The 459,235-nt window shown below is 67.1% G+C and carries 377 protein-coding genes, 2 tRNA genes, 1 other RNA gene and 1 pseudogene (2 of these 381 running past the window's edge); 213 read left to right on the top strand and 168 right to left on the bottom strand.

Features of this window, described 5'->3' with window-relative positions; all coding sequences use genetic code 11:
• From rimP to pnp, 7 genes are all read left to right on the top strand, one after another.
• Positions 1-278 carry the 3' portion of a ribosome maturation factor RimP gene (gene rimP, locus AC3QL3_RS07415; protein ID WP_492897737.1) on the top strand. 247 nt of this gene lie to the left of the window's left edge, so the window shows 278 of its 525 coding nt (coding positions 248-525); its start codon lies beyond the left edge, outside the window; its stop codon occupies positions 276-278.
• A 98-nt stretch (positions 279-376) separates the two neighbouring features.
• Positions 377-1,867, top strand: a complete 1,491-nt coding sequence (nusA, locus tag AC3QL3_RS07420) for a transcription termination factor NusA (protein ID WP_492897738.1) — start codon at positions 377-379, stop codon at positions 1,865-1,867.
• Positions 1,868-2,005: 138 nt separating this feature from the next.
• Positions 2,006-4,687, top strand: coding sequence for a translation initiation factor IF-2 (gene infB, locus AC3QL3_RS07425; protein WP_492897739.1), 2,682 nt, complete (start codon positions 2,006-2,008; stop codon positions 4,685-4,687).
• Complete coding sequence (rbfA, locus tag AC3QL3_RS07430; protein ID WP_492897740.1) at positions 4,688-5,071, top strand: 30S ribosome-binding factor RbfA; 384 nt, start codon at positions 4,688-4,690, stop codon at positions 5,069-5,071.
• Between the two features lie 87 nt (positions 5,072-5,158).
• Positions 5,159-6,094, top strand: coding sequence for a tRNA pseudouridine(55) synthase TruB (truB, locus tag AC3QL3_RS07435; RefSeq protein WP_492897741.1), 936 nt, complete (start codon positions 5,159-5,161; stop codon positions 6,092-6,094).
• A 207-nt stretch (positions 6,095-6,301) separates the two neighbouring features.
• Entirely contained in the window at positions 6,302-6,571 is a 270-nt protein-coding gene (rpsO, locus tag AC3QL3_RS07440) for a 30S ribosomal protein S15 (protein ID WP_492897742.1), read from the top strand.
• Positions 6,572-6,731: 160 nt separating this feature from the next.
• On the top strand, positions 6,732-8,834 hold the full coding sequence (gene pnp / locus AC3QL3_RS07445; protein ID WP_492897743.1) for a polyribonucleotide nucleotidyltransferase: 2,103 nt from the start codon (positions 6,732-6,734) through the stop codon (positions 8,832-8,834).
• 83 nt (positions 8,835-8,917) lie between these two features.
• On the opposite strand, the gene AC3QL3_RS07450 is transcribed toward pnp, so the two are convergent.
• On the bottom strand, positions 8,918-9,763 hold the full coding sequence (locus AC3QL3_RS07450) for an oxidoreductase (RefSeq protein ID WP_492897744.1): 846 nt from the start codon (positions 9,761-9,763) through the stop codon (positions 8,918-8,920).
• 107 nt (positions 9,764-9,870) lie between these two features.
• On the opposite strand from AC3QL3_RS07450, the gene AC3QL3_RS07455 reads away from it, so the two are divergent.
• Both AC3QL3_RS07455 and AC3QL3_RS07460 read left to right on the top strand, forming a co-directional pair.
• The gene (locus tag AC3QL3_RS07455) at positions 9,871-10,812 is read left to right on the top strand and encodes a LysR family transcriptional regulator (RefSeq protein WP_492897745.1); all 942 of its coding nucleotides are present in this window, start codon (positions 9,871-9,873) and stop codon (positions 10,810-10,812) included.
• Positions 10,809-12,218 carry a M48 family metalloprotease gene (locus tag AC3QL3_RS07460; RefSeq protein ID WP_492897746.1) on the top strand — a complete coding sequence of 470 codons (1,410 nt, stop codon included), beginning with the start codon at positions 10,809-10,811 and terminating at the stop codon, positions 12,216-12,218. Before AC3QL3_RS07455 ends, AC3QL3_RS07460 begins: the two co-directional genes overlap by 4 nt.
• 22 nt (positions 12,219-12,240) lie before the next feature.
• Here AC3QL3_RS07460 and AC3QL3_RS07465 read toward each other — a convergent pair whose 3' ends face one another.
• Positions 12,241-12,939 (bottom strand): PDZ domain-containing protein, encoded by a 699-nt coding sequence (locus tag AC3QL3_RS07465; RefSeq protein WP_492897747.1) that lies wholly within the window; start codon positions 12,937-12,939, stop codon positions 12,241-12,243.
• A 145-nt stretch (positions 12,940-13,084) separates the two neighbouring features.
• Here AC3QL3_RS07465 and AC3QL3_RS07470 point away from each other — a divergent pair, with 145 nt between their 5' ends.
• A complete protein-coding gene (locus AC3QL3_RS07470; protein ID WP_492897748.1) occupies positions 13,085-14,878 on the top strand; it encodes a glucan ABC transporter ATP-binding protein/ permease in 1,794 nt (597 codons plus the stop codon).
• 8 nt (positions 14,879-14,886) lie between these two features.
• On the opposite strand, the gene AC3QL3_RS07475 is transcribed toward AC3QL3_RS07470, so the two are convergent.
• The gene (locus AC3QL3_RS07475; protein ID WP_492897749.1) at positions 14,887-16,482 is read right to left on the bottom strand and encodes a hypothetical protein; all 1,596 of its coding nucleotides are present in this window, start codon (positions 16,480-16,482) and stop codon (positions 14,887-14,889) included.
• Between the two features lie 152 nt (positions 16,483-16,634).
• On the bottom strand, positions 16,635-19,136 hold the full coding sequence (locus tag AC3QL3_RS07480; protein WP_492897750.1) for a winged helix-turn-helix domain-containing protein: 2,502 nt from the start codon (positions 19,134-19,136) through the stop codon (positions 16,635-16,637).
• A 366-nt stretch (positions 19,137-19,502) separates the two neighbouring features.
• Between AC3QL3_RS07480 and AC3QL3_RS07485 the strand changes: the two genes are divergently transcribed.
• The 3 genes from AC3QL3_RS07485 to AC3QL3_RS07495 all read left to right on the top strand — a co-directional run bounded on the left by AC3QL3_RS07485 (position 19,503) and on the right by AC3QL3_RS07495 (position 21,738).
• Positions 19,503-20,168: a PA4824 family protein gene (locus AC3QL3_RS07485; RefSeq protein WP_492897751.1), complete on the top strand. Its 666-nt coding sequence runs from the start codon at positions 19,503-19,505 to the stop codon at positions 20,166-20,168.
• 55 nt (positions 20,169-20,223) lie between these two features.
• Positions 20,224-21,144 carry a TolB-like translocation protein gene (locus AC3QL3_RS07490; RefSeq protein WP_492897752.1) on the top strand — a complete coding sequence of 307 codons (921 nt, stop codon included), beginning with the start codon at positions 20,224-20,226 and terminating at the stop codon, positions 21,142-21,144.
• Between the two features lie 120 nt (positions 21,145-21,264).
• Positions 21,265-21,738 (top strand): outer membrane lipoprotein, encoded by a 474-nt coding sequence (locus AC3QL3_RS07495; RefSeq protein ID WP_492897753.1) that lies wholly within the window; start codon positions 21,265-21,267, stop codon positions 21,736-21,738.
• A gap of 113 nt (positions 21,739-21,851) precedes the next feature.
• Here the strand turns inward: AC3QL3_RS07495 and AC3QL3_RS07500 are convergent, their stop codons facing one another.
• Together AC3QL3_RS07500 and ygfZ are read right to left on the bottom strand one after the other, a co-directional pair.
• Positions 21,852-22,289, bottom strand: a complete 438-nt coding sequence (locus AC3QL3_RS07500) for a cell wall hydrolase (RefSeq protein WP_492897754.1) — start codon at positions 22,287-22,289, stop codon at positions 21,852-21,854.
• A 419-nt stretch (positions 22,290-22,708) separates the two neighbouring features.
• The gene (ygfZ, locus tag AC3QL3_RS07505) at positions 22,709-23,548 is read right to left on the bottom strand and encodes a CAF17-like 4Fe-4S cluster assembly/insertion protein YgfZ (protein ID WP_492897755.1); all 840 of its coding nucleotides are present in this window, start codon (positions 23,546-23,548) and stop codon (positions 22,709-22,711) included.
• 263 nt (positions 23,549-23,811) lie between these two features.
• On the opposite strand from ygfZ, the gene AC3QL3_RS07510 reads away from it, so the two are divergent.
• The 17 genes from AC3QL3_RS07510 (at position 23,812) to mgtA (AC3QL3_RS07590) (ending at position 40,533) form a co-directional block, all read left to right on the top strand.
• Positions 23,812-23,991, top strand: coding sequence for a DUF1674 domain-containing protein (locus AC3QL3_RS07510; RefSeq protein WP_492897756.1), 180 nt, complete (start codon positions 23,812-23,814; stop codon positions 23,989-23,991).
• Between the two features lie 53 nt (positions 23,992-24,044).
• Positions 24,045-24,440 (top strand): succinate dehydrogenase, cytochrome b556 subunit, encoded by a 396-nt coding sequence (gene sdhC, locus AC3QL3_RS07515; RefSeq protein WP_492897757.1) that lies wholly within the window; start codon positions 24,045-24,047, stop codon positions 24,438-24,440.
• A complete protein-coding gene (gene sdhD / locus AC3QL3_RS07520) occupies positions 24,437-24,820 on the top strand; it encodes a succinate dehydrogenase, hydrophobic membrane anchor protein (RefSeq protein ID WP_492897758.1) in 384 nt (127 codons plus the stop codon). The genes sdhC and sdhD overlap by 4 nt, the downstream gene beginning before the upstream one ends.
• A 3-nt stretch (positions 24,821-24,823) precedes the next feature.
• Positions 24,824-26,614 (top strand): succinate dehydrogenase flavoprotein subunit, encoded by a 1,791-nt coding sequence (sdhA, locus tag AC3QL3_RS07525; RefSeq protein ID WP_492897759.1) that lies wholly within the window; start codon positions 24,824-24,826, stop codon positions 26,612-26,614.
• A 1-nt stretch (position 26,615) separates the two neighbouring features.
• A complete protein-coding gene (locus AC3QL3_RS07530) occupies positions 26,616-27,122 on the top strand; it encodes a hypothetical protein (RefSeq protein WP_492897760.1) in 507 nt (168 codons plus the stop codon).
• A gap of 54 nt (positions 27,123-27,176) precedes the next feature.
• Entirely contained in the window at positions 27,177-27,962 is a 786-nt protein-coding gene (locus tag AC3QL3_RS07535; protein ID WP_492897761.1) for a succinate dehydrogenase iron-sulfur subunit, read from the top strand.
• A 64-nt stretch (positions 27,963-28,026) separates the two neighbouring features.
• A complete protein-coding gene (locus AC3QL3_RS07540) occupies positions 28,027-28,260 on the top strand; it encodes an FAD assembly factor SdhE (protein WP_492897762.1) in 234 nt (77 codons plus the stop codon).
• On the top strand, positions 28,257-28,682 hold the full coding sequence (locus tag AC3QL3_RS07545) for a protein YgfX (protein ID WP_492897763.1): 426 nt from the start codon (positions 28,257-28,259) through the stop codon (positions 28,680-28,682). The genes AC3QL3_RS07540 and AC3QL3_RS07545 overlap by 4 nt, the downstream gene beginning before the upstream one ends.
• 96 nt (positions 28,683-28,778) lie before the next feature.
• Positions 28,779-30,035: a lipoprotein-releasing ABC transporter permease subunit gene (locus AC3QL3_RS07550; protein WP_492897764.1), complete on the top strand. Its 1,257-nt coding sequence runs from the start codon at positions 28,779-28,781 to the stop codon at positions 30,033-30,035.
• A 72-nt stretch (positions 30,036-30,107) separates the two neighbouring features.
• The gene (gene lolD / locus AC3QL3_RS07555) at positions 30,108-30,866 is read left to right on the top strand and encodes a lipoprotein-releasing ABC transporter ATP-binding protein LolD (RefSeq protein WP_492898892.1); all 759 of its coding nucleotides are present in this window, start codon (positions 30,108-30,110) and stop codon (positions 30,864-30,866) included.
• 29 nt (positions 30,867-30,895) lie between these two features.
• Positions 30,896-31,264: a glyoxalase superfamily protein gene (locus AC3QL3_RS07560; protein ID WP_492897765.1), complete on the top strand. Its 369-nt coding sequence runs from the start codon at positions 30,896-30,898 to the stop codon at positions 31,262-31,264.
• Positions 31,265-31,333: 69 nt separating this feature from the next.
• On the top strand, positions 31,334-33,661 hold the full coding sequence (locus tag AC3QL3_RS07565; protein WP_492897766.1) for a DNA internalization-related competence protein ComEC/Rec2: 2,328 nt from the start codon (positions 31,334-31,336) through the stop codon (positions 33,659-33,661).
• Positions 33,662-33,740: 79 nt separating this feature from the next.
• Positions 33,741-34,397, top strand: a complete 657-nt coding sequence (locus tag AC3QL3_RS07570; RefSeq protein ID WP_492897767.1) for a MotA/TolQ/ExbB proton channel family protein — start codon at positions 33,741-33,743, stop codon at positions 34,395-34,397.
• 7 nt (positions 34,398-34,404) lie between these two features.
• Positions 34,405-34,836, top strand: a complete 432-nt coding sequence (locus tag AC3QL3_RS07575; protein WP_492897768.1) for an ExbD/TolR family protein — start codon at positions 34,405-34,407, stop codon at positions 34,834-34,836.
• 10 nt (positions 34,837-34,846) lie between these two features.
• The gene (gene msbA, locus AC3QL3_RS07580; protein ID WP_492897769.1) at positions 34,847-36,610 is read left to right on the top strand and encodes a lipid A export permease/ATP-binding protein MsbA; all 1,764 of its coding nucleotides are present in this window, start codon (positions 34,847-34,849) and stop codon (positions 36,608-36,610) included.
• A 187-nt stretch (positions 36,611-36,797) separates the two neighbouring features.
• Positions 36,798-37,787, top strand: coding sequence for a tetraacyldisaccharide 4'-kinase (lpxK, locus tag AC3QL3_RS07585; RefSeq protein ID WP_492897770.1), 990 nt, complete (start codon positions 36,798-36,800; stop codon positions 37,785-37,787).
• 97 nt (positions 37,788-37,884) lie between these two features.
• Entirely contained in the window at positions 37,885-40,533 is a 2,649-nt protein-coding gene (gene mgtA / locus AC3QL3_RS07590; RefSeq protein ID WP_492897771.1) for a magnesium-translocating P-type ATPase, read from the top strand.
• Between the two features lie 128 nt (positions 40,534-40,661).
• Here the strand turns inward: mgtA (AC3QL3_RS07590) and AC3QL3_RS07595 are convergent, their stop codons facing one another.
• The 5 genes from AC3QL3_RS07595 to AC3QL3_RS07615 form a co-directional block, all read right to left on the bottom strand.
• Complete coding sequence (locus AC3QL3_RS07595; protein ID WP_492897772.1) at positions 40,662-40,997, bottom strand: hypothetical protein; 336 nt, start codon at positions 40,995-40,997, stop codon at positions 40,662-40,664.
• 260 nt (positions 40,998-41,257) lie between these two features.
• Positions 41,258-41,518 (bottom strand): hypothetical protein, encoded by a 261-nt coding sequence (locus AC3QL3_RS07600; RefSeq protein WP_492897773.1) that lies wholly within the window; start codon positions 41,516-41,518, stop codon positions 41,258-41,260.
• Between the two features lie 233 nt (positions 41,519-41,751).
• Positions 41,752-42,441, bottom strand: coding sequence for a hypothetical protein (locus AC3QL3_RS07605; RefSeq protein ID WP_492897774.1), 690 nt, complete (start codon positions 42,439-42,441; stop codon positions 41,752-41,754).
• Positions 42,442-42,533: 92 nt separating this feature from the next.
• Complete coding sequence (locus tag AC3QL3_RS07610) at positions 42,534-43,184, bottom strand: hypothetical protein (RefSeq protein ID WP_492897775.1); 651 nt, start codon at positions 43,182-43,184, stop codon at positions 42,534-42,536.
• Positions 43,185-43,307: 123 nt separating this feature from the next.
• A complete protein-coding gene (locus tag AC3QL3_RS07615; protein ID WP_492897776.1) occupies positions 43,308-43,988 on the bottom strand; it encodes a hypothetical protein in 681 nt (226 codons plus the stop codon).
• A gap of 332 nt (positions 43,989-44,320) precedes the next feature.
• Between AC3QL3_RS07615 and AC3QL3_RS07620 the strand changes: the two genes are divergently transcribed.
• The 5 genes from AC3QL3_RS07620 to AC3QL3_RS07640 all read left to right on the top strand — a co-directional run bounded on the left by AC3QL3_RS07620 (position 44,321) and on the right by AC3QL3_RS07640 (position 55,587).
• Positions 44,321-48,997, top strand: coding sequence for a DEAD/DEAH box helicase (locus AC3QL3_RS07620; RefSeq protein ID WP_492897777.1), 4,677 nt, complete (start codon positions 44,321-44,323; stop codon positions 48,995-48,997).
• A gap of 199 nt (positions 48,998-49,196) precedes the next feature.
• Complete coding sequence (locus AC3QL3_RS07625) at positions 49,197-50,285, top strand: sensor histidine kinase (RefSeq protein ID WP_492897778.1); 1,089 nt, start codon at positions 49,197-49,199, stop codon at positions 50,283-50,285.
• Between the two features lie 11 nt (positions 50,286-50,296).
• Positions 50,297-51,097 carry a LytR/AlgR family response regulator transcription factor gene (locus AC3QL3_RS07630; protein ID WP_492897779.1) on the top strand — a complete coding sequence of 267 codons (801 nt, stop codon included), beginning with the start codon at positions 50,297-50,299 and terminating at the stop codon, positions 51,095-51,097.
• A 264-nt stretch (positions 51,098-51,361) separates the two neighbouring features.
• Positions 51,362-54,475, top strand: a complete 3,114-nt coding sequence (locus tag AC3QL3_RS07635; RefSeq protein ID WP_492897780.1) for an efflux RND transporter permease subunit — start codon at positions 51,362-51,364, stop codon at positions 54,473-54,475.
• Positions 54,476-54,537: 62 nt separating this feature from the next.
• The gene (locus AC3QL3_RS07640; RefSeq protein WP_492897781.1) at positions 54,538-55,587 is read left to right on the top strand and encodes an efflux RND transporter periplasmic adaptor subunit; all 1,050 of its coding nucleotides are present in this window, start codon (positions 54,538-54,540) and stop codon (positions 55,585-55,587) included.
• Between the two features lie 103 nt (positions 55,588-55,690).
• Here the strand turns inward: AC3QL3_RS07640 and AC3QL3_RS07645 are convergent, their stop codons facing one another.
• A complete protein-coding gene (locus AC3QL3_RS07645; protein ID WP_492897782.1) occupies positions 55,691-55,864 on the bottom strand; it encodes a hypothetical protein in 174 nt (57 codons plus the stop codon).
• Between the two features lie 100 nt (positions 55,865-55,964).
• Complete coding sequence (locus AC3QL3_RS07650; RefSeq protein ID WP_492897783.1) at positions 55,965-56,894, bottom strand: LysR family transcriptional regulator; 930 nt, start codon at positions 56,892-56,894, stop codon at positions 55,965-55,967.
• 132 nt (positions 56,895-57,026) lie between these two features.
• Here AC3QL3_RS07650 and AC3QL3_RS07655 point away from each other — a divergent pair, with 132 nt between their 5' ends.
• On the top strand, positions 57,027-57,884 hold the full coding sequence (locus AC3QL3_RS07655; protein WP_492897784.1) for an NmrA family NAD(P)-binding protein: 858 nt from the start codon (positions 57,027-57,029) through the stop codon (positions 57,882-57,884).
• A gap of 47 nt (positions 57,885-57,931) precedes the next feature.
• Here AC3QL3_RS07655 and AC3QL3_RS07660 read toward each other — a convergent pair whose 3' ends face one another.
• The 3 genes from AC3QL3_RS07660 to ssrA all read right to left on the bottom strand — a co-directional run bounded on the left by AC3QL3_RS07660 (position 57,932) and on the right by ssrA (position 60,519).
• The gene (locus AC3QL3_RS07660; protein WP_492897785.1) at positions 57,932-58,675 is read right to left on the bottom strand and encodes a class I SAM-dependent methyltransferase; all 744 of its coding nucleotides are present in this window, start codon (positions 58,673-58,675) and stop codon (positions 57,932-57,934) included.
• Positions 58,676-58,789: 114 nt separating this feature from the next.
• On the bottom strand, positions 58,790-59,431 hold the full coding sequence (locus AC3QL3_RS07665; RefSeq protein WP_492897786.1) for an RICIN domain-containing protein: 642 nt from the start codon (positions 59,429-59,431) through the stop codon (positions 58,790-58,792).
• Positions 59,432-60,165: 734 nt separating this feature from the next.
• Positions 60,166-60,519: a transfer-messenger RNA gene (gene ssrA, locus AC3QL3_RS07670) on the bottom strand.
• A 93-nt stretch (positions 60,520-60,612) separates the two neighbouring features.
• Here ssrA and tcdA point away from each other — a divergent pair.
• Both tcdA and AC3QL3_RS07680 read left to right on the top strand, forming a co-directional pair.
• On the top strand, positions 60,613-61,413 hold the full coding sequence (gene tcdA / locus AC3QL3_RS07675; protein ID WP_492897787.1) for a tRNA cyclic N6-threonylcarbamoyladenosine(37) synthase TcdA: 801 nt from the start codon (positions 60,613-60,615) through the stop codon (positions 61,411-61,413).
• Between the two features lie 19 nt (positions 61,414-61,432).
• The gene (locus AC3QL3_RS07680; protein WP_492897788.1) at positions 61,433-63,445 is read left to right on the top strand and encodes a DUF2961 domain-containing protein; all 2,013 of its coding nucleotides are present in this window, start codon (positions 61,433-61,435) and stop codon (positions 63,443-63,445) included.
• On the opposite strand, the gene AC3QL3_RS07685 is transcribed toward AC3QL3_RS07680, so the two are convergent.
• From AC3QL3_RS07685 to AC3QL3_RS07695, 3 genes are read right to left on the bottom strand one after another with little or no spacing between them, the layout of a single operon-like run.
• Positions 63,431-64,207 carry a TatD family hydrolase gene (locus tag AC3QL3_RS07685; RefSeq protein ID WP_492897789.1) on the bottom strand — a complete coding sequence of 259 codons (777 nt, stop codon included), beginning with the start codon at positions 64,205-64,207 and terminating at the stop codon, positions 63,431-63,433. The two genes, AC3QL3_RS07680 and AC3QL3_RS07685, sit on opposite strands and share 15 nt — an antisense overlap.
• Positions 64,208-64,212: 5 nt before the next feature.
• Positions 64,213-65,733 carry a trypsin-like serine peptidase gene (locus AC3QL3_RS07690; RefSeq protein WP_492897790.1) on the bottom strand — a complete coding sequence of 507 codons (1,521 nt, stop codon included), beginning with the start codon at positions 65,731-65,733 and terminating at the stop codon, positions 64,213-64,215.
• 2 nt (positions 65,734-65,735) lie between these two features.
• The gene (locus AC3QL3_RS07695; protein WP_492897791.1) at positions 65,736-66,452 is read right to left on the bottom strand and encodes a 2OG-Fe(II) oxygenase family protein; all 717 of its coding nucleotides are present in this window, start codon (positions 66,450-66,452) and stop codon (positions 65,736-65,738) included.
• Positions 66,453-66,808: 356 nt separating this feature from the next.
• Here AC3QL3_RS07695 and carA point away from each other — a divergent pair, with 356 nt between their 5' ends.
• The 5 genes from carA (at position 66,809) to recJ (ending at position 73,926) form a co-directional block, all read left to right on the top strand.
• Complete coding sequence (carA, locus tag AC3QL3_RS07700) at positions 66,809-67,948, top strand: glutamine-hydrolyzing carbamoyl-phosphate synthase small subunit (protein ID WP_492897792.1); 1,140 nt, start codon at positions 66,809-66,811, stop codon at positions 67,946-67,948.
• 5 nt (positions 67,949-67,953) lie between these two features.
• On the top strand, positions 67,954-68,355 hold the full coding sequence (locus AC3QL3_RS07705; protein WP_492897793.1) for a hypothetical protein: 402 nt from the start codon (positions 67,954-67,956) through the stop codon (positions 68,353-68,355).
• The gene (carB, locus tag AC3QL3_RS07710; protein ID WP_492897794.1) at positions 68,339-71,563 is read left to right on the top strand and encodes a carbamoyl-phosphate synthase large subunit; all 3,225 of its coding nucleotides are present in this window, start codon (positions 68,339-68,341) and stop codon (positions 71,561-71,563) included. Before AC3QL3_RS07705 ends, carB begins: the two co-directional genes overlap by 17 nt.
• Positions 71,560-72,039: a transcription elongation factor GreA gene (greA, locus tag AC3QL3_RS07715; protein ID WP_492897795.1), complete on the top strand. Its 480-nt coding sequence runs from the start codon at positions 71,560-71,562 to the stop codon at positions 72,037-72,039. The genes carB and greA overlap by 4 nt, the downstream gene beginning before the upstream one ends.
• A gap of 75 nt (positions 72,040-72,114) precedes the next feature.
• Complete coding sequence (recJ, locus tag AC3QL3_RS07720; RefSeq protein ID WP_492897796.1) at positions 72,115-73,926, top strand: single-stranded-DNA-specific exonuclease RecJ; 1,812 nt, start codon at positions 72,115-72,117, stop codon at positions 73,924-73,926.
• A 13-nt stretch (positions 73,927-73,939) separates the two neighbouring features.
• Here the strand turns inward: recJ and AC3QL3_RS07725 are convergent, their stop codons facing one another.
• The gene (locus AC3QL3_RS07725; RefSeq protein ID WP_492897797.1) at positions 73,940-74,881 is read right to left on the bottom strand and encodes a LysR substrate-binding domain-containing protein; all 942 of its coding nucleotides are present in this window, start codon (positions 74,879-74,881) and stop codon (positions 73,940-73,942) included.
• Positions 74,882-74,973: 92 nt separating this feature from the next.
• Between AC3QL3_RS07725 and AC3QL3_RS07730 the strand changes: the two genes are divergently transcribed.
• The 6 genes from AC3QL3_RS07730 to AC3QL3_RS07755 all read left to right on the top strand — a co-directional run bounded on the left by AC3QL3_RS07730 (position 74,974) and on the right by AC3QL3_RS07755 (position 82,989).
• Positions 74,974-76,050 carry a hypothetical protein gene (locus tag AC3QL3_RS07730; protein WP_492897798.1) on the top strand — a complete coding sequence of 359 codons (1,077 nt, stop codon included), beginning with the start codon at positions 74,974-74,976 and terminating at the stop codon, positions 76,048-76,050.
• Between the two features lie 96 nt (positions 76,051-76,146).
• A protein-coding gene (prfB, locus tag AC3QL3_RS07735) for a peptide chain release factor 2 (protein ID WP_492897799.1) occupies positions 76,147-77,272 on the top strand; the annotation gives its coding sequence in 2 pieces (ribosomal slippage) (positions 76,147-76,221 and positions 76,223-77,272; 1,125 coding nt in all).
• 63 nt (positions 77,273-77,335) lie between these two features.
• A complete protein-coding gene (locus AC3QL3_RS07740) occupies positions 77,336-77,992 on the top strand; it encodes a DUF998 domain-containing protein (RefSeq protein ID WP_492897800.1) in 657 nt (218 codons plus the stop codon).
• A 16-nt stretch (positions 77,993-78,008) separates the two neighbouring features.
• Positions 78,009-79,520, top strand: coding sequence for a lysine--tRNA ligase (lysS, locus tag AC3QL3_RS07745; RefSeq protein ID WP_492897801.1), 1,512 nt, complete (start codon positions 78,009-78,011; stop codon positions 79,518-79,520).
• Between the two features lie 222 nt (positions 79,521-79,742).
• Entirely contained in the window at positions 79,743-80,795 is a 1,053-nt protein-coding gene (locus AC3QL3_RS07750) for an HD domain-containing phosphohydrolase (protein ID WP_492897802.1), read from the top strand.
• Between the two features lie 31 nt (positions 80,796-80,826).
• Complete coding sequence (locus tag AC3QL3_RS07755) at positions 80,827-82,989, top strand: ATP-binding protein (RefSeq protein WP_492897803.1); 2,163 nt, start codon at positions 80,827-80,829, stop codon at positions 82,987-82,989.
• A 39-nt stretch (positions 82,990-83,028) separates the two neighbouring features.
• Here the strand turns inward: AC3QL3_RS07755 and AC3QL3_RS07760 are convergent, their stop codons facing one another.
• Complete coding sequence (locus AC3QL3_RS07760) at positions 83,029-83,964, bottom strand: crotonase/enoyl-CoA hydratase family protein (RefSeq protein ID WP_492897804.1); 936 nt, start codon at positions 83,962-83,964, stop codon at positions 83,029-83,031.
• 242 nt (positions 83,965-84,206) lie between these two features.
• Between AC3QL3_RS07760 and AC3QL3_RS07765 the strand changes: the two genes are divergently transcribed.
• Positions 84,207-84,515, top strand: a complete 309-nt coding sequence (locus AC3QL3_RS07765; RefSeq protein ID WP_492897805.1) for a PilZ domain-containing protein — start codon at positions 84,207-84,209, stop codon at positions 84,513-84,515.
• Between the two features lie 34 nt (positions 84,516-84,549).
• On the opposite strand, the gene AC3QL3_RS07770 is transcribed toward AC3QL3_RS07765, so the two are convergent.
• The gene (locus AC3QL3_RS07770) at positions 84,550-86,241 is read right to left on the bottom strand and encodes a long-chain-fatty-acid--CoA ligase (protein WP_492897806.1); all 1,692 of its coding nucleotides are present in this window, start codon (positions 86,239-86,241) and stop codon (positions 84,550-84,552) included.
• A gap of 145 nt (positions 86,242-86,386) precedes the next feature.
• Here AC3QL3_RS07770 and AC3QL3_RS07775 point away from each other — a divergent pair, with 145 nt between their 5' ends.
• Positions 86,387-86,812, top strand: a complete 426-nt coding sequence (locus AC3QL3_RS07775; RefSeq protein ID WP_492897807.1) for a nuclear transport factor 2 family protein — start codon at positions 86,387-86,389, stop codon at positions 86,810-86,812.
• Between the two features lie 34 nt (positions 86,813-86,846).
• On the opposite strand, the gene AC3QL3_RS07780 is transcribed toward AC3QL3_RS07775, so the two are convergent.
• The 5 genes from AC3QL3_RS07780 to AC3QL3_RS07800 form a co-directional block, all read right to left on the bottom strand.
• On the bottom strand, positions 86,847-87,071 hold the full coding sequence (locus AC3QL3_RS07780; RefSeq protein WP_492897808.1) for a hypothetical protein: 225 nt from the start codon (positions 87,069-87,071) through the stop codon (positions 86,847-86,849).
• A 179-nt stretch (positions 87,072-87,250) separates the two neighbouring features.
• Complete coding sequence (acnA, locus tag AC3QL3_RS07785; protein ID WP_492897809.1) at positions 87,251-90,001, bottom strand: aconitate hydratase AcnA; 2,751 nt, start codon at positions 89,999-90,001, stop codon at positions 87,251-87,253.
• A gap of 248 nt (positions 90,002-90,249) precedes the next feature.
• Positions 90,250-90,873: a high frequency lysogenization protein HflD gene (gene hflD, locus AC3QL3_RS07790; RefSeq protein ID WP_492897810.1), complete on the bottom strand. Its 624-nt coding sequence runs from the start codon at positions 90,871-90,873 to the stop codon at positions 90,250-90,252.
• On the bottom strand, positions 90,866-92,002 hold the full coding sequence (gene mnmA / locus AC3QL3_RS07795) for a tRNA 2-thiouridine(34) synthase MnmA (protein ID WP_492897811.1): 1,137 nt from the start codon (positions 92,000-92,002) through the stop codon (positions 90,866-90,868). Before mnmA ends, hflD begins: the two co-directional genes overlap by 8 nt.
• Positions 91,999-92,481, bottom strand: a complete 483-nt coding sequence (locus tag AC3QL3_RS07800; RefSeq protein WP_492897812.1) for an NUDIX hydrolase — start codon at positions 92,479-92,481, stop codon at positions 91,999-92,001. Before AC3QL3_RS07800 ends, mnmA begins: the two co-directional genes overlap by 4 nt.
• A 221-nt stretch (positions 92,482-92,702) precedes the next feature.
• Between AC3QL3_RS07800 and clpS the strand changes: the two genes are divergently transcribed.
• Together clpS and clpA are read left to right on the top strand one after the other, a co-directional pair.
• Positions 92,703-93,029, top strand: coding sequence for an ATP-dependent Clp protease adapter ClpS (gene clpS / locus AC3QL3_RS07805; protein ID WP_492897813.1), 327 nt, complete (start codon positions 92,703-92,705; stop codon positions 93,027-93,029).
• A 259-nt stretch (positions 93,030-93,288) separates the two neighbouring features.
• Positions 93,289-95,565, top strand: coding sequence for an ATP-dependent Clp protease ATP-binding subunit ClpA (gene clpA, locus AC3QL3_RS07810; protein WP_492897814.1), 2,277 nt, complete (start codon positions 93,289-93,291; stop codon positions 95,563-95,565).
• A gap of 153 nt (positions 95,566-95,718) precedes the next feature.
• Here clpA and AC3QL3_RS07815 read toward each other — a convergent pair whose 3' ends face one another.
• From AC3QL3_RS07815 to trxB, 10 genes are all read right to left on the bottom strand, one after another.
• Positions 95,719-96,312, bottom strand: coding sequence for a hypothetical protein (locus AC3QL3_RS07815; RefSeq protein ID WP_492897815.1), 594 nt, complete (start codon positions 96,310-96,312; stop codon positions 95,719-95,721).
• 204 nt (positions 96,313-96,516) lie between these two features.
• On the bottom strand, positions 96,517-98,718 hold the full coding sequence (locus tag AC3QL3_RS07820) for a TonB-dependent siderophore receptor (protein WP_492897816.1): 2,202 nt from the start codon (positions 98,716-98,718) through the stop codon (positions 96,517-96,519).
• Positions 98,719-98,771: 53 nt separating this feature from the next.
• The gene (locus tag AC3QL3_RS07825) at positions 98,772-100,907 is read right to left on the bottom strand and encodes a TonB-dependent siderophore receptor (protein WP_492897817.1); all 2,136 of its coding nucleotides are present in this window, start codon (positions 100,905-100,907) and stop codon (positions 98,772-98,774) included.
• Between the two features lie 153 nt (positions 100,908-101,060).
• Entirely contained in the window at positions 101,061-102,350 is a 1,290-nt protein-coding gene (locus AC3QL3_RS07830) for a hypothetical protein (protein WP_492897818.1), read from the bottom strand.
• A 142-nt stretch (positions 102,351-102,492) separates the two neighbouring features.
• On the bottom strand, positions 102,493-104,829 hold the full coding sequence (locus tag AC3QL3_RS07835) for a winged helix-turn-helix domain-containing protein (protein ID WP_492897819.1): 2,337 nt from the start codon (positions 104,827-104,829) through the stop codon (positions 102,493-102,495).
• Between the two features lie 248 nt (positions 104,830-105,077).
• Positions 105,078-105,296, bottom strand: coding sequence for a translation initiation factor IF-1 (gene infA / locus AC3QL3_RS07840; protein WP_492897820.1), 219 nt, complete (start codon positions 105,294-105,296; stop codon positions 105,078-105,080).
• A gap of 104 nt (positions 105,297-105,400) precedes the next feature.
• On the bottom strand, positions 105,401-106,177 hold the full coding sequence (locus AC3QL3_RS07845; RefSeq protein ID WP_492897821.1) for a ferredoxin--NADP reductase: 777 nt from the start codon (positions 106,175-106,177) through the stop codon (positions 105,401-105,403).
• Between the two features lie 311 nt (positions 106,178-106,488).
• Positions 106,489-107,214, bottom strand: coding sequence for a leucyl/phenylalanyl-tRNA--protein transferase (gene aat, locus AC3QL3_RS07850; RefSeq protein WP_492897822.1), 726 nt, complete (start codon positions 107,212-107,214; stop codon positions 106,489-106,491).
• Positions 107,211-108,416, bottom strand: coding sequence for a GNAT family N-acetyltransferase (locus AC3QL3_RS07855; RefSeq protein WP_492897823.1), 1,206 nt, complete (start codon positions 108,414-108,416; stop codon positions 107,211-107,213). Before AC3QL3_RS07855 ends, aat begins: the two co-directional genes overlap by 4 nt.
• On the bottom strand, positions 108,388-109,338 hold the full coding sequence (gene trxB, locus AC3QL3_RS07860) for a thioredoxin-disulfide reductase (RefSeq protein WP_492897824.1): 951 nt from the start codon (positions 109,336-109,338) through the stop codon (positions 108,388-108,390). The genes AC3QL3_RS07855 and trxB overlap by 29 nt, the downstream gene beginning before the upstream one ends.
• 215 nt (positions 109,339-109,553) lie before the next feature.
• Here trxB and ald point away from each other — a divergent pair, with 215 nt between their 5' ends.
• The 3 genes from ald (at position 109,554) to AC3QL3_RS07875 (ending at position 113,471) form a co-directional block, all read left to right on the top strand.
• A complete protein-coding gene (ald, locus tag AC3QL3_RS07865; protein WP_492897825.1) occupies positions 109,554-110,615 on the top strand; it encodes an alanine dehydrogenase in 1,062 nt (353 codons plus the stop codon).
• 74 nt (positions 110,616-110,689) lie between these two features.
• Positions 110,690-111,007 carry a hypothetical protein gene (locus AC3QL3_RS07870; protein ID WP_492897826.1) on the top strand — a complete coding sequence of 106 codons (318 nt, stop codon included), beginning with the start codon at positions 110,690-110,692 and terminating at the stop codon, positions 111,005-111,007.
• 127 nt (positions 111,008-111,134) lie between these two features.
• Positions 111,135-113,471 carry a DNA translocase FtsK gene (locus tag AC3QL3_RS07875; RefSeq protein ID WP_492898894.1) on the top strand — a complete coding sequence of 779 codons (2,337 nt, stop codon included), beginning with the start codon at positions 111,135-111,137 and terminating at the stop codon, positions 113,469-113,471.
• A gap of 16 nt (positions 113,472-113,487) precedes the next feature.
• On the opposite strand, the gene AC3QL3_RS07880 is transcribed toward AC3QL3_RS07875, so the two are convergent.
• Positions 113,488-114,963, bottom strand: a complete 1,476-nt coding sequence (locus tag AC3QL3_RS07880) for an FAD-dependent monooxygenase (RefSeq protein WP_492897827.1) — start codon at positions 114,961-114,963, stop codon at positions 113,488-113,490.
• Between AC3QL3_RS07880 and AC3QL3_RS07885 the strand changes: the two genes are divergently transcribed.
• The 4 genes from AC3QL3_RS07885 (at position 114,848) to AC3QL3_RS07900 (ending at position 120,692) form a co-directional block, all read left to right on the top strand.
• The gene (locus AC3QL3_RS07885; protein ID WP_492897828.1) at positions 114,848-115,681 is read left to right on the top strand and encodes a TetR/AcrR family transcriptional regulator; all 834 of its coding nucleotides are present in this window, start codon (positions 114,848-114,850) and stop codon (positions 115,679-115,681) included. The genes AC3QL3_RS07880 and AC3QL3_RS07885 overlap by 116 nt on opposite strands.
• 314 nt (positions 115,682-115,995) lie before the next feature.
• Complete coding sequence (locus AC3QL3_RS07890; protein ID WP_492897829.1) at positions 115,996-116,190, top strand: hypothetical protein; 195 nt, start codon at positions 115,996-115,998, stop codon at positions 116,188-116,190.
• A gap of 123 nt (positions 116,191-116,313) precedes the next feature.
• On the top strand, positions 116,314-118,974 hold the full coding sequence (gene mgtA, locus AC3QL3_RS07895) for a magnesium-translocating P-type ATPase (RefSeq protein WP_492897830.1): 2,661 nt from the start codon (positions 116,314-116,316) through the stop codon (positions 118,972-118,974).
• A 59-nt stretch (positions 118,975-119,033) separates the two neighbouring features.
• The gene (locus AC3QL3_RS07900; protein ID WP_492897831.1) at positions 119,034-120,692 is read left to right on the top strand and encodes a Na/Pi cotransporter family protein; all 1,659 of its coding nucleotides are present in this window, start codon (positions 119,034-119,036) and stop codon (positions 120,690-120,692) included.
• A 13-nt stretch (positions 120,693-120,705) separates the two neighbouring features.
• Here AC3QL3_RS07900 and AC3QL3_RS07905 read toward each other — a convergent pair whose 3' ends face one another.
• Positions 120,706-121,332, bottom strand: coding sequence for a hypothetical protein (locus AC3QL3_RS07905; RefSeq protein WP_492897832.1), 627 nt, complete (start codon positions 121,330-121,332; stop codon positions 120,706-120,708).
• A gap of 126 nt (positions 121,333-121,458) precedes the next feature.
• On the opposite strand from AC3QL3_RS07905, the gene lolA reads away from it, so the two are divergent.
• Positions 121,459-122,118 carry an outer membrane lipoprotein periplasmic chaperone LolA gene (gene lolA, locus AC3QL3_RS07910; protein ID WP_492898896.1) on the top strand — a complete coding sequence of 220 codons (660 nt, stop codon included), beginning with the start codon at positions 121,459-121,461 and terminating at the stop codon, positions 122,116-122,118.
• Here the strand turns inward: lolA and AC3QL3_RS07915 are convergent.
• Positions 122,100-122,672 carry an arsinothricin resistance N-acetyltransferase ArsN1 family B gene (locus AC3QL3_RS07915; RefSeq protein WP_492897833.1) on the bottom strand — a complete coding sequence of 191 codons (573 nt, stop codon included), beginning with the start codon at positions 122,670-122,672 and terminating at the stop codon, positions 122,100-122,102. The genes lolA and AC3QL3_RS07915 overlap by 19 nt on opposite strands.
• Positions 122,673-122,778: 106 nt before the next feature.
• On the opposite strand from AC3QL3_RS07915, the gene AC3QL3_RS07920 reads away from it, so the two are divergent.
• The 8 genes from AC3QL3_RS07920 (at position 122,779) to AC3QL3_RS07955 (ending at position 130,871) form a co-directional block, all read left to right on the top strand.
• Positions 122,779-123,156, top strand: a complete 378-nt coding sequence (locus AC3QL3_RS07920; protein WP_492897834.1) for a hypothetical protein — start codon at positions 122,779-122,781, stop codon at positions 123,154-123,156.
• Between the two features lie 57 nt (positions 123,157-123,213).
• Complete coding sequence (locus AC3QL3_RS07925) at positions 123,214-124,464, top strand: TolC family protein (protein ID WP_492897835.1); 1,251 nt, start codon at positions 123,214-123,216, stop codon at positions 124,462-124,464.
• 5 nt (positions 124,465-124,469) lie between these two features.
• A complete protein-coding gene (locus tag AC3QL3_RS07930) occupies positions 124,470-125,630 on the top strand; it encodes an efflux RND transporter periplasmic adaptor subunit (protein WP_492897836.1) in 1,161 nt (386 codons plus the stop codon).
• Between the two features lie 189 nt (positions 125,631-125,819).
• On the top strand, positions 125,820-128,960 hold the full coding sequence (locus AC3QL3_RS07935; protein ID WP_492897837.1) for an efflux RND transporter permease subunit: 3,141 nt from the start codon (positions 125,820-125,822) through the stop codon (positions 128,958-128,960).
• 1 nt (position 128,961) lies between these two features.
• The gene (locus AC3QL3_RS07940) at positions 128,962-129,858 is read left to right on the top strand and encodes a cation diffusion facilitator family transporter (protein ID WP_492897838.1); all 897 of its coding nucleotides are present in this window, start codon (positions 128,962-128,964) and stop codon (positions 129,856-129,858) included.
• Positions 129,859-129,958: 100 nt separating this feature from the next.
• On the top strand, positions 129,959-130,225 hold the full coding sequence (locus tag AC3QL3_RS07945; protein ID WP_492897839.1) for a PepSY domain-containing protein: 267 nt from the start codon (positions 129,959-129,961) through the stop codon (positions 130,223-130,225).
• Between the two features lie 2 nt (positions 130,226-130,227).
• Positions 130,228-130,764, top strand: a complete 537-nt coding sequence (locus tag AC3QL3_RS07950; RefSeq protein ID WP_492897840.1) for a cytochrome b/b6 domain-containing protein — start codon at positions 130,228-130,230, stop codon at positions 130,762-130,764.
• A gap of 30 nt (positions 130,765-130,794) precedes the next feature.
• A tRNA-OTHER gene (locus AC3QL3_RS07955) sits at positions 130,795-130,871 on the top strand.
• A gap of 72 nt (positions 130,872-130,943) precedes the next feature.
• Here AC3QL3_RS07955 and AC3QL3_RS07960 read toward each other — a convergent pair.
• On the bottom strand, positions 130,944-131,303 hold the full coding sequence (locus AC3QL3_RS07960) for a hypothetical protein (RefSeq protein WP_492897841.1): 360 nt from the start codon (positions 131,301-131,303) through the stop codon (positions 130,944-130,946).
• Between the two features lie 125 nt (positions 131,304-131,428).
• Positions 131,429-133,411, bottom strand: coding sequence for a winged helix-turn-helix domain-containing protein (locus tag AC3QL3_RS07965; RefSeq protein WP_492897842.1), 1,983 nt, complete (start codon positions 133,409-133,411; stop codon positions 131,429-131,431).
• Between the two features lie 189 nt (positions 133,412-133,600).
• Between AC3QL3_RS07965 and AC3QL3_RS07970 the strand changes: the two genes are divergently transcribed.
• Positions 133,601-133,918 carry a hypothetical protein gene (locus AC3QL3_RS07970; RefSeq protein ID WP_492897843.1) on the top strand — a complete coding sequence of 106 codons (318 nt, stop codon included), beginning with the start codon at positions 133,601-133,603 and terminating at the stop codon, positions 133,916-133,918.
• A 113-nt stretch (positions 133,919-134,031) separates the two neighbouring features.
• Here the strand turns inward: AC3QL3_RS07970 and AC3QL3_RS07975 are convergent, their stop codons facing one another.
• Positions 134,032-135,009, bottom strand: a complete 978-nt coding sequence (locus tag AC3QL3_RS07975) for a hypothetical protein (RefSeq protein ID WP_492897844.1) — start codon at positions 135,007-135,009, stop codon at positions 134,032-134,034.
• A gap of 309 nt (positions 135,010-135,318) precedes the next feature.
• On the bottom strand, positions 135,319-136,794 hold the full coding sequence (locus tag AC3QL3_RS07980; RefSeq protein WP_492897845.1) for a hypothetical protein: 1,476 nt from the start codon (positions 136,792-136,794) through the stop codon (positions 135,319-135,321).
• 499 nt (positions 136,795-137,293) lie between these two features.
• Here AC3QL3_RS07980 and AC3QL3_RS07985 point away from each other — a divergent pair, with 499 nt between their 5' ends.
• Positions 137,294-138,646, top strand: coding sequence for a replication-associated recombination protein A (locus tag AC3QL3_RS07985; RefSeq protein WP_492897846.1), 1,353 nt, complete (start codon positions 137,294-137,296; stop codon positions 138,644-138,646).
• A 116-nt stretch (positions 138,647-138,762) separates the two neighbouring features.
• Positions 138,763-140,274, top strand: a complete 1,512-nt coding sequence (dacB, locus tag AC3QL3_RS07990; RefSeq protein WP_492897847.1) for a D-alanyl-D-alanine carboxypeptidase/D-alanyl-D-alanine endopeptidase — start codon at positions 138,763-138,765, stop codon at positions 140,272-140,274.
• A 22-nt stretch (positions 140,275-140,296) separates the two neighbouring features.
• Here dacB and AC3QL3_RS07995 read toward each other — a convergent pair whose 3' ends face one another.
• Positions 140,297-140,902, bottom strand: a complete 606-nt coding sequence (locus AC3QL3_RS07995) for a TetR/AcrR family transcriptional regulator (protein ID WP_492897848.1) — start codon at positions 140,900-140,902, stop codon at positions 140,297-140,299.
• 130 nt (positions 140,903-141,032) lie between these two features.
• Here AC3QL3_RS07995 and AC3QL3_RS08000 point away from each other — a divergent pair, with 130 nt between their 5' ends.
• The 3 genes from AC3QL3_RS08000 (at position 141,033) to serS (ending at position 144,326) form a co-directional block, all read left to right on the top strand.
• The gene (locus tag AC3QL3_RS08000) at positions 141,033-142,307 is read left to right on the top strand and encodes an MFS transporter (protein WP_492897849.1); all 1,275 of its coding nucleotides are present in this window, start codon (positions 141,033-141,035) and stop codon (positions 142,305-142,307) included.
• 105 nt (positions 142,308-142,412) lie between these two features.
• Positions 142,413-142,970, top strand: coding sequence for a hypothetical protein (locus AC3QL3_RS08005; RefSeq protein WP_492897850.1), 558 nt, complete (start codon positions 142,413-142,415; stop codon positions 142,968-142,970).
• A 78-nt stretch (positions 142,971-143,048) separates the two neighbouring features.
• Complete coding sequence (serS, locus tag AC3QL3_RS08010) at positions 143,049-144,326, top strand: serine--tRNA ligase (RefSeq protein WP_492897851.1); 1,278 nt, start codon at positions 143,049-143,051, stop codon at positions 144,324-144,326.
• Between the two features lie 129 nt (positions 144,327-144,455).
• Here serS and AC3QL3_RS08015 read toward each other — a convergent pair whose 3' ends face one another.
• Positions 144,456-145,595, bottom strand: coding sequence for a DUF1615 domain-containing protein (locus AC3QL3_RS08015; protein ID WP_492897852.1), 1,140 nt, complete (start codon positions 145,593-145,595; stop codon positions 144,456-144,458).
• Between the two features lie 198 nt (positions 145,596-145,793).
• Between AC3QL3_RS08015 and AC3QL3_RS08020 the strand changes: the two genes are divergently transcribed.
• Positions 145,794-146,153, top strand: a complete 360-nt coding sequence (locus AC3QL3_RS08020; RefSeq protein ID WP_492897853.1) for a YciI family protein — start codon at positions 145,794-145,796, stop codon at positions 146,151-146,153.
• A gap of 42 nt (positions 146,154-146,195) precedes the next feature.
• Here the strand turns inward: AC3QL3_RS08020 and AC3QL3_RS08025 are convergent, their stop codons facing one another.
• Positions 146,196-146,852 carry a glutathione S-transferase family protein gene (locus tag AC3QL3_RS08025; RefSeq protein WP_492897854.1) on the bottom strand — a complete coding sequence of 219 codons (657 nt, stop codon included), beginning with the start codon at positions 146,850-146,852 and terminating at the stop codon, positions 146,196-146,198.
• 296 nt (positions 146,853-147,148) lie between these two features.
• Here AC3QL3_RS08025 and AC3QL3_RS08030 point away from each other — a divergent pair, with 296 nt between their 5' ends.
• Positions 147,149-148,660: a DUF7933 domain-containing protein gene (locus AC3QL3_RS08030; protein ID WP_492897855.1), complete on the top strand. Its 1,512-nt coding sequence runs from the start codon at positions 147,149-147,151 to the stop codon at positions 148,658-148,660.
• Between the two features lie 36 nt (positions 148,661-148,696).
• Here AC3QL3_RS08030 and AC3QL3_RS08035 read toward each other — a convergent pair whose 3' ends face one another.
• Positions 148,697-149,950, bottom strand: coding sequence for an RNA polymerase sigma factor (locus AC3QL3_RS08035; protein WP_492897856.1), 1,254 nt, complete (start codon positions 149,948-149,950; stop codon positions 148,697-148,699).
• Between the two features lie 26 nt (positions 149,951-149,976).
• Positions 149,977-150,327 (bottom strand): YciI family protein, encoded by a 351-nt coding sequence (locus tag AC3QL3_RS08040; RefSeq protein ID WP_492897857.1) that lies wholly within the window; start codon positions 150,325-150,327, stop codon positions 149,977-149,979.
• 164 nt (positions 150,328-150,491) lie between these two features.
• On the opposite strand from AC3QL3_RS08040, the gene AC3QL3_RS08045 reads away from it, so the two are divergent.
• Complete coding sequence (locus tag AC3QL3_RS08045; protein WP_492897858.1) at positions 150,492-151,001, top strand: hypothetical protein; 510 nt, start codon at positions 150,492-150,494, stop codon at positions 150,999-151,001.
• A 215-nt stretch (positions 151,002-151,216) separates the two neighbouring features.
• Complete coding sequence (locus AC3QL3_RS08050) at positions 151,217-151,483, top strand: DksA/TraR family C4-type zinc finger protein (protein WP_492897859.1); 267 nt, start codon at positions 151,217-151,219, stop codon at positions 151,481-151,483.
• Positions 151,484-151,514: 31 nt separating this feature from the next.
• Here AC3QL3_RS08050 and AC3QL3_RS08055 read toward each other — a convergent pair whose 3' ends face one another.
• Positions 151,515-152,441, bottom strand: coding sequence for a tetratricopeptide repeat protein (locus AC3QL3_RS08055; protein ID WP_492897860.1), 927 nt, complete (start codon positions 152,439-152,441; stop codon positions 151,515-151,517).
• A 167-nt stretch (positions 152,442-152,608) separates the two neighbouring features.
• On the opposite strand from AC3QL3_RS08055, the gene AC3QL3_RS08060 reads away from it, so the two are divergent.
• The 5 genes from AC3QL3_RS08060 (at position 152,609) to AC3QL3_RS08080 (ending at position 155,724) form a co-directional block, all read left to right on the top strand.
• Positions 152,609-152,863: a DUF3297 family protein gene (locus tag AC3QL3_RS08060; protein ID WP_492897861.1), complete on the top strand. Its 255-nt coding sequence runs from the start codon at positions 152,609-152,611 to the stop codon at positions 152,861-152,863.
• 30 nt (positions 152,864-152,893) lie between these two features.
• Positions 152,894-153,286, top strand: coding sequence for a YciI family protein (locus AC3QL3_RS08065; RefSeq protein ID WP_492897862.1), 393 nt, complete (start codon positions 152,894-152,896; stop codon positions 153,284-153,286).
• A 37-nt stretch (positions 153,287-153,323) separates the two neighbouring features.
• Positions 153,324-153,920, top strand: a complete 597-nt coding sequence (locus AC3QL3_RS08070; RefSeq protein WP_492897863.1) for a 2'-5' RNA ligase family protein — start codon at positions 153,324-153,326, stop codon at positions 153,918-153,920.
• Positions 153,921-154,022: 102 nt separating this feature from the next.
• Entirely contained in the window at positions 154,023-154,610 is a 588-nt protein-coding gene (locus AC3QL3_RS08075; RefSeq protein ID WP_492897864.1) for a YceI family protein, read from the top strand.
• Positions 154,611-154,926: 316 nt separating this feature from the next.
• Positions 154,927-155,724: a dihydrofolate reductase family protein gene (locus AC3QL3_RS08080; protein WP_492897865.1), complete on the top strand. Its 798-nt coding sequence runs from the start codon at positions 154,927-154,929 to the stop codon at positions 155,722-155,724.
• A 73-nt stretch (positions 155,725-155,797) separates the two neighbouring features.
• Here the strand turns inward: AC3QL3_RS08080 and AC3QL3_RS08085 are convergent, their stop codons facing one another.
• Positions 155,798-156,733, bottom strand: a complete 936-nt coding sequence (locus AC3QL3_RS08085; protein ID WP_492897866.1) for a hypothetical protein — start codon at positions 156,731-156,733, stop codon at positions 155,798-155,800.
• A 180-nt stretch (positions 156,734-156,913) separates the two neighbouring features.
• On the opposite strand from AC3QL3_RS08085, the gene AC3QL3_RS08090 reads away from it, so the two are divergent.
• The 3 genes from AC3QL3_RS08090 to AC3QL3_RS08100 are packed head-to-tail and all read left to right on the top strand — an operon-like array spanning position 156,914 to position 159,083.
• Positions 156,914-157,954, top strand: coding sequence for a sensor histidine kinase (locus AC3QL3_RS08090; RefSeq protein ID WP_492897867.1), 1,041 nt, complete (start codon positions 156,914-156,916; stop codon positions 157,952-157,954).
• The gene (locus tag AC3QL3_RS08095; RefSeq protein ID WP_492897868.1) at positions 157,954-158,694 is read left to right on the top strand and encodes a LytR/AlgR family response regulator transcription factor; all 741 of its coding nucleotides are present in this window, start codon (positions 157,954-157,956) and stop codon (positions 158,692-158,694) included. The genes AC3QL3_RS08090 and AC3QL3_RS08095 overlap by 1 nt, the downstream gene beginning before the upstream one ends.
• A gap of 23 nt (positions 158,695-158,717) precedes the next feature.
• A complete protein-coding gene (locus tag AC3QL3_RS08100; RefSeq protein ID WP_492897869.1) occupies positions 158,718-159,083 on the top strand; it encodes a DUF6164 family protein in 366 nt (121 codons plus the stop codon).
• Here the strand turns inward: AC3QL3_RS08100 and AC3QL3_RS08105 are convergent.
• The gene (locus AC3QL3_RS08105) at positions 159,080-159,757 is read right to left on the bottom strand and encodes a class I SAM-dependent methyltransferase (RefSeq protein WP_492897870.1); all 678 of its coding nucleotides are present in this window, start codon (positions 159,755-159,757) and stop codon (positions 159,080-159,082) included. The genes AC3QL3_RS08100 and AC3QL3_RS08105 overlap by 4 nt on opposite strands.
• Before the next feature lie 264 nt (positions 159,758-160,021).
• Here AC3QL3_RS08105 and AC3QL3_RS08110 point away from each other — a divergent pair, with 264 nt between their 5' ends.
• Positions 160,022-161,674 carry a M28 family metallopeptidase gene (locus AC3QL3_RS08110; protein WP_492897871.1) on the top strand — a complete coding sequence of 551 codons (1,653 nt, stop codon included), beginning with the start codon at positions 160,022-160,024 and terminating at the stop codon, positions 161,672-161,674.
• Between the two features lie 6 nt (positions 161,675-161,680).
• Here the strand turns inward: AC3QL3_RS08110 and AC3QL3_RS08115 are convergent, their stop codons facing one another.
• The gene (locus AC3QL3_RS08115; RefSeq protein WP_492897872.1) at positions 161,681-162,103 is read right to left on the bottom strand and encodes a YbaY family lipoprotein; all 423 of its coding nucleotides are present in this window, start codon (positions 162,101-162,103) and stop codon (positions 161,681-161,683) included.
• Positions 162,104-162,274: 171 nt separating this feature from the next.
• Here AC3QL3_RS08115 and AC3QL3_RS08120 point away from each other — a divergent pair, with 171 nt between their 5' ends.
• From AC3QL3_RS08120 to AC3QL3_RS08140, 5 genes are all read left to right on the top strand, one after another.
• Complete coding sequence (locus tag AC3QL3_RS08120; protein WP_492897873.1) at positions 162,275-162,646, top strand: SnoaL-like domain-containing protein; 372 nt, start codon at positions 162,275-162,277, stop codon at positions 162,644-162,646.
• A 41-nt stretch (positions 162,647-162,687) separates the two neighbouring features.
• Complete coding sequence (locus AC3QL3_RS08125; RefSeq protein WP_492897874.1) at positions 162,688-163,401, top strand: pseudouridine synthase; 714 nt, start codon at positions 162,688-162,690, stop codon at positions 163,399-163,401.
• 67 nt (positions 163,402-163,468) lie between these two features.
• Positions 163,469-164,170, top strand: a complete 702-nt coding sequence (locus tag AC3QL3_RS08130) for a helix-turn-helix domain-containing protein (protein ID WP_492897875.1) — start codon at positions 163,469-163,471, stop codon at positions 164,168-164,170.
• A 33-nt stretch (positions 164,171-164,203) separates the two neighbouring features.
• Entirely contained in the window at positions 164,204-165,283 is a 1,080-nt protein-coding gene (locus AC3QL3_RS08135) for a hypothetical protein (protein ID WP_492897876.1), read from the top strand.
• A gap of 171 nt (positions 165,284-165,454) precedes the next feature.
• The gene (locus AC3QL3_RS08140) at positions 165,455-166,873 is read left to right on the top strand and encodes a M20/M25/M40 family metallo-hydrolase (protein WP_492897877.1); all 1,419 of its coding nucleotides are present in this window, start codon (positions 165,455-165,457) and stop codon (positions 166,871-166,873) included.
• Here AC3QL3_RS08140 and AC3QL3_RS08145 read toward each other — a convergent pair.
• The 3 genes from AC3QL3_RS08145 to AC3QL3_RS08155 form a co-directional block, all read right to left on the bottom strand.
• Entirely contained in the window at positions 166,852-167,613 is a 762-nt protein-coding gene (locus AC3QL3_RS08145) for an alpha/beta fold hydrolase (protein ID WP_492897878.1), read from the bottom strand. The two genes, AC3QL3_RS08140 and AC3QL3_RS08145, sit on opposite strands and share 22 nt — an antisense overlap.
• Positions 167,610-168,329 carry a YebC/PmpR family DNA-binding transcriptional regulator gene (locus AC3QL3_RS08150; RefSeq protein WP_492897879.1) on the bottom strand — a complete coding sequence of 240 codons (720 nt, stop codon included), beginning with the start codon at positions 168,327-168,329 and terminating at the stop codon, positions 167,610-167,612. Before AC3QL3_RS08150 ends, AC3QL3_RS08145 begins: the two co-directional genes overlap by 4 nt.
• 121 nt (positions 168,330-168,450) lie before the next feature.
• Entirely contained in the window at positions 168,451-171,261 is a 2,811-nt protein-coding gene (locus tag AC3QL3_RS08155; RefSeq protein WP_492897880.1) for a S53 family peptidase, read from the bottom strand.
• A gap of 270 nt (positions 171,262-171,531) precedes the next feature.
• Between AC3QL3_RS08155 and AC3QL3_RS08160 the strand changes: the two genes are divergently transcribed.
• The 5 genes from AC3QL3_RS08160 (at position 171,532) to AC3QL3_RS08180 (ending at position 179,204) form a co-directional block, all read left to right on the top strand.
• On the top strand, positions 171,532-173,739 hold the full coding sequence (locus AC3QL3_RS08160) for a WD40/YVTN/BNR-like repeat-containing protein (RefSeq protein ID WP_492897881.1): 2,208 nt from the start codon (positions 171,532-171,534) through the stop codon (positions 173,737-173,739).
• A gap of 121 nt (positions 173,740-173,860) precedes the next feature.
• Positions 173,861-176,269 carry a winged helix-turn-helix domain-containing protein gene (locus AC3QL3_RS08165; protein ID WP_492897882.1) on the top strand — a complete coding sequence of 803 codons (2,409 nt, stop codon included), beginning with the start codon at positions 173,861-173,863 and terminating at the stop codon, positions 176,267-176,269.
• 144 nt (positions 176,270-176,413) lie between these two features.
• Positions 176,414-177,163 carry a queuosine precursor transporter gene (locus AC3QL3_RS08170; RefSeq protein WP_492897883.1) on the top strand — a complete coding sequence of 250 codons (750 nt, stop codon included), beginning with the start codon at positions 176,414-176,416 and terminating at the stop codon, positions 177,161-177,163.
• A gap of 93 nt (positions 177,164-177,256) precedes the next feature.
• Positions 177,257-177,775, top strand: coding sequence for a MarR family winged helix-turn-helix transcriptional regulator (locus tag AC3QL3_RS08175; RefSeq protein ID WP_492897884.1), 519 nt, complete (start codon positions 177,257-177,259; stop codon positions 177,773-177,775).
• Positions 177,768-179,204 carry a S41 family peptidase gene (locus AC3QL3_RS08180; RefSeq protein WP_492897885.1) on the top strand — a complete coding sequence of 479 codons (1,437 nt, stop codon included), beginning with the start codon at positions 177,768-177,770 and terminating at the stop codon, positions 179,202-179,204. The genes AC3QL3_RS08175 and AC3QL3_RS08180 overlap by 8 nt, the downstream gene beginning before the upstream one ends.
• A gap of 13 nt (positions 179,205-179,217) precedes the next feature.
• Here AC3QL3_RS08180 and AC3QL3_RS08185 read toward each other — a convergent pair whose 3' ends face one another.
• The 4 genes from AC3QL3_RS08185 to AC3QL3_RS08200 all read right to left on the bottom strand — a co-directional run bounded on the left by AC3QL3_RS08185 (position 179,218) and on the right by AC3QL3_RS08200 (position 185,587).
• A complete protein-coding gene (locus AC3QL3_RS08185) occupies positions 179,218-180,576 on the bottom strand; it encodes an MATE family efflux transporter (protein ID WP_492897886.1) in 1,359 nt (452 codons plus the stop codon).
• Between the two features lie 100 nt (positions 180,577-180,676).
• The gene (locus AC3QL3_RS08190) at positions 180,677-183,805 is read right to left on the bottom strand and encodes a TonB-dependent receptor (protein ID WP_492897887.1); all 3,129 of its coding nucleotides are present in this window, start codon (positions 183,803-183,805) and stop codon (positions 180,677-180,679) included.
• A 176-nt stretch (positions 183,806-183,981) separates the two neighbouring features.
• Entirely contained in the window at positions 183,982-184,992 is a 1,011-nt protein-coding gene (locus AC3QL3_RS08195) for a FecR family protein (protein WP_492897888.1), read from the bottom strand.
• A 1-nt stretch (position 184,993) separates the two neighbouring features.
• Positions 184,994-185,587, bottom strand: coding sequence for an RNA polymerase sigma factor (locus AC3QL3_RS08200; RefSeq protein ID WP_492897889.1), 594 nt, complete (start codon positions 185,585-185,587; stop codon positions 184,994-184,996).
• Between the two features lie 315 nt (positions 185,588-185,902).
• Between AC3QL3_RS08200 and AC3QL3_RS08205 the strand changes: the two genes are divergently transcribed.
• Entirely contained in the window at positions 185,903-187,009 is a 1,107-nt protein-coding gene (locus AC3QL3_RS08205; protein WP_492897890.1) for a cyanophycinase, read from the top strand.
• On the opposite strand, the gene AC3QL3_RS08210 is transcribed toward AC3QL3_RS08205, so the two are convergent.
• Positions 187,006-189,087: a hypothetical protein gene (locus tag AC3QL3_RS08210; protein ID WP_492897891.1), complete on the bottom strand. Its 2,082-nt coding sequence runs from the start codon at positions 189,085-189,087 to the stop codon at positions 187,006-187,008. The genes AC3QL3_RS08205 and AC3QL3_RS08210 overlap by 4 nt on opposite strands.
• Before the next feature lie 179 nt (positions 189,088-189,266).
• A complete protein-coding gene (locus AC3QL3_RS08215; RefSeq protein ID WP_492897892.1) occupies positions 189,267-191,615 on the bottom strand; it encodes a winged helix-turn-helix domain-containing protein in 2,349 nt (782 codons plus the stop codon).
• A gap of 147 nt (positions 191,616-191,762) precedes the next feature.
• On the opposite strand from AC3QL3_RS08215, the gene AC3QL3_RS08220 reads away from it, so the two are divergent.
• The 5 genes from AC3QL3_RS08220 (at position 191,763) to AC3QL3_RS08240 (ending at position 197,148) form a co-directional block, all read left to right on the top strand.
• Positions 191,763-192,761, top strand: coding sequence for an LLM class flavin-dependent oxidoreductase (locus AC3QL3_RS08220; protein WP_492897893.1), 999 nt, complete (start codon positions 191,763-191,765; stop codon positions 192,759-192,761).
• Between the two features lie 62 nt (positions 192,762-192,823).
• Positions 192,824-193,999 carry a methyltransferase gene (locus tag AC3QL3_RS08225; protein ID WP_492897894.1) on the top strand — a complete coding sequence of 392 codons (1,176 nt, stop codon included), beginning with the start codon at positions 192,824-192,826 and terminating at the stop codon, positions 193,997-193,999.
• A gap of 92 nt (positions 194,000-194,091) precedes the next feature.
• Positions 194,092-195,846 (top strand): ribosomal protection-like ABC-F family protein, encoded by a 1,755-nt coding sequence (gene abc-f, locus AC3QL3_RS08230; protein WP_492897895.1) that lies wholly within the window; start codon positions 194,092-194,094, stop codon positions 195,844-195,846.
• 86 nt (positions 195,847-195,932) lie between these two features.
• Positions 195,933-196,472 (top strand): MarR family transcriptional regulator, encoded by a 540-nt coding sequence (locus AC3QL3_RS08235; protein WP_492897896.1) that lies wholly within the window; start codon positions 195,933-195,935, stop codon positions 196,470-196,472.
• Positions 196,462-197,148 (top strand): hypothetical protein, encoded by a 687-nt coding sequence (locus AC3QL3_RS08240; RefSeq protein WP_492897897.1) that lies wholly within the window; start codon positions 196,462-196,464, stop codon positions 197,146-197,148. Before AC3QL3_RS08235 ends, AC3QL3_RS08240 begins: the two co-directional genes overlap by 11 nt.
• Positions 197,149-197,212: 64 nt before the next feature.
• Here the strand turns inward: AC3QL3_RS08240 and AC3QL3_RS08245 are convergent, their stop codons facing one another.
• Complete coding sequence (locus AC3QL3_RS08245; RefSeq protein WP_492897898.1) at positions 197,213-197,773, bottom strand: hypothetical protein; 561 nt, start codon at positions 197,771-197,773, stop codon at positions 197,213-197,215.
• A 189-nt stretch (positions 197,774-197,962) separates the two neighbouring features.
• On the opposite strand from AC3QL3_RS08245, the gene AC3QL3_RS08250 reads away from it, so the two are divergent.
• Positions 197,963-198,460 (top strand): hypothetical protein, encoded by a 498-nt coding sequence (locus AC3QL3_RS08250; protein WP_492897899.1) that lies wholly within the window; start codon positions 197,963-197,965, stop codon positions 198,458-198,460.
• Here the strand turns inward: AC3QL3_RS08250 and AC3QL3_RS08255 are convergent.
• Positions 198,432-199,313 (bottom strand): transglutaminase-like domain-containing protein, encoded by an 882-nt coding sequence (locus AC3QL3_RS08255; RefSeq protein WP_492897900.1) that lies wholly within the window; start codon positions 199,311-199,313, stop codon positions 198,432-198,434. The genes AC3QL3_RS08250 and AC3QL3_RS08255 overlap by 29 nt on opposite strands.
• Positions 199,314-199,450: 137 nt before the next feature.
• Between AC3QL3_RS08255 and AC3QL3_RS08260 the strand changes: the two genes are divergently transcribed.
• The 3 genes from AC3QL3_RS08260 (at position 199,451) to AC3QL3_RS08270 (ending at position 203,029) form a co-directional block, all read left to right on the top strand.
• Positions 199,451-199,807: a YajD family HNH nuclease gene (locus AC3QL3_RS08260; RefSeq protein WP_492897901.1), complete on the top strand. Its 357-nt coding sequence runs from the start codon at positions 199,451-199,453 to the stop codon at positions 199,805-199,807.
• Positions 199,808-199,817: 10 nt separating this feature from the next.
• Entirely contained in the window at positions 199,818-200,531 is a 714-nt protein-coding gene (locus AC3QL3_RS08265; RefSeq protein WP_492897902.1) for a pseudouridine synthase, read from the top strand.
• A 134-nt stretch (positions 200,532-200,665) separates the two neighbouring features.
• Positions 200,666-203,029 carry a winged helix-turn-helix domain-containing protein gene (locus AC3QL3_RS08270; RefSeq protein ID WP_492897903.1) on the top strand — a complete coding sequence of 788 codons (2,364 nt, stop codon included), beginning with the start codon at positions 200,666-200,668 and terminating at the stop codon, positions 203,027-203,029.
• 105 nt (positions 203,030-203,134) lie between these two features.
• On the opposite strand, the gene AC3QL3_RS08275 is transcribed toward AC3QL3_RS08270, so the two are convergent.
• Positions 203,135-203,617 (bottom strand): YajQ family cyclic di-GMP-binding protein, encoded by a 483-nt coding sequence (locus tag AC3QL3_RS08275; protein WP_492897904.1) that lies wholly within the window; start codon positions 203,615-203,617, stop codon positions 203,135-203,137.
• 100 nt (positions 203,618-203,717) lie between these two features.
• Here AC3QL3_RS08275 and AC3QL3_RS08280 point away from each other — a divergent pair, with 100 nt between their 5' ends.
• Positions 203,718-204,491 (top strand): phosphodiester glycosidase family protein, encoded by a 774-nt coding sequence (locus AC3QL3_RS08280; protein ID WP_492897905.1) that lies wholly within the window; start codon positions 203,718-203,720, stop codon positions 204,489-204,491.
• Positions 204,492-204,831: 340 nt separating this feature from the next.
• Here the strand turns inward: AC3QL3_RS08280 and AC3QL3_RS08285 are convergent, their stop codons facing one another.
• The 3 genes from AC3QL3_RS08285 to dbpA all read right to left on the bottom strand — a co-directional run bounded on the left by AC3QL3_RS08285 (position 204,832) and on the right by dbpA (position 207,878).
• Positions 204,832-205,416: a DUF1415 domain-containing protein gene (locus tag AC3QL3_RS08285; protein ID WP_492897906.1), complete on the bottom strand. Its 585-nt coding sequence runs from the start codon at positions 205,414-205,416 to the stop codon at positions 204,832-204,834.
• A complete protein-coding gene (locus AC3QL3_RS08290; protein ID WP_492897907.1) occupies positions 205,413-206,417 on the bottom strand; it encodes a TraB/GumN family protein in 1,005 nt (334 codons plus the stop codon). Before AC3QL3_RS08290 ends, AC3QL3_RS08285 begins: the two co-directional genes overlap by 4 nt.
• A 96-nt stretch (positions 206,418-206,513) precedes the next feature.
• Positions 206,514-207,878 (bottom strand): ATP-dependent RNA helicase DbpA, encoded by a 1,365-nt coding sequence (gene dbpA, locus AC3QL3_RS08295; protein ID WP_492897908.1) that lies wholly within the window; start codon positions 207,876-207,878, stop codon positions 206,514-206,516.
• Between the two features lie 237 nt (positions 207,879-208,115).
• Between dbpA and AC3QL3_RS08300 the strand changes: the two genes are divergently transcribed.
• Positions 208,116-215,315, top strand: coding sequence for a choice-of-anchor U domain-containing protein (locus AC3QL3_RS08300; RefSeq protein ID WP_492897909.1), 7,200 nt, complete (start codon positions 208,116-208,118; stop codon positions 215,313-215,315).
• A gap of 293 nt (positions 215,316-215,608) precedes the next feature.
• Entirely contained in the window at positions 215,609-222,442 is a 6,834-nt protein-coding gene (locus AC3QL3_RS08305) for a choice-of-anchor U domain-containing protein (RefSeq protein WP_492897910.1), read from the top strand.
• Between the two features lie 104 nt (positions 222,443-222,546).
• Here AC3QL3_RS08305 and AC3QL3_RS08310 read toward each other — a convergent pair whose 3' ends face one another.
• The gene (locus AC3QL3_RS08310; RefSeq protein WP_492897911.1) at positions 222,547-223,164 is read right to left on the bottom strand and encodes a LysE/ArgO family amino acid transporter; all 618 of its coding nucleotides are present in this window, start codon (positions 223,162-223,164) and stop codon (positions 222,547-222,549) included.
• Between the two features lie 100 nt (positions 223,165-223,264).
• Here AC3QL3_RS08310 and AC3QL3_RS08315 point away from each other — a divergent pair, with 100 nt between their 5' ends.
• The 4 genes from AC3QL3_RS08315 to AC3QL3_RS08330 all read left to right on the top strand — a co-directional run bounded on the left by AC3QL3_RS08315 (position 223,265) and on the right by AC3QL3_RS08330 (position 227,768).
• Positions 223,265-224,161 carry a LysR family transcriptional regulator ArgP gene (locus AC3QL3_RS08315; RefSeq protein WP_492897912.1) on the top strand — a complete coding sequence of 299 codons (897 nt, stop codon included), beginning with the start codon at positions 223,265-223,267 and terminating at the stop codon, positions 224,159-224,161.
• 138 nt (positions 224,162-224,299) lie between these two features.
• Entirely contained in the window at positions 224,300-224,884 is a 585-nt protein-coding gene (locus tag AC3QL3_RS08320) for a hypothetical protein (protein WP_492897913.1), read from the top strand.
• Between the two features lie 266 nt (positions 224,885-225,150).
• The gene (locus tag AC3QL3_RS08325; RefSeq protein WP_492897914.1) at positions 225,151-226,398 is read left to right on the top strand and encodes a phosphoribosyltransferase-like protein; all 1,248 of its coding nucleotides are present in this window, start codon (positions 225,151-225,153) and stop codon (positions 226,396-226,398) included.
• Positions 226,399-226,592: 194 nt separating this feature from the next.
• Complete coding sequence (locus AC3QL3_RS08330; RefSeq protein WP_492897915.1) at positions 226,593-227,768, top strand: reverse transcriptase family protein; 1,176 nt, start codon at positions 226,593-226,595, stop codon at positions 227,766-227,768.
• 63 nt (positions 227,769-227,831) lie between these two features.
• Here the strand turns inward: AC3QL3_RS08330 and AC3QL3_RS08335 are convergent, their stop codons facing one another.
• From AC3QL3_RS08335 to AC3QL3_RS08345, 3 genes are all read right to left on the bottom strand, one after another.
• Positions 227,832-229,559, bottom strand: coding sequence for a UvrD-helicase domain-containing protein (locus tag AC3QL3_RS08335; RefSeq protein WP_492897916.1), 1,728 nt, complete (start codon positions 229,557-229,559; stop codon positions 227,832-227,834).
• Positions 229,556-231,307, bottom strand: coding sequence for an ATP-dependent nuclease (locus AC3QL3_RS08340; RefSeq protein ID WP_492897917.1), 1,752 nt, complete (start codon positions 231,305-231,307; stop codon positions 229,556-229,558). The genes AC3QL3_RS08335 and AC3QL3_RS08340 overlap by 4 nt, the downstream gene beginning before the upstream one ends.
• Before the next feature lie 281 nt (positions 231,308-231,588).
• On the bottom strand, positions 231,589-231,960 hold the full coding sequence (locus AC3QL3_RS08345; protein ID WP_492897918.1) for a nuclear transport factor 2 family protein: 372 nt from the start codon (positions 231,958-231,960) through the stop codon (positions 231,589-231,591).
• 101 nt (positions 231,961-232,061) lie between these two features.
• On the opposite strand from AC3QL3_RS08345, the pseudogene AC3QL3_RS08350 reads away from it, so the two are divergent.
• A pseudogene (locus AC3QL3_RS08350) lies at positions 232,062-232,190 on the top strand (LysR family transcriptional regulator); the annotation flags it as partial.
• Positions 232,191-232,259: 69 nt separating this feature from the next.
• Positions 232,260-232,943, top strand: coding sequence for a LysR substrate-binding domain-containing protein (locus AC3QL3_RS08355; protein WP_492898898.1), 684 nt, complete (start codon positions 232,260-232,262; stop codon positions 232,941-232,943).
• Positions 232,944-233,026: 83 nt separating this feature from the next.
• Here AC3QL3_RS08355 and AC3QL3_RS08360 read toward each other — a convergent pair whose 3' ends face one another.
• Positions 233,027-233,932 (bottom strand): MBL fold metallo-hydrolase, encoded by a 906-nt coding sequence (locus AC3QL3_RS08360; RefSeq protein WP_492897919.1) that lies wholly within the window; start codon positions 233,930-233,932, stop codon positions 233,027-233,029.
• 342 nt (positions 233,933-234,274) lie between these two features.
• Here AC3QL3_RS08360 and AC3QL3_RS08365 point away from each other — a divergent pair, with 342 nt between their 5' ends.
• A complete protein-coding gene (locus AC3QL3_RS08365) occupies positions 234,275-234,784 on the top strand; it encodes a hypothetical protein (RefSeq protein ID WP_492897920.1) in 510 nt (169 codons plus the stop codon).
• Positions 234,785-234,945: 161 nt separating this feature from the next.
• On the opposite strand, the gene AC3QL3_RS08370 is transcribed toward AC3QL3_RS08365, so the two are convergent.
• Entirely contained in the window at positions 234,946-235,719 is a 774-nt protein-coding gene (locus AC3QL3_RS08370; RefSeq protein WP_492897921.1) for an alpha/beta fold hydrolase, read from the bottom strand.
• Positions 235,720-235,897: 178 nt separating this feature from the next.
• On the opposite strand from AC3QL3_RS08370, the gene AC3QL3_RS08375 reads away from it, so the two are divergent.
• Positions 235,898-237,358 carry an HD domain-containing phosphohydrolase gene (locus tag AC3QL3_RS08375; RefSeq protein WP_492897922.1) on the top strand — a complete coding sequence of 487 codons (1,461 nt, stop codon included), beginning with the start codon at positions 235,898-235,900 and terminating at the stop codon, positions 237,356-237,358.
• A 19-nt stretch (positions 237,359-237,377) separates the two neighbouring features.
• Here AC3QL3_RS08375 and AC3QL3_RS08380 read toward each other — a convergent pair whose 3' ends face one another.
• The 4 genes from AC3QL3_RS08380 to AC3QL3_RS08395 are packed head-to-tail and all read right to left on the bottom strand — an operon-like array spanning position 237,378 to position 239,950.
• Entirely contained in the window at positions 237,378-237,767 is a 390-nt protein-coding gene (locus AC3QL3_RS08380; protein ID WP_492897923.1) for a VOC family protein, read from the bottom strand.
• A 42-nt stretch (positions 237,768-237,809) separates the two neighbouring features.
• Complete coding sequence (locus tag AC3QL3_RS08385; RefSeq protein WP_492897924.1) at positions 237,810-238,262, bottom strand: helix-turn-helix domain-containing protein; 453 nt, start codon at positions 238,260-238,262, stop codon at positions 237,810-237,812.
• A 45-nt stretch (positions 238,263-238,307) separates the two neighbouring features.
• Complete coding sequence (locus AC3QL3_RS08390) at positions 238,308-239,552, bottom strand: RNA polymerase sigma factor (protein ID WP_492897925.1); 1,245 nt, start codon at positions 239,550-239,552, stop codon at positions 238,308-238,310.
• 2 nt (positions 239,553-239,554) lie between these two features.
• Positions 239,555-239,950, bottom strand: coding sequence for a YciI family protein (locus tag AC3QL3_RS08395; protein WP_492897926.1), 396 nt, complete (start codon positions 239,948-239,950; stop codon positions 239,555-239,557).
• 433 nt (positions 239,951-240,383) lie between these two features.
• Here AC3QL3_RS08395 and AC3QL3_RS08400 point away from each other — a divergent pair, with 433 nt between their 5' ends.
• Positions 240,384-242,795 (top strand): ABC transporter permease, encoded by a 2,412-nt coding sequence (locus AC3QL3_RS08400; RefSeq protein WP_492897927.1) that lies wholly within the window; start codon positions 240,384-240,386, stop codon positions 242,793-242,795.
• Positions 242,796-242,801: 6 nt separating this feature from the next.
• Here AC3QL3_RS08400 and AC3QL3_RS08405 read toward each other — a convergent pair whose 3' ends face one another.
• Both AC3QL3_RS08405 and AC3QL3_RS08410 read right to left on the bottom strand, forming a co-directional pair.
• A complete protein-coding gene (locus tag AC3QL3_RS08405; protein ID WP_492897928.1) occupies positions 242,802-243,686 on the bottom strand; it encodes a GNAT family N-acetyltransferase in 885 nt (294 codons plus the stop codon).
• Between the two features lie 100 nt (positions 243,687-243,786).
• The gene (locus tag AC3QL3_RS08410; protein ID WP_492897929.1) at positions 243,787-244,698 is read right to left on the bottom strand and encodes a DUF2167 domain-containing protein; all 912 of its coding nucleotides are present in this window, start codon (positions 244,696-244,698) and stop codon (positions 243,787-243,789) included.
• Between the two features lie 155 nt (positions 244,699-244,853).
• On the opposite strand from AC3QL3_RS08410, the gene yihG reads away from it, so the two are divergent.
• Positions 244,854-245,762, top strand: a complete 909-nt coding sequence (yihG, locus tag AC3QL3_RS08415; RefSeq protein ID WP_492897930.1) for a 1-acylglycerol-3-phosphate O-acyltransferase, YihG family — start codon at positions 244,854-244,856, stop codon at positions 245,760-245,762.
• On the opposite strand, the gene AC3QL3_RS08420 is transcribed toward yihG, so the two are convergent.
• Positions 245,743-246,240 carry a DUF2938 domain-containing protein gene (locus tag AC3QL3_RS08420; protein ID WP_492897931.1) on the bottom strand — a complete coding sequence of 166 codons (498 nt, stop codon included), beginning with the start codon at positions 246,238-246,240 and terminating at the stop codon, positions 245,743-245,745. The two genes, yihG and AC3QL3_RS08420, sit on opposite strands and share 20 nt — an antisense overlap.
• 94 nt (positions 246,241-246,334) lie before the next feature.
• Here AC3QL3_RS08420 and AC3QL3_RS08425 point away from each other — a divergent pair, with 94 nt between their 5' ends.
• On the top strand, positions 246,335-247,000 hold the full coding sequence (locus tag AC3QL3_RS08425) for an ArsR/SmtB family transcription factor (RefSeq protein WP_492897933.1): 666 nt from the start codon (positions 246,335-246,337) through the stop codon (positions 246,998-247,000).
• A 62-nt stretch (positions 247,001-247,062) separates the two neighbouring features.
• Here the strand turns inward: AC3QL3_RS08425 and AC3QL3_RS08430 are convergent, their stop codons facing one another.
• The 5 genes from AC3QL3_RS08430 to hutI form a co-directional block, all read right to left on the bottom strand.
• A complete protein-coding gene (locus AC3QL3_RS08430) occupies positions 247,063-247,395 on the bottom strand; it encodes a hypothetical protein (RefSeq protein ID WP_492897935.1) in 333 nt (110 codons plus the stop codon).
• A 114-nt stretch (positions 247,396-247,509) separates the two neighbouring features.
• The gene (locus AC3QL3_RS08435; RefSeq protein WP_492897937.1) at positions 247,510-247,749 is read right to left on the bottom strand and encodes an MJ0042-type zinc finger domain-containing protein; all 240 of its coding nucleotides are present in this window, start codon (positions 247,747-247,749) and stop codon (positions 247,510-247,512) included.
• A 69-nt stretch (positions 247,750-247,818) separates the two neighbouring features.
• On the bottom strand, positions 247,819-249,012 hold the full coding sequence (locus AC3QL3_RS08440; protein ID WP_492897939.1) for a BaiN/RdsA family NAD(P)/FAD-dependent oxidoreductase: 1,194 nt from the start codon (positions 249,010-249,012) through the stop codon (positions 247,819-247,821).
• Entirely contained in the window at positions 249,005-249,328 is a 324-nt protein-coding gene (locus tag AC3QL3_RS08445) for a YkgJ family cysteine cluster protein (RefSeq protein WP_492897941.1), read from the bottom strand. Before AC3QL3_RS08445 ends, AC3QL3_RS08440 begins: the two co-directional genes overlap by 8 nt.
• A complete protein-coding gene (gene hutI, locus AC3QL3_RS08450; RefSeq protein WP_492897943.1) occupies positions 249,325-250,551 on the bottom strand; it encodes an imidazolonepropionase in 1,227 nt (408 codons plus the stop codon). The genes AC3QL3_RS08445 and hutI overlap by 4 nt, the downstream gene beginning before the upstream one ends.
• A gap of 71 nt (positions 250,552-250,622) precedes the next feature.
• Here hutI and AC3QL3_RS08455 point away from each other — a divergent pair, with 71 nt between their 5' ends.
• Entirely contained in the window at positions 250,623-251,996 is a 1,374-nt protein-coding gene (locus AC3QL3_RS08455) for a formimidoylglutamate deiminase (RefSeq protein ID WP_492897945.1), read from the top strand.
• A 25-nt stretch (positions 251,997-252,021) separates the two neighbouring features.
• Here AC3QL3_RS08455 and AC3QL3_RS08460 read toward each other — a convergent pair whose 3' ends face one another.
• On the bottom strand, positions 252,022-252,912 hold the full coding sequence (locus AC3QL3_RS08460) for a LysR family transcriptional regulator (RefSeq protein WP_492897947.1): 891 nt from the start codon (positions 252,910-252,912) through the stop codon (positions 252,022-252,024).
• A gap of 120 nt (positions 252,913-253,032) precedes the next feature.
• Here AC3QL3_RS08460 and AC3QL3_RS08465 point away from each other — a divergent pair, with 120 nt between their 5' ends.
• The 4 genes from AC3QL3_RS08465 to AC3QL3_RS08480 all read left to right on the top strand — a co-directional run bounded on the left by AC3QL3_RS08465 (position 253,033) and on the right by AC3QL3_RS08480 (position 256,690).
• Positions 253,033-254,259, top strand: a complete 1,227-nt coding sequence (locus tag AC3QL3_RS08465; protein WP_492897949.1) for an MFS transporter — start codon at positions 253,033-253,035, stop codon at positions 254,257-254,259.
• Positions 254,260-254,293: 34 nt separating this feature from the next.
• Positions 254,294-254,680, top strand: a complete 387-nt coding sequence (locus AC3QL3_RS08470) for a tautomerase family protein (protein WP_492897951.1) — start codon at positions 254,294-254,296, stop codon at positions 254,678-254,680.
• A 297-nt stretch (positions 254,681-254,977) separates the two neighbouring features.
• The gene (locus AC3QL3_RS08475; RefSeq protein WP_492897953.1) at positions 254,978-255,967 is read left to right on the top strand and encodes an OmpA family protein; all 990 of its coding nucleotides are present in this window, start codon (positions 254,978-254,980) and stop codon (positions 255,965-255,967) included.
• A 132-nt stretch (positions 255,968-256,099) separates the two neighbouring features.
• The gene (locus tag AC3QL3_RS08480) at positions 256,100-256,690 is read left to right on the top strand and encodes a dihydrofolate reductase family protein (RefSeq protein WP_492897955.1); all 591 of its coding nucleotides are present in this window, start codon (positions 256,100-256,102) and stop codon (positions 256,688-256,690) included.
• 39 nt (positions 256,691-256,729) lie between these two features.
• On the opposite strand, the gene AC3QL3_RS08485 is transcribed toward AC3QL3_RS08480, so the two are convergent.
• The 4 genes from AC3QL3_RS08485 to AC3QL3_RS08500 form a co-directional block, all read right to left on the bottom strand.
• A complete protein-coding gene (locus AC3QL3_RS08485) occupies positions 256,730-258,772 on the bottom strand; it encodes an amidohydrolase family protein (protein WP_492897957.1) in 2,043 nt (680 codons plus the stop codon).
• Positions 258,773-258,931: 159 nt separating this feature from the next.
• Positions 258,932-260,971: an amidohydrolase family protein gene (locus tag AC3QL3_RS08490; RefSeq protein WP_492897959.1), complete on the bottom strand. Its 2,040-nt coding sequence runs from the start codon at positions 260,969-260,971 to the stop codon at positions 258,932-258,934.
• 97 nt (positions 260,972-261,068) lie between these two features.
• Positions 261,069-262,232, bottom strand: coding sequence for a glycosyltransferase (locus tag AC3QL3_RS08495; protein ID WP_492897961.1), 1,164 nt, complete (start codon positions 262,230-262,232; stop codon positions 261,069-261,071).
• 93 nt (positions 262,233-262,325) lie between these two features.
• Entirely contained in the window at positions 262,326-263,240 is a 915-nt protein-coding gene (locus AC3QL3_RS08500; RefSeq protein ID WP_492897963.1) for a LysR family transcriptional regulator, read from the bottom strand.
• Positions 263,241-263,332: 92 nt separating this feature from the next.
• Between AC3QL3_RS08500 and AC3QL3_RS08505 the strand changes: the two genes are divergently transcribed.
• From AC3QL3_RS08505 to AC3QL3_RS08520, 4 genes are all read left to right on the top strand, one after another.
• A complete protein-coding gene (locus AC3QL3_RS08505; protein WP_492897965.1) occupies positions 263,333-264,070 on the top strand; it encodes an SDR family NAD(P)-dependent oxidoreductase in 738 nt (245 codons plus the stop codon).
• Between the two features lie 76 nt (positions 264,071-264,146).
• Positions 264,147-265,145 carry an aldo/keto reductase gene (locus tag AC3QL3_RS08510; RefSeq protein ID WP_492897967.1) on the top strand — a complete coding sequence of 333 codons (999 nt, stop codon included), beginning with the start codon at positions 264,147-264,149 and terminating at the stop codon, positions 265,143-265,145.
• A gap of 62 nt (positions 265,146-265,207) precedes the next feature.
• Positions 265,208-266,266, top strand: coding sequence for an NAD(P)-dependent alcohol dehydrogenase (locus tag AC3QL3_RS08515; RefSeq protein WP_492897969.1), 1,059 nt, complete (start codon positions 265,208-265,210; stop codon positions 266,264-266,266).
• 208 nt (positions 266,267-266,474) lie between these two features.
• A complete protein-coding gene (locus AC3QL3_RS08520) occupies positions 266,475-267,482 on the top strand; it encodes an aldo/keto reductase (RefSeq protein WP_492897971.1) in 1,008 nt (335 codons plus the stop codon).
• On the opposite strand, the gene AC3QL3_RS08525 is transcribed toward AC3QL3_RS08520, so the two are convergent.
• Positions 267,472-268,722, bottom strand: coding sequence for an alkaline phosphatase family protein (locus tag AC3QL3_RS08525; protein ID WP_492897973.1), 1,251 nt, complete (start codon positions 268,720-268,722; stop codon positions 267,472-267,474). The two genes, AC3QL3_RS08520 and AC3QL3_RS08525, sit on opposite strands and share 11 nt — an antisense overlap.
• Positions 268,723-268,789: 67 nt before the next feature.
• Complete coding sequence (locus AC3QL3_RS08530; protein ID WP_492897975.1) at positions 268,790-269,395, bottom strand: cysteine dioxygenase; 606 nt, start codon at positions 269,393-269,395, stop codon at positions 268,790-268,792.
• A gap of 337 nt (positions 269,396-269,732) precedes the next feature.
• Between AC3QL3_RS08530 and AC3QL3_RS08535 the strand changes: the two genes are divergently transcribed.
• On the top strand, positions 269,733-270,791 hold the full coding sequence (locus AC3QL3_RS08535) for an NADH:flavin oxidoreductase/NADH oxidase (protein WP_492897977.1): 1,059 nt from the start codon (positions 269,733-269,735) through the stop codon (positions 270,789-270,791).
• A 60-nt stretch (positions 270,792-270,851) separates the two neighbouring features.
• Here AC3QL3_RS08535 and AC3QL3_RS08540 read toward each other — a convergent pair whose 3' ends face one another.
• Positions 270,852-272,291 (bottom strand): nitrilase-related carbon-nitrogen hydrolase, encoded by a 1,440-nt coding sequence (locus tag AC3QL3_RS08540; protein WP_492897979.1) that lies wholly within the window; start codon positions 272,289-272,291, stop codon positions 270,852-270,854.
• Positions 272,275-272,856 (bottom strand): TetR/AcrR family transcriptional regulator, encoded by a 582-nt coding sequence (locus AC3QL3_RS08545; RefSeq protein ID WP_492897981.1) that lies wholly within the window; start codon positions 272,854-272,856, stop codon positions 272,275-272,277. The genes AC3QL3_RS08540 and AC3QL3_RS08545 overlap by 17 nt, the downstream gene beginning before the upstream one ends.
• 132 nt (positions 272,857-272,988) lie before the next feature.
• Between AC3QL3_RS08545 and AC3QL3_RS08550 the strand changes: the two genes are divergently transcribed.
• The 4 genes from AC3QL3_RS08550 (at position 272,989) to AC3QL3_RS08565 (ending at position 274,758) form a co-directional block, all read left to right on the top strand.
• The gene (locus AC3QL3_RS08550; RefSeq protein ID WP_492897983.1) at positions 272,989-273,300 is read left to right on the top strand and encodes a hypothetical protein; all 312 of its coding nucleotides are present in this window, start codon (positions 272,989-272,991) and stop codon (positions 273,298-273,300) included.
• A gap of 74 nt (positions 273,301-273,374) precedes the next feature.
• Positions 273,375-274,034, top strand: coding sequence for a hypothetical protein (locus AC3QL3_RS08555; protein WP_492897985.1), 660 nt, complete (start codon positions 273,375-273,377; stop codon positions 274,032-274,034).
• Between the two features lie 11 nt (positions 274,035-274,045).
• Positions 274,046-274,378, top strand: a complete 333-nt coding sequence (locus tag AC3QL3_RS08560; RefSeq protein ID WP_492897987.1) for a heavy-metal-associated domain-containing protein — start codon at positions 274,046-274,048, stop codon at positions 274,376-274,378.
• Positions 274,375-274,758, top strand: a complete 384-nt coding sequence (locus AC3QL3_RS08565) for a hypothetical protein (protein ID WP_492897989.1) — start codon at positions 274,375-274,377, stop codon at positions 274,756-274,758. The genes AC3QL3_RS08560 and AC3QL3_RS08565 overlap by 4 nt, the downstream gene beginning before the upstream one ends.
• Before the next feature lie 75 nt (positions 274,759-274,833).
• On the opposite strand, the gene AC3QL3_RS08570 is transcribed toward AC3QL3_RS08565, so the two are convergent.
• Positions 274,834-275,859: a hypothetical protein gene (locus AC3QL3_RS08570; protein WP_492897991.1), complete on the bottom strand. Its 1,026-nt coding sequence runs from the start codon at positions 275,857-275,859 to the stop codon at positions 274,834-274,836.
• A gap of 121 nt (positions 275,860-275,980) precedes the next feature.
• On the opposite strand from AC3QL3_RS08570, the gene hutU reads away from it, so the two are divergent.
• Entirely contained in the window at positions 275,981-277,651 is a 1,671-nt protein-coding gene (gene hutU, locus AC3QL3_RS08575) for a urocanate hydratase (protein WP_492897993.1), read from the top strand.
• A 58-nt stretch (positions 277,652-277,709) separates the two neighbouring features.
• On the opposite strand, the gene AC3QL3_RS08580 is transcribed toward hutU, so the two are convergent.
• From AC3QL3_RS08580 to AC3QL3_RS08590, 3 genes are all read right to left on the bottom strand, one after another.
• The gene (locus AC3QL3_RS08580; RefSeq protein WP_492897995.1) at positions 277,710-278,567 is read right to left on the bottom strand and encodes a DNA adenine methylase; all 858 of its coding nucleotides are present in this window, start codon (positions 278,565-278,567) and stop codon (positions 277,710-277,712) included.
• Between the two features lie 61 nt (positions 278,568-278,628).
• Positions 278,629-280,005, bottom strand: coding sequence for a hypothetical protein (locus AC3QL3_RS08585; RefSeq protein WP_492897997.1), 1,377 nt, complete (start codon positions 280,003-280,005; stop codon positions 278,629-278,631).
• Between the two features lie 280 nt (positions 280,006-280,285).
• Positions 280,286-280,504, bottom strand: a complete 219-nt coding sequence (locus tag AC3QL3_RS08590) for a SymE family type I addiction module toxin (RefSeq protein ID WP_492897999.1) — start codon at positions 280,502-280,504, stop codon at positions 280,286-280,288.
• Between the two features lie 405 nt (positions 280,505-280,909).
• Between AC3QL3_RS08590 and AC3QL3_RS08595 the strand changes: the two genes are divergently transcribed.
• From AC3QL3_RS08595 to AC3QL3_RS08610, 4 genes are all read left to right on the top strand, one after another.
• Positions 280,910-281,641: a hypothetical protein gene (locus AC3QL3_RS08595; RefSeq protein ID WP_492898001.1), complete on the top strand. Its 732-nt coding sequence runs from the start codon at positions 280,910-280,912 to the stop codon at positions 281,639-281,641.
• A 163-nt stretch (positions 281,642-281,804) separates the two neighbouring features.
• Positions 281,805-282,173 (top strand): macro domain-containing protein, encoded by a 369-nt coding sequence (locus AC3QL3_RS08600; protein WP_492898003.1) that lies wholly within the window; start codon positions 281,805-281,807, stop codon positions 282,171-282,173.
• Between the two features lie 48 nt (positions 282,174-282,221).
• A complete protein-coding gene (locus tag AC3QL3_RS08605) occupies positions 282,222-282,776 on the top strand; it encodes a hypothetical protein (RefSeq protein WP_492898005.1) in 555 nt (184 codons plus the stop codon).
• A gap of 455 nt (positions 282,777-283,231) precedes the next feature.
• Positions 283,232-283,747, top strand: a complete 516-nt coding sequence (locus tag AC3QL3_RS08610) for a YybH family protein (RefSeq protein WP_492898007.1) — start codon at positions 283,232-283,234, stop codon at positions 283,745-283,747.
• 40 nt (positions 283,748-283,787) lie between these two features.
• Here the strand turns inward: AC3QL3_RS08610 and AC3QL3_RS08615 are convergent, their stop codons facing one another.
• Positions 283,788-284,219: a VOC family protein gene (locus AC3QL3_RS08615; protein ID WP_492898009.1), complete on the bottom strand. Its 432-nt coding sequence runs from the start codon at positions 284,217-284,219 to the stop codon at positions 283,788-283,790.
• 129 nt (positions 284,220-284,348) lie between these two features.
• On the opposite strand from AC3QL3_RS08615, the gene AC3QL3_RS08620 reads away from it, so the two are divergent.
• The 3 genes from AC3QL3_RS08620 (at position 284,349) to AC3QL3_RS08630 (ending at position 285,627) form a co-directional block, all read left to right on the top strand.
• On the top strand, positions 284,349-284,705 hold the full coding sequence (locus tag AC3QL3_RS08620) for a cupin domain-containing protein (RefSeq protein ID WP_492898011.1): 357 nt from the start codon (positions 284,349-284,351) through the stop codon (positions 284,703-284,705).
• A 155-nt stretch (positions 284,706-284,860) separates the two neighbouring features.
• Positions 284,861-285,277, top strand: a complete 417-nt coding sequence (locus AC3QL3_RS08625) for a VOC family protein (RefSeq protein ID WP_492898013.1) — start codon at positions 284,861-284,863, stop codon at positions 285,275-285,277.
• Positions 285,278-285,336: 59 nt separating this feature from the next.
• The gene (locus tag AC3QL3_RS08630; protein WP_492898015.1) at positions 285,337-285,627 is read left to right on the top strand and encodes a hypothetical protein; all 291 of its coding nucleotides are present in this window, start codon (positions 285,337-285,339) and stop codon (positions 285,625-285,627) included.
• Between the two features lie 103 nt (positions 285,628-285,730).
• Here the strand turns inward: AC3QL3_RS08630 and AC3QL3_RS08635 are convergent, their stop codons facing one another.
• Positions 285,731-286,480, bottom strand: a complete 750-nt coding sequence (locus tag AC3QL3_RS08635; protein WP_492898017.1) for an SPRY domain-containing protein — start codon at positions 286,478-286,480, stop codon at positions 285,731-285,733.
• 330 nt (positions 286,481-286,810) lie between these two features.
• Here AC3QL3_RS08635 and AC3QL3_RS08640 point away from each other — a divergent pair, with 330 nt between their 5' ends.
• The 3 genes from AC3QL3_RS08640 to AC3QL3_RS08650 all read left to right on the top strand — a co-directional run bounded on the left by AC3QL3_RS08640 (position 286,811) and on the right by AC3QL3_RS08650 (position 288,763).
• Positions 286,811-287,449, top strand: a complete 639-nt coding sequence (locus AC3QL3_RS08640) for a hypothetical protein (RefSeq protein ID WP_492898019.1) — start codon at positions 286,811-286,813, stop codon at positions 287,447-287,449.
• 151 nt (positions 287,450-287,600) lie between these two features.
• Entirely contained in the window at positions 287,601-288,347 is a 747-nt protein-coding gene (gene map, locus AC3QL3_RS08645) for a type I methionyl aminopeptidase (protein ID WP_492898021.1), read from the top strand.
• A 26-nt stretch (positions 288,348-288,373) separates the two neighbouring features.
• Entirely contained in the window at positions 288,374-288,763 is a 390-nt protein-coding gene (locus AC3QL3_RS08650) for a GFA family protein (RefSeq protein ID WP_492898023.1), read from the top strand.
• Between the two features lie 89 nt (positions 288,764-288,852).
• On the opposite strand, the gene AC3QL3_RS08655 is transcribed toward AC3QL3_RS08650, so the two are convergent.
• Complete coding sequence (locus tag AC3QL3_RS08655; RefSeq protein WP_492898025.1) at positions 288,853-289,317, bottom strand: hypothetical protein; 465 nt, start codon at positions 289,315-289,317, stop codon at positions 288,853-288,855.
• A 269-nt stretch (positions 289,318-289,586) separates the two neighbouring features.
• On the opposite strand from AC3QL3_RS08655, the gene AC3QL3_RS08660 reads away from it, so the two are divergent.
• Both AC3QL3_RS08660 and AC3QL3_RS08665 read left to right on the top strand, forming a co-directional pair.
• On the top strand, positions 289,587-291,023 hold the full coding sequence (locus AC3QL3_RS08660) for an MATE family efflux transporter (protein ID WP_492898027.1): 1,437 nt from the start codon (positions 289,587-289,589) through the stop codon (positions 291,021-291,023).
• 114 nt (positions 291,024-291,137) lie between these two features.
• Positions 291,138-291,455: a hypothetical protein gene (locus AC3QL3_RS08665; protein WP_492898029.1), complete on the top strand. Its 318-nt coding sequence runs from the start codon at positions 291,138-291,140 to the stop codon at positions 291,453-291,455.
• Between the two features lie 60 nt (positions 291,456-291,515).
• Here the strand turns inward: AC3QL3_RS08665 and AC3QL3_RS08670 are convergent, their stop codons facing one another.
• Positions 291,516-292,427 carry a prohibitin family protein gene (locus tag AC3QL3_RS08670; RefSeq protein ID WP_492898031.1) on the bottom strand — a complete coding sequence of 304 codons (912 nt, stop codon included), beginning with the start codon at positions 292,425-292,427 and terminating at the stop codon, positions 291,516-291,518.
• 133 nt (positions 292,428-292,560) lie between these two features.
• Positions 292,561-292,968 carry a hypothetical protein gene (locus AC3QL3_RS08675; RefSeq protein WP_492898033.1) on the bottom strand — a complete coding sequence of 136 codons (408 nt, stop codon included), beginning with the start codon at positions 292,966-292,968 and terminating at the stop codon, positions 292,561-292,563.
• Between the two features lie 93 nt (positions 292,969-293,061).
• On the opposite strand from AC3QL3_RS08675, the gene AC3QL3_RS08680 reads away from it, so the two are divergent.
• Together AC3QL3_RS08680 and AC3QL3_RS08685 are read left to right on the top strand one after the other, a co-directional pair.
• Positions 293,062-293,745 carry a GNAT family N-acetyltransferase gene (locus tag AC3QL3_RS08680; protein ID WP_492898035.1) on the top strand — a complete coding sequence of 228 codons (684 nt, stop codon included), beginning with the start codon at positions 293,062-293,064 and terminating at the stop codon, positions 293,743-293,745.
• A 95-nt stretch (positions 293,746-293,840) separates the two neighbouring features.
• Positions 293,841-294,689, top strand: coding sequence for a hypothetical protein (locus AC3QL3_RS08685; protein WP_492898037.1), 849 nt, complete (start codon positions 293,841-293,843; stop codon positions 294,687-294,689).
• A 74-nt stretch (positions 294,690-294,763) separates the two neighbouring features.
• Here the strand turns inward: AC3QL3_RS08685 and AC3QL3_RS08690 are convergent, their stop codons facing one another.
• From AC3QL3_RS08690 to AC3QL3_RS08715, 6 genes are all read right to left on the bottom strand, one after another.
• A complete protein-coding gene (locus tag AC3QL3_RS08690; RefSeq protein ID WP_492898039.1) occupies positions 294,764-296,008 on the bottom strand; it encodes a TCR/Tet family MFS transporter in 1,245 nt (414 codons plus the stop codon).
• A gap of 208 nt (positions 296,009-296,216) precedes the next feature.
• Positions 296,217-296,876: a dihydrofolate reductase family protein gene (locus AC3QL3_RS08695; protein WP_492898041.1), complete on the bottom strand. Its 660-nt coding sequence runs from the start codon at positions 296,874-296,876 to the stop codon at positions 296,217-296,219.
• A gap of 295 nt (positions 296,877-297,171) precedes the next feature.
• Entirely contained in the window at positions 297,172-297,609 is a 438-nt protein-coding gene (locus tag AC3QL3_RS08700) for a hypothetical protein (protein ID WP_492898043.1), read from the bottom strand.
• A 55-nt stretch (positions 297,610-297,664) separates the two neighbouring features.
• Positions 297,665-299,071: an amidohydrolase family protein gene (locus tag AC3QL3_RS08705; RefSeq protein WP_492898045.1), complete on the bottom strand. Its 1,407-nt coding sequence runs from the start codon at positions 299,069-299,071 to the stop codon at positions 297,665-297,667.
• A gap of 94 nt (positions 299,072-299,165) precedes the next feature.
• Positions 299,166-299,525 carry a DUF1428 domain-containing protein gene (locus AC3QL3_RS08710; RefSeq protein WP_492898046.1) on the bottom strand — a complete coding sequence of 120 codons (360 nt, stop codon included), beginning with the start codon at positions 299,523-299,525 and terminating at the stop codon, positions 299,166-299,168.
• 93 nt (positions 299,526-299,618) lie between these two features.
• Positions 299,619-300,566, bottom strand: a complete 948-nt coding sequence (locus tag AC3QL3_RS08715; protein WP_492898048.1) for a DMT family transporter — start codon at positions 300,564-300,566, stop codon at positions 299,619-299,621.
• A 118-nt stretch (positions 300,567-300,684) separates the two neighbouring features.
• On the opposite strand from AC3QL3_RS08715, the gene AC3QL3_RS08720 reads away from it, so the two are divergent.
• Positions 300,685-301,494, top strand: coding sequence for an aminotransferase class IV family protein (locus AC3QL3_RS08720; protein WP_492898050.1), 810 nt, complete (start codon positions 300,685-300,687; stop codon positions 301,492-301,494).
• Positions 301,495-301,541: 47 nt separating this feature from the next.
• Here AC3QL3_RS08720 and AC3QL3_RS08725 read toward each other — a convergent pair whose 3' ends face one another.
• On the bottom strand, positions 301,542-302,393 hold the full coding sequence (locus AC3QL3_RS08725) for a DUF72 domain-containing protein (protein WP_492898052.1): 852 nt from the start codon (positions 302,391-302,393) through the stop codon (positions 301,542-301,544).
• A gap of 148 nt (positions 302,394-302,541) precedes the next feature.
• On the opposite strand from AC3QL3_RS08725, the gene AC3QL3_RS08730 reads away from it, so the two are divergent.
• Positions 302,542-303,210 carry a Pr6Pr family membrane protein gene (locus tag AC3QL3_RS08730; RefSeq protein WP_492898054.1) on the top strand — a complete coding sequence of 223 codons (669 nt, stop codon included), beginning with the start codon at positions 302,542-302,544 and terminating at the stop codon, positions 303,208-303,210.
• Positions 303,211-303,214: 4 nt separating this feature from the next.
• Positions 303,215-304,492, top strand: a complete 1,278-nt coding sequence (locus AC3QL3_RS08735; protein WP_492898056.1) for an NAD(P)/FAD-dependent oxidoreductase — start codon at positions 303,215-303,217, stop codon at positions 304,490-304,492.
• Between the two features lie 20 nt (positions 304,493-304,512).
• On the opposite strand, the gene AC3QL3_RS08740 is transcribed toward AC3QL3_RS08735, so the two are convergent.
• Both AC3QL3_RS08740 and AC3QL3_RS08745 read right to left on the bottom strand, forming a co-directional pair.
• Positions 304,513-305,517 (bottom strand): hypothetical protein, encoded by a 1,005-nt coding sequence (locus tag AC3QL3_RS08740; protein ID WP_492898058.1) that lies wholly within the window; start codon positions 305,515-305,517, stop codon positions 304,513-304,515.
• Positions 305,502-305,933 carry a VOC family protein gene (locus AC3QL3_RS08745; protein WP_492898060.1) on the bottom strand — a complete coding sequence of 144 codons (432 nt, stop codon included), beginning with the start codon at positions 305,931-305,933 and terminating at the stop codon, positions 305,502-305,504. Before AC3QL3_RS08745 ends, AC3QL3_RS08740 begins: the two co-directional genes overlap by 16 nt.
• 85 nt (positions 305,934-306,018) lie before the next feature.
• Between AC3QL3_RS08745 and AC3QL3_RS08750 the strand changes: the two genes are divergently transcribed.
• The 5 genes from AC3QL3_RS08750 (at position 306,019) to AC3QL3_RS08770 (ending at position 312,437) form a co-directional block, all read left to right on the top strand.
• The gene (locus AC3QL3_RS08750; RefSeq protein ID WP_492898062.1) at positions 306,019-306,303 is read left to right on the top strand and encodes a GNAT family N-acetyltransferase; all 285 of its coding nucleotides are present in this window, start codon (positions 306,019-306,021) and stop codon (positions 306,301-306,303) included.
• A gap of 63 nt (positions 306,304-306,366) precedes the next feature.
• A complete protein-coding gene (locus AC3QL3_RS08755) occupies positions 306,367-306,606 on the top strand; it encodes a hypothetical protein (RefSeq protein ID WP_492898064.1) in 240 nt (79 codons plus the stop codon).
• A gap of 213 nt (positions 306,607-306,819) precedes the next feature.
• On the top strand, positions 306,820-308,427 hold the full coding sequence (locus AC3QL3_RS08760) for a M28 family peptidase (RefSeq protein ID WP_492898066.1): 1,608 nt from the start codon (positions 306,820-306,822) through the stop codon (positions 308,425-308,427).
• Positions 308,428-308,824: 397 nt separating this feature from the next.
• Positions 308,825-310,438, top strand: coding sequence for a M28 family peptidase (locus tag AC3QL3_RS08765; protein WP_492898068.1), 1,614 nt, complete (start codon positions 308,825-308,827; stop codon positions 310,436-310,438).
• 367 nt (positions 310,439-310,805) lie between these two features.
• Positions 310,806-312,437, top strand: coding sequence for a M28 family peptidase (locus tag AC3QL3_RS08770; RefSeq protein ID WP_492898070.1), 1,632 nt, complete (start codon positions 310,806-310,808; stop codon positions 312,435-312,437).
• Positions 312,438-312,482: 45 nt separating this feature from the next.
• Here AC3QL3_RS08770 and AC3QL3_RS08775 read toward each other — a convergent pair whose 3' ends face one another.
• The gene (locus tag AC3QL3_RS08775; protein WP_492898072.1) at positions 312,483-312,908 is read right to left on the bottom strand and encodes a hypothetical protein; all 426 of its coding nucleotides are present in this window, start codon (positions 312,906-312,908) and stop codon (positions 312,483-312,485) included.
• Between the two features lie 422 nt (positions 312,909-313,330).
• Here AC3QL3_RS08775 and AC3QL3_RS08780 point away from each other — a divergent pair, with 422 nt between their 5' ends.
• The gene (locus tag AC3QL3_RS08780; protein ID WP_492898074.1) at positions 313,331-313,657 is read left to right on the top strand and encodes an EF-hand domain-containing protein; all 327 of its coding nucleotides are present in this window, start codon (positions 313,331-313,333) and stop codon (positions 313,655-313,657) included.
• Between the two features lie 193 nt (positions 313,658-313,850).
• Here the strand turns inward: AC3QL3_RS08780 and AC3QL3_RS08785 are convergent, their stop codons facing one another.
• The 8 genes from AC3QL3_RS08785 to AC3QL3_RS08820 form a co-directional block, all read right to left on the bottom strand.
• Entirely contained in the window at positions 313,851-314,396 is a 546-nt protein-coding gene (locus tag AC3QL3_RS08785) for a hypothetical protein (protein WP_492898076.1), read from the bottom strand.
• Positions 314,397-314,524: 128 nt separating this feature from the next.
• Positions 314,525-316,321: a PA3715 family protein gene (locus AC3QL3_RS08790; protein WP_492898078.1), complete on the bottom strand. Its 1,797-nt coding sequence runs from the start codon at positions 316,319-316,321 to the stop codon at positions 314,525-314,527.
• Between the two features lie 447 nt (positions 316,322-316,768).
• A complete protein-coding gene (locus AC3QL3_RS08795; protein WP_492898080.1) occupies positions 316,769-317,467 on the bottom strand; it encodes a hypothetical protein in 699 nt (232 codons plus the stop codon).
• The gene (locus AC3QL3_RS08800; RefSeq protein WP_492898082.1) at positions 317,464-317,868 is read right to left on the bottom strand and encodes a M12 family metallo-peptidase; all 405 of its coding nucleotides are present in this window, start codon (positions 317,866-317,868) and stop codon (positions 317,464-317,466) included. Before AC3QL3_RS08800 ends, AC3QL3_RS08795 begins: the two co-directional genes overlap by 4 nt.
• 494 nt (positions 317,869-318,362) lie before the next feature.
• On the bottom strand, positions 318,363-319,091 hold the full coding sequence (locus AC3QL3_RS08805; protein ID WP_492898084.1) for a hypothetical protein: 729 nt from the start codon (positions 319,089-319,091) through the stop codon (positions 318,363-318,365).
• Positions 319,092-319,103: 12 nt separating this feature from the next.
• Complete coding sequence (locus tag AC3QL3_RS08810) at positions 319,104-320,618, bottom strand: M12 family metallo-peptidase (RefSeq protein ID WP_492898086.1); 1,515 nt, start codon at positions 320,616-320,618, stop codon at positions 319,104-319,106.
• Positions 320,619-320,926: 308 nt separating this feature from the next.
• A tRNA-Pro gene (locus tag AC3QL3_RS08815) sits at positions 320,927-321,003 on the bottom strand.
• Between the two features lie 101 nt (positions 321,004-321,104).
• Complete coding sequence (locus tag AC3QL3_RS08820) at positions 321,105-321,584, bottom strand: cytochrome P460 family protein (protein ID WP_492898088.1); 480 nt, start codon at positions 321,582-321,584, stop codon at positions 321,105-321,107.
• Between the two features lie 179 nt (positions 321,585-321,763).
• Here AC3QL3_RS08820 and hisS point away from each other — a divergent pair, with 179 nt between their 5' ends.
• The 3 genes from hisS to AC3QL3_RS08835 are packed head-to-tail and all read left to right on the top strand — an operon-like array spanning position 321,764 to position 325,472.
• Positions 321,764-323,152: a histidine--tRNA ligase gene (gene hisS, locus AC3QL3_RS08825; protein WP_492898090.1), complete on the top strand. Its 1,389-nt coding sequence runs from the start codon at positions 321,764-321,766 to the stop codon at positions 323,150-323,152.
• A gap of 42 nt (positions 323,153-323,194) precedes the next feature.
• Positions 323,195-323,578 carry a TfoX/Sxy family protein gene (locus AC3QL3_RS08830; protein ID WP_492898092.1) on the top strand — a complete coding sequence of 128 codons (384 nt, stop codon included), beginning with the start codon at positions 323,195-323,197 and terminating at the stop codon, positions 323,576-323,578.
• A gap of 1 nt (position 323,579) precedes the next feature.
• Positions 323,580-325,472, top strand: coding sequence for an HAL/PAL/TAL family ammonia-lyase (locus AC3QL3_RS08835; RefSeq protein WP_492898094.1), 1,893 nt, complete (start codon positions 323,580-323,582; stop codon positions 325,470-325,472).
• A 99-nt stretch (positions 325,473-325,571) separates the two neighbouring features.
• Here the strand turns inward: AC3QL3_RS08835 and AC3QL3_RS08840 are convergent, their stop codons facing one another.
• A complete protein-coding gene (locus AC3QL3_RS08840) occupies positions 325,572-328,064 on the bottom strand; it encodes a M14 family zinc carboxypeptidase (protein WP_492898096.1) in 2,493 nt (830 codons plus the stop codon).
• A gap of 199 nt (positions 328,065-328,263) precedes the next feature.
• Here AC3QL3_RS08840 and AC3QL3_RS08845 point away from each other — a divergent pair, with 199 nt between their 5' ends.
• Complete coding sequence (locus AC3QL3_RS08845; RefSeq protein ID WP_492898098.1) at positions 328,264-329,415, top strand: YncE family protein; 1,152 nt, start codon at positions 328,264-328,266, stop codon at positions 329,413-329,415.
• Positions 329,416-329,482: 67 nt separating this feature from the next.
• Here AC3QL3_RS08845 and AC3QL3_RS08850 read toward each other — a convergent pair whose 3' ends face one another.
• Together AC3QL3_RS08850 and AC3QL3_RS08855 are read right to left on the bottom strand one after the other, a co-directional pair.
• Positions 329,483-331,720, bottom strand: a complete 2,238-nt coding sequence (locus AC3QL3_RS08850) for a M14 family zinc carboxypeptidase (protein WP_492898100.1) — start codon at positions 331,718-331,720, stop codon at positions 329,483-329,485.
• 72 nt (positions 331,721-331,792) lie between these two features.
• Positions 331,793-332,119, bottom strand: a complete 327-nt coding sequence (locus AC3QL3_RS08855) for a hypothetical protein (protein WP_492898102.1) — start codon at positions 332,117-332,119, stop codon at positions 331,793-331,795.
• A 187-nt stretch (positions 332,120-332,306) separates the two neighbouring features.
• Between AC3QL3_RS08855 and AC3QL3_RS08860 the strand changes: the two genes are divergently transcribed.
• Positions 332,307-332,873: an RNA polymerase sigma factor gene (locus tag AC3QL3_RS08860; protein WP_492898104.1), complete on the top strand. Its 567-nt coding sequence runs from the start codon at positions 332,307-332,309 to the stop codon at positions 332,871-332,873.
• On the top strand, positions 332,870-333,313 hold the full coding sequence (locus AC3QL3_RS08865; protein WP_492898106.1) for a hypothetical protein: 444 nt from the start codon (positions 332,870-332,872) through the stop codon (positions 333,311-333,313). The genes AC3QL3_RS08860 and AC3QL3_RS08865 overlap by 4 nt, the downstream gene beginning before the upstream one ends.
• Before the next feature lie 7 nt (positions 333,314-333,320).
• On the opposite strand, the gene AC3QL3_RS08870 is transcribed toward AC3QL3_RS08865, so the two are convergent.
• On the bottom strand, positions 333,321-334,163 hold the full coding sequence (locus AC3QL3_RS08870) for a hypothetical protein (RefSeq protein ID WP_492898108.1): 843 nt from the start codon (positions 334,161-334,163) through the stop codon (positions 333,321-333,323).
• A gap of 123 nt (positions 334,164-334,286) precedes the next feature.
• Between AC3QL3_RS08870 and ligA the strand changes: the two genes are divergently transcribed.
• Positions 334,287-336,686: an NAD-dependent DNA ligase LigA gene (gene ligA / locus AC3QL3_RS08875; RefSeq protein ID WP_492898110.1), complete on the top strand. Its 2,400-nt coding sequence runs from the start codon at positions 334,287-334,289 to the stop codon at positions 336,684-336,686.
• Between the two features lie 42 nt (positions 336,687-336,728).
• Here ligA and AC3QL3_RS08880 read toward each other — a convergent pair whose 3' ends face one another.
• The 4 genes from AC3QL3_RS08880 to AC3QL3_RS08895 all read right to left on the bottom strand — a co-directional run bounded on the left by AC3QL3_RS08880 (position 336,729) and on the right by AC3QL3_RS08895 (position 348,360).
• A complete protein-coding gene (locus AC3QL3_RS08880) occupies positions 336,729-344,090 on the bottom strand; it encodes an InlB B-repeat-containing protein (RefSeq protein ID WP_492898112.1) in 7,362 nt (2,453 codons plus the stop codon).
• A gap of 134 nt (positions 344,091-344,224) precedes the next feature.
• Positions 344,225-346,960, bottom strand: a complete 2,736-nt coding sequence (locus AC3QL3_RS08885; RefSeq protein WP_492898114.1) for a protein kinase domain-containing protein — start codon at positions 346,958-346,960, stop codon at positions 344,225-344,227.
• The gene (locus AC3QL3_RS08890; protein ID WP_492898116.1) at positions 346,950-347,549 is read right to left on the bottom strand and encodes an ECF-type sigma factor; all 600 of its coding nucleotides are present in this window, start codon (positions 347,547-347,549) and stop codon (positions 346,950-346,952) included. Before AC3QL3_RS08890 ends, AC3QL3_RS08885 begins: the two co-directional genes overlap by 11 nt.
• Positions 347,550-347,631: 82 nt before the next feature.
• The gene (locus AC3QL3_RS08895) at positions 347,632-348,360 is read right to left on the bottom strand and encodes a hypothetical protein (protein ID WP_492898118.1); all 729 of its coding nucleotides are present in this window, start codon (positions 348,358-348,360) and stop codon (positions 347,632-347,634) included.
• A gap of 208 nt (positions 348,361-348,568) precedes the next feature.
• On the opposite strand from AC3QL3_RS08895, the gene AC3QL3_RS08900 reads away from it, so the two are divergent.
• Together AC3QL3_RS08900 and epmA are read left to right on the top strand one after the other, a co-directional pair.
• Positions 348,569-349,543, top strand: coding sequence for a DUF2268 domain-containing putative Zn-dependent protease (locus tag AC3QL3_RS08900; protein ID WP_492898120.1), 975 nt, complete (start codon positions 348,569-348,571; stop codon positions 349,541-349,543).
• 103 nt (positions 349,544-349,646) lie between these two features.
• Positions 349,647-350,636, top strand: a complete 990-nt coding sequence (gene epmA, locus AC3QL3_RS08905; protein WP_492898122.1) for an EF-P lysine aminoacylase EpmA — start codon at positions 349,647-349,649, stop codon at positions 350,634-350,636.
• A 4-nt stretch (positions 350,637-350,640) separates the two neighbouring features.
• On the opposite strand, the gene AC3QL3_RS08910 is transcribed toward epmA, so the two are convergent.
• The 15 genes from AC3QL3_RS08910 to AC3QL3_RS08980 form a co-directional block, all read right to left on the bottom strand.
• Positions 350,641-351,417, bottom strand: a complete 777-nt coding sequence (locus tag AC3QL3_RS08910; protein WP_492898124.1) for a hypothetical protein — start codon at positions 351,415-351,417, stop codon at positions 350,641-350,643.
• Between the two features lie 129 nt (positions 351,418-351,546).
• Positions 351,547-352,863 (bottom strand): sensor histidine kinase, encoded by a 1,317-nt coding sequence (locus AC3QL3_RS08915; protein ID WP_492898126.1) that lies wholly within the window; start codon positions 352,861-352,863, stop codon positions 351,547-351,549.
• Positions 352,863-354,257 (bottom strand): sigma-54-dependent transcriptional regulator, encoded by a 1,395-nt coding sequence (locus AC3QL3_RS08920; protein WP_492898128.1) that lies wholly within the window; start codon positions 354,255-354,257, stop codon positions 352,863-352,865. The genes AC3QL3_RS08915 and AC3QL3_RS08920 overlap by 1 nt, the downstream gene beginning before the upstream one ends.
• 40 nt (positions 354,258-354,297) lie before the next feature.
• Positions 354,298-354,975, bottom strand: coding sequence for an ABC transporter ATP-binding protein (locus AC3QL3_RS08925; RefSeq protein WP_492898130.1), 678 nt, complete (start codon positions 354,973-354,975; stop codon positions 354,298-354,300).
• A gap of 29 nt (positions 354,976-355,004) precedes the next feature.
• Positions 355,005-357,422: an ADOP family duplicated permease gene (locus AC3QL3_RS08930; RefSeq protein ID WP_492898132.1), complete on the bottom strand. Its 2,418-nt coding sequence runs from the start codon at positions 357,420-357,422 to the stop codon at positions 355,005-355,007.
• Positions 357,423-357,495: 73 nt separating this feature from the next.
• Positions 357,496-359,913 carry an ADOP family duplicated permease gene (locus AC3QL3_RS08935; RefSeq protein WP_492898134.1) on the bottom strand — a complete coding sequence of 806 codons (2,418 nt, stop codon included), beginning with the start codon at positions 359,911-359,913 and terminating at the stop codon, positions 357,496-357,498.
• Positions 359,914-359,931: 18 nt separating this feature from the next.
• Entirely contained in the window at positions 359,932-362,328 is a 2,397-nt protein-coding gene (locus tag AC3QL3_RS08940) for an ADOP family duplicated permease (RefSeq protein ID WP_492898136.1), read from the bottom strand.
• 33 nt (positions 362,329-362,361) lie between these two features.
• Positions 362,362-364,782: an ABC transporter permease gene (locus AC3QL3_RS08945; RefSeq protein ID WP_492898138.1), complete on the bottom strand. Its 2,421-nt coding sequence runs from the start codon at positions 364,780-364,782 to the stop codon at positions 362,362-362,364.
• A gap of 27 nt (positions 364,783-364,809) precedes the next feature.
• Positions 364,810-367,242 carry an ABC transporter permease gene (locus AC3QL3_RS08950; RefSeq protein ID WP_492898140.1) on the bottom strand — a complete coding sequence of 811 codons (2,433 nt, stop codon included), beginning with the start codon at positions 367,240-367,242 and terminating at the stop codon, positions 364,810-364,812.
• Positions 367,243-367,308: 66 nt separating this feature from the next.
• Positions 367,309-369,744 carry an ABC transporter permease gene (locus tag AC3QL3_RS08955; RefSeq protein WP_492898142.1) on the bottom strand — a complete coding sequence of 812 codons (2,436 nt, stop codon included), beginning with the start codon at positions 369,742-369,744 and terminating at the stop codon, positions 367,309-367,311.
• Between the two features lie 44 nt (positions 369,745-369,788).
• Positions 369,789-372,221: an ADOP family duplicated permease gene (locus tag AC3QL3_RS08960; RefSeq protein ID WP_492898144.1), complete on the bottom strand. Its 2,433-nt coding sequence runs from the start codon at positions 372,219-372,221 to the stop codon at positions 369,789-369,791.
• A gap of 37 nt (positions 372,222-372,258) precedes the next feature.
• Positions 372,259-374,667 carry an ABC transporter permease gene (locus AC3QL3_RS08965; protein ID WP_492898146.1) on the bottom strand — a complete coding sequence of 803 codons (2,409 nt, stop codon included), beginning with the start codon at positions 374,665-374,667 and terminating at the stop codon, positions 372,259-372,261.
• An 11-nt stretch (positions 374,668-374,678) separates the two neighbouring features.
• Complete coding sequence (locus AC3QL3_RS08970) at positions 374,679-377,108, bottom strand: ADOP family duplicated permease (protein ID WP_492898148.1); 2,430 nt, start codon at positions 377,106-377,108, stop codon at positions 374,679-374,681.
• A gap of 5 nt (positions 377,109-377,113) precedes the next feature.
• Positions 377,114-377,890 (bottom strand): ABC transporter ATP-binding protein, encoded by a 777-nt coding sequence (locus AC3QL3_RS08975; RefSeq protein WP_492898150.1) that lies wholly within the window; start codon positions 377,888-377,890, stop codon positions 377,114-377,116.
• Between the two features lie 114 nt (positions 377,891-378,004).
• Positions 378,005-379,258, bottom strand: a complete 1,254-nt coding sequence (locus AC3QL3_RS08980; RefSeq protein WP_492898152.1) for an efflux RND transporter periplasmic adaptor subunit — start codon at positions 379,256-379,258, stop codon at positions 378,005-378,007.
• Positions 379,259-379,568: 310 nt separating this feature from the next.
• Between AC3QL3_RS08980 and AC3QL3_RS08985 the strand changes: the two genes are divergently transcribed.
• From AC3QL3_RS08985 to AC3QL3_RS09000, 4 genes are read left to right on the top strand one after another with little or no spacing between them, the layout of a single operon-like run.
• On the top strand, positions 379,569-380,069 hold the full coding sequence (locus tag AC3QL3_RS08985; protein WP_492898154.1) for a MarR family transcriptional regulator: 501 nt from the start codon (positions 379,569-379,571) through the stop codon (positions 380,067-380,069).
• A 16-nt stretch (positions 380,070-380,085) separates the two neighbouring features.
• Positions 380,086-382,209 (top strand): FUSC family protein, encoded by a 2,124-nt coding sequence (locus AC3QL3_RS08990; RefSeq protein ID WP_492898156.1) that lies wholly within the window; start codon positions 380,086-380,088, stop codon positions 382,207-382,209.
• Positions 382,199-382,399 carry a DUF1656 domain-containing protein gene (locus tag AC3QL3_RS08995; RefSeq protein ID WP_492898158.1) on the top strand — a complete coding sequence of 67 codons (201 nt, stop codon included), beginning with the start codon at positions 382,199-382,201 and terminating at the stop codon, positions 382,397-382,399. The genes AC3QL3_RS08990 and AC3QL3_RS08995 overlap by 11 nt, the downstream gene beginning before the upstream one ends.
• Positions 382,400-382,428: 29 nt before the next feature.
• Complete coding sequence (locus AC3QL3_RS09000) at positions 382,429-383,430, top strand: HlyD family secretion protein (protein ID WP_492898160.1); 1,002 nt, start codon at positions 382,429-382,431, stop codon at positions 383,428-383,430.
• 55 nt (positions 383,431-383,485) lie between these two features.
• Here AC3QL3_RS09000 and AC3QL3_RS09005 read toward each other — a convergent pair whose 3' ends face one another.
• Positions 383,486-384,172: a DUF2461 domain-containing protein gene (locus AC3QL3_RS09005; protein ID WP_492898162.1), complete on the bottom strand. Its 687-nt coding sequence runs from the start codon at positions 384,170-384,172 to the stop codon at positions 383,486-383,488.
• A gap of 187 nt (positions 384,173-384,359) precedes the next feature.
• Here AC3QL3_RS09005 and htpG point away from each other — a divergent pair, with 187 nt between their 5' ends.
• The 6 genes from htpG (at position 384,360) to AC3QL3_RS09035 (ending at position 396,001) form a co-directional block, all read left to right on the top strand.
• Positions 384,360-386,261 (top strand): molecular chaperone HtpG, encoded by a 1,902-nt coding sequence (htpG, locus tag AC3QL3_RS09010; protein WP_492898164.1) that lies wholly within the window; start codon positions 384,360-384,362, stop codon positions 386,259-386,261.
• A 162-nt stretch (positions 386,262-386,423) separates the two neighbouring features.
• Positions 386,424-389,561, top strand: a complete 3,138-nt coding sequence (locus tag AC3QL3_RS09015) for a M36 family metallopeptidase (RefSeq protein WP_492898166.1) — start codon at positions 386,424-386,426, stop codon at positions 389,559-389,561.
• Between the two features lie 285 nt (positions 389,562-389,846).
• Entirely contained in the window at positions 389,847-393,008 is a 3,162-nt protein-coding gene (locus AC3QL3_RS09020; protein WP_492898168.1) for a M36 family metallopeptidase, read from the top strand.
• A 137-nt stretch (positions 393,009-393,145) separates the two neighbouring features.
• Positions 393,146-393,916, top strand: a complete 771-nt coding sequence (locus tag AC3QL3_RS09025; protein ID WP_492898170.1) for an alpha/beta hydrolase — start codon at positions 393,146-393,148, stop codon at positions 393,914-393,916.
• A gap of 69 nt (positions 393,917-393,985) precedes the next feature.
• Complete coding sequence (locus AC3QL3_RS09030) at positions 393,986-395,134, top strand: pyridoxal phosphate-dependent aminotransferase (protein ID WP_492898172.1); 1,149 nt, start codon at positions 393,986-393,988, stop codon at positions 395,132-395,134.
• 69 nt (positions 395,135-395,203) lie between these two features.
• On the top strand, positions 395,204-396,001 hold the full coding sequence (locus tag AC3QL3_RS09035; protein ID WP_492898174.1) for an amidohydrolase: 798 nt from the start codon (positions 395,204-395,206) through the stop codon (positions 395,999-396,001).
• Positions 396,002-396,068: 67 nt separating this feature from the next.
• Here the strand turns inward: AC3QL3_RS09035 and arsC are convergent, their stop codons facing one another.
• Together arsC and AC3QL3_RS09045 are read right to left on the bottom strand one after the other, a co-directional pair.
• Positions 396,069-396,419, bottom strand: coding sequence for an arsenate reductase (glutaredoxin) (gene arsC, locus AC3QL3_RS09040; RefSeq protein ID WP_492898176.1), 351 nt, complete (start codon positions 396,417-396,419; stop codon positions 396,069-396,071).
• Positions 396,420-396,421: 2 nt separating this feature from the next.
• The gene (locus tag AC3QL3_RS09045; protein ID WP_492898178.1) at positions 396,422-396,634 is read right to left on the bottom strand and encodes a hypothetical protein; all 213 of its coding nucleotides are present in this window, start codon (positions 396,632-396,634) and stop codon (positions 396,422-396,424) included.
• Between the two features lie 482 nt (positions 396,635-397,116).
• Here AC3QL3_RS09045 and AC3QL3_RS09050 point away from each other — a divergent pair, with 482 nt between their 5' ends.
• Positions 397,117-398,853, top strand: coding sequence for an ArnT family glycosyltransferase (locus AC3QL3_RS09050; RefSeq protein ID WP_492898180.1), 1,737 nt, complete (start codon positions 397,117-397,119; stop codon positions 398,851-398,853).
• A 26-nt stretch (positions 398,854-398,879) separates the two neighbouring features.
• Here the strand turns inward: AC3QL3_RS09050 and AC3QL3_RS09055 are convergent, their stop codons facing one another.
• Together AC3QL3_RS09055 and AC3QL3_RS09060 are read right to left on the bottom strand one after the other, a co-directional pair.
• Positions 398,880-399,539, bottom strand: coding sequence for a YrbL family protein (locus tag AC3QL3_RS09055; RefSeq protein WP_492898182.1), 660 nt, complete (start codon positions 399,537-399,539; stop codon positions 398,880-398,882).
• Positions 399,539-400,219, bottom strand: a complete 681-nt coding sequence (locus AC3QL3_RS09060; protein WP_492898184.1) for an HAD family hydrolase — start codon at positions 400,217-400,219, stop codon at positions 399,539-399,541. Before AC3QL3_RS09060 ends, AC3QL3_RS09055 begins: the two co-directional genes overlap by 1 nt.
• A 94-nt stretch (positions 400,220-400,313) precedes the next feature.
• On the opposite strand from AC3QL3_RS09060, the gene AC3QL3_RS09065 reads away from it, so the two are divergent.
• The 8 genes from AC3QL3_RS09065 to AC3QL3_RS09100 all read left to right on the top strand — a co-directional run bounded on the left by AC3QL3_RS09065 (position 400,314) and on the right by AC3QL3_RS09100 (position 412,365).
• The gene (locus AC3QL3_RS09065; RefSeq protein WP_492898186.1) at positions 400,314-402,689 is read left to right on the top strand and encodes a winged helix-turn-helix domain-containing protein; all 2,376 of its coding nucleotides are present in this window, start codon (positions 400,314-400,316) and stop codon (positions 402,687-402,689) included.
• A gap of 153 nt (positions 402,690-402,842) precedes the next feature.
• Positions 402,843-403,982 carry a hypothetical protein gene (locus tag AC3QL3_RS09070; protein WP_492898188.1) on the top strand — a complete coding sequence of 380 codons (1,140 nt, stop codon included), beginning with the start codon at positions 402,843-402,845 and terminating at the stop codon, positions 403,980-403,982.
• A gap of 186 nt (positions 403,983-404,168) precedes the next feature.
• Positions 404,169-405,269, top strand: a complete 1,101-nt coding sequence (locus tag AC3QL3_RS09075) for a hypothetical protein (RefSeq protein ID WP_492898190.1) — start codon at positions 404,169-404,171, stop codon at positions 405,267-405,269.
• 187 nt (positions 405,270-405,456) lie between these two features.
• Positions 405,457-407,154: a hypothetical protein gene (locus tag AC3QL3_RS09080; RefSeq protein WP_492898192.1), complete on the top strand. Its 1,698-nt coding sequence runs from the start codon at positions 405,457-405,459 to the stop codon at positions 407,152-407,154.
• A 70-nt stretch (positions 407,155-407,224) separates the two neighbouring features.
• Positions 407,225-407,920 carry a hypothetical protein gene (locus tag AC3QL3_RS09085; protein WP_492898194.1) on the top strand — a complete coding sequence of 232 codons (696 nt, stop codon included), beginning with the start codon at positions 407,225-407,227 and terminating at the stop codon, positions 407,918-407,920.
• A 72-nt stretch (positions 407,921-407,992) separates the two neighbouring features.
• Positions 407,993-408,667, top strand: coding sequence for a YceH family protein (locus tag AC3QL3_RS09090; protein WP_492898196.1), 675 nt, complete (start codon positions 407,993-407,995; stop codon positions 408,665-408,667).
• Positions 408,668-408,740: 73 nt separating this feature from the next.
• Positions 408,741-409,829, top strand: a complete 1,089-nt coding sequence (locus AC3QL3_RS09095) for a DUF6351 family protein (protein WP_492898198.1) — start codon at positions 408,741-408,743, stop codon at positions 409,827-409,829.
• A 76-nt stretch (positions 409,830-409,905) separates the two neighbouring features.
• On the top strand, positions 409,906-412,365 hold the full coding sequence (locus AC3QL3_RS09100) for a zinc-dependent metalloprotease (RefSeq protein ID WP_492898200.1): 2,460 nt from the start codon (positions 409,906-409,908) through the stop codon (positions 412,363-412,365).
• Positions 412,366-412,429: 64 nt separating this feature from the next.
• On the opposite strand, the gene AC3QL3_RS09105 is transcribed toward AC3QL3_RS09100, so the two are convergent.
• A complete protein-coding gene (locus AC3QL3_RS09105; RefSeq protein WP_492898202.1) occupies positions 412,430-414,574 on the bottom strand; it encodes a winged helix-turn-helix domain-containing protein in 2,145 nt (714 codons plus the stop codon).
• 324 nt (positions 414,575-414,898) lie between these two features.
• On the opposite strand from AC3QL3_RS09105, the gene AC3QL3_RS09110 reads away from it, so the two are divergent.
• Positions 414,899-416,173 (top strand): DUF5979 domain-containing protein, encoded by a 1,275-nt coding sequence (locus AC3QL3_RS09110; RefSeq protein ID WP_492898204.1) that lies wholly within the window; start codon positions 414,899-414,901, stop codon positions 416,171-416,173.
• 97 nt (positions 416,174-416,270) lie between these two features.
• Here the strand turns inward: AC3QL3_RS09110 and hslO are convergent, their stop codons facing one another.
• The 3 genes from hslO to AC3QL3_RS09125 are packed head-to-tail and all read right to left on the bottom strand — an operon-like array spanning position 416,271 to position 422,537.
• Positions 416,271-417,170, bottom strand: coding sequence for an Hsp33 family molecular chaperone HslO (hslO, locus tag AC3QL3_RS09115; RefSeq protein WP_492898206.1), 900 nt, complete (start codon positions 417,168-417,170; stop codon positions 416,271-416,273).
• Complete coding sequence (mfd, locus tag AC3QL3_RS09120) at positions 417,170-420,637, bottom strand: transcription-repair coupling factor (protein WP_492898208.1); 3,468 nt, start codon at positions 420,635-420,637, stop codon at positions 417,170-417,172. Before mfd ends, hslO begins: the two co-directional genes overlap by 1 nt.
• Before the next feature lie 55 nt (positions 420,638-420,692).
• On the bottom strand, positions 420,693-422,537 hold the full coding sequence (locus tag AC3QL3_RS09125) for a hypothetical protein (RefSeq protein ID WP_492898210.1): 1,845 nt from the start codon (positions 422,535-422,537) through the stop codon (positions 420,693-420,695).
• Positions 422,538-422,703: 166 nt separating this feature from the next.
• Between AC3QL3_RS09125 and AC3QL3_RS09130 the strand changes: the two genes are divergently transcribed.
• The gene (locus tag AC3QL3_RS09130) at positions 422,704-423,846 is read left to right on the top strand and encodes an efflux RND transporter periplasmic adaptor subunit (protein WP_492898212.1); all 1,143 of its coding nucleotides are present in this window, start codon (positions 422,704-422,706) and stop codon (positions 423,844-423,846) included.
• A complete protein-coding gene (locus AC3QL3_RS09135) occupies positions 423,843-426,983 on the top strand; it encodes an efflux RND transporter permease subunit (protein WP_492898214.1) in 3,141 nt (1,046 codons plus the stop codon). Before AC3QL3_RS09130 ends, AC3QL3_RS09135 begins: the two co-directional genes overlap by 4 nt.
• Positions 426,984-426,990: 7 nt before the next feature.
• Here the strand turns inward: AC3QL3_RS09135 and AC3QL3_RS09140 are convergent, their stop codons facing one another.
• The 3 genes from AC3QL3_RS09140 to AC3QL3_RS09150 all read right to left on the bottom strand — a co-directional run bounded on the left by AC3QL3_RS09140 (position 426,991) and on the right by AC3QL3_RS09150 (position 428,872).
• The gene (locus AC3QL3_RS09140) at positions 426,991-427,593 is read right to left on the bottom strand and encodes a GNAT family N-acetyltransferase (RefSeq protein WP_492898216.1); all 603 of its coding nucleotides are present in this window, start codon (positions 427,591-427,593) and stop codon (positions 426,991-426,993) included.
• A 158-nt stretch (positions 427,594-427,751) separates the two neighbouring features.
• The gene (locus AC3QL3_RS09145) at positions 427,752-428,207 is read right to left on the bottom strand and encodes a PaaI family thioesterase (protein WP_492898218.1); all 456 of its coding nucleotides are present in this window, start codon (positions 428,205-428,207) and stop codon (positions 427,752-427,754) included.
• Positions 428,204-428,872 carry a TetR/AcrR family transcriptional regulator gene (locus AC3QL3_RS09150; RefSeq protein ID WP_492898220.1) on the bottom strand — a complete coding sequence of 223 codons (669 nt, stop codon included), beginning with the start codon at positions 428,870-428,872 and terminating at the stop codon, positions 428,204-428,206. The genes AC3QL3_RS09145 and AC3QL3_RS09150 overlap by 4 nt, the downstream gene beginning before the upstream one ends.
• A 34-nt stretch (positions 428,873-428,906) precedes the next feature.
• On the opposite strand from AC3QL3_RS09150, the gene AC3QL3_RS09155 reads away from it, so the two are divergent.
• The 4 genes from AC3QL3_RS09155 (at position 428,907) to AC3QL3_RS09170 (ending at position 434,160) form a co-directional block, all read left to right on the top strand.
• Positions 428,907-430,160: a thiolase family protein gene (locus AC3QL3_RS09155; protein WP_492898222.1), complete on the top strand. Its 1,254-nt coding sequence runs from the start codon at positions 428,907-428,909 to the stop codon at positions 430,158-430,160.
• A 100-nt stretch (positions 430,161-430,260) separates the two neighbouring features.
• Complete coding sequence (locus AC3QL3_RS09160) at positions 430,261-431,340, top strand: sensor histidine kinase (protein ID WP_492898224.1); 1,080 nt, start codon at positions 430,261-430,263, stop codon at positions 431,338-431,340.
• The gene (locus AC3QL3_RS09165; protein ID WP_492898226.1) at positions 431,333-432,109 is read left to right on the top strand and encodes a LytR/AlgR family response regulator transcription factor; all 777 of its coding nucleotides are present in this window, start codon (positions 431,333-431,335) and stop codon (positions 432,107-432,109) included. Before AC3QL3_RS09160 ends, AC3QL3_RS09165 begins: the two co-directional genes overlap by 8 nt.
• A gap of 98 nt (positions 432,110-432,207) precedes the next feature.
• A complete protein-coding gene (locus tag AC3QL3_RS09170; protein WP_492898228.1) occupies positions 432,208-434,160 on the top strand; it encodes a pyrroloquinoline quinone-dependent dehydrogenase in 1,953 nt (650 codons plus the stop codon).
• 34 nt (positions 434,161-434,194) lie between these two features.
• Here the strand turns inward: AC3QL3_RS09170 and AC3QL3_RS09175 are convergent, their stop codons facing one another.
• A complete protein-coding gene (locus AC3QL3_RS09175; protein WP_492898230.1) occupies positions 434,195-434,890 on the bottom strand; it encodes a hypothetical protein in 696 nt (231 codons plus the stop codon).
• 123 nt (positions 434,891-435,013) lie between these two features.
• Here AC3QL3_RS09175 and AC3QL3_RS09180 point away from each other — a divergent pair, with 123 nt between their 5' ends.
• The 3 genes from AC3QL3_RS09180 (at position 435,014) to AC3QL3_RS09190 (ending at position 436,346) form a co-directional block, all read left to right on the top strand.
• On the top strand, positions 435,014-435,463 hold the full coding sequence (locus AC3QL3_RS09180) for a GNAT family N-acetyltransferase (RefSeq protein WP_492898232.1): 450 nt from the start codon (positions 435,014-435,016) through the stop codon (positions 435,461-435,463).
• Positions 435,464-435,577: 114 nt separating this feature from the next.
• A complete protein-coding gene (locus AC3QL3_RS09185; RefSeq protein ID WP_492898234.1) occupies positions 435,578-435,838 on the top strand; it encodes a GlsB/YeaQ/YmgE family stress response membrane protein in 261 nt (86 codons plus the stop codon).
• Between the two features lie 10 nt (positions 435,839-435,848).
• Positions 435,849-436,346 (top strand): hypothetical protein, encoded by a 498-nt coding sequence (locus AC3QL3_RS09190; RefSeq protein WP_492898236.1) that lies wholly within the window; start codon positions 435,849-435,851, stop codon positions 436,344-436,346.
• Here AC3QL3_RS09190 and AC3QL3_RS09195 read toward each other — a convergent pair.
• Positions 436,343-437,536 carry a cation:proton antiporter gene (locus tag AC3QL3_RS09195; protein ID WP_492898238.1) on the bottom strand — a complete coding sequence of 398 codons (1,194 nt, stop codon included), beginning with the start codon at positions 437,534-437,536 and terminating at the stop codon, positions 436,343-436,345. The two genes, AC3QL3_RS09190 and AC3QL3_RS09195, sit on opposite strands and share 4 nt — an antisense overlap.
• A gap of 37 nt (positions 437,537-437,573) precedes the next feature.
• Positions 437,574-437,948 (bottom strand): winged helix-turn-helix transcriptional regulator, encoded by a 375-nt coding sequence (locus AC3QL3_RS09200; RefSeq protein WP_492898240.1) that lies wholly within the window; start codon positions 437,946-437,948, stop codon positions 437,574-437,576.
• Between the two features lie 207 nt (positions 437,949-438,155).
• Here AC3QL3_RS09200 and AC3QL3_RS09205 point away from each other — a divergent pair, with 207 nt between their 5' ends.
• From AC3QL3_RS09205 to AC3QL3_RS09265, 13 genes are all read left to right on the top strand, one after another.
• On the top strand, positions 438,156-438,764 hold the full coding sequence (locus AC3QL3_RS09205) for an NAD(P)-dependent oxidoreductase (RefSeq protein WP_492898242.1): 609 nt from the start codon (positions 438,156-438,158) through the stop codon (positions 438,762-438,764).
• Positions 438,765-438,774: 10 nt separating this feature from the next.
• Positions 438,775-439,572, top strand: a complete 798-nt coding sequence (ygiD, locus tag AC3QL3_RS09210) for a 4,5-DOPA-extradiol-dioxygenase (protein WP_492898244.1) — start codon at positions 438,775-438,777, stop codon at positions 439,570-439,572.
• Between the two features lie 99 nt (positions 439,573-439,671).
• A complete protein-coding gene (locus AC3QL3_RS09215) occupies positions 439,672-441,150 on the top strand; it encodes a WS/DGAT/MGAT family O-acyltransferase (RefSeq protein ID WP_492898246.1) in 1,479 nt (492 codons plus the stop codon).
• Between the two features lie 102 nt (positions 441,151-441,252).
• Positions 441,253-441,939: a (d)CMP kinase gene (cmk, locus tag AC3QL3_RS09220; RefSeq protein ID WP_492898248.1), complete on the top strand. Its 687-nt coding sequence runs from the start codon at positions 441,253-441,255 to the stop codon at positions 441,937-441,939.
• Positions 441,940-442,155: 216 nt separating this feature from the next.
• Positions 442,156-443,820 carry a 30S ribosomal protein S1 gene (gene rpsA, locus AC3QL3_RS09225; protein WP_492898250.1) on the top strand — a complete coding sequence of 555 codons (1,665 nt, stop codon included), beginning with the start codon at positions 442,156-442,158 and terminating at the stop codon, positions 443,818-443,820.
• 103 nt (positions 443,821-443,923) lie between these two features.
• Positions 443,924-444,226 carry an integration host factor subunit beta gene (locus AC3QL3_RS09230; protein ID WP_492898252.1) on the top strand — a complete coding sequence of 101 codons (303 nt, stop codon included), beginning with the start codon at positions 443,924-443,926 and terminating at the stop codon, positions 444,224-444,226.
• A gap of 107 nt (positions 444,227-444,333) precedes the next feature.
• Positions 444,334-444,612, top strand: a complete 279-nt coding sequence (locus AC3QL3_RS09235; RefSeq protein WP_492898254.1) for a LapA family protein — start codon at positions 444,334-444,336, stop codon at positions 444,610-444,612.
• Positions 444,609-445,781 carry a lipopolysaccharide assembly protein LapB gene (gene lapB / locus AC3QL3_RS09240; protein ID WP_492898256.1) on the top strand — a complete coding sequence of 391 codons (1,173 nt, stop codon included), beginning with the start codon at positions 444,609-444,611 and terminating at the stop codon, positions 445,779-445,781. Before AC3QL3_RS09235 ends, lapB begins: the two co-directional genes overlap by 4 nt.
• 6 nt (positions 445,782-445,787) lie before the next feature.
• On the top strand, positions 445,788-446,861 hold the full coding sequence (locus AC3QL3_RS09245) for an MraY family glycosyltransferase (protein ID WP_492898258.1): 1,074 nt from the start codon (positions 445,788-445,790) through the stop codon (positions 446,859-446,861).
• Positions 446,851-448,737 (top strand): polysaccharide biosynthesis protein, encoded by a 1,887-nt coding sequence (locus AC3QL3_RS09250; protein ID WP_492898260.1) that lies wholly within the window; start codon positions 446,851-446,853, stop codon positions 448,735-448,737. The genes AC3QL3_RS09245 and AC3QL3_RS09250 overlap by 11 nt, the downstream gene beginning before the upstream one ends.
• A 118-nt stretch (positions 448,738-448,855) precedes the next feature.
• Positions 448,856-449,731, top strand: coding sequence for a UTP--glucose-1-phosphate uridylyltransferase GalU (gene galU, locus AC3QL3_RS09255; RefSeq protein WP_492898263.1), 876 nt, complete (start codon positions 448,856-448,858; stop codon positions 449,729-449,731).
• Positions 449,728-450,219 carry a hypothetical protein gene (locus AC3QL3_RS09260; RefSeq protein ID WP_492898265.1) on the top strand — a complete coding sequence of 164 codons (492 nt, stop codon included), beginning with the start codon at positions 449,728-449,730 and terminating at the stop codon, positions 450,217-450,219. The genes galU and AC3QL3_RS09260 overlap by 4 nt, the downstream gene beginning before the upstream one ends.
• On the top strand, positions 450,216-451,394 hold the full coding sequence (locus AC3QL3_RS09265; RefSeq protein WP_492898267.1) for a trans-sulfuration enzyme family protein: 1,179 nt from the start codon (positions 450,216-450,218) through the stop codon (positions 451,392-451,394). Before AC3QL3_RS09260 ends, AC3QL3_RS09265 begins: the two co-directional genes overlap by 4 nt.
• Positions 451,395-451,410: 16 nt before the next feature.
• On the opposite strand, the gene AC3QL3_RS09270 is transcribed toward AC3QL3_RS09265, so the two are convergent.
• The gene (locus AC3QL3_RS09270; RefSeq protein ID WP_492898269.1) at positions 451,411-451,833 is read right to left on the bottom strand and encodes a hypothetical protein; all 423 of its coding nucleotides are present in this window, start codon (positions 451,831-451,833) and stop codon (positions 451,411-451,413) included.
• Positions 451,834-451,928: 95 nt separating this feature from the next.
• Between AC3QL3_RS09270 and AC3QL3_RS09275 the strand changes: the two genes are divergently transcribed.
• Together AC3QL3_RS09275 and AC3QL3_RS09280 are read left to right on the top strand one after the other, a co-directional pair.
• Positions 451,929-452,846 carry a hypothetical protein gene (locus AC3QL3_RS09275; protein WP_492898271.1) on the top strand — a complete coding sequence of 306 codons (918 nt, stop codon included), beginning with the start codon at positions 451,929-451,931 and terminating at the stop codon, positions 452,844-452,846.
• A gap of 108 nt (positions 452,847-452,954) precedes the next feature.
• A complete protein-coding gene (locus tag AC3QL3_RS09280) occupies positions 452,955-453,287 on the top strand; it encodes a tRNA-binding protein (RefSeq protein WP_492898273.1) in 333 nt (110 codons plus the stop codon).
• Between the two features lie 22 nt (positions 453,288-453,309).
• Here the strand turns inward: AC3QL3_RS09280 and AC3QL3_RS09285 are convergent, their stop codons facing one another.
• The 7 genes from AC3QL3_RS09285 to AC3QL3_RS09315 all read right to left on the bottom strand — a co-directional run.
• On the bottom strand, positions 453,310-453,633 hold the full coding sequence (locus tag AC3QL3_RS09285; protein ID WP_492898275.1) for a DUF5056 domain-containing protein: 324 nt from the start codon (positions 453,631-453,633) through the stop codon (positions 453,310-453,312).
• Positions 453,630-454,205: an RNA polymerase sigma factor gene (locus tag AC3QL3_RS09290; protein WP_492898277.1), complete on the bottom strand. Its 576-nt coding sequence runs from the start codon at positions 454,203-454,205 to the stop codon at positions 453,630-453,632. Before AC3QL3_RS09290 ends, AC3QL3_RS09285 begins: the two co-directional genes overlap by 4 nt.
• A complete protein-coding gene (locus AC3QL3_RS09295; RefSeq protein ID WP_492898279.1) occupies positions 454,198-454,569 on the bottom strand; it encodes a DUF6249 domain-containing protein in 372 nt (123 codons plus the stop codon). Before AC3QL3_RS09295 ends, AC3QL3_RS09290 begins: the two co-directional genes overlap by 8 nt.
• 56 nt (positions 454,570-454,625) lie before the next feature.
• Entirely contained in the window at positions 454,626-456,140 is a 1,515-nt protein-coding gene (locus AC3QL3_RS09300) for a serine hydrolase domain-containing protein (protein WP_492898281.1), read from the bottom strand.
• Between the two features lie 212 nt (positions 456,141-456,352).
• The gene (locus tag AC3QL3_RS09305; RefSeq protein WP_492898283.1) at positions 456,353-456,841 is read right to left on the bottom strand and encodes a hypothetical protein; all 489 of its coding nucleotides are present in this window, start codon (positions 456,839-456,841) and stop codon (positions 456,353-456,355) included.
• Positions 456,842-456,932: 91 nt separating this feature from the next.
• Positions 456,933-458,129, bottom strand: coding sequence for an acetyl-CoA C-acyltransferase (locus AC3QL3_RS09310; protein WP_492898285.1), 1,197 nt, complete (start codon positions 458,127-458,129; stop codon positions 456,933-456,935).
• A 139-nt stretch (positions 458,130-458,268) separates the two neighbouring features.
• On the bottom strand, positions 458,269-459,235 hold the 3' end of the coding sequence (locus tag AC3QL3_RS09315) for a 3-hydroxyacyl-CoA dehydrogenase/enoyl-CoA hydratase family protein (protein WP_492898287.1). 1,406 nt of this gene lie beyond the right edge of the window; only the last 967 of its 2,373 coding nucleotides appear in the window; its start codon lies off the right edge, out of view — the gene reads right to left on this strand; it ends in the stop codon at positions 458,269-458,271.

The following is a 459,235-nucleotide window of genomic DNA, read 5'->3' on the forward strand; positions in this document are numbered from 1 at the left end:
CGCTGTTCACGCTGGCGCACTTCGAACGTTTCGTCGGCGAGCCGGTCAAGATCAACGTGAATCTGCCGCTGGACGGCCGTCGCCGTTTTCAGGGGCGGATTCTGGCGGTCGAGGGCGATCGGGTGGTGCTCGAGCAGGACGGCACGCCGGTTTCGATCGCGCATGCGAACGTGGCGAAAGCGCATTTGGTGCCCGACTACGTCGCGCTCGGCCTCGCGCCGGCGCCGCGTGAGGGCGGCAAGAAGGCCGTCAAGCCGGCCGCACGCAAGAAGAGTTGAAAGCTGTCGAGAATTCCCGCATCTCGCGCGGTCGGCGCGGCGAGCGGGCGAGGTCAGAACCATTCCGTCCGCATGCCGCGGGCGCGAAGGAGTCGGGAATGAGCAAAGAACTGTTGCTGGTCGTTGATGCCGTCGCCAATGAGAAGGGCGTGCCGAAGGGCGTGATCTTCGATGCGATGGAGGCCGCGCTCGCGTCCGCCGCGAAGAAGCGCTATGCGGAAGAAGACGTCGCCGTGCGCGTGACGATCGACCGCGACAGCGGCGAATACGAAACCTTCCGCCGCTGGGAAGTGGTGCCCGACGACATCGTGATGGAATCGCCCGATCGCATGATTCGCCTGATGGATGCGGAAGACGAGGCGCCCGGCGTCGACGTCGGCGGCTTCGTCGAGCAGCAGATCGAGAATCCGGATTTCGGCCGCATTTCGGCGCAGGCGGCCAAGCAGGTCATCGTGCAGCGCGTGCGCGAGGCCGAGCGCGCGCAGGTGGTGGACGCGTACAAGGATCGCATCGGCGAGTTGATCACCGGCATCGTCAAGCGCGTCGAGCGCGGCGCCGTATTCCTCGATCTGGGCGGCAACGCCGAAGCTTACGTGCCGCGTGACCGCGCGATTCCGCGCGAAGCGGTGCGCGCAGGCGACCGTCTGCGTGGTTATCTGTACGAAGTGAAGTCGGAGCCGCGCGGCCCGCAGCTGTTCGTTTCGCGCACGGCACCGGAACTGATGATGGAGCTGTTCAAGCTGGAAGTGCCGGAAGTCGGTCAGGGCCTGGTAGAGATCAAGGCCTGCGCGCGCGACCCGGGCGATCGCGCCAAGATCGCCGTGATCGCGCACGACCACCGCACCGATCCGATCGGCGCCTGCATCGGCATGCGCGGTTCGCGCGTGCAGGCGGTGTCGAACGAGTTGAACGGCGAGCGCATCGACATCGTGCTGTGGAACGAGGCCCCGGCGCAGTTCGTGATCAATGCGATGGCGCCGGCCGAAGTGCAGTCGATCATCGTCGACGAAGAAAAGCACTCGATGGACATCGCGGTCGCCGAGGACAAGCTGTCCCAGGCGATCGGGCGCGGCGGCCAGAACGTGCGCCTGGCCAGCAAGCTGAGCGGCTGGCAGCTCAACGTGATGACCGCCGACCAGGTGCGTCAGAAGAGCGAGGCGGAACAGGAGTCCGCGCGCCAGCTGTTCACCAGCAAGCTCGAGGTGGACGAGGAGATCGCGCAGATCCTGGTGCAGGAAGGCTTCTCCACGGTCGAGGAAATCGCCTACGTGCCGACCGCCGAACTGCTCGGCATCGAGGGCTTCGACGAAGATATCGTCGAGGAGCTGCGTGCGCGTGCGCGCGATGCGCTGCTCACCGATGCGCTCGCGGTCGAGGAAGGCATCGAGGAACACAAGCCGGCGGACGATCTGCTCTCGGTCGAGGGCATGGAGGAGAGCCTCGCGTTCGAGCTCGCCTCGCACGGCATCGTCACGCGCGAGAATCTCAGCGATCTGGCCACCGACGAGTTCATGGAGCTGGGTCTCGACGGTATCGACGAAGAACACGCAGCGGCCCTGATCATGGCCGCGCGAGAGGCGGTTTCATAAGCGGTTGTCGCCTTCGCCAGGCGCAGGTGCGGGACGTCGCTTAAGCTTGCGACGCCGCCGGTAGTCGGAGCAGGAACGGCCGCTCGTGCGAAGCGGTGGGTTTGCAACAAATCGCACGGGCCACGGAGTAACCAATCGATGTCGGACGTCACCATCAAGCAACTGGCCAAGGTTCTCGGCACGCCGATCGACAAGCTGCTCATGCAGCTGGGCGAGGCGGGCATGAAGTTTTCCGACCCGGATCAGGTCATCAGCAGCACCGAGAAGGTGAAGCTGCTCGGCTTTCTGCGCCGCACGCACGGCAAGAAGGAAGAAACGCCGGTCGAAGCGAGTTCGGCACCGCGTCAGATCACCTTGAAGCGACGCACGGTCAGCGAAATCACCGTGGTGCCGGGCCAGCGCGGCGCGAGCGCCAAGACGGTCAACGTCGAGGTGCGGCAGAAGCGCACCTACGTCAAGCGCAGCGTGGTCGAAGAAGAATCGCAGGCGCAGATCGATCCGGAGCGCGAAGACGCGATCCGCAAGCTCGGCGAATCGCAGCAGAAGCGCGAAGCCGAAGAGCAGGTGCGCGTCGAAGCCGAGCGTCGTCGCCAGGAAGAAGACGCCAAGCTGCGCGCCGCCGATGACGCTCGTCGCAGCGCAGCCGAGCAGGAGAAACGCCGGCTCGAGGAAGAAGCCAAGCCGAGCACGGCGCCCGCCGCCGCAGAAGCTGCGCCGTCGACCGCGCCGGCAACGGCAGCGACGCCGGCCACCGCCGCGCCACGCGAAGGCGAGCGCCCGGCGACGGCCGCGCCGCGCCCGGCGGAGCGCGCGCGTGAACCGCGCGAAGGCGTGCCTGCGGCGCAGGACGGCGCCGGACATCGCCACAAAACCAACAAGCCGCACGGCTCGCATCGCATGCGCGACGACGGCGACGACAGCGGTCGTTACTTCGGCAACGAACTGCATCTCTCGCAAGAGGGCGCGGCGCGGCGCGGCGGTCGCAAGCGGCCGAAGACGCGTGCAGCGGAGCCGGCGCGTTCGGGTCCGGCACATGCGTTCTCCAGGCCGACCGCTCCGGTCGTGCGTGAAATTGCGGTCGGTGAGTCGATCACCGTTGCCGATCTCGCCGCCAAGCTGGCGGTCAAGGGCGCCGACGTCGTCAAGGCGCTGTTCAAAATGGGAGTAATGGTCACGATCAACCAAGCGATCGATCACGATACCGCGGTGCTGGTCGCCGAGGAACTCGGCCACAAGGTCACGGCCGCCGAAGACACCAGCGCCGAAACGACCATGCTCGCGCAGCAGGCCGGCGATGAGGGCAATAGATCCGTGCGTCCGCCGGTGGTCACCATCATGGGCCACGTCGACCACGGCAAGACCTCGTTGCTCGACTACATCCGTCGCGCCAAGGTCGCCGCCGGCGAGGCTGGTGGTATCACCCAGCACATCGGCGCGTATCACGTGGAGACGCCCAAGGGCGTCATCACCTTCCTCGACACGCCCGGCCACGCCGCGTTCTCGTCGATGCGCGCACGTGGTGCGCAGTCGACCGACATCGTCGTGCTGGTGGTCGCGGCCGACGACGGCGTGATGCCGCAGACGATCGAAGCGATCCAGCATGCGCGCGCAGCGAAAGTGCCGCTGATCGTCGCGATGAACAAGATGGACAAGCCGGAAGCGAATCCGGACACGGTCAAGCAAGGACTCGTACAGCACGAGGTCGTGCCGGAAGAGTGGGGCGGCGACGTGCAGTTCGTGCCGGTGTCGGCTAAGACCGGCGACGGCGTCGATCATCTGCTCGACGCGATCACGGTGCAGGCCGAGGTGATGGACCTCCGTGCCGTGCCGGACGGCCGCGCCAGCGGCGCGGTGATCGAATCCAGCCTCGACCGCGGTCGAGGTCCGGTGGTGACCGTGCTGGTGCAACAGGGTCTTCTGAAGAAGGGCGATTTCGTCGTCTGCGGCGTCGAGTACGGCCGCGTGCGCGCGCTGTTCGACGAGACCGGCCGTCAGGTCGAATCCGCCGGCCCCTCGATTCCGGTGCAGATCCTCGGTCTTTCCGGCGTGCCGCAGGCCGGCGACGATTTCGTCGTCGTGGCCGACGAACGCCTGGCCAAGGAAGTCGCCCTGCAGCGTCAGCACAAGCGGCGCGAATCACGCCTGGTCAAGCAGGCCGGCAACCGCATGGAAGACTTGATGGCGCAGATGGGCGAGGGCAGCGGCCAGCTGACCTTGAACCTGGTCGTCAAGGCCGACGTGCAGGGCTCGGCCGAAGCGCTGCGCGAAGCACTGACCGCGATCACGACCGACAAGATCCGCGTCAACGTGATCGTCTCCGGCGTCGGCGGCATCACCGAATCGGACGCCAACTCCGCGGTCACCTCGAAGGCGACGATCATCGGCTTCAACGTGCGTGCGGACGCTTCGGCGCGACGCATCATCGAGTCGAACGGTCTGGACCTGCGCTACTTCTCGATCATCTATGACGTGATCGACCAGGTGAAGCAGGTCGCGACCGGCCTGCTCGGCACCGAAGTGCGCGAAGAGATCATCGGCGTGGCGCAGGTACGCGACGTGTTCCGTTCCTCGAAGTTCGGCGCGATCGCCGGTTGTATGGTCATCGAAGGCACGGTCAAGCGGCACAAGCCGATTCGCGTGCTGCGCGACAATACGGTGATCTTCCAAGGCGAACTGGAATCGCTGCGCCGCTTCAAGGAGAACGTCGACGAAGTGCGCAACGGCACCGAGTGCGGCATCGGCGTCAAGCAGTACAACGACGTCAAGCCGGGCGATCAGATCGAGTGCTTCGAGCGCATCGAAGTGGCCAGGACGCTGTAAGTGCCGGCCAAGTCGTTCAATCGCTCCGATCGCGTCTCCGCCGAACTCCGGCGCGAGCTGGCCGTGATGGTGCACGCCGCCGCGCGCGAGCACGGTTTGCCGTCGGTCAGCGTGTCCGACGTCGAGGTCACCAAGGACCTCGACGTCGCGACGATCTACGTCACGACCTTGATCGGCGACGAAGGCCCAAAGGCGACCGCTGCGCTGAACGAGCTGGCGAAGGAATTCCGCCGCGAATTGTCGCGTTCGATGACATTGCGGCGCGTGCCGGAGCTGCGTTTCCGCTACGACGATTCGGTCGACAAGGGCGATCGCATCGAATCCCTGCTGCGCGGCGAGCCGGGCGCGGAGATCAGTGATTTGGGGCTGAAGAAGAAGTCCTGAGCCACAGCCAGTACGCAGCAATCCGTTCTCTGGGCCGCGCAGGTGCGGCGGCGGCACGAAGGTTTCGCTAGCGCGCCCCTCCACGCCATGCGCTTTTCCAAATCACACATCCCCAAGACCAAGTTCCGGCCTCTGAGCGGTATCCTGCTGTTGGACAAGCCTCAAGGCTTGAGCTCCAACGCCGCTCTGCAGAAGGTGCGCCGGCTGCTCGGCGCCGACAAGGGCGGGCATACCGGCAGCCTCGATCCGCTCGCGACCGGCCTGTTGCCGTTGTGCTTCGGCGAGGCGACCAAGATCGCCGGCCTCCTGCTCGGTTCGCGCAAGGCCTACGAAACCGAGGCGCGCCTCGGCTTCACCACCACCACCGACGATGCCGACGGCGAGGTGGTCGAGCGGCGCGACGTACCTGCGCTGGACGATGACACTATTCGTGCTGCGCTGTCCGCGCTGAGCGGCCGCATCGTCCAGGTGCCGCCGATTTATTCCGCTCTCAAACAAGGCGGCGAGCCGTTGTACAAGCGCGCGCGTCGCGGCGAAGAGGTCACCGCCGCGCCGCGCGAGGTCGAGGTGCAGCGTTTCGACTTGCTCGAACGCCGCGACGATCGTCTGCGCCTCTTGGTCGAATGCGGCTCGGGCACTTATGTGCGCAGCCTGGTGCGCGATCTCGGCGAGCGGCTCGGCTGCGGCGCGCACGTGACCGTGCTGCGGCGGCTTTGGGTCGAGCCGTTCCTTGCGCCGCAGATGCACACGCTGGACGCGCTGAACCGCCTGGCCGAGGCCGATCCGACCGCGCTGGATCGACTGCTGCTGCCGCTCGAAGAGGGCCTGGCCGGCTATCCGCAGGCGCATTTGGGGGCAGACCAGGCAGCCCGGCTGCGTCAAGGACAGGCGATCGAATGGGCCGGCGCGCCGGGGCGCTGCGTCGCGCTGGATGACGCCGGCCGGGCGATCGCCCTGGCCGAGGCCACCGGCGGCAACCTGCGCCCGCTGCGCGGCTTCAACCCGCCGCCGGCGCTGTCATGAAAGGTTAACTGCTTGTTCCGACACCGCTCCGGCAGCTAAAATACCCCGTTCCCTTCCGAACATCCGTCCGACCAACCCCTGCGGGGCTTGCGAACGACCACGCCAATCTACGGGCGACCTGCCCGATGTGCCCCCGCACGCAGCGGGCGCCGCGATCCTCGTGGGCATTCGCAAGTCTCGCTTCCGCATTCTCAAGGATTCACGCAGATGTCTCTGTCCAACGAACAAACCTCCAAGATCATCGCCGACTACGGTCGCGGCACCAACGACACCGGCTCGCCGGAAGTTCAGGTCGCGCTGCTGTCGGCGCGCATCGAACACCTGAGCAAGCATTTCGCCGATCACGACAAGGATCATCACTCGCGTCGCGGCCTGCTCAAGATGGTCAACCAGCGCCGCCGTCTGCTCGGTTATCTGAAGAACAAAGACGGTGATCGCTACAAGTCGTTGATCGAACGCCTGGGCCTGCGTCGCTAAGTGGCGCGTTCGTCCGTGAACGCGGCTCGATGGAGCGCTTCACGGACGGTCGTGTCGTACGCAGGATGAAGTCTAGAGTGGCCACTCCTGGCCGCACTTTTCATATGAAGCGCGAACGCCTCTTCGACGGCGTTCGTGCGCAAACTCAGGACAAGCAATCGTGGCCAAAATAACCAAGTCGTTCCAATACGGTAAGCACACGGTCACGCTCGAGACGGGCGAAATCGCGCGTCAGGCATCCGGCGCGGTTCTCGTCAGCGTCGACGGCACCGTGGTGCTGGTCACCGCGGTGGCCGCTTCGAAAGCGCGCGAAGGGCAGGACTTCTTCCCGCTCACCGTCGACTACGTCGAGAAGTTCTATTCGGCCGGCCGCATTCCCGGCGGCTTCTTCAAGCGCGAAGGTCGCCCGACCGAGAAGGAAACGCTGACCTCGCGCCTGATCGATCGCCCGGTGCGTCCGCTGTTCCCGGAAGACTACAAGAACGAAGTGCAGGTCATCGCGCAGGTCGTCTCGCTCAACCCGGAAGTCGACGGCGACGTGCCGGCGATGATCGGCGCCTCGGCCGCGCTGTCGCTGGCCGGCATTCCGTTCCAGGGTCCGATCGGCGCCGCGCGCGTCGGTTACGTCAACGGTGAGTACGTCCTCAACCCGACCGCGACCGAACTGAAGACCTCCGATCTCGACCTCGTCGTCGCCGGTACCTCGAACGCGGTGCTGATGGTCGAGTCCGAAGCCAAGCTGCTCAGCGAAGAAGTCATGCTCGGCGCGGTCGTGTTCGGTCACAAGGCGATGCAGGTCGTGATCAATGCGATCAACGAGCTGACCGTCGAAGCCGGCACCAAGCCGTCCGCATGGACCGCACCGGCCAAGAACCAGGGCCTGATCGGCGCGTTGAAGGACGCCGTCGGCACCCAGCTCGCGCAGGCTTTCCAGATCCGCGACAAGCTGCAGCGTCGTGACGCGATCGCCGCGATCAAGCAGGACGTACTCAGCACTCTCGCCGGCCGTGTGGAAGCGGAAGGCTGGGCCGGAGCGGAGCTGAGCAAGGAATTCGGCGAACTCGAATACCGCACGATGCGCGATTCGGTGCTCGGCACCAAGGTGCGCATCGACGGCCGCCAGCTGGCCGACATCCGCCCGATCGCGGTGCGCGTCGGCGTGCTGCCGCGCACGCACGGCTCGGCGCTGTTCACGCGCGGCGAGACGCAGGCGCTGGTGGTGGTCACGCTCGGCACCGCGCGCGACGCGCAGATCATCGACGCACCGGAAGGCGAGTCGAAGGATCCGTTCCTGTTCCATTACAACTTCCCGCCGTTCTCGGTCGGTGAAGCCGGCCGCTTCGGCGCGCCCAAGCGCCGCGAGATCGGCCACGGCCGCCTCGCCAAGCGCGGCGTGCAGGCGGTCAAGCCGAGCATGGAAGCGTTCCCGTACGTGCTGCGCGTGGTCTCGGAGATCACCGAGTCGAACGGCTCCTCGTCGATGGCTTCGGTGTGCGGTTCCTCGCTCGCGATGATGGACGCCGGCGTGCCGCTGAAGGCACCGGTCGCCGGTATCGCGATGGGCCTGGTCAAGGAAGGCGAGCAGTTCGTCGTGCTGTCGGACATCCTCGGCGACGAGGATCACCTCGGCGACATGGACTTCAAGGTGGCCGGTAGCGCCGAAGGCATCAGCGCGCTGCAGATGGACATCAAGATCGACGGCATCACCGAGGAGATCATGAAGGTCGCGCTGGCGCAGGCCAAGCAGGGCCGTCTGCACATCCTCGGCGAGATGGGCAAGGTCATCAGCGCCTCGCGCACCGAGATGAGCGAGTACGCGCCGCGCCTGATCACGATGAAGATCCATCCGGACAAGATCCGCGAAGTCATCGGCAAGGGCGGCACCACGATCCGTTCGATCACCGAAGAGACCGGCGCCACGATCGACATCAGCGACGACGGCACCGTGGTCATCGCCTCGGTCAATCGTGAAGCCGGCGACGCCGCCAAGAAGCGCATCGAGCAGATCGTTTCCGACGTCGAGCCGGGCCGCATCTACGAGGGCAAGGTCGCCAAGCTGATGGACTTCGGCGCGTTCGTGACGATCCTGCCGGGCAAGGACGGCCTCGTGCACGTTTCGCAGATTTCCAACGAGCGCGTCGAGAAGGTCTCCGACAAGCTCAAGGAAGGCGACATCGTCAAGGTCAAGGTGCTCGAAGTCGACAAGCAGGGCCGCATCCGCCTGTCGATGAAGGCGCTCGAAGAAGAAACGCCGGCGACCTGATCGCAGCGCAGTCTGCGCTGAATCGGAAAGCCAAGAAAAAAGCGGGCCTCGGCCCGCTTTTTTCGTTTCCGATCGGGCCGGACTCAGGCCGCATCGAGGCGCGTGTCCGCCGCCAGTGCTTCCCAGCTCGCGAGATCGGCGAGCAGCGCCTGCGCGTGCGCACGGATCGCATCGACCGCGTCCGAGCCGAGCTGGAGCCGCAGCGGCGTGTGCTCGGAAGCAAGCGCACGCTCGATCGCCGCAGCCGCCTTCATCGGGTCGCCGGCCTGGGTCTGGTGCATCTCGCGCGTGAACGCGCGCGTGGCGCCGACGGTCTGCGCATAGGCCGGATTCTCCGGCATCGCGCGCAACGCCGCGCCGACCAGCTCGGTGCGAAACGCGCCGGGCTCGACGATCATGACCTTGACCCCGAACGGCGCCATTTCCAGCGCGAGCGCTTCGGACAAGCCTTCGAGCGCGAACTTCGACGCCGAGTACGCACCGTAGCCGGCGAAGGACATCTGTCCGCCCATGCTCGAGATGTTCACCACCGCGCCACTGCGCTGCGCGCGCAGTGCAGGCAGCAGCGCGCGCGTGACCGCCACGGCGCCGAAGAAATTGGTTTCCATCTGCGCGCGCAGTTCCGCCGTCGGGGTTTCCTCGACCGCGCCTAGGATTGCGTAGCCGGCGTTGTTGAGCAGCACGTCGACGCGGCCGAAGCGCGCGAGGGCCGCCGCCGCGGCCGCTTCGGCGTCGGCTTCGCGCGTTACGTCGAGCGCCAGCGCGAGCACCCGCTCGGGCGCGCGCGCAACGAGGTCGGCCAAGCGCTCGGTCGAGCGTGCGCTGGCGACCAGGTTGTAGCCCTGCGCCAGCGCGTGCTCGGCGAAGGCGCGGCCGAGGCCGCTGGAAGCGCCGGTGATGAACCAGGTAGGGCGAGTCGAAAGGGTCATGGGAAGCTCCGCTAAAGCCGCTCGGCGGCGATGGGGAGAGTGTCTTCTTGTTTTTATAAATGCAGAATATGGTGTAATTGAAAAGTACTATTCGATACCATTCATCAATGCAGCGCGACGTGCTGATCCATCTGCCGGTCGTACTCGCGGTCGCGCGCCGTGGCGGCTTCGCGGCGGCGGCCTCCGAACTCGGCATGAGCCCCTCCGCGGTCAGTCACGCCGTGCGTCTGGTCGAAGATCGCCTCGGCCTGCCGCTGTTCGCGCGCACCACGCGCAGTGTGGCGCTGACCGAAGCGGGGGCTGCGCTGGTCGCCGCGGCGCGACCGGCGCTCGCAGATCTCGGCGAGGCGATCGAACGGCTGCGCGCGGCGCGCGGCGAAGTCGTCGGCACGCTGCGCTTGAACGCGCCGCGGCTCGCGCAGTCGCTGGTGCTGACGCCGCTGTTGGCCGAGCTGGCGCGCCGGCATCCGCAGCTGGTGGTCGAGGTGACCGCCGACGACGGATTGGTCGACATCGTCGCTGCCGGCTACGACGCCGGCATCCGGCTCGGCGCGATGATCGCGCAGGACATGGTCGCAATACGTCTGTGTGCGCCGCTCGAGGCGGTGCTGGTGGCGGCGCCGGACTATCTGGCCGCGCGCGGCGAGCCGCGCAGCTTGGCCGAGCTGTCCGCCCACAACTGCATCGGCTATCGCCTGCTCGCCGGCGGCGGCCTGTACGCGTGGGAACTGCGCGACGAAGCCGGCGCGGACGTCGCGCTCGAAGTCAGCGGCAGCGCCATAGTCACCGATGCGAACTATGCGAAAGACCTCGCCCTCGCCGGCGTCGGCATCGCCTATCTGTTCGAGCCCTTGGTGCGCAAGGAGATCGCCGCCGGCCGGCTGCGCCGCCTGCTGCCGGCTTCGGCGATCGAGGAGCCGGGCTTGTTTCTGTACTACCCGCAGCGTGCTTCGCTGTCGCCGAAGCTGCGTGCCTTCGTCGACATAGCGCGCGAAACCCTGCGCGCAACACGATCACCGACGAACGGCACGGCCGCGACGAACGCATGAACGGCGCCGGCAACGCAGCCGCGCAGAAGGAACGCGAATCGTTCTTCGCCGCGCAGGCGCGTCATCGCGCAGCCGCGTGGCGCTGGTCGGCGGTGATGGCCTTGGTCGTGTTCGCGCTCGCACTGGTGATCAGCTTGCTGTTGGCGCCGCTCGCCTTCGCCGTATTCGGCCTGCTCGCCGATCAGCTCAATCTCGTTTGGCCGATGCCCGATCCGCTGCGCGCCGTCGGCCGAATGCTCGATGCAATCGACGATTCCCGCGCGCAGCTGCCGATCGTGCGGATCGCGTTGTTCGTCCTGCTGGCGGCGCTGCCGGGCTTTGCGTTGCTGTTGTTGGGATGGCGGCGCCTCGGCCGCATCGCGATGGCGCAGCGGCTCGATGTCTTGAGCGGAAAGCTCGGTCTGCGCGCGCCGCGCAGCGACGATCTGGAAGAAATCCAGCTCCGCAATCTGGTCGAGGAAATGGCGGTTGCAGCGGGCTGCGCCGCGCCGCAGCTATGGCTGACCGACCATGCCGCTTGCAACCTCGGCGTGTTCGGTGCGGGCGAGCGTGCAGCGCTGATCGTCACGCGCGGCGTGCTCGACCGGCTCGATCGTGCGCAGACGCAAGCGCTGATCGGTCAAGCGATCGCTGCGCTCGGTAACGGCGACGGTCTGCTGGCGGAACGATTGCTGCGCCTGAGCCTGATGATCGGTCTGCTTTCGCTGCTCGCGCAGTCGCCGCTGGATGTCAAGGCGCGCGCCGCGCTGCGGCCGCTGCTGCGAATCCGCCGCAGCGACGAGGAGGTTGCGCTGGTGCAGGGCGTGCTCGGCGACGCGTCCGCCGTGACGTCGGGAGCGGTGGCCGATTCGAGCGGTTTGCCCGGCTGGCGCGACTGGCTGCTGATGCCGTTGATGGGATCGCTGCTGATCGGTGTTCTGATCGTGCCGGTAGCGACGATGCTGCTCATCGCGCCATTGAACAGTCTGATCTGGCGTCGGCGCCGCCTGCTCGCCGATGCGACCGCGGTGCAGTTCACGCGCGATCCGCAGGCTCTGGCCGAGGCGTATGCGCAGCTCGTCTCGCAGCCGAGCGAACTCGCACTGTCGCTGCCGGCGCTGGGTGATCTGTTTTGCCTGGAAACCCAGACCGCTTCGAACCTCCGCGTGTTTTCGCCGTATCCGTCGTTGGCGGCGCGCATCGCGCGTCTGCGCGCGATGGGTGCAGCGGTCGACCCACCGGGGGTGGAGCGGCGCCTGCCGCTCGCGCTATGCCTAGTTCTGTTGCCGGTGATCGCGCTGGTGGTCGCCTTGCTCGGCGCCGTGATCGTGCTTGGCACCTGGCTGTCGCTGGCGCTGAACATGCTGTTTCTGGGACTGCCGATCGGGCTGCTGCATCTGCTGCTGCGCTCGCTCGCGCCGCATTGAGCGGGCGCGTCGGCCGTACGCGCTAGCGATCTTGAGCGAGCGAGCCGAGTCGCACCACGCGCTGCAAGGTTTCGCCATTGCGCACGACACTCAGCGTGACGGAACGGCCGGCATTCGCTTTCAGCTGATTCTGAAACTCGCTCTTGCTGCCGATCGGTTTGCCGTTGACCTGCACGATGAAGTCGCCGGCGAGCAGGTTCGCGCGCGACGCCGGCGTACCGCCGACCACCGAACCGATCTGCACGCCGTCGCCGCCGAGGCTGGCGCGTTCGGCCGCGGTGAGGTCGCGGAAGGTGGCGCCGAAGGGCAGCTTGAAGCGCACGTAGAACGCGGTATTCCACTCGCTGCCGAGATCCGTTCCCGGCGGCGGCGCATACAGCAGCACGCGGTCCGCGCCGACCTCGCGGCCCTGCCGTTCGGCGGCGGCGCGCACCGCCGTTTCCGGGCCGGGGTAGCGGGCGCTGCCGATGCGCACGAAGCCTTGCGCCGCCAGGCGGCTCTGATCGCCGCTCGCATTGCCGCCCAGCGCGAGTTCGGTCACAGCCGGTGCCGGCGCCGCGCGCATTTCGGCGATGGTCGCGGCGTCGCGGCCGGGTTCGGCGATGTAGGGAGAGACCGGCCGTTGCTCCTCAGCCGGCGGCGCCGACGTATACGGAGCGCTGACGCAACCGGCGAGCAGGACCAAGGCGGCAACGGCGGCGAGACGGAATCGGCGCGACATCGGTTCGGCTCCGGAGTGCAAACGTGTGCGTCGGAGCATAGCGAGGCGAGCATGAACGACGTGTTCGCGGTGCGGCCTTTGCTAGGATGCCGCCGCCAAAAATTCGCCGCGGCGGCGATTTTCGCGGTTTCCCGGGAGGAACGTGGTGGACATCCTGCGCATCTACTACCGCGTCATCGCCTTGCTCGCGCCGGAGAAATGGCTGGCGGGTTTGCTCGCCTTGGCCAACCTCGCGCTGGCCGGCGTGTTCTTCCTCGAACCGTGGCTGTTCGGCCGCGTGGTCGATGCGCTTGCCGGTACCAAACCCGGCCACGTCTGGACCTTCATCGCTTGGTGGGCCGGTGTCGGCTTTGCCGGCGTCACCGCCAGCGTGCTGGTCTCGCTCTATTCCGACCGTCTCGCGCACCGGCGCCGGCTTGCCGCGATCGCGCAGTTCTTCGAGCACGCGATCGGCCTGCCGCTCGCGTTTCACGGCCGCCATCACACCGGACGGCTGCTGCGCATCATGCACGCCGGCAGCAGCAACCTGTTCGGTCTCTGGCTCGGCTTCTTCCGCGAACACCTGGCCACCGTATTGGCGATCTTCGTGATGGTGCCGCTGGCGCTGTCGATGAATTGGAAGCTCGCCGTGCTGATGATTCTCCTTTTGCTCAGTTTCGGCTTGTTCAATGCGATCGCGATGCGCCGCACGCACGCGGCGCAGGGCGAGGTGGAGCAGCTTCACCACGCGATCTCCGAACGCGTCGGCGACGTGTTCGGCAACGTGATGGTGGTGCAGAGCTTCTCGCGCATCTCGGCCGAAGTCGCGCAGATCAAGAACATGGTGCGCAAGGTGCTGACCGCGCAGTACCCGGTGCTGCGCGGCTGGGCTTGGCTGTCGGTCGCCAACCGCGCGGCGAGCACGCTGACGATCGTTGCGATCTTCGCGCTAGGCACGTCTCTCAACGGCAAGGGCGAGGTCACGGTCGGCGCGATCGTCACCTTCGTCGGCTTCTCGATGCAGTTGATCGGTCGCATGGAGCAGTTCGCCGGTTTTATTTCCGGATTGTTCTTCCAGACGCATTCGCTGAAGGACTTCTTCGCCGTGCTCGACACACCGGCCGTGCTCAGCGACGACAACAGCGCGCCGGCGCTGCCGCCGGCGCGCGGCGAAGTCGTGTTCGACGACGTGTCCTTCGGCTACGACGCCTCGCACCCGGCGCTCAAGCACCTCTCGTTCCGCGTACCGGCAGGCGGCACCGCGGCGATCGTCGGCCCGACCGGTGCCGGCAAGACCACCGCGCTGAGCCTGCTCTACCGCGCCTACGATCCGAGCGCGGGCCGCATCACCATCGACGGCATCGACATCCGCGGCGTCAATATCCACAGCCTGCGCGAGCAGATCGCGGTGGTGTTCCAGGACCCGGGCTTGTTCTATCGCTCGATCGCCGACAACCTGCGCATCGGCAAGCCGGATGCGAGCGACGAGGAATTGCAGTCCGCCGCGGAAGCGGCCGAGGCGCACGGCTTCATCGTGATCAAGCCGGACGGCTACGCCACCCTGGTCGCCGAACGCGGCCGTTCTTTGTCGGGCGGCGAGCGCCAGCGTCTGTCGATCGCTCGCGCGATGCTGAAGAACGCGCCGATCCTGATCCTCGACGAAGCGACCAGCGCGCTCGACAACGCCACCGAGGCGCGCATCCAGCGCGCATTGAACAAGCTGACCCAGAACCGCACGACCTTCGTCATCGCGCATCGCCTGTCGACCGTGCGCAACGCCGACGTGATCCTGGTGCTCAAGGACGGCGAGCTGGTCGAGCAGGGGCGCTACGACGAGCTGGTCGCGCAAGGGGGCTTGTTCGCGGAGCTGGACGGGCAGGGCCGCTTCGTCGCCGATGCCGAGGACGACGGAGCGGCCGAAACGGTGGTCGAGGAAGCACAGCCCTCTTCATCGGCCTGACTCGAGCGCTAGGGCGACTCGAAGCCGTCGGCAAAGATCGCATCGGCGCCGGCAGCGTCGTCGCGGATGCTGATCCAGTCGAGCGTCATGTACATGCCGAAGTTGCCGCCCTGCTGGCCGATGAACCAGGAGGTCTTGTCGAAGAACTCCGGGCCGAAGCGGCGATCGATGCGGTCGAGATCGTCCGAATCGAACATGCCGCCGGCACGCGGGCCGCTGCCGGCGCCGAACAATTCGAGTTCCATCGTCTGACCCGCGGTCGCCATCGCGGTCTCGAACAGGTGGATGCCGTCGGACAGCGGATAGTCGTTGGCGATGCGCAGCGCCGGGCCGAAGGCGGCCGGCAACAAGGTGTCGCTGGCGCCGCCGGCGTCCAAACGGAAACTGTCGAGCACGATCGGATAAGCCGCATGCAGGCCGGGATCGACTTCGGCAGCATCCACCGTGGTCACGCGGAACGTCATTGTGACCGGAGTGTCGACCGCCACGCCGGCGAACGGGCCTTCCGGCAGATCGTTCCCGTTGACCGTGCCGTGCACCTCGACCCAGGCTTCGGTCGGCGGCGCCGGATGCAGGTCGATCACGAACGAGGTCAGCATGCTCGGGCTGAGACCCCATCCGGCCAGGGTCTTGCCGTCGGCTGAGACGCCACCGCCGCTCATCAGTTCCCAGCCGGCCGGAACGACCACGTCCTGCGTGATCAGGTAATCGCTGAGCCACTGCTGGCCTCCGCTCGGCGTCCAGATCGTCGCTTTGCGATCGAAGCCGATGCCGCTGGCGCCTAGGATGACCTTGCCGTCGTCGCTGAGGCCGAAAGCGTAGGTCGGACCGCACTGGAGGCCGTCGTCGAGACAACCGATCGGCTGCACGCCGGTTTCCTCGGTCCAGCGCCAAGCCTCGCTGCCGCTGGTGCTGGCGTAACCTTCGCCGACGACGATGCGGCCGTCGCTGGATACCGCCGCGGCTTGGCCGACCGGATTGCCCTGGGCGTCGACCAGATCCAGCGCGACGCCGTTCTTCCAAATCACAGCGGTACGCGAGCCGTCGTCCTGATCGTTCCAGCCGACGATGGTGCCGCCGTCGGCGCTGATCGCGTTGGCGCGGGAAGCATTCGCAGGACGGTTGACCGGCAGACGCGTCATGCCGTCGGCCGCGCTCCAGCGAAACGCGAAGTACTGTTGCTTTTCGTCGATCGCGAGCCCGACTGCGACGCCGTCGTCGGAGACGTCGTAGGCAGCGCTCAAGAAATTGTCCTGCGCCACCGCGTTCGGCCAGGCGCCGATCACGATCGGGCCATCGAGCAGGTCGGCGTTGCTGAGCGCCACCGCGGCGACACTATGACCATCGTCGTCGACGTGTACACCGGCCAACGGCTGACCCCAGGAGTTCATGCCGTTGACGCTGTTGAAGTTCGCGATCTCGACCACGCCGATGTCCTTGGCCCAGCGATAGGCGGCGCCGTTGCTGTAGAGGCCGGCGATGCGGCCGTTGCGCGACAAGCCGGTCAACTGGGCGTTGGGGGTGGCGAGATCGTAAAAAGTGCCGGCCTCGGCGGAACCGGCGAGCAGGGCGACGGCGAGGGCGGCGAAGAGCTTGGAACGCATGCGAATACCCCAGGAAGTGGAAAGACGGAGCATGACGGCCGCGAGCGACGGGGCGTTGCGGCGAACCGCTGTTCGCCGGACGGGGAACGCGCAGGCATCGGAGCGGGTCGTTCGCGAGTGTCGGGCGCGTCAGCCGGCGCCGCACTCGCGCTTCATTCGCGCTTCATTCGCGCAGCGTCAGCAAGCGGGGTTGGTACGTGCGTCGACGCGCTTGGCTGCGATCCTTCGGGATGTTCCGGCGGCAGCGCGAGGCGGTCGGGAATGCGCCGTTCGCCGGCCAGCGCGCGCGCCTGCTTCACCGCTGCGCGCCAGGCGTCTTCGTGGCCGAGCGCGTGATACAGACGGACCTGCAGCAGGGCACAGTCGAAGTCCTGAGTTGCCCAACGCGCAGCGCGACCGGCGACGATGCTGGCCCGCTCCAGGTTCTTGTCGGCGATCAGGGCGCTGCCCCAGGACGTCGCGACGAGCGTGGTGTCTTCGGGCACGCTGCGACGCTCCGCCTGCTCCAGCGCACTCGAATAAAAACGGTCGGCGTCGGCGCCGCGCTGCTCGTTCCACGCGTGCTCGGCATTGGCCAAGGTGGACAAGAGCTGCACGTGCGGAAGCTCGGGCACGGTCAGGGCCCATTGGCCGAAGCGCTCGACTTCGCTGCGCGCGCTGGCGTACTGGCCGGACGCGCGCAGAGCGCGGATCAGAACGGTCCAGGCTTCGGCGTTGACGTCGCCCAGCTGCAACGACGCCAGCTCCGCCTGCGCCTTGCGCGCACGCGGCACCGCGGCAGCGGCCTTGTCCTCGCCGGCCAGATCGATCAGCGCTCGCTGCAAGGTGACGACGGCACCCAGCCCGACCTGACTGGCGGCGACCTCGGATTGCTCGATTTCGTCCAGCCGTGCGCTGGCCTCGCTCATGCGGCCGGTCGCGGTCAAAGCGCGCGCATGCCGGAAGTCGAAGCTGTTGCGGCCGCGCGGATTGGTGATGCGGTTGCGCAGCGGCAGGAACTCCTCCGCCGTCAGCAGCGCCGCCGCTGGATCGAGCAGTAGCAGATGAGTATCGATCTGTGCGGAAACGACCAGGGCGAGATCGTTGACCAGACCGAAGCGGCGCTCGGTGTCGGCCGCTCGGCGCAAGGCGATCAGCGCCTCGGCCGGCCGTCCACGCGCGTTGTCGAGCAGACCCTCATTGTCGTCGAGGCCGGACAATCCGAGCACATCGCCCGCCAGCGTCAGCGCGACGCGCGCGCGTGCATAGGCGGCAGCGGCGTCGTCGTAGCGGTCGAGGCCGCGCAAAGCGACACCCAAGCCCACGTACGCCTTGCCGAGCACGCCCGGTTCGTTGCGCGTTTCGGTCAGGTGGACCGATTCCTCGAACGCGTTCATGGCGTCGCTGTTGCGGGTGTCGCGAATCGCGATGGCTCCGAGCGTATGCAGGATGCGTGCACGCAGCACCGCGTCGCTCTCGGCGCTGACCACCGTGAGCAGCGATTCCAGCTTCTCGCGCGCCGCTCCCAGCGCACCGGCGCGGAAGTCGATCTGCGCCAGGCGCAAGCGCAAGATCGGCGCCTCGCGCTGCTCCGGCGATGCGGTTTCGATCTGCCGGCGCGCAGTGGCGAAGTCGTCGATGAGCAAAGCGGCTTCGACGCGCTGGGTCAGCGCGGCCAAGGACAGCTCCGCCGGATCGTCGGCCGGAATGCTCTTGCCGAGCGCAGCGAGCAGGCGATCGCTGGCGCTGCGCGCGACTTCGATCGGATCGGTGCCGAGCGCCTGCAGCTCGGTCGTGCGGGCACCGGTGCCGTGCAGCTCGAAACGCAGCTGCCACTGCTGGCCGACCCGTTCGAGCTGGGTGGTCAGCGTCTGCTGCGCACCGGTGCGTGTCTTCACCGCGTTCTCGGCATTGCCGGAATCGCGTGCTTCCTCGGCGCCGGCTGGCGCGCGCGCCGCCGCCACGACATTGTCGCTGGGCACGACGGTAAGCCCGCCGCGCCGAAGCCGCGAGCCGACCAGATCCATGATGCCGAGCCTGAGCCAGGCCCATTCGTCACCGGCAGCGACGTTGACGGGCAACACGGCGATCGATTCCGTCTTCGACGCATCCGCCCCGGTTGAGGCGCCAACGGCTGGGGCAGAACTCCGCTGCCCCAGGAACCAAACGAGAAAAGCCGCGGCGACGACCAGCACTGCCGCGAGCGCGACGAGTTGCCGCGCCCATGTCCGAGACGATGCGGCGGCGGTCGGCGCGGTGGCAGTGACGGACACCGGTTCGTTCGGCGCCGTGATGGGCTGATGATCGGGTGGAGGCGGCGCGGGCTCAGGATAGTCGGCCTCGGTCGGCGGCGGATCGACGACCTGCAGATCGCCGACCCATCGATAGCCGAAGCGCGGAATCGTGCGGATCGCCTTCTGGTCGTTGCCGGTATCACCGATCGCGCGACGCGCTTTCAACACGGTCTGACCGAGCAAGGTATCGGTGACGTCGGTTTTGCCCCACACCGCTGCGATCAGCTCGTCGCGGCCGACGGCGCGATCGCGATGCTCGATCAGATAGGCGAGGCTGTCGAATACCTTCGGCGACAGCACGACCAGTTCGCCTGCATGCTGCAGCTCGCGCGCGGAAGGATCGATGCGGTAGTCGCCGAAGCGGTAGATCGGGCGGGTCATCCGCGCCAGTTTAACGCCCAGGGCTGCCGATGTTCCGGCCGGCGTGCGCACCGGGCAGGCGGACGCACGCGTGCGCTCGGGAGGTCGAGCGCGAAAAAAAATCCGACCGGGATTGATCGACTCGACCCGTCCGACTAGAGTGCGCGCCGCTCGACCATCCCATCCCGATAGGCCCGATCCTTGGACAGTTCCAGTCGATCTCGTTGCTGCTCCTGAGCCCGCGGAACGACGCCCCAAGGTCGCACTCGTCCGCAAGGGCGAGGCACGTGCGAGCGCTAGCTCGCTCGGTGACCTTCAAATCATGAGCTGACGCGTTGCCGTGGGACACCGCAGGACTGGCGTATCCGTCGCGTCCGGAGTCCGCCGATGCTCTGCAAACGTCTGTTCATTGCCGTCCTGATGCTGACGGGCTGCGTCGAACGCGCCCGTGCCGGCGCCAGCTTGTTCGTCGACGACGCGGCGATCACGCCGCCTGGTCAATGTCAGGTGGAATCCTGGGCGCGCACGTTTTTTCCCGCGCAGGAATTCACCGTGGTGCCCGCCTGCCACTTCGCCGGCAGCGAATTCTCGCTCGGCGTCGCGCAGGCGACTTCGCCCGTATCGATGCGCACTTGGATGCCCGGGATCAAGCATGTGCTGCGCGATTTTGGCCCGCATCGCTGGGGCCTGGGCATCTCGCTCGGTGCGAGCTGGGACGCGCGTCGCGGTCGCTGGGTCGGCGGCACGTTGAATCTGCCGGCGAGCATCGCGCTCGACGACGACCTCGTGCTGCACGCCAATCTCGGTTGGAACAAAGTCGAAGGGCGTGCCGGCGTGGTCACCGGTGGTGTCGGTAGCGAGCTTGCGCTCGGCGCATCGTGGACCCTGCTCGCCGAGGTCTACGGCGACCCGCACGGCACCGCGGCCGGACAAGTCGGCTTGCGCCGTGCGATCGGCGGTGTCGCGTCGCTCGATCTCTTGATCGGCCACGAGGCCGGTCTCGGTACCGGGCCTTGGTTTACGCTCGGCTTGAACATCGCGTTCGCCCGCTGACTCGTGATCTTGTTGGTATATCGTTGTCGCAGTCGCTTCCGTAAGGGATTCGAACATGCACATACATCGCCGACGCGGCGACACGCGAACACGCAATCGAAAGCGCGCGGCGAAGCGTCTGTTCACGGCGGCTCTCTTCGGTGCGAGTGGGTGCTGCGCGTATGCGGCCGCCTCGACCATCGTCTACCAGTGCGGCAGTTCGGTTTGCGCGATTGATCCGGATGCGCCGGGCGCGGTCGCGCGCACGCTGAAGACGAACGCGACCGCCGCGGGTATCACCGCCGATGGCCTGACTGTCGCCTGGGTCGTGTCCAATCCCTTGCGCATCGAAAAAGCGCCGTTGGCCGGCGGCGCGGCGCAGACTTTGTATAGCGGCGAGATCTACGACTATCCGCGCATCTCGCCGTCCGGGCGACAGGCCTCGTGGACCTGGTACTACGCGGGCTTCGGCTGGTACACCTACGTGGTGGCGAACGCCGGCGGCAACGCGACCTCGATCGCCTCTTCGACCAACCAGACGTCGCAGGGCTGGCTCGGCGAGTTGCCCATCGTCGGCCGTCGCGGCGGCAGTTCGACCCGCGCCACGATCTGCCACGAGCTGAGCGGAGGTCCTGCCTGCGACGAACTCGTGGCCGACGATCCGAGTCTGCAGATCGGCTTTCCGAGCGGATCGATCGACGGCCATTGGGTCGTGGCCGTGCGCGCCGCAGCGCCGAGCAGCCTCGGCATTCCGGTCAAAGGCGCGCTCGGTCTCTATTCGGCCTCCACTCACGCCTGGGTGCGCGACCTCACGCCGGGCGCCGACGATGCGTTCCCGGTGATGTCGCCGGACGGCAGCCGCGTTGCGTTCGAGCGCAGCGGGCAGATCTGGACCGTCGCCGTGGCGGCCGGCTCGACGCCGCATCTGCTGACCGCGGGCACGATGCCGTTCTGGGGCGGCGGGGGCGATGCGATCTTCCGTGACGGTTTCGACTGACTTCAGCGCGGGGTCACGCTCTGCCGTGCCGTGTAAAAATGCAGATATAGCCCGTTCATCGCCTCTTTAACATCGCGGCGCGAGCATGTAGCGAGTAGATCACCAGAGCGGAGTGCAGCAATGACCAGTAAGTGGCTTTCGGCGACCTTGGCCGGCGTCGTCCTGATTTCGATGGCCGGTTGCGCTGCGTCGCCGCCGCGCGTGCGCTACGACGACGACTACTATCAGCGTCGCTCGCAATACGACTGCTCGCGTTGCGGTGTGATTCGCGAAGTCGATCGCGTCTACGTGCGCGACAACGGCACTTCGGGCGGCGGCGCCGTGCTCGGTGCGATCATCGGCGGCGTGCTCGGCAACACGATCGGCAAGGGCGATGGACGCAAGGCGGCCACGGTCGCTGGTGCGGTCGCCGGCGGCTTCGCCGGCAACGCGATCGAGCGCAACAGCAACGACGGCGGCGGTCGCGAAGCGTGGCAGTTCCGCGTGCGTCTCGACGACGGTCGCTGGGCTACGGTCACGCAGTGGGACAATGGCGACTTGCGCCCGGGCGATCGCGTGATGATTCGCGACAATCGCTTGATGCTGCTGCGTTGATGTAACGCGAGTCGAAAAAAACGAAAAAGGCGGAGGTGCGAACCTCCGCCTTTTTCTTTTGTGCATTTCTGAGAAATGTGCGCATCGCTCGTGCGCTGCGCGCGGACTGCGCGTCAGTTGATGCGATAGAAATTGTGCGCGCCGATCGTCGCCAGCGGCGGTCCTTTGATCCACGACGGCCAGGCCGAATCGGCGACCACGAAGTAGTACGCATTGGGCACCACGAAGGTGCGCTGGTCGACCGGCTTGGACCACATGCCGATCGCGCGTCCTGCGATCTTCCACGCTTTGCCCCACGCCTCGGGGCTGTCCAACGTCAAGTTCTGGCTCAGTGTGCCGGTCGCGAACTGACCGGGTGCGCGTACGACCTCGCATACCGTCTTGCCCCAGCGTCCGCTTTCGCGGCGCCGCATCGCGACTTCGGCGACGGCCATTTGGCCGGTCTGCGATTCGCTGCGTGCTTCCAGGTAGACCGTCGTCGCCAAGCAAAGCTGGTCGGCGGCCGGTTGCGGCAGCGCCGAAGCGAGCCACAGCAGGAAGGACAATTTCATACTCTCACCTCGACTCTCGGCCTTCGCGCTTCGGACACCACGCACGCATCGAGCGAACGGGTTTGCGATGTCCGATGGACATCGCGCGCTGCGACCTCTCTGGATTGCAAAACTGCGGCGCGCGCGCGATAGATCGCTGCGAACTGCGCCGGTTGGTTCCGTCTGCCACCCCGGCAGTCGTTCCAACCTCAGGTACTACGAGTCGTCGAACTTCCTCGACGGAGTCGCGCATCGAATGCGCGGTTGTTAGTAATTCGTTGCGCTCTCTGCTGAGCGCGAGGCGGGAGATTACGCGAAGCCTGCGCGCTTGTCTCCACTTACGCTGAATACGCATTCAGCTTCGTGAGGGGCGCTCGTGCGCGGAGAAAGATGAAGCGTCGTGAGAGTTAAAGCGTCTAGATTTTTATACGTCTAGACGTCTAAATTGAAAATGCATCGAGACCGTTTTCATCGACGATCTTCAGCGTCGCGTTCTTTGGCGTATCGAGAAGAAGGACCGCCAATGCTTCGCTCGCGTGCGCTGAAGTCGGAGCGGCGTACAGCACGAGTCCGAGCTTCGCGCCACCGGCGTCGACGATGTCCGTGCCTGTGACCGGCGCTGCGCCGTGCACACGCAGGCGGCGTAGGCCGCGCTTGTTGCCGCCGCGGAAATGCAGGCGCGCGGCGACCTCCTGTCCGGGATAGCAGCCTTTGTCGAAGCGGATCGCATCGAGGCGTTCCAGCTCGAGCGCCTGTGCCACGAACTCGCCAGCGAGCGCGAGCGATAGCAGGGGCAAGCCGGCGGCGATGTCGTCGGCACGCCAGCGCTGCAACGCGTCGTCGTCCGTCGCGGCGAGAGTCGCAGGCGCGAGCCAGGCGATGCGATCCGCATTGCCCGGTTGACGCAAGACGAAGCCGTCGGCGTGCGCCAGCACATCCTGTGCCGTCAGCGGCATCGCGATGTCGGCGGCCGTCATTGCGTGCAGCGCCCAATCGGTCGGCGCACTCAGCGCGACCTTGGAGCGAAACACGTAGCGCACCAATGCATCGCGCATCGAGGCGGCGTCGCCGAGCGGCAGCCACGCGAGCAGGGAATCGTCAGCGGTACGCAGCAAGGCGAAGAAATTCCGCGCCCGTCCTTGCGCATCGAGCCAGGCGCTCCATTGCCAGCGCTGCGGCGGCAAGGCGGCGACGTCGCTGGTGAACTGCGCTTGCGCGAACGACAGCGCGTCGGCGCCGGTGATGAAGAGCAGTTCGGCAGGGCAGAGCGGCATGGGCATCGAAGTCGTATCCGACGGAACGTGATTCAAGCCTAGCATCGCGCTGCGGGGAGCCGGCGTCTCGCGCTCATGTGCGCTCTTCGCAGCAAGCGGCGTTCGGTCTGACCTCGAAAACTGCGGGCATGGACGGACGCAAGGGGCTCGCCGAAGCGATCGAAGATCGCGCGAATCGAAGCTCCCGCGAGCTGCGCGAGCAGCGGGAACCGCAAAATTAAAGTTGTCAGCGCACGCCGCTGGGTTTAACCTTCGCGCCGCACTGCACCATGTCCGACGCCCAATCCCCGACCAAGCCCGTCAAGACGCCATCGACCGACCGTGTCGAGAGCGTGCTGCCGGAGCCGACCGAGGGAGCGCCGGCGACCGAGACCGGAGGGCGTGAGTCAGGGCCCGATCCCACGCGGTACGGGGATTGGGAAAAGAACGGCCGCTGCATCGATTTCTGATGCGACCGCGCGTCGTGCGCGGCGGCTATCTACAACGTCAGCACGAGCCAGCCATGCCAGCCACCGCGCGACCGTTATCGCCGCACCTCTCGATCTACCGCTGGCAGATCCAGATGGTCACCTCGATCGTCCATCGCGCGACCGGCATCGCGCTCGCCGCCGGCACCGTGCTGCTCGTCACCGCCTTGCTCGCGCTGGCCTCCGGCCCCGAAGCGTATGCGAAGGTACGCGCGTTCTGCGCATCCTGGTTCGGCCTGTTCCTGCTGCTCGGCTGGACCTGGTCGCTCGCCTATCACGTTCTCAACGGTATTCGTCACCTTCTGCAGGACATCGGCTGGGGTTATCTGCCGGCGCAATTCGTGCGCAACAGCTGGCTCTCCGTGATCGGCAGCCTGCTGCTGACCGCGCTGGTCTGGATTTGCGTGTTCACGCAACGAGGTGGCGCATGAGCAATCTGCGCACACCGCTCAAGAATGCGCTCGGCCTGGGTTCGGCCAAGCAGGGCGCGCATCATTTCATCGTGCAGCGCTTGACCGCGTTGGCCTTGCTACCGCTGTCGCTGTGGTTCGTCTGGCTCGTGTTGAGCGCCTTGCACGCCGACTATGCCGCCGCGCATGCGCTGATCGCGCAGCCGCTCAACGCCGTGCTGATGCTGGTGTTCGTGGTGACGGTGTTCTGGCACGCGCAGCTCGGCCTGCAGGTCGTGATCGAAGACTACGTGACCACGCCCTGGCGGCAGGTCGCTGCGCAGATCGCGGTCAAATTCCTCTGTTTCCTCGGCGGCGCCGCCAGCGTGTTCGCCGTCATCCGCATCGCGCTGGGACGTTGACCGATGGCTTCGAGCTACAAGATCCAGGAACACAAAGTCGACATCGTCGTGATCGGCGCCGGCGGCGCCGGCCTGCGCGCGACCTTCGGCTTGGCCGCCACCGGCTTGTCGACCGCCTGCGTCACCAAAGTGTTTCCGACGCGCTCGCACACGGTCGCGGCGCAGGGCGGCATCTCCGCCGCGCTCGGCAACATGGGCGAGGACGACTGGCGCTTCCACTTCTACGACACCATCAAAGGTTCGGACTGGCTCGGCGACCAGGACGCGATCGAGTACATGTGCAAGGAAGCGCCGGCCGCGATCATCGAGCTCGAGCACTACGGCGTACCGTTCTCGCGCACCGACGAGGGCAAGATCTACCAGCGCCCGTTCGGCGGCATGACCACGCACTACGGCAAGGGCACCGCGCAGCGCACCTGCGCCGCGGCCGACCGCACCGGCCATGCGATCCTGCACACGCTGTATCAGCAGTCGCTCAAGCATGAAGCGCGCTTCTTCATCGAATACTTCGCGCTCGACCTGATCTTCGACGAGGAGGGCGTCTGTCGCGGCGTACTCGCGCTCGACATGGCGGAAGGGACTTTGCACCTGTTCCGCGCGCATGGCGTCGTGCTCGCGACCGGCGGCTATGGCCGCGCCTATTTCAGTGCGACTTCGGCTCACACCTGCACCGGCGACGGCGGCGGTCTGGTACTGCGCGCGGGCCTGCCGCTGCAGGACATGGAGTTCGTGCAGTTCCATCCGACCGGCATCTACGGCTCGGGCTGTCTGATCACCGAAGGTTCGCGCGGCGAGGGCGGCTATCTGACCAACTCGAACGGCGAGCGCTTCATGGAGCGCTACGCGCCGAACGCGAAGGATCTCGCCTCGCGCGACGTCGTCAGCCGCTCGATGACGATCGAGATCCGCGAGGGTCGCGGCGTCGGCGAGCACAAGGACCACATCCATCTGAACCTGCAGCACCTCGGCGCCGAAGTGCTGCACGAGAAGCTGCCGGGCATCTCCGAATCCGCACGCATCTTCGCCGGCGTCGACGTGACCAAGGAGCCGATCCCGGTCATCCCGACCGTGCACTACAACATGGGCGGCGTGCCGACCAACTACCACGGCGAAGTCGTGCGCAAGCGCGGCGACGATCCCGACTCGGTGGTGCAGGGTCTGTACGCAATCGGCGAGGCGGCTTGCGTCTCGGTGCACGGTGCCAACCGGCTCGGCTCCAATTCGCTGCTCGATCTGGTCGTGTTCGGCCGCGCCGTCGCGCAGCGCTGCGCGGCGACGATCAAGCCCGGTCAGCCGCACAAGGACCTGCCGGCTTCGGTCTGCGATCAGGCGCTGGCGAATCTCGACAAGCTGCGCCACGCGAACGGCTCGACGCCGACCGCCGAGATCCGCCTGACCATGCAGAAGACGATGCAGTCGGATGCGGCCGTGTTCCGCACCGAGAAGACCCTGCAGGAAGGCTGCGCCAAGATGGCGCAGGTGTTCGCCTCGTTCGAGGACGTCAAGGTCGCCGACCGTTCGCTGGTCTGGAATTCCGATCTGCTCGAAACCTACGAGCTGCAGAACCTGCTCTACAACGCGGTCGCGACGATCAACTCGGCCGAACAACGCCACGAGAGCCGCGGCGCGCATGCGCGTGAGGACTACCCCGACCGCGACGACGCGAACTGGATGAAGCACACCCTGGTCAACGTCGATGCGAACGGCAAGTGCGCGTTCGACTTCCGTCCGGTGCACATGAACACGCTCACCACCGACGTCGAACCGGTGCCGCCGAAGAAGCGCGTGTACTGAGATGCGGACGCTGCCGCACGACTCCTTCGCACGCGGGCACGGCCTTCCGTCCGTGCCGATGGCGCGCGTCGCGGTCGCCTCGACGGCAATGCTCTATCTGGTCAGCCTGGCGTCTCCGAGCCTGCTGTGGGACGACTTTCCGACCGACCGCCAGTTCTTGGGCGTAGACGTTCTGGCTCGAGGCTGGGCCGGGCCGATCGCCGGGGATCTGCTTTGGTACGCCAATCCGATCTTCTTCTACGTGCTCTTCAAGGCCTGGAAAGGGCGCGAGCTGCCGCTGAAGGCGCTGTGGGCCATCTTGTTGTTCCTGGCCGCGGCCGCGTGCGTGTTTCCGGTCCTGCCCATGTCCTTCGCCAGCGTGACCTTGTCGTGGACGCTCCTGCACGCACAAGGCGTGTTATTCGGTGCCTATCTCTGGGCGATCTGCATGGCGTTCGGCGGACTGATCGCGCTGACCGCCGCCGACCACGCGCGAACACAGACCAGCGCCGCAGTCGGCGTGGGCTGACTGGGCCACAACCGCTTCGCATCACTCCTTCAACCTTCGAACACGGCTACGTCCATGGCTGAATTCACGCTACCGAAGAACTCCCGCATCAAAGCCGGCAAGCATCATCCGGCCCAGCCCGGAGCGAAGAAGCTGCGCACGTTCCGCGTCTATCGCTGGACGCCCGAGGACGGCGAGAACCCGCGCGTGGACACCTACGAAGTCGATCTCGCCGCGTGCGGGCCGATGGTTCTGGACGCGCTGATCAAGATCAAGAACGAGGTCGATTCGACCTTGACCTTCCGCCGTTCCTGCCGCGAGGGCATCTGCGGCTCCTGCGCGATGAACATCGACGGCACCAATACGCTGGCCTGCACCAAGGCGATCGAGGATTGCGGCAGCGGCGATGTGAAGATCTATCCGCTGCCGCACATGCCGGTGGTGAAGGATCTGGTGCCCGATCTGACCCACTTCTACGCCCAGCTGGCCTCGGTCAAGCCGTGGCTGCGCACTGAGACGCCGCCGCCGCCGGACAAGGAACGCCTGCAATCGAAGGAAGACCGCGCCAAGCTCGACGGTCTCTACGAATGCATCCTGTGCGCCTGCTGCACAACTTCCTGCCCGAGCTACTGGTGGAACAGTGAGCGTTATCTCGGCCCGGCCGTGCTGTTGCAGGCCTACCGCTGGATCGTCGACTCGCGCGACGAGGACACCGGCGCGCGCCTGGACGAGCTGGAAGACCCGTTCAAGCTCTACCGCTGCCACACCATCATGAACTGCGCGCGCACCTGTCCGAAGGGCTTGAACCCGGCCAAGGCGATCGCCGAAACGAAGAAGCTGATCGCCGAGCGCGCGAGCTGAGGCTGCTGCCGATGCACGCGCGCGCAAGCGATCGGCGTCATCGGTTCGAATTGGCGCCGGCTCGATGAGCGCCGAAGCGCGTTTGCGCTGGCGCTGCCGCCGTGGCACACGCGAACTCGACGCCTTGCTCGGCGGCTGGCTGGCCGAGCGCTACGCGCAGGCCGATGCGCAGCGTCGCGCCGACTTCGACCGTTTGCTTGACGTGCAAGACCCCGATCTGTGGGACTGGCTGATGGGTCATTCCGTGCCGCAAGATCCCGGCTTCGTCGTCCTCATCGAAGAAATACGTCGCCGATGAAAGCCGCACCCGCCATCGCATTCGACCTGCGGCCTTCGCGTTGGATCGGTATGGCCGTGCTGGTGTTGATCCTGCTCGCCGCCGCGGCGCCGTGGCTGAGCCGTCTGCCGAATACGGTTGCCGCGACGCTTTCCGCCGCCGCCTTGCTGCTCGGTGCGGCGGCTCTGTGGCGGCATGCGCATGCGCGCTTCACGCGCGTCGCGTGGCGCGCCTCGGGTTGGGTCTTGGCTGGCTCAGAAGGCCGCGAACACCCCGCGCTGCTCGAATCGCGAGCGCACTTGGGCGGCCTGCTCGCGCTCGGTTTCCGTCATGGCCCGCGCGCGCGTTTCCGGCTGCTGCTGGCGCCCGACAACCTCGACGCCGATACGCGGCGCCGGTTGCTGCTCTTGCTCGGCCGCGCCGAAGTCGTACAAACGCGCTAGCCGTCCTCGCTTGCCCGCATCGGGCGCTTGCGGCACTCTCGCCGCCGTTCGCGGTCGCAGCATCGTCCGCCGCGTCGACAAGGATTCGCCCAGCGCATGTTCCGTCCCCTCGAAGTCTTCATCGGCCTGCGCTATACCCGCGCGAAACGGCGCAACCACTTCATTTCGTTCATTTCGCTGGTTTCGATCCTCGGCATCGCGGTCGGCGTGACCGCGCTGATCACGGTGATCTCGGTGATGAACGGCTTCGACCGCGAGCTCAAGCAGCGCATTCTCGGCATGGTGTCGCACGCGACCATCGAGGGCGTCGACGAAACCGTGCGCGACTGGCCCGAAGCGGTCAAGCTCGCCTACACCAACCCGCACGTGCAGGGTGCTGCGCCCTACGTCGAGCGGCAGGCGATGCTGCAGGGCGTACGCGTCAGCGGCGCGATCGTGCGCGGGGTGGAGCCGGAGCTGGAGCCGAAGGTGTCCGACATCGGCCAGCGCATGGTGCAGGGGAAGTTGAGCGATCTCGTCGCCGGCCAGTTCGGCATCGTGCTCGGCAAGGAACTCGCGCTGACCCTCGGCGTCGGCGTCGGCGACAAGGTCACCGTATTCGCGCCCGAATTCAGCGCCACTCCGATCGGTGCGATCCCGCGCACCAAGCGCTTTACCGTGGTCGGCCTGTTCGAAGCGGGTATGCAGGAATACGACTCCGGCCTCGCCGTGCTGCAATTGCAGGATGCGCAGACCTTGTACCGCCTCGACGGGCCGACCGGCATCCGCCTCAAGCTCGACGACATGTTTCGCGCCTACGCAGTCGGGCGCGAGCTGGCGCAGGAGCTGGCCAGCAGCATGGGCGCCGGCTACTACCGTGTCAGCGACTGGATGCAGGGCCACAGCAACTTCTTCAAGGCGGTCGCGATGGAGAAGAAGGTGATGTTCCTGATCCTCTCCCTGATCGTCGCGGTGGCCGCGTTCAATCTCGTCTCAACCCTGGTCATGCTGGTGCAGGACAAGCAGGCCGACATCGCGATCCTGCGCACGCTCGGTCAGAGCCCGCGCTCGGTGATGGGCACGTTCATGGTGCAAGGCGTCCTGGTCGGCTCGCTCGGCATCGCGCTCGGCGTGCTGTTCGGCGTGCTGCTCGCGTTGAACCTGCCCGAGATCATCCGCTGGGTCGAACAGACCTTCCACGTCGCCTTCTTGTCGCCGGACGTCTACTACATCAGCGAGCTGCCGAGCGAACTGCATTGGGGCGACGTCGCCTGGATCACCGTGACCGCGTTCGTGTTCTGCACGCTGGCCACGCTCTACCCGGCGCGCCGCGCGGCGAAAACCGAACCGGCGGCGGCGTTGCGCTATGAGTAGCCGGGATTTGGGATTGCGGATTCGGGATTGGGTCAAAGCATCGCGCATCGAACTCTTAGGCACTTCACGCTCATGAATTCCGCTCTTTCCAATCCCCAATCCCCAAACCCCAATCCCGGCGTCTCCGACGTTGTTCTGCGCGCCGAGAAAATCGCCAAGACCTACCAGGAAGGCGGTTTGCGCACCGAAGTGCTGCGCGAAGCGAGCCTCGCGGTGAAGCGCGGCGAGACGGTCGCGATCATCGGCGCGTCGGGCACCGGCAAGAGCACGCTGCTGCACATCCTCGGCGGGCTCGATCAGCCGAGTGCCGGCGAAGTCGTGGTCGAAGGGCAGACGATGTCGAAGCTGTCCGACCGCGCGCGCGGCGAGCTGCGCAACCGCTCGCTCGGCTTCGTCTACCAGTTCCATCATCTGCTGCCGGAATTCACCGCGGTCGAAAACGTCTGCATGCCGCTCTTGATCCGCGGCACCGCGATCGAAGAAGCGCGCGAGCGTGCGGTCGCGCTGCTCGGCCGCGTCGGTCTCGGCGCGCGCCTCGAACACAAGCCGGGCGAGCTGTCCGGCGGCGAGCGTCAGCGCTGTGCGGTCGCGCGCGCCTTGGTCACTCGTCCCGCTTGCGTGCTCGGCGACGAGCCGACCGGCAATCTCGATGAAAAGAACGCGGCCCAGGTCTACGAGCTGATGCTCGAATTGAACCGCGAAGTCGGCACCGCCCTGGTGCTCGTCACGCACGATCCCAAACTCGCCGCGCGCGCCGACCGCATTCTGGAACTTTCCGGCGGTACGCTCGGCGTCGCCGCGATCGCGGCACGAAGCGCGGATGCGCGATAGGCCTGACGAAGGGCAGGCGAGGAGGACGAATGAGCTTCGGCAAGACCACACCGATCCTGCGCATCTTCGACGAACAGAAGGCGACCGAGTTCTACGTCGGCTTTCTCGGTTTCAAGATCGATTGGAAGCATCGCTTCGGCCCCGGCATGCCTTTGTACATGCAGGTATCGCGCGACGGTTGCGTGCTGCATCTGTCCGAGCATCACGGCGACGCCTGCCCGGGTGGGGCGATGCGCATCGAAACCGACGAGATCGACGCGTTTCATCGTGAGCTCACGGCCAAGCCGTATCCGTATATGCGGCCAGGCATCGAGCAGACGGAATGGGGCAGCCGCGACGTCGGCGTGATCGACCCGTTCGGCAATCGCCTGACTTTCACCAACGCCGTCAGCACCTGAGTCTTGCATCGCCTCGGATGAGAGGCAGCGCCGTCGCGGCGCGATGGTTTCGCCGGAGGGCGATCGGGCATGGAGCCTGCGAGGACATGGAGTTCGCCGCCCTTGCTCGGCGTCGCCACCGCGTTGGCGACCTTGCTCGGTGCACTCGCGCTGCAGCTCCTGCCGACTCTGCCGCCGCGCACCGTCGAGTTCGCACTGCTCGCCGCCGCACTCGCCGGCCTGTGCCATCCGCGCTCGCGTCTGTCGGCTTGCCTCTTGTTCGGCTTCGCCTGGTGCGCGCTGCGCGCCGACCTCGCGCTCGAGGCGCGCTTGCCGCGCGAATTGGAAGGGCGTGACTTCAGCGTCGTCGGTGCGATCGACGATCTGCCGCAGCGGCGCACGGATGCGACGCGCTTCACGCTGCGGGTCGAACGCGTTGAACTCGACGGCCGCCCAATCCCGCTGCGCGGACGCCTGCGGCTGTCCTGGTACGACGAGGCACCTGAAGAGCTAGCGGCCTGCACTCGCTGGCAATTGCAGCTGCGCCTCAAACGTCCGCGCGGCCTGATCAATCGCGGCGGTTTCGATGCCGAGCGGCAAGCACTCGAGCGCGGCGTGGTCGCGGTCGGCTACGTGCGCGCAGCGGCCGGCAACCATCGGCTCGGCGCCGAGGAGGCTTGCGTGAACCGCCTGCGCGAACGCCTCGCCGAGGACATCGCCGCACGCGTTGGCGATCCGCACGACGCCGCCTTGCTGCAAGCCTTCGCGATCGGCGACACGCGCGGCCTCGACGAGCGCGACTGGGAAGTCGCGCGCGCCAACGGTGTGCCGCATCTGCTGGCGATTTCCGGCTTCCACGTCGGCATCGCCGCCGGTTTCGGCGCCTTGCTGGTGCGGCTGTTGTGGCGCTTGTGGCCGCGACTGGGTTTGCGCATCGCGTTTCCGGTGGCGCAGGCGCCGGCCGCGTTGGCGACCGCGCTGGCCTATGGCGCGCTCGCCGGCAACAGCCTGCCGACGTTGCGCACGCTGATGATGATCGCGGTCGTCGCGCTGACCCGTTGCGGTCGGCGCAGTGCCAGCGGCGCGCATTCGCTCGCGCTGGCCTTGCTCGCGATCCTGCTGCTCGATCCGCTGGCGATTTTGTCGGCCGGCTTCTGGTTGTCCTTCGTCGGTGTCGCCTTCCTGCTCGCATGCTTGCGTCGCGGCAACGATCTGCGCGGCTGGCTGCGCGAGCTGAGTCTGGGGCAGTTGGTGATGAGCGTCGCGCTGCTGCCGCTGACGGTGTGGTTCTTCGGCGAAGCGTCGCTGGTCGGCGCCTTGTCGAATCTGATCGCGGTGCCGCTGATCAGTTTCGTGATCGTGCCGCTGTGTCTGCTCGGCCTGCTCGCGTTGTTGACGCTGCCGCTGCTGGCGGTGCTGCCGTTGAGCGCGGCGGCTTGGCTTGCGCATGGGCAGTGGTGGTTGTTCGAGCGCCTGGCCGACTGGCCCGGCGCGCACTGGTACCTGCCGGAAGTCGCGCCGTGGGCGTTGCTTGTAGCGATGCTCGGCGCGGCCTGGATGTTCCTGCCGCTGGGCTTGCCGGCACGTGCGCTCGGCGCGCTGCTGTTCCTGCCGCTGCTGGCGCCCGATCGGCCGCCGCCGCAAGACGGCGCCTTCGTCGCCAACGTCATCGACGTCGGCCAAGGCTTGTCGGTGCTGGTGCGCACGCGCGAGCACGCCTTGCTGTACGACGCCGGCGCGCGCTACCGCTCGGAATTCGATCTCGGCGAAGCGGCCGTATTGCCGACCCTGCGCGCGCTCGGTCTCGATTCGCTCGAGGTGCTGATGGTCAGCCACAGCGATAACGACCACGCCGGCGGCGCGCCCGCGGTGGCGCACGCCTATCCGCAGGCGCGGCGCTACGCCGGCGAACCGGCGCGGCTGCCGCTCACCGCCGCGCAGTGCCGCGGCGGTCAGTCCTGGCGCTGGGACGAGGTCGAGTTCCGCGTCTTGGCGCCGTTGCCGCAAGCGCTGGGCGATGCCAAAGACAACGACCGCTCCTGCGTCCTGCTGATCGAATCGGCGGCGGGCCGCTTGCTCTTGACCGGCGACATCGGCGCGCGCGCCGAGCCGGCGGTCGCGGCGGCGGTCGGTGCGGGTCCTCCGCTGGTGCTGCTGGTGCCGCATCACGGCAGCCGCAGCTCCTCCAGCGCGGCGTTCATCGCGGCGCTGCAGCCGCAGCTCGCGCTGGTCTCGGCCGGCTGGCACAACCGCTTCGGCCATCCGCACGCCGAAGTGGTACGGCGCTATGCCGACGCCGGCGTGCCGCTGGAGAACACCGCCGCGGCCGGCGCGATCGAGATCGAATTCGGCGCCGCGTCGCCGCCGCGGCGCATCTCGCGCGAGCGCGAACGGCGGCCGCGCTATTGGCGCGAATAGTCGCGACTGCCGCACGTCGCACAGTCTGACGCGGCGGCGCTGCTATCATGCCGCCCGTCGCAACCCCGAGGAAAACGGTGTGCTGGAACTCCTGATGGCCGGCGGCTGGGCGATGCTGCCGATCCTTTTGTGCTCGGCGATCGCGCTCGCGATCATCCTCGAACGCTTCTGGACCCTGCGCCACAAGGCGGTGCTGCCGCCGGGGCTGGGCGCCGAGGTGCGCGAGTGGGCGCGCTCGCGCAAGCTCGATCCGCAGCACCTGGCCGCGCTGAGCCAGAACTCGCCGCTGGGTGCGCTGCTCGCCGCCGCGCTCGGCGTGCGCAACCGTCCGCGCGAAATCATCAAAGAGCGCATCGAAGACACTGGCCGCCACGTGGTGCACCGGCTCGAGCGCTTCCTCGGCACGCTCGGCACAATCGCGCTGATCTCGCCGCTGCTCGGCCTGCTCGGTACCGTGTTCGGCCTGATCCGCATGTTCCTCGCCGTAATGGTCAGCGGCGTCGGCGATCCGCTGAAGATGGCCGGCGGCATCGGCGAGGCGCTGGTGTGCACCGCGGCCGGTCTATGCGTGGCGATTCCGGCCTATGTGTTCCATCGCTACTTCCGCAGCCGCGTGTCGGATCTGGTAGTCGAGATGGAGCGCGAAGTGTTCCTGCTCACCGACGAGCTGACCGCGAACACGGACTCGGCTGCGCTCGCCGTCGCGCCGGCGCGCGTCGCGCTGGCGGCCGGCTGAGTACGCCGTGCGTATCTCCTCGACGCGGCGCGAAGACGATTTCGAGATCAACGTGATCTCGCTGATCGACGTGCTGCTGACTCTGTTGATGTTCTTCGTGCTGACCACCACCTTCGTGCAGAACCAGCGCATGCAAGTGACGCTGCCGCAGGCCGAATCGGCCGATACCAGCGAACAGCCCGAGGCGATGACCGTACTGATCGACCGCGACGGACGTTATTTCATCGACAACGAAGAAGTGTTGCGACCCGGCCTCGATTCGCTGAAGGAAGTCATCGCGCGCGTCGGCGGCGACAACCGCGCGCGTCCGGTGATGCTGCGCGCCGATGCGCTGACGCCGCACCAGGCGGTGGTCACCGCGATGGACGCGCTCGGCGAACTCGGCTTCACGCGCTTGTCGATCGCGACGACGCCGGCTCAGGCCGCCGGCAAGCAGTGAGCAGCCGCCAGTGAGTGCGCCGCTGAAGTCGGCCCGCTCCGGCTGGGCGATCTACCTGCGCCTGCTCGGCTACGCGCGTCGCTACTGGCCGATCGCGATCGTGGCCGTGCTCGGCATGATCATCGACGCCGCCGGGCTGGGCCTGTTCGCCGGCACGATCAAGCCGATGCTGGACAACCTGTTCCTGTCGCGCGATCCGTTCTGGATCTTCTGGATGCCGATCCTGATCGTCGCGATCTTCCTGGTGCGCAGCCTGGGCATGTACGCGACCGATTACGGCACCGCCTACATCGGCCGCGGTGTCGTGCAGCAGCTGCGTCAGCAGGTGTTCGACCACTACTTGCGCCTGCCCTCGTCGTACTTCGACCGCGAATCCTCCGGTCATCAGATCGCGCGCATCACCTACACCTCCGAACAGGTCGCGCAGGCCTCCACCGACGCGGTCAAGGTCGCCGTCGTCGACGGCCTCAGCATCGTGTTCTACGTCGCCGTGATGCTGCACAACAGCGTGCAGCTGACCTTGGGCCTGCTCGTGATGGTGCCCTTGGTCGGCGTGCTCGTGCTCTACGTCGGCCGCCGCTACCGCCGCATCAGCGGACGCATCCAGGGCTCGATGGGCACCGCCACCGGCGTGGTCGAAGAAGCGGTCGGCGCCAACCGCGAGGTCAAGGTGTTCGGCGGTCAGCGCTACGAGTCGGAACGCTTCAACAAGGTTTCCGAGCAAACGCGCCGGCTCTCGCTGAAGGTTGCCGCGACCAATGGCCTGGCCAGTTCGTTCGTGCAGTTGATCGCGGCAATTTCGCTGGCGCTGATCATCATCCTGGCGACGCGCCCGAGCATGCTGGCGACCTTGACGCCGGGCACCTTCACGGCGGTGATCCTCGCCATGGGCGGCATCTTGCCGGCGCTCAAGCGCCTGACCACGGTGCAGGCGAGCCTGCAGCGCGGCATCGCGGCGGCGGACGAGATCTTCGCCCTGATCGATACGCCGGGCGAGCGCGACGAAGGTCGCAACGAGCTGACCACGTTCGAACGCGAACTCGAATTCCGCGACGTCCACCTGACCTACGCTGGTGCCGCGCGGCCGGCGTTGCGCGGAGTGAACCTGGTCTGCCCGCACGGCAGCGTGACGGCATTAGTCGGACGCTCGGGCAGCGGCAAATCGACCTTGGCCAGCTTGATCCCGCGCTTCTACGAACCCAGCGCCGGCAGCGTGCGCCTCGACGGCCACGCGCTGGAGGAGTACCGCCTGACCAGCCTGCGCCGGCAGATCGCCTGGGTCGGTCAGAACGTGCGCCTGTTCGACGACAGCATCGCGCGCAACATCGCCTACGGCGGCCTGGCCGATGCCAGCGAGGCCGACATCGTCGCCGCGGCCGAAGCCGCCAACGCGATGGAATTCATCCGCCAGCTGCCCGACGGCATCCACAGCCGCGCAGGCGAGGGCGGCGCCTTGCTCTCGGGGGGCCAGCGCCAGCGCATCGCGATCGCGCGCGCGCTGCTGAAAAACGCGCCGATCCTGATTCTGGACGAGGCGACCAGTGCGCTCGACAGCGAATCGGAGCGGTTGATCCAAGATGCGCTCGGACGGCTGATCCACAACCGCACGGTGATCGTGATCGCGCATCGCTTGTCGACGGTCGAACACGCCGACCAGATCGTCGTGCTCGATCACGGCGAGATCGTCGAGCAGGGCACGCACACAACCCTGCTCGCGCGCGGCGGCCACTACGCCGCCTTGCATCGCATGCAGTTCCGCGACGACGCGGGCTGAACCGCGCGGAACGGACGCGACGAACAGGACTTGCGGCGGCGTTCCGATTCCGCCCAGACTCGCGCTGGAACGGTCGACGGGACGTCGATCGCGCGGCGGCAACGGCGCGATCGGCACGACGGGATCCGCAGCACCGACGGGAGCTTCGATTCGTCCCACTCCGCTCGATCCGGCTGACGGTTGAAGCATGTCTCTGAGCTCGCGCATCGAAAGCATTTGGTACGGCGGCGCCGCGGCGCCGTGGTGGCTGCGCGCGCTGGTGCCGGTTTATCGCGGCCTGCGCCGTCTGCATCTGACGCCGTATCGCTTGGGCTGGCGCAAAGCGCGCGCCTTGGCGGTGCCGCTGATCGTGGTCGGCAATCTGACCGCCGGCGGCAGCGGCAAGACACCGCTGGTGATCGCGCTGGTCGATGCGCTGCGCGCGCGCGGCTTTCGTCCCGGTGTGGTCAGTCGCGGCTACGGCGGCCGCGAGCGCGGCCCGCTCTTGGTCGACGACCTGTCCAAGCCGGCCGACGTCGGCGACGAGCCTTGCCTGATCCGGCGCCGCAGCGGCGTCGCGGTCGCAGTCGGTCGCGAGCGCGCACGCGCGGCGCGGCTGCTGATCGAGCGCGGCGTCGATGTGGTCATCGCCGACGACGGCTTGCAGAATCCCGCCCTGCTGCGCGACGTCGAGATCTGTGTCATCGACGGCCAGCGCCGCTTCGGCAACGGCTTGCTGCTGCCGGCCGGCCCCTTGCGCGAGCCGCTCGAACGGCTGGCCGCGATTCCGCTGCGCGTCTGCAACGGCGGCGCCGCGCAGGCCGGCGAGTTCGGCATGCGCCTGGTCGGCGAGATGGCGGTGGCGCTTGCCGCCAACGGCGGCACGCGACCGTTGGAGTCGTTCGCCGGCCAGCGCGTGCATGCGGTCGCCGCGATCGGCAATCCGGCGCGCTTCTTCGACGGGCTGCGCGCGCACGGCATCGAGGTGGTGCCGCACGCCTTCCCCGACCACCATGCCTTCGCCGCCGCCGATCTCGCCTTCGGCGACAGCGCGCCGGTGCTGATGACCGAGAAGGACGCGGTCAAATGCCTCGCCTTCGCCACGCCGCAGTTCTGGTGCGTGCCGGTGCGCGCGGAACTGCCGCCGGCGTTCTTCGACGCGGTGGCCGCACGTTTACGCGAGCGCGCGCCGAACTGAAAGGTTCGAGTCAGCATTTGTTTCGACAATGACCGCGGCGCACGCGACGGCTGCGTCGCCGCTGCCGTTCGCCCGAGCGGCGCTCCGGGAATCGGTCATGTTCAAACTCGGCGCATTCTCGGCCTGGCTGCCGGCGCTCGCGCGCGACAGCGGCCGCCGCGCCGAACGTGCGCACATCGAGCATCCGCTGCTGCCCTATGCCGGCATCGTCGCGAGCGAGGCGCTGGCGCGCCTGGACAGCGGCAGCGAGGGGCTCGACGCGGTGCAGGTGCAGGAGCGCCTGGCCAAGCACGGCGCCAACGTCGTCGCCGGCGAGAAGCGCCGCTCGCCCGCGCTCGAGCTGCTGCGGCGGCTGTCCAATCCGCTCAACATTCTCCTGCTGGTGCTGGCGATCGTGTCGTGGTTCGGCGACGACAAGATCGGCGCGGTGATCATGTTCGCGATGGTGGCGATCGCGGTGGCCTTGTCGTGGCTGCAGGAGAGCCGCTCCGATCGCGCGGCGGAAGCGCTGCGGCGCATGGTCAGCAATACCGCCACGGTGCGTCGCCGCGACGAACTCGGCGGCGCCGCGCGCATCGAGGTCGCGATCGAATCGCTGGTGCCCGGCGATCTGGTGCTGCTCTCGGCCGGCGACATGGTGCCGGCCGATCTGCGCCTGATCACGGCGAAAGACCTCTTCATCAACCAATCCGCGCTGACCGGCGAATCGCTGCCGGTGGAGAAGTTCGCCGCGATCGACGTCGAGGCGAAGACGCCGCTGGAGGCGCGCAACCTCTGCTTCATGGGCTCGAACGTGATCAGCGGGTCGGCTGTCGGCGTGATCGTCGCCAGTGGCCGCGCGACTTACTTCGGCGCGCTGGCCGGCGCGATCTCCGGCGAGCGCGCGCCGACCAGTTTCGATCGCGGCGTGCGCCGCTTCGCCCTGCTGATGCTGCGCTTCATCGCGGTGATGGTGCCGCTGGTGTTCCTGCTTAACGGCCTGCTCAAGCACGAATGGCTCGACGCTTTCATGTTCGCCGTCGCGGTCGCGGTCGGGCTCACGCCGGAAATGCTGCCGATGATCGTCAGCGTGAATCTGGCCAAGGGCGCCTTGGCGATGGCGCGCAAGCAAGTCATCGTCAAGCGCTTGCCGGCGATTCAGAACTTCGGCGCGATCGACGTGTTGTGCACGGACAAGACCGGCACGCTGACGCAGGATCGGGTCATCCTCGAACGCCACGTCGGCGCCGACGGCGAGGAAGACGAGAACGTGCTGCGCCTGGCCTGGCTCAACAGCCACTACCAGACCGGCCTCAAGAATCTGCTCGACGTCGCTGTGCTCGAAGCACTGCCGGCACAAGTCGCCGAGCAGTTGCAGACCGACTACCGCGTCGTCGACGAGGTGCCGTTCGATTTCGCGCGGCGGCGCATGTCGGTGGTGGTGCGCGCGCCGGACGGCGGGCATGTGCTGATCAGCAAGGGCGCGGTGGTCGAGACGCTGGCGATCTGCAGCGAGATCGCCGCCGCCGAAGAAGTCGTAGCGCTGACGCCGGCGCGCTTGGACGCCGCGCGCGCGCTCGCGCGCGAGTTGAACGCGGACGGGTTCCGCGTGATCGCGGTGGCGATGCGGCGCGCGCCGGCGGCGAGCCGCGCCTGGTCGGTCGCCGACGAGGCCGGCATGACCCTGGTCGGTTTCATGGCCTTCCTCGATCCGCCCAAGGACGACGCCAGGGAAGCGATCGCGGCGCTGCGCGCGCACGGGGTCGAGGTGAAGATCCTCACCGGCGACAACGACATCGTCACGCGTCACGTCTGCCGCCAGGTCGGCATCGACCACGAACACGTCCTGCTCGGGCCCGAAGTCGAAGCGCTCGGCGACGACGAACTGCGCGCTGCGGCGCGCACGACACCGGTGTTCGCGCGTCTCAATCCGCAGCAGAAAGTGCGCGTGATCGAAGCGCTCAAGCGCGACGGCCGCGCGGTCGGTTTTCTCGGTGACGGCATCAACGATGGGCCGGCGCTGCGCGCGGCCGACGTCGGCATCAGCGTCGACACCGCAGTCGACATCGCCAAGGAATCGGCCGACATCATTCTGCTGGAGAAGAGTCTGGCCGTGCTGGAAGAGGGCGTGATCGAAGGCCGCAAGGTGTTCGGCAACATCCTCAAATACATCCGCATGACCGCCAGCTCGAACTTCGGCAACGTGTTCAGCGTGGTCGGCGCGAGTGCGCTGCTGCCGTTCCTGCCGATGCTGCCGGTGCAGATCCTGCTCAACAACCTGCTTTACGATCTGTCGCAGGCGCCGGTCGCGACCGACGAGGTCGACGCCGAGTTCCTGGCCAAGCCGCGCGCGTGGGACATGGCGGCGATCGCGCGCTTCGTGCTGTGCATCGGGCCGCTGAGTTCGATCTTCGACTACGCGACCTTCGCGCTGCTGTGGTTCGTGTTCAAAGCGGCCGCGCAGCCGAGCCTGTTCCAGACCGGCTGGTTCGTCGAGTCGCTGCTGTCGCAGACCCTGGTCGTGCACGTGATTCGCACCAACCGCGTGCCCTTTCTGCAAAGCCGCGCCAGCACGCCATTGATCCTGACCACGATCCTGATCTGCGTGATCGGCGTGGCGTTGCCGTATTCGCCGCTGGCTGCGCTGTTCGGTTTCGTGCCGCTGCCGCACGCCTATTGGCTGTTTCTGCTGCCGATCGTGCTGGCCTATCTCGGACTGACGCAGGCGGCGAAGGGTTGGCTGGTGAGGCGTTTCGGCCTGACTTGAGTCGAACGGGCGCTGGTCACGCACGCGCCGTTCGTGCGGAGGCGGAGAGGTATTGGGGGCGAGACTCGAGGCCGGCTCGCGCCGGCCACGTGTCCCGCCCCTGGCATTCAATTCCTAACGAACGCTGCTTACCAATCCGTCGGCGCGCATCCGGCGGTTTTGGAAGCGGTTGCAATCGCCTGGCCGTTGGAATCGACCGCGGTCACCGAGACGCGCATCGGTGCGACTCGGGTACAGGCGAAGTCGCACACCGAGTCGTTGTCGCCGCAGTTTGCGGTCGGACCGCCCGGACCATTGAGGCTCCACCAAAACGCCGCTGTTCCGGCCGGAGCGTTGGCGACCGTGCATTCGTTGGTGAAGCAGTCGAGCGTCATCGCGGCTTGAGCGGACGCGCGCTCGATCGGAGCGAGGGCCAGGCCGAAGGCCGTAGCGGCGAACAAAACCGAGCTGATGAAGCTGCGCATAGCTGTCTCCTTCCTATCAACAGTTGGGGGATATGCGGCCGTTCGCGCGGACGCGACACGGTCACGCTCACGTTTACATCGGGCCGGCGACAAGGGCTACGCTGAAGTCGTAGACAGCGACATGGGATTCCAGCCGATCGGCTTTGGCGGGTTTTCGCCGGCGAACCATGCGCCTGCTGTGGCCCTTTACGCCGGTTGTGCCGTCATCGAGTGCAAGAGGGCACTTCCCTGTGCCGGATGAACTCCGTCTTGGCGAGCCGTCAGTACATCACGCAGCTTTCTTCGTCGCAGCGCATGATGAGCTGCCAACCACCGCCGGACTGATCGGCCACGCACTGGTAGGTCCAGGCGACGTCGCCTTCGCGCGTATGCGTGTTGATGGTGTACAGATCGCCGTCGTTCGCCAGCGAGCACGACACAGTCGGCGGACCCGGAATGCCCGGTGCCGCTGGTGCGTTCTGCACGCCTGCCGCCGCGACCAGCGCGAGGAGCGCGAAACTTTTCACGAGTGCTGCTTTCACGAGTGTTCTCCTTGTCGGTAGTCGTACCTGAAAAATCTCGAAGCGCCGTCCTCCTTGCGGCGCTTCGAGCAGCGGAACGGATTACGCCGGTCCGCAGACCCATCGAGCACTGGCGTGCCGTACGTCGAGGTCGCCTCGGCCTCCGCCGAGAGTGTCTTGATTCGAGGCGACTTCTCGTACCCGCCGCGCTGCCTCCGTGCAACGCGCCGGCGGGTCGGGGTCCCGCCTGCCTCTCAACGGGGGCAGGGCAGGTCGGGATTGACTTGGCTGAACGCGATCGCGGTGATCGCCGGGCTGCTCGCGCCGGGGCAGGTGACGGTCGCCGAGGCGTAGCTCTCACCGGTCTGGTTGCGGCACGCGGTGCCGGGTCGCGGCAGCGACGACGAGGCGCTGGCGGTCGTGTTGTCGTGCGCGGTCGACTGGTTCTCCGGTCCGTCGCCGCTGGGATCGCTGGCGAAGGCGTAGGCGACATTGGTCGTGGCGATGGTCGGGTTGCTGGTGTTTTCGGCGCGCGCGCTCGCCGCGACGCCGTTGGATGCAGCAGCCTGCACGTGGAACGGGCCGCTGGCGGCCGCGCCGCTGCAGTCGCCGTAGCCGTTCTGCACGCCGCTGAGACTGACGCCGGCTTCGCCGAGCCGATCGATCAGGCGATCGAACGCGTTCGGCGCCGCCTCGTCGGTTTGCTTGGCGGTCGAACGAGCGGAGCGCAGATCGTATAGACGCTGCAGCAGGGCTTGTTGTCCGGCCGGCGTGTAGGCGACATAGGCTTCGTCGCCGCCGTCGCGGCGGCCGTAGAGACCTTCGCTGATCGGCGTCATGCCGTCGGCGGCGAGCGAATTCTCGAGAGCCGTGCCGTGCTCGTGCGCCTGGGCGCCAGCGGAACACAGAGCGAGGACGAGCAGGGTATTGCGCAGGGATTTCATGTCGGAGTTCCGCAGGAGGTCGGCAAGTGGGTTCGGATGAAGGCGACGGATGCGCGCCCCTACTCGTGGATCGCGCACCCGTACGCCGCCGCTCACAGCCGGCAAGGCACGCTGGAATTGGCGCGGCTGTTGGCGAACGCGACGATCGCCGGGCTGCTGGCGCCGGGGCAGGTGACGGTGGCCGAGGCGCGGCTCATGCAGGCGAAGCGCGGGTTGTTGCTGGCCGTTGCGGTGGCTGGCGCGTTGCCCTGCGTGGTGGTGGATTGATCCGGTCCGTCGCCGTTCTGGTTGGTCGCGGACGCATACGCCGAGTTGGTCGTGTTGATGGTCGGATTGCTGGTGTTCTGCGCCGAAGCGCTGGCGCTGACGCCGCCGCTGGCACTGGCCTGCACGCGAAACGGACCGCTGGCGGCCGGGCCGTTGCAGTCGCCGTAGCGATCGGCGTTCAGACTGTTCTGGCCGAGCTGCTCGATCAGGCGGTCGAGCGGATTGGGTGCCGCTCGCTTGGAATCCGCGTCTTCAGCGCGCAGTTCGCGCAGGCGCTGCAGCAGGGCTTGTTGTCCGGCCGGCGTGTAGGCGACGTAGGCTTCATCACCGCCGTCGCGGCGGCCGTACAGGCCTTCGCTGATCGGCGTCATGCCGTCGGCGGCAAGCGAAGCTTGCAGGGCCGAGGTGCGATCGTCGGCTTGCGCGCCGGCGCAGCAGAAAGCGAGAGCGAGCAGGGTACTGGACATCTTTTTCATGAGGAGTCTCCGTATCCAAAAGAGAGCGAGCGAGAAAGATCGGAGCCGCCGCTGTGATGGCTGGCGCGGCGGACTCCAAAGCAGCCGGTGCGCGCCGTGGCCGATCGCCTCGGCGCACGGTTTTCAGCACATGATCGGCTCGCCCGGATTGGCGTTGCTGAGCGAAATCGAAATCAGCGCGAACTGGGTCGCGCCCGGGCAGGTGATCGTCGCTACCGCCGAGCTGGAGCAGGCCAAGCGCGGATTGGATACCGCCGCCGACGCCGTCACCGGTGTATTGCCGTGAGTCACTTTCTCGTCCAGCGTTTCTTGATAGCCGGTGTCGATCGCACTGGCGCGCGCTTCATTGGTCGTGTTGATGGTCGGGCTGCTCGTGTTTTGCACCGAGGCGCTCGCCGAAAGCCCGCCATTGGCGCTGGTGATCACGCGGAACGGGCCACCCACCGCAATGCCGTTGCAGTTGCCGTCGCGATAGTCGGTGCTGGCGAGCGCGCCGCTGTGACTGGCCTGGCTCAGTCGCTCGATCACTTCGTCGAGTGCGTTCGGTTTCGCGTTGGCCGCCTTGGCCGAACCGGAATGAGCGGCGCGCCATTCGAGCAGGCGCTGCAACAGGGCTTGCTGCCCGGCCGGCGTGTAGGCGACATAGCTTTCGTTGCCGCCTTCGCGATGGCCATACAGACCTTCGCTGATCGGCGTCAGGCCGTCTGCGGCGAGCGAAGCCTGCAGGGCGGCGAGACGATCTTCGGCGTGGACTCCGGCGGAGCACAGCGCAAGGGCGAGAACGGCGTTACGGATGGCTTTCATATCCAACTCCTCCATTGGGTCAGAACCATCGCAGCCCGCAGGGACGGGCCGTCGATCCGGCGTTAACGAACCGTTGCCGCTCCAAACGACGACGGTTCGCGTCGGACCGACCGAGCCTAGGTCGAGAGCCGCGCGTTTGTAGCCACGCATCGGTAACGACGCGATAACGGCTGGGTAACGGCGAACGGGGATTGGTAACGATGAAGCGGGATCGGTAACGACGAACGAAGAGGACAGTGCGAACCGATCGGCACGTACCTCGAGCCACCGAGCTGAACGAATCGGCCGCGGGCTGTTTCAGGATTTGAGACGGACGCGCGCACAATACGTGCATGCCGCTCGACACCTTCCACCCCGCTGTCGCGAACTGGTTCCGCGGATCGTTCGCGGCGCCGACCCCGGCGCAGATCGAAGCATGGCCGGCCATCGCCTCGGGTCGCCACACGCTGATCGCCGCGCCGACCGGTTCGGGCAAGACCTTGGCCGCTTTTCTCGCCGCGATCGACGATTTGGTGCGGCGCGGCGTAGAGGGCGAACTGCCGGACGAAACGGCGGTGGTCTACGTTTCGCCGCTGAAGGCCTTGTCCAACGACGTACGCGTCAACCTCGAAGCGCCGCTGGCCGGCATCCGCGACGAACTCCTGCGCTTGTGGCTGCCGGACGTCGAGATCCGCACGACGGTGCGCACCGGCGACACGCCGCAAGCCGAGCGCGAGCGCATGAAGAAGCGCCCGCCGCACATCGTGGTGACCACGCCCGAGTCGCTGTACGTGCTGCTCGGCTCGGAGTCGGGCAGGCGCATGCTGGCGACGACGCGTTCGGTGATCGTCGACGAAATCCATGCACTGGCGCCGAACAAGCGCGGTGCGCATCTGGCGCTGTCGCTGGAGCGGCTGGACGAGTTGTGCGAGCACCGGCTCGTGCGCGTCGGCCTGTCGGCGACGCAGAAGCCGATCGGCGAGGTGGCACGGTTTCTGGTCGGACAAGGCATGTCCTCGGTGCCGTCAGCGGAGGGCAGCGGCGATCCGCGAGCGCCGGCCGAGAAGGAGTCGGCGTCGCCGCTGATGCTGGAGTCCTTCCCGGGCGACACGGCGGAAGGCAGGCAGAAAGAAGCGCTTCTTGCGCAAACCGCCGAACCCGATTGCGTCATCGTCGATTCCGGCCACGTGCGTGCACGCGATCTCGCGCTCGAACTGCCCGAGGCGCCGCTCGAAGCGGTGCTGTCGGGCGACCAGTGGGCGCAGGTCTACGCGCGGTTGGAGCAGCTGATCGGCGAGCACCGCACCACGCTGATCTTCGTCAATACCCGGCGCATGGCCGAGCGCGCGGCGCGGCATCTGTCCGAGCGCCTCGGCAAGGACAAGGTCACCGCGCATCACGGCAGCATGGCGAAGGAGCATCGCTTCGACGCCGAACAACGGCTCAAGCGCGGCGAGCTCAGCGCGCTGGTCGCGACCGCCTCGCTCGAACTCGGTATCGACATCGGCGATGTCGACCTGGTCTGCCAGATCGGTTCGCCGCGTTCGATCGCGACCTTCCTGCAGCGCGTCGGCCGCGCCGGCCACCAAGTCGGTGGCGTGCCGAAGGGACGCTTGTTCCCGCAATCGCGCGACGAGCTGGTCGAATGCGCGGCCCTGCTCGATGCGGTGCGCCGCGGCGAACTCGATGCGCTGCACGTGGAGCGCGCCGCGCTCGACGTGCTGGCGCAACAGATCGTCGCCGAAGTCGCCTGCCGCGAGTGGCGCGAGGAAGAACTCTTCGACGTCGTACGCCGCGCCTATCCCTACGCCGCGCTCACGCGCGAGGACTTCACCGCGGTCGTGCGCATGCTGGCCGACGGCTTCACCACCCGGCGCGGGCCGCGAAGTTCGTACCTGCACCGCGATGCCGTCAACGGCATGCTGCGCGCGAGCCGCGGCGCACGCCTGACCGCGCTCACCTCCGGCGGCGCGATTCCCGACACGGCCGACTACGAGGTCGTGCTCGAGCCGCAAGCGACCATGGTCGGCACCATCAACGAAGACTTCGCGGTCGAGAGCATCGCCGGCGACATCTTCCAGCTCGGCAATCATTCCTACCGCATCCTGCGCGTCGAGCGTGGCCGCGTGCGCGTCGAGGACGCGCAAGGCGCGCCGCCGTCGATTCCGTTCTGGCTCGGCGAGGCACCCGGCCGCACCGACGAGTTGTCGATGTCGGTGTCGCGCTTGCGCACGGAAGTGTCGGATCGACTGTTCTCCTCGCCGGTCACCTCCGACGGCTTGCACGCGCAGGCCTGGCTCACTGACGAAGTCGGCCTCGGCGAAGCCGCCGCGCGCCAGATCGCCGACTATCTCGGCGCGGCGAAGGTCGCGCTCGGCGTGTTGCCGACCTTGAAAGAACTCGCGATGGAGCGCTTCTTCGACGAGTCCGGCGGCTCCCAGTTGGTCATCCACTCGCCCTACGGCAGCCGCGTCAATCGCGCCTGGGGCTTGGCTCTGCGCAAGCGGTTCTGCCGCAAGTTCAATTTCGAGCTGCAGGCGGCGGCGACCGAGAACGCGATCATCCTGTCCTTGTCGACCAGCCACAGCTTCCCGCTCGCCGACGTCGCGCGCTATCTGCATTCCAACTCGGTGCGCGACGTGCTGGTGCAAGCCTTGCTCGACGCGCCGATGTTCGGCGTACGCTGGCGCTGGAACGCGACCGCCGCACTCGCGCTGCCGCGCTTCCAAGGCGGCAGCAAGGTGCCGCCGCAACTGCAGCGGATGAAGGCCGAGGATCTGCTCGCGACCGTGTTCCCCGATCAGGTCGCCTGCCTGGAGAACATCGTCGGCGAGCGCCAGATTCCCGATCATCCGCTGGTCGCGCAGACCCTGCACGACTGCTTGCACGATGCGATGGACATCGACGGACTGATCGCGCTACTGCAAGGGCTGGAAGAGGGCACCGTGCAAGTCGTCGCGCGCGATCTGACCGCGCCGTCGCCGCTCGCGGCCGAGGTGCTCAGCGCGCGGCCGTATGCCTTCCTCGACGACGCACCGCTGGAAGAGCGGCGTACGCAGGCGGTCGCCAGCCGCGGCTTCCGCGACATCGACAGCGCCGACGATCTCAGCCGGCTCGACGCCGACGCGATCGCCGCGGTACGCGAGGAAGCCTGGCCGGAAGCGCGCTCGGCCGACGAACTGCACGCGGCCCTGCTCGGCATCGCCTTCATCACCGAAGCCGAAGCGCAATCGAACTACGGCTGGGCGCCGTGGCTGGCGAAGCTGGCCGACGGGCGCCGCGTGACGCGGATCGCTCTCGGCTCTTCTGCTGCGCCGCGATCGAACACCAGCGACGCACGCGGCGAGAACGCGTCCGCCGCCATTTGGATTCCGGCCGAACGTCTGCCGCAGTTCGACGCCATCTTGCCTGCCGCGTCGCAGGCGCCGGCGGTGGTTGCGCCGGCCGAATACGCAGCCGTCGCGTGGACGCGCGAAGACGCCTTGGTCGACGTGTTGCGCGCGCGCCTGACCGCGCTCGGGCCGACGCGTGCGAGCGAGATCGCCGCGTCGATCGGTCTCGACCATGCGGATGTCGGGCTCGCGCTGCTCGCGTTGGAGAGCGACGGCTTCGTGATGCGCGGCTACTACACCTTCGCGCCGCCGGCCAAGCCTGCGCCGTCGCCTCTCCCGTCCGTGGAAGAGGCTGAAGGCGCGCTCGATCAAGCGCAGGCTGAGCGCGCATCGACCGCACGTACTTCGATCGAAGCGGCCGAACAGGAATGGTGCGAACGCCATCTGCTCGCGCGCATCCACCGCTACACCATGCGCCGCCTGCGTCGCGAGATCGAGCCGGTCGAGCCGCGCGACTTCGTGCGCTTCCTGTTCGAGTGGCAGCGCGTCGCACCCGGCACACAGGTGCGCGGACCCGACGCGCTCGCCAGCGTGCTGGCCCAGCTCGAAGGCTACGAGGCGCCGGCCGCGGCGTGGGAGAGCGAGATCCTGCCGGCACGCATCGCCGACTACGAAATCGCCTGGCTCGATGCGCTGTGCACGGCGGGGCGGTTGGTCTGGACGCGCCTGCGCGGCCGCAAGGCCGGCGCCGCCGAGCGCATCGCGGGGCCGGTGCGGGCGACGCCGATCGTGTTGTTGCAGCGGCGCAATCTCGACGCTTGGCTCGGTTTCGGCGGTCTCGCGCCGGGCGTGACCATTCCGCTGTCCTCGCGCGCGCAAGACATCGCCGACTATCTGCAAGCGCACGGCGCTTCGTTCTTCGACGAGTTGTTGCGCGGCACGCGCCTGTTGCACGTGCAGATCGAGGAGGCGCTGGGTGAGCTGGTCGCCTCCGGCTTGGTCAACGCGGACAGCTACAGCGGCCTGCGCGCCTTATTGTTGCCTTCGTCCAAGCGCGCGCCGAGCCGGCGCCGGCATGGCCGCCGCACCGCCTTGTTCGGCATCGAGGATGCCGGCCGCTGGTCGTTGGTGCGCCGCCCGAACGTGGTCGAAACATCGCCCTCGACACGCCGCGACGCCGATGCCGAGCGCACCGAGCAGATCGCCCGCACCTTGCTCACGCGCTACGGCGTCGTCTGCTGGCGCCTGCTCGCGCACGAGGCCGAGTGGCTGCCGCCGTGGCGCGATCTGGCGCGTGTCTATCATCGCCTCGAGGCGCGTGGCGAAATCCGCGGCGGCCGCTTCATCGCCGGTTTGTCCGGCGAGCAGTTCGCACTGCCCGAAGCGATCGCCGCGCTGCGCAGCCTGCGTCAGCGCGCACCGAACGACACCTGGGTCTGCCTGTGCGGCACCGATCCGCTGAACCTGGTCGGCAACGTCCTCGCCGGCGACAAGGTGCCGCGTCTGACCGGCTCGCGCGTGCTCTATCGCGACGGCGTGCCGGTAGCCAAGCGCGTCGCCGGCGAGATCGTGATGATCGAGAGCGGCGACGCCGTGTTCGAGCAGATGGTGCGCATGCGCCTGTTGCGCGGCGTCGAACGTAGCGAGGCGGTGGCCGTGTTCGACGAGGAAGAAACCGGCGAAGAAACCGCCGGCTGACGCGGCGGACAGGTCAACTTCGGTGCGCAGGAATGGACCCGTCGTGGCCGCCGTTACTGTCCTCCACGAAGGAAAAGCCACGCCGTTCCGACCGTTTCACGGCGCGTAGCCGTCGTTTCGTCGAGGGTCGGAAGGTGGGGCGCTTCAAACCCGGCACGGATCGGCTCATAGTGTGCGCCCCGTACGCAAGGCTCGTGCCGTGAACGCCATCGCCCTGTCGAAGCCGGTTGCCGGTCGATCGGAACTCTCGTTCTGGCCGCTGCAGATCGCCGGTTGGTTCGGCTACTTCGCGCTCAACTTCACCGCCGCGATGGGCGACGGCAAGCCGATGCATTACGTGATCGCCTCGGCTTCCGTGGCGATCTGCGGTTTTCTGCTCACCAGCTTGTTGCGCCTGGGCTATCGGCGCTTGTGGCCGCTGTCGGTGCCGCGCATGGCGGCCGGCGCCGCGGCGCTGTTGGTGCTGGCCACGCTGATACAGATGAAGCTCTACGTCAGCATCGTGTTCCGCTGGTGCGACGACTGCGAACTGCACAGCGTATTCGGCTACCTGTGGTACTTCGCTTCGATGTTCTATCTGCTGTTGTCGTGGAGCGGCCTCTACTTCGGCATCAAATTCGCGCGCCAATCGCAGCAGCAGAAGGAAGCCGCGCTGCGCGCGCAGACCATCGCCCACGCGGCGCAGCTGAAGATGCTGCGCTACCAACTGAACCCGCATTTCCTGTTCAACACTCTGAACGCGATTTCCACCCTGGTGCTCGACGACAAGCGCGACACCGCCTACCGCATGGTCGGCAGCCTGTCGGCCTTTCTGCGCCATTCGCTCGACTCCGACCCCGAGCAGCGCGTCTCGCTCGCGCAGGAAGTGGAGGCGTTGAATCTCTATCTCGGCATCGAACAGCTGCGCTTCGGCGACCGCCTCAAATTCGAGCTGGACATCGAGGCCGCCGCGCGCGAAGCGCTGGTGCCGAGCCTGATCCTGCAACCCTTGATCGAGAACGCGATCAAGTACGCGGTCTCCAAACGCGAAGAGGGTGCCTGCATCGAACTGGTCGCGCGCCGCGACGACGGCCGGCCGAACGAGAGCTGGCTCGACTTGCATCTGCGCGACGATGGCCCGGGCTATTGCGAAGCGGACGCCGCGCCGAACGGGCACGCGCGCGTTGGACTCACCAACACGCGCGAACGCCTACGCGTGCTGTACGGCGAGCGCCATCAGCTGACGATCGGCAAGCGCGTACCGCACGGCGTCGACGTGCACATCCGCCTGCCCTTCGAGACCGCCTGAGGACGCTCTCGATGACTTCGATCCGCACGCTCATCGTCGACGACGAGCCGCTGGCGCGGCGCGGCCTGGAATTGCGCCTGCGCCACTATCCCGACATCGAGATCGTCGGCGAGGCCGGCAACGGCCGCCAGGCCTTCCACGCCATTTCTTCGTTGCGCCCGCAGCTGATGTTTCTCGACGTGCAAATGCCCGGCGTGGACGGCTTCGAGCTGCTGCGCGCGCTGCCGGCGACGCAGATTCCCTTGACCGTCTTCGTCACCGCCTACGACCAGTACGCGCTGGCCGCTTTCGCCGCCAGCGCGCTCGACTACCTGCTCAAGCCGGTCGACGATGCGCGCCTGGCCGAATCGATCGAGCGCGCGCGCGCGCGTCTGGCCGCGCGCAAGACCGAGGATCACTACGAGCGCCTGCTCAAGCTGGTCGCGACCCTGCCGAAGTCGGCGCAATCGATGCTCGATGCGGTCCTGCTCGAAGAAGCTCCGGCACGCCCGCCCGACAAACTGACGATCAAGGACGGCCATCGCCTGTTGCGCATCGACGTCGATTCGATTCGCTGGATCGACGCCGCCGGCGACTACATGTGCATCCACGCCGGCGAGGACACCCACGTCCTGCGCGGCACCATGCAGCAGCTCGAACGCCGCCTCGATCCGCAGCGCTTCGCGCGCGTGCACCGCTCCAGCATCGTCAATCTGGCGCGCGTGAAGGAGATGCGCCCGCATCTGAACGGCGAGTATTTCCTCGTGCTCGATTCGGGCCACGAGCTGAAGCTGTCGCGCAGCTACCGCGAGAAGGTGAAGCTGCTGACCTGAGTCCGCCGCGGTTCGCCTCGGCGCTTGAAGCTCGCGCCGACGACGTATCGAGCCCTCTGCGTGCCTTCATCGCAGTCCGCAGGCGGGTAGCGAGGCTGGCCGAAGCGGCCGCCGGGCGACCGTATTCGGGCACCGCGCGCAGGCCCGGTCAACGTTTCGGCGCGGCAGCGCAACGTTTCGTCGCAGACGATGAAACCTTTGTCACGCAATCCGCATCCTACCGCCCGACGACCGCGCGATGCCCGGCGCGGAATGGGGATTTGCGTGAAACTCATCGATGCCTCGCTGAAGAATCCGGTCGCGGTCGGCATGGCGGTGATCCTGGTCGCCGTGCTCGGCGTGATGAGCCTGCGCCAACTGCCGCTGCAGCTGTTTCCCGACATCGACCGGCCGCAGATCTCCATTCAGACCAACTGGCGCGCCGCCTCGCCGGAAGAGGTCGAGGCCGAGCTGCTCGAACCGCAGGAGCAGGTGCTGCAAGGCGTGCCGGGATTGGAAGAGCTCGACGGCAACGCCTCCGCCGGCGGCAGCAACATCAACCTGACTTTCGCGATCGGCACCGACATGAAGAACGCGCTGGTCGAGGTGATCGGCCGCATCAATCGCGTGCGTTCGATTCCCAAGGACGCCGATCGCCCGGTGGTGCAGATGGGCGGCAACAACGGCGGCGCCAACAACGTGTTGAGCTGGTTCTTCGTGCAGTTGCTGCCCGGCACGCCGGGCAAGATCGAAGACTATCGGCGCCTGGTCGAGGACGTGGTCAAGCCGCGCATCGAATCGGTGCCGGGCGTGGCGCAGGTGATCGTCAACGCAGGTCCGCCCAACGAGGTGCGCGTCACGGTCGACATGGCGAAGGCGGCCAGCTTGGGCGTTTCGATGTCCGACATCGCCGCGCGCGCGGCGGCGGCGACCGACGTCTCCGGCGGCCGCATCGACATCGGCCGCCAGCAGTACCAGCTGCGCTACACCGGCCGCTATTCGCCCGAGCAACTGGGCGCGCTGGTGTTGTCGTCGAACGCCGACAAGACCGTGCATTTGAGCGATGTCGCCGTGGTCGAGGTAAGGCCGCCGCGGCGGCAGTTCTACGTCTACCAGAACGGCAATCCGGCGATCGGACTGCAGGTCGACAAAGTCAGCGGCGCCAACGTGCTGCAGACCTTGAATGCGGTCAAGCAGGTCGTGGCCGAATTGCGCGACGGGCCGCTCAAGGCCAAGGGGCTGGGCGTCGAGCAATCGTTCGATTCCTCCTTGTTCATCAATCGCGCCGTGCATCTGCTCAGCGAGAACCTGATCGTCGGCGCCTTGCTCTCGCTCTTGTGCGTGTGGTGGTTCATGCGCGATCTGCGCGCGACGATTCTGATCGCGGCGACGATTCCGGTCTGCCTGCTCGCGACCTTCAGCGCGCTGCAAATGACCGGGCACACCTTGAACATCATTTCCTTGGCCGGGCTCGCGTTCGCGGTCGGCATGGTGGTCGAGGGCGCGATCGTGGTCTCCGGCAACATCCTGCGCCTGAAGGAAAGCGGCGTGACGCCGTACGAGGCGGCGCTGACCGGCACGCAACAAGTCGTCGGCGCGCTGATCGCCTCGACCATCACTACGATCGCGGTGTTCCTGCCGGTGGTGTTCCTGCGCGACGTCGAAGGCCAGATCTTCTCCGATCTCGCGCTGACCATTTCGATCGCGGTCGCGATCTCGGTGGTGGTCGCGATCACCGCGCTGCCGGCGGCGGCCGGCTGGCTCAAAGCGAAGAAACTCAAGTCCGGCTACGGCGACGGCTGGCCGTGGCTGACCGACAAGATCATGAGCTTGACCTCGACGCGACCGCGCCAAATCGGCTGGGTGCTCGCGTTGCTGGTGCTGCCCCTGATCGCGACGTTCGTGTTCATGCCGCGGCTCGACTATCTGCCGCCGGTCAAGCGCGCCGCGATCGACGCCTATTTCAACTTCCCGCCGGGCATGCCGCCGGAAGTGGTCAACCGCGAAATGGTGCCGAAGATGCTCGAGCGCATGAAGCCGTACATGGACGGCACGAAATCGCCGCAGCTGAAAAACTGGTATGTGAACGTGTGGCCGGGCGGCGGCACGATCGGTGCGCGCGTGGTCGACGAGTCGCGCATCGGCGATCTGGAGCGGATCGTGCGCGACGAAATCACGGTCGGCTTTCCCGACACGCGCGTGTTCACCGAGGAAGGCAATCTGTTCGGCGGCTTCGGCGGTTCGGCGCGCGCGGTGTCGATCCATCTGCAGGGCGAAGACGCCGCCAAGCTGTATCAAGTGGCCGATGCCGGGCGCAAATTGCTGGAAGCGACCTTTCCCGGCGCCAACGTGCAGTCGTTCCCGCCCAGCGATGCAGCGCAGCTCGAACTGCACGCGATACCCGACGATCGCCGCATCGCCGAAGCGGGTTGGGACCGCGTCGCGCTTGGCGACATCGTACGCACGCTCGGCGATGGCGCGTGGCTCGGCGAGTACTTCGACGGTGAGCAGCGCGTGCCGGTGATCCTGCGCGCGGGCGGCGAGCAGACGCCGGAAGAACTCGCGCAGACACCGGTGGTCGCACCGAACGGCAAGGTGGTCACGGTCGGCGAGATGGTGCGATTGGAAACCTCGCTCGGCCCCACCCAGATTCGCCGGCTCGACCATCGTCGCACGGTCACGCTGACGATGGACCCGCCGTCGACCTTAGCGCTGGAAACCGCGCTGGCGACGATCGAGCGCGAGGTGCTGCCGACCCTGCGCAACCAACTGCCGGACGGCAGCATCCGCCTCGCCGGCAGCGCCGATCGGTTGGAACGCATCGTCGGCACCATCGGCAAGAACTTCCTGCTCGCGCTGTTCGTGCTGGGCTTGTTGATGGCGGCGATGTTCAAGTCGCTGCGCTACGCGCTGATCGTCGTATTGACGGTGCCGCTGGCTCTGATCGGCGGCATGCTCGGCCTGCGCGTGCTCGGCCTGTTCTCGTTCCAGACGCTCGACCTCTTGTCGATGATCGGCTTCATCATGATGGTCGGGGTGGTGGTCAATCACGCAATCTTGCTGGTCGATCTGACGCGACACGCGCAGGCGAACGGTGCGGACCTTTCCGAAGCGATCCGCTTGTCGCTGAACCAGCGTCTGCGCGCGATCCTCGCCTCGACCCTGACCGGCGCCCTCGGTGCGCTGCCGATGGCGGTCAATCCCGGTCCCGGCAGCGTGATCTATCGCGGCCTTGCTGCCGTCAACGTCGGCGGTGTCGTGATCAGTCTGATCTTCTCGCTGCTCTTGCTACCGAGCCTGATGCGGCTCTTCTTCGAACGCAGCGCGAAGCGCGCGGTTGCGGTATCGCCGCTGCCACATGGCGAGCGCCCGCGTCTGATCGAAGCGGAGGCGGCATGAAGCTTTCGATGCGAGCTGACCGCAGTGCTGCTGCGTCCACAGATTCAAGGAGGGAGGTTTCGATGAAAACGAAAATGGCGATCTTGTGGGCGTGCCTCTTGTGCGCGAATGCGGTCGCGCAAACGGCGGCCACGCCGCCGGCGATCGTGGAAGTCGGTCAGGCCACCGAGTCCAAGCTCGCGCCGACGCGCTGGGTGCCGGGCAGCGTGATCAGCCGCGACGACGCGCGCATCGCCAGCGCCGAGGCCGGCCGGCTCGACTTCGTCGCCGAGGTCGGCACGCGCCTGAAGAAAGGCGAGCGTCTGGCCCAGATCGACGACCAGGCACTGCGCTTGCGGCGCGAGGAGCTGTTGGCCGAGCTGCGTCGCACCGAGGCCAAGCACACTTTGTCGAAGACCCAACTCGAACGTTTGCGCAAACTTGAAGCGAGCAGCTCGATCGCGCGCTCCCAGCTCGACGAAGCGCAGGCGACCTTGGAGAATGACGGCCAGACCGCCGCGCGCGCGTTGGCGCAACTGCGCCAAGTCGAATACGACATCAGTCAGGCCGACGTGCGCGCACCGTTCTCCGGCATCGTCACCGAGCGCTACGCCCAACGCGGCGAGTACCTGCAGATCGGCGCGAACATCGTGCACTTCGTCGACACCGATCGCATCGAAGCGCGCGTGCAGGCGCCGTTGGCGCTGGCCGACAAGGTGCACGCGGGCATGGCGGTCAGCGTGCGCGCAGGCGGAGTGGAGCGGCCGGCGACGGTGCGCGCGATCGTACCGGTGGGCGACGAGCGCGCGCGCCAGTTCGAGCTGCGCGTCGGCGTCGATTCCGCTTACGCCCTGGTCGGCAGTGCGGTCGAAGTCGCCTTGCCCGAAACGGTGGCGGTCGCGAACGCCGCGTTGACGGTGCCGCGCGATGCGCTGGTGCGGCGTGAAGACCGCACCTACGTCATGCGCGTCTCCGGCGACAATAAAGCCGAGCAGATCGCGGTCACGTTGGGCACCAGCAGCGGCGAGCTGGTCGAAGTGCGCGGCGCGCTCGCCGCCGGCGATCGCCTGGTCGTGCGCGGGGCCGAACGCTTGAGCGCAGGCCAGGCGGTAGCGGTGCGCTCGGGCAGCTGAGTGCACCAGCGCAGCAGCGAGCGCCGTGCGAGCCGATCCTCGCTGGCGCTGCGAAGTTCGGGTGAAACGGCGGGCGCGTGAGCGCGTCCCTTCAACTGCGTTCTTATTCTGCGCTGCCGAGCCGATCGAGAACCGCCTGTGCGGCCTGCAGCGCCTCGGAGTATTTGTCCGGCTCCTGCGCCGCGATGTTCTTGATCGCCAGCGCGAGTGCCTGCAGATCCTTCTCGACGGACTGCATCCAGGCTTCCTGGACACCTTTGCTGACGGTCATCGGCATGATTGCGTTGCTCCGGATGGGGGTGCGGGGACTTGGGGAGCCACAGACTAACGTGTGACGGTGCCGGTTTGCGCGTGGCTGACAAGCTGGCGCAGCCGGGCTAGGACGCTCTCCCTCCGCGCTCTTTGTCTTGGGCCACGATCTCCGCGACGAAGTCCACGAACGCGCGCACTTTCGCGGCCCGATACAGCCGCGACGGAAAGATCGCGTGCAGCGGAAAACGTTCGTCCGACCAGGCCGGAAAAAGCTCGATCAGGCGGCCCTGACGCAGCAGCGGCTCGCAGCCGATCTCGAGCACCTGCGCAATTCCGAAGCCCGCCTCGCAGGCGCCGACCAGGGTGCCGGAATCGGAAGTGAGCAGCCGTCCTTTGATCTTCAGTGGCAGCACCTCGTCTTTGCGCCGCAGTTCCCAGCCGTAGGGGCGTCCGTTGGCGGCGTCATAGAAGTCGATGCACTCGTGCTGCTCGATGTCGCGCGGATGCTTGGGCCGGCCCTTCGCTTTGAGATAGGAGGGTGCGGCTACGGTGATCACGCGCGTTTCCATCAGCTTGCGTGCGACGAACGATCCCACCGGCGGTTCGCCGAAGCGCAGCGCGAGATCGAAGCCGTCCGCGACCAGATCGCCGATCGAATCGCGCATCACCAGCTCCAGGCAGAGCTCGGGATGGCGCGTGAGGAACTTGGCCAAATGCCGCGACAACGCGATGCGCGAAAAGTACGGGTCCACGTTGACGCGCAGACGCCCGTGAACCTTGCTCGCCGAGCCGCCGGCTTCGAGCGCGGCTTCCTCGATGCCGGCCAAGTGCGGGCCGACTTGTTCGCAGAAGCGCCTGCCTTCGTCGGTCAGCGACAAGGTACGCGTGGTGCGCGCGAGTAGGCGCGCGCCGACCCGGCTTTCCAGGCGCGCCAGCGCGCGGCTGACGCCCGAAGCGGACATTCCCAGCGCCTCCGCCGCGCGCGCGATCGTGCCGGCCTGCACCACGGCGAGAAGCACGGAGATACCGGAAAGGAGTCGGCTGTCGGTGGCCATGGATATTCCTGCGTAAAAATCACGAGTGATATGACACTGATTCTATTGAAGCACGAATAAGCGTGGCCGATAGTGCCGCCACTCGCCGCAGGGCGCATCGCATCCACTGCACAGATCGAACGGAGACCGAACATGTACGCAATCACCGGCATCACCGGAAAAGTAGGCGGCGCCTTGGCGCGTCAGCTTCTCGCCCAAGATTTCCCTGTGCGCGCCGTCGTTCGCGATGCGCAGAAGGCGAAGGAATGGGCCGCGCGCGGTTGTGAAATCGCGTTTGCCGGCATGAACGACGCATCAGCGCTCGCGGCGGCGTTCGAGGGTGCAAGCGGCGTGTTCATCCTGCCGCCCCCCGAGTTCGACCCGACGCCGGGATTCCCGGAAGCGCGTGAAGTCATCAATGCCGTCAAGGCAGCGCTGGAATGGGCGCGGCCGCAGCGGGTCGTCTGCCTTTCCACCATCGGCGCGCAGGCCGCGCAGACCAATCTGCTGACTCAGCGCACGCTAATGGAACGCGCGCTGTCGGCGCTCGACATTCCCGTGACGTTCCTACGACCGGCGTGGTTCATGGAGAATTATGCTTGGGACATTGTGCAGGCGCGGCAGCAGGGTCTGCTGTCGAGCTTCCTGCAGCCGCTGGACAAACCCGTGCCGATGGTCGCCGCCGGTGATGTCGGACGCGTCGCCGCGGGCCTACTCACGGAGGAATGGAGCGGGAGGCGCGTGGTCGAGCTGGAATCGACTCTGCGCGTCACTCCCCATGCTGCCGCGGCGGTGTTCGCGAACGTGCTCGGCCGGCCGGTCGATGCGGAGATCGTCGCGCGCGACAGCTGGGAAGCGTTGTTTCGCGCACAAGGCATGCGTCATCCGGAGCCGCGCATGCGCATGATCGATGGGTTCAATGAGGGGTGGATCGAGTTTGAGCAGGCCGGATCAGTGGTTCGCGGCGAGACTTTGCTTGCGGCAGTGTTGCGGGAGTTGGTTGTGCGTTGAGATATGCGTGACACCAGCGCTTTAGCCGCACCGCATTGGGCGGTGCACTACGTCAGGCGGCGAGCGACAATAATTTTTCGCGCCTGCAACCACGGAACTCGATGTGATATTGATATTATCGAAGTCTCAACAAACCCTGCTACGCCGAGCCGATCCAGGATATCTAGGCCGTAGTCACGAAATGCGAGAATACCCGAATGAGGTCGCTGAGGATCAGCGTGATAGATCGGATTCAATAGATATTCGATTTTGCCGTCGGCAAAATGAGCTCGTTCAATCGTGCGCTCGAGTTCAGTGAGCGGTACGGTGAATAGCATTATTCCGCCTGGGCGTAGTACACGATACAGTTCGGAAAAGGCGCGGGCGTCATCGGGCACGTGCTCTAAAACTTCGGTGTGGGTAATTACATCGAAGCAGTTATTCGGATAAGTCAGGCATTGCACGTCTTCACACCGGATGCCATTGAAGCTCTCCCCATGCTCAACATCTTCGAAATATTCGGAGCCGCTGACACGACGGCAGGCCTTGCGTAAGAAATTGATGAACGGCCCTCTGCCCGATAATTCACACACATCCAGTGTGCCCGGGTTTGGCACCAAAAGACGAAATGCTAGTCCGATTGATAGATGCATCGAACTTGCAGAGCAGCGAAGGCATCGGATGCCGGCTTCGCTGGCATTGAGACGAATAAATAGTGAGGGGCCGCAGAATGGACAGGTCGCTATGGCCAGCGCAAATTCTGAGACCCTCAACGAGCGAAAGCCATTGTAAAGCTTCGAGTAAATACTCATCGTATCCTACAAGCGTAAATACAAATACATCGAGTTTGATGGAAAAATTAAAAGCACAGCACCACCCTTTGGGGTGGCACTGTGCGGCGGCTTCTATAGCAAAGTTGACCGTTCTCAGTAGCTTCGGAATCCCCAATATTGATTGGCTCCGCGACCTTCACGGTAAGAACCGCACGCCCATTGTTGAATGGGGTCGCCATTCCAGGCGTTATAAGTACCGGAAACTAGTGGCATGTCAACGCATTTTCCGCTCGGCAAATTCCTTATCTGATACGAGCCGGGAAAAGGTCCAGGATTCTGTTGGCGCCACCACTGGCTTGTGCACTGTGCGCAGCACGTTTGTGATGTTAGTCTTGCGCCATTATCATAGGAGCCATTAACCACGTCAAGACATGTTCCAGTTGAATAATTAACAAGGTTATAGTAATTACTTCCACCGCTCCTTCCGACGTAAGTATAAAACCAATACTGATTATTTGTAAGTGAGGAGCAAAGGGTTTCAATTAGAATTGATCCGGAAAGTGTCAGGCAGCTACCGTCGGCAAGATTTCCAATCTGAAAAGTTCCCGGGGGAAGGGTAGCGGAGATTACGTTATCTCCATTTCCTGCAATGAAAAAATCCGGCTCCATTTGGTCATCAATCGATGATTTTTCGGCGCCGTCGCTCTCCTGAGCGAATACTATCGTTGCCGGCAATGCTAGAGTGGTCAATACAAGAAATATAAGATAAATACTTATTCGCTTCAGTGCATTCATTACATGTTGCTCCTTGTGAGTTATTAAACAATATTCTATTTGTATATTTTAACGTACCAACAGAGATGCCATGTTTGTGGCCGGTGAATAGTGTTATAGATGATCTGCATATTATTGAGATAACCGTCACACATTGGGCTGAACAAAAGTTTGAATTCGTTCTAACTTATGCGATTCTGTTGTTGTTTTGCTATATGTATTTGCGAGTGCCGCTGGCTTCCTGTGAAGTCAATGGCTCTTCGCAGTTCTTCTGCAAGCGCTCACAAACTTCAGGCATTGCCTGTTGTGTCGGTTGCCGTGGCACAGATGCGCGCAGCGTCTGCTGTTGGAGCGGGACTGCGATGCATAAGACACGGATCGATTGCGAACATCACCATCCTTGGAACTTGAAGAGCCATCAGTAACTTGAATGAGAACTTAGTGATCATGATCGAATTGCGTTATGGCGCGCTAGCGCCCGTGGAACTTGCAAGCCGCGCGCCTATTCGCCAGATCGGTATTTGCGGTTATTGGGCCACAGAGATGTGTTCCGAGACCGCGACAAGTTGATATTTTTGGATCTTTGGTTTGTGCCGCGATTGCGGCAGCTACTACAGCGAGGAGGCTGCGAAGACGTCGAAGAATTTGGGCGAGAAAGTTGACCGAAGGTTGACTGCGCTACCGCCAAACGACGTCGAATCATGCCAACAACAAAAAAGCCACCTAAGCCGGTTCAATGACTTAGGTGGCTGTATTGGTGGAGGCGGCGGGAATTGAACCCGCGTCCGAAGGCGCTCCGCGCCCGGCGCTACATGCTTGTCACGCTGTTTGATCTCGTTCCGCGGCAACACAGCGTGCCAAGCGCACCGCGGAACCAGCCTCTAAGTTTTAGCTATCAACCGAAAGGCGCCGGCTTCAAGCGATCCCGTGATAATGACCCTACATCCACGAGCACAGGCACAAGTGGGTTCGGGGCTAGGCCTTAAGCGGCCAGAGCGTAGACGTCGTCGTTCGCGTCTAGGTTTTTTGCCACCGGATTAACGAGGAAGATGACGCCCTCGGCATGCTCCAAGCTACTTTGCGGCCCCCGTCGAAACCATGTCGCCCCCGGGGGAACCCGCATACTGGCGGTCGGGCGGCGGCAAATCAAGCCCGCGCCTTCGCGCGATTCAGCCGGCGCCGGTGCTACGCTGCGCGCCCTCATGGACCAGCCCGTGCTCGAACAACGCTTTCGCGGCATCGACCGCCTCTATGGCGCCGGCAGCGTCGCGCGGCTCGCGCGTGCGCACGTCTGCGTGATCGGCATCGGTGGTGTCGGCTCGTGGGCGGTCGAGGCGCTCGCGCGCAGCGGCGTCGGCCGGCTCACGATCATCGACGCCGACGAAGTCTGCCTCAGCAATACGAACCGCCAGTTGCACGCGCTCGACGGCGAGTACGGCCGGCCGAAGGTCGCGGTGATGGCCGAGCGCGCGCGCGCGATCAACCCGGGTATCGCGGTCGAGGCGATCGAGGAGTTCGTCACGCCGTCCAACCTCGAACGCATGATCGAGCGCGACTACGACCTCGTGCTCGACTGTTGCGACGCGTTCCGCGTCAAGGTCGAGCTGATCGCCTGGTGCCGGCGGCGCAAGCGGCCGCTGATTACGATCGGCTCCGCCGGGGGACGCACCGATCCGACCTTGATCGCCGTGCGTGATCTGTCCAAGACCGAGCACGACGCCTTGCTCGCGCTGGTGCGCAAGAAGCTGCGCGAGGAATTCCATTTTCCGCGCGGTCCCAAGCGCTACTTCGGCGTGCAGGCGGTCTATTCGCGCGAGAACGTGCGCTATCCGCAGGCCGACGGCAGCGTCTGCGGCACGCGTCCGGCCGGCGGCGATTCGCTCAAGCTCGACTGCGGCGGCGGACTCGGCGCGGCGACGCATGTCACCGCCGCGTTCGCGTTCGCGGCGGTGTCGCGCGTGCTGGCGCGGTTGCTCGCGAGCGACGCGAAGGCGCCGTCGTAGCAAGTCGCGGGAGGGGAGAATGCGCATCGCACGTTTTTGCACGGTTGCGGCGCTGCTGCTTTCGACCACGCTGCGAGCGGCCGACTTGTCCTGGGAAACCTGGCGCGACCTGAGCGACCTTGCCCGCGTCGGCGGCGACTACGGTAGCTATCTGGCCAGCAGCTATTGCTTGGACGGTTGTCGCTACGACCGCACCTCGGTCGATCCGGGCCGCGGCGGCCAGCGCTTCGTGCGCATCGAATCGACCGCCGAGGGCGAGCAGGGCGTGATCTTCGATCAGCCCGGCGCCGGCGCGGTGACGCGTGTGTGGATGACCACCGGCGACGGCGTCAGCCAGCCGCTGCCGCCGGACGTGCGCATTCGCTTCTACTTCGATGGCGAAACGACGCCGACGATCGACGTCCCGCTCGATCGCTACTTCGACGGTCGCTTGTTCGACGATCGGTTCGCACGCCGCGACACCGCGCCGCTCGCCACCGATCGCGAGCGCAGCAGCGGCGGCAACGTTTCTTATCTGCCGCTGCCGTACCGACGTGGACTCAAGATCGCGCTGTTGAACGGCAGCGAGCGGCGCCTGTGGTACCAGATCAACTACACCCAAGTCGCGGACGGCACGTCGGTGCCGACGTTTGCCGGCGACTCCGATGTTCTTGCGCTGGCGCAGCGGTTGGCTACGCCAGCCAATGCCGACCGTGCGTTCGCCGCGCGCTTGCCGTTCGGCCGCGATCCTCGCGCACTCGACGCCTTCTCCGGCGCCACGACCAGCGAGCTGACGGCGGCGCATCCGCTCGCGCTGTTGCAGCGCGAAGGCGCCGGCACGCTGACTTCGCTGCGCATCCAACTCGATCGTGCGCGTTGGGATGACGTGCGTCTCGTGCTGACGTTCGACGGCGAAACGACGGTCGACGTGCCGATCGCCGATTTCTTCGCCGCCGACCGTAGCGACCAGATCCGTCCGCTCGGCCTGCTCGCCGGCGTCGATGCACGCGGAGTGTTCTACGCGTCGCTGCCGATGCCGTTTCGCGACGGCGTCGAGATCGCGTTGCGGCTGCGCGAAGGCGCCGAGCCGACGACCGTGCGTCATGCGTTCGAGATCGACCAGCGCGTGCCGCCGCTCGACGCCGGCACTTTGCGCACGCAGTCTTACGCCTCTTGTCCGACCACGCCGGCGACCGGCGGCGACGACGTCTTGCTGTCGCACGAGGGCAGCGGACGCATGGTCGGCCTGGTCGCTTGGATGAGCGGCGACGGCGTACGCGCGGGCGGCTACTACCTCGAAGGCGACGAACGCGTCTACCTCGACGGCAGCGTGCAGCCGCTCTGGTACGGCACCGGCGTCGAGGACTTGTTCAATGGCGGGTTCTACTTCGATCGCGGCGCCTATGCCGGGCCGCTGGCCGGTGCGACGCTGCGTCATCCGGGAAGCACGGACGATGCGACCTCGATGTACCGCTGGTTCCTGACCGACGCACCGAGCTGGCGCCGCTCGATCGTCTACAAGCTCGAGAACGGCGCGCGCGGCGATGAGCCCTTGTGTCTGCGCACGCTGGCGTTCTATTACGCGCGGCCCGAACCGACGCAAGAGATCGTCGCGACGTTGCAGCTCGGCGACGCCGCGTCCGAAGTGGCCGCCGACTATCGGCGCGGCAGCGACGCGAGCTGCGCCGCGCAATCGGCGCAGTTCGGCGACGAGCCGCCGACGTCACGCACGGCCCTCGTTTGCCGTGCGACGACGGCGAGCCGCTTCGTGTTGTCGTCGCCTCGCGCCGGCACGCATTTCCGCCTGCGCCGCAGCTTCGATGTCGGAATCGACGGCCAAGGCGCGGAAATCTGGGTCAACGGCGCGCGCGTCGGCGCCTGGTCGGATACGCAAGCGAATCCGGCGCGGCGCTGGTCGCAGATGGACGTCGATTTCGCGCTGCCGTCGGCGGCCGAGGTGCTGTCGTTCGAGATTCGGCCGTTCGAGGGGCGGCTAGTGACCGAAAGCCGCTACGAATTGTTCGGCGCGAGCGCGGCTTCAGGCGGCGATTGAGGGCAGGCGGAACAAGCGCTCGGCGTTCGCCGTCGTCGCCGCGGCGATCGCGTCCGCCGATTCCTCGCGCAGCTCGGCGATCGTCGTCAGCACCTCGCGCAGCCGCGCCGGCTCGTTGCGCTCGCCGCGATGATCCGCCAGCGGCTGGTCGGGCGAATCGGTTTCCAGCAGCAGAAATTCGAGCGGCATCGCGGCGACCAGACGGCGCAGGCGGCGCGCGCGTTCGTGCGTCACCGGACCGCCCAGGCCGATGAAGAAACCGAGTTGCCACAGCTGCCGCGCCTGTTCCTCGCTGCCCGAATAGCTGTGCACGACACCGCGCAATCGGCCGACGCGGCGGATCGTGGCGATCACCTCTTCGACGGCGCGGCGCGCGTGCACGATCACCGGCAAGTCGTGCTCGCGCGCGAGCTCCAGTTGACGCTCGAAATAGAAACGCTGGCTGTCGGCGTCGAGTCCTTCGACGAAGAAATCCAAGCCGCATTCGCCGACCGCGACCGGACGCTCGCGCTCGATCCACTCACGCAGCACATCCAGGTGCTCGGGGCGATGCTCGGCCAGATACATCGGATGCAAGCCGTAGGCGATGTACAGATGCGGATGGGCGGCGCCGAGCCGGCGCAGCGCCTCGAAGTTCGAATAAGCGATCGCGGGCAGGATTTGCGCCTGCACCCCGGCCGCTTCGGCGCGCGCGACGACTTCGGCGCGGTCGGCATCGAACTCGCTCGCGTCGAGGTGGCAATGCGTATCGATCAGCCGCATCGGGCTCAGCGGCGCGGCCGTTGCAGCAGGATCGGTGGCAGCCGCCGCGTCGAATGGCGCGGCGGTTGGAACGGCGGCGTGCGGCTGTCGAGGCCGTCGATCGCGGTGGTATTGGAATTGGCCGGATCGAGCCAGTCGCGCAGGCGTGAGGCCGCATTCGGTCCGTTCCACGCGGTCGCGACGCGGCCGTAGCAATCGGTTTCGAGGTTCGGCCGCGCGCCTTGGCACAGCGCGTTGCCGCCGGACAAGGTGCCGATCACGCGCTTCTGGCCGTCGTCGCCGGCGCGCACCAGCAAGGCCGAGCCGGACGAGCCGCCTTCGGTGGTTCCTTGCGAGTAAGGACCGGTCTCCCAATGCGTATTGGCCGCGGTCGGTATCGTCGAGGTGCAGCTGGCGATCACCGACGGCGCCGGGCCGGTGGTGATCTTCTTCACGTCGCCGCTCGGATGATGCAGGCCGATGGTGCCGCTCGGAGTGAGGCCGCGCGCGTCCCAGCCGGCGTAGTAGAGCTGCCATTCCGGCAACGGCGCCTGGTTCAGTTCGACCAGGCTGACGTCGACGTCGGCACGCGTCGCGCGCAGCACGGCGCCGCGCTGGTCGTCGTTGAAATAGCCGCCGGGCGGAGCGGCCAGCACGCTGCATTGGGTCGATTGGTAGTTCCAGTACAACACCATCGAGGCGGCCTCGCTGGCGCTGCCGACGCAGTGCGCGGCGGTCAGGAAGTAGTTCTTGCGGTCGCGCGCGACGTTGTTGACCAGGGTGCCGCTGCACCGGTAGGTGCGGCTGTCTTCGTCTTTGACGAATTCGAAATAGGCGACAGCGCGAATCTCGTTCGCGTACGGCGCGCCTTGCGCGCAGACCACGTTGACGTTGCACGCGCCCGAGCGGCCCGGATCGCCGAGCTTGATCAGATCGATCGGCTCGCGCGCGAACAGGTCGCGAAAGCCGGCACCGACGCGGCTGAGTTCGAGCGCGTCGGTGGCCAGCGGCCAGGCTGCGGCCGGTACGCGCAGCTCGATCGTCGCGCTGTCGCCGGGAATCACCGAGGTGTGGAGCTCGCCGTGGCCGTCTGCGGCCGTGTACGGACCCTGGTAGTAACCGTCGGCGCCGATCACGTGCAGGGTCGCGCCGGCGGGCAGCACGTAGTGCCCGAACGTGAGGCGCAGGTCGGTCGCGCCGCCGACGCGCACTTGCGCGCGCCACAGTTGCGAACCGTCGGCGAGCGTGTCCCAGACGCCGTCGCGCTGCGGCGTCAGCGAGAGTTCGCGCGGATCGGCCACCGCTTCGAGCTTGGTGCGCGCGCCGAGCGTCGTGCGTGCGGCCTCGTCGATTTCCAAACGCCGCAACGGCGCATCGATCGCGGGCAGCTCAACGATCGGCAGCGTGCGCGCGAACTTGGCGCGCTGGGTCAGGCTGTAGGGCGGCTCGCCCTGGCGCGCGGCGGCGTTCGACGTCGCTGCCAGCAGCGCAAGACCGAGCAAGGCGGGCAGGGGGCGAACCAGAGCGGAGAGAGAGAGTCGAGGCATGGTCAATCGCGATGCGCTGCGTTGCGGTCGCGGCCGGCGCCGAGTTTGCGATCGACCCCGCCGAACAGCTTCTTGAACAGACGCGACAGCTTGCCGCGCTGGGTCTTGCGCAGTTTCTCGTCTTCGCTGGTCAGCCAAGCGACCTGCACCACGCGGCGTTCGCCTTCGTGCGGCAGATGGCCGTGGAAGGAATTGTCGGCGCGGCGGAACGCGACCAGGTTGCCGTACAGCGGGCGCACTTCCGGTACTACCGTATCGTCGATGTCGTCGATGCGGTTGAGGAAACGGAAGCAGCCTTCGCTGATCGGCGGCCAGCTCTCGTTGAGATAGACCAGGGCGGTGACGATCTTCGACTTGCTGTCGGTGTGGATGGTGCCGTGGCGCTTGTTCAACGAGCGGCAGATCGTGACCAGACTCGGATAGTCGCCGAGGTTGGGCAGACCCAGGCGCGCGCCGATCGCATCGGCGAACTCGCGCGAGGTCAGATCCTCGATCAGACGGTTCAGCGCGGGGCCGCAATCCTTGGTCTCGTGCGGAAAGAAGCCGGCGCTCGGGTAGCGTGGAAAATCGGCGGCGAGATCCGCGCGCGCGGTCTGCGGCAACTGCTCCTGTGCGATCAGGAACGCGAACGGTTGGGTGTGCACGACGGTGTCGGCGCGCTCCAGGCGCGCGGGGTCGAGCAGGGGCGTGGCTGGTAGCGTTTGCGGGGCGGCGTTCATCGGTGAAGTTCGACCAGAATTCGATTTCAGTCACCTCTCCCGCTTGCGGGAGAGGCCGCGCCAAAGGCGCCGGTGAGGGAGGCCGGAGCGCAGCGCTCCGTTGCCTTCACCCAACCCCTCTCCGCAAGCGGACGAGGGGGAAACGCCGAGGATTGTAGACCCCGTCGCGATCGCTTGCGGCAAATCGGCACGGCGTCGCGTACTTGCGGATGATCCGCCGCTCACATCCTGCTAAAATCCCCGCTCGCCTCGATCCTCTTTTCCTCCCAACGGACTGGTTGACGCCAGCCCGCGGGTTTCGCTGCATCCGGTGTCGGCGCCCGGCTGTGCGGCGGTTCACAACGACAGGCGAACGCATGACCACACCGGCTCTACTCGCACTCGCGGACGGAACGATCTTCCGCGGCCTTTCCATCGGCGCGGAAGGGCAGACCGTCGGCGAGGTCGTGTTCAACACGGCGATGACCGGCTATCAGGAAATCCTGACCGACCCTTCCTACGCGCGGCAAATCGTCACCCTGACCTATCCGCACATCGGCAACACCGGCTGCAACGCGGAGGATGCCGAATCGAACGCGGTGCACGCCGCCGGCCTGGTCATCCGCGACCTCCCGCTGCTGGCCAGCAACTGGCGCTCGCAAGAGACGCTGGATGCGTACTTGAAGCGCCACGGCATCGTCGCGATCGCCGAGATCGACACGCGAAGGCTGACCCGTGTCCTGCGCGACACCGGCGCACAGAACGGCTGCATCCTCACCGGCGCGAACGTGTCCGACGAGCAGGCACTGGCAGCGGCGCGCGCGTTTCCGGGTTTGAAGGGCATGGACCTGGCCAAGGTCGTGTCGGTGAAAGAGCGCTACGCCTGGCGCGAAGGCAGCTACGACCTCGATCGCACCACGTTCGCGCAAGTACCCGCGCGCCATCGCGTGGTCGCCTACGACTACGGCGTCAAGCTCAACATCCTGCGCATGCTGGCCGATCGCGGCTGCGACATCACCGTGGTGCCGGCGCAGACGCCGGCGAGCGAGGTGTTCGCGCTGAAGCCGGACGGCGTCTTTCTCTCCAACGGCCCCGGCGATCCGGAGCCGTGCGATTACGCGATCGCCGCGATCGGCGAGTTCGTGCGCGCCAAGCTGCCGACCTTCGGCATCTGCCTCGGCCACCAGCTGCTCGGCCTCGCCGCCGGCGCGAAGACGATCAAGATGAAGTTCGGCCATCACGGCGCGAATCATCCGGTGATCGACCTCGACAGCGGCCGCGTCATGATCTCCAGTCAAAACCACGGCTTCGCCGTCGACGAGGCGACGCTGCCGGCGAACGTGCGCGCGACGCACCGCTCGCTGTTCGACGGTTCCTTGCAGGGCATCGCGCTGCGCGACGCGCCCGCATTCAGCTTCCAGGGGCACCCGGAAGCCAGCCCCGGCCCGCACGACGTGGCCGGTTTGTTCGATCGTTTCATCCAGCTGATGGAGGCGCGCGCGGCTGCCGCGGCGTAGACGACATGACTTCGAACGCGAAACTGAAATGTGCCTTGGCCCTGGCCCTGCTCGCCGCAGCGACGACCGCCGTCGCCGCAGCGCCGGCCGCGAAACCCGCGGCGCCCGCGGTGAAAGAGTCGAAAGAATCGAAAGAGGCGAAGCCGGCCGCTCCCGCCGCGCGCCCGGTCAACTACGAGGAATTGGAACAGCAGATCGGTGCCGAGATCTCGGTGGAGACCACGCTCAACACCGTGCGTCGCGGCATCCTGATCAAGTACACCAATCCGACCCTGACCTTGAAGCTCGGTCCGCAGATGGGTTCGATCGATTTCAGCGTGCCGCGCGACAGCGTGCGCAGCATCACCTTGATCACGCCGGCGCCGCCGCCGGCCGCGCCGGGAAGCAGCAGTGCCAAAAAGAACTGATCTCAAGACCATCCTGATCATCGGCGCCGGCCCGATCGTCATCGGCCAGGCCTGCGAGTTCGACTATTCCGGCGCGCAGGCCTGCAAGGCGCTCAAGCAGGAAGGCTACCGCGTCGTCCTGGTCAACTCGAACCCCGCCACGATCATGACCGATCCGGAAACGGCGGACGCGGTCTACATCGAGCCGATCAACTGGCGCACGGTCGAGAAGATCATCGCCAAGGAAAAGCCCGACGCGTTGCTGCCGACGATGGGCGGCCAGACCGCGCTCAACTGCGCGCTCGACCTGGCCGATCACGGTGTGCTGGAGCGCTACGGCGTCGAGCTGATCGGCGCTTCGCGCGATGCGATCCGCATGGCCGAGGACCGCGAGCTGTTCCGCGTCGCGATGAAGGACATCGGCCTCGAGTGTCCGCGCGCCGAAGTCGTGCGTTCGTTCGAGCAGGCGGTGGAGGCGCAGGCCAAGGTCGGCTATCCGACCATCATCCGCCCCAGCTTCACCCTCGGCGGCAGCGGCGGCGGCATCGCCTACAACCGCGAGGAGTTCGAGGAGATCGTCAAGCGTGGTCTCGATCTGTCGCCGGTGCACGAAGTGCTGGTCGAGGAATCGGTGCTGGGCTGGAAAGAATTCGAGATGGAAGTGGTCCGCGACACGGCGGACAACTGCATCATCGTCTGCTCGATCGAGAACCTCGATCCAATGGGCGTGCACACCGGCGATTCGATCACGGTGGCGCCGGCGCAGACTCTGACCGACAAGGAATACCAGCGCCTGCGCGATGCCTCGATCGCCGTGCTGCGCAAGATCGGCGTCGACACCGGCGGCTCCAACGTGCAGTTCGGCGTCAACGCCGAGGACGGCCGCGTGGTGGTGATCGAGATGAATCCGCGCGTGTCGCGTTCGTCCGCGCTGGCGTCGAAGGCGACCGGATTTCCGATCGCCAAAGTCGCAGCCAAGCTCGCGATCGGCTACACGCTCGACGAGCTGAAGAACGAAATCACCGGCGGCAAGACGCCGGCTTCGTTCGAGCCGGCGATCGACTACGTCGTGACCAAGATTCCGCGCTTCGCGTTCGAGAAATTCCCGGCCGCCGACTCGCGCCTGACCACGCAGATGAAGTCGGTCGGCGAAGTCATGGCGATCGGCCGTACCTTCCAGGAATCGCTGCAGAAAGCGTTGCGTGGCCTCGAGACCGGCAAGAACGGACTCAGCCCGAGCAAGCTCGACACCGTCAGCGCCGAAGGCCGCGCCGCGTTGAAGCGCGAGCTGAAAGAGCCGGGGCCGGACCGCGTGTTCTACGTGGCCGACGCGTTCCGCGCCGGGCTCTCGCAGGAGGACGTCTATGCGCTGACGCGCATCGATCCGTGGTTCCTCGCGCAAATCGAGAACCTCGTGCGCGTGGAGGGCGAGATCAAGGCCGGCGGCCTCGCCGCGCTCGACGCCGCGCGCATGCTGCGCCTCAAGCGCAAGGGTTTCTCCGACGCGCGCCTGGCCGAGCTGGTCGGCACCGACGAGAACGCCGTGCGCGCGCTGCGCCGCGCGTTCAACGTGCGGCCGGTGTACAAGCGCGTCGATTCCTGCGCCGCCGAGTTCGCCACCACCACCGCGTACCTGTACTCGACCTACGAGGAAGAGTGCGAAGCCGAACCGACCACGCGCGAGAAGATCGTCGTGCTCGGCGGCGGACCGAATCGCATCGGCCAAGGCATCGAGTTCGACTACTGCTGCGTGCATGCCGCGCTCGCCCTGCGCGAGGACGGCTATGAAACGATCATGGTCAACTGCAACCCGGAGACGGTCTCGACCGACTACGACACCTCCGACCGCTTGTACTTCGAGCCGCTGACCTTGGAAGACGTGCTCGAGATCGTCGACAAGGAAAAACCCAAGGGCGTGATCGTGCAGTACGGCGGGCAAACCCCGCTCAAGCTGGCGCGTGCGCTGGAAGCGGCCGGCGTGCCGATCATCGGCACCAGCCCGGACAGCATCGACCTCGCCGAGGATCGCGAGCGCTTCCAGAAGCTGATCGAAAAGCTCGCTCTGACGCAGCCGCCGAACCGCACCGCGCGCAACGCCGACGAAGCGCTCGCGTTGGCGCGTGAGATCGGCTATCCGCTGGTGGTGCGGCCGAGCTACGTGCTCGGCGGCCGCGCGATGGAAATCGTGCACGACGACGCCGATCTTTCGCGCTACATCCGCGACGCGGTGCGCGTGTCGGAATCCTCACCGGTGCTGCTCGATCGTTTCCTCGATCACGCCGGTGAAGTCGACGTCGACATCGTCGCCGACGCCGCCGGCAACGTGCTGATCGGCGGCGTGATGGAACACATCGAAGAAGCCGGCGTGCATTCGGGCGATTCCTCCTGCTCGCTGCCGCCGTACTCGCTCTCGCCCGCGCTGCAGGACGAGTTGCGCCGGCAGGTGACGATGCTCGCGCGTGAGTTGAACGTGATCGGCCTGATGAACACGCAGTTCGCGATCCAGGGCGAGCAGGTGTTCGTGCTCGAAGTGAACCCGCGCGCCTCGCGCACGGTGCCGTTCGTGGCGAAGGCGACCGGCGTCGCGCTGGCCAAGATCGCGGCGCGCTGCATGGTCGGTCAGTCGCTGGCCGCGCAGGGCGCCACGCGCGAAGTGGTGCCGGACTACTACTCGGTGAAGGAAGCAATCTTCCCGTTCCTGAAGTTCCAGAACGTCGATCCAATCCTCGGCCCCGAGATGCGCTCGACCGGCGAGGTGATGGGTGTGGGGCGCAGCTTCGGCGCCGCCTTCGCACGCGCGCACGAGGCCGCCGGCATCGGTGCGCCGGCGCCGGGCAAGGCGTTCATCTCGGTGCGCGATTCGGACAAGGAGCTCTTGCTCGAGATCGCCCGCGATCTGATCCGGCGCGGTTTCGGCCTGGTCGCCACCGGCGGCACCCACGTCTATCTGCAGGAGCACGGCATCGCCTGCGAGCGCGTCAACAAGGTGCTCGAGGGGCGGCCGCACATCGTCGACTTGATCAAGAACGGCGAGATCGCCTTCATCGTCAACACCACCGAAGGCAAGCAGGCGATCGCCGACTCGTTCTCGATCCGGCGCGAGGCGCTGCAGCAGCGCGTGACTTATTCGACCACCGTCAGCGGAGCCAAGGCGCTGCTGCATTCATTGGACTTCCGCAGCAGCGCTGAGGTAAACAGCCTGCAGGAACTGCACCGAGAGCTGGCATGAATCGACCGCCGATGACGAAGAAGGGTGCCGAGCGCCTGCGCACGGAACTGGATCGTCTGAAATCGCAGGAACGCCCGCGCATCATCGCGGCGATCGCCGAAGCGCGCGCGCACGGCGATCTGAAGGAGAACGCGGAGTATCACGCCGCACGCGAAATGCAGGGTTTCATCGAAGGCCGCATCAACGAGTTGGAAGGCGCGCTGTCGCAGGCCGAAGTGATCGACGTGTCGAGGCTGTCCGCCGGCAAGCGCATCGTGTTCGGCGCTATCGTCGACCTGGCCGACGAGGATTCGGGCGACGAAGTGAGCTACCAGATCGTCGGCGACCTCGAGGCCGACATCAAGCAGCGCCTGATCTCGGTATCTTCGCCGTTCGCGCGCGCGCTGATCGGCAAGAGCGAGGGCGACAGTTTCGAATTCCAGGCGCCCAACGGCACGCGCAATTACGAAATCACCGGCGTGCGGTACGAGACTTGACACTCGTGCCGCGGCACCTGCGCCTGCCGCGTCCGCTGCGGAACACGCCGACCTCGCCGCCGTGAGCGCGCGAGCATGAAACCGGTCGAAATTCGGCGGCGCTCCGTTCCCGCTTCGGCCGCATGGCCCACCGACCTGCATCCCTTGCTCGCGCGCGTCTATGCGGCGCGCGGCATCGCACCGTCGGATCTGGCGCGTCAGCGCCTCGTACACCTCGTCACGCCCGATCGGCTCGGCGGACTCGATCGCGCCTGCGAGTTGTTGGCCGAAGCGATCGCGCGCGATCTGCGTATTTGCGTGGTCGGCGATTTCGATGCCGACGGCGCTACCGGCACCGCTGTCGCCATACGCGGTCTGCGCTTGCTCGGCGCGCGCAACCTCGGCTATCGCGTACCCAATCGCGCGCGCGAAGGCTACGGCCTATCCGCCGCCTTGGTCGAATCGCTGGCGGCGACGGATCGGCCCGATCTGATCCTGACCGTCGACAACGGCATCGTCAGCCATGCCGGCGTCGCCGCGGCGAACGCATACGGCATTCGCGTGATCGTGACCGATCATCATCTGCCGGGCGCCGACCTGCCGGCGGCGCATGCGATCGTCAATCCGCTGCTGATGCAGGCCTCCGGTTCGAGCGCGGCGGGTGCTGCCGATCTGCACCATCTCGCCGGCGTCGGCGTGATGTTCTATCTGCTGCTCGCGCTGCGCGCGCAGCTGCGCAGGCAAGGCCGCTTCGTCGCCGCTGAAGAGCGCGATCGAGACAGGTCGCTTCTGAATTTCCGTGACCAGGACGCGCGCAAAAACACCGAACCCGATCTTGCCGTACTGCTCGATCTGGTCGCGCTCGGCACCGTCGCCGACTTGGTGCCACTCGATGCGAACAACCGCATCCTGGTCGCCGCCGGCTTGAAACGGATTCGCGCAGGGCAAGCCTGTGCCGGGATTGCGGCGCTTTATCGCAGCGCCAAACGCGATCCCGCGCGCGCGATCGCGGCCGACCTCGGCTTCGCGCTCGGTCCGCGCATCAACGCGGCTGGAAGGCTCGAGGACATGAGCCTGGGCATCGAGTGCCTGCTCACGGACGATCCCGCGCGCGCCGATCGGTTGGCGGCGGAACTGTCGGAGATCAACGCGCAGCGGCAGGGTCTGCAGACGGCGATGGTCGAGCAGGGCGAGGCGATGGCGGCCGCTTTTCTCGCGCGCCATCGTGCGGACGACCTGCCTTACGGCATCGTGCTGTACGAGCCGGAGTGGCATCCGGGTGTGGTCGGCCTGGTCGCTTCGAAGTTGAAGGAACGCTTGCATCGGCCGGTGATCGCTTGCGCGCCGGCGGACGAGGGCAGCCGCGAACTGCGTGCGTCGGCACGTTCGATTTCCGGCTTCCATCTGCGCGACGCCTTGGCCGAGGTCGACGCCAGCTGCCCGGACTTGATCGTGCGCTTCGGCGGACACGCGATGGCCGCCGGATTGACGATCGCGGCGGAGAACCTTGCACGCTTCGCCGCCGAGTTCGACGCGGTCGCGCGCCGCCGCATCGACGCGCAGGCGCTGGAGCGTTTCGTCTGGAGCGACGGCGAACTCGCCGCCGACGAGTTCGCCGCGCAAGCCGCGCAAGCGCTGCGCTATGCCGGCCCGTGGGGGCAGGGCTTCGCCGAGCCGCTGTTCGACAACGTGTTCGAGGTCGAGTCCTGGCGCACGATCGGCGAGCGTCACTTGAAACTCAAGCTACGGCCCGAGCGTCACGCCGAAGCGTTCGATGCTGTTCTGTTCGACGCGCTTGAGTACACGCCGCCGCCGTCGCGCCTGCGTGCGCTGTTCCAGCTCGATTTGAACGAATGGAACGGCCGCGAGAGCCTGCAGTTGTTGTTGAAGCAAATCGAGCCGGCCTAGATCGCGCCGCCGATCAAGCTACAGGCGCGACGATCGTCGCGTCGCGAATGAACGAGCGCGCCTGTTCGCGATCGCGTTCCGCTTCGGCCGCGATCCAGTCGCGGAATGCGGCGATCTTGCGGCTGCCTTCGCGCGCCACCGGGTAGGCGAACCAGAAGCGGCGGCCGTCGCCGACCACTCGGCGATGCGCCGGCACGAGGCGGCCGGCATCGATGTCGGCGCGGAACAGGATCGGCGAGCCGATCGCGATGCCTTGGCCGGCGATGGCCGCTGCGATGTCGAGATACTCCGCCGACAGCAGCGGACCGAACCGATATGTAGCAGGCACGGCCGTGTGGCCGCCGGCGCGATACCACAGCGCCCACCAGTCGGGGCGGCCGAGCAGGGGTACCTCGATCGGCTCGCCGTGCTCCAGCGCCTGCGCCGCCTCGCGCAATGCGGGTGCGCACAGCGGCATGAACAGGCTCGGGAAGAGTTCGTGCGTGCGCAGGCCGGGCCAGCGGCCATTGCCGTTGCGGACGGCCGCATCGAAATGTCCGCCGGCCAAATCCTTCGCCTCGGGCGAGAGATCGAGCTGCAACGCGATGTCGGGATGTCTGCCGCGAAACCGACCCAGCCGCGGCGTCAGCCAGCTGGTGCCGAAACTGGGCAGCGCGGTCAGCGACAAATGCGCCTCTTCGGCGGCCGAGGCGGATAGAAAACTCGCGCGCAAGGCCTCGAACGCGGCGCTCGCTTCCTGCGCCACGCGCGCACCCGATTCGGTCAGCTGCACGCGCTGGGCGAAGCGCAGGAACAGGCGCACTCCGGTTTCGCGTTCGAGCGAACGCACGTGATAGCTGACCGCCGCGGCGCTGGTGTCGAGTTCCTGCGCCGCCTTGGCGAAACTGCCGTGGCGAGCGGCCGCTTCGAACGCGCGGATCGAAGCGAGGGAGGGGAGTCGGCGTGCGGCGACCATAAGTCCAGTTTAGCCTTTTGCCGCATTTTCGCGTTGTCGGCGGCGCCCGCGCCCGCGCACGCTAGGCGCCTGCCCGCCTGCGAGTAGCTCTGATGACCCTGCACACGCGCCGCCGCTTCCTTGGAACCCTCGCCTGTGCCGGCGGCGCGCTCGCCTGGCCGTGGCGGCCGTCCGTTGCGGCCGCGGCCACGTCCTGCGATCCGGCCGCTCACGCACACGACTGGGACTGGCTGGTCGGCAACTGGGACGTCCGCCATCGGCGCCTGAAAGAGCGGCTGGTCGGCGACACGCATTGGGAGGAATTCGCCGGCAAGAGTGTCTTGTGGCTGGCGATGGACGGGCTCGCCACGATCGACGACAACATCGTGGAGTTGCCCGCAGGCACGTATCGCGGACTGACCGTGCGCACGTACGACGCGGCATCGGACCAATGGTCGATCTGGTGGGTCGACGGGCGCGAGCCGAGCCAAATCGACGTGCCGGTGCGCGGCCGTTTCGAGCGCGGCGTCGGCACCTTCCTCGGCCGCGCGAGCTTCAAGGATCGGCCGATCCTGATGCGGTTTCGCTGGCGCGACCTGCACGGGCCGCGTCCGTGGTGGGAGCAGGCGTTTTCCGCCGACGACGGCAAGAGCTGGGAGATCAACTGGCGCAACTGGTTCACGCGCACCGCGGCCGAACCGAGCGGGCTGGCCGCGTCGGCGGATGCGCCGCGCGATTTCGCTTTCCTCGCCGGTCGCTGGAATGTGCGTCACCGTCGTTTGCGCCAGCGTCTGGTCGGCAGCACGCAGTGGGACGAGTTCGACGGCACCCTGCTGAATCGGCCGGTGCTCGGCGGTCACGGCAACATCGGCGACAACGTCATGCATTTGCCGAGCGGCACGATTCGCGGCCTCGGCCTGCGCACCTTCGATGCCGCCTCGAAACAATGGTCGAGCTGGTGGTTGGACGGTCGCTCTCCCGCCGCATTCACCGCGCCCCTGCGCGGCGGCTTCGCCGACGGTGTCGCCACGATGCTCGGCGAGGACACGCTCGAGGGACGCGCGATCCGCACGCGCGTGGTGTGGTCGGAAATCACTGCGAACTCGGCACGCTGGGAGCAGGCCGCATCCGCCGACGGCGGCAAGACCTGGGAGACGAACTGGATCAGCAAGTTCGAGCGCGCAATGTGAGCCGTCGGAAACCCAACGTATTGCAGCCGCCTCAGCTACTCGTGGTGCTGCTTCTGCTGCTATTCTTGCCGGCCGATTTTCCGACTGTGCCGCATCATGATCGAGACCAATCCGATCCATTCGCGTATCGCCGACCTGAAGCAGCGGGTGGCGTCGCTTAGGGGGTATCTTTGACTTCGAGACGAAAGCAGAACGTCTCGAAGAAGTTTCGCGCGAACTGGAAAACCCCGACATCTGGGACAACCCGCAGCGCGCGCAAGAGCTGGGCAAGGAACGCGCGCAGCTCGATCGCATCGTCGGCGGCATCCGCAGCCTGAGCGAAGGTCTGGCCGAAGCCGGCGACCTGCTCGACCTCGCCGTCGCCGAGAGCGACGAGAGCACCGCGGTGGCGGTTTCCGCTGACGTCGAGCGGTTGGCCAAGGAGGTCGATCAGCTCGAATTCCAACGCATGTTCTCCGGCGAGATGGACGGCGCCAACGCGTTCGTCGACATCCAAGCCGGCGCCGGCGGTACCGAGGCGCAGGACTGGGCCGAAATGCTGTTGCGTATGTATCTGCGCTGGGCCGAGGCGCGCGGCTGGAAGACGGAGCTGCTGGAAGCGTCGGCCGGCGAAGTGGCCGGTATCAAGAGCGCGACCTTCCGTATCGAGGGCGATCACGCCTACGGATGGCTGAAGACCGAGATCGGCGTGCACCGCCTGGTGCGCAAATCGCCGTTCGACTCCGACAACCGCCGCCACACCAGCTTCACCTCGGTGTTCGTCTCGCCCGAAGTCGACGACGACATCGACATCGAGATCAATCCGGCCGACCTCAAGACCGACGTCTATCGCTCCTCCGGCGCCGGCGGCCAGCACGTCAACAAGACCGAGTCGGCGGTGCGCATCACGCACGTGCCGAGCGGGGTCGTGGTCGCCTGCCAGACCGAGCGCTCGCAGCACGCCAACCGCGATCGCGCGATGAAGATGCTGAAGGCCAAGCTGTACGAGCTCGAGGTGCGCAAGCGCAACGCTGAGAAGGACGCGTTGGAGGCGACCAAGTCCGATATCGGCTGGGGCAGCCAGATCCGCAACTACGTGCTCGATCAGTCGCGCATCAAGGATCTGCGCACCGGCATCGAGCGCACCGATACGCAGAAGGTGCTCGACGGCGATCTCGACGAATTCGTCGAAGCGAGCCTGAAGGCCGGGCTCGAAGCCGGTGCCAAGCGCGTCGACGCCTGAGGCGCGCGGCGGCGAGGGCGATGCAATGCGCCGCCCTTGCATGAGCCGCGTTACTCTTGACGCATGAACGCGCTAGCCCATAACGCTCCCGCGGCACGCGCACTCGGCGCCATCGGCCTTGCCGGCGTGGCCGCGTTCGTGCTCGTCTGCGGGGCGGCGCAGTTTCTGCGCGCCGATCTCGACTGGACCACCGCGCCGCTCAGCTACTACCTCACCGGCGCTTACGGCGACGGCGTGATCGCAGCTTACCTCGGTCTCGCGCTGGCGCTGGCGGCGATCGGCCTCGGCTTTCGCCGTGTGCTGCAGGGTAGGGCGCGCAGCGTGGCGCCGCTGCTGTTGTTCTGGGTCGCGGCGGTCGCGCTGGTGCTGACCGCGCTGAGCGAGAAGGCGAAGCTGCACGATACGAGCGGCGTCTGGGAGCTGACGCATCTGCTCGCTGCGCAGACCACCTTCCTGTGCGTGACCGTCGCGATGCTGTTGCAGTCGTGGCGCTTGCGCGACGATGCGCGCTGGCGTTCGAGTTGCGCGCCGGCGTTTCTGCTCGCCGCGCTCGCCTTCGCCGCCTTGTGGGTCAACGTGCTGATGCGCGGATTGCCGCGCGGTACGAGCCAGAAAGCGGTGATCGTGCTGATCCTAGCGTGGCTGGGTTGGGCTTCGTTCCGTCTTTGGCGCACGGCGGCGCAGGCGCGCCGCACATCCTCCTTTCCTTCCTCACGTTGATCGAAGTCTTCCGAACATGACCGATGCTGCCGATTCACTGCCCGTCGACGAGAACCGCCTGATCGCCGAGCGCCGCGAGAAACTGCGCGCGCTGCGCGCGCAGGGCGTCGCGTTCCCGAACGATTTCGCGCCCGATGCGCTCGCCGCCGAGCTGCACGCGCAGTTCGAGGGCAAGACGCCCGAGGACGTCGAAGCCGCCGAGCATCGGGTGAAAGTTGCCGGTCGCATCACGAGCAAGCGCGACACCGGCAAGCTCGCCTTCGTACACATCCAGGACGTCAGCAGCCGCATCCAGCTGTTCGTGCAGATCAACGCGGTCGGCGAGGACGTCTACAAAGCGTTCAAGGGCTGGGACATCGGCGACATCGTCGGCGCCGAAGGCCGCATGATGCGCACCAAGACCGGTGAGCTGTCGGTCAGGGTCGACAAGCTGCGCCTGCTGACGAAGTCGCTGCGGCCGCTGCCGGACAAATGGCACGGCCTCGCCGACGTCGAACAGCGTTATCGCCAGCGCTACGTCGACCTGATCGTGACGGCCGAGTCGCGGCGCGTGTTCGAGCTGCGCTCGGCGGTGATCCGGCACATGCGTCAGTGGCTGGAAGCGCCGGCGCGCCGCTTCATGGAAGTGGAAACGCCGATGATGCATCCGATTCCCGGCGGTGCCACGGCCAAGCCGTTCGTGACTCATCACAACGCGCTCGATCTGCAGATGTATCTGCGCGTCGCGCCGGAGCTGTATCTGAAGCGCCTGGTCGTGGGCGGTTTCGAGCGCGTCTACGAAATCAATCGCAATTTCCGTAACGAGGGCGTGTCGACGCGGCACAACCCCGAGTTCACGATGCTGGAGCTGTACCAGGCCTACGCCACCTACAACGAGATCATGGACCTGACCGAAGGCATGATCCGCGACACCGCGCAGGCCACGCTCGGACGCACCGCGCTGACCTGGGAAGGACGCGACATCGACCTCGGGCCGCCGTTCCGGCGCTGGGCGATGGCCGAAGCGGTGCAGCACCACAATCCCGACATCGGCACCCACGAACTGCGTGATCGGGCCGCCTTGGCGCGCCACGCCGAGCGGCTCGGCCTGCACGTGAAGAAGGACTACGGCTGGGGCAAGCTTCTGCTCGAGATCTTCGAAGCGACGGTCGAGGGCACCCTGATCCAGCCGACCTTCATCACGCACTATCCGACCGAAGTCTCGCCGCTGTCGCGCGCGCGCGACGACGACGCCGAGGTGACCGATCGCTTCGAGCTGTTCGTCGGCGCGAAGGAGCTGGCGAACGGCTTCTCCGAACTGAACGACCCGGAAGACCAGGCGCAGCGTTTCCTCGCCCAGGTGCAGGCCAAGGACGCCGGCGACGACGAGGCGATGCACTACGACGCCGACTACATCCGCGCGCTGGAATACGGCATGCCGCCGACCGGCGGGCTGGGCGTGGGCATCGACCGGCTGGTGATGCTGTTCGCCGACGTGCCCTCGATCCGCGACGTGCTGTTGTTCCCGTACATGCGCCCGGAAGCGTGAGCGGCCGGCGTCGGGTACACTTTGTCACATTGCAATGAAGCAACGGCGCCGTAGCCTGGAGTGGTTGTGTTAGCCTACGAAATGGAGCAACAACTCCCGTCAGCATCGTCGCTCGTCGGAACCCTGGAATCGGTCGATCGACGTGAGTGCTCTGGCGCAACAACGGACTGCTTCGAACGGATGGGAACGGGACCGGCCTGAACCAGCCCGCGGAGTGCTCGCGTGAATGTCCTCATCGTCGATGACCAGCCTTCTGCCCGCACGATGCTGCGGCACGTCGTCGAGGCGATCGGCCCCGGCGTGCGCGCGGCGGACTTCGGCAATCCGGTAGAGGCGCTGCGCTGGTCGGAAGGCAATGCCACCGACCTGGTCCTGCTCGATTTCCGCATGCCCGAGATGGACGGGCTCGAGTTCGCGCGCCGCTTTCGCCGCTCCTTGTCACGTCGTGACGTTCCGATCGTGCTGATCAGCGTGGTCGGCGACGAGCCGGTGCGTCAGGCGGCGCTGGAAGCGGGCGTGATCGACTTCCTGGTCAAGCCGGTGCGGCCGCGCGAATTGCGCACGCGCTGCAAGAATCTGCTGCAGCTGCGCCAGCAGGGCGAATCGATCAAGGAACGCGCGCGATCGCTCGAGAGCCGCGTGCTCGAAGGGCTGCACGAGGTCGAGCAGCGCGAGCGCGAAACCCTGTATCGGCTGGCCAAGGCGATCGAATACCGCGACCTCGGCACCGGCATCCATCTCCTGCGCATGTCGCACTACGCCGAGGTCATCGCCGAGGCGCTCGGCATGCCGGACGAAGAGACGCGCATCCTCACGTCGGCCGCGCCGCTGCACGATATCGGCAAGATCGGCATCCCCGACTCGGTGCTGCTCAAGCGCGGCAGCCTGACCGACGAAGAATTCGCGGTCATGCGCAAACACCCGCTGATCGGCTACGAAATCCTGCGCGACAGCCGCAGCCGCTTCGTGCAGATGGGCGCGCTGATCGCGCTGCGGCACCACGAGCGCTGGGACGGCAGCGGCTACCCCGACGGATTGAAGGGTGACGCGATCCCGCTGCCGGCGCGTATCGTCGCGGTCGCCGACGTGTTCGACGCGCTGACCTCGGTACGGCCTTACAAGCCGGCATGGAGCCCGGAGGAGGCGATGGACTACCTAAAAGCCCACCGTGGCACGCTTTTTGATCCCGCTTGCATCGACGTCGTCGTCAACCAGCAGGCACGGATTCTCGAAATCCTGCACGCGAAGCTGGCGCCGCCGGCGCTAGGACTGTAATCGCCAAGCGGCGCTTCGTGGAACCGGTGCGGTGAGCGAACTCCTTTCTGCCATTCTCAAGCGGTATGCGAATCGGCCCGACAGCGAACACCAGCAGGCGCTGGTTCGTCTGATCATCCTGGGGCTGGGGCTGACCTATCTGTCGGGCGTCAGCACGCTGAGCGGCTTCCGCGACACGCCGATGCAGACGGCGTGGGTGATTTCCCTGATCGAGTTCCTGACCGGCCTGGGCATCGTCATCCACATCGGCCTGCATCCGGGCGTGTCCAAGCCGCGCCGGATCGTCGGCATGCTGGCCGACTACAGCATGATGGGCGCGGCCCTGCATCTGATCGGGCAGCCGATCGCGCCGCTGTACGTGGTCTACCTGTGGGTCACCATCGGCAACGGTCTGCGCTACGGCCCGAGCTTCCTGTACGGCGCGGTGTGTCTGGCCGGCATTTCCTTCGCCGCGGTGATCCTGACCACCGACTACTGGCTGCAGAACGCGCCGCTGGCTTGGGGCCTTCTGGTCGGCTTGGTCGCGATACCTGCGTATCTGACCTCGCTGCTGCGCGCGTTGACGCGCGCGACCGACGAGGCGCGCCGCGCGAACGAGGCGAAGAGCCGTTTTCTCGCCAACATGAGCCACGAATTCCGCACGCCGCTGAACGGCGTCGTCGGCATGTCGGAACTGCTCGCCACTACGAAGTTGACCGGCGAGCAGCGCGAGTGCGCCGAGGTCATTCAAGCGTCGGCCAAGGCGCTGTTGGCCCTGGTCGAGGACGTGCTCGACATTTCGGCGATCGAGGTCGGCAAGCTGCGGCGCGTGGAGACGGATTTCCGTCCGTTCGATGTGCTCGACGGCATCCAGACCATGCTGCAGCCGGCGGCGTTGGACAAGGGCATCGCGTTCGATGTGAAGATCGCCGCGGGGGTGCCGTCGGTAGTGCGCGGCGACGGCGACCATCTGCGCCAGATTCTGCTCAACCTGATCCAGAACGCGATCAAGTTCACCGAGGAGGGCGGCGTGGTGGTCTCGGTCGAGCGCATCGGCGAGCCCGGCGCGATCGCGACCCTGCGTTTTTGCGTCACCGACACCGGCATCGGCATTCCGCTGGCGGCGCAGCCGCGGATTTTCGAGGCGTTCGAACAGGCCGACGCCGGCCATGGGCGGCGCTACGGCGGCACCGGCCTCGGCACTACCATCGCCAAATCCCTGGCCGAGATGCTGCGCGGCCGCATTGGCTTTGAAAGTACGGAAGGAAAGGGTTCGACGTTCTGGGTCGAACTGCCGTTCCTGGTTATCGAGGATGGGGCCAAGCCGGCTGCCATGCGCAGCGGCGAGAACGTCATCGCGTTCGACGATCCGTTCGTGCGCCATCGCGCGCGCGTGCGCTCGCTGCGCCTGCTCGTCGCCGACGACCAGCCGGCCAACATCACCGTGCTGTGCCGGCTGCTGGAGAAGGCCGGTCACGACGTGCGCTCCGCTTACGGCGGCGAAGAAGTGCTGACGGCGCTCGAAACCGAGCGCTTCGACGGCGTCATCATCGATCTGCACATGCCCGGCATCAGCGGCCTGGACGTGCTCAAACAAGTGCGCGTGATGGAGTCGGGCCAAATGAGCACGCCCTTCATCGTGCTCAGCGCCGACGCCACCGCCACCGCGATCCGCGCCTGCGAGCAAGCGGGTGTGCATGCGTTCCTGACCAAGCCGGTGGTGCTGAACCGCTTGCTCGAGGCCTTGGCGGATATCGCCATCGGCCGCGGTCAGCCGGTGCCGGCGAGGACGACGTCCGCGCAGGACGGCGTTGCGCCGGCGGCACGCGATCCGCACGACGAGATCGTTTCCGACGAGGTGCTGGCCGAGCTCGCCGATCTGCAGCTCGGCGACAACTTCGTCGGCCTGTTCGTCGGCGAGTGCCTGCGCGATGCGCTCAAGCTGATCGGCGAGCTGGAGAGCAGCGCCGCGGCCGCCAACTGGGTCGTTTTCCGCGATCAGTGCCACGCCTTGAAAGGCGTGGCCGGTAACGTCGGAGCGACACAACTGGCCCTGGCCGCGTCCGAAGCGATGAAACTCGGCACCTGGCAACTCGCGCGCGAAGCGGCCGCGCGAGTGAAGCAGTTGCGCGAGCAGTTGGAAGCCGCTCGCGTGGCATTGAAGAGTTCACGGCCGCTGCCCAGCGCCGGTGCCGAACCGGATCGCATGTTCTGATCTCGGTTTCGTCACGCGACGCGAGCGAGAGGCAAAAGGCTAACGCAGCAAAGCGATCGGCGCAGTGTCCTCCTTCGCTTCCGTGACCGCCGGCTGAGCGCTGCGAATCCTCTGTTGGGCACGCACCAGGCGCTCCATCGTGCGCAAGGACTTGTCGCCGAGCTGCATCGCGGTGTCGACCCAGATTTCGGTGATGTCGGTCAGTTCCTTCAGCGTGATCGGGCGCGCCGCATGGCGTACGCGATTCATCGCCGTGCGCGCGTGCGGGATGCGGTTGTTGCGCTGGATCAGCTCGTGCACGGCGGCGAGGCCTTCGCCCTTGGGCACCAGCACGTCGACCAGGCCCATGCGATGCAGCTCGTCGCTCGTATAGACGGTGCCGTTCAACATCATTTCCTCGGCCACGTGCGGATTGACGCGCTGACACAGGAACGAGAACGCGCCCATGCCGGGGAAGAGGTCGAACATGACCTCCGGAAAGCCCATGCCGACGCCGCTTTCGGCGACGATCGTCTGGCACGACAGCGCGAGTTCTAGGCCGCCGCCGAGGGCGTCGCCTTGCACCAGCGCGACGGTGTGCATGCGGCTGCGCGCAGCCAGCTCGTAGCAGTCGTGCATGCTCCGCACGCACAAGTGCGCGTAGGCCTGCAAATGGTCGCGATTGCGATCTCGAATCAGCCGGGAGAACAGATCCAGATCGCCGCCTAGATTGAACACGTTGGCGTCGGAGGCGATCACCAAATGGGCGAGGCGGTTGTCGCAATTGCCGCCGATCAGCGCAATGCGGTCTTTAACGCGATGCAGGAACTGCTGCATTTCCTTCATCAGAAGGACCGAAAAGCAGGGGCGATACCCCTCGTCGGGCTGTTGGCGCTGTTTGTGCATGAAGAACCAGAAAGCATTCGTGCTCGGGTCTTCTTCGGCGCGCAGCAGGCGGTAGGAGATGTCGCGGTGGATCATTTCAACGGCGGTCATGGCATTACCCTCAAGACAGGACGCCGCTCTTCGATCGCAGGCCGAGCGGCAGACGCTCTGCACCCCTCCAGTGCCCCGGGGAATGGGGCGATCATTGGCAGTTTATCGCAAGTTCAGTTTGGCATTGACAGAACCTTGACATATAAGTAGGAGCGGACCGCGTCGCGCGGATTCGCGACGACGCCACGGCGGGAAGCAAAATGGCGAACGAAGACAATCAAGTTCCGAACCGACCGGCGCGGATGGCGATCCGTTCGGCGATCCTGATGAGCCGCGGCGGCAACGCCTGGAGCAGCGAGATCGAGAACATCTCGGCCACCGGCGTGCTGGTCACGCGGCCGGACGGATGGAGCGGCCAGATCGGGGATCGCTACGTGCTCGACATGCTGATCGGCGACTCGCTCGACATCCACGTCGAAGCGCGGCTGGCGCGCATCACCGACGAACGCCTCGGCTTCGCCTACGAGCGCATTCCCGAGGATCGCGAAACGATGCTGTGGGACCTGCTCGGCGACTACGCCGATCGCTGGGAACCCTATTCGGCGATCTGAGCCGGCGCGTCGCGCGGCCGGCTCGTACAACCGCTCAAGTCGAGCCGTGGTCCGGTGCCGGCTCGCGCAGTTCGCGCCGCAGGATCTTGCCGACGTTGGTCTTGGGCAGCGAATCGCGGAACTCGATGTACTTGGGCAGCTTGTAGCCGGTCAGGTTGGTCTTGCAGTGCTCGCGGATCATCTCGGCGGTGAGATTGGGGTCTTTCTTGACCACGACCAGTTTGACCGCCTCGCCGGATTTCTCGTCCGGCACGCCGATCGCGGCGACTTCGAGCACGCCGGGCAACTGCGCGACGACGTCCTCGACCTCGTTCGGGTAGACGTTGAATCCCGACACCAGAATCATGTCCTTCTTGCGGTCGACGATATAGACGAAACCCTTCTCGTCGATGCGCGCGACGTCGCCGGTGCGCAGCCAGCCGTCGGCGGACAGCACCTTGGCGGTTTCGTCGGGCCGCTTCCAATAGCCCTTCATGACCTGCGGTCCGTACACGCACAGCTCGCCGACTTCGCCGCTCGCCAGCACCTTGCCGTCGTCGTCGCGGATGGTCACGTCGGTCGACGGAATCGGCAGGCCGATCGAACCGTTGTACTCGGGGATGTCGAGCGGGTTGATGCAGACGGCCGGGCAGGTTTCGGTGAGCCCGTAGGCTTCGGCCAAGGTGCAGCCGGTGACCTTCTTCCAGCGGTCGGCCACCGCACGCTGCACTGCCATGCCGCCGCCGAGCGTCAGGCGCAGCTGCGAGAAATCCACTTGGTCGAAACCGGGCGTGTTGAGCAGTCCGGCGAACAGCGTATTGACGCCGGTCAGCGCGGTGAAGCGCGTCGAGCGGATCGTTTTGACGAAGCCGGGCATGTCGCGCGGGTTGGTGATCAGATGGCCGAGCGCGCCGACGCGCGCGAACACGAGGAAGTTCGCCGTCAATGCGAAGATGTGGTACAGCGGCAGCGCCGTGATGACGACTTCTTCGCCTTCGCGCACTTCGGCCGCGATCCAGGCCGAGGCCTGCAGCATGTTGGAGACCATGTTGCGATGGGTCAGCATCGCGCCCTTGGCGAGGCCGGTGGTGCCGCCGGTGTACTGCAGGAAGGCGAGGTCGTCCGGGCCGACATCGGTTTTCGGCAAGGTGCTGGCGGCGCCGCGCCGCAGCGCATCGTTGAAGCGGATTTCGTGCGAAATCGAATAGGCCGGCACCATCTTCTTGACGTGGCGCACGACCAGGTTGGTGATCAGCGATTTCGGGAAACCGAGCAGATCGCCGACGCTGGTGGTGATGACGTGTTTGCACGCCGTTCCGGGCACCACGTCGGCGACGGTCTTGGCGAAATTGTCGAGTACGACTATCGCGCTGGCACCGGAATCCTCGAGCTGATGCTTGAGTTCGCGCGCGGTGTACATCGGATTGGTATTGACGACGGTCAGGCCGGCGCGCAGCACCGCCATGATCGCGATCGGGTACTGCAGCACGTTCGGCATCATCAGCGCGACGCGATCGCCCTTGGCGAGCTTGAGGTCGTTGCGCAGGAACGCGGCGAATTGCGCGCTCAGCCGGTCGAGATCGCCGTAGGTGATCGTCTTGCCCATGTTCGCGAACGCGGGCCGGTGACGGAACCGGTCGCAGCTTTCCTCGAGCAAGGCGGCCACCGAGCGATATTGGCTCGGATCGATTTCGGCCGGGATGCCTTTCGGATAGCTGGCCAGCCAGGGACGTACGTCAATCGTCATGCTCTCCCCCATACTGAACTACGCGCGATGGAACCGGGTTTTGGTTGTTTTTTTGCGGTGGTGCGACTCGATTGCAGCACAACGCCGGAACCAGCGGCAAGCGGCGTTGCAACGTTATGACAGTTTGATCTTTGCGGAGACCATGATGCGTCTTTTACTGGTGTTGCTGTTGCTCTCGCAAGTCGTCGCCTGCTCGCAGCGCGTGCCGGATGCCGAGGCGATCCGCGGCAGCGTCGCTGCGATGGCTGAGGCGGCCGAGGCGAAACGCACCGCCGAGGTGCTCGAACACGTCGCCGCGGATTTCACCGGCAACGACGGCGAACTCGACCGCGCGGGACTCGAACGCATGCTGCGCGCGCGCGTCCTGGCCGCGCAGGCGGTCGGTGTGTCGATCGGAGCGGTCGAGGTCGAGCTGGACGGCGACCGCGCCACCGCACGTTTTGAAATGACCGTGACCGACGGCTCCGGCCGCTGGCTGTCCGGCGGCCGTGCGGTGTTGCAAGTGACGAGCGGTTGGCGCCGTGACGGCGGCGACTGGCACTGCTACAACGCGAAATGGACGCAGGGTTGAGATCTGGCTGCGGTTGGCGTCAACGCCATTCGCATCAGTGTTCGCGGAATCGCGACGAATCGGGGATGTCGCCGGGCAAGCAGTGCTCCGTCGATCGAAATGTGCAACGAAGTCCGAACGGCAGGGTTTTCCAATAGGTCGCCTGCCACGGACGCAATTCGGCCAGCGTTATCGACCCTGCCTCGACCATTTGCCCGGCGGCTTGAGCCCGCAAGTATTTGTCGAGCCACTGCCAGTCCGACGCCTCGATGATCGTCATTCGTTCGAAGGTCGAGCCGTCTTCCGGGGATTCGCAAGTGGGTGCGATGTATCTGTGCCATTGCGGGCGGGCGAACGACTCCGAGGCAGCGCCGCCCTCCGCCGTAAGCCAATAGTGCAAGGAAAAACGGCGCGGTTTCCCGCGCCGTTTCGTCTCCTGCATAGCGGTGACGTGGGTGATTACGCCGCCTTCTTCCCAGCCAGCTGACGCAGCACGTATTGCAGAATGCCGCCGTGACGGAAGAACTCGCGTTCCTTCGGCGTCAACAGCAGCACCTTGACCTTGAAGGTCTTCTTGCTGCCGTCCTCGGCCGTCGCGGTGACGTCGGCTTCCTTCGCTTCGCCGTCCTTGAGGCCGGTGATGTCGAAAGTTTCCTTGCCGGTGAGGCCGAGGCTTTGTGCGTTCTGGCCGTCGAGGAACTGGCACGGCAGCACGCCCATGCCGACTAGGTTCGAGCGATGGATGCGCTCGAAGCTCTCGGTGATGACCGCCTTCACGCCGAGCAGCAAGGTGCCCTTGGCGGCCCAGTCACGCGAGGAGCCGGTACCGTATTCCTTGCCGGCCAAGACCACCAGCGGCGTGTTGTCGGCCTTGTACTTCATCGCTGCGTCGTAGATCGCCAACTGCTCGCCGCTCGGCACGTGCACGGTGTAGCCGCCCTCGACGCCGGCCAGCATCAGGTTCTTGATGCGGATGTTGGCGAAGGTGCCGCGCACCATCACGTCGTCGTTGCCGCGGCGCGAACCGTAGGAGTTGAAGTCTTTCGGCTGCACTCCCTTGGAAATCAGGAAGCGCCCGGCCGGCGAATCCTTCTTGATCGAGCCGGCCGGCGAGATGTGGTCGGTGGTGATCGAATCGCCGAACAGACCGAGCACGCGCGCGCCGTGGATGTCTTCGATGCTGCCGGCGCTCGCGCTCATGCCGTCGAAGTAGGGCGGATTCTTGATGTAGGTCGAATCGTCCCAGAGATAGCGCGCGCCATCCGGCGAGGCGATCGCGTTCCAGCGGCTGTCGCCCTTGAACACGTCGGCGTAGTTCTTCTCGAACATGGCCGGATTGATCGCGCCGGCGATGGTGTCGGAGATTTCCTGGTTGGACGGCCAGATGTCTTTAAGATAGACCGGCTTGCCGTCGCTGCCGGTGCCGATCGGATCGGTTTCGAGGTTGATGTCGAGGGTGCCGGCCAGCGCATAGGCGACCACCAGCGGCGGCGAGGCGAGGTAGTTCATCTTGACCTCGGGATGCACGCGGCCTTCGAAGTTGCGGTTGCCCGACAACACCGAAGCGACCGCGAGATCGCCCTCGCCGATGCCCTTGCTGATTTCCGGCGGCAGCGGACCGGAGTTGCCGATGCAGGTGGTGCAGCCGTAGCCGACCACGTAGAAGCCGACCTTCTCCAGTTCCTCCAGCAAGCCGGTCTTCTTGAGGTAGTCGGTGACGACCAGCGAACCCGGTCCGAGCGAAGGTTTGACCCAAGGCTTGGAGGTCAGGCCGCGCGCAGCCGCCTTCTTCGCGAGCAGGCCGGCGGCCAGCATCACGGCCGGGTTGGAGGTGTTGGTGCAGGAGGTGATCGCCGCGATCACGACGCTGCCGTCGCGCAGGGTGAAGGTGCAGCCGTCCTTCTCCACGCGCACGCCGCCGTTGGTCAGATCGTTGGCCGGATTGCCGATCGCGGTGGCGCCGCCTTCGTTGGCGAAGCCGGCGACGTCGACGTCACGCGGCTTGCGGTTGGCGTTCAGCGTCACCAGCGCGTCGACGAAGCTCTTGCGCACGCCGCCGAGCAGCACGCGATCCTGCGGCCGCTTCGGGCCGGCCAAGGACGGCTTCACGTCGGCCAGGTCCAGTTCGAGCGTGGCGGAGAAGTCCGCGTGCGGCGTGGTCTCGTCGTGCCAGAGCCCTTGCGCCTTCGCATAGGCTTCGACCAGGCGAATCTGCGCTTCCTCGCGACCGGACAGGCGCATGTAGTTCAGCGCTTCCTGGTCGATCGGGAAGATGCCGCAGGTCGCGCCGTATTCCGGCGCCATGTTCGCGATCGTCGCGCGATCGGCCAGCGGCAGATGCTTGAGGCCGTCGCCGTAGAACTCGACGAACTTGCCGACCACGCCGAGCTTGCGCAGCATCTGCGTCACGGTCAGCACCAGATCGGTCGCGGTGACGCCTTCGGGCAGCTTGCCGCTCAGTTTGAAGCCGACCACCTGCGGAATCAGCATCGAGGACGGCTGGCCGAGCATCGCCGCTTCCGCTTCGATGCCGCCGACGCCCCAACCGAGCACGCCGAGGCCGTTGATCATGGTCGTGTGCGAATCGGTGCCGAACACGGTGTCGGGATAGGCCCAGTTGCTGCCGTCTTTTTCGGCCGTGAACACCACGCGAGCGAGGTGCTCGAGGTTGACCTGGTGCACGATGCCGGTGCGCGGCGGCACCACTTTGAAATTGTTGAACGCCTTCTGGCCCCAGCGCAGGAACGCATAGCGCTCCTGGTTGCGCTCGAACTCGATCTCGACGTTGGTGTCGAGCGCGCTTTCCGATCCGAACGCGTCGACCTGTACCGAGTGGTCGATCACCAGCTCCGCCGGCGCCAGCGGATTGATGCGGGTCGCGTCGCCGCCGAGCTTGACCACCGCATCGCGCATCGCGGCGAGGTCGACCACGCAGGGCACGCCGGTGAAGTCCTGCAGCACCACGCGCGCCGGCATGAAGGAGATTTCGGTGTCGGGCTCTTTCTTCGCGTCCCACTGCGCGACCGCCTCGATTTCCTTCGCGGTCACGTTGACGCCGTCCTCGTGGCGCAACAGATTCTCGAGCAGGATCTTCATCGAATACGGCAGGCGCTTGAGGTCGAAACGCTGGCCGAGCTTGGCGAGGCTCGAAAAGGTGTAACGCTGGCCATTGACCTCGAAAACGTCCCTGGTCGAGAACGTGTCTGTCATTGCTGGATCTCCTTGGCTGGCATTCGCTCGCGGCCGCGGTGGCTCCGCGGGGGGCGATCCGCGGACGCGGATCGGCGATCAGGCTCGCTATTATCGCGCAAACCGTTACCAAGCTGCGACGTCGACCTTCGCCCAAAGGGCGGCCACCCTCGCCACGTCGCGCGCCGGGAAGGCGAACGGCGTTTCATAACGGTCTGTTTAGAAACGGCTCTCCGGCTCTCGCTCGCGGCGGGCAGCAGTACCGCCGCTCAGCCGCGATCGAGCGTGCTGCGCGCGAGCAGGCCGCGCGCAAGCATGGCGTATTCGCGCCGCCGCATCAGTAGGCGCAGCTGGCTGCCGCCGACCTGACGCCACAACACCGCCGCGCGCACGCCGGCGAGCAGCAGGGCGCGGATCTGCTCGACTTTCTGCGCATCGGCCAAGTGCAGCGGATTGCCGTGCACGACCACGCGCGGGCGCAGCTGCGACAGCGTGGCCGCGTACAGCTCGGCCAGGCGCGCCTGCACGCTCGTGTGGGCGACGCCGAGATGGTCGACTTGGCGTTGGATCGACTCGATGCCGCTGCGCAGCTCGCCCAGCATGGTCGAGTGTCGCGTCAGCCGGCGTTCCAGCCGCAGCACGCCGACGACGAGCTGGGTCAGGGTCAGGTCGCGGCGTTCGTTCTCGAATTGGTCGAGCAGGGTTTCCAGGCCCAGGCGCAGGCCGCTGAGGCCGCCGAAGACGTCGGCGGCACTGTCGGCGTCGAAGCGGAAAACGCTGGCGAGACTGGTCTGCGTCGCACTCGCGTCGGCGCGGCCTTGCGTGGCGATTTCACGCACCAGCCGGCAGGCTTGCAGAACGCCGGCCATCGCGATGACGCGCGATTCACGCATGCGCCATCTCCCGCGCGTGCGATGCCGGACGCAGGCCGCCGAACGGCGCGTCGCAGGCGTCGATCACGCCGCCGCCGAGGCAGACGTCGCCGTCGTAGAACACCACCGACTGGCCCGGCGTGACCGCGCGTTGCGGCTGGTCGAAGCGCACCTGGCAGCGATCGCCGGCGATCTCGACACGGCAGCCCTGATCGACTTGCCGGTAGCGCGTCATGGCCGTGCAGCGAAATTCCGCCGCCGGCGCCGTGCCGGCGACCCAGGTCAGTTCGCTGGCGTCGAGCCGTTGCGACTGCAGCCAATCGTTCGCATTGCCTTGCGCGACGTAGAGCACGTTGTCGGCGACGTCCTTGCCGACCACGTACCACGGCTCGCCTTCGCTGCCGCGGCGGCCGCCGATGCCGAGTCCGCTGCGTTGGCCGAGGGTGAAATAGAACACGCCCGGATGCTCGCCCACAGCGACGCCGTCCGGTGTGCGCATCTCGCCCGGCTGTGCCGGGATGTAACCGGCGAGGAATTCGCGGAAATCGCGTTCGCCGATGAAACAGATGCCGGTCGAATCCTTCTTGTCGTGCGTAGCGAAGCCGGCCTCGCGCGCGAGACCGCGCACCTCGGATTTTTGCAGCTCGCCGAGCGGGAACAGGGTCGCGGCGAGCGCTTCCTGGCCGAGCGCGTGCAGGAAATAGGTCTGGTCCTTGCCGGTGTCGAGCGCGCGACGCAGACGGAAGCGGCCGTCGAGTTCGTCCACGCGTGCGTAGTGGCCGGTCGCGATCTTGCTCGCGCCAAGCGCGCGAGCGTGGTCGAGGAACAGGCTGAACTTGATCTCGCGGTTGCACAGCACGTCCGGGTTCGGTGTGCGGCCACGGCGGTATTCGTCGAGGAAGCGCGCGAACACCTGGTCCCAGTATTCGGACGCGAAGTTGCGCACGTGCAGCGCAATGCCGAGCTTGGCGCAGATCGCGACGGCGTCCTTGCGATCGGCATCGGCGCGGCAAGGGCCGTTGCGCTCGTCTTCTTCCCAGTTGTGCATGAACAGGCCGGCGATCGATGCGCCGGCGCGTTGCAGCAGCAGCGCCGTGACCGAGGAATCGACGCCGCCGGAAAGACCGACGATGGTGTCGGCCGCGTTCACAGGTGGCGGATCGCGTTCAACGGCAGGCGCTGTCCCGCCAGCCAGTCGTCGATGCCAGCCAGCACCATCGGACTGCGCAGGCGCTCCGCGGCGGCGGCGACTTCGGCGCGCGTCATCCACAGCGCGCGCAGGATGCCCTGATCGAGCGGACGCTCGGCGTCGTGATGAAGCGCTTCCGCCGCGAAGGTGAAGCGCAGAAAGTGCTCGCCGTCGGGCGCGCACCACTGCTGCATACCGAGCAGGCAGGTCAATTCGACCGTCCAGCCGGTTTCTTCCAGCGTCTCGCGCAGCGCCGCCTGTTGCAGCGTTTCGCCCGGATCCAGATGGCCGGCCGGCTGATTCAGCACGATGCGGCCGCGGACGTCCTCCTCCACCAGCAGGAAACGGCCCTCGCGCGGCACGACCGTGGCCACCGTCACGTGCGGTCGCCACACCTCGGCCTCGGCCAGTTCGGAGTCTTGCAACGGGATCCTGCTCATCATCATCTCATCAGTCTAACAGGCACCGGCGGAGGCCTTGCGAGGCGGCTTTTCGACATCATCTGTGCGCTGGGCGCCGTACGCACCGATGCGAACAGAAGCTCGAACGAGCGCCGCCGCACCCATTGCGGCGGCGGCTAAGCCTCGCCGGATGCGGCAATTCCGCGGTTTGCGGACGGCGCGGGGCTATAATTGCAGCAGCAGGAATTTGCCAACGAACCATGGCTCACCGACCCGATCAACACACCGAACATCTGCCTGGCCTCGCCGTCGAAGAATCGCGGCCGGAGGTCGCGCGACCGCCGTTGTACCAAGTGATTCTGCTCAACGACGATTTCACGCCGATGGACTTCGTCGTCGTGGTGTTGGAGACGTTTTTCAACCTCGACCGCGAACGCGCGACCCAGGTCATGCTGCACGTTCATACGCGCGGCAAGGGCGTATGCGGCGTGTTCACGCGCGAAGTCGCCGAAACCAAGGTCACCCAGGTCAACGAGTTCTCGCGCACGCACCAGCACCCGTTGCTGTGTACGATGGAGAAAGCCTGAAAAGATTTGAAAAGGGCGGCGGCGGACGACCGCAGGCAGACCCGCACGGAGTAGCTTGTTGCGGGAATGCATAGATCGAAGCACATTTAAAAGTGCGACCAAGGAAGGCCGCGGTTGAAATCACCCGAGGCCGCCGCCGAACGGGATTGCATCGACCTCGGAGGCGCGGCGATCAGGGATGATCGCAAAGCAAACCCAATTGAACCGGGCAGGGATGGCCCGCATATCGTCCGCAGCGAAATACGGAGGCATCCCTCGCATGTTCAGCAAGGATCTCGAAGCCACCATCGGGCAGTGTTACAAGGACGCCCGCGAACAACGGCATGAGTTCATGACGGTCGAGCATTTGTTGCTCGCACTGCTCGACAACGCCTCGGCCACGGCCGTGCTGAGGGCGTGCAACGCGGACACGGCCAAGCTCGCGCGCGATCTGCGCTCGATCATCACCGAAACGGTACCGGTGCTGCCGCCCAACGACGAGCGCGACACGCAGCCGACGCTGGGCTTTCAGCGCGTGCTGCAGCGTGCGGTCTACCACGTGCAGTCGTCGGGGCGGAAAGAAGTCACCGGCGCCAACGTGCTGGTAGCGATCTTCGGCGAGAAGGACTCGCATGCGGTCTACTTCCTCGGCCAGCAGGACGTGACCCGGCTCGACGTCGTCAACTACATCTCGCACGGCATCGCCAAGCTCGGTCACGAGTCCGGCGCGCAGCCGGCGAGCGGCGAACCGGGCAAGGAAGGCGAAGGCGGCGAGGAAGCACGCGGCAATCCGCTGGCGGAGTTCGCCAACAACCTCAACGATCTGGCGCGACAGGGCAAGATCGACCCCCTGATCGGGCGCCACGAGGAAATCGAGCGCACGATCCAGGTGCTGTGCCGCCGGCGCAAGAACAATCCGCTCTACGTCGGCGAAGCCGGCGTCGGCAAAACTGCGCTGGCGGAAGGCTTGGCCAAGCGCATCGTCGACGGCGAAGTACCGGAAGTGCTGAAGGACGCGACGATCTGGGCGCTCGATCTGGGCGCGCTGGTCGCCGGCACCAAATACCGCGGCGACTTCGAGAAGCGCCTCAAGGGCGTCATCACTCAGCTGAAGAAGGAACCCGGCGCGATCCTCTTCATCGACGAGATCCACACCATCATCGGAGCCGGCTCGGCTTCGGGTGGCACGATGGACGCGTCGAATCTGATCAAGCCCGTGCTCGCCTCCGGTGAGCTGCGCTGCATCGGCTCGACCACGTTCCAGGAATACCGCGGCGTGTTCGAGAAGGATCGTGCGCTGGCGCGACGCTTCCAGAAGATCGACGTGGTCGAACCTTCGATCGCCGACAGCTTCGAGATATTGAAGGGCTTGAAACCACGCTTCGAGGAACATCACAAGGTCGAATACACCACCGATGCGCTCAAGGCGGCGGTCGATCTTTCGGTCAAGCACATCGCCGACCGCCTGCTGCCGGACAAGGCGATCGACGTGATCGACGAAGCCGGCGCGCGCCAGCATCTATTGGCGCCGAAGGATCGCAGCGGCCGCGTCGACGTGCCCGACATTGAATTCATCGTCGCGCGCATGGCGCGCATTCCCCCCAAGCAAGTCTCGGCGTCGGATCGCGACGTGCTGCGCAACCTCGACCGCAACCTGAAGATGGTCGTGTTCGGCCAGGACGGGGCGATCGATGCGTTGACCAGCGCGATCAAGATGGCGCGCTCGGGTCTCGGCAATCCGAACAAGCCGATCGGCAATTTCCTTCTGACCGGACCGACCGGCGTCGGCAAGACCGAAGTCACGCGCCAGCTCGCGATGCAGCTCGGCATCGAGCTCGTGCGCTTCGACATGTCCGAGTACATGGAGGCGCATTCGGTGTCGCGTCTGATCGGCGCACCGCCGGGCTACGTCGGCTTCGATCAGGGCGGCTTGTTGACCGAGCAGATCGTCAAGCATCCGCACTGCGTGCTCTTGCTCGACGAGATCGAGAAGGCGCATCCGGACGTCTACAACGTGCTGCTGCAGATCATGGACCGCGGCGCACTGACCGACACCAACGGGCGCGAGGCGAACTTCAAGAACGTGATCGTGGTGATGACGACCAACGTCGGCGCGCAGGCGGCGGCGCGGCGCACGATCGGTTTCGTCGAGCAGAACCACCAGACCGACGCGATGGAAACGCTCAAGCGCACCTTCACGCCGGAGTTCCGCAACCGTCTCGATGCGACCATCCAGTTCAACGCGCTCGATTTCGAGCACGTCCTGCGCGTGGTCGACAAATTCCTGATCGAGCTGGAGATGCAGCTGCAGGAAAAGCACGTCTCGCTGACCGTCGACGCCGACGCGCGCCGCTGGCTGGCGGAGAATGGCTTCGATCCGCAGATGGGCGCGCGTCCGATGGCGCGCGTGATTCAGGACAACGTCAAGCGCCTGCTCGCCGACGAACTCTTGTTCGGCAAGCTCGCCGACGGCGGCAAGGTGCTGTTGTCGCTGAAGGACGGCAAGCTCGCGGTCGATTGCGAGGCGGCCGAGAAAATGCCGGCCGTGGTCGAATAGCCGGTATCGCCGTGCGTCGCCGGTCGCGATTCGCGACCGGCGACGCACGTTTGAACGCGTCATTCCGATGCGGTTGAAGTTCGACGGTTGATGCGTTGCCGGGCAAGGCAGCGCCGAGATTCCCACAGGCGTGTTCGCACCGCCGTAGTTCCGTCACGACGTTCGAGCTTGTCGTGCCGCCCTGTCTCGCCGCACCTGTTGCGCGAAGAAATAGACGATCGTCGCCGTGCCGATCGCCAGCGGCAGGATCTGCGACCACGGTTGCCAGAATCGAACGACATTGCCCACCAGTGCGGAGAGCATTCCGAACAGAGAGGCAATCAGTTTGTAGCTGTGTTCGTAGCGCCAGAGCGTCGCAAACCAGCGGCGCGGAAACAGCCATCGCAGCGCGTCGTAGATCAGCACCGTGGCCAGTCCGCCCAGCGCGCCGTAGGTGAGGGACGATGCATTCTCCGGCTGCAACACGATCGGAACGAGCGGCGCCGCCGCGGCCAGACCCGCCAGTGTCCAGAGGCCGTCGGCCAGCTGCGGTCCTCGTTGGCGCGTGATCGCCGCGCGCCAACCGCCGACCAGCTGATAGGTGACCAGGACGGTCAGCACCGCGAACATCGGCAGAAAGCGAAACAGCACCAAGCCGACCGCGGCCGAGAGATTCACCAGCAGGCCTGCGTAGCAAAAAAGCCGTCCCCAGCGGCGATGCGCAAGGGTGCCCTTGATGCCGGCCAGCTGGCGAAAACCCGCGAGCAAGGCGATCAGACCCGCTCCCACGTGAAGCGAGAGATTCGCCAGATGTGCCGTCTGCATGCTCCCCCCGATCGACTCGGATACGTGCCGACGAATCCGTCTCGCGTCCCATCAGACTAGCCGATGATCGGGGTTATCGGTACGACGGTGACTGCCGTTTCCTCCTGATACGAAGCCGCAACGCCTGCGTTGTGCCTTGCTTTACGCCTACCAGCTATAGCTCGCCGTGCCGACCACCGTGCGCCGGTCCGAGTAGTAGCACACGCCGTAACCGCAGCTGGTGATGCTGAGCTTGTCGGCGAGATTGCGCAGGTTCAGCGCGAAGCCCCAGCGGCCGAGGTCGTAGCCGAGCATCGCGTCGAGCATGGTCGTCGCCGGAACTCGCTTCAGCGCGGTTTCGCCTTCGCCGCGAGTGGAGCTGGCGTAGCGCACGCCGAAGCCGGCTTTGAGGCCGGCGTCGAAGCGATACTCGGTCCAGAGCGAGAGGTTGTTGCGCGGCACGGCGGTGACCTGCTTGCCGATTTCGTCGGGGTTGCTGCTCGCGGTGACCTGCGCACGCTGCATGTAGGTGTAGGCGAGGGTAAGGTTGAGGTGCGGAATCGGTTCGACGTTCGCTTCCAGTTCGATGCCGCGCGAAGAAATCTCGCCGGTCTGGCGCGGAATGAACTGCTGGTCGTTGGTGATGTAGTTTTTGCGGCGCAGGTCGAACACGGCGGCGCTGTAGGTGTCGTTGCTGCCGGGCGGCTGGAAGCGCATTCCCGCTTCGTACTGGCGTCCGCTTTCCGGTTTGAACGGGCTGCCGGTGAGCGGATTGACGGTCGCCGTCGGCGAGAACGATTCGGTGTAGCTGAAGTACGGCGCCCATCCCTGCGGCGACAAATAGAGCAGGCCGACTCGACCGCTGAATTTGTGATCGGGGAAGCGCGTGCGCGAATCGTCGATACGGTTGTCGACCACGCTGCTGGCGCGGTCGAAGCGTCCGCTCAGGGTCATCATCCAGCGCTCGCGCCAGGTGATTTGATCCTGTACGTAGAGGCCGGTCTGGCTCAGCCGGGTGGTGCCGTCGACGTATGGTTCGCCGATCGTGATGGGGCCGCCGTAGACCGGCGCGTAGATGTCCAGCAGCGGCGAGGTGCCGTCGTAGACCGTCTGCTGGTCGACGCGCGTGCGTTGGTAGTCGAGGCCGACCAGGAGTTTGTGGCGCCACTCGCCGAACGCGAAATTGCCCTCGACCTGGTTGTCGAGCGCGAGCGCAGACGTGCTCTCGCGACTGCCGAACACGGTTCTCGACAGATAGCGGTAGTTGGCCGGATCGAGCGGATCGTCCGGATTGATGGTCGCGAACTGCGGCCCCCACAGCTGCGCATAGTTCAGCTTGAGATGGCCGTAGCGAGCGTTCTGGCGCACGCTCCAGGTGTCGTTGAAGCGATGTTCGAATTGGTAGCCGAGCAGTTGCTGGTCTTGATCGAAGCGGTTGAAGCTCGGATCGCCGGCGAACAGCGAGGTCGGAATCTTGGTGCCGATCGGCGTCGGCACCAGCGAGCCGACTTCGGGAAAGAAGCGGTTGAAGACGCCGGCGCGAATGCGTGTGAACGAGGTCAGCACGTCGAGAGTGGTATCGCTGGACGGGCGCCAGGTCAGCGCCGGCGCGAGGTAGTAGCGATCGTCGGGCATGCCCTTGGCCGGCAGCTCGGCATCGCGCACGAAGCTGGTGAGGCGATAGAGCAGACTGCCGTCTTCGTTCAACGGCCCGCTGAAGTCGCCGCCGAGCTGGCGCCGCTCGTAGCTGCCCACTTGCAGCTGCAGCTCGTGCAGCGGCGTTTCCTGCGGCTTCTTGCTGACCACGTTGATGACGCCGCCGGGGCCGGTCTGTCCGTACAGCACCGAGGCCGGGCCGCGCAGCACTTCGATCTGTTCGGTGCCGAAGTTCTCCGTCTGCCACACGCCCCAGGTGCCGTTGTTGCGCAGCGGCAGTCCGTCCAGATAGAAGCCCGGCGAATACGCGTCGAAGCCGCGCAGCACGATCCAGTTGAAGCGCGAATCGCTGCCGTAGTGGCTGATCGCGACACCGGGCACGTAGCCGAGCGCCTGCTCGGCCGTGAGCGCACCGATCGCTCGGATGCGATCGGCGCCGACGATCGAAATCGACTGCGGCGTTTCGATCACGGGCGTGTCGGTCTTGGTGCCGGCGGTGGCGCGCTTGACCGACGCATCGGCGGTGACGTTGACCGCCGGCAATGTCGTGTTCTCGCTTTCATCGGGTGCGGCGGGTTCGTTCTCGCTCGCCGCGTCCGGCGTCGAGGGCGCGGACGGCTGCGCCGCAACGAAGGGTGCGTGGGCACCGAAAACGCACAGCGCCGAAAGCGCGGCGGCGAGCGTGCGGCGCGAAGGACGCGCAAAGGCGTTCATCGTGAAAATCTCCAGGTTCAAAAAGGGGCGAGGTGCGGCGGCGCGCAGCGCGCTCACCAGCGATAGGCCACGGTCGCGGTGACGCGGCGGCGAGTGCCGAGCCAGCAGTCGCCGCGCGCGAGACAGGTCACCACGTAGCGCTTGTCGGTCAGGTTCACCGCATTCAAGGCGAAGCGCCAACGCTCGGCGTCGTAGCTGGCCATCGCATCGAGCAGCGTGTTGGACGGCGTCACCAGATCGTCGGCACCGTCCCAGGTGCGGCCGACATAACGCACGCCGCCGCCAACGCGCAGACCCGGCACGGCCTCGAACGCATGCACGGCCCAGAACGCGCCGCTGTTCTCGGGCAGGCTCTCGGGGCGGAAGCCGGTTGCTTTGTCCTCGGTTTCGGCGTGGCTGAAATTCGCAATCAGCTCCCACGGGCCGAGATTCGCATGCGCTTCCAGCTCGACGCCCTTGGCGTCGATGCGGCCGCGCTGCACGCTGTAGTTGACGTCGTCCGGATCGGGGCTGAGGCGGCCGGTCTCGCTCAGCTTGTAGACCGAGGCGGTCACGCTGATGCGCCGATCGGGCGGCATCCATTTCAGGCCGACCTCACGCTGCTTGCCGCGGCTCGGGCGGAACGGATCGCCGTGGCGGTCGGTGCCGCCGACCGGTTGGAACGATTCGGAGTAGCCGACGTAGGGCGACCAGCCGCCGTCGGCGAGATAGACCAGGCCGAGATTGCGCGTGGTCGCCCAATCGTTCGTGCTGCCGGTGCGCTCGCGGTCGATGTTTTCGGCCGTCGTTTCGATGTGATCGCGGCGCAGGCTGCCGGTGAGCACCCAGCGCTGGTCGAACTTGATCTGGTCCTGCATCACCAGACCGGTCTGACGCGTGCGCGTGCGCGTGAACAGGGTCGGGTCGAGCACCGGCACCGGGCAGTCGCCGTAGACCGGCGCGTACACGTCGAACGGCACCGGGCAGGCGAGATCGGCGACCACCGCCTGCTGCGTTTTCCAATGCATCGCATCGAGGCCGAACAGCAGCGTCTGTTGCACGCGGCCGGACTCCAGATGGCCTTCCAGCAGCAGATCGGTGCTGCGGATCAGCGAGCGGTCGTTGCTGCCGTAGGCGAGACGCGTGATCGTGCGGTTCGGACCGAGCGCGTTGTCGCCGTAGCCGTTGCCGTTGCGGTCGACCTGGCTGAAGTCGGCATAGGTCGAGCGCAGCACGCCGCTGAGGCGGTCCTGGCGCAGGTCGTGGCGCAGGCTCCAGTCGTCGTTGAAGCGGTGCTCGAACTCGTAGCCCACGCGCATGCGCTGGCCGGCGTTGCGGTCCCACTCCGGCTCGCCGACGAAGCGGCTCCAGGGAATGCGTCCGTTCGGCGCCGGCAACAGGGTGCCGGCCCAAGGGAAGAATCCATTCGTGTTGCGGTTATGGTCTTGCTGGTACTCGGCGTACGCGGTCAGCGTGGTCGCCTCGCTCGGTTTCCAGCTCAGCGAAGGCGCCAGGTAGCGGCGATGATCGTCGGCGTAGTCGACTTGGGTGTCGTTGTCGCGATAGAGCGCGACGAGCCGGTAGAGCAGGGTGCCCGATTCGTTCGCGGGGCCGGTCAGATCCGCCGCGATCTGGCGCAGGTCGTAGTTGCCGACTTGCGCCGCGACTTCGCCGGACGCTTCCGCGCGCGGCCGCTTGGCGACCAGGTTGACCACGCCGCCGGGCGAGTTCTGCCCGGCCAGCACCGAGGAGGGCCCGTGCAGGATCTCGATGCGCTCGAAGCCGAAGGGCTCTTCACGCACCAGGCCGTAGTAACCCGAGAGCGGAACGCGCAACCCGTTCAACAGCACCGTGCCGGTGCTGCCGGCGCGCAGGCTGTACCAGTCGCCGCGATTGTCCAGGCCGTATTGGTCGGAGCGGATGCCGGCCGTGTAGCGCAGCGCCTCCTGCAGATTCTGCGCGTTCTGGTCGCGCAGCTGATCGGCGGTGATCACGCTGATCGATTGCGGAATTTCCTCGATCGGCGTGTCGGTGCGCAGCACGCGCGTGCGCTTGGCGACGTAGTCGTCCTGCGTCTGGCCTTGCACCTGCACCGTCGGCAGGGTGCCGGTGGTGGAATCTTCGGGATCGGAATGCGCCTGCGCGCACGGTGTCGCGAGGACGCACAGACAGAAAAACGGCCGCAGCGGCCGCGGTAACGAGATCAGCATGAAAGCTTCCAGTGAGAATGGCGACCGGGAGGATCGACGGCGCGGCTGGAAGCATCTGGCTTGCGCGGATCGTGCGCGAATTCTAGCGGCTATCGCGCGCGCTCGAAACCGCCTGCGATTTGGACGGCCGCCGTGAGCCGGCGGCGATTTCGATCAAGGAGGCGTGTCGAAGCCGTCGGCGAAGATCGCCTCGGCAGTGTGGAAGTACGCCGCGCCTTGCGCGCCGTGGTCGCCGATGCTGGCGTAGTAGGCGCCGGTCAGGGCGACGCCGGCGGAAATGCCCACCGCGATGCCGAAGTTGTCGCGTTCGGCGCCGTCGCTGGCGTTGAGCCGCTGGGTTTCACTCCAATGGCCGCCGCCGAATCCGAACAGATACGACGCGCCCTGGTATTGACGGCCGTTCACATCGACGTCGAATGCGCCGACGATCGCCTGCGCGCCGTCGAGATCGAGCGCATAGCCGAAGTAGCGCGTGTTGTCGGGCGCGTCGCTGCCGCGCAAGGTCTGCACTTCGTGCCAGAGGCCGTCGCTGCGCCGGAGCACGTAGGCGGCCTCTTTCAGCGGCGCGCCGATCAAAGCGGTGTCGGCGGACATCGCGATCGCCTGGCCGTAGCCGTCGACCGGTTCGCCCGCGCTGCCGACCAGCTTCTGGCTCTCGCTCCAACTACCGTCGGCGGCGTCGAAGGCGTACGCGGCACCCTGCATCGCATGCCCTTCGACCGTCGCGCCGGCAGCGCCGATCAGAGCGGTCTGCCCCTCGATCGCGACCGCGAGGCCGAAGTGATCGTCGCCGGCACCGTCGCTGGCGCTGAGCTTGGTGACTTCGGTCCAACTGCCGCCACTGGCGGAGAACACGTAAGCCGCGCCTTGGTCGGTCTTGCCGGCGATGTCGGCATACGGCGCGCCGATCAGCGCCGTGTCGCCCGACACGGCCAACGACCAACCGAAGTTGTCGTACTCGGCGGCGTCGCCGGCGACCAGCTTTTGCGTCTCGCTCCAGACCTCGCCGCTGCGCGTGAAGACGTACACGGCACCGGCGAAGCGGGCGCCGTCGACGCTGACCCCGTTGGCGCTGATCAGCAAGGTATCGCCGTCGAGCGCGATCGCTTCGCCGAACTGATCCGATTCGGCACCGTCGCCGGCAACCAGCTTCTGTGTTTGCGACCACACGCCATTCCTGAGCCGATACAGATAAACCGCCCCCTGCGCGGCATGGCCGTCGACGGTGGCGACGTAGGAGGCGATCGCGGCGGTATCGCCCGCGATTGCGAGCGCATAGCCGAAGTTGTCGCCGGCGGCGCCGTCGACGGGGCTGACCTTCTGTTCGGTCCAGGCGGGGACGGAAGCGATGGGCGCTATCGTCGGCAGCGGCAGCGGCAGCGGCAGCGCGAGGACGAGGCCGGTGCTGAAGAGTATGGGGAAGATCTGCGTGGCGGCGGACATCATCGATACGAGCGGCTTCGGCGACGGACCGGCATGGGTCGAGATCGCCGACCTTGCCAGCGCTCGTGGGCGACGGCATTCGGAACACCTCAAATCGACATTCCTAGCGCGTGACGATTGCGCTCGAAAGGATCGAGCGCCGCTACGGCGGCTTTTGCAGGTCCGCGGGGATGCTGCGCTCGCCGGCCAGTGCGCGCGTGCGCGTCAGCGCGCCGCGCCAGGCCGGCACCGAGCCGGCCGCATGATAGAGGCGCAGCTGCAACAGCGAGGCTTCGTAGTTCTGCGCGACCCACGGCGCGACGCGCTCGACGATCACGCTGGCGCGCTCGGTGTCGTGGCGGTCGATCAGCCACGACGCGTAGGCGGCAGCGACCTGCAGCAGGTCCAGCGGCGTGCGGCCATGTTCGGCCGCAGCGAGCGCTTGTTCGAATGCAGTCTGCGCGGCGGCCGCGTCGCCGTCGGCGACGGCGAGTTCGGCTTGCGCCAGCAACGCGTACAGCGGGCCGGCCGTTTCGGTGTCGCGAGTGGATTGCGCCTTCATGCGGGCCAGGCTGGCCGTCGCCGCAGCGCGATCGCCGCTGGCGATCTGCGCGCGCACCTGGGTCAATCCATTGCGCAGGCGTTGGCGTGAATCGTCGGGCTGGCCGAGCGCATCGAAGGCACGGCTCGCGCTGGCGGCGGCGCTTTTGTGATCGCCGGCGGCGAGCAGGCGCCGCGCCGCGATCGCCTCGGCGCGACCGCGCAGGAGGGCGTCGTCGAGGCGGGCGAGCTCCGCCTGCAAGGCGTTCCACAGTGCGTCGGCGGCGCGCACGGAACCGTTCGCGTCGAGGATCTCGATGCGGGTCAGGCCGGCCATCGCGCGCGGTCGCGGGTCTTTGACGCGAGTGGACAAGTCGCGCAGCCGCGGTTCGATCGTCGCCGCGGCGGCGGAATCGAGCAGCACCAGGCGCGCTTGTGCGACCGCGTCCCAGGCATTCAGCGCGGCGTAGTACACGCGCAGCGATTCGAAACGCTCGGCGGCGCGTTCGAGTATCGGAATCGCCTCGGCGTAGCGGTCGCGCAGCATTTCGAAGGCGCCGAAGTTCGAGTCGATGAAGGTCAAGGACAAGCTGTCGCCGGCATTGGTCAGCGCGATGCGCGCGCTGGCGAAGTCGGCCAGCGCGGTCTCGTCGTGGCGCAGCGACATGCGCGCGGCGGCACGGTCGGCGTAGGCCTTGCCGAGCTGGCGCTGATTGCGGCTGCCGCCGAGCAAGCGGATCGATTCGCTGTGCAGCGGTTCGGCCGCGGCCGGGTCGTTGCGGCGCAAGGCGATCACGCCGAGCGCGTCGAGGATACGTGCGCGCAGTACCGGATCGCGTTCGGCCGAAACCTGCTCGCGCAAGCGCGCCAACGCCGCGGTGGCGGCGTCGAGACGACCGCCTTGGGCGTCGATCTTGGCCAGACGGAAGGCGACTTCCGGATCGTCGCGTTCGGCCGGTGAGGCGTGCTCGATCAGTGCGCGCGCTTCGTCGAGGCGATCGTTCAAGGTCGCCGCTTCCACTTGCTGCAGCAAGGTACGCAGCGGAAGACCGCGGCCGTCGGCATCGACGCGCTCGAGGCCGAGCTGGGCGGCGAGGTCGTCGGCCGCGGCGGTGGCTGCTTCCAGTGCGTCGTCCGCTTCGCCGTGCGCGCTCAACGAGGCCGGGCGGCCATGCACCGCGCGCAGCCGCAGTTGCCAGCGCCCGCCTTCTCGCGTAGCGCTCGGTTGCAGCACGAGGCCGGCGGAAGCGGCGCGTGCGAGTCGTTCGAGCTCGGCCGGATCGGAGGTATCGAATACGCGCGTCAGTTCGACGGCTTCGTCGCTGGCGACGACGCGACGGCCGCGCGAGCGCAGGCGATCGGCGATCAGATCCATCAAGCCGAGCCGCACCCAGGGCGAATCGGCGGCATCGCCGACCACCACCGGCAGGATCAACATGGCGTCGTCCGTCGGCGCCGATACGTCGTGGCGCGCTTGGCGTTCGAACGCAAGCCACGTTACGACGGCCAGCAGCGCGAGCATGGTCACGGCGGCAGCGGCGAAGAACCGGCGGCGATGCGTCACGCGCGGCGGCGAGACCGTCGGCGCCATCGCTTCATCGGCGCCGGCTGGCGCCGTTGCAAGATCGGTAGCCTGCGCGAGTTCGGTCGGCGCGACCCAGTGATAGCCGAAGCCGACCACGGTGCGAATGAAATGCTGTTCGCGGCCGGTGTCTTCGAGCACGCGCCGTGCGTGCAGGATGGTCTGGTTGAGCACGCTGTCGCTGACGTCGGTACGGCCCCAGACCGCGGCGATCAGCTCGTCGCGACCGACCGCGCGTTCGCGCCGAGTCAACAGATAAACCACGCAATCGAAGGATTTCGCCGGCAACGCGAGCCGCTCGCCGCGGCGGCGCAGTTCACGCGCATCGACGTCGATGAGGATGTCGCCGGAACGGTAGAGAGAGGCGGGCGGCGACATCGCGTTCGTTCACCCGGCGGGCGGCGGAAAGTTGGGCCGGCAAGCGGTTCCGGCCGCTCGAAAAATCGCTTGGTTCTGCGCGCTCGCTAGAGCAAGACGGAAGCGCTGCAGGAAGTTGCCGGTGAGGGCACGGAAATCCGCTTCCACACCCGTACGCATCCCTGTGCGGCATGGAATGAAAGGTGGCGCGAATCGAATCTTCGACCTGCGTACATCCTTGTACGGTCGAGGATGAGTGCGTCCCGCACTCACTTCATGCGGTAGGTGATGCGGCCCTTGGTCAGGTCGTAGGGGGTCATTTCGACCTTGACCTTGTCGCCGGTCAGAATGCGGATGTAGTTCTTGCGCATGCGACCGGAGATATGGGCCGTGACCACGTGACCGTTCTCGAGCTTCACGCGGAACACCGTGTTGGGAAGGGTTTCCAGTATCGTCCCTTCCATCTCGATGACGTCGTCTTTGGACATTGTTCCCTTGATTTGGCGGGGCCGGTCGGCCCAGAAAGGCGCGCGATTCTGCCACGATCGCGCCTTGACGTGAAGCGAACGGCTCCGATCGTGCCGATCGGCGGCTATTTCTCGACGAAAGCGCGCTCGAAAACGTAGTCGCCCGGATGCCCCGAGCGCGGCGAGGCATGGAAGCCGCGCGCATCGAGCAGCTTGCGCGTGTCGGCCAGCATCGAAGGGCTGCCGCAGATCATCAGGCGGTCGCGCGCGGGATGCAGCGGCGGCAGGCCGGCCAGCTCGGCCAGGCGTCCGTCGTCGAGCAGCTCGGTCAGGCGGCCTTCGATGCGAAACCGTTCGCGCGTGACGCTCGGCAGGTAGACCAGCTTCTCGCGCAGCTGCGGACCGAGGAATTCGTGCTGCGGCAGCTCGCGTTCGATGAACTCGGCGTAGGCGAGGTCGGCCGTCTCGCGCACGCCGTGTGCGAGCACGATGCGATCGTAGGCTTCCAGCACCTCCGGGTCCTGGATCAGGCCGATGAACGGCGCGAGGCCGGTGCCGGTGCCGAGCAAATACAGATGGCGGCCCGGATGCAGGTCGTGCAATACGAGCGTGCCGGTCGGCTTGCGGCTGACCAGGATCTCGTCGCCGACCTGCAAATGCTGCAGGCGCGAGGTGAGCTGGCCGTTCTCGACCTTGATGCTGAAAAACTCCAGATGTTCGGCCCAGCCGGGGCTGGCGACGCTGTAGGCGCGCATCAGCGGGCGCCCATCGAGCGGCAATCCGATCATCAGGAACTGGCCGCTGACGAAGCGCAGGCCGGCGTCGCGCGTGGTGCGGAACGAGAACAGGCTGTCGTTCCAGTGGTGAACGTGAGTGACGCGTTCGACGGCGTGCTGGGTCATCTCGGAGCGTAGCGGCGGATCGGAGCGAAGGGAGCTGTACATTTTCCGGCGGAGCGTGATGGCTGGGGATGGGGCGCGATGTCCCAGGCCGCGGCACAGGAGGGCGTGCTACCCGTCCTCATGTCGCGATCGGTGCGCCGGTTTCGGCGTCGCGGAAATTCGGCTGGGTGGATCGACGAAACGCGTGGTGGATGCGGGCGCGGCTCGTCTTCTGCCTGCGGATCGGCGTGCATTGCCGCAGCCGCCGATTGGTGCAAATGATAGTTATTCTCATTGAGCGCGACAAGGTATCGCCTGGCGCGGCTGTGCAATTAGCCGGTGAACTCGCGCGGCTGCGGCAGGCGCCGCCCGGTCCATGCACCGATGTCCGCTTCCGGCGCGGCCAGTTCGACGACGCGCTTGCAGAAATCTTCGCGCGGCAGCTCGAAAGCGCCGAGCGTGGACAGATGACTCGATGCGAGTTGCGCATCGAGCAGCGGAAAGCCCCATTCGCGCAGCGCGGCGGCGAGGCCTAGCAAGGCGACCTTGGAGCCGTGCGTGTCCGCGCTGAACATCGATTCGCCGAAGAACATGTGTCCGACGGCGACGCCGTAGATGCCGCCGACCAATCGTTCGCCGTCCCAGGCTTCGACCGAATGCGCATGGCCGAGCGCATGCAGCCGCTCGTACGCGGCGAGCATCTCGGCCGTGATCCAAGTGCCGCGCTGCGTCGCGCGCGGCGCAGCGCAGGCGCGCACGACCTCGCCGAAGGCGTGATCGGCGCGCACGCTCCAATCGCAGCGGCGCAGCCAGCGCGCGAGCCGGCGCGGCACGTGCATCGCCGCGGTGTCGAACACGCTGCGTTGCGACGGCGACCACCACAGGATCGGCTCGCCGTCGGAAAACCACGGGAAGATGCCGCGCCGATACGCCGCGAGCAGCCGCTGCGGCGACAAGTCGCCGCCGGCGGCGAGCAGTCCGTCCGGTTCGCGCAGCGCGTGCTCGATCGGCGGAAACGCGTCGGGGTCGCCCGGATCGAGGAAGGGCAGGCGGATCATGCGTGCTGCGCGAACGGCGAATGCGCCAGCAGATCCTCGCGATACTCCTCGAGCGCGTGCGTCTCGCGCTGCAGCGCATCGGCGATCGCCTGGCGGAAACGCCGGTCGGCGATCCAGTGGAACGAGCGCGTGCGCGTGGGCAGGAAGCCGCGCGCGAGCTTGTGCTCGCCCTGCGCACCGGGCTCGAAGCGGCGCAAGCCTTCGCGCAGGCAATACTCGATGCCCTGGTAGTAGCAGGCTTCGAAGTGCAGCGCTTCGACCTGTTCGTGCGCACCCCAGTAGCGTCCGTACAAGGTGCTCGAGCTGCGTAGCATCAAGGCGCCGGCGATCCAGCGATCGTCGCGCCGGCACAGCACGGCGACGACCTGGCGCGGCATCGTGCGGCCGAGATGGCGAAAGAAATCGAGCGTCAGCGCGGCGTAGTTGCCCTTCTCGTCGAAGGTCGCCAAGTAGAAATCGTGCAGCGCCTGCCAGTCGGCGTCGGCGAGTTCGTCACCGTGGCGCACCACGCAGTCGACCCCGGCGCGCGCGACGCGTGCTCGCTCGTGGCGGATGTTCTTGCGCTTCTTGTGGTTCAGTGCGGCGAGATAGTCGTCGAAGTCGCGCCAGCCGGCGCCGCTCTCGGACACCGGGTTGTCCCAATGGAACTGCCAATCGCCGCGCGGCAGCCAAGCGCTGCCGGCGAAGGCGGCCGCATCCTCGTCCGTGGCGAAATTCAGGTGCGCCGACGAAAGACGCAGGCGCTCGGTCTCGCCGCGCAGCGTCGCGATCAGGGTCGCGCGCAAGGCGTTCGCGTCGGTGCCGTTGCCGACCAGGAGGCGCGGTCCGGTCACCGGCGAATAGGGCACCGCGCACAGCAGTTTGGGGTAGTAGTCCAGACCGTGTTGTTCGTAGGCGTGCGCCCACGACCAGTCGAACACGAACTCGCCGTGCGAATTGCCTTTCAGGTACAGCGGCGCCGCGGCGACCAGATGCTCGCCGTCGTACAGACCCAGGTGATGCGGCTGCCAGCCGGTGCGCGCGTCGATGCAACCGTGCTGCTCGAGCCCGGCCAGAAAGGCGTGCTCGAGGAACGGATTGTCGTCCGCGCGCAGCGCGTTCCAGGCGGCGGCGGGAATCTCGTCGAGCCGCCGATGGAAGCGCGCTTTCACTGCCGGAGAGGCGGCTCCCGCCTCAACCCTTGTCGAGGTACTTCTCGGCATCCAGCGCCGCCATGCAGCCGAAGCCGGCCGAGGTCACGGCCTGCCGGTAGACCTGATCGGCGACGTCGCCGGCGGCGAACACGCCCGGCACGCTGGTCGCGGTCGCGCCGCCGGCGAGCCCGGTCTGGATCTTGATGTAGCCGTTGTTCATTTCGAGCTGGCCCTCGAAGATCGAGGTGTTGGGCGTATGGCCGATCGCGATGAACGCGCCGCTGACCGCGATCTCGCGCTTGCTCTCGTCGGCGGTGCTGCGCAGGCGCAGGCCGGTGACGCCGGTGTCGTCGCCGAGCACTTCGTCGACCGCGTGGTTCCAGACCACTTCGATCTTGCCCGCGCGCTCTTTCTCGAACAGCTTGTCCTGCATGATCTTCTCCGCGCGCAGCTTGTCGCGGCGATGCACCAGGGTGACCTTGCGGCAGATGTTGGACAGATATAGCGCTTCTTCCACCGCCGTGTTGCCGCCGCCGATCACGGCGACGTCCTGCTCGCGGAAGAAGAATCCGTCGCAGGTCGCGCAGGCGGACACGCCCTTGCCCTTGAAGTGTTCTTCCGAGCGGATGCCGAGATATTTCGCGGTGGCGCCGGTGGAGATGATCAGCGCATCGCAGGTGTATTCGCCGGCATCGCCCTTGAGGCGGAACGGATGCTGCGAAAGATCGGTGCTGTGGATGTGGTCGAACACCATCTCGGTGTTGAAGCGCTCGGCGTGCTCGGCCATGCGCCGCATCAGGTCCGGTCCCTGCAACCCTTCGACGTCGCCGGGCCAGTTGTCGACATCGGTGGTGGTCATCAGCTGGCCGCCTTGGGCCAGGCCGGTGATCAGCGTGGGCTTGAGATTGGCGCGTGCGGCGTACACCGCGGCGGTGTAGCCGGCAGGGCCGGAACCGAGAATGATCAGGCGCGAGTGCTTGGCAGTGCTCATGTATAATCCAGGCCGCTTTCGAGGCGACCGATTCGTGGCGTTTTCTTCCGATACCGGCACAAAAGTGCAGCGCCGGTCGGTCCAATCCCCCTTCCTGCTCCGACCTTGCCGCGCAGCGGCGCAGGCTCATGCGGGGAGCAGGAGAATGGAGGGAACGCAGGCACGATTCAAGGCGCCTTCCCTGACTGGCTGAACGTCCCCAAGAGGAATGCGTAATGCGTATCGGTGTGCCTTCGGAAACCAAGACCCTGGAAGGGCGCGTCGCGCTCGTACCGGCCGCTTGCGGCGATCTCGTGCGCCGCGGCCATGAGGTCTATGTGCAGGCCGGAGCCGGCCTCAAGAGCGGCTTCAAGGATGAAGACTTCGAGCGCGTCGGCGTCAAGATCGCGGCGACGGCGAAGAAGCTCTACGAAGCGGGCGAGCTGATCGTCAAGGTCAAAGAGCCGATCGCCGGCGACCTCAAGCTGCTGCGCAAAGACCATCTCCTGTTCTGCTACCTGCACCTCGCGCCCGATCCGAAGCTGACCCAGCGCCTGCTCGAAATCGGCCTGACCGGCGTCGCGTTCGAATCGGTGGAAGAGGCCGACGGTTCGCTGCCGTTGTTGGCGCCGATGTCGATCATCGCCGGCCGCATCGCGACCCAGATCGGCACGCACCTGTTGCACCAGCCGGCCGGCGGCAAGGGCAAGCTGCTCGGCGGCCTGCCCTCGACCGAACGCGGCAAGGTCATCGTGTTCGGCGCCGGCGCAGCCGGCCGCAACTCGGCCGAACTCGCCGCCGCCGGCGGCGCCAACGTGATCGTGTTCGAGAAGCGCCAGGACCGTTTGCGCGAAATGATGAATCTGGCGCCGAACGTGACCGCGCTGTATCCGTACGAGGAAACCGTCGCGCGCGAGATCAAGGACGCCGACCTCGTCATCGGCGCCGTGCTGATCCCGAGCGCGAAGGCGCCGCACGTGGTCACGCGCGCGATGGTCAAGTCGATGGAACCGGGCTCGGTGCTGGTGGACATCTCGATCGACCAGGGCGGCTGCTTCGAGACGTCCAAGCCGACCACCTACGCTCACCCGACCTACGTCGTCGACGGCGTCACCCACTTCTGCGTCACCAACATGCCGGGTGCGGTACCGCAGACCTCCTCGCAGGCGATCTGCGCGGCGATCCTGCCGTACGTGAACCGGCTCGCCTCGGACAAGAACTGGAAGAAGTTCGAGCCGCTCAAGAAGGGTATCAACGTTGAGGGCGGCAAGATCGTGCACCCGGCGCTGAAGAGCTGATCGGCGCACGGAATCGAGCGAACGAATCCGCCTCGCGGGTTCGTTCGCGAACCGCTGCAAGCATCGGGGTCGACATGCAGATCGCCTGGTTTTTCGGCGGCGCGTTTCTCGCCAATGCGATTCCTCATCTGGTCGCGGGCACGTCGGGCCGGGCTTTTCCGACCCCGTTCGCGCAGCCGCGCGGTCGCGGCGAATCCAGCGCTCTTTTCAACGTCGTCTGGGCGGCGCTGAACATCGCAGCCGGCTACGGCCTGATCTTTCAGATCGGCCAGTTCGATCTGCGCGCGCTGGCGGATGTCGCCACCGCGGCCAGCGGGGCTTTTCTACTCGCCTTGATTCTGGCCTGGCGCTTCGGCGCGCAATACGGCGGCAATCGGCCGGCGCGGAAGTAGCGTGTCAGCGCGCCGCGAATTTCGATCGAGCAGGCGCTTTGCGGTCCTGGACAGCTCGATTCCCGCTTCGGCGCGCAAGACTCCCTTTTCAAATTGTTCAATGATTTGTATTGGGTATTTCGGGTAGATTGTACGAGTGGCACGCGTACTCAAAGAATCCAAACCGGCTCCCCGGCTCAACGAGCAATGGCACAAGCGCCTGCGTGAAGCGGCGTTCCTGCTGTTGCTGCCGCTGGCGGTCTATCTGTTCGCCTGCCTGTTGACCTACAGCGCACAGGATCCCGGTTTCTCGCACGCGGGCGACCCGGCGCTGCCGATCAAGAACTTCGGCGGAGCGTTCGGCGCCTGGATCGCCGATCTCGAATTTTTCCTGATCGGCATCGTCGCCTACACCTTGCCGGTCCTGTTGTTGACGGTCGGCGCGGTGGTGCTGCGCGGCGCCACGACCGAGGAGCGCTCCCCGCTGGAACCGGCGCTGCGCCTGATCGGTTTTGCCGCGTTCTTCGTCGCCGCGCCTGGGCTGGCCTTCCTCAATTGGGGCGGCCCGAGCGTGTTGCCGGCCGGTGGCGGCGGCGTGCTCGGGCGCGCGATCGGCAGCGGCTTGATGCACAGCTTCGGCCCGCTCGGCGCCGGCTTGTTCCTGCTCGCGCTGCTGTTGGTCGCGATCACGCTGGCGACCGGGCTGTCGTGGTTCAAGCTGATGGACACGATCGGCCGCTTCCTGCTCGGCGCCGGCGGCAGCGTCGCCAGCAAGATGCGCAAGGCCGAGGATTGGAACGCCGCGCGCGAGGCGCGCGCCGAGCGCGAGGTCGTGCGCAAGGTCGAGACGGTCAAGCAGTCCAAGCGCGAGCCGGTCAAGATCGAGCCGGTGATCGCGCCGATCGAGAAGAGCGAGCGGGCCAAGCGCGAGACGCAGATTCCGTTGTTCGCCGGCGCGTCCAGCGACGGCGAACTGCCGCCACTGTCGCTCTTGGACGAACCCAAACCGCAGGCGAAGGGCTATTCGGAGGAAACGCTCGAAGCGCTGTCGCGCCAGGTCGAGTTCAAGCTGAAGGATTTCCGCATCGAGGCGCAGGTCGTCAGTGCGCATCCCGGGCCGGTCATCACGCGCTTCGAGATGCAGCCGGCGCCCGGCATCAAGGGCAGCCAGATCTCCAGCCTCGACAAGGACATCGCGCGCGGCCTGTCGGTGGTCAGCGTGCGCGTGGTCGACGTGATTCCGGGCAAATCGGTGATCGGCCTGGAAATCCCCAACACCCATCGCGAGATCGTCTTTCTTTCCGAGATCTTGAGCTCGGGCAAATACGACACGCTCAAATCGCCGCTCGCCCTCGCGCTCGGCAAGGACATCGGCGGCGCGCCGGTGGTGGTCGACCTGCAGAAGATGCCGCACCTCTTGGTCGCCGGCACCACCGGTTCGGGCAAGTCGGTCGCGTTGAACGCGATGGTGCTGAGCCTCTTGTACAAGGCCAGCGCGCGCGACGTGCGCATGATCATGATCGACCCGAAGATGCTGGAGCTGTCGGTCTACCAGGGCATTCCGCATCTGCTCGCGCCGGTCGTGACCGACATGAAGGAAGCGGCCAACGCCTTGCGCTGGTGCGTGGCCGAAATGGAGCGGCGCTACAAGCTGATGGCCGCGGTCGGCGTGCGCAACCTGGCCGGCTTCAACAAGAAGGTCAAGGACGCCGACGACGCCGGCCAGCCGCTGCTCGATCCGATGTTCCGCCCGGACGCCTCGCAACCTTCGCGCGTGGCCGAGCCGCTGCAGCCCTTGCCCTACATCGTCGTCATCATCGACGAGTTCGCCGACATGATGATGATCGTCGGCAAGAAGGTGGAAGAGTTGATCGCGCGTCTGGCGCAGAAGGCGCGCGCCGCCGGTGTGCACCTGATCCTCGCCACGCAGCGCCCGTCGGTCGACGTCATCACCGGCCTGATCAAGGCGAACATTCCCACGCGCATCGCGTTCCAGGTTTCGAGCAAGATCGATTCGCGCACGATCCTCGACCAGTCCGGCGCGGAGACCCTGCTCGGCCACGGCGACATGCTGTACCTGCCGCCGGGCACCGCGGCGCCCGAGCGCGTGCACGGCGCCTTCGTCGACGATCACGAAGTGCACAAGGTGGTCAATTGGCTGAAGGCGCAGGGCGAGCCCGACTACATCGAGGGCGTGCTGGAGGAAGTGCAGTCGCTCGGCAACGGCAAGATCATCGGCGAGTCCGGCCTGCCGGAGGACGAGTCCTCGGGCGAGGGCGGCGACTACGACGAGCTCTACGACCAGGCCGTCGCGATCGTGACCGAGTCGCGCCGCGCTTCGATCTCCGGCGTGCAGCGGCGCTTGAAGATCGGCTACAACCGCGCCGCGCGCATGATCGAGAAGATGGAACAGGACGGCGTGGTCAGTGCGGCCGAAACCAACGGCAACCGCACCGTGCTCGCGCCGCCGCCGCCGGAGCGCTGAAGCGCGCCGACCTCGCTTATTTCGTTGTCTGCGGGAACCAGCGGCGCAGCGCCGCTTCCAATCCGTCGGTAGCGTTCTGCTCGCCGGCCCAAGCCACGCAGGCGTCGGGACGGATCAGCATCGACGGCCCACCGTCGACCGCGACGCAGCGAATCTTCGATGCGTGAGCGGCAACGAGCGCGGACGCCGTCGCGTCGGTCGACGCGTCGAGAAAAACGCCCGTGCCGTCCTGCATGAGGTCGTAGAGCGAGACCTCGGCGCCGGCGCGGCCGAGCGATCGGTCGCCGATCAGCCGTCCCACCTCGTCGCGCTCGGAGCCGAGATCGTAGCGAGTGGAAAGACCGCTCATCATCTCGCCGATGCGTCGGTTGACGTCGTCCAGTTCCAACAAGCTCGCCATGAGATCGCGCATCGCGCCCGATTGCGGATCGGGCCGCATGATCGCGACCTGGGCGAAGGTATTGGCCAGTACGGCGGCGGCGACCGGTCGCCGTTCGGCCGTATAGGTGTCGAGCAGGCTCGCGGGCATCTCGCCGCGAACGACGGCGGCGAGTTTCCAGCCGAGGTTGGCGGCGTCGACGAGGCCAAGGCCGAGGCCCTGGCCGCCGAACGGCGTGTGCACGTGCGCCGCATCGCCGGCGAGCAGCACGCGGCCGTGGCGGTAGCTGTCGACCAGCCGCGTGTTGTCGGTCCAGCGGCTGGCGTACTCGAGCGCCTGCGCGCGCACGTCCGCGCCGCTGACGCGACGCAGTACGGTTTCGATCTCCTCGCGCGTGACCGTCGCCGCGCGATCTTCAGGCGGCCCGCTGAAGTCGAGCATGACCAGGCGACCCGGCGCCGGCCCGTAGGAGAACACGCCGCTCGACGTGCGCTGCCAGCCGACCGGCAACAAACGTTCGGGGTGATCGATCTCGACGCTGGCTTGGTAGAACGTCGAAGTCGGCGGTGTGCCGGGGAAGTCGAAGCCGGCCATCTTGCGAACCGAGCTGCGCCCGCCGTCGCAGCCGACGAGGTAAGCGCAGCGGATGCGGCCGGCGTTGCTCGGGGAAGTCCATTCCACCTCGACGCCTTCTTCCGTCGGCACGAAGCCGCTGAGCTCGCACTCGCGGCGCAGCTCGATCCCGAGCGCGCTCGCTCGCTCGGCCAACATGGCTTCGATGGCGTGCTGCCCCACCGGCCGCGGACGCCGTTCCGGTTCTCTCTGCACGTCCTTTCGCAGCAGCGACAGGCCGGCGAAATGACCGCTGAATTTCGACGCACGTCCGCGCGACTCCGCTCCGGGCTGCTGTTTCATCGCCGCGAAGCTGCGCGCTTCTTCGGCGGCGATGGCCGCGGCCATCCCGCGGCGCTGCAAGGCTTCGCAGCCCAAAGGTCCGATGCCCAGCGCTTTCACCGCCGTGCTGGCGGCGGGGAGCCGCTCCAGCACGAGCGCGCGCGCGCCGCTCAAAGTCAGCTCGATCGCGGTCAGCAGTCCGACCGGCCCGGCTCCCACGACGACCACATCGACGAACTCATTCATATATCGAATCAAAATATGTACTCAGTACATAAATTGGACTATCATCGACGCCATGTCAACGCCCTCCGACCGTCGCACCCGCAAACGCCTCGCCACGCGGCAGGACATTTCCAACACCGCCACGCGCCTGTTCTTCGAGCGCGGCTTCGACCGCGTGACGGTGGATGAGATCGCGGCCGCCGCCGACGTCGGGCGGATGACCGTGTTCAATCACTTCCCGCGCAAAGAAGACCTGTTCTTCGATCGCGACGAGGAAGGACGCGAGGTGCTGCGAGCAGCGTTACGAGAGCGGGACCCCAAGCTCGCTCCGATCGAAACCTTGCGCCGGCTGGCGCATCGTCTGGCGGCGGAACAGAGCCCGTACGTGCGCTTCTCGGCCGGCAGCCAGAGTTTCGTCGAGACGATCGAGGGCAGCGAAACGCTGAAGGCGCGCGCGCGCGCGATTCGCGACGAGATCGCTCAGCTGGTGACCACGTCGCTGGCCGAATCCGTCGGGCGAGAGCCGTCCGATCCCGACGCTCAGCTGGCGGCCGGCTTGCTGTTGGCGACCTGGACCGTGGCTTTGATCCAAGCGCACGCGATTTACCGCCAGCGGCACGATGTGGAGGAGGCGAAAGCCGTCTTTCTCGCCGCCGTCGACAAGGGCAGCCTCGGCCTCGAGGCGGCAATGGTCGGAACTCCGTACGTCTGAGCGGCGGGCGCCGATCCATCGTTCCGCTCGAACAGAAAAATTCTTCGCGCAGGGGTTGACGACCTCGATGTCGAGGCAGAGAATCCGCGCGCCGCACGGGACCCCGCGTTCCGCTGCAGCCCTTGTCATCAACCCACGACGATATGGACGACCACCCTAGTCGCTGCGTCGACATCCGCGAGCATCGGATGCCGGCGCTGCAAACAACATTCGTTGCCTGCGGCGATCCTCTGCGATCGGCCGGCGCTTTCCTCGACTAGGGAAGTCCGGCCCGCTCCGGATGGCGCCGTCGGCGCTGTCGAAGGAGATGGGCCATGAAGCTCATTCGCGATTTTTTCGTTGCGCGTTTCGCGCGCGGCGGCGTGCGCCGCCCGCGTCGGATCACCGTGCCGTTGCCGCGCGTCGCCGACACCGTCGTCGTCGATGCCGCGCGCGCCGTGCGTTTGACCGATTTCCATCGCAGCATGCCGCTGCGGCCCGCTTTGCACGAGCCTCCGTCTAGCCGCTGACGCCGCGCCGGCGCGCGCTCTCTCGTCACGCGAGAGACTCGACGCGTCCGCCTGCCGTCACCCCGATCGTCGCCCATCCCGCGCGTTTGCGCGCGGGTCCGATTCGTTCGACGGAAGTCAGCCATGTTCAAGAAGAATCCCGCAAGCGTCGCCGCCAAGGCGGCGAAGAATGCGCCCGTGCGCGTCGCGGTCGCTCTGGAAGCGTTTCGCCACGTCGACGCGTTGTACGCCGCGCTCGACACGAGTCCCGCTGGCCTCGGCGAGGAACAGATCGCCGCGCGGCTCGAGCGCGACGGTCCGAATGAAGTCGCGCACGAACGCGCGCCGCACTGGAGCGTGCAGCTGCTGCGCGCGTTCAAGAACCCGTTCATCATCGTGCTGCTGCTGCTCGCCGGCGTGCAGCTGGTCACCGAGCCGGACGACTTGATCGGGCCCTTGATCATCGGTGCGATGGTCGCGATCAGCGTGCTGTTGACCTTCACGCAGGAATATCGCTCCTCCAAGGCCGCCGAGACGCTGAAGGCGATGGTGCGCAACACCGCCACGGTGACGCGGCGCGCCTCCGACGGCCACAGCGAGCGCATCGACGTGCCGGTGGACGAACTGGTCGCCGGCGACATCGTGCACCTCGGCGCCGGCGACATGGTGCCGGCCGACCTGCGCCTGGTCGCGGCGAAGGACTTGTTCGTCAGCCAGGCGATCCTGACCGGCGAGTCGCTGCCGGTCGAAAAATCGGCGCCGACCGCGGCGCAGGTTCGCGACGAGCCCACGATCCAAAGTGCGCCCGACAATCCGCTCGATCTGCCGACGGTCTGCTATCTCGGCACCAACGTGGTCAGCGGCAGCGCCACCGGCGTGGTGGTCGCGACCGGCGCGCGCGCCTATCTCGGTTCGCTCTCGGCCAGCCTGGTCGGCCAGCGCGCGCAGACCAGCTTCGATCGCGGCGTCAACGGCGTGTCGTGGCTGTTGATCCGCTTCATGGCGGTGATGGTGCCGGTGGTGTTCCTGCTCAACGGCTTCGGCAAGGGCGACTGGTTCGAGGCATTCCTGTTCGCGCTCTCGGTCGCGGTCGGGCTGACGCCGGAAATGCTGCCGCTGATCGTCACCGCCAATCTCGCCCGCGGCGCGATCGCGATGTCGCGGCGCAAGGTGGTGGTGAAGCGCCTCAATGCGATCCAGAACTTCGGCGCGATGGACGTGCTGTGCACGGACAAGACCGGCACGCTGACGCTCGACAAGATCGTGCTCGAACGGCATCTCGATCTGGACGGCCGCGACAACGACGAGGTGCTCGCCTACGGCTGGCTCAACAGCCATTTCCAGACCGGCCTGCGCAACCTGATGGACAAGGCCGTGCTCGCGCACCGCGACCTCGAACATCTGGCGCAGCGCTATCGCGTGCTCGACGAGATCCCGTTCGATTTCCAGCGCCGGCGCATGTCGGTGGTGTTGACCGACGGCGAGGGCGGCGAACTCTTGGTGTGCAAGGGCGCGGTCGAGGAAATGCTCGCGATCAGCGCCTACGAGAAGGTCGGCGAGCGCGTGCTGCCGATCACCGACGAGCGCCGCCGCGCGATCCGCACCATGACCCGCCGCCTCAACGACGACGGCCTGCGCGTGCTGGTGGTCGCGGTCAAGCGGCAGGCGCCGAGCGCGCGTGCCTACGGCGTCGCCGATGAAGCCGAGCTGGTCGCGGTCGGTTGCCTCGCGTTTCTCGATCCGCCCAAGGACAGCGCCGCGTCGGCGATCGCCGCGCTGCGCGAGCACGGCGTCGCGGTCAAGGTGATCACCGGCGACAACGAAGCGGTCACGCGCAAGATCTGCGCCGAGGTCGGCCTCGCGGTCGAGCATTCGGTGCGCGGCAGCGAGATCGAAGCGCTCGACGACGCGGCGCTGGACGCGCTGGTTCCGCATACCGTGGTGTTCGCGAAAATGTCGCCGCTGCAGAAGGCGCGCGTGGTGCAGGCGCTGCAGCGTTGCGGCCACACGGTCGGCTTTCTCGGCGACGGCATCAACGATGCGCCGGCCCTGCGCGAAGCCGACGTCGGCATCTCGGTCGACACCGCCACCGACATCGCGAAAGAGTCGGCCGACATCATCCTGCTCGAAAAAAACCTGATGGTGCTGGAGGAGGGCGTGCTCGAAGGGCGCGTCACTTTCGGCAACATCATGAAGTACATCAAGATGACCGCCAGCTCGAACTTCGGCAACGTGTTCAGCGTGCTGATCGCGAGCGCGTTCCTGCCGTTCCTGCCGATGCTGCCGCTGCAGCTGTTGGTGCAGAACCTGTTGTACGACCTGTCGCAGCTGTCGATTCCGTTCGACCGCATGGACGAGGAATACCTGCGCAAGCCGCAGCGCTGGGACGCCGGCGACATCGGCCGCTTCATGCTGCGCATCGGGCCGATCAGCTCGATCTTCGACGTCACCACCTTTCTCTTGATGTGGCACGTGTTCGGCGCGAACTCGGCTCAGCACGAGGGTTTGTTCCAGTCCGGCTGGTTCGTCGAGGGTTTGCTCTCGCAAACCTTGATCGTGCACATGATCCGCACGCGCAGGGTTCCGTTCCTGCACAGTTGGGCGGCGGCGCCGGTGTTGGCGTTGACCGCGACGATCATGCTCGCCGGCATGTTGATCCCGTTCACCCCGCTCGGTGCGAAGATCGGCATGGTTGCGCTGCCGCCGGCGTATTTCGCCTGGCTCGCGCTGACTTTGCTGTGCTATTGCGGGCTGACTCAGGCGGTCAAGGTGCTCTACATCCGACGCTACGGGCGCTGGTTGTAAGCGCAAGCTAGCGCGACGAAAAAATCTCGGCCGGAGCGATCCGGCCACGGAGGTGTGCAATGAAGGGAACGCTCGCGTTGTTCGACATCGCCGGCTACGTCGCGCTGCTCCTGTGGGGCACGCACATGGTCACGCGCGGCGTGCTGCGCGGCTACGGCAGCGCGCTACGGCGCTGGCTCGGCCGCTATCTGGGCAACCGCGCCTCGGCGTTCGCGTTCGGCCTCGGCGTCACCGCGCTGCTGCAGAGCAGTACCGCGACCGGCCTGATGGCGGCCTCGTTCGCGGCGAACGGCTTTCTCGGCCTCGCGCCGGGATTGGCGGTGATGCTCGGCGCCAACGTCGGCACCACCTTGATCGTGCAAGTGATGTCGTTCGACATCGCCGCGGTCGCACCGGTTTTGGTCTTGATCGGCGTCGCCGTGTATCGGCGCAGCGACGAAGTGCGCTACCAGAACCTCGGCCGCGTCGCGATCGGGCTCGGCCTGATGCTGCTCGCTCTGCATCTTCTGGTGCAGGCTTTGCAGCCGATGGAGAACGCCGAAGCCTTGCGCGCGGTGCTGCGCAGCCTGACCGACGAGCCGGTGCTGGCGATGCTGGTCGCCGCGCTGTTGACCTGGGCCTGCCATTCCAGTGTCGCGATCGTGCTCTTGATCGTGTCCCTGGCCGGCGCCGGCGCGGTCGACGCGCCGAGCGCGCTCGCCTTGGTGCTCGGCGCCAACCTCGGCGGTACCTTGCCGCCGCTGCTCGAAGCGGACACGCCGGTGGCGCGGCGGCTGCCGCTCGGCAACTTGCTCGTGCGCCTGTGCGGTTGCATCGTCTGTTTGGCTTTCCTGCATCCGCTCGCCGATGGCTTGCTCGCGTTCGGCGGCGGTGCGGCACGCGCCGCGGTCAACTTCCACACTGCGTTCAACCTCGCGCTCGCTCTGATCTTCATTGCACCGCTCGATGCGCTCGCGCGCTTGCTCGTGCGCCTCTTGCCCGAGCCGGCGCGGCCGGACGATCCCGGCCGGCCGCAGCATCTGGACGAAGCGGCGCTGGACTCGCCCGGCGTGGCGCTGTCGAATGCCGCGCGCGAGGCGATGCGCATGGCCGACATGGTCGAGCGCATGCTGAAGGATCTGGTCGGCGTGTTCGGCAAGGACGACCGCAGCCGCGCCACCGCGATCGGCCGCACCGATGCCGCGCTCGACGATCTCGGCGCGGCGATCCGCAGCTATCTGGCCGATCTCGGCGGCGAGGCGTTGAACGAGGAAGACGGCGAGCGCAGCCAGGAGATCCTCGCCTTCGTGCTGAATCTCGAACACATCGGCGACATCACCGCGAACAACCTGATGGAGTTCGCGGCCAAGAAGGCGCAGAGCGGGCAGGATTTCTCGGCCGACGACATCCAGGATCTCGCCACCCTGCACGCGCAGGTGATGCGCAGCCTGGCCTTGGCGCTGGCCGTATTCCTGCGCAACGATCTGCGCGCGGCGCAGCAGCTGGCCGGCTTGAAGAGCACGCTGTGGCGGCTCGAGAACGAGGCCTCGGACCGCCATTTGCGCGAACTGCATGCGCACCACGCCGGCATGCACGGCGGTGATGTCTACTTGCGCATCCTGCGCGATCTCAAGCGCGTGCATTCGCACCTGGCCGCGATCGCTTATCCGCAGCTCGAGCGCGCCGGACTTCTGCAGGATCGCCTGATCGGCGTCGAGGCGGAGACGCCGCTGCGCTGAGTCCTGTACTGGCTCAGTCGCCGGCTGCGTCGGACGCCGGCACCGGGCAGGCGAGTCCGTCGAAGCCGTCGCAGAAGAGGAAGTCGGACGGCGCGGCAGCAATCGTGATGTCGGCGCCGGCGTCGTCGTAGCACCAGTCCACGATGGTCGCCGGGAAACCGAGAGGGGCGGTGGTCGACAGTCGCACCCAGCCGTAGTTGATGGTGCTGGTCGCCTCGTTCTTGAAGCGCACGCCGAGATAACCGCCGCTCACGCCGGCCTGCCAGACGGAGGTGTCGCCGGCGAAACCGGCGCGCGTGAACACGGACGCTGCGCCGATCGTGTCGCCGGGCACGAGCAGGGCATAGATGTCGCCGGAGCTGGCCACGCCGGCGCCGGAGTTGCTCGCCGAGCCCCAGTAGAACTTCAACTGATTCACCGGCTCGCTGTTCTGCGCCGCGTAGGGATCGAAGTCGAAGCCGGGAACGGCGCTTTCTCGATCACCGTGCACGGCGGTGACGAAGTTGACGTACACGCCCTCGCCATCCTGCGGAATCTCGATGTTCTGCTCGAGTTGGCAGACCACGGCGGCACCGGCGCCGGGCGAGATCAGCGCCAGGGCGAGGGCGGAAACGGCGAGCGAGCGGGGCAGAGCGGACATCCGGGAACTCCAAAAGACGCGTTGGGAAAGACGGGGCGCGGATTCTGGCACAGCGGAGCGCCCGCCCGCCGAACCGTGCAGCGTTCAGCCGCAGCGCGGATAATCGCACTTCGCCTTCGTCTCGGAATCCGCTCCATGCGTCTGCTGCTCGTATCGCTGCTGCTGCCGTTCGGCCTCGCCGCCCACGCCGCCGACTCCGCACGCGCGCGGATGGAGGCGTTCTCCAAAGGCCTGCACTCGGTCACTGCGCAATTCGCGCAAACGGTAACGGACGCGAACGGCCGGCGCGGCGACGAGTCGCGCGGCACGCTGTCGTTGGAAGCGCCGCGGCAGTTCCGCTGGGAAACCAAAGAACCTTATCAGCAGACCCTGGTCGCCGACGGCGAGCGCGTGTGGATCTACGAGCCGGATCTGCAGCAGGTGTCCGTACGCAGCCAGAGTTCGGAGGAAGCGCACAGTCCGCTGACCGTGCTAACCGACCTGTCGCAACTGGACAGCCAGTTCAAGACCGGCGAGGCCGGCGAACGCGAAGGCTTGGCTTGGCTGCGATTGACGTCGAAGGCGAAGGAGCCGGAGTTCGAATACGCCGAACTCGGCATCGACGCCAATGGCCTGCAGCGCATGCGCTTCAAGGATCAGCTCGGCAACACCACCGAGATCCGCTTCAGCGACTGGAAACGCAACCCGAGCCTGCCGCCGGCGACGTTCAAGTTCACCCCGCCCAAAGGCGTCGACGTGGTCGGCGACCTCAAGCCCGGCGCGGACGTCTATCCGATCAAGGACTGACGCACGGTCTGGTCGAGCTGCGCGAACGCGATCGGTTCGTGCGGCTGCGCCGGTGGCTCGCGCAAATCGAGCTGCCACCAGCCGACGTCGTGCCAGGCGCCGTGCTTGTAGCCGACGTGGCGATGAACGCCGATCGGCGTGAAACCCATCCTCTCGTGCAGGCCGACGCTGGCCGCATTCGGCAAGGTCACCACGCCGTACGCGTTGACGTAGCCCTGCGCTCGCAGCAGCGCGAACAAGCGCGCGTAGAGGCCGCGACCGATGCCGCGCCGCTGTGCCGCCGGCGCGAGATAGACGGTGACCTCCACGCTCCAGCGATACGCGCGCCGGGTTCGGTACTCGCTCGCATAAGCGTAGCCGACCGCATCGCCGTCGATCGTCGCCAGCAGCCACGGATAGGCCGCACCGATCTTCGCGATGCGCTCGGCGAACTCGTTCGCATCCGGCACTTCGGTCTCGAACGTGATCACGCTGTCCTGCACGTAGGGCGCATAGATCGCCGCGATCGCAGCGGCATCGGCGAGAGTGGCGAGGCGGTAGGCGAGAGAAGGCATGCGTCGAGCGGACGGTCGGCCAAGCACGGCGGCGAGTATGGAAGCCGCCGCCCGCGTCGGACAAGCGTAATTGTGTAGCGCTGCGTTCGCCGGCTAGGCTTGCACGATGATCGGCTGGATTCGCACATCGACACGTCGTGGCCGCGCCTTCGTGGTGGCGCTGCTGCTCGCGTGCCTGACCTTGCAGCCGATCCTGGTGTTCGCCTGCGACGTGCACGATCTCGCGCACGCCGCGTCGGCGTCGGTCGACGCCGGCACCGGCGATACCGCCGCTGCGACTCCCGCTCCCGACCGCGGCGAAGGCGGCTCGCTGTTGCACGACGTCCTGCACGCGGCGCACTGCTGCGTGCACGCGCCGGCGCTGCCCTCGGTCGCGCTCGCCGCGATCGCTTTCGCACGCGCCGACCTCGTTCTCGCGCATGGACCGCCGTCGGCGTCCGAAGCGCACCCTTCCAATCTCTTGCGTCCTCCGATCGCCGGCTGAGTTCGATTCAGCGCGAGCCGTATCCGGCTCGTTTCCGGTTTCTTTTGGAGGCTTTCCATGTTCCGTTCATCGGCGGCGCTCGCTGCCGTCTTGTGTCTTGCCGTGGCCGCGCGTGCGGCGCATTCGGCGTCCGAACTCGCACCCGAATCGGTGCGCACCGCGTTGCAAAGCGCGTGGCAGCAACATCCCAGTTATCGCGTCGTGCAGGCGCAGCTGGCCGCGGCGCAGGCGCGCTTGGAGGCGGCCGCAAAACCTTTGTACAACCCGCAAGCGGAGCTGACGCGCAGCGGCGAAGGCCCCGATCGCACCAGTTCGGCCGGCCTCGCGCTCGCGCTGGATATCGGCGGCAAGCGGCGCGCGCGCGAAAGCGCGGCGGCGGCGCAGCTGAGTTTGTCGGAAGCGCAGGCGGCGCTGCGCCGGCGCGATTTCGCGCGGCAGTGGTTCGGTGCTTGGGTCGATTGCGGCGCGGCCGATCGCCGCGTGCGCACCGGCGAGCAGCGCGTGGCGCTGATGACGCGCTTCGCCGATCTGGCGGTGAAGCAGTTCGCCGCCGACGACATCTCCGGTCTCGACCGCGACGTCGCCGCTCTCGCACGCGACGAAGCCGCGGCGGCGCAGTCGCTGCTGCTGGCCGAGCACGCCGACGCCGAGGCGCGCTTGCGCGCACTCGGCAGTGAATGTCCGGCCGATTCGTCGATGCCAGCGGAAGCGCCGCCGGCACCGTTGCCGCTGGAGCGCGAATCAGCGACGCGATTGCCGGAGTGGCGCATCGCCGACGCTGCGCGCACCAGCGCCGAGCGCGAGATCGCTGTGGCCGAACGCAACCGCGTGCCGGACCCGACCGTGAGTCTGAGCGGCGGCCGCATCCGCTACGGCGCCAACGGCCTGAAGGACGATGTGTTCGGCGTGTCGGTCAGCATTCCGCTGTTTCTGCGCAACGACTATCGCGCTGAGGTCGCGGTTGCGCGCGCCGATGCCGATGCGTCCGCGGCCGAGGCCGAGCGCGTTCGCCTCGAACTCGGCGCCGAGCAGCAAAAAGCGGTCGACAGCTACGCCGCGACCTTGGCGGCCTGGCGCAGCTGGAGCGGCAGCCGCGGCACCGAGGTCGAACGCCGCGCGCAGCTGCTGGAGCGCTCCTGGCGCGAAGGCGAGCTGTCCACCTCCGATTATTTGTTGCAGGCCAAGCAGACGCTCGACACCGCGCTCGCCGGTGCCGAACTCGAAGCGCGCCTGTGGCGTAACTACGCCGATTACCTCGTCGCCGGCAACCAGTTCGAACGCTGGGCCGGCCTGGAGTCCACACGATGACATCGATGAATTCGCTTCCGGCGCTGTTGATCTGCGCCCTCATTCCGCTGGCGCTCGGCGCTTGTTCCAAAACCGCGCCATCGGGCGGCGACGGCAAAGCCGCGGCGACCAAAGCGCAAACCGCGCCGGCCGAAGCAGACGGCGAACACGCCGAGGCCGAAACGGCGCGGGTAGTGCGCATGGACGCCGCCACTTTGCAGGCGGCCGGTATTCGCACCGCCGAAGTGGTGCAGGCGCGACCGGGCGAGCAGTTGCGCGCGCCGGGCGAAGTACTCGACAACGCCTACGGCACCACGCTGATCACGCCGCGCGTGGTGTCCTTGGTGGTGAGCCGCAAAGCGAAACTCGGCGACGAAGTCGCGGCCGGTACGCCGCTGGTCACCCTGACCAGTGTCGAGGTGTCCGACGCGCAAGCCGAACTGCGCATCGCCGAGCAGGAATGGAGGCGCGTCTCCGCGCTCGGCCGCGAAGCCGTCGCCGGGCGCCGCATCGCCGAGGCGAAGATCGCGCTCGATCGCGCGCGCGCGAAAGCGCAGGCCTATGGCTTGCCCGGCACCGCCAGCGGCGGCGCGAACGGTCAGTTCACGCTGAACGCGCCGCACGCCGGCCGCATCACCGAAGACGCCTTCGTCGTCGGCGAGCGCATCGAGCCCGGCCGCGCCTTGTATCGATTGGTCGACGAAGCGGTGGTATGGGTCGACGCCAAGCTGCCGGCCGGTACCGCCGAGCGCGTCGCGGTCGGCAGCGCGGCGACGATCGTCGCCGGCGGCACGCGCATCGCCGGCAAGGTCATGCGCAGCGCGCATCGCACCTCCGAAGACACGCGCAATGCGGCCGTGCGCATCGAAGTGCCGAACGGCGAAGACCGCCTGCACGGCGGCGACTACGTCGACGTGTTCCTCGCTGCCGAGGGCGCGGCCGCCGCAACGCCTGCGCCCAGCGTGCCGAGCAGCGCGCTGGTGCAGATGGAGGGCGAGACGGTGGTGTTCCGCCGCGACGGCGAAGGCGCGTTCGCGCCGGTGCCGGTGCGCGCGGGCGAAGTGATCGGCGATGCGACCGTGATCCGTGAAGGACTCAAGGCCGGCGACACCATCGTGATCGAGGGCGCGTTCGAGATGAAGGCGCAGTTGCTCAAGGCGCAGCTCGGAGAAGGTCATGGGCACTGACCGCGACCGTTCGGGCTGCGCTCGGAGTGAGCCGCCAATCCGCACTCTTTCGCCTCTCCCGCTCGCGGGAGAGGCCTCGCCGCAGGCGCGGGTGAGGGGAAGCCTCGCAGCGACGTCGCGGGATTTCTTCTCCTTGTCGCCCACAAGCGCGAACTCGGTCCCCGTCGCAGCACCGAATCGAGGTGACGCATGTTGAACCGCCTCGTCGAAGCCTCGCTGCGCTACAAGTTCCTGGTCCTGATCGCGTTTGCGGTGATCGCCTTCCTCGGCGCGCGTGCGCTGCGCGACGTGCCGATCGACGCGTTCCCCGACGTGACTCCGGCGCAGGTCAACGTCTACACCGAATCGCCCGGCCTCGCTGCCGAAGACGTCGAACTGCTGTTGACCACGCCGGTCGAATCGGCCTTGGCCGGCTTGCCGAAGGTGCAGGAAATCCGCTCGGTCAGTCTGTTCGGTTTGTCCTACGTATCGGTCTATTTCGACGACGACATGGACATCTATTTCGCCCGCCAGCTGGTCAATGAGCGCCTGCAGGAAATCGGCGATCGCCTGCCCGAAGGCTACGGCAAGCCGAGCATGGGCCCGAACAGCTCGGGCCTCGGGCAGGTGTTCTGGTACACCGTCGAACGCGCGCCGGGCGTCAGTCGCGAACAGATCAGCGACATGGATCTGCGCACCTGGCAGGAATGGACGGTGCGCCTGATCCTGCGCACGGCCAAGGGTGTCGATGATGTCAGTTCCTGGGGTGGCGGCGAACGCCAGTACCAGGTACGCATCGATCCGCAGAAGCTCTATGCGCGCGGGCTCGGCTTCGGCGACGTGGTGAAAGCGCTGCCGGCCAACAACGGCCAGGTCGGCGGCAACGTGATGGACGTCGGCCGCGAGCAATTCCTGGTGCGCGGGCTCGGTCTCTTGAAGAGCACAGCCGACATCGGCGCGATCGTGCTGAAGGCCGAGGACGGCGTGCCGGTGTACTTGCGCGACGTGGCCGAAGTGATCGAAGCGCCGGCGCCGCGCTTCGGCGCGGTCACGCGCGACGGCGAAGAAGTCGTGCTCGGCATGGCGCTGGCGCGCATCGGCGAGAACGCGAAGAACGTGGTCGAGACGGTCAAGGCCAAGCTCGACGTGGTACGCAGCGCCTTGCCCGAAGGCATGGTGTTGAAACCCATCTACGAGCGCACCGATCTGGTCAACAAAGCGGTCGGTACCGCCACGCGCGCGCTGGTCGAAGGCTCGCTCCTGATCGCGGTGATCTTGTTTCTGTTCCTGGGCGAGCTGCGTTCGGCTCTGGTCGTGGTCGTCACCTTGCCGCTGGCGATGCTGATCGCCTTCATCGGCATGGGCGAGTTCGGCTTGTCGGCGAACCTGATGTCCTTGGCCGGGCTCGCGATCGGCATCGGCATGATGGTCGACGGCGCGGTCGTGATGGTCGAGAACGCATTCCGCATCATGGCCGAGCGCAAAGAGCACGGCGAGAACGTCGACAAGACGGCGGCCGTGCTTGCGGCTGCGAGAGAAGTCGCCAATCCGATCGCGTTCGCGATCCTGATCATCATCGTCGTGTTCCTGCCGCTGTTCAGCCTGGACGGGCTGGAAGGCAAGATGTTCAAGCCGATGGCGTTCAACATCGCGTTCGCGATGGCCGGCTCGCTGATTCTGAGCCTGACCCTGATCCCGGTGCTGGCCTCGCTGATCTTGAAGCCGAAGGCGGAGCGCGATACCTGGCTGGTGGCGAAGATCAAGCGCGTTTACCGGCCGCTGCTCGAACGCGCGCTGGCGCAGCGCAAGACAGTTGTCGCGATCGCCTGCGCGGCCTTACTCGGCAGTCTCGCGCTGTTCCCCTTCCTCGGTAAGGAGTTCATGCCGCAGCTGCAAGAAGGTTCGATCATGTGGCGCGTGACCGGCATTCCGTCGACCTCGCTGGACGAATCGATCCGCACCAGCCGGGTCATCGCCGAGGCGTTCAAGGAGTTTCCCGAAGTCGACAGCACCTTGGCGATGATCGGCCGCGCCGAGAAGGGCGAAACCGCCGACGTCAACTACATGGAAATCTACACCGCGCTCAAACCGCAGGACGAATGGAAGAGCGGGCGCAACCTCAAGCAATTGGAGGAAGCCATGCAGGAAGCGCTGGAGCAGAAGGTGCCCAATGTCGTGCCGGGCTACACCCAGCCGATCCAAATGCGCGTGGAGGAATTGATCTCCGGCGTGCGCGCGACCTTGGCGCTGAAGCTGTACGGCACCGACCTGGCCGAGCTCGACCGCCTCAGCAGTCGTCTCAAAAACGTGCTCGGCCGGGTGCGCGGCGTCGCCGATCTCTCGCTCGAAGCGAACGTCGGCAAGCCGCAGATCCGCATCGCGGTCGATCGCGACGCGCTGGCGCGTTACGGCATGAATGCCGAGGACGTGCTGACGATCGTGCGCAACGGACTCGGCGGCGAGCCGGTCAGCGTGCTGCTCGACGGCGTGCGCCGCTTCGACATCGCGGTGCGGCTGGACGAACAGACGCGCCGTTCGGTCGAGGACTTGCGCCGCATTCCGCTGAAGTCCTCCGCCGGCGCGATCCTGCCGTTGTCCGCCGTGGCCACGGTCGACATCGCCGAAGGCTACTCGTTCGTGCGGCGCGAGCAGTTGCAGCGCTACGCGGTGATTCAGATGGACGTGCGCGGGCGCGACATCGACGGTTTCGTCAACGAAGCGAACGCGGCGATCGCCGGCGAGGTGAAGCTGCCGAGCGGTTACTGGACCGAATGGGGCGGCGCGTTCGAGAACCAGCAGCGCGCCTTGACCAAGCTCGCCGTGATCGTGCCGATCACGATCTTCTTCATCTTCGTGCTGCTCTACACCGCGTTCAATTCGATCAAGTACGCCGGCTTGATTCTCGCCAACGTGCCGTTCGCGACGATCGGCGGACTGATCGCCCTGTTCGTCAGCGGGCAGTACCTGTCGGTGCCTTCGGCGATCGGCTTCATCGCCGTGTTCGGCGTCGCCATGTTGAACGGCATCGTGCTGGTCAGCTTCCTCAACGAGCTGCGCGAGCGCGGACTCAGCCCGCGCGAAGCCGTGCTGCAGGGGACTGCGTTGCGCCTGCGGCCGGTGTTGATGACGGCGAGCGTGGCGATCCTCGGCCTGTTGCCGATGCTGCTCTCCAGCGGCGTCGGCGCGGAGACGCAAAGGCCGCTGGCGACGGTGGTGGTCGGCGGGTTGATCAGCTCGACTTTGTTGACCCTTATCCTGCTGCCGGTGCTGTACGAATGGCTGGAATCGCGTGCCGCGCGCGCACAGGAACAACGGCGCGGCGGTATCGAAGCCGAAGGCGGAAGAATCTGAAATGAGCGCAGGACACGATCACGGCGCGGCCGCGGCCAAGCACGAAGCGCCGTTGTGGTGGGCGTTGGCGCTGACGGCGACGTTCCTAGTCGCCGAAGTCGCCGGCGGCCTTCTGACCAACAGCCTCGCGCTGTTGTCGGACGCCGCCCACATGGCGACCGACGTGATCGCTCTGGCGATTTCGTTGGTGGCGGTGCGCTTGGGCAAACGCCCCGCCGACGCGAAAAGGACTTACGGCTACGCGCGCATGGAAGCGATCGGCGCACTCATCAACGGCGGCCTGCTGTTCGTCGTCGCCGCCTACATCTTGTGGGAGGCGGCGGCGCGCTTTCGCGAGCCGCAGGCGGTGGCCTCGACGGCGATGCTGGTCATCGCCGCGCTCGGCCTCTTGGTGAATCTGATCTCGATGCGTCTGCTCAAAGCCGGCAGCGGCGAGAGCTTGAACGTCAAAGGCGCGTATCTGGAAGTGTGGAGCGACATGCTCGGTTCGGTCGGCGTCATCGTCGCCGCCTTGATCGTCATGACGACGGGCTGGACCCTGGCCGATCCGATCATCGCCGCGCTGATCGGCTTGTGGGTGCTGCCGCGCACCTGGACCCTCTTGCGCGAGGCCGGCAACGTGCTGATGCAGGGCGTGCCGCAGGGGCTGGATCTCGACGTCGTGCGGCGCACGATCCTCGCCCGCGGCGACATCGCCGAAGTGCACGATCTGCACGCATGGGCGCTGGCTTCGCGCCAGCCGGTGCTGACGGCGCACGTGGTGCTCAAGCGCGCCGATGCCGACGCCGAAGCGGTACGCCGCGCGCTCGCGCGGGATCTCGACGAATTGTTCGGCATCGAGCACGCGACGATCCAGGTCGAACTCGCCGCCTGCGAAGCGGAGCGCAGCCATGTCTGATGGCCTACGTTTTCGCCGTCAAGTCGACACACGATCGCACGATCGCATCGATGCTTTTTGCCGCGCGGCCGCAGCCGTGCATCCACCGAAGGAGTTCGTCATGAAGAAGACCGCAATCGCCCTGCTGACGATGTTCGCGCCGACGCTCGCGCTGGCCGACGCGGATTGCACCGCGCATCCCAAAGAAGAATGGAAGAGCGAGCCGGAGGCCAGGGCGAAGTTCGAAGCAGACGGCTACAAGATCAACAAGTTCAAGGTGTCGGGTAACTGCTACGAAATCTACGGCTTCGACAAGAGCGGCAAGAAGGCCGAGATCTACTTCGACACCAAGACGCTCGAAGTGGTGAAGTCGGAGATCGAGGGCTGAGCATGCGTCCGGCATCGGCCACGCGCGTCGAACGGGTTTGGGCTTGGCCGGTGCGGGTCACGCATTGGGGCGTCGCCGCCTTGGTGCTGTTCAATCTGTTCAACGATGCCGGCGGCAAGACGCATCGATACGCCGGTTACGCCGCCGCCGCGCTGGTCGCGGCGCGCGGCGTATACGGCTGGTTCCAGCGCGGGCGTCCGGCCGGTTGGCACGTGCCGACGCCGGCCGCCTGTCTCGCCCACGCGCGTGCGATGTGGGCGGGTCGTCCGCCGCGCAGCGCCGGACACAATCCCCTGGGTGCGGCGATGGCGCTGCTGCTGTGGTCCTTGATAGCGGCGTTGGCGACGACCGGCTGGATCAGCCGCTGGGACCGTTTCTGGGGCGAGGACTGGCCGGTCGACCTGCACGCGGGATTGTCGGTCGCATTGCAGATCGCCGTGCTGCTGCATCTCGCCGGCGTCGCCGTCAGCAGCTGGCTGGAAAAGCGCAACCTGGTCGGCTCGATGCTGAGCGGCCGCAAACTCGTCGATCGCGATTGAGGCGCGCCGGTCGACGAGACACTCCCTCACGGGCCTGGAGCGACAACAGGTGAATCGGGGCGCTTGCCGCATCCCGATCCTCGGTTCGAATCCGAGCAGGCCCACCATTTCTGCGCGCAGCGCGCGAGGTTCGCCGACGAGCGCCGGCCGAACCCTCGGGCGTACGCGCGCGCAAGCGGTCATTCGTCGAAGCCGGCTTCCTTTGCGGAGATCGCCTTGCAGGTGGCGCGATCTTTTTCTCCGACCATGCGCTTGTCGCGGACGATCGACGGCTTGGAACGATCGATTTCCCACGCGACCGAACCCTCGTTCGCGCTGACTTTGTCGCCGGCGAAGACCGCCTTCACCTTTCTCTGACTGCCGGTGCTCGGGGCATACACACCCAAAGTTTCCGAGGGTTCGTCCAGCGAGAAATGAAACACCTGGGCTTTGCCCGAAGCTTGCGCGAACTCGCAGGAGAGATAGGTCGGCGCCGCTGTCGCGTTGACGGCGGATAGCAGCAGGCCGGCGGCTGCGGCGAAGTGGGCGAAAGTTTTCATGCGATGAATTCTCCGTTCGAGAGGTGCGCGTCGTTGCGGGTAGAGCCACGTGTTCGGACATCACCTCTCCCATAAGCGGGAGAGGGAAAACAGCCGCAAATTGTTGCGACGGGCGCCGTCTGCGTCTAGTCGCAAACCGCCGCGTCATTGTGCGCACGACATTGCGGCGGGAATCCGTGCTTGCTCCAGTAGGCGACGATGCCGTTGTCGCGCAAGTAGTCGCCGAATGCCGGATCGCGGCGCAAGTAAACCAGATCGCGACTCCACAGCAACAGGTCCCAAGTCGAGTACGAGCGCTTTCTCAAGGTGTCGAGCTTGCCGATCAGTTCGGCCGCACGGGCCGGCGCGTCGGGCAGCAAGACGCTGCTGAAATTGAACAAGCCGGTGTCGGTTTCGAACCGGTGCATCTCCGCCTCCGCCTGCGGCCAATGCGCGGGGTCGACCAGGGCGCGAGTGAAGGCGTCGTAGGACGCCTTCAATCTCGGCGCATAGGTGTCGAGCACTTCCGTGCTGCCCATTTCCTGTTCCACGACGCGCGCCGCTTCCGTGTAGTCGCGCCGCCAGACGGCGTTGAACCAGCGTCCGTACATGGCCAGCACATCGGTGTGCCGGTACTGCTCGCGCGCTTCTTCGTGACGACCTTGCGTATCGAGAAGGCGCGCCAGGGTGAAGCGCTTGGCCGGGTTGATCGGATCGCGCAGCACGTCTTCGTGCGCCATCGCCACCGCACGGTCGAGATATCCCAGCTGCGCCAGGTTTATCGCTGCCCAGTAACGCGCGCTGTAGAAGTCCGGCGCCAGCTGCACCGCCTTTTCCAACTTCGTCTGGCAGGATTCCCATTGGTTCTCGCGGCAGGCGGCGGTGCCTTGCACGAACCAGGGTTCGGGCAGGCTCGGGTCGAGTCGTTGCGCGATGTCGGCTTCCTGCATCGATTCGGCGCGCAAGGCCGCCGCCAGCAGCGGCCGCCGAAACGCACGTGCGCCGAGCGCGAGTGCGAGCCCCGCATGCGAGCGCGCATCGTCGGGGCGCTCGCGAATCAGCGCGCGAAACTCGTTCTCGGCCGGCTCCGCCGTCTGCTCGACGCCGCCGTCGCGCTGGCGCAGCAACGCTTGCGCGGCGAGATAGCGGCGCAGGAATTCGGCGTCGCCGCTTTTCGTCACCGCGTTCGCCGCGACGCCGAGCGTCAAGGTCAGCGAGGTGGCCACGGTGCTGGCGATCTCGCGCTGCAAGAGCAGCACTTCGGTGGCGTCGCGATCGAAATCCTTCGCCCACAGCGTGCGGCTGCTGCGCGCGTCGACCAGGCGCAGCCGTATGCGCAAGGATTGCCCGGCTTGCTGCAGGCTGCCCTCGAGCAGATGCGAGATACCGAGCCGTTCGACCCACTGCGCGGGTGCGGTGGATTGGCTCGCGGCGAGCCGAGTCGATTCGCCCGCGATCACGCGCAGACCGTCGATTCGCGCCAGGCTGCCGATGAGTTCTTCGCTGAGCCCGTCGGCGATCGTGCGCGTGGCGGCGGTGTCGCCGATCGGTTTGAGCGGCGTGACCATCAGCGTCGGAATGCTCTGAACGGCGCTCGGCGGCGCCGGTGCCGGCTGCGTGACGGGCCACGCGTACCAGCCGATGGCGAACAGCAGCGGCACTGCCGGCACGAACCAGAACCAGGCTCGCGCGCGCCGGCGTGGCGGCGCGTGATCGCTGGCGCGGCGCTTGGGAACCGTGTCGGAGACGATGCCGGGCGCGGCGCCGGAATCTGCTGCCGTCGGCGCGTCCGTTCGCGGCGGCGATACAGGCGGCGGAAGGTCGAAGCGGTAGCCCGTGCCGTGCACCGTGTGCAGCAGGCGCGGGTGCTGCGCATCCTCGCCCAGCGCGTGGCGCAGCAGCGTCGCCACGCGATTGAGCACGCTCGGGGTAACGTGGCGGTGGCTCCAGACGGCGTCGAGTATTTCCTCGCGCGTGAAGACCCGGCCGGGCGAGGCGGCCAGCAGCGCCAGCACGCCGAACGCCTTGGGCTCCAGCGTTTGCTCCACGCCGCCGCGCCACAGACGACGACCGGCGAAGTCGATCACCACATTCTCGAAGGCGAGCGTCTTCGGTTCGGTCAGGGGCATGCGGGCGGCATCGGAGCGCGATCGGTTTAAAGCATACGCGCAAAGCCCACGCCACCAATCCTAAGCATTCCCTAAGCTTTTGCGATGAAGCCTCAGCCGGCCCTGCGCGTACCATCGAGACCGGCCAGCGCAGACGTCGGAAGCTGCTGACGCCGGGAGTGCCCCGGTTTCTCCTTCGAGGAAGCCGCCATGAACACCCGTATCGACATCGCGCGCCGGATTCTGCTTCTCGCCGTCGCCGCCGTTCCGCTCACCTGCATGGCGGGCGAGCCGCGCAGCGTCGCCCGCGAAGTCGTCATCGATTGCGTCGACTTCACCTTACCGAGCCAACGTGCCGTCGGCGAGATGGTGGGCCAGCACAACTTCGGCCAGGTCTACGCCACCCGTGCGCGTCTCTTGGTCGAAGCGCGCCGTGCCTGCCGGCGCGAGAACGCGGCACAGGTTCGCCTGGTGCTGGCGCCGCCGGAGCGGGTGCCGATTCCGGCGAATGCCACGGCGGCGCGTTGATTGGGTGAGGTGCGAAGGAAGCGGTTGATCGATATCCGCCTGCGCGCGCTTGGCGAAAGGTTCGCAGCGCTTCGCAAGCATTCGGAATCCGACGCCGGTATCGCCGCCGCGTTTCAGGGATCGTTGTCGTCGAAGAACACCGTGTCCAGATAGGCGCCGATTTCGTTGCCGAAGCGGACGGTCGATCCGAACGCGGGGTAGTAGCGGTTCTCCAGATCGGTCGGAATGAATGCCGTGACGGGACAGTATCGGATCAGCGGCGTGCCCGAGCCGAGGCGGTAGTCGCCGCCTGCCGCATCGGTGAAATGCGGGTCGAGGCTGATCAGGTGATCTGAAGCCGGCGTGAGGCTCGAAACGGCGAAGGACTCCACGTCGGACCAGTCGATGGTGGCCGGCCGGCCGAAGTAGAGACTGGCCGGCGCGTTGCCCCAGGCGACGATGCCGCGATAGAAGTACTCGCCTTGATCGCCGCTCGCATAGATGCCGCCGGTACTGCCGCTGCCGGCGCTGTTGGCGGCGACGGTGACGAAGCCCAGACGGCTCTGGCTGCCATCGCCGCTGGTGTGCAGGTAGGCGCCGCCGCCTTCACCGCCGGCGCTGTTGCCGGCGATCAGGGCCGAATTGATCTGGATCGGACCGTAGCCGGCCGGGGCCGCGCCGGCCACGTACAGGCCGCCGCCGTCTCCACTGGCGTGATTGTTCACCACCGCGATCCAGTTGAAGCCGACGCTCGCCGCGGCGGTCACGCCGTAGTTCACGCGGATTCCGGCGCCGACCTCGGCGTTGCCGTTCTGGACTCGCATGCGTTGCAAGTCGACGAGCGCGCTCGGGCGGGTGATCTGCAGCACTCCGCTGCGGCCCTGCGCATCGAGCACGGTGCTGGTCGGCGAGGGCGTGCGCTGCACGCAGCCGGTGGCGTATCCGCCGTAGAGATTGAGCCTGGCGCCGGTGCTGAGCGCTTCGCTGCGGAATGCCTCGCCTTCGGTCAGGTAGGTGCCTGCGGTCATGCGAATGGTGGTCGCTTCGTCGACGTAGAGGCCGCCGTCGGACACCTCGGCCAGCGCTTGGCGCAGCTCGTCTGCATTGGACACGCACACCTCGCGCGCCGTCGCGGCAGGCGCGGTCGCCATAGTCGCGAGGGCGAGCGCCGCCGCCGTCGGCGAGAGTCGAAGGAAATGCCACGTCATCGGAATATCACCCTGTCGCTGCGCAGTGTCATTCGCGATCGACGGCACGCGGAGGAACATGCGCGCCGCGAGCGAACGATTCCAAGGGTGCATCTTAGTGGACAAGTAGAAAGTTGGATCGCCGCTGCGCGAGTCGCAGGTCGATCGCAAAAAAAAGCGAGGGGCGGCAGCCCCTCGCCAAGCCTTCATCCAACCCCAACTCTCAGCGCGCGCTCACTTGCCCGCAGATTGCGGCAACGGCGCGCCGGTGTATTGATTGAAGCGCAGTGCCTGATTCGGGCTGCGCAAGAGCAGCGGCAGCTTCTGATCGGCCGGGCCGACCGCCGCCCACCACAGCTTGAGCGATTTGAACGAGAACACTTCGTCGAAGTCGGTCGCGACCGAGCCGGCGTCCATCGGCTGGGTGCCGGGTCGATTCTGGAACCACTTCATCCATTCCTTCGAACCGGGCGCGGGCGAGCAGATCAGGCTGCCGGTCGGGCTGGGCTTGCCGTCGTTGCCGCACAACTGAAAGCCGGGCGGCTTGTCGGAGGGGAAGGAGGGCAGCAGGAACGAATCCATCTTGTGCTGCGCCACGTTCCACTGCGCCGTGCTGTGGCAGCTCATGCAGCTCGAGTCGGGCGCGTTGCGCATGACCGTGCCGTTGACGGCGATGTCGTTGCGGCCGCCGTCGTTGGGACCGGTCAGGCGGTCGCCCCAGCCCAGCGTCTGCGTCGAGTAGAGCGGCGCGGCCGGATTGTTCCAGTTCTCTTTCAGCGGCATGCCCGCCTGCGTCGCTTGCGGGTCGTTGCCCCACTGCGCGCCGAGCGGCACCATCTTGTCCCACACGTCCCCCTGCACGCTGCTGTCGTAGACCAAGGTCATGAAGACCCAGCCGGTGATCGGCGAGGACTGCGTGTCCTTGACGATGATGTCGAACTGCGCCACGTAACCGGGCCACACCTGCGGCCGGCTGTTCGAACCGACCGGCAAGTACATGTTCCACACCTGCGCGCCGTTCATCGCATCCCACCAGTCCAGCTTCTTGGTCGGATCGGTGGAAGCGAACACCGCCGCCTTGACGATGATCGAACCTTCGGCGAACTGCATGTTGGCGGTCTCGATCGTCGGCTTCATCGCCGAATCGCCCCAGACGTGGTAGAGCGAATACGCCGAGCGCTGGTCGTAGTAGGTCAGCACGTGCGTGTCGAAGGTCGTGCGCAAGCCGGTGCCGGGAAACACCGAGGGGCCGAACGAGCCGGCCGAGTAGGTGCCGCGGATCGATTCGCGCAGGCTGCCCAGCCACGGCTCGTTGTACCAACCGGCCTTGGCCGCGTCCCACTGGTCGTAGTTCATGATCAGCTGGCGCGCGTTCTGCGCGACCGCCTTCTTCAGTGCCGCCGCATAGGCCGGCGCATTGCTCACCGTGATCGGTCCGTTGTTGATCGCTTGCTGCCACGGTGCGTTTTGCAGCGGCGGCAGCGGCGCGGTCGGCCAGGCGTGATTGAGTTTGAACAAGGGCCCGTTGTACACGCCGCGCGGCGGTACCTGGCCGTTGTTGTCCTGGAACGGCGTGGCGCCGCGCAGGTCCTTCATGGACAGCGTCTCGCCTTGGCGCAGGAACGCGTTCGCGGCGCCCGCGTGCGCGGTGGCGAGATGGCCGCCGCCGAGCAGCAGGCAAAGCAGGATCGGAATTCGCTTCGACGTCATGTCTTTCTCCCCTGAAAGGATCGAAATGAGTGGCAGCGCTGCCCCTGCGCGTCGCTGCCGGAATGAAATGCGCAAGCGGCAACGGCGGCGTGCCGAAGCCGATCGCGAGCGGGGCGCACTTCGAGATTCCCCTTTCGCCGCGCATCGGCACGGCGCCTCCGTCGCTGTCGAGGCCGCATCGGCGTTGGATTCTTGCGGCGCGGCGAAGGGAAAGCGGCGCCCGCTGCGGCCAAAGGGGGACGCAGACGATCCAAGCAACTCGCAACAACGCCGGCACTGTATCGGCCGGACGATCAACGGAACGTCAATTGTGCGTATGAAAAGTCGCGCTGCGTGCCAGGCTGCGCGGCGTCGCAGCGTCGCTCCGGAGAGGCCTGCGCGGGGACGCATGGAGTAGAACGGGACGCGCGTGAGGCACAATCGGTCTTGCCGGCGCCGCGCCGCACGCAGAAGAGGCGGGCGGCGGCGCCGTTCCAGCCGCCACGCCACCGATCGCACGATGCCACGCCGCAAATCTCCGTCACGCGAAACCGGATTGTTCACCGAGCCCGAAGACTTGAAGCCGCTGGCCGAGCGCATGCGGCCGCGTTCGCTCGATCAGATCGTCGGGCAGACGCGCCTGCTCGGACCCGATACGCCGTTGCGCCGCGCGATCGAGGCCGGCCACGTGCATTCGATGATCCTGTGGGGCCCGCCCGGCTGCGGCAAGACCACGCTGGCGCTGCTGCTCGCGCGCTACGCCGACGCCGAGTTCCGCGCGATCTCGGCGGTATTGTCGGGCTTGCCGGAAGTGCGCGCCGCGCTGGCCGAAGCCGAAGTGCGCTACGCGCAAGGCATCCGCACCCTCCTGTTCGTCGACGAAGTGCATCGCTTCAACAAGCTGCAGCAGGACGCGTTCCTGCCGCACATCGAACGCGGCGTGATCGTGTTCGTCGGCGCCACCACCGAGAACCCGTCGTTCGAATTGAACTCGGCGCTGCTTTCGCGCTGCCGCGTGCACGTGCTCGAAGCGGTGCCGGCGGAGGCGATCGCGGCGGCCTTGAAGCGCGCCTTGAGCGATCGCGAACACGGTCTCGGTACGATGGACATCCGCATCGACGACAGCGCCTTGGCGACGATGGCGCAGGCCGCCGACGGTGACGTGCGGCGCGCGCTGACCTTCCTCGAAATCGCGGCCGAGCTGGCGCGCGACGGCGTCGTCGACGAAGCGACGCTGGCGCAAGTACTGGCCGACCGCACGCGCCGCTTCGACAAGGGCGGCGAGCAGTTCTACGACCAGATCTCGGCGCTGCACAAGTCGGTGCGCTCGTCCGATCCGGACGCCGCGCTGTACTGGCTCACGCGCATGCTCGACGGCGGCTGCGATCCGCCCTATCTGGCGCGGCGCATGGCGCGCATGGCGGTGGAGGACATCGGCCTGGCCGATCCGCGCGCGTGGCGGATGGCGCTCGACGCCTGGGACACCTACGACCGTCTCGGCAGTCCCGAGGGTGAACTCGGCCTGGCGGAGCTGGCGATCTATCTCGCCATAGCGCCCAAGAGCAACGCCGCCTACATGGCCTTCAATCAGGTCAAGAGCGTGGTGCGCGAAACCGGCACCCTGGACGTGCCGATGCATCTGCGCAACGCGCCGACCAAGCTGATGAAAGGCCTCGGCTACGGCAAGGGCTATCAATACGATCACGAGGCCGAAGGCGGCATCGCGCTCGACCAGCAGTGCCTGCCCGATGCGTTGACCGATACGAGTTTCTACACGCCGACCGAGCGCGGTTTGGAGGGCAAGTTCCGCGACAAGCTGCTCGAGCTGCGCCGCCAGCGCAGCAACGCGCGCAACGGGCGGCACGAGGAGTGATCCGCATTCGATCGATATGGCTCAGCGCGGTTTCGCGGCGGCCGCGGGTGCGGTCGTGGTAGAACGCTAGCGTCGGCGGCGCGGCCCGCGCGAGCCGAAGTCGAGGATATCCAAGGATGAGGAAACGACGCTTGTTGGCGGTTCCGTTCGCGCTGCTTGCATTCACCGCGCAAGCCGCACCGGCACCCTCGGCCTTGGCGCAACGCATCGACGCGCACATCGATGCGCCGCGCTTCGCCGGCGCCAGCTGGAGCATCCAGATCGTCGCGATCGACGGCGGCCAGACCCTGTACGAGCGCGACGCGAACCGCCTGCTGGTGCCGGCCTCGACCGCCAAGCTCTACACCGGCGCTTTGGCGCTGGAGACCTTCGGTGCCGACTACCGCGTTTCGACGCGCTTACTGGCGACCGCGCGGCCGGCGCGCGACGGCAGCTTGCACGGCGATCTGATCCTGCAAGGCCACGGCGACCCGACGCTCGGCACCGAAGCGAATGCGGATTGGGCCGAACGCCTCGCCGACGCCGTGCGCAAAGCCGGCGTGCGCAAGATCGACGGCGACCTCATCGCCGATTCGACCTATTTCGCCGCACCGTCCTATGGCGGCGGCTGGGAAGCGGCAGACCTGCAAAGCTGGTTCGGCGTGCCGGCCTCGGCGTTGGCGGTCGGCGAAAACCTCGCGCGCCTGTACGTGAAGCCGGGTGTCGTGGCCGACAGCCCGGCACTGCTGCGCTTCGAGCCGAGCTGGATGAGCGAAGCGTTCGAACTCGACAACGAACTGCGCACGGTCGCGCCGCCGGGCAAGACCGACATCAATCTGGTGCGCCGGCCCGGCGAGCGCCGCGTCAGCGCGTTCGGCCGCGTGTCCACGCGCGCGGCGGAGTCGGACTACCGCCTGTCGCTGCCCGATCCGCCGCTGATGGCCGGCTACGCCTTGCGCCGCGCCTTGGGCGACTACGGCGTCGAGGTCGGCGGCAAGATACGCAGCTTTTCCTGGCCGCAGCACCTCGACCTGCGCGAGCCGGACAAGCTGTGGACCATCGGCCACGTCGTGTCGCCGCCGCTCGGCGACATCCTGCGGCGCGGCTTCAAGCTGTCGCAGAACTTGTATCTGCAGAACTTGCTCCTGATGGTCGGCGCGGCGGAGGCGCAGCGATCGGCGGCGGGCAACGTCGATGCCGGATTCCGCTCGACCGAGCAGTTCGCCAAGATCGCGATGCGGCGCTATCTGGATCGGCTCGGTATCGCGCCGGAAGCGGTCAGCCTCGACGACGGCGCCGGACTGTCGCGCCGCAACCTGACCTCGGCGGCGGCGTTCGTGAAACTGCTGCTGGCGCACGCCGACGATCCGGCCAAGCGCGCGTTCCGCAGCGCGCTGCCCGAGGCCGGCGTCGACGGCACTCTCACCGGCCGGCTGCGCGATTTGCCGGCGCGCGGCAAGGTGTTCGCCAAGACCGGCGCGATGGCGCAGGTCGCCTCGCTCGCCGGATACGCGGTCAGCGCGAACGGCCGGCGCCTCGCCTTCGCGGTGATTCTCAACAACTACGTGCGCAGCGCCGACTCGGCGCGCATGAGCGCGGAACTCGACGAGATCGCGAGCATCCTGGTCGAGGCCGCGCCGGCGCCTTGAGCGGCGCGCGCATCGAACGCGTTCAGCGCGGCAGGCTGGCCTCGATCAGGCGCTCTGCGTTCGCGACCAGCGATTTCGCCGGGCCGCCCTTGCCGAACAGCTGGCCGCTGGCGTAGGCGCCTTCGAGCAGCAACAACAGACCGTCGCCGAGCGCCTGCGCGTCGACCGCACCCATCTTTTTCGCCATCGCGACCAGGCGCGTGCGCAGCGCACGCTTGTTCGCCTCGGCGACTTTGCGCGCGGGATGCTCGGGCTGCGGATACTCGACCGCGGCATTGGTCAGCCCACAACCGCGATAGCCGTTCTTGCTCGCGCGCTGCGCGAGGCCATTGAAGTAGGCCAGAAGATGCGCGCGCGGATCGTCGTCGCTGCCGCCGGCGGCGGCGTCGAAGCGCTGCCAGAAATGCGCTTCGTAGTCGCGCAGGTAGGCGGCGGCGAGTTCGTCCTTGGAGGCGTAGCTGCGATACAGGCTCGGCTTGGTCACGCCGGCGCGGCTGACGATCTCGTCGACGCCGATCGCGCGGATGCCCTCGCGATAGAACATGTCGTCGGCGACTGCGCGGATGCGGTCGATCGCGCGGGGCGGAGTGGCAGGGGCGGGTTTGACGGCTTTCTTGCTCGTACTCACGATGTGTTTCCGATGTCGGGGTCATCCGCAGAGGCGCTTGCATGCACCGCCGCGGCAGGTGCTACGACCCGCTTGACCTTGATACGTACCGGTCAGTAACATTCGCGGATCGAACGTACCGGTACGTAACATGATAGCTCTTGCGAGAAAGCTGGGCCAGAACTACGCCTACGTCGCCGCCGGCGTGGTGTTCCTCGCGCTGCTGGTTGCGGCCGGATTGCGCTCGGCGCCGGGCGTGCTGATCGTGCCGCTGGAGCGCTCGTTCGGCTGGAGCCGCGACGTGATCTCGCTGTCGGCGGCGATCGGCATTTTCCTGTACGGCCTGGCCGGTCCGTTCGCGGCGGCCTTGATGCAGCGCTTCGGCATCCGCCGCGTGTTGATCACGGCGCTGATCCTGATGGCGGCGTCGACCGCGGCCAGTTCGCTGATGACGCGGCCGCTGCACCTGATGCTGACCTGGGGCGTGCTGTCGGGCGTCGGCGCCGGTTGCGTCGCGGTGGTGCTCGGCGCTGCGGTGGTGAACCGCTGGTTCGTGACCAATCGCGGCTTGATGATGGGCCTTCTGACCGCGAGCACCGCCACCGGCACCCTGATCTTCATGCCGATCCTGGCCGCGCTGGCGCAGTCGGGCGGCTGGCAGCCTGTGGTATGGGCGGTCGCCGCCGCCTGCGCCGCGCTGATTCCGCTGGTCTTGTGGCTGTTTCCGGAACGTCCGGCCGACGTCGGCCTGCGCCCCTACGGCGCCACCGCCGACACGCCGCCGGCCGCGGCGCCGACGCAGGGACCGTTGCAAGCCGCGTTCGGTGCGCTCGGGCGCGCGACGCAGAAGCGCGACTTCTGGTTCCTGATCGGCACCTTCTTCATCTGCGGCTTCACCACCAACGGATTGATCGGCACGCACTTCATCGCGTTGTGCAGCGATCGCGGTCTGGCCGAGGTGCAGGCGGCCGGCTTGCTCGCGGCGATGGGCGCGTTCGATCTGATCGGCACCACCTTGTCCGGCTGGCTGACCGACCGCTACGACCCGCGCAAACTGCTGTTCATGTACTACGGCTTGCGCGGTCTGTCGCTGATGTTCCTGCCGTTCTCGGATTTCTCGTTCTACAGCCTCGGCGTGTTCACCGTGTTCTACGGCCTCGATTGGATCGCCACCGTGCCGCCGACCCTGCGCCTGGCGAACGAGTCGTTCGGCGAGCGCGAGGCGCCGATCGTGTTCGGCTGGATCGTCGCCGGCCATCAGCTCGGCGCCGCCGCGGCCGCGTTTTTCGCCGGTGCGATGCGCACGGTGCAGGGCGACTACTTCTACGCCTTCATCATTGCCGGCGGCACCGGCCTGATCGCCGCGGCGCTGGCCTTGCTCGTGCGCGGCGCGCGGCCGCAGCAGCCGGCTTTCGCCGGCGCCTGATCGGACTCGCGGGCGCGCCTCCCGACCTTGCTGCTCTGCGGCGTGCGGCAGGCACGCCGCGGGCGTAGCGTGCGGCGACCTTGACTTGGGGAAGGGAGGTGCTTCATGCGCATCGTCGTCGCGGCGTTGCTCGCCGCCGTCGTGCTGTTCTTCTGGCAATTCGCTTCGCACATGCTGCTGCCGACCGGCGAGATGGGTTTCCGCGCGCCGCAAAACGAAGACGCCGTGCTATCGGTCGTCAACAGCGCACTCGGCCCGCCCGGCATCTACCACCTGCCGCACATCGACGGCGCCAAAATGAGCGACGAAGCGGCGATGAAGGCCTGGGCCGAAAAAGCCAAGGCGAATCCGTTTACGTTCGTGGTGGTGGCGCCGCCGCTGCAGGACGCCGGCAGCATGGGCCGCGAACTCGGCACCCAGTTCGCGACCAACTTCTTCGCCGCCTTGCTCGCCGCCTGGCTGCTCGCGGCGACCTTGTGGGGCTTCGGCGGAAGAGTCGTCGGCGCCACCGCGCTCGGTGTGTTCGGCTGGCTGGCGAACCTGCTGCCGCAGTGGACCTGGTATCGCTTCCCACCCGATTTCGTGTTGGCCAGCCTGGTCGATCAGGGCATCGGCTGGCTGCTCGCCGGCATCGTGATGGCGTGGTGGCTCGGCCGCCGTTAGATCGCGCCGCGGGCGCCAGCGAAGGAACGCGAAGGGCGCGGTTATAATCCGCGCCCTTCTTCGTTTCTGGAATGCCTCATGCTGGATCCGGCCCTGCTGCGCAGCCAACTCGATAACGTTGCCGAACGCCTCGCCACGCGCGGATTCGCGCTCGACCGTTCCGCGATCGAGGCGCTGGAGACGCAGCGCAAGCAGGCGCAGATCGAAACGCAGGAGCTGCAGAACCTGCGCAACACGCGCTCGAAGGCGATCGGCCAAGCCAAGGCCAAGGGCGAGGACGTCGCCGCGCTGATGGCCGAAGTCGCCGGCATCGGCGATCAGCTGAAGGCGAACGAGCACACGCTGGCCGAGGTGCAGGCACAGCTCGCCGCGCTGTCGCTCGGCCTGCCGAACCTGCCGCACGAATCGGTGCCGCAGGGCAAGGACGAGAACGACAACGCCGAGCAGCATCGCCGGGGCACGCCGCGCGCGTTCGATTTCGCGGTCAAGGATCACGTCGAACTCGGCGCACACAAGGGCTGGCTCGACGGCGACGCCGGCGCCAAGCTGTCGGGCGCGCGCTTCACCGTGCTGCGCGGCGAACTGGCGCGGCTGCATCGCGCGCTGGCGCAGTTCATGCTCGACCTGCACACCGGCGAGCACGGCTATCTCGAATGCAACGTGCCGCTGCTGGTACACGGCGACGCGATGCAGGGCACCGGTCAGCTGCCGAAGTTCGAGGAAGATCTGTTCTCGACCACGGTCGGCGACACCAAGCGCTATCTGATCCCGACCGCGGAAGTCTCGCTGACCAACCTCGTGCGCGAAGAGATCGTCGAGGCCGACAGCTTGCCGCAGCGCCTGACCGCGCATTCGCCGTGCTTCCGCGCCGAAGCCGGCTCGCACGGCCGCGACACGCGCGGCTACATCCGCCAGCATCAGTTCGAGAAGGTCGAGCTGGTCGCAATCACCAAGCCGGCCGAGAGCTGGGACGAGCACGAGCGCATGACGCGCTGCGCCGAAGTCGTGCTGGAGAAGCTCGGCCTGCCGTACCGCCGCGTGCTGCTGTGCACCGGCGACATGGGCTTCGCCGCGGCCAAGACCTACGATCTCGAAGTCTGGCTGCCGTCGCAGAACACCTATCGCGAAATCTCGTCCTGCTCCAACTGCACCGACTTCCAGGCACGCCGCATGCAGGCGCGCTGGCGCAATCCGGACAGCGGCAAGCCCGAACTCGTGCACACATTGAACGGCTCCGGCGTCGCCGTCGGCCGTGCGCTGATCGCGGTGATGGAGAACTACCAGAACGCGGACGGCTCGATCACGGTGCCGGAGGTGCTGCGGCCTTACTTGGGCGGCGCCGAACGCATCGTTTGAGCGCAAATGCTGTCCCCTCTCCCGCTTGCGGGAGAGGGTAGGGTGAGGGCGATCGGAGTATTGCGCTCCGCTTCCCCTCGCCCGCGCCTAAGGCGCGACCTCTCCCGCAAGCGGGAGAGGTGTGAATCCTCAAGAGCGCCGGCCGGCCGCAGGCGTCTTCGCCAAGCAACGCTGATAACGCTCGTCGACGCGATTGGCGAACCATTCGGTCGTCAGCGTGCGCGTGATCTTCGGGCTCTCGAGCTTAATACGCGGCAGCAAGGCGCGCGGCAGCGGCTTGCGTTCGAGCCGCTCGGCCAGCGCGAACACGCGCTCGTACAGCTTGCTTTGTGCGAACTCGGCGCTTTCGCCTTGGCCGAGCGCGCGGCGGATCTGCGCATCGCTCAAATCGATCTGCTTGGCCAATGTGCGCACCGCCAGTTCGGTCGCGCCGGGTTTGTCGTCGTCGTAGTTGACCAAGTCGCCGTCGAGCGCAAGCGGAATGCCGGAAGCGAGACTCACCGCGCTCTGGAACGCCGCGTTGCGGCTGGCGTAGAAACCGGCGTTGAAGTCGGCGAAGCGATAGATCATGCGATCGTAGTCGACCGGGTAGCCGAGCAGATGCGCGATGCCGAAGTAGACGCCGCCGCGGCGCGCGAACAACTCGTGCCGGATCGAATCCTGCGTCGCGTAGGGATAGGGATGTTCGCGTGCATGGCGCTCGGCGAACGCGACGCTGACCTGCATCGGCCCACCGGTGTGCACCGGATTGGAGCCGGCGAATAAGCGCTGGCCGAGCGGGATGCGGTCGATCAGATCCTCATAAACCAAGCTGAGTTCGCGCTCGCTGCGCACCGCCGCGATGCGATCGGCGTAGCTGCGGCCATCGGACGATTTGACCGCCAGCGCGCCGCGCACCAAAAGTTGCGGCACGTGATGCTGCTCGGCGCGGCGGTCGATCTCGGCGCGCGCGATCTTGCCGAGGTTCGGTACGGTCGGATCGACGGTGAAGGTCGATTCCTGTTCGATCACCGCCAGCGTTGCGCACAGGTTGTCGGTACGCGGCTCGATGCCGAGCGCAGCGAACGCGGCAGCAATGTCGGTGGCCCAGCCGTTGCGGTCCTTGGCCCCGGCCGGCAGCAGGCGCACGATCTCGGCGCGCACGTCGGCCGGGCGGCGCATCGGGCCTGCCGGTTTCTGCGTGGCGCAGCCGGCGAGCAAGGTCAGTACGGCGAGCAGAGGAGCGGCTCGGCGCAAAGCCGGCCGCAGTGGAGACGAAAGCGTGAACATGGCTGGGCTTATTACGGCAGGGGCGCCGGCTTGTCCATCTCGGCCGGCGCCGGTCGCGGCCGGCTTTGCGAATGTTTTCTTCGCTGCAGCTGTCGATTCGCGTGGGCTCGGATCGTCGTCTCGACGAAGGCCGCGCCTCGGTCTCGTACCGGCGCGCGGACCCGAATCTACGATGAACTTGCCACGAGGAGTACCGCGATGCGTTTTCTTTCCCTCATCCGCGTTCAGGGTGACAACAGCCAGCAGCCGAGCGAGCAATTGATGGCCGACATGGGCCGGCTGATGGCCGAGATGAGCGCGGCCGGCGTGCTGCTCGACACCGCCGGCCTGCGCCCGCCGGCCGAGAGCGCGCGCGTGCGTCTCAGCCGCGGCAAGGTCAAGGTCACCGACGGTCCGTTCGCCGAGGCGAAGGAGATCGTCGGCGGCTATGTGATGCTGCAAGCCGCCTCGCTGGCGGAAGCGGTCGAATGGACGCGCCGCTTCCTGCTCATCCATGGGGAGGCGTGGGAGATCGAATGCGAAGTGCGGCCGCTGGACGAGGCGAGCGCGCAGTCCTGAACGCGTGGCGGGAGCTGCGCCGACGCAGCTCCCGCACCCGGTTCAATCGCGATCCGGCGCGCCGAGCGGAAACAGCGGCCGGTACGGCCGCGCTTCGTCGACCGCGCGTGCGAATGAAGGCCGCGCGAGCAGGCGCCGGCGATAGGCCAGCACGTTGACGTAGGCGGCGTCGATCGGGTGGGTCCAGTCGGCGTAGAACAAGAACGGCGCCGCGCCGCAATCGGCCAGGCTGAACGCATCGCCGCAGGCCCATTCGCGCCCCTGCATGCGGCGCTCGAGCCAGGCGTAGGCGGTGTCGAGCATGCGCCGTGCTTCGGCGACACCATAAGCGTCGCGTTCCGCTTGCGGGCGGATGCTGTCGAACACGATCTTCTGCTGCGGCGTCGATACGTAGTTGTCGAAGAAGCGATCGAGCATGCGCACCTCGAGCGCGCTGTCGGCGTCGGCCGGCAGCAGGCGTTGCGGTCCCGGATGATGCAGGCCGAGGTATTCGACGATCGTGCTCGCCTCGATCAGCGTGCGGTCGCCGTCGACCAGCAGCGGAAAGCGCTTGATCGGCCACAGCGCCTCGAATTCCTGCATCCATTGGGCTTCGCCGAGCACGCGGTACTCGAACGGCGTGTCGTTCTCGTACAGCGCGATCAGCACCTTCTGGCTGTAGGACGAGAACGGGTGAGCGTAGAGCTTGGGTCGGGACATGCGCACATCTCCTGAACGGTCGGGTCGCACGCGGGATCGTTTGCGGCGATTCGTTCTGGCGACGAACGAGGACGCGCCAGATCGACAAGGGCCGCTTCTCACCACCGTGCGCGAGCGCGGGCCTCGCGCTGCCGCCGTCGGCAGCGCGGGTTGCTGCGCGGACGCGCAAGCAACGACACGCCGACGCGCGATGCGATTTGCGACGCGCGCGCGCGCGATCGCGTCTGCGCGCATGTCGTCCGAAATCCGCCATCTCGCGGCTCGCGCGACGCACGTTCATTGGGAAAGGAAATGACATGCAACTGCGGTGTTTCGCGTTCTTCCTGCTGCTGGCCGCTGCCGGCAGCGTTCACGCCGTTCCGGTTTTCGACGATGCGGCCTGCGCCGCCGGCGCGCCCGGCCTGATCCTTCACGACGACGACCTTGCCGACGATGGCTACCACTTCGGCCAGGAAGTCGTCTCGGCCCGCGTGGTCGACAAGTTCACGCCGCTGGCCTATCCGGCGACGTTCTCGCGCGTGTGCATCTCGCTGTTCTCGGGCGAAGGCGTCGAGTCGCTCGACTTCGACGTCGTGGTCTACCAAGACGACGGCGACAACGGCGGGCCGGGGACCTTGCTCGCCTCGATGCCGGCCGGCGGCGGCGTGCTGCAACTGTTCGACTTCCCGTTCACGCCGCGCTTCGTCTCGCTCGATATCGCCGATCTCGGCATCAACCTGACATCGGGCAGCGCCTACATCGGGCTGCGCTGGAATCCGTCGCAGAACGGCGGCGATCTGGTCTACGTCAGCGCCGACCTGTCGCCGCAAACGCCGCAGGGCAGCGCTTATCTGTCCTACGACGAGGGGGAGTGGAAGCCGGCGAGGGAAGTGCTGCCGAACTATCGCGCCCTGATCCTGCGCGCGGTCGGTGCGCCGGGCGGCGCGCGCGCGCCGTGGCTGCGCACGAGCTTCGCGCCGGCGCGCATCATGGCGAACGAAACCAGCACGCTGTCGATCAAGCTCAGCAACGTCAGCCAGCCGAGCGCGGCGGTGCTGCAACAGGCCTTCGTCGATGTGCTGCCGGCCGGACTCGTCGTCGCCGCCGTGCCGAACGCGAACAGCACCTGCGGCGGCGCGCTCGAGGCGACGCCCGGCGCCGGCTCGTTCGCGCTCGCGTCTGGCGGCTCGATCCCGGCCGCCGGCACCTGCACGATCGCAGTCGACGTCACCGCGGCCGCCGACGGCGACTATCTCAACACTCTCGCGGCCGGCGCGTTGAACACGCAGCATGGTTCCAACGCCGACGCGGCGCAGGCCAACCTGCACGTCGGCTACGTGTTTCCCGAGCCGTATTGCAACGCGACCTTCCCGGGCGATACCTGGCCGATCGCGCGCGTGCAGTTCGCCGGCATCGACAACGCCAGCGATGCCGCGATCGGCGGATCGCCGCCGCTGGAGAACTTCACCGCGATCGTTGGTCATGTGGCAGCGGGGCAGACATTGCCGATGACGGTCAAGGGTCGGACCGAAAACCCCGCCGTCGTCACTGCCTTCGTCGACTGGAACCACGACGGCGATTTCGACGATGCGGACGAGAGCTATCGCATCGGCGAGCTGGCCGAATCGAGCGGCGTCGACGGCGTGCAGGTCAGCGCCGGCATCACCGTGCCGCCGACCGCGCTGGCGGGTGCGACGCGCCTGCGCGTGAGCTTGATGGCCGGCGGCGCGGCGATGGCCTGCAACTGGCTCGGCTTCGGTCAGGCCGAGGATTACACCGTGCAGGTCGCCGGCGGCGATCCGATTTTCGCCGACGGCTTCGAGGGCTGAGCGTCGTGCGGCGATGCGTGCGTCGCCGCGTGTACTTCAAGTAATCAATGCGATTTGCCGGCGCCGCAGGAAGCGGCGCACGGCTTCGTCGCGTTCGAGCCCGATCGCGATCTCGTACGCCGCGTGCGCGTCGCGCGCGGCGCCGCTGCGCGCGAGCAGTTCGGCGCGCGCGGCCCAGTAGGGTTGGTATTCGGCCAGTCGCGCTTCGTCGGCGCAGTCGGGCAATTCGGCCAGCGCCGCGTCGGCGCCGCGCAGTTCGGCCAACGCGAGCGCGCGATTGATCGCGACCACCGGCGAGGCGGTCAGCGCGGACAAACCGTCGTAGAGCTGCAGCACGGCCGTCCAGTTCACCTCGCCGCGGTGGCGGCGCTCGGCGTGCGCGGATTGCAGCGCGGCTTCGAGCTGATAGCGGCCGATCGTGCCGAGCGTGCTCGCGCGGCGCAACAAGGTTTCCGCTTCGTCGATCAAGGCGTGGTCCCAGCGCGTCATGTCCTGTTCGGTCAGCGGCACGAATTCGCCGCTGTCGTCGCGCCGCGCGCGGCGCCGCGCATGCGCGTGCAGCAGGCAGGCGAGCAGGCCGAGCGCTTCCGCTTCGCGCGGCAGCAGGCCGGCGGCGAGCCGCGCCAGGAACAGCGCTTCTTCGACCAGGTCGCGGCGTTCGAGATCGACGCCGCCCGGATCGGACCAGCCTTCGGTGAAGGCGGCGTAGATCGCGTCGAGTACGCTGCCCAGACGCGCGCCGAGTTCGTCCGCGTCCGGCACGCGCAGCGGAATGCCGGCCTGGCGAATCTTGTCTTTCGCGCGCACCAGCCGCTTGCTCATCGCCACCGGCGAGGTCAGGAAGGCCGAGGCGATGCGTTTGGCGTCGAGTCCGAGCACCGCTTGCAACATCAGCGGTGCGCGCACGCCGGCCTCGATCGCCGGATGCGCGCAGGCGAACATCAAGGCCAGCCGCTGGTCCGGTATCGACGCGTCGTCGTTTGTCTCGGCCGCATCTTCCAGCCGTTGCCACTGTTCGAGCGCTACCTCGCCGCTGCGGCGACGGCGCGCGCCGTCGATCAGCTTGCGCCGCGCCACCGTCAACAGCCACGCCTCCGGATTGGCCGGACAACCGCGCGGCCATTCGGCCAGCGCGGCGGCGAACGCATCGGCGAGGGCGTCTTCGGCCGCGGCGAGGTCGCGCGAACTCGCCGCCAGAAACGCGACCAGCTTGCCGTAGCTGCGTTGCGCGACGGCGGCGATCGCGCGGCGAGCGGCGTCTTCGGCGGCGTGGCTGCGGTCCGGTTCCATGCCGCCGATTTTTAGCACGCGCGCGCTCAGTCGGTCGGCCAGACCGGCCGCACCTCGACGATGCCGTGATAGGCGCCGGGACAGCGCGCGGCCCAGGCGATCGCGGCGTCGAGGTCGGCCGCCTCGATCAAGTAGTAACCGCCGAGCTGTTCCTTGGAATCGGCATACGGTCCGTCCAGCACCTGCGGCTTGCCGTCGGCGACGCGCACCCGCGTCGCCGATGCCGCTGCGTGCAGGCGATTGCCGCCGACCAGTGCGCCGGCCTGAGCCAGCGCTTCGGTGTAGGCGACGTAGGCCGCCACGCCTTCTTCCTGTTCCTTCTCGCTCAACGCATCCCAGCCTTTCTCGTTCGAATACAACAGCAAGAGGTATTGCATTGCAGTCTCCTTCGTCGTGGACGGCCGCAGCGCCGTCGCTTCGATGACGTTCGGGTACCGGCGTTTTGGACAAGTCTGGCAACTCTTTGCGGCGGACGCTGTGCGAGGATCGAAACGGAGCGGGGTGTACCGGCCCTGCTAGTCGCTACCCTTGGGAGAGATTCATGTCGACTCAATACGCCACCGCCACGCCCGCCAGTACGGTCGCCGTCGCACCCATCGCTTGGCCGCAGGTCGCCGTGGGCGGGCTCTTGATCGCGCTGGGCGACGCCGCCTTCGCGACCACCTACTGGTTTACGTGGACCGCGGCCAACGTGATGCGCATGTTCCAGTCGATCGCGATGGGCGTACTCGGCACGGCCAGCTTCGACGGCGGCGCCGCCAGCGCCGCGCTCGGCGCCACTCTGCATCTGGTGATGGCGACGATGTTCGTGGCGGCCTATGCGCTGGTCGCGCAGCGCCGGCCGGCCTTGCTCGACCGCCTGCTGCCGTACGGTTTCGCCTACGGCTTCTTGATGTACCTGATCATGAATTTCGTGGTGATGCCGCTGTCGCGCGTCGGCCGCGCGCCTTCGCTGGAACATCCCGAGCGGCTGTTGCCGGTGATCGCGGCACATCTGGTGTTCGGCCTGATCTGCGTGCTGTTCGCGCGGCGTGCGCTGCGCGGGCGCTGACGAGAGCGCAATCGCGTCATCTCCCTCTCCCGCTCGCGGGAGAGGGCCGGGGTGAGGGCGAGGGGAGTGAGGCGCGTCGGCTCGAGCAATGCGTTTTAGACGCCCGCCTGCAAGACGCGCCGACTTGATCGCCGCGCCCGCGGACCGCATCTGGAGACAGGCGACGCGCAGCGCGAACGCGCGTAGGCTGCCTATCCCTCCAGAGGAAATCCGCCATGGCTACCGGCTGGGCCGGCGACGGCGCCGTGCAAGACCAGATCGACGCGACCGTGAAGGACGCGATCGAGCGCGCGCGCAGCCGTCTGCCGCAGGGCGCCGGCCGCAGCCATTGCGAGGAATGCGAAGCACCGATTCCGGCGGCGCGCCAGAAGGCCGTGCCGGGCGTGCGTTTGTGCGTGGCCTGCCAGCAGGAACACGATCGCGCCGCCGAAGCTTTCAGCGGCTACAACCGCCGCGGCAGCAAGGACAGCCAGCTGCGTTGAGCGGCGCCTGCGCGTCGCAGCGTCCGGCTTTTCAATCCTCTTCGTCCGGCCCGCGCCACCAGATTGTCCCCGGTGCCGGTTCGGACGGCGCCTGCGTGCGCGTTTCGATGCCGTCCACGCGGCGGCCGCGGCCGCCGCCCTTCCAGCGATCGAGCAGCTGCACGACCGACGCTCGGCTCTGCGCGGCGATGCCGAGGTTGCGCTCGCCGCTCCAGCCCGAAGTCTCTTCATGCCGATGCGGCGCGCCGTAGCTGCAACGCAGGCAATAGTGGCCGATCGATTCGGTCCAATCCTCGGTCGCCCCGATTCCCGGTACGCGTATTTCCAAGAGCGCGGACAGATCCGTTTCGTCTTCGCAGCGCACGAAAACCGCGTGCGTTTCGAACTCCGAGGCGGACAGGCGCGCGAGCGCGTTGAACACCGGCACGTTCGTACGGCCGAACGCGCGCTCGCCGGTTCTGGCACCGTCGTGCAGCACGACATCGCCGTAGCGGTAACCGCTTTCCGGCAGCGGCACGTTCATCAGCCGTGCGCGCACGACATCGAAACGGCGCGCGAACAAGGTCTCGCCGTCGCCCCACGGATTGAGCCGGACGCTGACCACGCCGAAATCGGCCTCGACCGGACCCTCGCCCGGCGGCAGCCCGATGCCGCAATCGGTCCAGAGCCGGCGCACTTCGGCCCACTTTCCCAATGCGGTCGCCGCGATGCCCGCATTCCACAGGCTGGCCGGGTCGGGCTCTTCGTGCAGTTCGATCGCGCGCAGATTGTGTTCGAGCGACGTGGGCCAGTCGCGCAGGTACTTGTGCACCAAGCCGCGCATGTAGTGATAGGCGGGCCAGTCCGGGTTCGTTTGCAGAAGTTGCGCGAACAGCGTCGAGGCGGCGGCCAGATCGCCGCCCTCGAAGGCGGCATAGGCGCGCTCGTGCAAGTCTTCTGCGTCGGCTTCGACGGGCATGGCCGCGGTTTCCGGTAAGGGCGATGGAGAGCGGAATCTTATCGGAGGCGACGGCCGCGGCAGAGTCGGACTCGCGGCGGCGGAACACGCTCGTCCGACGCCGATTGGATTCGACAAAACCGGGTCGGAATCGCATAGTAGGCGTTTGCCAGAATGGGCACGCGCCGATGACCGACACCTTCCCCGACCGCCTCAGCGTCGATCCGAAAAGTCCCTATCACGACGCCGATCTGCTCGCGCGCGGCATCGGCATCCGCTTCAACGGGCAGGAAAAAACCAATGTCGAGGAATACTGCATCAGCGAGGGCTGGATCCGCGTCGCCGCGGGCCGCGCGCTGGACCGGCGCGGCAATCCGATCACGCTGAAGCTGAAAGGCGAGGTGATTCCGTTCTTCCACGATTCCGCCAAGACGGAGTCTTGACGCGGCGCACGCGCCGGCAGGAGCTCGAGCATGAAATTTCTGGTGATGATCTACAACGACGATTCGCTGCTGAAGCAGATGCCGGCGGGCGAATTCGACACGACCATGCGCGGCTGCTTCGAGCACGCCGACGAGTTGCGCGAAGCCGGTCATCTGCTCGACTCGCAGCAGCTGCACCCGCCGGCGACGGCGAAGACGCTGCGCGTGCGCGCCGGCCGCACCACCATCGTCGACGGCCCGTTCGCCGAGACCAAGGAGATTCTCGGCGGCTTCAATCTGATCGAAGCGGCCGACATGGACGAAGCGCTGCGCATCGCGGCCGAATTCCCGTGGGCCGCCACCGGCTGCATCGAAGTGCGGCCGGTGGTCGACATGGATGCGGTGCGCCGGCGCGTCGGCGCAGCCGTCGCCGCCAACGCCTGAGCATGCGGGCGCGCGCCGTCATGCCCGGCGCTGCGCGATGAACGTGCCGCCGGCGACCGGCCAAACCAGCCTGGCCGGGTTCGAAGCGGCTGAGCCGAGCGACCGGCTGTTTTTCGCCGTCTATCCGGACGCGGACACCGCGGCTCGCGCATCCGCGCTGGCCGGCGCGCTGCGCCAGAAGCACGGCTTGCACGGCAAGCCGCTGGCCGCCGAGCGTCTGCACGTGACGCTGCATCATCTGGGCGACTACGCCGGTGTGCCGGCCGACGTCGTGCGCATGGCCAGCGCGGCGGCCGCGCGCGTCGAGTGCGCGCCGTTCGACATCGCGTTCGAGCGTGCGCAGAGTTTCGTTGCGCACACGGCGAGAAAGCCCTTCGTGCTGCTCGGCGACGACGGCGTTGCGGCGGTGACTCAGTTGCAAAGCCAACTCGGTGCCGCTTTGCGCGCCGGCGGGCTGGCGCGCTGGGTGGCGCCGCAGTACACGCCGCATCTGACGTTGCTCTACGACGCGCGTGTGCTCGCCGCCGAAGCGGTCGAGCCGCTGCACTGGCGAGCGAGGGAGTTCGTCTTGGTGCGCAGCCTGCTCGGACGCAGCCGGCACGAGGTGCTCGCGCGCTGGCCGCTGCACGTATGAGTGCAAAAAATTGCTCGTTGCGCGCGCGGCTTGTCGATTCCGACCGTTCGCCTACGTCGTACTGAATGAAAGCGGCACCGCGCCGCCTACAGGGAGAAAACCATGTTCCGCACCGCCGCGATTCGTTCCTTGTCGATCTTGCTCGCATCTACCGTCGCCGCCGGCGCCAGCGCTGCGCCGGCCACTTACACGCTCGATCCCAGCCATACCTATCCGAGTTTCGAAGCCGATCACATGGGCATCTCGGTTTGGCGCGGCAAGCTCGATCAGAGCACCGGCAAGGTCGTGCTCGACAAGGAGGCCGGCAGCGGTACGGTCGACGTCAATTTCGAGTTGAACAGCATCGACTTCGGTCAGAAAGCCTTGAACAAATGGGCGCGCGGCAAGGAATTCTTCGATACCGCCAAGCAGCCGAAGGCGAGCTACAAGGGCAAGCTCGACAAGTTCGTCGACGGCGCCCCGACGCACGTATCGGGCGAGCTCAGCCTGCACGGCGTGACCAAGCCGGTGGAACTGCGTATCGAGCACTTCAAATGCATCCAGCATCCGATGCTCAAGCGCGAGTATTGCGGCGCCGATGCTTACGGTTCGTTCGACCGTTCCGCCTTCGGCCTCGACGCCGGCAAGGACTTCGGCTTCGACATGAACGTGGCCTTGCGCATCCAAGCCGAGGCGGTGCGCGACAAGTAAGACGCGGAGGGGGCCGACGCATCGGCGCTCACGCGATAAAAAATTCGGCAGCCGGTCGAGATCGACGCGATAGAAGTCGCTCGGCCGGGTAGCGCCGAGCTTTTGCACGTGACGCTGCATCATCTGGGTGACTACGCCGGCGTGCCGGCCGACGTCGTGCGCACTGCGCTGGCGAGCGAACGAGTTCGTCTTGCTGCGCAGCCTGCTCGGACACGGCCGGCACGAGGTGCTCGCGCGCTGGCCGTTGCGCGGTTGAGCGCAGGAACAGTCCTGAGGCGAGCGCGAGGCTTGCCGACTCGGACCCTTCGCCTAGCCCGTGCTCGAGATCAGCCGTGCCAGCGAGCGTCTCACGGCCGCCCTGGATTCCGGATTCAAAAAAGTTCGCCGCGCTTGTCGATTCCTACCGGTCCGGTTCGTCTTCAGTGACATCAGACCACCAAGCAAGGAGTACGACGTGAGAAAGATCATCGTGGGTGCCTTCATCAGCCTCGACGGCGTCATGCAGTCGCCCGGAGGACCGCAGGAAGACCCGGTCGGCGGCTTCCGCTTCGGCGGCTGGTTCGCGCCGCTGATCGACGAAGCCACGGGCAGCGCGATCGGCGAGATGCTGGCCAAGCCGTTCGACCTGCTGCTCGGCCGCAAGACGTACGACATCTTCGCCGCGCACTGGCCTTACGTCGACAAGGACGATCCGATCGGCCCGGTCTTCGACCGCATCACCAAATACGTCGCCACCCGCGACGCAGGCCGCAACTTGAGCTGGCAGAACAGCGAAACGCTCGGCGCCGATGCCGTCGCCACGCTGAAAAAGCTGAGGCAGTCGGACGGTCCGGACCTGCTCACCCAGGGTTCCAGCGATTTTCTGCGCACGCTGTTCGCCGAAGGCCTGGTCGATGAGGTGAACGTCTTCATCTCGCCGGTGATCCTGGGCAAGGGCAAGCGCCTGTTCGACGACAGCGGTAAGCCCGGCAATCTGAAGCTGCTGTCCTCGACGGTGACGCCGTCCGGCATCATCCACGCGAAATATGTTCCGGATGGCGAGGTGAAGACCGGCTCGTTCGAATTCGATACGCCGACCGATGCCGAACTTGAACGCCGCAAGAACCTGAGCTAACAAAAAAATGGCGCCGGATGAGGGTGCCCGCGTCCCCATCATCCGGCGCCGAATGCTTCGGCCGGCGCGCCAGCTACTTCGGCAGTCGGTCGAGATCGACGCGATAGAAGTCGCTCGGTTGGGTCGCGCCGAGCGAGCGCGCGAAGAACAAGGTGTTGCTCTCCCAGCGCATCGTCGGATGGAACTCGTCGTCGGCGCTGTTCACGCAGGGGCCGAGATTGGTGCCGCTCGTCCATTGGTGCCAGCGATCGCGACGCGCGACGTACAGATCGCCCCAGCCGTAGCCGAGGTCGGTGAGGCCGTCGTTGGGGCGGTCGAGACGCGCGAAGATCATGGTGCGGCCGTCCGGCGCGATGTCGGGATTGAATTCCCAACGCTCCGGCGTATTGACGCCGGGGCCGAGCCGCTCGGCCGGGCCGAAGCGGCCGTCCCACTGACGCCGGCTGCGCCAGATGTCGACGTCGCCGGATGGGATCGGCGCTTTCACGCGCGCGAAGTAGAGATTGCCGAGCAGGTCCAGGCTCGCGTACAGCTCGTCGTAGCCGTCGGCGTTGGGTCCTTCGCCCAGATGCACAGGCTCGCTCCAGCCGCTCGGCGTGCGTCGCACCATCCACAGGTCCATGTCGGTCTTGGCGTGGCCGTCGACCGGACGCATCGACGAAAAGATCAGGTGCAGGCCGTCGAAGGTGACGAACGGATCCATGTCCGGATACTGGCCCGAGAACGGCGCCACCGCCGGCGTCGACCAGCCGCCTCGCGGCAGGCGGTGAGAAGTCTGGATCGCAATCGGGCCGCGCGTGCCCGGCCACCAGCTGGCCGAGGCCGACCAGTACGCGCGCAGACGCGTCGGCGTGAAGTTCAGGCGCCACTCCCATTGGCCCGGCAAAGAGATCACGTCCTCGGCGAATTTTTCGGCCGGCTCGCAGGCGCCGGAGAGGGTTTGCGCCGGCACCTCGGCGGCCGCGAAGACGGCGGCGAGCGCGCTGGCGAGAATCGGAACGGAACGCATCGAAGCACCTCGTTGGTGGTGAATCCGCGCCGAGCATCGACCGCGAAAGCGCGCCTGCGAAGCCGTGCGGGGACCAAGCGCGCGGCCGGCGGGACGAACGCCACGCACGCGATTGCAAGTCGCCGCGACGCGCAATACCGTGGCCGCATGCCGCATCGAACCGCTCTGACGATCGCCTGCGTGAGCGCCTGGTGGCTGTTCAGCGGCGTGGTCGGCGCGGCGCAGACCATGACGATGGTCGAGGCGACCGCGCAGCGGCTGCCGTGGCAATACGTGCTGCGCACCGAACTCGCCAGCGACCTGTTGTGGATTCCGTTCACCCTGATCTTGTTCGCCTGCGTGCGGCGCGTGCCGTTCGAGCGCGGGCGCGTGCTGCGCGCGGCCGGCGCGCTCGGCCTCGCCGTCGCCGTGGTCGTGCTGCTGCGCGCAATGGCGGTGTTCGCGCTGAACGGCGTAGTCGGCTGGTATCCGCACGGCACGCCCTCTTTCGAACGCCTGCTGCTGACCAGCGTGTTCAACAATCTCTTGATGTGCTGGATGATCGTCGGCGTCGCGCACGCGCTGATCTACGCCGAGCGTGAATCGCGCCGCCGCCGTCAGACCGTCGAATTGGAAGCGCGCTTGAACGAAGCGCGGCTGCAGGCCTTGTCGGCGCAGCTCAATCCGCATTTCCTGTTCAACGCGCTGAACTCGATCGCCGAACTGGTGCATCGCGACGCCGATGCGGCCGACCGCATGCTGGTCGGCCTCGGCGTGCTGTTGCGCTACAGCCTCGACGGCGCGCGCACGCAGGAAGTCGCGTTGCGCGAAGAACTCGAATCGCTCGGCAACTACGTCGAGATCGAGCAAGTGCGGCTCGGCGCGCGCCTGCGTTTCGAATGCTCGATCGCGCCCGATGCGCTGCGTGCGCGCGTGCCGCGACTGCTGCTGCAACCCTTGGTCGAGAACGCGATCCGCTACGCGATCGCGCCGCGGCAGGCGCCCGGCTGCATTCGCGTGAGCGCGCGCAGGCACGCCGGACGGCTGCTGCTCGAAGTCGTCGACGACGGCGACGGCCGCGGTAGCACGAGCGGCGGGCGTGGTATCGGTCTCGACAACACGCGCGACCGTCTGCGTGTCTTGTACGGCGCCGACCATCGTTTCGAGGTACGCCGCGGCGACGACGGCGGCGTATCGGCATGTCTGGAAATGCCGTTCCGGCCGATCGCGGAAGCGGCCTGATGCCGGCCCTGCGCGCCCTGATCGCCGACGACGAACCGCTCGCACGCGCACGCCTGCGCCGCCTGCTCGAAGCCGACGGCGGCGTCGAGGTGGTGGCCGAATGCAGCGGCGGCGGCGAGGCAATCCGCGCCTTGCATCGACAGCGGCCGGACGTCGCCTTCCTCGACGTGCGCATGCCCGAGATCGACGGTTTCGACGTCGCCCGTCAGGCGTCCGACGGCGCGACCCAGCTGGTCTTCGTCACTGCGTACGCGGAGCATGCGTTGCGCGCGTTCGATGCGGCCGCGGTCGACTATCTGCTCAAGCCGCTGGCGCCCGAACGCCTGCGCGCGGCGTTGCAGCGCGTGCGCCGCCGCCGCGCCGAGCGCGAAGGCGGGCAGGGGGCACCGCCGACGCACGCCGCGGCGCGCATCGCGGTGCCGTCCGGCAGCGGCGTGCACCTGCTCGCGCTGGCCGAGATCGAGCGCGTGACGGCGCAGGCCAATTACGTCGAGGTACACGCCGGCGGCCGCAGCTATCGGCTGCGCGAGACGATGGCCGCGATGGAAGCGCGCCTGCCCGAGCCGCAGTTCGTGCGCGTGCATCGCTCGGCGATCGTGCGCGTGGACGCCGTGCGCGACATCGAAATCTTGGACGGCGGCCGGCATCTTTTGCATTTGAGCGGCGGTGCGCGGGTCGCCGCCGGACGCGGCTATCGCGAGCGCTTGCGCAGCGCACTCGGCCTGACCGCACCGCGCTGACCGCCGCGCGCTACGATGCGCGCATGCCCAGCCTTTTGTTGAACCTGCGCCACGTGCCCGACGACGAGGCGGACGAAGTCCGCGCGCTGCTGAACGAGCGTCGCATCGAGTTCTACGAAACGCCGCCGAGCCGCTGGGGCGTGTCCGCCGGCGCGATCTGGATCGCCGACGAAGACGCCGCGCCGGCCGCGCGCCGCGTGCTCGACGACTATCAAGAACGCCGCCGCACGCAGGCGCAAGCCGAGTACGCCGCCGCGCGCGAAGACGGCAGCGCGCCGACCTGGTGGACCATGCTGCGCGACGAGCCGTTGCGCCTGTTGCTGGTTTTGCTGACCGCGGTGTTGCTGCTCGGTTTGCTCGCGTTGCCGGCGTTCCTGATGTCGCGCTAGTTCGCCAGGACCGGCGCGTTGGCCGTGCGGCGATACGTCAACAATCGCCCGCGAAACGGCGGCGGCTCTTCCGGCGTCATCGGCCCGCGCCATTCTTCGGCCGCATAGCCTTGCGCGAGCAGCGCACGCGTCAACAGCGCGCTGTTGCCGCGGCCGGGGTCGGCGATGACGATTTCGGCCTGCGCTTTGGCATGACGTTCGAGCACCGGCGCGAGCTGGGCAGCGTGGCCGCGTTCGTACAGGATGTCGCTGCCGATGATGAGATCGAACTGGCCGAGGTCGTGCGCCGGTTGCGTCCATTGCAAGTCGCGGTACGGCACCGGCGCGAGGCCGTTGAGCGCGGCGTTGTCGGCCAGGAACGTCGGCGCCAGCGGATGATGGTCGCTGGCCAGCACGTCGGCGCCGCGCTGTTGCAGCACCAGGCTGGCGAGGCCGAGGCCGCAGCCGAGTTCGAGGATGCGTTTGCCTTCGATCGGATGGCGGCTCATCGCCTCGGCCAAGAGGCAGCCGGCCGGCCAGACGTGACCGAACAAGCTCCATTGCGCCGAGGAGATGCCGGCGCGCTCGGCGCTGCCGTCGGCGTCGTCGTATTGCTGCAGATCGCTGAGCGCGCGGATGTGCAGTTCGTGCGCGCCGAAGCGCAGCGTGAGCAAGCGGGTCGTATAAGCGGTCATCGCGGCATCTTATGCGAGCGCGCACGCACGATGCGGATCGATACCGCACATTCGTCTCCTGCAGGTTTTGCGCGCGGTGCTCGAAACATGCGGCCGCGGAAGGCCGCGGCCGGAAGCGTCGAAGTCGTCGCGCCAAAAGTTCGATGGCGACCGGCAGCTCGCAGCAATCCCGCACGGATCGCAAACAGTTACCCCGCAGTGCGGCTGGACCTCGCGCGGAGCCGGGGCTAGCATCGAACGCTTTCCGCTCCGGAGGGTCCGCTCTTGAAACGCCTGCTCGCATCCTGCATCGCCGTCGCCTTGTCGTCGTCCGCGTTCGCCGAAAAAGCGCCGACCTTCGATCCGAAGCGCCTGTCCGACGACGTCAAAACCCTCGCCTCCGACGCGTTCGAAGGCCGCGGTCCGGCCACGCCGGGCGAAACCAAGACGGTCGAATTCATCATCGCGCAGATGAAGGCGGCCGGCCTGCAGCCGGGCGGCGATCTCAAGGACGGGCAGCGCGCCTGGACCCAGGCGGTGCCGCTGGCGCGCTCGGAGATCAGCGGCACGCCGAAGTTCGCGCTCGGCGTCGGCGGCAAGAGCGAGGCTTTGACCCAAGGCGAGCAGCTCGCCGTGCGCGCCGCGATGGAAGGCTCCAAGTCGGTCTCGATCAAGGACGCGCCGCTGGTCTTCCTCGGCTACGGCGTGGATGCGCCCGAGCGCAAGTGGAACGACTTCAAGGACGTGGATCTGAAGGGCAAGATCGGCATCGTGCTGATCAACGACCCCGATTTCGAAAGCGGCAAGGGCGATTTCGGCGGCAAGGCGATGACCTACTACGGCCGCTGGACCTACAAGTTCGAAGAAGGCGCGCGCAAGGGCGCGCTCGGCATCCTGATCGTGCACGAGACGGCGCCGGCGTCCTACGGCTGGAACACGGTCAAGAACTCCAACACCAACACCATGTTCGACGTCGTGCGCGACAGCGGCGCGGCGGTGCATCCGAAGATGGAAGGCTGGATCCAGCGCGATTTCGCGGTCGATCTGTTCAAGCGCGCCGGCCTCGATTTCGAAGCGCAGAAGAAACTGGCGCAGACGCGCGAGTTCAAACCGGTCGAACTGAAGGGCGCCACGCTCTCGGCCGACTACGCGGTCGATCAGAAAGTCATCACCTCGCAGAACGTGGTCGGCCGCATCGAGGGCACGCAGCGGCCTGACGAAACGGTGATCTACAGCGCGCACTGGGATCACCTCGGCGTCGGCGAGGCGGACAAGAAGGGCGACAAGATCTACAACGGCGCGGTCGACAACGGCACCGGCGTGGCCGCGCTGATCGAGATGGGCCGCGCGTTCGCGGCGGCGCCCAAGCCGCAGCGTTCGGTCGTGTTCCTGGCGGTGACGGCGGAGGAGAAGGGGCTGCTCGGTTCGGAGTACTACGCGTCCAAGCCGCTTTATCCGCTCGGCAAGACGGTCGCCGACATCAACATGGATGCGCTCGATCCGGGCGACCCCGCGCGCGACTTCACCACCTCGGGCAGTGCGAAATCGGACCTGCTCGATCTTCTGATCGCCGACGGCAAGAGCTTCAAGCTGACCTACACGCCCGATTCGCATCCCGAAGCCGGCTACTTCTTCCGCTCCGACCACTTCCCGTTCGCCAAGCGCGGCGTGCCGGCGGTGTCGTTCGGCTCGGGCGACGACCTGGTCAACGGCGGCAAGGCGGCCGGCGAAGCGGCGGCGAAGGACTACACCGCCAACCGCTATCACCAGCAGGGCGACGAGTGGCAGGCCAGCTGGAGCTTCACCGGCATGGCACGCGATCTGGGCCTGCTCTACAAGCTCGGCAGCGAACTGGCCGATTCCAAGCGTTGGCCGGACTGGTCGAAGGACTCGGAATTCCGCGCCGCGCGCGATGCGAGCGCGGCGGATCGTCGCTGAGTTCGCTCAGCGTTCGCCGGCGGACAGCGCGGCGCGTACGAGCGGCAGCTCGACGCGCTGCGTCTTGCCCGGATCGACCGGCACGCGCGCATCGGTGATGAATTCGAGCCGGCCGCCGGCGGCGCGCAGGTTCGCGCGCAGTGCGTACTGCCGCGTCGCGTCGATCTTGCTCGCATCGAAAGGCAGCGCGAACTCGTACGGCGGCCGGCGCAGCTCGCCGAAGGTCTGCTGCGCCAAGGTCGCGCCGCGGTCGTCGATCAATTGCACTTCCAAGGTCGCGCCCGGCGCCAGCACGAGGTGTTCGCGGTAGACCGCCTGGCCGCGGATCGCCGCGCCCGTCACGGTCGGCGTCGAGGGGGTCTTGGGCGGCGGAACCGATTGGCAGGCGGCCAATCCCGCGGCGAGGAACAAGAGCAGCAAACGGCGCATGGCGCGAACCTGGACGAACGAGCAAGTGCCGCGTTTTACACGTTGTACGCGCGACTTGCACGTGCGCTTGCGGCGCCTCGGACAGGATGCACGCCGCGGCCGAGCGGCCGGCGACATGCACGCGTCACCGCAGCGGACTATGCTGCCCCTTTCGAGCGAACAGGAGACGTCATGAGCACCGAACGCATCGCCGCGCGCCTGGTCGAGCTGTGCCGCAAAGGCGAGTTCGCCCAAGCACAGGACGAGTTGTACGCCGCCAACGCGGTCAGCATCGAACCGGACGGTTTGCCGGAGGGCATGCTCGGCACTGTCGAAGGGATCGACGCGATTCGCGAGAAGGGGCGCCAGTTCCGCGAACGTACCGAAACCCTGCACAGCCTCACCGTCAGCGACGCGCTGATCGCCGGCAACTGGTTCAGCGTGACGATGTCGATGGACATCACGATGAAGCAGTTCGGCCGCATGACGATGGGCGAGGTGTGCGTCTACCGCGTGCACGAGGACAAGATCGTCAGCGAGCAGTTCTTCTACGACGTCGGCTGAGGCCGCCGGCACGAACGTGCGCAGCCGGCTAAAATGGCCGGATGCGTCTGAACAAACACATCGCCGAGACCGGCTACTGCTCGCGCCGCGAAGCCGATCGGCTGATCGCCGAGAAGCGCGTCAGCGTCAACGGCCGCGCCGCCGGCATCGGCACGATCGTCGCCGAGGGCGACGAAGTCCTGGTCGACGGCCAGCCTCTGCTGGCGCGGCGCGCCGCCAGCGCGACGCGCAAGCACGTCTACATCGCCTTGTACAAGCCGGTCGGCGTCGTCTGCACGACCGAGCGCGAAGTCGACGGCAACATCGTCGATTTCGTCGACCATCAGCAGCGCATCTTTCCGGTCGGCCGCCTCGACAAGGATTCGGAAGGGCTGATCCTGATGACCAGCAACGGCGACATCGTCAACGAGATCCTGCGCGCCGAGAACCGCCACGAAAAGGAATACCTGGTCGCGGTGAACCGCCCGGTCACGCCGGAATTCCTCACCGGCATGGCGCGCGGCGTGCGCGTGCACGGCCAGGTGACGCAGCCGTGCAAGACCGCGCGCATCGCCAAGTTCGGCTTCCGCGTGGTGCTGACGCAGGGCCTGAACCGGCAGATTCGCCTGATGGCGGCGGCGTTCGGCTATCGAGTGACCCAGCTGCGGCGCGTGCGCATCGTCAACATCAAGCTCGGCGCGCTGAAGATGGGCCAGTGGCGCAACCTGACCGACGTCGAGCTGCGCGGCCTGTTGCCCGAACGCAGCGCGTGGTGAGATGGCTGGCTGCGGCCAGTGACCAATGGCGCTGTCGCGCTCCGCGCCGCGCGACTAGGCTGAGCGCATGCTGACCTCCTACGAAACCCGGCACCGGCGCGGCGACGCGCTGCCGACGCACCGGCATCGCGGCGCCTATGCCGCGCTGGTGGTCGAAGGCGGCTACGAAGAGAACAGCGTCGACGGCCCGCTGGCGTGCCGGCCCGGCGTGCTGCTGCTGCATCCGCGCTATCACGCGCACGGCAATCGCTTCGCCGGCTCCGACGCGCGCGTGATCAATCTGGCCTTGCCGCACGCGACCGAACTCGCGCAGGCGCAAGCCTGGCTGGTGCCGAACTTGCGCGAAGCGATCGAGGTTTTCCGGCGCGCGCCCGAGCGCTTCGAGGAGCTGCGTGCTGCTTGTGCGAACTACGAAGCCGAGGCGGCGCCCGCGTGGCAGCGCGAATTCGTCGCCGCGCTCGGCGCCGACGATCGGCCGATCGCCGAGATCGCGCGCGGCTATGGCATCTCCGCCGCGCACGCGAGCCGCGTGCTGGCGGCGTCCTACGGCATGCCGCCGCGCGCGTTGCGGCGCGAATTGCGCTGGCGGCGCGCGTTGCGCCTGCTCGCCGGCCCGGCGCCGCTGGCCGAAGTCGCGCTCAGCGCCGGCTTCAGCGACCAGAGCCACTTCACCCGCATCGCGCGCCTGCACGCCGGGCAGCCGCCGCAGGCATTGCGGCGCGAGATCAAATCCGTTCAATACGCGGCACGCCGCGCCGCGCTGCAATAGACGCAACGCCGCAAGGCTTGCCGGAAGAAAACGATGCGACACGCGTCGTCTTGGACGAAAACGCTGGTGTGTTTCCTGTGCCTGCCGCTCGCCGCGGCGGCGATCGAACCGGCGACCACGCCGGCCGCGCGGCAGGCGATCGACGCGTCGACCAGCGCGGCGCTGCAAGGCGATGCCTCGCGCACGCTCGAAGCGGTCGGCTCGGTCGCGGCGGATCAATTCGCCGGCGTCGACGCCGACTATCGCGCCTGCCTGTTCGGTCGCTTCCAGCGCGACACGCCGCCGTATCTGGCCGGCGCGGTCACGGACGCGTTCGTGCGCGAGCTGCTGGCGACGTACCAGGATTACTGGTGGCACGCGTTGAAGGCGCCGGCCACGCGCGATGCGCTCGATGCCGCCTTGCTGCAGAAGCTGCGCGGTCTGCTCGGTGACTCTCATCAGGGCAGCCCCGACCTGGGCAAAGCGGATCAAGAATGGGATGTCGTGGAAGAACGCCTGGGCCAGCGTCTGCGCGAACACGGCTTCCATTCGCAGCTCGGTCGCACGCCGCCGCTGCGCGAGCTGATGGTCTGGCGCAAAGAGACCACCAAGCCCTACCGCGTCGTCTTGCCCGACAGCGAATTTCGCGTCGATGCGCAGCTGCTCGACGATTTCGTCAGCCGCGGCTGGAGCTACTACGCACGTTGCGGCCGCGGTTCGGCCGGCGGCTGGGCGGCGGACGACCGCATCTACGCGGTCGTGCCCTGGTTCGACGGCAAGCTCGATTCCGACCGCTTCCGCGCCAGCCTGCTCGGCCACGAGACGCAGCATTTCTCCGATCTCAAGCGCTTCCCCAAACTGGAGGCTTGGGAGTTGGAGTACCGCGCCAAGTTCACCGAGCTGTGGATGTCGCGCACGACCACGACCGAACTGTTGCAACGTTTCGCCGCCAGCCAGAGCGACGACAAGGAGTCGCCGCACACCTACGCCAACAAGCGCGTGCTGGCTGCCTTGCGCGAGGAACTCGGCACGCACGGCGTCACCGCTGCCGCGCCCGATCTCACCGACGTGCCGCTCGAGCGCCTGCGCGCGGCTGCGCGCGAGGTGCTGTTGCAGGATTCCAAGCGGCGCTAGGCGTTCGCTCGAGTCATACACCGAAAGCCGAGCCTTCCCCTCTCCCGCAAGCGCGAGAGGGAAAGGCGAAAGCAACGGCGCAGCAATTCGCCGCCGCCTGCGCCATTGGTCCTATTGATGTTTGGCCGGCGCCGTTCCACCCTCGACGTTTGATCGAAGCGAGGGCCGGCGATGAGTAAGGCGTGCAAGCGGATCGCGATAGCCGTCGCGATGGCGATGGGAAGCGGCAGCGTCGTGGCGGCGCCCGCCGCCGACGAAGCGGCGTTCCGTTCGCTGTACAAAGAGCTGGTCGAGATCAATACGACGCTGTCGGTCGGCAGTTGCACCGAAGCGGCCAATGCGATGAAGCGGCGCCTGCTCGCCAGCGGTCTGGCGCCGGCCGACGTGCAGGTGCTGGTGCCGCCGCAGCGGCCGAAGGACGGCAACCTGCTCGCGACCTATCGCGGCAGCGATGCGAAGGCGGCGCCGATCCTGTTGCTCGCGCACATCGACGTGGTCGAGGCGCACCGCGAGGACTGGCAGCGTGATCCGTTCAAGCTGACCGAGGAAGACGGCTGGTTCTACGCGCGCGGCGCCAGCGACGACAAAGCCATGGCGGCGGTGTTCGTCGACAGCCTGATCCGCTACCGCAAGGCCGGCTTCAAGCCGCGCCGCGACATCAAGCTCGCCTTGACCTGCGGTGAAGAGACGTCGGAAACCTTCAACGGCGTGTCGTGGCTGATCGAGCAGCATCCCGACACGTTGAAGGCCGCATTCGCTTTGAACGAAGGCGCCGGCGGCGAACTCGACGCGGCCGGCAAGCCGGTCGCGCTGCAGGTCCAGGCGGGCGAGAAGGCGTATCAGGACTTTACGCTCGAGATCACCGACGCGGGCGGCCACAGTTCGCGCCCCAAGCCGAGCAATCCGATCTACCGCCTCGCCGCGGGGCTGGAGAAGGTCGGCGCGTATCGTTTCCCGATCCAGCTCAACGAGGTCACGCGCGCCTACTTCAAAGCGCAGCTCGAACTGGCACCGAACGCGGCCGTCGAAGACATCAAGGCGGTCCTGCGTGAGCCGCCCGATGAAGCCGCCGCCGAGCGTCTGTGGGCGCTCAATCCGGGCTGGAACAGCATGCTGCGCACGACCTGCGTCGCGACCATGGTGCAGGCCGGCCACGCACCGAATGCGCTGCCGCAACGCGCGCGTGCGAACGTGAACTGCCGCATCCTTCCCGGCGTGCCGATGGAAACGGTGAAGAACACGCTGGCGCATGCGATCGGCGACGACGGCATCGCGATCAGCGGCACCGAAGATCCCGGCGCGAAATCGCGCGTGCCGACGCTGACACCGCAGATGCTGGAGCCGATCCGCAAGGTCGCCGAATCGATCTGGCCGGGCGTCGCGGTGGTGCCGACGATGTCGACCGGCGCCACCGACGGCCGTTTTCTTAACGCAGCCGGCACGCCAACCTACGGATTGTCGGGCATGTTCCACGACGCCGAAGGCAGCCGCGCGCACGGGCTCAACGAACGCATCCGCGTGAAGTCGCTGCTGGACGGACGCCGGTTCCTGTACGAGATCGTCCAGCTCTACGCCAACGGCGCGGACTGAGCCGGGCTCAAGCGTTCGATTTCGGCCAGCACGCGCGGCCATGCGCGGCTGAGCGGGTCGATCGGCTCGTAGTGGCCGCAGCCGGCCAGCGCGACGAAGCGCAGTTGCGGCTGGCGCTCGAAATACGCCTGCGCCAGCGCGAGCGGCACGGTGGCGTCGTCTTCGCCGTGCAGGATCGTGGTCGCGATGCGCGGCGCCGCCAGCCGCGACGGATCGAGGTCGGCGCGCGCGGCGGCATCGCCGCCGAGAAACGCTCGCACCGCGCCGCCGCCGAGCTGCAGCTCCTGCGCCAGGCGCAGATCGGCCACCGGCGCCAGCGCGAGGGCGCCGCGCAATCGCGGCGTCGGCGGCTGCACCGCCGCGAGCAGGGCGAGATGGCCGCCGGCCGAATGGCCGATCGCGACGACGTCGCCGTCGTGGCCCTCGGTCAATGCCGGCAGCGCGGCGAGCGCGGCGCGCACATCGCCGACGCTGAGATCGGGCGAACCCGGCACGCGGCGGTATTCGAGCGCAGCGACGGTCCAGCCCGCGGCCGCGAGCGCGGTCGCCATCGGGCCGGTGTGCGCGCGGTCGTACTGCGGACGCCAAAAGCCGCCGTGCACGAGCGCGAGCAAGGGCCGTCGTGCGGCGCGCGCATCCCCGTAGCGCAGGTCGGCGACCTGATCGGGCAGCTCGCCCCAGGCGACGACTGCATCGGGCGGTGGCGAGTCGCGCCCGAGGACGGACTCGTCTTCGCTCATGCCGCCGGCAGCGCCGCGTTGTGGTAGACCTCCTGCACGTCGTCGAGCTCGTCCAACCAATCGAGCAGATCGCGCAGGGTTTCTTCCGCTTCGCCGCTGACCGCGACGCGGTTTTCCGGGCGCATCACGACGTCGGCGTCGAGCGGCGTCAAGCCGGCGGCGGTCAGCGCCTTCTTCACCGCTTCGAAACTGTCCGGCGCGCACAGCACGGTGCTGCGGCCGTCGGCGCTCTGCACGTCGTCGGCGCCGGCGTCGAGCGCGACTTCGAGCAGCTTGTCTTCCGCGCCGGGCGCAGCGGTGTCGAACACCAGTTCGCCGATGCGCTGGAACTGGAACGCGACCGAGCCGCTGGTGCCGAGGTTGCCGCCGTGTTTGGACAGCGCGTGGCGCACGTCGGAGACGGTGCGCACCGGGTTGTCGGTCATCGTGTCGATGATCAGCGCGACGCCCGAAGGGCCGTAACCCTCGTAGCGGATTTCCTGCATGTTGTCGGCGCCGTCGGCACCCGAGCCGCGCTTGATCGCGCGTTCGATGGTGTCTTTGGACATGTTCGCCGACAGTGCCTTGTCCATCGCCACGCGCAGACGCGCGTTGCCGGCCGGATCGGCGCCGCCGCGCGCGGCGATGGTGATTTCGCGGATCAGCTTGGTGAAGATCTTGCCGCGGCGTGCGTCCTCGGCGTTCTTGCGATTCTCGATGCTCGGGCCTCTGCCCATGGGACACCTGCGTTGACGGCCGGCACGGTGCCGGCGCGAGGGCGCTGAGGATACTTCGCCGGCGCGTCGGCGGGCCAGACGGCGACGGCCGCCGCGAGGTGCGGCGGCCGTCGAACGCGACTCAGAGCGTGCAGCCGGCCGGGATCGGTCCGACGCGCGCGAGGTTCAGCGTGCCGCTGGGGTAGCCGCTGCCGCTTTGGAAGGTGTAGGTCAGGGTCGCGCTGCCGCAGCTGTGAAACACGATATCGGCCGAGCCGATGGTGGTCATCGTGGTCGGCACGTTCTGGTCGAACGCGCCGCCGCTGGAGAGGTAGATCGGTATGTTTTGCAGCGTGCGCGTGCCCGGCGTCATCGTCGCTTGCAGGGTGAACCAGCGCTGCGCCGCCGGACCGCTGTTCGCCTGACCGTTGACGGCGAAGGTGTACCACGCCGCGAAGAACACGTTCTGGATCGGGTTGATGTCGAACACCAGCCCGTGACCGCCGCCGCCCCAGGCGCCGGACAAGAGATAGTTCGAGGCCGGATTGCCGTTGTTGCCGCTGGCCGAGCAGGTCACCGGCGCGGTCAATCGGGTCAGGTCGAGCGTGCCGTTGCGGCCGCTGCCGTCACTGAAGCTGTAGTCGAGTTTGCCGTGCGAGCAGTCGCCGAACTGCACGGTCGCCGAGCCGACCGGATTGGTGGTGGTCGCTTGCGAGGCGTTGAAGCGGCCGCCTTCGGTCGAATAGATCGGCACCGTCGCGCTGGATGCGCTGCTGTCGACTTGCCCCTGCACGGTGTACCAGCGCAGCCCGCCGCTGGCGACGATGTCGTAGGTGAACCAGCCGCCGAACAGCATGCCCTTGCCGGCACCGTAGAAGTCGGGATACACCTCGAGCACGAGGCCTTGGTTCTGGGTCGAGAAATCCGCCCAGGAACCGGTCAGACCGTGCTGGTCGAGATTGACCGCGCTCGGCACCGCGCTCCAACGCGCGAGCAGGTTGGCGACGTCGATCGTACCGAGGCCGGTGGCGAGGTCGTAGCCGGCGCCGACCGCGTAGCCTTGCAGGCCGCCGGACAGCGAATTCGCGCTCGGCAGCGTGTTGTTGCACAGGCTCGCCGTACCGATCGCGCAATTGCTGACGCCGCTGCTCTGCACGGTGACGTCGTGAAAGACGCCGTTGGCGGAGCTGGCGCCGAGCGTGTACAGGGTCGGATTCAGATTGCCTTGCGCCGAACCTTGCTTCTGGTTCAACAGCGCGGTGACGCCGGCCATGCTTGGTGCCGACGCCGAGGTACCGCCGGAGACCAGGAAGTTGAACCGGTTGTCGCTGCCGACCGCGCAGGAACCTTGCGAGGCGGCCATGCAATCGAAGTAGCCGTTCTTGGTCGAGGCGCCGAAGGAGACGTCCGGCACCTTGCGGCCGGCGCCGGTGGGCACGCCGGGACCGGTCTGCCACGCCGGCTTGGCGATGTAGCCGCTGACGCCGCCGCCGGTGCCGGCGACCTGGAAGTTGCCGCTGCGGTCGATCGGTTCGTTCCAGGCGCCTTCCGGAATGTAGCCGGTGGCGGAAACGAATCCGGTGCTGTTGGATGTGCTCCAGTACTGCTCGGTGCCGAGGCCGAAGCTGGTGCCGCCGACGCAGGTGACGTGGCCGGACGAGCAGATCACGTTGATGCTGCGGCTGAGGCCGCTGGTCGGCGGCTTGAAGTAGTCGGCGCAATCGGCCGCGCCGGCGTCGCCGGAAGAGACGAAGATCGATTGACCCTGCATCGCGCCTTGCGCGAACAGCTGGTCGAGCGCGTTCGCGGTCGCCTGCGAATTGGCGCCTTCGCAGGAGCCGAAGCTGATGCTGACGATGTTCGCCACCAAGGGCTCGTGGTCGATCGCGTAATCGATCGCGTAGTTGATGCCGTCGACGTTGTCCTTGGCCGCGCTGACGACCAGCTTGATGTCGGCGCCGGGCGCCACGCTGCCGGCGCGTGTCACGTCCAGAGTCGCCTCGCTCTGGTCCTTGACCACGTCGCTGGGGTTGCTGCAGCTCGGCGTGCCGGTGGTCGAGCAGGTGGTCGCCGCCGGACCCGGATCGACGCCGTCCGGCGGCACGATCACGGTCGGCATCTTCATCGTCACGTTGGTGCGCGCGCCGAAGTTCTGGATATCCGCGTTGTAGACGCGGGCGCGGCCGAGGATCGCGATGGTCTGGCCGCTGCCGTTGTACGTCGACGGCAGGTTGTAGATCTTGGCGAAGTCGCCGGGCGTGACGAAATGCGAGCAGTCGCTGCCGTCGCAGTTGGTCATTGCCGGTTGCGCGCCGGCGCTTGCGCTGCGCACGTCGCCGCTTCGGTACTGGCGCTGGAAGCGCGCCGGGGCGAGGCCGAGCACGGACTCGACTGCACCCGCCAGCGCGGTCGGTATCTGCGGCTCGGCGGTCGGCGCCATGCGTTTCTCGTCGGCCTGAGTCTGGTAGTAGCGCAGTTGAGTGCCGAATGCTGCGGCGACCGCCGCCGCGCTGCCGCTGAACTGAACACGCAGGCGATTGTTGGACACCGAGTCGACCTGCAGGCCCTGGCTGCGCAGCCAGCCCGAGACGGCGTCGATGTCGCTCTGGTTCGCGCCGAAGCGCTCGCCGATTTCGCTCGGCGTCAGCCAGCGCTGGTAGTTGGGCGAGGTCGGGTCGCGCTGTTCGCGCAAGTAGGCGTCGAAAGCTTGCTGACGTTCGGGCGAACGCTTCAGCGCCAGGTGCAGCTGGTTCAGCGCGGTCGCGGCCGGCACTTCGCCGCGATCGTTGGCGGCGTCGGCCCAGCCGACGCGATGGCCGGACAGAGCGGTGCGCTGGGTGGAGTCGATCGGCGTGTCGATCAGACGGGTTTCGGCGGCGCGCGTGGTGGACGCGCTGAACGACAGGGCTACGGCTACGGCGAGCGTGGCGGCGGTTTTCGGCATCAGGGACATCAGGGTCATCCTCCATGGACGTTCAAGCATGATCGAGCGCGGCGCGGGCGCATGCAACCGCGGTTTCCTGAACGTATCGGCGCAATTCGTCCGGCAAACGATTTTGCGATCCGTCGAAAACATATCGAAAACACGTTGCAAACACTTGCCGAACGCGCGTCTGCGCTTTTGTCCGCACCCTCACGGACACCGTCGTGGCGATCACGGCGAGACGCCGCGGCTCGCGCCTTCGTCGGCGATTAGAACGATACAAACCTTGGGGGTTCCTACATGAGCATTCGCAGTTTGCCTCTCATCGCCACACTCGCCGGTACGGTGCTGGCGTCGTCGGCCGTTTCCGCTGCCGGCGGATCGAGTTTCGACGCCACGCGCGCCGGTGCCGGCGACTGGTCCGGCGCTCGCCCGTTGTTGCCGCCCACAGCACGAGCCGCTTCGGACGCGCCGGCACCGCGCGGCCATACGGCGGCGGATTGGCATTTGCTCGGACCCTACGGCGGCGATGTCGCCGACGTCGCCGCGTCGCCGAGCACGCCCGGCCTGGTCCTCGCCGGCATCGCGCCGACCAGCGGCGCCGGCACCGGCGGCACGTTGTACCGCTCCACCGACGACAGCGCGACCTGGTCGCGCGTCACCGCGCTCGACGGCCGCAGCGTGTACGACATCGAATTCGGCAGCGGCGCCGACGTCTATCTCGCCACCGACAACGGCGTCTGGAGCAGCAGCGACGGCGGCGCGACCTGGACTCAGCGCGATCTCGGCATCGGACCGAACCAGCAGGTGCTCGACGTCGCGCTCGATCCGGCCGATCCGGCCGTGGTCTGGGCCGGCGTCGCCGACGCGCAGGGCAACCAAGGCGCCAACGTGCTGCGCTCGGCCGACCGCGGCCTCACCTGGACCGACAAGACACCGCCGCACATGCCGATGAGCTGCAACGTGATCGCGCTCGATCCGGCCGATTCGAACACCGTACTCGCCGCGTTCGGCGGCGCGCTCGGCGGTGGTGAGGTGTGGGTCAGCACGGACGGCGGCGCGAACTGGACCGATCGCAGCAGCGGCCTGCCGTCGGGTCGTCCCTTGCGCGCGGCCGCCATCGCCGGCGCGCGCCTTCTGGTCGGCGGCGGTCAGCTGTTCGGTCAGTCCTATGTCGGCCTGTACGGCTCGGACGATCTCGGCGCGAACTGGACGCGCATGGACGACGCCGGCTGGCCGCTGGCAGTGGTCACCGACATCGCGGTCGACCGCAGCGACGCGCAGACCATCCTGGTCGCCACCGACGGCGCCGGCATCAACCGCACGAGCGACGGCGGCGCTACCTGGCAGACCGCGATCGGCGGCACCGGGCAGATTTCGGCGCAATCGCTGCGCTTCGCGCCGAATTCGTCGACCCAGCTCCTGCTCGGCGCGAGTTCGCTCGGCGTCTACCGCTCCGTCGACGGCGGCACCGACTTCGCCGCGGCCTCGATCGGCATTTCCGAGTTCAACCTGCTCGCGATCGACACCAGCCCGACCGATGCGAACCAGCTCGCAGTCGCGTTCCAGAGCAACAATGCCGGCGGCATCCTGACCTCGGCCGACGGCGGCGCCAGCTGGACTCCGGCTAGCGCGCCGCCGACGCGCTACAGCACGGTGCGCTACGCACCCGACGGCACTTTGTACGCGCTCTCCACCGGACCCTCCACGATCGCGCCGGAAGGTCTGTATCGGCGCGAGAGCGACGGCAGCTGGACCAGCCTCGGTCCCGATCAAGGCGACTTGTACGAATCGGATCTCTTCAGCATCGCCTTCGGTACGGACGATGCGAACCTGATCCTGCTCGGCGGCGGCGACTTCGGCGTGGCCGGCTGGGCCAGCACGGTGTGGCGTTCGGCCGATGCCGGTCAGAATTGGGATAAGGCCTATGCGGGCAACGATTTCGACAAAGTGGTGAATCTGGAATTCGTGCCCGGCCGCGCCGGCGCCGAAATCGTCGGCGCCTACGACGGCTCCGACTCCGCGCAAGCCGGCGGCGCGGTGCGCTCGACCGACGGCGGCTTGAACTGGGATGTCGCCTTGAACGGCTTGCCGACCTTCGCACGCTCGCCGCGGTTGTGCTCCTCGCGTGCCAATCCGGGCGTCGTGTATCTGTCGGTGTACGACTCCTGGAGCAGCAGCACGATCTACACCAGCAGCGACGCCGGCGGCACCTGGACCTCGACCGGCTGGACCGGCAACGCGGTGCGCGACATCGCCTGCGACCAGGAAGACGCGCAAACGTTGTACATCGCGCTCGAAAGCCGCGACCGCGTGCAGCGCTCGACCGATCGCGGCGCGAGCTTCGTCTCGTTCGCGAGCGGCTTGGACAATGCCGGCATGCCGGCCGAGCTCGCCTTGTCCAAGACCGGCGCGCCGCTGCTGTACTACGCCGGTTCGCAAGGCGGCTACTTCAGCGCCCGCGACGCCGGCGTGCCCGATCGAGTGTTCGCCGACGGCTTCGATTGAACGCGCGATGGAAGCCGCGCTGAGGCAGGCTTCGGCGTGGCGCGGACTCGATCCGATTGCGGCGCGCGCACATGACCGCGCGCCCTGGTCACACCCGCGCGAGGACATTACCCTCGCGCGGGTGAGTCAGCGCCTGCGTTTCCATCACTTCGAGATCGATCTCGCCGCGCGCGAACTGCGCGAGGCGGGCCGGCTGCTGCAGTTGTCGCCGAAGATCTTCGACTGCATCGCGTATTTGCTCGAGCATCGCGAACGCGCGGTCGGCCGCGACGAGCTGATGGCGGCGGTGTGGGGCAGGGCGGACACGGCCGACAGCCAGCTCGGCCAGGCGATGCTGAAAGCGCGCCGCGCGCTCGGCGATTCGGGCGACGCGCAGCACACGATCCGCACCGTCGCCGGCTTCGGCTATCGCTGGGTCGCCGAGGTCGGCGTCGTCGACGAGGAGATCGCGGACGCGGCGCCGGTCGTCGCGCCGGCGCGCGAAACGCTGAGCGAAGTCGCACCGCGACGCGCGACTGTGCGTTGGCGCACGTTGGTCTACGCGCTGGCGGCAGTCGCGGCGATCGCCGCGTTGTCGTTCGGGTTCTGGCGCGAACGCGCAGAGCCGCCGGCGGCAAAAAACGCAGTGGCGACGCTACCGGCGAGTGCATCCGATGCAATCGCGACCGACACGATCGTCGTACTTCCCGCGCAGGTCGACGCCGGCGCGGAATTCTCGTGGCTGCGCCTGGGCATGATGGAATTCGTCGCCACGCGCTTGCGTGCGGCCGGGCAAACCGTCGCGCCGAGCGAGAACGTAGTGTCGGCGCTGCGTGCCGACGGCGACGCGGCGCAAGCACCGGCGGCGGTGCGCGCCGCGTTGAAGCCGCGCTATCTGGTGCTGCCGAGCGCGCGTCGCACCGATCAAGGCTGGATCGTCGGCTTGGAATTGCAGGACCGCGACCCGCCTGCGCGCGAGGTCGCCGCGAACGGCAGCGACGCGATCGCGGCCGCGCGCGCGGCGAGCGAGCGTCTGCTCGATCTGCTCGGCCGCAAGCAGGGCGAGGCACCGGTGCCGGCCTCGCTGCCCTCGGAAGAACTGCTCTCGCGCGTCGACGCCGCCCTGCTCGCCGACGACCTCGACAGCGCGCGGCGCCTGCTGCAATCGGCGCCGGCCGAGCAGCGCCGCACACCGCCGCTGCGCCTGCGTCTGGCTCAGGTCGAAGCCGGTGCCGGGCGCTTCGACGTGGCGGAACAGGATCTATCGCGCTTGCTCGCCGAAGTGCCGCCGGAGAGCGATCCGGTGCTGCGCGCGAGCATCGCCAGCAGCCGCGGCGCGATGCTGGTGCGGCTCGGCCGCGCGGCGGAAGCGGAAACGGCGCTCGGCAGCGCGCTGAGCGCGTTGGAAGGTCGCGGCGAGGCGGCCCTGCTCGGCAAGACGCACATGCGCCGCGGTGTCGCGCGCGCGTTGCAGGGTAAGGTCGATGCGGCGATGGCCGATTTCGCGCAGGCGCGCATCGCGCTGCAGCTGGCCGGCGATGCGCTCAGCCTGGCTCAGGTCGAATTGAACGAAGGCGCACTCAACGGCGTGCGCAATCATCCGGCCGACGCGCTCGAAAGCTTCCAGCGCGCCGAGCGTCAGTTCGAACGCTTCGGCATTTCCAGCGAGTGGGTCACCGCCTTGGCGAACCAGGTCGTCGCGCATCGCGTGCTGCTGCAGCCGCTCGAGGCGCTCGCGGTCAGCCAGCGCAGCCTGGCTCTGCTCGGCAAGCTGCCCAGCCCCGATCTCGAACATCTGTTGAAGTTGCGGCGCGCGCAGGCCTTGGTCGACAACGGCCGCTGGAGCGACGCCGACATGCTGCTCGGCGAACTCGCGCGCGGCATCGATCCGGCGCGCGAGGCCGAACTCGCCGCGTTGACTGCGAACGAGCGCGCCGTGCTCGAACTCGCGCGCGGCCGCGCGGCCGCGGCCTTCGCGCTCAGCGCGCCGACGATGGAGAACTTGAGCGCACCGGAATTCGCCAGCGCGCGTTCGGAAGCCTGGTTCCTCGCGATCCGCGCGCTGCATGCGCAGGACCGTCTCGCCGAAGCGGGCAAGCTGACCTCGAGCTACGCCGCCTGGGCCGCGCCATCGGGCAATACCACCTTCCAGATCCACGCACGCCTCGCCGCGGCCGAGCAAGCCGCCGCAGAACGCCGCTACGCCGAGGCCGACCGCGCCTACGAAGACGCCTTGCGCGCGGCGAATGCGCAGAACGTGCCGGCCGACGTCGCCGACGTGGCGCAATCGTGGGCGACTTCGCTGATCGCACGCGGCGAGTTGATCCGCGCAGCGCCCGTGGTCGGTCAGCTCGCGCGATATGCCGAGGTCGATTTCGGCAGTGCCTTGCTGCAAGCGCGCCTGTATCACGCGCTCGGTCAACAAGAGGCCTGGCGCAGTGCGCTGGCGCATGCGCGAGCGCTGGCGATGGAGCGTGCGATTCCGGACGAGTTGGTCAAGCCGCCCGCGGCGGTGGCGATCGGACGCGCGACGGCGGATGTGGGGCGCTGAGCGCCTGCGGTTCCGTCTCTCCCGCAAGCGGGAGAGGCGCGATGTTTCGAGCATCTCGTCGCGCGAATCAATCTTGCTACGGCCGTGCGTATTCGCAAGCGCCGACGCGGTCGCTACCATCGCACGTCCGAGCCGGAGCCGACGATGAATCCATCCGCTGCCGCGAGCGTTCGCGGCTTTCGCTACTACGATCTTCTGGTCGGCGGCATGGTCGCCGTGCTGCTGTGCTCGAACCTGATCGGCCCGGCCAAGGTCGGCACGATCGATCTGCCCCTGCTCGGCGCGCTCAGTTTCGGCGTCGGCAATCTGTTCTTCCCGGTCAGCTACATCTTCGGCGACGTGCTGACCGAGGTGTACGGCTACTCGCGCGCGCGCCGCGCGATCTGGGCCGGCTTCGGCGGACTCCTGTTCGCCAGCTTCATGACCTGGGTCATCCTGGTCATGCCGCCGAGTCCGAGCGAGCCGTACAACGTGCAGTTGCAGCCGGCGTTGGAAGTCGCGTTCGGTACCACCTGGCGCATCGTGCTCGCCTCGATGATCGCCTACTGGCTCGGCGACTTCGCCAATTCGTTCGTGATGGCGAAGATGAAACTGTGGACGCAGGGCCGTTGGCTGTGGACGCGCACGATCGGCTCGACCATGGTCGGGCAGGGCATCGACAGCCTGACCTTCTACCCGATCGCGTTCATCGGCGTGTGGGAAGGCGAAACCATTCTCAAGGTCATCGCGTTCAACTGGACGATGAAGGTGCTGGTGGAAGTCGTGCTGACGCCGGTGACCTACGCCGTGGTCGGCTTCCTCAAGCGCCGCGAAGGCATCGACGTGTACGACCGCGGCACGCACTTCACACCGTTCAGCCTGCGCGACGAAGGCGAAGCGCAGCGCCCGCGCTGAAATCATCCGGCTAGCTCGCTCGGCCGCCACGCGAGTGGGGCTTGATTCATGCAAATAATTGCGCATAAAATTGCGCAATTATTTGGAGTTGCCATGAGCGAAGCCCCGTTGGCCTTTCTCGGCGAGTTGCGACCGGCCTTCGTCGCCCATCTGGCGGCGCGCCTGTGCGACCAGATTTGCCGGCAGACCGCGCAGGAAGCCGAACGGCTCGACATCGTCGCGCCCGAGCACACCCATTCGGCGATGCTGTATCTGGCCAAGCGCGGCCCGGCCACGCTGGCCGAGATGGCGCGCAGCGACGACCAGCCGCATCAGCTGCTGGCCGCGCGGCTGGCGCCACTCGAACGCCTCGGACTGATCGAACGCAGCGCCGATCCGGCCGACGGCCGCCGCCGGCCGTACCGTCTGACCGCGAAAGGCCGCGCCGAGATCGCGCGCATCGAGAAGCTCGCCGCGGCGAGCGCGGCGGCGATGCGCGAGCTGTTCGAGGAAATGGGCGTCGATCTGATCGCCGTGCTGGAAGAGGCGATGCAACGTCTGCAGCGCCGTCCGCTCACCGAGCGCGCGACCGCCGCGCCGCCAGCGAAGAAAAGGAGTCTGCGTCGTGCCTGATCTTTCCATCTTGAAACTCGCCGTCGCGTTCGCCGCGGCGATTCTGCTCGGCGCCTGTGCGAGCAGAACCACGCCCACGCGCGCCGATGCGACTAGCTGCGCCGTGCTCGACCCGCGCGCCGCGCTGGCAGCCTTGCCGCCGCCGCGCTTGCAGGAAGGCGCGCTGATTTCCGCCGCGGATTTGCGCTCCGACTTCGCCGGTTGGTTGGCCGGCTTGCGCGAGGTGAACGCCGATCCCGAGCTGCGCATCGACCGGCCCGGATTCGAGCGCATGCGCAGCGAAATCGAGTCCGGCTTGGTCGCACCGATGAGCGAGCGCCAGGCGTGGCAGTCGTTCGCGCGTCTGACCCCGTTCCTGCGCGACGGCCACAGCGGCCTGCTGATCAAGGACTACCGCCAGCGCGCGGCCGACTACCAGCGCGGCGGCGGGCGCCTGCTGCCGTTCGAGGTCGCTTTCGCCGACGACGGCGGCCTGCGCGTGCGCGCAGCGGCCATGGCGCAAGCCGTTCCGACCGGCAGCCGCGTCCTCGCGATCAACGGCCGCAGCGCCGACGAGATCGTCGCCGCGATGCTGGAGCGTACCGAGGGCGATACGCCGGAGTTCCGCCGCGCGCTGGTCGCGCGGCGCTTCGCCCTGTTGTACTGGATGTTGTACGGCGATACCGAACGCTACGTCGTTGAAACGGCGGCGCCGGGAGCGTGTCCGCAGCTGCTCACCCTGCTCGGCAGCGACGTACCGCCCTCGCGCTCGGCCGCGAACGAATTTTCCAGTGCCGTGTTCGAGGGTGGCATCGGCTATCTCAAGGCCGGCAGTTTCGGCGCCGAGTATCGCGAGGACTTCGCCGCATTCAGCAAGAAAACGTTCGCCGAGTTCAAGGCGCAAGGCATCCGCGCGCTGATCGTCGACGTGCGCGACAACGCCGGCGGCGACGACGACCTGTGGCAGAACGGTTTGATGGAATACCTCACCGACAAGCCGTACATCCACGTGTCCGGCTTCGCCAAGCGCGTGCCGGCCGACGATGTCAAGCCGGGTGAGCGCGCCGGCGATGTGCGCCGCAGCGCGTACGACAAGCGCATCACGCCGTCGGCGCACAATCCGCTGCGTTTCGCAGGTCCCGTCTACGTGCTGAAAGGGCCGTTCACCTATTCGGCGGCGATCCAGTTCGTGGTCGCCGCGCAGGATTTCGGCATCGCCAAAATCGCCGGACGCGAGAGCGGTGCACTCGGCTGTCAGACCGGACGCGTCACCGACATCGCGATGCCGAAGACGGGGCTCAGAGCGTTCACGCCGAGCCGCGTCTTCATCCGGCCGTCGGGTTCGGGCTGCGCGAATCCGGTGCGGCCGGACGTGATCGTCGACGACGACGGCGTCGATCCCGCGCGGGCGCCGGCACTGTTGGCGGCGACGATTCGCGCGACGCTGTAAACGCGCCGCGTCCTCAAGCGGACGCGGCGACCGGCGGCACGACGGCGCGGCGGCGCATCTCACGGCGCAGCAGCCACAGACACAGCAGCGCTTGCACGCTGACCGTGATCACCGACAGATACCACAGCTGGCGCAGCTCGAAGCCCGGACGCGACGACAACCACAGCGCCGGGATCGCGGTGATCACCACGCGCGTCGCGCTCGCGTACAGCGACGGCAAGGTGTCGCCGAGCGCCTGGAACATGCCGGCGCAGCTGAAGATCAGGCCTTGCGCGACGAAGTTCCACGAGATGATGCCGAGGAATTCGGCGCCGACGCGGACCACTTCGGCGTCGGCGGTGAATATGCGCACGAGCACATCCGGCCGCCATTGGCAGAGCAGGGTCAGGGCCAGCATCAGCGCGCTGCCGATCAGTGCCGCGTTGCGGAAGGTCTCGCGCAAGCGGTGCATCAGACCTGCGCCGAAGTTCTGTCCGGCCAAGGGCGCGACCGCGAATGCGATCGCCATCGCCGGCAGGAAGATCGCCTGCATCACGCGCGAGCCGACGCCGAAGCCGGCTTGCGCGTGCGCGCCGAAACCGCGGATCAGCCAATAGATCAGGCCGATGTAGAGGAACAGGATGAGGAACTCGCCGCCCGGCGGCAGGCCGATGCGCAGGATGCGCTTCCAGGTCGGCAGGTGCAGGCGCAACAGCTTGGTGTCGAAGCCGACGTACTTCTCCAGCCGCACGAAGTACACCACCATCATCACCACGCCGACGGCGACCGAGATCGAACTGGCCAGCGCCGCGCCGGCGACGCCGAACGGCCGTCCGGTCAACCAGCCGGCGGTGAGGATCGGCGCGAGCAGCGCGTTCAACACGACCGTCAGCACCTGCACGATCATGCCCGGCTGCGCCAGGCCGGTGCCGCGCAGTGCCGAGCCCATCGCGATCAGCGCGAACTGCAAGGCCATGCCGGGCAGGAACCAATGCAGGTAGGTGGTGCCGGCCGCACGCGTCGCTTCGTCGGCGCCGAGTCCGCGCGTGTAGGCATCGACCAGACCGTAGCCGGCGATCAGGGTGAACGCGGCGAAGGAGGCGGCCAGCAGCAGACTCTGATTGAAGATCAAGTTCGCGTCGGCTTGATCCTTGCGCCCGACTGCTTGTGCGATCAGCGCCATCGCGCCGACGCCGAGCACCTGGCTCAGTCCCATCACGACGAATTGCACGTTGGCCGCGGTGGCGACGCCGGCGATCGCGGCATCGCCGATCTGCGCGACGAAGTACAAGTCGACCAGCACGTACAGGGTCTGGAACAGCATGCCGATCGCGATCGGCGCGGCCAGCCGCAGCAGATGATCGGTGATGGAACCGGTAGTCAGATCACGCATGGCGTATCACGGCGGCGGAAAGCCGCGAAGTGTGCGCCCAAGCCACCGCATTTGTCTGCATCGTCGTCGCGCGTGCGTGCGACGACGATGCGCGAACGCGTCAGGGTTCGCTGCCGCCGAAGCGATAGTTGAAGTCGACGAAGAACTGCCGCCCGACCGCGTCGAACCAGGAAATGTCGTAGTACGGGTACGAGGCGTAGCCCTTGTCGCGACGTGGTTTGGTGTCGAACAGATTGTCGACGGTGAAGGTCAGGCGCGCGCGATCGTTGAAGCGATAGCCGATGGTCGCGTTGTACAAGGTGCTGGCGTTGATGCGGCCGTCTTCGTCGTAGTTGGGCAGGTGGCCGAGGCGCTGGCCGTGCAGGGTGGTGGTGAAGCGGTCGTAGGTCCAGGTCGCGGTCGCGCTGGATTTGGTGCGCGGGATGTCGTAACCGCTGTCGACGTCGAACTGGTTGACGGTCGGATCGCCCGGGTACTGCTGCGATTCGTGCTTGATGACCAGGGTGTAGCCGAGGCGGAAATCGAAGCTGCCGAGGCGGTCGGTGTCGAGCCGGTAGTGGCCGGCGAGGTCGAGTCCCGAGGTGCGCTCGCGCGCGACGTTGATCGGATTGACCGACACCGCTTCGAGTCCGTTCGGGTTGACTGGATTGTCGGCGGCGTAGCGGCGCACGCGCGCGATCGCGGCTTGGCAGGTGGGCGAGTTGATGTCGATCGGCGTGCCGTTGGCGGTCTGGCCGATGCGGCAGTCCGCTTCGGTCTGCAACAGCGTATTGATATTCAGATCGAGCACCGCATTGCTCATGCGGATGTTGAAGTAGTCGATGCTGAAGTCGATGTTGGAGGCCGGCGAATAGACGAAGCCGAAGGTGGCCGACTTGCTGGTTTCGCTTTCGAGCTTCTGGTTGCCGTTGCGACGGCCGAGGATGGTCTCATCGCCGTAGGAGCAGTCGCCGATCGGCTCGTCCGGCTCTTCGGTGCGGCAGCGATAGTAATCGGGCTGGTTGGTGTGGAAGCCGCTCGGACCTGCGAACAAGTAATGCAGATCCGGCGCGCGAAAGCCGGTGCCGGCCGAACCGCGCACGAGCAGGCTGTCGAACGGACGCCATTCCAGGCCCAGGCTCCAGGTGAACTTGCCGTCGCCACCCTGGCCGTACTCGAACTTGTCGTAGCGGCCGGCGGTGCTCAACAGCAGCGATTCGAACACCGGCACGCGGAACTCGTACGCGGTGCCCCAATGCGAGCGCGAGCCGGCGCCGGTGACTTCCTGGATGCTGTAGAAGTAGGGCACCAGCGCGCGCTGGTCCGGATTGATCTCGTACGCCTGGTTGCCGAACTCGCCGACCAGGGCGAAGCCGACCGGCCCGGCCGGCAGCTCGAACAGCGACGGATTGTTCAAAGTCAGCGACCAGTTCTCGGCGCGCGACTTCGCCTTGTCGACGATGTTCGACGAAATCGAGGCGTATTCGGCCGGCGTCAGCGGCCGGTACAGGCGCGCTGGATCGGCGTCGAAGATCGGATAGCCGGTGTCCTCGTCAACGCCAAGCTGCGGGCCGAGATACAGATCGTTGGCGCGGCCGGCGATGATCGCCGGAAACTTCGCCTTCGCCGTGTATTGGGAGTGGTTGAAGCTCGCCTCGTAGGACCAGTCCGACTCGCCGATCAAGCCTTTGAGTCCGCTGGTCAAGGTGTAGTTGTGCGAGACGTTGCGGATGTAGCCGTTCTCCAGCCCGCCCATTTCCTCCGGCGTGAACTGGCGCGACCACGAATCGAGCGCGCCGGTGCGGCGATTGAAGAAGACGCCGTCGGAGCTGCCGTTGGCGTCTTGGAAATCCCACGCCAGCACGTCGCGGAACACCTTCGTGTTGGAGTAGCCGTACTGCAGGTCGGTGAAGAAGTTGAAGCTGTCGTTCAAGCGATAGTTGAGCGACGTGAACAAGTTCGCGCTGCGCCGCTTGCTCAGAATGGTGCCGTAGCCGATCGACTTGTCGCTGCCGCAGAAATAACCGGGGCCGTAGCCGCCTTCGCCGTCGGGCAGTCCGTAGTTGGGGCGGCTGGCGTAGTAGGTGCTGCCGCGGTTGAGCCACGACAGCGCATCGCAGGTCGCGCGGCCCGGATCGACGTACATGTCCTCGATCGGGTCGTAGCGCAGGAAGGTGCGCCGTCCGAGCGGCGCGGCCGTGGTCGGATTGTCGGCGGTGGAATCTTGGATGTTGCGGTCGTAGGCCCACAGCGGCTTCTGGTCGAGCAGTTCGCCGCCGAGCACCATGCTGAAATCGCCGGCGCTCCAGCCGCTGGCCAGTTGCAGCCGGTTCGAGCTGCCGCCGCCGTGCTCGGTGGTGCCGGCGCGATAGTCGAGCGCGATGCCGTCGACTTGGGTCTTGAGGATGAAGTTGACCACGCCGGCGATCGCGTCGGAGCCGTAGATCGCCGAAGCGCTGCCGCTCAATACTTCGACGCGATCGATCATCGCCAGCGGAATGCTGGCGACGTCGGTGAAATTGCTGGTGCCCTGGAACGGAAACGGAAAATCCGCGATGCGGCGGCCGTTGACCAGCACCAGGGTGTGATTCGGACCCAGTCCGCGCAGGTCGACCTGGGCCGCGCCGGGGGTGAAGTGCGCGCCGCTGGCCGACTGCTGGCTCTGTGTCTCGCCGCCGTTCTGGGTCAAGGACTTCAGCACGTCGGGCACGCTGCCGAAGCCGGCGCGGCGGATGTCGTCGGAGGTGATGGTGGTGATCGGCGCCGGTCCTTCGACCTGGGCGCGCGGAATATGCGAGCCGGTGACGGTGAGTTTCTGCAACTCGGCCGGCGGCTCCTGCGGCGGATCGTCGTTTTTCTTCGGTGCGGCCGCCTTCGCCGCCGGCTCCGCCGTCGCCGGCCGCGGCGCCGCCGGCTTGACCACGACCGTGCTCGCATCGGTGAATTCGGAACCGAACGCAGTGCCTTGCAGCAGCTTGTGCAGAGCGGTCGCCGCGCTGTGCTTGCCGCTGACGCCGGGCGATTGCGCGTTCTCGAGGTTCGCGCCGGCGGTCAGCACCTGCACGTGGGCTTGCTTGGAGTATTCGATCAGCGCGCTGGCCAGCGGTTGCGGCGCGATCGCGAAATCGACCGCCGCCGGTGCGCTCTGCGCGCGCGCATCCGTGACCGCGAACGGCAGCGCGGCGAGCGGCGGCACGACGGTCAGGAGAAACGAAAGTACCTTGTGCGGCGAAACCGCGCGATTGCCCATGAACATCCCCGTCGCCGCGGCAACGGCGCGGCTCGAGAGCCATGACGGATCATCGGCCGGATTTTGAAATGCGCGCTCGGTGGAGTCGCGATCGGAGCGAAGTCGCCGGCGTCGTGCGCGCCAACGCGCGCATCCGCCGGCTTTCAGCAGTCCTGGTAAATCGCGGACGGAACGCTTCAGCGCGCCGCGTGCGCCGCCGAGATCGTCACCTGCGCGGCATCACCGCCGACGCGCACCGGCAGGACCTTCGGCAGCGCGCGCAGCCAGCCATCGAGCGCGCCCGGATCGACCGTGCCGGTGAACGCCAACGCGCCGAGCCGCGCGTCGGTGAGCATCAAGGGACGCGTCGAATAGCGGTTGATGTTGGCGATCACCGAATCGAGCGGTTCGTTGACGAATTCGAGCCGATGCTCGCGCCAGCTGGCGGCGCGCGTCGGCGAGATCGCGCTGACGGTGAGGCCGGACGCGTGCGGATCGAAGGAGATCTGCTGGCCGGCCACCGCTTCGAGCGCATCGGCCGCGGCGACCTTGCCGATCGCCGTGCCGCCGCTGCCCGCCACCCGCACGCGCCCTTCGGCGACCGCGATGGTGACGCGCTCGCCGGTGCGGCGCACGTTGAAGGCGGTGCCGACCGCGCGGATCGAGATCTTGCCGGCGGCGACGATGAACGGCCGGGCGGTGTCGTGCGCGACCTGGAAGTACGCCTCGCCCGCGCCGAGGTCGACGTCGCGGCGCGCGCGCGTGTAGCGCATGGTCAGCTGGGTGGCGCCGCCGAGCGCGATCTGCGAGCCGTCCGGCAAGGCGATGTCGCGATCGGCCGCCACCGCGGTGGCGTAGCTGGCGCTTTCGACCGCGTCGGCGCGCAGATGCTCGCGCAGCAGCACGCCGGCGCTGACGGCGGCGAGCACGAACGAGGCGGCGAGTGCGAACGGCCACCAGCGCCGCGGCGGCGCCGGCGCGAATTCGCGCACGAAACTTTGCCGGGTTTCGGCGTCGAGCGCGCCGAGCTGGGCGCCGAGTTCGCTGACGCGCGCGAACGCGTCGGGATGGCGCGCGTCGGCGCCGCTCCATTGCAGCCATTGTTGTTCGGTGCGCGCGTCGCGGCGCGGATCGCGCAGCTGCACCCACCAGTGGGCGGCGCCGTGCAGCGCCTTGGGGGAATTCGGGTCGGGGCGGTTTCGGTCCATGTCAGAGCGTCTCCTCGGCATCCAGGCGCTCGCGGCAATGCGCCATCGCGCGCGCCACGTGGTAGCGCACCATGCGTTCGCTGAGCTGCATCGTCCGCGCGATCGCGTCGAAGCCGCGGCCTTCGATCGCGTGCATGACGAAGGCGGCGCTGGTCTTGCGCGGCAGCTCGCGCAGCGCCTCGCGCACCAGGCGCAACTGATCGGCCGCCAGCACGCGGCGATCGGGCGCGGGCGCAGTCAGCCAGTCTTCGAACAACTCGGCCAGCGGCTCGTCCGCTGCCGTGTCGGCGCGTGCGTTGCGCTGGCGCAGGCGGTCGACGGCGAGATTGGAGGCGATGCGGAACAGATAGGCGCGCAGGAAGCCGACCTGCTCGGGGTGTTCCAGACGCAAGAGGCGCACATAGGCTTCCTGCGCGACTTCCTGCGCCTCGGCGATCGAGTCGAGACGGCTGGAGAGGAACGCGATCAGGGTGCGGTTGTGCTCGCTGAACAGGCGCGCCACCTGCGCCGCATGCGCCGCTGCGGCGCCCGCGACGGGACCTGTGCGCTCGGTTTCGTGCTGGCTGCTCGCCGGATTCAAGCTGGGGTCCGTCATGCTGCGTGCAAACCAAGACGAATGGCCGCGCTCGGATTGAAATCGCGGCGGGTACTTCCCGCTCCGACGATAGCGTGAAACCTGCGCCTCCGGTTTGCCGGATCGGCGGCTGTCTTCTGGCGGCGAGTGTTATGGGAGACATCGCAATGAAGCGCTGCGCCCCGACTGCCCTCACTCCAGCCCTCTCCCGCGAGCGGGGGAGGGTGAAGCAAGCCGCGCATTTCAAAAATTCGCGCCGGACTCGTCTCAATCAAAGATTCGGATCGGCGCGGAAAGCCGCCCGCGTCGCCGTCATCGCCACCAGGACCCTGCCGCATGCGCCTTTCCGTCATCGCCACCTTGCTGTGCCTGGCCGCGTCCGCGACCTTCGCGCCTTCCGCCGGCGCCGATACCGCAGCGAAGGCGCACAGCTACCGCGATCGCAACTTCGACTACTTCGTCAGCGGCGATCCGTCCCGGCCGCGCGCCGCGCACACCCAATTCGGCCTCGCCCTGATGGGCGGCGGCGGGCGGTTGAACGAGGCGTTCCGCTTCATCGCCCAGCACGCGGGTGGCGGCCACATCGTGATCCTGCGCGCGACCGCCGACGACAGTTACGACCCCGACGACGGCAACTACGGCGAGTCGTTCGTGAAGGACTGGGGCCCGGTGACCTCGGCCGAGACGATCGTCTTCCACAACCGCGAGGCGTCCTCCGATGCGCGCGTGATCGCCGCGCTGAAGAACGCCGACGGCATCTTCCTCGCCGGTGGCGACCAGTCCAACTACATCCGTTATTGGAAGGGCACGCCGGTGCAGGCGGCACTTGACGCCCACGTCGCCGCGAACCGGCCGATCGGCGGCTCCAGCGCCGGTCTGGCGGTGCTCGGCCGCTACAGCTACGGCGCACTCGACGGCGGCAGCATGGAATCGAAAGTGGCACTGGCCGATCCGTTCGACGCGGGCGTGACGCTGGAGCGCGATTTTCTGCACTACCGCTACCTCGAGCAGGTCATCACCGACACGCATTTCTCCGAGCGCCATCGCCTCGGCCGGCTGATCGTCTTCCTCGCGCGGCTCGATGCGCCCGCTGCCGGGCACAAGGCCGGCAACGTGTTCGGCATCGGCGTCGACGAGAAGAGCGCGCTGCTGATCGGTGCCGACGGCAGCGGCCGGCTCTCGGGCGACTCCGCCGGCGGTGCGTGGATCGTGCTACCGCGGCGGCCGGCGACGCAGCTGGCAGCGGGCAAGCCGCTGTCGATCGCCGACGTGCGCTTGGTGCGGCTCGACCGCGACGGCCGCATCGACCTGAAAACCCGCGCGGTGCAGCGGCCGGCCGTGGACGTCGCGCTGTCGATCGTAGACGGCAAACTCGTCGGCGATTCGCCCGCGGCGGCGATCCTGACGCGCGAGCGGCCGCAGCCGGACGAGGACCGAGGCTAGGGGGCGCCGCCGTCGAATCCGTCGGCGAAGATGGTGTCCGAATCGGGCTGGTCGGTGATTTCCAGCAGCAGGCGGCCGCCGTCGGTATCCAGCTTGCCGTAGATTCCGGCGGGCAGCGCCAGCGACGTCTTCGCGGACGACACCGACGCCGCTTCGAGCAGGGTGTAGCGTGTGCCGATCGCCGGCACGCCGCCGCCGAAATCGACGGCGACGATCGCTCCGTCTAGCACCGCCGCTGCGTCCACGCTCAAATGCGAGACCTCGGAAGACGCGGCATCGGCGACCACGGCCAGGCGTGCGCTCGCGGCGAAGTTTGCGTCGCCGTGCACGGCGAGTGCGCCGTACGGATCGGCGCCGTTGCCGGGTGCGACGGTGGCACCGGCGCCGGCGCTGAGACCGGCGACCGCGCCGTTGCCGCGCAGCGGTCCGGCCGTCACCGCCACGGCGCCGGCCAGACTGCCGTCGAGTTCGAGCGTGGCGACGCCGAGTTGGGTCGAGCCGAGATAGCTGTGGGCGCCTTGCAGCACGACGGTGCCGCCGCCGTCCACGCTGAGACCGCGCCGATTCGTGCTCGTCGCATCGCTGTCGGCTTCGTCGGCGACGCCATCGGCGAGGGTCCAGGTGTGGCCGTCGCCGGGTGACAGGATCAGGCTGCCGCTGCCGCCCTGCAGGAAGAATCCGTCGCCGAACGCTTTGCCGTCGCCCGCGCTTCTGCTGTCGCCGTTGATGGCGCCGGCCGGGCCCGCCTCGATATGGCTGCCGGACAACGTTCCCTCGCCCGCGATGCGCAAGGTGCCGCCGTCGACCAGGAAGACCGCGCCGCCGAGGCCGGCGCCGCCGCCGCCGGTGGACAAGGCACCGGCGTTGCCGCCGACGCCGGCGGCGAAGCCGCCCGCCGCGTTGCCGCTGCCGCCACCGCCGCCGAATCCACCGGCGCCGCCGTAGCCGCCGCCACCGCCCCCGAAGCCGCCGTGACCACCGAAACCGCCGCCGCCGCCGAAGCCGCCGGCGGCCGCGTCCGGATCGTCCGCGTTCGGACCGTAACCGCCACCGCCGCCGAAGCCGCCGCGTCCGCCGCTGCCGCCGAAGCCGCCGGAAGCGCCACCGCCGCCACCGAATCCGCCGTTGCCGCCGTTGCCTTGCGAACCGGCGTCCGGGTCGGACGCCGTCGCGGCCAGCCCGCCGAAACCGCCACCGCCACCGCCGCCCGAGTTGACGCCGCCACCGCCACCGCCGCCGTCGACGGCGCCCGCGTCGCCGCCGACCGTGCCGTCGCCGGCACCGCTGCCGCCGCCGCCGGAAAATCCGAACAACCCGGCGCTGCCGTTCTGCGGCAGCGCGTTGTTGCTGTCGCCGCCGTTGCCGGTGTAGCCGCCGCCGCCCGGACCACCGGGATCGTGCTCGCCGCCGGCGTAGGACAGCGCGCCGTTGCCGAACAGGCCGGCGCCGCTGCTGCCGCCGACGCCGAAAATTCCGCCGCCACCGCCGCGACCGCTACGTCCGCCCAAGCCCCCGCCGCCGGCGACCGAGCCCTGGCCGCCGGGGCCGCCGATGGCTTGGTTGCCGGCGAAGACGACGTTCGTCAGCGTCACGTCGGCCGCGCCGTTGACGAACAGCGCGCCGCCGGCGCCGAGGCCGCCGCCACCTTGCCCGGCGCTGGTGCCGCCGGCGGCGGTACCGTTGGACAAGGTCAGGTCGTGCACGGCGAGAGTGATCCTCGCAGCCAGCGCGCTCTGCGGCACTCGTTGCGCGAGGTCGGCCTGCGTCGCAGCGTCGACGCCGACGAACAGCAGCCGCTGCCGGCCGCCGCCGTCGAGCGTATGGCCCTGGCCGTCGATCGTCGCGTTGCAGAACAGCGGCGGCAGCGGGCCGTCGAGCACGATGTCGGCGCTCAACGCGATGGTATGCGGCGCGCTGCGCGAGTCGGCGGCATTGGCGGCATCGATCGCCTGCACCAGGCTGGCGTAGTCCGCCGCCGTATAGCTGTCGGCGAAAGCGGGCGAGGCGGCCAGCGCGGCGGCCAGCGGGACGAGGCGGAAGGGTGAGCCGGCCGGACGGCGGAGAATCGAAACAGGCATAAGGAATTCCTGCATAGGGCGGGGAGCGGGCGCCGCGCGAAGCGGCGCTGCGAAAGCGTGCGCAGGCTAGTCCGCCGCCGCCGCCGTGCCTTCAAGGAACGATCAAGAATCGATCAACATGCGGCCGCGGCTGGATTTTTTCGGCGCCGGCGCAGCACCCGCGCCGGCGGATCGGCCGCTCAGTGCAGCGTCGCAGTAACGGCCAGCGCAGGGCGCCACGGTGCATCGAGCGGCGGCAGCGGCCGTGCGCCGGCCAATTTGCGGGCGCGTTCGTACAGATGTGCCGCGGCGGCGGGCTGGCGTGCCGCGGCGAGGCGCGCCAGCAGCAAGGTGGACGCGAAGTCGTCGTCGGCGTGTGCTTCGATCAACCCGGCCAGCATGCGCGCGGCGTCTTCGTTGCCCTGCGCCAGTTGCAGGCTCGCATAGGGAATCGCGACGTCGCGCAGTTGCCTGGGCGAGCCGTTGTCGCGGACCTGGGCGAGCGCGTCTCGATAGTCGGCCTGGGCTGCATTGATGTCGCCGTCGCGGAGGTGCAGGGCGGCGCGCGCTACCAGCGCCAGCGACAGAGTCGGGCCGTCGAGCGGCTCGCCGGCCGCAGTCAGCAAGGCTGCGTCGGCGCGTGCGGCGGCGAGGTCGTCGACGGCGAGGTCGCTCATCAGTCGTACCGACGCCGCACCGATGCGCGTGCCCGGCTCGGCCGCTTTCTGCGCGATCTCCAGCGCCGGCGCGCGCACTGCCGCCTCGTCCCCAAGCACCCGCTCGACGCGCAGCGCACCGAGGCGCGCGTCGGACAGCGCGTTGTCGGAGGTCGTGCTGTCGGCGGCGCGATCGAGTTCGGTGCGTGCCGCGGCGAAGGCGCCGCTTTCGGCGAGCGCTTCGGCGTAGTGGACGGTGGCGAAGCGCTGCATCGCCGGATAGTCCAGCGCGTTCAGCCGCGGCAGCAGCTCGCGCCAGACGGCCAAGGCGTCGGCGTGCCGCAGTTCTTCGTCCAGCGCCAGCGCCACGTTCATGCGCGCGCCGAGTTCGATCTCGGTGGCGCCGATCGCCGCGGCGGCGTCGGCCGCGCGGCGGTAGCTCGCGATCGCTTCGTCGTAGCGGCCGCGATGTGCGGCGGTGGTGCCGAGATCGTCGTCGATGTGCGCCAGCAACAGGCGATCGCCGTCCTCGCCCAGCTCGAAGCGTGCGCGGTGGAAACTGGCTTCGGCGTCTGCATACGCGCTGCCGGCCGCCTGCGCGTTGCCGAGGCCGCGCCAGCCGCGCGCGAGTTCGGCGCGATCGCCGCCGGCCTGCGCGATCGCCGTGCGGAACGCCTGCTGCGCGGCGTCGGCGTGCCCGAGCAGCAGTTCGCCGTAGCCGAGCGTGCTCCAGGCGGTCGGCAGCCAGGACGGATGTGCGCTGCCGGCGCGCGCGATCAAGGTGCGCATCGCGGTGCTCGCGACATCGGCGCGGCCGAGCCGATTGAGTGCCTTCGCGCGCAACAGAGCGACTTCGGGTTCGGCCTCGACGCCGGAGGCCGCGGCGAGATCGAGCGCGCGCTCGGCGTGCCCTTCGAGGATGGCGGCCTGCATGCGCGCCGCGGTCGCCAGCACCTCCGGCGTGCTCGACGACTCACCGCGATCGCCGCCGCCGAGCGCGGCGCGGATGCGTTCGGCCAGCGCTGCCGCCGCCGCGGCCGCGTCGCCGTTCTCGGCGCTGACTACCTGTGCTTGTCCGTCTGCGCCGAGCAGGGTCGCGTTGAGCGTCCATTGCGCCAGGCTGCGTTGCGCCTCGATCAGCACGACGGTGCTCGCACCGGTCGCTTCACGCAGATGTTGCGCCGAGGCGTTCGGCGCGGCCGCCACGGCCGCCAGCACGCTTTCGCTCGGCACCAGCGAATGTCGGGGCAGGTCGCGCAGCGCGTCGGCGCTCATCGCCATCAGGCCCAGGCGCATCCAGCCATCCTGGGCGATCGCGCTGCGCACGGTGGCCGGCGCGACCAGCACGAGGCCGGGAACGGGGCGCGCGCGCACGGCGTCATGCGTCGGCGAGCGCCAAATCCATGCGGTCAGAACCGCGATTGCCGCGAGGCCGATCAACGCGGCGGCGACGCTCCGGCGGCGCAGACCGAAGCGACGCAGCGATGCGTCGGCGACGATTGCGGATGCAGCGGCAGAGGGCGGCGAATCGGAAGAACTCGCGAGCCCGGCAGGGACGAGGTGCGTCGCGGCGGTGTCGCCTTCGAGCGCGATCGGCGCGACCCACTGGTAACCGAAGCGCGCCAGCGTGCGGATCACTCGCTGCGCATGGCCGTCGTCGTCGAGCAGCCGGCGGGCCTTCAGCACGGCTTGCGCCAGGGTTGCGTCGCTGCAATCCACCCGTCCCCAGGCGGCGGCGATCAATTCGTCGCGGCCGACCGCGCGCTGGCGCTGTTCGATCAGGTAGACGATCAGATCGAACACGCGCGGCTCGACCGCGACCGGCTCGCCTGCGCGTTGCAGCGTGCGGGCTTTCGGATCGAGGGCGAAGCCGGTGAATCGATACAGCGACATGGCCGAACACGTGCAGCGAACGCGAACTTATGCGGCAATTCGCGCAGGGCGGTCAAGTGCTGCGGAAGATCGACGCAGATCCGGGTGGACGTTTGAAAAAGGCGGCCGCGCCTTCATCTCGTCCGCTTCGTCGGTCAGGACTTCGCCGTGATTCCTTTCTCCGTTCTCGATCTCGCGCCGGTGTGCGAAGGCAGCGATGCGGCGCAGTCGTTCCGCAACACGCTCGACCTCGCGCGCCACGCCGAACGCCTCGGCTATCTGCGCTACTGGCTGGCCGAGCACCACAACATGCCCGGCATCGCCAGCGCGGCCACCGCGGTGCTGATCGGCCACGTCGCCGGCGGCACCTCGACCATCCGTGTCGGCTCCGGCGGCGTGATGCTGCCCAATCACGCGCCGCTGCAGGTGGCCGAGCAGTTCGGCACCTTGGCTTCGCTGTATCCGAACCGCATCGACCTCGGCCTCGGCCGCGCGCCCGGCACCGATCAGGCCACCGCGCGCGCGCTGCGCCGCTACTTCGACAGCGCCGAAGCGTTTCCCAACGACGTGGTCGAATTGCTCGGCTACTTCGCCCCCGCCGCGCCGGGCCAGCCGGTGCGCGCGGTACCCGGTGCCGGCATCGAGGTGCCGGTGTGGCTGCTCGGCTCCAGTCTGTTCAGCGCGCGGCTCGCCGCGGCGCTGGGCCTGCGCTTCGCGTTCGCCTCGCATTTCGCGCCGGACGCAATGGCGCAGGCGCTCGATCTGTATCGGCGCGAATTCCAACCTTCCGTGCATCTGGCGCAGCCGTACGCGATGCTCGCGCTGAACGTGGTCGCAGCGGAAACCGACGCCGAGGCGCGCCGCCTCTTCACCACCTTGCAGCAGGCCTTCACCAACCTGCGCCGCGGCCGGCCCGGGCTGATTCCGGCGCCGATCGACGACATCGAAAGTTACTGGACGCCGACCGAGAAATTCGGCGTCGAGCAAGCCTTGGCCTGCGCCGTGGTCGGCGCTCCGACTACGGTCGAACGCGGCATCGCCGAGTTCGTCGAGCGCTTCCGCCCCGACGAGCTGATGCTGACCGCCAACATCTACGATCACGCCGCGCGCGTGCGTTCGTTCGAGATCGCGGCGCAAGCGCGCGAGCGTCTCGCCGGCGTCGGCTGATCGCCGCAGAAAGCCGAGCCGCCGCGCCTATACTCGCTTCTTTTACGAGCGGGGAAGTGGGCGTGCAGGCAATCGAACAGTCGCAGCTCGATCAGGTTCGCGCGATGTGCGCCGACGACGGCTGGCGTCGCGCGGTGCTCGCTCATTGCCGCGGCATCGACCCGCAATCGGCGCTGCCGGCGTTCAATACGTCCATCCATCCGCGCGATCAGATGCTGCTGCATTCGCTGCGCCATCATGGCGACGCCGGCGCGGCCTTCAGCCAGTACTTCGGCATCGCCGTGCAGCAGTTCGCCAGCGCCGAGCAGATCCTGCGGCTGTTGTACGGCGAGCAAGCGAGCGGGCTCGAGGTGCTGGATTTCGCGTGCGGCTACGGGCGCCTGCTGCGTTTTCTCACACTCGCGTTGCCGCCGCAGCAGATTTGGGCCAGTGAACTGCAAGCCGACGCGGTCGCGTTCGCGGCCGATGCGTTCGGCGTGCGCGCGATCGCCTCGCACGAAGATCCTGCGCGCTTCGATCCGCAGCGCCGCTTCGATTTCATCTGGGTCGCCTCGTTGTTCTCGCACCTGCCCGAAACGCTCTTCCATGCCTGGCTGCGGCGTCTGCTCGCGCTGCTGACGCCGCGCGGCACGCTCTGCTTCAGCGTGCGCGACGTCGCCCTGCTGCCGCCCGGCCAAATGCCGCCGCCTGGCGGCTTCCTCTACGCGCACGCGAGCGAGAACGCGGAACTCGCGACCGACATCTACGGCACCACCTATGCCGACGCCGCCTTCGTGCGCGACGCGGTGCACGCGGCGGTCGCCGACCGGCGTGCCGTGCATCGGCTGCCGAAGGCGCTCGCGCACGAGCAAGATCTGTACATCGTCGCCGCCGATCCGCAGCGCGATCTGTCCGTCTTGTCCGAGTTTCGACGTGGCCCTTGGGGTTGGCTGGATCGCGCTCGCCTCAGCACCGACGGCCGGTTGCACCTGCAAGGCTGGGCGGCGTCGCTGGACGACGGCGCGGTGGAGCGCGTCGAGATCGAGATCGACGGGCAGCGTCATACCTGCATGACCGGCGTGGCACGGCCGGACGTGAGCGCGGCGTTCGCGGATCCACGCCTGGCCACGGCCGGCTGGGAGTTCACGCATGCGCTCGGGTCGGCGACGGCCGGCGCGCGCGTCACGATCGGCGCGCATACGCGGCGAAATGAAACCGCGCTGCTCTACGCCGGCACGATTGCGGTCGAAGCCGGCTGAGCCGGCGGCGCTCGCCGCAGATCGCGCGAGCGCGGCGGAATCGGCTTGAGCGACCGGCTACAATAGGCGTCTTTGTTCCGAAGTCCTCCGTCATGATCGCTTTCCGAAACTTCGCCCTGCGCCGCGGCGAACGCTTGCTCTTGTCCGAGGTCGACGTCGCCCTGCACGCCGGCGCCAAAGTGGGCGTGGTCGGGCGCAACGGCTGCGGCAAGTCGAGCCTGTTCGCGGTGGTGACGGGCGAGGTCGAGCCGGACAAGGGCGACATCGATCTGCCCAACCGCTTGCGTCTGGCCAGCGTGGCGCAGGAAACGCCGTCGTTGCCGGATGCGGCGATCGATTTCGTCGTCTCCGGCGACGACGAAGTGCACGCGATCCTCGAAGCCGAGAAAGCCGCGAGCGCGGCCGAAGACTGGGACGCGGTCGCCGCCGCGCATCAGAAGCTGGCCGAGATCAACGGCTACGACGCCGAGGCGCGCGCCGGACGCTTGCTGCACGGCCTCGGTTTCCGTCCGGAAACCCATCGCATGGCGGTGTCGGAATTCTCCGGCGGCTGGCGCGTGCGCCTGAACCTCGCGCGTGCGCTGATGCAGCCGTCGGATCTGCTGCTGCTCGACGAACCGACCAACCACCTCGATCTCGACGCCGTGCTGTGGCTCGAGCAGTGGTTGCAGAAATATCCCGGCATGCTGTTGATGATCTCGCACGATCGCGAGTTCCTCGACGGCCTCTGCACGCACACGCTGCATCTGCACGAACAGCGCGCCAAGCTCTACAGCGGCGACTACACCAGCTTCGAGCGCCAGCGCGCCGAACACCTGCGTCAACAGCAGATCGCGTTCGAGAAAGAGCAGACCGAACGCGCGCATCTGCAAGCCTTCATCGACCGCTTCAAGGCGAAGGCGAGCAAGGCCAAGCAGGCGCAGTCGCGCGTCAAGCGTCTGGCCAAGCTGGCCGGCACCGAAGCGGTGCGCGCCGAGCGCGAGATCCGCATCAACTTCGCGCAACCGGCCAAGCTGCCGCATTCTCTATTGCGCTTGAACGCGGTCGACGCCGGCTACCGGCTCGACGGCAATGCGCACGCCGGCCCGTCCGATCACGACGTGCCGGAAGAGGGCGATCACGTCACCATCCTGCGCAACGTCAAGTTCGGCCTCGAAGCGGGCGACCGCATCGGCCTGCTCGGTCCGAACGGCGCCGGCAAGTCGACCCTGGTCAAAACCCTGGTCGGCGAACTGCCGCTGCTGGAAGGCGAGCGCACCGCGCACCCGGACATGGTGCTCGGCTACTTCGCCCAGCACACGGTGGAATCGCTGCACGAAGGGCAGACGCCGATCGATCACTTGCGCGAGATCGCGCCGGGTGTGTCGACGCAGGACTTCCGCGACTACCTCGGCCGCTGGCAATTCCCCGGCGAGCGCGCGTTCGAAGTGGTCGACGGCTTCTCCGGCGGCGAACGCGCGCGTCTCGCGCTCGCGCTGATCGCCTGGCGCAAGCCGAACGTGCTGTTGCTCGACGAACCGACCAACCATCTCGATCTGGAGATGCGCGAAGCCCTGGCCGAAGCGCTCAGCGACTTCGACGGCGCGATCGTGCTGGTCTCGCACGACCGCCATCTGACCGGCCTGGTCTGCGAGACCTACTGGCGCGTCGCCGACGGCAAGGTCGAGGAGTTCAACGGCGATCTGGACGAGTACGCCGCGTGGCTGCGTTCGCGCGGCTCCAACGGCGGCGGCGAGTCGGACACGAGGAAGGCGGCGGAGACGAAGAAAGCGACTGCGCCGAAGCCGGCGGCCGCCGGCAAGCAAGTGCCCGACTACACGCCGAAGGCCAAGCGCAACGCGCGTTGAGTCACGCCTTGCATCTGCCGCATTCTCGTGCCAGGTAGTTGACAGGGCTGTATTATTTCTCGATATTCCATATTCCGGAATATGGAATGCGTGCCGTGGAGTTGAAGCCGCAGGACCTCTTGGTCGTGCTCAAGCGTGCCGTTCATGCGCAGCGCTCGTGGACGTATGCGAGCCTCGGCGAAACTCTGCAGATGAGCGCTTCGCAGGTTCATCGCAGCGTTCAGCGCAGCTTGCTCGCAGGGCTCGCGACATCCGAATCGCGCGGCGAATGGAAAGCGGTGCGCAGCGCACTGTTCGAGTTCGCGGTGCATGGCGTGCGCTACGCGTTTCCGGCCACGCTCGGCGCGCCGCGCCGCGGCGTGCCGACGTCGTTCGGTGCGCCGCCGTTGTCGCAGCACATCAGCAGCGCGCCGGGCGAGGCGCCGGTCTGGGCGCATGCGGAAGGAAAGTCGAAGGGACCGAGCTTGTCTCCGCTGTGTCGCAATGCGCCAGCGGCCGCCCTGGCCGATCCCTCCCTGCACGCTGTGCTCGCCTTGGTCGATGCCCTGCGCAGCGGTCGTGCGCGCGAGCGAACACTGGCGGCGAAACTGCTCGACGAACGGCTGAAGAACGCCGATGCCGCGTGATACGCCCAATCTCGCCAACCTGCGCGTGATCGCAGTGGCGCTGGGTGAGCTGTGCGAACGGGTCGTGTTCGTCGGTGGGGCGACGGCGGAACTCCTGCTGTCCGATCCCGCAGCGGAAGGAGTCCGCGCGACCAAAGACGTCGATGCGATCGTCGACGTCGACGGCCTGCCGCGATTCCAGAGGATCGAGAAAGAGTTGGCTGCGCACGGTTTTCGGCGAGATGTCGAAAGCGGCATCGTGTGCCGATGGATTCACATCGATTCCGGCGTGCTGTTCGATCTGATGCCCATCGATGCCGCCGTGCTCGGTTTTTCCAATCCCTGGTATGCCGAAGCGGTCAGAACTGCTGAACACGTCGCACTGGGCGAAGGCGTCGAAATTCGCTTGATCGCAGCGCCTGCCTTCGTCGCGACCAAGCTCGCCGCATTCGCCGGACGCGGCAACGAAGACGTTCTCGCGAGTCACGACATCGAGGACATCCTGAACATCGTCGACGGTCGGCCCGAGTTGGCGCAGGAGCTGGCGGATGCGCCGGCGGCGCTACGCGATGCGGTACGCAAAGGCTTCGCCGACTTGCTCGGTCATCGCGATTTTCTCAACGGGCTGCCCGGCCTCGTTGCCGACGCGGGCCGCGCCGGCATCGTGGCCGAGCGGCTGAGGAACATGTCGGCCTGACTCCGGGCGTGGCTTGCGGAAACCGGCGCGATGCGCCGGTTTCTTCATGGCCGCAACGGGTTCGTTACGCCGCCGGCCACAGCCAAGCGAAGGTCGCCGCGGTGATGATCGCGTAGACCAGCCCGTCGATCGCGTACTTGATCGAAACGCCCCAGGGCTGGCCGCGCCAGATCGAATTGGTCGGCTCGCCGAAGGAATAGCCGAGCAGGGCGGCCAGGCCCACCGTGTGCCAGATCGCGTGCGTGCCCGGGTTGGGCGGCAGTGCGTGCGCGGCGAGGCCGGCGCAGGCGATCGAGATCACCAGACAAAGCAGGAACCAGGCGCCGAGGTGCGCGCCGAGGCTCTTCATGCCGTTCGCGCTGAGGTACACCTTCGCCACCGGCCCTTGGTTGAATTTCGCCTGCACCGCCGGGTCCTTGAACGTGGCCGGGTCGCAGAACGGCAGCATGTAGACGCCGGGCGCCGGCTGGTTCCGGCGGATCGCCGCGGCGACCTCGTCCTCGTTGGCGAAACCCTTGGTATCGGGCATGTGCCAGAACTTCAGCGCCATGTTGATCACCGCGCTGGCGAAGAAAACGAAGACCCCCGACAACAGAATCGGCAGCCAGAACGACATCAGAGACATGAGACCCCTCCCGTGGTTGGTCGCGCGGAGTCTACTTCGGGCAATGAAGGATTTGTTGCTGCATTGAAGCGTACGGCGGCACGTCTTCGACGCCTCGATCGCGTGCCTCAACCCCGCCGCGCGATCTGGTCCGTTGCAAATCGCCGTGGTAGAACGATGCCGCCGGCGTCGCCACGAACGGAGTTGCCCATGGCCTGCTTTCCGAAGATCGATCAACCCTGTCCGCTCGGCATCGACGAGCGTGAGCGCATCGACGGTTACTGTGCGCGCTGCGAGAAAACCGTGCACGCGCTCGATGCGCTCGACGAGACGCAGCGCCGCGCGTTGCTGCGCCAGGCGAACGGCTCGATCTGCGTGTCGTGGCGCCGTCCGGTCGCGCGCGGGCTCGGCGTGCGGCTCGGTGCGGCGCTGGCGATGTCGGTTTCCGCTTCCGCGCTGGCGATCGAGGTGCTGCCGAACGATCCGGCCGCGAACGCGGCGCAAAGTTCGGTCGAAAAGCCCGGCCTGTTCGGCGACAAATCCAAAGGTCCCGAATGCGACGAGAAGGCGAAAGCCGAAGCGGCTCAGTCGCTGAGCAGCGTAACGATCACCGGCGGCGTCAGCGATCCGCACGCCGCCGAGTGGGTCGACGATTCGGACCTGCCCGATCTGCCGATGGTCAAGGCAGCGGCGTCGACGAATCCTTGATCGCCTTGCCTTCGTCCGCCGCCGGCAGCACACCGGCGGCGTCGACGATGCGCAGGCGCGCGATCTGTTCCATCACGCCGCGCGCATCTTCGGGCCGGCCGTCGCCTAGGGCGAGCGCGAGGTGGCCGGCGTCGAAGCGGCCGACCGCGGCGTCGTAGCTGCGCCAGCGCTCGCCGGTCCACACCTGCACCCACAGATGCGGTCCGAAGGCGTGCGGCCGGCCGAGGAAGCGGCTGTCGTAGACCAGCCCGGCGACCACGCGCGCCGGAATGCCGCGCGCCCGCGCGGCGGCAGCGAGTAGCACGGCGAACTCGGTGCAGTCGCCCTCGCGCGAGGCCAAGGCCTCGCTCGCGCCGGCGTAGCGGCGATAGTCGATCGCGCCGTTCATGTGTTTCTGGATCGCCAGCACCAGCGCGCTCATGCGCGAGTCGACCGAGGCGCCGCCGCCGGCCTGGCGCGCGAACGCGCGTACGCTCGCCGCGTCGCTGTCGACCCAAGCGTTGGCACTGAGATAGCGCTTCAACTCGGCAGCGGACGGCGCCGTTTCGCGGCCGCAGTCGCTGCACACCGTCAGCAGCGTGCGCGCGCCCTGCGTCTGCGCGTGCTGCTCGAAGGTTTCCGGCCAGCTCCACGCCGCGTCGGCCGCTGCACCCGCGCGCGCTTCCAAGACGTAGCGGATCGTCCCGGCGCGCGCCTGCACCGACAGCTTGTACGGCGAGGCGACCAGCAGCTCGCGCAGCGAGGCTTCGATGTCGGCGTTGGAAGCGAGCGCAGCGTCGGCCGCCGCAGCGCCGGCGCTCCAGGCGAGCAGGGCGGAGCAGAACAGCGGGAACCAGCGTATCGATGCGGTCATCGGTGGGTTGGTGTGGTTTTCGGCAGAGTGCCAGTAAACGCGGTCGCGCGGCAGCCGGGGTCGCCCGCGCCGGCGGCTTTGCGCTATCGTCGCGCCGCGGCCGAGCGTGCCGCGTGTACGCGATCAACGAACTTCACATGGACAACGGCAAACTCGACCGCATCGTCGCCCAGGCGCGCCGCGCCGCCGAACAGCGCGGGCACGGCTACCGCGAGCGCGCACTGCAGATGTATCCGTGGGTGTGCGGCCGCTGCGCGCGCAGCTTCACGCGCGAGAACCTGCGCGAGCTGACCGTGCACCACCGCGATCACGACCACGACAACAACCCGCCCGACGGCAGCAATTGGGAGCTGTTGTGCGTGTACTGCCACGACAACGAGCACTCGCGCTACATCGACCACGTCGAGGGCGATCACGCCGAAGCGGCGGCGGCCGCGGCGACGAGCAATCCGTTCGCGGGCCTGAAGGACTTGCTCACCCGCAGCAAGAACTGACCGCGCGCGCATGAAGCTGGTCAAACGCATCGCCAATCTCGGCTACGGCAGTCGCAAGCAAGTCACGGCGATGTTCCGCGAGGGTCGCGTCACCGACGCGAGTGGCGAGGTGCTGTACGCGGACGATCAGGTTGAGCACGCCGCGATCCGCCTCGACGGCGAGCCGCTCGATCCGCCGCCCGGCCTCGCGCTGATGCTGCACAAGCCGGTCGGCTACACCTGTTCGACCAAGGACGCCGGCCGTCTCGTCTACGATTTGTTGCCGCCGCGTTTCCGCCAGCGCGATCCGCAGCTGTCGAGCGTCGGCCGGCTCGACCGCGACACCTCGGGCCTGCTGCTCTTCACCGACGACGGCGCGCTGCTGCACCGGATCATCTCGCCGCGCGCGCAGGTGGTGAAGCGCTATCGCGCGAGCTTGGCCGAAGACTTGCGCGGCGACGAGGCCGCGCTGTTCGCCAGCGGCACGCTGATGCTCGATTCGGAAACCACGCCGCTGGCGCCGGCGCAGCTGACCGCGCTCGGCGCGCGCGAGGCGCTGCTGGCGATCCGCGAAGGCCGCTACCACCAGGTGCGCCGCATGTTCGCGGCGGTCGGCAACCACGTGGTCGCGCTGCGGCGCGAATCGATCGGCGCGCTCGCGCTCGGCGACCTGCCGTCCGGCGCCTGGCAGGCGCTGGATGCGGCGCAGATCGCGGCGGTATTCGAGTCCGAACCGGCTGCTTGAGCCAGGCGGACGAGTACAGGAGCGGCAGCCCGTGTCGCTGCCGCCGCGCGTCAATACAGATGCAACGCCGCTCGCTAGAGTAGGCCGGTGCGCTGGCCGTCGCAGGCGCTTGCTGTCGAGTGCGAGGTTGGCGGATGGAATACCGTTTCGGGCCGTTTCGATTGGCACCGGCCCTGCGCGAAGCGTGGCGCGAGGACGCGCCGATCGCGCTGCCGCGCCGCGTGTACGACTGCCTGACCTATCTGATCGAACAGCGCGCGCGCGCGGTCGGGCGCGACGAACTGGTCGGTGCGGTGTGGGGACGGGTCGACGTCGACGACGTGCAGGTCAGCCAGCTGATCGCGCGCGTGCGCCGCGCGATCGGCGACGACGCGCAGACGCAGACCGCGATCCGCACCTTGCCGGGCTTCGGCTATCGCTGGATCGCCGCGACCACGGTCGAGCAGCCGGCGACGGCGCCGGTCGAAGCGCCCGCGCCCGTGCCGAGCGCGCCGGAATCGTCTGCACTGCCGACGCCGGCTGCATCGACGGCGGCGCCGCCAGCCCAGAGCCGAGCGCTGCGAACGGCCATCGCGCTCGCCCTCGTCGCGGCGCTCGCGCTGGCGTTCGCGGCCTTCTTCTTCCTGCGCGGCCCGGCGGTATCCGAGCGCCGCGACGCCGCACGCGTGCAGGCGGTCGTGGTGCTGCCGCTGCGGGTCGACGCCACCAGCGAACTCGGTTGGGTGCGGCTCGGCGCGATGGCTCTGGTCGCCGACCGGTTGCGCGGCGCCAGCCTGCCTGTGCCCGCCGCCGAAAGCGTGCTGGCGGCGCTGCAGGGCGTCGGCGACGAGGACACCGGGCTAGCCGACAAGCGCATCGAACAAGCTTTCGGTGCGAGCCTGCGCGTGCACGGCGCGGCGAAGAAGACCGCGCAGGGTTGGAACGTGCAGCTCGACGCTGTCGACAACAGCGGCGTCGCGCATCGCAGCGAAGCGCAGGACGCCGAGATGTCCACCGCGGCGCGGCGTGCGGCCGATCTGATCGCCGCGGCGCTCGGCCGCGTGCCGCCGAGCGGCGCGGTCGAGGACGACGCGCCGCAGGAACGCTGGCAGCAGGCGCGCTCGGCCCTGCTCGCCGGTGAATTGGCGACGGCGCGCAGCCTGCTCCAGTCTGGCGCCGACGCGGACGCGCCCGAGCCGCGCATGCTGCTGGCCGAAGTCGAATTCCGCGGCGGTCATCCCGACGTCGCCGAAGGCATGCTGAGCAAGCTGCTCGACGAAGCGGCCGTGCGGGCCGATCCGCGCCGGTTGGCGCGCGCAGCGAGCGGCCGCGCCGACGTGCGTTTCCGCCGCACCGACTTCGCCGGCGCTGGCGCCGACTACGACGCTGCGATCGCCGCGCTGCGCGATCGCCAGGACGTGCCCGAACTCGCGCGCGCCTTGAACGGCCGTGGCCTGGTGCGCTTGCGTCAGCAACACTACGACCAAGCGGCCGCCGATTTCGGTCACGCGATCACCGTCTACCGCAGCTTCGGCGACAGCTTGGGCGTGGCCGAGGCGAACGCGAACCTGGGCCGGCTCGAATCGGTGCGCGGTCATTTCGAGCAGGCCTTGCCGTATCTGAGCGGTGCGATCGAACGCTTCGAGGCGTTCGGCGCGATCGAGCGCGTGGTGACGGTATCGACGGCGCAGCTGGATGCGTACGCGCAGCTGCTGCGCTGGCCCGAGGCGCTCGCTGCCAGCGACCGCCAGTGGGCGTTGCGCGAACGCATCGGCGACGCCGCGCTGGCGCTGCTCGTCGGTGGGCGGCGCGGACGTGTGCTGCTCGCGCTCGGCCGCATCGACGAAGCGCAGCGACTCGGCAAGGAGCTGCGCGAGCGCCACGCGAACGTCCGCGCGGAGGCGCAGCGCTATCTCTACGATTTCGAGGCCGATCTGGCTTGGCAATCGCAGCGCGCCGCCGAAGCCGCCGCGGCAGCCGAGCAAGCCTTGGCCACCTGGCCGGTGGATCCGTCCTTCGATCGCTACGCGCATCTGGTGCTGTTGCGTCAACGCGCCCTGATCGCCGCCGGTCGCGCCGAGCCCGGCACGATCGAGCCGCGCTTGGCCGCCGCCGATGCCGGCACCGCGGCGCCGGCCTTCAACATCGCCGTTGCCGAATGGGCCGCGCGCGGCGGGCGCGAGGGCGAGGCCGCCGCCGCGTTCCAACGCGCCTTCACCAGCGCGCAGAACAACAGCATTCCGGCCGAGCTGTGCACGGTGGCCGAGAGCTGGACGCCGTGGCTGATCGCGCACGAACGCCTCGACCAGGCCGCCGGTGTGGCCGGCCGCGTCGTCGCCTGGGCCGAGCGCGACTACGACTGCGCCTTGGTGCAACTGCGTCTGTTTCACGCCTATGGCCGCCGCGACAGCTGGGCGGAGGCGTTGCGCAACGCGCAGGCGCTGGCCGGCGAACGCATCGTGCCGGCCGCACTGGCGACGCCTCCAGCGGCATCGGCGGTGCCGATTTCGCCGCCTTGAAGCGCGGTCCTATCGGTTCGCTAGCGCCGCGCTAGAGCGTCGGCATGAGCTGCGGTAGTGCACCGGCGCGGATTCCGCCGCGATCGGTGCGTGCGCGGTTTGCGCTCAGTCGCGGAAGTTGTCGAACTGCAGCGGCACTTCGAACTCGCTCTTACGCAAGAGTGCGATCGCGATCTGCAGGTCGTCGCGCTTCTTGCCGTTCACGCGCAGCTTGTCGCCGTTGATCTGCGCTTCGACCTTGAGCTTGGCCGCCTTGATCGCCGCGACGATCTTCTTCGCCACCGCCTGCTCGATGCCTTGCTTGACCGTGATCCGCTGCTTGGCGACGGCGAGGTTGACCTCCGGGTCGGCGGCGTCAAGGCAACGCACGTCGATGCCGCGCGCGGCCAGGCGCGTGCGCAGGATGTCGATCATCTGTTTGAGCTGGAATTCGCTCGGCGCCGACTGCGTGATGACCGAATCGTCCAGTTCGAAGCGCGCGTCGCTGCCCTTGAAGTCGAAACGGTTGCCGAGTTCGCGGTTGGCCTGATCGACCGCATTGGTCAGTTCGTGCTTGTCGACTTCGGAAACCACATCGAACGAAGGCATGGGCGGGGTCGCGTTCGGGAAGAGGGCGACAGTGTAGCCGTTGCTCGATCGTCGCCGCGGTTAACGCAATCGCAAGCCCGCTTTGAGCGACAATCGGTGCATGAAGCTGCGTTGGGTTTTCTCCGTGGTGTTGGCGGCCGTGCTGGCGGGCGCCGCGCGTTCGGCTGCGGCGCTCGACAGCCGCATGCTGCACGTGGACGCGATCGACTATCGCGTCGTCCGCGTCGACTTGAAGCACGACGCGCTCGAAGCGCATTGGCGTGACGACGGCGGCAACGCGTTCGCCAGCATCGACACGCTCAAGCGCTGGGGCGAGGGGCAGGGACGCAAGCTCCTGTTCGCGACCAATGCCGGCATCTACGACCGCCAGTTCCGTCCGCTCGGCTTGTACGTCGAAGACGGCCAGACCCTGCGTCCGCTCAACACGACCAAGGGCAACGCGCGCGCCGGCAATTTCTCGATGCAGCCCAACGGCGTGTTCTCGATCGATCGCCGCGGCCGCGCCGCCGTGGTGGCGACCGGCGACTGGAACGGCCGCGGCGTCGATGCGCGTGTGGCCACCCAATCGGGTCCGATGCTGGTGGTCGGCGGCGAGATCAATCCGCTGTTCGAGGAAGATTCGGACAGCCTGAAGTGGCGCAGCGGCGTGTGCGCGCGCACGGCGGACGAGGCGCTGTTCGCGGTCAGCCTCGCGCCGGTCACGTTCCACGCGTTCGCGCGCCTGTTCCGCGACGAGCTTGGCTGCCGCGAGGCGCTTTATCTGGACGGCACCTTGTCGCGCATCTACACCGATGCGGACGGCTACGCCGGCGCGCCGGCGATGATGGTCAAGCCGTATGCGGGAATGTTGGCGGTGTTCGGAGCGGCCGACTGAAGCGGCTCACGGGTGCGGAAGTTTTTCTGCGAAACCATCGTTCGCGCGTCCGTGCGCGAAACGACGATGAAACGAGCCGAAGCATCGATTCGATCAGCGACGCGGCGATATTCAGCGCGTCGCCGATCCAAGCGGCCGGCTTCAGCCCGAAGAACGCGCCACTAGCGGCCTTTCGCCGCCTTCTTGGCGCTCTTCTCGGCGCGCTTTTCCTTCAGCGATTTTTCCGGTTTCTTCTTTTCGGTCTTCTTCTGGTTCAAGCCTTTCATACAGGCCTCCTCGAAATAAACGGACGGGGCTACGACGGCTCGGCGCTGGATGGCCGCGCGCGTCCGCGCAAATCCTAGTCGCTCTCGCGTCGAGTTGAAATATCCCGCGCGTCGTTCCACAGCGCGTCCCAGCCGGCGCGGCCGAGCCGGCGCAAGCTGTCGATGTTGCGCCGGTAGATCGCGCCCGGATCGGCGATCGATTCGATCGCCGCTTCGACGCCGGCCACGCGCAACAGATGCAGGATCGGATACGGCGAGCGATTGGTGCAGTTCTCGATCGCATCGATCTCGGCGTCGCCGAACTGGTAGTGCGGATGGAAGCTCGCGATCTGCAGTTCGGCATCCAGGTCGAGTTCGACCAGGGCCGCTTCGGCGGCGTCGAGGAAATCGTTGTAGTCGAGAAAATCGCCGAGGACGTGCGGATGGATCAGCAAGGTGGTTTCGATCGTGCGCGCGTCGGCGGCGATCAAACGCTGCGCTTCTTCGCGCAGATCGGCGAGCAGCGCGTCGGTGTCGCGCGCGGCGCTGACGCGGTAGCGCACGCGTTCCTGCGCGTACGGCGCGCGTGCGAACGGGCACAGGCCGAGGCCGATCACGGCGCGTTCGATCCAGCGCCGGGTCGCGGCGATCACCGCAGCCTCGTCCGGCGCCGCTTTCACTCCGGCGCCTCGACCGTGTAGCCCTTCGCGCGCAGGCGCGAGAGCCAGCCGTCGCTCTTGCTGAGTTCGCTCATCGGCAGCACGGCGAAGGTGCTGACATTACGCGCGAGCGCGCCTTCGGCGGCCTTGCTCCATTCCTCGGCGATGCGCACCTGCGCCGCGGCGATGCGCTCGCGCAGGCCCGGCGCGCTGGCGACGCCGCTGATGCAGGTCTGGTCCTGGTCGACGTAGGGCAGGTCGCGCAAGCCGTCGAGATCGCCGCTGGCCCAGGCGTTCGCGCGCAGCTTCATCGCGGCCAGATCCGTTTCGAGGCGATCCATCGTCGCGCGCAGGCAGGCGATGTCGGCCTCGCGCGGCGAGCTTTTGAATTCGCGGATGACCTGGCGCGGATCGTCGACCTCGATCTCGACCTTGACCTCGCTGACCTTGACGCCGTGCTGCTTGGCGATCTCGCGCACCAACGACTGCGCGTCGTTCTTCAAACTGAGGCCGGATTTGCCGATCGCCTTGCGATACAACTCGCGCGCGGCGAACATCGGGCGTTGCCGTTCGATGCCGCGGTCGCGACCGATGTAGCGCTCCTTCAATACCTGCCAGCGCGCGTACAGTTCGGGCGGCAGCACGTCTTCGAGCTTGTCGCCGTCGGAATTCTTGCGCACCCCGATCAGTGCCGGCAGCAGAGTCAGGCGGCGGAAGAAGCCGATCTCCACGTTCGGCCGCGGCGCGGTCAACACTTCCTGCGATTGCGCGATCAGCTCATCGGCCTGCTTGGAGCGCCAGGTCATGCCGGCCGGCAGCGGCGACCAGGTGCCGAGAATCCACAGGGTGTGATCGTCCTTGGACACTTTCCAAAGTCCCGGTCCCGGCTGCTCGCCGGTGACCAGCACGGTGTCCATCACCGGCGTGTCGACGCTGGCGGCCGCGCTCGCGACGGGCGGGGAGGGTGCCTGCGCGAACGCCGCGCCGGCCGTGGCGAGGAAGAAAACGACGCTACGCAACATCCGTCTGATCCTGTCGGAAAAACCGGCGCAGCCTACGCGTTGGATGGTGAATCGCATTTGACGCGGCGATGCGGATGCTCTTGCAATCGCCGCGGCTCAGATCCGCATCACGCGCAAGTTGCGCCCCTTGATGCGGCCGGCGCGCAGGCGTGCCAGCGCTTGCGCGGCGTCTTCGCGCCGGATCGCAACGTAGGAGCGGGTCGGGAACACGTCGATCTTGCCGACCGCCGCCGCCACCAGGCCGGCCTCGCCGGTGAGCGCGCCGAGGATGTCGCCGGGGCGCAGCTTGTCGCTGCGGCCGGCGTCGATGCGCAAGGTCGCCATCGGCGCCGGCAGCGCCGCCACTGCGCCGGCTTTCAGCGTGTCCCAGCGCAGCGGCGCGCCGTCGCGCGTGGCGATCGTTTCGGCGCGCTGCGTTTCGCGCGCCGCGACCAGGTTCAGCGCAAGGCCTTTGCGGCCGGCGCGGCCGGTGCGGCCGATGCGATGCAGGTAGGCGTCGGCGTCGTGCGGCAGTTCGTAGTTGACCACGGTGTCGAGGTCCTTGACGTCGAGTCCGCGCGCGGCGACGTCGCTGGCGACCAAGACGCGGCAGCTGCGGTTGGCCAGGCGCACCAGCACTTCGTCGCGGTCGCGCTGCTCCATGTCGCCGTGCAGGGCGAGCGCGTGCACGTTGGCGCGGCTCAAGGCCTCGGCCACCTCGTCCACTTCGCGCCGCGTGTTGCAGAACACCACGCAGGAGTCGGGTTGCACTTCGCCGAGCAGGGCGACCAGCGCGGCCGGCTTGCGCGCCGATTCGATCGCGTAGAAGCGCTGCTCGATTTCAGGGCGCTCCTCGACGCCGCCGATGGTGACTTCGACCGGTTCGCGCAGGAAATCGCGGCCGAGGCGGCGGATGTCTTCGGGAAAGGTCGCCGAAAACAGCAGGCCCTGCCGCTGCGGCGGCAGGAAGCGCACGATCTCGCGGATCGCCGGCTCAAAACCCATGTCGAGCATGCGGTCGGCTTCGTCGAGCACGAGCGTGCGCACCTTCGCGAGCGACAGCGCCTTTTTTTCGAGCAGTTCCTGCACGCGCCCGGGCGTACCGACGATGACGTGCGAATCCTTGCGCAAGCTCGCCAGCTGCGGCCCGAGCGGGATGCCGCCGGTCAGCAGCAGTACCTTCAAGTTCGGCACCGCCGCGGCGAGGCGGCGGATTTCCTTGGCGACTTGATCGGCCAGTTCGCGCGTCGGACACAACACCAGCGCCTGCGGCTTGACCAGGCTCGCATCGAGCCGCTGCAACAGGCCGAGGGCGAAGGCGACGGTCTTGCCGCTGCCGGTGGGCGCCTGCGCAATGAGGTCGCGGCCCTCGAGCAGGGCCGGCAGGCTGGCGGACTGCACCGGCGTCATTTCGACGTAGCCGAGCGTGTCGAGCGAGTGTTGCAGGGAGGAGGCGAGCGGGAGCGAGGAGAAGGCGTTCATCCCGCATTCTCGCAGGTCGCCGGGCGGCAGCGCGAACCGGGCCGCCGCTTGCGCCGATCCGGCCGGGCGAGCGGCGAGCCGGCTCGCCAGCAATTGCAGCGTATAGAGATCGTGAATTTCGCAGCGAAAAATATTTTGTTCGATTTGTGCGCTTCGTCACACTTGCATCTGTAACTTTTTAAGGCGACCCTTGCGCAACGGCTCGCCGCAACGGCGCGCTGCTCCGGGGGGAGTCTCATGTTCGTATCGTTTCTCGTCGCCTGCCGTCGCCGGCTGCGTTCGACGCTGCTGCTCGCTTTGGTCGCCGTTTCCGGTCCCGCCTTCGCCGCTCCCGGCGATCCGCTCGGTCCGCTGCAGAACGTCGGTGCCGGCGGCGTGCTGAACCAAGATCCGTTCTTCAAGGACATCATCGCCTCGCGCGCGATGGTCAGCCTGACCGGCGGCAACGTCGTGGTCGGCTGGCGCGCTCGCCACAGCACGGCAATGCCGCCGTCCAATCCCGATTCCCCCGACGGCACCAACGGCAAGCAATACGGCGCGTTCTTCCGGATTTTTTCCGGCACCACGGGAGCGGCGCTGAGCGCAGCTCCGGTGGCGCCGTATCTGGACATCAATGCCGACGGCACCGGCCGCCAGAACGTGCCCTTGCTCGCCTCGCTCAGCGGCGGCGGCTTCGTCATCGTGTGGAACTCGGCCGGCGGTCCCGGCGACACCTATCTCGACGGCAACTTCGGCGGCGACGCCTGGGGCCGCGTCTACAACGCGGACGGCACGCCGGCCAGCGGCACCTTCCACATCAACGAGAACGATCCGAACGGATTCCCCGATCTGCAAGAGCCGGCGGCCGTGATCGGGCTGACCGGCGGCGGTTTCGCGGTGCTGTGGCGAGACCAGAACGACGCGCCCGGCGCCAACACCAATACCGACGACTTGTTCTTGCGCGTCTATTCCGCCAACGGCACGCCGCAGGCGGCCAGCGTGCGCCTGGGCGGCGTCGCGCACGACGCGTTCTTCAAGGACGTGAGCGATTCCACCTACGGCCGTTCGCTGGCCGCACTGAGCAACGGCAACGTCGCCGTGGCCTGGGCCGTGCGCGAGGGAACCGGCGGCAGCAGCGTCGAAGGCAGCGGCGGCGCCGGTGCCGGTTTCGTGCAAGTGTTCAACGCCTCCGGCGCGGCGGTTTCCGGCTTGATCGCTCCCTACACCGACATCAATCCCGACGCCAGTGGGAATCAGGGAATACCGCTGGTGGTGGCGCTCAGCGGCGGCGGCTTCGCCGTGACCTGGAACTCCAATCACAACAGCAACGACGGCGCCAACTCCGATGTCGGCAACGGCTTCGGCGCGGATACCGGCGGCGACACCTATACGCGCACTTACAACAACTCCGGCGTGGCCACCGGCGGCACCGTGCGCGTCAACGAATCGCGCACCGCCGACAGCGAATATCCCTGGGGCATGGTCGCCCTCAGCGGCGGTGGTTTTGCCATCGTCTGGTACGAGGACGACGAAACCGCGGCCAACAGCGACGACTTCTTCGTGCGCGCGTTCAGCGCGACCGGCGTGCCGAGCGCGGCCAGCGTGCTGATCGGCGACACCCCTGCCGATCCGCTGTACGAGGATTTCGAAGGCGCCTACGGCCTGGTCGCGCTCGACGACGGCGGTTTCGCCGCCGGCATACGCGTGCGCGACTCGGCCAACAACGGCAGCGGCACCTCGGTCGACGGTGGCGGCTATGCCGCGGCGATCCGCGTGTTCAACGCCAACGGCAGCACGCGCACCGGCGTGATCTATCCCTATCTCGACATCAACCCCAACGGCAGCGGCAGCCAGAACATTCCGCGCCTCGCCGCCACCACCGGCGGCTTCGCGGTGACCTGGAACTCGGCGCGCAACACCGACGACGGCGCCAACAGCGACCAAGGCAACGGCAGCAACAACACCAGCGGCGGCGACACTTGGGTGCGGCTGTACAACAACGCCGGCAATCCGGTGCACGCGACGATCCGTGTGCACGACACCGAGCCGACCGGCACCGTCGACGAGCAGACGCCGCAAGCGATCGTCAAATCCGGCAACGGCTTCGCGGTGCTGATGCGCGACGAGAACAATGCGACCGGCAACACCGACGATCTGTACGTGCGCCTGTTCGGCGATGCGCCGGCGGCAGCGCCGGAGATCGCGGTGGAGCAGCCGGCCGGCACCAACATCGCCGACGGCGGCAGCAAGGCCTTCGGCAACGTCAACGTCGGCAGCAACACCAGCCTGACCTTCACCATCCGCAATTCCGGCACGGCCAACCTGACCGGATTGACGATTACCAAGGACGGCGCCAACGCCGGCGATTTCACCGTCACCGCCAACCCGACCGCGCCGGTCGCAGCGAGCGGCACGACCACCTTCACCGTGCAATTCGCCCCCGGCGGCGCCGGCGCGCGCAGCGCGGCCATCCACATCGCCAACAACGATGCGGACGAGAACCCGTTCGACATCACGCTGACCGGCACCGGCGTCGCGCTCCCTAACCTCAGCATCAACGACGTCAGCCTCAACGAAGGCAACACCGGTACGACCAACTACACCTTCACCGTCAGCCTGTCGGCCCCGGCCGGCGCCGGCGGCGTCACGTTCGACATCGCGACTGCGAATGGCACCGCCACCGCGCCGAGCGACTACACGACCAAATCGCTGACCGCGCAGACCATTCCGGCCGGCAGCTCGACCTACGCCTTCAGCGTGCTGGTCAACGGCGATTTCGCGGTCGAGCCGAACGAGACCTTTTTGGTCAACGTCACCAACGTCACCAACGCGACCGTGACCGACGCGCAAGGGCAGGGCACGATCGTCAACGACGACACCGTCGGCGTCACCGTCAGTCCGACCTCAGGCTTGGTCACCACCGAGGTCGGCGGCACCGCGACCTTCACTGTCGTCTTGAACTCGCAGCCGAGCGCGAACGTCACCATCGGCCTCAGCAGCAGCGACACCACCGAAGGCACCGTCTCGCCCGCGAGCCTGACGTTCACCAACGCGAACTGGAACACCGCGCAGACCGTCACCGTGACCGGCGTCAACGACGCCGTCGACGACGGCGACATCGCCTACACGATCGTCACCGCCGCGGCGACCAGCGGCGATGCCGGCTACTCGGGATTCAATCCGGCCGATGTGACCGTCACCAACACCGACGACGACACCGCCGGCATCACGGTCAGCCCGACCTCCGGGCTCGTCACCACCGAAGCGGGCGCCAGCGCCATCTTCACCGTCGTGCTCACTTCGCAGCCGACCGCTGATGTAACCATTCCGCTGTCGAGCAGCGATACGACCGAGGGTACGGTGGCACCGGCCAGCGTGACCTTCACCGCCGCGAACTGGAACGTCGCGCAGACCGTGACGGTGACCGGCGTCAACGACTTGGTTGACGACGGCGACATCGCGTACACGATCGTGACCGCCGCGGCGACCAGCACCGATCCGGGCTACGCCGGCCGCAATGCCGCCGACGTGGCCGTCACCAACATCGACGACGACACCGCCGCCGTGGTGGTGACGCCGACCTCGGGCCTGACGACCACCGAAGCCGGTGGCACCGCGACGTTTACGATCGTGCTGGGCAGCCAGCCGACCGCGGCGGTGACGATCGCCTTGTCGAGCAGCGACACCACGGAAGGAACCGTGGCGCCGGCCAGCGTCAGCTTCAGCACCGCCAATTGGAACGTGCCGCAGACGGTCACCGTCACCGGTGTCGACGATCTGGTCGACGACGGCGACATCACCTACACCATCGTCACCGCACCGGCGACCAGCAGCGATCCGGGTTACACCGGCCGCAACGGCGCCGACGTCAGCGTCAGCAACACCGACGACGACACCGCCTCGATCGTGGTGACGCCGACCAGCGGCCTGACCACCACCGAAGCCGGCGGCACGGCGACGTTCACCATCGAGCTCGGCAGTCAGCCGACCGCTGACGTCACCATTCCACTGTCGAGCAGCGACACGAGCGAAGGCACGGTGTCGCCGGCCAGCCTGACCTTTACCGCGGCGAACTGGAACGTGGCGCAGACGGTGACGGTGACCGGTGTCGACGATCTGATCGACGACGGCGACGTGACGTACACCATCGTCACCGCACCGGCGACCAGTAGCGACGCCGGTTACGCCGGCCGCGACGGCGCCGACGTCAGCGTCAGCAACACCGACGACGACACCGCCGGCATCACGGTGACGCCGACCAGCGGCCTCAGCACGACCGAAGCCGGTGGCACCGCGACCTTCACGATCGCACTGGCGACGCAGCCGACGGCCGATGTGACCATCGCGCTGTCGAGCAGCAACACCGACGAGGGTACGGTCGGCCCGGCCAGCGTGACCTTCACCGCGGCCAACTGGAACACGGCGCAGACGGTGACGGTCACCGGCGTCGACGACGCGCTCGACGACGGCGACATCGCCTACACCATCGTCACCGCTGCGGCGACCAGCAGCGACGCCGGTTACTCCGGCCGCGATGCGGCGGATGTCGCCGTCACCAATATCGACGACGATGCCGCCGGCATCACGGTGACGCCGGTGATCGGCCTGGTCACCAGCGAAGCCGGCACCACCGCCGCGTTCAATATCGTGCTCGACAGCGAGCCGACCGCGGACGTGACCATCGCGCTGTCGAGCAGCGACACCGCCGAAGGCACCATCGCGCCGGCCAGCGTGACCTTCACCGCGGCGGACTGGAACCAGCCGCAGACGATCACCGTGACCGGTGTCGACGATGCGATCGACGACGGCGACGTCGCCTACACGATCGTGACCGACCCGGCGACCAGTACCGACCCCAACTACGCCGGCATCGACGCCGACGACGTCGCGGTGACCAACACCGACAACGACACCGCCGGTATCACGGTCGCGCCGACGGCCGGCTTGATCACCACCGAAGCGGGCGGCACGGCGACCTTCACGGTCGTGCTCAACACCCAGCCGACCGCGGATGTGACGATCGCGCTGTCGAGCAGCGACACCGGCGAAGGCACGGTCGCACCGGCCAGCGTGACCTTCACCAGCGCGAACTGGAACACGGCGCAGACGGTCACCGTGACCGGCGTCGACGACGCGATGGTCGACGGCAGCATCGCCTACACCATCGTGACCGCGCCGGCGACCAGCACCGACCCGACCTACGCCGGCATCGACGCGGCGGACGTCGACGCCAGCAACAGCGACGACGACGTGGCGGGGATCTCCGTCTCGCCGACCGCGGGCCTGGTCACCAGCGAAGCGGGCGGCACGGCGACCTTCACCATCGCGCTGAACACGCAGCCGTCGGCCGACGTCACCATCGCGCTGTCGAGCAACGACACCAGCGAAGGCACCGTCACTCCGGCCAGCGTGACCTTCACCAGCGCGAACTGGAACCAGGCGCAGACCGTCACCGCTACCGGCGTCGACGACTCGATCATCGACGGCGACGTCGCCTACAGCATCGTCACCGCCGCGGCGACCAGCACCGATACCGACTACGCCGGCCTGAACGCGGACGACGTGATGGTGACCAACACCGACAACGACAGCGCCGGCATCACGGTTAACCCGACCGCCGGTCTGACCACGACCGAAGCGGGCGGCACGGCGACGTTCACCGTCGTGTTGAACACGCAGCCGTCGGCCGACGTGACGATCGCGCTCAGCAGCGACGACACCGCCGAAGGCACGGTCGCGCCGGCCAGCCTGACCTTCAGCGCGGCGAACTGGGACACCGCGCAGACGGTGACGGTGACCGGTGTCGACGACGCGCTCGCCGACGGCAACGTGGCCTACCACATCGTCACCGCCGCCGCGGTCAGCGCGGATACCGACTACAACGGCGTCGATGCGGCCGATGTGTCGGTGACCAACAGCGACGACGACAGCGCCGGTATCACGGTCAACCCGACCGCCGGACTCACCACCACCGAAGCGGGCGGCACGGCGACGTTCACCGTCGTGCTCAACACGCAACCGACCAGCGACGTGACCATCGCGCTCAGCAGCAGCGATACGAGCGAAGGCACGGTCGCCCCGGCCAGCGTGACCTTCACGGCGGCGAACTGGAACGCGGCGCAGACCGTAACGGTCACCGGCGTCGACGATCTGCTCGCCGACGGCGATGTCGCTTACAGCATCGTCACGGCGGCGGCGGTCAGTGCGGATGCGAACTACAACGGCGTCGATGCCGCCGACGTGGCGCTGACCAACACCGACAACGACGCGTCCGGCATCACGGTCTCGCCCACGGCGGGTCTGACGACGACCGAAGCGGGCGGCACGGCGACCTTCTCGGTCGTGCTGCGCACGCAGCCGACCGGCAATGTGACCATCGCACTCAGCAGCAGCGATACCAGCGAAGGCACGGTCGCGCCGGCCAGCCTGACCTTCACCGCGGCGAACTGGAACACCGCGCAGACCGCGACGGTGACCGGCGTCGACGACTCGGCCAGCGACGGCAACGTCGCCTACAGCATCGTCACGGCTGCGGCGGTCAGCACCGATCCGAGCTACAACGGCGTCGACGCGGCCGATGTCTCGGTGACCAACACCGACGACGACAGCAGCGGTGTCTCGATCACGCCGAGCGGCCCGATCACCACCAGCGAAAGCGGCAGCAGCGCCACGCTGTCGATCGTGCTGAACACGCAGCCGACGGCGAACGTGACGATCCCGATCGCTTCGAGCGACAGCAGCGAAGCGAGCGTGTCGCCGGCCAGCGTGACCTTCACCGCGGCGAACTGGAACACACCGCAGACGGTCACCGTCACCGGCGTCGACGACCTCTCCTTCGACGGCAACGTGGCCTACACGATCCAGCCCGGCCCGGTCGCTTCGACCGATCCGGTCTACCAAGGCGTCGCCTTGGCGCCGATCGCCGGCAGCAACACCGACGACGAGACCGATCGCCTGACGGGCTCGACAGCCACCGGCAGCGGCCCGGCGACGATCCTGATCGCCGGCGGCCAATGCTCGCTCGATCCGGCACAAAGCGGGTTCGTCGCGATGAGCGGCCTGCAGCTGCCGAGCGGAGTCTCGTTCCCGCACGGGGCGGTCGCGTTGCGCGCGCAAGGGTGCACGGTCGGCACCAGCCTGACGGTGACCTTGACGTTCCCGTCGCTGCCGCCGGGTTGGGCGCTGTGGAAGCTCAGTGCCGCAGCGGCGCCGGCCACGATCACGGCGGCGCCGTCGGGCGCGACCAGCGTGGTCTACACGATCGTCGACGGCGGTCCGCTCGACGCTGACGGCGCCGCGAATGGCGTCATCGTCGATCCGGTCGCGCTGGGTGTGCCGCAGCAACCGGGCACGGGCGAGGCGAAGCCGGTACCGGCCGGTGATCCGCGTGCGCTCGGGTTGTTGCTGGTACTGCTGGCCGGCATCGGTGCGCTGTTCGCGCGCCGGGCGCGGGTCTGAGGAGCCATCGAAGGGCGCTTCCCGCGAACGCGGGAAGCGCCTCGCGACCGCCGAAGGCCGTTCACCCGAAGCACGCCCGAAGGTCCGCATGCGCACCGCGGCGCTCATCCGTGCCGTAGCGATCGCCGGCCCCGGCGCGCAAACAAAAACGGCATGCAAACGACGTGAAGACCGCAAGCGGGTGAGGCTTCGAAGAATTAGTGTATTTCGTCACACTTGCATCTGTTACCTTTTAAAATCGAGTCTTTCGCAACGGCGCGCTGCAGCGGGGCGCTGCTCCTAGGGGGAGTTTCATGTCCGTATCGTTTTCTGTCGGCCGCCGTCGCGTGCTGCGTGCGGCGCTGGTATCGGTTTTCGTCACCGTCTGCGGCCTGGCCTTCGCAGCTCCCGGCGATCCGGCCGGGCCCTTGGTCAGAGTGGGCGCCGGCGGCGTGCTCGACCACGACCCGTTCTACCAGACCAACAATGCGGTTCGTCCGATGGTCGGCTTGACCGGCGGCAACGTCGTGGTCGGCTGGGGTGCGGAGGCGAACACCTCGGTGAATCCGAATTCGCCCGACGGTAGCAACGGCAAATTCAGCGGCGCCTTCTTCAAGGTCCTGTCGGGCACGACCGGCGCTGCGATTTCCGGCGTGATCGCACCGTATCTGGACATCAATGCCGACGGCACCGGCTACCAGAGCGCACCGCAGGTCGCCGCGCTCACCGGCGGCGGCTTCGTGATCGTGTGGAACTCGATCGGCGGTCCGGGCGACACCTACGACGACGGCTTCGACGGCGGGGATGCCTGGGGCCGCGTCTACAGCGCGACCGGTACGCCGGTCAGCGGTACTTTCCACATCAACGAAAACGATCCGAGCGGCACGCCCGATGCACAGGAGCCGGTCGCCGTGGTCGGCTTGAGCGGCGGTGGCTTCGCCGTCGTCTGGCGCGACGCGAGCGCGGCGACCGGCAACACGCCCGACTATTTCTTGCGTGTCTATTCCGCCGCGGGCGTGCCGCAGGCAGCCAGCGCGCGCCTCGGCGGCACCGCGCACGACGCGTTCTACAAGGACTACAACACCGTGCGCGGCCTGATCGCGCTCGGCAACGGCAACGTCGCGGTCTCCTGGAGCACGCGCGATCAGAACAACGACGGCAGCGGCGTCAGCACCGACGGCGGCGGCAGCGCCGGCTATGTGCAGGTGTTCAACGCGTCCGGCGCGGCGGTGTCGGGCGTGGTGCGGCCCTACGCCGACATCAATCCCGACGGCAGCGGCAGCCAGAACGCGCCGCTGCTCGCGCCGCTCGCCGGCGGCGGCTTCGTCGCGACCTGGAACTCGACCCGCAATACCAACGACCCCGGCTTCGTCGACGTCGGCAATGGCGTCAACAATACGACTGGCGGCGATACCTACGCGCGCACCTTCAACGATTCGGGCGCGGGCACCAGCACCACGGTACGCGTGAACGACGTGCGCACCGACGACAGCGAATACCCCGCCGCCATCGTCGGCCTTACCGGCGGCGGCTTTGCCATCGTCTGGCAGGAAGACGACGACGCCACCGGCAACACCGACGACTACTACGCGCGCGCATTCACCGCCGCCGGCGCGGCTGCAGGACCGAGCCTCCCGATCGCCGGCACCGCCGCCGACGCGCTGTTCGAAGACTACAACCGTATACGCAGCCTGATCGCGCTCGACGACGGCGGCTTCGTCGCCGCCGTGCAGGTGCGCGATTCGGCCAACAACGGCACCGGCACTTCGCTCGACGGCGGCGCCAACGCCGCGCCGATCCGCGTATTCAATGCGAACGGCACCGCGCGCACCGGCGTCGTGTTCCCGTATTCGGACATCAATCCGAACGGCAGCGGCAGTCAGAACGGCCCGCAGCTGGCGGCCACCAACGGCGGTTTCGCCGTGACCTGGAACTCGGCGCGCAACACCGACGACGGCGCCAACAGCGACCAAGGCAACGGCAATCAGCCGACCACCGGCGGCGACACCTGGGTGCGCCTGTACAACAACGCCGGCACGCCGGTGCACGCGACCATTCGCGTGCACGACACCGAGCCGACCGGCACCATCGACGAACAAGTCCCGGCCACCATCACCAAGGTCGGCAACGGCTTCGCCGTGCTGATCCGCGACGAGAACAACGCGACCGGTGGTAGTGACGATCTGTTCCTACGCGTGTTCGCCGACACGCCGGTAGCGGCGCCGGAGATCGCCGTCGAGCAACCGGCCGGCACCGATATCGCCGATGGCGGCAGCAAGGCCTTCGGCAACGTCAACGTCGGCAGCAACACCAGCCTGACCTTCACCATCCGCAATTCCGGCACGGCCAATCTGACCGGATTGACGATCACCAAGGACGGCGCCAACGCCGGTGACTTCACCGTCACCGCCAACCCGACCGCGCCGGTCGCAGCGAGTGGTACGACCACGTTCACCGTGCAGTTCGCCCCCGGCGGCGCCGGCGCGCGCAGCGCGGCCATCCACATCGCCAACAACGATGCGGACGAGAATCCGTTCGACATCACGCTGACCGGCACCGGCGTCGCGCTCCCTAACCTCAGCATCAACGACGTCAGCCTCAACGAAGGCAACACCGGTACGACCAACTACACCTTCACCGTCAGCCTGTCGGCCCCGGCCGGCGCCGGCGGCGTCACGTTCGACATCGCGACTGCGAATGGCACCGCCACCGCGCCGAGCGACTACACGACCAAATCGCTGACCGCGCAGACCATTCCGGCCGGCAGCTCGACCTACGCCTTCAGCGTGCTGGTCAACGGCGATTTCGCGGTCGAGCCGAACGAGACCTTTTTGGTCAACGTCACCAACGTCACCAACGCGACCGTGACCGACGCGCAAGGGCAGGGCACGATCGTCAACGACGACACCGTCGGCGTCACCGTCAGTCCGACCTCAGGCTTGGTCACCACCGAGGTCGGCGGCACCGCGACCTTCACTGTCGTCTTGAACTCGCAGCCGAGCGCGAACGTCACCATCGGCCTCAGCAGCAGCGACACCACCGAAGGCACCGTCTCGCCCGCGAGCCTGACGTTCACCAACGCGAACTGGAACACCGCGCAGACCGTCACCGTGACCGGCGTCAACGACGCCGTCGACGACGGCGACATCGCCTACACGATCGTCACCGCCGCGGCGACCAGCGGCGATGCCGGCTACTCGGGATTCAATCCGGCCGATGTGACCGTCACCAACACCGACGACGACACCGCCGGCATCACGGTCAGCCCGACCTCCGGGCTCGTCACCACCGAAGCGGGCGCCAGCGCCATCTTCACCGTCGTGCTCACTTCGCAGCCGACCGGCAACGTGGCCATTCCGCTGTCGAGCAGCGATACGACCGAGGGTACGGTGGCACCGGCCAGCCTGACCTTCACCACCGCGAACTGGAACGTCGCGCAGACCGTGACGGTGACCGGCGTCAACGATTTCGTCGACGACGGCGACATCGCGTACACGATCGTGACCGCCGCGGCGACCAGCACCGATCCGGGCTACGCCGGTCGCAATGCGGCTGATGTGAGCGCCACCAACATCGACGACGATATTGCCGGCATCACCGTCAGCCCGACCACCGGGCTCACCACCACCGAAGCGGGCGGCACGGCCACCTTTACGATCGCATTGGCGACGCAGCCGACTGCGGACGTCACCATTCCGCTGTCGAGCAGCGACACCACGGAAGGAACCGTCGCACCGGCCAGCATGACCTTCACCGCGGCGAACTGGAACGTGGCACAGACGGTGACGGTGACGGGCGTCGACGATCTGATCGACGACGGCGACGTGACGTACACCATCGTCACCGCACCGGCGACCAGTAGCGACGCCGGTTACGCCGGCCGCGACGGCGCCGACGTCAGCGTCAGCAACACCGACGACGACACCGCCGGCATCACGGTGACGCCGACCAGCGGCCTCAGCACGACCGAAGCCGGTGGCACCGCGACCTTCACGATCGCACTGGCGACGCAGCCGACGGCCGATGTGACCATCGCGCTGTCGAGCAGCAACACCGACGAGGGTACGGTCGGCCCGGCCAGCGTGACCTTCACCGCGGCCAACTGGAACACGGCGCAGACGGTGACGGTCACCGGCGTCGACGACGCGCTCGACGACGGCGACATCGCCTACACCATCGTCACCGCTGCGGCGACCAGCAGCGACGCCGGTTACTCCGGCCGCGATGCGGCGGATGTCGCCGTCACCAATATCGACGACGATGCCGCCGGCATCACGGTGACGCCGGTGATCGGCCTGGTCACCAGCGAAGCCGGCACCACCGCCGCGTTCAATATCGTGCTCGACAGCGAGCCGACCGCGGACGTGACCATCGCGCTGTCGAGCAGCGACACCGCCGAAGGCACCATCGCGCCGGCCAGCGTGACCTTCACCGCGGCGGACTGGAACCAGCCGCAGACGATCACCGTGACCGGTGTCGACGATGCGATCGACGACGGCGACGTCGCCTACACGATCGTGACCGACCCGGCGACCAGTACCGACCCCAACTACGCCGGCATCGACGCCGACGACGTCGCGGTGACCAACACCGACAACGACACCGCCGGTATCACGGTCGCGCCGACGGCCGGCTTGATCACCACCGAAGCGGGCGGCACGGCGACCTTCACGGTCGTGCTCAACACCCAGCCGACCGCGGATGTGACGATCGCGCTGTCGAGCAGCGACACCGGCGAAGGCACGGTCGCACCGGCCAGCGTGACCTTCACCAGCGCGAACTGGAACACGGCGCAGACGGTCACCGTGACCGGCGTCGACGACGCGATGGTCGACGGCAGCATCGCCTACACCATCGTGACCGCGCCGGCGACCAGCACCGACCCGACCTACGCCGGCATCGACGCGGCGGACGTCGACGCCAGCAACAGCGACGACGACGTGGCGGGGATCTCCGTCTCGCCGACCGCGGGCCTGGTCACCAGCGAAGCGGGCGGCACGGCGACCTTCACCATCGCGCTGAACACGCAGCCGTCGGCCGACGTCACCATCGCGCTGTCGAGCAACGACACCAGCGAAGGCACCGTCACTCCGGCCAGCGTGACCTTCACCAGCGCGAACTGGAACCAGGCGCAGACCGTCACCGCTACCGGCGTCGACGACTCGATCATCGACGGCGACGTCGCCTACAGCATCGTCACCGCCGCGGCGACCAGCACCGATACCGACTACGCCGGCCTGAACGCGGACGACGTGATGGTGACCAACACCGACAACGACAGCGCCGGCATCACGGTTAACCCGACCGCCGGTCTGACCACGACCGAAGCGGGCGGCACGGCGACGTTCACCGTCGTGTTGAACACGCAGCCGTCGGCCGACGTGACGATCGCGCTCAGCAGCGACGACACCGCCGAAGGCACGGTCGCGCCGGCCAGCCTGACCTTCAGCGCGGCGAACTGGGACACCGCGCAGACGGTGACGGTGACCGGTGTCGACGACGCGCTCGCCGACGGCAACGTGGCCTACCACATCGTCACCGCCGCCGCGGTCAGCGCGGATACCGACTACAACGGCGTCGATGCGGCCGATGTGTCGGTGACCAACAGCGACGACGACAGCGCCGGTATCACGGTCAACCCGACCGCCGGACTCACCACCACCGAAGCGGGCGGCACGGCGACGTTCACCGTCGTGCTCAACACGCAACCGACCAGCGACGTGACCATCGCGCTCAGCAGCAGCGATACGAGCGAAGGCACGGTCGCCCCGGCCAGCGTGACCTTCACGGCGGCGAACTGGAACGCGGCGCAGACCGTAACGGTCACCGGCGTCGACGATCTGCTCGCCGACGGCGATGTCGCTTACAGCATCGTCACGGCGGCGGCGGTCAGTGCGGATGCGAACTACAACGGCGTCGATGCCGCCGACGTGGCGCTGACCAACACCGACAACGACGCGTCCGGCATCACGGTCTCGCCCACGGCGGGTCTGACGACGACCGAAGCGGGCGGCACGGCGACCTTCTCGGTCGTGCTGCGCACGCAGCCGACCGGCAATGTGACCATCGCACTCAGCAGCAGCGATACCAGCGAAGGCACGGTCGCGCCGGCCAGCCTGACCTTCACCGCGGCGAACTGGAACACCGCGCAGACCGCGACGGTGACCGGCGTCGACGACTCGGCCAGCGACGGCAACGTCGCCTACAGCATCGTCACGGCTGCGGCGGTCAGCACCGATCCGAGCTACAACGGCGTCGACGCGGCCGATGTCTCGGTGACCAACACCGACGACGACAGCAGCGGTGTCTCGATCACGCCGAGCGGCCCGATCACCACCAGCGAAAGCGGCAGCAGCGCCACGCTGTCGATCGTGCTGAACACGCAGCCGACGGCGAACGTGACGATCCCGATCGCTTCGAGCGACAGCAGCGAAGCGAGCGTGTCGCCGGCCAGCGTGACCTTCACCGCGGCGAACTGGAACACACCGCAGACGGTCACCGTCACCGGCGTCGACGACCTCTCCTTCGACGGCAACGTGGCCTACACGATCCAGCCCGGCCCGGTCGCTTCGACCGATCCGGTCTACCAAGGCGTCGCCTTGGCGCCGATCGCCGGCAGCAACACCGACGACGAGACCGATCGCCTGACGGGCTCGACAGCCACCGGCAGCGGCCCGGCGACGATCCTGATCGCCGGCGGCCAATGCTCGCTCGATCCGGCACAAAGCGGGTTCGTCGCGATGAGCGGCCTGCAGCTGCCGAGCGGAGTCTCGTTCCCGCACGGGGCGGTCGCGTTGCGCGCGCAAGGGTGCACGGTCGGCACCAGCCTGACGGTGACCTTGACGTTCCCGTCGCTGCCGCCGGGTTGGGCGCTGTGGAAGCTCAGTGCCGCAGCGGCGCCGGCCACGATCACGGCGGCGCCGTCGGGCGCGACCAGCGTGGTCTACACGATCGTCGACGGCGGTCCGCTCGACGCTGACGGCGCCGCCAACGGTGTCATCGTCGATCCGGTCGCGCTCGGTGTGCCGCAGCAGCCGGGCACGGGCGAAGCGAAGCCGGTACCGGTCGGCGATCCGCGTGCGCTCGGCTTGTTGCTGGTGCTGCTGGCCGGCATCGGTGCGCTGTTCGCGCGCCGGGCGCGGGTCTAGGAAACTCGGAACGGCGTCATGCCCGCGAACGCGGGCATGACGTCATCGCGGTCGCGCCGAGCTTTCTCAGTCGAAGTCGCGAGACGCCGAGTCACGCCGTTCAATCAGTCGATCGGCCGCAACAACAGCAGCAGACACAAGCTCAGCATGAACACCGCCATCAGCGCGTCCAGTACGCGCCATGCGCGCGGATTGCGAAACACCGGCAACAGCAAGCGCGCGCCGTAGCCCAAACTCGAGAACCACAGCACGCTCGCGCAACACGCGCCGAACGCGAACGCCCAGCGCGCGGTGCCGGCGTAGCGCGTGGACAGGCTGCCGAGCAGCACCATCGTGTCGAGATACACGTGCGGATTGAGGAAGGTGAAGGCGAGGCAGGCGAGCAGCACGCGCCGCCGACTCGCTTCGCCGGCAGCCGTCGGCGCCAGCGCGCTGCTGCCGCGCCACGCACGCAGCGCCGCCATCGACCCATACGCGCCGAGAAAGGCCGCGCCGCCGAAGCGCAACAGCTGCAGCAAGCCGGGCCACTCACGCACCAGCACGCCGATGCCGGCGACGCCGCCAACGATCAGCGCGATGTCGCCGAACGCGCAAACCGCGACGACCAGGCCGACGTGACGGCGCTGCAAACCCTGACGCAGAACGAACGCGTTCTGCGCACCGATCGCGACGATGAGACCTGCACCGGCAACGAAACCGGCAGTGGCGGCGGCGAGGAACATGGCGACTCCGGCAACGAGGCGGGGCAGCCTGGCGCGTCGACATGATTAAGACAAACTACTTATTCTGTAAGCTATGAAGAAAATCTAATCCGGTAGCGCCGTGGACCTGATCCATCCGCAACTCGCCGCCTTCACCGCCGTGCTGGAAGAGGGCAGCTTCGACGCCGCCGCGCGCCGCCTGTCGGTCACGTCCTCCGCTGTTTCGCAGCGGATCAAGGCGCTCGAAGATCGCCTCAGCCAAGTACTGGTCCTGCGCCAGACGCCATGCCGCCCGACCCCGGCTGGCGAAAGCCTGCTGCGCCGCGTGCGCCCGATGCAGGCGCTCGAAGCCGAAGCGCTGTCCGATTTTCTACCGGAGAAAACCGCCGCGGCCGCTGCACGCCCGATCGCGATCGCGGTCAACGACGACTCGCTCGAAACCTGGTTCCTCGCCGCGCTCGCGCGATTGCATCGGGACTACGGCTATCTGTTCGACGTGCGTGTGGACGACCAGGACCACACGCTCGATCTCCTGCGCGCCGGCGCCGTGCTCGGCGCCGTCACCGCCGCCGCGACGCCGCTGCAAGGCTGCAACGTGCACCCGCTCGGAACCATGCGCTACTACGCCATCGCCGCACCGGACTTCGCCGCGCGCTACTTCGCGAACGGCGTCGACGCCGCCGCACTCGCGCTCGCGCCGATGATCGTGTTCAACCGCAAGGACGAACTGCAATGGCGCTACGTGCGCCGCGTCACGCGCGCGCGGCTGGCGCCGCCGATGCACTACATCCCGACATCATCGGGCTTCGTCGAAGCCGCCGCGCGCGGACTCGGCTGGTGCCTCGCACCCGAATCACTGATCGCGCCGGCCTTGCAGGCGAAGACGATCGTGGTGCTCGATCGCAAGCGGTGGCTGGATGTGGTGTTGTATTGGCAGTGTGCGGGGGTGCGGTCGGAGATGTTGCGGAGGGTGGGGCAGGTGGTACGAGAGGCGGCGGGGGAGGTTCTGCGTGCCTAGATACCGCCGAGATGCGACGCCGCGACACGAAGTTACTGCGTCGACCTCCCACCGGTTCTTTTTCGTCCTCAGCCCAGAAGCGGATACGCGTCCGGAGTGGTAGGGTGCGGCGATATCTTCTCGGCGTCGGGTGCGACGATGTTCAGATGGGTCATCTACATCGCATTCGCCTTCTCTCTTGCCGCCGCGAAAGCAGATACCGACACGAAACTCTATTTCCCCCAAGGCGCTCTCAATCCGAGTTCGACGACGTCGGATGACTTCGACAACCAGTGGTACTCCGCGCACCTCCGCGTCATGGCCGAACCCGTCCTCGCGCCGTCGCGCACAACCCGCGCATATCGCTTCACCTGGCTGCGAACATTCCATCACCCCGTTGCGATTCGCGTTGTAGCCGCGAACGGTCAATTCAAGCTGTTCGCCACCGAGCTCGACGGCGCTGGCGGCTACAGTCCGGGCGCGGTACTGCGAAGAAAAAGTACTTCTCTCTCGGTCGCACAATTCGAGGAGCTCGAAGCGCTGATCTTGCGCAACGACTTCTGGAATCTTCCGCCGCATGACGACAGGACCGGCATGGATGGATCCCAGTGGATCGTCGAGGCCGCTACCGTCAAGTATCACGTGGCGGCTCGCTGGACACCCAAGGAAGGAGCGCTGCGTGAGATTGGCGAGCGGTTTCTTTCTCTTGCAGGTTGGACTTTCAGTTCCCGTGAAATGTACTAGCGAGGTTCGGGGTCGATCAGGCGCTCACGTCAATTGGTTCCAGTTCTGGCCGGTTGCTGCCGCCGGCGAGCGGCGGTGACTAGAGAACCTTCTCGCCTGCAGTCAAGGGCAGCTTTCGATCCAAAGCAGACATTTAACTTGTTAACTCAAATAATCCGCGCTATTCAAAATCGAAGAGCTTCGCACCTTGGTTAGTATTGAGCGGGCGTCCGTGGTATGACAACAGAACCAGCATCTGACTAGATGAGTGAGATTGGGGGCATTGCATGGCAGGCAACGCGACTTTCTTGAAGGCCTCGACTACCCAAGCCTGGCTGTCGCAATTTGATCCCCCCGACCAGCAGATAGCGAGAACGATTCTCGAAGAAATGCTGCTGGTCTCTCGCGATGAGTTCGCCGAGCGGCTAAGAAGTGCAATCCTCCGACGCCTTGATGCCGAATCAGGTCCCGTCGGGATCTACGTGGAGAGAGAGCTTCCAAGCCGAAAGGGCATCCCCCATCGTCTGTTCAAGGAATCCACCCGTCGTCCAAAAAGAGCGCATGGAGTCGGTCCCGCACCCGTGGCGCCCACGCGTCGATATGATCCCGACGTGGGAAGCGAAGGCATTGTCGCCCAGTTGGTCACGGAAATCTGTCGTGAACGCAAAGGTCTCGCTATCAACCATCCCGGGCCAGACACGATCCGTAAGAAGTCCATTCGTCGCTTCATGTTGGTCACCGATTTCATAGGTTCCGGCGATCGCGCATGGAAGTACCTACAAGCAGCTTGGCGCGTGCGCTCCGTGAGGAGCTGGTGGTCATTGCGGGCCAGCAACGGGATGGGCTTTGAGGTGGTTGCCTACTCTGGTTCGCTGAAAGGGATAAAGCGGGTGCAGTCGCATCCATCAGCCCCCCTCGTGTCGACCGTATGTGCGTGCCCTACTGTTTCCACCAGCCTGAGTCCGGCAGACAGGCAAGAAGTCATCAGCTTGTGTGAGCGAAAGAAACCTGACAAGAAGATGCCCGCGATGGGATTTGGCGAAGTGGGCGCCTTGATCGCCTTCGCTCATGGAGCACCGAACAACTGCCCTGCAATGCTGTTCAAGAAGGCCAGTGGTTGGGAGCCGCTGTTCCCGGTTCGATTGACTACGAGCACTCGAGCCGACTTCACCGTTGAAGACGCAGCCGAGGAAGTACGTGCGCGTCTGGAAAAGATGGGGCAGAGCAGGCTAGCTCACCCAGAATTGAAGGCCGTCCCGTCCGGCAAGCGTAACCTTCTTCTGGTCATGGCCGCGTTGAGCAAGCCTCCGCGGACGCCAGAAGCCGTCTCCAGAAAGACAAGGCTCACTCTGTTTGAAGTCGAAGCGGCGATAGCCCGAGGACTCAAGCTGGGGTGGCTTGATGGAAGAAACCGTGTTGCGGATGAGGGCCACGCCGAACTCAGGCGGGCGCGAATAGTCCCCGCCAAGAAGCCAGGCTTTCCTAGCGTTCCTGAAGAGCCTTATTATCCCAAGTCATTGAGAGCGCCAACGTGATCCGTCTAGTTGAGCTGGTGAAAAGCCGGCCCTGGCGAGCGGTACACGTTACTGCTCGTCTTGGAGCGCAGAGTTCTGTTGCTCTTAGACCTAGCGTCCGCTTGAAGCAAGGCGCGTCGCGCTGTGCCCGCGAGCGGACGCGGCGAAGACTTGCTTCACAGCGCGACGCGTCTCACCCGAAGGTGTCGAAGTAGATGACACGTTGGCGCTCTCAATCCTTTCGAGCCGGTGCTCTAAAGACTGGCGTCAATCCCGCGGTGGTCGAAAACGCCATTGCCGCTGCTGAGTGCGTGCTGCGGGTGAACCCTGAGCTTCCGCCGGTGCTTTCATTGCGGCATCTGGCTCACTTGTCCGATACACCCTATGGTCTCCTGAGGAAATACGCATCCCGGGAGAGTTTCGACCCATACACCACCTTCAGGATTCACAAGAGACCCCTGAACGGCTGGATTCGTTACCGTACGATCGCAGTGCCGGAGCCAGCACTGTTGAAGGTTCAGCGCTGGATCACTCAAAAAATCCTTGCGTACGCCAAACCTCACGAGGCCAGCGTCGCATTCTCGAAGGGAGATACGCTTTACGAGGCTGTTGCTGGCCATTGCGGTTGCCGATGGCTTATCAAGATCGACATAAGGAACTTCTTCGAGTCAATCAACGAGATTGCTGTGTATCGGGTTTTTCACAGCTTGGGCTATCAACGCTTGGTCGCTTTCGAGTTTGCGCGACTTTGTACGCGTATGGGCGGCAAGTCGCGGATACGCAGTACCCGCCGTTGGCATCTGGATCGAGAAAAGTGGACTGCGATTCCTAGCTACGAAGCTTGGAATCCGACAACCGGACCGCGCATAGGACATCTGCCGCAAGGAGCGCCGAGCAGCCCCATGTTGGCGAACTTAGCGGTTCAAGAAGTTGATAAGGAAATCGCTTCAGTGGCAAAGGCTTTTGGCTTGACATACACACGGTATGCCGACGACATGCTACTGTCCACGCGTCGAGACGATTTCAGTCGATTAAATGCGCGCGCAGTTGTTGGTAAGGTTACTGCGGCCCTCGGGAAGTGGGGTTTGGGTGCAAATTCCGCCAAGACAGCCATTTCTCCTGCGGGAGGCCGAAAGCTGGCATTGGGTCTCTTGGTGGATGGAACGTCGCCCAAGTTGCCTCGTGATTTCAAAGCAAACCTCCGTCAGCATCTGTACTACCTTGAGAACCCAGCCATAGGTCCTGTGGGTCATGTGCGGGCGCGTGGTTTCGCCTCGGTTACAGGTTTGCGGAATCACCTGCAGGGGCTTGTATCCTTCGCGCTGCAGATAGAGCCAGAATATGGAAACCAAGTGAAAGCAAGATTGGCCGCTATTGAGTGGCCACTTTAGCCCATCCACCGACGGGCTACCGCAGGTCTGATTCACGGCATGTTGCTGAAAGCAAGTGTGCCCTCAAGCTGTGCCAACCTCGCGAAACCCAGCGTCCAGCAAGCGCTGGCGAAGACCCGGCAGGGCAGCCGCGGGGACGCCGAGCCAAAGCAAGTTCCTGGCCCGCGTGACGGCGACGTAGCCAATACGGCCGACTTCGGTCGCAACACCGTCCAGCATCGCTTCGATATGTTCCTTCGTCGCTACGTAAAGCACGGCGTCGAGGCTCTCCCCTTTGGCCTTGTGTACGGTATCAATCCGGATCCGGGTATTGCGCTGAGTTCCGAGGTCGTCCGCGGCTACAAGCGAAGCATGCGGCAGGTCGCGTCGTGTCAGCTTAGCCCCCAAGCTATTGACGGGAGTCAGCCCGAACTGGTTTTGGAGGGTGGCCAGCATCTGGCGCACGCGGTCAAGCAGGAGGGGAAGCCACTCAGTGTCAGCGAGCAACGTGGACGGAGGCAGCCCCGTATCCGGATCTCGGACAAACTGCCACAGAAGCCGCCGCAGGGGCCGTATCTCGGGATACCTGGACGGGGTTAGCAACGCCACAAGCAGGTTGTCCGGCGGACTGTCCAGCAGGCCGACGATGCAGCGCGCCAGCGCCTCGAAGGAGCGCCTGTAGTGACGACGCTTGTCCCGGAGGATCGAAGCGAGGGCGAATCCCTTGACGAGTCCGCGCCCGACGGGCGTATCGGCGCCAGAGAGCTCATCTGCCAGCTTCACCGCGCGGCAAAGAATGGCGCAACGACTGTGATCGAGTCCGGCTGCCGTGACGGTCGCCTCGAAGGTTTCGATCAATTGATCCCGGTCGTTGCCGCGATAAGAGATGAAGAAGGCGCCATGTACCGTATCGGGCGCATCCCTATCGTGAGTGTCGTTGCGGTTCGATAGCTGATTGGCTAGAGCGAGAATCGCGGGAACCGAGCGATAGTTCTTGGTGAGCGAGAACGAACGGATGCCTGCGCGATTTCCGTACTCGGTCAGGAACCTGCCGTCCGCCCCGGAAAACTCGTAGATGCCCTGATTGGGGTCGCCAATCAGGGAAATCTCCATTCCAGCACCTGCAAGCAGATCGAGGATGGCTTGGTGACAAGGGCCGATGTCCTGCGATTCGTCAATCAGGACATGTGGATAGCGACGAACCAGTGCCCGGAGAATGGCTGGCTGCTCGCGCAAGGCTCGTTGACACCAGTACCGACCGAGGTCATGCGTATATGCGCCCGTCCTGCCGAGGCGGGCGATGAGGTTCAGGGCTGCCGCACTGTTCAAATCCACACTCTGACTGTGGACGCTATAGAAGAAATGAAAGTCGCCGTTACGGAATCCAACGCGCATCATCGTGATGCTCAGGGGAAACCGCTGCGGTGTCATAAACGTGAAGCCTGCGAGGAATGGCTCGCTTCCAGAAACCAGGTATGCCGTTTGCTGCGCGCCCATCGTGCGATGCCCGTGCGGCCTCAGGACGTGGGTCGTGATAAACGCATCCAGTGTGTCGATGTCGACTCTGTCCCTTCCGACGGTGGTCGGCAGGGTTTGTGCGAGATGCCGATAGTTTTCGCGGAAGGTGTCAACGGCGACATTGGAGAACGAGAGCAGTGCAACCCGCCCCCGCTGTTCTCCCAGGCGCCGCCGCATCTCGACCAATCGGTGTACGGCTGTCCGCGTCTTGCCGCTACCAGCGCATGCGATTACCGACAACGGGCCTGTCGGCGCATCGACGACCGCGCGCTGCTCGTCAGACAAGGCAGTCATGCGGTAGGCGTCTCGCATTGGCAGGCGTGCGCCATAGCTTCGCGGATGTATTCGGGTACGACGCAGGGGGTTTCCGGGTTGACCAGGATCTGCGCGAGTGCCTGGCCGAATTTGCCTTTCTGGATGTTGCCCTGCGGGCGTTCGAACATGCCGGTGAACAGGGCCTTTGCCTTGGCTGCGTCCCCGTCCGCTGCCCCGACCGCCGCTTGCACCGCTTCGCCGATCTTGGGATGCAATTCCTTCAGTGCCGACAGCATCGCCGTGCGATTGTCGGCATGCAGGGCGAGGTCATATTCCAGCGTCTTCAGGCCGTGGAAGACCTTGACGTAGTGGTCTTCCCTCTCCTTCATCTTCGCGGTGTTGGCGGACACGGTTACTGAATCTCCAAGCGCCGGATATAGCGTCTGAGGAATGCCATCACCGTCTTGTTCCTGTGCGGGATCGGCGTCGGTGATCAGTGCGGCGGGGACCTTTAGCGCCTGCTCGCCGAACAACGGCAAGAAGGAGTCAAAGTTCAGTCCTTCCATGCTAATGAGACTCACCGCGTGCTGGCGCAGGTCGAAACCTGCCCTGGCCGCAAGCACGTTCATCAGCATAAGTTCGGCCGCGCCTTCCACGAAGATGACGCGGCGGGCGAAGAACAGCTCTGCACGAGTGACGTCCAGGTAACGCTTGAGTTTCTCACGCTTGTCGGCCGCAAACTCGACGGTCCTGGGGAAGAACGTCTCGACCGCGGTGCCGGTGTCCACCAAGCAGGTCAGGCAATCCAGATCCGCGATGCTGGCGAAGTTCGGGGAGTGGCTGGTGACGAAAAGCTGGACTGACTTCTCGCCTTCGTTGGTGTGGATGCTTTCGAGATATCGCAGCAGGATGGATTGGAGCTGAGGATGCAGATGGGCTTCCGGTTCCTCGATGACCAAGCCCCGGTAGCTGGCTTCGGCGTTCTTTACAAGTTCGCTAAGCACGACCGCCATGAAGATCAGGTTGTTGAAACCTAGTCCGTTCTGTTCAATCTCGAAGTTGTCGACGAGGATGGAAAGCCGGGAGGACAGCCGCTGGAAATCGCTGGCGCTCAGCCCTACCTCCAGCGCTTGCGCCAACTGCTCGCCCAGCATGGACGCGTGGCGGGTAGCAATTGCGTTCTGCGTATTGACGATCGGTGCGTGTGTCCTGAGGTTCTGATCGAGTTCGCTCAGCGCCTGATTGATCCCGTCGCGGCCGGCATCGTCAGCCAGCATCTGCAGAAGCCGCGATAGTTGGCTGGCACGACCCGGTCGAAGGCTTTGCGCAGCGTCCCGGAGCGGCTGCAGATAGACGCCCCGCAGATTTTCCAGCATGTCGGAGGTCAGGCCAATGTCTTCGTGTTCGCCACACCAGCGTTTGATGCGAAGGCGCCCGCTGGCGTCCGCGCCGGAATAGCGAACATAGATATGCGCTTCCAGGTTCCTATTGTCGTCGGGCTTCAGTGCCGCCAGAAAATCTGCTTCGTCGTCTAGGGAGAGGTCTCGGAATACGTAGTGAAACGTGATGTCGCCAGCTGGATTCCCTTCCTTTGGGCGGTGCAAGTCATCGATGTCCAGTCGCGGTGGCGGTTCGTCGTGGCCGGCAAGCAACGCACGCAGCGCATCGACGACGGCGGTCTTGCCCACGTTGTTCGCACCCACAATGATGTTCAGCCCAGGCTGAAACCGGACTTGGAGTTCCTTAAACTTTCGGAAATTCGAAATGCTGAGTTGAGCCAAGTACATCCGTCCCCCTTTCACCACATACTTTGGTGTGACTACTTTGTCGCGGCACTCTTATGGGCGCGCTCGCTAAGCGCCATCTGTATCTCCCTCTGTAGAGGATGCCTTGTGCCCCCGACAGGGGACTTCCAGCTCCCGTGATCTCCTTGTTCGGTTATGGCCTATTGCAGCCGTTCATCGACCGTGTCGTTCGCGTCGAGGGCGCTTGATCCCTGCAGGACGCAACCACGACAACGACCTCTTCTAGCGCGGATCGGCTGCAGATGCATCGTTCAATCGGATGATTACCACGCCTCCGAAGTCATCACCTTCTGCACAATCTTCCACACCCCACGCATCTTCAAGCACGACAACACATCCGTAAACACCCGCGGCGGCACCCGTAGCTTTACTTTCAACACCGCAAGCCCCTTCTCGACATCGATCGACAAAATCCGATCGTCACGTTCGAACCCCTGTTCCTTAGGCGCTCTGATATTGCGCACGGCGGCCAACCACGCCGCAATCGGCGTCACACTCACCTCGCCGTCTTCACCGATCTTGGTCACCGAACTCGACGGATGGAACAGGGACGCGAATTTCTCGGCGTCCATTTCGTAGGCGGCGTCGAAATAGGTCTGCGCGATCGCTCGCAAAGCGGAAACATCGGAATCCATAGTGGCCCTCGAATCGTGATTGTCGAGCTAGCCTAGAGCGGGGCGACTTATGGCAGTAGCCCAGTTGCGAAGGGAGGCCTCATGAGTAGTATTCATCAATGATGGGAAACGAACTGACCGAGCTGGCGGCGTTCGCGACGGTCGCGCGGGAGCGAAGCTTCACGCGCGCGGCGGCGAAGCTGAGTGTTTCGCAATCTGCGCTGAGCCATACGATCCGCCGGCTCGAACAGCGGCTCGAGTTGCATCTTCTGGCTCGAACGACGAAGAGCGTCGCGCCGACCGCGGCGGGTGCTGCGCTGTTGCAGGATCTGTCGCCGGCGTTGGAGCAGATCGCGCAGGCTTTGGACCGGGCGCAGAGTTTGCGGCGCCGTCCTGCGGGTCGGCTGCGCATCGTGATGTCGCGTTCGGCCGCGGTGATGGTGTTGCTGCCGCGGCTCACGGCCTTCGCCGAGGCCTATCCCGACATCGTTCTCGACGTCGTCACCGTGACGGGTCCGGTCGATCTCGTCGCGGGCGAGTTCGATGCCGGTATCCAGCTCGGCGAGTACATCCAGAAGGACATGATCGCGGTGCGCGTGACGCCGCCGCTGCGGTTGGCCGTGGTGGGATCGCGCGGCTATTTCTCGTCACGAAGCATTCCGCACAAGCCGAGCGATCTCGCCGATCATCGATGCATCACGCTGCGCCTTCCGAGCGGGCCGTATCGGTGGGAGTTCGAGCGCGGACGCAAGTCGGTCACGGTCGGCGTGTCCGGCCCGCTCATCATCGACGACACGCACTTGGTGATCCAGGCGGTGCTGGCCGGAGCGGGGCTCGGTCTGGTCTATGAGGAGCAGGTCGCGGCGGACATCGCCAAGCGGCGGCTCATTCGTGTGCTGGAGGATTGGACGCCGCCGATTCCCGGCTTCTTTCTCTACTACCCGAGCCGCCGGCATCAGCCGGCCGCGCTGTCGGCGCTGGTGAACGCGCTGCGACTCTCGTAACGGGAGTCGCAGCGCATGGCGACGTGAGACGGACTCGGTGATCGCTTCGTTTGGATCGTCGATCGCGGCGTGACGAGCAGCGTTCAGTACGCCCAGTTGATCGGCACGTAACGGAACGCGTTGCCGGCGACCGCGACGCGACCGAGCGAAGGAAACGACAAGTGGCTGGCCAAGAACAGCTCGCCGGTCTTCGCCGCCTCGCGCAAGAGCCCGACGCGCACGCCGGTCGCGTCTTCGGGTTCGTGGTCGAAGGCGTTTTCCCATTCGGGGTATTCGACGCCGGCCGGGACCACGGCATCGCCGGCGAAGGTCAGCCGCTCGCCGCCGGACGCCACGCGCACCACGCTGTGTCCGGGCGTGTGGCCGCCGGTGCGCGTGACGACGACGCCGGGCGCGACCTCGTGCTCTTGGTCGAACGGCCGCAGCTCGCCGCGGTACGCATCGAGGAACTTGCGCGCGCTCGAGCGGATGACGTCTTGAATGCCGCCGAAGGTGTTGTGCGAGAAATCGGGTGCCTCGAAGAATTCCACGTCGGTGCCGGACACGTGGATGCGCAGGTCTGCGCGCATCCGACTTCTGAGGCGCTCGTCGAGCAGGCCGCCGATATGGTCCATGTGGATGTGCGTAGCCACCACGTCGGTGATGGACGAGGGATCGATGCCGGCGCCCTCCAATCGCAGGGCGAGCCGACCGGCGCGCGTCGCGTTCGAGATCTCCGAGCCCACGCCGGCGTCGATCAGGATCGTGCGGCCGCCGCTGTGCACCACGACGACGTTGAGCCCCCAATCGATCACCGGCGGCAGGAATCTGTCGCGCATCGCGGCATCGCGCACGGCCGCATCGACGTTGATGCCCAAGATGTCGGCGGGTATCGCCATGGCGCCGTCGCTGATCACCATCACGTCGATGTCGCCGATCCGCGTCGCGTAGCGCGACGGAACCGATTCGTGGCCGGGGTGTGATTCGTTACCGGGGTGGCACAAGCACATGCGGGACTCCTCAATTCCGATGGTGGGAAGCGCCCGTTGCCGGGGCGTTCTCGGTGCGGAGGAAGTTACAGATCGGCGCAATCGCCCAATAGACATGTGCAAAGAATCGCCGTGGTGCGCGGCGCGAACCAATCGCAGGGCGTCAAGATGAGAGCCGCTACGAAGCCCGCTTTGAGCCCAGCCAAGGAGCGTCGACATATGCGCAGACGACGATGCGCTGGCGTCGTTGCGGACCCCGCGCCTGCGCTTCCCGGCTTGGCTGAGTCGTTTCTTGCGCCAGTGGCTAATCGTGCGGCCGGAAGATACCGTCGTAAGTCCGTAACGCATTGAGTGAAGCATTCCATGACATCGTTCGCACAGACCGTGTCTGCGGCGCTGCTTGGACTGCTGCTCGTCAGCGGCCCGGCGCTGTCGCAGGAATGGAAGCTCGACCGGCTCGACAAACCGGTGACCTTGCACGCCATCCCGCGATCGGACAACGGCAAGCGGATCGGCATGGCCGCGACGTTCGGCAATTCTTATCTGAGCTATGAAGCGTTCCGCGGCCGGCTCGTTCTTCGTTACGCAGGACAGTTCGATCAGAGTCGCTTACCGTCGTCGAAGGCGAAACGCTACGCGCGAGGACTGGCCGGGGCGGCGATCTATCAGGTGGAGAATGCCGATCGGTTCCTTGCCGACAACCCGCGGCGGCTGTTTCTTGGGCCGGGAATCAAGCCCACGTTCGTTACGCTGAAGCAGGGCGAGTACATCGACGGCGAGAAAGCGACGTGGGTATGCATTCTGTCGTCGGCCAGCGTCGATCGGTTCTATGAAACGCAAACGGGTCACGAGCGCTGCGACGCCTTTCGCTGACCGGCTATCTCGTCGATCGGAGCGGCAGCGCTGTCTTGGTTCGGTTGCGCCAACGGCTTCGGCCGGATTGCGAGCACAAGAAAAGCCGCTCCCCAAGTGAGAGCGGCGATTCGATTTCCGCGAGACGAAGTGGGGCGCGCGGCATCCCGCTCGTCAATTGCTCATTTCTTTCCCTGCGCCGCCTGCTCGATCAACTTGGCCACCGCTTTCGGCTGCGACACGTAGATCGCATGGCTGCCGGCCACTTCGACCACGCTCGCGCCGATGCGCTTGGCCATCGTCTGCTGTGCCGGCGGCGGGATCATGCGGTCTTCGGTGGCGACCAGGTACCAGCTCGGCTTCGTGCGCCAGGCCGGGGCGGTGATCTGTCCGGCGAGCGCCTGCACGCCCCAGGGCACCTGCGAGTCGGCCATGAAGTGGGCTTCCTCGGCGGGCACGTCGGCGGCGAATGAGGCCGCGAACTTGGCGCGGTCGAGGAAGAGGAAGCCGTCTTGCGGCGGCAGGATCGGCGGCACCGGCGCGCCCGGCGGCGGGTTGGCGATCAGGGTCTGCACCGACTCGCCCTTGTCCGGCGCGAAGGCGGCGATGTAGACCAGACGCTCGACCTTCGGATCGGTACCGGCTTCTGAAATCACCGCGCCGCCGTAGGAATGGCCGACCAGCACGACCGGACCTTCGAGCTGCGCGATGGCGCGCTTGGTCACGGCGACGTCGTCGGCGAGCGAGGTGGTCGGGTTCTGCACGATGCTGACGTGGTAGCCGTCCTTCTGCAGCAGCTGATACACCTTCTGCCAGCCGGAGCCGTCGGCGAAGGCGCCGTGCACCAGCACGACGTTCTTGATCGCCGGTGCGGCCGGTTTCGGATCGGCGGCGCCGGCGGTGGCGGATGCGGACAAGGCGGCGGCGCTGGCGAGGACGAGGGTCTTGAGGTTCATGAGGGTTCTCCTGGAAAGTGGTTGAGGCGTGGGACTGCTGGGTCGAGGGTGGATTTGGCGGTCCATCCTTGAGGCTTAGGTTGCTCCGCGCCTTCCTCTCCCACCATCGGTCGAATGACCGAGCGGCGGGCGAGGGCGGCGGCGCTAGACTTTCAGCCCCTACTGGGTGCGCCTCTCCGTGAACCTCTCCGCCGTTGCTCTGTTGGATGTGATGCGCTCGCTGGCCTTCGTCGGCGACCTCGCCATGGGCCAGCCGATCGATCACTCCTCGCGTGCCGCCTGGATGGCCGGGCAACTCGCTCGCGCCGTCGGCGCCGACGAGGAAGCCTGCGCGCGCGCCGTCGCGGTCAGCTTGCTGCGCTGGTCGGGCTGCACCGCCAACGCACCCGAGTTCGCGCAGCTGTTCGGCGACGACGTCGGCGGGCGCAAGGCACTGCTGGCGAATCAGTCATCCGTCAGCGGCTTCCGTTCCGGCGCGGCGCGCCAAGGCTCGGCCTTCACCTCGCTCTCGCGCATCCACTGCGAGGTATCGGGCGACATCGGGCAGCAGCTGGAACTGGACGAGGCGACGCAATTCGCGCTGCGGCACTTGTTCGAAAGCCACGACGGCGGCGGCGCGCCGGACGGATTGCGCGGCGAGGAGGTACCGACCACGGTCTACACCGCCTCGCTCGCCGGCGACCTGGAGATCTTCAGCCGTCTTTACGGCCTCGACCAGGCTTGCAAGCTGATCGCCCAGCGCGCCGGCACGCTGTATCCGGTCGCACTCGCGGAAGCCACGATCGCGAATGCCGCGCACTGGCTGCAGGCTTTGCAGGAAGATCCGCTCCTGACCGGCGCGTGCGCACTCGATGCGTTCGCCGATCGCACGACCTCGCTCGAGATCCTCGCGCACGTGATCGATCTGAAACTGCCGTGGATGACCGGCTACTCGCGCGAGGTGGCGCAGCTGACGCAGAGCGCCGCGCTCGAACTCGGCCTCGATCCGGCGGCGCAGCAGAGAGCGTATCGCGCCGCACTGATCCACGGCATGGGCCGCGCCGCGGTGCCGAACATGATCTGGGACACACCGGCGAAACTCGCCGACTCCGCCTGGGAACGCGTGCGCCTGGTGCCGTACTGGACCGGCCGCGCGGCGCGGCAGATCGGCTCGCTCGCGGCGGAAGCGGAGATCGCCTCGTACGCCTACGAACGCTGCGACGGCTCGGGCTATTTTCGCGAAGCCAAGGCCGCAGTCGTTCCGATCGAGGGCCGCCTGCTCGCGGCCGCGGCCGCGCTGGCGGCTCTGCGCGTCGCGCGTCCGTGGCGCGACGCGTACGCGCAACACGAGGCGGATGCGATGCTGACGGCCGAAGCGGCGGCCGGCCGTTACGATCTCGAGGTCGTGCGCGCTTTGCTGAAGAAGCCGCGTGCGGCCAAGCTCGCGCCGCCCGCTTTGCCGCAGACCGCGCTACTCAGCGAACGCGAGCGCGACGTGCTGCGCTGGATCAGCCTCGGCGCGAGCAACAAGGTTGCCGCGCAGAAGCTCTCGATCAGTCCGAGCACGGTGCGCACCCATGTCGAAAGCGTGTTCCGCAAGCTCGATTGTTCGACGCGCGCGGCGGCGACCTTGAAGGCGACGCAGCTGGGCTTGTTGTAGCTGCCGGTCGCGCGCCGCTTCACGCGTTCTTCTGATAGATCTGAATCAGATTGCCGCAGGTGTCGGAGAAGATCGCGATGACGACGTCGCCGGCCGCCTGCGGCTCCAGCGTGAAGACCACGCCGCGTTGCTGGAGTTTTTGCACTTCCTCGTGAATCGCGGTGCTTTCGAACGCGGTGGCCGGAATGCCGTCCTTGCGCAGCGCCGCCTGGTAGGCGCTTGCGGCCGGATGTCCGTTCGGCTCCAGCACGAGTTCGAGATCGTCCGGGCCGTCGGGCGAGACGACCGTGATCCAGCGCGGGCCGCCCATCGGAATGTCGTGCTTCTTCTTGAAGCCGAGCATCTCGGTGTAGAAGCGCAATGCTTTGTCCTGGTCGTCGACGAAGATACTGATCAGCTTGATCCGCACCGGCTTGCCTCCTCAAGAGTTCGCGAAGACGGCGAGCATCGCTCAATGCCGGCGCCGCGTCTTCTCGAAAATTGCGGTGGCATCACAGCCGCCGATCCACAGCAGGCAGTTCGGCGGATGCGGCGTCCAATCCGCAATGTGGACCGAGCGGCGCAGGCTGCGCTGGTAGCGCGCGGGCGAGACGCCGATGCGGCGCGCGAACAGCGTGCTGAACGAGCCGACGCTGCTGAAGCCGAGGTCGAGGCAGACCTCGGTCACCGTACGATCGTGCGCGAGCAAGCGCTGCGCCGCGCTCAGCCGTTCGCGCGTGCGGAACTGGTGCGGCGTTTCGCCAAACACGGCGCGGAAGCGCCGGATGAAGTGGAACGGCGACAAACCCGCCTCGCGTGCGGCGTCCTCGATCGACACGTTCGCGTCGCGCACGTCGGCCAGCAGGTCGCGCGCGCGGCCGAGCCTGAGGAAAGCGCATCGATCGGAATCGGTCTTCGATTTCACTGCATCGCTCTTTGTCGAGATCGTCGAGGCAATCCATTCTACGACTCACGCCTGCGCTCGCGCCGCCTTCATCAGCAAGTAGTTGCGCTCCGGCTCGCTCGCGGTCTTCGCCGCGGCGGCGAGATAGCACGCCTTCGCCGCGGCGGCGTCGCCGCTCTTTTCGAGCAGATGCGCGCGCACGGCGTCGAGCCGGTAGTGGCCGGGGAGTTTGCCGCTCGCGGCTAGCGCGTCGAGCAGGGCGAGGCCGGCTTGCGCGCCCTGCGTCATCGCGACCGCCACGGCGTGGTTGAGCGCGATCATCGGGTTGTCGGACAGGCGCATCAGCACACTGTAGAGCGCCTGGATCTGCGCCCAGTCGGTGTCTTCGACGCGCGCGGCTTCGGCGTGTACGGCGGCGATTGCGGCTTGCAGTTGATAGGAGCCGACCGCGCCGCGCGGCAAGGTCGCGCTGATCAGGGCGATGCCTTCGGCGATCGCGTCGTGGTCCCACAGCGAACGGTCCTGTTCGTCGAGCGGGATCAGCGCGCCGTCGGCGTGGTTGCGCGCGGCGCGGCGCGCGTCGGTCAGGCGCATCAAAGCGAGCAGTCCGGCGACTTCGGTCTCGCGCGGCAGCAGCGCGTGCAGCGCGCGGGTCAGGCGGATCGCTTCGCCGGCAAGGTCGACGCGCTGCAAGTCGGCGCCGGCGCTGCCGGTGTGGCCTTCGTTGAAGATCAGGTACAGCACGTGCAGCACCGCGGTCAGGCGTTGCGCGCGTTCGCCTTCGTCGGGCAGCTCGAACGGCAGGCCGGAGTTCTGGATGGTCAGCTTGGCGCGGCTGATCCGCTGCGCCATCGTCGCCTCGGGCACGAAGAAGGCGCGCGCGATCTCGGCCGTGGTCAGGCCGCCGACCGCGCGCAGAGTCAGCGCGATCGCGGACGCGTGCGTCAGCGCCGGATGGCAGCACAGGAACAGCAGGATCAGGCTGTCCTCGCGATCGAGGCCGTCTTCGTCGAACGCCGGCTCGACCGCTTCCTCACCCACCTCGTACAAGTACAGGAAGGCTTCGCGCTGGCGCCGCGCGAAGTCGGCGCGGCGCTGGTCGGTCATGCGCCGCACGGCGACTTGGATCAGCCAGCCGCGCGGATTGTCCGGGCGGCCTTCGGTCGGCCATTGCAGGGCGGCGGCGAGCAGGGCTTCCTGCGTCGCGTCCTCGGCGGCGGCGAAGTCGCCGAAACGGCGCGCCACCGCGCCGAGCACCTGCGGCGCGAGTTCGCGCAGCAGGGGCCCGAAGCCGCGGTTCTCGGCGGCCATCGTCACTCGACCGGCGGCGCACTCATCACTTGGCGCACTTCCAGCGGCAGGTACAGCGGCGCGCCGCCCTTGCCCGGCGCGAGCGAGATCTGCGCGGCGATCTGGTACACGCGCTCGGGGCTGTCGACGTCGAGCAGCCAGAAGCCGGCCAAGAATTCCTTGGTCTCGGCGAACGGGCCGTCGGTGTCGGGCGTGCCGTCGGCGCGGGCGCGCACGATCTTCGCTTCCTCGGGGCCGGCCAGGCCTTGCGCGTCGACGAATTCGCCGGACGCCTTCAGTTTCCTGTTGAAGTCCATCATGAAACGGATGTGCGCCTGGATGTCTTCCGGCGCCCAGGTGCCGATGCCGGCGGTGGTCCAGCCTTCTTTCGGCGCGTGCATCATCAGCATGTACTTCATGGCGTATTCCTCTTCGATGCGCCCCCGGAATGGGTGCGTTCATGGGTTAGTCGGAGCCGGGCACCACTTCTCTACATGTACTTTTGCGATCGTCCATAGATCGCCGCGACCTGGGGGCTCGATCGCCGTCCGGCCGACATCCTGCTGGGTAAGTCCAACCGTGGCCATCCCTGGCCGCACTTTTCATAGAAGCCATCTCCGGGCGCTCGACCACGCTGCCAACCGACTGTCCGCTTCCGGACGAAGACCGCTCGCTGGCGAACACGGCGGAACGGATCTGCGCTGCAAGTGGTTGATTGGAATGAAAGTCGTCGAGTGGCACGGCGCTTGCTCCATCGCTCGCGAGGTCGCGTGTGACGAGAGCGGCGCCATCAAACCCGGTCGTCCCGCGCGGCGGCCAGCAGCAGAGGATCGTATGGGATCGAGCAACTGGATGGCTGATTTGCGTCACGCCGCACGCACGCTGCGGCGCTCGCCGGCATTCACCCTGACCACGGTCGGCATGCTCGGCCTCGCCATCGGCGCGCTGGCCGGCATGTTCGCGGTGGTCAAGACGGTGCTGCTCGACCGCTTGCCGTACACCGATCCCGACCGCCTCGTCTACATCACCGCGACGGCGCCGGGGTCGGGCATGCCGGGCGATCTCGGCGTCGCGCCGGAATTCTTCCTGCAATACAAAGAGCAGTCGCGCCTGCTGCAGGACGTCGCGATGTACGACAGCTTCACCTCGACCCTGCGCGTGGGCGAGCGCGTCGAGCGCGTGCGCATGTCGCAGCCGACCAATTCGCTGTACTCGACCCTCGGCGTGAAGCCCATGCTCGGCCGCCTGCCGACCGAGCAGGACGAGGACGGCAGCGTGGTGATCAGCCACGCGTTGTGGACGACCTGGTTCGGGCAGGACCCGGCGGTGATCGGCCGCACTTACGACATCAGCGACAAGCAGCGCACGGTGATCGGCGTGATGGGGCCCGATTTCCGCTTTCCGCGCAACGATACGGCGCTGTGGATCTCCAACACGGTGCGCGCGGCGAACATCACCCGGCCCGGCCGCTTCGACGCCGAAATGATCGGACGCATCGCGCCGGCCGCGGCCATGCCGACCCTCGCGGACGAATTGACCACGCTGGCCGCGCGCCTGCCCGAACGCTTCGGCGGGCCGCAAGGCTACAAGCGCTTGATCGAACAGAATCGCACCGTGGTGAGCCGGCTCGACGACGCGCTGCTCGGAAACTACTCCGGCGTGCTGTGGGTGCTGCTCGCGGCCACCGGCCTGGTGCTGCTGATCGCCTGCGCCAACGTGGCCAATCTGTTTCTGGTGCGCATCGAAGGACGGCACCAGGAAATGGCGGTGCGGCGCGCGATCGGCGCCGCGCGCAGCCGCCTGCTGCGCCTGCACCTGGCCGAGGCGCTGCTGGTGGCCACACTCGCCGCCGGCGTTGCCGTGGTGCTGGCGATGATCGCCTTGCCGATTTTCTTGAGTTCGGCGCCGGCGCGCATTCCGCGGCTGGATGAAGTGCACATCGGTTGGGCGGAGCTGGCGTTCACCGCCATCGCCGCGGCGGTGTCCGCGCTCATCTGCGGCGGCCTGCCGGCCTTGCGCGGTTCCTCGCCCGATCTGTCGCGGCTGCGCGAAGGCGGTCGCGGATCGACCTATCAGCAGCATTGGCTGCGCAACGGACTGGTGGTCGGCCAGACCGCGCTGGCGCTGGCGCTCTTGATCGGTTCGGGTTTGCTGATGCGCAGCGTGTACGAGCTGCGCAAGGTCGATCCGGGCTATCAGACCAAGGACATCCTGACCTTCCAGATCGCGCCGAGCCGGCCCGAGCTGAAGGATGCGCCGTCGTTCGCCCGCTTCAATCTCGCCTTCCTCGATCGCCTGGCGGCGTTGCCGGGGGTGGAGTCGGTCGGCCTGATCGAGAACGTGCCGCTCAACGAGAACACCTCGATGATGCCGATCCGCACCGAGCAGATGAGCGCCGACACCAACGAGGGCAAGCTGCTGCACTACACCTTCACCGCCGGCGACTACTTCAAGACGATGGGCATCAAGCTCTTGGCCGGCCGCGCCTTCGGCGCCGACGACCACAGCTCATCGCTCGGCAACGTGATCGTCAGCAAGTCGGCCGCGGCCGCGCTGTGGCCCGGGCGCGATGCGATCGGGCAGCGGCTGCAGCGTCGCGACCAGACCGCGTGGGAAACCGTGGTCGGCGTGGTCGACGATGTCATGCAGGACAGTCTGCAGACGCCGGCGGAAGCGGTCGTCTATTTTCCGCTGGTCGACACCACCCCGCAGGGCGGGCGTCAGGTTTCCTCGCCGGGTTACGTGCTCAAGAGCACACGCGCGGACAGCATCGCGCCCGAAGTGCGCGCGCTGGTGCGCGAGGTCGCGCCGGAAGCGCCGATGTATCGCGTCTTCACCATGGCGTATCTGATCGAAGACTCCATGCTGCAGTTGTCTTTCACCTTGCTGACCCTCGGCATCGCCTCGGTGCTCGCGCTGGTGCTCGGTGCGGTCGGCTTGTACGCGGTGTTGTCCTACGTCGTCGACGAGCGCACGCGCGAGATCGGTGTGCGCATGGCGCTCGGCGCGCGCGTCGGACAGGTGCGCGCGATGGTGGTCGGGCAGGGTGCGCGCGTGATCGGCATCGGCATCGCGATCGGCATCCTGATGGCGCTGGCCGGCACTCAAGCACTGAGCAGCCTGCTGTTCGGCGTGCAGCCGCTCGACCTCATCACGTTTGCGGCGATGTCGTTCTTGATGATCGCGGTCGGCTTGCTCGCGAGCTATTTGCCGGCGCGGCGCGCGTCGAATCTGGACCCGACCGAAGCGCTGCGGCGGAGCTGAGCGCTCTCATTGCAGCTTCTTCTCGAACCAATGCTGCGCGTACGGGTTGTCGTTGAAGCGCTCGATCTCTGCGTAACCGGACGAGCGGTACAGCCGCAAGGCTTCGGCCAGCGAGCCGTTGGTGTCGAGACGGATCGTGTGCAACCGGCGCGCCCGCGCGGCGCGTTCGAGTTCGCCGAGCAGGCGGCGTCCGAGACCGAGGCCGCGCGCGTCCGGTGAAATCCACATGCGCTTGATCTCGCCGACGCCGGCTTCGAGCCGGCGCAGCGCGCCGCAGCCGACCGGCTTGCCGTACAGCCGCGCCAAGAGCAGGCTGCCGCGCGGCGCCACGTAGTCGCCGAGGTCGGACACGGCGCCGGCGTGCGCGGGATCGAAGCCGCTGCCGAAGCGCGCGTCGAGTTCGCCGAAATATTGTTGCAGGCACCACTGCGCATCGGTGCCGGTCGGATCTTCCGGCGCGATCTCCACGCTGGAAGCGCGCAACAGGCGTTCGACCTCGGTCATCGCCGTCAGCAGACGCTGCGCCTGCTCGCCGTTCAAGGCGTCCAGCATCGACTGCGCCAATTGGTTCGACAGCGTGTCGATCTTGTGCAGCTCCGCCAGCCCGGCGCGCGACAGGCGCACGTATTTGACGCGGCCGTCCTCCGCCGACGCCTGCGTGGTCGCCAATTGCTTGCTTTCCAGCGCGCGCAGCAGGCGGCTGACGAAGCCCGAATCCATGCCCAGACGCTGGCGCAGTTCGCGCACGGTCGCGCCGTTCTTGCCGATCTCGAACAAGAGCCGCGACTCGACGTAGGGGCGATCGCGGCCGAGGAATTTTTCGTTGAGCACGCCGAGCCGCTGGGTGACGGTGCGGTTGAACGTGCGGATGCTGTCGATGTCGTTCTGCATTTGTCTGACTCTAGTCAGATAAATGCTCGGACGCAAGAGCGGCGCCGGCCGAAGCCGGTGCCGCGCTCGAAGAACGGAAGCCGGAACGCTGCCGGCTGCCTCAGGAAGCGGACTTCTTGCCGAACAGGAATTTCCTCAGCATCGCGCCGAGCGCGACCACGCCGAGCGCAATCAGCTTGAAGAACTTCGCGAACATCGCGCCGGCCAGCGCCAAGAGGCCGAGCTTCTTCGCCGCGACGCCGCCGATCAGAGCGGCGAGGCCGTAGCCGGCGACGCGATCGGTGGTGGCGTCGAAGTCGGCGTAGCGTTTGCCTTGATCGAAGGAAATCGACGCCAGCAGTTGGCTGGCGATCGGCTTTTCCGCGTCGATGTGCGACTGCGAACTGATGAAGTCGAGCGAAACGTATCCCTCGCGGCCGAGCACGTAGGTGTTGTAGTTGACGGTGTTGTCCGCTCCGGCCGGCGCGTTCTTTTCGCGCAGCTCGACCGACCAGACCAACCGTTGCGTGGCGTCGTCGTAGGCGGGCGGTTCGATCCAATGCGTCACTTCGAGCGGTGAGAAGCCGAGCTGCACGCGGCGCTCGTTACCCTCTTCGGTGCCTTGCTTGAGTTCGTCGAGCAATTCGTCGGCCTTCCAATGCTTGGCGTCGTCGTCCTTGATGTAGCCGGCCGACTCGTAGTCCAGCGTGGCCATCCATTCCTCATCGCCGAGCGGGAGGATCAAGCCAAGAAATGTGTCGCCGATGCTGTTGCCCATCGCTTCCATCAACGCCTTGCCTTGCGCCGGCGGCACGAAGCCGTAGCCTTCGGGCAAATTGAGCGTGGCCTGATGGGCCAAGGCGACGCGCTGCGGGCCGCGTTGCACGGCACCCGCGGCGGTCTGCCAGGCCTCGTGCACGGCCGTATCGGCGGGCGTTGCGGGCGTGGCTTCGTCTTCGGCGTGCGCCCAGCCGGCGGCGTTCGCACACAGCGCAAAAGCCAGCGCGAGCCGGCGCAGAAAAGAACTGTCCATCGAAATTTCTCCCCAGAGTGATCGCTGGCCGCGATGCAGCCGCGGGCGCAAGCGTAGCGCAGGCAGGGGATTGCACCGCAAGAGGATCAGGGCTCTGCTCGCCACGGCAACGATTCGCCGCTAGGCTGGGCCGATCGACGATCGATTGGAAACGCATGCGAGTGCTGCCGGTTTTCCTGCGTCTGCCGCTGGCCGCGATCCTGATCGCGCTCAGCACCGTGCTGCATGTGCTGCCGCTGTTCGCGATCACCTTGATCAAGGCGGTGTTGCCGATCGCCGCGATACGCCGCGCCTGCACCGATGCTCTGACCGCGATTGCGGAAAGCTGGATCGAGGTCAACAGCCGCCTGATCGATCTCTGCACGCACACGCGCTTCGTCGTCGCTGCGGACGCGCGCCTGCGGCGCGACGGGCACTATCTGGTCTTGGCCAATCACCGTAGCTGGGTCGACATTCCGGTCCTGCAGAAAGTATTCAACCGGCGCATTCCGCTGCTGCGTTTCTTCTTGAAGAGCGAGCTGTTTTGGGTGCCCTTGCTCGGGCTCGCCTGGTGGGCGCTGGATTTCCCGTTCATGCGGCGCTACACGCGCGAGCAGATCGAGCGGCGGCCGGAGCTGGCCGGGCGCGACGTCGAGGCGACGCGGCGCGCTTGTGCCAAGTTTCGCTCGATTCCGGTCGCGGTGATGAACTTCGTCGAAGGCACGCGCTACACCGCGACCAAACACGAGGCGCAAGCCTCGCCGTACCGGCATCTGCTGAAACCGAAATCAGGCGGCATCGCCTTCGTGATCGAAGCGATGGGCGAGGGCCTGCAGACGATTCTGGATGTGACGGTGGTTTATCCGGATCGGCGTCCGACCTTGCTCGACCTCTTCGCCGACCGCGTGCGCGAAGTGCGCATCGACGTGCGCGAGCGGCCGATCCCGCCTGAGTTTCTGCGTGGCGACTACCAGAACGACGCCGAATTCCGCGCGCGTTTCCAGGCTTGGATGAACGCGCTGTGGACGGAGAAGGACGCGATCTACGCGGCGCTGCAGTCGGCGTCTAGCTCCACAGCACCTTAGCCCAGAGCAGCCCTGACAGATACATGCCGAGGCCGAACACGGTGTGCACGACCAGGCTGCGCAGGCGCATCGCATTGGGCTTGGGCGTTTTCGATGCGGCGATGCCGGCGCCCATGCCGGGCTGCAGCACGAAGAACGGAGCGACGACGGTCGCGATGCCGACCAGGAGGGCCGGCAGCGGGGTCGGCTGGCGCGCCCAAGCCTGGCCGAAGATCGCCAGCAGGATCGCGGCGAAGAAGATGCCGATCAGATAGTGCGCGCTCCATCCGAGCGCCAGCTCGCCGCGGATCGGCGCCGCGCGCGTGATGCTCTCGTGGGTGAAGCGGCCGCGCGCGAGATGGCCGAACCAGCGGCCGACCAGGCTCCAGTCCAGGCCGGCGACGCCGAGCAAACGTTTCATGCTCAGCGCCCACAGGTCGACCATTGCGGTCGCGCCGGCGCCGATGAGGATCGCTTGCACGAGGAAAGTCTTGTCCACGATCTTGCTCCTTCCGATTCGCCGTCGCCGGCACGCGCGGATCATATCATTCAATTTTTCTATTGAATGAAGCTGCGTGCTAGCATCGTGCGGCATGCCCATTCGTGACATCCAAGCCGATGCCTTCGCCGAATTCGCCGCGCTCGCGCGCACGCTCGGCCATGCGCATCGCTTGGCGTTGCTCGAGCATGTGGCGCAAGGCGAGCGCGCGGTCGAGCGGCTAGCCGAGCTGAGCGGTTTGTCGGTGGCGAACGCCTCGCAGCATCTGCAGCACCTCAAGCGCGGCGGTTTCGTGCAGGCGCGGCGCAGCGGCAAGCAAGTTTTGTACGGTCTCGGCGACGGCCCGATCGCGAATGTGTTGACGGCGCTGCGCCAGTACGCCGAACACCAGCGCGCTCGCATCGGCGAGCTGGCGCGCGAGGGCGCCGCGGCTGGCAAGGAGATGGAGGCGATTTCGCGCAGCGAACTGCTGCGCCGCCTACGCGAACGCAGCGTGACCCTGCTCGACGTGCGGCCGCACGAGGAATTCAAACTCGGTCATTTGCCCGGCGCGATCAACATCCCGTTCGACGAGTTGAAGCGGCGTTTAGACGAGTTGCCGAAGAGGCGCGAAGTGGTGGCTTATTGCCGCGGCCCGTACTGCGTGCTCTCGACGCAGGCGCTGGCCATGCTGCGCGCATGCGGGCTGCGTGCGCGCCGCCTGCGCGACGGCTTTCCGGATTGGAAGGCGGCCGGATTGCGCGTGGATACCGCGCACTGAACGACCCGAAATGCCGGCGCGCACGCGAGCAGTCGCTCGCATGCGCAACCTTGTGCCGAAGATCAGCCTTCTTCCATCGGACGCTTCGCCGTCGCGGTGCAGTTGCGATACTCAGCACGCGAGACCTGTTTGTTCAGGTCGGTATCGCACTGACGGAAATTACGCGACAGCCACGGATCGTTGACCACATCCTGCTCGGTCAGATAACCGACCTGCTTGAGGTCGAGCTGATCGAACGGCACCGGCGTCATCGCGGCCTGCTCGCTGGTGCGATTCTGCATTTCCTGCTCGTTACGCTGAACTTGCTGCTGCTCGTTCATCGGTTCGTTGTGCGATTGCGCGAACACCAGCGGCGCAGCGAGCGTCATCGCCATCACGGCCATCCTCGTCAGCATCCTCTTCATCGTGAGCGGGTTCCGTGCGAGTCGGAACTTCACCATGGCATCGCACGATTGAATCGGCTGTGAATCTTTCCGCTATCGAATCAATAAGATGGCGTATACATTTCGTTATCGATTCGAGCGGCTGCGGATTTCGATCGCAGCATCCTCGAGCGGTGTCGCGACGATCGGCTCGGCGTGCACCACGCGTCCACGGCCGTGTGTCGCGACCGGCGTGGTTTCGATCAAGTGCGCGGCGATGTCGGTGCCGCAGCGCGGGCAACGCGCGAGGTCGTCGTCGTTGCGATCGGTGCGGCTGTCGACGAATTCGGCTTGGCAGTTGGGGCAACGGATCTGCACGACGGACATGCGGCACCTCCAATCTCAGTAGCCCCCAAGAAATGGGACCCCGTCCGCGCAGTCAGGTTCCGCGCCCGACTACAGCGCGTTGCCGCAAGCGTGTGCGGACGCCCAAGCCCATTGGAAGTTGTAACCGCCGAGCCAACCGGTCACGTCGACCACTTCGCCGATGAAGTAGAGACCCGGCACGCGCCGCGATTGCATGGTCGAGGACGACAGTTCGTCGGTGTCGACGCCGCCGAGAGTGACTTCGGCGGTGCGGTAGCCTTCGGTGCCGCTCGCGATCAGCGGCCAGTCCGCCAATTGAGCCGCGATCACGCGCAACTCGCTCTCGCGGTATTGGCGCATCGGTTTGTTGGCGAACGCGGTTTCGCACAATCGCTGGGCGTAACGCTTGGGCAGGGCGTCGGCGAGCACGCTGCGCAGTTCCGCGCCCGCGCGTTCCGCTTGCTGTGCGCGCAGCCATTCGAACGCGTCGCGATCGGGCAGCAGGTCCAGGCGCAGTTCGTCGCCGGGATTCCAGTACGAAGAAATCTGCAGGATCGCCGGCCCGCTGACGCCGCGATGAGTGACCAGAAGAAAGTTGCGGAAGCGCGCGCCGTTGCAACGCGCTTCGACCGGGAATGACACGCCGGCCAGATCGGCGAGGCGTTCGAGCGGTTTGCCGCTCAAGGTCAGCGGCACCAGACCGGCGCGCGTGGGCAGGACGCGATGGCCGTAGCGGCGCGCGAGTTCGTAGCCGAAGCCGCTCGCGCCCATGCTCGGGATCGATAGGCCGCCGCTGGCGACCACCAGCGACGGTGCTTCGGCGTCGCCGCGCGCGGTGGTCACGCGAAAGCCGCGTTCGCGCTGGCGGATGCCGGCGACCGCGCAGCTCGTTTCGATGCGCACGCCGCCGGCCGCGCACTCCTCCAGCAGCATGCGCACGATCTGCTTGGACGAGTCGTCGCAGAACAACTGGCCGAGTTCTTTCTCGTGATAGGCGATGCGATGGCGCTCGACCATCGCGACGAAGTCGGCCGGCGTGTAGCGCGCCAGCGCCGACTTGCAGTAGTGCGGATTGGCGGACAGGAAATTCTGCGGCGAGGCACCGAGATTGGTGAAGTTGCAGCGGCCGCCGCCGGACATCAGGATCTTCTTGCCGACGCGATTGGCGTGCTCGAGCACGAGCACGCGCCGGCCGCGCTGGCCGGCGACCAGCGCGCACATCAGCCCGGCGGCGCCGCCGCCGATCACGATCGCGTCGAACGCCTGCGCCGCCGCCTCAGCCATGCGTGGGCGCGCCGTACCACTCGGCGCGCTCGATCAGGCAGCCGGCGCCGCCCATGGCGAAATCGCGGCAGACCTGCGGGCGCTCGGCGTAGATCGTGCAGCGCATGCTGTCGCGGTCGAGTGCGGTGCACCAGCCGTCGTCGCGCTGCGCCATGTGCTCCAGACCGTACTCGTCGACGTCGGTCAGCCACACCGGCACCACATCGCCCGGCAACAGCAGCACCGGCAGCCGGCAGCAGGCCGCTTCGCAGGCGTCGCAGCGGATGCTGGCGTCGATCACTTCATCGACGACTTCGATCGCGAGCGAGGCCGTCACGAGGCGCGTCCGGCGATGCGCACGTCGCGCGCCAGGCCGCCGCCGATCCAGTAGCACAGCTCGGCCGGGTGGCGTGCATTCCAGAGCACGAAATCGGCGCGCTGTCCGACGCGCAACGTGCCGCGATCGTCCAACCCGAGCGCGCGCGCGGCGTGCACGGTGGCGCCGCGCAAGGCTTCTTCCGGCGTCAGGCGCAGCTCGATGCAAGCCATGTTCAGCGCGAGCCGCAGCGACAACAGGGGCGAGGTGCCGGGATTGAGATCGCTGGCGACCGCCATCGCGACGCCGTATTCGCGGAACTGCGCGATCGGCGGCGAGCGCGTTTCGCGCAACGCGTAGAACGCCCCCGGCAGCAGCACGGCGACGGTGCCGGCGCTGGCCATCGCGCGCACGCCCGCTTCGCTGGTGTGTTCCAGATGCTCGGCCGAGCGCGCGCCGAATTCGGCCGCGAGCGCGGCGCCGCCGAGATCGGAGAGCTGGTCGGCGTGCAGCTTGATCGGCAGGCCGAGTTCGCGCGCGCGTTCGAACACGCGCCGCGTCTGTGCCGGCGAGAACGCGATGCGCTCGCAGAACGCGTCGACCATGTCGGCCAGCCCTGCGCGCGCCGCGGCCGGCAGGATTTCCGTGCAGATCAGCTCGATGTAGTCGTCGGCGCGTTCTTTGAACTCCGGCGGCAGCGCATGCGCGGCGAGCAGGGTGGTGCTGACGCCGAGGCCGAGCTCGGCACCGATGCGCCGCGCCGCGCGCAGCATTTTCAGTTCGTTGTCGAGGTCGAGGCCGTAGCCGGACTTGATCTCGATCGTGGTGACGCCGTCGCTGCGCAACGCGCGCGCGCGCGGCAGCGACTGCGCCACCAGTTCGTCTTCGCCGGCCGCACGCGTGGCGCGCACGCTCGACAGGATGCCGCCGCCGGCACGCGCGATCTCTTCGTAGCTGGCGCCGTTCAAGCGCTGCTCGAACTCGCCGGCGCGGTCGCCGCCGAACACGAGGTGGGTGTGGCAGTCGATCAGGCCCGGTGTGACCAACGCACCCGCGGCCGAGAGGATTTCCTTGGCGAGCCGCTCGGGCCGATCCGGCAGTTCGCTTTGCGCGGCGGCGAACGCGATGACGCCATCCTTCCAGCCCAGCGCGCCGCGCTCGATCAGGCCGTACGGCGTGCCGTTCGCGTCCATCGTCGCCAGGCTCGCGTCGAGCAGCAGACCATCCCATTGCGGCGTCACCATGACTACTCCATCTGGCGAGACGCGCCGCCGCTGGTTAGGCTGCGCGCGTTCGATCACTACGGAAACTTTCGATGCCCGCGTATTTTGCCGATTCCGCATGGATGCCGCACGGCTGGGGCGAGCGAACTCGCCTGCAGGTCGAGGACGGTCGCTTCGCTCCCGCCGCCGCACCGGACGCGGACGGCGCCGAACGCCTCGGCCGCTACGTCGTGCCGAGCTTGCCGAACCTGCACTCGCACGCGTTCCAGCGCGCGATGGCGGGGTTGGCCGAGCGGCGCGGCAATCCGGAAGACAGCTTTTGGACCTGGCGCGAGGTGATGTACGCGTTCGCCGGCCGCATCGGCCCGGACGACCTGCAGGCGATCGCGGCCCAGCTCTACGTCGAGATGCTGAAGGCCGGCTACAGTCAGGTCTGCGAATTCCACTATTTGCATCATCAACCGGACGGCCGGCCGTACGCCGATGCGGCGGCGATGTCGCTGGCGCTGATCGCCGCGGCGGAAGAGGCCGGCATCGGCCTGACCCTGCTGCCGACCTTGTACATGACCGGCGGCTTCGACGGCCGGCCGTTGTCGGAGCGGCAACGCCGCTTCGGCCATACGGTCGACTCCTACCTGCGCCTGCTCGAACGCCTGTGCACGCTCGAATCGCAGCGCTTGCGCGTCGGCATCGCGCTGCATTCGCTGCGCGCGATGCCGCAGGACGCGCTGCAAGCGGTGCTCGCCAGCGACGCCGCGCGCGAACGCGTCATCCACATCCACATCGCCGAGCAGATCGGCGAAGTGCAGGACTGTCTCGCTCTGCGCAACGCGCGCCCGGTCGATTGGCTGCTCGACCATGCGCCGGTCGACGCGCGCTGGTGCCTGGTCCATGCCACCCACATGAGCGAACGCGAAACGCGCCGGCTCGCCGCCACCGGCGCGGTGGCCGGTCTGTGTCCGACCACCGAGGCCAATCTCGGCGACGGCCTGTTCCCGCTGACCGCCTACCTCGACGCCGGCGGTGCGATCGGCATCGGTTCGGACAGCCACATCTCGGTCTCGCCGATCGAAGAACTGCGCTGGCTCGAATACGGCCAACGCCTGGCGACCAAGCACCGCAACGTCGCCGCCACCGCGGCGCAGCCGAGCAGCGGCGAATGCCTGCTCGCGCAAGCCTTGGCCGGCGGCGCGCGCGCCAGCGGCGTCGACATCGGTCGCCTCGCGGCGACCACCGGCGAAGCGCCGCGCGCGGACCTTCTGGTGCTCGACGAAACCTCGCCGCTGTTGGCCGGCCGCGACGCCGAACACGCGATCGACAGCTGGATCTTCGCCGGCAACGCCAATCTCGTGCGCGACGCGATGGTCGGCGGCGAATGGGTCGTGCGCGGTTTCCGCCATCGCGACGAGGAGCGGATTGCGGCGCGCTATCGCGAGGTCGTGGAGCGGCTCGCCGCAGCCAGCTAGCGCGCGTCGATGCGCGACGGCAGAGTCACAGCTGCCGCACGCGGCGCAACGCGGCGACCAGATTCTCCAGCGGAGCCGCGAGACGGCCGCTCGCCGCGCGGTGGATCAGCCAGTAGCGGATCTCGGCTTTGAAGTCGCGCACTTCGAGCGCGTCGATCGCGCCGCGATGGCGGCTGCGTTCGAGCAGCGCCGGGGTGGTCAGGCCGAGTCCGAGGCCGCGCGCGATCAGGGCCATGCGCAGTTCGGCGTTGAAGATCTCGACCGCGACGCGCAGCGGCTGGCCGCTGCGCGCGAACGCTTGGCGCAGGCTGCGGCGGTAGCCGCAGCCGTCCTGGCTGAGCACCCAGGAATGTTCGGCGAGGTCGCCGAGTCGCGCGCGCTTGGGCAGCTCCCACGTTTTCGGCGCGACGACGACGATGCGTCCGTCCGAGATCGCCTGCGCTTGCAGCGTGGGCGGGATTGCGCTGTCGCCGGGCAGGTAGATTAGAGCCGCGTCGAGCCGGTTCGATTCGACCTGTTCGACCAGTTCGTGCGACCACGCGGTCGATACGATCATCTGCAGCTGCGGATAGGCCTTGCTCAAACCCTCGAGCGGCGCCGCCAGGGCGTCGTCCTGCTGTGACGGCGTGACGCCGAGGCGGAATTCGCCGTTGACCGCCGCGTCCTTGCCGAAGCCCGAGCGCAGATCGAGCACCGAGCCGAGCACGCGGCGGCCGAGCCGATAGGCGTCGTGGCCTGCGCTGGTGGGTTTGAGCGGCTTGCTCAGACGATCGAGCAGCTGCACGCCGAGTGCTTCCTCCAGACCTTGCACGCGCCGCGTCACGGCTGGCTGGGTCAAGTGCAGGCGCGCGGCGGCGGCATTGATCGAGCCGGCGTCGACCACGGCCAGGAAGGCTTCGATGTCGCGTGTGTTCATGGCTGCCTCGCGTAAATGCTTGGATGCGTATTGCGCATAACGTTCTTGAAAATTATTCATTGGAAGACTATGCGAGACAAGCATAGAGTTCGCTGACTTCATGTCAAGTAGGGAATTCGCATGTCCTCGGCCCCAATCGACACCGTCCTTCGCAGCCATGCTGCCGCCGAGCGGCCGCTGCCGACGCGCCTGTTCGCGTTCGCGGTCGGTGTGATCGTGCTGAACCTGTTCTCCTCGCAGCCGTTGGTGGACGTGATCGGGCCGGCGCTGGGTTTGGATGCGCGCCTGTCCGGCTTCGTCACTTTGGCGGTGCTGCTCGGTTATGCGGCGGGGCTGATCCTGTTGGTGCCGTTGTCCGACCTGGTCGAGAACCGCCGGCTCGCTCTGGCGATGCTGGCGCTCGACGTGGTCGCTCTGTGCGCGGCGGCGATGGCGCCGTCGGCGGCTTGGTTTCTCGTCGCGGCGTTCGCGACCGGCGCCGCCACCAGCAGCGTGCAGGTGCTGACGCCGTTGGCCGCCTCACTCGCCCCGGAAGCGCAGCGCGGCAGCGTGGTCGGCGACGTGATGGGCGGCATGATGGTCGGCATCCTGCTGTCGCGGCCGCTCGCCAGCCTGGCCGCCGAGGCGTTCGGCTGGCGCGGCATGTTCCTGGTCTCGGCGCTGCTGATCGTGCTGGTCGCCGCGCTCGTGCGCGATTTGCCGCAGCGCCGGCCGCAGGGCGGCATCGGTTATCGGGCGCTGATCGGCTCGCTCTGGCAGCTCGTGCGCGAAGAGCGCGTGCTGCGCGTGCGCGCCGCGACCTCGGCGCTGATGTTCGCCGCGTTCAACATGTTCTGGACCACGATCGCGCTGCAGCTGGCGCGGCCGCCGTTCCATTTCGGCGCGCGCGGCATCGCGCTGTTCGCGTTCGCCGGCCTCAGCGGCGCCGTGGTCGCGCCGCTGGCTGGGCGCTGGGGCGATCGCGGCTGGACCAAGCCGGCCTTGATCGGCCTGCACGCGCTGGCGATCCAGTCGATGGCGCTGGCCGCGTTCGCGGCGGCGATCGCTGATCTGGCGCCGACCTTCGCGCTGATCCTGCTCGGCGTCGCGGCGATCGGCCTCGACGTCGGCGTGGTCGGCGACCAGACCTTGGGCCGGCGTGCGGTCAATCTGCTGCGCCCGGAAATGCGCGGCCGGCTCAACGGCTTGTTCACCGGTTTGTTCTTCATCGGCGGCGCCGCTTCGGCTGCCTTGACCGGTTTTGCCTGGCGTTACGGCGGCTGGAATGGCGTGTGCCTCTTGGCCGCTGTGTTCGGTCTGGCGGCGCTGGCGGTTTCGTTGAAGACCTTGTACGACCCGCGCGTCTGAACGCGCGGCACTCACTGAGAAAAAGGAGAAACGTATGCCTCTGGTCACTCTCACCGTGGTCGCGCCCAAGCCGGACGAGTTCAAATCCGGCGTGCTCGCCGCCGTACACGCGGCCTTGGTCGCGTCGGGCGTGCCGCAAACCGACCGCTTCCAGCGCGTGTTCGAACTATCGCCGGATAATTTCCGCTTCGATCCCGGCTATCCCGATCTGACGTCCCAACGCGACGGCGACTTTGTGCTGATCGAGATCCTGCTGTCGGAGGGGCGCAGCGTGAAGGTCAAGAAGAAAATCGTCGCCGACGTCATCGCCGGGGTCACCGCCGCGCCGCTGCGCCTGAACGCCGAGAACGTGATGATCGCGTTCAAGGAGACGCGCTGGGAGAACTGGTCGTTCGGCGGCGGGCGCTTCCTGCACGTCTGACCGCATCGGAACAGGACGCCGCCGGCTCCCGGCCTTCGCTTCGTCGCGGCGGACGCCCGTTTCGTCGATCGCGTCCGTCCGGGCGCGGCGGCGCTGTCATACAGTGCCGCCGCCCGCGCGCACCCAATGTCAGCGCTGGCGGGAAAAGAGCGTATACGAACCGGCGACGCAGCCTGGGGCATCATCAAGCGCCCCAAGTCGTGGCTTGCGTCGCGGTCGCAAAGGGCGACGCCGCGTAGTCTCGCGCGGCGAATCGTTCGCGGCCTTCGTATGAACCGTTTTCAAAAGGGAGCGCTCATGAACAAGTTATTGGGTCTGGCTATGGTGTTGTTCGCGTCGATGGCGTATGCGCAGGACGACGAGCCGCTGTCGGACTGCGACGGCTGCAAGGACCACGCGTTGATGTCGCGCTATCCGGGCTCGGCCCTGGTCGGCTACGACCAGGTGGCGTTCGACGAGCAGACCTATGCGGTCGCGGCGTCGAGCAAGAACGAAGACGGCGAGACCGTGGCGCCGAAGACGATCACGCTGTCGGGCAAGCGCACGCGCCTGTACTACTTGGCGCCGCAAGGACGCAGCGGTCTGGAAGTGTTCGAGAACTACCGGCAGGCGCTGACCAAGGCCGGCTTCCAGACGACCTGGTCCTGCTCGGGCGACGAGGCGTGCGGGCCCAATTTCGCCGGCTTCGCGGTCGAAAAGATGCATCTGGATCTGTCCAATACGCTGTCGGCGCGGCAGGGCTTCACCGATGCCGATCAGGTGCGCTACACGGTGGCCAAGCTGGCGCGGCCGCAAGGCGAGGTGACCGTTGCCGTGCTGGCCGCTGATCTCGAGTTCCATGCGCCCAAGGTCGCCGGCGTCTACGTGGCGATCACCGAAGCCAAGCCGATGGACACCGGCATGGTCACGCTCGATGCGAGCGCGCTCGATCAGAACATCCTGAGCACCGGCAAGGCGGTGATCTACGGCATCCATTTCGACTTCGACAAGGCCGAGATCAAGCCGGAATCGAAGCCGCAGCTGGACGAGATCGCCAAGCTGCTCAAGCAGCACGCCGACCTCAAACTGTCGATCACCGGGCATACCGACAATCAGGGTAAGGCCGACTACAACCAGAAGCTGTCGCAGCGGCGCGCGGACGCGATCGTCGCCGCGCTGGTGAAGGACTACAGCATCGCCGCCGAGCGGCTGAGCGCGCAGGGCATGGGCGCTTCCGCACCGGTCGCGAGCAACGACAGCGAAGAGGGCCGCGCGAAGAATCGGCGCGTGGAGCTGGTCAAGCAATAACGCGATCGCCGCCGGGTCGCATCGACGCCGCGCCGGTCGCCGGCGCGGCGTCGCCGTTTCTGCGCCATGGCGCAGGCGGCGTTCGGGCGAACCTCATCGACGGCGCGGCCGTCTTTACGTGAAAGGGCGGTCATGCGGAAACTCAAGTTGGAAATGCAGGTCTCGGCCGACGGCTTCACCGCCGATGCGAACGGCGACACCGGTTGGATGGTGTGGAGCTGGGGCGCGCCGTGGAGCTGGGACGAGGAACTGCGCCGCCACCACGAGGCGCTGACCGCCTCGGCCGATACGATCCTGCTCAGCCGCGTGATGGCGGAGGAGGGTTTCTACGAACACTGGCAGCAGGTGGCTTCGACCTCCGGCGATGCGCGGCAAGGCTTCGCCGCGCGCATCGTCGCGATGCGCAAGGTCGTCTTCACGCGCACGCTGGACCAGCCGCGCTGGGCCAACACGGTGCTGGCGCGCGGCGATCTCGCCAAGGAGGTGGCGCAGCTCAAACGCGAACCCGGCCAGGATCTCTTGGTGTACGGCGGCCCGACCTTCGCTTCGGCCTTGGCTGCGGCCGGACTGATCGACGAATTCCATTTCCTGGTCAATCCGGCCGTGCTCGGCCGCGGCCGCGGCATGCTCAAGGACATCGGGCGCACGTTGCCTTTGCGCCTCGTGGAAGCGCGACCATTCGCCTGCGGCGTGACCTTGATGCGCTACGCGCGTCCGGACTGAGCTGCCGCCCGTGCGGACACGGGCGGACAGTCGCTGTACTCAGGGCAGCTTGAGCGCCGGCGCGAACGGCTTCACGCCGAGCGCTTCGTAGACTTCGCTCGGGTAGTAGGCCTTGTCGCCCTTGATCACCAGGGCGACCTGGCGGATGTCGGAAATGTTCTTAGTCGGATCGCCGTCGACCAGGATCAAATCCGCGCGCCAGCCCGGCTTGATCGCGCCGCGGTCTTCTTCCACGCGCGAATAGCGCGCGCCGTTCAAGGTTGCGATCTGCAAGGCCTGCGCCGGCGTCATGCCGGCTTGCACGTAGAGTTCAAGCTCGCGTTGCAGGGCGAAGCCCGGCTGCGTATCGGTGCCGGCGACGATCGGCACGCCGGCCTTGTACAGACGGCCGACGAACTCGATCATCTTTGCGTACGACTTGGCGTAACGCTGCGCCGTGGCCTCGTCGGGAATCTTCATCTGGCCTTGATAGAAGCCGCGACGCACGTCGGGCGGCATGTGATCGGCGACGGCGGCGTAGGCCTGCAGCATCTCGCCTTCGCGATGACACAGGAATTCGTGGATCGTCAGCGTCGGGTCGATCACAATCTTGCGTTGCGCCAGAAGGGCGATGAAGTCCTGCACCGGTTTGGAATCGAAATCGAGCCCGGCGACCTTGTCCGCCGGCAGCAGAAAGCGTTCCAGCGTGCGCGTGTCGGTCTTGTCGGTGACGAGGAAGTTGAGCAGCACCTGATTGATGTGCTGGATCTCGTCGTAACCCTGCTCGACCACATCCTGCGCGCGCAGGAACACCGGTACGTGGCCGCTGACGCGCAGCCCCTTGCTGTGCGCATAGGCGGTCGTCTCGGGCAGGATCGCTTTCGGAAACGAGTTGTAGACCTTGATCTGCGGATAGGCGCGCTCGGCGTACCAGTCGATCGCCTTCTTCGCTTCGTCGAGGTTCTTGATGACGAAGCCGTTGCGCGCCGACATCGGGCTTTCGCCTTCGATGAAGCCGGCCGGCACGATGCGCGGTGCGAACAGGCTGCCGCGGTTCTCCTCGGCGATGTACTGCTGCAAGGTCGCGTTGTCGTTGGCCATGTCGCGGATCGAAGTGATGCCGGCGGCCAGATACAGGCCGCCGTCCCAGGCGCCGAAGTGAGTGTGCATGTCGAACAGGCCGGGCAGGAGCACGCGGCCGCCGGCGTCGAGGGTTCGATCGGCTTTGCGCTTCTCCTTGCCGGCGGCGGAGATCGCGATCACGCGGCCGCCCTCGATCAGCACGTCGCTGGGCGCGCCGAGCACGGCGCGCTCGCTGTCGAACACGCGTGCGTTGCGGATCAGGGTCGAGCCGGCCAGCGGATGCGCCAGACGCTGCTGCATCGTCAGCAGCAGATTCTTCTCGGCCGTCTTCTGCTGCGCTTCGAGCGCGGCGGCATTTTTCTCCCAACCGTCTTCGGTCAATTGGTAGAAGCCCGGCGAGATCGAGGCGAATAGACGCGGATTGTCGTCGGCCGTGGCCCAGACGAAGTTCGGCGTAAAGCCGACGCCGGTCAACGCGAGCAGCTGCACTTTGCGCTTGACGCCGTCCTTCTCGACTTCCGAATCGACCAGCTTCTGCATCGTCAGCGTGCCGCTCGGAATCAGCGGCAGCTTGCCGTCGCTGCGTTTTGACAAAGCGCCGATCGCGACCGACAAGGCTTCCGGCGTGCCGCCGAGCGGGGTATAGAGCGCGCCGCCGAACACGTCCTGCTCGCCTTTGTCCGACGTCGATTTCCAGCTCGCCTTGCTGCCTTCGCGCTTGAACGTCTCGTCGATCGCCGCGCCGAAGGTCGATTGGCCGGCGACGCGATAGGCGGTGTAGGTCCCGTCCTTGGCCAGGGTGAACTCTTCTTTCAGCTCGGGACCGCGACCGTTGTCCTTGAACACGTACTCGACCTGGGTGGTGGCGCCGTCTTCGCCGCGCGTCACGGTTTGGTGTCCGGCGCGGGTCTTGCCGCCGTTGACCAGGACCGTGTACCGGGTGGTTTCGGCAGCGAGTGCGCCGCAGGCGATAGCGAGCAAGGGCAGCGTCAACGCTGCGCGCGCGAGTGTGCGTTTCATCCGTTTTCCCCTAAGCATCGAGATGGACAGGCCTGACGGCCATCGTCGGCTGCAGCGTCGGCGACTGCAAGCGCATTTGCGTTGCGATGTATCGACGGCGCGGCGGCAGCCGCAGTCGCGCCGGAGAGACGCCGCCCGTGCGAACACGGGCGGCCCTACTCAGGGCAGCTTGAGCGCCGGTGCGAACGGCTTCACGCCGAGCGCTTCGTAGACTTCGCTCGGGTAGTAGGCCTTGTCGCCCTTGATCACCAGCGCGACTTGGCGGATGTCGGAAATGTTCTTAGTCGGATCGCCGTCGACCAGGATCAGGTCGGCGCGCCAGCCCGGCTTGATCGCGCCGCGGTCTTCTTCCACGCGCGAGTAGCGCGCGCCGTTCAAGGTCGCGATCTGCAACACCTGCGACGGCGTCAGACCGGCTTGCACGTAGAGTTCGAGTTCGCGCTGCAAGGTGAAGCCGGGCAGGGCGTCGGTGCCGGCCACGATCGGCACACCGGCCTTGTACATGCGGCCGACGAATTCGATCATCTTGGCGTACGACTTCTCGTGCAGCTGCGCGGTGGCCTCGTCGGGAATCTTCATCGAGCCTTGCAGGAAGCTGCGGCGCACGTCGGGCGGCATGTGCTCGGCCACCGCCGCGTAGGCTTGCGAGAGATCGCCGTCTTTCTGGCGGATGAAGTCGAACGTGGTCAGGGTCGGATCGATCGCGGTCTTGTGCTCGGCCAGGAAGGCGATGAAGTCCTGTACCGGCTTGGAATCGAAATCGAGCCCGGCGACCTTGTCCGCCGGCAGCTGGAAGCGCTCCAGCGTGCGCGTGTCGGTCTTGTCGGTGACCAGGAAATTGAGCAGCACCTGATTGATGTGCTGGATCTCGTCGTAACCCTGCTCGACCACTTCTTGCGCACGCAGGAACACCGGCACATGGCCGCTGACGCGCAGCCCCTTGCTGTGCGCGTAGGCGGTCGTCTCGGGCAGGATCGCTTTCGGGAACGAGTTGTAGACCTTGATCTGCGGATAGCCGTGCTCGGCGTACCAGTCGATCGCCTTCTTCGCTTCGTCGAGATTCTTGATGACGAAACCGTTGCGCGCCGACATCGGGCTTTCACCTTCGATGAAGCCGGCCGGCACGATGCGCGGCGCCAGCAGGGTGCCGCGATTCTCGTCGGCGATGTACTGCTGCAACGTCGCGTTGTCGTTGGCCATGTCGCGGATCGTGGTGATGCCGGCGGCGAGGTGCAGGCCGCCGTCCCAGGCGCCGAAGTGCGCATGCATGTCGAACAGGCCGGGCAGGAGCACGCGGCCGCCGGCGTCGAGGGTTCGATCGGCTTTGCGCTTCTCCTTGCCGGTGGCGGAGATCGCGATGATGCGGCCGCCGTCGATGAGCACGTCGCTCGGCGCGCCGAGCACGGCGCGCTCGCTGTCGAACACGCGCGCGTTGCGGATCAGGGTCGAACCGCTCAGCGGGTGGGCGAGACGCTGCTGCTTCTCGAGCAGGAGGTTCTTCTCGGCCGCCTTTTGTTGCGCTTCGAGCGCGGCCGCATTCTTTTCCCAACCGTCCTCGACCAGCTGGAAGAAGCCGGGATAGATCAGCGCGAACAGGCGCGGCGTCTCGTCGGTGGTGGCCCAGACGAAGTTCGGCGTGAAGCCCACGCCGGTCAGCGCGAGCAGCTGCACCTTGCGCTTGACCCCGTCTTTCTCGATCTCCGAATCGACCAGCTTCTGCATCGACAGCGTGCCGCTCGGAATCAGCGGCAGCTTGCCGTCGCTGCGTTTTGACAAGGCGCCGATCGCGATCGACAAGGCCTCCGGCGTGCCGCCGAGCGGCGTGTAGAGCGCGCCGCCGAACACGTTCTGCTCGCCTTTGTCCGAGGTCGATTTCCAACTCGCCTTGTCGCCTTCGCGCTTGAAGGTCTCGTCGATCGCGGCGCCGAAGGTCGATTGGCCTTCGACGTGGTAAGCGCTGAAGGTGCCGTCCTTGGACAGGGTGAATTCTTCTTTCAGTTCCGGACCGCGGCCGTTGTCCTTGAACACGAACTCGACCTGACTGGTGGCGCCGTCCTCGCCGCGTGTCACGGTTTGGTGTCCGGCGCGGGTCTTGCCGCCGTTGACCAGGGCGGTGTACTTGGTCGTTTCGGCGGCGAGCGCGATCTGTGTGACGAGCAGCGGAACGGCGAGCGATACCAGCGCGAGCATGCGTTTCATCAGGCAATCCCCAGTGCGGTCGATGAGCGAACATGCGGCCGCAGGCGGCCGTCGCTCTATTTGATGGGGCGCTGCAAAGCGATGCAAGCGACAAAGGTCATAGCGTGCGCTGTGTCGCCAATTGCTCGTACAAGGCGACGGTTTCGCGCATCAGCACCGGCGCGCTCCAGGCCTGCGCGTCCGCGCGCGCGGCCTGGCCGAGTTCGGCGCGCAGCGCGGGCGAGCGCAACAGCGCGGCGACGTGTTCGGCGAAGGTGGCGACGTCCTCGGTGCTGATGCGCGCGCCGCGCGCCTGGCGCAGCACGGCGGCGGTGCCCATCACCGCGGTCGAGACCACCGGCACACCGAGCGCCATCGCCTCGATCAGCACCAAGCCCTGCGTCTCGGTCGGCGAGGCGAACACGAACGCATCGCCGGCGCGATAGCAGTCGAGCAGGGCCGTGCGGCGGTCGAGGTTGCCGGGAAAGCGCAGCTGGCGTTCGAGCCCGAGTGCGCGCGCCTTCGCCTGCAAACGCTGCGAGTCCGGCCCTTCGCCGGCGACGACGAAGACCAGGTTCGGGAACTCCGCAGTGAGCACTTGCGCGACCTCGAGCAGGAAACCGATGTTCTTCTCGGCGGCGAGGCGGCTGACCGTGACCAGGGTCGGCTGTTCCGGCTCGATGCCGTGCAGACGGCGGAAGCGCGCGCCATCGCCGCCCTGGAATTCGTCGAGGTCGATGCCGGTCGGGATGATCGTGGTCGGCGTGGCGATGCCGTAGCGTTCGAGCACCTCGCGCATCTGCTCGGTCGGCACGATCAGATGATCGACTTCGCGGCACAACCGGCGCGAAATGGCGCGCGCGGCGAAACGCAGCGGCGCGTCCGGCAGCCACGGAAAATAGTGCCGCGCGTAGGGTTCGAAGTAGGTGTGGTAGGTCTCCACCAGCGGTGCCGCGCCGGCCTTGCGCAGCATCACGCCGAGCTGGTGCGCACGGAACGGCGTGTGCACGTGGATCACGTCCCAGCGGCGTTGGGCCAAGGTCTTGGCGGCCGTGCGCAGGGCGGCGCGGCGGATCAGGCGATCTTCCGGATCGAAGAAGATCCGGCTCGACGGCAGCCGTAACACCTCGAACTCGGCGTCTTCCGCCCCCTCGCCGTAAGCCGGCGCGACTAGGGTGACTTCGTGACCGAGGCGTTGCAGTTCGCGCGCGAAGGTGCGGATCGAAGTCGATACGCCGTTCACGCGTGGGAAGTACACGTCCGACAGCATCAGGATTTGCATGACGCCGACGTTACAGGGCGATTTTGACGAAACGACAACGGTGCCGGCGGAAATGCGTTTGACCGCAGTTTGTGACAGGGAACGTGTCGCGACTCAGCCGACCCGCTCGCGCATGAAATCGATGAACACGCGCAGCTTCGGCGCCAGCTGCGCGCGGCTGGGGTAATAGATATAGAAGCCGTCGTAGGGCGGCAGGTGTTCTTCGAGTACGCATTCGAGCGCGCCCGATTCGAGTTCCGAGCGCAACACCAACTCCATCGTGTGCAACAGGCCGATGCCGTCGCGCGCGGCGCGCGTGAGCAGGCCGCCGTCGTTGCTGATCAAGGGGCCTTCCACATTGATTTCGTACCAGCGGCTGCGTTCGCAGAACTCCCAGCGGTAGATCGTTCCGCCGCTGCTGAAGCGCGAGCGCAGGCAGTCGTGGGTCTGCAGGTCGCGCGGGTGCTGCGGCCGGCCGCGGCGCGCGAAGTAGGCCGGCGCGCCGGCTACGACCGAACGTTGCGGGCCCCCCAGCGGCAGCGCGATCATGTCGCGCTGTACCTTCTCGCCGAGGCGGATGCCGCAGTCGAGGTTCTCGCCGACCAGGTCGTTGAGCGAGCTGTCGACCAGGACGTCGAGGCGGATATCCGGATAGGCGGCCACGAAGTCGGCCAGGTGCGGCTCGAACAGCACGCTGCCGACGCCGCGCGGCATCGTCACGCGCAGGGTGCCGGCCGGGCGCGAACCCTGCTGGCGCAGGTCGTCGAGCGCGCCGTCGATGTCGGCCAGCGCCGGGCCGATGCGCGCAAGCAGGCTGCCGCCGGCCTCGGTCAGGCCGACGCGCCGCGTCGTGCGGTTGAGCAGGCGTACGCCGATGCGGGTCTCCAGCGTGCGGATCGTCTGCGACAACGCCGATGGCGACACGCCCAGCTCGCGCGCGGTGCGCGTGAAGCTGGCGTGCTTGGCGACGCGCGCGAAGACGAGCAGGGCCGGCAGCTGGTCCGGCTCGATTGTGAAGGGCTGCTTCATGGTGCATGCGGATGCTGGGGATTTTTCCCGGCAATGGCAAGGCGCAGGATGCGCAACACCGAACGACAGGAGGTTGTCCCATGGGTGGACGGATGAAAAATCGCATCGCCCTCGTCACCGGCGCCTCGTCCGGCATCGGCGAGGCGACCGCGATCGCGCTGGCCGAGGCCGGCGCCAAGGTCGCGATCGCCGCGCGTCGGCGCGACCGCCTCGAAGAACTCGCCGGCCGCCTGCAGGCGCTCGGTGCCGAGCCGCTGGTGCTGCCGGCCGACCTGCTCGACGAGCGCGAGGCGCAGCGCATCGTGGCCGATACCGAAACGCACTACGGCCGCCTCGACGTGCTCGTCAACAACGCCGTCGTGATGTATCTCGAACCGGTCACCGAGGCCGATCTCGGCCGCTGGCGGCGCATGCTCGAATTGAACGTGCTGAGCCTGATTGCCTCGACCCAGGCGGCGCTGCGCGGCATGCGCGAGCGGCGCGAAGGCGACATCGTCAATATCGCCTCGACCGCCGGCCGCATCGCCAATCCGATGGCGGCGGGGTATTCGGCGACCAAGTTCGGCGTGGTCGCGTTTTCCGAAGCGTTGCGGCGCGAGGTGTACCAGGACCGCGTGCGCGTCAGCGTGATCGAGCCGGGCCTGGTCGCGACCGAGCTGCGCGATCACATCGGCCACGCCGAGGTGAAAAGCGCGATCAATGCCTGGGCCGACAGCGTGCGCCAGTTGCAGCCCGACGACGTCGCCGAGGCGATCTTGTTCTGCGTCACGCGGCCGCCGCACGTCAGCATCAACGAAATGTTGATGCGGCCGACCGATCAGGAACGCTGAGCGAGCCGATCGCTCGCGCGAACCGGGTTGGCGCAACCGGATTATTTTGGACGGTTTTTCATAGGAGATGTACGACATGCAAACTCGAATTCTCGGCCGCGGCGGCCCCGCGGTATCGGCCATTGGCTTCGGCTGCATGAGCCTGGGCATCGGCGACATCTATTCCGCCGGTGCGCGCGACGACGCCGGCGCGGTCGCGCTGCTGCATCGCGCGCTCGACTTCGGCGTGACGATGCTCGACACCGCCGACGTCTACGGCGATTCCGAAGCGAAGGTCGGCAAGGCGCTGAAAGGCCGGCGCGACGGCGTGATCGTCGCGACCAAGTTCGGCATCGTCAGCGACAGCGACGTGCCAGTCGAACGCGAAGGCGTCAACGGACGGCCCGAATACGTGCGCCGGCAGTGCGAGGCCTCGTTGCGCCGGCTCGGCATCGACTGCATCGATCTCTACTACCAGCACCGCATCGACCCGGCCACGCCGATCGAGGAAACGGTCGGCGCTATGTCCGATCTGGTGCGCGAGGGCAAGGTGCGCTGGCTCGGCCTGTCGGAAGCGGCGCCCGAAACCGTGCGCCGTGCGCAGGCGGTGCATCCGATCGCGGCCGTGCAATGCGAATACTCGCTGTGGAGCCGCGAACCGGAGGACGCGCTGCTGCCGACCTTGCGCGAACTCGGCATCGCGCTGGTCGCCTACAGTCCGCTCGGACGCGGTTTCCTCGCCGGCCGCTTCAAGTCCGCTGACGATCTCGCCAAGGACGACTGGCGCCGCGCCAACCCGCGTTTCTCCGATGCGAACGTGGTGCGCAACAGCGCGATCGCCGCACGCATCGCCGAGATCGCTCTTGAAAAACGCTGCACGCCGGCACAACTGTTGTTGGCTTGGGTGTTGGCACAGGGATCGGACATCGTGCCGATTCCAGGCACCAGCAGTCCCGAACGATTGGAGCAGAACCTCGCCGCGGCCGACGTCGCGCTGACGCCCCACGATCTGGCCCGCATCGCACAAGCCGTACCGAAGGACGCCGCCGCTGGTGCGCGCTACCACGACGACGGCATGCGGCTCTTGAACGTTTGAACGCGTGCCGGGTCGAAGCCGCGCCCGTTCGCCGAATCTTTTCCACTAATGGAGATGTTGTCATGTTGAAAGCCAAGGGATACGTCGCGCACGACGCGCACTCCGATCTCGTGCCGTTCACCTTCGAGCGCCGCTCGCCGGGTCCGCACGACGTGCAGATCGAGATTCTCTACAGCGGCATCTGCCATTCCGACCTGCACCAGGCGCGCAACGACTGGAGCAACTCGCTCTATCCGATGGTGCCGGGGCACGAGATCGTCGGCCGCGTCAGCGCGGTCGGCGCGGAAGTGAAGAAGTTCAAGGTCGGCGATTACGCCGGCGTCGGCTGCATGGTCGACTCCTGCCGCACCTGCTCGTCCTGCGCCGAAGATCTCGAGCAGTATTGCGAGAACGGCCCGACCTTCACCTACAACTCCAAGCTGCGCGGCAGCGAGGAGCTGGCCTTCGGCGGCTATTCCGACCTGATCGTGGTCGAAGAGCGCTTCGTGGTGAAGATTCCGCCCACGCTCGATCTCAAGGGCGCAGCGCCGTTGCTCTGCGCCGGCATCACGACTTGGTCGCCGCTGCGGCACTGGAAGGTCGGCGAGGGTCAGAAGGTCGGCGTGATCGGCCTCGGCGGTCTCGGCCACATGGGCATCAAGTTCGCCAAGGCGCTTGGTGCGCACGTGGTGATGATCACGACCTCGCCCGAGAAGGCCAAGGATGCGGTGCGCCTGGGCGCGGATGAAGTGCTGCTGTCGACCGACAAGGAAGCGATGAAGCGGCATGCGCGCAGCTTCCACTTCCTGCTCAACACGATTCCGAACGGGCACGACCTCAATCCGTACGCGGCCCTGCTCAAGCGCGACGGCAACATGGTGCTGGTCGGCGCATTGACCGAGCTGACGCCGGCTTTGATGGGCGGCAGCATCATCATGGGCCGCCGCAGCATCGCCGGTTCCGCCATCGGCGGCATGGCCGAAACGCAGGAGATGATCGATTTCTGCGCCGAGCACGGCATCGTCAGCGACATCGAGATGATCGACATGCAGTCGGTCAACAAGGCCTATGAGCGCTTGTTGAAGAACGACGTGAAGTATCGCTTCGTGATCGACATGGCGTCGCTCAAGAACGCGGCGTGAGGGTTTCTTCACCTCCAAGGCGGGTCCGCGCGGCCTGCCTTTCGCCCTCTCCCGCTTGCGGGAGAGGGCTGGGGTGAGGGCGGTCGGAGTGGTGTGCTCCGATTCCCTCTCACCCGCGCCTTCGGCGCGGCTTCTTCCGCGAGCGGAAGAATGAGAGTCCTGCTTCGGATGAGTTGGGACTAGAGAACAACAGCAAGGAGATAGCCCCATGAAATTCCGTACCCTGGGCCCGAACGGCCCCAAAGTTTCCGCGCTCGGCCTCGGCTGCATGGGCATGAGCGAGTTCTACGGCGAGCACGACGACGCGCAGTCGATCGCGACCCTGCATCACGCGCTCGATCTCGGCTTGAACTTCCTCGACACCGCCGATGCCTACGGTCCGCACACGAACGAAGTGCTGGTCGGCAAAGCGATCGCTGCGCGTCGCGACGACGTGTTCCTGGCGACCAAGTTCGGCATCGTGCGCGATCCGAGCAAGCCGACCGCACGCGGCTTCGACGGCAGTCCCGACTACGTGCGCAAGAGCTGCGAAGGCAGCCTCGCGCGCCTCGGCGTCGACCACATCGACCTGTATTACCTGCACCGCGTCGATGCGAACGTGCCGATCGAAGAAAGCGTCGGGGCGATGGCCGATCTGGTGCGCGAAGGCAAGGTGCGCTATCTCGGGTTGTCGGAAGCCTCGGCGCAGACGATCGAGCGCGCGCAGGCGGTGCATCCGATCACCGCGCTGCAGTCGGAGTACTCGCTGTGGACGCGCGATCCGGAAGAGCAGGGCACGCTCGATGCGTGTCGCCGCTTGGGCATCGGCTTCGTGCCCTACAGCCCGCTCGGTCGCGGCTTTCTGACCGGCGCGATCAAGAGCCCGGACGACTTCGCCGCCGACGACTATCGCCGCAGCAGCCCGCGCTTCCAGGGCGAGAACTTCGGCAAGAACCTTGCGTTGGTCGAGAAGCTGCGCGAGCTGGCCGAAGTGAAGAGCGCGCGCGCACGCCCCGTCACCGCCGCGCAACTCGCGCTGGCCTGGACGCTCGCGCGTGATCCGCACATCGTGCCGATTCCGGGCACTCGGCGCATCGCCACGCTGGAGGAAAACATCGCCGCGCTCGAAGTGGAACTGAGCGCGGCGGAACTCGCCGAGATCGATGCGATCTTCCCGCCGCAGGCGGCGGCCGGCGCGCGCTACACCGCGGCGATGATGGGCCGGCTCAACGCGTGACGCGTTCCGCTTCGCGCAGCATCGGCCGAACGGCGGCGAAATCGCCGTCGTTCGGCTGCGGCGCGAGGCCGAGCAGGTGCATCAAAAGCGGGTAGACGTCGACGTTCGGAAACTCCGGCACCACCAGCCCGCGCCGGAACGCAGGACCGTGAGCCAGAAACAGCGCGCGCATGTTCGCGTCCTGGTTGTCGTAGCCGTGGTCGCCGAGCGAAAAGCGCTTGCGCGAAGCGAGGTACTCGCGCGTGGTGATGAGCCAGCCCTCGTCGGCGAGGCAGAGCAGGGCGGGAACGCGCGGATGGGTGCCGTAGTGCAGACGTGCCGGCACTTCGGACTTGCGCCAGCAGCGCATGTGCTCGTGCTTGCGCAGCAAGGTCGACTCGACGGCGGCGGTCTTGTCCTGGTTCGGATTCAAGCCGGCCAGAATGCCGAGAGTGACCACTTGGGCGTCGGCGTCGGGGACGAGGTCCTCCATGTAGATCAGCCGCTCGCGCGACGTCGCGGTGCCGCCGTGATCGGACACGATCACCAGATTGACGCGCTCGAACAACCCGCGTTGCTTCAATCCTTCGACCAGCCGCGCGAGCGCTGCGTCCACCTCGCGCAAGGCCGCGCCGACCTCGTCCGAATCGGGACCGCTTTCGTGCGCCGCGTGGTCGACTTGCTCGAAGTACAGGGTGTAGAAGCGCGCGCGCTCGGCCGGCGGCAGGTCGATCCAGGCCAGCAGTTGATCGACGCGTGCGTCCGGCGTCATCTTGCCGTCGAAAGGCAGCCAGCGGCTCGGCCGCGCGCCGCCGATGGCGACGTCGGAACCGGGCCAGAACATGGTCGCCGCGCGCAGGCCCTGCTTCTCCGCGCTGACCCAGACCGGTTCGCCGCCCCACCAGCTCGGATCGGCCGTGGTCTTGGCGTCGTTGTAGACGAAACGCGCACCGCTGGCGGGATCGACCATGCGGTTGTTGACGATGCCGTGATGGTCCGGATAGAGGCCGGTGACGAGGGTGTAGTGGTTCGGAAAGGTCAGGCTCGGAAACGCCGGCTGCATCGCTTCGGCGCGCACGCCGCCTGCGGCCAGCGCATTCAAAGTCGGTGTGTAGCCGCGCTGCAGATAGTCCGGGCGGAAGCCGTCGATCGAGACCAGGATGACCGCATCGGTCGCGGCGCCCGATTTGGTCGGCTGGATCGGCGCGCAGCCGACAGCGACGAGCAGCCAGACCAGGACCAGCAGGGTACGCAGACGCATCGCAAGGCTTCCACGGCGAAACGCCTATCCTCGCCGATTGCGATGACGGTTTGTCAGGGTGAAGCGGTTACGCGCGGCGTGCCTGCTCGGTGCCGATGCGGCCGTCGATCCGCGCGACAGTCGGTTGCGCGACGTAGCGTCCGCCGCGGCGCGCATCGAAGTTGCGATAGGTTTCGAGCAGACCGCCGTAGACATGCAGTGTCACCGCCGGCCGCCGTGCCGACAGGTTGGCACAGCGGTGCGCATGGCCCTGCGTGCCGAGGAAGCCGCAGGACTGGCCTTCCTCGAGCAAGGTGGTGCCGATGAAGCGCGGCTGCGCCTCGCCGCTCGCCTCGGCGACCAGTTCGTAGTCTTCCACGCTGAGTGCGCCCTGCAGCACCATCTCGATGCCCCACAGGCCGGCGTGGTCGTGGATCGGCGTCGAATAGCCGGCCGGCCACACCATGATCAGGCCGGTGTAGCGGCCGTCGCGTTCGCATTCGTACATCCAGCGCGTGAACTCGTTCGGGCGCTGGTCGCACAGCGTGCGCAGGGTGCGCCGATCTTTCGGCGAGTACCACACCGCCTCGCGCAGACCGCGATGCAGGCGGTCGAGAGAGAACTCGGCGTTGTCCAGTTGCGCGGCCATGTACGCACGGACGCTGCGCGTCACGTCGAGGTCGATTGCGAGCATGGTCTTACCCCGGGAAAGCGAATGACCCGACTGCACCACAATCGCCGTTAAGCTCCCGCTAAGGATTCGGGGCAACTTGCGCGTACGGATGCACTCCGTTGCGAACGATGCGCGGCAACAGATTGAGCGGCTTCGGAAACTTCGCCGGGCCCCGGTTTCCTATCTTTTTTTCCATGAGCTCATGCGAGCGCGATGCTTGCGCTCGGCCCTCGCGTCTCCATCTCGGCCGCTTCGTTCTTCGGCCGCCTGAGCCGCTTCAACGGCCGGCGCAACAAGGCTTTGGAACATCCAACCGCGGCGGTCGTGGCCGCGCCTCTCCATGAATGCGGAGTTTGCGATGGGTCTGTTCGAACCCCTGGTGATCGGCGATGCGCTGCTGCGCAATCGCATCGCGGTGTCGCCGATGTGCGAGTACTCGGCCGTCGACGGCGTGCCGAACGACTGGCATCTGGTGCACCTGGGCAGCCGCGCCGTCGGCGGCGCCGCGCTGGTGCTGACCGAAGCGACCGCGGTGTCGCCCGAAGGCCGCATCTCGCCGGCCGACACCGGTCTGTGGAACGACGCGCAGACGCAGGCCTGGGCGCGCATCGCCGCGTTTGTGCGCGAGCAAGGCGCCTTGCCCGGCGTGCAGCTCGCGCATGCCGGCCGCAAGGCGAGCACGGACCTGCCCTGGCGCGGCGGCAAGTCGGTCGACGCCGCAAACGGCGGCTGGCGCACGCTGGCGCCGAGCGCGCTCGCGTTCGGCGACGGCTACGCCGTGCCGCAGGCCTTGGATCGCGCCGGCTTGGACAAGATCGTCGGCGATTTCCGCGCCGCCGCGCAGCGCGCACGTGCGGCCGGTTTCGGCGTGATCGAGGTCCACGCCGCGCACGGCTATCTGCTGCACGAATTCCTGTCGCCGCTGTCGAACCGGCGCGAGGACGACTACGGCGGTACGCTCGCCCATCGCGCGCGTCTGCTGCGCGAGGTGGTCGCGGCGGTGCGCGAGGTGTGGCCGCAGCCGGCGCCGCTCTTGGTTCGCGTGTCGGCCACGGATTGGGTCGAAGGCGGCTGGGACATCGACGAATGCGTCGAACTCGCGCGCTGGCTGAAACAAGACGGCGTCGATCTGATCGACACCTCGTCCGGCGGCTTGGTGCCGTACGCGAAAGTGCCGGCCGAGCCGGGTTACCAAGTGCCGTTCGCGGCGCGCATCCGTCGCGAGGCCGGCATCGCCACCGGCGCGGTCGGTCTGATCACCGACGCGGCACAGGCCGATGCGGTCCTCGCGCGCGGCGACGCCGATCTGGTGCTGTTCGCGCGCGAGTTGCTGCGCGACCCGTATTTTCCGCGCCGCGCCGCGCAGCAACTGGGCGTGACGATCGAAGCGCCGCCGCAGTATCGGCGAGCCTGGTGATCGTGCATCGAGTATGAGCCGACGCCGTGCCGGCAAACGCAGGCACGGCGTAGGTTCTGGTCACGGCTTGGCGCGCGGCCTGAACGCCATCACGAGCGCGCCCAACAGGACCGCGACGGAAAGCCAGGCGAACCAATCGCCCCAGCGCGAGTACAGCGTGCGCGTATGCCGCAGCGGCAGATTGCCGACCAGGGTCGCGGTGTCTTCGATGTGCGTGCTCGAGGCTTCGGCGACGACGCGGCCGCGGTCGTCGCTCAAGGTCATGGTGCCGTCGCGCGGCGTGCGCGCGAGGGCGAAGCCGTTCTCGACGCTGCGCAGGATCGCCATGCGCGCGTGCAGCCAGCCGTCGAGCTCGAAATCCCAGGCTGGCACCAGCAGCAGGTTGGCGCCGAGGTCGGCGTAGGAGCGGCCGAGCGAGAGGAAGTCCATGTCCTTGCAGATCGCAAGGCCCGTGCTCGGCTCCGTCGCCAGCATCTTCGATTCGGTGCCGGCGGTGTAGTTGTCTTCGAAGCCGGGCAACAGATGCTGCTTGCTGTAGCGTTCCGGCGCGTTGCCGTCGGCAGGGAACGCGAAGATCGCGTTGCGCGACGGCTCGCCCGCCGCGCTGTAGCCGACGCCGGCGATCAGGCGCACGCCGCGGCGGTGCGCGAACTCGGCCAGTGCCGGAATGTCCGGCGTGGTGACGAGGAATACCGTCTCCGGCATCACGATGGTGGTGGCGCCTTGGTCGGCCAGTTTTTCCAGCTGGACCAGATACCGCTGCAGCAGCTTCTCGCCGGCCGGATCGGTCAACGGCGGCCGCACCTTGCCGGCGAGCGAGACCAGGCCGATGCGCGGCGCGGCGACGTTCTCCGCCGTCGCCGTCTGCAGGCGCCAGCCGCCGTAGCCGAACGCGGTCACGTAGACCAGAGCGATCGTCACGATCAGCGCGCGCCGGCTGGCGAGCGAGGTTTGCGGCGCGCCGAACGCGGCCAGCGCGGCGGGCAGTAGGAACACCAGGAAGGTGATGCCCCAGGCGCCGCACAACGCGGCGATCTGGATCACCGGCAGCGCATCCATCTGCGTGTAGGCAAGGTTGTTGAAGGTGCCGTGCGGGGACAGGTTGGCGCTGAGGTAGTCGTAGGCGATCAACAGCGCCGGCACCGCCAGCGCGCCGAGCACCGGCCGGCCGCGTCGCACAAGAGTGCGAAAGAGCAGCGCGGCCAGCGCGAAGATCAAGGCCGGCACCACGTCGCCGAGCACGATGATGGTCGCCGGCAACTGGATCTTTTGCGCGTAGCTCAGCACGCTGAGGCCGCCGATGACCCAGGCCAGGAACGCGGCGAGGAACGTCGCGCCGCCGCTCGCGCGCGTCGCATAGACCAGCACCGGCAGCGGCGCCAGCCAGGTCGCCCACCACAGCGGCGTGACGCCGAAACCGAACCACCACAGCACGGCGGACAGCGCGACCGTCGCGGCGAAAGCGGCGACGGAACGCAGACGATCATTGTTTGATGCCATCGAGCAGTCTCCCTAGCGAAGCACGAAAGAACACGCGGAATGCGCGTTCGGAATAGTCGAAGCGGCCGGCGCGATACAGGCAGATCAGGCCGTGGGTATGACCCCACAGCGACATCGCCACGTCCCAGATGTCGTCCTGGCGGAACACGCCGCTCTGCATGCCTTCGGCGAGCGTGTCGGCGATGAGATTCAAGGTCGGCGAACGCCGCGCGCGGAAGTCGGTGGGGAAGCGCCGCGCGTCGGCGCGGCGCACGGAATAGGCGTAGTCGAACGCGTGCGGGTGATCGATCGCGTAGTCGAGATAGCCGTCCTGCAATTCGAGCAGGCGTTGCAGCGGATCGCGGCTGCGCCGCTTCGCGGTCCAGCGCGCGGCCACTTCCTCGAAGGTGTCGTCGACCAGCCGGTGCAGCAACGCTTCGCGGCTGGGGTAGTGACGATAGATCGCCATCGCGGTGATGCCGGCGTCGGCGGCGACGCGGCGCATGCTGACGGCGCCGGTGCCTTCGCGATCGAGGATGGACCGGGCGGCCGCACGGATGCGTTCGTCGGTGTCGTTTCGCTTCATGTGTACAGTGTATACAAGAATCGCGGATGCGCAATAGCCCGATGGACACGTCGGGATCGCTCGTCGGTGCTGGAGCGCAAATCGATCGGCACGGTCGACGCGCCACGCACCGCGGCGTAAGCTGCGCCGCTGATGAAACCGCGGCGCTCCCTGATCCTTCTGTTCGCCCTGCTGCTCGTCGCGTCCGGCTGGGTCGGTGCGGTCGCGCCCTTGCTCGCTGCGAGCGGGCAGCATTGCGGGCACGCGGATGCATTGGCGCCGTCGGCGCCTTGCTGCGGCGACTGTCACGACGCCTCCGATTGCGCGCAGGTTTGCGCGCCGCTGTTCATCGCATCGGTTTCGCTGAGTCAGCCCAAGCAGGTGCCGCAGCCGGCACCCGCCGATGCGGCCGTCGCGACGCGCTGCTGGATCGCGTTGCCGCAGACGCGACCTCCGATCGCCTGATTCCTTGCCACGTTCGACGACGGCGATTCGTCGCCGCTGCGCGCGTTCGCGCGCGTTTTTTCCGTGGAGGAGTCATGCAATTTCAATTCTCGGGCCGCCGCGCGGCGGCCCTGTTGTGCGCCTGCGCCGCCGTGACGGCGCAGGCGAAGCCGATCGCGTTCGCGAACGGCACCACCGTGATGGCCGAGTACGGCGCCGGCACCATGCTCGAGGCGCAGGCGTTCTACGCGCCGACCTACTGGTTCTCCGCCGGCGGCGGTCATTTGCGTCTGGACAGCGATCTCGAGCGGCGCTCGCGCGACATCGACTACGTGCGCGCGAACTACCTGGTCAAGCGCTGGAACCTCGATGCCGCGCAGGCGAACGTGTTCGTCTGGGGCAGTCTAGGCCGCAGTCGAGGCGACACCTTCGAAGGCAGTCGCCTCGCGCGCAACGCCGGCTTCCAGTTCGACTACGAAACGCGCCGCGTCTACGGCTCGTTCAAGAGCGACCTGTGGGAAAGCGCGGCCTTTTCGCATCGCATCGACACGCTGCAACTCGGCCTCGCGCCCTACGAGCACGACTATCGCGACCTAGCCACCTGGTTCGTCGTGCAGGCGCGCCGCTACACCGGCCGTCTGCACGATGGGACAGAAACGGCATTGCTGCTGCGCTTGTTCAAGGGCGGCACCTGGGTCGAAGCCGGCGTGACCGACGGCGGCAAGCCGCAAGTCATGGCCATGTTCAATTTCTGAGGCGAATCATCATGAAGACGATTGTGAAAATCCTGGGTGCCGTGCTGATGTCCCTCGCCGCGACGACGCAAGCGGCGACGATCGAAATGGACGTCAACGGTCTGGTCTGCGCGTTCTGCGCGCAGGGTATCGAGAAGAAGCTGCGCACGTTCGAGGCCACCGACGACCTCGTCGTCAGCCTCGAACAACGGCTGGTGGCGGTATCGACCAAGCCGGGGCAGGACATCGGCGACGAAGTGCTGCGCAACGCGCTGACCGACGCCGGCTACACGGTGAAGGCGATCCGCCGCGTCGACGAGCCGCTCGATGCGGTGCGCGCGCGCTTGCAGGAGAAACACCGATGAGCGCGTCGCTGCGCAGCAACCTGTGGGCGTCGACGGCGGCGCTGTTGGCCAGCAGCGGCACCTTGCTCTGCTGCGTGCTGCCGGCGGCGATGGTCGCGCTCGGTGCCGGCGCGGCGCTGGCCGGCCTGGTCGGCGCGGTGCCGCAACTGATCTGGCTGAGCGAGCACAAGGCACTGGTGTTCGGCTTCGCCGCGGCGATGCTCGTGTTGGCCGGTGTGATGCTGTGGCGCGCGCGCCGCTTGCCGTGTCCGGCCGATCCGGCGCTGGCGCGCTCGTGCCGACGCTTGCGTCGCTGGAGCACGGCGCTGTACGGCCTCGCGCTGGCTGCCTTCGCGCTCGGCGCCGCGTTCGCGTTCGTGCTGCCGCGGCTGTCGTCGTGAGCGCGGCGTAGTCGTCGCGGTGTTGCGGCTCGCCGCCCTGGCCGTTCGCACGGCAGGGCGGCGAGACCGCAGGCGCTAGTCGTCGAAACCGTCGGCGAAGATCGCGTCCGTCGGCACCGCGAACGGCGTGCCGAGTGAGCTGCCGCCGAGCGCGCTGCCGCTCAGTTGCAGCAGCGGTGCGACGTTGCCGCTGGCGTCGTCGGCGAAGGTGACGACGCGGTTCTGCGCCGGGTCGCCGGAGCCGCTGCCGCTGGCGACCATCAGCCGGCGCAGATAGGGATCGTGGCCGATGCCGTTGACGTAGTAGCCGGGCGGCAGGTCGAGCCCGGTGGCGTCGCCCTCGATCGTGTACAGCGGCGTCGCCTCGCCGCTGGCGTCGTCGGCGAACACGCCGATGCGGACGTGGGTGACATCGCTGCTGCCGTCCCACGGCGCCTGGCACAGCACGAACAAGCGATGCGCGATCGGGTCGTGCGCGAGGCTGATGCAGTTGGCCACGGCGGCGCCGGTGATGCGCCGCGTCGGTGCATCGTAGGAGCCGGCGGTGCGCGCGTGGAAGACCAGCCGATCGTATTCCGACACCACGTATTCGTCGCTGCCCGGCAGGTAGCGCAGCGACAGCGGGTTGTTCAGATCGGTGGCGCTGCCGGGCAGGCCGCCCCAGTTGATGGTGCGGATGGCGAAGGTGCTGTCGCCGCTTGCGTGCAGCGGGTAGGTCGCGATGCAGCAGTTCGAGACGATCACGCCGATCTCGTCCTGCGCGAACACCGGCGCGCTCGCGCGCGTCTGCCCGAACGTGGGCGGGTTGAGCACGCGCAGCGGCGCGACGTCGCCGCGTGCGAAGGCCGGATAGACGCGCAGCGCGCGGCCGTTGAAGTCGGACACGTAGATCAGCTGCTCGTTCGGCTCGTATACGCCGAAGTTCGGCTCGAGCATCTGCGTGTCGGCGCCGGCTAGGAGGTCGAGCGGCGCATCGCTGCCTTGCGCGTTCGCGGCGAAGAAGGCGATCTGCGGCGCGAAGCCGCCGAGCGCCATCTCGGCGCGGGCGCTGGAGCAGGCGAGGGTCGACAAGAGACAAGCAGCAGACAGCAAGAGGCGCATCGTGGCGGGCTCGGTTGGGAGGTGTTCTCCCTCTACGCAAAAGCGCGCTGCAAACCTCAAACCGCGAACCCCGCCGTGGGGTCGATGCCTATAATCGCGGCCTGCCTCACGGAGATCCGCCATGAACGCCCCGACCCGCATCGACACCACCCGCACCATCCGCGCGCCGCGCGGCAGCGAACTTTCCTGCAAGAGCTGGCTGACCGAAGCCGCGTTCCGCATGATCCAGAACAACCTCGATCCCGAGGTGGCGGAGAACCCGCACGAGCTGGTCGTTTACGGCGGCATCGGCCGCGCCGCGCGCAACTGGGAGTGCTTCGACGCGATCCTGCGTTCTTTGCGCGAACTCAATGACGACGAGACGCTGCTGATCCAGTCCGGCAAGCCGGTCGGCGTGTTCCCCACGCACAAGGACGCGCCGCGCGTGCTCTTGGCCAATTCCAACCTGGTGCCGCACTGGGCCACGTGGGAGCACTTCAACGAGCTGGATAAGAAGGGACTGATGATGTACGGCCAGATGACGGCCGGATCGTGGATCTACATCGGCTCGCAGGGCATCGTGCAGGGCACCTACGAAACCTTCGTCGAACTCGGTCGCCAGCACTACGGCGGCTCGCTCAAAGGGCGTTGGATCCTCACTGCCGGCCTCGGCGGTATGGGCGGTGCGCAGCCGCTGGCCGCCTCGCTCGCCGGCGCCTGCTCGCTCAACATCGAATGCCGCCAGAGCAGCATCGACTTCCGTCTGAAGACGCGCTACGTCGACGAGCAAGCCAGCGACATCGACGACGCGCTCGCGCGCATCGCCAAGTACACGAAGGCGGGCGAGGCGAAGTCGATCGCGCTGCTCGGCAACGCCGCCGACGTGCTGCCCGAGCTGGTCAAGCGCGGCGTGAAGCCCGACGCCGTCACCGACCAGACCAGCGCGCACGATCCGGTGCACGGCTACCTGCCGATCGGCTGGACCGTCGAGCACTGGCTGGCCGAGCAGAAGACCAATCCCGAGAAGGTGCGCGACGCGGCGAAGAAATCGATGCGCGTGCACGTGGAGGCGATGCTCGCCTTCCACGCGCAAGGAATCCCGACCGTCGACTACGGCAACAACATCCGCCAGATGGCCAAGGACGAAGGCTGCACCAACGCGTTCGACTTCCCCGGCTTCGTGCCGGCTTACGTGCGCCCGCTGTTCTGCCGCGGCGTCGGCCCGTTCCGCTGGGTGGCGCTGTCGGGCGACCCGGAAGACATCTACAAGACCGACGCCAAGGTGAAGGAGCTGATCCCCGACGACGCACACCTGCACAACTGGCTCGACATGGCGCGCGAGCGCATCAAGTTCCAAGGTCTGCCTGCACGCATCTGCTGGGTCGGCTTAGGCCAGCGTCACAAGCTCGGCCTCGCCTTCAACGAGATGGTGCGCAAGGGCGAGCTGAAGGCGCCGGTCGTGATCGGCCGCGACCACCTCGATTCCGGCTCGGTCGCGAGCCCGAACCGCGAGACCGAGGCGATGAAGGACGGCAGCGACGCGGTGTCCGATTGGCCCTTGCTCAATGCGCTGCTCAACACCGCCGGCGGCGCGACCTGGGTGTCGCTGCACCACGGCGGCGGCGTAGGGATGGGCTATTCACAGCATTCGGGCGTCGTCATCGTCTGCGACGGCAGCGAGGAGGCCGACCGGCGCATTGCGCGCGTGCTGTGGAACGATCCGGGCACGGGCGTGATGCGGCATGCGGATGCGGGGTATGAGATTGCGCAGCGGTGTGCGAGGGATCAGGGGGTTAAGTTGCCGATGGGGTGAGGTGGGGGAGAAGTGACTCTGACCCCGCTCTCGCAGCAAGTCGCAGCACACCGGGGAATTACGCAGCCTCGGCTCGAGAAGGAACGATCTCTAAAGGGAGACGTAGCTGCTTGGAGAAGAACATCACCTCGGCGCCTTCGTAGCGGTTTTGAGCGCTGTAGCGTAGACCAAACGTGCGATAGCGATAGGCCTGGTACATCTTACGGATCTCGGGCACGTTGTCGTAGGACACAATCCAATGCTGCTGGATCGTTGCGACCTGCTCGGCGATGGCCGCATGGTCGTCGTGGCGGTAATGGTCTTCATACAGACCCTTGCCTTTCACATAGTACGGTGGATCGAGATAAACCAGCGACCGCTTCGGCAGGGTAGGAAGTAGCTGAGCGATCAAGTCGGTTGCGTCGAGTCGATGCAAGGAGATGCTGTGCCGAAGTGCGGCAATGCGTTCGATTCGATAGATCAAATTGGCCTTGTTGAAGCGGGCGTTCAACTTCCATGGGCCGTCCTGCTCTTTGCCGCCAATGACACCTCCCATGATGATCCCGGACCGGTTGGTCCGGTTGAGGAAGAAGGTGGAGTAGGCGAGGTCTAGGCTGTCGGCGTTGGGATCCTGCTGGACCGCCCGCTGCCGGTGCCAATGCGCCATCGACACTCGTTCGCTGCGAATGCGCGCGCATAGGCGGTCGGTATCGTTGAGCACGGCCAACCAGAACGCATGCACAGACCGGTTGAGGTCATTGATGTGGACATGCGATGCGTACTCGAGCGTCAGTAACGACAACGCGACCGCGGACCCGCCAGCGTAGGGCTCGACGTAGTGACCACCGGTCAGGCCGTTGGTCTCCATGACGTCGGCGACGCACTGCGACAACCGACCTTTGCCGCCGGGGTAGCGTAAAGGAGTATTAAACTGCATGGGCGCTCCCCGAGGTGTTTGCCAGGGCTTAGATAGCAAAAATGGACACTGATGGCCAGCGCTATTTCTTGAGCGTCTGCAGAGTGTCGAACAGCAGGGATAGGTACGGGTGCCAACGCGCCCAGATGCGCTTGACCTCCTTGGAATCGGGGTCGGACTTGATGTGGTGGATAAAGTCGTGGAGTGCCTGCACGGAGTGCAGCACATCGCTGGTCGACAAGGCCTTGCGTACCTCCTTCAGCGCCGGATCATTGCTGGCAGGATCCAGCAACTTCAGTGCGACGCTGATCTTTTCCTTGAGTGAGATACCGATGTCGGACCAGTAGCGTCGCCCTTTGTCGGCGTGCGCTTTTGGCAGCGGGGCCTTGGCCTCGGTCAGGTAGTGGTCGGTGCTCAGCTCCAGGAACACGCGGGTCAGGATCGCCGCACTATTGGGCAAGTTGTCCGGATTCAGGTGCCGCGCCTCATCGTACAGCGCATTCAAGCGTGGCTCTGAGATCACCAGGATGAACTCTCGACCACGCAAGGCCAAGGTGGTGCGCGCCAGCGGCGAGGCGGCACGCTGCTTGGTTTTGGTCGTCTTTGTCGTCTTGTGCTTGGCGGTCCCACTATGGGGTGGTTCATCGGTCGGGTCGGCTAACACCGCGTGGTCGGCGAACTCGTCGATAAAGTCCTTGCGATCGGAGAGGTGCCGGATCTTGTCGACTGTGAAGCCGGCGACCGCCATGCGCTTGACCATGCGCAGCAGCAACTCGTCGCCCCGCTTCTGGTCGCCGTTGTCATAGGTGATCGCGCCATTCTTCTCGATCTTCACGCCGAGGGCGGAGGCGAGGTATGGCATATGGAAGACGCGATCCAGGTTCGTGGTCTGTCGGCTCAAGGACGCTTCCAGCGTCCCGGGAAGCAGGCGACGCGCGCGGAGATGATCCAGGATCGCGCGGGATGGGCGGATCTTGCCGCGGAACGCGTCGGCCCGACCGGTGGCTGTTGCACCCCATTGGGCAACGCCTCGCCCGCCCAAGTCGCGATGCTTGCGTTCGATCCACACGAAGGCCGATTCCTTGTCGTCCATGACCACGCAGCTGACTCGCTTGAGCGGCTTGAGCGCGTACTGCTTGGCAAGTGCAACGAACCGAGTATGCACGCTTGTCCCAGAGGCCAGCGCTGGGTTTTCCAGAAGCCTGATCGCGGTCATCCGTCGATTGCCTTCGCATACGACGAAACGGCCCTTCTTGTCCGGGTCCGGGCACACGATGAACAGCTCGGCCGGACTGAGTCCCAGCTTGATGATGTCGTCGGCCAGGTTGGCGATGTCTTCGCCTTCTTCTAGGATCATCGCGTGATAGGCATCACGCGTGGTTTCCTGATCCCCGATCCGGAAATTCCCCAAGTCCACCGACAACAGACCGGTTTCCAGCTCTTTTCTTTGCGGCTGCATCGCTCCCCCTTCAGACCAGATCCCCAAGACTGGCTGCGCGACTATAGATTAGTTGCGCGCACTAAGAGAATACCTGTGACCCGTACTCCCATAGGAAATGTCCAAGGAACAGGGTCAGACTAACTTTCCAAAGCAAGCAAACGAGGGCAAAGTGCCTTTCTCCGTTGCACGGATCGTTAGCGCTAACTCAAGTAGGCTTGTCCGCAATTCCTCTTATGCTGTTTAGTTCGATGCTGGGTGGATGGACCAAGTGGTTTCGGTCCATCCGCCCGAGATCGGATCAGCTCACAGAAATAGGAACGATCGTGATGCATCCGTCGGCTATTTGGATGCTTACCTTCTGACCAACGGCAAACCCGGCTTGCCGTAGCCAGTGACCACGCAAGCGCAGGTAGGGAACCGGCAATCGTTTTGGCCGGCGACTGCGGCGGTGCGTGTAGAAGCTATAGCTGATCGTGAGTAGGCGGTGCTTGAGAGAGGGACGGGTTCGAGCAGCCATGGTGGCCTCCTAGCGGTTCGTTGACTCACGCCCTTGTTGAGAGGGCGGCCGAGTACTTCAACACCGCCGCTAGACGGCCCCCAGCTTTCCCCGGCAAGCCGGGTCTTGTATCACTGGACGCTACTCGACCATAGAAAAACTATGGGCGTAAAAAATCCGCGATGACAGCCGCGGGCACTGCTAGCGGGTAAGGTGTGTTGAGCACCTAGTAATGTAAGCTAACGCTTGGCGTGTGGCAGGTCAACTATCGGGCCCGTCCATGAATTCATTTGGAGGCGGATTCGTTTTTTTTGTTGTCAGGGCGGAACGGAATCGCGGCTTTCGTGCGATATGGTTGACAAGGAGGTGACTCAGTTTCTCACCGTGGCTCCCGTCAATTAAAGCGTTAGATCTTTGAGGGAAAGAATGTCTGTTACTGACAATATCTATTGGACGTTCACTGCTGCTGCTCAGAGTGTGGCGGCCTTCATTGCCGTCCTCTTGACCGGATACACACTCGGCAGTGACCTTTTGCGTTCATGGCGCGCGGCCGACGAGTCTTTGGAAGACGTTGAAGTCGCACTCAAGAGAAAAGTTCATCGTCAGCTAACCGTTTTGTCCGTCGTCACTGGAAGCTCCATCGTTCTCTGCCTTCTGATTGTTTACTTGAACGGCGACTACGCTATTCCTCTCTGGGTGCAAGGTCTAGCGGGCCTTCTTGTATGCGCATCGATAGTTGGCGCGCTTTGGTTTGTAATTAACCTAATTGATCCTGATAAATACCGGAAAGCCGCGAAGGCCGAGCTTAAAGAGATGCCCGGTGAAGACAAACAGTCACAGCCTTCGAATGAGTTCTTCAAAGCGTTTGTCGCGCTCGAGCGCTCTATTCGTGACTATTTGCGCGATCAGCGCTTGTATGTGCCGAGTAGAGGCGCTGGAAGAATGAGCTACTCATTCCGACAAATGGTGGATGCTTTGCTTTTAAATGAGCGCATTGATAGCACTTTTCGGGAAGAGCTGATGGAAATTAGTAAGTATAGAAATCTGGTCTTCCACGGCCACCTCGATCACGCAGACCCGAGAATGATAGATAGGGCTAAGGCGGCTGGTGCACGCGTCGATGAGCTGTCCAGGATTGGGGGCAGAGTAACTTTCTAAAAACATCTCATCGCAGCTGCAGTCGCTTATCTCTGACGCTAACCACCAACATTCCATGTAGCCCCAAATCGTCAACGGCGACCTGCTCGACCAAGACACCGACGTCATCGTCAACGCCTGGAACCGCAACATCATTCCGTGGTGGCTCCTCCTGCGTCAAGGCGTGTCAGGCGCCATCAAACGCCGCGCCGGCTACAGGCCCTTTATCGAGGTTGGCCGTGCCGGCCCGATTCCGCTCGGCGGCGCGGTCATCACTTCTGCTGGCCGTCTGCCGTTCAAGGCGATCGTTCACGTCGCCGGCATCGACATGCTGTGGCGCGCGTCGCCTGCGTCGATTCAAGGCTCTGTCCGTTCGGCCATGTCGCTCGTGTCGGAGCGTGGCTTTTCGTCCGTTGCCTTCCCGGTGTTGGGTGCGGGTTCCGGCGGCTACGAGCAGGCTTCGGCGTTGGAGCTCATGCTTGCCGCGTTCCGGGAGATTTCTGCGCCTATTCGGGTAAAGATCGCGGTGTTCGGCAAGCGGGGCGGCGTCTAACGATGTGTCGAAGCGGACCGCTGGGTTCGCGAAGAATTGGGGGCGTGCATGTTCATTCGCGACTACAACAACAAGGACGATTGGAGCGTCGAGGCCGTCCAAGAGCGATATCTGGAGCATTGCCGCGAGTTGGGTGTTCGGACGCCTAGACGGATACTGCCCAAGATCTATACGCGTACCGGCATAACTTGGATCTATCCGATCATGGAGCCGGTGATAGAGGGCATCAGGGTGGGTGATCCGGCTTGCGCCACACTTGGCGTGGAGTTCATCGAGCAGGACAGCCGATTTCCGTTTGGCCGAGCGCTTAAGAGCCAGACGGCGCGAGCGCTGAAGAGCATAGAGCTACCGCGAGCACTTGGTGCCCGTATCAGGCACCGTGTCGCAGAAATGCTGGCCGCTGGGGACACACCGCGCGAGTTCAGAGAGTACGCTCGCTTGCTTCGGAAGGTCGGCTTTGACGAGCTTTGGCCTGCCATGGTGGCTTCGGCACCATTGGGTAACAAGTACGCGATGCGTTACTTTGCCTATTTTCGTGCGATCCAAGAGCGTTCCGCTGCCGTCTTTCCTGATGAACACGAGAAGATTCTTTCTCGTCGCTAGAACCAGCCCACTCGAGAGCGCAGATGATCGTTGCACGAAGGCTACTCGAGATCGTCCTGATACTCGCCGCAACGCTATCCGGCTGTGCGTCTGCACCTGCCGTCATTCACGTGCCGTCATCCAAGTCGGCCAACATGGATCGTACGGATACTGGCAGGGCTTGCATTGACGATAGGGAATGTGAACGGTTCTGCTCGGCGCCCTTCGACTCAAACGCTGGCCAGGCCGTGCGAGGGGAATGTTCAAACAATGCCGTCGAGCGATGCAGGGTTCTGCACGTCGTCGACGGCAAGGCGCAGTTGGTTTGTGTCGAGTAGCTGCCACCCCAACGATCGGATAAGTGACCCGGATCTCGTTTCGGCCGGCTGTCTAGCAACTAGCTCGAGCTGATGTCACGTCGCGACGCGGCTTCACTGAGGCGTTAGATCGTTAACACTCCGAAGGGATTGAGACATATGAGCCGTCCGATACTCGCTGCCATCGTCTTCGCGTTGATGCTGGTAGCGCCATCGCTGCTTGCGCAGAACGCCCCGGCACCAAACACCACCAAAGACCTTCCCAGCATCGCACTACCCCCCGAGCTGGACCGAGTCCTCCGCGACTACGAACGCGCATGGCGCGCACGCGACGCGGCGGCTCTGTCCGCGCTGTTCGCGGAGGACGGCTTCGTGCTGCAAAGCAACCGTCCGCCGGTACGCGGACGCACCGCGATCCGGGCTTCCTACGAAGGCGAAGGAGGCGGCCAGTTACGTTTGCGCGCACTCGCTTTCGCCGCCGGAGACACGATCGCCTACATCGTCGGCGGCTACGGCTACGGCGACAAACCCGGTGACGTCGGAAAGTTCACCCTCACTCTGCGACGAGCGCCGGGCGAGCCGTGGCTGATCTACTCGGACATGGACAACCAGAACGCCGCGCCCAAGCCGCGCGGCGCGGCGCCTGCGCCTGCTGCACCTGCGCCGGCGCAGTAGACGCTGCGGTCTGTGACGCCAGCGGATTGTTCCGCAGCCGCTACGAATTCTTGCCGAGCGGTTGCGCCAATCCGATGAGCAGCCCCTCGGGCCCGCGGATGTAGCAGAGCCGATACACGTCCTCGTACTGAACCACTTCGCCGACCAGCTGCGCGCCGCGCTTGTAGAGTCGGGCAAGCACGTCGTCGAGGTCGCTCACGGCGAACATGGCGCGCAGGTAGCCGAGCGCGTTCACCGGCGCGTTGCGGTGATCGGAAATTACGGGCGGCGCGAGAAAGCGCGAGAGTTCGAGGCGGCTGTGGCCGTCGGGCGTGACCATCATGGCGATCTCGACGCGCTGATTGCCGAGGCCGGTGATGCGCCCGGCCCATTCTCCTTCGACTCTGGCGCGTCCCTCCAGCTTCAGGCCGAGCTCGGTGAAGAAGGCGACGGCATCGTCGAGGGATTCGACCACGATGCCGATGTTGTCCATTCGTAGCAATGTGCTTTGCGTCATGATTTCAGTCGTGTCCTTGGTGAGGAGAAGATCGGGGCCAGAGTATCTTTTCTTCGCGGCGCTTGCCGATCACCATCCGCCCAATTCAAGCCGGAACTTGAGGAAATGATGCGCCCGTCCGACAAGAGCAACGCCGATCACTACGTCTGGGGCGGTGTCTGCGACGGCTGGCATCTGCTCAAGTCCGCCGATCTCAGCGTCATCCAGGAACGAGTGCCGCCCGGCGCGAGCGAGACGAGGCATTTCCACACGAAGGCCAGGCAGTTCTTCTACGTGCTCTCAGGCACGGCGACCATCGAGTTCGCGGACGGCGAGGTCACATTCGGCCCCATGCAAGGCGTGCACGTGGAGCCTGGGATCGCTCACCGCTTCAGAAACAAGGGCGCCGCGGACGTGGAGTTCCTGGTCATTTCCAGTCCGCCCACGGCGGGCGATCGGACCAATCTCGACTCGGCCGCGTAGCCGCTCGTTCCTGCCGGCGATGTTGCGACTGAACCGATTCAGCCGCGGAGCCGAGATCGCGATTGCGCAAACAGGCTCGGGTTCACGTACGACGACTTAGGTTCGAAGCGCGGCTCACCAGCGTGGGCGGTGCGAGCGACCCAACGGAGGCGGTGATGAAAGCGATAGTCCAACTCGAGTTCAATGGTCAGTGCCGCGAAGCGTTCGAGTTCTACGCGAAGGTGTTCGAGGGCGAGATCAAGGTGGTGAACCCTATGGGCACGGCGCAAGACCCGCCACTACCGCCGGGGTCGAAGCCCGCGGGTGCCGAGCGCATTCGATTCGCGCAGTTGCAGTTCGGCGACAACGTGATTCAAGCCAACGACATGCCCGAGGACGACGTCAGGGACATGCGCGGATTCAACATCGCGCTGCATGTGCAAACGAATGCTGAGGCTCATCGTCTGTTCGACGCTTTGGCGGAGGGCGGGCAGGTGGATACGCCGCTTTCCGAAGTGGCATGGTCGTCCGCATTCGGACTCGTGCGCGATCGCTTCGGGACGCCATGGCTCATCCTCGCACTCGATAATTAGAGAAATGAAGTCGGAGCACCTAGTCGGATGACCCTCACTCCATGCTCGGGCTTCGCTCGATGAAACAAGTCTCGCGTTGGTCCATCCCTGTTGCTTCGCTGAGCAGCGCCGCCATCCTTGCCATCACTCTGAACCACTACCTTCAAGCTCACCGTTTGGGTAATCCGGGCGGCTACGTTCCAGCCTTTCTCGGGTCTGCCGCCACTGGTGTTATCGCAAGCGTGTGTAGCTATTTCTCGGCTCCGCCGGACGCGCGTTCCGGTTTTGCTTCGGTTCTTATCGGTGCGATCACCGCATCGGTGTTTTTCGGGATTGTCCTAGTTGCCCTGGTCTCAGGCTTCGGTAGTTAGCCGATGAGAGCGTGATGAGACGAGGTTAGGACACGGTTCCACTTGGCCTTGGCCACCGGAACTGACTCGATAGTGGGCTTCACCCCAATTCTTGCGCACGCGGCTACTGCGGAAGTTCGAAGCCATCCCGCAGGATGAGATCGTCGACGAAAATGCCAGGATGCGCCCCGGCGGGAACTTCGTAGACGAAGGGCGACGCACCGAAATTCGCCGTCACGTAGCCGATGCCGGAAATGGGCGAGGGGATCTGGCCCACGGCGCTGGCGATCGGAAACTGCGGTGTCTGGCTGAAGAATCCCGGAAGGGGCGTCGCGGAAACCCAAGGCCCTGCAGCGTTCGCAATTTGGTACTCGCCCGTATCCGCATCGAGCAGATGCCTGACCACCGCATTGTTCGAAACCGACGCGACGTTGGCCAGCACCTGGCCGCCGACGAGGATGTCGCCGGCGCGATTGGTGCCGACCGCGCGTGCGCCATTGCCCAATGCGCCGGGCGGCGCTTCGAGATTCCAGTCCGAGTAGGCGAGACCGGATTGAACATCCGAAAGACCGATCGTGGTGTGGGAGTACGTCGTCTCCCAATACCAAACGCCCGTGTCGACGGAAAGCGTTGCACGGGCGCTGCCCCAATCACGGCTGCCATTGCTGATCGTCAGGCGATCGGCGGAGATTTCGAGCCGCTCGCTCGCGTCCTCAGGATTCCACGTCGCATAGAGGCGCGGAGCCGGCTCGCTGGCGGTGGCGAGCGCGGGAAGAATGCCAAATACCAGCGCTGCGACCGAGGTCGAATTGCGAAGGCTCATCGTCGTAACCCCTGTTTCGCCCTCCGCTTGCGCTTGGACGTGGGCGCGCATCGTCCAGCAATCCCGGCGTAGGGTCAAACGCGTGCGTACGCACATCACGCACGGCGATAGGGGATCTTCGGAGCTGCCGTGGGCGGTGATCGCATGATGTGTAACCCTGGATTTCTCGGCATTTGCCAACTCAGGCGCGAGTGGCAACAGTAGGACTACGGTGTAGCTGGGATTGGGCCGAAGATTTTTTGAAAAGTACGAACCATCTCTCGTAGTTTGCTGGAGGTTGCGGTACGGGAGACCGTTGACGATGTGCTTTCGGCGAGGCTCGGCGTTGCCGAGCTCGACACGACGAGGCGCACAGTTCCGCGAAGGCTATAGGGGAGGGCTATGAAATCCGAGCATCGTTTCCATTCGTACGTCACCATGGCCACGGTCACGGTGATGTATTTCGTCATCGAGTATGCGGTTCCCGCGATCCGTGGGATGCCGCTGGTGGCGCCGTACGTGAAGCCGATCGGCGCCTTGCTGCTATCGGCTGGCGTCTACAAGCTGCTCGCTTCGTTCCTCCTGGCCATCTCGAAGCGGTTCAAGTTCGTGAAGCAACATATTCTCGGTGCGGCCTATCTGAACGGAACTTGGATCGGAAGTTTTTCGGCATCCGACAACTCGGTCATCTATACCGTGGAGCATTTCGAGCAAACGCTGTCTTCGCTGAAAGTCCGCGGACAAGCCTACCGAGCCGATGGGGTGACGTACGCGTTCTGGAGGTCGTTGGCGGAAACCGTCGATGCCGAGGCCGGCGTACTGACGTATACCTATGAGTGCGACAAGACCGGCAGCAAGAGCTCGTTTCAGGGGATCGGTACGTTTCAATTCGAGCGCAAAGACGAATCGAGCGCTCCGACGAGGATAAGCGGCTATTCGGCCGATCTCGTGGACGGGAAACGGTCTGAGAACACAGAAACCAAGATCTCCGACGACCTTGTGCCTTTCCTCGAGGCATTTGCGAGGGCCAAGGGCAGCTGACCTTCGCCTTCGTCGAGGGATGTGCAAAAGGCGATGACGGTGTCGGTCGTGATCGTGTCAACGTTTCGTCGGCGCCGGCAGGCAGCGGTGTTGTACTTCCTTTAGGTGAAGTCGGCGATACTGGCGGGTAACTCGGATCCCAAGCCACCCCATGACCATCGAAACCGAAGACGACGTCGTCGCACTCAAGCGCATCGGCCGCATCGTTTCCAGCGTGCTGCACGAGATGCTCGACGTGGCCGAGCCCGGCATGACCACGCGCGAGCTGGATGCCTTCGGCGCACGCCTGCTCGAACGGCACGGCGCGCGCTCGGCGCCGATGCTCACTTACGACTTCCCCGGCGCGACCTGCATCAGCATCAACGAGGAGGCCGCGCACGGCATCCCGGGCGATCGGGTGATCCGTCCCGGCGACGTGTTGAACGTCGACGTTTCCGCCGAACTGGACGGCTACTTCGCCGACACCGGCGGCACGCGCGTGGTGCCGCCGACCAATGCGCAGAAGACGCGCTTGTGCCACGCCACGCGCATCGCGCTCGAGCAGGCGATGCGACAGGCGCGTGCCGGGTGGCCGATCAACGGCATCGGTGCCGCCATCCAGCACACGGCCAAGACCTACGGCTTCCGCGTCATCGAAAACCTCGGCAGCCACGGCGTCGGCCGCGCCTTGCACGAAGCGCCCGAGCACATTCCCGGCTACTTCGATCCGGCCGACGAGCGCCTCTTGAGCGAGGGCATGGTGATCACGATCGAACCGTTTCTATCCACGAAAAGCCGCCTCGTCACCGAGACCTCTGATGGATGGACCCTGGTCGGCGCGCCCGGCAATCTTTCGGCGCAGTACGAGCACACCATGATCATCACGCGCGGCGAGCCGATCGTCGTCACTCGGCACTGAATCGTCGAAAACTGGGGAGCGCGACCGTGATCGAAGGATCCTGCCTCTGCGGCTCGGTGCATTGGACGTTCGCAGGTACGCCCGATGGTGCGACGGCCTGCAATTGCACGGCCTGCCGGCGCTACGGCGTGTTATGGGCCTACGACTACGAGAACGAAGGTATTACGGTCTCCGGCCCGACACAGCCGTTCGCGCGAGGTCAAGCACTCGATTTCCATTTCTGCCCCACCTGCGGCTGCATCGTGTTCTGGCGCGGCAAGCGCCTCGACGAAGAGGGGCGCCGCCGGATCGCGGTCAATCTGCGTTTGGCTGAGCCCGCTGCGGTGGCAGCCGTTCCTATCGATCACTTCGACGGGCTGGACACGTTCGAGGATCTGCCGCGTGACGGTCGCTGCGTCGCCGACTATTGGTTCTAGAAGAACAGGCGAGCGGTGGGGTCGCGCCTTTGCTGACGGTGGCGGCGACCGGCACGGTTCGGATAGGCAGCACCGGTGGTGCGTTCGAATCAACGCGCAGGAATCACCATCCGAAGCATGTCGGGCAAGCTCACGCCCAAACGCCGGCGAACCTTCGCCAGCGCCGCGGCATCGGCCACGGCCAAGGTCGTTTCCCCGCGCTTGCGCACGACGGGATCGGGATCGCCGGCCGCAGGAAATACGAAGCTGAGCCGCATCACTCCGCAACTGGGCGTCGAATCGTCGCAGACGATTTCCAGCATCGTGCCCGGCGCGTTGTCCGCCTGCGCGGTACCAGTGAGCTCGAAGGTGAGATGGACGATGCGAGTCCCTGCGAGAGCATCCCGCTCAAGCCGATCGGCGAGACGGAAGCCCGATTGCTCGTAGGCGTCGACATACGCGCTTTCGATCTGCTGCAGCGATGCGCCGGGATGGGCGACTATGGGGATGACAGGAGTGAGCGCCGTGGCGACCTGGCCGAGGGCGGCGCCCAGCAAGCAGCCGAAAGCGAGCAAGACGGAGCGAGTGCGCATACTGGAAATCTCCAGATAGGGAAAACTCAGGTAACGGGGCCGCAGCCGCGCTGGGGTTCGGCCAAAGACCCATATCGAACGAGATCGGAATGCGTTTGGAGTGGCGCCGGTCGTCGCCGCTGGCCGAATCGACAAACCGATTCCGTTTCCTGTCGATTCCGCCCTCGGTGGATCGTCATACCGTCATCACCGACCATTGCGGGCCTCGTCCTCTACCCCGCGCCGGTGCGATCGAAGCCAAGGAGTGTGCAATGAGCCAACCAACGCCGGCGCCCCAGTCCGCCGACAACGCCGTCCATCCACCGCAATCGCTGTGGCGTGAGCTGCGCGACGCCGTCCGCGGCACCGACGCCGACTACACCAAGATCCCGTTGCGCCGCGCCGTGTTCCTGTTGGCCGTGCCGATGGTGCTGGAGCTGGTGCTGGAATCGACCTTCGCCGTGGTCGACATTTTCTTCGTCTCCAAGCTCGGCCCCTCGGCCGTCGCCACGGTCGGTCTGACCGAGAGCTACCTGTTCCTGCTTTACGCGGTGGCGATGGGCCTTTCGATGGCGGTGACCGCGGTGGTCGCGCGGCGCATCGGCGAGGGCAAACGCGAAGACGCGGCGATCACTGCGGTGCAGGCGATCTTCATCGCCTTGCTGGTGTCGGTGCTGCCGGCGCTGGTCGGAATTTTCTACGCCAAGGACATGCTGCGCCTGATGGGAGCCGATGCGTGGGCGATCGAGCACGGCTACCGCTACACGCAGTGGATGTTCGGCGGCAACGCGGTGATCCTCCTGCTGTTCGTGATCAACGCGATCTTCCGCGGTGCCGGCGATGCCGCCATCGCGATGCGCGTGCTGTGGTTGTCCAACGGTTTGAACATCCTCTTGTGTCCGCTGCTGATCTTCGGCTTCGGTCCGATACCGGCGCTCGGCATCGAGGGTGCGGCGATCGCCACCAACATCGGGCGCGGCTGCGGCGTGCTGTTCCAGCTGTGGATGCTGTTCCACAGCGGCAAGCACATTCGGGTCAGCCTGCAGCAGCTGGTTTGGCGCGGCGCGATGCTGTGGAACATCGTGCGTACGTCGCTCGGCGGCATCGGCCAGATGATCGTGGCGATGACGGCATGGATCTTCCTCATGCGCATCCTCGCCGCGATCGGCAGCGAGGCGGTGGCCGGGGCGACCATCGCGATCCGCGTCATGATGTTCACGATGATGCCGGCCTGGGGCATGTCCAACGCGGCCGCGACCCTGGTCGGACAGAACCTCGGCGCCGGCCACGCCGGTCGCGCCGAGGCGTCGGTGTGGCGCATCGGTTGGTACAACATGGCCTACCTGATCGTCGTGTCGGTGTTCTTCTTCGCCTTCCCGCAATCCTTGATCGGCTTCTTCACCACCGATGCGGAAGTGATCAAGGTCGGCGCCGAATGGCTGCGCATCCTGTCGTACTCGTTCTTTATCTACGGCTGGTGGATGGTGACGGTGCAGGCGTTCAACGGCGCCGGTGACACCATGACGCCGACCAAGATCAACGCGGTGTTCTTCTGGCTGATCCAGATTCCGCTGTCTTATCTATTGGCGATTCATCTGGGCTGGAAAGAACTGGGCGTGTTTTGGGGCGTGTTCGTGTCGGAGACTTCGGTCGGCTTGTTCACCCTGTGGCTGTTCTCGCGCGGGGGATGGAAGCAGGCGAAGGTCTGAGGAGAGAGGCGGGCGGCCGCGGCAACGCGGCTGCCCTTTGCTTCGAGCCGGAGCGGGCGGTGAGCGCTACTATCGCCGTTGGTCGCTCATAGCCCGCAGTGGAGCCGGTGTTGCATGCACGTCGAATGCACTCGCGAACTGGAAGCCAGCGATCCCGACGCCGACGGCAACTACGACTACCACTACGAGTACGACGTCTATCGCTTCGTCGAAGGGAATATCTGCTTCACCGCGCGCAGCTATACCCATACGCCGGACGAGGCGCACTTTCTGAGTGTCGAGGTGGACGGACGGCGACGTCTTCTTGCCGACGCGGATCTGAGTCACCCTTTGTTTCTCGCCGCGTCGGCGCATTTGCGCAGCGTCGGCAAGGGCGGTGTGAACTGGCTGAGTGGCCGCGGCAACGGCTACGAGGCGGTGCCTCGAACGTGAGGCGGCGCGCAGGTGCTCGTGGTCGCCTCGCCATTGAGCAGTAGCGGATTGAGTCGCTCGTTAGTTGCTCTTCTGCGGATCGAAGAACGGAATCGGCGTGCCCGCATAGATATTGGTCGGCAGCTGCCCGTTCCATTTCTCCGCCTTGGTGCGCTCGACTTCGATGCGGCGCAGTTCCAGCACTTCCTTGCTGCGCGCGAGCGCCTCGTTCTGCACGCGCAATGCTTCGGCTTGCGCGTTGGCGGCCTTGATCGTCGCGTAGGCTTCGCCGTCGGCCTGTGCTTTCAGCGCGTTCGCCTCGGCTTCGGCCACGGCGACCTTCTGCTTCTGCTCGGCTTCGACCGTGCGCACCTTGTTCTCGGCGGCGAGGCGCAGCTGTTCCTGCGTCACCTTGTCATTGATCGCCTTCATGTAGCTCTCGGAGAAGGCGAAGGTGCGCATGTCGATGTTGATGACTTGCGCGCCGTACTTTTCCAGCTTCTGACGCAGGTGCTCGAGGATGTCGTTGGAGACTTGCGCGCGCTTGGAAATCAAATCCGGCGCGTTGTAACGCGCGGTGACGGCCTTGAACACTTCCTGCGTGGCGGTCTGCACGTACGAGGACAGGTCGCCGTTGTGGCTGTACTTCTCGTACACCTCGCTGACGCGGTCGGGCAGGATCGAGTAGCGCACGGTCAGGTCGGTGTCGACCGGCTGGGTGTCGCTGGTGGAGCCGGTGGCCTTGTCGATGTGCGCCGCCTCGGCGCGCACCGAAAACAGATTCACGTTCTGCCACGGCGGCACGAACACCAGGCCTTCCGATTCGATGCCCTTGATCGCGCCGAATTGCGTGCGCACGCCGCGCGAGCCGGTCGGCACCTGGCGGAACGGCCAGAACACCCACAGCAACGCCGCGACGACGCCAACGACGATCGCGTCACGGACGATTTTTTCGGGCAGCAACTGGCCGTTCTGGCTGCGATAGCGCGACATGCGAGTTCCCCTTCAAGCAGTGCGGAGATGGAGCGAATCCTATGAGCGTAGCACGCGCGAACGGAGCCGGCGGCGCCGTATCGGAGCGGCAACGCAGACGATTCGGCTCGTTCGGATCGAACGGATGCGCCGGCTACGCCGGCCTGACCAGAGCCGCCAGCTTCTTCGGCGCGAGCACGCAATAGCTCTCGGTCAGCAATTCCTCGATTTCGTCCCAGTCCGCATTCGCGTCGAGACGCAAGCCGAGGATGTCGGCGAACCAGACCGGTTTGAAGAACGGCGCACGCCGAAATTTCGGCAGTTCGAGTCGCGCGATCGGGAGGCGGAAGGTCAGCACCGTAAGCGGCCCCAAACTGCCGGCCGCTTCGGCGTAGGCCGGTGGCCACCCGGCGTCGATGACGAGCGCGTGCGCGAAGTTCTTCTTCGCCACGCACCAGCGCGTTCCGGCCCAGGCCGCTTCCTCGGCTGCCTCCGGCAGGCCCAGGCAAATCGCGCGCAGCTTGATCAGGACCTCCGCCGCGATCTCGGGACCTGCGCTCATGCTCGCTCCTCCGCATCGACGCTAGCGCCAGCTTAGCGTGCACCTGCCGCTCGACGCATTGACCGGCCGCGCCAGCGCCGACACCATGTTCGGATGAAGCAAACCGGGCTCGACAATCCGTTCTGGTCGGCGTTGACCAGCATCCATGCCGACTTGGCCCTGCGCTCGGGTGAAGTGCTGCGTTATCCGCCGCCGTACGCGCCGTTTCTCGGCGTGCCCGTGGCACAGGCCGATGTGCAGAACGATCTCGAAGCTCTGGTCGCCCCGGGCGAGAGCGTCTATCTGCTCGGCGTCGTACCGCAGCTGCCGCAAGGCTGGACGTTGCAAGCGTTCCGGCCGCTGGCGCAGATGATCTGCGAGACGCCGGTCGCCGAGGTCGAGGGACCGCCGATCGTCGAGTTGTCGGCCGAGCATCGCAGCGACGTGCTCGCGCTGACCGCGCTGGTCTATCCGCACTATTTTCGCGAACGCACGATGGAGATGGGGCGCTACTTCGGTATCTACGAAGGCGCGCGGCTCGCCGCGATGATCGGCGAGCGGCTCGGTACGCACAGCGCGCGCGAGATGAGCGCGATCTGCACGCATCCCGATTTCGCCGGCCGCGGCTACGCGCGGCGGCTGACCGCGATGCTGAGCAACGACACGCTGCGCCAAGGGCGGCTGCCGTTCCTGCACGTGAGCTACGAGAATCCGCGCGCGCTGCATCTGTACGAGCAGCTCGGTTTTCGTTTATGCCGCGACATTCCGTTCTGGTCGCTGCGACGCGAAGGCGTGTAGTCCGGGCGAGGAAGGCTGTCGAGTCTCACTCGAACACTTCTGCGCAAAATCAATTTGTTGCTATCCTGCACGCGTATCCCTGGGGAGGGAGCGTCATGGCTATCCGTGCCGTGGTGTGCAAGCTCGTCGTGGTTCTGCTCGCTCTGTCGATGCCGCCGTTCGCCCAGGCCGGCACGCCGCTCGGTGTCTGTCTGCCCAGCGGCAACGGCGACAATCTCAGCTCGGACAGCTGCCCCTGCGCCGGCAATTCCGATTGCCTCGGCGTCTGTCTCGGTTCGACGCACCTGTGCTCCGGAGCCACCGATCCCGATCCGCCGATTTGCGCCGCGCCGGGCAATCAGGCCAATGTCAGCGCGGACGGCTGCCCGTGCAGCGCCAACTCCGACTGCGTCGGCGTTTGTCAGGGCAGCACGTTCCGCTGTTCGGGCGCGACCACGGTCGATCCGCCGATCTGCGTGATGCCCGGCAGCGGCGGCGATCTGAGCGCGGACGGCTGTCCGTGCGAGTCCAACAACGATTGCAGCGGCAATTGCAGCTTCTTCACCCATACTTGCGGTGGCGTGGTTGGCCGCGTGCGCGCGACGCCAGCGGCCATTTCCGGCCTCGCCTCGGCAGACATCGAGGTCGGACAGAACGTCGTCGACGCCGCCGGCGTCTCGGGCACCACGTACACCGCTTCGCGCGTCACCTTCACCCTGTACGGTCCAGGCCAGCCGCAATGCGGCGGCAGCTCGCTGTTCTTCGCCAGCGCGCCGATCGATGCGAACACGACCATCACGTCGGCACCGTTCACCACCGCCACGCCCGGCAAACACCGCTGGATCGCGGCGTATTCCGGCAACGCCTGGACGCTGTCGGCGCGCACCGATTGCGCCGATCCGCTGCAGCACGTCTACGTGAACGCGTTCGACGCGATCTTCCACGACGATTTCGATCCACGCTGAGCACGGCGCCGGCCGCTGCGTTGCACACGGCAACGCAGCGGCACGACGCGCCGAACGGGCGCGGTACGACTGACTCACTCGGCTGCGGCAATCGCCTCTCGCCCCGCACGGCGCGCGACGTGCGCGCCGATCAAGGCGCTCGCGAACAACACCAGCGCGGCGATCAGGAACGCCGCACCCGGATGCGGGAACGGCGCCTCGGGTCCGATCGAGGCGGCGTAGACGCTGCCGAAGAACAGCGGCGAAATCACGCCGGCGATGCTGCCGGCGCTGTTGTTGGCACCTTGCAGCTGGCCTTGCTCCGACTCGGACACGCGCTGGGTCATCAGCGACTGCAAGGTCGGCATCGCCAACGCCCACACCGCGTTCGGGATCAGCGCCAGCGTGAACATGAGCGCGTTCGGCGCCAACCCCATGCAGGCGATGCCGATGCTGCCGGCGATCAGGCCGAACACCATCACACGGCGATCGCCGAAGCGTTTCACGACCGGGCCGGTCAGCACACCCTGCACGATCAGTTCGAGCAGGCCGGCCAAGGCCAGCAGCAGGCCGACCTGCCAGGCGTTCAAGCCGTAGCGATAGCCGGCGTACAGCACGAACACCGCCGAGAACACGTGGTGGGCGAAGTAGAGCAGGAAATTCACCACCGCCAAGCCCTTCAGCTCGGCGTGCGAACGCAGCAAGCGCAGCGCACCGAGCGGATTGGCGCGCTGCCACGAGAACGGCATGCGCCGTTCCGGCGGTAGCGACTCGGGCAGGATGAAGGCGCCGTACAGGAACGCGATGCCGCTCATCGCGGCCGCGGTCCAGAACGGCGCCCGCGGCGACCATTGGCCGAGCACGCCGCCGAGCAGGGGACCGGCGACGAAGCCGGCACTGAACGCGGCACCAATCAGACCGTAGCCGCGCGCGCGGTTTTCCGGCGTGGTGATGTCGGCCATGTAGGCGTTGACGGTGGTGAAGCTGGCCGAGGTGATGCCGGCGACGATGCGTCCGAACGCCAGCCACCAGAGGTTCGGCGCGACCGCCATCAGCACGTAGTCGGCGGCGAGGCCGGCGGTGGAGATGAGGATCACCGGTCGCCGGCCGTACTGGTCGGAGAGCGAGCCGATGATCGGCGAGGCGACGAACTGCATCAGCGCCCACAACGCGACGAACACGCCGTTGATGATGCCGGCACGTGCGCTGGAACCGGAAAACTGTTCGATCAGCGGCGGCAGCACGGGGATGACGATGCCCATGGCGACGATGTCGAGCATGGCGGTGACGAGAATGAACGCGATCGCGGCCTTGCCGGCGCGAAAGGCAGGAAATGACATGATTGGATTGATCCGAGGCGTGCGCGCGCAGAGGGCGCGCGAAAGAAAACGAGCGGACGCGTAGGGCGTCCGCCGATGCGCTATTTAGATGCTGAAGACACTTTTCATAGCGGCAAGCCTCGAACAGGTGTTGCGAGGGCGCGGATCATACACGAGCGCGCGACTCGCGCAAACGCAGCGAGTCGCGTTTCGTTCGGCGCGAAGTCCGCTACGACGCGGTCAGCGCGCGTCGCCGCGCGAGTTCGTCCGGGCGCGCTTGCTCGAGCTGGAACGAGCCGTAACTCGGCTTGCCCACGCGGCGATACAGATGGATCGCGACGCCGGTGCTCGACATGATCGTATCGGTCAAGGTCAGCGCGCTCGGCATCGCGCCGGCGCCGAACAGACGCTTGCCGCGGCCGAGCACGAGCGGGAACACCCACAACCGGAATTCGTCGATCAGGTCGTGCCGCAGCAGGCTCTGGATCAGCTCGCCGCTGCCGATCACTTGCAGTTCGCGGCCGGGCTGGCGCTTGAGCCTTGCGACCTCGGCGGCGAGATCGGCGCCGAGCCGCGTCGAGTTGTTCCAGCTGAGCGTGTCGAGCGTGCGCGAGGCGACGTACTTGGGTACGCGATTCAGCTTGGCCGCGATGCGGTCTTCGTCGCCGATGTGCGGCCAATGGGCGGCGAAGATCTCGTACGTCTTGCGGCCGAGCAGGATCGCATCGGCCGCCTCGGACCAGCCGGCCACCAGCTCGCCCATGCGCTCGTCGAAGTGCGGTACCAGCCAGCCGCCGTGTTCGAAACCGCCGCTGCGGTCCTCGTCCGCGCCGCCGGGCGCCTGCATGACACCGTCCAAGGTCAGGAACGTTCCTACCACCAGTTTCATCGCGAGGCCTCATGATCGGAAGGGGTTCATCCGTATGACGAGCGAGGGCGAGCCAGATCGACGCCCGGACGCATCGACCGCTTCCTAGACGCGCCGGCAAGCCGAGAGTTCGCACGGGGATTTCGATCCGATGTCAGTGTGGTCCGGCGTTTAACGGGACCTTCACAGCCGTCGGTGGGAACAAGGCGACGGCCGGCAACGCGCGATGGGCGCGACAGATTTTCAACGCGATCCGACCGAGCGGCGCAATTCTCGAAGGCGGTTTCGACAACGCCGTGTGCGGTCGGGCAGCCGCCTATTCGCGCCGCACCGGGCTCGATCCCGGCTCGGACCTCGCACTGAGACGCGCCTGGATTTCGCCGACCGCGCGCTGCCGCGCACGTGCGGCCTGGCGCTCGGCCCAGCGCTTGAGCACGCGCGCGCGGCGCGCGCCGTTCTGCGGATCGCGCACCGCGTCTTCCAGGCGCGCGAGCAGGGCGTCGACGTTCTCGCGCGAAGGCTCGCCGTCGGCGCGCGCACCCGACCAGAGGTCGATCCATTCGTCGAAGCGTTCGCCCCAGCGCAACACCAGGCGCAGATAGCGCGGCTCGCTTTCCTTCAAGAAGATGATGTCGATCAGCGCGGCGATCAGGGTCACCGGTACCAGCGCCAGATCGCGCGCAGCGCCGAGCCACAGCTTCAGCTGCAGCAGCGCGACCGCGCGGATCAGCACCTGCGTCTTGTCGTCGTTCACCCCGGCCATCCGCCCAGACTAGTCCGTTTTATGGGCGCTGGGAATGCGCCGGAGGTCAAGGTGTGCCGGCTTCGCGGCGCGGTAGCACGGCGCGCTCGTAGCTGGCGCCGACCTCGTCGAGCAAGGCTTGCAGATCGGCGCGCGCGTACCACTTGCCGGCCGCCATCACACCGAGCGGCTTGCGCAGGGCGGCGAGGTCGTCGAGCGGATTGCTCTCGAGCAAGAGCAGATCGGCGCGCTGGCCCGGCGCGATCGTGCCGAACGGCTCGGCTGTCGGCGCCGCGCGGCGGATCAGCTCGCCCGGCGTGCGCGTGGCGGTGGCGAGCGCGCGATAGCGGCTGAGGCCGGCTTGTTCGAGCGCGCGCAGATCCTCGTGCAGCGAATAACCCGAGGCGATGCCGGGGATGGTCGGCGCGTCGGTGCCGGCGATCAGCGGGATGTCGGCGTCGCTCAGTGCCTTGGCGAAGCGCTTCAAGAAATCCAATCGTGCATCGAGGCTGCCCTGACGCTTGGCATAGCCGCTGCCGGCCCATTCGATGCGCTGCTGCGGCGCCAGGTAGCGTGTCTCCGGCCGCTGCAGGAAGCCGGCGACGACCTCGGGCTTGCCCCATTGCCGCGCGATCGCGGCGTAGGTGGCGAGGTCGGCGGTGACGAAGGCGCGATCGCGGCGCAGCAATTCGACCGCGGCGGGAATGCGCTGCACGTCGGGCGGTGCATCGCCGCTGTCCACGTTCGGATCGGCGAAGTAGGCGTAGAGGAACTCCTCCAGGTGCGCGACCATCAACTGGCCGGCGTCGAGCTGGCGCTGCAAGCCGACGCTGGTGACGCCGTGGCCGACCACGGCCAGACCTTGCGCGCGGCATTCCTCAATCAGCGCCGCGAACACCTCGGCGGAAAGATTGTTGTAGACCTTGATGAACTCGTAGCCGTTGGTCTTGGCCAGGCGCACGATCCAGCGCGCTTCGTCCGCGTTGGTCACGGTGAAGTGGCCGTAACGCTGCGAGCCGTCGACCACGAAGGCGGCGTAGACGTGCGGCCCCGGCCGCTTGCCGGTGTGGATCGCCGGGCGCACCTGGCCGATGAATCCGTTCGAGGCCTCGCCCATGTTGAGTACGCTGGTCACGCCGTTGGCGAGGTAGACCTTCATCTCGTTGCCGGTGTCGGCGTGCGTGTGCATGTCGGCCAGGCCCGGCGTCAGCCAGCTGCGGCCGCGGCCTTCGATCACGCGCGCGCCTTGGGGAACCGGCAGCTTTGCGCCGATCGCCTCGATGCGGCCGTCGCGCACCAGCACGGTCTGATGCGACAGCACGCGCTCGCTGTCCATCGGAATCACGTTGACGTCGACGAAGGCGGCGACGGCGGCTTGCGTCGGTGTCGGCGTCGCGGCCGGCTCGGCCAAGGCCGGCAGACTCAGGAATGGCAGCGAAGCAAGGATGAACAGGCGAACGAAGGAACGATTCAAAGCCGCTTTCCGAAGTCGTAGGAGCAGATGCCTCTTCGATGCATCGAAGAGGCATCGGGTTTGTAGAGCGGCGCTGCGCAGAGCGGCGCTGCGCTCAGAGGTCGATGATCGGCTTGAAGCCGCCCCAGAACATGCGCATGCCGTCGAACGGCAGCTTCTTCGGATCGCTCATGTCGGCCAGGCGCGGATCGGCCATCACCTTGGCCACGATGCGGTTGCGCTCGGCGCGCGACTTGTACACGACCCACGAAAACACCACCACCTCGCCCGGCTTGAGCTTGACCGCCTGGGGGAACGAGGTGACCTTGCCGGCTTTGACGTCGTCGGCGACGCATTCGACGTAGTGCAGTGCGCCATGGTCGCGCCAGACCTTGCCGGCGCGGCGCGCGAGGCGGCGGTAGGCCGGCAGATTGGCTTTCGGGACCGCGAGGACGAAACCGTCGACGTAAGACATGACTTGCTCCTGCTCAGGGACCGCCGGGAGGCGGCCTTCTAGGATGCGACGAACCGCGGTCGGCGAAATCGACAAGGCCGGGGACGGGCGATCTCATTCAGCGACGCTCTTCGCCTCGGCCGTGGCCAGCAGCTCCGGCTGGCTGATCCTGCGCGGGCGTGAGATCAGCGGATGCACGAACACGACGCCGAGGATGATCGCCGCGCCGGCGTAGAACATCGGCGTGAGTTCTTTCTGTTCGCCGAGCAGGATCGCCGCCAGCACGATCGCGTAGACCGGTTCGAGATTGGTCGCCAGCTGAGCGGCGAACGCGCTCATGTGACGCAGAGCGACGAGCGACAAAGTGAACGGGAGCAAGGTGCAGGCCAGCGCCAGCGCGAGCAGGTAGGCGCCGTCGCGCAGGTTCGGCAGCACGAAGGGATCGCCGCCGAGCGCAGGATGCAGCAGCGCCAAGAGCGGCGCGAGCAGCATCAGCGCGAGCGCACCGGCGCCGAGTTCGAGGCCGGTCACCGCGAGCGCGTCGCCGTGCTCGACCATGCGTTTGTTGAGCGAGCCGAACAAAGCGACCAGTACCGCCGAAACGGTGCCGACCAAAAGACCCAGCCGCATCTCGCTCGGCAGACCGCCGGCGACCAGAGCGACGCCGGGCAGCACGGCGATGCCGAGCAGAAGTTCGCGCATCGAGAAGCGGCGGCGTGCCAGCTTGGGTTCGATCAGTGCGGTGAACGGCGTCGCCAGCGCGATGCAGGTCGCGCCGACCGATGCGTTGGCGAGCTTGATCGAGCCGTAGAAAGTCAGCCAATGCAGCGCGACCAGCACGCCGATGCCGGCATAGGCGAGTTTGGCGCGGCCGGAAATCGCACGCAGCCCGCGCCACGCGCGCGGCAGCAGCGCCAATGCGGCGACCACCAGCAGCATGCGCCACCACACCAGCGGCAGCGCGTCGAGCGTGATCAGCTTGCCGAAGATCGCGGTGAAGCCCCACAGGAGCACGCAGAAGTGGATCTGCCATTGGGCTTTGGCGGTAGGCGAGAGAGGCATGGCGATCGAGGTCGGCGAGGGCGGCTTGTAGCGGGTCGAACCCGCCATCCTAGCGCGGCCGCGAACGCCGCGCTGGCTCCGATTGCTCTCGCCGGTCTGCGCGCCCGACAATCGCGCGATGAACCGAACCGAGCACCCTCGCATCGAACTCAACGGCGAACCGGCCACGCTCGACGACCTGCGCGCGCCGGTGCTGCAGAACTACGGCCACTTCACCTCGATGCAGGTGCGCGAGGGCGGCGTGCGCGGGCTCGGCTTGCATCTGCGGCGTCTGCAGCAGGCGACGCAGGAACTGTTCGGCCACGCGCTCGATCCCGACGAGCTGCGCACCTGGATGCGTCGCGCCGCCGGTGACGCGGCCACTTTGTCCTTGCGCGTGAACGTGTTCTCGCGCGCCTTCGACCGCGACTACCCCTTGCGTCCGGCCGCGCCGGACGTGCTGATCACGACCGCTGCGGCGCGCACCATCGCGGCCACACCGCTGCGCGTGGGCAGCGTGAATTACTTGCGCGAAGCGCCACACATCAAGCACGTCGGCACCTTCGGGCTGTTCCATCAGCGCCGGCTGGCGCAGGCGCGCGGTTACGACGACGCCTTGTTCGTCGGCTTTGATGGCGCGATCGCTGAAGGCAGCATCTGGAACGTCGGCTTCTTCGACGGCGACGGCGTGGTTTGGCCCGACGCGCCGATGCTCAACGGCATTTCCATGCAGCTGTTGCAGGCCGGATTGCGCCTGCGCGGCATCACCTCGGTCACTCGGCGCGTCGAGCTGGCCGAACTCGGCACGTTGCGTGGTGCGTTCTTCACCAATGCGTCCTGCACGGCGGTGCCGCTCGCCGCGATCGACGAGGTGATGTTTCGGCACGATCCGAGTGTGTTGGAATCGCTCGAACATGCGATGGCGACGCAGCCGTACGAGCCGCTTTGACGAGGGAGCGGCGCCTGCGCGGCAGATGAGGCGATGCGGGTTGCGGATCAGCCGTTCTTGCGCAGACGCTCGATCAGACCCATCGCCGCATGCGGCGCGCGCTCTTTGGCGCCGTTGATGAAATAGAGGAAGACTTCGCGCGGTGCGGCCGGCGCCTTTGCCGGCAGCACGCGCGGCAAATCATCCGGCTCGCCGCCGGCGGCCCAGGCGCTCGCACGCGCGGCCCAGCGATCGAGCGCGGCCGGCGCGTAGCCGCTCGCGATCTTGGCGTCGCTGCACATCAGTCGCGCATAGACGAAGTCGCCGGTGACGTCGGCGAAGGAGGGGTACTTCGGCGAATCGGTGAACACCGTCGCGACGCGATGCCGGCGAGCGAGTTCGAGGTACTCAGTACTGCGGAAGCTCGGATGGCGCACTTCGACCACGTGGCGCAGCGCGCGGCCTTCCAGTTTGGGAGGGAGCAAATCGAGAAAAGCGCCGAAGTCGTCCGCGTCGAACGCCTTGTCCGGCCGGAACTGCCAGTTGATCGGGCCGAGGCGGTCACCGAGTTCGGCCAGGCCGCCCTCGATGAAATCGGTGACCGTCTTGCCGGCGTCGGCGAGTACGCGCCGTTCGGTCGCGTAACGCGGCGCTTTCAGCGAAAAGACGAAACCGTCCGGTGTTTCCGCACGCCATTTCGCGTACACGGCCGGCTTTTGCGCACCGTAGTAGGTGCCGTTGATCTCGATCGTGGTCAAGGCGCGGCTGGCGAATTCGAGTTCGCGCCGCTGCACCAGCTTGGCCGGATAGAAGTTGTCGCGCCACGGCGCATAGGTCCAGCCGCCGATGCCGACGCGCACGCCGGCGCCGGCATCGGAGGACGTGGCGAACAGGTCGGGAGCGGGTTTGGATTTGGGCATCGGGGCGGTCCGATCGATAGAGGCTTAGTTCGATTTGCGTGGCTTTGTGCGCTGCTCCGAGTGGGCGTAGGTGAGGCTCGATACCATCACCGCCGCCGCAATGCGCTGCGGCTATGATGAGGCGTTCCGTCACGAAAGCGAAGCTCGCATGTCGAAGTCCGCTCGTCTGCTCGCGGTCGCGATCGCCACGGTCGCTTGGGCCGCGCTGATCGTGCAGTACTTTCTGTTCGTGGTCGGTACCTGGGACGATTTCGGTCCCGCGCTCGCCACGCTGCGCTACTTCAGCTTCTTCACCATTCTGAGCAATGTCCTGGTCGCGCTGACGACGAGCTTCGCGCTCGGCCGGCGCGACTCGCGCGTTCGTCGTTTCTTCGCCGCCGCATCGTTGCGTGGCGGTGTCGCGTTATTCATCGCCGTGGCCGGCCTGATTTACTTCTTCCTGCTGCGATCGACCTGGATGCCGACCGGCCCGCAATGGCTGGTCGACAAGGTGCTGCACTACGGCACGCCGCTTTCGTATCTGGCGTGGTGGCTGCTCGGCGTCGAGCACGGCGCGTTGCGCTGGAGCGATCCGCTGCGCTGGCTACTGTTTCCGATCGCCTTCTTCGGCTGGTTGCTACTGCAAGGCGCCTGGGCGCACTGGTATCCGTATCCGTTCCTCGACGTCGACGCGCTCGGGCTCGCCACGGTGCTGCGCAACGGCGTCGGTATCGGCGTGCTGTTCGTCGCACTCGGTCTGTTGATCGTCGCGCTCGATCGCGCGCTGGCCGCGCGTGCGAGTCCGCTGCCGCCGACGTCGGGTGATCGGGCAGAATGAGCGCATGAACGCATCCGATGCTTCGACGGCGCACACGCCGCACGTTTTGATTCTCGGCGGCGGCTTCGGTGGGCTGTGGGCGACGCGCGCGCTGGCCTCGGCGCCGGTGCGCATCACCTTGGTCGATCGCACCAACCACCACTTGTTCCAGCCGCTGCTGTACCAGGTCGCGATGGCCGGCTTGTCTTCGCCGGACATCGCAGCGCCGTTGCGCCACATTCTGCGCGGGCAGCGCAACGTCACGGTGCTGATGGACGAAGCGACCGGCATCGACGTCGGCGCACGTCGCGTGAGTTTTTCCGGGCACGCGCTCGACTACGATTTTCTCGTCGTCGCCACCGGTGCGCGCCACGCCTACTTCGGCCACGACGAATGGGCTGCGCACGCGCCCGGATTGAAAACGCTCGACGATGCGTTCTTCATCCGCCGCCACATGCTGGAAGCGTTCGAGATCGCCGAGCGCGAGAACGATCCGGCGCTGCGCGCCGAGTGGCTCAACTTCGTCATCATCGGCGGCGGTCCGACCGGCGTCGAACTGGCTGGGACCCTGGCCGAGATCGCACGACACACGCTACCGCGCGAGTTTCGTCATAGCGATCCGCGCACGGCCAACGTGCATCTGATCGAAGCGGGACCGCGCGTGCTGCCGTCGATGCCCGAATCCTTGTCGGAGAATGCGCGCACGCAGCTGCAGCGGCTCGGTGTGGAGGTGTCGACCGGGCAGGCGGTGACTGCGATCGACGCGCGCGGCGTGATGCTCGGCGAGCGCCGCATCGTCGCGCGCACGGTGCTGTGGGCGGCCGGCGTCGCGGCCTCGCCGCTCGGTGCGCAGCTCGGCGCCGAGCGCGATCGCGCCGGACGCGTCAAGGTCGAGCCGGATTTGTCGGTGCCGGGACATCCGGAAGTGTTCGTGATCGGCGATCTCGCCAGCCTGACGCAGGACGGCAAGCCGGTGCCCGGCGTGGCGCCGGCGGCCAAGCAGATGGGCAGCTACGTCGGCCAGGCGATACGCGCGCGCCTGGCCGGGCGTGCGCCGGCGCCGTTCCGTTATCGCGACTACGGCAATCTCGCCACCATCGGCCGCCTGGCCGCGGTGGTCGACCTGCGCGGCCTGCGTCTGTCGGGCATGTTCGCCTGGCTGTTCTGGCTGATCGCGCACGTGTTCTTCTTGATCGGTTTTCGCAATCGCATCGCCGTGTTGTGGGAGTGGATCTGGTCGTACTTCACCTACCAGCGTCACGCCCGCATCATCATCGGCAACCGTCGCGACGAACGCCGCTGAAGTCGTGCGCCAGACAATCGTCAGCGCGCTTTGATCGCGTCGTCGGGCGGTGCGGTCAGGCGGCGCCGGATCGCGGCGAGCGGAGCGCGCTCGTCGAAGACGACGCGGCCGTCGCGCAAAGCAACGCCCAGCTGCGCGAACAGCGCGTCGAGATCGACCGGCATCGGCGCACCGCCCATCTCGCGGTACAACTCGGAAAGGACTTGCGTTGCGGTCGCGCGGTCGCCGGCCGTCATGACTTGCTCGACCGTCCAGCGCGCCATGTTGCCGCCGCTCTCGCGATTGACCGCGCGCAGCGCGTCCTGCACGCCTAGGCGGCCATGCGTGCGTTCGCGCAAGCGCACGTCGGCGAGCAGCCAGAACATCGCTCCGCCCCAATACGTGCGGCCCCAGGTCGGCGTGTGGTCGAGGCCGCGGTCGCCCGCTTGCGGCAGGCCTTTGGGCATGTCGCGCAAGGTCCAGCGCCAGACTTCGGCCGGATCGAGCTGGCCGGCCTGCGCGCGCGCGATCGGCTCGATGTAGGTGGCGCTGCCTTCGAGCAGCCAGTTGCTTCGGTGCGGCACCATCGGCAGGGCGAGATGGACCATCTCGTGCACCAGGATCCAGTCCTGGCGCAAGGTCTGGTCGTCGGCGCCGCGCCCGACACGCAGCCGGATCGCCGGGCTCGGATGATCGTAGGTGGTGCCGGCGACGACGCGGTCGCCGTCTTCGGCGATCACCAACAAGCCGACACGAGTAGTCGGAAAGCGGCCGAAGTAGGTCGTCACCGCGGTCGCGCTGGTTTCGATCCAGCGGCGCACGCGCGCACGGTCGAGTCCCGCGGCACCGTCGGCGAAAACGATGTCGATGGCGGCGCCGCCGATGGTGGCACGTTCCGACGGCTGTTCGCGCAAGGCGGCGTAGAGCGCCTCCGCGTCGTCGTAGCGATCGGCCCAAGCCGGCGCGGACCAGGCTGGCACGGCGAGCAGCAGCGCGAACGCCGCGCTGCGAAATCGCTCGCGTGCGAGGGTCAGTCTTTCGCCCATGGATCGTAGCTGCCGAAGCTCCACAGATGTCCTTCCAGATCGCGGCAGCTGTAGCCGGCGCCGCCGTAGTCCTTCACTTCGTATTCGTCGACGATGACCGCGCCGGCAGCCTTTGCGTGGTCGTAGTGCGCCTTGCAGTCGGCGACGACGACGTAAGGCGCCTGCGTTTCGCGGCCGTCGATGGCATCGGGTTGCACGATACGCCGGCCCCAGACGCTGTCGTTGTCGACCGAGCCGAGCATGATCATGCCGTTGCCGAAAGTCAGCTGAGCGTGGTGCACGGTGTCGCCGTCGGCGTGAACCGCGTGCTTCTCGAAGCCGAAGGCGCGGCAGAGCCATTCGATCGCGGCCAGCGCATTGCGGTAACGCAAGCCGGGAACGACCGTGGCGGTGGTATGGGCGGCGAAGCGTGACATGGCGTTCTCGACGAGGGCGATGGCGAAGGTTACACCCGCGAGCGAAAGCGGCTAGCCTCGCACTTTCGTCCGAATCGGAGTTGTCATGGCACAGGACTACGTGATCACCCGCAACGACGCGCAGAGTCGTTTCGAGACCACCGTCGACGGCGTGTTGTGCGTACTGGAGTATCGCCTTCGCGACGGCGTTCTCGCGATCAACCACACCGGTGTACCGGACGCGGTCGGCGGGCGCGGCATCGCCGCCGCGCTGACCAAGACGGCGTTCGACGCCGCACGCAGCGAGGGCTGGCGCGTGGCGCCGAACTGCGCCTATTCGGTGGCCTGGTTGGCGCGCCACCCGGAATACCGCGAGCTGGTCGCAGGCTAGCCGTTTCGTCGCGGCTTCTGAGACGCCGCGCGCGCAGTCTGCGCGCCCGGCTCAGGAGGCGCTATGCAAATGATTTACGTGGTCGAGACCTACAAGGCGGTCGGCGGGGAGTTGTGGCCGGAGCGGGCGGTGATCTGCCGCAGCGACCAGGACGCGCTCGGCCGAGCGCGGCTGCTGTCGGAGAAGTCGGCCGGCGTGGTCGCTTATAGCCAGGCCGTCGACGCCGACGCCGGCGACTACGACCAGCCGGTGATCCTGGCCCGCTACGGCAGCGTACCCTTGTCCGAAATCGGTGCGGCCTGACGAATCGGCATCGAGCACGGCGCCGCTCGCCGCTTGTCGAAGCACGCTCGGGCGGCGTTACCTTTCCGATACTTCGTCGTTACCGAAGCGTGCCGACTCGGCCGCCGGCTCGCACTAGATTCCCTCGCCTGAAGAACCGACACGTTGTCGTCTTCCTGCCGCGTACGCGGAAGACGCCGTGCCGTGTCCTGGGTTGATCGACGAGGGAACTGCATGAAGCCGCGGCTCCGCTGCATCGGGCTATTGGGTTTTTTCATCGCGTGCGGCCAGGCCGGCGCGGCGACTTTGTTGTCGGCCGATTTCCAGACCGGCGAAGACGGATTCGTCTACTGCGACGATCCGTTCTTAGGCACGAGCCTGCCCGACTATGTCTCCGGCAGCTGGGTCGCGACGGACGGCTACGAAGGAACCGGTGCACTGCAAACCACGCTCGGCGACCTCGCTACGACTCAGACCCAGGGCGCCTCCGGCGGCTGGTGCCACGCGATGGAACTGGCGGCTCCAGCGAGCGGGGTCTCGATTTCCTTTCGCTACAAGCTTCAGATCAGCGAAAAGTACGCCTACGACGAATACAGCCGCTTGCTGATCGCGGTCGACGGCAAGCTCTTCGGCCGCGGCAAGAAGAACTACGTCGACCATCTCGGCGGAGATGACTATTCTTCCAATACGCTTTCTCCGACTACCGATTGGCAGCAAGTGGTGATTCCGATCGGTGCGCTGGCGGCCGGAAATCATCGGTGGCAGCTCGGCGTCTACAACAACAAGAGCGGAGCGCCCAAGGCGCAGACCACGCTGCTGATCGACGACGTAGTGGTGACGAGCGACAACCCGGTGCCCGCGGTCAGCGCGCCCCGCATTCTGGTCGATCGCCTCGAGCTGGATCGTTTCAAGGCGAACATCCGGTCGGTCGCGTCTTTCGGCGATCGCGCGGGGTCAACGTCACGATTCTCCAATGCGCAAGCTTGGGTAGCGGATCAGCTGCGGTCGCTCGGCTACACGGTCGAGTACCACATTCATCCTTTCTCGAATCCGAGCTCGCCTCCCAGTTCCAACGTGTACGTGACGAAGGTCGGCCGGTCGCAGCCCGATCGCATGTACATCGTCAGCGCGCATCTGGACGGCACCGGCGGCGGCGGAGCCGCCGACGACGACGGTTCGGGCGTCGCATTGCTGCTGGAGATCGCACGCGTGCTTGCCGGGCCGGACGTCGAAACGGGGATCTCGGTTCGATTGATTTTCTGGGACTACGAAGAGAACGGCTTGCTCGGCTCTCGCTTTTACGTACAAGACCGTGGCGGTCTGCAAGGCATCGAAGATCCGCCGGGCTCGGGTCTGTATCCGGAGCCGACCTGGCTCGGCATGCTGCAGCACGACATGCTGCTGTACGACCACGGTCCCGATCACAATCCGCCCGTCAAGCAGAGCCCTTTCGCAGACTTGGATGTCGAATGGGACAAGTCTGCGGGCAAGGCAGCGGAATCTCGGGAGTTGGCCTTGCTCTGGCATCACTGGAACGGCGAGTACGCCTCCCTCTATCCCTCCACCGCTTACGACCGCAGCTCGTCGACCGACGATCAGTCGTTCGAGAACAAGGTGGCATCGGTCAGCGTGCGCGAGAACCGTCGCGATACCAACGATTGGAACAATCCCAACTGGCATCGGCCGACCGATGTCTACGAGAGCTACTCCAACGACGATTTCGCGCTCGGCTTCAATGCCGTGCAGGCGACGCTGGGAACGGTGGCTACGCTCGTCGGAGCGCGGGTGCGCGACGATACGATCTTCCGCGACGCCTTTGAAAACCCCAGCGGGAGCCGCTGAGGCGCAGCAGGGTTCGATCTCGCACGATCGATCGGGGCGGCGAGCGCGACTGCTGCTGGAGAAGTCGGCCGGCGCGGTCGCCTGCAACCAAGCCGTCTACGCCGGCGCGGGCGACTGCGACCAGCCGGTGATTCCTGGCCCGCTGCGGCAGCTTGCCTTTGCCTAAAAGCGGCGCCGCTCGACGAAGCGGTGCCGAGCACGGCGCCGCTCGCTACTTGTCGAAGCACGCTCGTGCGCCGTTACCTTTCCGATACTCCGTCGTTACCGAAGCGTGGCGACTCGCTCGCCGGCTCGCATTAGATTTTTCTCGTGCAAAGAACCGAGACGTCGCCGTCGTCTTCCTGCCGCGCAGGTGGAAGAGACGCGCCGTGTCCTGGGTCGATCGACGAGGGAATGCATGAAGCCGCTGGTCCGCTGCATCGGGGTTTTGGGTTTTTTCATCGCGTGCGGCCAAGCCGGCGCGGAAACTTTGCTGTCGGCCGATTTCCAGACCGGCGAAGACGGATTCGTCTACTGCGACGATCCGTTCTTAGGTACGAACCTGCCCGACTATGCCTCCGGCAGTTGGACCGCGACGGACGGCTACGAGGGAACCGGCGCACTGCGAACCACGCTCGGCGGCGTGGCGGCGGGTCAGACCCGCGGCGCCTCCGGTGGCTGGTGCTATGCGATGAAACTGGCGGCTCCCGCGAGCGGGGTCTCGATTTCCTTTCGCTACAAGCTGCAGATCAGCGACAGGCATGCTTATGACGAATACAGCCGCTTGCTGATCGCGGTCGACGGCAAGATCTTTGGGCGCGGCAAGAAGAGCTATGTCGACCATCTCGGCGGAGATGCCTATTCGCCCCCCAGCAATAGGCTCTCTCCGAGTACCGATTGGCAGCAGGTGGTGATTCCGATCGGCGCGCTGGCGGCCGGAGCGCATCGATTGGAGGCCGGCGTCTACAACAACAAGAGCGGAGCTCCCAGCGCAACGACCACCCTGCTGATCGATGATGTCGTGATGACCAGCGACAATCCTGCGCCCGCGGTCAGTGCGCCTCGCGTTCTGGTCGATCGCCTCGAACTGGATCGCTTCAAGGCGAACATCCAGTCGATCGCGTCGTTTGGTGATCGTGCCGCGAGATCGCCACGATTCGTCAATGCGCAAGCTTGGGTGGCGGATCGACTGCGGGACCTCGGCTACACGATCGAGTACCACGTTCATCCCTTCCCGGATTCGAGCATGCCGCCCGTTTCCAATTTGTACGTGACGAAGATCGGCAGGTCGCAGCCCGATCGCATGTACATCGTCAGCGCGCATCTGGATGGCACCGGCGGCGGCGGAGCTGCCGACGACGACGGTTCCGGCGTCGCCCTGCTGCTGGAAATCGCACGCGTGCTTGCCGGACCCGACGTCGAAACCGGGATTTCGGTTCGATTGATCTTCTGGGACTACGAAGAGCGTGGATCGGACGGCGCTCGTACCTATGTGGAGGACCGTGGCGGCTTGCAAGGCATCGAAGATCCAACCGGCTCGGGTTTGTATCCGGAGCCGACCTGGCTCGGTATGTTGCAGCACGACCTGCTGCTGTACGACCACGGTCCCGATGGCGATCCACTGGTCGCGCAGGGCCCTTTTGCGGACTTGGACGTCGAATGGGAAAAGTTCGCACGCAAGGCCGTGGAATCTCGGGCGTTGGCCTTGCTCTGGCATCACTGGAACGGCGAGTACGCCTCCCGCTATCCCTCCACCGCCTACGACAACAGCACGGCGACCGACGACGAGTATTTCGAGGACGAGGTGGCATCGATCAGCGTGCGCGAGAACCGCCGCGGTACTCGCGACTGGAACAATCCCAATTGGCACCAGCCGACGGACGTCTACGAAAGCTATTCCGACGACGATTTCGAGCTCGGCTTCAACGCCGTGCAGGCTACGCTGGGAACGGTGGCTACGCTCGTCGGGGCGCGAATGCGTGACGATACGATCTTCCGCGATGCCTTTGAAAACGCCACGGCGCGCCGGTGACGCGTAGCAGGGATCGATCTCGCAAGATCGATCGGGTCGGCGAGCGCGACTGCTGTCGGAGAAGTCGGCCGGCGTGGTCGCCTACAGCCAGGCCGTCGACACCGACGCGGGCGACTGCCACCAGCCAGTGATTCAGGTTCGCTACCGCAGCGTTTCCTTGTCCGGAAGCGGCGCGGTCTGACGAAGCGGTGCCGATCGCAGGTTCGTTCGCCTCTTGTCGAAGCGAGTTCGGGCGGCGTTACTTTTCCGATACTCCGTCGTTACCGAAGCGTGCCGACTCGGCCGCAGGCTCGCACTAGATTTCCTCGCGCAAAGAACCGACGCATCGCCGTCGTGTTGCTGCCATGCAGGCGGAAGACGCCGCGCCGTGTCCTGGGTCGATCGACGAAGGAGTCGTATGAAGCCGCTGCTCCGCTGCATCGGGGTTTTGGGTTTTTTCATCGCGTTCGGCCAAGCCGGCGCGGAGACCTTGCTGTCCGCCAATTTCCAGACCGGCGAAGACGGATTCGTCTACTGCGACGATCCGTTCTTGGGCACGAACCTGCCCGACTATGCCTCCGGCAGTTGGGATGCGGACGGCTACAAGGGCAGCGGCGGGCTGCGAACCACGCTCGGCGGCGTGGCGGCGGGTCAGACTCGCGGCGCCTCCGGCGGCTGGTGCTATGCGATGAACTTGGCGGCTCCGGCGAATGCGGTCTCGATCTCCTTTCGCTACAAGCTCGAGATCGGCGCCAGGCACACCTACAACGAATTCAGCCGATTACTGGTCGCGGTCGACGGCAAGATCCTCGGGCGCGGCAACAAGACCTACGTCGACCATCTCGGCGGAGAGGCGAGTTCGGGAAGTACGTTCTCTCCGAGCACCGGTTGGCAGCAAGTGGTGATTCCGGTCGGAGCGCTGGCGGCCGGAGACCATAGGTGGCAGCTCGGCGTCTACAACAACAAGAGCGGATCTGTCGAAGCAAAGACCACGTTGCTGATCGACGATGTGGTGGTGACGAGCGATAGCCCCGTAGCCGCGACCAGCGCGCCTCGCGTTCTGGTCAATCGCCTCGAACTGGATCGCTTCAAAGCGAACATTCGGTCGATTGCGTCTTTCGGTGACCGTGCCGCGGGATCGCCGCGATTCCCCAGTGCGCAAGCTTGGGTGGCGGATCAGCTGCGCGCGCTGGGCTACACGATCGAGTATCACGTTCATCCGTTTCCGGATGAAACTCGGCGCCCCAGTTCCAATCTGTACGTGACGAAGATCGGCACCTTGCACCCCGATCGTATGTACATCCTCAGCGCGCATCTGGACGGCAAGGGCGGCGGCGGCGCTGCCGACGACGACGGCTCCGGCGTCGCCCTGCTGCTGGAGATCGCACGCGTGCTCTCTGCGCCGGACGTCGAAACGGAAACATCGATTCGACTGATTTTTTGGGACTACGAAGAATGGGGATACGACGGTTCGTTCCTCTACGTGCAAGAGCGCAAACGCCTGCAGGGCATCGAAGATCCGCCCAGCTCGGGCCTGTATCCGGAGCCGACCTGGCTCGGCATGTTGCAGCACGACATGCTGCTGTACGACCACGGTCCCCTCGGAATTACGATGGGCGCCCAGAGCCCGTTTGCGGACTTGGATGTCGAATGGAGTTGGCGGGGGAAGAAGGTGGAGGAATCGCGTGCGCTGGCCTTACTCTGGCATCACTGGAACGGCGAATACGCTTCCCGGTATCCCTCGACCGCTTACAACAACAGCACATCGACCGACGATGGGTCGTTCAGGGATGAAGTGGCATCGCTGAGCGTGCGCGAGAACCGTCGTGGCAATGACGATTGGAACAATCCGCATTGGCACCGGTCGACGGATGTTTACGATAGCTACTCCGACGACGACTTCGAGCTCGGCTTCAACGCCGTGCAAACCACGCTGGGAACCGTGGCTACGCTTGCGGGAGCGCAGGTCGGCGACACGATCTTTCGCGACGCCTTCGAAAACGCTGCGCCGAGTCGGTGACGCTCGGCACGATTCGATCTCGCCCGATCGACCGGATCGGCGAATCTAGCCGCCACCTTCGTCGCCGAAGACGTACGCCCAATCCTCGGGCGTGGGATCGAACGACTCGGAACTCGCGTTGATGCAAGTCAGAACCAAGGTGACGCCGTCGTAGCTCGACGAACAGTAACCTTGACCCGAAACCCATGAACCCGGGACGCCGCGATCGAGCGCGACCACCCATCGCCATTTTCTCATCGGCTCGAAATCCGATGCGAAGACGATGTCGCTGCGAACCGGTTTCGGCGCGAGCATGGCCAGGCGCACGCCGATCTCGGCGTAACCCTCGAGCGGACTCGGCTCGTATTTGAAGATGGGCCCGACGTAGAAGTAATCCCATCCACTGAGGTCGTGGATGATCAGACCAGTGGCGCCCGCCAGCGACGATGTCGTCGCCGCAATCGACGCAGCCAGCGCGAGGATGATGCGCATACGGCCCCCATTTGCCTACCGCGCGAGTATATGCCCGAAGTGGGGCGGCGCAGCGAGCGCGGCGGATGATCTTCGCTCTGCGCGCCGGACCGTGCTGGGAATACCGAATGACGGCCCGGTTCGGTCGCGGCCTCATCGAACGGGCAGCGGGTGTCCTCGAGCTGGGGCGAGTTTATTAAGTTCTTGATATTAAGATATTTTTTGCCAACTTCTGTGCGGTTCCGGCGTTTCGTCCCGCCCACCGGACCACCTCACATCCAGTAGAGCCCCTGCGGCGAGCGTCATCTTGGACGGTTCGAATGACCGGATCTACGAAGAAGCATGTACGTTTTGTCATCCGATATTGAATCGATCGGCGCGATACTCATCTGCACCATGTCGAAGGATGCAATCGTTGCGTCCCGACTACGATGGAGGGTGACATGAGTAAGCGGATTTCGATGATCGTTACAGTCGCTCTTGCCTTCGCCGCGGCCGTTCCAGCGGCATTCGCAGGGTCTGGTGGTGGACTGCCGTTGAACCAGCAGGGAAGGGACTGGGGCAACCAGGTCGGGCAGCAGCAACGCGTGAACGCGCAGACGGCGACGCCGCTCTCGTTCGACCGACTCGATCCCAAGAAGATCGGCTACCTCACCGAGAAGCAAGCCACCACCAACGCCTGGCTGTCGCGCAACTTCAGCCGCTGCGATACCGACGCGAACGCTCAGGTCTCGCGCGACGAGTACGCGGCGTGCACGACGAAACACTAATCGCCGGCTGAAGGCACTCGTAAGAGTGCCCCATTGCGGCTACGAGGCCGACGCGCTGCGCAGCGCGTCGGCCTTGGTGTTTTTGCCGGTGCGGACAAGCGCTGGTCGCCGTAGTTGAAGTCGAACTTCGCTCGGCGAAACGGACTTGAAACTCTCTCGAATACGTCGCCGTTTGAACTTCGAAACGAAACGATCAACGCGCCGACTTCTTTCCGGCTTGTGGCTGCGCTTGCACCGCTTCGATGCACGCCGCGATCTTCGCCGGGAGGTCGCAGATCGGAATCGCCTTGTCGCGGCTGACGCGCTGCGGCCATGCCACGTATCGCGTCTTCACGATCTTGCCTTTGCGCAACTCCGCCAGGATAGCCCGCGTTGTCTTGAGAGACGAACCTTTGGCCGGGAAGCGATGCGCCTTGGCCTTGTCGATCTGGATGGCGACGGCTTCGCCCGGGTAGCTCTGGCCCATCACCACGAAGATTTGCTGCATCTTGGTCGCGAAGAACATCGGGCTGCCGTTGCTGCTGCCGAGCACCGAAGTGGTGTAGACACTGCACTGCTCGGCGCCGCTGACCTCATCGACGCTCTTGCGAACTTCCCACTCGACATCGGAGCAGTCCGGCGTGTTCGCTGATGCGACGGACGGCTTGGCGGACTTTGTGCCTGCCGATTGACGTGCCTCCACGCCGATCGAGAAAGCGCTCAATGAGACGATCAGCAGGGTGACCACGGCGAGCTTCATCGTTTCCCCGAAGATGGACGGTAGCGCTCTTATCTTGGCATCGCACTGCGACGGTAACATGCAAAGACGTCGTGCCGTTCGGCCTTGAGCGCCGCCTTCGCGCGGCGCGCCAACCCTTACGCCCGTGCTTATGGGAACTGACTCAGCGCGTCAGCGATGACGTAGTGCTCGCCGTCGTAGTGCAGCGTCGTGCGCGTCACGGTCGGCACGTTCTCGATGGACTTGCAGTTGCCGTTGTCGTCGTGCTCCGTCGAATTGATGATCCGCGACGTCACGATCAAGTCGGCGAAGCCGTGGCTGGCGGTCGCTGCGACGTCGATCGTCCGCTCCAGCGTCGACAGGGTCGATGTGCAGGAATCGCTGTTCTCGCCGCGAACCGCATAGGTCAGCAGGCCGCCCACACTGCGCAAGCGCTCGCCTTCGCGGACATACAGACTCAACGTGCGGTCTTCGGCAGGCGTGTACCGCGACGACGGCCCCGAGGTGGCGCGTATGCCGAAAGCACGCACGTTCTTTGCGAGGCTGTAGCGTCCGGTATCGATCTGCACGCCGCTGAAGCGCCAGGCATCCGAGGTGAACGCAGCCTTCTGCAGCGAACGGGCGAGCACCTGCCGCGTGCGCATGTCGACGAGCGAGACATCGAGATCGTAGAGGCCGTCGCCGCTGCCTTCGGGATCTTCGCTGCCTTTCTGCAATACGGCGAGCGCGAGGATGGCGGTGCCCGGTTTGTCCGGCATGGCTTTGCACAGCATGTAGTCGCTCGAATTCCAGCCCGATATCGGATACCCGAGGTCACTGGCCACGTGCACGGCGAGGCTCGCGCGCTTGTCATCGCTCTCGCAGTCGAAAGGCACAATCGGCGCGGGCTTTGCATAGCCGACTTCGATCCGCTGCGCGATCTGACCGCCCTTGCGGATGGTGTAGGTCTCGCCCGTGAGCATGTCGTGGCAACTGGCTGGATCGACCGGCTGGTCGATGTTCCAGAAGCGACGCGCGTCCTCGATGCCGGCCTGAAGTTCCGCCGTGGTGTAAGTCGGAAACTTGGGTGCCTCCTTGCCGAGTGGCGCATCGTTCACCTCGAACGTATTGCCGCTGCGTTGGAGCAGCCATGGGATCGAACGGCCGTGCTTCCAGCTCACGAGCACGAGGTCGTTGCAGACCATCTTGGAGTTCACGCTCACGTCGATGGAGTAGTCCGCCGCCGATCCGCTCTTCGGTGTAATCACGATCTTCGATAGGGTTCCGAGCGTGTCGGCGGTCCACTCGGCATCCGGCGTAACCGGCACCTGTGCGAGCAACGTGTCTCCCGTACCGAGTTCAACCTTGGCCAGCGGCTGTTTCGCGATGCGCGCCAGCAAATCGGTGGCGCAGCGGTGCAGCTTGCCGAGATCCTTGTCCCCCAACCGGATCGGATGCGTCGTCGGCGTACCGGCTGCGAGCGGTGCGAGGTTCGCGAACGTGTTCGCCGTCGCGGTATTCAGTGCGACGAAGGCATCGTCTTTCAGGACCAGGAATGGTGCACGGTCATCGAATCGCGACGTCGATTCGAGCATGGTCCCGCACGACGAGTCGGACGGTATCCCGGCATCGACGGGCGTGGCGCTGTTGTCGCCGTACGCCGGCGCCTCGTAGCCGAGCGGGTAGAGCGCAACGACATCGAGCTTCGTGTGCGTGCGCATTTCACGGTCGTTGCGGTCTTGCTCGACGGTAGCGTCGGCGCGCGTGACGACATAAGCGAGCTTGCCGTCCGTCACCAACCGGCCGACCAGCCAGCGCGTGACCGCACCCGGCAGCTGCGCGCCCGCGTCCGCGGCGTCAGTGGCTGTCGCGTGGATGCCCTCCGGCGGCTCCGCCGCCGCGGTGAGGTGCGGCAACGCGAGGAGCAGGGCGAAGGCGGCGGCGAAGGAACAAACACGATTCGGCATGAAGGCAACTCTTATCGGCGCAATGCGAAGCTCGGCTCGTCATCGTGAGACGGAGCGGGCGGAGCACGCGCGGGTCGCCATTGTCGCCGCGGCAAGCGGCAAATTTCTGGCGTGAATCTGTCGGTAGAGGCGACGGGGCGCGTTTTCGACATGCCCGAAGTGCAACGTTGCACCATTGCAAGGCTCTGTACTTCCGATGGCCGTCGTATGGAGTGCATCGCACAAGCGAAACCAGCCGTTCGCGAAGGCGGATGCTAGCGCTCACGGCCTCGTCGTCAGGCTTGATCGCTTGGTCGGCGTCGCGCCTTTGTGCGCTGTGCTACTACTCGGACGGTAGACCGGGGCCACCCGCAAAAGCACCAAGACTACGAGTCCCAACTGGACTTCATCCAGCAATCGATGCCGCGCGCACGGCCGACGCAGCTAGGTGACATCCCCCAGGCCGACTCACCGTACTTCACGTCGACCGTGAAGTTCGCGGGGGGGGGGCGACTTAGAGCGAGCGTCATTGCGCGTTGTCGCATGACGCGCGGCGAGAACGAAGCCCAGCCCCATCACTAGCCAGCCCCAAAGCGCCCCCGCCGGAACGGGAGTTGGCGGTACTGGTGGTGCCGCGACGAAGGTGTAGTCGAAGCGATTGTTGCTTGGTTCGATTTCCTCGTCCACCAACGACTTCACTCGCCAATTGGTTTCGATACTTGTGGTCGTCGAAGGTGAGAACTCGATGGCGCTGGTGCACGTGCGGGATTGTCCGGCTGGAATGGGATCAAGGCGGTAGGAATACGATAGAACCCAGTTACCATTTGGCAATGGCTCGGAAAATCGAAAGAGATAGCACCCACCATTCACCGCGTAGGAAATATCAAGCGGCGGTGGCTGGGTCGACAGGAATATGATCGAGCTGCCGTAGATAGCAATCGGTTGCTCGTTGGGGCGGCTTGCTCCCGCGTCATCCGGTCCAGCGTTGTGCACCGTGATCGAGAAAGTATTCCCGCCACCGGGTACAAATGTCGCTGGCGTCATGTCAACGCTGATCGACAAATCGACTTGAGCGCGTTCGCCCGCCATTGCTGTAGTGCCAGAGACGAGCGTGGCAAGAAACACCAGTCGTAAAGCAGGCTGCCCAATCGAATTGATGTCAATCATGCGGCGCTCCTTTTAGTACACAACGCCAGGGCACACACTTTGTTCATCGAAGCCGCTGGCGAAGATGATGTGGGCCGCGTGCGGAATGCAGAGGTCCCGGGCGTTAGGCTCGTCAGAGTCTGGGCGTTGTAAGCCTGGCCGGTCCCGCCGACAGCCACCCCAGTTGGACGGCCGCGGAACAGCACATTCGGGTTCGAAAACTGGAGCAGACGCCTAGGGAAATACTCGGGCATATCGAAGCCACGTTGCGACATAATCGTCTCAACGCCGTCTGGCTCCCCCGAACCATAGCCGTAGCCGAACGAGTGCGGAAACGATGCGGTCGTCTCGCTCGCACTCGTGTTGAATCGGTCATGCTCAGCGCCAAGTACATGGCCGAGTTCGTGCGTGAACGTATCCATCGTATTGCATTGGATCGTTTCCAGGAGGTGCGTGAGCTCAGAAGATTGGGCGCCCGCTTCGCTGTCGGGAACACCACCCAATGTGGATTAGAACGTAACGGCGCTCACCACCTTGTTCGGAACCACTACGGGCTGGGCCGCTAGAGCGATCCCAGCGTTGCTTGCAGCGGCTGAGGTCGGAATCGAAGCCGCCCGCGGCGCTATGCCGGAGTCGGCCTTGTTGACTTCTTCGAGAAGATGGTGCGCATGGCATCTGCACCGCCACCCACTGACGGCGACGGTTTACGAATTGATGCAGCCTTTGTGGAGAGCGTCGTCGAGTTCAGTCGCAAAATGGCATGAAGAGCGCAATCAGGTCTGGAAACAACTCAGACACGCCGACCTGGTTCGCCGGCTGCGTGGACTTTTGGCGACGTCACGACTCCGCGCGGTAGGCGACTACACGCACGACGGGATCGCTCCAACCACTAGAGACTATGAGTTCCAGCGGGACTTCATCCAGCGTGGAATGATGTTAGCCCGACCATCGCAGCTAGGCGAGCTAAACGAGAGGGCTCGCCGTACTCCACATGGCCGCTGAAGTTCACAGAGGTTACGTGACGGAGCGCGGCGCCGACTAGTAAGAATGCAAGGGTCAACCAGCTCCACGCTGATCCTGATGCTACTGCCGCTGGTAGTTTTGGCGACGCGGCCACGAATGTGAAATCAACGCGATCATTGGCAACGTTGATGTCGTCATCGAGCGGACTGTTCACGCGCCAATTTGTGGCGATGTCCATAGTCGCCAACGTGGCAAATGCAATATCGCTGGCACAAGTGTGCGACTCGCCTGCGACAAGCGGGGGAAACGAATAGCTGAATTGCACGACCCAGTTTCCGCCCGGCAAAGGCTCGGACCAGCGATCCAGCCAGCATCCTCCCTGAATGACTTCGAGAATTTCGAGGGGCGGGGGTTGCGTTGACGGGAAGATGATCGAACTGCCGTAAACATAGACGGGCAGCTCATTCTGACTGGATTCACCGGCGTTACTTGGGCCGGCGTTGTGTAGTGTAACGGAGAATATGTTGTGGCCACCCGGAGTGAATGTCTCCGGTGCCATGTCAACTTGGATCGACAAATCGATTTTCGCCCGCTCACCCGCCATTATCGGCGTGCTTAATACGAGCGCTGTAAGAAACATTAGACAAAGATTTCGTCGGTCAATTGAATGGACGAAAAACATGCAGTGCTCCTTTTAATACGAAATCCCAGGGCACGCGCTCTGTTCGTCGAAGCCGCTTGCAAAAATGATGTTGGGGCGCCCACGTAGTGCAGCAGTTCCTGGCAGCAGGTTTGTGAGCGTCTGTGCGTTGTAAGACTGACCGGTCTGGCCCACAGTCACGCCGGTTGGACGGCCGCGGAACAGCACATTCGGATTCGAAAATTGGAGCAGACGCCTCGGGAAATACTCAGGCATATCGAAGCCACGTTGCGACATGATCGTCTCAAAGCCGTCTGGCTCGCCCGAGCCATAGCCGTAGCCGAACGAGTACGGAAACGATGCGGTCGTCTCGCTCGCGCTCGTGTTGAATCGGTCATGCTCAGCGCCGAGCACATGGCCGAGTTCGTGCGTGAACGTATCCATCGTATTGCATTGGATCGTTTCCAGAAGATGAGTGAACTGAGAAAATTGTGTACCCATCCCACAGCCCGGGATGCCACCCGAAGTGCCGCAATTCGCTCGCTGTATAAAGGCTACGCCGCAGGGACCAAGGCGGGTCTGTGTGTCGAATATCGTTGAAACCACATCTGCACCGATGAAATCTCGAAACGCAGCAATATTGGCGCTGTCTTGAATATTCTGAAGGTTTTGTCTGACAAAAGTATACGCTCCATCGTCTGGAATCAACGAATACCCCGTCAGCCTCGTCACCGTCACCACACCAACTCGAGCCGGAATGAGGCTGTCCCGGAACGCCGTATTGATCGAATTGACATTCTGCTGCACGTAGGCCAGCGCGCCGGTCATGTCGCGACAATCCGTAGGGTTTCCTCCCGCTTGGCGTCTCGCCTCCTCGGTGATCAGCACGAGCATATCGACGTCGGTCACGCCAGCGCCGGCTGTGCCTTTCGGTTCGATCCGGGTGTAAGTCGCCGCTTGGGCCGCAGCGGCGCTTATTACCGGAACATGGCGCACCTCAACAGGTGAAACCCGGTTGGGCGCCGGCCTCTGTGGCGGCGGCAAGGTGTCGTCCGTGCGGAAGTAACTCTGGCGCAATTCCTTGAGCTTGTTCCAGCGTATTTCGAACCGATAGCCAGGTCCGACCAACACGCCCACCGCATACCCTCGATGGATCGTCAGGCGCAGATCTTGGTTATCGCCCGCACCTACCCACGTGTAGGAAAACTGATTCGCTGGCAAAGCCGGATACGGGATGATCTCGCAGGCTCCAGGCGGCGGATTGTTCGATCCGCATCCCAACGGATCGCGTTCGGTGAATCCTTCGCGCCGGTCCATCGACTTCAAATGGATCGTCGCGAGCACATCGCCGGTAGCACGAGGGATCCTCACGACGACTTCATTCGGCGTCTTCGCCATGCCAGCTACGTCTAGGGTTGAGTCGTACAGGGCCACTGAATCGGCAGGTGGGGGTGAATTGCCGTCGCCGGACAGGGTGACATTGGTGAACAGCGGCAACGGATCGGCCTGCGCGACGCTCATACTGGCGAACGCACATAGACAAATGACGATCAAGGTTCCGATTCTCATGCTGCCTCTCTCCCCACGCCTGGGAGACACTGCAGGTCGCTCGGTATCCCGGGGCCTGTCGAGGCGCACTCGGCGATGAGCATCAGCACGAAGACGGCTGCAGCAAGCATCTTGCTCCCCCAACCGCGTCCACCGACGCGGCACGAGAATGATGCCTCAGTGGAGCCTCAAGGGAATCGGAACATGCCGCGGGAAGGTGTAGGAAAGTTCCTACATTAGGGAGTGTGCTTGGGCGCGTTTTGCTGACACGGCGTTGACACAACGAAAAAAGCCACTCGGTGAGAGTGGCTTTTCTCGCTAAAAAAGATTGGTCGGGGTGACAGGATTCGAACTTGCGACTTCTACCTCCCGAAGGTAGCGCTCTACCAGGCTGAGCTACACCCCGACTGTCCGCCGTAGCGGGCCGCGAATTCTAACGGCACTCCCGAAAGGGTGCAACAAAGTCGTTCGAGACGGCGCCCAGCACCGCTCATGGTCGCTCGGGGCTCAGTCACGCGGGCGGCTGTAGACGTGGTCGCGCGTGCCGGGGCGGTTGTGGCAGGCGAAGCACGCCGCGGCTGCCTTGGCTCCGAATACGGGCCGTTTCGGATCGCCGGCTTCGAAATTCTCGAAACCCCAGCCGCCGGTGGCGGCGTAGCGCTTGCTGTCCTTGGTCATCACGCCGATCACTTTTCGCTTGCCCTCGGTGATCGCGTGGTCGGCGTCGTGTCCTTCGATCGTGTCGAAGACCAGGGTCGAGCCTTCCGGGAAATTTCCGTCCGCATAGCCGCGCATCGCTTTTGCGTTGGCGTAGGTGTGGTTGATGCCGCCGACCGCCGCGTACATCGGGTTGCCCGGCTGCACCACTAGAGTTTTGACGTGGTGCCAGTCGCGATAGCCTTCCGGATATGGCACCAGAGGTGCATCGGCGGCGGACGCCGTCGCGCCGGAGGCGATGACGCCGAGGCATAAGAGGATCGATCGCACCAGCGTTCTCCGAGACTGCGCAAGCGCACGACTCTAGCGGCGGCGCCTGGCGCAAGGCGCCGGCGCGTTGCGCACTCCATTGTTTTTTCCTGCGATCTTGGCGGTGCCGCAAAGTCGCGTTCTGGTAGGCTTTGCGTTTGCGGCGCTCCGCTCGGCGCCGCCTTCGCGATGAGGAATCCATGGCTGTCACTCAAGCCCGCACGATGCCGGGCGTGCTCGAACTGCTGCCGCTCGACCAGGTCGAGTTCCAGGCCATGCTCGATGCGGTCCGGCGCAATTTCGAACGCTACGGGTTCTTGCCGGTGGAAACGCCGGTGATGGAATTCTCCAGCGTGCTGTTGACCAAGGAAGGCGGCGAAACCGAGCGCCAGGTGTATTTCGTGCAGTCCACCGGCGCCTTGCAGGCGGCCAAGGACGGCGAGGTGCCGGAGCTGGCGTTGCGTTTCGACCTGACCGTGCCCTTGGCGCGCTACGTCGCCGAGCACGAGCACGATCTGGTCTTCCCGTTCCGCCGCTACCAGATCCAGCGCGTCTACCGCGGCGAACGCGCGCAGCGCGGCCGCTTCCGCGAGTTCTACCAGTGCGACATCGACGTGATCGGCAAGGACGCGCTGTCGGTGCGCTACGACGCCGAACTTCCGGCGGTGATCTACAGCGTGTTCCGCGAGCTCGACATCGGCGCCTTCACGATTCAGATCAACAACCGCAAGCTGATGCGCGGCTGGCTGGAAGGGCTCGGCCTCAGCGATGCGGAACGCCAAGCGGCGGTGCTGCGCGAAGTCGACAAGCTCGACAAGCGCGGCGTCGACGCGGTGCGCGCGACTCTGACCGGCGCGGAATTCGCGCTGTCAGCCGAGGCGGTGGCGAAGCTGCTCGACTTCGTCGCGTTCCGCTCGACCTCGCTGGCCGAGGCCTTGGCCAAGCTCGATTCGCTCGGCGCCGGCAGCGAGGCGCTCGAACAAGGCCGCGCCGAATTGAAGGAGACGCTGACCCTGATCGAAGCGTTCGGCGTGCCGCAATCGCACTACGCGCTCAACTTGTCCATCGCGCGCGGGCTCGACTACTACACCGGCACCGTCTACGAAACCACCTTGAACGACCACCCGCAGATCGGTTCGATCTGCTCAGGCGGCCGCTACGAGAATCTCGCCAGTCACTACACCAAGTCGCGCCTGCCCGGCGTCGGCATTTCGATCGGCGCGACGCGCCTGTACTGGCAGCTGCGCGAAGCGGGCTTGCTCAAAGGCGGCCGCAGCACGGTGCAGGCCCTGGTCGCGCAGATGGACGAGAACGAGCTGCCGCGCTATCTGGAACTCGCGACCGAACTGCGCCGCGCCGGCATCAACACCGAAGCGGTGGTCGAACCCGGCAAGCTGGCTAAGCAGTTCAAGTACGCCGACCGTGCCGGCATTCGCTTCGTGCTCGTGCTCGGCTCGGACGAAATCGCCAAAGGCGTCGTCACGGTCAAGGATCTGCGCAAAGAAGAGCAGTTCGAAGTCGCGCGCGCGGAGCTGGCGGAAACCTTGCGCGTGGAAATCGCACAGATGGCGGCGATGCCGCGCAGCTAGTCCGACGCAGCCGCGGCGCCGGCGTTTCGGAGAATTCCTTCTATGCCAGTCGACGAAGCCTTGGCCGCGCGCCTCCGCGAACTGCTGGCGCAGCAGCCGCGGGTCGAGGAAAAGCGCATGTTTCGCGGGCTCGCCTTCATGGTCGACGGCAAGATGTGCGTCTGCGCGAGCGGCAATGAGTTGATGCTGCGCTTCGATCCCCTCTTGCAGGAAAAGGTCGAGAGCCGGGAAGGCTACCGGCCGATGATCATGCGGGGCCGGCACTATCGGGGCTACGGTTACGTTCGTCCCGAAGCGATCAAAACCCGCAAAGCGCTTGAGTACTGGGTAGGGCTGGCGCTGGAATTCAATCCGCGCGCGAAAGCTTCGAAGAAGCAGGGCGCAGCGGCGCCGAAACGAAAACAACGGACGTCTGGAACGGAATGACATGGGAACCAAAACGATCACCCTCGACGGCAACAGCCTGACGCGCGAGCAGCTCGTCGCGATCGCTCGCGGCGGTGTCGCCGTCGCGCTCGACGAAGGGCAGCTCGCGCACGTGCAGCGCGCGGCCGATTTCCTCGCCGACAAGGTCAAGGGCGGCGAGCCGATCTATGGCGTCACCACCGGCTTCGGCAGCAACGCGGACAAGTTGCTCGGCGCGCATCGCGCGCGCGACGAACTGCCGGGCGGCAATCCGGAGCCGAGTTCGGGCACCTTGCTGGAAGAGCTGCAACACAACCTTGTCATCACGCACGCGGTCTGCGTCGGCGAGCCGTTCGCGGCCGATGTCGTGCGCGCGATGCTGGCGATCCGCATCAACACCTTGATGCGCGGCCATTCCGGCATTCGCGTCTCGACCCTGCGCGCGCTGAGCGAACTGCTCAATCGCGACATCGTGCCGCTGATCCCGCAGAAGGGCTCGGTCGGCGCCAGCGGAGACTTGGCACCGCTGTCGCATCTGGCCATCGTGCTGCTCGGCGGCGGCGAAGCGTTCCATCGCGGCGAACGCGTGAGCGGCGCGGAAGCGCTGCGCCGCACCGGCCTCGAACCGATCACGCTGTCGTTCAAGGAAGGCCTCGCGCTCAACAACGGCACCGCGCAGATGCTCGCCTGCGGCGTGCTCGCGCTCGATCGTTTGGAAACCCTGCTCGCCACCGCCGATCTCGCCGCGGCGATGACCTTGGATGCGTTCGCCGGCCGCGTCAGCGCGTTCAAGCCGGAAGTGCACGCGCTGCGTCCGCACCCGGGGCAAGTCGAAACCGCCGCGCGCGTTCGTACGCTGCTCGAAGGTTCGACCCTGGCCGACATCGCCTATCACTTCGTGCCGCGCTTCAAGACCTGGCTGGCCGACGCCTGGAGCGATCCGCAGGATCGCCAGCAGCGCTTCGACATCAGCTGGGACTGGGTGCCTGCTTCGCAGCGCCACGGTCGCGAGTCGTTCTACCAGCGCTTCCTGCCGTTCAAGGGCGGCAAGAAGCACCAGCCGCAAGACGCCTACTGCCTGCGCTGCATGCCGCAAGTGCACGGCGCGGTGCGCGATGCGCTGGCGCAGGCCGCGCGCGTGATCGAGGTCGAACTGAACGCGGTCACCGACAATCCGTTGATCTTCCCCGACGCCGTAGCCGCCGAAGTGATCGAAGACCAGGTCATCTCGGCCGGTCATTTCCATGGGATGCCGCTGGCGCTGGCGATGAGCTACGTCAAGGCGGCGATTCCGGTGCTGGCCTCGATCTCCGAGCGCCGCTTGAACAAGCTGGTCGACCCGGCCACCAACGACGGCCTGCCGGCCTTTCTGATCGGCAACGAAGACGCCACCGACTCGGGCTTCATGATCGTGCAGTACACCGCCGCCGCCCTGGTCAACGATCTCGCCACGCGCGCGCACCCGGCCTCGGTGTATTCGATTCCGACCAGCGCGAACGCCGAGGACCACGTCTCGATGGGCGCCAACGAAGCGCGCCACGTGCTCGAGATGACCGAAGATCTCAGTCACGTGCTCGCGCTCGAGCTGTACACCGCCGCGCAAGCGCTCGATTACCGCCAGGACATGTTGAACGCCGCCCGCCGCCTCGCGCAGCGCGGCGACTGGCGCGCGCTGGCGGCGAAGATCGCCAACGCGCCCGACGCCAGCCATCCGACGCGTGCGCAGTTCGAGAACGAAGTGCAAGCGCTGACCCGAGCCTTGGCCGAAGCGCAGGACTTCCACCCCGGCACGGCCGTGGCACGCGCGCGCGCGCAAATCCGCGAGCGCGTCGCCTTCATGGCGCGCGACCGCGCGATGGATGCGGACGTGCGCACGGTGTGCGAGCTGGTCGCTAGCGGCCAGCTCGTCGCTTAAAAAACTACCGCACGATCGAACCGGCATGACGCGCGCGACAGCGCGCATCCATCGAAGGCTGTGCCGCGAACGGCCGGCCTTCGCGGATAGCTGGTTTCCCTAACCACCGTCGAACCCGTTCTCGAAGATCGTATCCACCTGCTGCGTGGCGCGGCAGGCGTCACCGCCGGCTTCGATTCGCACGTTGTCGACCGCCCAGCCGGCGCCGTTGGTATTGGTGTCCGACTCCAGGCGGAAGCGCAGCTTGAATGCGCTGGCGCCGTTCGCCGCTGCCGGCAGTTCGTAGTGATTGGACTGCCAACTGTTGCGTCCGCTGCAGCTGTAAAAGGTGGTCCAGGTCGAGCCGCCGTCGGCACTGAACTCGGCGTAGCCGAAGTCGTAGCCGGCTTCGGTCGCGCAGCGGTCGTCGAAGTCCACCGCGATCTCGCTGTAGCCGGTGAGATCGACGCCGGCCGAGGTCAGCGAGCGGTTGAGGTTGTCGCCGTAGTTCGGTGTATTCCAGGCGTGGCCCGGATGGCCGGCAAGATTGTCGACGATCGTCCACGGCGATTGTGCGGTCCAGCCGCCGGCGCCGTTTTCTACATCGTCGTGCAGCAGGGTGCAGGTCGGCAGCAATTGGAAGTTGCGCGTGGTCGTGGCGCCGCCGGCGAGAGCGAGTCCGCTCAGCTGTTCGCTGAGATAGCCCGGCGCGCTGACGTGCACGTCGACCGTGCCGGCCAGCATCGTGCGCAGGTAATGGCCGTCGCCGGCCTGGCTGGTCGTCGTCCGCTGCTCGCCGGTGGTCGGGTTGCTGGCGCTGATGCTGGCGACGATCGGCGTGCCGCCGGTGCGCGCGGTGACGGTGCCGTCGAGCTTCGCGATCGCCGCGGCCGGCGCGACCTCGACGAAGGCCGCGTTCGGCGTGCCGGCCTTGCCGTCGGCATCGACACCTTGCACGTAGATCAGGTGACGTCCCTCGGCCAGGCCGCTGCTGTCGAGCGAGCCGCTCGCCGTTTCCACCGCCGTGTCGAACGTGCCGTCGGTCGGCGCCAGCGTTTGCGCGCTGCCGTCCCACGGCAGCGCGTCGACGTACGCGGCCGCGCTCGCGATGTTGCGCACCGGCTCGCTGCCGTTGGACTGGTTGTAGCGGCCGCCGTCGAGCGCTGCGGATACTTCGATCGGGTCGCCAGCGGCGATCAAGTCTGGCGTCGCCGTCACGCTCAAGGTATCGGGGCCGCCCGGCAGCTTGTACGGCGCGTGCAGCGCACGCGCGATGTAGCGCAGCGCGGCGACGTTGTCGGGCGCGGTGCTCGCTTCGAACGAGCCGCAGTCTTGGAAGAAATCGGAGCCGTCGGTCTCGATGGTGAAGCCGGGCACGCCGAGCAGGCCGTACATGGTGTCGTCGGTGGCGCCGTCGGTCGGGTAGAGCGAGTCGGACTGCTCCGGCCGGTAGCCGTTGAACCAGGCCAGGCGGCGGCCGAGCGTGCGCAACGCGTCGCGGTTCGGCGCCGCGCTCGGCGTATCGCCCCACGGCCACAACACCAGCGCGGCATTGCTGTGCATGTCGATGAAGAAGCCGGTGGTGTCGTCGGGCGCGGCGTCGCCGTCGTCGTGGCCGCTGGTGCCGGCCATCGAGCCGTGGCGGCGGTCGGCGAACACGCCGCCGTTGCATTCGCCGGCCGCGTTGCAGGTGCCGGCGACGTAGGCGAACAGGTTCTGCGTCTCCGACTCCGACGCTTTCAGCGGACCGCGGTAGGTCTGGTCGCACACGTCGCTGCTGGAGCCGCCGTCGTTGGGCACGATGTTCCAGTGGAACGGGAAATTGCGATTGAGGTCGACGCCGTCGCCGTCGGTGTCGACCGCGGCGTTGCCGTCGCAGTTGCCGCTGACGCCGTCGGTGTTCTTGCGCCAGTAGATCTGCTGTTCGGCTTCCTTGCGGCCGTCCGGGTTGGCCTGCAGGATCAGGCGGAAATCGTTGTGGTCGACCAGCCAGGTCGCTTCGGGATCGTTGCCGTAACCCTGAATCAACCACTCGGCGAAACGCGTATTCACTTCGGCCGGTGCGTATTCGCGCGCGTGGATCGAGCTGTACACGACCATGCGCGGACGCTCCGGATCGACCGCCGCGGTGGCCAGATTGGTGATGCGCAGCGCGCGCATGTCGTAGCCCTGGGCGGGGTTATGCGCTTTTTTCCAGGTCGGGCCGAGCAGGTCGACCACGGCGATGTCGGGATGGTCGGCGACCAGCCGATCCATCGTCTGATACGTCTCCTCGACCGTGCGATAACACTCGAAGCCGGGAATGCCGGCGAGGCCCAAGCCGTCTTTGTCGGCCGTCTCGATTCGAGCCTGCAGCGATTGCATGCGCGCGCTGGCGACCAAGTCGACGGTGACTTCCAGTCCTGCGTCTTTCAGCTTGCGCACGCCGGCGTCGTCGGTTTCCACGCGCAGCAGGCGGCGCTCGTCGTCGACGATGACGTGCTGGAAGCGCGCCGCGGCGCGCGCGAGCGCGGCGCGGTCGGGGTAGCGCGCATCGACGATCCAATGTTCGGCGTGGGCCGGATTCGTGCAGCAGGCGGCGGCGAGGGCGAGCGCAAGCAGGGCAGGGCGCATGGCAGGGGTCCGGCGGGAGTCGGCGGATACTAGCCGCGTGTCGCTTCGTGCGAAAGCGAACGAATCGTCGAATCGCGACGGCGGAAGAACGGGTACGCGGTGCTAGCATCGCGCGCTCGTGCCCGGCTTGCGCGTCGTTCGCGTCGAAAGGCGCCGCTCGACGGCACGCCCGCTCGCTCCGATTTGCGCCGAGGTGTCCATGCGCTGCATCCGTCCGTGGTTCGCTTTGCTGTTGGCGTTGCCGTCGTTGGCGGTCGCGCAACTGGTCGGCGTCGCGCTCGATCCCAAAGCCACCCTGATCGACGGCGATCTGAAGGTGCAGCCGTCGCCGCCGGCCGATGCGGTCGTTTTCCTCGAATTCTCCGGCGCGAAAGCGAAAGAGCTGGGCCGTGTCGACGCACCGACCAGTTTCCAGGGGCCGCCCTCGAGCGTCGCCGTGTCCGCCGATCGCAAACTGGCGCTGGTCACCGCCTTCGTACGCATCGACCCGGCCGATCCGAGCAAGCTCGCCCCGAGTGACGCCTTGAGCGTGATCGATCTGTCCGCCTCGCCCTTCCGCGTCGTGCAGACGCTGGCGCTAGGTGCCGCGCCGTCGTCGCTGGCGCTGAGTCCGGACGCGACATTGGTGCTGGTGCCGCACACCGCCGACGACAGCGTGACGGTGCTGGCGATCGCGGACGGCCGCGCGCGCATCGTCGAAAAACTCGCGCTGGAAAAGGGCAGCGGTCCGCTCGGCGCCGCGTTCAGTCCGGACGGCCGGCGCGCGCTGATCTCTTTCCCCAACCTCGGCCGGGTCGGCGCCTTCGCGATCGAAGGCGGACGCTTGAAAACACCGGCGTTGCGCGACATGAGCGTCGGCGTGTGGCCGACCGCGCTCGCCTATTGCGGCCGCAGCGGATTGGCGGTGGTCGCCAACTACGGCAAAGTCACGGGCGATGCGGACACGATCAGCCTGCTCGACGTCGGCGGCGAGACGCCGCGCGTGATCGACACGGCCAGCGTCGGACCTTCGCCGGAAGGCATCGCCTGCTCGCCCGACGGCCGTTACGCCGCGGCCGCATTGCAGAACATGAGCACCGTTGCGAAAGGCACGCCGTTCCAGTCGCCGAGCAGCAAGCTGGTCGTGCTCAGCATCGCGGATCGACGGCTGCGCCGAATGGCGGAAGCGCCGTTCGGCGCCTGGGCGCAAGGCGTCGGCTTCCTCGACGATTCGCGCACGCTGTTCGCGCAAAGCATGGCCGAGCGTTCGATGTCGCTGTTCCGCATCGAAAGCGATGCGTTGAAGAGCGCGGCGCCGCCGATCCGGTTTGCGCCGGGCGGCCCGGCCGGCTACGGCATTTCCGGGCGCTGAGGGCGGCTTCGTTCAGCGCGCGGCGAACCGAACGCAATTTGCTCTAAGCGCCGGTCGCGACGGCAGTTCAGCGCTCGAAGCCGTTCTCGAAAATCGTGTCGTTCGTGTCCGTCACGCAGCTCACCGCGATGTCGGCGACGTCGCCGCTGACGGTGCCGTGGTCGTTCTGCAGCGTGCAGGTCTGCGCCGGCGCGGTCGGCTGCGCCGCGATCGTGACTTCGTAGGTTTCGCCCCAAGGCACGCTGGAAGAAAACACGAACGTCGTCGCCGCCGGCGCCACCGGCTGATCGGTGGTGCCGTCGAGGCGCAGCAACAGACCCGTGCCTTCGAGTCCGGCGACGCTGCCGCCGATCGTGTGCAAGTCGGGTTCGAAGCGTGCCTGCACGGTGCAGTCGGCCGACAGCGCGGCGGTGGTGTAGGTCGGCGGCGTCCAACTGCCGCCGCAGCCCTCGACGCCGAGCACGTGCGAGCCGAGCGAAGGCTCGACCGTGTAAGTCAGGGCGGTGCCCGCGGCGACCGTCTGCGGTGCCGCCGGCGCGATCGTGCCGTTTCCGTTGACCTCGGTCGCAACGGTAATCGTCGAGGCCGCCGGCACGTCGAGAAACACCGCCTCGGGCGCGCCCGGCGTACCGCCGGCGCGCGCATTGACGCCCTGCACGTAGAGGATGTGCCGTCCCGGCGCGAGGCCGTTCAAGCTGATGTCGCCGCGCACGTTCTCGGTCTTGCCGTTGAAGCTGCCGTCGCTGGCGCCGAGCGCGATCGGCGTCGCGCCGGCTTGCCAGGGCAAGCTGTCGATATAGACGCTGGCGCCTTGGATCGCGTAGGTGGTCTGGTTGCCGTTGCTCTGGCTGTAGCGCAGGTCGTCGATCGTCGCGGTCAGCGTCACGTAGCGGCCGCCGGCGCCTTGCGCCGGTGCGCTGACGGCGAGGCCGTAGGCATCCGGCCCGAGCGGCAGCTGGTACGGAAAAGCGGTCGTGCGCGCGGCGTACTTCAGCGCGGCCAGGTTCTTCGGATAGGTCGTCCCTTCGAACGAGCTGCACGATTCGAAGAACGCGTTGCCGAGTTCGATCGTGTACGAAGGCGCGCCGAGCAGACCGTAGAAAGTGTCGTCGGTGGTGCCGTCGGTGGGGTAGAGCTCGACCGCGGCTTGCGGCGTATAGCCGTTGAACCAGGCCAGGCGGCGTCCGAGCGCGCGCAGCGCGGCGTCGTTGGGGGCCAATGCCTCGGTGTCGCCCCACGACCACAGAACCAATTGCGAAAAGCTGTGGATGTCGAAGAACAGACCGGCGTAATCGTTCGGCGCGGCCGTGACCAGATCGTCGGCGCGGCGGTCGGGCAGGGCGCCGCCGCTGTAGACGCCGCCGATACCGGGTGCGCCGGCGACGTAGCGGACCAGGTTCTGCGTCTCCGGCTCGGAGTTGGCGCTGGGACCGTGGAAGGTCTGGTCGCAGGTCCAATCGCTCGAACCCTCGCCGTTGGTGGTGTTCCAGTGGAACGGGAAATTGCGATTGAGGTCGATGCCCGGCTGCGAGAAATCGTTCGGCGTGCCGGCGCAGGCGCCGTCGATCGTATTCGTGTTCTTGCGCCAGCCGATGCCGGTTTCGGCTTTCTTGCGGCCGTCCGGATTGGCTTGCAGCACGAAGCGGAAATCGACGTGATCGACCAGCCAGGTCGCTTCCGGATCGCTGCCGTAGCCGGCCACCAGCCATTCGGCCATGCGCGTCAACAGCTCCGCCGGGGTGTACTCGCGCGCGTGAATCGAGCTGAACACGACCATCGTCGGACGCTGCGGATCGGCCGCGGCGGTGGCCAGATTGGTCACGCGCAGCGCGCGCATCTCGTAGCCTTGCGCGGGGTTGCGCGTCTTTTGCCAGGTCGGGCCGATCGAGTGGATTTCGGCCAGCCCGGCGTGCGCAACCACCAGGTCGTCCATCGTCTGGTAGGTGCCTTCGACCGTGCGGTAGCAGGAAAAACCGGGAATGCTCGGATAGCCGCCGTCGGTCAGCGGCGTTTCCTGCAGCTGCAACGCGCTCTGCATGCGCGTCTGCACATCGCGCAATTGGGCGGTGCCGGCGACGTCGATGGTGACGCTGAGCCCGGCGCCTTCCAGCGCAGCGATGCCGTGCTCGTCGGTATCCACACGCAGGACCTGGCGCTGCTTGTCGAGCGCCACGTGCTGAAACAGCGCGGTGGCGCGAACCAGGCTGGCGCGGTCGGGATAGTGCGCCTCGACCATCCATTCCTCGGCATGAGCCGAGGTGAGACCAGCGGCGGCAAGTGCGAAAGCGAGCAGGGATGGGCGCATGGCGGATCCGGCGCGGAGAACCGGCGGATACTAGCGGCGCGCCGCCCGGCGCGGTAGCGCTGAAACGCAGGTTCAGTCCAGTCGGCGCGTGATGGCGTAGAACACCAGATTGCCGATGCCGGTCGCGGCGGCCAGTACGGCGACGACGCCGGCATTGATCTCGTTCCAGCCGTAGGCCTGGATCGCACCGAAGCCGATCGCGACCGCGGTCAGGATCAGCCCCGAGCGCAGGGAAGAATGCCGCCGCTGCTGCTGCTCGCTCTGCACGACGGTGCGCATCAGTTCGGACGAGCCGCCCTCCTTGAGCATCTTGCTGCGCAGGCGCGCGTCGACGACCAGCTTGACGCAGTAGGTGATGCAGACGAACAGGACGATCGGGATCAGCGCTTCGAATTCCATGGCGGTCTCGCGGTGTTGGGTTCGCCCACTGAGATACGGCGGCGGCCGGCGCGGTTGCAGTGTCCGGTGGCGGCGCCGGAACCGCAACGATCGCGGGCGATTCGCTTGGACGACCGGTTCATAGCAATCGGCTTGCAACCGCCGCCGCGCTCGACGTATCTGCTGCCGCCATGGATGATGCCCGCACATGAACCCGGATCGTGCCTTGGTCGAAGCCGTGCTCGCGCGCACGCCCGGCGCGTTCGAGCGCCTGGTGCGCGAGTACCAGGGCCTGTGCTGGCACATCATCCAGCGCATGGTGCGCCACCCCGAAGACGCGCGCGAGCTGTGTCAGGAGACCTTCCTGCGCGTGCACCAGTCCTTGCATCAGTACCGTTACGAAAGCGCGCTGAAGGCCTGGATCGGCCGGGTCGCCTACTCGATCGCGCTGCGCCACCTGGAAAAGCAGCGCATTCCGCTGGTCGAGTCGGCCGGTACGGAAGAAGAGATCGATCTGATGGAGAGCGTCGGCGACGAGTTCGACCTCGAAGCCGCCTGCGCCGACGCCGAGCAGGCACGCCACCTGCACGCGGCGATCGAGGCGCTGCCGCCGGTGCAACGCACCGTGCTGACCCTGTATCACCTGGAAGACGCCTCGATCGCCGACATCGCGCGGATTACCGGCCTCGCCGATGGTACGATCAAGAGCCATCTGTTCCGCTCGCGCCTGCGTCTGCGCGAGGTCTTGGAAGCCAGAATCGGAGCTGCCGCATGAGCACACCATCCCGCCCCGACACCGCCGCGTTCGAACGCGAATGGGACTTGCAGGAGCGCGCCCTGCGCGAGGAACGGCTGGGCCTATCGAGCGAGCACGCGGACGCGCACCTCTTGCGCTACCGGCAGTTGTCGCGCTGCTTGCTGCAGCCCTTGCCGCAGGCGCTGCCGGCGGATTTCGCCGCCGGGGTGATGCAAAGGCTCGCAGCCGACGCTGAGGCGGCGCGCGCGCGCGACCGCCGCTTCGAACGCGGCCTGGTCGCGGTGCTGGTGGCCGCCTTCGGCCTCGCGGTCGGCGCGATGATCGTGCTGTTCGGCTCGGACTGGCTGCAGCCGCTACTGCCGTATGCGCAGAAGCTGGCCAGTCCGTGGCTGCTCGCCCTGCTCGCGTGCGTGGGCGTGTCGCGCCTGTTCGACGGCTGGCGCGGCCACAGCCACTAGCTCGGCGCTACTCGATCTGCTCGCGCGCCCAGGCCGCGTCGAGCGCTTCCATCGCGTCCTGCGGCTTCAGCTTGGCCGCCTTGTCGTAGGCTTCGGCCGCCTCGTCCTCACGCTTGTCGCCGTGCAGGAGGAGCAGGCCGTTGCCGTATTCGATCCAGGCGATGGGCGAATCGGGGGTTAGCTTGAGCGCTTGCTTGAGGTGCTTTTCGGCGTCGACCGCGTTGGCGCCGTAGGTCAGCTTGGCCAGCATGCCGCCGACCTTGCCGACGATCTCGGCGTGATAGAGCCCGAACGCGGTCTGCGCCTCGGCGTGCTTGGGCGCCAGCTCCAGCGTGCGCTCGAGCGATTCGCGCACCTTGCCGGCCAGCCCTTGCGCGAGCGCCTGCGTGATCGAGATGGCCTGGCTCAGGCGGCCGATCGCGAACGCGCGGCGGTAGTGGCTGTTGGCTTCGTCGGGCAGCGCGGCGATCGCCTCGTTGGCGAGGCGCACCAGTTCCTCATAGCGCGCGACCTTGGTCTTGTCGTCGCTGACCAGATAGGTCGCGTGGATACCGGCCGCCTTGATCGCGACCGAGGCGCCGAGCGCCTTCAGCGCGACGCCTTGCTCGTAGGCGGCATGGAAATCGCCGCGGTGGAACGCGCGCCAGGCGTCCTGCAGCTGGGCGGCGAGGGCGCCGGCATCCTTGCCGAGCTTGGGATTGGCTTTGAGCAGGGCGGCCAGACGCTTGTCGTCCGGGAACGGTTCCTGATCGCCGGCATGCAGGCGAGCCCAGGCCTTGGCCAGCTTGTCGCCGGCATAGTCGTACGCCTTGTCCGGATGCGGAAACGCCGCCCAGTCCTTCTTCGCCATCGCAGCCTCCTGTTGGCAGATGTTGCGGCCAGTCTGCCAACAACTGCAGCGGTGCGTCACGCCGCCGTGCGGCACGGCCTCTCGCGACAGCGAGCCTCGCCCCAAACGCTCTAAACTCCGCGCATGACTCCGCCCAAATCCCGCCAGGAACCCGCCGCACGCGCTGCCGACCTGCGCGCGCGTATCGAAGACGCCAACTACCGCTACCACGTGCTCGACGATCCGGACATTCCCGACGCCGAGTACGACAAGCTGATGCGCGAGCTGGAAGCGCTCGAAGCGGAACATCCAGAGCTGGCGACGCCGGACTCGCCGACCCAGCGCGTCGGCAACGCACCCTCGTCCGCGTTCGCGACCGTGCTGCACGAGATTCCGATGCTGTCGCTCGGCAACGCCTTCAGCGCCGAGGAAGTCGAGGACTTCGTGCGCCGCATCGTCGAGCACTTGGAGATTGCCGAACCCTTGTTCTCGGTCGAGCCGAAGTTCGACGGCCTCGCGATCAGCCTGCGCTACGAAGACGGCGTCTTCGTGCGCGGCGCGACGCGCGGCGACGGCGCGCGCGGTGAGGACGTCACCGCGAATCTGCGCACGATCAAGGCCATTCCGCTGCGCTTGCGCAGCGGAAAAAATGAAGACGGATCGCTGAAATCGCGCGGCAAGGACTGGCCGGCCGTGCTCGAAGTGCGCGGCGAGGTCTACATGCCGCGCGCGGGCTTCGAGGCCTACAACGAGAAGGCGCGCGAGTCGGACGGCAAGATCAAGCCGCTGGTCAATCCGCGCAACGCCGCCGCCGGCAGCCTGCGCCAGCTCGATCCGCGCATCACCGCGCAGCGGCCGCTGGCGTTCTACGCCTACGCGCTCGGCGTGGTCGAAGGCGGCCGCGTACCCGATTCGCATTCGGCCATGCTCAAGCGCCTGCGCGAATGGGGTTTTCCGGTCAGCGCGCTGGTCGACACCGCGCGCGGCGCGGCCGGCTGCCTCGACTACTACGCGCGCATCGGCGCGCAGCGCGACGCGTTGCCGTTCGACATCGACGGCGTCGTCTACAAACTCGACGACATCGCCGGCCAGCGCGAACTCGGTTTCGTCGGGCGCACGCCGCGCTGGGCGATCGCGCACAAATTCCCGGCGCAGGAACAGCAAACCCGCATCGAAGCGATCGACGTCAACATCGGCCGCACCGGCGCCGCCACGCCGACCGCGCGTCTGGCGCCGGTGTTCGTCGGCGGCGTGACCGTGACCAATGCGACCCTGCACAACGCCGATCAGGTCGCGCGGCTCGACGTACGCGTCGGCGACACCGTGATCGTGCGCCGCGCCGGCGATGTGATTCCCGAAGTCGTGCGCGTGGTGATCGAACAGCGTCCGCCGCGCACGCGGCCGTGGACGATGCCGGCGCATTGCCCGATCTGCGGCTCGGACATCGTGCGCGAAGAAGGCGAGGCGGTCGCGCGCTGCACCGGCGGCCTGACTTGCGCCGCGCAGCGCACGCAGGCGGTGTTCCACTTCGCCGCGCGCCGCGCGATGGACATCGACGGTCTCGGCGAGCGCTACATCGAAGCGCTCGGCGAATTCGGCTACCTCGGTTCGGTCGCCGACCTGTACAAGCTGACGCTCGACGATCTGCTCGAGATGAAGCGCCGCAGCGACGAACGCGACGGCACCACCCCAGAGACAGTCAAGGCCGGCAAGATCGCAACCAAGTGGGCCGAGAACCTGATCGAGGCGATCGAGCGCAGCCGCCGCACCACGCTCGACCGCTTCCTCTACGCGCTCGGCATCGAGCACGTCGGCGAGAGCACAGCGAAGGCGCTGTCGACCTGGTTCGGCCAGCTCGCCCTGATCCGCCATCTGCCGTGGCCGCTGCTGAAACTGGTGCCCGACATCGGCGGTGAAGTCGCGCGCGCGATCGACGCCTTCCTCGAACAGCCCGGCAACCAGAAAGTCGTCGACGATCTGCTCGCGCGCGGCGTCGAGATCGCCGATGCGCACGCGCCTTCGCCCAAGCTGCGCGCCGAACTCGCGCTCGGCAAGGTGCTGGCGCAAGTGGAAATCCCCAAGCTCACCGCCAAGCGCGCCGAGCAGCTCGCCGCCGCGTTCGACTCGATCGAAGCGATCCTGGCCGCTGACCTCGACGCCTTGACCGCCGCCGGCTTGCCGGCCGATACCGCAACCGCCTTGCGCAGCTTCATCGACGCCGACGAAGGCCGCCGCTTGCTCGAACGCTGCGTGCGCGCGCTGGCGCAGCTGCAGGCGGCAGTGCCGGCCGGCGCGGCCGCTGCGGAAGGCCCGCTCGAAGGCCAGACCGTCGTCCTCACCGGCACCTTGAGCGCGCTCACGCGCGAGGAAGCGAAGGCGCGGCTCGAAGCGCTGGGGGCGAAGGTCGCCGGCAGCGTGTCGAAGAAAACGCAGTTCGTCGTCGCCGGCGAGTCGGCCGGCTCCAAGCTCGACAAAGCGCGCGAGCTCGGCGTCGACGTCTGGGACGAGGCGAAACTGCAGGCCTTCCTGGCCGAGCACGAGTAGTCGTTCGGTCGCGGCGCGCGCAGTGCGCGCGCCGCGATCGGCTCAACGGCAGTCGCTGCCGAGTGCCAGTACGCTGAAAGCGGTGCCGGCGTCCGCGGGCAGATCGATGGCGAGTGGCGTCGTCGCGCCTTCGAGCAGCAAGCTCGCCTCGCTGCCGGCCGCGGCGATGCCGAGCACCAGCAGCGCGTTTGCGTCGGCATCCGCCCAGGCGCTGGCGCGTTCGGTTCCATCGCGCGCCGTCACCACCAGGCGTACGCGCGAGGCGGCGGCGAGGTCGAGCCGTTCGACGCGCAGACTGCTGCCGTTCGGTGCCTGCGCACGTACGACCGTGACGACGTATTCGCTCGCGCCCGGTGCGAGGTCGAACGCGAAACTCGTGCTCGCGTCGAGTCGGCGTTGCGGCGCGGCCGCACCGCAAACGCCATCGGTGCCGGTCGATTCGGCACCGTCGCTGCCGATCACGTCGAAGCCGCTGCGCAAGAGGACGAGCAGGTCGCTGTCGATCGCGTTCGCGGTGACCGGACCTTCGACTTCGACCTCGTAGTCGACCGTGGCGCCGACCGCGTCGGGGCGCACCGGCGCGGTCACCAGCCAGGCCAGCGAACGTCCGGCCGGAATCGACACGGCGGTGTCGAGCAAGGGACCGCTGCCGCTCGGCGTGCAGCTCGCGCCGACGCCGCCGTCCATGCAGATCCAGGTCATCGCGCTGCTGTCGAGCTGCGCCGGCTGCAAGTCGCGCAGGCTGAGGCCTTCGGCGTCGCCGCTGCCGTCGTTGGTGATCTTGACCAGGTAGTTCACCAGCCGCCCATAGCGTGCGTAGCCGCGATCGTCGCTGACCGACAGCACCAGATGCGGTACCGGCGGCGCGCAGTCGACCACGACGCTGGTGACGTCGCTGCCGTCGAGTACGCCGCTGCCGCCGTTGACTTCGCAACGCTGCGTCGGCGCGCTCGGCTGCTGCGCGATGGTGACCGCGTAGCTGCTGAGATCGTCGAGCGCCGGTTGCAGCGTGAAGTTGCCGTTCGCTGCGATCGGTGTATCGCCGCTGCCGTTGAGGCGCAAGACCAGGCCGGAGCCGAGCAGGCCCTGCACGCGCCCGCCGATCGTGTGCGTGTCGATGGCGAAGTGCGCTTCGACCTTGCAATCGGTGACGATTGCGTTGGTCGTGTAGGTGCTGTCGACCAGCGTGCCGCCGCAGCTGCCGCCGACCGTGTCGAGGTGATAGTGCGGCGCCGGCGTCAGGCTGAACTCGACCGTCGCACCGTGATCGACCGTTTGCGCTTCGGACGGACTGATCGTCCCATGTCCGCCGAGTACATTCGGCGTGACCGTGTGGCGATTGATCGAGAAATGCGCGACCACCGTGCAGTCCTGCGTCACCGCCGCGGTCGTATAGACGTTGCCGGCGAGTGTGCCGCCGCAGCTGCCGTCGACGCTGGCGACGTGGTAGTTCGTCTCCGGGGTCAAGGTGAACTGCTGCGTCGCGCCGTGATCGACCGGCTGCGCTTCGGACGGGCTGATCGTGCCGTGGCCGCCGTCCACGCTCGGCGTGACGGTGTGGCGATCGATCGCGAAGTGCGCGATGACGGTGCAGTCCTGCGTCACGGCATTCGTCGTGTAGACGTTGCCGGCGAGCGCACCGCCGCAGCTGCCGTCGACGCGGTCGATGTGATAGTTCGCGTCCGGCGTCAGCGTGAATTGCAGCGTCGATGCGTGATCGACCGGCTGCGCCTCGGACGGACTGATCGCGCCATGCCCGCCGGCCACGCTCGGTGTGACCGTGTGGCGGTCGATCGCGAAGTGCGCGACCACGGTGCAATCCTGCGTGACGGCATGGGTCGTATAGACGTTGCCGGCGAGCGTGCCGCCGCAGCTGCCGTCGACCGTGGCGACGTGGTAGTTCGTCTCCGGCGTCAGCGTGAATTGCAGCGTCGCGCCGTGATCGACCGGCTGCGCTTCGGATGGGCTGATGGTGCCATGGCCGCCGTCCACGCTCGGCGTGACCGTGTGGCGGTCGATGGCGAAGTGCGCGACGACGCTGCAATCCTGCATCACGGCATGGGTCGTGTAGACGTTGCCGGCCAGGCTGCCGCCGCAACTGCCGTCGACGCGGTCGATGTGATAGTTCGCGTCCGGCGTCAGCGTGAGCTGCAGGGTCGAACCGTGATCGACCGGCTGTGCTGCCGATGGGCTGATCGTGCCGTGCCCGCCGGCCACGCTCGGCGTGACGGTGTGGCGGTCGATCGCGAAGTGTGCGATCACCGTGCAGTCCTGCGTCACCGCGGCGGTGGTGTAGACGTTGCCGGCGAGGCTGCCGCCGCAACTGCCGTCGACGCTGGCGACGTGGTAGTTCGCGTCCGGCGTCAGCGTGAATTGCAAGGTCGATGCGTGATCGAGCAGCTGCGATTCGGACGGGCTGATGGTGCCGTGCCCCCCAGCCACGCTCGGCGTGACGGTATGGCGATCGATCGCGAAGTGCGCGATCACGCTGCAATCCTGCGTCACGGCGCTGGTCGTGTAGACGTTGCCGGCGAGCGCGCCGCCGCAGCTGCCGTCGACGCGGTCGATGTGGTAGTTCGCGTCCGGCGTCAGCGTGAATTGCCGCGTCGCGCCGTAGTCGACGAGCTGCGCGCCGGCCGGTGCGATCGCGCCGTGGCCGCCGTCAACGCTCGAGGTCAACGTGTGCTGGTCGATCGCGAAGCGTGCGACGACGCTGCAATCCTGCGTCACGGCATGGGTCGTGTAGACGTTGCCGGCGAGCGTGCCGCCGCAGCTGCCGCCGACCGTGTCGATGTGATAGTTCGCATCCGGCGTCAACGTGAACTGCCGCGTCGCGCCGTAGTCGACCAGCTGTGCTCCGGCCGGTGCGATCGAACCGTTGCCGCCGTCCACAATCGAAGTCAACGTGTGCTGATCGATCGCGAAACGTGCGACGACGCTGCAATCCTGCGTCACCGCCCCGGTGGTGTAGACGTTGCCGGCCAGAGCGCCGCCGCAACTGCTGTCGACACTGTCGATGTGGTAGTTGGCGTCCGCGGTCAGCACGAACTGCCGCGTCGCGCCGTGATCGACCAACTGCGCGCCGGCCGGTGCGATCGTGCCGTTGCCGCCGTCCACGCTAGCGGTCAAGGTGTGCTGGTCGATCGCGAAACGCGCGACGACCGTGCAGTCCTGCGTGACGGCATTGGTCGTGTAGACGTTGCCGGCGAGGTTGCCGCCGCAACTGCCGTCGACGCCGTCGACGTGATAGTTCGGCGCCGGTATCAGGGTGAACTGCTGCGCCGCGCCGTGATCGACCGGCTGCGGTGCGGACGGACTGATCGTGCCCAGGCCCTCACCGACGCTCGGCGTGACGAGGTGCTGGTCGATCGCGAAATGCGCGACGACGCTGCAGTCGCCGTCGATGAGGTCGGTGACGTAGATCGTGTCGTCCGTCGCGGACAGCGCGCCGCTGCAGCTGCCGTCGACGAAGGCGAGGTGATAGTTCGGGTCCGGCGTCAGCGTGAATTGTGTCGTCTCGCCGCCGGTGACGATGACCGGCTGCGAGGGATCGATGCTGCCGTTGCTGCCGTTGCCGCCGTCGACGCTCGGCGACACCGTGTACAGGATCGGCTCGAAATTCGCGCTGCAACTCGCGGCCGCGCTCAGCGCGATCACCGTGACCGGCTCGCTGCCGCTGCAACTTCCGCTCCAGCCGGTGAAGCTCTGATACAGGGACGGCGTTGCGGTCAGCGTCACGATCGGCGCCGCTTCGCCGTCGTAGGTCGCGCTGCAATGATCGGCGCAATCGGTGATGGCGCCGCTCAGAGGAATCGGTGCGGCGCCGGCCGAGACGCGACCGTCACCGTTGATGGTGACATCGAGCGTCGGTTGGCGGTACTCGACCGCGCCGATGTCGCAGCCGGCGCCTTGCGGGCGCGCTACGCCGCGCTGGTCGTCCGCCAACGTGCAGGTTCCCGCATCGATCGCGCTGCCGTCGATGCCGGGCAGATGCGAGGCGATCGCGCCGCCGTGATCGCCGAGCAAGCCGAGTTTCGGATCGATCGTGATCAGGTTGGTGCAGGTGCTGCTGCCGGGGCAGCCGCCGCGCACGACGCTCCGATCGAGCACCGCGCTGCCGCTGCCGTCGAGCACGATTTCCGCATCGCCGGCGTCGACGCCGTTGTTCCACAGGATCGAATTGCGCAAGGTCGGACGTGCGGTGCCGCCGCCGAAGGCCTGGCTCGCGATCGCACCGCCGCGGCGCGCGCCGCTGAGGTTGCCGCTGAAGGTGACGTTGTCGAAGCTCGGCGTGACCGAGCCGAGATTGACGTTGAGATCGATCGCGCCACCCCAGTTCGGCGCGCGGTTGTCGCTGAAGACGACGTTGGAGAAAGCGGGACTGGCGCTGCCGCTCGCATTGCTCACACCGATGGTCGCCGCGCCGCCGACCTGGGTCGCGCGATTGCCGCGGAACAAGACTTTCGAGATCACCGGATCGGCGCGGCCGCTGTTGCCCGACACGCCCAAGCCGCCACCGGTCAAGGCGCGGTTGCCGCTGAAGACCAGGTTGCTCAGGGTGAAGCTGCACGAAGAGTTCGGCGTGGGCACGTCGCAGCGCAGGCCACCGCCCGATGCGCCGTTGCTGGCGTCGCCGCCGGTGATGACGAAGCCGTCGATCACCGTGTCGGGACCGTAGCCGGTCGGCAGCGCGTTGTTCATCAGCACGACGTTGACGCTGTTGCTGCCGACGATCGCGGTGGCGTCGCGCGCGATGCCGTCGGCGTCGACCGCATCGTTGTTGTCGATGTCGCCCGACATCACGGTCGGATTCGCGGCGATCGTCGCGGAGCTGCGTTCGGCCAGCGAGTTCTCGCTGCCGGCGAAGCCGCCGTAGAGTTTCTGCGCCGAGCGCGGGCGGAAGCTGTCGCCGATCGCCGTGCCCGGTTTGTACACGCCCTTGGCGGCCCAGACTTCGACGCAGGCGGCATTGCGTACCGCCGTCTGCAAGTCGCGGTAGGCGTCGGTCCAGCTGCTGCCGTCGTTGGCGCCGATCGCGCTCGCTTTGACGTAGCAGCGCCGCTGCACGTTGGCGAGGAAGGAATCGCCGAAGCGGAAGCCGCTGACGATCGCGTTGCCGGCGAGGTCGGCGATGCCGGTGCCGCTGCTTTTGAGCGTGAGGAACAAATGGCCGACGCCGCCGATGTCCTTCACCGCCACGGTGTAGCTGTTGCCGCTGCCGCTGACGTTGCCGACCACGCCGGTGGCGGTGCCGTCGATGGTCTCGACCGTGAAATCGGCAGCGTCGACGCCGTTGACCGCTTCGCTGAAGCTGACCGTGTAATTGATCGTCACGCTCTCGGGCGGCGGCGTGCCGACCAGGCGGATCGCGCTCGCGCTCGGCGCGAAGCCGTCGATTTTCACGCCGGCGGTGGAGGGCGCGCCGTTGATGCCGAGGTCGGCATCGGTGCCGAGGCTGTCGCGCAGGGTGCCGCCGTTCAAGTCGAGCACGGGCGCCAAGGCGATGCCGTCGGGGTCGTTGTTGCCGTTCGCGACGGTGGCGCGGAACAAGAGATCGGTGCCGCCGCTGCCGCTCACGTAGTTGGCGGAGATCGGGCCGGAATTGAGCACCAGCTGCAGGCGCGGCGTGCCGGTCACGCTGACCGGTTTGCTGAAGCGCAGGCTGAAGTCGAGCGCGCGCCCGATGCCGTAGTTGCCGTCGGCCGGCACGCTCACCGCGGTCACCGCCGGCGGCAGCGCGGTTACGGCGAGCATCAGCTTGCTGTCGGAGCGGCTGAGTCGGTAGAGATAGTTTCCGGGGATGGTCGTGCCGAGGGTGAAGTTGTCGGCGTCGAGGCCGCTCAAGCTCGCGCCGCTGAAATCGATCAGAGTGTAGTTGCCGTAGCCGAAGCCGCCGCTGTCGGCGAGATTGATGCGGATGCTGCCGCTGCCGGCGAAACTGCCGCCGCTGATGCGCAAGAGATCGCTGCTGCTGCCCAGTTCAAGATCGAGCACGGCGCCGTTGTTCAAGCTGAGGCCGCTGGAAAAGGTCAAGGTGCCGGGGCTGTTGCCGGGCGCGAGGTGGCCGCCGTTCTGCACCGTGGCCGCTCCGCCGACGCGGCCGCTGCCGCCGAGCGTGGCGCCGTTGGCGACGGTGAGCGCGCCGCTGCCGCTCACGCCGTTCACGCGCAAGGTTCCGCCGTTGACCGCGATGGTGCCGCTGTGGGTGTTCTGGCCGCCGAATGTGAGCGTGCCGCCGCCGTTCTTGGCGAACGCGCCTGCGCCGCTCAGCACGCCCGAGTAGCTCGTGCTGGCGCCGTTGCCGCCGACGCCGAGCGCGACCGCCGCACCGCCGGTGTTTTGCAGCGCCAGCGGCTGCGAGCCGGCCAGGCCGCCGAAGTTTGCGCCGGTGATACCGACGAAGGAAACGGCGCCGCCGTTCAAGATCACCGTGCTCGGTTGCACCGCGCCGGCGTTGGCGAGCGCGAGCGTGCCGGCTTCGACGGTGGTGTTGCCGCCGTAGCCGTTGGCGGCGGACAAGGTCAGGGTGCCGGCGCCGCGCTTGGTCAGGCCGCCGCCGCCGGGCAGCGCGATCGGAATGCCCATGCTGCGGCCGTTGGTGTCGAAAATCGCGCCGCCGCCGTCGATCGACAAGCGCGTGATGTGATGCAGATAGTCGAAGCCGTTGTTGAAGTTGATCCAGTTCGGGTTGTCGGTGTCCTTCGCGCGCAGGGTGCCGCCGTTGAAACGCAGCTCCGCTACGGTCTGCTGGCCATTCGTCCCGTCGCGCCGGATTTCGTTCGTCGTCAGCGTGCCGCCGTTGAGGTAGACGTAGGCCGCAGCGCCGATTGGCGTGTAGGGCATCAGCGACACCTTGCCGCCGACGTTGAGATTGCCGCCGTTGAGGGTGTAGCTGCCGGTATTGCCGTTGTAGAGGGAAAGCTGCAGATCGCCGCCGAGGTTGATGGTGCCGCCGCTCTGCGTGGCCGCCGAGGTGATCGCGCCCCAGCTGTAGATCGCTACGATGAAGCTGCCGGAAATATTCGCCGTGCCGCTATTCATGTTGTAGTAGGCGTTGTTCCACAGCTGATAGGACTTGGCGAGCACCGTGCCGCCGTTCTGGTTGACGGTGACGCGCGGCGTGGTGCCTACGGTCATGACGGTGACCGAATTCTTGCTGTTGTAGTCGTAGACGTTGGGATCGGTGTAGGTGCGGTCGGCGAGGATCTCGCAATCGGCCGACGGCGTATCGCACAGCTGCGCGAAGGCGGCCGAGAACGGCGCCAGCGCGAGTGCGGCGGCGAGGCCGAGGCGGAGTGCGCAGTGCGAACGCGCAGATGCGGCTTGCGCTGGCGCGCAGACGGCGGAGAGCAACGGCAAACTCGGCGCACGACGAGACGGCGCAGCGGCAACGCGATCGAACACGATCTTTTCCCCTGGAGTCGAGCAATGGCAACGTTGTCCCGATATTCGTAATTCGGGGCCGCCAGGGATCACGGTGTGTCGATGGAGCGCGTGCCAGCCTCGGGCCGGCAGGTACGGCGCAGGCGCCGAGCGATTCAGCGCGCCTGGCGCAAGGCGCGGATGCGCGCGAGCACGGGCGAGGCCGCGACGAACTTGCCGTCGACGCCGGCGAGAATGGTGTCGGCCAGTTTCGCCGCTTCTTCGGCGCGGCCGTGCGCGTGCAGCCACTGCGCGCGCGGCAGCTGGGCCAGCGCGATGCGCGGGTCGCCGGCGGCGAACACGCCGGTGGCGCCGGCTTCGGCCTCTTGCAACGCGGCGAGCGCCGCTGCGTCGCCGTCGCGTTGCAGGCGCGCCAGCGCGCTCGCTTGCTTCCACTGCCACGACGGCTGCGGCTTGAGCGCGGCGCGATAGGGCGCCACTTCGTCCAGCACGGCCTCTGCGCCGGCGCGTCCGCACGAGGCGAGCCAGAGCGCGCGTTCGACCTTGGTCGCGTTCAAATCGGCGTCGTCGGGTTTGTTGCGCGCGGCGTAGAGCGACGCGGCCGCCGTCAGCGCCGCATCAGTTCCGTCGACGCAAGCGGTCAGGCCGAGGATGAATGCCTGCATGCGCAGAAAACGCGCGAGGATGTAGTCCGCCGCGCCGCGGCGCCGCGCGTCGGCGACGGCTTCGGTGATGGCGCGTTCGGCGCGCTCGGCGTCGCCGGCGAGGGCGGCGTTCTTGGCGAAGTTCTGCCGCCAGATCAGCAGCGAGTCGTCGTCCTTGGACACTTTGCGCGCCGCGGTCGAGAAAATCTGCTCGTACAGCGGCAGCGCTTCGATCGAGCGCCCCGCCTCGTACAGCATGGTCGCGTACTGGTCCAGCGACCAGGCGCCGCCGCGACTGTCCATGTCGCCGGCGCGGCGGTGCTGCTCGTGCGCGCGCAGGAATAACGGCTCGGCTTCCGCGAAGCGGCGCGCCAAGGTGAGGGTGTTGGCCAGCGTTTCGAGGCTTTGCGCATACTCGGCGTGGTTGTCGCCGTCGACGCGCGCACGCAGCTCGACCGACTCCTCGAGCAGCGCGACGGCATGGTCGTAGTTGCCGCGGTTTCGTTCGAGCCAGCCGTAGTTGCCCAAATCGATCGACAGATTCACGCTGTCGGGTTCGAGCTTGCGCATCAAGGGCAAACTGCGCTCGAACAAGCGCGCCGCCGCGTCCGGCTGGTCGACGCCGAGCACTTTGGCCGCGGTCAGGGTCAGCTTCACGCGCGCCGGCGAATCCTCTGCGGCGTTTTGTTCGAGCAGGCGCAGCGCTTCGTGCACGTAGTCGAACAGCCGCACGCTTTCGGTGTAGCGCAAGGACATGTCGGCGTCGTCGATCAGCATCTGCGCCAGCACCAGCGGCCGGTGCTGGCCGCGCTCCAGCGCGATCGCTTTGTCGTACAGCGCGCGTGCGCGCTCGTGCTGGCCGATCACGAACAAGACCTTGGCCAGCGCCGCCGACATCTGCGCCTGCGTCGCCGGCTTGTCGGCGAGATCGCGCTCGACCCGCAGCAGGGCCTGGTCGAGCAGGGTCGCGATGGAGACGGTACCGCTGCCGGCGTCGGGATTGGCGCCTTCGAACACCGAGGTCAGGAACAGGCTGGTTTCGCGCGCGGCCGTCTCGGAGGCGCGCGCCTCGCTCTCGGCTTGGCGCGCGCGATCGCGTTCGGCCAGCGCGCTCTGCTCGGCCGCCTGCGCACGGCGGTTTTCGGCGATGACTTTCCAGGTGAACAAGGCCGACAACAGCACGATACCGGCGACGATCACCAACGCCAGCCAGTGACGCCGCAGGAAGCGCGCGCTGCGATAGCCGGCGGTGGCCGGCAGCGCGCGCACCGGGCGATGCGTGCGCAGGCGCGCGAGGTCGTCGCACAGCGCGTCGACCGAGGCGTAACGCGCGGCCGGGTCTTCGCGCATCGCCATCGCGAGGATGGCGGCCAGTTCCGGTCCGGCCGCGAGCTTGGCCGCCTCGAGCATGCGGCGCAGCACGACGCCGAGGCTGTAGATGTCGCTGGCGACGCGGACGCGCTCGCCGCGGCGCTGCTCCGGGCTGGCATAGCCCGGCGTGTAGCCGGGCGAGCCGTCGGCGGCGGTCTTGCCGGCGTCGTCGGCGACGCGCTCGGCCAGCTGCGCGATGCCGAAGTCGAGCAGCATCGGCTGGCCGCGCGTATCGACCAGGATGTTCGGCGGCTTCAGGTCGCAGTGCACGATCAGCTGCCGATGCGCATGGCTGACCGCCGCGCAGGCGGCGACGAACAGGTCGAGCAGCGCGCTCAGGCCGGGCTTGTGCTCGCGGCAGTACTCGTCGATCGGGCGGCCGGCGACGTATTCCATCACCAGATACGGCTGCCCCTGCGCGCTGGTGCCGCCGTCGAGCAGGCGCGCGATGTTGGGGTGGTTGAGGTTGGCCAGCAGCTGGCGTTCGCGCGTGAAGTTCGCGATCGCCGCACTGCCGGCGACGCCCTTGATGAATTTCAGCGCGGCGGTCTGCTCGTAGCTGCCGTCGCCGCGCTCGACGCGATAGACGCGGCCCATGCCGCCGTGGCCGATCTCGGCGACCACGCGCCACGCCCCGAATGTTGCGCCGACTTCCGGCCGCGGCGCCGGCACGCTGTCGAGCACGCGGTTGCGCGCGGCGGTCAAGGCGCCGGTGCGGTCGCGGTCGCCGGCGGCGCACAGGGCGAGCACTTCGGCGGCGAGGGCGGCGTCGGCACCCAGCTGCGTCAGCGCTTCGCTGCGTGCGGCCGGTTCGAGATCGGAGACGGCGTCGTAGAGCGCACGCAGCCGCAGGTAACGCTCGGCGTCAATCGCCATCGGAACCGTCGCCGATCGCGCGCAGCAGCCAGGAACGCGCGAAACGCAGATCGCGCTTCACGGTCGGCACGGAAACACCGAGCACGGCGGCGATCTCGTCCTGTTCGAGCCCGCCGAAATAGGTCAGGTGCATGACTTGGCCGCAGCGCGGATCGAGCGCTTCGAGCGTGGTCAGCGCCTGCTCCAGCGCGAGCAGATCGACCGCCACCGCCGCGTCGTCGGCGGCATCCACGCGCGACAGGCTGACCTGCACGCAATCGCCACCGCGCTTGTCGGCGGCACGCGCACGCGCGCGATCGACCAGGATCGAACGCATCGCCAGCGACATGGTGGCGAAGAAGTGCGCGCGATTGGCGAAGTCCATCGGCGACTGCATCATCCCCAGCGCCGTCTCGTGCACCAGCTCGGTCGGCGACAGCGTGGCGGCGCCGTTCTGTCGGTCCAGGCGCTGCATGGCGATGCGTTTGAGAGCGGGGTAGGCCTGTTCGATCAAGGCCGAGAAAACGCGGCCGTCTCCGTTGCGCCATTCGTGCAACAGCTGGGTCAAGTCAGGGCTGGAGACGGCGGGGCCGGTTTTTACTGCACTCATGGAATCCCCCGGCCAAGTCTAGCAACCGGCCCGGAAAATTCCTCGCGTTTTATACTTTGCGCGGTCGCCCCGGCGAGCGGACTCAGCGCGCAGCGCCCTTGTCGGCCTCGTCGTCGCCGCTTTCGTGCAGGCCGCTCGAGCCGAGTCCGATGCCGGCGCCCAGGCCCATGCCGGCGCCCATGCCGCCACCGCCGCCACCCGCGCCGCGGCCGCCGCCGCCTTTCGCATCGCCTTCGCCCTTGCCGCGGTTGCCGCCACCACCGCCGCTGCTGCCGGGGCGAGTCGGTCCTTGGCGCGGAATCGCAAGGCCGGCCGGCACCGCGTCGAGATCGAGCGCTTCGCGCACGAAGTCGCGCAGCGAAACGACCAGCTCGTGGGTGTGGATCGGGCGGCCCTCGGCCAGCTCGGTCGCGGCGCGCGCGGCGAGCCGCACCTGTTCCTCGGTGCCGAGCAGGATGATGTCCGACAGCGCCGCCTCGACCGCATCGCGCATGCGCCGCGCGCGATCGCTGCCGGCCGGCGCGCCCGTGTCCGCGGCGTCGTCCGCGACCGGCTCCGCCGTGCGGCGGCGCAGATCGCGCAGATGGGTGGGATCGACCGCGAGGTTGCCGCTGAACGAACCGCCGAGCGTCTTGTAAGCCGCGATCAGCGTGCGCAGGCGCTCGTTGATCTGGCGATTCTCGCGCTCGCGCCGCTGCTGGATCGTCTGCATCGCGAGCAGGCGGATGCCGACGCCGATCAAGGTGATCACGGCGATGCCGAGCAGGGTCGACAGCAGGGCCTGCCAGGAGCTGAAGTCGAGGTTGCGCATGGGCGGAGCCGGCCGGATGGATAGGGCAGTGTAGTGCGGGCCCGGCGCCTTCACCTCTCCCGCTCGCGAGAGAGGTCGACGCGCGTAGCGTGTCGGGTGAGGGCAATCGGTGTGCCGCACCTCACGCCTGCCCAGACGCGCCCTTTAATCCTTCCCGAGCGGATGCGCATCTGAGCCGCATCCTCTTCACTCGGCCAGGATCGATCGCATGCGTCTTTCCGTTTCGCTCTTGTGTGGCATCGCGCCGCTCGCGCTCGGTTTGTCTTTGTCTGCGTCCGTCTGCGCCGCAGCCGCGCCGCGAGTGATCAGCGAAGACGTCGGCCGCTTCTGGAGCGTCTACGACCGCGTGCAGCGCGAATCCGATCCGGCGCAGAAGCAGCGTCTGCTGCAAACCGAATACCTCGACCGCGGCAGCCCAGGCCTGAAAGCCTTCGTCGAGAAGAAAGGCTGCACGGCGGACAAATACCGAGAGGCGTTGGAACGCTATCCGCGTTTCTGGAAATCGGTGCGGGCCAACACGTCGGCGATCGACGTGCCGTCGATCGATCGGGAACTGGGCAAGTTTCGCGCGCTCTATCCGCAGCTGCGGCCGGCCAGCGCGTACGTCGTGATCGGCTGCATGACGTCCGGCGGCACCACCGAGGGCGACAAGGTGCTGATCGGCGCCGAGATCGCGACCGGCAACGAACGCGTTGACTTGTCCGAACTGCCGCCGGCGCTGCGCCAGCGCCTGACCACCTATTTCGCGACCCAGCCGGGCAAGAAGCTCGGCCTCCTGATGGTGCACGAGTACGTGCACACGCAGCAGCCGGATGGTTCGCACGCGACTCTGCTCGGGCAGGCGCTGGGCGAGGGTGGCGCCGACTTCATCGCCGAAAAGGTCACCGGCAAACTGCCCGAGCTGCCCTACGTGAGCTACGGTCCGGCGCACTCGCGCGAGATCTTGCGCGAGTTCGCCAAGGACATGGACAAGACGGCTTACGGGAAATGGCTCTACAACGACACCGACAACACGTTCGGCGTCGCCGATCTCGGCTACTACGTCGGCTACGCGCTGTGCCAGGCGTACTACGAGCGCGCGGCCGACAAGCGCGCGGCGATCGGCGACATCATCCGCTTGAACTATTCCGATCGCGCCGCCGCGTACGCGTTTCTCGAAGCCGCCGGCGGGCTGCCGCGCTGAATCGTGCGCGGCGCGTGTCGCTTGCGAGCGATGCGCGCCGCGGACGGTTGTGGTCGCGCGGCGATTGCGTCATCGTCGCCGCATCGTAGTCGAAGCGACCTTCATGCCGTCCGAGCCGGCCGCACCCTCCCGTCCGAACCGAATCGAAGCCCGCGACGCGCTGCAACTGCGCGCGCGGCTGTACACCCGCCTCCGCGCATTCTTCGCCGAGCGCGGCGTGCTCGAAGTCGAAACGCCGATCTTGAGCGTCGCCGGCAACACCGAGCCGAACATCGAGAGCTTCGTCACCGGCTTCGGCGGCCACGTCGACGCCGGCTCGCGCGAGCGCTGGCTGCGTACCTCGCCCGAATATCCGCTCAAGCGCCTGCTCGCCGCGGGCGTCGGCGACTGCTACGAACTCGGCCGCGTGTTCCGCAACGGCGAGGCCGGGCGCCGCCACAATCCCGAATTCACCATGCTGGAGTGGTATCGCGTCGGCTGGGACCACCACCGCCTGATCGAAGAGACGGTCGAGCTGGTGCAGGCCGCGCTGGCCCTGCTCGGCCGCCGCGTCACGGCGACGCGGCGCAGCTATCGCGAATGGTTCACCGTCGAACTCGGTCTCGATCCGTTCACCGCTTCGATCGAACAACTGCGCGCACCGCTTTCCGACGTGCGCATCGACGGCGCTCATCTCACGCGCGACGACTGGCTCGATCTCTTGATCACCCATCGCCTGCAACCCGGCTTTGCGCGCGACGAGGTCAACGTGATCTATGACTTCCCCGCCTCGCAGTGCGCGCTGGCGAAAATCCGCGCCGGCGAGCCGCCGCTGGCGGAGCGCTTCGAGCTGTATCTCGGACCGTTCGAGCTGGCCAACGGCTATCACGAACTGCACGACGCGGCCGAGCAGCGCGCGCGCTTCGAGCGCGACAACGAACGCCGCCGCGAGCGCGGCCAGCGCGAGTTGCCGCTGGACGAGCGCCTGCTCGCCGTGCTCGACGCGATGCCGGCTTGCGCCGGCGTCGCGCTCGGTATCGAGCGGTTGCTGATGGGGTTGGCCGAGACCGACGACATCCGCGACGTACTCGCGTTCGCCTTCGCGGACGCCTGAAGCGCTAGGGCTGCTCGAAGCCGTTGCCGAACACCGGCGTGTGCAGTTCCCAGCCGAAGTTGGCCAGCGGATTGCCGTTGAACGAGCCCATGCTGCCGGGCGGCCGGTTCCCCACGGTGTCGCCGGAAATGCTGGTGAGGAAGTAGCGATCCTGCGAGCTGCCGACGTCGGCCGGTGTGAACACGCCGGCACCGAGATTGTTCATCTGCGCAAGCGTGGTCGAGCTACCGCCGTTGTCGTAGAACTGGCAGGCCCACACGATCGGCGCGCCGGCGTCGAAGGCGAGGCCGTGGATCGGCTTGACCGGCAGGGTGACGGTCTGCACGTTGTTCGCGGCGAGGGTGATCGGAGTGGAGAAGAAGATCCGGCCCAAGCGCGTGCCGGGTCCGCCGCCGTCGCCGTCGTTGCGGAAGAATTCGAGCGTCGGCCGCACGTCGACGTCGACGCCGTTGCGGTTGTAGGTGGTGAACACCAGTCCGTCCAGCTGCACCGCGCTGCGCCCGCCGGCGGACAGGGTCAGATCGTCGCAGACCATCGGCGTGACGATGTTCCCGCCGCTCTGCACCGCGCCGGAAAACCAGGCGCCGGAGCCGCTGTAGTTGCTCACGTTGGAATAGGAAACGTCGCCGCCGACCACGGCGGGTGCATGCATATGCTGTTGCTGCGGAAAGGCGATTTCGGCGCTGGCGATTTCGACCTCGAACGGAGCGTCGGTCTGGGCGTGGAGATTGGCGGCGCCGAGCAGGGCGAGCACGGCGAGCGCAAGGGGATGGCGAAACATACGGGACCTCTTCGAAGACATCAGGGGCTGCGCTCGGGTGAGTGCAGTCCGCCGGCTACGTCGAAGCAGGCGATTGGATGACATCGGTCGCGCGGCGAGGGCGCGCGACTTGCTCGAACGCGGACGCCCTCAGTGCAGCGGCAGATGCAGCCGCGCCACGCAGCCGCGCGCGTCGGCGCGGTTCTCCAGCGTGAGTTCGCCACCGTGCTGTTCGACGATCTGCCGCGCCAGCACCAGGCCGATGCCCGAGCCGCCCGGCTTGGTGGTGAAGAACGGCACGAACAAGTTTTCGCTCGGCGGCAAGCCGGGACCGCCGTCGATCACCTCGACGATCAAGTCGCCGCTCTCTTCGCGCCAGCGCAGCGCGACGTCGCCGCCGGTGGTCAGCGCGGCATCGGCGGCGTTGCGGATCAGGTTGATCAGGGCTTGCTCGATCTGGTCGGGATCGAGCTCGGCGCGCAGCTCGGGCGCGGCGCCGATCTTCACTTCGACGCGCTGCTCCAAACGCGCGCTGCGCCGCGCCAGTTCGTCGAACGCGACCTCGCGCCGGCTCGGCGGCGGCAGCCGCGCCAGCGCGGTGTAGCGCGCCATGAAGCGCGCCAGCGCTTCGGCGCGATCGCCGATCACTTCGAGTCCGCTGCGCGCATCGCTGCGCCAATCCTCCGGCGGCGGTTCCATCGCGATCAGCTTGGCCACGGTCGCCGCCATCGAACGGATCGGCGCCAGCGAGTTGTTGAGTTCGTGGCCGAGCACGCGCAGCAGGCGTTGCCAGGCGAGGCGTTCTTCTTCGCGCAAGGTGCGGCTGAGATCGGTCACCACCAACAGATCGTGGCGGCGGCCGTCGGCGCGGAAGCGTGCGTGGCGGATCTCCCAGCGGCCGCTGCCGCCGGGGAAGGCGTGTTCGATCACGCGCGAGTTGTCTTCGTCGAGAAAGCCGGCCAGGCCGAGCGCCTGCGCCGAACGCCCGTCGAGCGCGGCCGACGGCTGCCCGAGCAGGCGGCCGGCGGCCGGATTGGCCAGAGTCAGAAATCCTTCGGCGTCGAAGCTCAGCACGGCGATGTCGAGCGCCGCGATCACCTTGGTCAAGAGCGCGCTCTGCTCCTCCACCGCCAGGCGCTGCTCGCGCAGGGTCTGCGCCAGCGCATTGATCTCCCACACCACTTCGCCGACCGCATCGCCGCGCTGCGCGCGCGAGCCGCGCAGGCTGTAGTCGCCTTCGCGCAAGGCTTCGAGCAGGTTGGACAAGGTGTAGAGCGGAAACACCGCGCGCCGCTGCAGGGTGAAGGCGAGCACGAAGGTGGTCGCCGCGACCGCGAAGAACGCGGTCAGCGCTTTCCAGCTGGCGTCGAACGCGAATTCGGCGGCGGCGGCGAACGCGAGCAGACCGGGCAGGGCGACCAGGAGCAGGCCGACCAACAGACGCCGTTCATAGCTCCAGCGCGGCATCAATCGCCGGACTCGATGCCGTATTTCTGCAAGCGTCGGTACAACGAAGGGCGGCTCAAGCCGAGCAGGCCGGCGGCGCGCTGGATGTTGCCGCCGGTGCGTTCGAGTGCTTGCCGCACCATGCGTTCCTCGGCTTGCTCGACCGTCAGCGACTCGCTCGCCGCCAGCGCGGCGGCGCCGCTGATGTCGTGCGGCGCCGGCGGCTTCAAGTTCAGCGCGTCTTCGTCGAGCTGGGGAGCGTCGGCCATCAAGGCGGCGCGCTCGACGATGTGCGACAGCTCGCGCACGTTGCCGGGCCAGCTGTAGTTCTGCAGCGCGCGCAACGCGGACGGCGCGAAATGCAGGCCCTCGCGCTGGTAGCGCGCGGAGAAACGCGCGAGGAAGGACTGCGCCAGCTGGGCGATGTCCTCGCCGCGCTCGCGCAGAGGGGGGAGGTGCAGCTCGACCGTGTTGAGACGGAACATCAGATCCTTGCGGAACGCGCCGCGCGCGACATCGGCGGCGAGATCGGCGTTGGTGGCCGAGACCAGGCGCACGTCGACCTTCAGCGTGCGCGAGGAACCGACGCGTTCGAGTTCGCCGTCTTCGAGCACGCGCAACAGTTTCGGTTGTTGTGCCGGCGGGATGTTGGCGATCTCGTCGAGGAACAAGGTGCCGCCGTCGGCGAGTTCAAAACGGCCGATGCGGTCGCTCTTGGCGTCGGTGAAGGCGCCGCGCACGTGGCCGAACATTTCCGCCTCGAACACGCTTTCCGGAATGCCGCCCATGTTGACCTTGACGAACGAAGCGGCGGCGCGGCGCGACGCTTCGTGCAGCTTGCGCGCGATGACGCCCTTGCCGGTGCCGTTCTCGCCCAGGATCAGCACGTTCGCATCCGACGGCGCGACGCGTTGCAGGGTCGCCAGCAGCGCGCGCATCGGTTGCGAGGTGGCGACGAATTCCTCGTCGTCGCCGGCGCGCAGCAAGGCGTTCTCGGCGGCGAGCCGGCGCTCGTTGCGGCGCGCCTGACCGAGCGCGAGCTGGTTGCGCACGACGCTGACCAGGCGCTGGTTGTCCCACGGTTTCTCGACGAAGTCGCCCGCGCCGAGCCGCATCGCCTCGACTGCGAGGTCGATCGTGCCCCAGGCGGTCATCACGATCACCGGCAGTTCGGCGTCGACTTTCTTCAGTTCGCGCAACAGATCGAGCCCTTCGGCGCCCGAGGTGGTGTCGCGGGTGTAGTTGAGGTCGATCAAGGCGGCGTCGAAACGCTGCTTGCGCGAGGCTTCGACCGCCGCGGCCGGACCGTCGACCGCGCTGCAGCCGATGCCTTCGGCCTTCAGCAAGAGGCGCAGCGCCTCGCGGATGTCGCGCTGGTCGTCGGCGATCAGCAGATTGGGAGTGAGAGTGGCCATGTGTCGACGGTTGCGCGATCCGATGCGAGTGCGGCGGGGACTATACCGCGCCGGCCGGTTTCTCGATCCAGCCATCGGCCAGCCGCACCACACGCTGCGCTTCGTGCGCGAACGCTTCGTTGTGGGTGACCTGCACGATCGTCATGCCGCCCTTATGCAGCTCGTGCAACAGATCCATGATCGTGCGCGCCTGGCTCGAATGCAGCGCGCCGGTCGGCTCGTCGGCGAGCAGCAGGCGCGGACGGGTGATGACCGCGCGCGCCACCGCGACCAGCTGCTGCTGGCCGCCGGAGAGCTGGCTCGGAAACAAGTCCTTCTTGCCGACGATCTGGAAACGATCGAGCAGGTCGGCCACGCGCGCGGCGCGCTCCTTCGCCGGCACGTCGCGGTATTGCAGCGGCAGGTCGAGATTCTCCGACACCTTCAGATCGTCGATGAGGTGGTAGTGCTGGAAGATGAAGCCGATCTTCTCGCGCTGCAGGGCCTGGCGCTGCTTGGGGTTCAAGGTTTCCACTTGAGTGCCGTCGAGCGTGTAGGAGCCCTGCCATTCGTGATCCATCAGGCCGAGCACGTTCAACAGCGAACTCTTGCCGGCGCCGGACGGCCCCATCACGCTGATGAATTCGCCTTCGCCGATGTCGAGGCCGACATTGCGCAACACCCACGTGCGGCCGCCGGCGAGCGGGAAGGATTTTTCGACGTTTTCGAGACGGATCATCGGGATTTCCTGAAGCGAAGAAGACGGGTTCATTCGTTGCGCAGCGCGACCACCGGATCGGTCGCCGCGGCGCGCCGTGCCGGCAGCCAGCACGCCGCGATGCCGACCGCGCCGAGCACGGCGGCGACGCCGGCCAAGGTCGGCGGATCGAACGCGCCGACACCATACAACTGCGAAGCGAGCAGGCGCGTGGTCAGATAGGCCAGCGGCAGCCCCATCGCGAGGCCGACGCCGATCAGCAGCAGGCCTTGCCGCAGCACCGTGCGCAAGATCCGCGCGCTGTCGGCACCGAGCGCCATGCGCACGCCGAATTCCGGCACGCGCTGACGTACCGTGTAGGCGAGCACGGCATACAGGCCGACGCCGGCCAGCAGCAAGGCGATCACGCCGAGCAAGCCGAGCAGGGTGTTGAGGCGCTCGCGCTCGTGCAGGGTGTCGGAGATGAGCTGGTTCAAGGCGACTACGGGACCGATTGAATCGGCCGGTGCGATCTGGCCGGCCAAGGCTTTCAGCGGCTCGACCAGCGAGCTCGGCTCGACCGTCGTGCGCAGCACCAATGCGGCGTGCGGCGGCGCCGGATCGGGCTGGTAGATCGAGGGGCGATCGGGCGCTTCGTCGAGCGAGCGCTGCTTCAGCGTCGGCACCACGCCGAGGATGGTCACCTCGCGCTCGGGCGTGTCGGCGCCGGTGGAGATCTTGAAATGACGTCCGATCGGATCGGCGTCGCCGAAGTGCCGCTTGACGAACAACTCGTCGACGATCGCGACCGGCGCGCGCGCACGCACTTCGGCGGCATCGAAGTTGCGTCCGCGTAACAGCGCCACGCCGAGCGCGCCGAAGTAGCCGGCGTCGATCTGCTGGTTGTAGCCGACCGGCTTTTCCTTGATGTCGTCCAGCCCGGGCGGCACGTAGTTGGTGGTCGCCATGCTGGTGCCGAACGGCACCATCGCGCCGAGCCCCGCGGCCGAGACACCGGCGAGATCGCGCGCGCGTTGCGCCAGTTCGCTCAGGCGCGCGTTGCGCAGTTCCGCCGTCGCGTCGTCGGCAACCAGATCGTCGAGGCCGGCGTAGAGCAGATGGTCGCGTTGGAAGCCGACGTCTTGCGCGAGCAGGTTCTGCGAACTGCGCAGCAGCACGCCGATGCCGAACAAGAGCGCGACGGTCAACGCGACCTGCGCCACCACCAGCGACTTGCGCGCCGTCTGCGCCAGCTGACCGGCGGTCTGGCGCGAGCCGCCGTGACGGATCACCGCGTTGAGATTGCCGCGCTGCACCGACAGGCCGGCCACGACCAGCGCCACGCACAGCGCCAGCGCGAGCAGCGACAGGAGAGCGAGCGTGGGCAGGTCGATGCCGATCGCCTGCGGCGTTCCGCCCGGCAGCAGGTCGAGATGGCGCAACAGCGCCAAGCCGCCCGGCAACAGCGCACAACCGAGCAGCACGCCGGCACCGCACAACAGCGCCGCTTCGATCGCGGCCGTCCACGCGCGCCGCGAAGGCGAGGCGCCAAGGGCGGCGCTCAGCGCCGCTTCGTGCCGTCGCGCCAATGCGCGCGCGAGGAATAGATTGGCGACATTGGCCGCCGTCACCAGCCACACCAGCGACGCCGCCAGCAGCATCAGCAGCAAGGCCGTGCTGCGCTCGCCGATCCAAAGCACGCGCAAGGGCTCGATGCGAAGCTGGATGTTGTTGCCGAAGGCGTCGTCGAGCTCCGGCATCGCCTTGGCGATGGTCGTCACTTCGTGCTGCGCGGCAGCAGCATCGGCGTCCCCGCGCAGGCGGCCGATGACCAGGGTGCCGTCGAAGTTGCCGGCGCGCGAACGCGCGCGTTCCTGCTCGCTGAAACGCAGCGGCAGCCATACTTGCGTGCTGCGCGAAGGAAACACGAAGCCTCGCGGCAGCACGCCGGCGACGCGGTAGTCCTCGCCGTCGATGCGCAAGCTGCGGCCGATCGCATCGGCCGCGCCGGCGTAGCGCTGCTGCCATTCGTCCCAAGACAAGATCGCGCTGCGAGCCGCGCCCGCGGCGACGTCTTCCGGGGCGAACAGTCGGCCAAGCGCCGGTTGCGCGCCGACCAGGCCGAGCAGGCCCGGCTCGACCAGGGCGATTTTCAAGGAGCCGCTGCGCCGGCCGGCTTCGTCGCGCAGGGTCGATTGACTGGTGCGGTAGGCGGCGACGCCGTCGAGCGTGCGCGCGTTGTGCGCGATTTCGTCGCGCAGCGGGATCGACAATCCGATATCGAACGGAATGCCGAGCACGCGCGAGCCGAGCGAAACCAGTCGTTCCGACTGTGGATACGGCAGCGGCTTGTACAAAAGTCCGTAGACCACGCTGAACACGCAGGCCAAGGCGCCGAAGGCGAGGCCGAGCAGCAGCACCGAGGTCAGGCTGAAGGCCGGCGCGCGCAGCAGGCGGCGGAAGGTGTAGCGGAAGTCGGCCATGCTCATCGCATCCATCGTCGGCAGGAGAAATTGAGGCTCGCGTGCAGCGCGCGCGAACGAGATTCGTGTGCGCTGCGCATCAGTCGCTGCGCAGCGCTTGCATCGGCGCGGTGCGCGCGGCGCGCAGCGCCGGCAGCGCGGTCGCGGCGAGTCCGGCGCAGAGCAGCACCAGCAAGGTCGCCGACAAGGCCCACGGATCGGCCGCGGCGACGCCGAACAGGAAACGTTCGAGCAGGCGTCCGGCGGCGACCGCGGCGACCAGCCCGATCGCCAGACCCAGAGCGACGTCGCGCAGACCGCTGCCGAGTACGCCGCGCAGCAGGCGCGCCGGCGCCGCGCCGAGCGCGGCGCGCACGCCGAACTCGCGCTGGCGCGCGGCGACCGCGACGGCGGTCACCGAATACAGGCCGATGCCGGCGAGCAGCAAGGCGAGCGTTGCGAAGAGGCCGGTCAACGCGGCGTTGGCGCGTTGCACGGCGGTGGCATCGGCGACGTCGCGCTCCAACAGGCGCAGGCCGGCCACGCCTTGGCGCGCGTCGATCTCGCGCAGCGCCGCGCGCATGCGCTCGGCATACGCGGCCGGTTCGCCGTCGACGCGCACGGCCACGTTCAGCGGCACGAACTGGCGCACCAGGCCGAACAGGCCGTCGGGAACCTGCGCCAGTGGCACGTAGTAGGTCGGCGGCGCTTCTTCCTGCGGGCCGAACTTGTGCACGTCGCCGACGACGCCGACGATGCGCATCTCGGGCATCGGCAGGTTTTCGCCGTCCTCGACCTTGATCGATCGTCCGAGCGCGTTGCCGTTGAGGTATTGCCGCGCGAACGCGGCGTTGACGATGGCGACGGGCTCGGCGCCGGCGCGATCGGCATCGGCGAAGTCGCGGCCGGCGACCAGCGGAATGCCGAAGGTCGCGAACGAATGCGCGCTGACCGCAGCGTACTGCGGTGCCTCCGGCGCCGAACTGCCGTCGGGCAGGCGGACGGAAACGTTGAATTGCGAGCCGATCGGCAAGCCCGTCGTCAGCGTGACGTCGCGCACGCCCGGCTCGGCGCGCATCCGCTCGAGCAAGCGCTCGACCAGACGCTGCACCGCGGCGGTGTCGGGATACAGCGCCGGCGCGGGATTGAGGCGGAAGGTCAGGACGCCGCGCGCGTCGAAGCCGAGATCGACGCGCGAGAGCTTCCACAGCGAATGGGCGAGCAGCGCCGACGTGGCGAGCAGCAGCGTCGCCAGGCTGGCCTGGGCGATCACCAGCGTGCGGCTGAAGCGCTGCACGCCGGCACTCGGACCTGCGCGCGTGCCGGCGGCGAGTTCGCTGGCCGCGCCGGTGCCGCGACTGCGCCAGAGACCGAACGCGGCGGCGATCAGCGCGACGGCGATGGCGGCGCCGAACGCGAATGCGACCGTGCCGGCGTCGATCAGGCCGGTTCCTGCGCCGATCCAATCCGGCGGCAGCCACGCGCGTGCAAGCTGCAACGCAACGGCGGCGAGAGCGAGGCCGCCGAGCGCGCCGGAGAATCCGATCGCCAGGCCCTCGCCGAGAGCGGGCAGCGCGAGCTGCGCGGCGGAGGCGCCGAGTGCCGAGCGCACCGCGCCGTCGCGTCCGCGCGCGAGCGCGCGCAGCAGCATCAGGTTCGACAGGTTGACCGCGACCAGCAGCAGCACGCCGGCAGCGCAGGCCAGAAACAGCAGCAAGACCGGCCGCGCCGTCGCGCTCAGGTTCTGCGCCAGCGGCATCGCCGAGAAACGCGGCCGCCACGATGCGTTGGCGAAGCCGAGCTCAGTGGCACGCGACTGCAGGCGCGCATCGATGGCCACGCCGGCCGCGGCCGGCGTGATGCCGGCGCCGAGGCGCGCGACCGCCAGCAAGTTGGTGGCGCGATCCTGGCTCGATGCCGGCAGCGCGAGCGGCAGCAGCACGTCGGCCGTGCCCTGCAGGCGGAACGTCGGCGGCAGCACGCCGATCACCGGCGTCGCGACGCCGTCCACCAGCACGCTGCGGCCGATCACGTTCGCATCGGCGCCGAAGTGGCGTTGCCAGAACGCATGGCCGAGGATTGCCGCCGGCGCGCCGTTGGGGCGATCTTCTTCGGCGGAGAAGTTGCGTCCGAGCGCCGGCGCGATGCCGAGCGCCGGCAGCAGGCCCGCGTCCACCGGCCAGGCGGTCACCAGCTCCGGATCGCCGCCGCCGGCGACGTTGACGTCCTTCGGCGCGAACATCGCGCCGAGGCGTTCGACGCCTTCGACGCCGCCCAGTTGCTGGTACTGCTGCGGCGAGATCGTCGACCACGGATGGCCGTCGCCCTTGTCGACGATGACGATCCGGTCTGGCTGCGGATACGGCGGCGGGGCCAGCAGCACCGCGTCGATCAGCGCGAACACCGCCGCGCCGGCGCCGACGCCGAGCGCGAGCGTGGTGGTGGCGAGCGCGGCGAATCCCGGTTTGCGCAACAGGCTGCGCGCGCTGCGGCGCAGTTCATCGAGCCAGGTGGTCATCGGCGGTTCTCCGCAAGGTCAGGACAGCGCTTCGCGCGGCGCCACCGCGCAAGCGCGCCGCGCCGGCAGCAGGCAGGCGAACAGGATCGTCACCAGCAGCAGCGCGGCGACGCCGGCCAAGGTCAACGGATCGTTCACCGGCACTCCATAGAGCAGGCCGCGCAGAAGTTGCGCGACCGCCAGCGAGAGCAGCAGTCCGGCCGCGATGCCGAGTCCGCCGGTGCGCAAGCCGCTGCCGAGCACGAGCTGGGCGATGCTGCGGCGCGTGGCGCCGAGCGCCTGACGCAGCGCGAATTCGTTTTCGCGGCGGCCGACCACGAAGGCCATCAATCCGTACAGACCGCTGCTCGCCAGCACCAGCGCGACCACGGCGAAGCTGCCGAGCAGAACCAAGTTGAAGCGCCGCTGCTGGGTCGCCTGCACGCGCAGCTCGGCCAGCGGCCGCAACGAATGCGGCAGATCTGCCGCGCTGCGCTCGAGCAGGCCGCGCAGCGCCGGCAGCATCGCGCCGAGAGGCGCGCTCGAACGCACCACCAGGTCGAAGTCGGTGAACGCCTTCGGGCGCTGTTCGAGGTTCACGTAGACGGTGCCGGTCGGCGTGCGTTCGAGGCGGCGTTCGTGCACGTCGCCGACCACGCCGATCACGGTCAGCGCGCGCATGTCGCCGTCCATGTTGCCGTACTGGATGCGCTGGCCGATCGGATCGCGGCCGGGCCAGGTCTGGCGCGCGACCGCCTCGCTGACCACGGCGACGTGCTCGCCGTCGGCGCGGTCGCGGCTGTCGAAACTGCGTCCGCGCACGAGGCGAATGCCGGCGGCGTCGAAGTAGCCGCCGCTGGCGATGCGGAATTCGGCGTAGCCGAGCTGCGGCGGCATGGCCGCGCCGATCTGCGTCACGCTGGCATCCCAGAACGCACCGTCGGCGCCGTCGCTGGTCAGCGGCAAAGCGTTCACGCCGCCGATCGCGTCGGCACCGGGCAGGCGCTTGATCTCGTCCATGAGGTTCGCAATGCGCTGCGTCATCGCGGTGTTCTGCGCGTCGTCGCGCGTGCCGGGGAACGACAGCCGCACGTCGATCGCGCTGTCGAGATCGAAGCCGGGATTCACGGCGAGCAGGCCGAGGAAGCTGCGCGTGAGCAGTCCGGCGCCGACCAGCAGCGCGGTGGTCAGCGCGGTCTGCGCGATCAGCAAGCCGCTGCGCGCCCACAGCTGGCGGCGGCCATCGGTCTGGCCGCGCCCCGATTCGCGCAGGCGCTGCGCCAGCGCCGACCCGTTGCCGGCTTGGGCGAAGCTGAGCACGGCGGCGATCAGCACCGCGCCGATCGCTGCGGCCAGCGCGGTGCCGGACGAGACGCCGACTTCGGCCGCGCGCGGCAAGGTGCTGCCGGCCAGGCGCACCAGCAGGTGGATCGCCGCCGTCGCGAGCGCGAGACCGAGCGCAGCCGCAGCGGCCGAAAGCAGCAGGCTTTCGAGAAAGGCTTGCTGGCGCAGCCGCCAGCGGCTCGCGCCGAGCGCGCTGCGCACGGCGAACTCGCGGCTGCGCGCGGCGGCCAAGGCGAGCAACAGGTTGAACGCGTTGCTGACCGCGATCAGCAGCAGGAGCAGGGCGCCGCCGGAAAGCACGAGCAGGGCGCTGCGCACCGGCGCCGCGATCGCCTGCGCCAGCGGCGTGACGCCGAAGGCGACCGCATTGGTCTGATCGCCGTACTGCTGCTTGAGTCGCGTCGCCAACGTATTCGCCGCCGCTTGCGCCTCGGCCAAGGCGTCGGGCGAGCGCAATAGGCCGATCGCCTTCCAGTTGTGCGCCGTGCGCGAAGGGCCGGAATCGACCGTCGGGTACGGCGCCCACACCGCGGCGCCCTCCGGGAACGCGAACTCGGCCGGCATCACGCCGATGACGGTGTACGGCTCGCCGGCGACGTCGAGGCGCGCGCCGAGCGCATCGGCGCGTCCGCCGAACAGGCTCTGCCACAAGGCGTAGCCGATCACCGCGACGCGCTCGCGTTCGCCGGCGGCGTAGCTGCGGCCGAGCTGCGGCTGCGCGCCGAGCGTCTTGAAGAAGCCGTCGCCGCTGAGCGCGATGACTGCGCGCGTCGATTCGCTGCCTTTGCCGATGGTGTCGGCGCCGGCGGCGTAGAACGCGGTCGCCTCCAGCGCCGGCACGTTGGCGACGAGGTCGTCGTAGTTCGGCTTGGCGAAGTTCATCGCGTGGCCGTCGTCGGCCAGTTCGTTCAACTGCACCACGCGATCGGCGTTCGGATACGGCAGCGCGCGCAGCAGCAAGGTGTCGACCACGGCGAGGATCGCCAGCGCCGCACCGAGCCCGCAGGCCAAGGTCAGAGTGGCGAAGCTGGCGGTGCCGAGGTGCGCGCGCAGGCTGCGCAGTGCGAAGCGGAGGTCCTGCATCGGGTTCATCGGCGGTTTCCGGCAAAAGAAAGGGAGATCGAATCAGCCATCGCGCAGCGCCTCCATCGGCGGCACGCGTGCGGCGCGCAGCGCCGGCAGCAGGGCGGCCGCGACGGCGGCGAGGCCCATTGCGGCGAGGCCGCCGGCGAGTGCACTGGGCAGGGCCAGCTCGCCGACGATGCCGCTGGTATCGAACAAGCGTGTCGCCACCGCCGCGAGCGCGAGGCCGGCGCCGATGCCGATCGCGCTGACGGCGAGGCTGTCGCGCAGGATCGTCGTCGCCAACCGCAGCGGCGTAGCGCCGATCGCCAGACGCAGACCAAACTCGCCGACGCGGCGGCGTTGCTGCAGCGAGGCCACGGCATACACGCCGAGCACGGCCAGCAGCAACGCGGCGCCGGCGAACGCGCCGACCACGCGCGCGAAGAAGCGCGCCGGGCGCAGTTCCACGGCGACGCGCTGGCCGAGTTCGAACTGGAGCGTCACGCTCTGGCGCGGATCGACGCTCCACAGCGCCGCGCTCATCGCCGCGTCGACGCCTTCCAGCGACGGCGCGGCACGCAGCAGGAAGGTCATCGCCACGCGCGGCGCCTGCGCGAACGGCACCAGCACTTCCGGCGCCGGCGGCGCGCGCAGGCCGTCGTTGCGAATGTCTTCGACCACGCCGACGACGCGGTAGCTCGTGCGTCCGCCGCGGCCGAGCGGCAGATCGATGTTGCGATTGAGCGGCGACGCATCACCGAACAAGCGGCGCGCCAAGGTGCGGTTGACGATCGCGACCGGCTCCGTGCCGGCACGGTCGTCGGCGCCGAAATCGCGTCCGGCCGCGAGCGGAATGCCGAGCACGTCGCGATAGTTCGGCGAGACGCGCCGCACCAGCGCCTGCACCGGCGTGTCCTCGCCGCCCGGCGTGCGCGCGTCGATGCGCTGCGCGGCGAGCTGGGTGATCGGCGCGCCGCTGGTCAAGGCCACACCGTCCGCGCCGGGCACGGCGGCGAGACGCTGCAACACTTCGTCGGCGAAGCGCGTCCATTGCGGCGGTCCTTCGCTGCCGCTGTCGGTGCCGAGGCTTTCGCGGAACAGCGCCAGCGCATGCACGCCATCGGCGCGGAAGCCGGCGTCGACGCGCTGCAGCCGCCACAGTCCGATGCCGAATCCGAGCGCGGCGATCAGGCTCAGCGTCGACAGCGCCATCGCCAGCGCCGGCAGCAGACGATGGCGTGCGCCGTCGCCGACCACGCCCTTGCCGCCGCCGCGGATCGCATCGCTGGGCTCGCCGCGCAAGCGCAGGCTGCCGCCGAGCGCGGCGACCAAGGGCGGCGCGAAGGCGAGCAGGGCGGCGGCGCCGAGCACGCGCCAGTCCATCGCGATGCCGTCGACGCGCGGCACGCTGCCGGCGGCCAGTTCGCGCAGCACGGCGATGCCGCCCAGCGCGAGCGCGATGCCCGCGGCGAGCGCGAGCAAGGCCAACAGCGACAGCTCCAGCAGCAGGCCGCCGCGCAAGCGCTTCGCGCTCGCGCCGATCGCCTGCATCACGGCGAGTTCGCGGCGGCGCGCGAGCTGGCGCGCATCGACCAGGATGGCGACGTTGGCGCAAGCGATCAGCAGCACCGCCAGCGCCAACGCGAACGCGCCCCACAGCGCGCCGCGCGCGTCACCGACGAGCAGATCGAGCAGACGGTTCGCATGCAGCTGCCAGCCGTCATTGCCGCCGCGGCCATGCGCTTCGTGCAACGCGCTCAGCTGCGAGGAGAGGGCGGCGTCCGCTTGCTGCAGCGAGACGCCTTCTTGCAAGCGCGCGACCGCTTGCAGGATGCGCTGGTCGAGGCGGCGCGCGCCGTCCTGCGGCAGCTCGCTTTGCAACAGCGCGGTCCACAGATCCGCTTCGCCGGTGTAGGCGGCGATCTGCGCCGGCATCACGCCGACGATTTCGAGCGGCGCATGACCGATCGCTTCGATGCGGCGGCCGAGCACGTCGGCGCGGCCGCCGTAGCTGCGCTGCCATTCCTCGTAGGAGATCACCGCCAGCGGCCGGCCCTCGCGGATATCGGCGTCGCTGGGCACGCGTCCGAGCACGGGTTGCAAGCCGAGCGTGGCGAAGAAGCCGGCGCTGACGAACTGCGCCGGGATTTCGCGCGCATGCCCTTGTTCGAGCACGCTGACGCCGGTCCACTGGAAGTAGCCGAACGCCTCCAGACCCGCGGTGCCGCGCGCCAGCTGCTCCGCTTCGGCCACGCTGAGCTGGGCGCGCGCGATCTGTTGCGCGGGATTGTCGGCACCGATCGCGACCAGCCGATCGCCGTGCGGAAACGGCAGGCCGCGCAGCAGCACGCCGTTGACGGTGCAGATCATCGCCACGGTGAAGCCGAGGCCGAGCGCGAGCATCGCGATCGCCGCGATCGAGAAGGCCGGCGCGCGCGCGAGGCGGCGCAAGGCGGAGCGCAGTTCGGCGATGTAGCTCATCGGCCGCGCTCCGTGGCAGCGTCGTAGTCATTCATTGCGCAGGGCTTCCATCGGCGGCACGCGCGTCGCGCGCAGGGTCGGGATCGCGCAGGCGAGGAAGGCCACCGCCAGCAGCACCGCGGCGACGCCGGCGAGCACGAACGGATCGGCCGCGCCGACGCCGTAGAGTTGCGAGGCGATCAGACGGCCGAGCGCGAGCGCGCCAAATAGGCCGAGCACGATGCCGGGCACGATCATGCGCAGGCTGTTGCCGAGGATCAGCGCGCGGATGTCGGAGCCGGCCGCGCCGAGCGCCTGGCGCACGCCGATCTCGCGCCGGCGCTGGCCGACCGCGAACGCGATCACGCCGTACAGGCCGATCGCGGCGAGCAGCATCGCGACCACCGCGAACGCGCTCATCAGGATCATGTTGAACTCGCGCAGGCGCTGGGTCGCACCGGTCACCTCGTCCATCGTGCGGATCGAGTACACGGGCACGTCGGGCGCGACTTCGCGCATCGCGCGGCGCAAGGGTTCGCTGTAGCTGAGCGCGTCGCCCTCGACCTTGATCGCCAGCACCAGATCGCCGACGGCGGATTTGCTCACCGGAAAATAGACTTCGGTGTTGGGCGGCTGGTCGAGCCCGGCCTGGCGCACGTTGCCGACCACGCCGACGATGCGCTTGGGTTGGTCGCCGAAGATCGTGATGGTCTGGCTGAGCGGATCGGCGCCGGCCAGATAGCGGTCGGCGAAGGCTTGGTTGACCAGCACTTCGGTCGGGTATAGCGAGTTCGCGCCGTCGGTCGCGCTGAACGCGCGGCCGGCTTCGACCGGGATGCCGAAGGCGCGGAAGTAATCCGCGCTGACGAAGCGATATTCGGCCAAGGCCTTGTCGTCGAGCGTGCGCCCCGGAATCGTGAAGCGGCTGTTCCAGCCCCAGTCGCCCGAGGCCGGCAAGCGATTGGCCAAGGCGACCGCGGCGACGCCGGGTAACTGGCGCAGACGCTGCTCGATCGCATCCAGCCGCGGCGCCAGTTCGCCGATCGCGCGCGCCGCCCACTCGTCGGCGGCGTCGCCCGGCTGCTGCACCGGCAGTGAGATCGAGAACGAAGCGGTCAGCACCTGCGGCGAGCCGACGCCGGAATCCACCTTGGCCAGTTCGCGCAGGCTGCCGATCAGGAGCGAGGCGCCGGCGAGCAAGGTCAGCGCCAGCGCGATTTCCGCGGCCACCAACACGGCGCGCGCACGCATCTGCGCGCGCGTGCCGGTCTGGCCGCGCGCGGCGCCTTGCAGTGCGTGCAGCGGATCGGCCTTGGCCGCGCGCCAAGCCGGCAGCAGGCCGAACAGCAACAGAGTCGCCAATGCGACGGCCGCAGTCGCGGCGATCACACGCCAGTCGACCGCGGGTGCGTTGTAGGCCGGCAGCAGATCGGGCGCGAGTGCGGTCAGCGCGACGATCGCCGGCTTGGCCAGGGCCAAACCGCAGGCCGCGCCGACCAGCGCGATCAGCAGGGACTCGGCCAGCATCTGGCGCATCAAGCGGGTCTGGCCGGCGCCGAGCGCGCTGCGCAAGGCCAGCTCCTGCTCGCGCGCCTGTCCGCGCGCGAGCATGAGATTGGCCAGGTTGGCGCAGGCGATCAAGAGCACCAGCGCCGCCGCGATCAGCAGCATCTGCAGCGGCGTGCGCACGTCGCCGTTGAGCAGGTCCTTAAGCGGCAGCACGCCGGCGCTCATGCCGGTGTGCTCGTCCGGATAGGTCTGCGCCTGCCAGCTCGAGATGCCGAGCATGGTCGCCTTCGCCTGCGCCAGCGAAACGCCTTCGCGCAGACGCGCGACCGTGCGCAGCCAGTTCATGTTGCGCGTGCGCGTGGTGTTGCCGGGCAGGAAGGTCGGAATCCACACCTGCGCATCGGCCGGATAGCGGAACGTGGGCGCGCTCACACCGATCACGCGGAAAGATTCGCCGTTGAGCGCGATGTCGCGCCCGATCACCGCGGCGTCGCTGCCGAACTGGGTGCGCCACAAGGCATCGCCGAGCACGACCACGCGCTCGTTCTGCTGTTCTTCCTGTTCGCCGAACGCGCGTCCGAGCGCGAGCGGTTGGGAGAACACGTTCCAAAATCCCGGCGTGACGCGATAGACGGTCAGCCGCTGCGCTTCGCCGGCGCTGGTCAAGTTGCGCGTCTCGGCCACGAAGGCGCCGATCGCGTCGAATGCCTCGCCGCTGCGGTCGCGCCATTCGGCGAACGCTTGCCCGGAGATCGTGCTCAGCGTCGCCGGCGGCTGCTCGCGCGTGACGCGCACGATGCGATCCGCATTGGCGAACGGCAGCGGCTTGAGCAGCACCGCATCGTAGACGGTGAAGATCGCGGCGACCGCGCCGATGCCGAGGGTCAAGGTCAGCACCGCGGTGAGGAAGAAGGTCGGCCGCGCGAGCAGGCTGCGCAGCGCTTGCCGGAGATCGTTGCTGAAAGCGTTCACGGGGTGCGAGTCTCCAGCGGGAAAACGTCGGTAGCGGTCATGCACGGGCGATGGCGTGCGCGCGAATCATTCATTGCGCAGCGCCTCCATCGGCGCCACGCGCGTCGCGCGCAGGGTCGGGATCGCGCAAGCGGCGAGGGCGATCGACAAGAGCAGCGCGGTGACACCGGCGAGCACGAGCGGATCGGCCGCGCCGACGCCGTACAGTTGCGAGGCGATCAGACGGCCGAGCGCGAGCGCGCCGCCGAGGCCGAGCGCGATGCCGGGCACGATCATGCGCAGGCCGCTGCCGAGGATCAGCACGCGGATGTCGGCGGCGGCCGCGCCGAGCGCCTGGCGCACGCCGATCTCGCGCCGGCGCTGGCCGACCGAGAACGCGATCACGCCGTACAGGCCGATCGCGGCGAGCGCCACGGCGACGGCGGCGAACACGCCCATCAAACTCAGGTTGAAGCGGCGCAAGGCGGTGGTGCGATGGGTCGCTTCGTCCAGCGTGCGCAGGTTGAATACCGGCATGTCCGGTGCGACTTCTTTCAAGACACGGCGCAGGGGAGTGGCGAAGGCGAGCGCGTCGCCGTCGACTTTGAGCGCCAAGCTCAGCTCGCCGCCGGGATAGCTGCGCGCGGGGAAATACGCTTCCGGTTCGGCTTCGCGTTCGAGGCCGTATTGGCGTGCGTTGCCGACCACGCCGACGATCGTCTTCATGGTCTGATCGAGCACGCCGATCGACTTGCCGACCGGATCGGCGCCGCCGAGGTAGCGATCGGCGAAGGCTTGATTGACCAGCACGTGCGTGCCGAAGCCGGCTTCCTCGCCGTCGTGCGCATCGAACGTACGGCCACCGCGCAGCGGAATGCCGAGCGTGTCGAAGTAGCTCGGGCTGACGAAGCGGAATTCGACCAGCGCCTGTTCCGCCGGAATCTCGTAGCCGGGCACGCGGAACCAGCCGTTGCCGCCGCCACCGCCGCTGATCGGCAGCGCGTCGACGAAGGCGGCGCTGCGCACGCCGGGCAGTTCGCTCACGCGTGCGAGGATCGCGTCGATACGCGCGGCGTTGACGCTCTTCACGCGCGCCATCCAGTCGAGCAGATCCTCGCCCGGCTGCTGCGCCGGCACCGGCAGGGCGACCGCGGCGGTCAGCACCTGCTCGGCGCGCACGCCGGTATCGACCGCGGACAAGCGGCGCAGGCTGTCGATCAGGAGCGTGCTGCCGACCAACAAGGTGAAGGCGAGCGCGATCTCGGCCGTGACCAGCACCGCGCGCAAACGGCCTTGCGCGCGCGAACCGCCGGCGTCGCGACCGCCGCCGCGCAGCGCGTCGGCCGGATCGGCGCGCGTCGCGCGCAGCGCGGGAGCGAGACAGGCGAGCAGCAACGCGGCGAGCGCACTCGCGGCGACCACCGCGATGACGCGACCGTCCGGCGCCAAGGTCGGCGCGATCGGCAAGGCATCGGGCGCCAACGCGAGCAGGGCGTGGATGGCCGGTTGTGCGGCGAGCAGGCCGAGGCTGCTGCCGGCCAGCGCGATCAGGACCGCTTCGGCCAGCACGCCGCGCAGCAGATCGCCGTGGCCGGCACCGAGCGCGCGGCGCAGCGCGAATTCGCGCGAGCGTGCCTGAGCGCGCGCCAACATGAGGCTGGCGAGGTTGGCGCAGGCGATCGCCAGCACCAGGGCCGAAGCGAGCAGCAGCATCGCCAGCGGGCGGTCGAAGCGGCCGCTCAAGCTGTCGCGCAGCGACTGCACCTGCGCGGTCAGGCCGCGGTGATTGTCGGGATAGGTCTGCGCTTGCCACGCCGTCGCCGCCGCCAGGCGTGCGCTGGCCGCGTCGATGCCGACGCCTTCGCGCAGACGCGCGACGATGCTCAAGTAGTGGGTCGAGCGTGCGGCCGTGCTGCTCGGCAGGAAGGTCGGCGTCCACACTTGCGCGGCCGCCGGATAGGCGAAGCCGGGCGCGCCGACGCCGATGACGCGGTAGCTCGATCCGTTCAAGCTGACGTCGCGGCCGATCACGTCCGCGGCTGCGCCGAAGCGGCTGCGCCAGAGCGCGTCCGACAGCACCACGACGCGTTCGTCCTTGTTTTCTTCTTCGCTGCCGAAGCCGCGGCCGAGCGCGATCGGATTGCCGAACACCTGCCAGAACTCCGGCGTCACCGCGAACGCGCTCAAGCGTTCGGCGTCGCCGGCGCCGGTCAGGTTCATGGTCGAGGCGGCATAGCCGGCGAAGGCGTCGAACGCGTCCGCGCTGCGCTCGCGCCACTCCAAGTACACCGGCCGCGACACCGGTCCGTTCGAGACCGGCGGCTGCTGGCGCGAGATGTCGACCAGGCGCTCGGCCTGTGCATACGGCAGCGGCTTCAGCAGCACCGCATCGTAGACGGTGAAGATGGCGCCGAGCGCGCCGGTGCCCAAGGCCAGGGTCAGCACCGAGGTCAGCAGGAACAGCGGCTGCGCGCGCAGACTGCGCGCGGCATGGCCGAGGGCGGCAAACAGACGCTCAAACATGGCGGCTCCGTTCGGCACGCGTGTGCGCGCGGTTGCGGATCGGGTCAGTCATTGCGCAGGGCGTCCATCGGTGCGACGCGCAGCGCGCGCCAGGAGGGAATCAGGCAGGCAGTGAGCGCGACCAGGCCGAGCAGCAGCACGACGCCGGCCAGTACGCGCACATCGGCATTGCCGACGCCGTAAAGATGCGCGCCGAGCAGATGGCCGATCGCGAGCGCGCCGCCGAGGCCGGCGAGCAGGCCGGGCACGATCATGCGCAGTCCGCTTTGCAGCATCATGCTGTGGATGTGCGCACGCGTCGCGCCGAAGGACTGGCGCACGCCGATCTCGCGCCGGCGCTGGGTGGCGATCCAGGCGATCACGCCGTACAAGCCGATCGCGGCGAGCGCGAGCGCGGTCGCCGCGAACGCGCTCATCAAGGTCATGTTGAAGCGGCGCAGGCGCGTCGTCTCGCCAGTCACCTCGTCCATCGTGCGCAGCGCGTACAGCGGCACGTCGGGGAAGCTTTCGCGCAGTGCGCGTTGCAAGGTCGGCGCCAGTGCGAGCGGATCGCCGTCGGTCTTCAGCGCCAGCGTGAGATCGCCGACCGGCGCGGTGCGGGTGGGGAAATAGACCTCGGCATCGGGCGCTTCGTCGAGGCCACCCTGGCGCACGTCGGCGACCACGCCGACGACGGTTTTGGGTATGTCGTCGTACACCCTCACCTGCGCGCCGAGCGCATCGCCGCCGCCCAGATAGCGCTCGGCGAAGGTGCGATTGACCAGCACGTCGGTCGGCAGCAGCGCGCGCGTGCCGTCGGCCTGATCGAACACGCGGCCCTTCTCGAGCGGAATGCCGAAAACGCGGAAATAGTCGGGATCGACGAAACGGAATTCGGCGATCGAATCCTTCGGCAGCTCGCGGCCGGCGACTTCGACGAGGCCGTTCCAGCCGGTCTGGCCGGACGCCGGCAACAAGTTGGTGATGGTGGCGGCGGTCACGCCAGGCAGCGCTTGCAGACGCGTCTGCAAGGCCTCGATGCGCGGTTCGAGCGCGTTCTTGGCGCGCTGGTACCAGGCGCTGAAATCTTCGCCCGGCTGCGCCGTCGGCACCGGCAGCGAGAAGCGCGCGCTGAGCACCTGCTCGGGCTGGTGCAGACCCGAATCCACTTTCGACAGTTGGCGCAGGCTGTCGATCAGGAGGCCGGCGCCGGCGAGCAGGGTCATCGCCAGCGCGATTTCGACCGCGACCAGCACGCTGCGCGCGCGCGTCTGACCGCGGCTGCCGATCTGTCCGCGGCTGCCGCCGCGCAGCGCCAGCGCGGGATCGGCGCGACCGGCGCGGAACGCCGGCGCGAGGCCGAACAAGAGCAGGGTGAACAGGGCCAGCGCCGCGGTGGCGAGGATCACGCGCGCGTCGACGCCGGGCGCGTTGTAGGTCGGCAACAGATCGGGCGCGAGGCGCAAGAGAGCTTGCACGGCGAGTTGCGCGAAGCCGAGCGCGGCGAGCGCGCCGGCGCCGGCGAGCAGGATCGCTTCGGCCAGCACGTTGCACATCAGGCGCGCGTGGCCGGCGCCGAGCGCGCTGCGCACGGCCAGTTCCTGCGCGCGCAGCTGGCCGCGCGTCAGCATCAGGCTGGCGAGGTTGGCGCAGGCGATCAGCAGCACCAGCAGCGCGGCGCCGAGCAGCACCGACAGCGAGCCGTGCAGACGCTGGCCGACCAGCTCGTCGAGGCGTTCGACCTGCGCCTGCAGCTTGCCGCTCTCGGGCGGGAAGTTCTCGTTCTCCCAATCGGTGATGCCGCGCATGACCTCGCGCGCCTGCGCCAGCGTCACGCCGCGCGCGAGGCGCGCCACCGGCGACAGCGAGTTGCTGTTGCGGCCAGCGGTCTTCGCCGGCAGGAAGGTCGGCACCCACAACTTCGCGTCGGAGGGATAGCGAAAGCCGGCGGCGGCGACGCCGATCACGCGCCAGCGTTCGCCGTTCAAGTCGACGTCGCGGCCGATCACCGCCGGGTCGGCGGCGAAGCGTGTGCGCCACAGCGCATCGCCGAGCACGACCACGCGTTCGTTGCTGTTTTCTTCCGCCTCGCCGAAGCTGCGGCCGAGCGCGAGCGGCTGGCCGAACACATTCCAAAATCCCGGCGTGACGGTGTAGCCGGTCAAGCGTTCGGCTGCGCCGCTGCCGGTCAGGTTCATCGTCTGCGGCACGTAGCCGCCGATCGCCTCGAACGCCTTGCCGCTGCGCTCGGCCCATTCGCGGAACACCGGCGGCGACACCGGACTGTTGGTCACCGGCGGCTGCGTGCGCATCACGCGCACCAGGCGCTCCGGCTCGGCGAACGGCAGCGGCTTGAGCAGCACCGCGTCGTAGACGGTGAAGATCGCGGCGACCGCGCCGATGCCGAGCATTAGGGTCAGCACCGCCGTGATGGCGAAGCCCGGTTGCGCGCGCAGCGAGCGAAACGCCAGTCGCAGATCGGAAAGGAAGGCAGTCATGGACGATGAATTTCCTGGGCGAGATCGACGGCGAGCGTCAGCGCAGCGCCGAGACCGGATCGGTGGCGGCGGCGCGCAGCGCGGGAATCAGCGAGGCGAGCATGGCGACGCCGAACACGATCGCGACGTTCGATACGAACACGCCGGGGTCGAACGCGCTGACGCCGAACAACAGGCTGCGCATCAGCTGCGTGCCGAGCAGGGCGACCAGCAGCCCGACGCTGATGCCGATCGCGGCGATGCGCACGCCTTCGCCGAGGATCAGGCGCACGACGTCGCGACGGCGGCTGCCGACCGCGACGCGGATCGCGATTTCGCGCGTGCGCTGTCCGACCGAGTAGGCGATCACGCCGTAGACGCCGAGCCCGGCCAGGAGCAAGGCCAAGGACGAGAACGCGCCGAGGATCGACGTGGTCAGGCGGCGCGGCGCGACCGTGCGGTCGACCACGTCGTCGAGCGTGGCGTAGTCCTCGCTCGCCAGCTCCGGATCGAATTCGTGCAGCGCGGCGCGCACCGCCGGCACCAGCGAGCCGAGCGGGCGGCTGCTGCGCAACACCAAGGCGACCGAGCCCCAGTCTTCGTTCTGGCGCAGATCGAGATACATCTCCGGGTGCGCCTTTTCCTCGATGCGGCGCGGGATGTCGCCGACCACGCCGACCACCACGCCGTAGTTGGCGCCGTCGCCGCCGCCGCTCATGACCTTCTGGCCGAGCGGATCGCGCCCCGGCCACAGTGTGCGCGCCATGGTCTGGTTGACGATCACCGCGTGCGCGGCGCTGCCGCCGTCGCGCTGGTCGAAATAGCGGCCGGAAACGAGCGGAACGTGCATCGCTTGCAGATAGCGGTGGTCGATCAGACGCGGCGAGGCGGTGGGGTATTGGTATTTCGCGTAGACCTCGCCTTCGGCGGCCGCGCCCCAGGTGCGGTTGCGGCCGAGCGGCAGCGAGTCGCTCAGGCCGGCCGACTCGACGCCGGGCACTGCCAGGATGCGTTCGACCATGCGGTCGAAGTAGCCGGCGCGCTCGTCCAGGTCGCGGAAATTGCGCGACGAATCGAGCTGCCAGGAGATCGCCTGACGCGGCTCGAAGCCGATCTTGACGTTCATCACTTCGACGAAGCTGCGGATCAGAAGTCCGGCGCCGACCAGCAGCACGCAAGCCAGCGCGATCTGCGCGACCACCAGCGAGCGGCGCACGCGCGCCGCGTCGCGACTGGAGTTGCCGCCGCTGCCCACTTCGCTGAGCGCGCTCTTCACGTCGCTGCGCCACATCTGCAGCGCCGGCAGCGCGCCGCAGGCGGTACCGGCCAAGCAGGCGATCGCGAACGCGAACAAGAGAGCGCTCGAATCGATGCTGGCCGACTGCAGCAGCGGAATGTCGAACGCGCGCAGGCCGGCCAGGCCGGAGGTCGCGTACACCGCCGCGGCGACACCGAGCGCGGCGCCGGCGAGCGCCAGTACGAGGCTCTCGGCCAGCGCTTGCCGCATCACGTGCGCACGCCTCGCGCCGAGCGCGACGCGCACGGCGGTCTCTTTACGCCGCGCCTGCGCGCGCGTCAGCAGCAGGTTGGACAAGTTCAGGCAGGCGATCAAAAGCACGCACAGCACGGCGCCGAACAGAATCAGCACGGCCGAGCGGAACGGCCCGCGCACGTGCTGCTCGATCGTGCTGACCGCGGCGCCGAACACGCCGCGTTCGGTGTGTTCGCGGCGCAGGCGGCCGTTGATGGTGTCGAGTTCGGTCTGCGCCGCACCCGGAGTGACGCCGGGCTTGAGCCGGCCGACCACGAACAGCGTGTTGTTCCACTTCGCGGTTTCTTCGGTCAGCGGGAACGGCGTCAGCAGGTCGACGTTGGCGCCCGGCGCGAACACCGAATCGAAGTCGAACGAAGCCGGCAGCACGCCGACCACCGGCACCGGCCGGTTGTTGACCGTGATTTCGCGGCCGACCACGTTCGGGTCGGCGTTGAACTGCTGCTGCCAGAAGCGGTGGCTGAGGATCACGCTCGGCGCTTCCAGCGAAGCGGCTTCTTCCGCGGCGAAGTTGCGCCCGAGCGCGGTGCGTACGCCGAGCACGTCGAGCAGATTCTGCGTGACCTGCACCGCACGTACGCGCTGCGGCCCGCTCTTGCCGAGCAGGGTGTACTGGTTGGAATCGAAGAACGCGTTGTAGCCGGCGAGCTGTTCGAAGGAGTGGCTTTGGCGGCGCCAGTCGAGCAGGTTGTCGACCATCGTGGTGCGGCCGGACATGCCTTGGTCGGGATCGGAGTTCTCGATCCAGACCAGGCGCTGCGGCTCGTTGAACGGCAGCGGCTTGAGCAGCACCGCGTTGATGATGCCGAACATCGCAGAGCAGGCGCCGATGCCGAGCGCGAGTGTGAGCACCGCGACGAGGGTGAAGCCGGGCGTTTTCAGCAGCTGGCGGAGGGCGAGGCGAAGATCGTTCATGGCGGGGTCCGTTATTCGTAACGCAGTGCTTCGACCGGCTGAATGCGCGCGGCGCGGCGCGCCGGCAGCCAGGAAGCGCCGAGGGCGGTGACACCGAGTACGCCGGCCGCGAAGAAGAAGGCGGCGAGGGCGCCGAGATCGAGGCCGAACAGGAGTTCGGATACGAGCACGGCACCGCCGGCGGAGAGCAGGCCGCCGCAGAGCAGGCCGAGCGCCGACAAACGCGCGCCGCGGCGCAGGACTTCGCGCAGGATGCGGCGCGGACTCGCACCGAGCGCGAGGCGTACGCCGATCTCGCGCGTACGGCGGGCGACCTGGATCGAGATCAAACCGTACAGGCCGATCGCGGCGAGCAAGAGGCCGACCAGACCGAGCGCGCCGGAAACCATGCCGGCGATCTTTTGCGGCAGCAGCGAGAGGCCGAGGATCTGCTCGAACGCACGGATCGACGGCGCCGGCACGCCGGGATCGAGCGCACGCCAGGTCTCGCGCAGGTGCTGCGCGATCGCCGCTGCCGGCTGCGTGCTGCGCACGAGCAGCGAGGTGCGCGCATGCGGCCATTGGCTGAGCGGCAGGAACAGGAACGGTCCTTCGGCTTCGCTCAGCGACGAGTAGCGGCCGTTCGGCGTGATGCCGATCACGGTCAGGTGTTTGGGTGTTTCGCCGGAATCGCCGAAGGCGAAGCTGCGTCCGAGCACGTCGCCGTTGGGCGCCAGCCGGCGCGCCAGCGCCGCGTTGATGATGCATACCGGCGCCGCGTCGGCGCGGTCGCGCGCGTCGAAGTCGCGGCCTTGCAACTCGCTGCGCAGAGTGGCGAAGAAGCCCGGCGAGATCAGATTGGCGAACGGCGTGATGCGGCCGCCGTCGAGTTGGAAATCGCCGAACATCATGCGATCGAGATTGAGCGGCACTTCCGCCGCCAGCGCGGCTTGCTCGACGCCGGCCAGGCCGCGCACGCGTTCGAGCAACTCGTCCTGCAGCGCGAGCCGGCGCGGCGTGGCGTAGCCGCTCGGTTCGAGGTCGAAATCGGCGGCGAGCACGTTGCGCGCATCGAAGCCGAGGTCGATGGTCGCTGCGCGCTGCAAGGCGTGCAGGAACAAGGCGCCGCCGACGAGCAAGACCATCGTCAGCGCGATCTGCGTGACGACCAGACTGGCGCCTAAGCGCGAGCGGCCCGCAGTCGAGCGCGTGGCGGCCAGCGCCTCGTTCGCGGCCGGCGCGGTCGCCGAGACGCGCAGCGCGGGCAGCAGGCCGATCGCGAGCGTGCAGCACAGCGCGCAGGCGATCGCGAAAAAGCAAGCCGCGGCGTCGATCGGAATCTGGATCGTAATCGGCACCGGCGTCGGCAGATCGACTCGTGCGAGCACACTGCAGACGGCTGCACCAAGAGCGAGCCCGACCGCTGCGGCGAGCGCGGACAGCAGCAGGTTCTCGCCGATCAGGCCGGCGACGATGCGGCGCCGCGTCGCGCCGAGCACGTAGCGCAGCGCGATCTCGCCGCGGCGCGCTTCGCCGCGCGCGAGCAGCATCGAGGCGACGTTGACGCAGGCGAGCAGAAGCAGCAGGCCGGTCAAGGCGAACAACAAGGCGGAGAAGGCAAGCAGGGCGCCGCGCACGAATCCGGGCACGCCGCGCAGCGCCGCCGCTTCGATCGTGATCTTGCCGCGCGGATCGGTGCGCGGATAGCTCGCTTCGAGTTCGTTGGCGGCGACGCCGAGCCGCTCGGCCGCGAGTTCCGGCGTCGCCGTCGGAGCGAGCCGCGCGGCCAGTGCGAGCCAGCTCGTGGTGCGTTGCTCGAGCCGCTGCGCGGCGGCCGGCTGCAACAGCGGCAGCTGATGCAGCGGCGCGAAGAACATCGGGGTGAGCATGGTCAGCGTGCCGCGGAAATCGGGCGCGCTGACGCCGACCAGGGTGAAGCTTTGGCCGTTGATCGAAACCGGCTTGCCGATGGCGTTCTCGTCGCCGTCGAAGAATTTGCGCCAGGCGGCGAAGCTCGCCACCACCACCGGCGCCGCGCCGGTCTTGTCGTCGTCGGCCGCGAGCAGGCGGCCGCGATACGCCGTCACGCCGAGGACGGAGAAATAATTGCCGCTGACGACCACGCCGGTGGTGCGTTGCGGCTCGCCGCCGCTGATCACGTTCATCGCGTCGTAGCGATAGGCGACCAGCTCGGCGACGTCGTGCGCGCGTGCGGCGAGATCGGCGTAGTCGGGCGCGGAGAAGGTGTCGTAGCTACCTCGATCGGCGCGGCCGGTGACTTCGACCAGGCGCTGCGCCTCGCGCAGTCCCGCCACCGGACTCAACAGCAGCGAGTTGACCGCGCTGAACAAAGTGACGGCGGTCGCGATGCCGATCGCCAGCGTCGCAATCGAGAACAGGCTGAAGCCCGGATGGCGCAGCAAGCTGCGCAAGGCCTGGCGTAGATAGGCGACCGATCCCATGGCGGTTATCCCTGCGCGGCGGCCGCAGCGGCTTGAAGGTTGACCCGCGCCGGGCGGATCAGACGCTGATCTTCTTCATGGCGCAGGCGGTGCATGGTCTCCTCATCGACGATGCGGCCGTCGAACATGAAGATCTTGCGCCCGGCAAAATCGGCGTAGCGCGGATCGTGCGTGACCATGCAGATGGTCGAGCCGGCTTTGTGCAGCTCTTCCAGCAGGGTCATGACCGCTTCGCCGTTCTTCGAGTCGAGGTTGCCGGTCGGTTCGTCCGCGAGCAGGATCGAGGGCTGCCCGACCAGCGCGCGCGCGACCGCGACGCGCTGCTGCTGACCGCCCGAGAGCTGCGCCGGATAGTGCTTCACGCGATGCGCCATGCCGACGCGCTCGAGCGCGTGCACCGCGCGATCGCGGCGTTCGGCCTTGGATACGCCGTCGCGGTAGGTCAGCGGCAGTTCGACGTTCTCGAACACGGTGAGGTCGCCGATCAGGTTGAAGGCCTGGAACACGAAGCCGATTTCCTGGTTGCGGATCGCCGCGCGCTCGCTCGCGCCGATGTCGGCGACCTCGCGCCCGTTCAGGCGGTAGGAGCCGCCGCTGGCGGTGTCGAGCAGGCCGAGGATCGCCAGCAAGGTCGACTTGCCGCAGCCGGACGGGCCGGTGATGGAGACGTACTCGCCGCGGGCGATGTCGAAATGGACTTCGGCGAGCGCGTGCGTCTCGACCTCGTCGGTCAGGAACACTTTCTTGATCGCGTCGAGGTGGATCAGGCTGTCGTTGCTCATGGGCTCGGCGTCTGGTGGCGTAGGGATAGGATGCGGATCGGGCGGCAACGGATGCGTTCGGGGCGGCATCCGTTGCGTTGATTCATTTCAGGCGGATGTCATTTCAGGCGGACGTTATTTGAGGCGAATGCGGTCGTATTGATCGTAGGCGCTGGTATCGGACAGCACCACGCGGTCGCCGACGTTGAGGCCTTGCTGCACTTCGATCTGGTTGACCGAACTCTTGCCCAGCCGCACCGGCACGCGCGCGGCGACGCCGTCGGCGGGTTCGACGCGGAACAAGCGCACTTCCGAGTCGGGCTGGCCGAAGGCCGGACGGCCGACGTAGAGCACGTCGGGCAGGCGTTCGATCTCGATGGTGCCGTCGACCGACAGATCCGGGCGCGCGCCCGGCGGCAGTTTGCCGGTCAGTTCGACGTCGACCTGCACGCTGCCGTTCTGCACCGCCGGATCGACGCGCAAGACCTTGCCGGCGACCACGCCGTTGCGCGTGTCGACCTTGACCGGCTGGTCGAGCACGATGTCCTTCGCCTGCGTTTCGGCGATGCGCAGCTCGGCCATCAGCTCGCCCGGCCGCGCCACGCGCGCCAGATTGACGCCGGCGGCGACCTGCTGGCCTTCTTCCACCGGCACTTGCTGCAGCACGCCGGCGATGCCGGCGCGCATGTGCAGGGTGTCGACCTGGCGCTGGCGCAGTTCGCGCGTGCCGACCAGCTGATCGAGGCGCGCTTGTTCGGCGGCGAGCTGGGCGGAGATGTTGCGGCCGAATTCGGTCACGCGCTGCTGCTCGATCGTCATGCGCGTCTTCAGCTGCTCCAAGGTGACCAGGCTCTTCTTGTATTGCACCGCCGGGATCACGCCTTTTTCGGCGACCGGCTTCTCCGCTTCGGCCTGCATGCGCGCGGTTTCGTATTCGCTGGTCGCGGCGGCCAGCGCGGACTGTTCGTCGAGCAGTTTGGATTTGAGGTCGGTGCGCTTGGCGGCGAGGTCGGATTCGGCTGCGGTCACGGCGGCCTTGGCGGCGAGCAGCTGGTCTTCGAGTTCGGGATTGCTCAGTTCCAAGATCACCGTGTCCGGCTGCACCGCGGCACCGGGCTTGACCACGATGCGCTCGACGCGCGCGGCGGTCTCGGCGGCGATCCAGCGGATCTCCTTCGGCACCAGGGTGCCGGGGCCGCGCACCTCGCGCAGCAGTTCGCCGCGCTTGACCGTGTCGACCAGCACGCTGCTGCGGTCGACCGAGGGTAGGGCGGGGCCGAGCTTGGCCAGGCCGATGCCGGCGACGATGAGGAGGCCGCCGGCGGCGGCGGCGAGGGTGAGTTGACGGCGCTTTTTGCGCTGCTTGAGTTCGGGGCGGGCGATGTCCATGCCCGGTTACAGCAGGGACTGTGCCAACCGATCTCGAAGCACCGCAGCCGCGCTTCCGGCTCGCCTCGATTCGCGACCAACTCTTTTCACGAACAATGACTTACGGATTTATTGTCGAGATCACGGAAGCCGATCCCGGCGCCGCCGGAGGTCCGCAGCGCGAGCTGCAGAACCCTCGATGCAGAGCGGGCGTCCGCTTTCGGACGCTGCGCTGAACGCAGCCGAACAGCTCGGGTTAGTTCAGATATTTATAGTTTACTTATAAACAATCTATAAGTAAGATACCCGCACTCCCTCGCAGCCGTTGACCATGAGCAGCTTCGACGCCACCGAAACCCGCATCCGCCACACCTGCCAGCGCTTCCCCGCTTTTCCGCGCGACGCTGCGGTGCTGGTGCGCCTGATCAAGCACATCTACGGACAGGTGCACGACGCGGCCAACGTCGTGCTGCGCGAGCACGGCCTCAATCACACCGACTACAACCTTTTGATGATGTTGTACGGCAGCGCCGACAACGCGGTGAATCCGTCGCTGCTCGGCGGCGCCACCGGCGAGAAGTCGGCCAACATCACGCGCATCTGCAATGCGCTGGCCGAGAAGGGACTGATCGACCGCGTCGCCGATCCCGGCGGCGATCGGCGCAAGATCGTTTTGTCGTTGACGCCGCAGGGCCAGGCGCTGATCGAATCGCTTCTGCCGACGATGTCGACGCTGCTGGAGACCTATACCAGCGGTTTCCGCACGGACGAGCGCACGCAGTTGGAGCAGCTGCTCAAGCGTCTGCTCGACAACGCCGAGCCGGCCGTCTGAGCGGCGCGATCGCACGATGAACGCTCAGGTCCAATCCACGTTCTCCGCGCATCGCTCCGGCGAGATCGCCGCCTGGCTGCGCGGCGCGATGCTGGACTGGCTGTTCGTCGCCAAGGCGACCATCGCCGTGCTCTTGACCGGCTGGCTGGCGATGCGCTTCAGCCTCGAACAGCCGGGCACGGCGATGCTGACGGTCGCGATCGTGATCCATCCGCAGAGCGGCATGGTGCTGGCCAAGAGTTTCTACCGCGCGCTCGGCACCCTGGTCGGCTGTGCCGCCGCGTTCGCCATCGTCGGTGCGTTCCCGCAGCAGCGCGAGCTGTTCCTGCTGGCGATGGCGCTGTGGATCGGCGTGTGCGCCGGCGGCGCCGCGCTGCAGCGCAATTTCAAATCCTACGGCTTCGTGCTGGCCGGCTACACCGCCGCGATCGTTGCGCTGCCGGTGGTCAACCATCCGCAGGCGGTGTTCGACTCGGCGGTGATGCGTGTCAGCGAAGTCATGCTCGGCATCTTCGTCGCCGGCGTGGTCAGCGACGCGCTGTTTCCGCAGCGGCTGGGCGAGGTGCTGCGCGAGAGCGTGCGCGCGCAGTTCGCCAACTTCCTGTTGTTCGTGCGCGAAAGCCTGCGCGGCGCGCTGCCGCGCGGCGAGTTGGAGAAGGCGCATCTGCGCTACGTGCGCGAGGTGGTGCAGATCGAGAACCAGCGCAGTTCGGTCGTGTTCGAGGATGCCGGTGTGCGCCTGCGCAGTCCGCGTCTGCGCCTGGTCAACCACGCCTTCATGGCGGCTTCGACCAGCTATCACTCGTTGCATCACTTGTTGAATCGCCTGCAGGGCCCGGCGCATGCCGAGGTGCGTTCGCGCTTGATGGTTTTGGCCGGCGATCTGGCGGCCGAACTCGCCGCGCTCGAAAGCGCGCCGCGCATGCGCACGCAGGCGGAGGCGTTGACGCAACGTCTCGCCGCGTTCGGCGAACGGCTGCCGGCACGCGTCGCCGCGTTGCGCGTGGGCCTGGCCGAACGCGCCGACCGGCTCGACTTCGACACCGGCGCCGAACTGCTGGTGCGCATCAGCGCCGAGCTGCGCGACTACGCCGACGCCTACGCCGTGATGGCCTCGCCGCAAGCGCTGCGCAGCCCGACCGAAGCGGCCGCGCCGTTCAGTCATTCCAACGACTGGGCCGGTGCCGGCATCGCCTGCCTGCGCGTGACCGCGACGATGCTGACGATGGGCGCGTTCTGGTTCGCCAGCGCCTGGCCCGAAGGCGCCGGCGCGATGCTGATCGCGACGATCTTCGGCGGCTTGATGGCAACGGTGCCCGATCCGCTGCGCGCGATCCGCTACATGCTCGCCGGCTATGCGCTCGGCACGCTGGCGGCGCTGGTGTGCGTGTACGGCGTGTTGGTGCGGATGGACGGCTTCGTGCTGTTTTCCGTGGCGCTGCTGCCGTTCCTGATGCCGGGCTTCTATCTGGCGGCGCGGCCGGCCTGGCCCGGCGTCGGCGCCGGCTATCTGATCGCGCTGGTGTACACGATCGGAGCCAAGAATCCGATGCACTACGACGCGCTGCATGCGATCAACGACAGCCTCGGCCAGCTGCTCGGCGTGGGCTGCGCCGGCGTCTCCTTCATGTTGTTCGCCGGCGCTTCGGACAGTCCGTGGCTGCAGCGCCGCCTGCTGCGCAAGCTGCGCCTGCAGCTAGTGCACGCCTGCGCCGCACCGCTGCGCGGCCTGCTGCCGCGCTTCGAGAGCGCCAGCCGTGACGCCGCGGCGCAGATCGTCGCGCACACGCGCGGCGGCAGTGCGCAGTCGCGCGAGCTGTTGGCGTGGTCGCTGGCGGTGCAGGAAACCGGGCGCGCGGTGATCGAGTTGCGGCGCGCGCTGGCGGCGAGCGAGATCGCCTCGTTCTTGCGCCAGCGCATCGAAGCGGCATTGGCCGCGCTCGCCGCGCTGTACAGCGCACCGACGCGCGAACGATATCGCCAGGCGCGCGAGCGTCTCGCCGCCGCGATCGACGAAGCGGCCGCAGAACCGCGCCTGTTGGCGCAGATGCATCTGATCCGGCTGGCCTTGCTCGATGCCGGCTCGGCCCTGGCCGGCTATGTCGAGCCGGTGCAAACGGAGAATGCGCATGCCGCGTGAGATCGCTCTCTTCGACGCCCTGGTGCCGGGGCTGCTCCTGGTGTTCCTGCTCAGCCTGCTGCTGCAGTGGCCGCTCGACTGGCTGGTCGGCCGCTTCGGCCTGTATCGCCACGTCTGGCATCCGCCGTTGTTCCGCCTCGCCCTGTTCGCCTGCCTGTTCGGCGTGCTCGGGCTGCTGTGGATGCGCTAGTCGCACACTTTTCGTTCGAGAGACCCGCCATGAAACTCCCATCGATCCTGCGTTTCGCGTTGACGGCACTGATCGTGCTGGTCGCGGCCCTGGTCGCGCATGCGCTGTGGAAGCGCTACATGTACTCGCCGTGGACGCGCGACGCGCGCGTGCGCGCCGAGGTGGTGCGCATCGCGCCGGACGTGTCCGGCATCGTCAGCGCGGTCGCCGTGCGCGACAACCAGGAAGTGAAGAAGGGCGAACTCCTGTTCACCATCGACCGCGAGCGCTTCCGTTACGCGGTCGAACAGGCGCAAGCCAACCTCGCCGCGGCGGAAGCGTCGGCGCGCGCCGCCGGAGCCGGCGACGCGGCGGCCGGCGCGACGATTTCCGCGCGCCGCGCCGACTACCAAAAAGCCGCCGAGCAATCCGAGCGGCGGCAGAAGATGCCGGGCAACGTGATCTCGGCGGAAATGCGCTCGGACGCGGCCGCCACCGCGAGTTCGGCGCACGCGACCCTGCAGCAGGCGCAAGCCGCGCGCAACCAAGCCGCCGCCGCGCGCGATTCGGCCCTGGCCGCGGTGCAGCAGGCGACGGTCGCGCTCGATCGCGCCAAGCTCGACCTCGAACGCACCGAAGTGCGCGCACCGGTCGACGGCCACGTCACCAACCTCGACATCCACCCCGGCGACTACGCGGCGGCCGGCAGCGCGCGGCTGGCCTTGATCGACCGCAATTCGTACTGGATCTACGGCTACTTCGAGGAGACCAAGCTGCCGTACGTGCACGTCGGCGATACCGTCGAGATTCGCCTGATGGCCGGCGACACGGCAATGAGCGGCCGCGTCGAGAGCATCGCGCGCGGCATCGGCGACATCGACAATCCGACCGGCGCCAACCTGCTCGCGAACGTGACGCCGACCTTCAGCTGGGTGCGCCTGGCGCAGCGCGTGCCGGTGCGCATCGCGATCGATACCGAGCATCTGCCGGCGAACACGGTATTGGCGGCGGGAATGACCGCGACGGTGATCCTGAGAGCGCCGCGCAGTTGATCCGCGCTCGGGCTGCCGCGAGGCACGCCCGAGCGCTGCGTTGCGGTTCGGTGCCTCAGAACGGCAGGTCGACCGCCGCGCACAGGTAGTCGATCATCGGCGCGATGCGCTTGAAGGTATCGATCAGATACGGGTGCAGCTCGTCGGTGCAGGCCAAGGCTTCGGCGAAGCCTTGGCCGGCGGCGTAGTTCTTCAGCTTGATGTCTTCGATCAGCTCGTGCGCCGGATCGTAGCCGCGCGGCGGCCGCGTCAGCCGCTCACCCCAGAACTCGAAGCGCTGCTCGAATGCCTTGCCGTGCACGGCCTTCTTCCAGGCGGCCGGGTTGTCGGCGAGGAATTCGCGGATCTTCTTCAGGGTGGTCGGCTCGGGGTGCCAGATGCCGCCGCCAGCGAAGCAGTCGCGCGGCTGGATGTGCATGTAGAACGAGGGTGCTTCGATCTCGCGCCGGCGTTCGTGGCCGAAGCGCGCGCCGGCCCAGGTTTTGTATGGGGTCTTGTCGTTGGCGAAGCGCGTGTCGCGATGGATGCGGAACAGCGAGCCGCCTTGCGCGCGCGCATCGGCACGGTAGTGCGGGCTGATCTTCGCCAGCGGCGCCTGCAGGTCGGCGATCAGGCGCAGGTAGGGATCGCGCAGCTCCTCTTCGTAGCGCTGCTTGTTGGCGGCGAACCAGGCGCGGTTGTTGTTCGCGGCGAGCGCGCGCAGAAAGGCGAAGGTCTTCTTCGAGAAATAGGCGGCGGCCATGGTCGACTCCGGGCAAGACGGCCGATTATTCCAGCCGGCGGCCGCAGATACATCCCATCGCGATTGGCGCGGCGCTCGCCGCGGCCGCTATCATCGGCGGCTGTCGCGGCCGCGCGCTCGCGCGGCGGTTGGAAACGCCGGTCCGCAGCCTCATCTCGCGTCGATCCGGAAATACCGAGGAGTTTGCATGAGTTCCACGCCCGTGAATGCTCAGCCGGAGACGCGCGCCTTCGAGGCCGAAGTCTCCCAGGTGCTGCATCTGGTCACCCATTCGCTGTACTCGCACAAGGAGATTTTCCTGCGCGAGCTGATCTCCAACGCGTCCGACGCCTGCGACAAGCTGCGCTTCGCCGCGCTGTCGGACGCGGCGCTGACCGCCGACGACGCCGAGCTGCGCATCGAGATCGTCGCCGACAAGGAGGCGCGCACGCTGACCATCCGCGACAACGGCATCGGCATGACGCGCGCCGAAGTGGTGGAGAACATCGGCACCATCGCGCGCTCGGGCACGCGCAAATTTCTCGAGTCCTTGTCCGGCGATTCGCGCAAGGACACCCAGCTGATCGGCCAATTCGGCGTCGGTTTCTATTCCGCCTTCATCGTCGCCGACAAGGTGAGCCTGATCACGCGCAAGGCCGGCGCGCCGGCGGGCGAGGGCGTGCGCTGGGAATCGAACGGCAGCGGCGAGTACACGCTGGAGAGCGTGGAGGCGCCGCAGCGCGGCACCACCGTGATCCTGCATCTGAAGGAAGAGGAGAGCGAGTTCCTCGACGCCTGGAAGCTACGCGACCTGATCACGCGCTATTCCGATCACGTCGCGTTCCCGATCCGCCTGCCCAAGCAGAAGGACGGCACGCCGACCGACGAGTTGGAAACGGTCAACCATGCCGCCGCGCTGTGGACGCGGCCGAAGAACGAACTCAGTGACGAGGATTATCAGGCGTTCTACAAGTCGCTGTCGCACGACTTCAACGACGCGCTGGCGTGGACGCACAACCGCGTCGAAGGCTCGCAGAGCTACAGCCTGCTCTTGTACGTACCCGAGAAGCCGCCGTTCGACGCGGTATTCAGCGGACGCGACGAGCGCAAGGGATTGAAGCTGTACGTGCGCCGCGTCTTCATCATGGACGCGAGCGAGCAGCTGCTGCCGGCGTACCTGCGCTTCGTGCGCGGCGTGGTCGATTCCGACGACCTGCCGCTCAACGTCAGCCGCGAGATCCTGCAGGAGAACCGCCTGGTCGCGCAGATTCGTGCCGCCTGCGTCAAGCGCACGCTCGACCTGCTCGAAAAACTCGCCAAGGACGAGCCCGAGAAGTTCGTCAAATTCACCCAGGCCTTCGGCAACGTGCTCAAAGAAGGCATCGCCGAGGACGGCGCCAACCGCGAACGCATCGCCAAGCTGCTGCGTTTCGTCTCGACCGCCTCGGAAGGCGAGGCGAAGACGGTGTCGCTGGACGACTACATCGCGCGCATGCCGGCCGGGCAGGACGCGATCTGGTACATCACCGCCGATTCCTACACGGCCGCGAAGGGCAGCCCGCTGATCGAAGGCCTGCGCGCGAAGGGCGTCGAGGTGCTGCTGCTCGGCGATCGCATCGACGAATGGATGATCGGTTACTTGGGCGAGTACGCCGGCAAGAAGCTGCGCCACGCCGGCAAGGGCGAACTCGACGTCGCCGCCGACGGCGCCGAGGCGGAACGGCGCAAGCAAGCCGAGGAAGCCGCGCAGCCGCTGGTGGAAAAACTCGCCGGCCTGCTCGGCGAGCGCGTCGGCGCGGTGCGCATCAGCCATCGCCTGACCGAGTCGCCGTCGTGCATCGTGCTCGGCGAGCACGACATGGCGCTGCACATGCAAAGGCTCCTGCGCGAGGCCGGCCACGAAGTGCCCGGCAGCGAGTCGGTGCTGGAGATCAATCCGCAGCATCCGCTGCTGCGCGCGCTGGCCGACGAGGCCGACGGCGCACGCGCCGAAGATCTCGGCCTGCTCCTGCTGGAAGAAGCGCAAGTCGCGGCCGGCGACCAGCTGGCCGATCCGGCGGCGTTCGTCGCTCGCGTCAATCGCGTGCTGCTGGGGCGCTCGTCGGCCTGAACGAGCGCGGGTTGAAGCGCTTGTATATTTCTCGTGCAGTCTGGTAGTAGTCTACGTACGAAATAACAGGTAGTCGGTGTCACGGACGTATCGGCGCGAGCCGATGCGTCCGCAGTCGCCGGCGCGAGCCTGCCTCGTTCGCTAGCTGCTGGGGACCTGCACATGCGCAAAAACCTACGCACCACACTCATCGCCGCCGCCGTACTCGGTTGTTTCGGGGCCACCGCGGCAACCGCTGCCGAACCGCTACGGCTGCAGCCGCAGGCCGGCTGGCTCGACGAGAGCGCGGACGACGCAGACTCGCCCGACGAGCTGACGGCGAAGTCGGAGACAGCGGATAGCGCGGCGGCACAACCGATCGCCGACCGCGCTGCGATCGTCGCGGCTGCGCGTCAGGCGCTCGCGGCGAGTGCCGCGCAAACCTATGCCGCCTTGGACGGCGCCGCAGGTGTCGCCGTGCACGCGACCGCTTACGGTTCCTACGTCGTCCGCTTCGCGCAACGCATCGACGGGGTCGAGGTGTACGGCGCACGCGTCAGCGTGCTGCTCGACCGCGACTTGCGCGTCCGCGCGATCACCGGCGGCATCGCATCCGCGCCCTCCGCAACGGCGGCGCAGGCGTTCCAGCGCGATGCGGCGACCTCGCTGCGTTCGGCCGCAGGCGCGGTGGACGGCTTGCTCGCGGCGGCGCCGCTACAGAGTCTGCCGCGCGACGGATCGGCCTATGAGCGCTTCCGTTTCGAGCGCTCGCCGCGCTTCGTGCCGGACGGCGAGGCCAGCGCCAAACGCGTTTGGTACCCCAGCGGCGACGCGCCGATCGCGGCCTACCAGGTGCGTATCGCCGGGCAGCGGCCGGGGCTGGAACGTCCGCTGGCGAAGATGGTGCTGGTCGCGGCCGACGACGGACGCGTGCTTGCCAGCCACGACCTCGTGTACGACCTGCAGCCGTTCCGCTATCGCGTGTTCGCCGACGCCAACGGCATGCCGTACGTCGATCCTTACGGCGACACCAATCCCTATCCGACGCGGCTGCCGAGCGGCTATCTGCCCAGCGTTCCGGCGCCGATGAACGTCCTGTCGCGCGTCCACGCCGGCATCAGCACCGGCGATCCGTGGCTGGCGGACGATGCGACCGAAACGAGCGGCAACAACGTCGATGCGTTCTTCAACGGCGAGCCGATCGCCGCCAACGGCCGCTGCGGCGTTCGCAGCGAAGAAGACTACTGGCAGGTGCAGCCTGCGCAAGGCGACTTTCGCGCGCCGTTGTCGGCGCCGCGCACCTTCGACTACGCCTACGACGCGAACGACAGCGCCAACGATTTCCTGCAATGCCCGCCCGGCTTGCCGGCGCAGCCGCTGCCGGGCGCTTCCGCCCGCCTCAACGCCAAGATCGTGCAAGCGTTCTACGCGACCAACTGGCTGCACGACTTCTTCTACGACCTCGGCTTCGACGAGGTCGCCGGCAACATGCAGAAGGACAATTACGGACGCGGCGGCGTCGACGGCGATCCGCTGCACGTTTCGGCCGGCGTCAGCACGACCTTCGCCACGGTTTCGGTGGACGACGGCGTGCCGGGCGCGTTGTTCCTCGGCATCAACACCTACACCGATCCGTACCGCGACGTCAGCGCGTTCGATTTCGGCGTGCTCGCGCACGAGTGGTCGCACACCATGTTCGGCCGACTGACCGGTTTGGGTATGGGCGGGCAGCAGTTCGCGTTGAACGAGGGCATCGCGGACTTCGTCGGCTTGCTGCTGACGGTACGTGCGCAGGATCGCAATGCCATGCCCGGCAAGCCGCCGTTCTTCGGCAACTACGCGATCGGCGCGCACATGAACCGCGGCTACGACTATCCGGACGATCCGTTTCCGGCGGCCGGTTCGCCCGGTTATGCGGACGACACCTACTATCACGGTATCCGCCGCTTTCCGCACTCGGCCGACCTCACGATCAATCCGCTCACCTTCAAACACATCGGCATGGACAACCCGCTGCCGCAGAACCAGCGCGGGTTCGACTGGAAAGGACGTGCGCTGACCAACGCCGAGCCGCACACCGCCGGCGAAGTCTGGACCGAGGCGTTGTGGCAATGCTCGCGCAAGCTGCTCGCGGCGGCGCCACCGCAGCGGTTCGAGCAGACGCGCAACCGCTTTCTCGCCAACCTGGTCGCCTCGCTCAAGCTGCTGGCGGTGGACGCCGACTACACCGAGGCGCGCGACGCGCTCTTGTTCGCGATCCGCGCCGACCGCGAGGCGGACTATCGCCGCTGCCGCGCCGGTTTCGCCGAGCGCGGCATGGGCGCCGGTGCGATCGCGCCGGAGCGAAACTCGATCGACTTGCGCGGGACCGTCGAGAGTTTCGCCGACCGCGAACACGCGGTCAGTATCGTCGGCGTGGCGCTGGAGGAAACGGCGGGCGGCGACGGCGACGGCGTGCTCGATCGCGGCGAAAGCGGTCGCGTGCGCGTGACGATCAAGAACAGCGGCTTCTCGCCGTTGCGCAAGCTGCGCTTGCGCGTCGATGCGCCGAGCGGCAGCTATGCGTTTCCGAGCGGCCGCCAGATCGGTCCGATCGAGTTGGCGTCGGGAGCGACCACCAGCGCGACGATCGACGTGCGCGTGGTCAGCACGCAGGCGCCGGTCGAACTGCCTCTAGCGATCGAAGTGCACGACACGCGCCAGCCGGCGGCGCGCGCCGAAAAGCAAACCGCATTCCGCGTGAACTACGACCGCGTGCGCGACGGCTATGTCGACACGCTGGCCAATCCGGAGAACTTCGCTGCCGACTGGAGCTCGACCTTCGGCGACTACGACGGCAGCTTCTGCTACTACTACTGCCTGGTGCCGTGGCTGCGCGCCTCATATGCGGGTGCGCCGGCCTATGTCATCGGCGATCTGCACGCCGGCATCGATTCCTCTCTCACCGGCCAGCCGTTTCTCGCCTCGAGCGATCCGCTGCGCGTCATCGTTCGGCACGACTACGACCTCGATCGGCTCGCCGGCGATATCAGCTGGCCCGGTGTCGGCAAGGTCGAAATCAGCGTCGACGGCAGCGATTGGCACGACGCAGCCAGCTATCTGAGTTCCGGTACGGCGGAATTCGCCGGCAGCTCGGGCGGCTGGCGCGAGGACGTACTCGACTTCGGCGTGGCCCTGGCCGGACGGCGCGTGCAGCTGCGCTGGCACGCGACGATCGATCCCGCCTACTTCGAGCATTTCAGCCATTGGGCGATCGGACGTGTGGAAGTGCAGGGCGCGGCCGAGCCGATGTTCAGCACGCTGCATGCCGATGCGAATTAGCGAGCACCTGACGGATCGCATGGCCGCGGCAGCGTGCTTCGCTGCCGCAGCCGCTGCGCGGTCGATCACGAAAAAAACGCTGCGCTGCGCAATGGCTTTTCCCTGGAGCCGGCAGTAGTCTGCGTACGAAACATGGGGTAGTCAGCACGCGGGTCGAAGCGCATGGCCGTCGTCGACGCCGTTCCGGGTCTGGCTCGGGAACGCGGCGGGGCGGCGCTGTGTCGGCCACTGTGTTCGTCATTCGAACGCCGGGCTCCTCGGTGTTCCGCTACTGGGGAATCGACGATGCGTAGATCGTTTTGCGGTTTGATGGTCGGTTTGTTGGCCGGCGCCGGCAGTGTCGGTGCCGCCGCGGGCGGTGCGCTGCCGGCGAGCAGCCGCAGCGAGCCGATTCGGCTCGAGGCTCAGCCGGGCTGGCTCGAAGAGGGCGGCAGCGACTTGGCCATCGAAGCCAAGGCAGCCGCTGCCGAGGCATCCGCCGAAGCGCGATTCGATCCGCAGCCGATCGCTGCGCGTGCCGCGATCGTCGCCGCCGCGCGCGGCGCGCTGGCGCGAGAGGCGAATTCCGCCGCCATCGCAGATACGGCGGATGCCGACATCAAGGTGCACGCGACGCGCTACGGCCCGTATGTGGTGCAGTTCGCGCAGCGCGTCGATGGTGTGGAGGTGTACGGCGCACGCGTCAGCGTGCTGCTCGACCGCACGCTCGCGCTGCGTGCGATCGCCGGCGGTGCCGCCGCTGTCGACGCGCCGCGCACGGCATTCGCGCGCGATGCGGCGACCGCGTTGCGCTCGGCCGCGGTCGCCGTCGACGGCCTGCTCGCAGCCAGCCCGCTGCATACGTTGAAGACGCAAGGGCAAGACGCGTACTTCCGTTTCGAGCGCTCACCGACCTTCATTCCGGCGGTCGATTCGCGTGTGCACCGCGTCTGGTATCCGAGTGCGCGAGGTTTGATCGCGGCGTACCACACGCAGATCGCCGGACGGCAACCCGGCGTCGAGCGGCCGCTCGCGCGCGCCGTGATCGTCGCCGACGACGACGGCCGCATCCTCTCCAGCAACGATCTCATCCGAGATCTGCAACGGCCGTTCCGCTACCGCGTGTTCGCCGACACGAGCGGCTATCCCTACGTCGATCCGTACGGCTTCACCAACCCGTATCCGACGCGCGAGCGCAGCGGCTATCTGCCGAACGTGCAGGCGCCGATGAACCTGTTGACGCGCAGCCATGCCGGCATCAGCACGCGCGATCCGTGGCTGGCAGACGATGCGACCGAAACCAGCGGCAACAACGTCGATGCATTCTTCAATGCCGACCCGGTCGACGCCGACGGCAACTGCGCCGACGACGTCGACGACGACTGGCTGCTGATGAAGCCGGCGCAAGGCGACTTCCGCGCCAAGACCACGTCCTCGCGCACCTTCGATTACGCGTTCGACGCCAGCGACACGCGCAACGATTTCTTCCAATGCCCGCGCGGCGCTTTGGCGGTGCCGATTCCGGCCGATTCGGCGCAGCTCAACGCGAAGATCGTGCAGGCGTTTTACGCGGTGAACTGGCTGCACGATCTGTTCTACGATCTCGGCTACGACGAGAACGCCGGCAACATGCAGGTCGACAATTACGGCCGCGGCGGCGTCGGTGGCGATCCGCTGCACGTATCGGCCGGTGTCGCCACCACGTTTGCCGCGACGTCCGAATTCGACGGCGACACGACCGGCCTGTTCCTCGGCATCAACACCTACAGCCTGACCCAACGCGACGTCAGCGGACTCGACTTCGGCGTACTCGCGCACGAATGGGCGCACACGATGTTCGGCCGCCTCACTCACATGCAGTACAACGCGCAGCAGGGTGCGCTCAACGAAGGCATCGCCGATTTCGTCGGCCTGATCCTGACCGTGCGTCCGCAGGATCGCAACGCGCTGCCGGGCAAGCCACCGTTCTTCGCCAATTACGCGATCGGCGCTTACATGAATCGCGACTACGACGCGCCGTTCGATCCGTATCCGCCGGCCGGCTCGCTCGGCTATCCGGACGAAACCTACTACCACGGCATCCGCCGCTTCCCGCACTCGGCGGATCTTGAGATCAATCCGCTCACCTTCAAAAACGTCAGCATGGACCACCCGCTGCCCGACAGCACCCAGCCTTACGACTGGAAGGGCCGCTTCAACACCAATGCGGAAGTCCACACCGCCGGCGAAGTCTGGACCGAGTCGTTGTGGCAGTGCTCGCGCAAGCTGATCGCGGCGGCACCGCCGTCGCGTTTCTATCAGGTACGCGACCGCTTCCTGTCCAATCTGGTCGCCGCGCTCAAGCTGGTGCCGGCCGACGCGGACTACATCGAAGCGCGCAACATGCTGCTGTTCACGATCCGCGCCGACAGCGAAGCGGACTACCGCCTGTGCCGCGCCGGCTTCGCCGAACGCGGCCTCGGCGCCGGCGCGCTGGCGCCGCCGCGCTATGCGGTCGACATGCGCGGTGCGATCGAGCGCTTCGAGGACAGCGAGCGCGCGCTCAGCATCGTCGACGTCAAACTGACCGAGAACGCCGGCGGCGACGGCGATGGTGCGCTCGACCGCGGCGAAACCGGCACCCTCAGCGTGACCGTGAAGAACAGCGGCTTCTCGCCGCTGCGCAAGATTCGCGTGCGCGCGCGTGCGCAGTCCGGCGACTTCGCATTCGCAGGTCCGCGCGAGGTGAGCAACATCGAGCTGGCCGCCGACGCCACCTACACCGCGACGTTTGCGGTGAGCGTGCAGAGCACGCAGGCGGCGGCCGAACTCGCGTTCGACGTCGTCGCCAGCGATCAGCGCCACCTCGAAGCGTCCGATCGCAAGCAGCCGTCGTTCCGCGTCAACTACGACCTGGTACGCGACGGCTTCGTCGACGATCTGTCCAGCGCGCAAGCCTTCGCCGCCGACTGGACATCGGTGCTCGGCGAATACGACTTTCCTGACAGCTGCTACTACACCTGCAACATCCATTGGCAGCGCAGTACGTATCTGGACCAACCGGCCTACGTGGTCGGCGACGTGCGCGCGGCGACCGACGTGCATCTGGTCGGCATGCCGTTCCAGGTATCGGCCGATCAGCCGCTGCGGGTCACCCTGCGCCACGAGTACGAGTTCGATCACTTGCCGGGAGATGCTTCGGGACCCGGCAGCGGTACGCTCGAGGTCCGCGTCGACGAGGGCGACTGGCAAACCGCCGATTCGTACCTGGCGAGCGGCAGCGCGTCCTTCGCCGGCGCCTCCGGCGGCTGGCGCAGCGATACGCTCGATTTCGGCAGTTCGCTGGCCGGACACACGGTGCAGTTGCGCTGGCACATGTCGGCCGAGTCGGGCTACTTCGCGCACTTCGTGCACTGGGCGATCGCGCGCGTGGAAGTGCAGGGCGCGGCGCAGCCGATGTTCAGCACGCTGCATGCCGACGTAGACTGAGGCCTCGATTTCGTCGCCTGCATCGCGCGCATCGTGCGCGTGAAACAGGCGATGGGGCTACCGATCCAGTGAGCACTGCAGAGCAGTCATCTTTGCGGCTGAGCGACGGCACCGCCTGCTTCCGTCGCGATTGGCCCTTGCCCGGAGCGCGCACCGCGGTGCTGCTCGTGCACGGCCTCGGCGAGCACTGCGGCCGCTACGAGGAAACCGCACGCTGGTTCAACCGGCTCGGCTACACAGTGCGTGGCTACGACCAGCGCGGGCACGGTCGCAGCGGTGGACGGCGCGGCGGCATTCCTTCCGGCGATGCTCTGCTCGAGGATCTGGCGGCGGTGTATGCCGACTATTCGGCCGAGCTCGGTTTTGCGCCGATACTTTTGGGTCACAGCCTCGGCGGTCTGGTCGCGCTGCGCGCGGTGCTCGACGGCCGCCTCGCGCCGCCGTCGTTGATCCTGTCCTCGCCGGCACTGGGCACGCACGAGGCGGCCTGGTTGAAGTCGCTCGCCGCGCAGCTGGCGCGCTGGCTGCCGGACTTGCCGCTGCCGGCACAGCTGCCGGCGGACAAGCTGTCGCACGATCCCGCGGTCGCGCCGGCGTACCGCAACGATCCGCTGCGCCACGGCTGGATCACGCCGCGGCTGGCCGACTTCATCTTCCGCGGCGGCGCGAGCTGCATCGCCGATGCGGAAAAGCTGAACCTGCCCAGCTTGCTCTTGTTCGCCGGCGAGGATCATCTGGTCGATGCGTCGGGCAGCCGCGATTTCGCACGCGTGGCGGCGAGCGATCGCTTGACCGTGCACGAGTTCGACGGGCTTTATCACGAATTGCTCAACGAAGCAGAGCCCGCGCGCGGTGACGTGCTGGCGGTGTTGCAGGCGTGGCTGCAGCAGCGCGAGACGGTGCGCTGATCGGCTTTGCAGGAAGCGCAACCGCCGCGTGCTACCATCGCGTTTCATTTAGCCATCCAAACGCGCGCGATGCAGATCGAAACCAAACTGCCGAAGGTCGGCACGACGATATTCACCGTCATGAGCCAGCTCGCGCTGGAGCACAAGGCGGTCAACCTGGGGCAGGGCTTTCCGGATTTCGACGGCCCGCAGGCCTTGCGCGACGCGCTCGCGGCGGCGATGAACGGCGGCCGCAACCAGTACGCGCCGATGACCGGCGTGCCCGCCTTGCGCGAGCAGATCGCACGCAAGACCGAGCGCCTGTACGGGCGCAAGGTCAATCCCGACACCGAAGTCACCGTCACCTCCGGCGCGACCGAGGCGCTGTTCGCCGCGATCGCCGCGGTCGTGCGCAGCGGCGACGAAGTGATCGTGCTCGACCCTTGTTACGACAGCTACGAGCCGGCGATCGAGTTGAACGGCGGCCGCGCCGTGCATGTGCCGCTCGATTCGCGCGATTTCGCGCCGGACTGGCAGCGCATCGCCGATGCGATCACGCCGAAGACGCGTCTGATCCTGATCAACACGCCGCACAATCCCTGCGGCTCGGTGTTCAGCGCGGCCGATCTCGATCGTCTGGCCGAACTGGTACGCGGCAGCGAGATCCTGGTGTTGTCGGACGAGGTCTACGAGCACATCGTGTTCGACGGCGCGCCGCATCATAGCGTGCTGCGCCATGCGGAACTGGCCGAACGCAGCTTCGTCGTCTCCTCCTTCGGCAAGACCTATCACACCACCGGTTGGAAGGTCGGCTACTGCATCGCGCCGCGCGCGCTGTCGGCCGAGTTCCGCAAGGTGCATCAGTACCTGACCTTCTGCACCTTCACCCCGGCACAGGTCGCGTTCGCCGAGATCTTGGAAAAAGATCCGCAGCACTACCTCGACTTGCCAGCGTTCTATCAAGCCAAGCGCGATCATTTCCGCGAACTCTTGGCGCCGACCCGATTCAAGCTGCTACCGGTCGCCGGTGCCTACTTTCAGGTGGTCGATTATTCGGCGCTGAGCCAGGCCGACGACCTCGCGTTCTGCGAATGGCTGATCAAGCACGCGGGCGTCGCCGCGATTCCGATCTCGGCCTTCTACGAAACCCCACCGGCCGAGCAGCGCCTGATCCGCTTCTGCTTCGCCAAGAGCGACGCGACTTTGGAGCAAGCGGCCGAACGTTTGCGCGCGCTGTAAATGGCCGCTTTTTGACTCTCGCGGTCAAGGACGACCGCACAAGGAAAACAAAAGCCAGATATGACTACGATGAAACCGCTACGTGTCTCGCTGGTGCAGGGCGCAACGCGCTGGCACGACGCGGCCGCCAACCGCGAGTACTACGGCGCGCTCGTGCGCGCTGTGCAAGGGCAGAGCGATCTGGTCGTGCTGCCGGAGACTTTTCTGTCCGGCTTCACCAACGAGACGCTCGGCAACGCCGAGACGATGGACGGCGCCGGCGTGCAATGGCTGCGCGAACTGGCGATCGAAACCGGTGCCGCGATCACCGGCAGCGTGGTGGTGCGCGAGGGCGAGCGTTGCGTGAACCGGCTGCTCTGGATGCGGCCTGACGGTACGCATCTGCAATACGACAAGCGCCACCTGTTCCGCATGGCGAAGGAGCACGAGCGCTACGTCGGCGGCGCCGAGCGTCTGATCGTCGAATTGAACGGTTGGCGCATTTGTCCGCAGGTCTGCTACGACCTGCGTTTTCCGGTCTGGCTGCGCAACCGCTACGACCGCGCGGCGCAGCGCTTCGACTACGATCTTCTGATCTTCGTGGCGAACTGGCCGAGCGCGCGCCGTTACGCCTGGAGCACGCTGCTGCGTGCGCGTGCGATCGAAAACCTCAGTTACTGCGTCGGCGTCAATCGCGTCGGCGTCGACGGCAACGACCTGCATTACTCGGGCGACAGCGTCGCGCTCGATTTCCTCGGCGCACCCTTGCTCGAACTCGGTGCGCAGGAGCAGGTCGTCACCGTCACGCTCGATCCGGCGGCGCTGGCGGGACACCGCGAGCGCTTTCCGGCCTGGATGGATGCGGACGACTTCACCATCGTCCGTTGAGTTCGTGCGTGAAGAAGGAATTCTTCACTGCGTTTTAAGGATTTTCCAACGAAGCCGCTGCGATCTCTCAAAGAATCGCCAGCACGTTCTCCGGCGGGCGGCCGATCGCGGCCTTGCCGTTGGCCAGCACGATCGGCCGCTGGATCAGGCTCGGCCGTTCGTGCATCGCGGTGACCAGTTGCGCGCGCGTCAGCGACGGGTCGTCGAGATTCAATTCCACGTAGTCAGGCTCCTCGCGCCGCATCAGCGCGCGCGGCGGCAAGTCGAGCTTGCCCAAGATCCGTTCGATCTCATGCGCCGACGGCGGCGTGGTCAGATAGTCGACCACTTCCGGCTCGATGCCGCGTTGTTGCAGCAGGGCGAGGACGGCGCGCGATTTCGAACAACGGGGATTGTGCAGAATGACGATCTTGCGCACGGCTACGCCGCCGCACGCGGCAGCACGGCGAGTTCGCGCGTGACGATTTCGCGCTCGGCTTCGGCGCGATGCGCGAAGCGTCCGAGCAGGTGGGCGGATTCGGGCGCCAGCACTTCGTACCACTGCATCGCGGTTTCGCCGCTCGCATCGTATTGGCGTACGCGTTCGATGCGGTAGCCGAGGACGTTGACTTCGGTATGGCGCTGGTGACGCATGACGTACTACTCCTTGATTGCCAATGACGCGAACGATACGCAGCGGCGATCTGTTGACTGTTAACGCAGCGTTGCGAGCCAGTTAACCGCGATCGCGTGCTGTTTCGGACCTGCGATTTCAGTGAAAGTTGCGCACGTGTCGCAGCGTTCACACGACGCGCGAAATTCGCTGCGGCGTGTTGAGCGTGTGCGGGCAGAGTGTCGATCCTTCAAGGAGCAAAACGGATTTTTTGCGAGAACGAACGAACGTTTTTTCCGATGCACTGCACAATTTTTTTGTACTCGTTCGCATCGAAACGCATTGCGTCGCAGACGTAGCGCGACGGCCAAGACGCAGCTCATACGTTGCAGCGCGGTGGCGGCGTCGCATCGTGACGATTCACTCTGCGCGCTTCGGCTCGATCGTGGCGCCGCGCCTCGCCGCCATCGTCACTTAAGGTAGGGCTGTTACCATGCGCGCCCCGCCTCATGCGTCGATCGCCATGCTACGCACCGATTCGCCGGACGTTCCCGCCGCCGTGCAGCGTCGCCAGTTCTGGCTGTTCATGCTGTTCGCCTTGGTGTTGCTCGGCATCGGCATCGGCCTGCGCGATCCGTGGCCGTCGGACGAGCCGCGCTTCGCGCTGACCGCCAAGCAGATGGTCGAGTCGGGCGACTGGCTGTTTCCGCATCGCGGCCGCGAACTGTATTCGGACAAGCCGCCGGTGATGTTCTGGTTGCAGGCGAGCGCGTACGAGGTCGTGCGCAACTGGCGCATCGCGTTCTTGCTGCCGTCGCTCTTGGCCGGCTTGTTGACGCTCGGCTTGACCTACGACCTCGGGCGGCGATTGTGGAACCATCGTGCCGGCTTGTACGCCGGGATCGCGGTGTTGTTCGCGTTCCAGTTCATGTACCAGGTCAAGCGCGCGCAGATCGACCCGGTCATCATGGGCTGGATCACGTTGGCGAACTGGGGCCTCTTGCTGCACTTCCTGCGCGGGCCGAACTGGCGCGCGTATTGGCTCGGCTGTTTCGCTGCCGGTGTCGGCGTCATCACCAAGGGCGTCGGCATCCTCGCCTTGCTGATGTTCCTGCCGTATCTGTTCGCGCGCTGGCGCGGCTGGGACGGCGTCACACGCACTTCGAATTCGGCGCTGCGCTGGTTCGGCGGCGCGCTCGCCTTTCTCGCACCGATCCTCGCCTGGGGTCTGTCGGTGCTGCTGGTGGCGAAGGCACGCGGCGGTCCGGAATACCAGGCCTATGTCGATGATTTGTTTTTCCGCCAGACCGCCGGCCGCTACGCCAAGTCGTGGGACCACCCGCAGCCGTTCTGGTACTACCTGCCGATCGTGCTGTTCAACTGGTTCCCGCTGTCCTTGGCCTACTTCGGTGCGGTGCCGCGCTGGTGGCGTGATTTAAGACTCGGCGAGGCGCGCGTCATGCTGCCTTTGATCTGGGCGCTGATCGCGATCGTGTTCTTCAGCATTCCGACCGGCAAGCGCGACGTCTACCTGATGCCGGCCTTGCCGATGGTGGTGCTGGCGATGTCGCCGTATCTGGTCGAGATCGCGCAGTCGCGCTGGCTGCGCAACAGCGCGTTCGCGATCGCGCTCGGCCTCGGCGTGATGGTGCTCGGCGCCGGCTTGTGGGCGATGCTCGGTCACTCGGCGCGCTTCGAAGACATGCTGCAGCGGCGCGAACTGGAAGATCTCGATCATGCGGTATGGGGCATGTTCCTCACCATCGGCGCCGCCTTCGTACTGGCGGCGGCATGGTTCCGGCCGCGCCGCGGCGCGCACGCGCTGCTCGCCGGCATTGCCGCGCTGTGGATCGTCTGGAGCGTGTGGGCGTATCCGCTGTTGAACGACTCCAGCTCGGCCGCCGGCGTCATGCGCCGCGCGCGCGAGATGGCCGGTCCCGATACCGAGATCGGCTTGGTCGCGTGGAAGGAACAGAATCTTCTGATGTCGACGGGACCGGTGCGCGAATTCGGTTTCGTCGCCGGTTGGAACCGCCAGTACGACGAGGCCGTGCATTGGCTGGCCGACGCGCCCGACAAACGTCGCATCTTCATTCTCGACGAAGCGATGGGCGACTGCGTCGATCAGTCGAAGGCGATGCGCGTGGGCCGCGCCAATCGTCGCGAGTGGTGGCTGCTCGGCATCGAGGCGGTGAAGCCGCACTGCATTCCGGTCACGCGCAAGGACGAGGAAGCGTTCAAGAACGGCGCCGATCCGTAAGCGGCGGCGCGTTCGTTCGCAGCGGCTTACAACGGCACCAGCCGCACCAGCTGTTCGCGCATGCGGCGGAACAGCTTGCGCGTGTTCCATGCGTTCAGGCGGCGGCTCATCGACGAGCGCGGCAGCACGTGCTTTTCGCCGAAGCCGTCGATCAGGACGAAGCGCGGGCCGCCGCGTGAATCGACGCCGTGCACGATGTTCCATGCGTGCATGTCGCCGACGATCACGTTGCAGGCGAGCAGGCCGGCGAGGAGCTGGCTCAGATCGCCTTCGATCGCCGCGCTGAAGCCGCCCTCGCGCGCGTACAGCGCGGCCAGGGTCGGCGCGAGTTCGCCGTCGACGCCGCGCACTTTCTCCGACACCAAACCGAGACCGAGATCGGTCTCGGCCAAGCCGACCATGCGCGCGATCGGCGCGTTGCCGGCCGAGAAGCGCGCTTGCGCGGAGATGTATTCCTTCAGTTCGCGCACGTAACCGGCGTACTGGCGCGCGCGCACCAGCTTCTTGTACCAGCGGCCGCCGGCGCCCCAGCGCGCTTCGACCGCATCCTCGCGCATCACCTTGACCACGAAATCCGCTTCCAGCGGATGCTGGTACACCTTGCGCAGATGGCCGATCGCGAGCGGCTCGGCCGCCGTCAGACGCAGCATCGAAGAGGAGGACGCCGGCGCGGCGTTCGCCTGCATCAGCGTCGACCGCCGACTTCGTCGATGTGTTCGAGCAAGTCGGCCGGATCGTCGAACACGCGATACGCGCCGGCGCGTTCGAGTTCGTCCGCCGAATAGCCGCCCGAGAGCAGGCCGATGCCGAGCGCGCGCGCGCGCCGCGCGGCGAGCATGTCCCAGATCGCATCGCCGACCACGGTGGATTGCTCGATCGTCACACCGAGCCGCTCGGCCGCGGCCAGGAACAGGTCCGGGTCGGGTTTGGCGTAGCGGACCTGGTCGCGCGTGACCACCGGTACGTGCGCGAGATCGACGCCGAGCGATTGCAAGACGGGACCGGCGGTCTCCATGCGGCCGCTGGTCGCGATCGCCCACGGCAGTTTGGATGCGCTGAGCCAGGCCACCAGCTCGCGCGCGCCCGGCAGCGGCCGGATCGCGCCGGAACGGCGGTTGTAGGCGGTGGCGTGATGCTGGCGCAGTCGCTCGGCGCGCGCCTCGTCGATTTCGATGCCGCTTTCGCGCGCGAGCACGTTCAGCATCAGTCCGCCGCTCATGCCGATGCGGCGATGGATGCGCCAGACCGACAGCACGATGCCTTCTAGATCGAGCGCTTCCTGCCAGGCCAGCACGTGCTGATAAACGCTGTCGACGAGGGTGCCGTCGAGATCGAACAGGAAAGCGGGGGTGGGCGAAGTCTTCATCGGCGGCAACGATCGGAGTCCGGCAAACGTCCAAGTGTATTCGCTGCTGAATGGGTGCGCGCGCGGCGATGCGCAAGCCGCTAACCTAGACCGAATGATCTACCGCTTCGACGATTTCCTGCTCGACCCCGGCACGCGCGAACTGCGCAAGGCCGGAGAACCGATCGCGCTGCCGGCGCGCGCCTTCGATTGCCTGGCCTATCTGATCGAGCATCGCGAGCGCGCGGTCGGCCGCGACGAGCTGATCGCCGCCGTGTGGGGCCGCGCCGAGATCAGCGAAGCGCTGCTCAGCCACACCATCGTGAAAATCCGGCGCGGCCTCGGCGACACCGGCAACGAGCAACGCACGGTGCGCACCGTGCCGCGTTTCGGCTATCGCTGGGGCAGCACGACCACGGTCGAGTCGGGCGCGGCGGAGGCGGCGCCGATCGCGGTGGAGCCGGTCGCTGCGATCGAAGAACCCGCGTTGCCGTCGGTGCCGGCTGTGGAAATCGACGGCGCGACCACCGCGCCGCTGCCGCTGCCGCGGCCGGCGTCGCCGCGGCGGCCGTGGCTCGCGCTCGGCATCGCGGCCGCGATGCTGCTCGCTGCGGTCGCGGGCCTGCAGTGGCTGCGCCAGGCGCGCGAAGCGGCGGTCGTGCCGCGCGCCGCCGAGACGGTGCCGGCGGCGCCGGTGCTGGTGCTGCCGGCCGAAATCGACGCGCCGGACGAATGGCGCTGGCTGCGCTTCGGACTGATGGACCTGGTCGCCAACCAATTGCGCGACGGCGCGGTGCCGACCGCGCCGAGCGAAAGCGTGGTCGGTCTGCTCAAGCAGCGGCCGGCGCTGGAAGGCGAGGCCCTGCTCAACGATGCGAGCCTGGCGCAGTTCGCCACCTTGCGCGTGTTGCCGCGCGTGCGTCTGCAGAACGGCCGCTGGCAAGTGCATCTGGAAGGGCGCGGCACGCAGCGTTCGTTGGCGGCCGAGGCCGAGGCGGACGACGCGATTCAAGCGGCGCGCCTGGCCGCCGACGCCCTGTTGCGCAAGCTCGGACGAACACCGAGTACGGCCACGGCGTCGGCTTCGCCGGCGCTGGACGAACTGCTGCAGCGTTCCGGCGCGGCGATGCTGGCCGACCAGCTCGAACAGGCGCGCGATCTGGTCGCGCGCGCGCCGGCCGCGCTGCAACAGGAACCGAAAGTGCAGCAGCGCATGGCACAGATCGAGCTGCGCGCCGGCGACAACGTGGCGGTCGAAACGCGCCTGCACGCCTTGCTCGACCGCCTGCCGCCGGGGCACGACGACGCGGTGCGTGCGCGCGCGATGCTGACCCTGGCCGCCTCGCACGTGCGCCGCGGCCAGTTCGACCGCGCGCTCGAACTGTATGAGGAGACGATCGCGCTGCGCCAAGGGCAAGAAGATCACACCGCGCTCGGCATGGCTCGGCTCGGCCGCGGCACCGTGCTGGCGCAGCGCGGGCATTTCGACGAGGGCACCGCCGAACTGTCGCGCGCGCGCACCGAGCTGGAAGCGGTCGGCGATGGTCTGGGCGTCGCCAGCGTCGATGTGAACCTGGGCGAGTTCCAGCAGATGCGGCACCGCCCGGCCGACGCCTTGCCGATCCTGAAGAACGCGGCGCGCCAGTTCGAGCGGCTCGGCGTGCGCGAAGGACGCACCTACGCGCTGGCGCAGCAGCTCGCCGCCGAGACCGAACTGCTCGACGCCGACGCCGCGCTGGCGACCAGCGAGCGCTTCTGGCCGCCCGAATCCAACACCAGCAACCAGCGCATGCGCTGGACCCTGACCGCGGCGCGCGCGGCGGCTCTGCTCGGCGTCGGCCGCACCGACGACAGCGAAGCCTTGATCGCGCGCATCCGCAACGAATCCGATCTGCGCCAGGACGGCATCGCGCGCTCGCACGCCAGCCTTCTGGCCGCGCGCATCGCGTTCTTGCGTGGCGACGCCAAGACGGCCGCCGCGCTGGCCGAAGCAGCATTGACGCCGGCGCTGCGCAACGAAGATCCGGCCGGCTACACGCGCGGGCAGGTGTTGCACGCGCGCGCCCTGCGCGGCAGCGGCCGCCTCGCCGATGCGGCGAGCACGACGCAGACTTTGTCCAAAGACAGTGCCGGCGACGAGTGGCTCGGCATGTACGCCAACCTGGCCGCGGCCGAGCAGGCCGAGGCGGAACGCCGGCGCGAGCCGGCGCTGAGCCAGTTCGCGCTGGCGATGCAGGCGGCCGAGCGCTCGAACGTTCCGGAAGACCTGGTCGCGGTCGGCGCGGCCTATCTCGAGGTGCTGATCGACGCCAGCCAGCTCGACACCGCGCGCGCGGTCAGCGGCCGCATCGCGATGTGGGCCGACCACGATCCGCGTGCCGCCGGTGCGCAGGCGCGCCTGTTTCGCGCGATCGGCCAGGACGACGCCGCGCGCAAAGCCGAGCAGAGCCTGCTGCGCGCACGCCAGTCGGCGTCGACGCAACCGCCGTGATTTGTTCGTCTGTAACGCGTTCGTAGCAGGCGCGCATCGATCGCACATCGTCGCTGCACCGATTCCTCATGCTGCCGCGGCGAGCGCTGCCGAGCATGGTGCAGCAGCCGGGCCAAGCGTGTGCCGGGCGACGAACGAGGGCAGGCGATGTACGTGAAACAGGGTTTTCCGGCGTCGATGACGATCGCTGCCGTAGCGCTCGCCGTGGCGGCGGCCGCGCTGCCGGCGACGGCGCGGCCGCGGGTCGAGGTGCCGGCTTACGAGATCGTCGATCTGGGCGATTTCGGCGGCGAGCTGGCCAATGCGCATTCGATCAACGACGCCGGAGAGGTGGTCGGCACGGCGGAAGACACCAATCTGGTCGGACTGCCGTTTCTCTGGCGCGACGGCATTTTGACCGACCTCGGCACCTTGCTCACCGGGCGCGATCACGGCCACGGCATCGCCGCTTCGATCAGCGCGAACGGGCTGGTCGCCGGGTATTCGATGGCGCCTTCGCCCGATGGAGTCGGCTCGATCGCGCATGCGTTCTTCTGGTCGGCAGAGGGCGGCATGATCGACGTCGACCCGCGCCCGGGCACGATCATCAGCTCCTACGCCTGGGGCGTGAATTCGGCCGGCCAAGTGGTTGGCGAGATCCTCGGCCAGGAAGGCGGCGCCTTCCTGTGGACGCGCGAAGGCGGCGTCACCATGCTGCGCCTGCCCGGCGCGCCGGTCGGTTTCGCCGGCATGGCCGAGGACATCAGCGAGAGCGGCCTGGTCTGCGGCGAGCAGTACAACGCGGCGTTCGAGTTCGCCGCCTTCGTCTACGACAGCAATACCGACGGCATCCGCGAGCTGCCCAACCTCGGCAAGCCGACTTCGGGGGCGCGCTCGATCAACAACGAGGGCTACGTGGCCGGCTCCTCGACGCGCCCGAACAACCAGGTGCGGCCGGTGCTGTGGCAGCCCGACGGGACCATCGTCGACCTCGGTTTCCTGCCGGTGCCCGATTTCAGCCAAGGCGTGGCCGAGAGCGTCAACGACCAGCAGTGGGTCGTCGGCGAGGACAGCTACGACGGCAACGGCGTGCCGACCAAGGGCTGGCTGTGGATCGAGGGGACCAAGCACGAGCTGCGCCTGCTGATCGCCGACGCACAGCAGCGCGACCGCTGGGACGAGCTGAACACGCCGCTGGACATCAACAACCGCGGCGAGATCGTCGGCATCGGCACGCGCGAGGGCATTCCCGGCCGCGCCTTTCTTCTGCGCCCGCTGCGCGGCGATGCGATCTTCGCCGACGGCTTCGACTGAGGATCGCCTCCCGCCGGGCCGTATTCGGGCCCAAGTGCATCGTTCGTACATCGAGTCCGCATCGTTGCTGCATGCAGCAGCGATGCGGCCGGCCGCAGGATTGGGCGGCGCCCGCGTGGCGCTTGGCTTTTCATACCTGCGATCCAGCCCGCGCGACGGAGCCGGACGAACGATACGGGAGTGGTGATGCACGCAAGACACAGCTTGTTGGGTGCCGTTTCGGCATTCGGGTTGAGCTTCGCCGCCGCCTTGGCGGCCCAGCCCGCGGCACAGACGCCGCCGCAATACGAGATCGTCGATCTCGGCACCTTCGGCGGCGACATGGCGAATGCGCACGATATCAACGACGCCGGCCACGTCGCCGGCACCGCCGACGCCTCCGACCAGGTGCCGCAGGCCTTTCTCTGGCGCGACGACACCCTGGTCAACCTCGGCAGCCTGATGCCGCAGCACGCGCCCGACTACGGCGTCGCGCGCGGCATGAGCGAGAACGACTACCTGGTCGGCGAGTCGATGACGCCCGACCCGGCCAACCCGCAGTGGAGCGTCAGCCACGCGTTCTTCTGGTCCGAACAGACCGGCATGATCGACATCACGCCCGGCACCGGCAATTCCTCGCAGGCCTGGGACGTCAACTCGGCCGGCCAGGTGGTCGGCAACTACACCGGCGCCTTCATCTGGTCGCAGGCGAGCGGCCTCAAGAACATCGGCCTCGGCGGCGTCGGCAGCTCGGCCGAAGGCATCAACGAAAACGGCCAGGTCTGCGGCTACGAGGGCAAGGCCGACGGCAGCATGGTCGGCTGGGTCTACGACAGCCGCACCGACACGATCCGCGAGCTGGCCACCCTCGGCAGCTATTCCGATACGCGCCGCATCAACAATGCCGGCGACGTGGTCGGCTGGAGCCTCGACACCGACCGGCGCGGACACTCGATTCTGTGGACGCACGACGGCCAGATGGTCGACCTCGGCGTGGTGCCGGTGCCGGACTACTCGGCCGGCACCGCCAATGCGCTCAACGAGGCGCGCTGGATCGTCGGTGCCGACGACTATCAGGGCAACGGGGTGCTGCCGATGGGCTGGCTGTGGGTCGACGGCGCCAAGTACGAGCTGCGCACATTGATCGCCGATCCGGTGCAGCGCGAGGCGTGGAGCGATCTGTCGACCCCGCTCGGCATCAACGCGAGCAACGAAATCGTCGGCATCGGCGTGCGCGACGGCCTCGGCCGCTCCTTTCTGATGCGTCCGCTGCGCCCGGACGCGATTTTCGCCGACGGATTCGACTGAACGAGGCCCGCCCGAGCCGTTCGCGACGGGCGCGGGGTACATCGTTCGCACATCGAGTTCGCATCGTTCACGCATGCGCCAAGCCGGCAGCCGACGCAGGATCGGGCTGTCTCCTGGTGACGCGCCTCATTTCCACCAGCAGTCCGGTCCGCCTGGGCGGACCGGACGATCAAAGACGGGAGTTCTGATGTACGCAAGACATACTTTGCTCGGGGCCGTATCGAGCCTCGGGCTGCTGCTCGCCGCCTCCGCGACGGCGGCACCCACGGTGGTGGGTTTCGACAACGGCGCCGAAGGCTGGGTCTGGGCCGGCGGCGACCTGCCGATCGAGGCGGACGGCGGCCATCCCGGCGCGCACACGCATCTGGCCGCGCTCAGCGTCGATGCGGTGGAGTTGCAGTCGAACACGAATACCGCCTTCGTCGGCGACTTCAGCACGTCCAAGGGCGTGCGCTTCGGTGTCGACGTCAAAGTCGAATCCTTGTCCGCGCTCGGCAACCCGATCACGCGCGATCTGGTGGTCGAGCTGCGCAGCCGCGCCTTGGCCCACCAGGGCTACCCCTGGGCATCGGTGTGGACGAGCTTGGGCACCTTGCAGACCGGTCTGGACTGGAGCACGTTCAGCGTGACCTTCGATCCGCGCTCGACCACGCTGCCGAAAGGCTGGGCCGGCACCGGTGCGGAAGATCCGACCACGCTGGAGCCGGCGCTGCCGGCCGGAGTGAGCTTCGCCGACGTGCTGGCGCAGGTCGACGAGGTCGTGTTCACCACCGCCAAGCCGGGCTATTCCTACGTGCCGATGGATGCGGACGTGCGCCTGGACAATCTCAGCGTCGATCGCGACGTCCGTCCCGAGCCGGTGCAGCCGCCGCAATACGAGATCGTCGACCTTGGCACCTTCGGCGGCCAGCTCGCCAATGCGCACGACATCAATGACGCCGGCCACGTCGCCGGCACCGCCGACGCCTCCAACGAGGTGCCCAACTCCTTCCTCTGGCGTGACGGCAACCTGACCAATCTCGGCAGCCTGATGCCGGGCCACGCGCCCGACTATGGCGTCGCGCGCGGCATGAGCGAGAACGACTACCTGGTCGGCGAAACGATGACGCCGATGCAGGGCTTCCCCGGCGCCAGCGTCAGCCACGCGTTCTTCTGGTCCGAGCAGGACGGCCTGATCGACCTCACGCCGGGCACCGACAACATGTCGCAAGCCTGGGACGTCAACTCGGCCGGCCAGGTCGTCGGCAACTACACCGGCGCGTTCCTGTGGTCGCAGGCGGATGGTCTGAAGAACATCGGCTTCGGCGGCGTCGGCAGTGCGGCCGAAGGCATCAACGAGAACGGCCAGGTCTGCGGCTACGAATGGAACGCCGCCGGCACGCGCCTGATCGGCTGGGTCTACGACAGCAAGACCGACACCATCCGCGAGCTGGCTTCGCTCGGCGGCACCACCGAGACGCGCCGCATCAACAATGCGGGCGATGTGGTCGGCGCCAGCCGCGAGGCCAACTTCACCCCGCATTCGGTGCTGTGGACGCACGAGGGTGAACTGGTCGATCTCGGCGTGGTGCCGGTGCCGGACTACTCTCCCGGCACCGCCAATGCGCTCAACGAAGCGCGCTGGGTGGTCGGCGCCGACGACTACAATGGCGCCGGCAATCCGATCGGCTGGCTGTGGGTCGACGGTGCCAAGCACGAGTTGCGCGCGCTGATCGCCGATCCGGCCCAGCGCGAAGCCTGGAGCGATCTGACCGCGCCGCTCGGCATCAACGCACGCAACGAGATCGTCGGTATCGGTATTCGCGACGGCATTCCGGGGCGCGCGTTCCTGATGCGCCCGCTGGCGTCCGACCGCATCTTCCGCAACGGTTTCGAGACGGAGTAACCCACCGGCCGCTGCGTGCGCTAAGGCGCGCGCAGCGGCTTTCACGACACGACCCCGACGAGGTGCTGCGATGGGCAAGTACGGATCTCTCTTGATGCTCGGCTTGAGCGGCGCGCTGCTCGCCGGCCACGCCGCCGCGCAATCGACCGTGGTGACCTTCGATGACGGCGCCCAGGGCTGGGACGGCAACGCCACGGTGGTGCCGGACGGCGGCCATCCGGGTGCGAGCGCGCACTTCCTGCTCGAAGCGACCGGCATCGAATTCCGCACCGATTCCAACACCGCCTTCCTCGGCGACCTGACCCAGTACCCCAGCCTCACGATCGGCCTCGACGCGCAGACCGATTCGATCACCTACGACGGCAACGAAGTCGAGCGGGGCTTGTTCGTCGAATTCCGCAGCCACGCGCTGGCGCCGCCCGACTATCCGTGGGCCGCGGTGTGGACGCGCATCGGCACCCTGCAGGCGAACCCCGAGTGGGGCAGCTACTCGGTGAGCTTCGCGCCGGCGTCGGCGACGCTGCCGGACGGTTGGGGCGGCTACGGCGCCGAAGATCCGCAGACCGGCGCGCCGGTGCTGCCGGCCGGCGTCACCTTCGCCGACGTGATGGCGCAGGTCGACGAGGTCGCCTTCACCACCTTCGAGCCGGGCTACATCTACGGCTTCGCGATCTACGCCGCGCATTGGGACAACTTGCGCATCGAACGCGGCAGCGACGCCATTTTCGCCGACGGTTTCGATCCGGCGCCGCCCGCCGCGCGCTGAGACGGCGATGCGCTTCGCGGCGCTCGCGCGGCGACGCTATACACTGACGCCTTTTCAGCGAAGGCGGTGACCGTGGAAGACGTAACGACGCAAGGGACGCCGGCGCTGCCGCCGCTGGATGCCACCGAAGCGCGCATCCTCGGCTGCCTGATCGAGAAAGCCGCGATCACGCCCGAGGTGTATCCGCTGACCTTGAACGCGCTGGTCGCGGCGTGCAATCAGAAGACCAGCCGCGAACCGGTGATGAATCTGGAGCCGGGCGCGGTCGGGCATGCGCTGAACCTGCTCGAGCGGCGCTTGCTGGTCAAGATCGCAACCTCCTCGCAGCGCGTGCTGCGCTACGAGCATCGCTTCGACACCGTCTACGGCAGCACCGCGCGCCAGCGCGGCGTGCTCTGCGCCTTGCTCCTGCGCGGGCCGCAGACCCTGAGCGAATTGCACACGCGCACCGAGCGGCTGGCCGACTTTCCGAGCGTGGAGGATTTGCGCGACACGCTCGAGCGCCTGATCCAGCGCGAACCCGCCTACGTGGTGCGCATCGGCCGCGCCCCGGGCCAGCGCGAAGATCGCTACATGCATCTGCTCGGCGGCGCGGTCGACGTCGACGCGCTGGCGCAAGCCGCGGCCGCGGCGCCCGCGCGCAGCGGCGGCGCGCACGAACGCCTCGAGCAGCTCGAAGCCGAACTCGCCGGCTTGCGCGAAGAGGTCGCCGAGTTGCGCCGCCGTCTCGACGCGGCCGGTGCCTGAGGCGGCGATGGCGTTTCGTTCGCCTCGCGGGTGGGTGCGCGTCGCCTGCGTTTTCCGGCTGTCGATCGGATTGTTGTCGATTGGCTTGTTGTCGATCGGCGCCGCAGCGCGCGAGCCGGCCAAAACCGCGCCGCCGCCGCTCGAGATCGGCCAGCTCGACGGCGCCGCCTATCGCATCGACGTGCCGCCGAACTGGAATCGTGGCCTGGTGGTGTTCTTCCACGGCTACGACACCGAGGCGATCACGTTCCGTTCCGAGCAGCGCGTCTCGCCGATGTTCGATCCGATCCTGGCGCAGGGCTTCGCCGTGATCCAGTCGGGCTATTCGCGCGGCGGCTGGGCGGTCGAGCAGGCCGGCACGGAAACCGAAGCGCTGCGCCGGCACTTCGTCGCCCAATACGGTGCGCCAAAAGAAAGCTATCTGGTCGGCATGTCGATGGGCGGTCTGCTCACCGCGATGACGATCGAGACCAAACCGGAACTCTACGACGGCGCGCTGGCGCTGTGCGGTGTGCTGGCGCCGGCCGATCGCTTTCTCGCGCGCGACTTCGCCCTGCGCGCCGCGTTCGACTACTACTTTCCGAATCTGCTCGGGCCGCTGGTGCCGGTGCCGACCGACTACCAGCCGACCGATGCGCTCGAAGCGCGCATCGACGCCGCGCTGACATCCAATCCGAAAGCCGCCGCCGCACTGCGCGCGTTGAACGGTGCCGGCGATGCGCGCGATCTGTCCAGCGTGATCGGCTTCGCCGGTTATCTGATCGGTGAATTGCAGCGTCGCGCCGGCGGCAATCCGTTCGGCAACGCCGATCTGATCTACACCGGCAGCGGCGACGACGTCGCGCTCAACGACGGCGTCGCGCGCTATCGCGCCGAGCCGCGCGCGGCGGCCTATCTGGCGCGCTGGTACACACCGAGCGGCAAGCTGAGCAAGCCGCTGCTGGCTCTACACGACGTCGGCGATCCGCTGGTGCTGGCCTCGACCGCGTTCGACTACGCGATGCGCGCGCAAGCCGCCGGCCGCGGCGACCGCTTCGTGCAGCAGTACGTCGCCGCCAACGGGCACTGCGTGTTCACACCGCAACAGATCGGCCAGGCCTTCGATGCGCTGGTCGCATGGAAGCGCGAGGGCAAACGGCCGCCCTCGGGACGCCAACCTTGAACCACATGCCTTTCGGCGCATGGGCTGCGGCGGCGGAGCGGGCACACTGACACGCTGGGCGAGCGAGGCGAACGAGATGAAGCAGGGTGGACGACTGTTGGGCGCGGCCTTCGCCGTGATCTTCGCGGTGGCGGTGCAGGCGGCCGACGCGCCGGCGGGCAAGACCGAGGCGAAGCCGACGACCGATATCGCCGCGGCCACGCGCGGCATGGCGCGCGTGCAGGGTTTCTTCGACGTCTATCGCGACGAGACCAAGGGCCGCGTACTGCTCGGTGTGCGCGAATTCGAGCAGCCGTTCCTGCTGGTCACGTCATTGCCGTGGGGGCTCGGCTCCAACGACGTCGGTCTCGATCGCGGCCAGAGCGGCGATTCGCATCTGGTCGAGTTCCGCCGCGTCGGCACGCGCGTACTGCTGGTCGAGGACAACACCAAATTCCGCGCCGTCTCGAACAATCCCGACGAAGCGCTCAGCGTGCGCCAAGCCTTCGCCGAATCGGTGCTGTGGTCCGGCGAGGTCGTGGCCGAACGCAAGGGCGCCGAGGCGCAGGTGCTGGTCGACGTCAGCTCGCTGCTCTTGTCCGACCGCCACGGCATCGCGCGGCGCCTGACCGAGACCAAGCAGGGCCGCTACGAGGTCGACGACAAACGCAGCGCCGTCGCGCTCGCCGACGCCAAGAGCTTTCCCGACAACACCGAACTCGAAGCGCTGCTGACCTTCAAGGGGCCGGGTGAAGAGCAGTTCGTGCGTGACGTCGCGATGGACCCGGCCAGTCTGAGCCTGCGTCAACACCTGAGCCTGGTGCGCTTGCCGCCGCCGGGCTACGCGCCGCGCGCCTATCATCCGGCCTCGGGCGCATTCAGCGTCGGCTGGTACGACTTCGCGCAGCCGCTCGCTTCCAGCATCGACCGCCGCGTGCAGCCGCGCTTTCGTTTGGAGAAGACCGATCCCGCCGCCGCGCAGAGCGCGGTGAAGAAACCGATCGTGTTCTATCTCGACCGCGGCGCACCCGAGCCGGTGCGTTCGGCTTTGCTCGAAGGCGCCAACTGGTGGAAGAGCGCGTTCGAGAAAGCCGGCTTCAAGGACGCGTATCGAGTCGAGCTGCTGCCCGAAGGCGTCGATCCGATGGACGTGCGCTACAGCCTGATCACCTGGGCGCATCGCTACACGCGCGGCTGGTCCTACGGCCAGCCGATCGTCGATCCGCGCACCGGCGAGATCATCCGCGGCAACGTCACGCTCGGCTCGCAACGCGTGCGCCAGGACATCCTGATCGCCGAAAGCCTGCTCGCGCCGTACGACAAGGCGAACGCGAGCGAACTGAAGAACGCGGCGGAACGGATGGCGCTGGCGCGCTTGCGCCAGCTCGCCGCGCACGAAGTCGGCCACGCGCTCGGCTTCGCGCACAACTTCGCCGCGAGCCGGCAAGGCAACGGATCGGTGATGGACTATCCGCATCCGCTGCTCAAACTCGCCGACGGCGCGGTGTCGCTGGCCGATGCCTACGGCGTCGGCGTCGGTCCCTGGGACGATTTCCTGGTCGCGCACGGCTACGCGCAATTCGCGGCCGGCAGCGAAGCGGCGGCGCTGGCGAAACTGCGCGCCGACATTGCAGCGGCCGGTTTCCGCTACGTCAGCGACGCCGACGCACGCGCGCCCGGCGACGCCGAGCCGGATGGCCTCTTGTGGGATTTCGGTCCCGACACGCTGAAGGCTTTCGACGACGTGCTCGCGCTGCGCCGCAAGGCGTTGGCTGGCTTCTCGCTCGGCGTGCTGCCGCCCGATCGGCAGAGCGGCGAACTCGAAGCGCGCCTGGTGCCGGTGTATCTGTTGCACCGCTATCAGACCGAGGCGGTCGCGCGTCTGCTCGCCGGTGCCGACTACGTTTATGCAGAGGCCGGCGATCGCCGCGCCGGAACCAAGCGAGTACCGGCGGCGACGCAGCGCGCCGCGCTCGAACGCCTTGTCGCGACGCTCGGCGCTGCGGAACTCGCGTTGCCGGCGAACGTGCTCGACCTGGTCACGCCGCCCGGCAACGACTACGCGCGCAATCGCGAGTACTTCGCCAGCAAGACCGCGCCGCTGTTCGATCCGCTGGCCGCGGTCGAGGCCGCTTCCGCGCAGACCCTGCAGTTCCTGTTCGCGCCGGCGCGGCTGAATCGTCTCGCCTGGCAACACGCGCGCGACGCCGACGCACCCGGCGTCGCTGACGTGCTCGCGGCGATCTTCCACGGCACCTGGCAGAACGATGCGGCTGCATCGGCGCCGGCCGCGGCGGCGGTGCAGACGGCGGCGAATTGGGTCGTACTCGATGCGGCCTTGAATGCGCTCGACGGCGGCCAGCTGCATGCGCAGGTCGACGCCGAGCTGCGCGCGTCCTTGCAGAATTGGCAGGTCTGGCTGGCCAAGCGCGGCGGCGACGGCGCGCCGGCGGCGAGCCGCGCGGCGGCGGCGGAGACGATCCGCAAATATCTCGCCGATCCGAAGTCGGTCAAGCTGCGGCCGCTGCCGCCGATTCCGCCGGGTGCGCCGATTTGAGCGCAGCGCCCGGTCGTAGCGAAGCCGTCGTTGGCAGAGCCGGCAAGCAACGATCGCGCGACGATCAGCGCGAATCGGCAACGTTCTGCAACGCCTCGCGCACCGGCTCGAAGCGCGGATCGCCGGCGATCCGCTGCGCCGACATCACGTGACCGGCCGGCAGCCGCAAGAGTTCGCGCAGATGGCCGGCGGCGTCGTCGAGGCGGCCGCCGGCGATTTCGATTTCGGCCAGCGCGGCGAGAAACATCGGCGCGTCCATCGCGTCGCGCGCAACCGGAAAGCGCTCCAATACAAGACGCGCGTTCGCGAGTGCGGCCTCGTGTTCGCCGAGGCCGGCCTGGGCGAGGGCGAGCTGGATCAGCAGCGACGGCTCGTCGCCGCGCGTGCGCTGCTGTTCCTGCAGGGCTTCGCGCGCGCGCGCGAACGCGGCCTGTGCCTGCGCAGCGTCGCCCTTCAGCGCGAAGGCTTGCGCGCGTAGGAGATCGCTCGGCGTCGTCGTCGGCAGGTAGACCGCTTCCAGCCACGCCGGTGCCGCGGCGAGCGCAGCCAGTGCCGCGTCGGCATCGCGTTGCTGGTAGTGCGCGATGAAGCGCAGCGCCGTCGTCCAACCGCCGGGATCGAAGCCGGCCGGTACGGCATCGAGGATCCGGCGCGCACCGGCGAGGTCGCCGGCATTGAGCAGTGCCAGGCTTCGATACAGCGCTGGACCGTGATTGTCCGGGTCGGCCGATTGCGCACGGTCGTACGCCTTCTGCGCCAGATCGTAGCGGCGCAACATCGCGTAGGAATCGCCGAGCGCCATCGGCCAGCGCGAATTGCGCGGGTCGATCGCGGCGATGCGCTCGTAGCCGGCGATGGCCTGTTCGATGCGCCCGAGCCGGCGCTGCACGTTGGCGATCGCGAAACCGATGTCGGCATCGCCGGGCAGGCTGCGCTGCGCGCGTTCGAATTCTCCCAGCGCGGCGGGGTAGTCGCGGTGGCGGTAGTAGTGCACGTAGCCGCTGGCGAGGCGCGCCTGCGGCAGCTCCGGCGCCAGGCGCAAGGCAGTGGCCGCCGCCTCCTCGGCGGCCGCGATGCGGGCCGGATCGGAGTCGAGGTGAAACCAGTAAGCCAGGCTGTCGAGATAGGCCAGCCGCGCCCACGCCAGCGCGAAACGCGGATCGCGCGCGGTCGCCTGCCGGTACAGCGTGCGCGCTCGCGACACCGCATCGCGCATGTCGCCGGCGCCGACGTGTCCGACCTGTTCGGCCAGGTATTCGGCCTTGAGGAAATCGTCGTAGGCTTGCGCGTCGCGCGTGGGCACATAGGCGACTTGCTCGGCTTCCGATTGCAGCAGCTTGGCTTTCAGCGCGGCTGCGACCTGTTCGGAGATGTCGCTCTCGACCTCGAACAGGTCTTCGATCCCGCGCGCGTACGACTCGGCCCACAAATGGCGGCCGCTGCGGCCGTCGATCAGCTGCACGTTGACACGGAAACGATCGCCGTCACGCAGCACGCTGCCTTCGAGCAGCGCGGCGACGCCGAGCTGCGCGGCGGTCGCGCGCGGATCGCCCGAATGATTGTCGCGATTCTTGCTCGCCGCACGCGACATCACCTGTAGTTCGCCGATGGCGGCGAGCTTGGTCAGGATGGTGTTCTGCACACCGGCGGCGAAGTAGGCGGCGTCGGTGTCGCGCGTGAGGTCGGCGAACGGCAGCACGGCCAGCGACCGCGGCGATACGGCGGGCGCACGTAAGCTGCGGTAGGCGAACGCAGCCGCGGTGATCGCGGCCAGGATGAGCAGAAGGAGCGCGGCGATTCGTCCGAAGCGAAAGCCAGCATGTGTCGGTGCTTGCGCGCGCTTCGCGACGTCACCGTCGCGGGCTGGTGCCGCGGGACGCGCGAGAAAGCGGTAGCCGCGGCCGCGCACGGTCTCGATGTACAGCGGCTTCTCGCCGGTGTCGCCGAGCGCCTTGCGCAGCGCGCTGATGTTCCAGCTGAGATTGGTTTCCTCGACCACGCTGCCGCGCCAGACCTGCTGCAGCAGGTCTTCGCGCGTGCGCAAGCGGCCCGGCGCCTCGACCAGGGCGAGCAGGAGATCGAAGGCTTTCGGCGTCAGCGTGACCGGCGCGTCGTCACGCCGCAGCGTGCGCTCGGCAGGGTCGATCCGGAACGGACCGAAAGCGAACGGGGCCGGGTACTCATCCGGCGCAGTCGATGAACGTTCCAACACGGCTCCCAACAAACTCACACGAAAAAACCACGAGCCCCAAAGGCTCTACCGCGTCGCGCCGGCCTAATTTAGCGCATCGCGACGGTCGTGCGAGATGGACGGCCGTCAGGCGATGTTCGTGAGTTCGGTGTTGTGTCTGCAGCCGTATCGATCGCGTCGAGGGATGCATCGGTGCGTGATCTGCTTGGAGTTAATGACTGATGGGGGTTGGAAATGACGGATGAAGTACGCGGCAATAATCGGTTTTTGAACACGATTCTTCACAATGCTCCGGCGGCGTCGCGCAGTAGGCGCCGTCGCGGTCTGGTCTTGGCGACAGCAATGGCGATGACGGTGCTGGCAGCGACCGACATTGCACATGGCCAAGCCGGCACCGTGACCGTTGTCTTCGCCGCCGGCGGCCTATATTTCGGTGCCGCTCCGAACGCCGAAATCGTCTTCAGCCTGGACTGCACAGGCGAGGGAGGACAGCCACCGGTGACTTCGGTGGCCCTCAGAACCGATGAGGGAGGCATCTTCTTGACGCCTAGTAGTGCAGAGTTCGAAGTTACGGTACCCAACACTTGCGACATGCGGATATCGTTTCCTACCGATCCTCCCGCCGGGTATCGTTGGGATCAGCCAGAACCTTACCGATTCTCCGTCGACCAACCCGGCATATTTAAGATGATCTATGCCGTCTCCTTACTGAGTGGCGGCCTGCAGATCGACAAAACCGTGAGCATGCCGCTTCCGGTAGACGCCAGCTTCGATTTCACGGTTGCCTGCACGCATTCGGAAAAGGCCGTCACGCCGATCGCCGCGGCGAATACGAGCGCGCGCATCACGATACCCGCCGGCGCGACCGCGGGCAGCACGACGATCGCCCCGATCGCGGACGGCAGTACCTGCATGGTGACGCAGGCGCAGCCGCCCTCGCTGCCCGGTTACGTCTGGGGCCCTACATCCGGTCCCAATGCCGACATCGGGATTGCTTTTCAGAGCGTGGTCGTCACGGAGTTCGCCGACACCCTGAGCGCAGTGGATGCCATCTTCGCCGACGGCTTCGACGACATCGCGCCGACCAATCCTGTGCAGGATGGAGGCTTCGAAGTCAGCTTCGGCGGTGCGGGCCCATGGACTTCGACCTCGATCGTAGTCGATCCCTTGTGCGACATCAGTTGGTGCGGCGACAGCGGCGCCGGCCCGCGCACCGACAGCGCCTGGGCCTGGTTCGTGGGTCCAGGAGTTCTTGAGGAATCTACGGTGTCGCAGTCGGTGACGGTTCCGTCCGGCGGTCCGCAGTATCTGAACTTCCGGCTATGGATCGGCAAGGTCGGCGGTCTCGATTCGGAACTCGTAGTCAGCGTCGACGGCACCGAAGTCGCATCGTATCCGGAACCGGCCGAGGCCGAGGCCGGTTACACCCAGCGCAGCGTCGACATAGGTGCCTACGCCGATGGCGAGCCGCATGCTATCGAGTTCCGTTACAACGGCACTTATTCCTACTACAACCTCGATGACGTCAGCATCGATTCCGCGCCGGCGCCGTTGCATCCGCCGTCTGCAGCGGCGCAACGGCTGGTTGCTATGGCCCCGCCGGGCCAGCTGCGCTAGTTCTTTTCGAACGCTCCGACAGCGCCGCGCGAGAGTGACGTTCTTTCTCAAGCCGAGGCTCGCGCCTCGGCTTTTTTTGCGAGACGCGGAATCGGCTTCAATGCCGCGTCGGCGGCGCGTCCGTCGGTGCGTCCGCGGCGAACACCGCGGCGATGTCGGCCTCGTCGAACACGTAGCGGCGGTTGCAGAACTCGCAGGTGATCTCGACCGAGCCTTGTTCGGCCAGCACCGATTCGTTTTCCTCGCGGCCGAGCGAGCGCAGCATGTCGGCGACGCGTTCGCGCGAGCAGGTGCAGCCGAACGCGAGCGGCTGCGCTGGTTGCAGGCGCACGTCTTCTTCGTGGAACAGGCGCAGCAGCACCTGTTCCGGCGCCAGGTCGAGCAGCTCTTCTGTCGTCAGCGTGGCCAAGAGATGCTGCGCGCGGTTCCAGCCGTCGGCGTCGCCGAGCGGCGCGCCGCCGCTGAGCGCGATCTGCTGCAGCATCAGGCCGCCGCAGCGTTCGGCGTCGGCCGCCAGCACGAGCCGGGTCGGCAATTGTTCGGAGCGTTCGAAGTAGCTCTCGAAAGCGCGGGTGAGGTCGTCGCTTTCGACCGGCACCAAGCCCTGGTAGCGCGCGTCGGTGGCGGCGTTCTCGATCGTGATGGCGAGGCGCGCGCCGGGCTCGAGGCGCGGTGTGCGTGTCGCGCTCGGGTCGATGCGAGCGATGCCGCGCAAGACGCCGTCGTGGGTGCAGTCGGCGAACAACAGACGCAGCGCACCGCTGTCGCGCAGATGGATCGACAGGCGTCCTTCGAATTTCAAAGGGCTGGTGAACAGCGCGCTCGCCGCCAGCGTGCTGCCGAGCAGCTGCGCCAGCGGATCGGCGTAGTCGCCGTTCGCGCGCACGCGCTGCCAGGTGCGTTCGAGGCGCACGATCGCGCCGCGCACACCGGCGCGTTCGAGTTGGAAGCGGTGCAGGAAATCGTTCGGATCGTCGGACATGGAATCGTCGGGCATCAGGCCGCTTTGCGCGCGCCGAGCGCGGCGAGCAGGTCGTTGGCCGCGCGCAGGCGCTCGGTGGCGCCTTCGAGCGGCATCTTGAATTTGAGTTTGTCCTGGCCGTCGAGCGCGTACACGCGCGGCTGCGACTGGATCAGGCGGATCACGGTCAGAGGTTCGATCGCCGGCTGCGGACGGAAGATCACGCGGCCGCCGTTGGCGCCGAGTTCGAGCTTGCGGATGCCGAGCGGGGTCGCTGCGAGTTTCAGCGCGGTCACCGCGAACAGGTGCTTGAGCGGATCGGGCAGGAGGCCGAAGCGGTCGATCATCTCGACCTGCAGTTCGCGCAATTGCTCTTCGTTGTGCGCGCTGGCGATGCGCTTGTACAAGGTCAGGCGCGTGTTGACGTCGGGCAGGTAGTCGTCCGGAATCAGCGCCGGCAGATGCAGTTCGACTTCGGCCTCGTGCTCCTGAGTCAGATCGAAGTCGGGCACCTTGCCTTGCTTGAGCGCGCGCACGGCGCGGTCGAGCATGTCGGTGTAGAGCGAGAAGCCGACCTCTTCGATCTGGCCGCTCTGTTCCTCGCCGAGCAGTTCGCCGGCGCCGCGGATTTCCAGATCGTGCGTGGCGAGGGTGAAGCCGGCGCCGAGTTCGTCGAGCGAGGCGAGCGCGTCGAGGCGCTTCTCCGCGTCGGCGGTGATCGAACGGCCTTCCGGCACCATCAGGTAGGCGTAGGCGCGATGGTGCGAACGGCCGACGCGGCCGCGCAGCTGATGCAGCTGGGCCAGTCCGAAGCGGTCGGCGCGGTTGATGATGATGGTGTTCGCGCTCGGCACGTCGATGCCCGATTCGATGATCGTGGTCGCCACCAGCACGTTGAAGCGCTGGCGGTAGAAGTCGAGCATGATCTGTTCGAGCTCGCGGTCGGGCATCTGGCCGTGCGCATAGCGGATGCGCGCATCGGGCATCAGTTCGCCGAGTTCGCGCGCGGTCTTCTCGATCGTTTCGACGTCGTTGTGCAGGAAGTAGACCTGGCCGCCGCGCGCGTGCTCGCGCTGCATCGCTTCGCGGATCAGCGCCGGATCGTAGGGGCCGATGAAGGTCTGCACGGCGAGGCGGTGCGCCGGCGGCGTGGCGATGATGGAGAGATCGCGCAGGCCGGCCATCGCCATGTTCAGGGTGCGCGGAATCGGCGTCGCGGTCAGGGTCAAAAGATCGACCTCGGCGCGCAGCTTCTTCAGCGCTTCTTTCTGGCGCACGCCGAAGCGCTGCTCTTCGTCGATGATGACGAGGCCGAGATCCTTGAAGCGCACGTCGGACTGGACCAGCTTGTGCGTGCCGATCATCACGTCGATCTGGCCGGCGGCGAGCTTTTCCAGTGCGCTGCCGATTTCCTTCTTCGATTTGAAGCGCGACAGCACTTCGACGCGGATCGGCCAGTCGGCGTAGCGGTCGCGGAAATTCTGATAGTGCTGCTGCGCCAATAGCGTGGTCGGCGCCAGCACGGCGACCTGCTTGCCGGCGGTGGCGGCGACGAAGGCGGCGCGCAGCGCGACTTCGGTCTTGCCGAAGCCGACGTCGCCGCAGACGACGCGATCCATCGGCCGCGCCGCGGCGAGATCGGCGGTGACCGCTTCGATCGCGGTGGCCTGGTCGGGCGTTTCCTCGAACGGGAAGGCGGCCGCGAACTGTTCGGTCATCTCGCGATCGACCACGATCGCGGTGCCCTGGCGCGCTTCGCGCTGCGCGTAGATCGCGAGCAGTTCGGCGGCGACATCGCGCACCTTCTGCGCGGCTTTCTTCTTCGCGCGCTCCCAAGCATCGCCGCCGAGCGCGTGCAGCGGCGCCAGTTCCGGCGCGGTGCCGGAGTAGCGCGAGACCAGCTGCAGCTGCGCCACCGGCACGTACAGCTTGTCGCCCTTGGCGTATTCGATGGCGAGGAACTCGGCCGGACCGTCGCCGTTCTGGCGCGCGCCGACGTCGAGCTTGACCAGGCCTTGATAGCGCCCGACGCCGTGATCGATATGCACGATCGGCGCGCCGACCGAGAGTTCGGACAAATCACGCAGCACCGCTTCCGGATCGCGCGCGGCGCGCTTGCGCCGGCGCACCTGCTGCACGCGCTCACCATACAGCTCGCGCTCGGTCAGCACGGCCAGCGCCGGCTCGTTCAAGGCGAAGCCTTGTTCGAGCGGTGCCACCGCGATGCCGAAGCGATTGCCGTCGGCGGCGAATTCGCGCCAGCCGGCATAAGTTTGCGGGCGCAGCTGCGCGGCGGCGAGCTGTTCGATCAGCCCTTCGCGGCGGCCGGCCGAATCGGTCGCGATCAGCACGCGGCCGCTGTAGGCGGACAGGAAACGGCGCAGCGCGTCGCCGGGCTCTTCGCCTTTGCGATTGAGCGGCAGCGACGGCGCCGGCTGCGTGCCGAGGTCGACCGCGTGTTCGTTCGCGCCCTTGGCGACGATGTCCACGCGCGGCACCAGGTTGAGGCGCTCGCGCAACTGCTGCGGCGGCAGATACAGCTCGGCCGGCGGCAGCACCGGACGCTCGACGTCGTGCGCGCGCTGCTCGTAGCGCTGGCCGGTCTGGGTCCAGAACGTTTCGGCCGCTTCCAGCACGCCTTCGCCGAGCACGAACAGGGCGTCGTCGGCGAGATAGTCGAACAAGGTTTCGGTGCGCGCGAAAAACAGCGGCAGGTAGTATTCGATGCCGGCCGGCGAGGCGCCTTCCTTGATGTCCTGGTACAGCGGACAGCGGCGCGGATCGATCGGGAAGCGTTCGCGCAAGGTGTTGCGGAACGCTTTCGCCGACTCCTCGGTCAGCGGAAATTCGCGCGCCGGCAGCAGGCGCACCGATTCGACTTTGTGCGCCGAGCGCTGCGTCTCCGGATCGAAGCTGCGGATCGAGTCGATCTCGTCGTCGAACAGTTCGATCCGATACGGCTCGGCGCTGCCCATCGGGAAGATGTCGAGCAGGGCGCCGCGCACGGCGAAATCGCCCGGTTCCTGCACCTGCGGCACGTTGCGGTAGCCGGCAGCTTCGAGGCGGCGCTGCTCGGCCAGCAGATCGAGTTTCTGCTTGACCTCGAGCACCAGCCCCGAACCGGTCACGTAGCTGCGCGGCGCCAGCCGCTGCATCAGCGTCGCCACCGAGGCGACCAGCACGCCGCGGCGCAGGCCCGGCAGGCGGTAGAGCGTGGCGATGCGCTGCGAAACGATTTCCGGATGCGGCGAGAACAGGTCGTAGGGCAGGGTTTCCCAATCGGGGAATTGCAGCACCTCGACCTCGCTGCCGGCGAACACCGAAAGCTCCGCTTCGAGCGCGTGCGCGGCGTGCGTATCGGAGGCGACCGCGACGACCACGCCGGCGTGCGCGCGCGCGGTTTCGGCCAAGCTCAGCGCGAGCGCGGAACCGTGCGGCGCGGACCAGTAGCGGCGTTGCTTGGCCGAAGTCGGCAGAGGCGGGCGAATCAGCGGCGAGGACATGCGTTCGGGAGTGGCGCGGTGGCGGCGCGAGCGGCCGCGAACCAAGCCGTGCAGTTTAATCGATCGGGGCGCGCTGCGCGCGGAAGACGACCACGTCGAGCGCGTCCGGGCTGCCGCTGCGCAGGAGCAAGTCGATTCGGGCCGGGGCGTTCGCGCTGCAGGCGTCGCAGGCGTAGACGGTGGAAACGGCGTCGCGCGCCTTCGCCTGGAGCCTGCGGCCGTCGATGCTGACCTCGCTTTCGTAAGCGTTGCCGAAGGTCCAGGCGAGATTGCTGACGACGAGATACTCCTCCGGCCCGAGCGCGAGCTGCGTGCGCGACTCCTGCATCGTCGTCGGCGAGATCGCATGCGCCGGATAGATCGGTGCGGTCTGCGCTGCGATTGAGCGCCCCGGCGGCAACGGCTGCGCGCGCACCAGGCCGAGCGGACCGAGGCGGTGTTCGGGTTCGGTGTCGAGCTGCGCGAACAGCGCACGCGACAGGCCGAGCCAATGCTCGCGTCCGGCTTCGGCGCCGCCGGCGAGCGCGTCGCTGCGTCCGCAGGCGAGGCGCATCTCGATCCGGTAGTTCATCAGCACGTGGCTGGCGTAGACGCCGTGCAGGCTCGGCGCCGGCTGCGAGCAGAGAAAACGGCCGCTGGCATCCATCGCATAGGCCGGCATCAGCAGCAACGGTTGGCTCGGCGAGGGCGCCTGTTTGACGTCGAGCAGCGGCCACCAGCCGAACGGCCATGCACCGCGCACCTGCAAGCGCGCGGCGGCGTGGCCGGCGCAGACGGCGAGTACGAACGCACCGAGGACGATCGAGGCGCGTGCGCTCGCGGCGAACGCGGATGCGCCGAGGCCGGCCAGGCCGAGTGCCCACGCGCCGGCGCCGATCGCGTACAGCGGCGCGGCCATGTAGAACGGCGTGATGTCGCGCAGCGTAGCGATGGTGATCGTGCTGATCGCCAAGGTCGAAACGGCAGCGAGCACGATCGGACGCGTGGCCGGCACGCGGCCCAATCGAATCAGCCCGAACGCGCCGAGCGCGCCCAGCGCCAGAACCAGCGCGAGCACGAGCTGCACGACGGTGGACGGCCACGCCAGCATCGTCTCCAGCCAATAGCGCAGGCCGCCGACCATCGTCGCCGCGAACAAGCTTCCGGAAGAAGCCAGATTGGCGAGGAAACCGGTGTTCGCGAGATAGCTGTTCGCGTTGCCGAGATCGGCGAAGCCGTGCGTCGCGTCCGCGTACACCGACGGCAGCAGCGGCGCCAACGCGATCGCCGCCGCGACGGCCAGCGCGCGCCAGCCGCACTCGCCGCGTGCGAGCGCACGCACGCAGACCGCCAGACCGAGCCAGGACAAGGCCAGCGCCGCGGGATGCGCGTGCAGCGCGAGAGTGAAGCACACGGCCATGCCGAACAGATATTTGTTGCGCGCGCGACGTGCGTAGCGGATCGCGCACAGCACGAAGGCGAGCATCAGCGGCGGCGCCAGCTGCGGGTGAGAGGGCAGCAGCGCGTTGAACGCGCCCCAGCCGGGAAGCACCAGCAAGGCCGCCCATAGCATCCCGGCGCGGCGATCGTGCAGCGCCTTGCCGGCGAGATAGGCGAGCGGAATCTGCGTCGCCGCGAGCAGTCCGAGCACGAGCGAGGTGGCCAGCCAACTGCGCCCGTCCAAGCCGAGTATCGCTGCGAGTAGGTAGTACCAGATCGGCCCCAGGTGCAACGAGGCGCCGTTCAGGAGCGGGCCGGTCAACGGGAATTCCTGCCCCTGCCACAAACGCAGCGCCACGAAGATGTCGCGCGCGTAGTCCATCGTCGCTGCGCCGTACAATGCGGGCGCGACGACGAGCAAGGTGAACGCGGCGAGCGCGCCGTTGCGGGCGGCACGGCGGCTGAGGAGATCGGCGAGCATCGTGAGCCGGCATGATCGCGATCGGTTCGGTGCGCCGCAAGTCCGGCGCAATTGGCGCGGGCCGAAAGTCATGGCGTCTCTTTACTTGGGTTTACCGGGGCTCGCGGAACCTCGGTTGCTGCGATCGTTCACAATGTAAATCGTTCTGGGTATTGGATTTCGAGGAATGCGACGACGCGTCTTTCCACGCAGCCGCATCATGGCGCTCGCCCTGCTGGCGAGCGTCGTTGCGGCTTGTTCGAACGAGCGCGCACCGCCGAAGGCGCAAGCCGTGCCGGTCAGCGTGACGCGCGCGATCGTGCGCGACATGCCGGTGCTGGCGACGGCGCCGGGCAGCGTGGAGACGATCAACAGCGTCGCGGTGAAGGCGCAGATCGACGGGCAGTTGTTCGAATCGCTGGTGGCGGACGGTGCCGACGTCGCCAAGGGGCAGCTCTTGTTCCGCATCGATCCGCGCCCGGCGCAGGCGGCACTGCAGCAGGCGCAATCGGCGCTGGCGAAGGATCAGGCGACGCTGACGCAGGCGCGCTCGCAGGTCGAGCGTTATCGCGACGTCGCCGCCAAGGGTTACGTTTCGGCCGACCAGATGGAGCAGTACCGCACCAATCTCGGTGTCGCGCAGGCGGCGGTGAAGGTCGACGAAGCGAATGTCGCCGCGGCCAAGCTGACGCTCGGCTACACCGAGATCCGCTCGCCGATCGCCGGTCGCATCGGCCGTATCCTGATCCAGCCCGGCAACGTGGTGCGGGCGAACGACACCAATCCGCTCGTCGTCATCAATCAGGTCGAACCGATCTACGTCAATTTCGCCTTGCCGAGCGCCTCGCTCGGGCGCGTGCTGACGGCGCAGAAGCAGGCGCCGCTTGCGGTCAAGGCCAACGTGATCGGGCTCGATCAGCCGATCGAAGGCAAGGTCGCCTTCATCGACAACGCGGTCGACAGCACCACCGGCACGATCAAGCTGCGCGGCGAATTCGCCAATGCGGAACATCTGCTGTGGCCCGGGCAGCTGGTCGGCGTCAGCCTGACGCTCGGCCACGACACCAACGCGGTCGTGCTGCCCGATCCGGCGGTGCAGAACGGTCCGAACGGAACCTACGTCTTCGTGGTCAAGCCCGACCAGCGCGCCGAGCAGCGCGCGGTCAAGATCGCGCGCGTGGTCGAAGGCCAGGCGGTGATCGAAGGCGGCCTCGCCGCCGGCGAAACGGTGGTGCTCGACGGCCAGTCGAGAGTCGAGGACGGCGCGCTCCTGAAGATCGACGAGTCGTCTGTCGCGCGCGTCGGCCAGGCCGCGGAAGCGGCGCGGTGAACGTTTCGGAAATCTTCGTGCGCCGCCCGGTCATGACCGCGCTGGTCATGATCGGCATCCTGGTCTTCGGTGTGGTCGGTTATCGCTCGCTGCCGGTTGCGGCGCTGCCGAACGTCGATTTCCCGACCATCTCGGTCAGTGCCAGCCTGCCCGGCGCATCGCCGGAAACGATGGCCTCGGCGGTGGCGACGCCGCTCGAGAAGCAGTTCTCGACGATCCCTGCGATCGATTCGATGACCTCGCAGAGCGCGCTCGGCTCGACCAACATCACCTTGCAGTTCGCGCTCGACCGCAACATCGACGCCGCCGCGCAGGACGTGCAGGCGGCGATCTCGGCCGCGTTGCGCCAGCTGCCGACGCAGATGACCACGCCGCCGACCTTCCGCAAGGTCAATCCGGCCGACTCGCCGATCTTCTACATCGCCTTCACCTCCAAGACGCTGCGCCTGTCGACCTTGAACGAGTTCGCCGAGAACACGCTGGCGCAACGCATCTCGATGGTCGGCGGCGTGGCCCAGGTCAACGTGTACGGCTCGCAGAAATACGCCGTGCGCATCGACCTCAATCCCGACGCGCTGTCGGCGCGCGGGCTCGGCATCGACACCGTCGCCGATGCGGTCGGCCGCGGCAACGTGAACCTGCCGACCGGCACGCTGTACGGTCCCAATCGCGTCTACAACGTGATGGTCGACGGCCAGATGTTCGACGCCGCCGCGTTCGGCGATCTGATCGTCAGCTACCAGAACGGCGCGCCGGTGCGCCTGAAGGACATCGCCAACGTCTACGACGGCGTGCAGAACGACAAGGGCGGCGCGCTGCTCAACGGCGAGCGCGGCGTCGTGCTGGCGATCCAGAAGCAGCCCGGCGCGAACACGATCGAGGTCGTCGACGACATCAAGAAGCTGCTGCCGGCGTTCGAACGTTCGCTGCCGGCCGGCGCCGATCTCAACGTCATCTACGACCGTTCGCAGAGCATTCGCGAGTCGGTCGCCGAGGTGAAGTTCAGCCTGCTGCTGGCGCTGGCGCTGGTGGTGCTGGTGATCTTCCTGTTCCTGCGCAACCTGTCGGCCACGGTGATTCCGTCGCTGGCGCTGCCGATGTCGATCGTCGGCACTTTCGCGATCATGTACGCGTTCGGCTTCAGCATCGACAACCTGTCCTTGATGGCGCTGACCTTGGCGGTCGGCTTCGTCGTCGACGACGCCATCGTCATGCTGGAGAACATCGCGCGCCACATGGAGATGGGCAAGGACCGGCTCACCGCCACGCTCGACGGCGCGCGCGAGATCGGCTTCACCATCGTCTCGATGACTTTGTCGCTGGCGGCGGTGTTCATCCCGGTCATGTTCATGGGCGGCATCGTCGGGCGTCTTTTGAAAGAGTTCGCGGTGACCATCGTCGCCGCCGTGCTGGTGTCCGGTTTCGTCTCGTTGAGCCTGACGCCGATGCTGTGCAGCCGCTGGCTGCGCTCGCCGCATTCGATCCGACACGGCCGCGTCTATCAGTGGAGCGAGCGCGCCTTCGACGCCGCGCAGGACTTCTACCGGCGCACGCTGGAGGCCTGCGTGCGGCATCCGCGCAGCATGCTGACCCTGTTCATCGTGCTGGTCGCGGTGACCGCGGCGATGGTGGTGAAAGTGCCGAAGGGTTTTCTGCCCAACGACGACACCGGCCAGCTGTTCGTGTTCACGCAGGCGGCGCAGGACATCGGCTTCGACGGCATGCTGGCCAAGCAGCGCGCCGCGGTCGAGGTCATCCGCACCAATCCGAACGTCGCCAACACGATGGCCTTCGTCGGCGCCGGCGGCGCCAGTTCGACCTTGAATCAAGGCCGCATCATCGTGAACCTGAAGCCGCCGCACGAGCGCGACAGCGCCGACGCGGTGGTGCAGCAGCTGCGGCCGAAGCTGCAGAGCATCGCCGGCCTGCAAGCGTTTCCGCAGAACCTGCCGCTGATCCGCATCGGCGGCCGCCTGACCAACAGCGCCTATCAGTTCGCCTTGCAGGACACCGACAGCAAGCGCCTGTTCGAATGGACGCCCAAGCTGGTCGCGGCCCTGGTCAAGCAGCCGGGCTTCCTCGACGTCACCAGCGACATGCTGATCGCCAATCCGCAGCTCGACGTCACCCTCGACCGTGATGCCGCGGCGGCCTACGGTGTCACCCCGCAGGCGATCGAGAACGCGTTGTACTACGCGTTCGGTCCGGCGCAGGTGTCGACGATCTACACCGACTCGGATCAGTTCTGGGTGCTGCTGCAGGTCGATCCGAAACGGCAGGCCGACACCTCGGTGCTGTCGTCGATCTACGTCACGCCGACCCTGCCGCCGAAGACCACCGCCGGCGACGCCACCGCGACGCCGACCGCGCAGCTGGTACCGCTGTCGGCGGTCACGCGCACCGGCCGCTCGGTCGGCGCTGCGACGATCAATCATTTGGGCCAGGTGCCGGCGACGACGGTGTCGTTCAATCTGGCGCCGGGTACCTCGCTCAGCGACGCGGTCGCCGCGGTCGATCGCGTCGTCGCCGAACTGAAGATGCCCGAGACGATCACGACGTCGTTCCAGGGCACGGCGCAGTCGTTCCAATCCTCGGTCGCCGGCATGGGCGTGCTGCTTCTGCTCGCCGTGTTCGTGATCTATCTCGTGCTCGGCATCTTGTACGAGAGCTTCATCCATCCGCTGACGATCTTGTCCGGCCTGCCGACCGCGATCTTCGGCGCGCTCTTGACCTTGATGGTGTTCGGCAAGGATCTCGACCTGTACGGCGCGGTCGGCCTGATCATGCTGATCGGCATCGTCAAGAAGAACGCGATCATGATGATCGACTTCGCCCTGGAGAAGCAGCGCGAAGGCGAGCAGGCGGCGCAGGCGATCGTCGACGCCAGCGTGATCCGCTTCCGTCCGATCATGATGACGACCTTCGCCGCGCTGATGGGCACCTTGCCGATCGCGCTCGGCTTCGGCGCCGGCGCCGAAGCGCGGCGGCCGCTCGGCCTCGCCGTGGTCGGCGGCTTGATCACCTCGCAGCTGTTGACGCTCTACATCACGCCGGTGATCTATCTCTACTTCGAGCGGCTGCAGGAGCGCTTGCAGCACCGCCGCACTCAGGCCGAGGCCCGCGCGGCGAGCGTGTGAGCCGTCGTCAGCCGGTGGCGAGGCGCGGATCGGAGAGATCGAAGCGCACGCGCAGTGTATCCGACTCGCCGGCGATCGCCTCGCGCTCGGCGCCGAGGCGGCTGGCGAGATCGAGCATCGCGGCGTTCTCGGTCAGCACCACGCCCCACAGCTCGCGCAAATTCCGGCGCCGGCTCTCGGCGATCAAGCGCCGCAGCAAGGCGCGGCCGACGCCCTGGCCGGTCAGCGCGGGATCGACGATCAGCGCGAACTCGGCGCTGTCCAGGGTGCGGTCGACGTACAGGCGTCCCTCGCCGCGGATCTCGCCGTCGGCATCGACCGCGACGTAGGCCGCGCCGCGCTCCGGGTCGACATTGGCGAGCAGATGCGCCATCTGCGGCGACAGCTCGTTCATGCGGTAGAACACGCGCAAGCGAATCTGCTCCGGCGTCAGCCGCGCGAAGCCGCGTTGCAGCGCGTCGACGTCGTCGGGGCGGATCGGGCGCAGCCACAGGCGGCGGCCGTCGAGGGTATCGAACGGCTCGCCTTCGTGCGTCGCTCGCTGGGGTGCGAGGCGGCGCTCGCGGCGCGGCGGGCGGGTAGGGGAGTGGTAGGGAGTCATGTGCTGCATTGCACAATATCCGAAGCCGGCGCTGCGTGCGACCGCTTCGGGCGCACACGTCAGCGCGCAGTCAGCAATGAAAAAATCGTCAACTTCGGCAAAATGACTGCTAACGTCGATTAAGTTGCACTCTACTGAATCGCCGTTCCGCGCCTTTCAAAGGCGGCTCACGGCGCCCGCTCGAACACCAGCAAGGTCGAGGTCGCCGACGCGTACAGCTTGCCGGCAGCGTCCTTCAAGGTCGCTTCGGTGAACCCAGCACGGCGACCGAAGCTCAGCACGCGTCCTTCGGCGCGCAGTCTGCCGGTGTCCTGCGTGATCGCTCGGTGATAGGCGATCTTGAGTTCGAGCGTCGTATACGCCTGCCCCGGCACGAGCTTGGAATGCGCGGCGCAGCCGCAGGCCGAGTCGAGCAGGGTCGCGGCGTAGCCGCCGTGCACGCTGCCGATCGGGTTGTACAGGCGCAGGCTGGGCGTGCTTTCGAACGCGGCGAAACCGTCGCCGGCTTCGACCAGGTTGAAATCCAGCGTGTCGCCGATCGGCGGGCGACCGCCGAGGGCGATCATTTTCTGCAGCTGTTCGAGGCCGGTCAGGCCGGGCGGGAATTCGGCGACGAGGTTCATGCGGGATTCTCCAGATGGAAGCGGCGGCGCAGCGCCTGTTTCGAATGCGCGAGGATCGCGTCGGAGCGCTTGGGGTCGGTTTCGGCGCGCGCCATCGCCAGCGCACCGACCAGTTCGGCCAAGAGCGAATCGGTTTGCGCGTCGGCGTCGGCGTGACCGAGTTGGGTGAATTGCGCGGCGATCAGCGCGTGGATGCGGCGTGTGCCTTCGGCGTAGCGCTTGCGCGCGTCGGCGTTCAGGCGCGGCAGGTCGGAAGCGAGTGCGGCGATCGGGCAGCCGCTGTGTCTGGCGTCGCGATGCGTTCGCGACAGATAGAAGCGGACGTAAGCGTCCAGCACTTCGGTCGGGTCACGGCCGGCAGCAGCCTCCAGCGCCAGCGCTTGCCGTTCGTCGAACATCTGCGCGATGGCGGCCGCGACCAATGCGTCCTTGGACGCGAAATGCGCGTAGAAGCCGCCGTGGGTGAGTCCGGCCTTCGCCATCACCTCGGCGACGCCGACGCGATCGGGGCCGTCGCGGCGGATCGCGGCGGCGGCGGCCTTGAGCAGGGTCTTGCGCGTGTTCTGTTTGTGCTCGGCGTCGTAACGCATCGTTGCGGCGGGACTGGTTTTTAATATGATTGACGTCATATTATCGCACGATTCGAGCGCCAGCGTTCCCCTCATTCGTCGTTCCCCTCATTCGTCAAGGAGTAATGCGATGTCGGACATCTACCTCGTTCCCGGTCTGCGCACGCCGTTCGTCAAGGCCGGCGGCGTCTATGCCAAACATTCTTCGATCGACCTGTCGGTGCCGCTGGTGCAGGCGATGGCGGCACGCGCGCGGCCCGACTTCCTGGTTTGGGGCCAGGTCATCACGCATCCGGACGTCTCCAACATCGCACGCGAAGTCGTGCTCGATGCCGGCGTCGATCCGACCATTCCGGCGTTCTCGACCACGCTCGCCTGCTCGACCAGTTTCATGGCCGCGATCGAGGCCGGCGCGATGCTCGGCCGCGGCGGTGCGCACCTCGCCCTGGTCGGCGGCAGCGAGTCGATGAGCCACGTGCCGATCGCGCTGAAGCAGCGCGTCGCCGACGAGCTGATGTTCTTGTTCGCCAAGGACAAGGCCGCCGCCGCCGAGCGCCTGGCGAAGATCTCCGCCGGCGATTTCAACTTGCCGGCGCGCGGCTGGGCCAATCGCAAGAGCGGCCGTTCGATGGGCGAGCACACCGAAGACACGGTCAAGCATTTCGGCATCTCGCGCGAGGACCAGGACGCGCGCGCGCTGGCGAGTCATCAAGGCGCGATCAAGGGTCAGGACGAAGGCTTCTTCGACGACCTGATCCTGCCGTTCGACGGCGTCGCGGTCGACAACCTGCCGCGCCGCGACACCTCGGCGGAACGGCTCGCCGCGCTGAAGCCGGCGTTCGATGCGGTCGCCGGCACCATCACCGCCGGCAACGCCTCGCCGCTGACCGACGGCGCCGCCGCGTTGTGGATCGCCGACGGTGAAGGTCTGGCCCGGCTCGGCCTGCAGCCGACGGTGCGTCTGGTCGACTGGGAGCTGGCCGCGATCGACTACCTCAAGGGCGAGGAAGGCATGCTGATGGCGCCGGCGCGCGCGATTCCGCGCTTGCTCGCGCGACATCGCCTGAGTTTCGCCGACATCGCGTCATGGAACGTGCACGAAGCGTTCGCGGCACAAGTCGTGGCAAATCTGCGGCTCGCCGCCGATGCGAACTATCGCAAGCAGCAAGCCGGTATCGACGCCGATCTTGGCGCGTTTCCGTGGGAGCGAGTCAATCCGCACGGCGGCTCGATCGCGATCGGCCATCCGTTCGCCGCGACCGGCGCGCGTGTGCTGAGCCAGGCGGCGAAGGAACTGGCCGCGATGCCGAGCGGCTCGCGCGGCATCGTTTCGCTCTGCGCCGACGGCGGCTCGGGCACGGTCGGCTTGCTCGAACGCGTCTGAGGTCCCGCTCGCGGCAGCGGCCGTCCCGCCGGTCCCGCCGATCTTGTCGCTGCACCGAGGCTGCGTTGCAATCGCGCCCTCGGCGCGGCGACGATGAGCGATGAAGAGCGGCAAAGCAGCGAGCGGAAACGGCAGGTTCTGGCTGGTCTATGCCGGCGTCTGGCTCGCGCTCGGGCTGTGGCACGGCGTCAATGCGATCATCGGCCTGCGCAATGCCGGCAGCGATCTGGCGGCGTGGAAACCTTTGAGTTGGGAATTGAGCAGCGCCACTGTGATGGCGCTGCTGGCGCTCGCCTTGCTGCGTTTCGAACGTGCGGTGCCGCTGTCCGGTGCCGGCTGGTTGCGGCGCTTGCCGCTGCACTTGCCGGCCGCGCTGGTGTTCTCGCTGCTGCATACGCTGACGATGGTCGGCATCCGCAAGCTGGTCTACGCGGCTCATGGCGAATACTACGATTTCGGCGATTGGCGCCTGGGTCTGTTCTACGAATTCCAGAAAGATCTCATCACCTACGCGATGATCGTCGGCATCGGCGTCGGCTGGCGCTGGTGGCAGGAACGGCGTGCACACGAACTCGCCGTGATCCGGCTCGAGCGCGATCTCGGCGCCGCGCGGCTGGCCCAGCTCACCGCGCAGATCGAGCCGCATTTCATGTTCAACACCTTGAACGCGATCTCCAACCGCATGCACGAAGACGTCGATGCGGCCGATCGCATGATCGCCGCGTTCGCCGATCTCTTGCGCGCGGCGTTGAGCGAATCGGGCGAGGCCGAGGTGCGCGTCGCCGACGACGTGGTCTGGCTGGAGCGCTATTTCGAGCTGATGCGCGAGCGTTTCCGCGGCAAGCTGAGCACGCACATCGCGGTGGCGGCGGAGGCGCGCGATGCGCGCATTCCGCGCCTTCTGTTGCAGCCCTTGGTCGAGAACGCGTTCGAACACGGACTGGCGAGTGGGCGCGGGCGGGTCGAAGTCACGATCGCGACGCGCGGCGATCGTCTGCTCTGCACGATCGAGGACGACGGCAGCGGCATCGCGCCCGATTGCGCACCCGGCGTCGGCATCGCCAACGTTCGCAGCCGGCTCGAACTGTGCTATCCGCGCGATCATCGCTTCGCAATCGCCGCGCGCGCGGGCGGCGGCACGCGCATCGAGATCGAGCTGCCGTGGCGCCGTCATGACTGAGATTCGCATCGCCATCGTCGAGGACGAACCGCCGGCGCGCGCCAAGCTGCGGCGGCTGTTGGCCGAACAGCCCGGCTATCGCGTGGTGGCCGAAGCGGAGGATCTCGCCGGCGGCCTCGTCGCGTTGCGCGAGAGCCAGCCCGATCTGCTGTTTTTGGACATCCGCCTAGGTGCCGACAACGGCTTCGACCTGCTCGCGCGCGCGCCGTCGCCGCTGCCGCTGGTCGTGTTCACCACGGCGTATCACGAGCACGCATTGCGCGCGTTCGAAGTGGCGGCGCTCGACTATCTGCTCAAGCCGTTCGATCGCGAGCGCTTCGCGCGCAGCCTGGCGCGCGTGAGCGAGCGGCTGGCCGAGCGACGCAATGACGACGACGGCGCCGCCTTGGCGCAAGAGCGCCTGCGCCGGCTCGACACCGGCTTGACGCGCCTGCCGCGGCTGCAACGCCTGGTCGTGCACGAGCGCGGCCGTTCGCTGATCGTGCCGCTGGCCGAGGTGCGCCGGTTCAGCGCAGCCGGCAACTACGTCGAGGTGCATACGGCGGCACGGCGGCATCTGATCCGCGCGACGCTTTCGCGCTTGGCGCAGCGCCTCGATCCGAGCGAGTTCCTGCGCGTGCATCGCTCGCATCTGGTGCGCGCCGATTTCGTCGCCGCGATCGCGCCGTGGGCGCACGGCGATCTCAAGCTGAGCTTGCACGACGGCAGCGAGCTGATGTTGAGCCGGCGCTATCGCGCCTTGCTGCCGCCGACGTTCCCGACCGCGTAAGGCTCCCGTTCGTCCCGCGGCGCGTCCGCGTCGTCACCTTTTGCTTGCGCGCGTCGTGCACGCCCGCTGCAATCGCGCTGTTCAATCGGAGCAGAACGATGCGTATTCTTCTCATAGCGGCCGTGATCGGCGCCGCCTCGGCCCAATCGGCGACGTTCGACTGGAATGCCTACGGCGGCGACGGCCGCGGTCAGCGGCACGCGCCGCTGGCGGAGATCACCCCGGCCAACGTCGCCGAACTCGAACTCGCCTGGACCTTTCGCACCGGCGAACTCGGCGCCGGCTTCGAGCGCGCGAGCGAGGCGCTGACGTTCGAGGCGACGCCGCTGAAGATCGGCGACACGCTGTACTTCAATACCGCGACCGGCAAGGCGTTCGCGCTCGACGCGGCGAGTGGGCGCGAGCGTTGGCGTTTCGATGCCGAGGTCGAGCGCTCGCGCGATTATTCGGAAATGACCACGCGCGGAGTCAGCTGGTGGCGCGATGAAAGCGCGAACCCGCCTACGGCGTGCGCCGAACGCATCTTGTTCGCCACCATCGATGCGCGCCTGCTCGCGCTCGATGCGAAGAGCGGCAAGCGTTGCGCCGATTTCGGCGCGAACGGCGAGGTCGACTTATCCAAAGGCGTACGCGCGAGCGCGCGGCGTCTGGGCCAGTACCAGGTCACCTCGCCGCCGGCGATCGCCGGCGACGTCGCCGTGGTCGGTTCTTCGATCGGTGACAACGGCGGCACCGATCTCGAGCTCGGCGTCGTGCGCGCCTACGATGTGCGCAGCGGCAAGCTCTTGTGGCATTGGGATCCGATCCCGCGCGCGGCGAAGATTCCGGCCGCGGCGAACGATCCGGAATTCGGCGAGATCGACGCGCAGGCCGCGCATTGGACCGGCGCCGCCAACGCCTGGGCGCCGTTCGCGCTCGACGCCAAGCGCGGCCTGGTGTTCGTGCCGACCGGCTCGGCCAGCCCCGATTTCTTCGGCGGCATGCGGCCCGGCGACAACCGCTGGGCCAACTCGGTGGTCGCCTTGCGCGTGGCCGACGGCGCGCTGGTCTGGGGCCGGCAGCTGATCCATCACGACTTGTGGGACTACGACACCGCCTCGCAGCCGATGCTGATCGAGCTCGATCGCGGCGGCGCGAAGATTCCCGCGCTGGTGCAATTGACCAAGACCGGCCAGGTGTTCGTGCTCAATCGCGAGAACGGCGAGCCGGTCTTTCCGATCGAAGAGCGCGCGGTGCCACAAGGCACGGTCGAAGGCGAAACGCCAGCGCCGACGCAGCCGTTCTCGTCGCTGCCGCCCTTGGTCTCGCACGCGAAGGTGACGCCGGAGGACGCTTGGGGCGTGAGCTTCTGGGATCGCGACGCCTGTCGCGAGCAGATCGCCGCGTTGCGCAGCGAAGGCATCTTCACGCCGCCGAGCCTGCAAGGCACGATCGAGCGGCCCGGTTACGCCGGCGGCTCGAACTGGGGCAGCGGCGCCTGGGATCCGCAGCGCAAGCTTCTGATCGCAAACGTGATGGATCTGCCGTTCGTGGTCGCGCTGATCCCGCGCGCCGAACTCGACGCGCAATACGACTCGGGCTTGTACAAGGGTTGGGAATTCGCGCGCCAGAGCGGCACGCCGTATGCGATGCGGCGCAGCTTGCTGAAGTCGCCGTTCGGCGCGCCGTGCACGGCGCCGCCATGGGGCAAGCTGGTCGCGCTCGATCTGGACAAGGGCACGATCGCGTGGTCGAAGCCGCTCGGCACATCGCGCGACCGCGCACCGTGGCCGTTCTGGGACATCGAAGGCGCGCCGAACATGGGCGGTCCGCTGACCACGGCCGGCGGCCTGATCTTCATCGGTGCGACCACCGACAACTTCCTGCGCGCGTTCGACAGCGCGAGCGGGGTGGAAGTGTGGAAAGCGCGGCTTCCGGCCGGCGCGCAGGCGACGCCGATGAGCTACGAGTCGGGTGGGCGCCAGTACGTGGTCGTCGCGGTGGGCGGCCACGCCAAGCTCGGCACGACCATCGGCGACTACGTGCTCGCTTACGCGTTGCCGAAGCGATGAGCGCCAGCGCGCCGGCGCTCGCAGCGGCGACGCTTCAATCGCCGCCGAACTGCAGGCCTTCGACGATCGTGCGGCCATCGGGCAGGCGCGGAATGCGCGCCCAGCCGACCAGTCCTTCGCGCGTCTTCACCAAGTAATCCGGACTGTGGCCGTGCACGTCTTCGCCGTCGGTCGCGTTGAGCAGGATCGTCAGCGCGGCACCGGCATCCAGCGTGATCGATGCTTGCTTTATGTCACCGCCGCGCTGTGCGGTCAGCGCCAGCGGCGCTTTGGTGCGCGCCTCGATGCCGACGTAGCGCAAGGGCTGGGTGACTTCGAGATAGCGCTTGCCGTCGTAGCGGAACAGCCGGCGCCGGTCGTACATCGAATCGCTCTGGCCGGATACGTAGATGTCGCCGTCGGCGCGAAAGACGAAGTCTTTGGCGGCGGCTTCGAAGATCGTGCTGCGCGGATCTTCGGCGTCGAGCAAGAGGCGGCAGGTCGGATCGTCGTTCGGACCGGAGTCGCACGTCAGTGTTGATGACGGCAGGCCGCGGCCGAGATCGAAGCGTAGCGGCTGCGAGGCGTGTACGCCGGCTTCGGTGTAGGCGTCGAGGTAGGCGGCGCGGCGTTCCGGCGTGCTCGCCTTGCCGGCCGGATAGCGGATGCGTACGCCTTCCTGCTTGAGTTCGAGCATCGCCAGTTGCGGTGGCGCGGCACTCGGCGCCGGTGTCTGAGCGAAGGCGGGCATGGCGAAGGCGAGGCGAACAGTGTGCAAGGGATCGGATGCATCGGTACTCCAGTGACGATTGTGCGAGCGTCGCGCGCGCGATCTCGTGCTAGCGTTCGACCCGGCGCGAACGAGAACAGAGGCATGGGCGATCACCACGAACGCGGCGCGGACGCGCTGGTATTTTCCACGGATCGCGCGCGCCTGGACATCGACCTGATCCACGCCTTCTTGAGCGGCGAGTCGTACTGGGTGCGCGGCATCCATCGCGAACTGGTCGAACGCGCCATCGCCCAATCGCTCTGCTTCGGTATCTACGAAGACGGGCGTCAGCTCGCCTTCGCGCGCGTCGTCACCGACGGCGTCGGCTTCGCCTATCTCGCCGATGTGTTCGTGGTGCCCGAGGCGCGCGGGCGCGGGCTCGGCAAGCGTCTGGTCGAGTTCGCTCTGAGCCATCCGGACCTGCAACGCATCCGCCGCTTCCTGCTGGCGACGCGCGATGCGCACGGCTTGTACGCGCAATACGGCTTCGCGCCGCTGTCCGCGCCCGAGCGCTTCATGGAGCGCTACGACGCCGACGCCTTGTCGCGCTGAGCGATGCTGTGAACAAAGGTATCGAAAGGATCGCGTAAGCATTCCTGCGTAGCGTGCTCATCGTGCCAGCCGCCGGCTCGGCTATGCGTTTCAGCGCACGCGAGGAGTGACTTCATGAGCTTGATCTGGACCATTCTGATCGGTTTCGTCGTCGGCTTGCTGGCGAAGTTCTTCACCCACGGACCGGGGCCGAAAGGTTTCTTCCTGACCGCCGCGCTCGGCATCGCCGGTTCGCTGGTGGCGACCTTCGTCGGGCGCGCCTTGCACTGGTACGCAGCCGGGCAATCGGCCGGTTTCATCGGCGCGCTGATCGGCGCGCTGGTCTTGCTGTTCGTCTATCACATCGCGATCAAGAGCCGCGGCCCGACCGCCTAGGAGCACGACGATGGCGCTACTCAACGACATACTCAATCGCTATCTAGGCGGCCAAGCGAATGCAGGTTCCGCGGCGGACGATTTCGGCCACGTGGCGCAGAACGTGCCGCCGGACGTGCTCAGCAAGGGCATCGGCGCGGCGTTCGGATCGAACGCGACGCCGGACGTCGGCCAGATGGTCGCGCAGATGTTCGCCAATGCGACGCCGGAGCAGCGCGCAGCTTTGCTAAACCACTTGGCCGCTGCGCTCGGTCCGAACGCCGGCGCGGTGCTCGGCGGCCTGCTCGGGCAGGGCGGCGCGGTCGCCACGGTGACGCCGGACCAGGCGCAGCAAGTCGATCCGCAGCAGGTGCAGGTCGCCGTCACTCAAGCGCAGCGGCACGATCCGAGCGTGGTCGACGGTCTCAGCGATTTCTACGCGCAGCATTCCGGCTTGCTGAAGACGCTCGGCGGCGCGGCGCTGACGATCGCGCTGGCGAAGATTTCGCAGCACATGAAGACCGCCTAACGCGGCGTGTCGGACGCCGGCTCCGCGGGTGCGCGCAAGAGCCAGGACAGCACCGGCGGCGTGACGATCGAGGTCAGCAGCGACATCGCCACGATCACGGCGTAGGTCTGATCGGTGAACACGCCGGCGGCGAGGCCGAGGCTGGCGATGACCACGCCGACCTCGCCGCGCGGCACCATGCCGACGCCGACGATCAGCGCGCTGCGGCGACCGAGCGAGAGCGCGCCGAGGAAGCCGCCGATCAGCTTGGAGCCGATCGCGATCACGGTCACGACCAGCAAGGCCCACAGCGCGGCGCCGCTGGCGAACACGGCGAGGTCGATCTTGGCGCCGGTGATGACGAAGAAGAACGGCGTCAGCAGCGCCAGCAGCGGCTGCATCTGATGTTCGAGCTCTTCGCGCTGGTGCATTTCCGAGGCGATCATGCCGGCCAGGAACGCACCGATGATCGCGGCGAGGCCGAACTCGGTCGACAGATAGGCGAGGCCGAGGCAGATCGCGAGCGCGATCGTCAGCGGCGACAGCGGATTGATCGGGCGATCGAGCCAATGCGCGCGCTTGCGCATCACGCGCGTACCGACCCAGCCGATGATCGCGACGAAGCCGATCGCCTGCGCTAGCACCAGTAACAAGCCGGCGACATTGACGCCGGCGTCGCCCTGCAGAGACGTGACCACGCCGAGCAGCAGCATGGCGAGGATGTCGTCGATCACGGCGGCGCCGAGGATCACGCGGCTTTCGATGCGTGTCAGCACACCCAGTTCCTGCAGCACGCGCGCGGTGATGCCGGCCGAGGTCGCGACGAAGGCGGCGGCGACGAACATCGACTTGGTCCATTCGAAGCCGCTGCCGTGCGCCCACAGCGCGCCGAGCACGAACGGCACGATCACGCCGAGCACGCCGACCAGGAAGGCGCTCTTGCCGACCTTCTTCAGATCGTCCAGCCGCGTCTCCAGACCAACCGAGAACAACAGCAACACCACGCCGATCTCGGCCAGCACGTCGAGCGGCATGCCGCTCGCGATCTGGTCCTTGCCGATCAAGCCGAGCGCGGCCGGGCCGATCGCGCAACCGGCGAGGATTTCGCCGACGACGCCGGGCAGTTTCAGCCGTTGCGCGAGTTCGGCGCCGATCTGCGCGGCGACGAAGATTGCGAACAAGGCCAACAAGATTTCGGCGCCGTGGTGCATGAAGAGGTTCCGGTTGTGCGTCGCGGGTCGAAAGGGTTTAGGCGTCCGCCGTGGGACGCTGCGGCTCGTGCTGTTTCGCGTCGAATGCGCGCTGCGCGGCCTGCACCGATTGGATGTTCTGCTCGGCCCAGGCGATCAGCGCGCTGAGCGAATGCGCCAGCGTACCGCCGAGCGGCGTGATGCTGTACTCGACCGTCACCGGCACGGTCGCGAACGCGGTGCGGCTGACCAGTCCGTCGCGCTCGAGCCGCTTGAGCGTCTGCGACAGCACCTTCTGCGACAGTCCTTCGATCTTGCGCAGCAGCGCGTTGAAGCGCCACGGGTGCTGGCTCAAGAGGCCGAGCACCAGGGTGGCCCATTTGTCGGCGACGCGATCGAGCACGATCCGGGTCGGACAATCGGAGGCGTACACGTCCCACGGCGTGGCCGCGTTCGTGGGCGGTTTCTCCGCGGTAACCAGGTGAGTTTGCGGTGCGTTCTTCACGGCGGCGGCAGGCGACCCTATAGTTTCCGAAGGAGTGCAGATGATTTTTGGATACTACCAGCCTTCGTCGCCGCGGCGGACCCTTGTTCCGTTCGGGCGGCAGGCATCTTCCTTTTCATTGATGGAGAAACCGCTATGAGCCTCGCCCTGATCGGCGCCTCCGGCAACGCCGGCACGCGCATCCTGAAAGAACTGACCGACCGCGGCCATGCGGTCACCGCGATCGCGCGCCATCCGGACAAGATCGCCGCGCTTCCCGGCGTGACGGCGAAGGCCGGCGACGTGTTCGACCGCGCCGGTTTGGCTGCGTTGCTGCGCGGACACGAGATCGTCGTCAGCGCGGTGCACTTCAGCGCCAGCGATCCGCGAATCTTGATCGATGCGGTCAAGGATGCCGGCGCCCGGCGCTACCTCGTGGTCGGCGGCGCCGGCAGTCTCGAGGTCGCGCCCGGCGTGGCCTTGGTGACGACGCCGGATTTTCCGGAGATGTACAAGCCCGAGGCGCTCGCCGGCAGCCGCTTCCTCGATCTCTTGCGCGCCGAGCCGGAATTGGACTGGACCTTCCTGTCACCCTCGGCCGTGCTCGAACCGGGCCATCGCACCGGCAAGTTCCGCCTCGGCGGCGATCAGCTCCTGGTCGGCGCGCACGGCAGTCGCATCTCGTTTGAAGACTATGCGGTCGCGCTGGTCGACGAGATCGAAAAGCCGGCGCACAGTCGCCGTCGTTTCACCGTCGGTTATTGAGGATCTCGACGTGACCACGCTCGCCGATCTGCCCGCCACGCCGCGCATGCCGGCCCTGTTCGTCGGCCACGGCAGCCCGATGAACGCGATCGAGGACAATCGCTGGAGTCGCGAGTGGCGCGAGCTCGGCGAGCGCCTGCCGCGGCCGCAAGCGATCCTGTGCGTGTCCGCGCATTGGATGACGCGCGGCGCCACGCTCGTGCACGTCGGCGAGCGGCCGCGCACCATCCACGATTTCGGCGGCTTCCCGGCCGCGCTGCACGCGCAGCAATACCCGGCGCCTGGCGCCCCGCTAGCGGCCGCGGCGACGATCGCTTCGGTCTACACGACGGCGGTGCGGCCAGATCAAGAGTGGGGTCTGGATCACGGTGCCTGGTCGGTGCTGGCGCGCATGTTCCCGCGCGCCGACGTGCCGGTGTTCCAGTTGTCGCTGGACCTGTCGCGCGACGCGGCGGCGCAGTTCGAGCTCGCGCGCGAATTGAAGCCGCTGCGCGAGCGCGGCGTGCTGATCGTCGGCAGCGGCAACCTGGTGCACAACCTGCGCTTGCTGCGGCCGGGCGGGGCGACTTACGACTGGGCTGAAGAATTCGACGCGCGCATGACCGCAGCGCTCGATCGGCGCGATTTCGGCGCCGTCGTCGAGGCACCGCGGCTCGGCGATCTGATGCGCATGGCGCATCCGACCATCGAGCATTTCCTGCCGCTCTTGTTTCCGCTCGGCGTCGCCGATGCGGCGGACGAACTCGCCTGGTTCAACCAAGGATTCGATCTCGCCTCGATTTCGATGCGTTCGTTCGTGCTGTCCTGAGTTCGAGCGGGCGCGGGTGTCACGGTTGCGTTTTCGCCGGGTCGCCCGGATGCTAGGGCTCGAAGTCTCCGGCGCGTACCGGAGGCATGGGGAGGCGCCATGATCGATGCGGAGCGCGGCGGGCGCGAGGCGATGTCCAAGGTCGACACCGCCTGGTTGCGCATGGAGCGGCCGACCAACCGCATGATGATCACCGGCGTGCTGATGTTCACCGGCTCACTCGATCCGGCCAAGTTCAAGCTGCTGCTGCTGGAACGCTTTCTCGCCTTTCGCCGCTTCCGCCAGCGGGCCGAGACCGGCGTCAAAGGCGCGTACTGGAGAACGGATACCGAGTTCGACATCGACGCGCACGTGCGCGTCGCCGCGTTGCCGGGCGCGGCCGGCAAGAGCGAGCTCGAGGCTTTCGTCAGCGAACTCGCCTCGGCGCCGCTCGATCGCTCCAAGCCGCTTTGGCAGTTTCACGTGGTGGAAAACTACCGCGCGCCCGATGGCACCGAAGGCAGCGTACTGATCGCGCGCATCCACCATTGCTACGCCGACGGCCTCGCCCTGGTGCAGGTGCTGTTGTCGCTGACCGACACCGCGCCGCAGCCGGAAGCGCATGCGGAGCTGGCGAAAACCTGGCTCAAGCGCGACCGCGGCAGCGTGCTCGAGCGTCTGCTCGAACCGATGCAGGGCGGCCTGCAAAAGGCGCTCGCGGTCGGCGAGAAGACCTGGAGCAAGATCGCGCAGATGCTGGCCGATCCGGGCGCGGCGGCCGAGATCGCGCACGAGGGCAGCGAGATCACGCGCGAACTGGCGATCGCGCTGACCTTGTCCGACGATCCGCCGACCGCGCTGAAAGGCGAGCTCAGCGTGACCAAGCGCGTCGCCTGGGCCGAGCCGCTGCCGTTGGAAGAGGTCAAGCTGCTGGGCAAGGCGATGGGCTGCACCGTCAACGACGTGCTGCTGGCTTGTGCCGCCGGCGCGATCCGCAGCTACTTGCGCGAGGGCGGCGAAGACGTCGACGGCCTGACCATTCGCGCAACCGTGCCGGTCAACCTGCGCCCGCTCGAACACGCCAAGAAGCTCGGCAATCATTTCGGGCTGGTCTTTCTCGATCTGCCGATCGGCGAGCCGAACCCGCTGCGCCGCCTCGAACGCGTCGCCGCCTGCATGCGCGAGCTGAAAGGGCGGCGCCAGGCGATCGTCGCGTTCGGCCTGCTCGCCGCGCTCGGCATGGGACCGGCGGTGCTGCAGCAGCCGGCGCTGGAACTGTTCAGCCGCAAGGCGACGGCGGTGGCCACCAACGTGCCCGGCCCGCAGCAGCCTTTGTATCTGACCGGGGTCGAGGTGCGCGAACTGATGTTCTGGGTGCCGCAGACCGGCTCGATCGGCCTCGGCTTGTCCATCCTCAGCTACAACGGCCGCGTCTATTTCGGCGTGATCGGCGACAGCCGGCGCGTGCGCGATCCGGATGCGATCGTGCAGCGCTTCGACGCCGAGTTCGAAAAGCTCATGCTGATTCCGCTGATGGAAGACTGGAGCGAAGACATCACGCCGGCCGACGCCGCGGCGACGCTCGCGCGCTACGGCTGACGGAGTCATTCCCCCGCCGCCGCTTGCGGGGGAGGGCGGGCAGCAGGGCAGACCGCCCGCCGCGAAGTGCGTAAAATCTACCGTTTCCGGCGGCGAGCGCGCATGAGCAAGCCCGACAAACCCGTTCCCGTACTGACCATCGACGGCCCGTCCGGCTCCGGCAAGGGCACCATCAGCCGCGCGGTCGCCGATGCGCTCGGCTGGCATCTGCTCGATTCGGGCGCGATCTACCGCGCGGTCGGCTACGCCGCCGGTATGGCCGGCATCGACTTGTCCGACGCCGCCGCGGTCACGCGCTGCACGGAGACGACCAAGATCGTTTTCCGCGATCCCAAGGACGGCGGCGAGACGCGCGTGGTGGTGAACGGCCACGACGCCACCGACGAAATCCGCACCGAAACCTGCGGGGCGGCCGCCTCGGCGATCGCCGTGATCCCGGCCGTACGCGCCGCCTTGCTCGACAAACAGCGCTCGTTTCGCAAGCCGCCGGGCCTGGTTGCGGACGGGCGCGACATGGGCACCGTGGTTTTCGCCGACGCCCCGTACAAGGTGTTCCTCACCGCCAGCGCCGACGAGCGCGCACGCAGGCGCTATAAGCAGTTGAAGGAAAAGGGGTTGGCTGTTACACTTTCAACCCTTTTGCGCGAGATCGAAGCGCGCGACGAACGCGATGCGAACCGCAAGGTCGCTCCGCTTCGACCGGCGACTGGGGCGCTGATCGTCGATACGACCGGAATTTCGGTGGACGAGGTCGTGGCCAGCGTGCTGGCCGTGGTTCAGTCCGCCTGACTTGGGTTTTGCAGCTTTGTGTTGGGAAGTGCGGACAGGACGTCCGCTGCTCGAGCTTCGCGGTCGAGGACGATCGCAAAAACGCAACACCTCGCCCGCAAGGGCAAAAGTCCGGCAGCGTGCCGGCACGCGTTCGATGCGGGCGTTTCCGCATCCATGAAGGTGGGTTGGCGATCCGGAACGGACGTCGGCCTGTTCATTCCCTTGGAAATCAACATGACTGAAAGTTTCGCTGAACTGTTCGAACAGAGCCAATCGCTGGCCAAACTGCGCTCCGGCGCGATCGTGACCGGCACCGTCGTCGAGATCCGCAACGACGTCGTCGTGGTCAACGCCGGCCTGAAGTCCGAAGGCATCATCCCGATCGAACAGTTCAAGAACGACCGCGGCGAACTCGAGATCAACGTCGGCGACGACGTCAAGGTTGCGCTCGACGCGATCGAAAACGGCTTCGGCGAGACGATGCTCTCGCGCGAAAAGGCCAAGCGTTCGCTGGTATGGGACGAGCTTGAAGAGGCGCAGACCGCCAACGCGGCGATCACCGGCCGCATCTCCGGCAAGGTCAAGGGCGGCTTCACCGTCGACATCAAGGACGTCCGCGCATTCCTGCCGGGCTCGCTGGTCGACGTGCGCCCGGTGCGCGATCCGTCCTACCTCGAAGGCAAGGAGCTCGAGTTCAAGATCATCAAGCTCGACCGCAAGCGCAACAACGTGGTCGTGTCGCGTCGTGCAGTGGTCGAGAGCGAATTCAGCGCCGAGCGCGAACAGCTGCTCGATCGTCTGCAGGAAGGCGCGGTGGTCAAGGGCGTGGTCAAGAACCTCACCGACTACGGCGCGTTCGTCGACCTCGGCGGTATCGACGGCCTGCTGCACATCACCGACATGGCGTGGAAGCGCGTGCGTCACCCGAGCGAAGTCGTCAACGTCGGCGACGAGCTGGAAGTGCGCGTGCTCAAGTTCGACCGCGAGCGCAACCGCGTTTCGCTCGGCCTCAAGCAGCTGGGCGAGGATCCGTGGGTGCAGATCGCACGCCGCTATCCGACCGGCACGCGTCTGCTCGGCAAGGTCTCCAACGTCACCGACTACGGCTGCTTCGTCGAGCTGGAGCCGGGCGTGGAAGGCCTGGTGCACGTGTCCGAGATGGATTGGACCAACAAGAACGTCAACCCGGCCAAGGTGGTGCAGGTCGGCGACGAGGTCGAGGTCATGGTGCTCGACGTCGACGAGGAGCGTCGCCGCATCTCGCTCGGCATGAAGCAGACCAGCGCCAATCCGTGGGAAGCGTTCGCCGCGATCCACAAAAAGAACGACAAGGTCTCCGGCACCATCAAGTCGATCACCGACTTCGGCATCTTCGTCGGCCTGGACGGCGGCATCGACGGCCTGGTGCACTTGTCCGACATCTCCTGGCAGACCACCGGCGAAGACCTCGTGCGCAACTTCAAGAAGGGCGACGAGATCGAGGCCGTGGTGCTGGCGGTGGATCCGGAACGCGAGCGCATCTCGCTCGGCATCAAGCAGCTCGAGCAGGATCCGTTCGGCCAGTTCATGGCGGCGCATCCGCGCGGCAGCATCCTCAACGGTACCGTGCGCGAAGTCGACGCCAAGGGCGCGACGATCGATCTCGGCGACGGCGTCGAGGGCTACCTGCGTGCGAACGACATCGCCAAGGAACGCGTCGAGGATGCGACCCAGTATCTGAAGGTCGGCGATTCGGTCGAAGCGAAGTTCACCGGCATGGACCGCAAGGGCCGCAGCCTGCAGTTGTCGATCCGCGCGAAGGACGAGGACGAGCTGCAGACCACGCTGGAGGAATACCAGAGCGCTTCGGGCGGCACCACCAAGCTCGGCGCGCTGCTGAAGGAACAGCTCAACCGCTGATGCAACATCGCGGTGCGCGGAGGGTTCCGCGCACCGCTCCGCATGATGCGCGCATCGAGGTCGATGCGCGCTTTTTTTGACGAGAAGCAAAGCTGATACCGCGATGACCAAGTCGGAGCTGATCGAGGCCCTGGCCGAACGGCAGAAACACCTTGCCGCCAACGATGTCGAGCTGGCCGTGAAGAGCGTGCTGGAGCAGATGAGCCAGTCGCTGTCGAGCGGCGAGCGGATCGAGATTCGCGGCTTCGGCAGCTTCTCGCTGCACTATCGTCCGCCGCGCATGGGGCGCAATCCCAAGACCGGCGATTCGGTCGCGCTGCCGGGCAAGCACGTGCCGCACTTCAAGCCCGGCAAGGAGCTGCGCGAGCGCGTCAACGAATCGGCCAAGAGCGCCGAGCCGGCCTGAACCGCGCCACGCAGCAGGCCATCCGCGCGGTCCCGCGCGAGGCCCGGCATGCTAACGTTGACGCGCCGCCGCATCCGGCGGCGTCAGTCCGAGTCCGACTGCCGTCCATGCGTCTGATCCTGATCCTTCTGATCCTCCTCGTCGTCGTCGCCGGCGCCTGGTTCGGCGCGTTGAATGCCGCCTCGGCGCCGTTGGACTTCCATTTCTTCCGCGTAGAAGCGCCGATCGGTTTCGTCTTGCTCGCGAGCTTGCTGATCGGCTGGCTGCTCGGCGGCGCGGTCGCCTGGCTCGGCCCGACCGCGCGGCAGCGCCGCGAGTTGCGCCGCTTGCGCCAAGAGCTGCGCGAGGCGCGCGCGGGGCAGGCGGCGAAAACGGATCCGGCATGAACGAACTGGGTTTGTTGTTCCTGCTGCTGCCGGTGGCCGCGTTGTCGGGCTGGATGCTCGGCCGCCGCGGCGGCGAGCGTACCTCCGGTGCGCGCGTGAGCGAGCTGTCGACCAGCTACTTCCGCGGCCTCAACTATCTTCTGAACGAACAGCAGGACAAGGCGATCGAGGTCTTCCTCAAGCTCGCCGAGATCAACCGCGACACGGTCGAGACGCATCTCGCGCTCGGCAATCTGTTCCGCCGCCGCGGCGAGGTCGATCGCGCGATCCGTGTGCATCAGCACCTGATCGCGCGGCCGAACCTGAGTCAGGACGAGAAAACCGTCGCCCTGCTCGAGCTGGGCGAGGACTACATGCGCGCCGGCCTGCTCGACCGCGCCGAGACGCTGTTCACCGATCTGGTCGCGATGGATGCGCTGGCGCCGTCGGCGCTGAAGCATCTGATCGCGATCTACCAGCACGAACGCGACTGGAACAAGGCGATCGAGCACGCGCGCCGGCTGGAGCAGCTCAGCGGCGAATCGCAGGGCGCCACGATCGCGCAGTTCTACTGCGAACTGGCCGAACACGCGCGCGCGCAGGGCGCCGCGGAGGAGGCGCGCGCGCGCGTCGCCGACGCGTTCGCCGCGCAAGCCGAATGCGTGCGCGCGAGCATGATCGAAGGCCACATCGAATCCGCCGCCGGCCATCTCGACGCCGCCATCCACGCATTCGAGCGTGTCGCCGAACAGGACGTCGACTACGTGCCGGAGATCCTCTCGCCGCTGCTCGACTGCTACGCGCGCGCGCAGCAGATGCAGCGCGCCGAACAGTTCCTGCTCGGCATCACCGAGCGCTACCAGGGCGTCTCGCCGGTGCTGGCGCTGGCCAAGCTCTATGCGACCACGCGCGGCGAGTCGGCCGCGGTCGAGTTCCTCAACCGCATCCTGCGCCAGCGGCCTTCGGTGCGCGCCTTGATGGCGCTGATCGACGTAAACCTGCACACCGCCAGCGGCGATGCGCGCGACAACTTCCTGATCCTGCGCGACCTCACGCGCAAGCTGGTCGAAGGCAAGGCGATGTACCGCTGCAACCGCTGCGGCTTCGGCGCGAAGGCGCATCATTGGCAGTGCCCCAGCTGCAAGACCTGGGGTTCGGTGCGGCCGATCCACGGCGTGGTCGGCGAATAGGCCTGCATGGCGTCGATAACGCCCAGCGTCGCGATCGCGCTGATGGCCGTCGCTGCGCTGCTGTCGGCGACGCTGACCTGGCTCAGCATCCGCTACGCGATGCGCGCGCGCCTGATCGACGAACCGGGCCGGCGCCGCTCGCACTCGGTGCCGACGCCGCGCGGCGGCGGTATCGCCATCGTCGCGGCGATCGTGCTGTGTTTCGGCGTTCCGCTCGTGCTGCGGATTCCGTTGCACCTGTTCGTGGTCGCGGCGCTGCTTCTCGTCGCCGCCATCGGCTGGATCGACGATCACCGCCCGCTCAGCGCGCGCGTGCGCATCCTGGTGCATTGGGCGTCGGTGCTGCTGCTGTTCGTGCCGGTGCTGGTCGAGCAGGCGCTTTCGCCCGGCACGACCAGCAACGTCTGGTGGGGCTACGGCGGCGCCTTCCTGGTGATCGGCCTGTTCGTCGTCTGGAGCATCAACCTGCACAACTTCATGGACGGCATCGACGGCTTGCTGGCGATGCAGGCACTGTTCTGCCTCGGCGTCTTCGCGGTGCTGCTCGCGTGCGCCGGCGACGCCGGTCCGGCGCTCGCGGCGGGGACTGCCGCCGCCGCGGTGCTCGGCTTCCTGCCGTTCAATTTCCCGCGCGCGCGCATCTTCATGGGCGACGTCGGCAGCGGTGCTTTGGGACTCGCGATTGCCTTGGCCGCGATCGTCCTGGCCGGCCACGGTTGGAACGCCGCGGCGAGCGTGGCGGTCGTCGTCTCGGCCTTCGTCACCGACGCCAGCTGCACCTTGCTTTCGCGCATGCTGCGCGGCCGGCGTTGGTATAGTGCGCACCGCGAACATCTGTACCAATGGCTGGTGCGCAACGGTTTCTCGCACGCACGCGTCGTTGCGCTGTACCTGGCCTGGAACCTCCTGCTCGTGCTGCCTGTCGTGTATTGGATGAATCGTTCTTCCGCACCCGCGCTGTCGCCCGCTTCCGCACTCGCCGTCGTCGCGGCGGTGTATGCGCTCGCGTTCGCGGCCTGGTGTTCGGGCAAGCGCTGGTGTCTGGCCGCGGCGCGCGGGCGAGGTCGGCATGCTGCGTAAGCTGATCGCCGCCATCCACCCGCGCCTCGCCGTCGTCGCGCACGACATGCTGATGGTCTGGCTGGCCTGGACGGCGGTCAGCATGCTGCGCTGGTCGCTGGCGCCCAACCCCTCGCCGGTTTCGCTGTTCGATACCGAAGTCTGGCTGGTGCTCGCCGCGCAAGGCCTGATCTTCTGGTGGACCGGGCTCTATCGCGGCCTCTGGCGCTTCGCCAGCGTGCCCGACATCTGGAACATCTTCCGCGCCTGCATCTTCGGCGCGTTCGCCGCAGCGATCACTTTGTTCCTCTACAACCGCCTCGTCACCGTGCCGCGCACGGTGCTGGTGATCTATCCCTTGGTGCTGGCGATCCTGCTCGGCGGGCCACGCCTGTTGTATCGCTACTGGAAAGACAGCCGGCTCGACTTCACCACGCGCACGCCCAGCCAGCGCGTGCTGGTGCTCGGCGCCGGCAAGGCGGGCGAGGCGCTGGTGCGCGATCTGAAGCGCGAGAACCGCTACGCGCCGGTCGGCTTCCTCGACGACAACCCGCAGCTGCGCGGCGCGCGCCTGCACGGCATTCCGGTGCTCGGCACCCTCGAACAGCTGCCGCAGCTCGCACGCGAGACGGCCGCCGAAATGCTGGTCATCGCGATGCCGGCGGCGAACAAGGTGCAAATGCGCCGCGCGGTCGAGTTGTGCGAAAACAGCGAGCTGCCGTTCCGCACCGTACCGCGCCTCGAAGACGTGGTCGCCGGCCGCGCCGGCTTCAACGAACTGAAGAAGGTCGCGATCGAAGATTTGCTCGGCCGCGAGCAGGTGCAGCTCGACTGGACCGCGATCCGCACCCGCCTGGCCGGCAAACGCGTGCTGGTCAGCGGCGGCGGCGGTTCGATCGGCGCCGAGCTGTGCCGGCAGATCGCGCGCTTGGGCGCCGAATCGCTGACGGTGCTGGAGCTGTCGGAATTCAACCTGTACACGATCGAGCAGGAACTGCGCCGCGATTTTCCCGATCTGCTATTCAACGCCTGGCTCGGCGATTGCGGCGACGCCGCCGCGTGCGAGCGCGTGTTCGCCACCGCCAAGCCGCAGATCGTGTTCCACGCGGCCGCCTACAAACACGTGCCGCTGTTGCAAGGGCAGATTCGCGAAGCGTTCCGCAACAATGTGCTCGGCACCAAGGTCATCGCCGAAGCGGCCGATCGCAGCGGCGTCGAGAGCTTCGTGCTGATCTCGACCGACAAGGCGGTCAACCCGACCAGCGTGATGGGCGCGTGCAAGCGCGTGGCCGAGATCTTCTGCCAGAACTTCGCGCAAGTTTCGCAGACGCGCTTCATCACGGTGCGCTTCGGCAACGTACTCGACTCGGCCGGTTCGGTGGTGCCGCGGTTCCGCGAGCAGATTCAGGCCGGCGGGCCGGTCACGGTCACCCACCCGGAGATCACCCGCTACTTCATGACGATTCCGGAAGCCTGCCAGTTGATTCTGCAGGCGTCGGTACTCGGCAACGGCGGCGAGATCTTCGCGCTCGATATGGGCGAGCCGATCAAGATCCGCGACCTGGCCGAGCAGATGATCCGTCTCGCCGGGCCGCAGGAAGGCCACGATATCGCGATCGTCTACACCGGCCTGCGTCCGGGCGAGAAGCTGTTCGAAGAGCTGTTTCACGCGCAGGAACGCTACAGCGACACCGCGCATGCGAAGATCTTCCTGGCGCAGCCGCGCAGCATGGCTTGGAGCCTGTTGCTGGCGCAGCTGCGCCACGGCGAACAAGCCGCGCGCGAATTCGACGAGGACAGCTTGCGCCGCGTGGTCGAGCAGCTGCTGCCGGAGTTCGCCGCGGGCGGCAATACCACCAGCGCGACGATCGTCGCGCTCGACAGCCGGGCCGGATGAGCCGCTCGCGTATCGACGCATCGATGCGAAGGCTGCGCTGCAGCCGCGCACTGATTTTCCAGCGCATCGTGGCGCAGGCCACGTTGCGCGAAGTTCCGAAAACCGAGAAGGATGGGGAATGAGCAAGCGCTTGCGTAAGGTCGTCTTTCCGGTCGCGGGTCTGGGCACGCGATTCCTGCCGGCGACCAAGGTCGTCGCGAAAGAAATGCTGCCGGTGCTCGATCGACCGCTGATCCAATACGCGGTCGACGAGGCGGTCGATGCCGGCGCCGACACGCTGATCTTCGTCACCAACCGCTACAAGCACGCGATCGCCGACTATTTCGACAAAGCCTACGAGCTCGAAAGCAAGCTGGCGCAGTCGGGCAAGAACGACTTGCTGGCGATGGTGCAAGGAACGTTGCCGAAGAACGTGCGCTGCGTGTTCGTGACCCAGCCCGAGGCGCTCGGCCTCGGTCACGCGGTGTTGTGCGCCAAGCCCGTGGTCGGCGACGAGCCGTTCGGCGTGATCCTGCCCGACGACCTGATCACCAACTCCGGCGCGGGAGCGTTGCGGCAGATGGCCGAGCTCGCTTCGGCCGAGGACGCCGGCGTGATCGCGGTCGAGGAAGTGCCGCGCGAGCAGACCAACAAATACGGCATCGTCGACGCGACGCCGGTGTCCGAGCGCGCGGCGAAGATCAAGCTCGTGGTCGAAAAGCCCAAGCCGGAAGTGGCGCCTTCCAATCTCGCCATCGTCGGCCGCTACGTGCTGCCCGGACGCATCTTCGAGCACTTGGAGAAGACCACACCCGGCGCCGGCGGCGAAATCCAGCTGACCGATGCGATCGAAAGCCTGCTGGCCGAACAGGCGGTGCTGGCCTATCGCTTCGAGGGCACGCGCTTCGATTGCGGCAACAAGCTCGGGCTGGTGCAGGCGACCCTGCACATGGCTCTCAACGATGCGCAAATCGGCGCGGCGACGCGCGAGCTGATCCGCGCCTCGTTCGCATGAGAGGGCTGTCGCTGCTGTTGGCCGGCCTTTGCGCGCTGTCGACCGCGCAGGCGGCCGAGCCGCCTGCGGCGGATCGCTTCGAGCGCCTGAAGACGCTCGCGGTCGGCGAATGGCAGGGGCAGACCGAGAGCGGCGCCAGCTTGCGCGTGAACTACAAGACGATCTCGCGCGGTTCGGCCTTGGTCGAAACCTGGCAGCCGGGCACGCGCGCGGAAACGATGACGATCTTTCATCGCGACGGCGAACGCGTGCTGGCGACGCATTACTGCGCGCAGGGCAACCAGCCGAGATTGGTCTTGCGCGGCGGCGACGGCTTCGTCTTCGAGTATCTCGACGCGACCAATCTGAAAGACGGCGCCTCGCATCTGCACCGGCTCCTGTTCAGCGCCGCCGCCGACGGCAGCTTGGAGCGCGCGGAAACTTATCGCGGCGCTTCCGGCGAAGAAACCAGCCGTCTGCACTTGCGCCGGATCGCGGCGACGCCATGAGCACAGGCATGGATCTCTCTTACATCCTCAACCACCTCGGCGAAGAGCGCGAACGCTACTTCGGTGCGGTCGCGCCGCCGATCGTGCAGTCCTCGATCTTCGCGTTCCCCAGCGTCGCGAAGATGCGCGAAGGCTTCCGCGACGAACTCGGCAATCACGTCTACACGCGCGGCAACAATCCGACCGTCGAGATCCTGCGCAAGAAAGTCGCCGCGCTCGAGGGCGCCGAAGACTGCCTGATGTTCGGCAGCGGCGCGGCGGCGATGTCGGCCGCGGCGGTCGCCTGCGTCGACGGCGGCGATCACGTCGTCTGCGTTGCGCGGCCCTACAGCTGGACACGCGCGGTGCTGCGCGATCTGCTCGGCCGCTTCGGCGTGACGACCAGCTTCGTCGACGGCACCGATGTCGGCCATTTCGAGTCCGCTTTGACCGAACGCACGCGCCTGATCGTGCTGGAAAGTCCGAACTCGATGACGTTCGAACAACAGGATCTCGCCGCGGTCGCCGCGATCGCACGTGCACGCGGAATCCGCACGCTGTGCGACAACAGCTACGCAACCCCGCTGAACCAGTCGCCGCTCGCGCTCGGCATCGACCTGGTCGCGCATTCGGCCACCAAGTATCTCAACGGCCACAGCGACGTCGTCGCCGGTGCGCTGTGCGGCAGCGCCGAGCTGATCGGCAAGGTGTTCCGCGGTCCGTACATGACGCTCGGCGCAATCCTCGCACCGCACGACGCCTGGCTGATGATTCGCGGCTTGCGCACGCTGCCGATCCGCATGCAGCGCGTGGCCGCGACCGCGACGAGCGTGCTCGCTTACCTGGAAGCACATCCGCGCGTGCGGCAGGTGTATTCGCCGCGTGCGCGGGCGAATCCGCAACTCGCACTGACCGAGCAGCAATTGAAGGGCGCCAGCGGCTTGTTGACGATCGAACTCGACGCCGCCGACGTCGCTGCCGTCGAGCGTTTCTGCGACGGCCTCACGCGCTTTCTGATGACCGTGTCCTGGGGCGGCTACGAGTCGCTCGCCTTCCCGGTCTGCGCGGTCTATCCGCCCGATGCGCCGCTGCAGCCGCCGGGCGGATTGCCGTTGAGCCTGGTGCGTCTGTCGATCGGACTGGAGGAAGCGGACGTGCTGATCGCCGATCTCGAACAGGCGTTCGCGCGGCTGTAGCGGCTTGCCGCCGCGTTCAACGCAGCGCGAACAAGCGCCAGCTGATCCAACCTACACCCAGCGCGAACAACACCAGCACGAGCGCGACGCCGTTCAGCATTCGGCCGAGCCGCAAGGCCGCACTGCCGCGACGGATCGGCGTGTCGCGCAGCAAGCGCGCGTCGGTCAGCGGCCAGCGCTGCTGCTCGGTCACCCGCCGCGCGGTGCGCGCCGAGTGCGCGGCGAGCAACAGCAGGCAGAGCCCGATCGCGGTCATGGCGAGACTGATCCAATGCCGCAAGCGCGCTGTCATCTGTTCGACCGACAGCGTCGCAGCTTGCTGCAGCATCCATTGATGCAAGGCATAAATCGACCACACGGCCGCTAGCGTGGCGAGCATCAGCACAATCGCAGTGATGCGGCGCAGCGGCACGTCGGCGCGTTGAATTTCGGCGGTCATTGGCGGTTCCCCCTGCACGCGGCGACTATAGTCGAGCGGCGCTGCGGCCGATGTGCCGTTCATCGCCGAATCGGTGCGGCTGTTATCCTTGTGCGATGAAACGATTCCTGTTGCTCGTGCCGCTGGCGGTGACGGCGGCGTGCCAATCGCTGCCGCACACCTCGGAGCCGTCGTCGTCCGCGCCGACCTCGATCGAAGGGCAGTACGACAATCACGAACAAGTCTGGGCTGCGCGCGAGAACGGAGCGAGTCCGCCGGCGCACGTCATCGTCGCGATCGAGCCGACCGCACGCGCGGAGTGGGCGATCTGGCACGTGCGGCTGGACGCGGTGCCGCCGATGTCGGCGGCGTGGGCGATGCGCCGCATCGATGCTGCGACGTGGTTGCCGCATCGCGCCTTGGTCGCCGCGCCGACCGGCGGGCAGATGTTCGATGCGCAGCAATGGACGCCGCTCGAAGCCTGCACCTTGCGCGGCGACGCGTCGTCGACAGTGACGCGCTCGAAGGCCGATCTCGCCGCCTGCAGCGCGATTGCTCCGGGCATCGGCGCGCAGACGGCCTTGCTGCCGATCGCGCTGGAAGCCGAGGGTGAATGGCTGCGCTTGCGTCTCTATTCCGATCAGGCGCGTGGCGCGCAGGCGCGCACCGATGCGCGCCGCGTCGCCTATTTCAGCGGCTGGGCCGCGATCAACGGCGGCGGACCGAACGCGGCGGCCGACAGCCGCGACTGGCACATGAATCGCAACGTCCGCCTCGGCAGCGAAGGCGGGCGCGCGCCTTTGCTGTGGCGCGACGGCAAGCGCTCGGGCTATTCGCTTGCGCTGGAGCGGCTGACCTATCGCGACGGCAACGTGCCGGTGTTGAAACTATCGATCCTCGACGATACCGACGGCCACGCCTTGGCCTATGCCTGGACCAATCCGCAGGCGATGCGGATCGGCATCAACCTCGGCTGGGTTCAAGTCGGCCTCGATCGCGCGGGTGCCACGCCGCCGGGGGCGGACAGGCGCTGACCTCATAGCAGGCAGTGAAAACGTGAGAAGGAAGCTCTTTGAGCCAGCCTTCGCCGTGTTCTGCGTGCTCGCCCTTTCGACCTCTTCTTCGTGACCCCAGGAAAACGCATGGAGCCCATCAGCTGGAGCGACTTCGAGAAAGTGCTGATCGTGGCCGGCACCGTGCTGCGCGTCGAGGCGTTTCCGGAAGCGCGCAAGCCGGCCTACAAGTTCTGGGTCGACTTCGGCCCGTACGGTGAGAAGAAGACCAGCGCGCAGGTGACGAACCTGTACGCGCCGGAGGAGCTCGTCGGCCGTCAGATCGTCGGCGTGATCAATTTCCCGCCCAAGCAGATCGGCCCGTTCGTGTCCGAATTCCTCTTGACCGGCTTTCCGACCGACGACGGTGTCGTCGTCACGGCGATCGAGCGAGCGGTGCCGAACGGCACCCGCATGGCCTGATGCGCGCGGCGCCGGGCCGCACCTAGTCTTCGGTCTCGGCCAGCGTCCAACCCAGGCTCATCAGCGCAAGGAACGCCACCGCCAGCAGCAGGCTGCCCGCGGCATAGGAAGCGTGGCCCTGCAGCCAGTCGGTCCAACCGGCTTGCAGCACGGACGCCGAGCGCAGGCTGAGCCAGCAGGCGATCGTCCCGATGCACACGCCCGCGATCGACAACGATCCCGACGCTCGCCGCCGGCGCGGCGGCAGACGGCGCATCAGACGATCGCTGAAGCCGTCGTCGGGCACCGGTCCTTCGAAGCTATCGCGCAAAAGCTTCTCGAGCAGGTCGTCGTGTTGGGGTTTCATCGCGCTTCTCCGTGAGGACGACCGCTGTGCCAGCTGCTCATCCAGTTCCGCAGTTTCAGTTTGCCGCGCGATGCGTGCGTTTTCACCGTGCCGAGCGGCATGTCGAGCACGTAGGCGGCTTCTTCGTGGCTGAGGCCGAGCTGGAAGCAATGCAGCAGCACGGCCTGTTCCGCGGCGGACAGGCGGCGCATCGCGCGTGCGAGATCGATCTGCAGGTCGGCCTGATGCGTCGGCGCGAGCGCGGGTTCGGCTGCGTCCGGCTCTGCTTCGCTTTCCGATCGCGCCGGCCTGCGCTGCGCTTGCAGGAAGCAGCTGTAGGCGATGCGGTGCAGCCAGGTGGAGAACTGCGCGTCGCCGCGGAATTGCTCCAGCTTTTTCCAGGCAAGCAGGAACGTCTCCTGGGCGAGGTCGTCCGCCGCCGCCTCGTCGCCCTGCATCAGGCGGCGCAGCTGCGCGCGGACCATGCCTTGATGGCGGCGCACCAACTGCTCGAAGGCGCGCTGGTCGTGATGCAGCAGGACGCGTGCGATCAGGGCCTTTTCCAGGCCCGATCCGGCGCCGCTGTCAGTCACGCGTCTGACCGTGGCGATTCAGCCACCAGCTGGCGAGATAGCCCAGGCCGGTCATCAGCGGCAGCAGACCCAAGCCCCACAGGCTGCGGATGCTGAGGCCGTCGAAGCCGCCGGGCAGGGCGACCAGCGTCAGCATCAAGCCGACGCCGCCGCTGATCAGGACCAGCGCGCGGCGACGCTCGGAGAATAGCGTTCGCGGTTCGGTCAACAGGTGCGGCGGCAGCTCGACGCCCTTGTCGGCGAGTTCGAGCAAGGTGCGGTAGCGCGCTTGCGTCTGCCGGTAGCGATAACTCAGCACGATCAGCGCGATCAGCACCGGCGAGGCCATCACGACCAGCGGGATCAGCAAAAAAAAAGGTTCCATTGCGATGCTTCCGTGAGGTACTCGAGGAGATGCCTGCGGCCGCGCCGGCGCGGGACTCAGTGCGCGGCCGTTTCGGCCGCGAGCAGGTCGGCGATGCGTTCGGCCAGCATCCAGTTCTGCGATTGTCCCTGGTTGCTGGTCAAGGCGACGGCGGCGCCCGATTCCCAGACGATTTGCAGATTCGCCGTCGTTCCCTCGATACCGCCGGCATGGCCACGGATGTGGGCGCCGTGCGAGAGGCGGTCGCCGAAGCCGGCCGCGTAGGCGCCAGGGCCCGCCGGTACCGCGTCTTCGAACATCTTCGAGACGGTGGCCGGCTTGAGCAGCCTACCCTCGCGCAGCGCCTGGGCGAAGCGCAGCAGGTCGGTATTGGTGGAGTAGCCGCCCCCGGCCGGACTCGCCTTGGCGCCGAGCTTCAACCACGCCGCCTTCCATTCGGGCGAGAAGATGCCTTCGTGGTAATAGCCCACGGCAAGCTTCGGCACGATCTCGTCGAGGCGATCGAAGCCGCTCGCCGTCATGCCGGCCGGCGCGAACAGGTGACGCTGCACGTAGTCGAAGTAACCCTCGTGCGACGCCTTCTCGACGATCCGTCCGAGCAGGACGTAGCCCGCGTTGCTGTAGTTCCAGTCCTTGCCGGGTTCGCTCAGCTTGGGTTGGCGCGCGATCAGGTCGAGGTAGTCAGCCGGATCGACGAACTTCTCGCGGTTCTGGAAATACTCCGGAACCATGAAGTCGCCCAGGCCGGCAGTGTGGTGCAGCAGCTGCCACACGGTGATGCGGCGGGCCGCCTCACGATCGGTGTATTCGGGCAGCAGCTGCGCCAGGGTCGCGTCCCAGGACAGCTTACCGGCCTCGACCAGCTGGGCGACGGCGACGGCGGTGAACATTTTGCCGAGCGAGGCGATGTGGAAGCGTGTTTGCTGATCGACGGGTACGCCGAACGACCTTTCGGCCAAACCTCGGCATTCGTCGAGGATCGTCTCCTTGGCGCTGCGGATCGTCAGGCAGCCTGAAAAATCGGCGCCGCTGACGAGTTTGTCCAATGCGGCGCGTGCCACCTGCGCCAAGCGCTCGTGTGACACCTTGTCCTTCGGCCAATCGGCGTACAGGGCGGGATCGTCCATCGGAAACAGGCTGGCCTGGCCGAGCCGGTCGGACTGCTTCGCATCGGCCGCCAGCACGAGCAGGCCGATCGCGCTGCCACGGCGCGCCTTGACCGCGACTTGCAGCATGTCGGGCTGGCGCGGATTGTTGCGCACGTCGACCACCTCCAGGCCGCCGCTGTCGCGCGCCGCGACGACGAGTTCGGCGAGGAATCCGCTGCGCTCATCCTGCGCCATCGCGGGCGACAGGAGGCCGGAAGCCCACGGCTGAATCGGGCCGTCGGCCGGCGTATTGATGCGATGGAGCAACTGACCGGCGAGGCGACCGGTGGGCGTATCCGGCAACGACGTGCCTGCCGCTGCGGCAGCGAGCGGTGCGGACGCCAGAACAGCGGCCAGGGCCAGCGGCTGCAAAGCCGGAAACGTCCTGCAGACGGCCGAAACGAGCGAAGCGGGGCGATGCATGAATGCCTTCCTGTGAATGAACTCGAAGGCTTAGATGCGCCGACTGCGTCGATCGGATTCAGCTCGGAGGCGATTGTGTGCGATTCGACCGGTAGATCGCGCGCAAAGGCGCGAGCGGTGTGGAGTTGCCGGCGCTCAGGCTGCCGGCGCTGCGGAATGGCGGTGGCGCCCCAGACAGGCGCGGATGACCCGCTCGATGCGGTCGCGCCGCTTCAGTTCGCCTGTCCGATTTCGAGCCGGTCGAACTTGCCGTCGGCGCCGAGATGGAATTTGAAGTACGTGCGGAAATCGCCCGAGGCATCGCTGTGGAACTGGCCGTAGACGTCTCTGCCGCCGTTCTCGACGCGCTCGATGCGGGTGAAGCGTTCCTTGCCGATCTCCGCCGAGAATTTCTTGAAATCGCGCGGTTTGCCGTCGTCCAGCAAGATCGCATCGGGCGTGAAGAACGACAGCCATTTCTGCAGATCCTCGGCCTGCCAGGCATCGACGGCGGCACGGACGGTCGGATCGGTGATGCGGCTGGTGTCCATGGCGGCTCCTGATCGAACCTCGGTTTTGGCGCTCGTGGCGGCAGCGGGTTCGGCGCCGTGACCGGGGGCGACGACGGCGAGCATCAACGAGGCGAACAGAGCCGGAAGCCGCAAACGCATGGAGACGGACCTCGTCGTCGAAACGGCAGCCGCGGGCGGCGGCTGCCCCATCTTCGTCGCTGCTGCTCGGCAACGGCAAGCGCAGCGCCCGGTCATTCGCCCTCGTCGGAGGCGAATGCGCTCGGAGCGCTACGGTTCTCGCTCACACCGCCTCGAAAATCCCGGCCGCGCCCATGCCGGTGCCGATGCACATCGTCACCATGCCGTACTTCTGCTTGCGTCGGCGCAGCCCGTGAATCAGCGTGGCGGCGCGGATCGCGCCGGTCGCGCCGAGCGGATGGCCGAGTGCGATCGCGCCGCCGAGCGGATTGACCTTGGACGGATCGAGGCCGATGTCGCGGATCACCGCCAGCGACTGCGCGGCGAAGGCTTCGTTGAGTTCGATCCAGTCGAGCTGGTCTTTCTTGATGCCGGCCTGATCGAGTGCTTTCGGAATCGCCGCGATCGGGCCGATGCCCATGATCTCCGGCGCGACACCGGCGACGGCGAAGCCGACGAAGCGCGCCAGCGGGGTCAGGCCATAGGCCTTGATCGCGTGTTCGCTGGCGAGCAAGAGGGCGCCGGCGCCGTCGGACATCTGCGAGGAATTGCCGGCGGTCACGCTGCCGCCGTTGCGGAACACCGGCCGCAGCTTGGCCAGACCTTCGGCGCTGGTGTCCTTGCGCGGGCCTTCGTCGGCGGCGATCGTGCGCGCGTCGTCGCGGATCGTGCGCGTGGCGAGATCGGGATAGTGATCGGCCAGCGTATACGGGGCGATTTCGTCGGCGAACTCACCGGCGGCCTGCGCAGCCAGTGCTTTTTGATGCGAAGCGAGCGCGAACGCGTCCTGGTCTTCGCGGCTGACCTTCCATTGTTCGGCGACCTTCTCGGCGGTGATGCCCATGCCGTAGGCGATGGCGACGTTGTCGTCGACGAAGGCGGCCGGGTTCATCGCGATCTTGTGGCCCATCATCGGCACCATGCTCATCGATTCGGTGCCGCCGGCGATCATCAGATCGGCTTCGCCCAAACGGATGCGGTCGGCCGCCATCGCGATCGCCTGCACACCAGAAGAGCAGAAGCGGTTGATGGTGACGCCGGGCACCACGTCCGGCAGGCCGGCGAGCAGCACGCCGATGCGCGCTACGTTCATGCCTTGCTCGGCCTCCGGCATCGCGCAGCCGATGATGGCGTCGCCGATGCGCGTCGCGTCGACGCCCGGCGTCTGCGCCAGCGCCGCACGCAGCACGTGCGCGAGCAGATCGTCGGGGCGGGTATTGCGGAACACGCCGCGCGGCGCCTTGCCGACCGGCGAACGCACGGCGGAGACGATGTAGGCGTCTTGGATTTGTTTGGTCATTGGCTTTCTCCGAAAGCCGGGATTGGGGATTGGGGATTGGAGATTGGGCAAAGCCGAGCCGCCGTCCTCTCCATCCCTTTTCGCCGCTGCACCCCGGTGAATGTGTCTTCTACGAATCCCGAATCTCGAATCCCGAATCTCAGTTCCTGAGCGGCTTGCCCGTCGTCAGCGTGTGCTGGATGCGTTCCTGCGTCTTGGGCATCTGCGCCAGTTCGAAGAAGTGTTTGCGCTCCAGATCGAGCAGCCACTGTTCGTCGACTTGCGAGCCGCGCTCGATCGCGCCGCCGCAGAGCACGTCGCCGATGCGCGTCGCGATCTCGTTGTCGTGGGCGGAGATGAAGCGGCCTTCGAGCATGTTGACCAGGGCCATCCGCAAGGTCGCGAGGCCGACGTCGCCGGCGACGGTGACGGCGTTCGCCGGCAGGGCGGGGCGATAGCCGGCTTCTGCCATCGCCAGCGCGGTGCGCTTGGCGACGTAAAGCAGCTCGAACGCGTTGAACACGACGATGTCGTCGGGTCGCAGCAGGCCGAGCTGCTTGGCTTCGAGCGCGCTGCCCGACAGCTTGGCCTGGGCGACCGTCTCGAACAGACGCTTGATCTCGGGGAACGGATCGCCGTCGGACGCGCGCTGCGCGGCACGCACGGCGATCTCCTTCAGGCCGCCGCCGGCCGGCAGCAGACCGACGCCGGCTTCGACCAGGCCGATGTAGCTTTCCAGCGCGGCGACGGTGCGCGCGCTGTGCATCTGGAATTCGCAGCCGCCGCCGAGGGCGAGGCCGCGCACCGCCGCGACCACCGGCACCAGCGCGTACTTGATGCGCTGGCTGGTGCGCTGGAAGTTCGCGATCATCGATTCGAGCAGGTCGATCTTGCCCGCCTGCACCGAGCCGAGCATGCCTTTGAGATCGGCGCCGGCGGAGAACGCATCGCCGGTCTGCCAGATCACCAGGCCCTTCAGATGTTTCTCGGCGTAGTCGATCGCCTGCTGGATGCCGTCGAGCACGGCGTCGTTGACGGTGTTCATCTTGGTCTTGAACGAGACGATGCCGACGCCGTCGTCGCCGAGCTGCCACAAGCGCACGCCGTCGTTCTCCCACAGCGTCTTG

It is taken from the genome of Dokdonella sp. GW821-FHT11D02 (genome assembly GCF_058808595.1).

What these genes read in the sequence shown, in the direction of transcription:
- nusA (WP_492897738.1), top strand. Translation starts at nt 377, where the DNA reads ATGAGCAAAGAACTGTTGCTGGTCGTTGATGCCGTCGCCAATGAGAAG.
- infB (WP_492897739.1), top strand. Translation starts at nt 2,006, where the DNA reads ATGTCGGACGTCACCATCAAGCAACTGGCCAAGGTTCTCGGCACGCCG.
- truB (WP_492897741.1), top strand. Translation starts at nt 5,159, where the DNA reads ATGCGCTTTTCCAAATCACACATCCCCAAGACCAAGTTCCGGCCTCTG.
- rpsO (WP_492897742.1), top strand. Translation starts at nt 6,302, where the DNA reads ATGTCTCTGTCCAACGAACAAACCTCCAAGATCATCGCCGACTACGGT.
- AC3QL3_RS07450 (WP_492897744.1), bottom strand. Translation starts at nt 9,763, where the DNA reads ATGACCCTTTCGACTCGCCCTACCTGGTTCATCACCGGCGCTTCCAGC.
- AC3QL3_RS07455 (WP_492897745.1), top strand. Translation starts at nt 9,871, where the DNA reads ATGCAGCGCGACGTGCTGATCCATCTGCCGGTCGTACTCGCGGTCGCG.
- AC3QL3_RS07460 (WP_492897746.1), top strand. Translation starts at nt 10,809, where the DNA reads ATGAACGGCGCCGGCAACGCAGCCGCGCAGAAGGAACGCGAATCGTTC.
- AC3QL3_RS07465 (WP_492897747.1), bottom strand. Translation starts at nt 12,939, where the DNA reads ATGTCGCGCCGATTCCGTCTCGCCGCCGTTGCCGCCTTGGTCCTGCTC.
- AC3QL3_RS07475 (WP_492897749.1), bottom strand. Translation starts at nt 16,482, where the DNA reads ATGCGTTCCAAGCTCTTCGCCGCCCTCGCCGTCGCCCTGCTCGCCGGT.
- AC3QL3_RS07480 (WP_492897750.1), bottom strand. Translation starts at nt 19,136, where the DNA reads ATGACCCGCCCGATCTACCGCTTCGGCGACTACCGCATCGATCCTTCC.
- AC3QL3_RS07485 (WP_492897751.1), top strand. Translation starts at nt 19,503, where the DNA reads ATGCTCTGCAAACGTCTGTTCATTGCCGTCCTGATGCTGACGGGCTGC.
- AC3QL3_RS07490 (WP_492897752.1), top strand. Translation starts at nt 20,224, where the DNA reads ATGCACATACATCGCCGACGCGGCGACACGCGAACACGCAATCGAAAG.
- AC3QL3_RS07495 (WP_492897753.1), top strand. Translation starts at nt 21,265, where the DNA reads ATGACCAGTAAGTGGCTTTCGGCGACCTTGGCCGGCGTCGTCCTGATT.
- AC3QL3_RS07500 (WP_492897754.1), bottom strand. Translation starts at nt 22,289, where the DNA reads ATGAAATTGTCCTTCCTGCTGTGGCTCGCTTCGGCGCTGCCGCAACCG.
- ygfZ (WP_492897755.1), bottom strand. Translation starts at nt 23,548, where the DNA reads ATGCCCATGCCGCTCTGCCCTGCCGAACTGCTCTTCATCACCGGCGCC.
- AC3QL3_RS07510 (WP_492897756.1), top strand. Translation starts at nt 23,812, where the DNA reads ATGTCCGACGCCCAATCCCCGACCAAGCCCGTCAAGACGCCATCGACC.
- sdhC (WP_492897757.1), top strand. Translation starts at nt 24,045, where the DNA reads ATGCCAGCCACCGCGCGACCGTTATCGCCGCACCTCTCGATCTACCGC.
- sdhD (WP_492897758.1), top strand. Translation starts at nt 24,437, where the DNA reads ATGAGCAATCTGCGCACACCGCTCAAGAATGCGCTCGGCCTGGGTTCG.
- sdhA (WP_492897759.1), top strand. Translation starts at nt 24,824, where the DNA reads ATGGCTTCGAGCTACAAGATCCAGGAACACAAAGTCGACATCGTCGTG.
- AC3QL3_RS07530 (WP_492897760.1), top strand. Translation starts at nt 26,616, where the DNA reads ATGCGGACGCTGCCGCACGACTCCTTCGCACGCGGGCACGGCCTTCCG.
- AC3QL3_RS07535 (WP_492897761.1), top strand. Translation starts at nt 27,177, where the DNA reads ATGGCTGAATTCACGCTACCGAAGAACTCCCGCATCAAAGCCGGCAAG.
- AC3QL3_RS07540 (WP_492897762.1), top strand. Translation starts at nt 28,027, where the DNA reads ATGAGCGCCGAAGCGCGTTTGCGCTGGCGCTGCCGCCGTGGCACACGC.
- AC3QL3_RS07545 (WP_492897763.1), top strand. Translation starts at nt 28,257, where the DNA reads ATGAAAGCCGCACCCGCCATCGCATTCGACCTGCGGCCTTCGCGTTGG.
- AC3QL3_RS07550 (WP_492897764.1), top strand. Translation starts at nt 28,779, where the DNA reads ATGTTCCGTCCCCTCGAAGTCTTCATCGGCCTGCGCTATACCCGCGCG.
- lolD (WP_492898892.1), top strand. Translation starts at nt 30,108, where the DNA reads ATGAATTCCGCTCTTTCCAATCCCCAATCCCCAAACCCCAATCCCGGC.
- AC3QL3_RS07560 (WP_492897765.1), top strand. Translation starts at nt 30,896, where the DNA reads ATGAGCTTCGGCAAGACCACACCGATCCTGCGCATCTTCGACGAACAG.
- AC3QL3_RS07565 (WP_492897766.1), top strand. Translation starts at nt 31,334, where the DNA reads ATGGAGCCTGCGAGGACATGGAGTTCGCCGCCCTTGCTCGGCGTCGCC.
- lpxK (WP_492897770.1), top strand. Translation starts at nt 36,798, where the DNA reads ATGTCTCTGAGCTCGCGCATCGAAAGCATTTGGTACGGCGGCGCCGCG.
- mgtA (WP_492897771.1), top strand. Translation starts at nt 37,885, where the DNA reads ATGTTCAAACTCGGCGCATTCTCGGCCTGGCTGCCGGCGCTCGCGCGC.
- AC3QL3_RS07595 (WP_492897772.1), bottom strand. Translation starts at nt 40,997, where the DNA reads ATGCGCAGCTTCATCAGCTCGGTTTTGTTCGCCGCTACGGCCTTCGGC.
- AC3QL3_RS07605 (WP_492897774.1), bottom strand. Translation starts at nt 42,441, where the DNA reads ATGAAATCCCTGCGCAATACCCTGCTCGTCCTCGCTCTGTGTTCCGCT.
- AC3QL3_RS07610 (WP_492897775.1), bottom strand. Translation starts at nt 43,184, where the DNA reads ATGAAAAAGATGTCCAGTACCCTGCTCGCTCTCGCTTTCTGCTGCGCC.
- AC3QL3_RS07615 (WP_492897776.1), bottom strand. Translation starts at nt 43,988, where the DNA reads ATGAAAGCCATCCGTAACGCCGTTCTCGCCCTTGCGCTGTGCTCCGCC.
- AC3QL3_RS07620 (WP_492897777.1), top strand. Translation starts at nt 44,321, where the DNA reads ATGCCGCTCGACACCTTCCACCCCGCTGTCGCGAACTGGTTCCGCGGA.
- AC3QL3_RS07630 (WP_492897779.1), top strand. Translation starts at nt 50,297, where the DNA reads ATGACTTCGATCCGCACGCTCATCGTCGACGACGAGCCGCTGGCGCGG.
- AC3QL3_RS07640 (WP_492897781.1), top strand. Translation starts at nt 54,538, where the DNA reads ATGAAAACGAAAATGGCGATCTTGTGGGCGTGCCTCTTGTGCGCGAAT.
- AC3QL3_RS07645 (WP_492897782.1), bottom strand. Translation starts at nt 55,864, where the DNA reads ATGCCGATGACCGTCAGCAAAGGTGTCCAGGAAGCCTGGATGCAGTCC.
- AC3QL3_RS07650 (WP_492897783.1), bottom strand. Translation starts at nt 56,894, where the DNA reads ATGGCCACCGACAGCCGACTCCTTTCCGGTATCTCCGTGCTTCTCGCC.
- AC3QL3_RS07655 (WP_492897784.1), top strand. Translation starts at nt 57,027, where the DNA reads ATGTACGCAATCACCGGCATCACCGGAAAAGTAGGCGGCGCCTTGGCG.
- AC3QL3_RS07660 (WP_492897785.1), bottom strand. Translation starts at nt 58,675, where the DNA reads ATGAGTATTTACTCGAAGCTTTACAATGGCTTTCGCTCGTTGAGGGTC.
- AC3QL3_RS07665 (WP_492897786.1), bottom strand. Translation starts at nt 59,431, where the DNA reads ATGAATGCACTGAAGCGAATAAGTATTTATCTTATATTTCTTGTATTG.
- tcdA (WP_492897787.1), top strand. Translation starts at nt 60,613, where the DNA reads ATGGACCAGCCCGTGCTCGAACAACGCTTTCGCGGCATCGACCGCCTC.
- AC3QL3_RS07680 (WP_492897788.1), top strand. Translation starts at nt 61,433, where the DNA reads ATGCGCATCGCACGTTTTTGCACGGTTGCGGCGCTGCTGCTTTCGACC.
- AC3QL3_RS07685 (WP_492897789.1), bottom strand. Translation starts at nt 64,207, where the DNA reads ATGCGGCTGATCGATACGCATTGCCACCTCGACGCGAGCGAGTTCGAT.
- AC3QL3_RS07690 (WP_492897790.1), bottom strand. Translation starts at nt 65,733, where the DNA reads ATGCCTCGACTCTCTCTCTCCGCTCTGGTTCGCCCCCTGCCCGCCTTG.
- AC3QL3_RS07695 (WP_492897791.1), bottom strand. Translation starts at nt 66,452, where the DNA reads ATGAACGCCGCCCCGCAAACGCTACCAGCCACGCCCCTGCTCGACCCC.
- carA (WP_492897792.1), top strand. Translation starts at nt 66,809, where the DNA reads ATGACCACACCGGCTCTACTCGCACTCGCGGACGGAACGATCTTCCGC.
- AC3QL3_RS07705 (WP_492897793.1), top strand. Translation starts at nt 67,954, where the DNA reads ATGACTTCGAACGCGAAACTGAAATGTGCCTTGGCCCTGGCCCTGCTC.
- greA (WP_492897795.1), top strand. Translation starts at nt 71,560, where the DNA reads ATGAATCGACCGCCGATGACGAAGAAGGGTGCCGAGCGCCTGCGCACG.
- recJ (WP_492897796.1), top strand. Translation starts at nt 72,115, where the DNA reads ATGAAACCGGTCGAAATTCGGCGGCGCTCCGTTCCCGCTTCGGCCGCA.
- AC3QL3_RS07725 (WP_492897797.1), bottom strand. Translation starts at nt 74,881, where the DNA reads ATGGTCGCCGCACGCCGACTCCCCTCCCTCGCTTCGATCCGCGCGTTC.
- AC3QL3_RS07730 (WP_492897798.1), top strand. Translation starts at nt 74,974, where the DNA reads ATGACCCTGCACACGCGCCGCCGCTTCCTTGGAACCCTCGCCTGTGCC.
- AC3QL3_RS07740 (WP_492897800.1), top strand. Translation starts at nt 77,336, where the DNA reads ATGAACGCGCTAGCCCATAACGCTCCCGCGGCACGCGCACTCGGCGCC.
- lysS (WP_492897801.1), top strand. Translation starts at nt 78,009, where the DNA reads ATGACCGATGCTGCCGATTCACTGCCCGTCGACGAGAACCGCCTGATC.
- AC3QL3_RS07760 (WP_492897804.1), bottom strand. Translation starts at nt 83,964, where the DNA reads ATGACCGCCGTTGAAATGATCCACCGCGACATCTCCTACCGCCTGCTG.
- AC3QL3_RS07765 (WP_492897805.1), top strand. Translation starts at nt 84,207, where the DNA reads ATGGCGATCCGTTCGGCGATCCTGATGAGCCGCGGCGGCAACGCCTGG.
- AC3QL3_RS07770 (WP_492897806.1), bottom strand. Translation starts at nt 86,241, where the DNA reads ATGACGATTGACGTACGTCCCTGGCTGGCCAGCTATCCGAAAGGCATC.
- AC3QL3_RS07775 (WP_492897807.1), top strand. Translation starts at nt 86,387, where the DNA reads ATGCGTCTTTTACTGGTGTTGCTGTTGCTCTCGCAAGTCGTCGCCTGC.
- AC3QL3_RS07780 (WP_492897808.1), bottom strand. Translation starts at nt 87,071, where the DNA reads ATGACGATCATCGAGGCGTCGGACTGGCAGTGGCTCGACAAATACTTG.
- acnA (WP_492897809.1), bottom strand. Translation starts at nt 90,001, where the DNA reads ATGACAGACACGTTCTCGACCAGGGACGTTTTCGAGGTCAATGGCCAG.
- hflD (WP_492897810.1), bottom strand. Translation starts at nt 90,873, where the DNA reads ATGCGTGAATCGCGCGTCATCGCGATGGCCGGCGTTCTGCAAGCCTGC.
- AC3QL3_RS07800 (WP_492897812.1), bottom strand. Translation starts at nt 92,481, where the DNA reads ATGAGCAGGATCCCGTTGCAAGACTCCGAACTGGCCGAGGCCGAGGTG.
- clpS (WP_492897813.1), top strand. Translation starts at nt 92,703, where the DNA reads ATGGCTCACCGACCCGATCAACACACCGAACATCTGCCTGGCCTCGCC.
- clpA (WP_492897814.1), top strand. Translation starts at nt 93,289, where the DNA reads ATGTTCAGCAAGGATCTCGAAGCCACCATCGGGCAGTGTTACAAGGAC.
- AC3QL3_RS07820 (WP_492897816.1), bottom strand. Translation starts at nt 98,718, where the DNA reads ATGAACGCCTTTGCGCGTCCTTCGCGCCGCACGCTCGCCGCCGCGCTT.
- AC3QL3_RS07825 (WP_492897817.1), bottom strand. Translation starts at nt 100,907, where the DNA reads ATGCTGATCTCGTTACCGCGGCCGCTGCGGCCGTTTTTCTGTCTGTGC.
- AC3QL3_RS07830 (WP_492897818.1), bottom strand. Translation starts at nt 102,350, where the DNA reads ATGTCCGCCGCCACGCAGATCTTCCCCATACTCTTCAGCACCGGCCTC.
- AC3QL3_RS07835 (WP_492897819.1), bottom strand. Translation starts at nt 104,829, where the DNA reads ATGTCGCCGCCCGCCTCTCTCTACCGTTCCGGCGACATCCTCATCGAC.
- infA (WP_492897820.1), bottom strand. Translation starts at nt 105,296, where the DNA reads ATGTCCAAAGACGACGTCATCGAGATGGAAGGGACGATACTGGAAACC.
- AC3QL3_RS07845 (WP_492897821.1), bottom strand. Translation starts at nt 106,177, where the DNA reads ATGACCCAGCACGCCGTCGAACGCGTCACTCACGTTCACCACTGGAAC.
- aat (WP_492897822.1), bottom strand. Translation starts at nt 107,214, where the DNA reads ATGATCCGCCTGCCCTTCCTCGATCCGGGCGACCCCGACGCGTTTCCG.
- AC3QL3_RS07855 (WP_492897823.1), bottom strand. Translation starts at nt 108,416, where the DNA reads ATGCCGAGAAGTACCTCGACAAGGGTTGAGGCGGGAGCCGCCTCTCCG.
- trxB (WP_492897824.1), bottom strand. Translation starts at nt 109,338, where the DNA reads ATGAGCACTGCCAAGCACTCGCGCCTGATCATTCTCGGTTCCGGCCCT.
- ald (WP_492897825.1), top strand. Translation starts at nt 109,554, where the DNA reads ATGCGTATCGGTGTGCCTTCGGAAACCAAGACCCTGGAAGGGCGCGTC.
- AC3QL3_RS07870 (WP_492897826.1), top strand. Translation starts at nt 110,690, where the DNA reads ATGCAGATCGCCTGGTTTTTCGGCGGCGCGTTTCTCGCCAATGCGATT.
- AC3QL3_RS07885 (WP_492897828.1), top strand. Translation starts at nt 114,848, where the DNA reads ATGCCCAGCGCTTTCACCGCCGTGCTGGCGGCGGGGAGCCGCTCCAGC.
- AC3QL3_RS07890 (WP_492897829.1), top strand. Translation starts at nt 115,996, where the DNA reads ATGAAGCTCATTCGCGATTTTTTCGTTGCGCGTTTCGCGCGCGGCGGC.
- mgtA (WP_492897830.1), top strand. Translation starts at nt 116,314, where the DNA reads ATGTTCAAGAAGAATCCCGCAAGCGTCGCCGCCAAGGCGGCGAAGAAT.
- AC3QL3_RS07900 (WP_492897831.1), top strand. Translation starts at nt 119,034, where the DNA reads ATGAAGGGAACGCTCGCGTTGTTCGACATCGCCGGCTACGTCGCGCTG.
- AC3QL3_RS07905 (WP_492897832.1), bottom strand. Translation starts at nt 121,332, where the DNA reads ATGTCCGCTCTGCCCCGCTCGCTCGCCGTTTCCGCCCTCGCCCTGGCG.
- AC3QL3_RS07915 (WP_492897833.1), bottom strand. Translation starts at nt 122,672, where the DNA reads ATGCCTTCTCTCGCCTACCGCCTCGCCACTCTCGCCGATGCCGCTGCG.
- AC3QL3_RS07920 (WP_492897834.1), top strand. Translation starts at nt 122,779, where the DNA reads ATGATCGGCTGGATTCGCACATCGACACGTCGTGGCCGCGCCTTCGTG.
- AC3QL3_RS07925 (WP_492897835.1), top strand. Translation starts at nt 123,214, where the DNA reads ATGTTCCGTTCATCGGCGGCGCTCGCTGCCGTCTTGTGTCTTGCCGTG.
- AC3QL3_RS07930 (WP_492897836.1), top strand. Translation starts at nt 124,470, where the DNA reads ATGAATTCGCTTCCGGCGCTGTTGATCTGCGCCCTCATTCCGCTGGCG.
- AC3QL3_RS07935 (WP_492897837.1), top strand. Translation starts at nt 125,820, where the DNA reads ATGTTGAACCGCCTCGTCGAAGCCTCGCTGCGCTACAAGTTCCTGGTC.
- AC3QL3_RS07940 (WP_492897838.1), top strand. Translation starts at nt 128,962, where the DNA reads ATGAGCGCAGGACACGATCACGGCGCGGCCGCGGCCAAGCACGAAGCG.
- AC3QL3_RS07945 (WP_492897839.1), top strand. Translation starts at nt 129,959, where the DNA reads ATGAAGAAGACCGCAATCGCCCTGCTGACGATGTTCGCGCCGACGCTC.
- AC3QL3_RS07950 (WP_492897840.1), top strand. Translation starts at nt 130,228, where the DNA reads ATGCGTCCGGCATCGGCCACGCGCGTCGAACGGGTTTGGGCTTGGCCG.
- AC3QL3_RS07960 (WP_492897841.1), bottom strand. Translation starts at nt 131,303, where the DNA reads ATGAAAACTTTCGCCCACTTCGCCGCAGCCGCCGGCCTGCTGCTATCC.
- AC3QL3_RS07965 (WP_492897842.1), bottom strand. Translation starts at nt 133,411, where the DNA reads ATGCCCCTGACCGAACCGAAGACGCTCGCCTTCGAGAATGTGGTGATC.
- AC3QL3_RS07970 (WP_492897843.1), top strand. Translation starts at nt 133,601, where the DNA reads ATGAACACCCGTATCGACATCGCGCGCCGGATTCTGCTTCTCGCCGTC.
- AC3QL3_RS07980 (WP_492897845.1), bottom strand. Translation starts at nt 136,794, where the DNA reads ATGACGTCGAAGCGAATTCCGATCCTGCTTTGCCTGCTGCTCGGCGGC.
- AC3QL3_RS07985 (WP_492897846.1), top strand. Translation starts at nt 137,294, where the DNA reads ATGCCACGCCGCAAATCTCCGTCACGCGAAACCGGATTGTTCACCGAG.
- dacB (WP_492897847.1), top strand. Translation starts at nt 138,763, where the DNA reads ATGAGGAAACGACGCTTGTTGGCGGTTCCGTTCGCGCTGCTTGCATTC.
- AC3QL3_RS08000 (WP_492897849.1), top strand. Translation starts at nt 141,033, where the DNA reads ATGATAGCTCTTGCGAGAAAGCTGGGCCAGAACTACGCCTACGTCGCC.
- AC3QL3_RS08005 (WP_492897850.1), top strand. Translation starts at nt 142,413, where the DNA reads ATGCGCATCGTCGTCGCGGCGTTGCTCGCCGCCGTCGTGCTGTTCTTC.
- serS (WP_492897851.1), top strand. Translation starts at nt 143,049, where the DNA reads ATGCTGGATCCGGCCCTGCTGCGCAGCCAACTCGATAACGTTGCCGAA.
- AC3QL3_RS08015 (WP_492897852.1), bottom strand. Translation starts at nt 145,595, where the DNA reads ATGTTCACGCTTTCGTCTCCACTGCGGCCGGCTTTGCGCCGAGCCGCT.
- AC3QL3_RS08020 (WP_492897853.1), top strand. Translation starts at nt 145,794, where the DNA reads ATGCGTTTTCTTTCCCTCATCCGCGTTCAGGGTGACAACAGCCAGCAG.
- AC3QL3_RS08025 (WP_492897854.1), bottom strand. Translation starts at nt 146,852, where the DNA reads ATGTCCCGACCCAAGCTCTACGCTCACCCGTTCTCGTCCTACAGCCAG.
- AC3QL3_RS08030 (WP_492897855.1), top strand. Translation starts at nt 147,149, where the DNA reads ATGCAACTGCGGTGTTTCGCGTTCTTCCTGCTGCTGGCCGCTGCCGGC.
- AC3QL3_RS08035 (WP_492897856.1), bottom strand. Translation starts at nt 149,950, where the DNA reads ATGGAACCGGACCGCAGCCACGCCGCCGAAGACGCCGCTCGCCGCGCG.
- AC3QL3_RS08040 (WP_492897857.1), bottom strand. Translation starts at nt 150,327, where the DNA reads ATGCAATACCTCTTGCTGTTGTATTCGAACGAGAAAGGCTGGGATGCG.
- AC3QL3_RS08045 (WP_492897858.1), top strand. Translation starts at nt 150,492, where the DNA reads ATGTCGACTCAATACGCCACCGCCACGCCCGCCAGTACGGTCGCCGTC.
- AC3QL3_RS08050 (WP_492897859.1), top strand. Translation starts at nt 151,217, where the DNA reads ATGGCTACCGGCTGGGCCGGCGACGGCGCCGTGCAAGACCAGATCGAC.
- AC3QL3_RS08055 (WP_492897860.1), bottom strand. Translation starts at nt 152,441, where the DNA reads ATGCCCGTCGAAGCCGACGCAGAAGACTTGCACGAGCGCGCCTATGCC.
- AC3QL3_RS08060 (WP_492897861.1), top strand. Translation starts at nt 152,609, where the DNA reads ATGACCGACACCTTCCCCGACCGCCTCAGCGTCGATCCGAAAAGTCCC.
- AC3QL3_RS08065 (WP_492897862.1), top strand. Translation starts at nt 152,894, where the DNA reads ATGAAATTTCTGGTGATGATCTACAACGACGATTCGCTGCTGAAGCAG.
- AC3QL3_RS08070 (WP_492897863.1), top strand. Translation starts at nt 153,324, where the DNA reads ATGAACGTGCCGCCGGCGACCGGCCAAACCAGCCTGGCCGGGTTCGAA.
- AC3QL3_RS08075 (WP_492897864.1), top strand. Translation starts at nt 154,023, where the DNA reads ATGTTCCGCACCGCCGCGATTCGTTCCTTGTCGATCTTGCTCGCATCT.
- AC3QL3_RS08085 (WP_492897866.1), bottom strand. Translation starts at nt 156,733, where the DNA reads ATGCGTTCCGTTCCGATTCTCGCCAGCGCGCTCGCCGCCGTCTTCGCG.
- AC3QL3_RS08095 (WP_492897868.1), top strand. Translation starts at nt 157,954, where the DNA reads ATGCCGGCCCTGCGCGCCCTGATCGCCGACGACGAACCGCTCGCACGC.
- AC3QL3_RS08100 (WP_492897869.1), top strand. Translation starts at nt 158,718, where the DNA reads ATGCCCAGCCTTTTGTTGAACCTGCGCCACGTGCCCGACGACGAGGCG.
- AC3QL3_RS08105 (WP_492897870.1), bottom strand. Translation starts at nt 159,757, where the DNA reads ATGACCGCTTATACGACCCGCTTGCTCACGCTGCGCTTCGGCGCGCAC.
- AC3QL3_RS08115 (WP_492897872.1), bottom strand. Translation starts at nt 162,103, where the DNA reads ATGCGCCGTTTGCTGCTCTTGTTCCTCGCCGCGGGATTGGCCGCCTGC.
- AC3QL3_RS08120 (WP_492897873.1), top strand. Translation starts at nt 162,275, where the DNA reads ATGAGCACCGAACGCATCGCCGCGCGCCTGGTCGAGCTGTGCCGCAAA.
- AC3QL3_RS08125 (WP_492897874.1), top strand. Translation starts at nt 162,688, where the DNA reads ATGCGTCTGAACAAACACATCGCCGAGACCGGCTACTGCTCGCGCCGC.
- AC3QL3_RS08130 (WP_492897875.1), top strand. Translation starts at nt 163,469, where the DNA reads ATGCTGACCTCCTACGAAACCCGGCACCGGCGCGGCGACGCGCTGCCG.
- AC3QL3_RS08135 (WP_492897876.1), top strand. Translation starts at nt 164,204, where the DNA reads ATGCGACACGCGTCGTCTTGGACGAAAACGCTGGTGTGTTTCCTGTGC.
- AC3QL3_RS08140 (WP_492897877.1), top strand. Translation starts at nt 165,455, where the DNA reads ATGAGTAAGGCGTGCAAGCGGATCGCGATAGCCGTCGCGATGGCGATG.
- AC3QL3_RS08145 (WP_492897878.1), bottom strand. Translation starts at nt 167,613, where the DNA reads ATGAGCGAAGACGAGTCCGTCCTCGGGCGCGACTCGCCACCGCCCGAT.
- AC3QL3_RS08150 (WP_492897879.1), bottom strand. Translation starts at nt 168,329, where the DNA reads ATGGGCAGAGGCCCGAGCATCGAGAATCGCAAGAACGCCGAGGACGCA.
- AC3QL3_RS08155 (WP_492897880.1), bottom strand. Translation starts at nt 171,261, where the DNA reads ATGTCCCTGATGCCGAAAACCGCCGCCACGCTCGCCGTAGCCGTAGCC.
- AC3QL3_RS08160 (WP_492897881.1), top strand. Translation starts at nt 171,532, where the DNA reads ATGAGCATTCGCAGTTTGCCTCTCATCGCCACACTCGCCGGTACGGTG.
- AC3QL3_RS08170 (WP_492897883.1), top strand. Translation starts at nt 176,414, where the DNA reads ATGAATCCATCCGCTGCCGCGAGCGTTCGCGGCTTTCGCTACTACGAT.
- AC3QL3_RS08175 (WP_492897884.1), top strand. Translation starts at nt 177,257, where the DNA reads ATGAGCGAAGCCCCGTTGGCCTTTCTCGGCGAGTTGCGACCGGCCTTC.
- AC3QL3_RS08185 (WP_492897886.1), bottom strand. Translation starts at nt 180,576, where the DNA reads ATGCGTGATCTGACTACCGGTTCCATCACCGATCATCTGCTGCGGCTG.
- AC3QL3_RS08190 (WP_492897887.1), bottom strand. Translation starts at nt 183,805, where the DNA reads ATGGGCAATCGCGCGGTTTCGCCGCACAAGGTACTTTCGTTTCTCCTG.
- AC3QL3_RS08195 (WP_492897888.1), bottom strand. Translation starts at nt 184,992, where the DNA reads ATGGACCGAAACCGCCCCGACCCGAATTCCCCCAAGGCGCTGCACGGC.
- AC3QL3_RS08200 (WP_492897889.1), bottom strand. Translation starts at nt 185,587, where the DNA reads ATGACGGACCCCAGCTTGAATCCGGCGAGCAGCCAGCACGAAACCGAG.
- AC3QL3_RS08205 (WP_492897890.1), top strand. Translation starts at nt 185,903, where the DNA reads ATGCGCCTTTCCGTCATCGCCACCTTGCTGTGCCTGGCCGCGTCCGCG.
- AC3QL3_RS08210 (WP_492897891.1), bottom strand. Translation starts at nt 189,087, where the DNA reads ATGCCTGTTTCGATTCTCCGCCGTCCGGCCGGCTCACCCTTCCGCCTC.
- AC3QL3_RS08215 (WP_492897892.1), bottom strand. Translation starts at nt 191,615, where the DNA reads ATGTCGCTGTATCGATTCACCGGCTTCGCCCTCGATCCGAAAGCCCGC.
- abc-f (WP_492897895.1), top strand. Translation starts at nt 194,092, where the DNA reads ATGATCGCTTTCCGAAACTTCGCCCTGCGCCGCGGCGAACGCTTGCTC.
- AC3QL3_RS08235 (WP_492897896.1), top strand. Translation starts at nt 195,933, where the DNA reads ATGCGTGCCGTGGAGTTGAAGCCGCAGGACCTCTTGGTCGTGCTCAAG.
- AC3QL3_RS08240 (WP_492897897.1), top strand. Translation starts at nt 196,462, where the DNA reads ATGCCGCGTGATACGCCCAATCTCGCCAACCTGCGCGTGATCGCAGTG.
- AC3QL3_RS08245 (WP_492897898.1), bottom strand. Translation starts at nt 197,773, where the DNA reads ATGTCTCTGATGTCGTTCTGGCTGCCGATTCTGTTGTCGGGGGTCTTC.
- AC3QL3_RS08250 (WP_492897899.1), top strand. Translation starts at nt 197,963, where the DNA reads ATGGCCTGCTTTCCGAAGATCGATCAACCCTGTCCGCTCGGCATCGAC.
- AC3QL3_RS08255 (WP_492897900.1), bottom strand. Translation starts at nt 199,313, where the DNA reads ATGACCGCATCGATACGCTGGTTCCCGCTGTTCTGCTCCGCCCTGCTC.
- AC3QL3_RS08260 (WP_492897901.1), top strand. Translation starts at nt 199,451, where the DNA reads ATGGACAACGGCAAACTCGACCGCATCGTCGCCCAGGCGCGCCGCGCC.
- AC3QL3_RS08265 (WP_492897902.1), top strand. Translation starts at nt 199,818, where the DNA reads ATGAAGCTGGTCAAACGCATCGCCAATCTCGGCTACGGCAGTCGCAAG.
- AC3QL3_RS08270 (WP_492897903.1), top strand. Translation starts at nt 200,666, where the DNA reads ATGGAATACCGTTTCGGGCCGTTTCGATTGGCACCGGCCCTGCGCGAA.
- AC3QL3_RS08275 (WP_492897904.1), bottom strand. Translation starts at nt 203,617, where the DNA reads ATGCCTTCGTTCGATGTGGTTTCCGAAGTCGACAAGCACGAACTGACC.
- AC3QL3_RS08280 (WP_492897905.1), top strand. Translation starts at nt 203,718, where the DNA reads ATGAAGCTGCGTTGGGTTTTCTCCGTGGTGTTGGCGGCCGTGCTGGCG.
- AC3QL3_RS08290 (WP_492897907.1), bottom strand. Translation starts at nt 206,417, where the DNA reads ATGTTGCGTAGCGTCGTTTTCTTCCTCGCCACGGCCGGCGCGGCGTTC.
- dbpA (WP_492897908.1), bottom strand. Translation starts at nt 207,878, where the DNA reads ATGAACGCCTTCTCCTCGCTCCCGCTCGCCTCCTCCCTGCAACACTCG.
- AC3QL3_RS08300 (WP_492897909.1), top strand. Translation starts at nt 208,116, where the DNA reads ATGTTCGTATCGTTTCTCGTCGCCTGCCGTCGCCGGCTGCGTTCGACG.
- AC3QL3_RS08305 (WP_492897910.1), top strand. Translation starts at nt 215,609, where the DNA reads ATGTCCGTATCGTTTTCTGTCGGCCGCCGTCGCGTGCTGCGTGCGGCG.
- AC3QL3_RS08310 (WP_492897911.1), bottom strand. Translation starts at nt 223,164, where the DNA reads ATGTTCCTCGCCGCCGCCACTGCCGGTTTCGTTGCCGGTGCAGGTCTC.
- AC3QL3_RS08320 (WP_492897913.1), top strand. Translation starts at nt 224,300, where the DNA reads ATGTTCAGATGGGTCATCTACATCGCATTCGCCTTCTCTCTTGCCGCC.
- AC3QL3_RS08325 (WP_492897914.1), top strand. Translation starts at nt 225,151, where the DNA reads ATGGCAGGCAACGCGACTTTCTTGAAGGCCTCGACTACCCAAGCCTGG.
- AC3QL3_RS08330 (WP_492897915.1), top strand. Translation starts at nt 226,593, where the DNA reads ATGACACGTTGGCGCTCTCAATCCTTTCGAGCCGGTGCTCTAAAGACT.
- AC3QL3_RS08335 (WP_492897916.1), bottom strand. Translation starts at nt 229,559, where the DNA reads ATGACTGCCTTGTCTGACGAGCAGCGCGCGGTCGTCGATGCGCCGACA.
- AC3QL3_RS08340 (WP_492897917.1), bottom strand. Translation starts at nt 231,307, where the DNA reads ATGTACTTGGCTCAACTCAGCATTTCGAATTTCCGAAAGTTTAAGGAA.
- AC3QL3_RS08345 (WP_492897918.1), bottom strand. Translation starts at nt 231,960, where the DNA reads ATGGATTCCGATGTTTCCGCTTTGCGAGCGATCGCGCAGACCTATTTC.
- AC3QL3_RS08360 (WP_492897919.1), bottom strand. Translation starts at nt 233,932, where the DNA reads ATGTGCTTGTGCCACCCCGGTAACGAATCACACCCCGGCCACGAATCG.
- AC3QL3_RS08365 (WP_492897920.1), top strand. Translation starts at nt 234,275, where the DNA reads ATGACATCGTTCGCACAGACCGTGTCTGCGGCGCTGCTTGGACTGCTG.
- AC3QL3_RS08370 (WP_492897921.1), bottom strand. Translation starts at nt 235,719, where the DNA reads ATGAACCTCAAGACCCTCGTCCTCGCCAGCGCCGCCGCCTTGTCCGCA.
- AC3QL3_RS08390 (WP_492897925.1), bottom strand. Translation starts at nt 239,552, where the DNA reads ATGGCCGCCGAGAACCGCGGCTTCGGGCCCCTGCTGCGCGAACTCGCG.
- AC3QL3_RS08395 (WP_492897926.1), bottom strand. Translation starts at nt 239,950, where the DNA reads ATGAAGTACATGCTGATGATGCACGCGCCGAAAGAAGGCTGGACCACC.
- AC3QL3_RS08400 (WP_492897927.1), top strand. Translation starts at nt 240,384, where the DNA reads ATGGCTGATTTGCGTCACGCCGCACGCACGCTGCGGCGCTCGCCGGCA.
- AC3QL3_RS08405 (WP_492897928.1), bottom strand. Translation starts at nt 243,686, where the DNA reads ATGCAGAACGACATCGACAGCATCCGCACGTTCAACCGCACCGTCACC.
- AC3QL3_RS08410 (WP_492897929.1), bottom strand. Translation starts at nt 244,698, where the DNA reads ATGGACAGTTCTTTTCTGCGCCGGCTCGCGCTGGCTTTTGCGCTGTGT.
- yihG (WP_492897930.1), top strand. Translation starts at nt 244,854, where the DNA reads ATGCGAGTGCTGCCGGTTTTCCTGCGTCTGCCGCTGGCCGCGATCCTG.
- AC3QL3_RS08425 (WP_492897933.1), top strand. Translation starts at nt 246,335, where the DNA reads ATGCCCATTCGTGACATCCAAGCCGATGCCTTCGCCGAATTCGCCGCG.
- AC3QL3_RS08430 (WP_492897935.1), bottom strand. Translation starts at nt 247,395, where the DNA reads ATGCTGACGAGGATGGCCGTGATGGCGATGACGCTCGCTGCGCCGCTG.
- AC3QL3_RS08435 (WP_492897937.1), bottom strand. Translation starts at nt 247,749, where the DNA reads ATGTCCGTCGTGCAGATCCGTTGCCCCAACTGCCAAGCCGAATTCGTC.
- AC3QL3_RS08440 (WP_492897939.1), bottom strand. Translation starts at nt 249,012, where the DNA reads ATGGCTGAGGCGGCGGCGCAGGCGTTCGACGCGATCGTGATCGGCGGC.
- hutI (WP_492897943.1), bottom strand. Translation starts at nt 250,551, where the DNA reads ATGGTGACGCCGCAATGGGATGGTCTGCTGCTCGACGCGAGCCTGGCG.
- AC3QL3_RS08455 (WP_492897945.1), top strand. Translation starts at nt 250,623, where the DNA reads ATGCCCGCGTATTTTGCCGATTCCGCATGGATGCCGCACGGCTGGGGC.
- AC3QL3_RS08460 (WP_492897947.1), bottom strand. Translation starts at nt 252,912, where the DNA reads ATGAACACACGCGACATCGAAGCCTTCCTGGCCGTGGTCGACGCCGGC.
- AC3QL3_RS08465 (WP_492897949.1), top strand. Translation starts at nt 253,033, where the DNA reads ATGTCCTCGGCCCCAATCGACACCGTCCTTCGCAGCCATGCTGCCGCC.
- AC3QL3_RS08470 (WP_492897951.1), top strand. Translation starts at nt 254,294, where the DNA reads ATGCCTCTGGTCACTCTCACCGTGGTCGCGCCCAAGCCGGACGAGTTC.
- AC3QL3_RS08475 (WP_492897953.1), top strand. Translation starts at nt 254,978, where the DNA reads ATGAACAAGTTATTGGGTCTGGCTATGGTGTTGTTCGCGTCGATGGCG.
- AC3QL3_RS08480 (WP_492897955.1), top strand. Translation starts at nt 256,100, where the DNA reads ATGCGGAAACTCAAGTTGGAAATGCAGGTCTCGGCCGACGGCTTCACC.
- AC3QL3_RS08485 (WP_492897957.1), bottom strand. Translation starts at nt 258,772, where the DNA reads ATGAAACGCACACTCGCGCGCGCAGCGTTGACGCTGCCCTTGCTCGCT.
- AC3QL3_RS08490 (WP_492897959.1), bottom strand. Translation starts at nt 260,971, where the DNA reads ATGAAACGCATGCTCGCGCTGGTATCGCTCGCCGTTCCGCTGCTCGTC.
- AC3QL3_RS08495 (WP_492897961.1), bottom strand. Translation starts at nt 262,232, where the DNA reads ATGCAAATCCTGATGCTGTCGGACGTGTACTTCCCACGCGTGAACGGC.
- AC3QL3_RS08500 (WP_492897963.1), bottom strand. Translation starts at nt 263,240, where the DNA reads ATGAAGCAGCCCTTCACAATCGAGCCGGACCAGCTGCCGGCCCTGCTC.
- AC3QL3_RS08505 (WP_492897965.1), top strand. Translation starts at nt 263,333, where the DNA reads ATGAAAAATCGCATCGCCCTCGTCACCGGCGCCTCGTCCGGCATCGGC.
- AC3QL3_RS08510 (WP_492897967.1), top strand. Translation starts at nt 264,147, where the DNA reads ATGCAAACTCGAATTCTCGGCCGCGGCGGCCCCGCGGTATCGGCCATT.
- AC3QL3_RS08515 (WP_492897969.1), top strand. Translation starts at nt 265,208, where the DNA reads ATGTTGAAAGCCAAGGGATACGTCGCGCACGACGCGCACTCCGATCTC.
- AC3QL3_RS08520 (WP_492897971.1), top strand. Translation starts at nt 266,475, where the DNA reads ATGAAATTCCGTACCCTGGGCCCGAACGGCCCCAAAGTTTCCGCGCTC.
- AC3QL3_RS08525 (WP_492897973.1), bottom strand. Translation starts at nt 268,722, where the DNA reads ATGCGTCTGCGTACCCTGCTGGTCCTGGTCTGGCTGCTCGTCGCTGTC.
- AC3QL3_RS08530 (WP_492897975.1), bottom strand. Translation starts at nt 269,395, where the DNA reads ATGCTCGCAATCGACCTCGACGTGACGCGCAGCGTCCGTGCGTACATG.
- AC3QL3_RS08535 (WP_492897977.1), top strand. Translation starts at nt 269,733, where the DNA reads ATGGGTCTGTTCGAACCCCTGGTGATCGGCGATGCGCTGCTGCGCAAT.
- AC3QL3_RS08540 (WP_492897979.1), bottom strand. Translation starts at nt 272,291, where the DNA reads ATGGCATCAAACAATGATCGTCTGCGTTCCGTCGCCGCTTTCGCCGCG.
- AC3QL3_RS08545 (WP_492897981.1), bottom strand. Translation starts at nt 272,856, where the DNA reads ATGAAGCGAAACGACACCGACGAACGCATCCGTGCGGCCGCCCGGTCC.
- AC3QL3_RS08550 (WP_492897983.1), top strand. Translation starts at nt 272,989, where the DNA reads ATGAAACCGCGGCGCTCCCTGATCCTTCTGTTCGCCCTGCTGCTCGTC.
- AC3QL3_RS08555 (WP_492897985.1), top strand. Translation starts at nt 273,375, where the DNA reads ATGCAATTTCAATTCTCGGGCCGCCGCGCGGCGGCCCTGTTGTGCGCC.
- AC3QL3_RS08560 (WP_492897987.1), top strand. Translation starts at nt 274,046, where the DNA reads ATGAAGACGATTGTGAAAATCCTGGGTGCCGTGCTGATGTCCCTCGCC.
- AC3QL3_RS08565 (WP_492897989.1), top strand. Translation starts at nt 274,375, where the DNA reads ATGAGCGCGTCGCTGCGCAGCAACCTGTGGGCGTCGACGGCGGCGCTG.
- AC3QL3_RS08570 (WP_492897991.1), bottom strand. Translation starts at nt 275,859, where the DNA reads ATGCGCCTCTTGCTGTCTGCTGCTTGTCTCTTGTCGACCCTCGCCTGC.
- hutU (WP_492897993.1), top strand. Translation starts at nt 275,981, where the DNA reads ATGAACGCCCCGACCCGCATCGACACCACCCGCACCATCCGCGCGCCG.
- AC3QL3_RS08580 (WP_492897995.1), bottom strand. Translation starts at nt 278,567, where the DNA reads ATGCAGTTTAATACTCCTTTACGCTACCCCGGCGGCAAAGGTCGGTTG.
- AC3QL3_RS08585 (WP_492897997.1), bottom strand. Translation starts at nt 280,005, where the DNA reads ATGCAGCCGCAAAGAAAAGAGCTGGAAACCGGTCTGTTGTCGGTGGAC.
- AC3QL3_RS08590 (WP_492897999.1), bottom strand. Translation starts at nt 280,504, where the DNA reads ATGGCTGCTCGAACCCGTCCCTCTCTCAAGCACCGCCTACTCACGATC.
- AC3QL3_RS08595 (WP_492898001.1), top strand. Translation starts at nt 280,910, where the DNA reads ATGTCTGTTACTGACAATATCTATTGGACGTTCACTGCTGCTGCTCAG.
- AC3QL3_RS08605 (WP_492898005.1), top strand. Translation starts at nt 282,222, where the DNA reads ATGTTCATTCGCGACTACAACAACAAGGACGATTGGAGCGTCGAGGCC.
- AC3QL3_RS08610 (WP_492898007.1), top strand. Translation starts at nt 283,232, where the DNA reads ATGAGCCGTCCGATACTCGCTGCCATCGTCTTCGCGTTGATGCTGGTA.
- AC3QL3_RS08615 (WP_492898009.1), bottom strand. Translation starts at nt 284,219, where the DNA reads ATGGACAACATCGGCATCGTGGTCGAATCCCTCGACGATGCCGTCGCC.
- AC3QL3_RS08620 (WP_492898011.1), top strand. Translation starts at nt 284,349, where the DNA reads ATGATGCGCCCGTCCGACAAGAGCAACGCCGATCACTACGTCTGGGGC.
- AC3QL3_RS08625 (WP_492898013.1), top strand. Translation starts at nt 284,861, where the DNA reads ATGAAAGCGATAGTCCAACTCGAGTTCAATGGTCAGTGCCGCGAAGCG.
- AC3QL3_RS08630 (WP_492898015.1), top strand. Translation starts at nt 285,337, where the DNA reads ATGAAACAAGTCTCGCGTTGGTCCATCCCTGTTGCTTCGCTGAGCAGC.
- AC3QL3_RS08635 (WP_492898017.1), bottom strand. Translation starts at nt 286,480, where the DNA reads ATGCGCGCCCACGTCCAAGCGCAAGCGGAGGGCGAAACAGGGGTTACG.
- AC3QL3_RS08640 (WP_492898019.1), top strand. Translation starts at nt 286,811, where the DNA reads ATGAAATCCGAGCATCGTTTCCATTCGTACGTCACCATGGCCACGGTC.
- map (WP_492898021.1), top strand. Translation starts at nt 287,601, where the DNA reads ATGACCATCGAAACCGAAGACGACGTCGTCGCACTCAAGCGCATCGGC.
- AC3QL3_RS08660 (WP_492898027.1), top strand. Translation starts at nt 289,587, where the DNA reads ATGAGCCAACCAACGCCGGCGCCCCAGTCCGCCGACAACGCCGTCCAT.
- AC3QL3_RS08665 (WP_492898029.1), top strand. Translation starts at nt 291,138, where the DNA reads ATGCACGTCGAATGCACTCGCGAACTGGAAGCCAGCGATCCCGACGCC.
- AC3QL3_RS08670 (WP_492898031.1), bottom strand. Translation starts at nt 292,427, where the DNA reads ATGTCGCGCTATCGCAGCCAGAACGGCCAGTTGCTGCCCGAAAAAATC.
- AC3QL3_RS08675 (WP_492898033.1), bottom strand. Translation starts at nt 292,968, where the DNA reads ATGAGCGCAGGTCCCGAGATCGCGGCGGAGGTCCTGATCAAGCTGCGC.
- AC3QL3_RS08680 (WP_492898035.1), top strand. Translation starts at nt 293,062, where the DNA reads ATGAAGCAAACCGGGCTCGACAATCCGTTCTGGTCGGCGTTGACCAGC.
- AC3QL3_RS08685 (WP_492898037.1), top strand. Translation starts at nt 293,841, where the DNA reads ATGGCTATCCGTGCCGTGGTGTGCAAGCTCGTCGTGGTTCTGCTCGCT.
- AC3QL3_RS08690 (WP_492898039.1), bottom strand. Translation starts at nt 296,008, where the DNA reads ATGTCATTTCCTGCCTTTCGCGCCGGCAAGGCCGCGATCGCGTTCATT.
- AC3QL3_RS08695 (WP_492898041.1), bottom strand. Translation starts at nt 296,876, where the DNA reads ATGAAACTGGTGGTAGGAACGTTCCTGACCTTGGACGGTGTCATGCAG.
- AC3QL3_RS08710 (WP_492898046.1), bottom strand. Translation starts at nt 299,525, where the DNA reads ATGTCTTACGTCGACGGTTTCGTCCTCGCGGTCCCGAAAGCCAATCTG.
- AC3QL3_RS08715 (WP_492898048.1), bottom strand. Translation starts at nt 300,566, where the DNA reads ATGCCTCTCTCGCCTACCGCCAAAGCCCAATGGCAGATCCACTTCTGC.
- AC3QL3_RS08720 (WP_492898050.1), top strand. Translation starts at nt 300,685, where the DNA reads ATGAACCGAACCGAGCACCCTCGCATCGAACTCAACGGCGAACCGGCC.
- AC3QL3_RS08725 (WP_492898052.1), bottom strand. Translation starts at nt 302,393, where the DNA reads ATGCCCAAATCCAAACCCGCTCCCGACCTGTTCGCCACGTCCTCCGAT.
- AC3QL3_RS08730 (WP_492898054.1), top strand. Translation starts at nt 302,542, where the DNA reads ATGTCGAAGTCCGCTCGTCTGCTCGCGGTCGCGATCGCCACGGTCGCT.
- AC3QL3_RS08735 (WP_492898056.1), top strand. Translation starts at nt 303,215, where the DNA reads ATGAACGCATCCGATGCTTCGACGGCGCACACGCCGCACGTTTTGATT.
- AC3QL3_RS08740 (WP_492898058.1), bottom strand. Translation starts at nt 305,517, where the DNA reads ATGGGCGAAAGACTGACCCTCGCACGCGAGCGATTTCGCAGCGCGGCG.
- AC3QL3_RS08745 (WP_492898060.1), bottom strand. Translation starts at nt 305,933, where the DNA reads ATGTCACGCTTCGCCGCCCATACCACCGCCACGGTCGTTCCCGGCTTG.
- AC3QL3_RS08750 (WP_492898062.1), top strand. Translation starts at nt 306,019, where the DNA reads ATGGCACAGGACTACGTGATCACCCGCAACGACGCGCAGAGTCGTTTC.
- AC3QL3_RS08755 (WP_492898064.1), top strand. Translation starts at nt 306,367, where the DNA reads ATGCAAATGATTTACGTGGTCGAGACCTACAAGGCGGTCGGCGGGGAG.
- AC3QL3_RS08760 (WP_492898066.1), top strand. Translation starts at nt 306,820, where the DNA reads ATGAAGCCGCGGCTCCGCTGCATCGGGCTATTGGGTTTTTTCATCGCG.
- AC3QL3_RS08765 (WP_492898068.1), top strand. Translation starts at nt 308,825, where the DNA reads ATGAAGCCGCTGGTCCGCTGCATCGGGGTTTTGGGTTTTTTCATCGCG.
- AC3QL3_RS08775 (WP_492898072.1), bottom strand. Translation starts at nt 312,908, where the DNA reads ATGCGCATCATCCTCGCGCTGGCTGCGTCGATTGCGGCGACGACATCG.
- AC3QL3_RS08780 (WP_492898074.1), top strand. Translation starts at nt 313,331, where the DNA reads ATGAGTAAGCGGATTTCGATGATCGTTACAGTCGCTCTTGCCTTCGCC.
- AC3QL3_RS08785 (WP_492898076.1), bottom strand. Translation starts at nt 314,396, where the DNA reads ATGAAGCTCGCCGTGGTCACCCTGCTGATCGTCTCATTGAGCGCTTTC.
- AC3QL3_RS08790 (WP_492898078.1), bottom strand. Translation starts at nt 316,321, where the DNA reads ATGCCGAATCGTGTTTGTTCCTTCGCCGCCGCCTTCGCCCTGCTCCTC.
- AC3QL3_RS08795 (WP_492898080.1), bottom strand. Translation starts at nt 317,467, where the DNA reads ATGATTGACATCAATTCGATTGGGCAGCCTGCTTTACGACTGGTGTTT.
- AC3QL3_RS08800 (WP_492898082.1), bottom strand. Translation starts at nt 317,868, where the DNA reads ATGGATACGTTCACGCACGAACTCGGCCATGTACTTGGCGCTGAGCAT.
- AC3QL3_RS08805 (WP_492898084.1), bottom strand. Translation starts at nt 319,091, where the DNA reads ATGTTTTTCGTCCATTCAATTGACCGACGAAATCTTTGTCTAATGTTT.
- AC3QL3_RS08810 (WP_492898086.1), bottom strand. Translation starts at nt 320,618, where the DNA reads ATGAGAATCGGAACCTTGATCGTCATTTGTCTATGTGCGTTCGCCAGT.
- hisS (WP_492898090.1), top strand. Translation starts at nt 321,764, where the DNA reads ATGGCTGTCACTCAAGCCCGCACGATGCCGGGCGTGCTCGAACTGCTG.
- AC3QL3_RS08830 (WP_492898092.1), top strand. Translation starts at nt 323,195, where the DNA reads ATGCCAGTCGACGAAGCCTTGGCCGCGCGCCTCCGCGAACTGCTGGCG.
- AC3QL3_RS08835 (WP_492898094.1), top strand. Translation starts at nt 323,580, where the DNA reads ATGGGAACCAAAACGATCACCCTCGACGGCAACAGCCTGACGCGCGAG.
- AC3QL3_RS08840 (WP_492898096.1), bottom strand. Translation starts at nt 328,064, where the DNA reads ATGCGCCCTGCCCTGCTTGCGCTCGCCCTCGCCGCCGCCTGCTGCACG.
- AC3QL3_RS08845 (WP_492898098.1), top strand. Translation starts at nt 328,264, where the DNA reads ATGCGCTGCATCCGTCCGTGGTTCGCTTTGCTGTTGGCGTTGCCGTCG.
- AC3QL3_RS08850 (WP_492898100.1), bottom strand. Translation starts at nt 331,720, where the DNA reads ATGCGCCCATCCCTGCTCGCTTTCGCACTTGCCGCCGCTGGTCTCACC.
- AC3QL3_RS08855 (WP_492898102.1), bottom strand. Translation starts at nt 332,119, where the DNA reads ATGGAATTCGAAGCGCTGATCCCGATCGTCCTGTTCGTCTGCATCACC.
- AC3QL3_RS08860 (WP_492898104.1), top strand. Translation starts at nt 332,307, where the DNA reads ATGAACCCGGATCGTGCCTTGGTCGAAGCCGTGCTCGCGCGCACGCCC.
- AC3QL3_RS08865 (WP_492898106.1), top strand. Translation starts at nt 332,870, where the DNA reads ATGAGCACACCATCCCGCCCCGACACCGCCGCGTTCGAACGCGAATGG.
- AC3QL3_RS08870 (WP_492898108.1), bottom strand. Translation starts at nt 334,163, where the DNA reads ATGGCGAAGAAGGACTGGGCGGCGTTTCCGCATCCGGACAAGGCGTAC.
- ligA (WP_492898110.1), top strand. Translation starts at nt 334,287, where the DNA reads ATGACTCCGCCCAAATCCCGCCAGGAACCCGCCGCACGCGCTGCCGAC.
- AC3QL3_RS08885 (WP_492898114.1), bottom strand. Translation starts at nt 346,960, where the DNA reads ATGGCGATTGACGCCGAGCGTTACCTGCGGCTGCGTGCGCTCTACGAC.
- AC3QL3_RS08890 (WP_492898116.1), bottom strand. Translation starts at nt 347,549, where the DNA reads ATGAGTGCAGTAAAAACCGGCCCCGCCGTCTCCAGCCCTGACTTGACC.
- AC3QL3_RS08895 (WP_492898118.1), bottom strand. Translation starts at nt 348,360, where the DNA reads ATGCGCAACCTCGACTTCAGCTCCTGGCAGGCCCTGCTGTCGACCCTG.
- AC3QL3_RS08900 (WP_492898120.1), top strand. Translation starts at nt 348,569, where the DNA reads ATGCGTCTTTCCGTTTCGCTCTTGTGTGGCATCGCGCCGCTCGCGCTC.
- epmA (WP_492898122.1), top strand. Translation starts at nt 349,647, where the DNA reads ATGCCGTCCGAGCCGGCCGCACCCTCCCGTCCGAACCGAATCGAAGCC.
- AC3QL3_RS08910 (WP_492898124.1), bottom strand. Translation starts at nt 351,417, where the DNA reads ATGTTTCGCCATCCCCTTGCGCTCGCCGTGCTCGCCCTGCTCGGCGCC.
- AC3QL3_RS08915 (WP_492898126.1), bottom strand. Translation starts at nt 352,863, where the DNA reads ATGCCGCGCTGGAGCTATGAACGGCGTCTGTTGGTCGGCCTGCTCCTG.
- AC3QL3_RS08920 (WP_492898128.1), bottom strand. Translation starts at nt 354,257, where the DNA reads ATGGCCACTCTCACTCCCAATCTGCTGATCGCCGACGACCAGCGCGAC.
- AC3QL3_RS08925 (WP_492898130.1), bottom strand. Translation starts at nt 354,975, where the DNA reads ATGATCCGTCTCGAAAACGTCGAAAAATCCTTCCCGCTCGCCGGCGGC.
- AC3QL3_RS08930 (WP_492898132.1), bottom strand. Translation starts at nt 357,422, where the DNA reads ATGAGCATGGCCGACTTCCGCTACACCTTCCGCCGCCTGCTGCGCGCG.
- AC3QL3_RS08935 (WP_492898134.1), bottom strand. Translation starts at nt 359,913, where the DNA reads ATGACCACCTGGCTCGATGAACTGCGCCGCAGCGCGCGCAGCCTGTTG.
- AC3QL3_RS08940 (WP_492898136.1), bottom strand. Translation starts at nt 362,328, where the DNA reads ATGAACCCGATGCAGGACCTCCGCTTCGCACTGCGCAGCCTGCGCGCG.
- AC3QL3_RS08945 (WP_492898138.1), bottom strand. Translation starts at nt 364,782, where the DNA reads ATGAGCTACATCGCCGAACTGCGCTCCGCCTTGCGCCGCCTCGCGCGC.
- AC3QL3_RS08955 (WP_492898142.1), bottom strand. Translation starts at nt 369,744, where the DNA reads ATGTTTGAGCGTCTGTTTGCCGCCCTCGGCCATGCCGCGCGCAGTCTG.
- AC3QL3_RS08960 (WP_492898144.1), bottom strand. Translation starts at nt 372,221, where the DNA reads ATGACTGCCTTCCTTTCCGATCTGCGACTGGCGTTTCGCTCGCTGCGC.
- AC3QL3_RS08965 (WP_492898146.1), bottom strand. Translation starts at nt 374,667, where the DNA reads ATGAACGATCTTCGCCTCGCCCTCCGCCAGCTGCTGAAAACGCCCGGC.
- AC3QL3_RS08970 (WP_492898148.1), bottom strand. Translation starts at nt 377,108, where the DNA reads ATGGGATCGGTCGCCTATCTACGCCAGGCCTTGCGCAGCTTGCTGCGC.
- AC3QL3_RS08975 (WP_492898150.1), bottom strand. Translation starts at nt 377,890, where the DNA reads ATGAGCAACGACAGCCTGATCCACCTCGACGCGATCAAGAAAGTGTTC.
- AC3QL3_RS08980 (WP_492898152.1), bottom strand. Translation starts at nt 379,258, where the DNA reads ATGGACATCGCCCGCCCCGAACTCAAGCAGCGCAAAAAGCGCCGTCAA.
- AC3QL3_RS08985 (WP_492898154.1), top strand. Translation starts at nt 379,569, where the DNA reads ATGAGCAGCTTCGACGCCACCGAAACCCGCATCCGCCACACCTGCCAG.
- AC3QL3_RS08990 (WP_492898156.1), top strand. Translation starts at nt 380,086, where the DNA reads ATGAACGCTCAGGTCCAATCCACGTTCTCCGCGCATCGCTCCGGCGAG.
- AC3QL3_RS08995 (WP_492898158.1), top strand. Translation starts at nt 382,199, where the DNA reads ATGCCGCGTGAGATCGCTCTCTTCGACGCCCTGGTGCCGGGGCTGCTC.
- AC3QL3_RS09000 (WP_492898160.1), top strand. Translation starts at nt 382,429, where the DNA reads ATGAAACTCCCATCGATCCTGCGTTTCGCGTTGACGGCACTGATCGTG.
- AC3QL3_RS09005 (WP_492898162.1), bottom strand. Translation starts at nt 384,172, where the DNA reads ATGGCCGCCGCCTATTTCTCGAAGAAGACCTTCGCCTTTCTGCGCGCG.
- htpG (WP_492898164.1), top strand. Translation starts at nt 384,360, where the DNA reads ATGAGTTCCACGCCCGTGAATGCTCAGCCGGAGACGCGCGCCTTCGAG.
- AC3QL3_RS09015 (WP_492898166.1), top strand. Translation starts at nt 386,424, where the DNA reads ATGCGCAAAAACCTACGCACCACACTCATCGCCGCCGCCGTACTCGGT.
- AC3QL3_RS09020 (WP_492898168.1), top strand. Translation starts at nt 389,847, where the DNA reads ATGCGTAGATCGTTTTGCGGTTTGATGGTCGGTTTGTTGGCCGGCGCC.
- AC3QL3_RS09030 (WP_492898172.1), top strand. Translation starts at nt 393,986, where the DNA reads ATGCAGATCGAAACCAAACTGCCGAAGGTCGGCACGACGATATTCACC.
- AC3QL3_RS09035 (WP_492898174.1), top strand. Translation starts at nt 395,204, where the DNA reads ATGAAACCGCTACGTGTCTCGCTGGTGCAGGGCGCAACGCGCTGGCAC.
- AC3QL3_RS09045 (WP_492898178.1), bottom strand. Translation starts at nt 396,634, where the DNA reads ATGCGTCACCAGCGCCATACCGAAGTCAACGTCCTCGGCTACCGCATC.
- AC3QL3_RS09050 (WP_492898180.1), top strand. Translation starts at nt 397,117, where the DNA reads ATGCTACGCACCGATTCGCCGGACGTTCCCGCCGCCGTGCAGCGTCGC.
- AC3QL3_RS09055 (WP_492898182.1), bottom strand. Translation starts at nt 399,539, where the DNA reads ATGCAGGCGAACGCCGCGCCGGCGTCCTCCTCTTCGATGCTGCGTCTG.
- AC3QL3_RS09060 (WP_492898184.1), bottom strand. Translation starts at nt 400,219, where the DNA reads ATGAAGACTTCGCCCACCCCCGCTTTCCTGTTCGATCTCGACGGCACC.
- AC3QL3_RS09065 (WP_492898186.1), top strand. Translation starts at nt 400,314, where the DNA reads ATGATCTACCGCTTCGACGATTTCCTGCTCGACCCCGGCACGCGCGAA.
- AC3QL3_RS09075 (WP_492898190.1), top strand. Translation starts at nt 404,169, where the DNA reads ATGCACGCAAGACACAGCTTGTTGGGTGCCGTTTCGGCATTCGGGTTG.
- AC3QL3_RS09080 (WP_492898192.1), top strand. Translation starts at nt 405,457, where the DNA reads ATGTACGCAAGACATACTTTGCTCGGGGCCGTATCGAGCCTCGGGCTG.
- AC3QL3_RS09085 (WP_492898194.1), top strand. Translation starts at nt 407,225, where the DNA reads ATGGGCAAGTACGGATCTCTCTTGATGCTCGGCTTGAGCGGCGCGCTG.
- AC3QL3_RS09100 (WP_492898200.1), top strand. Translation starts at nt 409,906, where the DNA reads ATGAAGCAGGGTGGACGACTGTTGGGCGCGGCCTTCGCCGTGATCTTC.
- AC3QL3_RS09110 (WP_492898204.1), top strand. Translation starts at nt 414,899, where the DNA reads ATGGCGATGACGGTGCTGGCAGCGACCGACATTGCACATGGCCAAGCC.
- hslO (WP_492898206.1), bottom strand. Translation starts at nt 417,170, where the DNA reads ATGCCCGACGATTCCATGTCCGACGATCCGAACGATTTCCTGCACCGC.
- mfd (WP_492898208.1), bottom strand. Translation starts at nt 420,637, where the DNA reads ATGTCCTCGCCGCTGATTCGCCCGCCTCTGCCGACTTCGGCCAAGCAA.
- AC3QL3_RS09125 (WP_492898210.1), bottom strand. Translation starts at nt 422,537, where the DNA reads ATGCTCGCCGATCTCCTCAGCCGCCGTGCCGCCCGCAACGGCGCGCTC.
- AC3QL3_RS09130 (WP_492898212.1), top strand. Translation starts at nt 422,704, where the DNA reads ATGCGACGACGCGTCTTTCCACGCAGCCGCATCATGGCGCTCGCCCTG.
- AC3QL3_RS09140 (WP_492898216.1), bottom strand. Translation starts at nt 427,593, where the DNA reads ATGCAGCACATGACTCCCTACCACTCCCCTACCCGCCCGCCGCGCCGC.
- AC3QL3_RS09145 (WP_492898218.1), bottom strand. Translation starts at nt 428,207, where the DNA reads ATGAACCTCGTCGCCGAATTCCCGCCCGGCCTGACCGGCCTCGAACAG.
- AC3QL3_RS09150 (WP_492898220.1), bottom strand. Translation starts at nt 428,872, where the DNA reads ATGAGGGGAACGCTGGCGCTCGAATCGTGCGATAATATGACGTCAATC.
- AC3QL3_RS09155 (WP_492898222.1), top strand. Translation starts at nt 428,907, where the DNA reads ATGTCGGACATCTACCTCGTTCCCGGTCTGCGCACGCCGTTCGTCAAG.
- AC3QL3_RS09160 (WP_492898224.1), top strand. Translation starts at nt 430,261, where the DNA reads ATGAAGAGCGGCAAAGCAGCGAGCGGAAACGGCAGGTTCTGGCTGGTC.
- AC3QL3_RS09165 (WP_492898226.1), top strand. Translation starts at nt 431,333, where the DNA reads ATGACTGAGATTCGCATCGCCATCGTCGAGGACGAACCGCCGGCGCGC.
- AC3QL3_RS09170 (WP_492898228.1), top strand. Translation starts at nt 432,208, where the DNA reads ATGCGTATTCTTCTCATAGCGGCCGTGATCGGCGCCGCCTCGGCCCAA.
- AC3QL3_RS09175 (WP_492898230.1), bottom strand. Translation starts at nt 434,890, where the DNA reads ATGCCCGCCTTCGCTCAGACACCGGCGCCGAGTGCCGCGCCACCGCAA.
- AC3QL3_RS09180 (WP_492898232.1), top strand. Translation starts at nt 435,014, where the DNA reads ATGGGCGATCACCACGAACGCGGCGCGGACGCGCTGGTATTTTCCACG.
- AC3QL3_RS09185 (WP_492898234.1), top strand. Translation starts at nt 435,578, where the DNA reads ATGAGCTTGATCTGGACCATTCTGATCGGTTTCGTCGTCGGCTTGCTG.
- AC3QL3_RS09190 (WP_492898236.1), top strand. Translation starts at nt 435,849, where the DNA reads ATGGCGCTACTCAACGACATACTCAATCGCTATCTAGGCGGCCAAGCG.
- AC3QL3_RS09195 (WP_492898238.1), bottom strand. Translation starts at nt 437,536, where the DNA reads ATGCACCACGGCGCCGAAATCTTGTTGGCCTTGTTCGCAATCTTCGTC.
- AC3QL3_RS09205 (WP_492898242.1), top strand. Translation starts at nt 438,156, where the DNA reads ATGAGCCTCGCCCTGATCGGCGCCTCCGGCAACGCCGGCACGCGCATC.
- AC3QL3_RS09215 (WP_492898246.1), top strand. Translation starts at nt 439,672, where the DNA reads ATGATCGATGCGGAGCGCGGCGGGCGCGAGGCGATGTCCAAGGTCGAC.
- cmk (WP_492898248.1), top strand. Translation starts at nt 441,253, where the DNA reads ATGAGCAAGCCCGACAAACCCGTTCCCGTACTGACCATCGACGGCCCG.
- rpsA (WP_492898250.1), top strand. Translation starts at nt 442,156, where the DNA reads ATGACTGAAAGTTTCGCTGAACTGTTCGAACAGAGCCAATCGCTGGCC.
- AC3QL3_RS09230 (WP_492898252.1), top strand. Translation starts at nt 443,924, where the DNA reads ATGACCAAGTCGGAGCTGATCGAGGCCCTGGCCGAACGGCAGAAACAC.
- AC3QL3_RS09235 (WP_492898254.1), top strand. Translation starts at nt 444,334, where the DNA reads ATGCGTCTGATCCTGATCCTTCTGATCCTCCTCGTCGTCGTCGCCGGC.
- lapB (WP_492898256.1), top strand. Translation starts at nt 444,609, where the DNA reads ATGAACGAACTGGGTTTGTTGTTCCTGCTGCTGCCGGTGGCCGCGTTG.
- AC3QL3_RS09245 (WP_492898258.1), top strand. Translation starts at nt 445,788, where the DNA reads ATGGCGTCGATAACGCCCAGCGTCGCGATCGCGCTGATGGCCGTCGCT.
- AC3QL3_RS09250 (WP_492898260.1), top strand. Translation starts at nt 446,851, where the DNA reads ATGCTGCGTAAGCTGATCGCCGCCATCCACCCGCGCCTCGCCGTCGTC.
- galU (WP_492898263.1), top strand. Translation starts at nt 448,856, where the DNA reads ATGAGCAAGCGCTTGCGTAAGGTCGTCTTTCCGGTCGCGGGTCTGGGC.
- AC3QL3_RS09260 (WP_492898265.1), top strand. Translation starts at nt 449,728, where the DNA reads ATGAGAGGGCTGTCGCTGCTGTTGGCCGGCCTTTGCGCGCTGTCGACC.
- AC3QL3_RS09265 (WP_492898267.1), top strand. Translation starts at nt 450,216, where the DNA reads ATGAGCACAGGCATGGATCTCTCTTACATCCTCAACCACCTCGGCGAA.
- AC3QL3_RS09270 (WP_492898269.1), bottom strand. Translation starts at nt 451,833, where the DNA reads ATGACCGCCGAAATTCAACGCGCCGACGTGCCGCTGCGCCGCATCACT.
- AC3QL3_RS09275 (WP_492898271.1), top strand. Translation starts at nt 451,929, where the DNA reads ATGAAACGATTCCTGTTGCTCGTGCCGCTGGCGGTGACGGCGGCGTGC.
- AC3QL3_RS09280 (WP_492898273.1), top strand. Translation starts at nt 452,955, where the DNA reads ATGGAGCCCATCAGCTGGAGCGACTTCGAGAAAGTGCTGATCGTGGCC.
- AC3QL3_RS09285 (WP_492898275.1), bottom strand. Translation starts at nt 453,633, where the DNA reads ATGAAACCCCAACACGACGACCTGCTCGAGAAGCTTTTGCGCGATAGC.
- AC3QL3_RS09295 (WP_492898279.1), bottom strand. Translation starts at nt 454,569, where the DNA reads ATGGAACCTTTTTTTTTGCTGATCCCGCTGGTCGTGATGGCCTCGCCG.
- AC3QL3_RS09300 (WP_492898281.1), bottom strand. Translation starts at nt 456,140, where the DNA reads ATGCATCGCCCCGCTTCGCTCGTTTCGGCCGTCTGCAGGACGTTTCCG.
- AC3QL3_RS09305 (WP_492898283.1), bottom strand. Translation starts at nt 456,841, where the DNA reads ATGGGGCAGCCGCCGCCCGCGGCTGCCGTTTCGACGACGAGGTCCGTC.
- AC3QL3_RS09310 (WP_492898285.1), bottom strand. Translation starts at nt 458,129, where the DNA reads ATGACCAAACAAATCCAAGACGCCTACATCGTCTCCGCCGTGCGTTCG.